The organism is Pseudomonas sp. MYb185 (genome assembly GCF_002979975.1).
Classification (GTDB): Bacteria; Pseudomonadota; Gammaproteobacteria; order Pseudomonadales; family Pseudomonadaceae; genus Halopseudomonas.
Genome location: NZ_PCQD01000003.1, coordinates 1 through 443191, shown reverse-complemented (window position 1 = coordinate 443191; position 443191 = coordinate 1). Strand labels below are relative to the sequence as shown.

Sequence of the window (443191 nt, the reverse complement as noted above, 5' to 3'; positions counted from 1 at the left end):
TCTCCGACCTGAAACCGTGCTGCCGTTCCGGGCCAGGGAGGCGCATTCTACAGGAGCCTAGCCCCTTGTCAACGCCTTCCTTTCAATCCGTTTTCACCGGCCTGTTCTGCCCGGACTGTCGTCCGAACCGCCCTGGCGGTGAAGAGGTGCGCATTATAGGCCTGCCAGATTTACCGTCAATACCTGTCGCAACATTTTTGTCATAAAAAACCCTGCTCGAAAGCAGGGTTCTGATCAGCACTACTTCAGAAGCAGTCTTCGACCGATTTCAGCGGGTAGTGCGCCGGGTACGGCAGTTGTGCAACACCGCTATCGACTGCGGCCTGGGCCACAGCAGCCGGCACCTTCTCGATCAGACGCACGTCCATCGGCTTGGGAATGATGTAGTCGCGACCAAACTCCAGGTTGATACCGCCGTAGGCTTCGGAAACGTAGTCCGGCACCGGCTCCTTGGCCAGTTCGCGGATGGCGTGCACCGCAGCCATCTTCATCTCTTCGTTGATACGTGTGGCACGCACATCCAGCGCACCACGGAAGATGAACGGGAAGCCAAGTACGTTGTTGACCTGGTTCGGGTAGTCGGAACGACCAGTGGCCATGATCACGTCGGGACGGGCAGCATGGGCCAGCTCGGGGCTGATCTCCGGATCCGGGTTGGAACAGGCGAATACCACGGGGTTTTCCGCCATCAGCTTCAGCTCGGCTGGTTGCAGCAGGTTCGGGCCGGACAGGCCGACAAACACGTCTGCGCCTTTCATCGCATCGGACAGGGTTCGCTTATCGGTTTCCGAAGCGAAGATCGCCTTGTACTCATTCAGATCGTCACGCCCGGCATGAATGACACCCTTGCGGTCGATCATGGAGATATTCTCGATGGCCGCACCCAGGCTGACCAGCAGCTTCATGCAGGCAACCGCGGCCGCACCGGCACCCAGACAGACGATCTTGGCGTCTTCCAGCTTCTTGTCGGCCAACTCCAGGGCATTGATCATGGCCGCCGCGGTGACGATGGCGGTGCCGTGCTGGTCGTCGTGGAATACCGGAATATCGCACTGCTCAATCAGCGCACGCTCGATCTCGAAGCACTCCGGCGCCTTGATATCTTCCAGGTTGATACCGCCAAAGGTGCAGGAAATGCGCTTGACGGTATCGATGAAGGCCTGCGGGCTTTCCGCCTCGACTTCGATATCGAAGACATCGACACCGGCAAAGCGCTTGAACAGCACACCCTTGCCTTCCATGACCGGCTTGGAGGCTATGGGCCCCAGATTGCCCAGACCCAGAATTGCGGTGCCATCGGAAATCACCGCCACCAGGTTGCCCTTGCCGGTGTATTTGAAGGCATTGTCCGGATCCTTGGCGATTTCACGCACAGGCTCTGCAACACCCGGACTGTAAGCCAGCGCCAGATCACGCGCAGTGGCAGTAGGCTTGGTCAGCTCGACGCTCAGCTTACCCGGACGCGGGTTGGCATGGTATTCGAGCGCATCAGTTCTCAGATCAGACATGATTACTTCTTCCGGTCAAGTGGCTTATTGCGAACGATCGAGAATACAGAAAAGCCCCACCCCTCACAAGATGATTCATGCCATCTTGCCAGCCGGCCAGTTGCAGCGATTCAAGGGCTTTTTCGGCGATTCGTTCCGATCATTCAAGATGGACCAGCCGCCATTCCAGCAGCGGCAGCATGAAACGCTTGTGCCCACGGCGAGACGACCCTCGATCCACCACCCAACCACGCACTTCCAGCTCCCGCCCGCGCCAGCTGGCAATGTCAGCGGCCCCGGGAAGGTCAACGGGCAGACGCAGCACCAGCGGCCCGTCCAGCTCCACCCAGGTGTGACGGCCGACCGTCTGTACCGTCACTATACGCCCACGAACCAGCTGGAAGCCGCCCTGGCTCACCTCGGACGCACGCTTGACCGGCACCTGCCGCCAGACACCCAGGCGCTGATGGCGTGCCTGCTGTTCCTGCCGCAGATGGCATTCCAGCAGCGCCAGATTGGGTGGAATGCCTACTGCAAAACCCAGCCCCCTGCTCAGCAGCTGCGCCTCTATATTGATACCCTGCGCATCGAACAGGTGCCCCAGGGTTCGGCCATAGCTGTCCCTGGCCTCCTGACCGACTACCAGACGCAGCCCGGCATCGCCGACCAACCGCTGCAATTCGGCCCTGGCCTTCTGCGCATAGGGTTCGGAAGGCGCACCACGGCGCCCGATTTCCGGCGTGTTGATACCGATCAACCGTACCCGCCGGCCATCGCCCAGCTCCAGCGTATCGCCATCGATGACACGACTGCTGACCACCTGTTCACCGACACCCGGCAGCGAGCAACTGTCGGCCAGCGTCGGCGTAGCCAGCAGCCAGGCAATAAAAAAGGCGCCCCAGAGGGGCGCCTTCTTCGAACCGGACAGTGCCATCAATGGCCTGCCTGATCTTACTTCTTGCTGCTGACAGCACCGAAACGCTGATTGAAGCGCTCGATACGGCCGCCGGTGTCGAGAACCTTCTGCTTGCCGGTGTAGAACGGGTGGCAGGCGGAGCAGACGTCCAGATAGATGCTTTTGCCCAGTGTGGAGCGAGTCTTGATGACATTGCCGCAACCACAGGTGGCTTCGATTTCTTCGTATGCAGGATGCAAATCAGCTTTCATGGGTGATTCCTCGGTTTTGTGTGCCGCCACCGGACCAACCTGATCAGGCACCGCACTGTGTGATTCTACCCGGCACCGAAACAATCGCATGGACCGGAAAATAGGCCGGCGATAATAACAGAATTCCGCCGCCACGCAAGCGTTACGGGTGTTCCCGCCAAGCGCTGCATATCCATTGCGGCGGATGCTAACATCAGCACTCAGCCAGACAAGGACACTCCCCGCCGTGCCAGCACCGATTCTCCAGGTTGCTCTGCCCTCCCCGCTGCGCCAGCTGTTCGATTATCGCGCACCGGCAAACGCACACCCGGACGAATTGCAGATCGGATTGCGGGTCAGGGTTCCCTTCGGCAATCGCGACCTGGTCGGCCTGATTGCCGCCATCACCGACCACTCCAGCGTTCCCGCAAACAAGCTCAAGCGCGCCAGCGAGTTGCTGGACCGCAGCCCCCTGCTACCCGACAGCCTCTGGCGTTTATGCGCCTGGACCGCCAACTATTACCAACACGGCCTGGGCGACACCCTGAGCAGCGCGCTGCCGGTGCTGCTGCGCCGTGGCGAGCCGGCGCTGGCGCGGCAGGATATGCTCTGGCAGCTGTTGCCCGGCGCCTATCCGGAGCATCCGGCGATCATTCGCGCACCGAAACAGAAGGAAGCGGTGCAGGCCCTGGCCAGGCATCCCCATGGCCTGTCCCACGCACTGATCAACCAGTGGGGCCTGACCCGCGACGCCCTGGAAGCACTCGAACGCAAGGGGCTGGTGCAGCGCATCAGCCAGTCGCCGCATCATGTCAGCGAGCCGCAACCTCTATTAAAGGAGCCGCCGCTGCAGCCCAACGCCGAGCAACAGACGGCACTGGATACCATTCTCGCCGCCGATGGCTTCCACGCCTGGCTGCTGGAAGGGGTAACTGGCAGCGGCAAGACCGAAATCTACCTGCAGGCCATTGAGCACTGCCTGCAGCAACAACGCCAGGCCCTGGTACTGATCCCCGAGATCGGCCTGACGCCGCAGACGCTGGAGCGCTTCCGCCGCCGCTTCAATGTGCCAGTGGTGATCCTGCACTCGGGCCTGAACGATCGCGAACGCCTGGATGCCTGGATTGCCGCCCGCGATGGTGAAGCAAGCATCGTCATAGGCACGCGCTCGGCCATTTTCACCCCGCTGGCACGCCCCGGCCTGATCATCGTCGACGAAGAGCATGACCTGTCCTATAAACAGCAGGATGGCCTGCGCTACAACGCACGGGATCTGGCGGTATATCGCGCGCATCTGGAGCAGGTCGGCATCATTCTGGGCTCAGCCACGCCGTCCTTCGAAAGCCTGCACAACGTACAGCGCGGGCGCTATCAACGCCTGCGCCTGACCCAGCGCGCCGGCAATGCCAGCCCGCCGCGCTTCCAATGCCTGGATATCCGCAGCCGGCCACTGGAAGGCGGCATGTCGCGCCCGCTGATCCAGTTGATGGGCGAGCACCTGCGCCAGGGTAATCAGGTACTGGTCTTCATCAATAGGCGCGGCTTCGCACCGACGTTGATGTGCCACGACTGCGGCTGGATGGCCGAGTGCCGGCGCTGCGATGCACGCATGACCCTGCACCAGTCGCCAGCGCAGTTGCACTGTCACCACTGCGGCAGTCAGCGCAGTGTCGACCGCAGTTGCCCGAAATGCCAGAGCCAGGACCTGCGGCCGCTCGGCGCCGGTACCGAGCGCACCGAGGAACATCTGCTCAGCTGCTTTCCGGACTTCCCCGTGCTGCGTATCGATCGTGACACCATGGCCCGCAAACAGGCCATGCAGAGCATGCTGGCTCGCATCCAGAGCGGCGAGCCGTGCCTGCTGGTCGGCACGCAGATGCTCGCCAAGGGGCACCACTTTCCCGATGTCACCCTGGTGGCCATCCTGGATGCCGATGGCGGCCTGTTCTCCACTGATTTCCGCGGCCCCGAACGCATGGCGCAGCAGATCATCCAGGTGGCCGGGCGCGCCGGGCGCGCGGACAAACCCGGCCAGGTAATGATCCAGACCCATATGGCCGAGCATCAACTGCTGCTGGATCTGACCGAGCATGACTATAGCCATTTCGCCGAGCGCGAACTGGCCGCACGCCAAGCTGCCCAACTGCCGCCCTACAGCTTCATGGCCCTGTTGCGTGCCGAATCCAACGCCACGGCGCAGACCAACCAGTTTCTCGACGCCGCCAGCGAACTGGCCGAACAACTGGCTGCCGACAACGGGCTCAGCGGCGTCGAACTACTCGGCCCGGTGCCCTCACCGATGGAGCGCCGCGCCGGGCGTCATCGCGCGCAACTGCTGGTCATGTCCGCCCAGCGCTCATCCCTGCATCAACTGCTGTACCTGTGGTTGCCGACACTGGAACAGCACCCGCTGGCCCGCCGCGTACGCTGGTCGATCGACGTGGATCCGCTGGACATGTTCTGACCTGCAGGACTGCTGCCTGCGCACCGCAACCGCCCCCTTCGGGCAGACGGATTTGGCAAGCGGACAGTTAAGTCGGATAATGCCGGGTTTTCCACAGGCCCTTGCCGGAACCCTCATTACCCATGAAAAACCTGATCAGCCAGTTGCTCGCCAGCGCCATCAGCACCCTGCAGACCCGCGGCGTGCTGCCCAGCGATATCAGCCCCAACATCCAGGTGGAGACCGCCCGCGACAAGAGCCACGGCGACTTCGCCAGCAACCTGGCGATGACCCTGGCCAAGCCCGCCGGCATGAAGCCCCGCGACCTGGCCGAGCAGATCATCGCCGCCCTGCCGCCGAGCGACGCCGTAGCGCAGGTGAGCATTGCCGGCCCCGGCTTCATCAACTTCTTCCAGGACCGCGACTGGCTGGCCGCCCAGCTACAGCAGGCGCTGGATGATCCGCAACTGAATGTCCCTGCAGCCGATCCTGCGCAACGCGTGGTGGTGGACTATTCCTCCCCCAACCTGGCCAAGGAAATGCACGTCGGCCACTTGCGCTCGACCATCATCGGCGATGCCATCGCGCGGGTGCTGGAGTTCCTCGGCCATACGGTGATCCGCCAGAACCACGTCGGCGACTGGGGCACCCAGTTCGGCATGCTGCTGGCCTATCTGGAAGAGAACCGCGTCGCCGCCGAGGCCGAGCTGGGCGACCTGGAGAACTTCTACCGCCAGGCCAAGAAGCGTTTCGACGACAGCCCCGAGTTCGCCGACCGCGCCCGTCAGCGTGTGGTGCAATTGCAGGCAGGCGACCCCGAGTGCCTGGCACTGTGGCACCGCTTCAACAGTATTTCCCTCGGTCACTGTCAGGCCGTCTACGACCGTCTCGGCGTCAGCCTGACGCCCGCCGATGTGCGCGGCGAAAGCGCCTACAACGATCAGCTCGCCGATGTGGTCGACAGCCTGCAACAGACCGGACTGCTGACCGAAAGCGAAGGTGCGCGCTGCGTGTTCCTCGATGAGTTCAGAAACAGTGAAGACAACCCCCTGCCGGTGATCGTGCAGAAGGCCGGCGGTGGCTACCTGTACGCCACCACCGACCTGGCCGCGATGCGCTACCGCCACCAGGTATTGCACGCCGACCGGGTGTTGTATTTCGTCGACCAGCGCCAGGCCCTGCATTTCCAGCAGGTGTTCGCGGTGGCGCGCAAGGCCGGTTTCGTACCGACGGAGATGCAGCTCGAGCACATGGGCTTCGGCACCATGAATGGCGCCGACGGCAAGCCGTTCAAGACCCGTGACGGCGGCACCGTGAAACTGGTCGACCTGCTCGAGGAAGCCGAGCAGCGCGCCTATGACCTGGTCAAGCAGAAGAACCCCGAGCTCGGCAGTGACGAGCTGCAGCAGATCGCCCGGGCAGTGGGCATCGGCGCGGTCAAGTATGCCGACCTGTCCAAGCACCGCAGCAGCGACTACAACTTCAACTTCGAGCAGATGCTCAGTTTCGAGGGCAACACCGCACCCTACCTGATGTACGCCTATACCCGGGTGGCCAGCGTGTTCCGCAAGATCGATCGCGACATGACACACCTGGATGACCTGGCACCGCTGGTGCTGCAGGAAGAGCCGGAAATCGACCTGGCCGCCCACCTGGCCCAGTTCGGCAACCTGCTGCAGTACGTCGCCCGGGAAGGCACCCCGCATTCGCTGTGTCATTATCTGTACGAGCTGGCCGGGCGCTTTTCCAGCTTCTATGAGAACTGCCCGATCCTGGCAGCGGCGGAGCCGGCCCAGCGGGACAGCCGTCTGCGTCTGGCGGCCCTGACTGGACGCACCCTGCGCCAAGGCCTTAACCTGCTCGGCATCACTACTCTGGAGCGCATGTAAGTCGCATGGCTAAAGCACGCAAAGCCCCCCGCCGCGGCGCCAGCCGCGCCCGGCCGAAGACCAGCCGACGTGTTCCCGCCTGGCTGATCGCCGTATGCGGAGCGGTGGTCGGCCTGTTCATCGCCTTTCTGTTCACCCTGGAGCCGGGCCGCGACAGCGTCAAGCGCGAGACCGTCACGCCCCAACCGGTCACCCCGGCGCCGGCCAAGCCCAAGGAGCAGAACCCCAGCTATGACTTCTACACCCTGCTGCCCGAGTCGGAAGTGGTAACGCCCAGATCCCGCCCGGAACCGCCACCACCGCCACCGCCGGCGGCCAAGCCACCGACGACCACCGCCAAGGCCGAGCCAACCACCCGCTACTATCTGCAGGCCGGCTCGTTCCGCCAGCGCAGCGAAGCGGACCGGGTACGGGCGCAGATCCTGCTGATGGGGCTGGATGCCCGCCTGGAAGATGCCAAACTGGCCAACGGTGAAGTCTGGCATCGAGTCCAGGTTGGCCCCTTTGCCGACCAGGCCAAGCTGACCCAGGCCGAGCAGACCCTGGCTGGCAACGGTTTCAACAACCTGCTCCGGCAACAGCGCAGCACTCCCTGACGGCAACCATACGCACTGACGGCAGCCAGCCGTCGGTGCACGCGCCCGGCTCCGCGCCGGCATCTTGAATTTCCCCTCCCCCATCCCCAGATAACAGCAACGACAGCGCGCACGCCGTGCTGCCCGCTATCAGAACAGCCAACAGGAGCTGCGCGTGACTACAATCGTTTCAGTACGCCGCCACGGCAAAGTAGTAATCGGTGGTGATGGCCAGGTCTCGCTGGGCAACACCGTCATGAAAGGCAATGCCCGCAAGGTCCGCCGCCTGTACCATGACCAGGTGATTGCCGGGTTCGCCGGCGGCACCGCCGATGCCTTCACCCTGTTCGAACATTTCGAAGCCCAGCTGGAAAAGCACCAGGGACATCTGGTCCGCGCCGCCGTGGAGATGGCTAAGGAATGGCGCACCGACCGCACCCTGCGTCGCCTCGAAGCACTACTGGCAGTAGCCAACAAGGAGGCCTCGCTGATCATCACCGGCAACGGCGATGTACTCGAGCCCGAAGAGGGCCTGATCGCCATCGGCTCCGGCGGCCCCTACGCCCAGTCGGCCGCCCGCGCCCTGTTGCGGCATACCGACCTGTCAGCCCGCGAGATCGTCGAATCCAGCCTCGGCATCGCCGGCGAGATCTGCATCTACACCAACCAGAATCAGACCATCGAGGAGCTGGACGCCAATACCTGAAGCGTCCGGAAGCAAACCACATGTCCATGACACCCCGCGAAATCGTCCATGAACTGGACCGTCACATCATTGGCCAGCAGGATGCCAAGCGCGCCGTGGCCATCGCCCTGCGCAACCGCTGGCGGCGCCAGCAGCTGCCCGAGGCGCTGCGCCATGAGGTGACGCCGAAGAATATCCTGATGATCGGTCCTACCGGCGTCGGCAAGACCGAAATCGCCCGCCGCCTGGCACGCCTGGCGCAGGCACCCTTCATCAAGGTCGAAGCCACCAAGTTTACCGAGGTGGGCTATGTCGGCCGCGATGTCGAGTCCATCATCCGCGACCTGGTCGATGCGGCATTGAAGATGCTCCGACAACAGGAGATCGCCAAGATGGGGCACCGTGCCGAGGATGCCGCCGAAGAGCGCATCCTCGACGCCCTGCTGCCGCCACCACGCCAGGGCACCAGCGATCAGCCGGCACGCGAGGACAACAGCACTCGCCAGCTGTTCCGCAAGCGCCTGCGCGAAGGCCAACTGGATGACAAGGAAATCGACATCGAAGTGGCCGACACGCCAACGGGCGTGGAAATCATGGCGCCGCCCGGCATGGAAGAGATGACCAGCCAGTTGCAGAACATGTTCTCCAGCTTCGGCAAGAACAAGCGCAAGACCCGCAAGCTCAAGGTCAGCGAAGCCTTCAAGCTGATTCGCGACGAGGAGGCGGCACGCCTGGTCAATGAGGAAGACCTGAAAGGCCGTGCCATCGAAGCGGTGGAGCAGAACGGTATCGTGTTCCTCGACGAGATCGACAAGGTCAGCAAGCGCGCCAACAGCGGCAGCGGTGCCGATGTCTCCCGAGAGGGTGTGCAGCGTGATCTGCTGCCGCTGATCGAAGGCTGCACGGTGAATACCAAGTTCGGCATGGTACGCACCGATCATATCCTGTTCATCGCCTCGGGCGCCTTCCACCTGACCAAGCCGTCGGACCTGATTCCGGAACTGCAGGGCCGCCTGCCGATTCGCGTCGAGCTCCAGTCGTTGTCGCCGGAGGACTTCAAGCGCATCCTGACCGAACCGGATGCCTCGCTCACCGAGCAGTACCGGGCCTTGCTGCAGACCGAGGGCCTGGAGCTGGAGTTCGCCGATGACGCCATCGTCCGCCTGGCCGAGATCGCCTGGCAGGTCAACGAGAAGACCGAGAACATCGGTGCCCGTCGCCTGCATACCGTGCTCGAACGTCTGCTGGAGGAAGTGTCGTTCAGCGCTGCGGATCTGGCATCCAAGCAGAACGGCGAGACGCTGGTGATCGATGCCGCCTACGTGGACCAGCATCTGGGCGAGCTGGCGGTCAACGAAGACCTGTCACGCTATATTCTGTAAACGACAACCCATAGGCCCGCCATGACCAGTCCAGTACCGAGCAAGATCAAGCTGCACAAGGCCTCCCGCATGCTGGAGCTGCAGTATGCCGATGGCCGCCGCTTCAGCCTGCCGGCAGAGTTCCTGCGCGTGCACTCCCCTTCGGCGGAGGTCCAGGGTCATGGCCGGCCGGTGCGGCAGACCGGCAAGCAGAATGTGGCGCTGGTCGGTGTCGAGCCGGCCGGCAACTATGCGCTCAAGCTGATATTCGATGATGGCCACGACAGCGGCCTGTTCAGTTGGGATTATCTATACCAGTTGGGCGAGCACCAGGAGCCACTGTGGCAGGAGTACCTGGAGCAGTTGCGCGCCGCCGGGGCCAGCCGCGATCCGGATGAGTCGGTGGTACGGATCATGCTCTAAGCGCAATCATCAGCAGACTTGCAACGCCCGCCGGAGCGATCCGGCGGGCGTTGTCGCTTACAGCTCCGGCGGGGTCCCGGGCGTGGCCTGGGTTGCCGGCGCTGGCGCCGACTGGCCGCGGGTCGCGGCCTTGGGTGCAGTGCTGCGGCGCCGGGCAGTGGTCTTGACCGCAGGCGTCGCTGCGCTCTTGGCCTGGGCCGCGGCACCACCGGCTTTCGGCTTGGCAGCCGGTTTGGTGGCTTTGCTGGCAGCAGGTTTGGCAGCAGCAGGGGCAGACTTGGCGGCGGGCTTGCTCGCCGTCGATGTCCGGGCCGCGCGCGCCGGCTTGGCCGCAGCGGCAGGCGCAGCAGACAACTGCTCCAGTGCCTTGGTCAGCTCATCAACCCGCGCTGCCAGCGCCTGCAGCTCGGCCTGACGGGCCAACCCCAGCCGCTCGACGGTGCTGGCCATGCGCTTGTCGAACATCTCCTCCAGCCCACCGAGCTTGTCGCTCATCTTGCTGCGGGCCTTGTCCACCTTGGCCCGCGCCGCTTCCAGAGAGTCCTTCTTGCCACGAGTACCCTTTCGACCAGCATCCGTCCTGGCCGCCTTCTCAGCCTCTTCGCCGTCGCGAATCAGCGCCTCGAACAACTTGCCGCCTTCCTTGCCAACCCGGGTATAGGCGCCGAGGCCGGCCAGCCAGATCTGCCGGGAATAGCCTTCCAGCCCGTCAATCCAGTTGTCCTTCTCGTCCCGTTTCTTCTTGTCCGCCATGAGCAACTCCTCGATGACCCGCTGTAGATGAGAAGCTCCAGCTTAGCAGAGTTCGTTGACCGCGCTATTGCGACAGATCAAGCCAGGTATCGGTTCAGCGCCTTCTCGATTTCGCCCTTGACCATGCCGGCCATCGGCGTGAGCATCATGCCCAGCTTGACCGCAACCCGTACGCTGTCCTCGCCGACCAGGATGCTGCCGTCCACACCGCTGCGCTTGAAGGTCAGCTCGTCATCCTGCCAACTGCACTGGGCGTCCAGCTTGGACGCCAGTTTATCTGCCATCTGCTGGGCACGCTCCTTCGCCGCGTCCTTGCCCAGGGAGTGCTCACGGGTGATCTCTACAGTTGCCATCTCTATCCCTTCCGCTGAAAAAACGCATAGCATGCCGGATACTGAGCCGGCATGCGACAGGCTGTCCTGCTTAAAGGTCCCTCGGGGTCGGCAAATATGGGTAGAATGACGGCTCAATTTGCCAAGGCAGATGCTTCCATGACAGACAAATCCAGTTCAGACCGCACTACCCACTTCGGCTTCCAGACCGTTTCCGAATCGGAAAAGGCCGGCAAGGTGGCCGAGGTCTTCCATTCGGTGGCGGCCAAGTATGACCTGATGAACGACCTCATGTCCGGCGGCATCCACCGCATCTGGAAGCGCTTCACCATCGAGCTGTCGGGCGTGCGCCCGGGCAACCGGGTGCTGGACATCGCCGGCGGCACCGGTGACCTGACGCGCAAGTTCTCCAGTCTGGTCGGGCCGACCGGTGAGGTGGTACTGGCGGATATCAACGCCTCCATGCTCAAGGTCGGCCGTGATCGCCTGCTGGACAAGGGTGTAGCCGGCAATGTGCGCTTCGTACAGGCCGATGCGGAAAAGCTGCCGTTCCCGGACAACCATTTCGACTGCATCACCATCGCCTTCGGCCTGCGCAACGTCACGCACAAGGAACAGGCCATCGCCTCGATGCTGCGGGTGCTCAAGCCCGGCGGGCGGCTGCTGGTACTGGAGTTCTCCAAGCCGGGCAACGAGCTGCTGTCCAAGGCCTACGACCAGTATTCCTTCACCATGCTGCCGCTGATGGGCCGGCTGATCACCGGCGATGCCGAGAGCTACCGTTATCTGGCCGAGTCCATCCGTATGCATCCGGATCAGGAAACCCTCAAGGGCATGATGGAAGAGGTCGGCTTTGCCCGGGTCACCTACCACAACATGACCGGCGGCATCGTCGCCCTGCACCGGGGTATCAAGCCCTGATGTCGAGCCGCCTTCTGCTGGCCGGGGTCGAGCGCAGCCTGGCGCTGGCCATCCATCAGGACCCGTTGACCGCCCAGCGGCTGGCCGCACTGCAAGGCCGCGTCATCCTGCTCCGCACCCGCCAGCCGGAGGCCTTGATCTACCTGCTACCGGGCCAGGGCGGCATCGAGCTGGTGCAGCACCATGAGGGCAACGTCGATTGCACGCTCAGCGCACCGGCCAGCTTGCTGACCCGCCTGGCACTGAGTAGCAACCGCCAGCAGTTGCTGTTGTCGCCGGAACTGGAACTCAGCGGCGACACCCAGGTGCTGGTGGAGCTGCAAAATATCTTTGCCGACCTGCAGATCGACGGCGAGGCCGCCCTGGCACGCTGGCTGGGGCCGGTCGCGGCCCATGCCGTCGGCGAACTTGCCCGCGGTGGACGCGATTGGCTCGGCGGCGCCCGCCACAGCCTGCAACAGAGCGTCGCCGACTACCTCACCGAAGAGGGTCGCCAATTGGTGGGACGCGCCGAAGCCGATGCCGCTGCGGCCCAGATTCACGAACTGCGCCTGTTGCTGGACCGGCTCGATGCCCGTGTGCAGCGCCTCATGCAGCCTGATACCGGACCCGACGACGCATGAACCTGACCGCCTTTCTGCGCCTGTTTCGCATCCTGCTGGTATTCACCCGCTACCGTCTGGACCAGTTGATCCAGCCGTTACCGCTGCCCTGGTATGGTCGTCTGCTGCTGCTCGGCCCCTGGAAGCTGTATCCGGCACCGCGCGACCTGACCCGCGGCGCGCGTCTGCGGCTGGCGCTGGAAAGCCTGGGCCCGGTGTTCATCAAATTCGGCCAGATCCTCTCTACCCGCCGCGACCTGCTGCCCGATGATATCGCCATCGAACTGGCGTTCCTGCAGGACAAGGTACCGCCGTTCCCTCCCGCGCAAGCCCGACAACGCATCGAGGAACAGCTGGGGCTGCCGATCGAGGCGGTGTTCGCCGAATTTTCCGACACGCCGCTGGCCTCCGCATCGGTAGCCCAGGTGCATGCCGCGTTGCTGCATGATGGCAGCGATGTCGTGGTCAAGGTGGTACGCCCCGGCATCGAAGATGTCATTCACCAGGATATCCAGTGGCTGTATCTGGCCGCCCGCAGCCTGGAGCGTGTGTCCCGCGAGGGCCGCCGACTGCGGCCGGTGGAAGTGGTGCGCGATTACGAACAGACCATCTTCGATGAGCTGGACCTGTACCGCGAGGCGGCCAACGCTTCCTTGCTGCGGCGCAACTTCCTCGACTCGCCGGTGCTCTATGTACCGAAGATCTACTGGGACTGGTGCCGCCACAAGGTACTGGTCATGGAACGCATCAATGGCATTGCGGTAACCGACCTGGAGGCGCTGAAGGCCCAGGGCACGGACATGAAGAAGCTTGCCGAGCGCGGGGTGGAAATCTTCTTTGCCCAGGTGTTCCGCGACAGCTTCTTCCATGCCGACATGCACCCGGGCAACATCTTCGTATCGCACCGCCATCCCCAGGAGCCGCAATACATCGCCATCGACTTCGGCATCGTCGGCAGCCTGACCCCGGAAGACCAGACCTATCTGGCGCGCAACCTGATGGCCTTCTTCAAGCGCGATTACCGCAGGGTGGCGCAGCTGCACATCGATTCCGGCTGGGTACCGCCGGAAACCCGGGTCAATGAATTCGAAGCGGCCATCCGCAGCGTGTGCGAGCCGATCTTCGAACGCCCGCTGAAAGACATCTCCTTCGGTCAGTTGCTGCTGCGCCTGTTCCAGACCGCCCGGCGCTTCAATATGGAAGTGCAGCCACAACTGGTACTGCTGCAGAAGACCCTGCTCAATATCGAGGGTCTGGGCCGCCAGCTGTATCCCGAACTGGATCTGTGGCGCACCGGCAAACCCTACCTAGAACGCTGGATGCGCGAACGCGCCGGCCCGCGTCATCAGTTGCAGAACCTGCGTCAGCACCTGGAGCGGATACCGCCGCTGCTGGAAACCACGCATCGGGCGCTGGACAACATCGCCCGACGGGATCACCATGCCCCTGCACGCCGCGCCGATGCCCTCGCCCTGCGCCTGATCGGCGCCGTACTGGTGGCGGTCGGCGCCAATGGCCTGGGTACCGACATGAACCTGTGGACCCAGACCCCGCCACTGTACTGGCTGCTGCTGGCAGCCGGCGGCTGGCTGGTGCTGCGGCGCTAGCGATATCCATACCCACGCCTGGCACAACGACGACATGACCGATACGCATACCGATACCGACTGGCTGGACTGCATCAAGTGGGATGCCGACGGCCTGATACCCGCCATCGCCCAGGATGCCGCCAGCGGCCGCGTGCTGATGGTCGCCTGGATGAACCGCGAGGCGCTGCAGTTGACCGCCCAGGAACAGCGCGCCGTGTACTGGTCGCGCTCACGCGGCAAACTGTGGCGCAAGGGCGAGGAGTCCGGGCATATCCAGGTGCTGCACGAGCTGCGGCTGGACTGCGATAACGACGTGATCATCATGCAGGTCGAGCAGCGCGGTGGCATTGCCTGCCACACCGGGCGGGAAAGTTGTTTCTACAAAGTTTTCAAGGATGGTCACTGGCAGGACAGTGATCCTGTCATCAAAGACCCGGAACATATCTATGAGCACAAGCATGAATGACACGCTCAGGCGCCTGGCCGAGGTGCTGGAGCAGCGCAAGCAGGCAGCGGCCGACAGTTCCTATGTCGCCAGCCTGCATGCCAAGGGCCTGAACAAGATCCTGGAAAAGGTCGGTGAGGAATGCACCGAGACCCTGCTGGCTGCCAAGGATTGCCAGCAGGGCGGTGACAAGAGCGAGCTGATTTATGAAACCGCCGATCTGTGGTTTCATACACTGGTCATGCTCAGTCACCTGGACCTCGGCCCGGATGATGTATTGAAAGAACTGGAACGGCGTTTCGACTTGTCCGGCCTGGCCGAGAAAGCAGCGCGAGCACATAAGTAGGGCTTTGCCCTGGAGGTTGAGATGGGTTTAGGTGGAATCAGTATCTGGCAACTGGCGATCATCCTGCTGATCGTGATCTTGTTATTCGGCACCAAGCGGCTCAAGGGCATCGGTGCCGACGTGGGCGAGGCGATCAAGGGCTTCCGCAAGTCGATGCACGAAGATGACAAGCCGTCGGTGGAAGAACACAAGGGCGAAACCCTGGACGTCAAACCCGAGCAGAAAACGGAATCCACTCAGCATAAGGACTGATCGTCCATGTTTGATATCGGTTTTCTGGAAATGGTGGTGATCGCGATCGTCGCCCTGCTGGTGCTGGGCCCCGAACGGCTGCCTGGCGCAGTGCGCATGGCCGGTCTGTACCTGGGCCGCATCAAGCGCAGCCTGGCGGATGTGCGCAGCCAGGTAGAACGGGAGATGGGCGCCGACGAAATCCGTCAGGCGCTGCACAACGAGAAGATCATGGCTGATCTGGCGAAGAAACCGGACGCTTCCAAGCCGGGCGCCTCCCATGTCAAGCGCGCCAGCCAGGCCGAGGGTGCGGAGCAGGCCGCGGCGTCTGTGCCGGAGCCTGCAGCACAGAACGCCGATGCGCCGCCGGCAGCGCCGGATGCAATTGCCACCAGTCCTGCCCCTTCATCCCATGACGATAATCCGGCCGCACCGAAATGAGCGACAAACTACCTGAGCAGGGTCCCGGCGGCGACATGCCGCTGATCGCCCACCTGACCGAGCTGCGCTCACGGTTGCTGCGCATCATAGTGATCTGGCTGCTGATTTTCGCCGGGTTGTTCTATTTCGCCAACGACCTCTACACCTTCATCTCCGAGCCGCTGCGAGTGTACCTGCCCGAAGGCACGAGCATGATCGCCACGGATGTGGCCTCACCGTTTCTCACGCCATTCAAGCTGGCGCTGATCAGCGCGCTGTTCCTGGCCATGCCCTTTGTCCTGCATCAGATCTGGGGCTTTATCGCGCCGGGGCTGTACAAGCATGAGAAGCGCATCGCCCTGCCACTGCTGGCCTCGAGCATCATCCTGTTCTATGCCGGCATGGCGTTCGCCTATTACGCGGTGTTCCCGCTGGTCTTCGGCTTCTTCACCAGCGTCGCCCCCGAGGGGGTGACGGTGATGACCGACATCAACAACTACCTCGACTTCGTGATGACGCTGTTCCTGGCCTTCGGCCTGGCCTTCGAAATCCCGGTCGCCACGGTACTGCTGGTACTTGCCGGGGTGGTGGATGTGGCCAAGCTCAAGCAGATTCGCCCTTACGTGATCATCGGCTGCTTCGTCATCGGCATGCTGTTGACCCCGCCCGACGTGATCTCCCAGACCATGCTGGCCGTCCCCATGTGGTTGCTGTACGAGGTCGGCATTCTGGCCAGCGGGCTGCTCAAGCCAGTGAACCGGGAAGCCGAAAGCCAGGACGACAGCCCCGGCGCATGAACCTGCTGCTGCTCGAAGAGCAAGACTTCATCGCGCCGCAGCGGGCTCGGCTCAGTGGCCGGCGCCTGCAGCATATGCTGGAGATTCAGCAGCTGGCAGTGGGTGACAGCCTGCGGGTCGGCCTGATCGATGGCCTGATGGGTGAAGGCCAGGTACTGTCGCTGGATGACCGCCACGCTGAACTGCAACTCAGGCTGACCCAACCACCGCCCGTCAAGCTGCCGCTGACCCTGCTGCTGGCCATGCCCAGGCCGAAGATGTTCCGCCGCATCCTGCAGCACTGCGCCACCCTCGGTGTGGGCGAGATCATCCTGCTGAACAGTTACCGGGTGGAAAAGAGCTTCTGGCAGACGCCCTTTCTGCAGCCGCAGCAAATCCGCGACAACCTGCTGCTGGGCCTCGAACAGGCCCGCGATACCGTACTGCCCACCGTGCGGATCGAGAAGCGTTTCAAACCCTTCGTCGAAGACCACCTGCCCGGCCTGATCGGCGACAGCCTGGGGCTGGTCGCCCACCCCGGCGACCATCCGCCCTGCCCGCGCCAGCACAGCGGCCCGATCACCCTGGCCATCGGTCCGGAAGGCGGCTGGATTCCCTATGAGGTGGACATGCTGGCCCGTGCTGGATTGCAGCCGGTGCAGATGGGCGAGCGCATCCTGCGGGTGGAAACCGCCGTGACCGCGCTGCTGGCCCGATTGTTCTAGCTGGCGCCCCAGAGCACCCGCTCATCGATATCCGCCAGCGTGCGGCAGCCGGTGAGGACCATCGCCATTTCCAGCTCGGTACGCAGAATGTGCAGCACATGGGCGACGCCTGACGGCCCGCCGACCGCCAGCGCCTGCATATAGGGACGGCCGACCAGCACCGCCTGGGCCCCCAGGGCCAGGGCCTTGAGGATGTCCGTGCCCCGGCGTATGCCGCCATCGACCAGCACCGGCACCGCGCCATCGACCGCCCGCACCACAGCGGGCAAGGCATCGATGCTCGCCGGTACGCCATCCAGCACACGCCCACCATGGTTGGAAACGATGATGCCATCCGCGCCATGGGCCAGCGCCTGGCGCGCGTCGTCCGGATTGAGCACGCCCTTGAGCAGGATCGGCAACCGGGTCAACCCACGCAGCCAGTCGAGGTCCTGCCAAGTGGGCGCCGCGGCCAGCAATGGGCTGCCGAACAGCGGGCTAGTGCCCGCCTGCGCCGTGTGCGGCGGCAAGCCGGCCATGCCCGCCAGATTGACCGTCTCGATATGCGCCGGCAGGGCGAAGCCGCTGCGCTGTTCACGGTTGCGCACACCACTGACCGGCGCATCCACGGTCAGCACCAGAGCCTGGTAGCCCGCCGCCTCCGCACGCCGTACCAGCGCCGCGGTGAACTCGCGGTCCGGCTGGATATACAACTGGAACCACAGCGGCGCATGGGCGGCCCTGGCGATCTCCTCCAACGCCACGCTGGCCTGGGTGCTGATCAGCATGCCGGCGCCCATCGCCGAGGCGCCGAGCAGCGTGGCCAGTTCGCCATCGGCATGCACCAGGCGCTGATGGGCCACCGGCGCCAGCATGATCGGATAGGCAAAATGCTGACCGAACAGGCTCAGTTCGGTACTGCCGCCGCGCATATCCCGCAATATACGGTTGCCGAGCCTGATCCGCGCATAGGCGGCGCGGTTGTCACGCAGCGTGGTTTCATCCGCTGCACCGCCGTTCAGCCAGCTCCAGGCGGCCGCGCTCATGTGCTGCCGGGACAGCTCGGCATAATCGTCCAGCGCCACCACATCGGCGGGTATCCGTTGCAGCGGCGGCAATCCATCGGTCATCTCCGGCTCCCGTTCAGGTGTTGGACCATTGGCGCAGCAGGTTGTGATAGACGCCGGTCAATTGCGCCAGCGCCGGATCGTCCGGCAACTTGAGCGTCAGGTTCTGTATGGCGTCATCCAGATTCAGCAGGATACCGCGCTGGCTATCCTCCCTGACCAGGCTCTGCACCCAGAAGAACGATGCCAGGCGCGCGCCACGGGTAACCGGCGTGACCCGGTGCAGGCTGGTGCCCGGATAGAGCACCATATCACCGGCCGGCAGCTTGACGCTGTGGCTGCCGTAGGTGTCCTCGATGATCAGTTCACCGCCATCGTATTGGTCCGGGTCGCAGAGAAACAGGGTCGCGGAAATATCCCCCCTGACCCGGTGCGGCGTGCCCGGCACGCTGAGCACCGCGCTGTCGATATGGTTGCCGTAATGGCCGCCGCCCTGATAGCGGTTGAAACGCGGCGGGAACACCTTGAGCGGCAGCGCCGTGGCCATGAAACGCGGGTTGCCGCCCAGGCGTTCGAGGATGAAATCGCCAATCTGCCGGCTGACCGGATGGTCCTGGTCCAGTTGCAGGTTGTGCTTGGCCTTCAATGCCTGATGCCCGGCGCTGACCCGGCCATCGGTCCAGTCCGCCTGCTCCAGAGCCTGGCGCACCTGGCACACCTGCTCCTTGCTCAGCAGATTGGGAATGATGTGCATCACGTCTGAGTATCTCCCTGCCATCCGGCCATAGTGGTCACCTCGAACCGCCTTGGCGGTCATTGTAGCGAAGTTCGTCAGCGCAGCCTTGGTCAAGGCCTTGAATCAAGGAACACTTCGTTCCGTTTGCGACAACAATCAATGTTAATTATTATCACTTCGATGTAGATTAGCAATGCATTCAATCTGCACATAACAACACAAATCCTTTCAGGAAAGAGCCAATGACCAGACACATCAAAAGCGCCAGGGCCTTGCGCGTTCATCCGCTTGCCACCGCCATCATCTGTGCCACAGGAGCCCTGACAGTCCTGCCGGCCCATGCCCAACAGAGCAGTAATGACGTGCTGCAACTGGAAGCAGCATCGGTAACCGGTAGCCAGACACCGCCCGCCGGCGTGGCATCCTCGCCCAAATTCACCGCGCCCTTGCTCGATACCCCGCAAACCGTGCAGGTGATCCCGCGGGAAGTCTTCATCCAGCAAGGCGCGCAGAGCCTCACTGATGTGCTCGGCAACACCCCCGGCATCAGCTTCAACGCCGGCGAGAATGGTTTTTCCACCAGCTCCAACAATTTCCAGCTGCGCGGCTTCGATACCAGCGGCAGCATCTTCGTCGATGGTGTACGCGACTCGGGCAGCCAGAACCGGGACATATTCAACGTCGAACAGGTGGAAGTGATCAAAGGCCCAGCGGCGGACAACGGCCGCGGCGGTCCCGGCGGCTATATCAACCAGGTCACCAAGACGCCCCAGTTGCAGAACTTCAACCAGGCCACCATCGGCTTCGGCTTCGACAGCTACGAGTCCGACAACCGCCTGCGTGCCACACTCGACAGCAACCATGTGATTGCCGATGACGTGGCCGTACGTGTCAACCTGTTATCCATGGACAGTGGCATGCCCGGGCGTGATCGCGCCGAGCAGACCAGCTTCGGCATCGCCCCATCGATCTCCTTCGGTCTGAATACGCCGACCCGCTTTACCCTGGCGTACCAGTATGTGAAGCACGAGGATGTGCCTGACTGGGGCGTACCCGCCGCGTTCATCAAGGGCATGAACAACTACGATTCGGCCACCAGCAAAAGCGATCGTGACAATTTCTATGGCCTGAAGTCCGATTATGACGACGCCGAGTCCTACGCGCTGATGGGTCGTATCGAACACGACTTCTCCGAAAACACCACCTTCAGCAACCAGTTGCGCTGGTCGCAGAACAAGCGCGATTCACGCTTCACCGTTCCCTTTGGCTACGACCCGGCAAGCCAGGAGGTCGCCACCCAGACCCAACGCTATGACCGCACCAACGTCACCCTGTCCAACCTGAGCAGCCTGGTTACTCGCTTCCAGACCGGCGGCCTGGAGCATACCCTGTCCACCGGACTGGAACTGAGCAGGGAAACCTCGGAGGCTGATCGCTACGGGACCAACGATGCAGGCAGTACCGACCTGTTCAATCCCGACCCTTCACGCTCCGGCTCCTGGAACCCCCAGGCGGACCAAGGCAACGAAGTGAAGATCGACACCGCCGCGGTATACGCCTACGACACCATCAAGCTGAACGAGCGTTGGCAAGTCACCGGCGGCCTGCGCGCCGAGCACTACAAGGCGAAGATCGACAGCACCAATGCCGACGGCACGCCACAGGGCCCGGCAGACGGCTACAAGGCTTCCGACACCACCCTCGGCGGCAAGCTCGGCCTGGTGTTCAAGCCGGCGGCTAACGGCTCTATCTACGCTTCGGTCGGCCTGTCCACCCTGCCGCCGGGTTCGTTCCTGTCCAACCCGGATATTTCCCGTACCGGTGACAATGCCTTCCCTGGCCTGGTCGGTCAGAACAATGACAAGGCCAAGACCCAGAAGGCGGTCAACTATGAGATCGGCACCAAATGGGAGCTGTTCGACCAGCGCCTGTCCGCCACTGCGGCGCTGTTCCACAGTGAACGCCGCAATGTCGCGATCAGTGGCAAGACCCCTGGCGACCCGGACAGCCCGACGGAATTGAAGGGCTACGGCAAGCAGATAATCCAGGGCCTGGAGTTGGGTCTGGCGGGCAAGATCACCCCGCAGTGGGATGTGTTCGGTGGCGTGGTGTTCCTCGACAGCGAGCGCAAGCACAGCGCCTATCTGGATGCCGCGCGGCGCGAAGCCAACCCGGGCGACTACGGCAGCTTCACCTCCACCCGTGGCGATGAACTGGCCTTCACCCCGGATACCAGCGCCAACCTGTGGACCACCTACCGGTTGCCAATCGGTCTGACCCTGGGTGCCGGCGCGCGCTATGTGAGCGAATCCTGGCTGGGTCGTCCGGATGATGCCGACCGCATCATCCCCAATGGCCAGTTCGGTAAGCTGCCGGACTACACCGTGTACAACGCGATGGTCGCCTATGAGGTCAACCCGAACATCCAGGTGCGGCTGAATATCGACAACATTACCGATGAGCTCTATGCGACCTCGGCCAACTGGCCCGGTACCCGGGTCGCCCTCGGCGCGCCACGCTCCTATCTGCTGAGCACCAGCGTCAGTTTCTAAGAGATAGTTTGATTGAAGATAAACGCCGGGCAGCTACTGCTGCCCGGCCTTATCCAGCAATATATCCTCCGCCAGATCCAGCCAACCCGGCCCTACCTCCACCCTGATATCCCGCGCGCCGACAGGCTCGCCGCATTCCGAGCAGACCGTCACCGGGCGCATCGGCTGGCCGCAGCCCCTGTGCACATGACGAATCGGCGCGCCGCGCTCATCGGCCATGTGCCGGTCACCCCAACTGACCAGCGCCATGATCGCCGGGTGCAGCTCCAGGCCGCGCTCGGTCAGCCGGTATTCTTCGCGCAGCGGCCGCTGCTGATAGGGCACCTTGGCCAGCACGCCGTATTCAACCAGCTTCTTCAGGCGATCGGCCAGTACGTGGCGGGTCACGCCGAGGCGCTTCTCGAACTCATCGAAACGCCGCACTCCGAGAAAGCAGTCGCGCAGCACCAGCAATGTCCAGCGGTCGCCGACCACGGCCAGCGTACGGGACAGGGAACAGGGCTGTTGGTCCAGCTCCTCCCAGCGCATAGGTCATCCTCCAATCAACAAACAGCCACAGGATAGCTTGACAAGTTCCAAAAAGAAACTGACTATATTTATCAGTTCTAAAAAAGAACCAACAACCAGGAGCCTACCATGTCCAGATCCCCTGTTGCTGTCGTCATCGGTGCCGGCGATGCCACCGGCGGCGCCATTGCCCGACGTTTCGCCCGCGAGGGCTTCGCACTGTGCATTACCCGTCGCCAGGCCGACAAACTGGCACCACTGGTCGAGAATATCGAGCAGGCCGGCGGCACGGCGCACGCCTTCGGCTGTGATGCCCGCAGCGAAGAGCAGATGGTCCAGCTGTTCAGTGACATCGAACGGGATATCGGGCCGATTGAAGTGGTGATCTTCAATATCGGCGCCAATGTGCACTTCAGCATCACCGAGACCACCGAGCGGGTGTACCGCAAGGTCTGGGAGATGGCCGCCCTGGCGGGTTTTCTCACCGGCCGCGAAGCCGCCAAGGTGATGCTGCCCCGTGGGCGCGGCACCATCATTTTCACCGGCGCCACCGCCTCGCTGCGCGGCGGCAAGGGCTTCAGCGCCTTCGCTGGCGCCAAGTTCGCCCTGCGTGCATTGGCCCAGAGCATGGCCCGCGAGCTGGGCCCACAGGGTATCCATGTCGCGCACCCGATCATCGACGGCGCCATCGACACCGCCTTCATCCGCGATAACTTCCCCGAACGCTACGCACTGAAGGATGAGGGTGGCATTCTCAATCCGGAGCATATCGCCGAGCAGTACTGGCAGTTGCATTGCCAGCCCCGTGACAGCTGGACCCACGAGCTGGATCTGCGGCCGTGGATGGAAACCTTCTGACCCTTCAACACTGGAGCAACAAGCATGAGCAAGCAGGTAGAGTTCTTCTTTGATGTGGGCAGCCCGGCCAGTTACCTGGCCTGGACACAGATCGGCGCCCTGGCTGAGCGCCACGGCGCCGAGGTGGTGTACCAGCCGATGTTGCTGGGCGGGGTATTCAAGGCCACCGGCAATGCCTCGCCGGCCACCATCCCGGCCAAAGGCCGCTATACCCGGGTGGACTTCCAGCGCTTTGCGCGGCGCTACGGCGTGCCGTTCCAGCACAACCCGTTCTTTCCGATCAATACCATGCAGCTGATGCGCGGCGCCGCCGCCTACCTCGGCACCGACCGCTTCTTGCCCTATGTCGAGGCGGTATTCCAGGCCATGTGGGTGGATGGCAAGGACATGGGCAGCCCGGAGGTAATCGCCGAGGTACTGGGCGGTGCCGGCTTCGATGTGACCGAGCTGCTGCAGAAGATCAACGACCCGGCGGTCAAGGACCGGCTGCGGCAGATCACCGAACGGGCCATCGAGCGCGGCGTGTTCGGTGCACCAACGCTGTTCGTCGGCGAGGAGATGTTCTTCGGGCAGGACCGGCTGGATTTTGTCGAACAGGTGTTGGCCGAAGCCAGATAAAAGACACCGCCCGGGCGTATCGAGCGCCTGCTCGACGCAGGCTCCTGCAGGGCTCCAGAGCCGCCGGCGTAGCGCAGGTGCGCTCAGGTTTCCAGCAGGATGGTCACCGGCCCGTCATTGACCAGGTGCACCTGCATGTCCGCACCGAAGCGTCCGGTGGCGACCTGCGACCAGCTCTGGCGAGCCTGCGTCAGCAGGTAATCGAACAGCTCGGTGGCCTGCTGGGGCGGGGCGGCGGTGGAGAACCCAGGGCGCAGGCCCTTGCGGGTGTCGGCAGCCAGGGTGAACTGCGAGACCAGCAGCAGCCCACCCTGGATATCCTGCACCGAGCAGTTCATGCGCCCTTCGGCATCGGCGAATACCCGGTAGTTGAGCAGTTTGTGCAGCAGCCGGTCGGCACTGGCCCGGTCATCCCGCGGCTCGATGCCGACCAGCACCAGCAGCCCCTGGTCGATCGCTCCGACAATCTCGCCGTCCACTTCCACGCGGGCCTGGCTGACCCGTTGCAACAACCCCTTCACCCTATTCCGCCTCCGGCTTGAGCTTGAGCAGGCGCTCCGCCATGCTCTGGGTAGCGCGCACCAGGGCGTCGGCAATACCTGCCTCCGAGGCTGAATGCCCCGCGTCCCGGATGATCTGCAGCTCACTGGCCGGCCAGACCTGATGCAGGGCATGGGCATTATCCAGCGGGCAGATCATGTCGTAGCGCCCATGCACGATGACGCCGGGAATATGTTCGATCCTGGGCATCTCGCGCAACAGTTGATCCGGCTGCAGAAACGCCTGGTTGATGAAGTAGTGGCACTCGATGCGAGCCATGGCCAGGGCCCGCCGGGCATCGGTGAAACGATCCACCACCTGGGGGCTGGGCCGTAGCGTGGCACAGCGCCCCTCCCAGCAGGACCAGGCCCTGGCGGCATGCATCTGGCAGATTTCGTCATCGCCGGTCAATCGCCGGTAATAGGCGGCGACCATGTCGCCGCGCTCCGCTTCGGGAATCAGCGACTGGTAGTCTTCCCAGTAGTCGGGGAAGATGCGGCTGGCGCCCTCCTGGTAGAACCAGTGGATATCCTGGTCACGGCACAGGAAGATGCCGCGTAGGATCATGCCCATGACCCGCTCGGGGTGGGCCTGGGCATAGGCCAGCGCCAGGGTCGAGCCCCAGGAGCCGCCGAACAGTACCCACTTGTCGATATGCAGATGTTCGCGCAGCGCTTCAAGATCCTCGATCAGCGCGGCGGTGGTGTTGTTCTCCAGGCTGGCATGGGGCGTGGAACGTCCTGCGCCGCGTTGGTCGAAGGTGATGATGCGGTAGATCGACGGGTCGAAGAAGCGTCGGCTCAGGTTGTCGCAGCCACCGCCCGGTCCTCCATGGATGAAGACCACCGGCAGGCCGTTTTCCTGCCCGCTTTCATCGACGTACAGCACATGGGGCGCCTCGACCGCCAGATCATGACGGGCGAAAGGTTTTATCTCCGGATACAGCAATTGCATGATCATACTCCCGGGTGGGCAGCCTCACGGCTGCCGCGGTGATGAGACAAGGCACGCCAGTCAGCCGCCGAAGGGCCGGACACCGATCAACGGCCCATGCAACCACAGGGCGAATATCACCCAGGCCAGCAGACCGACGACAACGGCGATGCCATCCCGGCTGACGCCGGCAGCCGGGTAGCGTACGCCAGCCAGCCGGTCACGGCGGCGCAGCACCACATACAGGGCCACAGCCCAGGCCAGAAAGCCGCCGAACAGCAACAGGTCGGCCAAGGTGCCGTTGGCGATCAAGTGCGCCAGGGCCCAGAACTTGACCCCCAGCAGCATCGGATGGCCGACCCGGGCCTTGATATGCGTGCCCGGCACATACGTCGCCGCCAGCAGGATAAAGGCGGGGATCGTCAGCAGCGCCGCCAGATGGCGGGTCCAGACCGGCGATACCCACAGCCAGGTGGGTGCCAGCCGCGCCTGCCCATATCCCCAGATGATCAACAGCAGGCCAACCACCGCCACCACCGAATACAGGCCCTTCCAGGCCCCCAGTCCGCGGCGCTCGACCTGGGTGGTACGCCAATCGGCGGCAAACAGGCGCGTGGAATGCACGCCGAGAAAGATCAGTAACCCCAGTACCAGTGCTATCACGTTTATCTCCTTGATTATTATCAGTTTTCCAGGCGGGCCTTGAATGATCCGTCGGCAGACCGCAACAGCAGTGCACCGGTCTCATCGAAATCAAAGCCCTGCAGGTTCTCCAGGTTACGCAGCACCCGCTGCTCCTGCTCCATCAGAGAGGGTGCGCAGGCCATTCTGGTGGTGGCCGTCTGGCCGATGCTCAGGCCCTCCCCGGTCAGTTGGTATTGTCCCATGTAGCTGTTGCAGGAGGCACGTCCGCTTACCCGGCCATCGGTCCAGAAATTCAGTGTCACCCGCGACCGGTCGATGATGCCGCCACCATTGATATCCTCGACCACCCATTCGCCCCCTTGCAGCAGGCGCGCCGGCTCACCACCGCACCCCTGCAGCGTGGCACCATCCACCTGCACACTGACCTGCTGCGGATAGGGCATGCCGCTCATGCTGTCGTGGCACAGCTGGTCGGTTACCTGAAGGCTGACCGGGTGTTCCTGGGTGCTGATCTGGCCGCGGGTATCACCGACGACATAGGGCTGGGCCGGCAGCTCGCCTTCGTTCAGCCGGTTCAGGCTCAGCATGCCGTGCTCCAGCGTCACCGACCAGAACGGCTCATTGCCGGAGGCGCGGTAGGGCTCGATGATCGCGCCGACAGGGGCGCACAACGGATACTCGGTACCCTGCAACACCAGCCAGGCCTGCTCGCCCTTGAACCACAGGCTGGTTTCCTCGTCAGTCTCGGCGACATAGCGCGCACCGGAGGCGCTGATCGCGCGGCGCAGCTCGAGCTGCTCACCATTGACTCGCATCTGCAGGTGTTCACCCTGGCCCTCGGCGGTGACCGGCAGGCGGCCACAGTGCAGCTCGGTAGAGAATGCGATCTCGCCAATGACGTCCTGCGCTGGTTGGTCAACCGCCTTGGTGCCACAACCAGCCAGGGTGGTCAGGGTGGCGGCCAGCGCCAGCGTCAAGGTCTTGGGGTACATAGTCATGTCCTCATCAAATAGGTCGGTAGAGTTGGTGCCGTTCAGAATGACGAACCCGGCTGGGACAGGAATACCAGCTCCTCGTCGGTGGAGGTTCGCCCCAGAATCTGATTACGGTGCGGGTAGCGGCCGAAGCGCCGCAGGATGTCCCGGTGCTGCACCTCGAAATCCAGGCTGCTTTCCATGCCGGGGGTACTGAACAGCTCCACTGCCCGCTCGTGGACCGGCAGCGACTCGCTGTGCATGAATGGCATGTACATGAAGCTGCGCTGTACTACCGGCAGGGCCAGGTCGGCACCGGCGGTGATGGCTTCTTGCGCCAGGACCAGCGCCATGCCGTCATAGGCGAAGGATTCAGGTCGGCCGCGGTGGATATTTCGCGAGAACTGGTCGAGCAGGATGATCTCGGCCAGCCGCCCCTGCGGTGTCGCACGCCAGCGCCACAATTCGGCGCCAGTCGCCTGCCGGTGCAGCATGCCGAAGCGTTGCTCGATCAACCGGTCCAATTGCTCATCCTTGGTCCACCACATCGCTGGTTCGAGCTGCGCGAACCAGAAATCGAGTATCTGCTGATGCATTGGCCTCTCCACTGGGTTGCTCGGCCCCAGTGTAATCAATCCGCGGCACCACCGCCCGTAAAACTCCGGCATCGGTCGATCGATCGGCTTTATCTGACCCGGCATGGCGCTAGCGCGCGCTTACTGTATAATCGCCGGCTCGCAGGAGAGAGGGGCAACCACCCCCGCCGAAGGCGCAAACTCCCATAATCGCTCAGGCACAGTTACTGCGAACCATATCAGGAAGCCTGACAGGCGCCGCCGAGGCGCTTTCCATGCGACCGTACCGCCAGCTGGAGAGAGGTTGCCCGAGCAACCCACCGAAGGGGCAAGCAGTCTGTGACTGCGTAAACTCTCAGGTAAAAGGACAGGGGGAGAGGCGACACAGTTCAGAGGAAACCTGTGTGCTTCTTTACGTCTATCTGATAGCCATCACCGCTGAAGCCATGTCCGGCGCGCTTGCCGCCGGCAGGCGCAACATGGATATGTTCGGGGTCGCCTTCATCGCCTTCATCACCGCCCTGGGCGGTGGTACGGTGCGCGACATGCTGCTGGGTAACTACCCGGTCACCTGGACCCAGCATCCCATGTACATCCACCTGACCATCTCCGCCGGCCTGCTGACCATGCTGGTGGCGCGCTACATGCACCGCCTGCACTCGATATTCCTGGTGCTCGATGCCATGGGGCTGATCGCCTTCACCGTGATCGGCTGCAACGTCGCCCTGCAGCTGGACTACAGTCCCACCGTGGTGATCATGGCCGGCATGACCACCGGTATCTTCGGCGGTATCCTGCGCGACCTGCTGTGCAACCGCACCCCCATGGTATTGCGCAAGGAGTTGTATGCCAGCGTATCCCTGGTGGTGGCGATTCTCTATCTGAGTCTGCGCCAATGGGGCATCAATGAGGACGTCAATCTGCTGGCTTCCTTCAGTTTCGGCCTGGCAGTACGCCTGGCGGCCATTCGCTGGTCCTGGTCACTGCCGGTATTTTCCTATGAGCCGGGACGTTGGAAGAACTGAACAGGGTGATGACACCAGGCCATACCTGCAGGGCAGCCATCCGGGCTTCGTCCTGCGCTGGGTCAGTGGCCTGCTCTTCCTGGTCGGCAGGCTGTTGATGCTGGTCCACAGCTGGCGTACGCTGCGTCAGTTCCATCCGTCTGCCGAGGTAGCACAACATGCCAGCTGAACTCCTGATGATGATCCTGTTCCTGATCGGTTTCTATATCGCCGTCAGCAAAACCCTGAACCGCTACAACGATACCGATCTGGAGCAGGCAGCATCGCTGGCACTGCTGGAAGAGCCACAACTGCCGCCGGACTCCCGGCGGTTCTGAATCAACCGTCCCTACGGCCTCCCTGACCGCCCCCATGGTCTACAGTGTTGAATGAAGCCGTGACAGTCAGGGCTTCCGATGCCTGAACAGGAGGACGTTCCCCATGAGTGATTCAAATAGAAAGCCGCCCACCGGCTCGACCACCGGTGCCGGCGCGCCGGCACCCAGCGATCGCAACTCGCTTACCATCGGTGCCGATGGTCCGATCATGCTGCATGATGTGCACTTTCTCGAGCAGATGGCGCACTTCAACCGGGAAAAAGTCCCTGAGCGCCAGCCGCATGCCAAGGGCGCGGGTGCCTTCGGTGTATTCGAAACCACCGAGAATGTCTCGGCCTACACCAAGGCCGCGCTGTTCCAACAGGGCAGCCAGACTGAAATGCTGGCCCGCTTCTCCACCGTCGCCGGCGAGATGGGCAGCCCGGATACCTGGCGCGACGTGCGTGGCTTTTCGCTGAAGTTCTATACCAGCGAAGGCAACTACGATCTGGTGGGCAACAACACGCCGATCTTCTTCGTACGTGACCCGATGAAGTTTCCACACTTCATCCGCAGCCAGAAACGCCTGCCCGACTCAGGCCTGCGCGACAACCACATGCAATGGGACTTCTGGACCAACAACCCCGAGTCGGCGCACCAGGTCACCTATCTGATGGGGGATCGGGGCCTGCCGCGTACCTGGCGGCACATGAACGGCTATGGCTCGCATACCTATATGTGGGTCAATGCCGCCGGCGAACGCTTCTGGGTGAAATACCACTTCCATACCGACCAGGGCATGGAGTTTTTCACCAATGCCGAGGCGGCCGATATGGCCGGCAAGGATGCGGACTACCATCGCCGTGACCTGTTCGAGGCCATCCAGCGCGGTGAGCACCCGAGCTGGACGCTGTCAGTGCAGGTGATGCCCTACGCCGAGGCGGCCAACTACCGCTTCAATCCCTTCGATCTGACCAAGATCTGGTCGCACAAGGATTACCCGCTGATCAAGGTGGGCAAGATGACGCTGAACCGCAATCCGGAGAACTTCTTCGCCCAGATCGAGCAGGCGGCCTTCTCTCCCGGCAACACGGTTCCCGGCATCGGCCTGTCTCCGGACAAGATGCTGCTGGGTCGCGCCTTCGCCTATAACGACGCCCAGCGCAACCGTATCGGCACCAACTTCCATCAGTTGCCGGTGAACCGACCCAAGGTACCGGTCAACACCTATATGTTCGATGGTCAGATGACCTACGAGCACAGCGGTAATGCCCCGGTGTATGTACCCAACAGCGGCGATCGCAGTTGGGCCGACAATACCGGCAAGATGGAGGATGGCTGGGAGGCGGACGGCGCCATGGTGCGCAGCGCCTATACCCTGCACCCGGAGGATGACGACTTCGGCCAGCCGGGCACCATGGTGCGCGAGGTGTTCGATGACGGGCAGCGCGACAGACTGGTCGAGCAGGTTGCTGGCAGTCTGCTCGGCGGGGTGCGCAGCCCGGTACTGGAGCGGGCCCTGGACTACTGGAAGAGTATCGACCCCGAGGTCGGGCGGCGTATCGAGGAGAAGGTACGCAGCGGCAGCGCGCCTGAACCAGCCGAGGGCATGGGTGAGGCCTGACCCCAGCCACGACTGATCAGGTCGGAAGCGGCGGAGCCTGCACTGGTGCAGGCTCCGCAGTACTCAGCCTATGAACCAGGGCAGCAGCAGCGCGGTCGCCAACCCCAGCAGGCTCATGCCCAACGCAGCGAAGGCGGCACATTCCCCACCCTCGCGCAGCGCGTGGGCGGTGCCTATGGCATGGGCATTCATGCCCAGGGTCAGGCCCCGGGCCGCGGGCGAATCGACTCGCGCCATCCGCAACAGCGGCGGCGCCATCACCGTACCTATCACCCCGGTCAGCATCACCAGTGCGGCGGTCATCGCCGCGTCACCACCGGCCTGTTCGGAAAGCAGCATGGCGATCGGCATGGTCACCGACTTGGGCGCCAGCGACATCAGCGTCACGAAGGGGGCGCCCAGCAGCCAGCCAAGCAACAGGGTCAGGGCGACGATCAGCACACCACCGACCAGCAGGGTGATCAGAATCGGCCACAACAGCAGGCGGATCCGCTGGCGCTGCTGATACAGGGGTACCGCCAGCGCCACCGTGGCCGGCCCCAGCAGCAGCGCGATCGGCTCCGCGGCCTCACGGTAGATGACATAGTCCATGTCCAGCAACCAGAGCATGGCAATCACCAGGGCCAGCGTCACTATCACCGGCTGCAGCAACAGCGAGCCGGTACGCCGCTGCACCCACAGCGAAGCCTGATAGGCGGCCACCGTCAACATCGGCGCGAATACCGGAATGGTTATCAGCAGAGCGAGCATCAGCGACCCTCCTGACGGCGTATCAACCATTGCAGCAACCAGCCACAGAAGGGGATGGCCACCAGCAGCGAGCCGACCAGCGCCAGCGTGATTGGCAGCCAATCCGCGAGCAGCCGGTCATGACTGAGCATGATGCCCGAGGCGGGTACCACCAGCAGCAGCGGCAGATAGCCCAGTAGCGCCGACGCGGTACGCTGCAGCGATTCAGGTACCTCACCCAGCACGATCAGGCCGAGCACCAGCAACACCATGCCGATGATCGGTCCCGGCAGCGCCGGCACCAGGAAATGACTGATCACGGCACCCACTACCTGCAGCGCCATCAACCACAACAAGGCTCCCAGATTCATGCCCGCCTCCGTTCATGCGCGCCGTGTCGCCCGCTTCGTTCGCACTCATCTTGCTGGTAATACATGTACCGTCAGCCTCAAGGCAAAATTGATCCGACCGCGCACTATGCAATATCAGTCAGGAAATGAACAGGATCAGATGCAGCCATAAAAACCATATCAGCAGTCATGCCAGGCCCCTCGCCCCGGTAGAAAACACCATACCGCCGTACCAGCCCAGTCTGCGACAATGCGTCGCCCCCAAAAGACGCGCCTTTGCGCCTGATATGGTTTTTTATTGAAAACCTGAGCCTGTTACATGGCAGCGCTACTGGCGATCATCCCCATCAGCCTGATTAACCACTGATGGGGTAGACCATGGGTGAGCGAATTCCCACCAAGATCATCGATGCCGCCATTGCACGCAATACGCCTGCAAGCGCCGGCGGCCCGATTCATACACGCGGCTTCAAGGGACGCTACCGACGGTTTCGCCTGCTCGGTACCGGCCTGCTGTTCCTGCTGTTCTTCGGCACCGCCTGGCTGAACTGGGATCAACGCCAGGCGGTGCTCTGGGATCTGGTCAGCCGCAAGTTCCATATCTTCGGTGCCACCTTCTGGCCGCAGGACCTGATCCTGCTGTCGGCGATCCTGATCATCGCCGCCTTCGGCCTGTTCTTCATCACCGTGGTCGCCGGGCGTATCTGGTGCGGCTACACCTGCCCGCAAAGCGTCTGGACCTGGATCTTCATGTGGGCGGAAAAGGTCACCGAAGGTGATCGCCACCAGCGTATCCGCCTGGATGCCGCACCCTGGTCGCTCGACAAACTGCTGCGACGCGGTGCCAAGCACGCCATCTGGCTGGCCGTGAGCCTGATCACGGCGCTGACCTTCATCGGTTATTTCGCGCCGATCCGCGAGCTGAGCAGCGATCTGCTGACCTTCAATCTGGGTGGCCAGGCGGCGTTCTGGCTGTTCTTCTTCACCGCCGCCACCTATATCAACGCCGGCTGGCTGCGCGAGAAGGTCTGCCGCGACATGTGTCCCTATGGACGCTTTCAGAGCGCGATGTTCGACCGTGATACGCTGGTCATCGCCTATGACGCCGAACGGGGCGAACAACGCGGGCCACGGCGCAAGGACAGCGAGCCTGCCGCCCTTGGTTTGGGCGATTGCATCGATTGCACCCTGTGCGTCCAGGTCTGCCCGACCGGCATCGATATCCGTGACGGCCTGCAGTACGAATGCATCGCCTGCGCCGCCTGCATCGATGCCTGTGACAGCATCATGGACCGGATGGGTTACGCACGCGGCCTGATCAGCTATACCTCTGAACGCGCCCAGCACGGCGGCCAGACCCGGTGGCTGCGTCCACGGCTGCTCGGCTATGGCAGCGTGCTGGCACTGATGATAGGCCTGTTCGTGGTGGCGCTGATGGAGCGCCCGCTGATGTCGCTGGACGTGACCCGGGATCGCACCATGTTCCGCGAGAACAACGCCGGCCAGCTGGAGAATAGCTACAGTCTCAAGGTGATCAACAAGCGCCAGCAGCCCGGTCACTACCAGTTGCGGCTGGACGCTCCGGCCGATCTGCAATTGTCAGCACCGGTCACCCTGCAGCTGGATGCGGAAGATATCCGTGATATTCCGCTGCGCGTCATCTGGACCGGGGAACAGCTGCCGGCCGCGCGTCAGCGGATCCGCTTCGTCCTTACGGCAATGGATGACAACAGCGTCCCGGTTGTGGCCGAATCAACCTTCCTGGCCCCGGTCAGGCGCTGACTCATCCACCGCGGAAATACCGATGAAACGCTATGAACGCCTGGCCGACAATATCGCCGATCTGATCCGCAATGGCATCCTGGCACCGGGGGAAAAGATCCCCTCGGTACGCCAGGCCAGCCAGAGCTACGGGGTCAGCCCGTCCACCGTGTTCCAGGCCTATTACCTGCTCGAAGACCGCGGCCTGATCCAGGCCAGGGCACGCTCCGGCTACTTTGTCCGCAGCCTGGCCGCGCTGCCGTTGCCAGAGCCGCAGCCCAGCCTGGCCCCACACCAGGCGACCGATGTGGATGTCAGTGAACTGGTGTTCTCGGTGCTGGGTTCGCTGAAGGATCCGCACACCGTGCCCTTCGGTTCGGCCTTTCCCAGCCCCGACCTGTTTCCCCTGGCCCGGCTGGCCCGCTCCATGGCGCACAGCCTGCGCAACCTGTCACCGCACGACATCATCGCCGACATGACCTCCGGCAACCCCGACCTGATGCGCCAGATCGCCCTGCGCTACATGGTCAGTGGGGTGATGTTGCCAATGGAAGAACTGGTCATCACCAATGGCGCGCTGGAGGCACTCAACCTGGCACTGCAGAGCGTGACCCAGGCCGGCGACCTGGTGGCCATCGAGTCACCCGCCTTCTATGCCTGCCTGCAGGTACTCGAACGCTTGCAGCTCAAGGCGGTGGAGATCCCGGTGCATCCGCGTGACGGGGTCGACCTGGGGGTACTGCGCGAGCGCCTGGGCAGCCTGCCGATCAAGGCCTGCTGGTTCATGAGCAGCTTCCAGAATCCGCTCGGCGCCAGCCTGGATGACAGTCGCAAACAGGAGCTCTACAACCTGCTGCGCCAGCACCAGGTACCGCTGATCGAAGATGACGTCTATGCCGACCTGTACTACGGCGAACGCCCACCCACGCCGATCAAGGGCCTGGATACCGATGGCCTGGTCATGCACTGTGGCTCCTTCTCCAAGACCCTGGCGCCGGGCTATCGCGTCGGCTGGGTCGCCGGCGGGCGTTTTACCGAGCGCATCGCCCGGCTCAAGCTGATGACCACCATTTCTCCCTCGGTACCGGCACAGGTGGCCATCGCCGATTATCTGCAGCACGGTGGCTACGACCGCCACCTGCGCAAGCTACGCCACGCCCTGGAACGCCAGCAGGATGCCATGCTCGCCTCAGCGGCCCGGCACTTCCCGAAAGGTACCCGGGTCACCCGCCCCAACGGCGGCTATTTCCTGTGGTTCGAGTTTCCCGAGCAGGTCGACTCGCTGCAGCTGTTCCGCCTGGCGCTGGCCCAGGGTATCAGCCTGGCCCCCGGCCCGATCTTCTCGGCCAGCCAGGGCTTTCGCCACTGCGCCCGACTGAATCATGGGCATGCCTGGGGCGCTGACAGTGAACAGGCGATGGAACTGCTGGGGCTTATGCTGCGCTCGTTCTGAGCGGCCCGCCCGGAAGGATCGGCTGAGCCAGCCTGGATGTCTGAGAGCCACACCCAGCGCCGGATTGACAAACAATCGTTCCTTCTATAGAACGTTCGATAAATAGAACGATTGCGAGCCCGCCATGGATAAACCCAGTCTCGATGCCCTCGGCCATCACCTCCAGCGCCTGCGCCAGCGCTGCGGCCTGTCGCTGTCCCAACTCGCCGCCGACGCCGGCATCGCCAAGTCCAACCTGTCACGCCTGGAACAGGGCAATGGTAATCCCACACTGGATACCATCTGGCGCCTGGCCGCGCGTTTGCAGGTCCCTTTCGGTGACCTGATAGCGCCCTTGAACGTGGCCGTTGAAGACGGTGGCGTCCAGGTGCGGTTGATCGACCAGGGCGACGGCGATCCACGGGTCGATGCCTACTGGATGAGCTGCGCGCCGAATACGCTGCGCAAGGCTGAGCCCCACTCCGCCGGTACCTGCGAGTCGATCACCGTGCTCAGCGGGCAACTGGAAATCGGCACGCACGACGGCAGCAGACCGTTGTCGGCGGGACAGAGCCACAGCTTCGCCGCCGACCAGCCACACCAGTACCGGACAGGCGAGGCCGGTGCCACGCTGCTGGTCGTCGTCATCTATGCCAGGGAAGGGGAAACCGCATGAATTCCAGGGTTACCCTTTCCGGCGCCAGCCCATGGCTGGCGGGCATGCGCGAGGCCATTCCGCTGCTGGGAGGCTATATCCCGGTGGCCATTTCCTTCGGGCTGATCGCGGTGCAGGCCAGCTTCAGCGTCTGGGAAGCCATCCTCATCTCGGTGCTGATCTATGCCGGCGCCTCGCAGTTCCTGTTCGTTGCCATGGTGGCATCTGGAGCACCGTTGTGGCTGGTGGTACTGATGACACTGCTGATCAATGCCCGGCATATGGTCTATGGACCGAACCTGGCTCAGTGGCTGCCCGCCAGCCGCGGGTGGCCATGGTTGATGCATGGCCTGACCGACCAGATCTTCGCCCTGGCCCATAGCCGCCTGCCGCAGCTGGCACCGAGCGAGCGCCTGGGCTGGTACACCGGCGCAGCGCTGCTGGCCTGGTTCAGCTGGATCGGCGGTACCGCACTGGGGGCCGTGGCCGGTCGGGAACTGACCCAGCGCTGGCCACTGCTCGGGGAGGTCATGCCCTTCGCCCTGCCGGCGCTGTTCCTGGTGCTGCTGGCACCGCGCTTCAACTCGCGGCCCTGGGCCATTGCCCTCGGCAGCACCAGCGTCATCGCGCTGTTGCTGACCCTCAATGGCTGGCCGAACGCGGCGATCCCGCTGGCGGCGGCCAGTGGTGCATTGCTGTTCCAGGCCCTGAGCAGCACCCGGGCAGGAGGCAAGCGACATGGGTAGCGCACTGTGGATCGCCATGCTGGCGGCGGCACTGGGTACGCTGCTCATGCGTCTGCTGCCACTACTGTGGATGCAACGCCACCTGGCCCGCCAGCGCGAGGACAGTGCTGTCGAGGCCATGCCCGGCTGGCTCAGCGTGCTCGGCCCTGCGATGATCGCCGCCATGTTCGGCGTATCGCTGGTACCGACCAGTCTCACGCTGTCTTCCTGGCTGGCTACCGCCTGCGGTGTACTGCTGACCCTGCTGGTCTGGTACCGGACCCGGTCGCTGGGCTGGCCAGTGTTCGCCGGCGTGGCGATGTACGGTGCGGTGAAGCTGCTGGCCACTATCGCCGCCTGAGCGGCGCAGCGGGGTCAGTCCTCCAGGTCGTCGCGTTCGGCGCTGGCATCCTCGCGGTTCCGGGCCCGCTGTCGGGGGCCGGCGCTGACCGCCGGGAAGCGCGCCGAGGCATAGCGCACCACCAGGATTGCCAGTGCCAGCAACAGTATCGCCCCCGACACCATGACCACGCCCCACCCCGGCTGATGGTTATGCGAGATATCGGAAATCAGCAGCCGGGTCAGTGCCGTGATCGCTACATAGATCATGAAGCGGATCGGCATATGGTTGGTCTTGAAATAGATACCGACCATCGCCGCCAGTTCCAGATAGATGAACAGCAGCAGAATGTCATCGACCGTGATCTGCCCCTTCTCGAGCATGCCGACAAAGGCCATCACCCCGCCCCAGGCCGTCACCACCCCGATGGCGAACAGCGCCAGGTAATGAAAGGCCTCCATCAGCAGGTTGCCCAACGAATCGGCCAACCCGTGCATGCTGTCACGCGTGCGCTTGATCTTGTTCATAGCCCCCTCCCCCGCGTCAGGCCGCGCCATGGAGTCACATGCCGCTCCCCCATGTCGCACACGGCCTCGACAGCTCAATGGATCAACACCCCGCGGTACGTTGCAGGCTGGCCTGCGCGCTGTCAATCCCCGGCTACCAGCCAAGCTGGTGTCCGGCAATGCCAGCTGTCGATATCAGTAAAGCCCAGCTGTTTTCTGCCGATACCCTGATGTGATCCCGATAACTGTCAAGGAACCGAATATGTCCTCCACCCGCTCTGCCTCTCTGGGATTCGGTGTCCGGCTGACGCTGATGATCGTCGGTCTGGTGCTGGCTGCGGTGCTGACAGTGACCAGCCTGGTATTCGTTTCCTACCGTGAGTCCTTTACCCGCGCCACGCTGGATGAATTGCAGGCGACCAGTGAGCTGAACGCCGCCTCCTTCGTCGATTGGGCGCTGGCGCGACAGGATGAGATGCGCTACCTGGCCAGCCTGGATGCGGCCCGCGATCTCGATGAGCGGCAACTGGAACATCTGCTCGAACGCATCGCCAGTGCCCAGGGCCACTACGATACGATCTTTTTCGTCGCTCCCAATGGCCGGGGCGTGGTCGGGGTGAGCTATGACGGACGTGCACAGGTCCTGAGCGCCGAAGAGGCCGAGGCCTTCGATGTGGCTGACCGCGACTGGTTCCGCGAGGCGATCAACGGTAACGACAGTTTTTCCCAGCCGGTCATCTCCCGGGCCACCGGCAACCGCGTCAGCACCGTGGCCATCCCGGTACGACGCGGCCAGCAGGTCGTCGGCGTGATACGCGGGGCAGTGAGGGTAGACACCATTCTCGACCGGGTCAGCGAACTGGCCCGTGCCGACGGGTCGGAGATCTTTCTGCTGGATGGTACCGGTGCGCCGGTCACCCCGGCGGCATCCCTGCGCAGCATGGAGCATCCGGTCAACAGCGAGGCCGGGCGCGCGATCGCCTCCGGGCGTAGCGGTGTGGGATTGTATGACAATGCCGCCGGGGTCAAGGTGGTCGGCAGCTACAGCTTCATTCCGCTGCTGGGCTGGGGGCTGGTGCTGGAGACCCAGCGGGCCGTGGCCCTGGCCGAAATCGATTCGATCTTCTGGACCCTGGTGCTGGTGACCCTAGTGATAATCGTCATCGCGGTGTTCGCCTGCCTGCTACTGGTGCGCTCGGTGGTACGTACGCTGGGCGGTGACCCGGAATATGCGGCAACTATCGTGCATCAGGTCGCCCAGGGTGATCTGACCGCGCATATCCAATTGAAGGCGGGCGACAGCACCAGTCTGCTGGCTTCCATCCATACCATGCAGGACAGCCTGCGGACCATGCTCGGCGAGGTCAGCCAGTACTCCGAACAGGTGGCGGCAGCCGCCACCGAGCTGGCTCAGGTCAATGAAGGGACCGAAGCCGGCATGCAGCACCAGACTACCCAGATCACCAGCGCGGCGGCGGCGATGAACGAGATGACCGCTACCGTCGAGGAAGTGGCGCGCAATACCTTGCGCGCCGCCGACAGCGCTCGCCAGGCGACCAATGATGCCAATCAGGGGCGCAGCGTGGTGGCAGACACGGTGGGTGCGATCAACCATCTGGCCAATGATATCGACAATGCCGTCGGCGTGGTCAGCGAGCTCAAGGGTGACAGTGACCGGATCGGCTCGGTATTGCAGGTGATCGAGAACATCGCCGAGCAGACCAACCTGCTGGCCCTGAATGCGGCCATCGAGGCGGCGCGGGCCGGCGAAAGCGGCCGGGGCTTTGCCGTAGTGGCGGACGAGGTGCGCTCCCTGGCCAGCCGCACCAAGGATTCGACCACCGAGATTCAGGCGACCATCGAGAAATTGCAGAGTGGTGCGGTGCGCGCCGAGAAGGTCATGCATGGCAGTCGCGAAAATGCACAGAATACCGTGGAGCGTATCGGCGAGACCGGCGAGTCGCTGGAGCGCATCGCCCACGGCGTACTGCTGATCGACGAGATGATGCAGCAGATCGCCAGCGCCGCCGAAGAGCAGAGCGCCACCGCCCGCGAGATCAACCAGAACATCCACGGTATCAATGATGTGGCGGAGCAGACCAGCCGCAGCGTGGGGCAATCGACCCAGGCCAGCGAATCGCTGGCGCAACTGGCCGAACAGCTGCGCTCACTGGTGCAGCAGTTCCGCGTATAAGGGCCACGGGGCTGGACCCTGTCCTGCGGAGCGCCCCCTACGGAAGCAGCACCGGTGCCAGGCGGCAGTCCCGGGATGCTGCTCCATTATCAGCGTAAAAGTCGGTTACAAGGGTCAGTAGGACTCAGAGGACTTCGAAGCGGTACAATGATCGCGCTCGATCAATACCCGGCTCATATACCTCGATATTATTGTGTTGCCTCAGCCCGATGGAGACTGTCGCTTCCCCAAAGGAAACCAGAATGCGCTTAACCAAAGATCATCTTTGGCCGCTGGTTGGTCTGATAGCTGTCATTTTCTCAATCTGGCTGCTGTATCACCAACTCCGTGATATCTCCATGGACGATGTACTGTTCAGCCTGCATGCCATTACGGTATCGCATTGGATTCTGGCGTTTTTCTGTACGGTGCTGGCCTTCACTGCGTTGACTGGCTACGATTCGTTGGCACTACGTCATCTCCATAAGCGCCTGCCTTTCCCTTTCGTTTTCGCCTGTTCCTTCACAACCTATTCGGTGGCGCACAATGTTGGCGCGTCCGTGCTGTCCGGCGCCATCATTCGTTATCGCGCCTATACCTCCAAAGGGCTGGAGGGTATCGAGGTAGGAGTACTGATCGCCTTATGCTCCATCACCTTTGCGCTGGCCTGCATCTTTTTGGGCGGTATCTCCCTGATGCTGAATCCCCAGCTACCGAGTTATTTCATATCCGATTTCCCGATCTGGGGCGGATATACGCTGGGAGCCTGCTTGCTGGCGATCATCACGCTGTATGTGTTTGGCAGCCTGCGCCAACTGAAACCGCTGCACATCCGCCGTTTCAAGGTTGAGTATCCACGACCCTCGATCGTGCTGGCCCAGTTGGTGATTGGCCCGCTGGAAGTGCTGGCGGCCGCCGGAATCATCTATTTTGCACTACCCGCCGAAAGCAACCCCGGCTACCTGATCGTGCTGGGCATTTTTGTAGCCTCTTTTTCCGCAGCCATGCTGTCCCATGCACCGGGTGGTCTCGGCGTGCTGGAAGTGCTGTTTTTCCTGGCACTGCCGAACATGGAGCCGGCAGACCTACTGGCAGCCCTGTTGGTATTCCGGTTTCTTTACCTGTTGATCCCGTTTGCCATATCGCTGGTATTGGTGCTGATGTTCGAGCGCTCACAATTGCTCGAACGCTTGAGAAAGGCGCGCCAGTTCATTCAGCCAGGTCATTGACCCCGTACTCTTCTCGAGCATCCATATAACGCTGGCATGGGAACTACCGGAAATCAAAAGCCCCCGAGGCGCTAACCATCGGGGGCTTTTTCAACACTGCTGCGGTGGACTCGATCAGCCCTTGGATGCCCGCTTGCGCTGGTTCTCGTCGAGAATCTTCTTGCGCAGACGGATCGACTTGGGCGTCACTTCAACCAGCTCATCATCGTCGATGAATTCCAGCGCCTGCTCCAGGGTGAACTTGATCGGCGGTACCAGGGCGATGACTTCATCCTTGCCAGAGGCACGCATGTTGTCGAGCTTCTTGCCCTTGGTGGGGTTGATCACCAGGTCGTTGTCGCGGCTGTGGATGCCGGCCAGCTGACCTTCGTAGATCTCCTGACCAGGCTCGAGGAACAGCTTGCCGCGGCTCTGCAGGGTTTCCAGCGAGTAGGTCAGCGCCTTGCCGGTGGCCATGGACACCAGTACACCGTTCTGACGGTGGCCTACGTCACCGCCTTTGATCGGTCCGTAGTGACTGAAGGTCGAGGTCAGGATACCGGTACCCGAGGTCATGGTCAGGAAGTTGTTGCGGAAGCCGATCAGGCCACGCGCCGGAATGGTGTATTCCAGGCGGATGCGGCCCTTGCCGTCCGGCGCCATGTTGGTCAGATCGCCCTTGCGCAGGCCCATCTGTTCCATCAGCGCACCCTGGTGCTGCTCTTCGATGTCGATGATGACGTTCTCGTAGGGCTCCTGCTTCTCGCCATCGACTTCCCTGATCACCACTTCCGGGCGGCCCACGGCCAGCTCGAAGCCTTCGCGGCGCATGGTTTCGATCAGTACCGACAGGTGCAGCTCACCACGACCGGAGACCTTGAACTTGTCCGCCGAGTCGCCTTCTTCGACACGCAGGGCGACGTTGTGCAGCAGTTCCTTCTCCAGACGTTCCTTGATGTTGCGGCTGGTGACGAACTTGCCTTCCTTGCCGGCGAACGGCGAGTCGTTGACCTGGAAGGTCATGGACACGGTGGGCTCGTCGACGGTCAGCGGCGGCAGCGCCTCGACGTTGTTCATGTCGCACAGGGTATCGGAGATGTACAGCTCGTCCATGCCGCTGACGCAGACGATATCACCGGCCTGGGCCTCGGCGACTTCGACACGCTGCAGGCCGGAGTGGCCCATGATCTTGAGAACACGGCCCTGGCGCTTCTTGCCATCGGCGCCGATGGCGATCACCGGGGTATTGGTCTTGACCTTGCCCCGGGCGATGCGGCCGACACCGATCACACCCAGGAAGCTGTTGTAGTCCAGCTGGGAAATCTGCATCTGGAACGGGCCGTCCAGATCGACGTTGGGCGCCGGCACGTGGTCGACGATGGCCTGGAACAGCGCATCCATGTTGTCTTCCAGGTTTTCGTGGTCCAGACCGGACAGACCATTCAGGGCGCTGGCGTAGACGATCGGGAAGTCCAGCTGCTCCTCGGTGGCACCAAGGTTGTCGAACAGGTCGAAGATCTGGTCCACCACCCAGTCAGGGCGTGCGCCGGGGCGGTCGATCTTGTTGACCACCACGATCGGGTTGAGGCCGGCCTGGAACGCCTTCTGGGTCACGAAGCGGGTCTGCGGCATGGGGCCGTCGATGGAGTCGACTACCAGCAGTACGCAGTCGACCATGCTCATGACGCGCTCGACTTCACCGCCGAAGTCGGCGTGACCGGGGGTGTCGACGATATTGATGTCGTAGTCCTTCCACTTCAGCGCGGTGTTCTTCGCCAGGATGGTGATACCACGTTCCTTTTCCTGGTCGTTGCTGTCCATGACCCGCTCGTTCTCGAGCTCCTTGCGATCCAATGTACCGGACAGACGCAGCAGCTTGTCGACCAGCGTGGTCTTGCCGTGGTCAACGTGGGCAATGATGGCGATATTACGGAGATTCTCGATCACGGGGGGCATCCTGGATTGCGCAGCGACAGGCGTACCTGTCTAAAAAAGAGGCAGGCATTATACAGACACTGAGATGACAGTGTATGTTTTTTGTACGAAATGGCGCGACCGCCGACTGATTCAGCTTCTGGGCAGTCGCAAAACCCTGACATTGTCATGCCCGCGATCCAGCAGATACTGGGCATGCAACTGGCTCATTACACCCTTTTCGCAGTAAAGAAGATAGGCACGAGCGTCATCCAGCTCGGCGAAGCGACTGTTCAACTGGTAGAAGGGCACCTTGAGTACTTCTATCCCCTCCAGCACCAGCGGGTTGGCTTCCTCTTCATCCGGATGGCGGATATCCAGCACCACCTGGCCGGCCAGCGCCTGCTCTACCGTCTCGACTTGCGAGCCTTCCATGTCCAGCTCCAGATCGCAGCAATCGGTGGAGGTGGCCTGCTCGATGGCCTCGTCCAGTACGCTGAAATCGAAGCCGGCCTCGGCGGCGGCGACCTTCCGGGCGTTGGTGTGGATGTCCGGACTCACCGAAATCACCCCGCAGTACTCCGGCATGCTGCTGGAGAAGGCCTCGGTGCCGATGCGCCGGGCGGTGCGGATGATCTCGGTCTTGCTGGTGGTGATCAGCGGGCGCAGCACCAGCATGTCGCTGACCTGGTCGATGGCCGCCAGGTTCGGCAGCGTCTGGCTGGAAACCTGGGCGATGGCCTCGCCGGTGACCAGTGCCTGGAACCCGCGACGCGCGGCGATACGGTTGGCGGCACGCAGCATCATGCGCTTGAGCACCACGCCCATCTGGCTGTTGTCGACGTTCTGCAGGATCTCCGCAACCACGCCCTCAAATGGAACACTGATGAACCGCAGACGGTGACTGGCCGCATAACGCTCCCACAAATAGTGCGCGACCTGGCGCACACCCAGCTCATGGGCACGCCCACCGAGGTTGAAGAACACGAAGTGCGGCAGGATACCGCGCTGCAGCATCTGGTAGCTGGCGACGGTAGAGTCGAAACCGCCGGACATCAGGCTCAGTACCGGCTCCATGGTCCCTAACGGGAAGCCACCGAGCCCCTCATGCCGGGCCTGGATCAGGAATACGCGCTGCTGGCGGATCTCCAGTTGCACCTGTACTTCCGGGTCCGTCAGTGATACCCCGGCGGCACCGGTCTGCTCCATCAGGCGGGAGCCGATCTGGCGATTCACGTCGGTAGAGGAAAACGGGTGTTTGCCTATCCGCTTGCAACGCACGGCAAAGGTGCGGCCGCGCAGTTGCTCGGCAAAGCGCTCGAGGCACAGCTCGGCCAGTTCATCCAGGCTGCCCAGGGGATACTCGCGCACCTCGTGGATGTGATTGATGCCGGGTGTGTTGCAAAGCCGCTCGATGACCCTCGCCTGCAGCGCCGGATCATCTCCAGTGACCACTTCGAGGCTGTCCCAGTTGCCGTTGATGCGCAGCTCCGGATCAATCGGCTTCAGCAGCACCTTGAGATTCTTGCGTAGCTGGCTGACAAAGCGCTTGCGCACCTGCGGCGATTTGATGGTGATCTCGGCGAAGAACTTGATAATCAGTTTCATAGGAACAATTCAGCGGTCGGCGGGGCGAAAGCGGCGCATTATACCTGCGCTGGCCGGCAACTGCCCGGATTACCGACAAGCGCTTCAATATGGTGCACAACAGCTGTTCCACGCACCCATTAAGTGCGCGATAATGGGCGCCATTCCCTACGGTGGTCGCTCGACTTCGGTGCAACAAGGGGTTTCAGCGGCTTGGCGATAATGGCACACCTTTTGCTCGTTATTGTTCGGACGAATGAACCGGCGGAACGTATCGAGCTCCGCATGAACATAGTAGATAGCGCCAGGCCATCACCTGGACCATGATTTCTTCTGGAGAACAGCATGTCGAAAGCGATTCAACTGATCAATGAATTTGACGTGAAGTGGGTTGACCTGCGCTTCACCGACACCAAGGGCAAGCAGCAGCATGTGACCATGCCCGCCCGCGATGTCAACGAGGACTTCTTCGAAGAAGGCAAGATGTTCGATGGCTCCTCCATCGCCGGCTGGAAGGGCATTGAAGCTTCCGACATGATTCTCATGCCTGATGACAACACCGCCGTGCTCGACCCCTTCACCGAAGAGCCGACCCTGATCCTGGTCTGCGACATCATCGAGCCTTCCACCATGCAGCGCTACGAGCGCGACCCGCGCAGCATCGCCCGGCTGGCCGAGGAGTACCTGAAATCCACCGGCATCGGCGACACCGCGTTCTTCGGCCCGGAGCCGGAGTTCTTCGTGTTTGACGAAGTGAAGTTCAAGTCCGACATCTCCGGCTCGATGTTCAAGATCTATTCCGAGCAGGCCTCGTGGAACACCGACTCGTCCTTCGAGACCGGTAACAAGGGTCACCGTCCGGGTGTCAAGGGTGGTTACTTCCCGGTGCCGCCGGTCGACCACGACCACGAAATCCGTACCGCCATGTGTAACGCACTGGAGGAGATGGGTCAGGTCGTGGAAGTCCACCACCACGAAGTGGCTACCGCTGGCCAGAACGAGATCGGCGTGCAGTTCAACACCCTGGTAGCCAAGGCTGACGAGGTGCAGAACCTGAAGTACGTCGTGCACAACGTTGCCGATGCCTACGGCAAGACCGCTACCTTCATGCCCAAGCCGCTGTACGGCGACAATGGCTCCGGCATGCACGTGCACATGTCGATCAGCAAGGATGGCAAGAACACCTTCTCCGGTGAAGGCTATGCCGGCCTGTCCGATACCGCCCTGTATTTCATCGGCGGCATCATCAAGCACGGCAAGGCGCTGAATGCCTTTACCAACCCGTCGACCAACTCCTACAAGCGTCTGGTACCCGGTTTTGAAGCACCGGTGATGCTGGCCTACTCGGCCCGCAACCGCTCCGCCTCGATCCGCATCCCCTACGTCAACAGCCCGAAAGCCCGCCGCATCGAGGCGCGCTTCCCGGACCCGGCTGCCAACCCCTACCTGGCCTTTGCCGCCCTGCTGATGGCCGGCCTGGACGGTATCCAGAACAAGATCCACCCTGGCGATGCTGCTGACAAGAACCTGTATGACCTGCCGCCGGAAGAGGCCAAGGAAATCCCACAGGTGTGCGGTAGCCTGAAAGAAGCGCTGGAATCACTGGATGCTGACCGCTCCTTCCTGACCAAGGGCGGCGTGTTTACCGACACCTTCATCGATGCCTTCATCGAGCTGAAAGCTGCCGAGGAGATCAAGGTACGTACCTTCGTCCACCCGCTGGAATACGACCTGTACTACAGCGTCTGATCCTGGCTGCGGTATGAGCAAAGGCGCCCCCAGGGGCGCCTTTGTCTTTTCTGCGGCCTAGCCAAGCGAACCCTGTCGCACTCTGCACTCCCTGTCACTTGCCACAACAGCGATTGAGTGCAACGCTTAGGCAATCTTCGAAGGAGTGAATATCATGTTCCGGTTACCACTGCCCGCGCTGTGCGCGTTGCTGTTGCTGGCCAGCCCCGCTGGGGCGCAGATCTATTCCTGGACCGACGCGCAAGGCAACCGCGTCTACTCCGATCAACCCAGGGAAGGCGCCAGCACCATAGAACTGGGACCGACCAATGTGGTGGCGCCGCCACCCGCCTCTGCCCCGGCCAGCAGCAGTCGCGGCAATGATGCACAGGTACGTGAAAACTTCTATCGCCAGTTGAGCATCACCAGCCCGGCACATGACAGCGCCATCCGCAGCAACGAGGGCGACCTGACCCTGACCATCGCCACCGACCCGCCGCTCAGCGGCAGCCATCTGTTGAAAGTGGCCATCGACGGCGCACTGAACCCGACCGGCGTGCCCGGCAATGGCGCAGCCACCCAGCAGCTGACCGTGCACAACATCGACCGCGGCAGCCATGAGATTGCGGTAGTGGTGGTCAATGCACGGGGCGAGGAACTGCAACGCAGCGCGCCGATCACCGTGCACCTGCAACGCACCTCCCTCAACCAGCCAGGCCGCGGTGGCGCCAATCAAGCACCCAAGGCCCCCGCCGCGCCGCGCGCGCCGAATGTTCCGCGCCCGGGAGCGGGCACGGGTAACTGACTGCAGCATGGCATGCGCACCATTTTGGTGCACATGCACTCTTTTCGTGCCATAGTATTTTGCATATCGATCCGCTCCGCTGACGATTGGACCAAACAGCACCGTGCGGGACCACCGCCGCTGCTGGCTGAGCAGTGCCAATGCCATGGTTGCACCAACCCGTCTGGCAATCTGTAGCGATCTGGTGCGCTTCTTGCAACTGCTCCGTTATCACCGTCGCTTCCATGCCGTGGATAAATGCCTATGCTGCCTGAGCAATTCCTGCGCCAGATATTGGACAACCTGACCACCGCGGTGCTGTTGCTGGACAGCGCACTGCGGGTCAACTACATGAACCCGGCAGCCGAGATGCTGCTGGAAGTCAGCGGCCAACGGGTCAATGGTCAGCATGTCACCAGTCTGTTCAGTGATTCGGTGGGGTCGTTGCAATCGCTGCGCAATACCGTCAGCACCGGCCACCCCTTCACCAAGCGCGAAGCGCAGTTGCAACTGGGCAACGGCCAGTGCCTGATGGCGGATTATTCGGTCACCCCGGTCAACGCCCTGGAGCGCAACTGGATACTGCTGGAAATCCTGCCCCGCGACCGCCTGCTGCGCATCACCAAGGAGGAGGCGCAGCTATCCAAGCAGGAAGTCACCCGGGTCCTGGTACGCGGGCTGGCCCATGAGATCAAGAACCCACTGGGGGGGATTCGCGGGGCGGCGCAGTTGCTGGCACGCGAGCTACCCGAAGCGGCGCTGCACGACTATACCGACGTGATCATCCAGGAGGTCGACCGCCTGAGCAATCTGGTCGACCGCATGCTCGGCCCCTATCAGCCGCCCACACTGTCGCGTATCAACATCCATGAAATCACCGAGCACGTCTGCAGCCTGGTGCAGGCCGAGGCCCACGGCCAGTTGCAGATCCAGCGCGACTACGACCCCAGCATTCCGGATCTGATGGGGGATCGCGAACAGCTGATCCAGGCGCTACTCAATATCATGCGCAATGCGATGCAGGCGATCCTTTCCGAGCGCAACGCCAGCGATGGCTCGATCACCCTGCGCACCCGCACGCTGCGCCAGTTCACCATCGGCGCCCGCCGCCACCGCCTGGTCTGCCGCCTGGAGATCATCGACAACGGCCCCGGGATCGCCCCGGGGATCGTCGACAGCATCTTCTATCCGATGGTCAGCGGGCGTGCCGATGGCACCGGGCTCGGCCTGTCGATCACCCAGAACATCATTACCCGGCACCATGGCCTGATCGAGTGTGAGAGCGTGCCGGGCTGCACCACCTTCACCTTGTTTCTGCCGCTGCCAACCACCTCCGGGGAGGAAGAATGAGCCAAACCGCCAATGTCTGGATCGTGGATGACGACCGCTCCATCCGCTGGGTACTGGAAAAAGCCCTGCAACAGGACGGCATGCAACCGGTGTGCTTCGACAACGCCGACAGCGCCCTGGCCCGACTGCGTCGTCAGCAGCGCCCGGACGTGCTGATCAGCGACATCCGCATGCCCGGCACCAGCGGGCTGGAGCTGCTATCGAACATCCGCGAGCTGCAGCCGAAGCTGCCGGTGATCATCATGACCGCGCACTCCGACCTGGACAGCGCGGTGGCCTCCTACCAGGGTGGTGCCTTCGAGTACCTGCCCAAACCCTTCGACGTCGACGAGGCGGTGGCGCTGGTGCGTCGCGCCCTGGCCCATACCCACGAGCAGGAAGCCGACGAGCCGGGCAACGGGCTGGCACACACACCGGAGATCATCGGCGAGGCGCCAGCGATGCAGGAGGTATTCCGCGCCATCGGCCGCTTGTCGCATTCCAATATCACCGTGCTGATCAATGGGGAATCGGGAACCGGCAAGGAACTGGTAGCCCAGGCCCTGCACCGGCACAGTCCGCGGGCACGCAGCCCGTTCATTGCGCTGAACATGGCCGCCATCCCCCGCGAGCTGATGGAATCGGAGCTGTTCGGCCATGAGAAAGGCGCCTTCACCGGCGCCGCCGTGCAGCGCCGCGGTCGTTTCGAGCAGGCCGACGGCGGCACCCTGTTCCTCGACGAGATCGGCGACATGCCTGCCGAAACCCAGACCCGGCTACTGCGGGTACTGGCCGACGGCGAATTCTACCGGGTCGGTGGCCATGCCCCGATCAAGGTCGACGTGCGTATCATCGCCGCCACCCACCAGGACCTGGAGGCGCTGGTGCAGGCGGGCAAGTTCCGCGAGGATCTGTTCCACCGCCTCAACGTCATCCGCATTCATATCCCCAAGCTGGCTGAACGTCGGGAGGACATCCCAGTCCTGGCGCAGCATTTTCTCGCCCGTGCCGCACGGGAGCTGGCGGTGGAGCCCAAGGTGCTCAAACCGCAGACCCAGCAATACCTCAGCGCCCTGCCCTGGCCTGGCAACGTGCGCCAGCTGGAGAACACCTGCCGCTGGATCACAGTGATGGCTTCCAGTCGCGAGGTGCTGACCGAGGACCTGCCGCCGGAGCTGCTCAGTCAGCACCAGCCTGGTGCAGGCGATGGCGATTGGGAGCAACAACTGCGCAATTGGGCCGACCAGCAACTGACCCGCGGCGTCACCCAGCTGCTGGATCAGGCAGTGCCGGCGTTCGAGCGCGTGATGATCGAAACCGCCCTCAAGCACAGCGCTGGCAGACGCCGGGATGCCGCGCAGTTGCTGGGCTGGGGCCGTAATACCCTGACCCGCAAGATCAAGGAACTGGGGCTGAATGTCGAGGCCTCGGACGAGGATGAAACCGAATGATCATGCCGTTGCCATAAAAATGGCATGGTTACTGCTTAGTCTGTAGTGGGTGTATTTGGGGTGACTTCGGTTCAGGCAGGCTGGAGTCGCCTTTTTTTATAGCCCTTTCCCGACTATTTTCATGCGGCCCTCCCGGTTACACTCCCCGGGTTTTCCTGCCTGCGGATAGCCCGTCATGTTTCATATCGCTCTGCTCGAGCCCGAGATCCCACCCAATACCGGCAATATCATTCGCCTGTGTGCCAATACCGGTTGCCAGTTGCATCTGATCGAACCGTTGGGGTTCGAGCTGGACGACAAGCGACTGCGTCGCGCCGGGCTGGATTACCATGAGTACGCGCCGGTGCAGACCCATGCCGATCTGGCCAGTTGCCTGGCCAGCGTGCGCCCGAACCGGGTGTTCGCGCTCAGCACCAAGGGTCGGCAATGCTACAGCGAGGTGCACTACCAGCCGGGAGATCTGTTCCTGTTCGGCCCGGAGAGCCGCGGCCTGCCGGCAGAGGTGCGCGAGGGGTTGCCCGCCGAACAGGTGCTGCGCATTCCCATGCATCCGGGCAATCGCAGCCTGAACCTGTCCAACAGCGCGGCGGTGCTGGTCTATGAGGCGTGGCGCCAGCAGGGGTTTGCCGGTGAGGGTTGAACCCCGTCATTGCGAGGAGCAGGGGCGGCCATCCGCCGACGGGGCAATCCAGCGCCCATCAGCCACTCCGAGCTCATGGATTGCCACGCCCTACGGGCTCGCAATGACGGGATGGCGAGGGATCAACGGGTCTTGATCACCACCTTGCCCACCGCCTGCCGGGTAGACAGTGCGGTCAACGCCGTTTCGTACTGATCCAGCTCGAAGGTCTGGGAGACCAGCGGCTTGAGCTTGCCTTCACTGAACCAGCTGAACAGCTGGCGGAAGTTGTCGAGGTTGGCCTGCGGCTCGCGGGTGGCGAAGGCACCCCAGAACACACCGACCACCGCAGCGCCCTTGAGCAGCGCCAGGTTGACCGGCAGCTCGGGAATGCGGCCACTGGCGAAGCCGACCACCAGCAGACGGCCCTTCCAGTTGATGCAGCGCATGCACTGGTCGAACAGGTCGCCACCGACCGGATCGTAGATCACGTCGGCACCCTGGCCACCGGTCAGTGCCTTGATCTTTTCCTTGAAGTCACCCTCGCTGTAGTTGACCAGCTCGTCGGCGCCGGCCTGGCGCGCAACTTCCAGCTTCTCGTCAGTGGAGGCGGCGGCGATCACCCGGGCGCCCATGGCCTTGCCGATTTCCACGGCGGCCAGGCCGACACCACCGGAGGCGCCGAGTACCAGCAGGGTTTCGCCCGGCTGCAGGTTGCCACGCTGGACCAGCGCATGCATGGAGGTGCCGTAGGTCATACTGAAGCCAGCGGCGGTCACATAGTCCATATCGGTGGGCATCGGCAGCACGCGGCCGGCATCGGTCGCCACTTTCTCGGCGAAACTGCCATAGCCGGTCAGGCCCATGACCCGATCGCCCGGCTTGAGATGCTTGACCTTGGCGCCGACGCTGGCGACCACACCCGCCGCTTCGCCACCCGGCGAGAAGGGGAACGCCGGCTTGACCTGATACTTGCCTTCGATGATCAGCGTATCGGGAAAGTTGACCCCGGCGGCATGCACGTCGATGACCACTTCGTTGTCCTTGGCCACCGGATCGGTGGTGTCTTCCAGCGACAGGCTGCTGGCGGGACCGTAGGCTTTGCACAGTACGGCTTTCATGATGGCTCCTCGATTGGATTTTCCACAGTCTAGCTGCGCCCACCGCAGCCGGGTCAATCACCATACCGGTGATTGATCGGCCTGCATAAGACAAGTAGCTGCCGGCGCCAGAGAAGCCTCGCCGGTCGCCGTCACTGACTCAGGTAGCGCGCCACGTAGGTATCGAAGTCGATACTGTCGGACTCCTCCAGCGCCGCCTGATCGGCCAGTGACTGGCGGGCGACCGCAGCGAACGCCTGCTGCTGCGGTTCGTCCAGGGGCCGCGACAGGAAGTGCTCGCGATGCCTCTCGGACTGCGCCAGGGCGAAGCGGAAGAAGCTCTCGCCCCGTTCGCCGATCGCCGCCAGCACCCGCGCCGAGGGCGTCAATGCCGGGTCCTGCAGTTTGGCGCGCTGCAGTTGCAGGCTGTCGCTGTAGGCGCTGGTCTGCTGCGCGCTGTCCAGCAGGCTGGCGCAGGCGGTGATATTGTCCAGCAGGTGCTCGCCCCACTCGGTCAGGGTGCACACCTGCCCCTTGCGATTCAGTTGCAGGCCCGGCTCGCGGCCACGCTTGACCGTCAAGGCAAAGTTCTCGTCACTCAGCTGGCATTCCGCCTCGGACATCGCCGGACTGTCGGCCAGCGCGCAGAACAGCAGGAAGCTGTCGAGGAAGTATGCGGTGCTCGGCTCGATACCCATCGGCGCGAAGGGATCGATATCCAGGCAGCGCACCTCGACATACTCCACACCACGGGCCGCCAGCGCATGCACCGGCTTCTCCCCGCTGCGGGTCACCCGCTTGGGCCGGATCGAGCTGTAGAACTCGTTTTCGATCTGCAGCAGGTTGGTATTGAGCTGCTGCCACTGGCCGTCGGCATCATGGGTGCCGATGGCGGCATAGGGTGGGTACGGCAGGCTGATGGCTTTCTGCATGCTGGAGATGTAGCTTTCCAGGCTGTTGTAGCAGACGTTGAGACCGGCCTGGGCATCGTTGTTGTAGCCCAGATCGCTCATCCGCAGGCTGGTGGCGTACGGCAGATACAGGCTCTTGTCGCCCAGCGGCTCGAGCTGGTGGTCGCGCCCCTGCAGGAAGCTGGCACACAGCGCCGGCGAGGCGCCGAACAGGTACATCAGCAGCCAGGCATAGCGGCGGAAATTGCGGATCAGCGCCACATAGCGCTCGGACTGGTAGTCCTGGGCGTTACGCGCATCGCCATCCTGCTGCTGCAACGCCTGCCACAGCGCCGGAGCCAGGGAGAAGTTGTAGTGAATGCCGGCAATGCACTGCATGGGCTTGCCATAGCGCACCGCCAGACCACGCCGGTATACATGCTTGAGCATGCCGACGTTGGAGCTGCCGTACCAGGCGATGGGGATATCCTCGTCGCGGGCCGGCAGCAGGCAGGGCATGGACTCGGTCCACAGCAGCTCATCACCCAGCTGGCCATAGGCGAAGCGGTGAATATCGTCCAGCTGACCGAACAGGTCGCCAATGTCGCGGCTCACCGGGGTGATCAGCTCGACCAGCGCCTCGGAATAGTCGGTAGTGATGGTCGGGTGGGTCAGCGCCGATCCCCAGGCCAGTGGATGCGGTTGCTGTGACAGGGCGCCACGCGCGTCGATACGCAGGCTTTCCTTCTCGATACCGTGCATGCAGTCACGCAGGCCGTCACGCAGTGACGGTTGCGCCAGCAGGTCGAGGCGTTGCTTCAACAGTGGTGACAAGCGCGTCACTCCTCAGACAATGAAAACGATCAGCCCGGCAAGCGCCGGTTCAAATACGGGCGAAAGTACCGAGGCACTTGGCCGCCAGCGCGCCGTCCTGCCACACCTCGCCATCGACCACCATGGTCCGCGTGCCGGCATGCACCACCTTGGCCCGGCACTCCAGTACCCCGCCGGTGATCGCCAGCGTGTAGTTGATCTTGCACTCAATGGTAGCGGTTGATTCATGCGCGTCCAGCAGGGCATAGACCGCCGCGCCCATGGTCGAATCCAGCAGCGAGAAGGTCACGCCACCATGCACCCGTCCGCCGGCGTTGAAATGCGATGGGTCGATCTCCAGGCGCATGCAGCAGCCTTCCCGGTCCAGGCTCACCAACTCCAGCCCCAGCAGTTGGGTGAAGGCGCTCATGCGACTGTCCTTGATGTCCTGCAGTTTCGGGTGTTCACTCATGGTGCGTCACTTCCTGAGATTCTTGGCGTTGGCGAACAGGTTGGCAAACGTACCACCAGGCTGCGCCCCGGAGCCAGCCTGGTTTTTCTCCGCACGCGGCTGGCGCGGTCGATTGCGCTCGTTGGCCGGTGCCCCGGAGCGCGCTCCACTGGCAGCGCCAGGCTGGTCGCCCATGCGCATGGTCAGGCTGATGCGCTGGCGCGGAATGTCCACCTCGAGCACCTTGACCTTGACGATATCGCCGGCCTTGACCACGTCGCGCGGGTCCTTGACGAAGCTGTCGGCGAGCATGGAGATATGCACCAGCCCGTCCTGATGCACACCGATATCGACGAAGGCACCGAAGTTGGCGACGTTGCTGACCACGCCCTCGAGAATCATGCCCGGCTCCAGGTCGCTGATCTTCTCCACTCCCTCCTGGAAGGCCGCGGCCTTGAATTCCGGGCGCGGGTCACGGCCGGGCTTGTCCAGCTCGCTGAGGATGTCGGTGATGGTCGGGATACCGAAATGCTCGTCGGTATAGCGGGCCGGGTCGAGCTTGCGCAGGAACGCCGAGTCACCGATCAGGCTGCGGATATCGCGTCCGGTCTGCTCGGCGATGCGGTTGACCAGCGGGTAGGCTTCGGGGTGCACCGCCGAGGCGTCCAGCGGATTGCTGCCGTTCATCACCCGCAGAAAACCCGCCGCCTGTTCGAAGGTCTTCTCGCCCAACCGGCTGACCTTGAGCAGTTCGCGGCGGCTGCCGAAGGCACCATGCTGGTCGCGGTAGTCGACGATGTTCTGGGCGATGCTCGGGTTCAAGCCGGAGACCCGGGTCAGCAGCGCCGCCGAGGCGGTATTCAGATCCACCCCCACGGCGTTCACGCAGTCCTCGACCACCGCATCCAGGCTGCGTGCCAGCTTCACCTGGGATACATCATGCTGGTACTGGCCAACGCCGATGGCCTTGGGCTCGATCTTCACCAGTTCGGCCAGCGGGTCCTGCAGCCGGCGGCCGATGGATACCGCGCCGCGGTAGGTTACATCCAGATCGGGGAATTCCCGGGCTGCCAGCTCGGAAGCGGAGTACACCGAGGCGCCGGCTTCGGAGACGGTGATCTTCTGCATCTTCAGTTCCGGGCAGAGCTTGAGCAGATCGCCCGCCAGCTTGTCGCTCTCCCGCGAGGCGGTGCCGTTGCCGATGGCGATCAGGTTGACCTGATGCTTCTTGCACAGGGCCGCCAGCACCGCCAGCGACTGATCCCACTGGTTGCGCGGCGCATGCGGAAAGATGGTCGCGGTGTCCACCAGCTTGCCGGTGGCATCGATCACCGCCAGCTTGACCCCGGTGCGCAGGCCGGGGTCCATGGCCAGGGTCACCCGCGGTCCGGCGGGTGCCGCCAGCAGCAGGTCCTTGAGGTTGCTGGCGAACACGCGAATGGCTTCATCTTCCGCCGCTTCGCGCAGTTCACCGAGCAGTTCGGTTTCCATGTACCCGAGCAGCTTGACGCGCCAGGTCCAGCGCACCACCTCGCCCAGCCACTTGTCCGCCGCGCGGCCCTGGTTGCTGATGCCGACGGTCTCGGCGATCAGCCCCTCGCAGGGGTGGGTGGCGGTGGCCGGTGCGTCCGGCTCGGCCAGTTCCAGGGCAATGCTCAGCACGCCCTCGTTACGTCCGCGCAGGATCGCCAGCGCGCGATGCGACGGTACGTTGCGCAGCGGCTCGTCGTATTCGAAGTAGTCGCGGAACTTGGCGCCCTCCTGCTCCTTGCCGGCGACCAGCCGCGAGACCACCCGGCCATCCTGGCGCAGCGTCTGGCGCAGGCGTTCGAGCAACCGGGCATCCTCGCTGAAACGCTCCATGAGAATGTACTTGGCACCGTCCAGCGCCGCCTTGACGTCGGCCACGCCCTTGTCCGCATCGATGAAACCGCTCGCCAACTGTTCAGGGTCCAGTGCCGGATCGGCATACAGCTGCTCGGCCAGCGGCCCAAGGCCGGCTTCCAGGGCGATCTGGCCCTTGGTGCGGCGCTTGGGCTTGTAGGGCAGATACAGGTCTTCCAGCACGGTCTTGGTCTCGGCCTGGCGAATATCGCGCTCCAGCTCGGGGGTCAGTTTGCCCTGCTCGTCGATACTCGCCAGAATGCTCTTGCGGCGATCCTCGAGCTCACGCAGGTAGCGCAGGCGTTCTTCCAGGTGGCGCAGCTGCGTATCATCCAGACTGCCGGTCACTTCCTTGCGGTAGCGGGAGATGAAGGGCACGCTGGCGCCCTCGTCGAGCAGGGCGACGGTGGCGACAACCTGTTCGGGGCGCACCGCCAGTTCGGTGGCAATACGCGAGGCAATACTGTCCATGGTCTGTATCCACATCAGTTATCTCAAGCGCGGCAGTATAACCGAGTCGCCGTGATGGATTGCAGATCTCACCCGGCAAAACCTGTTGGCGCTCTGGCTCACTCCCTTTAGCGCTGGCGGCAGCGGCAACGAACATCTGCCAAACGGGTGATGGTGTAAATAGCCAATTGAGGGAATTGCGATCCCGAACCGCTAGCGTAGAGGTGTCACCTGGCCGCCGCGAAACCTCTTGTAACAATGGCCGACTCCCTGTACCACTGGCATCAGCGACAATTACATCCTTCGATAAAGACGGTGCTGCGAATGACCAATACTGAAGGCGAAAAGATTCTGATCGTGGACGACGACGCCCGGCTGCGTCGCCTGCTGGAACGTTTTCTCAGCGAGCAGGGGTACCGTGTCCGCACTGTGGAGGACACCGTGCAGATGGACCGCCTGCTGGATCGCGAATTGTATTCGCTGATCGTGCTGGACCTGATGCTGCCCGGCGAAGATGGCCTCAAGGCCTGCGAGCGGCTGCGCGAACGTGGCACCACCACGCCGATCATCATGCTTACCGCCAAGGGTGATGAAACCAGCCGCATCCAGGGCCTGGAGCTGGGTGCCGACGACTATCTGCCCAAGCCGTTCAACCCGCGTGAACTGGTCGCCCGCATCAAGGCTGTACTGCGCCGCCAGGCGCCGCAGATTCCCGGCGCACCCACCACCGAGGACAACGAGGTCACCTTCGGCGATTTCGTGCTCAGCCTGTCCACCCGCGAACTGCGCCGTGGCGAGGAAGTACACATGCTGACCTCGGGTGAGTTCTCCGTGCTCAAGGCGCTGGTGCACCATCCACGGGTACCGCTGACCCGGGACAAGCTCATGCAACTGGCCCGAGGCCGCGAGTGGGATGCGCTGGAGCGCTCCATCGACGTGCAGATCTCCCGGCTGCGGCGGCTGCTCGAGCCCGATCCCTCCAAGCCCCGCTACATCCAGACCGTGTGGGGCGTAGGTTATGTGTTCGTACCGGATGGCCAGCAGCAGTGAAAGGAGGCCCCGGCTGGCATCCCATGCTGCCGCGCAGCTTCTTCGCCCGCACCCTGCTGCTGGTCCTGCTGACCCTGATGTTCTCCAAGATCCTCACCCTGGTGTACCTGGTGAGCAACGAGGACCTGCTGGTCGACCGCCAGTACAGCCACGGTACCGCCATGCTGGTGCATGCCTACTGGGCCAGCGGCCCCGAGGCGCGGGCTGACCTGGAGAACATCACCGGTCTGGAACTGGTACACCAGAGCCAGGTGCCGACCGGGGAAATTCACTGGCCCTATTCCGGGGTGTTCACCAATCAGCTGCGCGACGAACTGGGCGACCGGACCCAGATCCGCGTGCAGACCCAGGAGCAGCCGGCGATCTGGGTGCATCAGCCCAGCTATGGCGAGCAATGGCTCAAGGTACCCTTGTATGCCCACCCGCTGCGTGGCCAGCGGGTCTGGCTGGTGGTCAGTTGGCTGACGCTGATCGTCATGCTGTCCACCGCCGCCGCCTGGATCTTCGTGCGCCAGCTCAACTATCCGCTGAAAACCCTGGAACAGGCCGCCCAGCGCATCGGCCAGGGTCACAGCGTGCGCCTGCTGGATACCAGCGGCCCGACCGAGATCGCCGAGGTCTACCGCGCCTTCAACCAGATGGCGCAGGATGTCGAGCAGGCCAGCAGCGATCGCGCCCTGCTGCTGGCTGGGGTCTCCCATGACCTGCGCACACCGCTGACGCGCATGCGCCTGTCCACCGAACTGATGTCCAACGCCGAGCCGGAGCTGACCGAGGGCATGATCCGCGATATCGAGGACATGGATGCCATTCTCGACCAGTTCATGGCCTATATCCGTGACGGTAGCGCCGAGCCATGTGAGTCCTGCGACCTGAATGAACTGATTCGCGAGGTGGTGACACCGGTCAACGCTGGCGAGCAGCTGGTTCGCCTGTGCCTGGAACCGGTGCCGGAGCTGGCACTGCGCCGCCTGTCAATCAAGCGCCTGCTGACCAACCTGATCGAGAACGCGCTGAACCATGGCGGCACCGGTGTGGAAATTTCCACCCATCTGGAACGCAGCGCGATCCAGCCCAGCGTGGTGGTCAGCGTGCTGGACCGTGGCCCGGGCATCGATCAGAGTGAAGGAGAAGACCTGTTCACCCCCTTCATTCGCGGCGACCGGGCGCGCTCGACCAAGGGCACCGGCCTGGGGCTGGCCATCGTCAAGCGTATCGCCGACAGCCACGGCATCAGCGTGCAATTGCTCAACCGCAGTGGCGGTGGCACCGAGGCGCGCCTGCGCTTTCCGGTGCCGACGCTTTAAGACACCGCCGGGTACTCGTGGAAGGCCGGGGCCATCCCGACCGGCAGCGTGTCCGTCGACTGCGCTGGTCGAGATGGAACTCGACCTTCCATAAACCGGGGTGTGAGAATGTTCAGCCCTGCAATACACCGGCCTGTTCCAGCACCTGCTCGATGGCTACCAGATCGGGAATCAGCAGAATGTCCGCCTCATCGGCCAGCCTCACCGGCTGGCTGATGAACTCGCTGGGCGCGCCGGCTGGCTCGATTTCGCCACGCAGCACCTTCTTCGAACGTGGGATACCCGGTATCCGCATGCCTATGAAGCTCACACCTTCGCGCGCCCCCACCGCGTTGAGAACCAGGGTGCGCGATGCCTGCGACTCGCTTGCCGGTGGCTGGCCCAGCAGTACCGCAGGGTCGATCAGCGGTACCTTCTGGTCGCGCCAGCTGGTCCAGCCGAGGAACCATGCCGGCCCACCGCTCGCCACCTGACTCAGGCGGTACCCGGCCAACTCGGCCACCGCCACGTTGGGCAGCAGCAGCGACTGCCCGGCCAGGGGAATGATCAGGCCGTTGAGGCTTTCCAATGCATCTGACATACCATGAATCCTCTTGATCTAGGGTCTATTCGAGCCATTGGCACATGGCGATGGCCAGCTCTTCGGGTGACCCTTCACGACTGCTGTAGCCGGCACGCTGCACCGCCTGCGGCATGGTCGCGCAGGCCGCGCTGTCGGCGCTCTGGGTCCATATCTCCATGCCCTGGCGGCGCATCCGCCCGCAGGCCTCCACACCGTCCTCACCCATGCCACTGAAGATGATCGCCCCGCAACTCGGCGCGAAGGCCGCAGCCAGTTCATCCAGCAGGGTTTCGATCGCCGGCTGGTAAGCCCCCGGCCAAGCCTGGTCCTGCATGCACAGCTGCCCCTGGGGACCGAAGCTGAGCGTCTGGGCAATCGGCGCCACCAGCACCTCGCCAGGCTGCAACAGGCTGCCCTCGACACAGTTGCGGATGTGCCAGGTGTTCTCGCGACCGAGTATGCGTGGCAGCTGCTGCTCGAAGCCGGCATCGATATGCTGCGCGTAGACGAAGGCGATCGGCAACTGCGCCGGCAGCGCATCGAGGAAGCGCTTGACCGCCGCCGGTCCACCCAGCGAGGCACCGAGCAGCCATACGCAACAGCGCGTCTGCGGCGGTTGCACTGGCGTAGACGGCAGGCTCGGCAACACCACCGGCTCGCCGAGCAGCGCACACAGCTTGCCGAACAACCGGCGCTGCCAGCGTACATGATCCTCATGCTGCGGCGGCGGTATTTCACCGGCGCCAAATAGCACCGGTACCGGGCTGTGCTCGAGCAGCCAGTCCACCAGCGGCGACTCCTCAGCGATGTCCAGCAACCACAGGTCGGTCATCACCGCGGCCAGCTGTGCCGGCTCCAGGCGTGCCGGCGGGCTATCGAATACCACCCGGTAGCCAAAACCCTGCACCACCTGCGCCAGGCTGCTGCGCCCATTGCTGCAGGCTACCAGCAGCGCCACCGACGGTGCCGGCGTGTCACTCACGGCGATGGACCAGCGTGCCGATCAACTCCAGCAGTTGGGCTTCCTGGTAGGGTTTGCCCAGGTATTCATTGACTCCGAGACTGCGTGCCCGCTCGCGGTGCTTCTCACCGGTACGCGAGGTGATCATGATGATCGGCAGATCCTTCAGCCGGTCGTCATGGCGCACCAGGGTGGCCACTTCGAAGCCGTCCATGCGCGGCATTTCGATATCCAGCAGCATGATGTCCGGCTGCAGGTCCTGCAGCCGGGCGATGGCCTCGACACCGTCCTTGGCCGTGACCACCTCCATGCCGTGCCGCTCCAGCAGGCGACTGGTGACCTTGCGCACGGTGATAGAGTCATCCACCACCATCACCAGGGTCGAGCGCCGGCTCTGTGGCACCATGGCTCGCTCGGCAGCCAGCATCTGCTGCGAATGCAGCGCCTGCTGGGCCCGGATCACCGCCAGCAGATCCAGAATCACCACCACACGGCCATCCCCGAGGATGGTCGCCCCGGAAATGCCGGGCACCACGGCAAACTGCTTGCCGAGGCTTTTCACCACGATTTCCCGCGAGCCGGCCAGCGAGTCGACCTGCACCGCGACACTGTGCTCGGCGCCGCGCACCAGGATCACCGGCAGCGGCAGGCTGTGGCCACTGAGCCGGGGCTGCTGACCGGTGACCAGCAGGTCGCCGAGGTAACGCAGATCATACTGCTTGCCGGCATATTCGAAGGGCGGCGCATCCGGCGCGTAGTAGGCCTCCAGTTCGTATCCCGAGACCCGCACGATACCCTCGATGGTATTCAGCGGAATGGCGTACAGGTCATCGCCGGAATACACCATCAGCGCCCGGTTCACCGACACGGTGAATGGCAGGCGAATGATGAAGGTGGTACCGGCCCCCGACTCGGTGGACAGCGTCATGCTGCCACCCAGTTGCTTGATCTCGGCATTGACCACGTCCATGCCGACCCCGCGCCCGGAGATCTGCGTGACCCGCTGGGCGGTACTGAAGCCAGCCTCGAGGATGAATTGCAGCACCTCCTGGTCGGTCAACTGGGCATCGGCATCCATCAGGCCGCGTTCAACAGCCTTGCTACGCACCGCATCCAGGTCGACACCGCGACCGTCATCGGCCAGCCGGATGACGATCTCGCTGCCTTCGCGATGCAGCTCCAGGCTGATGCGGCCGCTCTCGGCCTTGCCCTGCTCGGCACGCAGTGCCGGCACTTCGATGCCGTGGTCGACGGCGTTGCGCAGCATGTGTTCGAGCGGCCCCATCATGCGTTCGAGCACGCTGCGGTCCATTTCCCCTTCAGCATTGCCCACCGCCAGGGTGACCTGCTTGCCCAACTCCGCAGATACCTGCCGCACCACCCGGCGCAACCGCGGCAGCAGGCGCTCGAAGGGCACCATGCGCGTGCGCATCAGGCCTTCCTGCAGCTCGGTATTGACCCGCGCCTGCTGCAACAGCAGGGTTTCCGCATCCCGGCTCTTGGTCGCCAGCGTCTCCTTGAGATCGAACATGTCCGAGGCCGACTCGAACAGCGAGCGGGACAGCTGCTGCAACTGGGAATAACGGTCCATCTCCAGCGGATCGAAATCCTCGTAGGCCTGTTCGATTTCCTCCTGGTGGCGCGACAGGATCTGCGCCTGGGTTTCCATGTCCAGGCGCCGCAGCTGGTCACGCACCCGCTCGATGGTGCTTTCCATATCAGTCAGCGTCTGGCTGATGTCGCTGACCTGCTGCTCGATACGGCCACGGAAAATCGACGTCTCGCCGGCCAGATTGACCAGTTCCTCGAGCAGACCGGCCGGTACCTTGATGGTTTCCTGCACCGCGGCGCGACTGCTGGCGGTGGCCGTCGGCTGATCGCCCGCCATTGCCTGCTGCAGGATGGCCCGCACCTCGGCCAGGGTCTGCTCCGGCGCTGCGGCGACCGGCGTTTCGACAGCCACATCCGGCGCCAGCGATACTGCCGCTGGCAATGCCCAATCCGCGGCCGGAAAGCTGTGCCCCACGGCCAGCTGTTCCAGCGCTGCCAGCAACTCGGCAAACGCGTCGCTCAAGCTATCGAACTGGTCGGGAGCAGTTTGTTGCAGCGCGGTTTCCAGTTGCCGCGCCTGTTCGGCCAAAGCATTCTGGTCAGCCAGGCGGGCACTGCCCTTGAAGGTCTGGATGCGGTGTAACAGATCCTGCACCGCCTGCGGCTCAGCCTCACCGCGTGTCAGCAGCTCGGTGCAGGGCTGCAGCAGTTCTCGGGCCTCTTCGAGGAACATGCCCAGCATGCCTGATACCGGGGTAGTCGCCAGCGGCATAGGTGCCTCGACGGCTGCAGCAACGACGGGTTCGGCGGGAGCCTCGCTGGGTAGTCGCGGAGGCCGGTCCGGCTCGGCGCGGAAGTCGCGAATCGTGCGGATCAGTGCCATGCCATCGCTGATCGAGCGCCCGGCGATGATGCCCTCGACCATCTCAGCCAGGCCATCCTGACAGGCCAGCAGTAGTTCCGGCAGCCCTTCCAGCATCTGGAAGCGATGCGTTGCCAGGCCCTCATAGAGGAACTCCAGCTCATGGGCCAGATCGCCCACCGGGCGGATTTCCGCCATCCGTGCGCCGCCCTTGAGGGTATGCAGGTCGCGCAGCAGCGCGTGCAGCGGCGCGTCATCGGCAGTGTCGGTCAACCAGTGCTGCAGGCTGGCTGCGGACGTATCGAGTATTTCCTGGGCTTCCTCGAGGAAGATATCCACCAGTTCGGTATCGGCACCCGCATCGCCGGGATGCCATCTGCCCTCGTCATTGTCAGCGCTGGCTGCGAGCGGCGACGCAGCGGCAAGCGCAGGGCTGTCGATGGTATGGGTAAACAGGGCTTGCAGTGCCTCCAGCTCGGCGGTCGCCGGCTGGATATGCTGATGCGCCGCGACCTGATCCATCATGCCGATCAGCCGCTCGTGTGCGTCAACCAGGCAGGCGGCTACCTCCTCACTGAACGGCAAACGCTGGCCCAACAATGCTTCATGTACATCCTCCAGCCCCTGGCACAGCTCATCGATCGGTGCCAGCTCGACCTCCACCGCCACCTCCGCCAGCGCACGCAGCGCGCGGGCCACAGCGGCATGTTCAAGCCTGGCTGGCCCTTGGCCCAGCTCGTCTGCCGCATCCAGCAGCAGTTCTATGCCTTCGGTCAGGAAGATCGACAGCAGATCGGTATCGCTGGTGCCGTCGAGCTGCGAGCGACTGCTGTCGCGCTTCTCCAGAGCATCGCGGTGGATCGTTTCGAGCCGCTGCAGGAAGGCCTCGGTGCCATTGATCGGCTGATCCGCTTGATCCTGCGCCAGCCAACCCTGCAGCATGCTCACCGCATCGCCGAGCAGTTCGACCAGGGGCTGGTCGGCCGGAATCAGGTTGGCCTTGAAGTCCTTGGCCAGCTTCTCCAGCGGCGTCGCCAGACTGGCGATGGGTTGGATACCGGCCATGTGGGCACTGCCCTTGAGCGTATGCAAGGCACGCTGCAGGGCATCGCTCAGCGGGCATGGCAGCCCCTGCGCGCATTTGTCGATAAAGGCGCTGATCTGCTCGATATGCGTCTGGGTTTCGGCACGGAAGATCTTCAGCAGCAGCGGGTCCAGCTCCGCTTGCGTCACCGGCTGTGGTAGTTCGCTATCGGTAGCGGACGCCTCGGTGGGCGTCGACAGCACTGGCTGGGGTTCCGGTTGCGCCTCGGCAGGCTCTGGATAGCCGGCCAGCGGCTCGTCGATCGACGCCGGCTCGATATCGGTCTGTTCGCTCGGCTCGGGCGCATGCAGCTCCTCGAGTTCCGGCAACGGCGGCAATTCGGAGGTAACCTCGATATCGACTGTTGACTCCGGCTCGCTCGACGCCAGCTCCCCGAACGGCAGATCGACAGCGACGCTCTCCTCCTGCAGTTCCAGCTCGACAGGCAGTTCACCACGGGATAGAGCCTCAGCCTGGCTGGCCAGGCGTTCGACCTCGGGCAGCGACTGCTGACGATCAGCGGCGAAGTCCTCCAGCAGCGACGGTATCAGTTCGCGTGCCGCATTGACCACACCAAACACCAACGGGCTTGCCACCACATTGCCATCGATCACGCGGTTGAGCATGTTCTCCACCGCCCAGGCCAGCTCGGCCAGCACGCCGGCCTTGACCATGCGACCGCTACCCTTGAGGGTGTGAAAGCCACGCCGCACCTCGGTGCGCGCCGCGCTGTCGTCGGGATTGGCCTGCCAGCGGGGAGTACATTCATCGAGGGTTTCCAAGACCTCACCGACTTCCTCGATGAAGATTTCCAGCAGTTCGGGATCGATCTCATCATCATTGCCGTAGTCGACCACTGGCGCCGGTGCCGGGGCCGGCGCAGCCGTCTCCACCACCGCTTCCTCCTCCAGCACCGCAGCCAGATCGGCCGGGGCATAACCGAGCAGCGCCAGGCGCTCCTCGGCTACCGCGAGAATGCTGTCACCTCGATCGGTATTGTCCTCGGCGACCCGCTCAAGGTAGTAGTCGATACTGGTGATCACATCCGCCAGGGCATCCAGCGCTTCCCAGTCAGGCACTCGCCGCTCGCGGATCAGTTGCCGGCTCAGGTACAGCCGGCACGCGGCCACGGCGTCGGCCGCACGCTGCAGCGGCAACATGGCGAGCCCGCCACGGACGCTGTTGAGCAATTCGTCGACCGGTTCCAGCTGGCTGTAGTCCCATTGCCCGGCAATGAAGGCATTGATCGCTTCGCGCGTATGCTCCAGGGCATTGCGCGCCTCGAATACCACCTGCTGCTGGACCTGCAGCATCTCCTGGGCACTGGCCAACTGACGGACCGGGCTGCCCTCCGCACTGGCGTCGGTGGCGGAGCGCTCCATGGCGAAAATGCCGTGCATGCTGGCTTCGACATACAGCATGCCGCCAGCGATTTCCATCAACTGGGCATCGGTGGGTGAGGTGGAGGCCGACGCCAGTTGCTCGACCCGCTCGATCTGTTCCTGCAGCACCCGTCGCGGCTGGCCCAGGCCGAGTACCGCCAGGGTATCGGCAATTCGCTTCATGTTCGGCAACAGCGTGCCGAGCTCATCCGAGTGCCGCTCGCTGCTGCGCACGAACAGGTCGAGGCGCTCCTTGACCTGCAACAGCTCCTCGTTCAAAGCCAGTGCCACCGATTGCATGGTGCCGCGGTCAGGGCCGACCAGGCGACTGTCGCTGGGCTGCTCCTGCGGCTCGCCATCGACCCACAGGGCATGCAGCTGGTAGTGCTGTTTCAGCGCTTCGAGGCGTGGACTGTTGCCACCACTCTTGGCCACATAGAACAGCAGGTTGCGCAGCAGCTCGGGCGCAGGTGCGCGCTGGCTGATTGCCGCAGGATCGTCCAGCAACTGGCGCAACTCGCGGTCGGCCTGACGCAGCAACTGGCGAATGGCAGCCCCGTTATCGATACTGCCGTGCTCGAGACCTTCGGCAACCCCGGCGAAGATAGCCCACAACTCGGCAAGGCGGGTGCCCTGGAACAGTTGCTCCAGCCGGGCGAATACCCGCCCCAGTTGCTGGCTGCTGCGCTGCACATCCTGTTCCCGAATGATCGCCGCGTGGGCGATCTGCATGGCCTGGCGCAACTTGCGCAGCTGCAACACTGCCTGTTCGCTGGTGAAGTCGATCTGCTGGCCGCCACCGGTATCCTGAGCGGCTTTGAGCTCGGGACTGAACAGGGCGTTCTCCGACAGCAGCTTTTCGCCCCGCGCCGTGCGCATGTCGTTCAGCAGCGGCAAGAGCAGCAGCGGCAGATCGCGCCGCCCGCGCTGCACCCGATCGAGGTAGGCCGGCATCTGCAGAATCGCCTGCATCAGTACTTCCAGGGCCTCGGACTCCCGGCTGCAGCTACCGTGCATCAGCGCCTGGGCGAGCTTCTCCATTTCCTCGGCCAGCAACGCCGCACCGTAGAATTCCACCATCTGCAAGGTGCCATGGACCTGATGAATATAGGTCAGGCAAAAACGCAGGCGCGTCGTATCCCCGGGGTTGTCGACAAAGGCTTCCAGTGCCTGACGCGCTTGGCTCAGCGTCTCGGAAATTTCGCCTTTAACCCAGTCGAGGGCGACATAATCATGCCGATCACCCATAGTCACTCCAGACATTCCATGCTGCTCCGACGCCTGTAGGCCTGCACCCGATCATCGGCTACCGGCTCAAGCAAGGGATTGTTCCAGTCCATTATTTCACCCGGTCCGATGACCAGCATGCCGCCCGGTGCCAACCGCATTGCCAACTGGTTGAGCAGGTCACGACGGCGCCAGCGCCGGAAGTAGATGAGCAGGTTCTGGCAGAAAATGATATCCAGGTCCCGGATCGGGGCCTGGGCCAGTTCCAGGATGTTCAGACGAGTGAAGCACACCCGGTCACGCAGCACCGGTGCCACCTGATACTGTCCATCCTGCAGTTGTTCCAGCCACTGGCCGGCTTCGGCCTCGTTCAACCCGCCCAGGCGGCGTGCGCAATAACGGCCGAGGCGCGCCTGATCCAGTGCGCGCTGGCTGATATCGGTAGCCCAGATGCCGTAGTCACGTCGGCTCTGACCGACCTGCGCCAGCGCCTGTTCCATGATGATCGCCAGGGAATAGGCCTCCTCGCCACTGGCACAGCCGACACTCCAGCACTGCAGCGGTCGTGCGCTGCCGGGCAGGCGCTGATGAAGAAACTGCGCCACGCAATCGAAGGAGGCACGGTGACGCATGAAACTGGTCTCGCGTACCGTCAGCCACTCGATCAGCGCGGCCCACTCCAGCGCCCCACTGATGCCCTGGGTCACATGTTCGTAATAGGCCTGATAGTCACGAATGCCCAGCTCGCGCATGCGCGAGCCGAGACTGGTCTGCAGGTAAGCCTGGCGCTGCTGGCTGACGCAGACGCCGGTACGCTGCTCAAGCAATGCCTGCCACTGACGGAATTGTTGTCCGTCCATGTCTGGCAACTGCTCCAATGACCAGTGTGGCGTTCTCTGCACTATGCGACCCTCGCGGTGCCATTATCGGAGCGGCCATCCAGCCGCCTCCTTGCGCTGCGCTCAGCCCTGCCCTGGCAGGGTGAAGCCATCCACCGACTGACGCATGCTCTCGGCCAGCTTGGCCAGCTCACCAATGCTGCGTGCCGTGGTGGAGGTACCCGTCGAGGTCTGCGAGGTGATCTCCTGGATCACGTTCATGGTGTTGGAGATATGACCCGCCGAGGACGCCTGTTGCCGTGCCGCGTTGGAAATGTTCTGGATCAGCGCCGCCAGGCTGGTGGATACCTTCTCGATTTCCTCCAGGGCAACCCCGGCATCCTGGGTCAGACGTGCACCGGTGACCACTTCCGAAGTGGTCTGCTCCATGGAGATCACCGCCTCGTTGGTATCGGTCTGAATGGTCTTCACCAGCGCCTCGATCTGCTTGGTCGCCGCCGAAGAACGTTCCGCCAGGCGCTGTACCTCGTCGGCTACCACCGCGAAGCCCCGGCCGGCGTCACCGGCCATGGAGGCCTGGATCGCCGCGTTGAGGGCCAGGATGTTGGTCTGGTCGGCGATGTCGTTGATCAGGCTGACGATGTCACCAATCTCCTGGGACGACTCACCCAGGCGCTTGATCCGCTTGGAGGTGTCCTGGATCTGCTCGCGGATCACGTCCATGCCGGCAATGGTGCTCTGCACCACCTCGTTGCCCTTGTTGGCGATGGCTACCGAGCGCTCCGCTACCGCGGCGGACTCGGAGGCGTTGGCCGATACCTGGTCGATGGACACCGCCATCTCGTTCACCGCCGCCGAGGCGCCGGCGATTTCCTGGGCCTGGTGCTCGGAGGCTTCGGCCAGGTGCATGGCCGTACCCTGGGTTTCCTGGGCCGCGGCGGCTACCTGCAGGGCAGTATGGTTGATGGTTTCCACCAGTGCGCGCAGTTGGTCGATGGAGTAGTTGATGGAGTCGGCGATGGCCCCGGTGAAGTCCTCGGTTACCGTAGCCTCCGCCGTCAGGTCACCATCGGCGAGGTCGGCGATCTCATCGAGCAGACGCAGAATCGCCGCCTGGTTGCGCTCGTTGGTGGCAGCGGTCTCGGCCAGACGCTGGCGGGTTTCACGGGTCATCTGCACACCGATCAGCAGAATGCTGGCCAGCGCGATGAGACCCAGCAGATAGCCGAGCAGGGTGTTGACCCAGCGCGCGTCGCTACGCTGTTCGAAAGCCGCGGACAGGTCCGATACGTTGTCCAGCAGCACCTGCGAATCGGTGAAGATGCTGTTTGCCGCCGAACGCACCTGGTACAACTCCGGTGAGGTCAACAGGATCTGGTCCACCGACTCGGCGACGAAGCCGAACAGGTCGGCGATTTCCTGCAGCCGGCCCACCGCATCGGGGTCGGTCACCTGGCTGACGCCGATCACCTCGTTGCCGTGCAGCATGCCTTCCAGTACCCGGCCGAACAGGCTGGCATCACGACCGAAGCTGTCCGCCGCCAATACTGCATCATCATCACCGGTCAGTACCCGGTTCACCGAACCCAGGATACGTTCGGCCAGCAGTGACTGGCGCTGGGCGATGGACACCTGGTCGGCCGGCGCGCCGCTCTCGATCAGCACGTCGACCACATCCTCGTACTCGATCTGCAGCTGCGGTACGGTGTCGGACAGGGTCGCGGCCACCTCGTGCAGCGACAGTACCGTGTTCTGGCTGTTGAGAATGGCGTCGGCATTGCCACGTACCTTGTCCCAGTCGGCCTGGGCCCGTGCCAGTGGCTCCTGCAGCGTGTCCGGTGTCGGCGGCAGGCCGGTTTCCTCGCGCCCATCGGTCAGGTAGCCCCAGCGCTGCTCGAAGTCGTTGCGCGCCTCCAGCAGCAGGCCGAAGGCTTCCCGGGTGCCAGTGGCCGCTTCGGTCGCCGACTTGGATATCTGCTGGGACAGTACCCGCAGTTCCCCGGAGTGGCCGATGTATTCGGTATCGTAGGAACTCTGCACGTTCACATAGACGAAGTTGATGAACAGCAGGATCAACGACAGGATCAGCGCGGCGAACAGGCCACTGATCGTACGGTTGCTGCGCAAAGTGGACAGTATGTTGGTATCAAGCTTTTTCATTTTCTGGCCCCTACCTGGCCTACCGCATGCTTCTTGAAGTCCTGAGTTGTTGCGTACCGGGCTGGTGCCGGGCCGCCCCTGCCGATCAGATCGCCACGTCAAGGAACGCCTGGTCGCGCGCCAATGCCCGGAAATTGAATATCAGTGATATCTGCTCCCCGGTATAGGCACCCACCACAAATGGCCCGAATCGTTCCGCAAGGGCAGGCACCGAGGTGGTAAAGCTGCTTACTGGAAAATGCTGCATGCCGAACAGTTCATCGACCAGCAGACCGACGAACAGATCGTCACGGTCGAGCACCAGCACCCGGCGCTGCTTGCGCGGCGCGCTGGCCGTGGCACCGAAGAAGTGGCTCAGATCGATGATCGGCAGAAGCCGGCCACGTACGTTGGCTACCCCTCTGACCCAGGACTTGACCCTGGGCAGGGCGGTATAACGCGGCTCATGGAGAATCTCGCTGACCTCGCCCATGGCTGCCACCATGGTCTGGCCAGCCAGACTGAAACCGACCCCGCTCCAGGTCTCGGCCACGGCGGTCTGCGCCGGCAGGCCGCTGGCCAGCTGGCGACAACGCGCCGCCAACTGCTGGAGAAGGTCAAAAGGATGTATTGTCTCTGACATGCCGTCCCTGTTGTCATTGTGCGCCGCTGCCCGCGGCGCTGCCGGTCAGTGGCCGAGCACTGACTTCACGGTCTGGATCAGCGTGGCTTCCTCGACCGGCTTGGTCAGGTAATCCCTCGCGCCCTGGCGCTTGCCCCAGACCTTGTCGGTTTCCTGATCCTTGGTGGTGACGATGATGACCGGGATGCTCACGGTTTCCGGATCCTTGGTCAGCTGCCGGGTGGCCTGGAAGCCATTGAGCCCCGGCATGACGATATCCATCAGCACGACATCGGGCTTTTCCTGGCGAGCCAGCGCCACACCGTCGGCACCGTTTTCCGCCTTGAGCACTTCGAAGCCGTGTTTTTCCAGCATGCCGCTGAGCTTGTACAACTCGGTCGGCGAATCATCCACTACTAATATGCGAGCCATTTTTCCCCCTGGATATTCAAATTGTGCCGGCGGACCCTCAGGTCTCCATCGATCCGGCCAGGTGCTTTTCCGACTGCGGAACATGGGCACGGATAGCGCCCAGCAACTCTTCCTTGCTGAATGGCTTGGTCAGATACTGATCGGAACCGACGATACGCCCCTTGGCCTTGTCGAACAGCCCGTCCTTGCTGGACAGCATGATCACAGGCGTGGAGCGGAACGCAGTGTTGTTCTTGATCAAGGCGCAGGTCTGATAGCCGTCGAGGCGCGGCATCATGATGTCGACGAAGATGATATCGGGGTGGTTGTCAGCGATCTTGGCCAGGGCATCAAAGCCGTCGACGGCAGTGATGACGTTGCATCCGACCTTTTTCAGCAGCGTTTCCGCCGTACGCCGAATGGTCTTGCTGTCATCAATCACCATGACCTTCAGGCTCTCGAAATTTTCTTCCATAAACACAGCCCTTGTTATATACGGCGGTCAGTTGCAGGGCGGTCAGGCGCTGCCCGAGACCGACCAATTCCATTTCTGGCTACTTTTAGCATAGATTTCCCAGGCAATCCATAAAGCCTTCTCAGCGTTGAGACATCCTGCGACTTCGGTCATCCTTTCATCGTTACCGGGGCAAAGGGTACACTGCCAGCACTTCTCAAACATGACAGTGACCTATTCCCATGAGCATTCGCATTGGTATCGTCATGGATCCGATCAGCGCGATCCATTACAAGAAGGACAGCTCCCTGGCCATGCTCCTGGCAGCCCAGCAGCGCGGCTGGGAGCTCAACTACATGGAACCCCAGGACCTCTACCTGCAGGACGGCCAGGCCATGGCCGGCATTCGCCCGCTGGAGGTATTCGCCGACCCGCAATGCTGGTACCGGCTCGGCACCGAGCAGCAACAGCCGCTCGAGCAGCTCGATGTGATCCTGATGCGCAAGGATCCGCCGTTCGACAATGAATTCCTCTATGCCACGCACATCCTCGAAGCGGCCGAGCGTGCCGGCGTACTGGTGGTCAACCGCCCCGCCAGCCTGCGCGACTGCAACGAGAAACTGTTCGCCACGCGCTTCCCGCAATGCTGCCCACCGAACACGGTTTCACGTCGCGCCGACATTCTGCGCGCTTTCATCAGTCAGCACAGTGACGTGATTCTCAAACCGCTGGACGGCATGGGCGGCTCGATGATCTTCCGCGTTCGCCAGGACGATCCGAACATCAGTGTCATCATCGAGACGCTGACCGAACATGGCCAGCAGCAGATCATGGCCCAGCGCTACCTGCCTGCCATCAAGGAAGGTGACAAGCGCATCCTGATGATCGATGGCGAGCCGGTACCTTATTGCCTGGCGCGCATTCCGCAGGCCGGCGAGACCCGCGGCAACCTGGCCGCCGGCGGACGTGGCGAAGCCCGGCCATTGAGCGAACGCGACCGCTGGATCGCCGCCGAGGTCGGTCCCGAACTGCGTCGGCGGGGCCTGCTGTTCGTCGGCCTGGATGTGATCGGCGACTACCTGACGGAGATCAATGTGACCAGCCCGACCTGCATCCGCGAGATCGATGCCGCCTACGATACCGATATCGGGGGGCAATTGATGGATGCCATCGAGCAACAGCTCAAAGCGCGACACAGTGCGTAGACTTTTTTTCCGGACAGGGGCAGACTGCATGCCAGTTTGTCTCGTCTATGGATAGCATGAATACAGCAGCAGCGACGCCGCCATTACCCGCTCGTCCGGTCGCACCGGCCATAGAGCCCAGGGACCGCCTCGGGTTCACCCTGTTTCTGGCGGCCGTGCTGCATGCCCTGGTCATTCTCGGCATCACCTTCGAACTGCCCAGCCCCAGCGAGCTGTCCAAGAGTCTGGAAATCACCCTGGCCAGCCAGCCCACCGAGGAAAAGCCGGACAACCCCGACTATCTGGCGCAATTCAACCAGCAAGGTAGCGGCACGCTGGATGACAAGGCCGCGCCCAGCACGCCCGAGCAGAGCGTCTTCCAGGACAGCGAGATCAATGAGGTGGCGCCGGTCGAACAGGCCGCCCCACCACCCGAGCCCAGCGCCCCGGAAAAGGTCGTCACCACCACCGCCCCTGCTCCGGACAAGGTCCCGACCAGGCCGGCCGAACCCGATCCACTGGACACACCGGCACCGAGTCAGCGTTTCGACATGTCGCGACTGTCGGAAGAGATCGCCAGCCTGGAGGCGCAGCTCGCCGAAGAGCGCCAGCAATATGCCAAGCGTCCGCGGGTCCACCGCATCAATGCCGCTTCCACCATGCAGGACAAGGGGGCCTATTACAAGGACGCCTGGCGGCGCAAGGTGGAGCGCATCGGCAACCAGAACTACCCGGCCGAAGCCCGCAGCCAAGGCATCTACGGCAACCTGCGGCTACTGGTGGCGATCAATCGCGACGGCTCCCTGCGCGACGTGCAGATCCTCGAATCCTCCGGCCACCGGGTGCTGGACAATGCCGCGCTGCGTATCGTCCGCCTGGCGGCGCCCTATGCGCCCTTCACCGGCGAGTTGATGGACATCGATGTGCTGGAGATCATCCGCACCTGGCGCTTCGAACCGGGCGATCGCATTTCCAGTTTCTAAACGCTCCCGACCGCCCTCTTGCTCTTGCCCTCCGCGCCCGTCCACCCAATACTATGCGCCATGACCCAGACCTTACCCAGCTACCTGAAACATCATTTCCTGCTCGCCATGCCGCACATGGAGGACCCGCGCTTCGCGCATACCCTGATCTATCTGTGCGAGCACAACGAGGAAGGCGCCATGGGACTGGTGATCAACCGGCCCAGCGGCCTGAACCTCGGTGACGTACTGGAGCAGACTTCACCCGAGCTGAGCGTACCGCTGGAGGTGGGTGGGCGCACGGTATTCAATGGTGGGCCGGTGCAGAGCGAACGCGGCTTCGTGCTGCACCGCGGCCCGCAACAATGGGAGTCGAGCCTGAACCTGGGCCCGCTGCAACTGACCACCTCACGGGATATCCTGGTGGACATGAGTCGTGGCCAGGGCCCCAGCGAATCCTTCGTTGCCCTCGGCTACGCCGGCTGGGAAGCCGGCCAGCTGGAGCGCGAGCTGGTCGACAACGTCTGGCTCAGTTGCCCGGCCGACTATCGCATCCTGTTCGAAGTGGACGCCGAACAGCGCCTGGAGGCCGCCGCGCGCAGCCTGGGTATCGATCTCAACCTGCTCACCAGCCAGACGGGCCACGCCTGATGGGCAGCACTCCCCAGCGCGTGCTCGGTTTCGATTACGGTACCCGCCAGATCGGCGTGGCCGTCGGCCAGACCCTCACCGGCAATGCCCGCCCACTCAAGGAACTGCGTGCCCGCGATGGCATACCCGACTGGGAGCAGATCGCTGCGCTGCTGCGGGAGTGGCAGCCCGACGCCCTGGTGGTCGGGCTGCCACTGAACATGGATGGCACCCCGAGCGAGATGAGCGCCCGTGCGGAGAAGTTCGCCCGCCGTCTGCATGGCCGCTTCCACCTGCCGGTGCACTATGTGGACGAGCGCCTGTCCACTTTCGAAGCCAAACAAACCCTACGCGACAGCGGACGGGGCACACCAGCCAGCTATCGGGACAACCCGGTCGACAGCCTGGCCGCCGCCCTGTTGCTGGAAACCTGGCTGGCCAGCCAGATCAAGGAGACATGATGAGCGCACTGCCTGAAGTCGACCCGTTGCTGCAACGCATGGGCGAGGAACTGACCGCCTGGCTGGACCGCACCCAGCGTACCGACCCGGCGGTGGTCGGCATCCATACCGGCGGCGCCTGGATAGCCGAACGCCTGCGCGACCAGTTCCTGCCCGACGCGCCGCTGGGCACGCTGGATATTGCCTTCTATCGCGATGACTTCGCCCAGATCGGCCTGCAACCCGGGGTACGACCATCGGAACTGCCGTTCAGCGTGGATGACCGCCATCTGGTACTGGTCGACGATGTGCTGATGACCGGCCGTACCATCCGGGCCGCCCTCAACGAGCTGTTCGATTATGGCCGGCCGGCCTCGGTGACTCTGGTCACGCTGGTGGATATCGAGTCCCGGGAGTTGCCGATCCGCGCCGATATCCTCGGCGCCAGCCTGGTGCTGCCGCCCGGCCAGCGGGTAAAATTGACCGGCCCCACGCCGCTGCAACTGATCCTGAACCCCGTAGCCAAGCCATGAGAGCCCAATGAGCCTGAAATCCAGCCAACTGCAACTCAATCAACAGGGCCAGCTGCGCCATTTCCTTGGCATCGACGGGCTCTCCCGGGAACTGCTGACCGAGATCCTCGATACAGCTGACTCCTTCCTCGAAGTCGGCGAACGGGCGGTGAAGAAAGTCCCGCTGCTGCGCGGCAAGACCGTGTGCAACGTGTTCTTCGAGAACTCCACACGTACCCGCAGCACCTTCGAGCTGGCCGCCAAGCGGTTATCCGCCGACGTACTCAACCTGGATATCCAGACCTCCTCGACCAGCAAGGGTGAAACCCTGTACGACACCCTGCGCAACCTGGAAGCCATGGCGGCGGACATGTTCGTGGTACGCCATGGCAATTCCGGCGCGGCGCACTTCATCGCCGGCAATGTCTGCCCCGAGGTCGCCATCATCAATGCCGGTGACGGCAACCATGCGCACCCGACCCAGGCAATGCTCGACATGCTGACCATCCGCCGCCATCAGGCGCCGTTCGAGCAGCTGTCGGTGGCCATCGTCGGCGATATCATGCATTCGCGGGTGGCACGCTCGAACATGGAGGCACTGCGCATCCTCGGTTGCCCGGACATCCGCGTGATCGCCCCGCGTACCCTGCTGCCGGAGGGTATCGAGCAGTATGGCGTGCGGGTGTTCAATGACCTGCGGGTGGGACTGCGCGATGTCGATGTGGTGATCATGCTGCGCCTGCAGAAGGAGCGCATGCAGAGCGGCCTGCTGCCCAGCGAAGGCGAGTTCTATCGCCAGTACGGCCTGACCAGCGACAGCCTGGCATTGGCCAGACCCGATGCCCTGGTCATGCATCCGGGGCCGATCAACCGTGGGGTGGAGATCGAATCGGCGGTGGCTGACGGGCCGCAGTCGGTGATTCTCAAGCAGGTGACCTACGGCATTGCCGTGCGCATGGCCGTGATGTCCATGGCCATGGCCGGCCAGACCACCCAGCGCCAGTCCAGACAGGGAGCACAGTAAGCATGCGGATAACCATTGCCGGCGCCCGGGTTATCGACCCTGCCAGTCAGTTCGACCAGATCACCGACCTGCACATCGATGCCGGCCAGATCCATGCCCTGGGCAGCGCGCCCGAGGGTTTCATCGCCGCCCAGACCATCGATGCCCGTGGCCTGATCGCCTGCCCCGGCCTGGTGGACCTGAATGTCAGCCTGCGCGAGCCCGGCTTCGGTCGCAAGGGCAATATCGCCAGTGAGACCCGCGCTGCCGCGGTCGGCGGGGTGACCAGCCTGTGCTGCCCACCCGACAGCCGCCCGGTGCTGGACACCCCGGCGGTCGCCGAGCTGATTCTCGACCGCTGCGAGCGCGCCGGCCAGACCCGGGTGTTCCCCATCGGTGCCCTGACCAAGGGCCTCGAGGGTGAACAGCTGAGCGAGCTGGTGGCCCTGCGCGATGCCGGCTGCGTGGCTTTCACCCAGGGGCTGGCGCCGGTCAAGAGCAACCGTATCCTGCGCCGCGCACTGGAATATGCCGCCGGTTTCGACCTGCCGGTGATCTTCACCCCGCAGGATCCGGCGCTGGCCGAAGGCGGCGTCGCCCACGAAGGCCCGACCGCCGCCCGCCTCGGGCTGCCGGGCATTCCCGAGACCGCGGAGACCGTCGCCCTGGCGCGGGATCTGCTGCTGATCGAGCAGACCGGTGTGCGTGCGCATTTCAGCGGCCTGAGCAGTGCCCGCGCCATCGGCATGCTGGCCGATGCCCAGGCCCGCGGCCTGCCGGTCACCGCCGATGTGGCCATGTACCAGTTGCTGCTGTGCGATGAAGACCTGGACGGCTACTCCAGCCTGCTGCATGTGATGCCGCCGCTGCGCAGCAGCAGCGACCGTCGCGCTCTGCGTCAGGCGGTGCAGGAAGGTGTGATCCAGGCCATCGCCTCCCATCACCAGCCCCATGAGCCGGAAGCCAAGCGGGTGCCGTTCGCCGCCTCGGCCCCCGGCATCAGCAGCGTCGAAATCATGCTGCCCTTGGCCCTGACCCTGGTTGCCGATGGCCTGCTGGAACTGCCCGCGGTGCTGGCACGACTGACCAGTGGCCCGGCGACCGCGCTCGGCCTGCCAGCCGGACGCATCGCTGTCGGTGACCGTGCCGATCTGGTGCTGTTCGACCCGGCCGGCACCACCGAGATCGGCACCCACTGGCTGTCGAAGGGCGACAATTGCCCGTTCCTCGGCCAGGCTGCCCCCGGCTGCCTCAGCCATACCATCTGCAATGGGCAACTGGTATTCCAGGCCTGAGGGTGAACGTCCATGGCAGCGTTCGGTCTGCGCGGCAAGTCTCTTCTGGCGCTTCTGCTGGCCTGCCTGCTGGCACTGCTGCCAGCCGGCCTGATCGGCTGGCAGATAGTGCAGAAGGTGCACGGGCACTTCGCTGAAGCCTTTGCCGGCAATATCACCCAACTCAACCGGGAGAGGATCTACGCACCGATCTCCCGCGAACTGGCGCTGGCCCTGCGCTTCGCGCGCTCGGAAATCACCCGCCAATGGCTACTCGACGAGCAGGATCCGGCCAAGCGGGAGCTGTTCTTCCGCGAAGCCGAAGGCTACCGCCGGGACTTCCGCGACCATGCCTATTTCATCGCTCCACTGGACTCACGCAATTACTATTTCAACAGCGATGAGGAAACCTTCAGCGCCGAGGCACGCTATCGGATCGATGCCAGTGATCCGGCCAACGCCTGGTTCAGCGCCTCCCTGGCCACTACCGACAATTACAACCTGAACGTCGACCACAACCCGCAGCTGAACACCACCCGGCTGTGGCTGAACATCCTGGTGCGCGATGCTGACGGCTCGCCCCTGGCGCTGGCCGGCTCGGGACTGGACCTGTCCAGCTTCATCAGCGAGTTCATCACCAGCAAGCAGCCCGGCGTCACGCCCATGATCCTGGATCGCAACGGTGCCATCCAGGCACATCAGGATCCTTCGCTCATCGCACTCAATTCCGGCGCCGACCGGCAGGCACAACCGGCCACCATGCTGTACAGCCTGCTCGATGGCGCTGCGGCCGTGAGTGCTCTGCAGCAGGCGCTGGCACAGGCCGAAGACAACCCCGGCAGTCTGCAGCTGCTGAGCCTGCCGCTACAGGGCCGTGAGCAGTTGCTGACCCTGACCTACGTGCCCGAACTGAACTGGCATATCGCCAATGCCATCGACCTGAGCACCGCCAATATCATCGGCGGCCAGTGGCTGTGGCCGCTGCTACTGGTATTGGTACTGATGCTGCTGGCCTTGACCCTGGTGTTTGCCATCGGTATCGAGCGCCTGCTGCTGCGCCCGCTGGAACAACTGCGGCACAGCGCCCAGGCGCTGGCTGCGGGGAACTATGATGTGCGTCTGCCCAGTACCCGTGACGACGAGATCGGCGAGTTGAGCGATGCCTTCGCGGTGATGGTGGACAAGGTGCGCAGCCACACCCGGGATCTGGAAAGCCGGGTGCAGGAGCGCACCCACAAGCTGGAGCAGGCCAACCGCGACATGGCCAGCGCCCACCGGAAGATCAGCGACTCCATCGACTATGCCAGTCTGATCCAGCGCTCCATCCTGCCGGATCGGCCACTGCTCGATACCCTGGGTGACGGCCATGCCGTACTCTGGCGCCCCCGTGATGTGGTCGGCGGCGATTTCTATCTGTTCCGTGAGCTGGCCGAGCAGCAATACCTGCTGGGCGTGGTCGACTGTGCTGGTCATGGTGTGCCCGGCGCGCTGATGACCATGCTGGCCCACGCCGCGCTGAGTCAGGCGATCGGTGAATGCCCCGCCGACGACCCGGCGGCCATGCTGCAGCGCAGCGACGAAATCCTGCGCGGCATGCTCAGCGACACTCCGCAATTCCGCTCGCTGGCCACCAGCATGGATGCCGGCCTGGTGTGTGTCGATATGCAGGCACGCCAGATTCACTTCTCCGGCGCCAAGATCAGCCTCTACTACAGCGATGGCGAGCAGGTCGAACGCCTGCCCGGTGGGCGCCGCGCGCTGGCTGACAAACGGGTCGGGGAATATCACAACGCCCAGGTGGCGCTGCACGACAACCGGACCTTCTATCTGTGTACCGACGGCTTTCTCGATCAGGCCGGTGGTGATCAGGGCTTCGGCTTCGGCAACAACCGTTTCGCCGACATGCTGCGCCGGCATGCATCGTTGCCACTGGCCGAGCAGAAGAATATCTTCAGCGACACCCTGGCCCGGTACCAGGGGGATTACCTGCAACGCGACGATATTACCATGCTACTCTTCCGCTTCGATTGAAGCTGCCGCCATCAGGAGTCGTCAAGCCCATGCTCGATCTTTACGCCATGCGCGAACAATTCAGCCAACAGCAGATCATGCTGTGCTTCAATGGCCCGATTTCCCGCAGCCTGCTGGAGGAAATCGGTAATGCCCTGCGTAACTATCTGGCGGCGGAACACGCTCACCCATCGGCCTCCATGGATGTGTTCGCGGTGTATATCGAAATGACCCAGAACATTCGCCATTACATGACCCAGCGCGACTGGAGCGAGCAGGATGCCAGTGCCACCGTGGTGGTATCACGCAATACCGAAGGCCGCTATGTGGTCTCGGCCGGCAACCTGGTCGAACAGGCCGACGGCGAATACCTGGTCAACAGCATCAACGCCCTGACCGGCCTGGACAAGGCCGAGCTCAAGGGTCTGTACAAGGAACAATTGCGCCGGCCGCGCGGTCAGGCATCGACCACCGGCGCCGGCCTTGGCCTGATCGACATTGCGCGCAAGTCGTCGGAACCGCTGCAGGCCTCTCTGCGCCCTGCCGAGGCGGGGCGCGCCTTCTTCAGCCTGCGCGCTGTCATCTGAACCGAGTGACCGAATCATGATTGATCTGCACATCCCGGCAACGCAGTCGACCCCGAAAATTCACACCGAGCATGCCCAGGGCAGGCTGGTGATGCAGGGTGACTCCTACCCCGAGAACTCCTATGAGCTGTTCAACCAGGTCTTCGAGTGGATCGAGGGTTTCCTGGCCGAGCAGCCACCCCGGGCACTGAACCTGGAGCTGCACCTGCTGTATCTGAACACCAGCAGCATCAAGGCGATGATGGAGATCTTCGATCTGCTGCAAGCGGCGCATGACCGTCAGCATCCGGTCAAGGTCAGCTGGTTCTATGATGCCCGCAACGAGCGGGTCGCCGAGCTTGCCGAAGAATTCAAGGAAGACTGCAGCTTCCCCTTCGATATCCTGGCGATAGCGCGGAGCGCGCCGTGACCACCTCCGGGTACGACCTGGAGCAGCGTCTGATCAGCCTGCTGCAGGACACCGCAGCGGACAATCCGCTGCACCAGCCGCTGGCCGAGCTGTGGCAGACACACCAGGACCTGGTCTACCGACTGGAACGCATCACACGGATTTCCGATGCCTACCAGAGCCTGGCCAAGGAACGGGAAGTGTCGCTGGTCAGCCGCATCGACAAGCAACTGCGTCAGCTGGAAAAGATCGTGCGTATTTCCGATCGTTACCAGCACATGATGCAGGATCTGAATATCGCCCTGCAGGAAGCGGCCAGCCATGACGTTCTCACCGGCCTGCCCAACCGCCGTCTGCTGACCGAGCGTCTACGCGAGGCAAGCGAGCTGCACCGGCGCCATGGCCGCCCGTTCAGCCTGGCGATGATCGATATCGATCACTTCAAGAGCATCAATGATCGGTTCGGCCATGAAACCGGTGATAGCGTGATCATCGAGGTGGCCAGGGTGCTGGATGCCGAAGTACGTGAGCAGGATACCTGCGGACGCTGGGGCGGGGAGGAGTTTCTGCTGCTGTTGCCGGAGACCGATGCCCAGGCGGCCGCCCTGCTGGGCGAACGCCTGCGCCACGCCGTCGAGCAGCTCGCCATACGCCACCAGGATGAGCCCATCCGGGTCACGGCGAGCATCGGCATCGCCGGCCACGTCGACGTCAACAGCTATTCGGAAACCATCAACCATGCCGACAGCGCATTGCTGCAGGCCAAGCGAGCTGGTCGCAACCAGTGCATGGCCTACCCAGCCACCCGGGTGACCACCCCCTCCTGATCAACGCCGGTAGTGCTCTTCCTCGTCGCCCTGGATGGACAACGAGTGCTCCTCGCGCATCAGGTATTTGCCGTCGGTTTCCGAGCCCAGCTTGATCAGCAGGCGCAAGTCGTTGGCCGAGTCGGCATGCAACAGCGCATCCTCGTAGGTGATCTCGCCCTGGCTGTAGAGCTTGTACAGCGCCTGGTCGAAGGTCTGCATGCCCAGCTCGTTGGAACGCGCCATCAATGGCTTGAGCTCATGCACCTCGCCCTTGCGGATCATGTCCGCCGCCAGCGGCGTATTCAGCATCACCTCGATGGCGGCGCGACGGCCCTTGCCATCCGGGGTCGGAATCAGTTGCTGGGCGACCAGCGCCTTGAGGTTGAGTGACAGGTCCATCCAGACCTGCTGGTGCATGTCGGCCGGGAAGAAGTGGATGATCCGGTCCAGCGCCTGGTTGGCGTTGTTGGCGTGCAGGGTGGCCAGACACAGGTGGCCGGTTTCGGCGAAGGCCAGCGCGTGTTCCATGGTTTCGCGGGTCCGCACCTCACCGATCAGGATCACGTCGGGAGCCTGACGCAGGGTGTTCTTCAGCGCCACCTCGAAGGAATCGGTATCGATACCCACCTCGCGCTGGGTGACGATGCAGTTCTGGTGCTGGTGGATGAACTCGATAGGGTCCTCGATGGAGATGATGTGGCCGCTGGAGTTCTTGTTGCGGTAGCCGATCATCGAGGCCAGCGAGGTGGACTTACCGGTACCGGTGGCGCCGACGAAGATCACCAGCCCGCGCTTGGTCATCGCCAGCTTCTTGAGAATCTCAGGCAGCCGCAGCTCTTCCATGGTCGGAATGTTGACCTCGATGCGGCGCAGCACCATGCCCACCAGGTTGCGCTGGTAGAAGGCGCTGACGCGGAAACGGCCGATACCCCGCGCACTGATGGCGAAGTTGCACTCCTTCTGCTCGGCGAATTCCCGGCGCTGGGCCTCGGACATCACCCCCAGCACGGTTTCCCGGGTCTGCTCGGGGGACAGCGGGGTCTTGGTCACCGGCAGGATCTTGCCGTGCACTTTCATGCTCGGCGCCACACCGGCGGTAATGAACAGGTCGGACGCGCCTTTCTCGACCATCAGTCGCAGCAGCTTTTCGAACTCCATAATTTCCTCGTCTCGGGGCGCGCTCCGGCACCCCCGTTGCGCCTATCAGAGGCTTTCGCCAGCCTTGGCCTTTTCACGTGCCGCCTCGCGGGTCACCAGTCCGCGGGATACCAGGTTCTTGAGGCACATATCCAGCGTCTGCATGCCGATATTGCCCCCGGTCTGGATCGCCGAGTACATCTGCGCGACCTTGTCCTCGCGGATCAGGTTACGGATCGCCGGGGTGCCGATCATGATCTCATGGGCGGCCACCCGGCCACCGCCGATCTTCTTCAGCAGGGTCTGGGAGATCACCGCCTGCAGCGATTCGGAGAGCATGGAGCGGACCATGGCCTTCTCCTCGCCGGGGAACACGTCGACCACCCGGTCGATGGTCTTGGCCGCCGAGGTGGTGTGCAGGGTGCCGAACACCAGGTGACCGGTTTCCGCGGCGGTCAGCGCCAGGCGGATGGTCTCCAGGTCGCGCATCTCGCCCACCAGGATGATGTCCGGGTCTTCGCGCAGCGCCGACCGCAGCGCCTCGGAAAAGCCCAGGGTATCGCGATGCACCTCGCGCTGGTTGACCAGGCATTTCTTCGACTCGTGGACGAATTCGATCGGGTCCTCGATGGTGAGGATGTGCTGGTACTTGGTGCAGTTCAGATAGTCGAGCATGGCCGCCAGGGTGGTCGACTTGCCGGAGCCGGTCGGCCCGGTGACCAGCACCAGCCCGCGGGGCACATCGGTAATCTTCCTGAACACATCGCCCATGCCCAGCTCTTCCATGGTCAGCACCTTGGAAGGAATGGTCCGGAATACCGCGCCGGCACCACGGTTCTGGTTGAAGGCGTTGACCCGGAAGCGGGCCACGCCGGGCACCTCGAAGGAGAAGTCGGTTTCGAGGAACTCTTCGAAATCCTTGCGCTGCTTGTCATTCATGATGTCATAGATCAGCGCGTGTACCTGTTTGTGCTCCAGTGCCGGTACGTTGATCCGGCGCACATCGCCATCCACTCGAATCATGGGCGGCAATCCGGCCGACAGGTGCAAGTCCGACGCGCCCTGTTTGGCGCTGAAGGCTAACAGCTCGGTTATATCCATAGGGTTCCCCATTGCAACCTGCGAGCATGTAGAATGCACCGCAGGTCGGTTCCATTGGCAAGGTAAATAACGTCCGTAATGTCCACGATAGCAGAGAATATTGCAAACGTTCGTGAGCGCATTTTGTGTGCTGCGCACGCTGCCGGACGCGATCCGCAGAGCATTACCCTGATGGCCGTGAGCAAGACCCGCCCGGCCAGCGCCATCCGCCAGGCGCATGCCGCAGGCGTGCAGCATATCGGCGAGAACTACCTGCAGGAGGCGCTGAGCAAGATCGCCGAGCTGCAGGATCTGCCGCTGACCTGGCATTTCATCGGCCCGATCCAGTCGAACAAGACCCGCGCCATCGCCGAGCACTTCGACTGGGTGCACAGCATCGACCGGCTGAAGATCGCCCAGCGCCTGTCCGCGCAGCGCCCGGCCCATCTGCCGCCGTTGAATGTCTGCCTGCAGGTCAATATCAGCGATGAAGACAGCAAGGCCGGCGTGCCCGTGGCCGAGCTGGACGCCCTGGCCCGCGAGGTGACGGACCTGCCCGGCCTGCGCCTGCGCGGGCTGATGGCGATTCCGGCCCCGGCCGCAGACAGCGAGGCCCGGCGCCGACCGTTGCGTGCCCTGCGTGAGGCCATGGCGGCGCTGGCGCTGCCGCTGGATACCCTGTCCATGGGCATGAGCGATGACCTGGACGAAGCGATTGCCGAAGGCGCCACTATGGTACGCATCGGCAGCGCGCTGTTCGGCGCCCGCGACTATTCCACTTCCCCTTTCGAAGGATGATTCACATGACAGCTCCGCGCATCGGATTCATCGGCGCCGGCAACATGGCCACCAGCCTGATCGGCGGCATGCTGCAGGGCAGCTTCAAGCCGAACCAGGTCATGGCCAGCGACCGCAGTGACGAACAACTGCAGCGGCTCAGCCGCCAGTTCGGCATCCATACCAGCACCGACAATGCCGACCTGGCCCGCGATTGCGATGTGCTGGTACTGGCGGTCAAGCCCCAGGTGTTACAGGCGGTGTGCCGTGCGCTGCCTGCCGAGCGCAAGGCCGGCCAGTTGGTGGTCTCCATCGCCGCCGGCATCACCTGCAGCAGCCTGGCCAGCTGGCTCGGCGCGGACACACCTCTGGTGCGCTGCATGCCCAACACCCCGGCGCTGCGAGGCCAGGGTGTCAGCGGCCTGTTTGCAGTGACGCAGGTCAGCGGCGAGCAGAAGAAGCTCACCGAAAACATCATGAATGCCGTGGGTATCAGCCTGTGGCTGGAGCAGGAAGAACAGATCGACGCGGTGACCGCGGTGTCCGGCAGTGGTCCGGCGTATTTCTTCTATCTGATGGAAGCCATGACCAGCGCCGGCGAACAACTGGGCCTGCCCCGGGAAGTCGCCGAGCGCCTGACGCTGTTCACCGCCCTCGGTGCCGCGGACATGGCGGTGCACAGCGATGTGGATACCGCCGAGCTGCGCCGCCGGGTGACCTCGCCGGGCGGCACCACGGAACAGGCCATCAACAGCTTTGCCCGGGATGACCTGCCCGGCATGGTGGCCCGTGCGATGCAGGCGGCCGCCGCACGCTCCGCCGAATTGTCCAAAGAACTCGCCTGAGGAGATGTCATGACCGGACTGAATATGGCTGCTGTGTATGTGGTGCAGACACTGGGCAGCCTGTATCTGTTGATCGTGCTGCTGCGCTTCATCCTGCAACTGGTGCGTGCCGATTTCTACAACCCCATCTCGCAGTTCATCGTGCGTGCCACCCAACCGCTGCTGCAGCCGCTGCGCCGGGTGATTCCGGGGTTCGCCGGGATCGATGTGCCCTCGCTGGTGCTGGCACTGGTGGTGCAGGTGATCGTGATGTCGATCATCATCAAACTGATGGGCTATGCGCTACCGGCCGTACTGCAATTGCTGGTGTGGTCGCTGGTCGGCATCACCGCGCTGTTCCTGAAGATCTTCTTCTTTGCGCTGATCATCAGTGTGATCCTGTCCTGGGTCGCCCCGCAGAGTCACAACCCCGCCGTGCTCCTGGTATTCCAGCTGTGCGAGCCGGTGCTGGCACCGATCCGCCGCTTCCTGCCATCCATGGGCGGCCTGGATCTGTCGCCGATCTTCGCCTTCATCGCGCTGAACCTGCTGGACATGCTGTTGATCACCAACCTGGCGATTGCCACCGGCATGCCCAGGGGCCTGACCCTGGCACTGTGAGCCATGGCCGACTTCTATAACTGGCGTGGCGCCGATCTGGTTCTCGACTGTCATCTGCAACCCGGCGCCCGAACCATCGGCTTTGCCGGGCAGCATGGGCAGCGCCTGAAGATCCGCATCAGCGCCCCGCCGGTGGACGGCAAGGCCAACAACATGCTGATGGAATTTCTGGCCGCCGAGTTCGGTGTCGGCAAGCGCCAGGTCAGTCTGCTCAGCGGCCAGCAGAGCCGGCAGAAGCGGCTGCTGATCGAAGCGCCACAGCGGCTGCCGGACGGGCTGGGCATAATCCGGCCTTGATATTGCGTCCGGCAGGTACGCTCTTTAGACTGACGCCTCGATTATTGGCCCAACGCCCGATAACAGCGGCCAATCCACACAGGAAATGAAAAACCCCATGTCCAGATTCCCTGCTGATTCCGTCGGCCTGGTCTCGCCGCAGCGCCAGACCTTCACGGAGCCCTTGCAGCTGGCCTGCGGACGGACCCTGCCGCAGTACGAGCTGGTCTATGAAACCTATGGTCAGCTCAATGCCAGCCGCAGCAATGCGGTGCTGGTATGCCATGCGCTGTCCGGCCACCATCACGCCGCCGGCTATCACAGCGAGGACGATCGCAAGCCCGGCTGGTGGGATGCCTGTATCGGCCCCGGCAAGGCCATCGACACCAACCGTTTCTTTGTCGTCAGCCTGAACAACCTCGGCGGCTGCCATGGCTCGACCGGCCCATCCAGCATCGACCCCGAGACCGGCAAGACCTACGGCGGCAAGTTCCCGATGATCGTGGTCGAGGACTGGGTCAACAGCCAGGCACAACTGGCCGACCACCTGGGTATCGACTGCTGGGCGGCGGTGGTCGGCGGCAGCCTCGGGGGCATGCAGGCGCTGCAGTGGGCCATTCACTATCCCGAACGCCTGCGCCATTGCGTGGCCATCGCCACCGCCTCCAAGCTGTCGGCGCAGAACATCGCCTTCAACGAAGTGGCGCGCCAGGCGATCATCACCGACCCGGACTTCCATGAGGGCGATTATGCCGCCTTCGGCGTGATTCCCAAGCGCGGGCTCGGCCTGGCGCGCATGGTCGGGCATATCACCTACCTGTCCGATGATGCCATGGGCCAGAAGTTCGGCCGCGAGCTGCGCAGCGAGCGCCTCAACTACGATATCAGCAGCGTCGAGTTCCAGGTGGAAAGCTACCTGCGCTACCAGGGCCAGGAGTTTTCCGAGCGCTTCGACGCCAACACCTATCTGCTGATGACCAAGGCGCTGGATTACTACGATCCGGCCCAGGCCACTGGCGGCGATCTGGCCAGGGCACTGGAGCCGCTCAGCGCCCGTTGCCTGGTGATCTCCTTCAGCACCGACTGGCGCTTCCCGCCGGCACGCTCGCGGGAGCTGGCCAATGCATTGATGGCCGCGCGCAAGGAGGTCAGCTACCTGGAAGTCGAGGCGGCCCAGGGGCATGACGCCTTCCTGCTGCCGATCCCCCGCTATATCCAGGCCCTGAGCAGCTACATGAACCGTATCGAGGTGGACGCATGACCCTGCGCGCTGATCTGCAGATCATTCAGAAGTGGATCGAGCCCGGCAGCCGTGTACTCGACCTTGGCTGCGGTGAAGGTGAGTTGCTGCATTACCTGCAGAACAATCGGCAGGTGCGCGGCTATGGCCTGGAAATCGACCCGGACAACATCAATGCCTGCATCAACAAGGGCGTGAACGTCATCGAAAAGGACCTTGACCAGGACCTGGACAACTTCGAGGACCACAGCTTCGATACCGTGGTCATGACCCAGGCGCTGCAGGCGGTGCATTATCCGGACCGCATTCTCGAGGACATGCTGCGCATCGGTCGCGAGGCGATCCTGACCTTCCCCAACTTCGGCCACTGGCGCTGCCGGCTGTACCTTGGGACCAAGGGACGCATGCCGGTTTCCGAGTTCATGCCCTACACTTGGTACAACACCCCGAACATCCACTTCTGCACCTTCAAGGATTTTGAAAACCTGTGCCACGAACGCTCGGTACGCATCCTTGATCGTCTGGTGGTGGACCAGACCCATCGCAGCAGCAGGCTGAGCGCCATGTGGCCCAACCTGCTCGGCGAAGTCGCCATTTACCGTGTCACGCGCTGACAAGGAGTCATCATGTTACGCACTCTGTTCGCCGGCCTGCTGATGCTCGCCGCCACCGTCGTCACCGCCCAGCAGGGCCCAGCCCAGAACCCGCAGCGCTTTGGCGATCTGCTGGTGCATCACAACACCTTCAACAGCTCCTACCTGCAACCGGAAATAGCCGCCGCTGCCGGCCTGCAACGCGGTCCCCGGCAGGGTGTGGTGAATATCGCCGTGCAACGACTGACCGACGAGGGCCTGAAAGTGGTCGACGCCAAGGTCGAAGGCACGGTGAAGAATCTGATTCAACAGGCCACCCCGCTGAAATTCATCCGCCTGCAGGAACAGGACGCCATCTACTTCGTCGCCAACTACTCGGCGGGCCAGCGGGGCCTGCTGCAGTTCGAGATACGGGTGCAGGCGGAAGAAGGTGCGCCAGTGCATACCGTGCGCTTCCAGCAGGAGTTCCATCCGGATGAGTGACAACGCATTGCCTTTCAGCCAACTGGTCCTGGCCAGCAACAACCCCGGCAAACTCAAGGAACTGCAGGCCATGCTCGGCGCGCATATCGACGTACTGCCGCAGAGCCAGTTCATCGGCGAGGAAGCCGAGGAAACCGGCCTGAGCTTCGTCGAGAATGCCATCCTCAAGGCCCGTCACGCAGCCCGCGCCTCGGGTCTGCCGGCGCTGGCGGATGATTCCGGACTGGCAGTGGATATCCTCGGCGGCGCACCGGGCATCTACTCGGCACGTTATGCCGATGGCCAGGGCGATGCCGCCAACAACGCCAAGCTGCTGGATGCCCTGCGCGATGTGCCGGATACGCAGCGCGGCGCGCGCTTCATCTGCGCCCTGGCCCTGGTACGGCATGCCGACGATCCGGTACCGATCATCTGCGAAGGCGCCTGGGAAGGTCGTATCCTGCATGCGCCCCAGGGCGAACACGGGTTCGGCTATGACCCGCTGTTCCTGGTGCCCGAGCAGGGTGTCTCCAGCGCGGAACTGCCGCCGGAGCAGAAGAACCAGCTCAGTCACCGCGCCCGCGCCATGCAGCTGCTGCGCGCCCGGCTGGGGCTGGTCTGATCAATTCCATGACCCTGCCGCCGCTGGCCGCCTATGTGCACATCCCCTGGTGCGTGCGCAAATGTCCGTATTGCGACTTCAACTCGCATACCAGCGACAGCGGCCTGCCGGAAGATGACTATATCGCTGCGCTGATCGCCGACCTGGATCAGGACCTGCCGTACGCGCAAGGACGTGAACTGGTATCGATCTTCTTCGGCGGCGGCACTCCCAGCCTGTTTTCCGCCGCCAGCCTGGAGCGGCTGCTGCAGGCGATGCAGCAACGGCTGCGCTTTGCCGCAGATATCGAGATCACCCTGGAAGCCAACCCCGGCACCTTCGAACAGGCCAAGTTCAAGGACTACCGCAGCGCCGGTATCAATCGCCTGTCGATCGGTATCCAGAGCTTCAATCCGCAGCACCTCAAGGCGCTGGGACGCATCCACGATGACCGTGAGGCATTGGCGGCGGTGGACATGGCCCGCCGCGCCGGCTTCGACAACCTCAACCTGGACCTGATGCACGGGCTGCCGGGCCAGTCGCTGGAGCAGGCCCGGGCCGATATCGACCAGGCCATCGCACTGGGACCGGAACATCTGTCCTGGTACCAACTGACACTGGAACCCAACACGGTGTTCTACAGTCGTCCGCCGGTGCTGCCGGAAGAGGAAACCCTGTGGGATATCCAGGAGGCCGGGCAGGCACGGCTGGCCGAGGCCGGTTATACCCAGTACGAGATATCCGCCTATGCCCGTGATGGCCGCCGCGCCCGGCACAATCTCAACTACTGGCAATACGGCGACTTTCTCGGCATCGGCGCCGGTGCCCACGGCAAGCTGAGCCACGCCGATGGCCGCGTCGAACGCTACTGGAAGACCCGCCAGCCCAGGGACTACCTGAATCCAGACAAGGCATTTCGCGCCGGCAACAAGATACTGAAGGCAGACGAGCTGCCCTTCGACTTCCTGATGAACGCCCTGCGCCTGGTCGACGGAGTACCCACCGCCTGGTACCCCGAGCGCACCGGCCAGCCCGTCGAGGCCATGGCCCCGCTGCTGGACCAGGCCGTCCAGCGCGGCCTGCTGCAACCCTGGCAACAGCAACTGCGCCCCACCGAACAGGGCCGGTTGTTTCTCAACGATCTGCTGGAGATGTTTCTCTGACACAGTTGCCGGGTCGGGCGAAATATCGCTCTCTGCAACGTCATCCTTCACCCCGTCGTCGCGCAGGCGCACGACAACCCGAGATCATCGGCGCCTACCAGCTCGGGGTGTAGCGCCCCGGTCCGCGTTCGGGCGCAACGCCCTACACCTGGGGTGTAGCGCGCCTGCGCTACGCCATGCGGCCCAGCGGTCCACGCTGTCGTCGCGCAGGGGCGCGACAACCCGGGCTCGCGGCCATAGGCAAGTATTCACACCACCAACCTGCCCCGCCTGTACTTGCCGCTCGACGCTCAGCCCCCTACAGTGACTGCTCAGCCATCCCCTTTCGCGACCACGAGGTGTCCATGTCCCCGTTCAGCTTCGCCACCACCGCCCGCATCCTCTGCGAAACCGGCGCCGCCAGCCGTCTGGCGCAACTATGCCGGGAGCGGGATGCGCAGCGGGTAATGCTCGTCACCGACCCCGGCATCACCCAGCTGGGCCTGCTGGACGATATCCTGCCGGGCTTCGCCGAGACCGGCATGAGTGTGGAAGTGTTCGACCAGGTGGTCGCCGATCCGCCGGAAGAGGTAGTGTTCGCCGCCGTGCATCAGGCGCAGGCGATGAATGCGCAGTTGATCATCGGCTTCGGCGGTGGCAGCTCGATGGATGTGGCCAAGTTGGTCGCCCTGCTGGCCCACCCACATGCCACCCAGAGCCTGACCGAGATCTATGGTGTGGAAAATGCCCGAGGGCAACGGCTGCCGCTGATCCAGGTACCGACCACCGCCGGCACCGGCTCGGAAGTCACCCAGATCGCCATTATCACCACCGGCGCCACCACCAAGACCGGTGTCGTCTCGCCACTGCTGCTGCCGGATCTGGCGGTACTGGACGCGGAACTGACCCTCGGCCTGCCGCCGGCGGTCACCGCCGCCACCGGGATCGATGCCATGGTGCACGCCATCGAGGCCTACACCAGCAAACTGAAGAAGAACCCGCTGTCCGACATGCTGGCCCGCGAAGCCCTGCGCCTGCTGGCCGGCAACCTGGACGAGGCGGTGCACAACGGCAGCAACCGCGAGGCACGCCAGGCCATGCTGCTCGGCTCACTGCTGGCCGGCCAGGCGTTTGCCAACGCCCCGGTGGCGGCGGTACATGCGCTGGCCTACCCGCTGGGCGGGCATTTCCATATTCCCCATGGACTGTCCAACGCCCTGGTGCTGCCCAGCGTGATTGCCTTCAACGCACCGGCGGCCGAAGCCCTGTATGCTGAACTGGCACCGCTGCTGGTGCCCGACTGCCCGCCTGGTGACGCCGCCAGCCTGACCGACCAGTTGATCACCGCCCTGGCGCAACTGAGCCCGCGCTGCAACCTGCCCAGCCGCCTGCGCGATGCCGGCGTGCCGGAGGACAGTCTGGAAATGCTGGCCCGGGAGGCGATGCTGCAGCAGCGGTTGCTGGTGAACAATCCAAGGGAAGTGACCGAGGCCGATGCGCTGGCTATCTACCGACAGGCGTATTGATCCACAGCAGGTATCAACCCAGGGCAGCTCGATGGCGACCCCGTCGAGTTCCATCTCGACCAATAGAGTCACCCGCAACACCGCTGGCCGGGATGGAACCCGGCCCTCCACTGACGCCGAGAACCATTGCATGACGACCAAACCCCAGCGCAGCGACTACCCCTACCTGCACCCGATCACCACCCGCTGGCACGACAACGATATCTATGGCCATATCAACAATGTCACCTACTACGCGTTCTTCGACAGCGCGGTGAACAGCTGGCTGATCAACGAGGGCGGGCTGGATATCCATCACGGGGAGAAGGTGGCGTTTGTGGTGAGTTCCGGCTGCGATTATTTCCAGCCGGTGGCCTTCCCCGAGCAGATCGAGATCGGTGTGCGCGTGGCCAGGCTGGGCAGCAGCTCGGTGCACTACGAACTGGCACTGTTCAAGTCCGGGGTGGCCGAGGCCTGTGCGGCCGGGCGCTTCGTGCATGTGTTCGTCGAACGCGCCGGCAACCGCGCCTGCCCGATACCACCGGGGCCGCGCGCGGCGCTGGAACGCCTGCTGGTCAGCGACTGATTATTCGAAGGGCCGCTCATCCCACCAGGGATAGAAGTTCGGACGATCCTTGCTCGGACGCAGCTTGAATTCCGGGGCGCGCTTTTCCAGGAAGGAACGCACGCCCTCCTTGGCATCCTCCGACTCACCCATGAAGGCAATCGCCCGGGAGTCGACCTTGTGCGCTTCCATCGGGTGATCGGCACCGAGCATGCGCCAGATCATCTGACGGTTGAGCAGCGCCGACATCGGCGCGGTGTTATCGGCAATTTCCCGGGCCAGCGCGTAGGCCGCCGGCAGCAGCTCATCCGGCTCGTGGATGCTGCGGACCAGACCGCCCCTGAGTGCTTCCTCGGCACCGAATACGCGACCGGTATAGACCCATTCGGCAGCCTGCATCGGACCGACAAGACGCGGCAGGAACCAGCTAGAGCAGGCCTCCATGGTGATGCCGCGGCGGGCGAAGACGAAGCCGAACTTGGCGTTGGTCGAGGCCAGGCGGATATCCATCGGCAGGGTCATGGTCACCCCGACGCCCACCGCCGCGCCGTTGAACGCGCCGATCACCGGCTTGGTGCATTCGTAGATGCGCAGCGATACGGTACCGCCGCCGTCACGCAGATCGGCGCCTTCCGGCTGGTCGGTACGGGTGTGGCGGTTGAAGGTGTCCCCGCCCTTCTCCAGGTCGGCACCTGCACAGAAAGCGCGCCCGGCACCGGTAACGATGATCACCCGCACATTGTCATCGGCGTCGGCAGCATCGAAGGCGGCGATCAGCTCGCGGCGCATCGGTCCGTTGAAGGCGTTCATCCGCTCGGGGCGGTTGAGGGTCAGGGTGAGGACATTGTCCTGCACCTGGTAGTCGAGGGTTTCGAATTGCATGACGGGCTCCGCAGCAGATTGGTGTTCTGAACAGAAGCCAGTGTAGGAAGCTGGGCCGGTGGCGGCCATTACTCTTGGTGGTTGCTATGGGGGATCATAGGTACGGCGGATAGAGCAGGATTACAGGCAAAAGAGATAACGTCATTGCGAGCCCGCAGGGCGTGGCAATCCATGGCTCGGTGCCACTGGCCCGCGCTGGATTGCCGCGTCGCTACCGCGACTCGCAATGACGTTGGGATTACCGTCGTGACTCAATCAACCCGCTCGAACTTCAGGTCCCATACCCCATGCCCCAACCGCTCGCCGCGCTTCTCGAACTTGGTGATCGGCCGCTCGTCCGGGCGCGGAATGAAGGTGCCATCGGCAGCCTGGTTGCGGTAACCGGGCGCAGCGCTCATCACTTCCAGCATCTGCTCGGCGTAGTGCTCCCAGTCGGTGGCCATGTGCAGCACACCACCGACCTTCAGCTTGCGTCGTACCAGCTCGGCAAAGGCCGGCTGCACGATGCGCCGCTTGTTGTGTTTCTTCTTGTGCCAGGGGTCGGGGAAGAACAGCAGCAGGCGATCCAGGCTGGCGTCGGGAATCGCCTGATTCAGCACTTCGATGGCATCGCAGTCGTAGACCCGCACATTCTGCAGCCCGGCATTCAGCACGCCATTGAGCAGCGCGCCGACACCGGGGCGATGTACCTCGATACCGATAAAATCCTGCTCTGGCGCCGCCTGAGCCATTTCCAGCAGGGAATGACCCATGCCGAAGCCGATCTCCAGGGTACGCGGCGCCTGACGACCAAATACCTGGTCGAGATCCAGCAAGCCGTCGGCCAGGGTCAGGCCGAACCGCGGCCAGCCCTTCTCGACGCCACGCTGCTGGCCCTCGGTCATGCGTCCGGCGCGCATCACGAAACTGCGGATGGTACGCCGCGGCTGGCCGTCGCCGTCCTGATGTTGCTCTACCGGGGTATCGTTCACGTCACTCATTGCCGACAAAGGTACCTTCCAGCGGTGAAGAGGCGGCTGCGTACAGGCGGCGCGGCATGCGCCCGGCCAGGTAGGCGCCACGGCCAGCGAGTACCGCATGCTTCATGGCCTCGGCCATCAGCACCGGCTTCTGCGCACCGGCAATCGCGGTATTCATCAGCACCCCGGCACAACCCAGCTCCATGGCGATGGTCGCATCCGAAGCGGTACCGACGCCGGCATCCACCAGCACCGGCACGGTGGCTTCTTCGAGGATGATACGCAGGTTATAGGGGTTGCAGATGCCCAGCCCGGAACCGATCAGACCGGCCAGCGGCATCACCGCCACGCAGCCGATCTCGGCCAGTTGACGGGCAATGATCGGGTCGTCGCTGGTGTACACCATCACATCGAAACCGTCCTTGACCAGCACCTCGGCGGCCTTGATGGTTTCCACCACGTTGGGGAACAGGGTCTTCTGATCGGCCAGCACTTCCAGCTTGACCAGATTGCGCCCGTCCAGCAGCTCGCGGGCCAGACGGCAGGTGCGTACCGCGTCCTCGGCGGTGAAACAGCCGGCGGTATTCGGCAGGATGGTGTAACGATCCGGCGGGATCACATCGAGCAGGTTGGGCTCGCCGGGATTCTGACCGATATTGGTACGGCGGATGGCCACGGTGACGATCTCCGCACCGGAAGCCTCGATCGCTGTCCGGGTCTCTTCCATATCCTTGTATTTGCCGGTACCCACCAGCAGGCGGGAACGGTAACGCACGCCAGCTATTTCCAGGGCGTCTTGCTGAATATCTGTCATGGTCTTCTCCGCTGGGCCAGGGGAGCTGGCGCCTGTCGCGCTCTAGCCGCCACCGATGGCGTGGACGATTTCGACTCGGTCACCGTCGTTCAGACGTGTGTCGGCATACTGGCTACGCGGCACGATCTCCAGATTCAGCTCGATGGCCAGTCGCTTGCCGGTCAATCCCAGCCGCTCGACCAGATCGGCCACGCTGATGGAGGAATCGAGGGGATGGGCTTCGCCATTCAGTTGGATCTGCATGGAACAACTCGATGAAGGGTGAATCGGGTGCCAATGATAGCCTGAAATGGCCTGTCCTGACCATTGCCTGCGGTGCCCAGGGCAGTGGTCAGACCGAACGCCAAGCCGCCAGGCCGAAGCACACCCAGGCCGCCAGAAAGCTGACTCCACCGATGGGCGTGATGATGCCCAGCTTGCCGATGCCACTGAGAGCCAGGGCGTACAGGCTGCCGGAAAACAGCACTATCCCCAGCACAAACAACCCGCCGGATACCTTGAACAGCATGCTGTCCGGCCAACGCAACAGCAGCAGCGCCACCCCGATCAGCGCAGCGGTATGCCACAGCTGGTACTGCACGCCGGTCTGAAACACCCCCAGCAGATTCTCCGGCAGGCGCCCGCGCAGCGCATGCGCGGCAAAGGCGCCCAGCGCCACACCGGTAAACCCACTCAGCGCCGCCAGCAACAACAGGATTCTGCTCATCACCATCTCTCCAGGGAATTATCCAGTGGTTCCTTTATACTGCGGTAGATTCTATACCACTCCGCAGACAGGCCCGGCATTGAAGACCATCCTGCGCAAAACCGCCAAATGGCTGCTGATACTCCTGCTTGTCAGCCTGCTCCCCGTGATCCTGCTGCGCTGGGTACCGGTGCCCGGCTCGATGCTGATGATCGAGCGCTGGCTGGAGTCACGCAGCAGCGACCAGCCATTCGAGCTGCAACAACGTTGGACGCCCTACCGGGAGCTGCCCGACAACATCAAGATGGCGGTCATTGCCGCCGAAGATCAGCACTTTGCCCAGCATCACGGCTTCGACCTCAAGGCCATCCGCGCGGCCATGCAGCACAACCAGCGCGGCGGCAATCTGCGCGGCGCCAGTACCCTCAGCCAGCAAGTGGCCAAGAACCTGTTCCTGTGGTCAGGCCGCAGCTGGCCGCGCAAGGCGCTGGAAGCCTGGTTCACCCTGGCCATCGAAACCCTGTGGTCCAAGCAGCGCATCCTCGAGGTATACCTGAATATCGTCGAATGGGATGACGGCGTGTTCGGCATCAACGCCGCAGCCCGGCATCACTTTGGCGTGGCACCGGGCGTACTGTCCGACCAGCAGGCGGCACAATTGGCCGCCGTGCTGCCCAACCCCCGCCGTTGGAGCGCCGCCAGCCCACCGCCACATGCGCTGCAACGCAGCCAGTGGATTCGGCAACAGGCCCGGCAGCTCGGTGGTGCGCACTACCTGCGGCAGATGGAAGCCAGGCAGTCCTGGCCGCAGTGGCTGAGCCCGACGAACTGGAAGCAACGACTGAGTGAATGATCGGCGCCCGGTCAATCATCAGCCGTTAACGCATCCAGCCGCTGGGCCAGACTGCCACTGGACAACTCACCAAGACGAACGTCCTCCATGAGCCCTTCGGCATTGAAAAACAGGGTTACCGGCAGGCCCCGGTGAGCAAGCAGGTGTCCCATTTCCATACCCCGATCCAGCAGCACATTGTCCAGCTCCAGCCGATCACGCTGCAGGAAGTTGCGCACCGTATCGGCATCCTCACCCTGGTTGAGAAACACAAAGTGCACCTCCGGGTGCTGCTGCTGAGCCTGCTGCAGCATCGGCATTTCCCGGCGGCAGGGCGGGCACCAGCTGGCCCACAGATTGATCACCGTCGGCTTGCCCGCAAAGCCGGGCAGGGACACCGCTTCACCATTGAGCGCGGTCACCGGCAAGGCGGGAAGCGGGCGGTTCGCGCTGGTCGGCAACGCCGCCAACGCTACCACCAACAATACCCCCAGGCTGAGGGCAGACATGCCCTTGACGATGGGCTTGGCTATCGCTGGGCGCCGGTATGCGAGCAGCAGCGTAGAACCCCAGACTGCCGCCAGGCCCCACCAGGCATTCCAGCCCCCATCCCGGATATCCAGCAGGCTCATGGGCTCGGCCAGATAGGCATCGGCATAACTGAGGACAAACCCCAGCCGGGCGCCCACCAGACCCGCCACCAGCACCAGCCAGACCTGCACCTCAGCCTTCACTCCGGCACGCCTGGCGCCCCGTCCTGCAATCCACAGCGCCCAGACAAGCCGCGATCAGCACCAGCAGTGCGTTCAACGGAATGGCGAGCGGCCCCATGGGTATGAATATGTTCATCAGCGGTATCCCTTGTTCTGTGACCCGCGTCAGGGTAAACCAGCCGGCACCTCTACCGGCCTCTGCATACCAGTAAAGTTGTTCCTGAATGATTCCTTGGCCTGCTCGGACATGCGCCGCCAGCAGCCACTCGACCGTGAGCGCCAAAGCCGCAGTTGCTCGGACTCCTCGAAACGCTCGATCAGGCTGGCCCAGTAACGCGACTCCGGCAGCACCGCCACCGACAACAGCGGCTTGCCAGCACCAGCGCAAACCACCATGCTGACAAGCTGGCATCCACAGGCACTATCAGCACCATGCGCATCCATCTGCTCAGCGACCTGCATAATGAAGTCCGCCCATTTCAACCCTCAACCTGCGAGGCTGACGTGGTAGTCCTGGCTGGCGATATTGATCTGGGCACCCGTGGCCTGGACTGGGCCAGGCAACAGTTTCCGGGGCCGGTACTCTACATTCCCGGCAACCACGAATACTACGGCGGCCATCTACAACGCACCCTTGCCGAGCTGCGAGCGGCAGCAGACGAGCAGATCCGGGTGTTGGATGGTGATGAGCTGATCATCGGTTCGGTACGCTTTCTCGGCACCACGCTGTGGACCGACTTCAACGCCACCGGCAACGCTCCTCTGGTCAGCGTAGCCGCCCGTCAGGCCGTCCACGATTACCGGTTCATCAGGAGCCGGGACAACCAATTGATCCAGCCCGAAGACACCATCGCCCTGGCCGAGCGCAACCGCCGCTGGCTGCAGCACAAGCTGGAACAGCCGTTTACCGGCAAGACGGTGGTCATCAGCCACCATGCGCCGCTGATGCAGTCCCTGCATGGCAACCCCGCCTCGGGCAACCTGCTGGATGCGGCCTTTGCCAATGATTGGATCGAACTGCTCGGCCCGCCGGTCGACCTCTGGCTGCATGGCCCCAGCCACCATGCGGTCGACTATCGGTTCCGTGGTACCAGGGTGGTCAGCAACCCCAGGGGTTACCCCCACGAAGACACCGGCTTTGACCCGCAACGGGTACTGGAACCCTGACAATCCCGCGCAATCGGTAGCAACCCAAGGTCACCGGTGCCCGGCCAGCCAGTCCCGCAGCTCGCTGGGCAGCAGGCCGGTCCAGCGCCGTAGCGAACGGCGGAAGTTGGCCCGGTCATTGAAGTTGAGGTAGTCGGCCACTTCGTCGCTGGTATAGCCACGGCTCTGGTAGAGCTCCAGTGCCACGCTGGAGCGCGCCTGATCCAGTTGCTCCTGAAAATGCGTGCCGTGCTTCTGCAGTTTGCGCTTGAGCGTTGCCGGGCTCATGCCGAAGGATTCCGCCACCCCTTCCAGGCGCAGCGGCTGGCGAATCTGCGCCAGCAGATGGTCATGCAGGCTGTCCAGCAGACTCTGCGCCGCCGGTAATGCGGCGAGCATGGTCAAGCCTTCCTGTTCGGCAACCCGACCGGCAGTCGCCGAGGCGCCCGCCCAGGGCTGGTGCAGGTATTCCCGGGGTAGGCACATCTGGTTCAACGGACTGTCGAAACGCAGTTGCTCGCCCAGATGCACCCAGTACTGCTCGATATAGCGCGGCTGCGAATGCATCAGGTGGAATGACCAGGGCAGCCGCTGGCCGGACAACCACTGGCAGACACCCGTCAGCGCCGCCATGCCGGCCTCGATCAGAAACATGCCTTGCCCGCTGACGCCGAAGCTGTCGCCCCAGTCCAGCCACACATGCTGCTCGTCCACCCGTAAGCGCAGGCGCAGCAAGGGCCACAGCAGCGGCTGCAAACGCACCAGCCGCTCCAATGCCTCCAGCAGGTTGGTGGCATGGCGCAGGGCGTGGCTGGCTGCGCCGTAGTGGCCGGGCAGCCACTGCTGACCAAGCAGGAAGCTGGTGTCATCGGCTTGCATCTGCTGCTGTACATTGGTGATCAGGCGCAGGAACTGCAGTGGGCTGATCAACCGATTACCGGCAAGAATGTCCTCATGGAACAGCCCGGTACCCTGCAGCAGCCGGTGTACGTTGACTCCCCGGCCGAGGGCCAGATCAATCAGACTGGCAGGCTGATAGTGCGCCGGAATGAAGCGCGTATCGCACTCCAGCCACCCCTCTGCCCGCTCGCTCCTATCCATACTGCACCGTCAGATGCTGCTTGGCCCGGGCCATGGCGATATTCAGCCGTTGCAGCAGGGTTTCGGTGTCCTCGTCGCGGGCCATCAACGCCACCACCGTGGCGGACAGCTCGATACGCTCACCCTGACGGCTGCTCTTGTAGGCCAGGCTGCGCACCGCCAGGCTCATTTCCCCGGCCAGCAGTTGCGCCTGACGCTCTCCGGTATGCGGCAGGATCACCGCGAATCGATCCCCGGCCAGGCGACACAACAGGTCATGCTGGCGCAGGTTGAGCAGCAGCAATTGGGTCAACACCTGCAGCAAACGATCCCCTTCGGCGTGGCCATACTCCCTGTTTATCCTGGAGAAGGCATCCAGATCCAGCATGATGACCGACAATGGCTGCCGCGCATCATTCGCCTCGCCCAACGCCAACTGCAATTGCGCCCGCAGATAGTTGGCATCCCCCAGTGGCGTCAGTTTGTCGAACTGACGGTGTTCACGGAACAGCCGCTCCCGGTTGCGCATCTGCTCATTGATCGCCAATTGTTCGCGGTGCCAGTGAAAAATACCCAAGGTCAGCAGGATAAAACCAACCGGCATGGGTCCGGATTCCAGCCAGCCGTCCCAGTTGACCGCGGCAGGCAGGGCGATGAATTCGTCTACGGTATCCATGAACAGACTGAAAAACAGACAACCCAGCCCCGTGAACAACAGATCGGTCACATAGCCAGCCGGTCGGCTCTTGAGCAGCAGCCCGATCCACACCAGTATCAGTACTGCCGAGCCGCCCTCCCCGGCCACATCCAGCCAGTCCCAGGCCGAGACCGGTTTGATCTCGCCCGACAAGAGGTGCAGCATCAGCCCGAGATTGGCGGCGATCAGCAGTGCCGTCAGCTTTATGCGATGGGTGGCGAGCATGAATGTCATGGTGGTTCTCCGTTCATGCCCGCCAGCTAAGCAGTTCCATGTGACAATGCCGTTGCACCGACTGGGGTCATATCAGCTCAGCGAGCAGTGCCCATGCATGCCACTTTCTCGGCCATCTTCTGCTGCTTCCTCCTCATTTCGCGTCTTCCTGGCGGATGACGGCTGAAGGAAGGCCGAACAGAAGGGTCAAATCAGCTCAAGAACAGCTATTTACCTCTTATATCCCGCCTTTTTGTGGCTGTTGACGACAACATGGTCACATAACTGACATCTACCCCACCTAACTTGCCTCCCCATAAAGCCCGCACGGGCCGCTTTTCCAGGGGAGGATCAATCCATGTCCGCAGTACACTCCACCATCCGCCACGGCGGATTCCGCCTCAGCGCTCTGGCGCTGGCCATTGCTGTCAGTACGCCGCTGTACGTCCAGGCGCAACAACCGGAAGTGGTCGATGTGATCGGCCAGGCGGCGCAGCTGGAGCAGGCGCTGGACGACCAGCGCCGCGCCAATACCATCAAGAGCGTGGTGCACGCCGATGCCATCGGCCAGTTGCCGGACGACAATGCCGCTGAGGCACTGCAGCGTATTCCCGGCCTGTCGGTCGAGCGCGACCAGGGTGAAGGCCGCTTCGTGCGGGTACGCGGTCTGGGTTCGGATCTTAACAGCGTGACCATCAACGGCACCCTGGTACCGGCACCGGAGAGTGACCGCCGGGCCGTCGCCATGGATGTGCTACCCAGCGAGCTGGTGCAGTCGCTGTCGGTGGTCAAGACCCTGACGCCGGACATGGATGCCAACTCGCTGGGTGGCACCATCGAGGTGGAAAGCCTGTCGGCCTTCGACCATGACGGCCTGTTCTACAGCCTGAGTGCCGAGGGCAGCCATGACGAGAACACTGGCAAAAACAGTCCCAAGCTGTCCGGCGCCTTCAGCAACCGCTTCAGTATCGGTGACGGTGTGGACAACTTCGGCATCGCTGCGGCCCTGAGCTGGCAGGAGCGCAAGTTCGGCTCGGACAACGTGGAAACCGGCGGTGCCTGGGATTTCGATGACGGCGCCCGGCTGGAAGAACTGGAGCAGCGCCGCTACGACATCACCCGCGAGCGTACCGGCCTGGGCCTGAATCTGGATTACCGCCCGGACGAGCACAGCGAGGTCTGGTTCCGCAGCCTCTACAGCCGTTACAAGGACGATGAGGTGCGCCAGGGCCTGGTAACCGAGTTCGCCGACCCGCAACTGCCCGGCGAGCTGGGTGATGCCGAGGTCAGCCGCGAACTCAAGGCCCGCGAGGAGACCCAGGAGGTCCAGAGCTTCGTGTTCGGCGGCAAGCGCCAGCTCGGCGACTGGGGCATCAGCGCCCAGGCCGGCTACAGCAAGGCCGGCGAAGACAGCCCCGGAGGCATCGGCAATGCCGCCTTCGAAGGCAATGATGATTTCAGCAATATCGGCTACGACAGCACGCGCAAGCCGCGGCTGCGCGCCGGGCAGGATCATTACGACCCGAACAACTTCACCCTGACCGAGGTGGAATGGGAAAAGCAGCGCACCACCGATACCGAGAAGAACATCAAGCTCGACCTGACCCGCGACTTTCAGTTGAGCGGTCTGCCCTCGCAGTTGGCCTTTGGCGGCAAGCTCAGCCGCCGGGAAAAGGACAACGACCTCGACGTCTGGGTCTATGAGGACTTCGATGAGCTGGGTTTCAGCGACGATCAACTGAATCTGTCGCGCTTCAGCCGTGGCACCGCCGACTACGGCCTGGGCCGCTTCGGGCCGCGTATTTCCGATCGCGCAGTGAAAGATCTGATCAGCGGCCTGGATCGGGCCGACTTCTACGATGAGGAAGAGTCGCGCATAAACGACTTCACCATCGAGGAGGACATCAATGCCGCCTATGTGATGAATACCCTGGATATCGACGACCTGCGCATCATCGCCGGCCTGCGTTACGAAGGCACACGCATGAAGGCCCGGGGCACCGGACTGGACCAGGGCGAGTTCGTCGCCAACGACACCAGCAAGAAATATGACCACTGGCTGCCGGGCCTGCACGCCATCTATCAGCTCAACGACAAGACCCAGATCCGCGCCGCCTGGACCAACAGCGTAGTGCGGCCGACCTTCGGCCAGATATTCCCCGGCTTCGTGCTGGATGACGACGAAGCGGAGTTCGGCAACCCCGATCTCAAGCCGCTGGAGTCGGCCAACTTCGATCTCGGCATCGAGCACTACATGGGTCGTGCCGGTGCGGTATCGGCCTTCGTGTTCTACAAGGACATCGACAACTTCATCTATACCGCCGACGTCGCCGGCACTGGTGAATACGCTGGCTTCAGCGAAGCCATCACCTCAGTCAACGGTGACAGCGCCAAGGTCTATGGTCTGGAACTGGCCTACTCGCAGAAGTTCAGCTGGCTGCCCGCACCCTGGAACGGGCTGCTGGTCAACGCCAACACCACCTTCACCCGGTCCGACGCCGATATCGAACAGTTCGACCCGGAGCTGGGCGCCATGCGCAGCCGCAGCATCCGCCTGCCCGGCCAGTCCGACATCACCGGCAACCTGACCCTGGGCTGGGAGAGTGACCAGCTCAGCCTGCGCCTGTCGGCCAACTACAAGTCCGACTACCTGGATGAAGTGGGCGACGTGCTGGATGCCCGTTACGACTACAAGGTGGATGACCAGCTGTTCGTCGATTTCAGCGCCAGCTACTTCCTGCGCGACAACCTGCAGCTGTTCTTCGAGGCGCAGAACCTGACCGACGAATCCTATTACGTTTACACCGGCAAGCGCCGCTACAACGCCCAGTACGAGGAATACGGCCCCAGCTACAAGGTCGGCCTGACCCTTACCCACTTCTGACCCGGACGGGCGGCGGGCCAGGCCTGCCGTTCAGCCCAGACTTCTTATCAGTACGGAATACTTCATGCATCGATATCCCCTGAACCCCCTCGCAGCGCTGGTCCTGTCCGGGCTGTTGCTGGGTTGCTCCAAGGCCGACTCCAGCAATGTGCCCACAGCGGACACTGCTCACACCGCGAGCAAGGTTGAACTGCAAGCCTGGCAGCCGAGCCATGCCGCACGGGCCGAGTCCTGGCAATTGCTGGGCAACGACCAACGTCTGGCCGCCGATGCCGAGGGCCTCTGGTTACTGGATGCCGGCGGTAATCGCCTGGCCCAGCACCCCGGCAATTTCTACAGCCTGGATGTGCGCCAGCAAAACGATCAATTGCTGATCGCTACCACCGCGACCGCCAGCCAGCAGCCCACCCTGCTGCGCACCGATACCAGTAACCTGCGGCTGCGTCAGCAGCTGATACTGCCTGCTACGACCTACCGCATCGAGAACCTCTGCCTGTATCGGGACGAGTCGCACAACCTGCATCTGTTTGTGGTCGGCGAGGAAGGCATGGGTGACCAGTGGCTGGTCGGCAACGACAACCGCCTGCTCGACACCGCCGCCCATGTACGCAGCCTGCGCCTGCCGCCGGAAAGCGAGCACTGCGCAGTGGATGACCAGCAGCACCTGCTGTACATCAGCGAGGAAAGCGTCGGTATCTGGGCCTATGGCGCCCATCCCGAGGCCGAACAGAGCCGTCAACCGGTGGATATGGTCGCGCCCTTCGGCGGACTGCAGGACATGGTCGCCGGGCTGGCTGCAATACCCGGCGGGCTGCTGGCACTGGACGCCGATGCCCGCCAGTTGCACCGCTATCGCCTGACCGGGGATAGCTGGGACAGTCTCGAACCAATCGCGCTGGACGGCACCGTTGAACCGGAGCGGATCGCCGTGCGTACCGCCAACCAGCAGAGCGAATTGCTGCTGGTTGATGGTGACGACGGCCAGCTCTACCAGACCCGTATCGCCTGGCCGGGCAGCGCCCACACCAGCGATGCCGATATCCCTGTGCTGCTGCCAACGGTACAGACCGACCCGATTCCCAGCCCCGGCGATGCCGCCGACGACCCGGCGATCTGGCTGCACCCCGGCGATCCGGCTGCCTCCCGCGTGCTGGGCACCGACAAACGCAATGGCCTGGCGGTCTACGACCTGAATGGCCGGCAGTTGCAATACCTGGCCGTCGGTCGCCTGAACAACGTCGATGTGCGCCACGGTTTCCAGCTGGGCGAGCAACGGGTCGATCTGGCTGTGGCCAGCAACCGCGACCATAACAGTCTGCAGGTATTTGCCATCGATCCGGCCAGCGGCCAGTTGCGCGAGCTGGGCCAGATCGCCACCCCGCTGCAGGACATCTACGGCCTGTGCATGGGCAGCGCCCCCGACGGCAGCCTGTATGCCATTGCCAATGACAAGGACGGCCGCTTCCTGCAGTACCGCCTGAACGGCAGCAATGGCGAGATCAGCGCTGAGCTGGTACGCGAGTTCGCCGTGGCCACCCAGCCCGAAGGCTGCGTGGTCGATGACCTGCGCCAGCGCCTGTTTATCGGCGAGGAAGGCGAAGCGGTGTGGGCGCTGGATGCCGGCGCCGATGCTTCCACCGAGATGACCCGGGTAATCGGCATCGGTGGCCCGATCAAGGCGGATATCGAAGGCCTGGCCATCTATCAGCACCCCGAGCATCCCTATCTGGTGATTTCCAGCCAGGGCAACGGCAGCTATGCGGTGCTCGATGCCGAACCGCCCTACCAACTGCGCGGCAGCTTCCGCATCGGCCTCAACAGCCGGCTGGGCATTGATGGCGTGTCCGAAACCGACGGCCTGGAAGTCACCTCCGTCAATCTCGGCGGCCAATGGAGCCAGGGCATGCTGATGGTGCAGGACGGCCGCAAGCGCATGCCCGAAGGTAACCAGAACTACAAATACGTGCCCTGGCAAAGCATCGCCGACGCACTGCAATTGGACTGAATGAGAGAACCCACCATGCCTACCGATATAGCAACCATGCCAACCACCGCCCACAGCATGTCCCCCTGGTCACTGATCGCCGAAGCCAGCCTGCTGGTGCAATTGGTGATGCTGATCCTGGTGCTCGCCTCGCTGACCTCCTGGTTCCTGATCATCCAGCGCAGCAGCCTGATGGGTGCCGCCAGGCGCTCCCTGGGCCGCTTCGAGCAGAGCTTCTGGAACAAGGGCACCGACCTCAGCAAGCTGTATCAGGAACAATCGCAGGACAGTGACGGCGTACAGGGCATCTTCCATGCTGGCTACCGAGAGTTCGCCCACCTGCGCGAGCAGGAAAGCGAGCCGGAAGCGGTGATGGAAGGCGTGCAGCGGGCCATGCGTGTGGCCATCTCCCGGGAGGAGGAGCGGCTGGAAAAACACCTGCCGTTTCTCGCCACGGTCGGCTCGGTCAGCCCCTATATCGGCCTGTTCGGCACCGTGTGGGGCATCATGAATTCCTTTATCGGCCTGTCCCAGACCGAGCAGGCAACGCTGGCCGCCGTCGCACCCGGTATCGCCGAAGCGCTGATCGCCACCGCCATCGGCCTGTTCGCCGCCATTCCCGCGGTGATCGCCTACAACCGCTTTGCCGCCCGCAGCGAGGGCCTGATCAGCCGCTACTACACCTTCGCCGAGGAGTTCTCCAGCATTCTGCACCGGCGGCTGCACAACCGGGCGGGGAACTGAACCATGCGCCCGGCCCGTAGAAAGCTCCGGCCCAATGCGGAGATGAATGTGGTGCCCTATATCGACGTGATGCTGGTGCTGCTGGTGATCTTCATGGTCACCGCGCCCATGCTCACCCAGGGTATCCAGATCGAACTGCCGAAGGTCGCCAGTGAAGCCCTGCCCAACGATGACCCGCTGAATATCGTCACCCTGTCGATCGATGAGGCGGGGCATTACCACTGGAACGAGGGCGATACCGTCGATACCGAGCAGTACAGCGACAGCAGCGAGTCGCTGGAGGAGATGCGCCAGCGCATCAGCGCGCTGGTCGCCGCCAGACCCGAGACCCAGGTATTTATCCGTGCCGACCGCCACGCCGATTACGGTCTGGTGATCGAAGGCATGGCCGCCCTGCAGCAGGGCGGCATCAGCCGCCTGGGTCTGATCACCGAGGCACCGTAACCGCATGACTGAGCTGATGCAAAACACACCCCCCGCAGGCCGCCCATCGCGCAAGGTGGAAGGCTGGCTGCTGCCGGCTCTGGCCACCGGCCTGCTGCATGGCGCTGCCGCACTGATGCTGTGGCACAGCTGGTCACCGGAAGCCCCAGCCACCTCGCCACGAACCGTCATGATCACCCAGTTGGTCACCCTGCCCAGCCCGGCCCCGGAGCCGCCCGCGCCGGTACCGGAACCCGAGCCAGTGGCGGCAGCAGCACCACCGCCGCCACCCGAACCGCAGGTCGATCAGGGTGCCATCGCCCGCAAACGGCTGGAACAACAGCAGCAGCGCGAACGCGAGGAACAGCACCGACTCGCCGAGCAGCGCCGGGAACAGCAACGCCAGCAGGAGCGGGAAGAACAGGCCCGGCGCGAGCAACAGGCGCGTGAACTGGCCGAACAGCGTGCCCACGAGGAACAGCAACGGCTGGCTGCCGCCGCCGAAGCCCACGCCCTGGCCGAGGCCGAGGCCGCCCGCCGCGCCGCTGAAGCCGCCGCCATCGCCCAGTACCAACCCATCAGCAAACAGCCACCGAGCTATCCGCGCCGGGCGCTGGATCGTGGGCTGGAGGGTGATTGCATGGTGAGCTACACGGTCACCCGCGATGGCCGGGTAACAGATCCGCAGGTAGTCGAGGGTGCCTGTGATGACCCGCTGTTCGAGCGGCCATCACTGGCCGCAGCCAAAAGCTTCCGCTACCAACCTCGGCTGGTCAACGGTCAGCCGGTGGACGTGCCCGGAATACGCAACACCTTCCGCTATCGCATTCAATGACGAGCAGAACATGAGACAGGAACATCAGCATTACCACGCCGACCTCGAAGCGGTTGACGACCGCAGGCTCAATCCCAGCCAGGCCGCCGATCTGGATAGCGTGATCAACCGCAGCCGCCGGCAGGTACTCAAGGGCGGGCTGGCACTGGCCGCCTTCGGCCTGTTCGCAGGCATGCTGCCCGGCTGCCAACGCAGCCCCGGCACGCCGACTGCCGCCCCGTTGATGGGATTTTCCGGCGTCGCGGCACAGACCTCGGCGAAGTTCGATCAGGTGCTGGTAGCCGACGGTTATACCGCCCGCCCGTTCTTCAGCTGGGGCGACGCGGTGCTGGACAGCGCCCCGGCCTGGCTGGATGACGCCTCCCAGGACTGGCAGGCGCAGCTGCTGCAGGCCGGTGACAACCACGACGGCATGCACTTCTTCCCCTTCGAGGAGGCGCCCAACGAGCATGGCCTGCTGGTAATCAACCACGAATACATCAACCCGACCCTGCATACCAATGGCTTCACTTTCACTGAGCTGGATGATGGCCGCCGCCAGCGCCCGGTCGATCAGGTTCGCAAGGAGCAGGCCGCGCATGGTGTCAGCGTGCTGGAAATCCGCCGCGACGCCAACGGCCACTGGCAGCGGGTGCCCGGTTCGCGCCTGCACCGGCGCATCAGCGCCCTGACCCCCATGGCCATCCGCGGCCCGCTGGCCGGCGACCCGCGCATGCGCACCGCCAGTGACCCCAGCGGCACCGAGATACTGGGCACCCTGAACAACTGCTCCATGGGCGTCACCCCCTGGGGTACCTACCTGACCTGCGAAGAGAATTTCCACAACTACTTCGTCAACCGCAACGCCGTCGATCACGCCACCCGCCCCACGCACCAGCGCTACGGCATCGGCCAGGGTCAGCACAGCGCCTATTACGCCTGGGAGTCGGTGGATCGCCGCTTCGACGCCACCCCCGACCCGACACAGGACCATCTGGGCTACGTCAACGAACCCCACCGCTTCGGCTGGGTAGTCGAAATCGACCCCTTCGACCCCGACAGCAAACCGATCAAGCGCACCGCCATGGGCCGGCTGGGCCGCGAATGCGCGGTAGTTTCGCTGGGCGATGACGGGCGTATGGCGGTGTATTCCGGTGACGATGCCCGTGGCGAATACGTGTGGAAGTTTGTCCCCGACGCTCGCCACGACCTGGCCAATCCGCAGGCCAGTCGCAATCTGCTGGACAGCGGCACCCTGTATGCCGCCCGTTTTGATGAAGACGGCACGGGTAGATGGCTGCCGCTGATCTGGGGCGAAAACGGCCTGACCCCGGACAACGGCTTTGCCGACCAGCAGGACGTGCTGCTCAACGCCCGCGGCGCCGCCGACCAGCTCGGCGCCACGCCGATGGACCGCCCCGAGTGGGTCGCGGTACACCCTGACAGCCGTGAGGTCTATGTCAGCCTGACCAATAACCATGAGCGCGGCAGCCGCTTCCCGCTGGATGCCGCCAACCCCCGGCCCGACAACCAGCACGGCCAGATCGTCCGCTGGCGCGAAGCCGGTGCCGACCCGGCCGCCATACATTTCGAGTGGGACGTGTTTCTGCTTGCCGGTGACCAGCCGGGCGCGCTCGACGCCGCCGGCCAGCCGCTGCCGGACAACCTGATCGGCAGTGTCCAGGGCGACATCTTTTCCTCGCCCGACGGTTTGGCCTTCGATGCCGCCGGGCGGCTGTGGATCCAGACCGACTCCGACGAGCAGGCCGCCCATACGGTCAACACCGGCTGCAACCAGTTGCTCTGCGCCGACCCGCAGACCCGTGAAGTGCGGCGCTTTCTGGTCGGCCCACGGGGCGCGGAAATCACCGGCATCACCTGGACGCCGGACTACCGCACTCTATGGATCAACATCCAGCACCCCGGTATCAGTTACCCCGCCAGCGACGGCCACAGCCGTCCGCGATCCACCACGCTGGTCATTACCCATGACCAGGGCAAGGTGATCGGCAGCTGACGACGCCATGCGCTATCGCCCCTTGATCTTCTCCGCCCCTGCCAATGGATTGCTTCAGCGCTATGCGCTTCGCAATGACGATGGGTAATCACGCTCATGAGTCACATCTCCCGTCATTGCGAGCTCGAAGGGCGCGGCAATCCAGCGCGCGCCCAATTGCACCAACGTCAAGTCACCTACAACAAGGAACGACCATGAAACTCCGCATCCTGCTACCCACCTGCCTGCTGCTGGCCAGCAGTGCACTGGCTCCCGTACTGGCCAGTGCCGCCGAGCCGGTACTGCGCTTCGCCATCCTCGGCGACGGCGAGCCCAAGCCCAAGGCCGAATTCCCCGGCCTCGCCGCCGCCGTCGGCCATGTCAATCACCTGACCGATACGCTCGACCTGAACTTCGTCATCGGCGTCGGTGACATCGCCCACAAGGGCACCGAGCTGCAATACGAGGCCGCCACGCCGGTGCTGCAACGCCTGAGCCTGCCGTTCTATCCGATCATGGGCAACGAAGAGCATGGCTCCACCGTCGAGCGCTACATGACCTACGCCCAGCGCTGGAATGAAGGCAAGGCCGAGATCCCCGGCCCCAGCTATGTCATGGAGTTCGAGCGGCTGGCCGTGGTCATGGCCTCGCCGGATGAAGGGCGCGACTTCAACGACCAGGGCGTGGCCTGGGTCAGGCAGCAGATCCAGCAGCTCAACCCCAAACCGGTACTGCTGGTGGTCCACAGCGCACCCGCCGGCATCTTCCCGGAGAACGCCGACAAGGGCATCCACCACCCCGGCTTCGCCGAGGTCAGCGCCCAGCCCAACCTGATCGCCATGATCTCCAGCGACCTGCACATGGACATGGATCGCACCGAGCACTCAAAACAGATCGACGGCGTTCACTACCTGCATATCCCCGCCCTGGAACGCACCAAGATCCCCGACGAAGATCACCATGTACCCATGTTCCGGGTACTTTCGGTGATGGATGATGACCAGGTGATCGTGGATACCTACCAGGTCGGAATGGACGGTCCGCTGCAGCGGCATGATTACCGCTTCAGTCTGAAGCGGTAAGCGAAGCACTAAGCAGACCGGGCAGCAATGGCCCGGGGTGTAGCGCGCCTGCGCTACACCAGCCTCCGCGCCACTGCCCCCTTCTGGTACTCACTGACCACCACCAGCTGATCATCCTGGCAGTGCATCAAGATCGACTCTGCCCCGTAGGTCTCGTCCTCGTGGATCACCAGCTCCAACAGGTCGCCCCAGAGCAGGGCGGCTTCCAGGTCGGCGGGCTGGTCGTCGATCCAGAGTTCGCCGGTCAGTTGCTGGTAGCGTTGCTCCAGCTCGAGGCGGTAACGGGTGCCATCGGCGCGCTGCCAGTGCCAGTGGCCTGCCACCTGGGCCGGGACTATCCAGAGATACAGGGCGTCGCTCTTGAAGGCGATCTTGCGGTCCGCTTTCCAGTCGCCCATGTCGAAGGCGTGGGAGACGATGCGGGTGCCGGGGCGCAGTTCGGTGAGCAGGCGCGGGCGCAATTCCAGATTGACGGTGTGCAGCAGATACATGGTCACCACGGTGGCCGGGGCGAAGTCGACCTCGAACAGGTCATCCTGGATGAAGCAGACCCGGTCCTCGACGCCCATCTGCGCGGCGTAGGCCTGCGCCAATGCCACGCGCCCGGCGTCGATTTCCACACCAACCGCGCGGGCACCATGCTCCAGAGCGGCGGCCACCGGGATACGGCCATCCCCCGAGCCAAGGTCATAGAGCACATCGTCGGCATCCACCGCGCCCATTTCCAGCATGGCCTTGACCACGCTTTCATGGGTCGGGACGAAGGGTACGTCGAGGTTCATGCCCAGCTCGTCAAACTGGTCATCAATGGATAAATCGCTAAACAAGGTCCGCTCCGGTTATGAAATGATGCCTATCAGCATGCCTGATCGGCTGCGGCAAAGCGATTTTTGTCCCTGGCCGGAGCCGGTGAATCTACCGGGCAATGACCAGCGGATGGCCCCTTTCAGGGTGGCGCTGCACCAGCACGTCGATGCCGAACACCCGATGCAGGGCCTCCGGCTGCAGCACTTGCTCGGGCGAACCGCTGGCCTGCACCCTGCCGTCACCAAGCAGCAGCAACTGGTCGCAATATCGCGCAGCCAGATTCAGGTCATGCAGGATAACCAGCACGCTGGCACCGTGGTCGGCGAAGCGGCGCACCGCATCTAGCACGCTGAGCTGGTGCAGCGGATCGAGCATCGAGGTGGGTTCATCCAGCAGCAAGACCTGACCATCGGCGCCCGGCCACAGCTGCGCCAGGACCCGCGCCAGATGCACGCGCTGGCGCTCGCCGCCGGAGAGCTGCAGATAGTTGCGCCCGCCCAGGTGGCTGGCATCCACCGCACCCAGGACCTGCTCGACAATCTGCTGATCGACTGCCAGGCCGGTGTCATGCGGCATGCGGCCCATGCGTACCACCTGTTCAACATTGAAACCGAAGCTGAGGCTGGAACTCTGTGGCAGCACCGCCAGCCGTTGCGCCCGTTGCCGGCCCTGCCAGCGTTCAAGCGGCTGCCCCTCCAACAGTACCTCTCCGGCACCCGGTGCCAGCTCGCCGCTGAGCATAGCCAGCAGGCTGCTCTTGCCGGCACCATTGGGGCCAAGCACACCCAGCACCTGCCCCGACTGCAAGGCCAGGGTCACCTCGCTCAGCACCCTGCGCCCGCCACGGCTCAGGCTCAGCCCGTTGGCCTGCAACATCAGCTGCGGCTCCGTATCAGTAGGTAGAGAAAGAAGGGGGCGCCGATCAGCGCGGTGACGATGCCGATCGGCATTTCCGCCGGCGCCACCAGCAGCCGCGCCGCCAAGTCGGCGAACAGCAACAGGGCACCACCGGCCAGCGCCGATGCCGGCAGCAACAGGCGATGATCGGGGCCGACCAGCAGGCGCATCAGGTGCGGCACCACCAGCCCGACAAAGCCGATCAGGCCGGCCGCGGCCACCGCCGCGCCGACGCCCAGGGCAGTACACAGGATCAGCTCACGCTTGATGCGCTCGACCTCGAAACCCAGGTGCCGCGCTTCTGACTCGCCGAGCAGCATGGCATTCAACGCATCGGCCCGACGCGGCAGCCACAGTGCCACGCCCAGCGCCACCAGCAGCAGCGGCCACAGCCGTGCATAGCTGGCACCATTCAGACTGCCGAGGTTCCAGAAGGTCAGCGCGCGCAGGGTGGCGTCGTCGGCCAGGTAGGTCATCAGGCCGATCACCGCGCCAGCCAGCGCGGTCAACGCCACGCCGGCCAGCAACATGGTGGCCACCTGGGTCTGGCCGTCGCGGCGACCCAGGCGGTAGACCAGGGCGGTGACCAGCAGACCGCCGGCGAAGGCCGCCGCAGACAGTACATAAGGCTCGATGGAAACCGGCAGCGTCACCCAGCGGGCCACACCCACGATCACCAGTGCCGCACCCAGTGCCGCGCCGCTGGCCACGCCGATCAGCCCGGGGTCGGCCAGCGGATTGCGGAACAGGCCCTGCATGGCGACACCGGTCAGCGCCAGCACCGCGCCCACCATCAGCCCCAGCAGGGTGCGCGGCAAGCGAATCTGACCGATGATCAATTCGGCCTGGGGCACTTCCGGCGAGCCCAGGCCGAGCATGCCGAACAGCACGCGCAGGGTATCGGTCAGCGGCAGGTTGACCGGCCCCAGCGCCAGGGACAGCCAGATGGCCAGCAGCAACATGGCTGCCAGCGCCGCAAACAGCCAGCGCGGAACCAGCGCCGGGTTCATCGGCGCGCGTCGGCGCTGAGGGGTTGCAGATCCGGGTAGAAGGTCTGCGCCAACTGCTCCAGGGTCGCCGGCAGGCGCGGCCCGAGACCACCGGTCAGCAAGGTCGGATCAAGGGTCAGCAGATGGCCCTCGCGTACCACCCGGCTGTGGGCCAGTGCCGGGTTCTGCGCCAGCAGCGCCTGCTGCATCTCGGTACCGCGCAGCTGGCGGTCGGTGACCACCAGCCAATCGGCATCCAATGCCGCCAGCGCTTCGCTGGACAGGGTCTTGTAGCCTTCATGGCCAGCCAGATTGCGGGCGCCGGCCTGGTCCAGCAGCCAGTCAGCCAGGGTGCCGCGCCCCGCCACCAGCGGATTGCTGCCACCCTGGCCAATCAGCAACAGCACACCCGGCGCCTCGGTATGCGCCTGTATCGCGCTGATCTGCTGCTGCAAGTGGCCCAGCCGCTGACGGTAATCGTCCAGTGCCGCCTGCGCCCGCTGCGGCTCGCCCAGCAGTTCACCCAAGCGCTGCAGATTGTCTTCCAGCACCGCCAGGTCACTGGCGGCGGACAGTTGCTCGATGCGCACCCCGGCGTTCTGCAACTGACTGAGCACCGGCGGTGGACCCATTTCCTCGGTTCCCAGCAAGAGATCCGGTGTCAGGGTCAGCACACCCTCGGCGGACAGCTGGCGTTGATAGCCGACACTGGGCAATGCCGCCAGCGATGCCGGATGCTGGCTGGTGGTATCCACCCCCACCAGCCGCTGCTCGCCACCCAGCGCCACGACCCATTCGGTGGCCGCGCCACCGGCGCTGACCCAGCGCTGCGGCAGCTCCGCAGCCAGCGCATTCAGACTCAGCAACAGGCCAGCACACAGACCGGCAAGGGTGTATTCAAGGCGCATCGACGTTCATGCCTCCACGGCTGCGGTGCTTTCCGCCAGGGTGCGCCAGGCTTCCAGCTCCGTCTGGCCGGGTTTGCGCAGGCCGAACATCTGTAGAATCAGCTCACCCTCGGTATCGAATGCTTCCCAGCTGGTGATCACGCCATCGGCGCTGGGCTTGCGGACACGCCACAGCTGCGTCACCCCTGCCATGTCCAGATGCAGGTTGAAGTCCGGATCCAGCACATTGAACCAGTCACCGCTCCAGCGCAGCGTCTGGATCGGGCCAGAGTGAATCTGGATACAGTGCCGGTTGCCGACAAATACCATCACCGGCAGTTGCTGCGCCGCCGCTTCGCCCATCATCTGCGGCAGGGCCTGCGGACTCAGCGGCTCGGCCCATTGCCGGCCGGCCAGGCGCAGCGCCTGCAGTCGTCCCACCTGATACCTGCCAAGCAGGGCATGGAAGTGGTGTACATCCTTGAGCTGTGCCCAGCCCTGGCGCAGGCCCTCGACATCCACCGTATTATCGGCCCGCTCGACAGCACCGGCGGGCAGCGGCGACAGAGCATCCGGCGGCAACTGCGTTGGCTCGGCAAAGCGCGCCAGCAACCGGCCCCAGGCATCCAGGTCGCTGTCAACGGTGAGAAACACCTTGTGTACCGCAACGCCGTGCTGGTCGAATACCTGCAGACTGCGTTGCATGCCATGTGTGGTGTCCTGTTCGACGGCGAACAGGCTATGCCAGCCGGACAGGAACAGGCGCAGGTCGATGTCCGCCGAGATTACCAATCCCATCTTGCCATTGCCTGCCAGGGTCACCTCACGGTAGATACCCTGGCGCTCGTGCACACAGTGCTCGTTGCGGGTCAGCACCATGACCCGGCCCAGATCTGCGAGCGCCGGCAGCAGCTCGCTCCACTCAGGACGCAGCCGCAGGGTATCGATGCCCAGCCGGCTGGCAATCAGTTCGGCTTCGCTGACCGCCAGTTGCCTGGCCGCCTCGCGGGCACGCAGCCGGGGGTGCTGTTGCAACAGTCGTTGCCAGGCGCTGAACAGGTTGGCCTGAAGAGGTGGGAGGCAGAGGGCCAGGTTCATGATGAGGTTCCTGTGAATGCCGGAAAGACAGATATTGAGAACCATTTGCATTTGAAAGTCAACTTGTTCCATGCTTGACCGGCGACGGGGCTGGCAACTTTCATCGCCGCGTGCTACATATTTCACATCAACCTAAATTAGAATAGTCTAATATAAAGCGAAAACCGATCCCAGGTAGCTCATGGCCAACACAGAACTCACAACCGTTACGGAAAGACGCAACACCCCCGTGCTGATGGCCGCCCAGGCGCTGGGCGGAGCCTCGCCACCGATCATCATTTCCCTCGGCGGGCTGGTCGGCCAGCAGTTGTCCGAGGCCCCGGAACTGGCAACCCTGCCAGTCAGCCTGTTCAACCTCGGCCTGGCATTGTCGACCATCCCGGCCGGCATGCTGATCCGCCGCCTCGGCCACCGGGCCGCCTATACGCTGGGGGCGCTTCTCGGTTGCCTGGCCGGCCTGGTTGCCGCACTGGGCATATTCCAGGGCAACTTCGCGCTGTTCTGCACCGGCACCGCGGTGGCCGGCTTCTATGCCGCCTGTGTACAGAGTTACCGGTTCGCCGCCAGCGATACCGCGGCGCCCAGTCATCGTGCCCAGGCGATCTCGCGCATCATGATCGGCGGTCTGGTAGCAGCCATCATCGGCCCCCAGGTGGTGATCTGGACCCGCGATGCCTTCGCCAGCGCACCCTTTGCCGGCAGCTTTCTCGGCCAGGCGGCTCTGGCCCTGCTGGCGCTGCCGTTATTCCTGATGCTGCGCAATCCGCCGCGCCAAACCGCGGTCGCCGGCGAGACGGGACGTGATCTGCGGAGCATTGCCCGTACCCCGCAGTTCATCGTCGCTGCGGCAGCCGGGGTGGTGTCCTACGGTCTGATGGCCTTCATCATGACTGCCGCGCCCATGGCCATGGTCGGGCATGGCTTCCATGCTGGCGAAGCCGCGCTCGGCATTCAGTGGCATATCCTGGCGATGTTCGGTCCGAGTTTCATCACTGGCCGCCTGATTGCCCGCTTCGGCAAGATCCGCATCACCGGGTTCGGGTTGCTGTTGATCGCGGTCTCCGGGCTGGTCGCCGTCGCGGGACAGGAGCTGATGCACTTCTGGGGTTCACTGATCCTGCTTGGGGTCGGCTGGAATTTCGGTTTCATCGGTGCCACCGCCCTGCTCACCGACGCCTATACGCCGGCGGAAAGATCCAAGACCCAGTCACTGAATGATTTTCTGGTATTCGGCACCGTCGCCCTGGCCTCCTTTGGCTCGGGCGGGCTGCTGACCAGCTCCGGCTGGAATACCATCAACTGGCTGATGCTGCCGGTGGTGGCCGCTGTGCTGCTGTTGCTGGTCTGGCTCGGCCGGGTGCAGAACAATGGCGCTACCGGTCTGGCGGAGGGTGCGTAGCCGCCTGGGCGTGATGATCGCGACCCGGTCGTGTTCGGGGTGTAGCGCGCCGGCGCTACGCCTGCGGTGAGGTGATGGGTGCCATGCAAACGCTGTCGTCGCGCAGGGGCGCGACAACCCGGTAACGCGACCCGGCCATCTCTTAATGTTTCCTTAATCTTGCCGGACAGATCATATGGCGTGCCGATCTGATCCGCGCGCGCAAGACGCGATATCTCGCCATATCGCTCCATATCCCCTCTTCTCTTCAGTGCGGCCCCGACCATGCCCGCGGTCCCGGCAGCGCTTCAGGAGTCTATTGCATGAGTAAACGACAAACCGGGCTGGCAATTCTCGGGGCATGCCTGTTGGCCTGCAGCATCGGCCTCGCTGCCGACCCCGGCGTTGCCGATCCCGTACAAGGCCAAGCAGCTGCGGCGGTATGTGCCAGTTGTCATCAGGCCGACGGCAGTGGCATGAATATCCCCGGTGCCGAATCCTGGCCCCGCCTCGCCGGCCTGGACGCCACCTATCTGGCCAAGCAGATAGAGGATTTCAAATCGGGCCAGCGCAGCAGTCCCACCATGCAGGCATTCGCCCAGATGCTCACTGATGAGCAGATCCCACACGTCGCCGCCTGGTTCGCCAGTCTGCCCGCCCCGAGTCTGTCAGCGGCCGAACCCTATTCTCCCGAGCTGCTGGAGCGCGGCCGACTGTTGGCCACCGAGGGTGACTGGGATAACTACCTGGTGCCTTGTTCCAGTTGCCATGGCCCCGACAACCTGGGTGCCGGCTCGGTGTTTCCGGCCATCGCTGGGCAACATCCGGCCTATATCCGCGATCAGCTGCTGAACTGGCAGCAGGGTAGCCGTCAGAACGATCCGCAACAGCTGATGGCCACCGTCGCTGCGCGCATGAGTGCGGACGATATCCAGGCCGTCGCGGCCTGGCTGTCGACCCAGCCGGGTACGCCCGAACAGAAACCGGAATAGGAGGTCCGCATGACTATTTTCCGACTACCTGCCACCAAGGTGCGGCATTACCTGCTGGCGACGCTGACCGGCATTCTGACTGGCGTTATCCCGCTTGCCCAGGCCGAGCTGTCCGAGGAGTCCAGACGCATTCTGGCCAACATGGCGCCTGGCGCTCCCGCACCGGTGGAAGGCGATTTCGTGCATATTCCCCCCACGCTGGACGAACTGCAAGCCTCCGCGCTACACCCGGAATTGAAGAAGGTCATCCTGCGCGGCCACGATATCTTCACCAACACCCAGCAATATCGCGGGCAATATGTGTATAACGAGCTGAACTGCGACAGCTGCCACCTTGGCGCGGGTCGGCTGCCGTTCTCCGGGCCGGTATGGCCGGCGGCGGTCACCCTGCCGGACTACCGGCCCAAGAATGATCACGTCAACAATCTCGAAGAACGCATCGCCGGCTGTTTCTCCTATTCGATGAATGGCCAGCCGCCGGCCTACGGCAGTGACGAGATGCTGGCGCTGTCCAGCTATATCCAGTGGCTGGCCAAGGGTGTACCCATGTACCAGCCGGGCGCCAGCATGTACGGCCGCGGCTACCCGCGATTGGCCGATGCCGCCGAGCAACCTGACTATCATCGTGGCGAGAACATCTATCAGGACCGCTGTTCGGTCTGTCACGGCGACGATGGCGCTGGTCTGAACACCCGGGGCAAGGTGGTATTTCCTGCACTCTGGGGCGACGAATCCTATAACTGGGGAGCCGGCATCAGCCGGGTGTTCACGCTCGCCTCCTTCATCAGGCACAACATGCCGTTGGGCCAGCCCAACACCCTGAGCGAGCAGGAAGCCTGGGACGTGGCGTACTATGTCAATGCCCAGGAACGCCCTCAGGACCCGAGATACACCGGTGATGTGAAGGAAACCCGCGAACGTTATGGCGAAACCTTCCACAAGCACAGCCTGTATGGCCTCGAGGTGGGAGGACGACTGCTGGGCGACCATGACAATGTCGGCAACAAGGACTTTCTCAAGCCCGAGGCGCTGCGCTCGCGCTCGTTCGACTGAGAGAGCACGGAGCAGGGGGCGGCGGCCGCCTCCCCCTCCGTTCAGGCCATGACCCGCCACGATAACCAGTAGAATGCCATGGGCGGGGCGCGGTCCCCGGCAGCTTTCAGGATCGGGGCAGGAGTGACAATGCATGTATTGCTGATCGAAGATAACGCGCTGGTAGCCAGTGGCATCTGTGCCGGTCTCCAGTTGCATGGCTATTCGGTGACCCGGGTCCATACCGCGGGCTCTGCCGACAGCGTATTGCGCTCCACCCATGTGGACCTGGCGATTCTCGATCTGGGTCTGCCGGATGAGGATGGCCTGTCCCTGCTGCGCCGCTGGCGCGCCTCCGGGCAGGACCTGCCCATCCTCGTACTCACTGCCCGGGATGCCGTGGCCCACCGCATTCAAGGCCTGCAGGACGGCGCCGACGACTACCTGACCAAGCCCTTTGATCTGGATGAGCTGTGCGCTCGCCTGCAGGCCCTGCTGCGACGTGCCGGTGGCCGCGCCGTCCGCGAGCTGGTCTGGCGTAACGTGCGTATCCTTCCCGATCAGGGCCAGGCCTGGTGCGCGGGTATTCCCGTCAGCCTGTCGCGGCGCGAGCTCGCCCTGCTGCAGGTGTTCTGCCAGTACCCCCGGCAGATTCTCAGCAACACCCAGCTCGAGGACAGTCTCTACGGTCTGGAGATGAACATCGAGAGCAATGCCCTGAGTGTGCATATTCATCATCTGCGCCGCAAACTGGGCCAGGACATCATCGAAACCGTTCGCGGCCAGGGCTACCGGCTGGGCACGGCGGAGCCCGGGGGATGACTCTCAGGCTGCGGTTGCTGCTCGCCATCGGCATCTCCCTCACCCTGCTGTGGAGCCTGGTGGCCGGCTGGCTGTTCATGGATATGCGCCGGGAGCTGCAAGCGGTGCTGGACAACCGCTTGCAAGCCTCCGCGCGCATGGTCGCCGGCCTGATCGAACAGATGCCGGTTGACGTGCTGGATGTCGATACCAGTCAGGCGCAGATCGATATTGCCACCCTGGACGGCCTGGCCTGCGAGGTCAGCATCATGCGCGGCCAGATCACCAGCAAGACCCTGGTGCGGACCCAGGGTGGCCCGGACATGAGCGATACCCAGCCCGGCTTCGGCACCTACCGGCGCAACGGCAACCTCTGGCGCGTCTATGTGCTGGAGCAGGGCGACCTGCGTATCGCCACAGCGGACCGGATGAATGTGCGCGATACCCTGCTGCAGGGCCTGGCCCTGTCCTTCGGGCTGCCATTTGCCATCGCCCTGGTGGGCAGCCTGCTATTGTCCTGGCGGGCCATCGGCAAGGGCTTGCAACCCTTCGATCGCATCCGTGCCCTGCTGGCAGGACGCGATCCGGGCGACCTTTCCCCACTGCCGACAGTCAGTGCGCCACCCGATCTGCAACCGCTGGTCGATACCATCCATGATCTGCTGCAGAGGGTGGCGGGTGCCATCCTGCGGGAACGCCAGTTCACCGACGATGCCGCCCACGAATTGCGTACTCCCCTGACTGCCATCAAGACCCACCTGCAGGTCGCCCGGCTGGCAATCGCCCAGGGCAGGGAAGGCGGTCTGGTACAGGACTCCCTGGCATCCGCCGAACAGGGTGCCGTGTATCTGCAGGAAACACTGGATCAGTTGCTGTTGCTTGCGCGCCTGGACAGCCAGCAGGAACCGACCGAGCCACAGCTCGCTGACGTGACCGCAGCCGCCAGGCAGGCCGGTGCGGAGCTGACCGCCATTGGCCTGGATGCCGATACGCGCATTCGCCTGGTCCAACGGACCAACGCTCCCTTGAGCGCTGCCATTCCCCACTCGCTGATGGTGGCCACCCTGCGCAATCTGCTCGACAACGCCCTGCGCTACTCCCCTTCCTCCACCCCGGTCGACATCGACCTGTCCCAGGATGGCGCGCACATCCGCATCGCCGTGCAGGATCAGGGCCCGGGCATTGCCGATGATCAGATAGCCAAGGTGACCGAACGCTTCTGGCGGGCACAGCGCGATGACTTCGGCAGCGGATTGGGGCTGTCCATCGTGCGCCTGATCGTGGACCGGCATCAGGGCACCCTGGCCCTGAGCAACCGCAGCGGTGGCGGACTGACAGCGGAAGTGGTCCTGCCCTGCGCGGGACCCGCGCAGCTGAACTCCCCGGGCTGACGGCCCGACAGGCGGTCACCAGCGCCTGCCGCTGGCCAGCTCAGATATGCCGCGCGCCCTGGCGCAGCATCCGGGCCAGATGGCAGTTGGGCTTGCCGTCGCAGCCCAGGCACATGCTCCGGGCCGTGCACAATTCGCGGTCGGCTGCCTGCACGGTATGGCCGGAGGTCAACAGATAGCGGACCAGCGTCATCAATCGTTTCATTATCCTGCTCCTTGGGCTGGGGTCAGTCACAGGCTAGAAGCGCATGCCCGGTGCGGCCTTGATCGGTATCAAGCAGCACCATTATCGCGACCAACGGCACACCGCAGCCAAATCCCACACGATTCGACCGGACATTATGTCGCAGGCTGAAATGATCTCGGTCAAATTCACACACCCCGATTACGCACATAATCGAGACCATCAATCGACAGTTCGATGATTGGAGAACACGATGGCTGCGGCGGTGGGTTTACTGCGCTCCGGCACCCCGGGTATGGCTGGGGCCAATACGGCATCTGGCCAGCGCTGCGCCCTGATCCTGCTGGTCTGTCTGGCCCTGCTGAGCCCCCTGCTCCAGGCCGGACCGGATGAGCAGCGCCAGCGTCAGCTCGATAACCTGCTGTTGCAGGACTGCGGCTCCTGCCACGGCCTGCGCATGACCGGCGGGCTGGGCCCGGCGCTGACCCGCCAGGCACTGGCCGACAAGCCCCGCGACAGCCTGATTGCCACCGTGGCCCATGGCCGCCCCGGTACCGCCATGCCCGGCTGGAATGCCCTGCTCGATGAGCAGGATATCGCCTGGCTGGTCGACCGCCTGCTGCAAGGATACCCCCGCCCATGAAACGCCCGCTGCTATCCCTGGCCATCGCCGCCCTGCTGCTTGGCGGCTGCGCCCACTCGCCCCAGCCCCTGCCACTGCGCGGCACCGGCGATCTGGGCGTGGTGGTGGAACGCGCCACCGGCACCCTGCAACTGATCGAAAGCAGCACCCGCACCAGCCTGGCCCGCATCGACGGGCTGGGTGACCTGTCCCACGCCTCGGTGGTGTTCTCCCGCGACCAGCGCTACGCCTATGTGTTCGGTCGCGACGGCGGTCTGACCAAGGTCGACCTGCTGCTGCAGAAGGTGGAGCAGCGGGTGATCCAGGCCGGCAACAGCATCGGCGGGGCCATCAGCAGTGACGGCTCGCTGATCGCCGTGGGCAACTATGAGCCGGGCGGGGTGCGGGTGTTCGATGCCCAAAGCCTGGAGCTGATCGCCGATATCCCCGCCACACCGCTGGCTGATGGCAGCGCCAACTCGCGGGTGGTCGGTGTCACCGACGTGCCCGGCCGGCGTTTCATCTACAGCCTGTTCGATACCGGGGAGACCTGGCTGCTGGATTTCAGCCAGGGCAACCAGCCGGCCACTACCCGCTTCGAAAACATCGGCAAGCAGCCTTATGACGCCCTGCTCACACCCGAGGGCCGCTATTACATCGCCGGGCTGTTCGGTGAGGACGGCATGGCGCTGATCGACCTCTGGCACCCGGAGCGGGGCGTGACGCGCATTCTCGACGGTTACGGCCGCGGCCAGCAGAAACTGCCGGTGTACAAGATGCCGCATCTGGAAGGCTGGACCCTGGCCGGCGACCAGGCCTTCGTGCCCGCCGTCGGTCAGCACCAGGTATTGGTGATGGACAGCAGCAACTGGCAGCAGACCGGTGCCATCGATGTCGCCGGCCAGCCGATCTTCGTCATGGCCAGACCGGATGCGCGGCAGATCTGGGTCAACTTCGCCCACCCGGACAACCATCAGGTGCAGGTGATCGATAGCGAAACCCATGAGGTCATCGCCACCCTGGAGCCGGGCCCGGCGGTATTGCACATGGAGTTCACCCCGCGTGGCGACCAGTTGTGGCTGTCGGTACGTGACGGTGGCGAAATCCAGGTATGGGATCCCTACACGCTGAAGAAGATCACCAGCCTGCCGGCCGAAAGCCCCAGCGGCATCTTCTTCAGCAGCCGCGCACATGCGACCGGCCTATAGGGAGCCGTCCAGATGATCAACATGACCAGTCACGTCCTCATCCCATCATTGCGAATCCGGACCCCGGCGAGGCAGGCAAATACCGTTCCGGCTGTACCACACCAGCGTCATTGCGAGCACAGCGCGGCAACCCAGTGGGTGCCGGATACTCCGGGTATATGGATTGCCACGCCCTGCGGGCTCGCAATGACGCTAATGGCGTACAGGACAAGAGGGGACTGACATGCAACTGAACGACCTGAGCCAGCGCCTGATCGAACGCTACCAGCACCAGCTGCCGCTGTGCGCCGAGCCCTGGCAGGCCATGGCCGAGGAACTGGGCTGCAGCGAGGCCGAGGTGCTTGATTGTCTGCGCCGACTGGATGACGGCGGGGTGCTGTCCCGGGTCGGGCCGGTATTCGAACACAGCCGCGCCGGGGCCAGTACCCTGGTGGCACTGGCGGTACCACCGGAGCGACTGGAGCAGGTAGCCGAGCTGGTCAACCGCTATCCCGAGGTCAATCACAACTACCTGCGCGAGCATGACTACAACCTGTGGTTCGTACTCACCGGCCCGGACCGGCAGGCATTGGAGCGCTGCCTGGAAGATATCCAGCACAGCACCGGCCTGGCACCACTGGACCTGCCCATGCGCCGGGCCTATCGCATCGACCTGGGCTTTCCGCTGGAGGATGCGCCATGACCGGACTCTGCGCCAGCCAGCAGCTCGCCCTGCGTCGTCAGCTGGAACGTGGCCTGCCGCTGACCACCCGCCCTTACCGGCATATAGCCGAACAGCTCGGTGCCAGCGAGCAGGCAGTACTGGATCAGGTGAACCAATGGAATACCGAGGGCCTGTTCCGCCGCTTCGGGCTGGTGGTGCACCATCGGGCGCTGGGCTTTCGTGCCAATGCCATGCTGGTGCTGGACATTCCCGATCAGGCGGTCGACGCCATCGGCGAACAGCTCAGCAGCGCACCCGGCATCAACCTGTGCTACCAGCGGCCCCGCCGTCTGCCGCACTGGCCGTTCAACCTGTTCTGCATGGTGCATGGCCGCGAGCGGGCAGCGGTGCAGGCGCATATCGAGCGCTTGCTGGAGCGCTACGAGCTGGACCATCTGCCGCACCGGCTGCTGTTCAGCACCCGCGCCTTCAAGCAGCGCGGTGGCCGCTTCACCCCGGCGGCGGAGGTGGCCCATGGATGAGCTTGACCGGCGTCTGATCAATCGCCTGCAACATGGCCTGCCATTGGTGCCACAGCCCTGGCAAACGCTGGCCGAGGAGCTGGGCAGCCGACCCGAGGCCCTGCTGGCACGTACCCAGGCACTGCTGGACGACGGCACCCTGACCCGCTTCGGCCCGATGTTCGATATCGAACGTTTGAACGGAGCCTTCACCCTGGCCGCGCTGTCGGTGCCGGAGGCGCGTTTCGAAACGGTCGCCACGCAGCTGCACGCCCTGCCCGAAGTGGCCCACAACTACCGCCGCGAGCATGACTGGAACATGTGGTTCGTACTGGCCTGTGAAAGCCCCAGGGAGATCGACGCCAGTATCCAGCGCATCGAGGCCATGACCGGCCTGCCGGTACTCAACCTGCCCAAGGAGGAGACCTACCATGTCGGCCTGCATCTGCCCGTCTGACGCCGAACTGGCCAGGCGCCTGATCGAACTCACCCAGGCCGGCCTGCCGCTGGTGGCCGAGCCCTGGGCGTGGATCGCCGAGCGTCTCGGCATCAGCACCGAAGACACCCTGGCGCTACTGCAACGATTGCAGGCGGATGGCGCCATCCGCCGCATCGCCGCGGTGCCCAACCACTACCGCCTCGGCTACCGGCACAACGGCATGACCGTATGGGATGTGGACGATGCGCACATGGATGAACTCGGCCCGCTGATCGGCGCCCAGCCCTTCGTCAGCCACTGCTACCGCCGTCCGCGCCGGGAAGGCTGGTGCTACAACCTGTTCGCCATGGTGCATGGCCGCAACGCCGAGGACATCGCCGCCGACCGCCAGCGCATCCGTGAGCTGCTCGGCGATGCCTGCCGCGCCGACGACATGCTGGTCAGCAGCCGCATATTGAAGAAAACCGGGCTGCGGCTGCAGAAAGCCGAGAACCCACCGTCCCGTCAAACCGTCGAGCCAGACCCACTGGATTCTCCGCCTTCGCGGAGAATGACGACAGTGGTGGCATCACCTCAGGAGGCATCCTCATGCTCAGAATAAGCCACTACCTGCGCGCCCTCGCCGACCCCAGATTGCGTGTGCTCGGTGCCCGCGGCACACCCGGCAGCCGCCCGCCGGTGGTGATCTGGAACCTGCTGCGGCGCTGCAACCTGACCTGCAAGCACTGCTACGCCACCTCCGCCGACAGCGAATTCCGCGACGAGCTGGACACCACCGAGGCGCTGCGGGTGATCGATGATCTGCATGAGGCCGGGGTGCGGGTGCTGATCCTGTCCGGCGGCGAGCCGCTGCTGCGCGAGGACATCTTCCAGCTGTCCAGCTACGCCCGGGAAAAAGGCTTCTTCGTCGCCCTGTCGACCAATGGCACGCTGATCAACGAAGACAATATCGAGCAGATCGTCGCTGCCCGCTACGACTATGTGGGCATCAGCATCGACGGCCTGCAGGCGGTGCATGATGAGTGGCGCCAGCTCAAGGGCAGCTTCAGCGCCTCGATGCATGCCATCGACCTGTGCCGCCAGCACCACATCCGCGTCGGTCTGCGCACCACCCTGACCCAGCATAATTACCCGCAGATGCCGGCGCTGCTGGAACTGATGCGCGAGCATGACGTGCAGAAGTTCTATCTGTCGCACCTGAACTACAGCGGTCGCGGCAAGCGCAGCCGCAAGGCCGATGCCCACCATGTGATGACCAGGGACGTACTGGATCAACTGTTCGAGCAGGCCTGGGCTGACGTACAGCAGGGCCGCGAGACCGACTTCGTCACCGGCAACAACGATGCCGATGCCATCGCCCTGCTGCAGTGGGCCCAACGGCGCATTCCCCAGCATGCGCCACGGCTGGAGCAGATGCTGCGCGCCTGGGGCGGCAACGCCTCGGGCAGTGGCATCGCCAATATCGACAACACCGGCAACGTACACCCGGATACCTACTGGTGGCAGCACAGCGTCGGCAATATCCGCCAGCGTAGTTTCAGGGATATCTGGCTGGACGCCCCCGACCCGCTGCTGCTGCAGCTGCGCCAGCATCCCCGCGCAGTGGGCGGGCGCTGCGGCCAGTGTCAGTGGCTGCCCATCTGCAACGGCAATACCCGTACCCGCGCCTGGGCCAGCGGCGATCTGTGGGGCGAGGACCCCGGCTGCTATCTGAGTGACAGGGAGATCGGCCTGCACCCGCCCCAATCCATCCCCTGCGTAATGGTGACTGACCATGCATGACCAACCTCCAGAAGGCCCGGCAGTACGCCTGACCCACGATTGCTTCCCCGCTTCGCTGGGCGCCACCCTGGCCCCAGGCGAAGTCGCCCTGGTCGGGGCCGGCCCCGGCGACCCCGGCCTGCTCACCCTGCGCGCCTGGAGCCTGTTGCAGCAGGCCGACGTGGTGGTCCATGACCGGCTGGTAAGCCCGGCGGTGCTGGAGCTGATTCCACCCCGTTGCGAACGCCGTTTCGTCGGCAAGACCAGCGGCTACCACAGCCTGCCTCAGGAACAGATCAACCAGTTGCTGGCCGAGCTGGCACTGCAGCAACACCGCGTGGTGCGACTCAAGGGCGGCGATCCGTTCATCTTCGGGCGCGGTGCCGAGGAGCTGGAACATCTGCTGGCGCACGGCATCGACTGCCAGGTGGTACCCGGCATCACCGCCGCCTCCGGCTGCAGCACCTATGCCGGCATCCCGCTGACCCACCGCGATCATGCCCAGTCCTGCCAGTTCATCACCGGCCATCTGCAACAGGACGGCGCCCTCTGCCTGCCCTGGCAGAGCCTGGCCAGCGGTGGCCAGACCCTGGTGTTCTATATGGGACTGGCCAGCCTCGGGGAGATTTCCCGGCAGTTGATCGCCGCCGGCCTGCCCGCCGACACCCCCGCCGCGCTGATCGGCAATGGTACCCGTCACGATCAGCAGGTGGTGCACGGCACTCTGCGCCAGCTCGAGCGGCTGGCCCGCGAACACCGGTTGGGCGCACCGACGCTGACCGTCATCGGCCAGGTGGTCGGACTGTTCCGGCAGCACCGGTTGAGCCATCCGGCCCGCCTCGGCGCCCAACCCGAACAGTTGCCACGGGAGGCACTGGCATGCGTCTGATCGCTTCCCTGCTGCTGGCGGCAAGCCTGCCGGTCGGGGTGCTGGCCAACGCCTCCAGCGCACCGGATGCCACAGCGCTGTACCAGGCCCAGTGCCAGAGCTGCCACGGTCTCAACCGCCTGGGTGGCACCGGCCCGGCGTTGCTTCCGGAAAGCCTCGGGCGGATCAAACCCGAGGAAGTCCGCAACGTCATCCATGATGGGCGCCCGGCCAGCCAGATGGCCGCCTATGGCGAGCTGCTCGGCAGCGATGAGATCGATGCGCTGGTCGGCTATCTGTACCGCCCGGCGGAGGTCGCACCGACCTGGAGTGAGGCCGATGTCCGCGCCAGCCACCGCATCCTGGCCGATGTCAGCCAGTTGCCGGACAGCCCACAGCATGGCGCCGATCCCCTCAACCTGTTCGTCGTGGTCGAGGCTGGCAATCACCATGTGCGCATTCTCGACGGCGACCGTTTCGAGGAACTGGCCAACTTCCCTTCGCACTTCGCCCTGCACGGCGGCCCCAAGTTCTCGCCGGATGGCCGCTTCGTCTACTTCGCCTCCCGCGATGGCTGGGTCAGCAAATACGACCTGCACAACCTGACCATGATCGCCGAGGTACGCGCCGGGTTGAACACCCGCAACCTGGCGGTCAGCAGTGATGGCCGCTGGGTGATGGTGGGCAATTACCTGCCCGGCAACCTGGTGGTGCTGGATGCCGAGGACCTGTCGCTGGTAAAACCCATCGAAGCCCTCGGCAACGATGGCACCCCGTCGCGGGTCAGCGCGGTCTATACCGCCCCTCAGCGCGACAGCTTCGTGGTGGCACTCAAGGATGTGAAAGAGGTCTGGGAGCTGTCCTGGGCCGGCACGCCGGATTTCGTACCGCGACGCATCCTGGCGGCGGACTATCTGGACGATTTCTCCTTCACCCCGGACTACCGCTACCTGCTGGCCACCTCACGCCAGGCCAAGGGTGGCCAGGTGATCGACCTGGATACCGGCGAGGCGCTCACCGATATCCCGCTGCCGGGCATGCCGCACCTGGGCTCGGGCATCTACTGGCAGCAGGACGGCCGCTGGGTGTTCGCCACACCCAATATCAGCCAGGGGCTGATCTCGGTCCTGGATCTGGCGACCTGGGAACTGGTCACGGAGATCCCTACCGAAGGGCCGGGCTTCTTCATGCGCAGCCACGAGAACTCGAAGTACGCCTGGACCGATGTGTTCTTCGGCCCCAACAACGACGCCATTCACCTGATCGACAAGCAGACCCTGAAGGTAGCCCATACCCTGCGCCCGGTGCCCGGCAAGAATGCCGCTCACGTGGAGTTCACCCAGGATGGCAGATACCTGCTGCTGAGTGTCTGGGACACCGATGGTGCGCTGCTGGTGATCGACAGCGAGACCCTGGAGGAGATCAAGCGCATCCCGATGAACAAGCCCTCGGGCAAGTACAACGTCGGCAACAAGATCGGCTTTGCCGAGGGCACCTCGCATTGAGCACATGTATCCTGTTCAGCGCGGCTACTCGGCCAGAAACCCTCGCAGGTGCGCCATGAACGCCTCGGGTTGATGATGGTGCAGGTTATGCCCAGCCTTCTCTATCGTCACCACCTTCGCCTGGGCAAAGTGCCGGGCACGGCCATCCTGTTGCGGGTTCGATGCCCAGCTTTCGGCGCCATACATCAGCAGCACCGGGCATTCGATGGCCTGCCATAGATCAGCGGGCTCGACCGAGGCCACCTCCGCCGCGCCCGAACCGCGTATACGGTGGTCGTACTTCCAGCGCCACTGCCTATCTCCGGTGGGCTTGAGCCCATGGTGGCAGACGTATTCGGCCAGTTCCCGGTGCAGGCGCGGATCATGCTCCATCAGCCGTTGCACCGCCGCCGCCACACTGGGATAGCGGCTGGGCCCACGCTGATCCAGCTCGCGCACCTTGTCGACCCATTCGCGCAACTGCTGACGCCGCGACTTTTCATCCCGCTTGGCGCGCGCCTCGGGCGAGAACCCCAGGCCCTCGATGACGCACAACCGGGTGACGCACTCCGGAAACAGCGCGGTGTAATGGATGGCGATATTGCCACCCAGGGAGTGCGCCACCAGGGTGGCCGGACGGTTGCCCAGCGCGGCCACCAGCGCGGCGATATCCGGCACGAAATCGGGGATGGCGTAGGCCCCGCCAGTGCTCCAGTCGCTGTCGCCATGGCCGCGCAGATCCGGCACCACGACCTGCCAATCGGCACTCAGCTGCTGCGCCAACGGATCCCAGACCCGCGCGTGCTCCAGCCCGCCATGCAGCAGGACCAGCAGCGGCGCCCCGGTATTGCCCCAATCCAGATAATGCAGACGCAGCCCACGGGAATGATAGAAACGGCTCTGCGGCGTACCCAGTTCGACATCTGACATGACTATTCCTCAAACCCTTCCAGCACGATCTTGCCAATGGTATGCCCTGCGGCGATGGCCTGATGCGCCTGGCGCAGATTGGCGGCATTGATGTGGCCGTAATGCGCCGTGCCCATGGGGCGTATCGCGCCGCCATCGAGCAGCCTGGCAATCTGGTTGAGGATCTCATGCTGACGCTGCATGTCGGCGGTCTGGAACATCGAGCGGGTGAACATCGACTCCCAGTGGATGGAAATGCTCTTGGCCTTGAACGGGCGCAAGTCCAGCGGCTCCGGGTCATCGATGATACCCAGCCGACCCTGCGGCGCCATGACCTCGGCCAGCGCCGCCCACACCTCGGCACTGGTATGGGTGGAGAAGGCGAAGTCCACCGGCCCCACGCCCAGCCCATTGATCTGCGCCACCAGCGGCTTGCTGTGATCGATCACATGCTGAGCCCCCAGATCACGCACCCATTGTGCGCTCTGCTCCCGGGAGGCGCTGGCAATCACCGTAGCGCCGGCATGGCGGGCCAGTTGGATGGCGGCCGATGGCACGCCACCGGCACCGCCGAGTACCAGCAGCACCGGAGCATTGTCCGGGGTTGCCGACTCGGGCATGCCGAGCCGGTCGAACAGCATCTCGAATGCGGTCAGCGTCACCAACGGTACCGATGCCGCAGCGGCATGATCCAGCTGGCGGGGCTTGTGACCGACGATACGCTCGTCCACCAGCTGGTACTGCGCATTGGAGCCCTGGCGATCCACGGCACCGGCATAGAACACCTCATCACCCGGCTTGAACAGCGTCACCTCCGGGCCCACCACCTCCACCACGCCCGAGGCGTCATAACCCAGCACCCTCGGTTGCTGTGGTGTCGCGGCAAAGCTCAGGTGGCTTTTGACATCCCGTGGGTTGACCGACACCGCTGCGATGCGTACCAGCAGATCGCGCGCGCCCGGCTCCGGTCTTGGTAGTTGTAGATCAAGCAACGCATCCGCATGCTCGATCGGCAACTGCTCGATATAGCCCACCGCTTTCATTGCACCACCTCCGTTCACATGTCGACTGAGTATAGGTCTTGAACCCTCAGGATCCCGCAGCACCGCAGATCGGTTACACTCGACCCGGCAACGGAGCAACATCCTGCCCCGACCTGTGCAGACCCGCAACGAGAATATGAAGATGATCAAGAAGAGCTTCTGCCTTACCCTGACCCTTGCCCTCGGCCTGAGCGCCGGCGCCGTCCATGCCTTCAGCCTCGGCGACGCCGCCAAGCTGACCTCGGCGATTGCCGCCCCCGACTCCGCCACTGCCCAGTCCGCCGAGCTGGTGACCCGCCTGACCGACCTCAATGTCAGCTCGGAACAGGCCGTCGGTGGCACCAGCGCCCTGCTGAGTCTGGCCAAGAACCAGTTGCCCAGCACGGATTACAGCCAGTTGCTGAGCAGCGTACCGGCACTGAGCAATCTGGCCGGTAATGACCTGGGCAATCAGGTCGGAGCCGTCAGCGGTCTGCTGGGCAAGACCAACCCGCTGGCCAAAAGTGCCGCGCAGAGCGAAATGCACAGCCTGACCGACGTCGGCAACGCCTTCTCCGCACTGGGCATGGATGCCAGCATGGTCAGTCAGTTCGCCCCGACACTGCTGCAATTCATCGGCAACCAGGGTGTCGGCCAGCCGCTGCTCGGTACCCTGACCAGCCTGTGGACAGGCCAGCCCGCCGGTTGAGGGTTTGAAGGACCGGGTTCCACCCCGGCTCCAGTTTCCTCATTCCCGGCCAGGGTCAGGACGGGCACAGCCTCCGGTATAGCGCAGACGCGCGACACTTCCCCGTACACCCGACGCCGGGTTGGCGAGCGCCTGCTCGCCGACAGTGTGCCTGCCGGTAACACCACTGGCATAGCACCCGACGCGGACCGGGGCGCCACATTCCGATTCCAAGCCGCTCCACACAAAAAACCCCGGTGGCAGAGGTTGATCTGCCAGCCGGGGTTGGAATGATGGTTCCCACGCTGAGCATGGGAACGGTTGGGGTGGATCAGTCAATCAGGATGTTCTGTACCTCCAGCTTCACTTCGGAACCGTTGTGCATAGCGGTGTAGGTGGTGAATGCACCATTATCAACACCCGCGCCCCAATCCCCTGCAAGCCCTACCGAATCCTCCTCATCCCCGAAGATCTGCAGCGTATTGCGGTCATCTGTCATGGCGAAAACATCTTCAATGCTCAGATTCTCGATTCGGTTCTCGCCGTCGATACTCAGGTCGATGATTTCGATATTGCGCAGGTGGGCTGCCAGCTCATCACCGTCCAAGCTCTCACCGAAACGCAGCTGCACGGTATCATCACCGCCACGCCCGTTAAGGATTCCCTGACCGGTCCAGAGCAGCTCATCAGCGCCCGACGTACCAAACTGGGCGGTGATGTTGGTGGTAACCGCAACCCCATCCCAGTCATCGTCAGTACCGTGCGTCCAATCCGATGGATCGACGCCGGCAACAGGCTGGCCTGTGCTTGCATCATATTCCTCGGTCCGGGCACGTACCTGCAGGTTGTTGATATCGCCCGCTGCCTGGACGAAGCCCAGTTGGTCTATCTCACCCTGGGTAAGGCCAGAGATGGTGTAGACATCGTTCACCTCATCGTATTCGACTCGATCCATGATCAGGTCTCCACCGACGTAGATGGCAGCGTGCTCACCCAGCCCTTTCAACTCAACCGTTGCCCGCTCTACGGACTCATCCGTAGCACCGGCCTTTCGCAGATCCTCGAAGCGGGCATTGAGGTTGAGACCGATGATCTCCCCCTCCCTGCCGAAGCTCGGCGTCGGAGCTATGGTCAGGCCATTGGCGACCGGCTCCACGGTTACGGAGAAGGTCTGTGAGTCGGTCCGCTCTTCTGACAGCGCACCTTCACCACTGATGACTACCAACTCCAGGTCCTCCAGGGTTCCGCTCCAGTTCTTCGGCGGCAGGATGGCAATGTAGTTCGGCAGATTACCGTCATCATCCAACTCCAACAGCCAGGTGTTGGTGCCCTCTCCCCCGGCGTTGTTGGCCAGCTCTGCCAACTCCGCCGAGGCGGCATCGTCACCGACGAAGACCAGGAAGTCATTGGGCAGGTTCTTCAGCAGAACAGCCAGCACGCTTTCCGAGCCATCGTCGTCTACCAGCCCACTACCAGTGACATTCAGCTGGATAGCCTCTTCCTTGCCGCCCGCCGTGGCAGGCTCATTGCCGACCACATCCGCCACGGCAAAGTCATAGCCACTGTTGACCGGGTTGATGCTGCCATCCTGGGTGGTCGTGGTGCGGACAGTATTGTCAGCGCCGGCCTCCCGGCCGACAACAGTGGCCTCGAGGGTGATATCGCCGCTGACATGCGGACCGGCAGGACGATAGGTCAGGTCGACGGTGTTGTCGCTATCCACATCAATGACGTAGTAAATGCCATCGGGTACTCCATCGACGCCCTCCACCTGCTCGGTCGCCAGCGGATTACCATCACTGTCCAGCAACTGTCCGCCAGCCATCCCGGCTGGCTCATTCAGTGTCAGGTACAGCTTGCCGTCGATCAGCGTCCAGTTCGGATCATCCGCCGAGTTGCTGACGTCGATATGGATGGCAAGATCCTGCCCTTCCTCAACCGCATCCATGGTGATGGTGATATCTGCCTCATCCGTCACCGGCTCCACCTCTTGTTCCACCCTGATGCTGTCCTGGGCGCGCGCACCGGATGGCGTATGGGTGGTCAGAGTGGCGTTATAGTCAAACGAGCCCTGATTATGGTTGAAGTCCGCCGGCGGTGTTACCGTGATGTTCTCCAGCAACGCCTGCAACTCGGCATCACCACCGGTACCGGACGCACTCCATACCTCCTGGCCATCGACCACGGTTCGCGTCATGCCGCTCACCTCGGTACCCGGTGGCAGGTCGGTCAGAGTGACGGTAAAGCCGCTGTCAACCACGCCCGTGTCATCGATCGAAGCCTCGATGGCCTGGTCGAGAGTGAAGGCAATATCCTCGGTCGGCTCGAAATCGGTCTGCTCCCATGTGACGATGATGGCAGGATCGTCGGGATCGCCTTCGGGGAAAGTCGTCGTCAGGGTTACATTCTGGCTTGCCCGTGTTTCCTGGCCATTACCGGCATCTTCGGTAACCACGGTGACGCCAATCTCGTGATCTTCCAATCCTCCTGCACTGCCATGCACCTGCAACCGGATATCCAGTTGCTGGGTACCATTGAAACTGCCAGCCGTAGGTATGAGTACCCAGGTGCCATCGCCAACGTAGTCAACGTCATAGTCCCCAGTAGCCACGACCACCACACCATCCGGCACGTTGTCCAGGATGACGCGGGTCAGCTGTTCACTGCCATCATAGTCACTGCCGGTATTACCGATATTGAGGTTGATGGTGGTATTGCCAGCCCCGTTCATGCTTATGTCAGCATCGGGAATGGCCAGCGTCACCTGATCGGTAATGGGGTTGACCGTGACATTGTAGGTATCACCGGTGCCCTCGCTGACATCCGCCATACCATCGTTGCCCCGATCGGTGATCACATAATGCACGCCAAACGACGCATCACCGTGCCAGTTTTCCCGGCCCTGCGCATAGATATTGTCGATGGCATCCCCGCTCAGCTTGTAGTAACCGTCCTCCAGCACGATGTGCGGGTTAGTGACATCAGCTGCCGCATCGGCCAGGGACTGGCCGCCCTGACCGTAGGTCAGGATCAGATCGTCGAGGCCGGCAAGATCGCTGGCATTGATCCACACCTCACTCAACACCTCATCAGTATCGCCATTGCGATGCTGAATACTGAAGTCCAGCCTGCTGCTGGCGTCTTCATCCAGAGAAGCCCCGAGGTTGATGGTGGCCTCCGGCGACGGACTGACCCGGACCTCGACCTGGTGCTGTTTGGTCAGCGAGTCGCCGTCATTCTCCGTTGTCACCGAAGACAGCTCGAAGCTCTGGATACCATTGAAGTTGGGCGGCGTAACCAGCTTGGCGTTGGCCAACTGGTCCTTGGTCAGCGACCACTCACGGCCGGTGCCGGTACCCCCCATAAAGGTACCGCCCTCGATACTGAAGCCCTCCGGCAGACCGCTGACCTTGAAGGTCAGCACCTCGGAAGTGTCGTTATCCTTCAGTTCTGCGCTGATGATCAGGTCCGTCAGTGCAATACCGCCATTGGCATCCACATCCGCTTCGGTGAAGGGCTCGACGCCGGGGTCATCGTAATCGATGAGTTCGATTTCCGCCGGATCGGCGACACCTTTAGGTGCGACTTTGATGTCCAGCGAATGGGGATCCGATTTGCTTATGTAAGGCGAATCAGGATCATCGGGCACCTCCAGCGTGTCGACCGAACGGGCTGTTACCTTCAGGTCGAACTCCTCGTTGGAATCCAACGGCGCCTGAATTTCCATGGCACCACCCTTCTCTGGATCGAAGTCGGCGAACTCAACTTTCCAGGTACCATCACCGTTATCGGTAACGGTAATACCCGCATCGATCAGGGCCTGATCATCAACGCTCTCGGCAGTAATCTCATGGCCGTCGTACCACAGGGTAGCCCCGTCCGGAATGCCATCGATATCCACCTCGAAGGTTTCCGATGGATCAGATGATTTCGGGCGGATGGACAAAGGCATGCGCTCATCCTCATTGCCTTCCACCCGCGCCGTGACGGTGGCGGTGACGGTATCGGCCCTGGGTGCGATCAGGACGTTGGTCAGCCAGGCCTCCCCACTGATCTGGGTATCGGCACGACTTTCATCACCCGGATAGTCCTCATCAAAGTCCACGGTCTTGGCCTGGACCCTGATTTCGAACATACCGGAGAAGTGGGGGGCTGCCTTGAATTGCAGGGTATCCAGGTACTCCAGAGGCACTTCGACGGGGCTGACACCATCAAAGATCTCGCTGTACTCACCGTTCGGCCCCCAGCGGAACTCCGAGCCGCTGGCATCGGCCTGACTACCATCGCCCGCGATCAGGTTTGGAGTCAGCAGGGCGAAGGTTTCCTCGCTGCCACTACCGACTGTACCGCCATTCTCCAGCCCTCGACCATCTTCGTTACTCCAATCGTCCTTCAGGTTGAAGTCGGCCTCCTGGCCCAGCATGAACCACTCATCTTCCGCGCCGGGCGTGGTGTAGTCACGGCCATCGGTCATGGTCAGGTCGGGCTGCCCGTTACCATCCGTGTCCCGATCGGCATTGCCAATATCCTCGACCCGCTCCCCTTTGGGTGTTACCTCTACCGTGATGGTCAGATCACGATAATCCGTATCAGACACCGGGTCGCCATCAACAGTATTGGTGTCTGTACTGGTTACCCGGACGACGATATCCTCATCCTTGCTGCTATGGGCTGGTGGCAAGACAGTGAAGTCGCCCAGCACCTCCTCCAAGTCTGTGCCGTTCGGAGAGGTGATGATGTAGGGATCAGCCGTTGTGCCAGTGCCTGTCATCGCCCAATCAGTACCCTGGCCCGCAGGCAGCTCAACCAGCGTCCAGCCATCGGGCAGGCTGAACTCAACCTCGGTGATGATTTCACTACCGGTGCCGGTATCGGTAACGCGAACATGCTGCAGGAAGGCCACCGCCATATCTTCTTCGGTGGTGACATCATCGGCTGTCACATCACCGCCCTGTGGATTGACTCGGAGATTGAAGTAAACCGAATCCGAGATCTGGGTTCCTACCGGGTTCGGACCATCATCGTCCTGATCCTGCGCATGCAGGGTGACCCGCACACCGTCAAGATCACCACTGAAGTCCGCCGGCGGCTCGATCACGATATCCGGCAGGCTGGGTGATGCACCGTTGTAGCTATTGGGAATCTCGACCGACACCGACTGGTCAGGCGTTGTAATCAACACGCCATCGACAGTCCAACCCACCGGCACCCCTGAGACCTCGAACCAGCGCTGCTCACTGCCATCGGTATCAGCGCCGCTGTTGCCATCCCCTGTCTCATCAAGCGTGATCTGCAGATAGTCCTTCAGATTGATGGAACCGTCTTCATCGAAAGCGGGCAGAGTCACTGCGTTAGCTATCGAATCCGCATCCACATAATTGTCATCGCCATTGTGGATTGTCAGGTCGATGCCGTCAGTCACGGCCTGGACATTGACGGTCACGCTGACGGTCGATTCGGCACCAGCAATCGGGTCGCCATTCACATCCACCGTCAATGGATTACCCGACTCGTCCACCTCATGGCTGGTCACGCTGACGTCAACGGTGAAGTTCGCACTGCTTTCCGCCGGGGGCAGCACCCCCAGCGCCTCGTATTGCGCGGTGGTGAGCGTCAATGTGCCGGTAGCACCATTGAAGTGCGGGCCATCTACATTGTCGCTGATAACAATGGTGATCGAGCCACTGCTATCAAAGCTGTGCAGGACGCTATTGCTATCGGTGCCATCCAGCAATTGCGCACCCGCCGGGAAGCCGCTGAGCGTAATTGGTCCCAGGCGTTCGGGGTTGTCGCCTGGCGTACCAGACCCATTCCGGTCAGTGTCGTCAGTCGTCTCCGGAGCATTCAGACCCAGGCCGATCGCAACGTCCTCATCCGTGGTCACCGAGGAGGCATCCACGGTCAGCTCCGGCGCATCCGCCACCGGAATGACATTGACGATCACCTTGGTCGTCACGTTGCCGGTGTGATCTTCGGCGACCGTGACGTAGAACTCGTCCGGATTATCGTGGTTGCTGTAGTCGTCCAGCGGTGTATAGGTGATCCGACCATCCTCATGGACAGTGACGGTGCCATGACCCACGTCGTAATCTGTGTTACTGCCATTGGGTGTGCCAGGAATAGCAGGCCCACCATCAGTCGTACTGATGGTGATGTTGTCCGGGCGTGCATCGGCCGAGGTGGTGAAGGGGCCATGGGACTGGTCTTCGAGCATGCTGATCTCGATTTCCGTCCGCGGGTTGTCATCCACCACTTCGACCACAAAGCTGCCACTGGCACGGTCGCCATCACCGTCGATCGCCTCGTAGTCAAAGGTCAGCTCATGATTCTGGTCAGAATCCCGGTGCAACATCGAGCCTTGCAGCTCGAAGCGGTAGCTGGCCTGACCGCTACCATCGACCGCCAGGGTAACGGTAAATATTGACTGCCCGCCACGGGTTGCGGTGATGGTGTCACCGTCGATGTCAAGATCGATATTGTCGTTGCCGCTGGCATCCAGCCAGGCGCGCAGTACCGCTTGATCAGCGGAGAATACCAGCGCGCCCTGTCCATCTGCACCGAAGTCCACATTCAGGTCGGCCTCGGCCACCGTGGAAAGGTCATCGGTCCCCTCCCCACTACCGGTCGGCAGATAGGCTTCATCTACCTCACCGGGCGCAGGTGCCGCACCGATGCTCGGACCATCATCCCTGAAACTGAAACGCCCACCGATATCCACCGAGGCAGCATCGGTATCGCCGTCACCATCAGTCGCGGTGGCGGTCAGCTTGAGGCTGCCGTCAGGCAGGCGGATTACGTCGTCATGGTCGTTCGGGTTGGTGTGGTGCAGGGGTCGAGTCTGCGTCAGGGTAACGTTGCCGTTGCCATCAACCGAGATGGTAAAGGCCGCCGGACCGATATCATCACCTACATGGCCCGTTACGGTCAGACCATCAGAGGATTCCACCAGAACAATCGGGTCACCAGTTTCGGTATCCACCAGGCCAGTTGCGGCAGTATCCACTTCCAGGGTGTAGACCAGACCATCCCCGTTATCACCATCCGCACCGAAGTGCTCGTTGAAGGCACCGGAGAAGTCAGCCGAGGCTGAAGTACCCATGCTGGTTTCATCCACCTGCACCTCGCCCAGCGCGTTACCGGTCAGGGTGACGCTGGGTATATCGTCGATGATGGTGATGATGACGGTGTTGGTGACCGTATTACCGTACTGATCTCTGGCGGTATAGGTGAATTCGTCGATTTCATCTTCGCCATCAATATCCTCGGTGCGACTAGTCAGGGTATAGCTGTAGCTGCCATCGGCATTGATGGTCAGGGTGCCAATACCGCTTGATTGATCACCTACGCTGCTCGGGTCCACAGTCCAGCCATCAGCCAGATTCAGACTGCCACCGGTGGTTTCCTTGTCCGAAGAAGAGTCGGAACCAGCGGAGAGGCCTGCTTCGTCGACAGTGCCGGTGGTATCACGCGAGATGCCGGTTACATCGTTCACATTGATGGTCAGGGTGGTCTCAACCAGATCCCCATCGGCATCACGGACGGTGTAAGTGAACACATCCTGCTCGTCGCCAGTCACTGCATTGGCGTTGGACTGATAGGTGTAGCTACCATCGGCATTGAGCGTCAGGGTACCGTAGGTCCCATTGATGGAAGTGCCCACGTTCCCGTTTTCTACCGGCCCACCCGTGCCGCTCACCACACCAACCACGGCATTGCCGTTGTCATGCCAGCCATCCGCACCGGCGTCGTCGTTGCCGAGCACATCGCCGCTTACGCTGCCTCCCTCGGTGACGGTTTCCTCGTCAGGTCGAGCGGTCGGTACGTCATCGACAATATTGATGACCAGGTTACCCGCTGGTGCCGCATCGCCATCCTGATCGGTGATTTCCACCGGGAAGCTGACCGAGGTGTTATCACCATCGGTCGTGCCTTCGAGCGTATAGCTGTAGTGGATACTGCCCTTGCCGGTGACCGGATCGTACTCGTAGCGGGCAGTCAGGCTTCCATCGGGACCTGTCGTGGAGAAGGTCTGATCGGTCTCGGTCAGGGTATGCCCACCCAGGCTGACAGTGCCGAGCCCATCCGCCGAGTTGAACTCGATGCTGCCACTGGTGGTGGCGCGACCGGGAATATTGTCCGAACCATCGGGCAGGCCGGACTCGTACACGGTGGTGCTGCCACTGCCTGCCGCGGGAATATCCACCGCAGGTGCACTGTCGGCGATGTTGATGGTCAGTTCGGCACTGGCGGTATCGCCATCGCCATCGGTGATGGTGTAGGTGAATACGTCCTGCACATCACCCGGCGTACCGGGGTTGCGCTGGTAGCTGTAGCTGCCGTCGGAATGGATGGTCAGCTTGCCGTAGTCGCCATCGATAACCAGGTTGCCGGTACCCGGTACCGCTGTCTCACTGGTGTCGCTTTCATGCCCGACGCCAGTAACCCTGGCACCGTCAGCCCCCTCGGTATCGTTGGTGAGGACGTTGCCGTTCTCTACCAGCTCGAATTCACCGGCTGCGACCTCGGCGGTGTCGTTAACGGCGGTAGGCACATCATCCACTACCTGGATGGTCAGGGTGCCGTTGACGGTTTCGTTGCCGGCATCGGTGACGCTCAGCGGAATATCCAGCAGTACGGCGTCATCGCCTTGGGCACTGTGAGTGCGCTCACCGGTCAGGGTGTAGGTGTATTGCAGTGTGCCGGAGGTCGGTACGCCGCCCACCAGATCACCACCGGTGAAGCCAGTCAGCACCAAGGTGCCGCCTTCGACCGGGATGGCTGCCGATGGGTTGCCCACGCTCAGATCCTGCAGTTCGACCAGGGTGAAGCTCCGCCCACCAATGGTGATGCTGGCAAGACCATCATCTGCACTGATCTGGATGCTGCCGGAAGTGATATGGCTGCCATCACCCGCCGTGGAACCACCCGCCAAGCCGCTTTCCTGTACGGTGTTATGGCCGTCGATAGCACCGTTGCCGTTGTCATCCGCTGGTACAATGCTCGGTGCGCCATCGGTATGACCGTCGATGGTGATGGTCAACTTGGCGGTATCGCTGTCGCCGTCTGCATCGGTCAGGGTGTAAGTGAACTCCTCGGCCAGCGTCTGGCCGGTCTTGAGCTTGTTGACCTCGGCATTCTCGTTGTTCAGCACATACTCATAGCTGCCGTCCGGCTCGATGGTCAGGGTACCGTACTCGCCTTCGATCACCAGAACGCCGTTGGGATCACTGTCATCGACCGGGTTGCCGCTGGTGCTGCTGATATCGGTGACCGTAGCGCCATCGGCGCCTTTGGTATCGGCGACACCACCATCTGGGTCACCTTCGATAACATTACCGGTTACCGATGGGCCATCCTCGGTGATGCTGCGGGTGTCGTCATTGGCTTGCGGTACGTCATCCACGATCCGCACTGACAGGGTGTCATTGACAGAGTCACCGTCCCGGTCAGTCAGAACAACCGGGATATCGTCGAACAGCTCGGTATCGCTGCTGCTCTGGTCATGGTGTTCCCGGTCGGTCAGGGTGTATTCGTAGGTGATACGTCCAGTGGCCGGGTCGTAGCCAGTGATTTCCAGAGTATGGCCCTGCGGTGTAGTGACCGTGGTGGTGCTGGTCAGGACGCCATTGGCGATAACGGTAACGCCACCCACAGTGAGGCTACCAATGCCATCGGGCGAGCTGATAGTGAAGTCACCGGTTTTGGTCAGTTGCGCGCTGTCCGGTGCGCTGCCATCAGCCAGATGTTTCTCTTCAAAGGTCAGCTCGCCGCCATTCAGTTTCGGTGTCAGGTCGCTGATGGTCGGCGTGGCATCGCCGATATTGATGGTCAGCGTGGCGGTGTCATCGTCGCCATCACTGTCGGTCAGGGTGTAGCTGAATACATCCTGCACACCGCCGGGAGTGCCGGGGTTGCGCTGGTAGCTGTAGCTGCCGTCGGCTTCGACGGTCAGCACACCATATTGGCCATTGATGGTCGTGGTGGAGCCATCGGTCGATACCGCTACCGGTGTTCCAGCCGGCTCTCCGACAGGGGTATTGACCACGCTGGTTACCGTCGCACCATCGGCCCCCTCGGTATCCTTGCCTGCGCCACCCAGGCCGCCATTGATCAGCTCTCCGGTAACTTCGGCATAGCTGCCGGCCGGGACGCTGTTGACGTCATCCTCCGCTACCGGCGCATCGTCGATGATATTGATGGTCACGGTGTTAGTGACGGTGTTGCCATTGGCGTCCGTGGTGACATAGGTAAAGCTGTCGGTGGTGGTGTTGCCACTGGTATTGCCCGTCAGGATATAGGTGTAGCTGCCATCCTGGTCGATGGTGAAGGTGCCGTGGGTGCTGGTGCCGCTGTCAGGCACGACTTCCAGACCGGGCGGCAGGATGACCTGGCCGGTGGTGGTATGGCTGTTATCGCCCTCGGTGGAGCCGCCAGCCAGGCCGCTCTCGTTAACACTGTCGTTCGGCGTGATGATGGGTGGCAGGCTGACATCCGTTACGTTGATGGTCAGCGTGGTATGGGACAGGTCACCATCGTCGTCACGTACGGTGTAGGTAAATATATCCACTTCATCGCCAGTCACAGCGTCAGCGGTGGATATGTACTCATAGCTGCCGTCGGCATTCAGGACCAGGTAGCCATACTGGCCATCGATCCGACCACCAACGCCGCCACTGCTGTTGGCATTGGTGTCACCCGCAGCCACACCGACCACGGCACCGGTGCCGGCCCAGCCATCGGCACCGGCGGTATCGTTTGCCAGTACACCGTTGTCGGCGTCCACAGTGAGAGTCTCGCCTTCGGTAACAGTGCCGTTGTCGGGGGCGGCGGTGGGAGTATCGTCGATGATATTGATGATCAGCGTGCCATCGGCCTCATCGCCACCGGCATCGATGACGGTCAGCGGAATCTGCTCGCTGTTGTTGCGACCAACGGTCGGGTCTGCCGGATCAGCCGGGGTGTTCTGCACCTCTTCCAGCTCGTAGCTGAACTTGAGCTCACCCTCGGTCGGCACACCACCGACCCGGTCAGCCGGATCAACCACGAACTCGGTCAGGATCAGCTTGCCCTCGGGAGTGTCGATCTCGATATGGGTATCGGGATCAGCCGGGTCCAGCGCTTCCAGCTGGGCCAGGCTGACAGACGTGCCACCGATAACCAGGCTGCCCAGGCCATCGGGCGCGGTAATGGTGATGCTGCCATCGGTGATATGACTGCCGCTGCTATCCCCGTTCATCAGGCCGCGCTCGTATACGGTGGCGTGGCCGTTGGTCAGGAAGTCATTCGGATCATCATCATTGCCATCTTCCGGCGTGATGGTCGGTGCGCCATCGGTGTTGCCGTTGATGGTGATGGTCAGGGTGGTGCTATCGGCATCACCGTCACTGTCGGTGATGGTGTAGGTGAACACGTCCTGGGGCGTATCGCCATCCTTGAGCGCATTGACCTTGGCGCTGTCGTGCAGCTCGTAGGTGTAGTCCCCATTCGGCAGGATGGTCAGGGTGCCGTATTCACCGTCAATCACCAGGGTCCCGCCGGCATTGCTGGCGGTATTGCCCGGCTCGTTGTTGCTGCTGACATTGGTGACAGTGGTGATATCCGCACCGATCTCATCCTCGCCGGCACCGGGATCGGTGATCAGGTTGCCGCTCAGCGGTGAGCCATCCTCGTCGATACTGCCAATGTCCGGGTTGGCGGCGGGCGCGGTATCGGTGATGAGGATCTCCAGGTCAGACGGAGCAGAAGTATCGCCACCCCTGTCAGTCACGGTGATCGGGAAGCTGTCGGTGACGCTGTTATCACCGCCGCTGTGATCCTTGCTGTTGCCCGTCTGCTGGTATTCGTAGCTGACTTTGCCGGTGACCGGGTCATAGCCAGTCAGGGTCAGAGTGCCTTCAGCACCCGGGATGCTAACTGGTGCCGTGGTCAGGTCGGCCAGCCCGGCTTCTGTGATGGTTGTGCCAGCAACGCTGATCGACTCCAGGCCATCCGGCGCAGTGACGGTGAACTCGCCGGTCACCGGTGCGGTGGCGTCCTCGGCAATGCTGTTGTGACCGACCTCAAGACCGTTGTGATCGGTGATACTCACGCCCGGTACGCCATCGGTACGACCGTTGATGGTGATGGCCAGCTCAGCGCTGTCGCTATCGCCGTCCCCGTCAGTCAAGGTATAGGTGAACACTTCCCGCAGGTCGTCGCCATCCTTGAGACCGTTAACGTCAGGGTGGTTGTTGTCCAGCTCGTAGGTGTAGAAGCCATCCGGGCGGATGGTCAGGGTGCCGTACTGGCCTTCGATTACCAGGTCACCATTGGGCAAGGTGATCATGCTGTTGCCGGTCGCGGCGTTGCCGATCTCGGTAACCGTCGCACCGTCGGCACCTTGGGTATCAGCCTCGTCACCTGTCGAAGCACTGGGGCCACCGATGACGTTGCCGCTTACCGCAAGCTCATCTTCGGTGATGGCGTTTTCGTCATTTACTGCCACCGGCTCATCGTCGATGATCTCGATGATCACGGTGTTGGTGACGGTGTTGCCATTGGCGTCCGTACTGACGTAGGTAAAGCTGTCGGTGGTGTTATCCCCCGAGGTGTTCCCGGTCAGGGTATAGGTGTAGCTGCCATCCTGGTCGATGGTGAAGGTGCCATGCTCCGTGGTGCCGCTGCCGGGTATGACTTCCAGGCCCGGCGACAGGGTAACCTGTCCAGTGGCGATGTGATCATCATCCCCTTCGCTGGTCCCTCCCACCAGGCCACTTTCGTTGACACTGGTGGTCGTATTCTCCGGATTCAGGCTGACATCGGATACGTTGATAGTCAGCGTGGTATGGGACAGGTCACCATCACCATCACGCACGGTGTAGGTGAATACGTCCACCGCATCAGCGGTAGTCGCATCGGCGGTCGATACGTAGGCATAGCTGCCATCGGCATTCAGGATCAGATAACCATATTGGCCATCGATTCTGCCGCCGACACCGCCACTGCTGTTGGCATTGGTGTCACCCGCAGCTACACCAACCACGGCACCGGTGCCAGCCCAGCCATCGGCACCGGAGGTATCGTTATCCAATACGCCATCGGCGGCGTTCACCGTAAGGGTGGCGCCTTCGATGACATTGCCGATGTCGGCAACAGCAGTCGGTACGTCATCCATCACCTGGATGGTCAGGGTACCGTTGGCTGTTTCGTTGCCGGCATCGGTGACGCTCAGCGGAATATCCAGCAGCAGCGATTGGTCCTCACCGCCGCTGTGGGTACGCTCACCAGTCAGGGTGTAACTGTATTCCAATGTGCCGGAAGTCGGTACGCCACCCACCAGGTCACCACCGGTAAAGCCGGTCAGCACCAGGATGCCACCGTCGACCGGGATGGCTGCCGATGGGCTGGAGCTCAGATCTTGCAGTTCAGCCAGGGTGAAGCTCTGACCGCCAATGGTGATGCTGGCCAGGCCGTCACCGGCGCTGATCTGGATGGCACCATCGACGATATTGCTGTCATCACCCGCCGTGGAGCCACCTGCCAGACCGCTTTCCTGTACGGTGTTGTGGCCATTGATAGCGCCATTACCGTTGACATCATCCGGAGTGATGCTCGGCGTACCGTCGGTGTTGCCGTTGATGGTGATGGTCAGCCTGGCGGTATCGCTGTCGCCATCCGCATCGGTCAGCGTGTAGGTGAACTCCTCGGTCAGCGTCTCGCCGGCCTTGAGTTTGTTGACCTCGGCACTGTCGTTGTTCAGCTCATAGGTATAGCTGCCGTCCGGCTCGATGGTCAGAGTGCCATACTCGCCTTCGATCACCAGAATGCCGCTGGGGTCGCTGTCATCGACCGGGTTGCCGCTGGTACTGCTGATATCGGTCACCGTGGCGCCGTCGGCGCCTTCAGTATCCGCCTCATCACCTGCAGACGCACCAGAACCACCGATGACGTTGCCGCTTACCGCAAGCTCATCTTCGGTGATGGCGTTGACGTCATCCTCGGCCACCGGCACATCATCGATGATGTTGATCACCAAGTCGCCGGTACCGGTGCCACCACCGGCATCGGTAACCTCCAGCGGAATGGTCTCGGTGCTGTTGCGGCCCGCATCCGGATCAGCCGGATCGGCTGGGGTGGTCTGCACCTCTTCCAGCTCGTAGGTGAACTGCAGTTCACCCTGGGTCGGTACCCCACCCACGGCGTCGGTGACATCGAAGCCGGTCAGGGTCAGCTTGCCCTGGGGAGTATCGATCTCGATATGGGTGCTGGGATCAGTGGGATCCAGCGCTGCCAGTTGGGTCAGGTCGACCGGTACACCACCGATAGTGATGCTCTCCAGACCATCGGGGGCGCTGATGGTCACGCTACCATCGTTGATATGACTGCTATCGCTACCGGTCAGGCCGCGCTCATGTACGGTGACATGGCCCTGGGTAGTGATATCGACCGGCACATCCGGACCATTGACATCCTCAGGTACGATGGTCGGTGCGCCGTCGGTACGGCCGTTGATGGTGATGGTCAGATCAGCAGTGTCACTGTCACCGTCGCCGTCAGTCAGGGTGTAGGTGAATACATCCTGCAAATCATCGCCGTCTCTGAGAGCGTTGACGTCGGGGTGATCATTGTTCAGTTCATAAGTGTAGAAGCCGTCCGGGCGGATGGTCAGGGTGCCGTACTCGCCTTCGATCACCAGGTCGCCGTTGGGCAATGCGGTCATGTTATTGCCGGTCGCTGCGTTGCCGATATCGGTAACCGTAGCGCCGTCAGCCCCTTCGGTATCGGCCTCGTCGCCTACCGATGCACTGGGGCCACCGATGACATTACCGGTCACCAACAGCTCATCTTCGGTAATGGCGTTTTCGTCACCCACTGCCACCGGCACATCGTCAATGATATTGATCACCAGATTGCCGGTACCGGCGCCACCACCGGCATCGGTAACCTCTAGCGGAATGGTCTCGGTGCTGTTGCGGCCCGCATCCGGATCAGCCGGATCGGCTGGGGTGGTCTGCACCTCTTCCAGCTCGTAGGTGAACTGCAGTTCACCCTGGGTCGGTACCCCACCCACGGCGTCGGTGACGTCGAAGCCGGTCAGGGTCAGCTTGCCCTGGGGAGTATCGATCTCGATATGGGTGCTGGGATCAGTGGGGTCCAGCGCTGCCAGTTGGGTCAGATCGACCGGTACACCACCGATAGTGATGCTCTCCAAACCATCGGGTGCGCTGATGGTCACGCTGCCATCGTTGATATGGCTGCTATCGCTGCCGGTCAGGCCGCGCTCATGTACAGTGACATGGCCCTGGGTAGTAATATCGGCCGGCACCTCCGGACCATTGACATCCTCGGGTACGATGGTCGGTGCGCCGTCGGTATTACCATTGATGGTGATGGTCAGCGTGGCGGTATCGCTGTCGCCATCCGTGTCGGTCAGGGTATAGGTGAACTCCTCGGTCAGCGTCTCGCCGACCTTGAGTTTGTTGACCTCGGCACTGTCGTTGTTCAGCTCATAGGTATAGCTGCCGTCCGGCTCGATGGTCAGGGTGCCGTACTCGCCCTCGATCACCAGGATGCCGCTGGGGTCACTGTCATCGACCGGGTTGCCGCTGGTACTGCTGATATCGGTTACCGTGGCGCCATCGGCACCCTGCGTGTCGGCTACATCATTGGCTGAGCCGCCAGTGATGACATTGCCAGCGATGGACAGGTCATCTTCGGTGATGGCATTGGCATCATCCATGGCTGTCGGCGCATCGTCGATGATCCGAATCACCAGGTCCTGACTGTCACTGTCGCTATCACGGTCATTGACGGTGATCCTGATGGTGTCGTCGGTCGACTCACCATCGCCCGCCGTATTGTCCGGAGCACTGGTCAGGGTGTATTCGTAATCAACGGTGATGGTGCCATCAGCGTTCAGGGTATAACCATTGAGTAGCAGTTCACCGTATTCGGTGGTGATGGACTGGCTGTTGTTGCCCAGGTCTTCGACCTCGGCCTTTCTCAGAATCAGGGTGTTGCCAGCCACCTCGAAGGTAATGGCGGCAGTGTCATCCAGGCCATCCAGTGCGCTCAGGGTGAAGCTGGATTCGACACGGGTATCAGCAACATCTGTAGCCGAGCCGCCGTGCAGGCCGCTTTCGAACACCATATGGTCGTTGACATTGCCACGTGCCGGGTCATTCGGGTCGGCTGGGTCATTGACCACCGGGTAGTTGGGGTCGGTCGGATCGGTCGGGTCCGGTACCTTCACCGTGACATCATCGTTGCTGCCGTTGATGGTGATGGTCAGCTTCGCATCGCTGCTGTCGTTGTCACCGTCGGTCAGGGTGTAGCTGAACACCTCCTCCAGCGCTTCATTCTCGCCAAGCCCCTGAATAGCCAGATTGGTGTTATCCAGTTCGTAGCTATAGGAACCGTCCGGGCTGATAGTCAGAGTGCCGTACTGGCCCTCTATCACCAGGTCGCCGTTGGGCTGCAGGATCGAGCTATTGGCCGTTACATTATCGCTGGTGATGCCGGTGATCTCGGCACCATCGGCGCCCAGAATATCGGCCACGTCGCCTGTCGAGCCATTGGCAATGACGTTGCCGGTTACCGGCGCGGTGACATCTTCAGTGATGCTGTTGCTGTCGTCACGGGCTGCCGGTGCATCGTCGACGATCTTGATGCTCAGGGTGGCCTCGTCGGTGCTGCCATCGATATCGGTGACGCGAATACCGATTTCATCACGGCTGTCGTCACCGCTTACCTGCGGGGCACGTTCCAGGGTGTACTGGTAGTCGATGGTGATGGTGCCATCGGCATTCTCGGTGTAGCCGTTGAGTTCCAGCTTGCCGTACTGGGTATCCAGTACCTGATAGCTGTTGCCCAGTTGTTCAAGCTGCTCCCTGCCCAGGTTCAGGGTACGAGTCTCGCCATTGATATTGGTGTAGGTCAGTACCACCGCGCCGCTGTTGCCCAGGCCGTCCGGGGCGGTCAGGGTGAAGCTGGACTCGACCTTGAGGTCATCCGCCTCCGGTGCCGAACCATTGGCCAGGCCGCTTTCGAATACCACATGATCGTTGACGTTGCCGTCGGCGATAGTGGCATCATCGACTATGGGCACATCCACATCGACCGGGTCATCGGTGGGAGTCACGGTAATGTTCAGCTCAGCCGTATCGATACCACCCTCCCCATCGCTGACGGTGTAGGTCACGGTGGGAACATCGCCATGCCAGTTTGGCTCGGGGACGAAGTGGTAGCTGCCGTCATCGTTGAGCAGCAGTTCGCCTACATCGAGAATGACGGCGATCTCACCGGCATTGTAGGTCTGCCCCTCCACGGTGAACTCGACGACGGTCAGTTGCTCATCGCCATCCGGGTCGCTGTCGTTGGCCAACACGCCATTGGCGGCATCGACGTGCAACGGGGTGTCTTCCAGTGTGGTGTTGGTGTCGTTCTCAGCTACCGGCGGCGGATTACCAACGGTCCAGGTGAAGGTCGCATCAGTACTGTTGCCAGCCTCATCGGTCACGGTGATGGTGACGCCGTATTGGCCATCGGCCTGGCCATCGCTGTCGCTGTCTCGCTGGCTGGCGGAATGGTCGATGGTGCCGCTGATAACACCGGTTACCGGGTCGATGCTCAAGCCTGTGGGCAGGCCAGCAGCGCTGTAGGTCAGGCTCGTGCCGCTGATTGCATCATTGAAATAGGTGCTGATATCCAGACTGATCTGGTCCGCATCCATGTCGTTCTGGTCGACGATGAGCGTAGCGACCGGGGGCAGGTTGTCCACCGGCTTGCTGTCGGTATCGGTACCGGAGTTACCCGCCGGATCGGTGATGGTGGCGGTGACCGGGACTTCGGTGTCGCCCGGCGCTACCGGCACCTGAACGGTGACACCATTATCCAGATCGTCCTGGGTGACCGGACGTTCGAGCAGAACGTTGCCATCCTTGTCGGTGACCACCAGCGTATCGCCTACTTCCACGGTCGGGCCGGGGGTGACCAGGGCCGGCACCGTACCGTCGGGGCCAATTTCTTCTTCGTTGTACACACCGTCCGGGCCGGCGCCCTGCAGTTCGACCGTCACCGTGGGTACGATATTATCCACCGGCTTGTTGTCGGTATCGGTACCGCTGTTACCCGCCGGGTCGGTGATGGTGGCGGTAACCGGTACTTCGGTGTCGCCGGGGGATACCGGCACCTGAACGGTGACACCATTATCCAGGTCGTCCTGGGTGACGGGGCGGTTCCACAGGATATTGCCATCCTTGTCGGTGACCACCAACGTATCGCCCACTTCCACGGTCGGGCCGGGAATGACCAGCGCCGGCACGGTGCCGTCCGGACCGATCTCTTCCTCGTTATACACACCGTCCGGACCTGCGCCCTGCAGTTCGACGCTGACGGTGGGTACGGTGTTGTCCACCGGCTTGTTGTCGGTATCGGTACCGCTGTTACCCGCCGGGTCAGTAATGGTGGCGGTGACCGGGATCTCGGTGTCGCCCGGCGCTACCGGCACCTGGACGATGACACCGTTGTCCAGGTCATCCTGGGTTACCGGGCGCTCCAACAGGATATTGCCGTCCTTGTCGGTGACTACCAGATTGTCGCCTACCTCTACGGTCGGGCCGGGGGTGACCAGGGCCGGCACCGTACCATCCGGGCCAATTTCTTCTTCGTTGTACACCCCGTCCGGGCCAGCGCCCTGCAGTTCGACCGTCACCGTGGGTACGATATTATCCACCGGCTTGTTGTCGGTATCGGTACCGCTGTTACCCGCCGGGTCGGTGATGGTGGCGGTAACCGGTACTTCGGTGTCGCCGGGGGATACCGGCACCTGAACGGTGACACCATTATCCAGGTCGTCCTGGGTGACCGGACGTTCGAGCAGGACGTTGCCGTCCTTGTCGGTCACCTTGAGGACGTCGCCGATTTCGACCTTGTCGTCCAAGGTCACTTCCGCCGGCACGGTACCGTCCGGGCCGATCTCTTCCTCGTTGTACACACCATCCGGGCCGGCACCCTGCAGCTCGACGCTGACACCGGGCACATCGTTATCCACCAGCTTGTCATCACGGTCAGTGCCGGTGAAGCCCTGGGGTGTGGTGACGGTGGCTTCGACCGTGACGTTGCGATCGCCTGGCTCAACCGGTACTTCGACGGTGACGCCGTCGCGCAGGTCTTCGGCGGTAACCGGGCGGTCGAGCAGGATATTACCCTTGCCATCCTTGATCACCAACTGATCGCCTTCGCGTACCCGATCGTCGAGGGTCACCTCGGCGGGGACGGTGCCATCCGGGCCGATCTCTTCTTCGTTGTACACGCCGTCGGGGCCGGCGCCCTGCAATTCGATGCTGAGACCGGGTTTGCGGGCAGCCGGGCCGGTTTCATGGCGCTCATCGCCTCCGCGATGCTCGCGCCACTCATCCGGCATGAAGCCGCGGTCGGGCAGGCTCATGCCCAGCGGGCGCAGCACTTCCTGGATACGGGCGACGGTCAGTGGCGTGATGCCGTCGGCTTCGATGATTTCGTTGATGCGCACCAACTGGACGAAGTTGTGGCCTTCCGGCTCGCCGCTTGCCTGTGCGGGCTGGGCCTGGGGCTGCCCGCGATCTTCAGCTGCCGGGCGTGGTGTCGAGGGTGGCAGCTCGGCCTGGGCCGCCTCAGCCGCCTCGCCTACGGTCTGCTGCTGTTCACCGAGGAAGGTCAGGACCTGGTTGTCGCCGAAATCGAGATCGACCCGGGCGCCCGGCTCGGTGATCAGCATTTCATCGCCGCGCAGGCGATCACCGACCTTGATCTCACGACGTTCACCATCGGCAGCTACAGCCCAGGCACGGCCAGTCAGGTTTACCACGGTTGCCAAAGTGTTCATAACGACCTCGATCACGGATATCAATGCGGCGTTAGCCGACGGTTACAATAGGGTTCAGCGCTCGCTCAAGGCATTGGCCTTGGCGCGCAGCAGGGGTTTAAGCAGGTACGACAGAATGCTTTTCTTGCCGGTCATGATGTCCAGCTGTGCGGTCATGCCGGGGATCACCGACAGCCGTTCGATGAACTCGCTGTCGGTGGTCATGGCCCGCACCAGGTAATAGGTGTTGTCGCGCTCGTCGGTAATGGTGTCGGCGCTGATATGCTGCAGGGTCGCGGATACCCCGCCGTAGATGGAAAAGTCATAGGCGTGCAGCTTGATGGTTGCCGGCAACCCCGGCCGCAGGAAGGCGATGTCCTTGGGTGCGATCTTCGCTTCCACCAGCAGGCGGTCGTCGGCGGGAACGATTTCGATCACCGTGGAGCCCGGCTGCACCACGCCACCGATGGTGTTGTACAACAGCCGCTGCACAGTACCGCTGACCGGCGAGCGGATCTCCGCATGCTTGACCCGGTCGGCCAGGCCGTCGACGTTCTGGCTCAGACTGTTGAGTTCAGCGCTGGCCTGGCTCAGCTCGGCACGCCACTGGTTGCGCATGCTCAGCTCCACTTCGGCCTGGCGCGCTTCGGCCTCCTGGATGCCGGCCTCGGCCTGGCGGGAACGGGCCGCTGCCGAGCGCCGCTCGCCGTCCGCGGCGGCCTGGTCCCGCTCCAGACGCAGGATGTCGATTTCCGAGACGGCGCCGGAGGCCAGCAGCGGCCGGGTGACATTCAGCTCCTGGCTGGACATGCGGTAGGCCTGTTCGGCGGCGCGCAACCGGGCCTGGGCCTCGCTGAGTTCCTGGCGCCGCTGGGCGTGCTGTTCCCGGGCAACCGACAGCCGTTGCTCCAGTTCACCGATGCTGGCGTAGTAGTAGTTTTCTTCCTGCACCAACACCTGCTGCTGTGCCGGGGTGAGGCTGTCATCCATGATCGCCCCATAGGGCTGGTCGTTGATCAGGGCACGCAATCGCGCGACCTTGGCACGCAGGGCAAAGGCGCGCACGCTGCCTTCCTGGAAGTTGGCGACGAAGCGGGTCGGGTCGATCCGCACCAGCACATCACCCCGCGCCACCTGCTCGCCTTCGCTGACCAGTACCTCCTGCACCACGCCACCGTCCATCGATTGCACGATCTGCAGCTGCTGGGAGGGAATCACCTTGCCTTCGCCCCGGGTCACTTCGTCCACCTTGGCCAGCGCAGCCCAGACCAGCAACAGCACACAGATCAGCGCGATCACATACAGCAGGCCACGGGCGCGGAACACCTGCTGCGCCTCGATCGCCTGTTCGGCATCGACCTGCCAGTTGCCGGACTGGCGGCCAAAGGCGGCAAACAGGGGCGCGAACAGCCGGTCGACCCCCGGCTTGCCCACGGCACCCACAGCAGACAACTGCTCAAGGCGCTCGAAGCTGCGCTGCTCGACAAGCTTGTTTTCGACGCTGCTGACGATGTTCTGCTCGCTCATGGTGCCGCTCTCGCGATGCTGCCCTGCTCCAGCGCCTGTATCACCTTCTGTTTCGGGCCATCGGCAATGATCTGTCCGGCATCCATGACGATCAGCCGGTCGACCATGTCCAGCAGGCTGGTGCGGTGGGTGATCAGCAGCAGGGTCCGGCCCTGGCTGAACTGGGCCAGGGATTTACGCACGTGGTTCTCCAGCACGCTGTCCATGGAGCTGGTGGGCTCATCGAGCAGCAGTATGCTGCTGTTACCCATCACCGCACGGGCGACCGCCACAGCCTGACGCTGACCGCCGGACAGACGGCTGCCCCGCTCGCCCACCGGCATCGACAGGCCGTCGGCGTGGGCACCGACCAGCGCCTTGAGCCCGGCGAGATTGATCGCTTCGTGCAGCCGTTCGTTGCTCGGCCGCTCCACCCCCAGGGTGATGTTGTCGTAGACGCTGCCACTGAGCAGCTGCACTTCCTGGGGCATGTAGCCGATACTGCGGCGCAGCTCGGCGGGGTCGATCTGCTCCAGATGCACCCCATCGACCAGCACCTGGCCCGAGGTGGGCCGGTACAGGCCGAGGATGATCTTTTCCAGCGTGGTCTTGCCGGAGCCGACACAGCCGAGAATGCCGACCCGCTCACCCGCGCGGATATGCAGGGAGACGCCATTCAGCGCGCTGCGCTGTTCATCCGGGTAGCTGAAACTGACATTGCGCAGTTCGATCTCGCCGCGCAGGCGCGGGCGGCTGATGATCTGCTTGCCGGGCGTGCGTTCCTGCTCGTTGCCCATGATCTGTTCCAGCGAACCCAGCGCAGTGGCTGCCTGGTAATACTGGGTCAGCAGCGAGGCGGTCTGGGAGACCGGTGCCATGGCCCGCGATGAGAGCATGTAGGCGGCGATCAGGGCACCCTGACTCATCTGACCATCGATCACCAGATACACCCCGACGATGATCATGCTGACCGCAACCAGTTGCTGGATCCAGGAGGCCAGCGCGCCGACCGAGACGCCCAGCATGCGCTGCTTGCCGGAGCAGCCGGAGAGGAAGCGGGTGGCTTGCTCCCAGCGCGCCTGCATGCGGCTGGTGGCGTTGAAGCTCTTCAGCGTTTCCATCGCATCCAGGCTTTCGATCAGGCCGGCGTTGCGCTGGGCGCTGGCCTGGCTGGAGGTCTCGCTCAGTTGCCGCATCCTGGCCTGCACCGACAGGGCGTAGAGCACGATCAGCGCCGCACCTACCAGTACCGGAATGGCCATGACCCAGGAGATCAGCATGATGATCAGGACGAACAGCAGGAAGAACGGCAGGTCGACCAGCGCCGTCACCGTCATCGAGCCGATGAACGAGCGCACCGACTCGAAGGATTGCACATTGGCGGCGAAGGAGCCGACCGACGCCGGGCGGTGCTCCAGGCGCATGCCCAGAATCCGCCGCATGATACGCGCCGACAGCTTGATATCGGCGCGGCTGGCGGCCAGCTCGACGAACCAGCTGCGCAGCAGGCGCAGGACCAGATCGGCGCAGACCACGATGGCGGCACCAATGGCCAGCACCCAAAGCGTATCGGTGGCCTGGTTGGGCACCACCCGGTCATACACGTTCATCACGAACAGCGGCATGGCCAGGGCGAACAGGTTGATGAACAACGCAGCCAGCAGGATATCGCGGTACACCGGGCGGTTGGTGCGGATCACGCTCCAGAACCAGTGCCCACGGCTGTCATCCTCGGCATCCAGGATAATGTCGCCATCGGCGGCGCGGAATGCCGGTCGGCAGTAGATCACCAGACCGGTGTAACTGTCGTTGAACTCCTTCAGCGCCAGCTGTTGCGGCTGCATGTCCAGCTCCGGCAGCAGGACATCGACCGTACCGGCCTGCAGGTCGAGCTGCTGCACCACACAGGCGCGATTGTCCTTGAGCAACACGACACAGGGCAGCAGCATGCGGTTGAGCTTGCCCAGCGGCTGCCGGGCGAGCCGGGCTACCAGCCCGACCCGCTGCGCCGCCTCGGCAAATAGCGAAGGCGACAGGCGACCTTCCACCAGCGCAAGGCCATCGACGATGGCATCACGACTGGTGACAGTTCCATGCCGGCCAGCCAGCCATGACAGGCAGGCTGCCAGTGCATCGTCAGGCGCTGTATCCATGTTCAGCTCGAAGACTCCTCAGCCGATAGTGCATTCCATGTGGCGCGCGCCAGTGACTCCGTGCCTGTGGATTGCTTCACCGCTTCGCGGTTCGCAATGACGAGGTGGAATGCCCTGGTCCATGCCTTCTCATCCTCATCCGTCATTGCGGACCCGCAGGGCGTGGCAATCCATGGGATGTATGCCGGTGACGCCGCGCCTGTGGATTGCTTCACCGCTGCGCGGTTCGCAATGACGGTGTTTGCGAGACTCCTACTCGGCGCGATTGATGTGCAGCTCGACCCGACGGTTCTCGGCACGACCCTCAGCGGTATTATTGCTGGCGACAGGACGATCAGCCCCGGCCCCGGCAACGCTGATGATGGCTCGGTCGATGCCCTGTTCGATCAGGAATTCACGCACCGATACCGCCCGCGCCAGCGACAGGTCGCGGTTGAGGCTGGCCGAGCCGGTGCTGTCGGTATGGCCGACGATGCTGATCGAGCGCAGCGCGCCCTGCTCCTGTACGCGCTGCAACAGGTTCTGCAGACGGGCTTCGGTGCCGCCACGGATGGCCGCGCTGCCGACATCGAACAGCGCATCGCCACTCAGGTTGACCACCTGCTGGGCCCGTTGCGGTTGCAGGTACTGGTCGATATCCAGCACACCACCGGCCACCACTTCGCAGTAGCGGCTGGCCGAGTCATACGCCGGGGTGGCACGCAGGTCTTCCAGCGGCGGGATGGTCTCGTTGGACAGCGACAGGGTGTTCAGCAGCTCACCCATGCTGTGCAGGGTGTACAGGCGGGCGATCTGCAGGTCGTACTGGCCATTGCTGTAGGCCCGTTCGGCCTGGAACGCCTCGTTCTCGGAGTCGAGCACGTCCAGCAGCGAGCGACGACCGATATCGAACTGTTCGCGATAGGCCACCAGTACCGCACTGGAGGCGGCGCGGTGCTGGTCCAGCGACGGCAGGCGGCTCTGCAGGTTGAGTATGTCGCCATAGGCGATGGTCGCGGTCTGGCGCAGGTCCACGCAGGTCTTGTCGCGCAGGCTCTCGGCCTGGTTGATGCGCTGCCAGGCGGCACGCTCGGCGGCGCGGTCACTGCCACCACGGTACAGGTTGTAGCGGGCCCGCAACTCGACGATGCTTTCGTCGCCATAGGAGCGCGGATCGGTCCGGTTGTCGAAGCTGTTGTTGTTCTTGTAGGTGCCGTGGCGCAGGCCCAGCTCCAGCGTCGGATAGCGGTTGGCCTTGGTTTCCCGCAGGGCGGCCTGGGTCACCTCGGTATTTTCGAAGGCGGCATACAGCGCCGGGTTGTTGGCGTAGACGGTACGCAGCACCTGCCCCAGCTCACCCGGTACGCGGGCACCAGGTACCTCGTAAGGCTGCAGCTCGTCGGCCGGCAGCTGTCCTACCAGGCGCTGGTAACGCGCGGTGACACTCTGCAGGTTGGCCACTTCGGTCATCAGATTGGAGCGCGCCAGCGACAGGCGGCCCTCGATCTGCTGCAGGTCGGCACGGTTGCTGACCCCACGTTCGGCGCGCTGGCCGATATGCTCATGCACACGCTGGTGGTTGGCCAGGTTGTCCTGTGCCAGCTTGACCAGCTCGCGGTGCCGCAGCACGTCGAAGTAGGCTTCACTGGCTTCCAGGGCCTTGGTCTCGGCTTCATCGAGCAGCTCGTAGTAGCGCACCCGGCTGGTGTGATCAGCCTTGGCCAGGCGGTTGCGCACACCGAAGCCGTCGAACAGCATCTGCGTCAGCGAGACTTCAGCGTAGTTGCGGGAATAATCACTGCGGTTGTCGAATTCTCGGTTGGCCTGGCCTACCGATGCATTCAGGTCGATCGTCGGCAGGTATCCACCGAATACTTCCCGCCGGTCCTCGGTCGAGGCGTAGAAAGCATCCAGCCGCGAGCGCAACTCGGGATTGGTATCCAGGGTGCTCTGGACGACAGACAACAGATCGGTATTCTGCTCCGTCGCCGAAGCCATCATGGGGGCCATGCCGAGGCAAACTGCAAGTGCCAGACGGACGAAGGGAATTTCCTTATGCATGCTTTCCTCTCAATAGACTCGGGTTTCGTTTTCTGTCATCGATGACCCAGCGGTCAGGCTGTCGCCAAGCGCCGGCATTAAATCAAAAAGGCCGCTCCCCCATTTTTGGCGGAGCGGATAAAACGTTTGCCAGGACTCTTTTCCCGCAGATTTCCTGTTGCATAGCGATGCAGCCTGGCGGGTCATTGCTGCTTCAGCCTGCGAACCTGGTTACGAAAGGCACTAGGTGTCTGGCCCGTGCGTTCGCGAAAAGCAGTGGCGAAGTTCGCAGCGCTGCGAAAACCGATCAGATCGGCGATGTCCTGGATACTGGCGTTACTGTTGGCCAGCAGTTCCTGACTCTTGCGCAGTCGCTCGGCGCGGATATAGGCGTATACGGTCATGTCTAGATAGCGTCGAAAGATCGCCGTCAACTTCTTGGCATGGGTACCAACCAGGCGGGCCATGTCAGCCAGCGCTGGTGGCGAGTCAAGCCGCTGGTCGATAAGACGCATGGCAGCGCGCAGGACTGTCTCGTCGGCATCCTTGAGGACCGTGCCGGTCGGCTCGCTCTGCCACTCGGCACGATTCGCTTTGCGCGCCAGGTGAATGCAGATCCGTGCCATGACCTCCTCCGGAACAAAAGGCTGAGTCAGGTAGTCTGCTGCTCCCAGGGCAAAGCCCTGCAGGCGCTCATCCACAGTCGAAGCCGCACTGAGAAAAATGATCGGGGTACTGCGGGTAGGGGGCGCTTCGCGCAACAGTCGACACAATGCAAAACCATCCATTTTCGGCATCTGTACATTGAGCAGTATCAGCTCGGGCGCCAGCGCCTGAGCACGCTGCAATCCCTGGCGTGATGCCGTTGCCATGGACAGACGCACCCCGGCGGCCTGCAACTGGTTCAATAAGACACGCAGCTCTTCCGGTCGGGGATGTATCACCAGGATATGGGAGTCTCGCAGAGCGGCAACACTACTCATTGACCCGTCCCTAAGTCATAAACGATAAAAATTTGACGTAAGCAGACAAGCAGTCACGCTTGCCTGTCGTAATTTTGTCGATTGTTCCACAAGAAATGAGGAGGAATCTTTGATAGAAGGCCTTAAGCCTTTGGTTCAGGGGATGAATCTATGACAACGAAGCGAGAAACCGCACTTTGATCCGCCGGCATACTCACAGATCGATACGAAGCCGCAGTGACCAGGTGCGTGGCGCGCCCATGGCCGCGCCGTAGTCACCGCTGCCCGTAAGGGCATAGATGCTGGAGATGTAGTCCTTGTTCAATGCATTGTGCAGCAACAGACTGGTCTGCCAGCGGCCAGGGCGTGCGATTCCGGAATACAGATCCAGCAGGCCGCGCGCACCGATCTCGCTGCCGACCCCACGCTCCAGCGTGCCATCGTAGCCGCTGCGCCAGTGATAATTGCCGCCGGCATGCCACTCCAGACCGGCAGGTAGCGACCATAGCTGCTCCAGCCCCGTGGCCAGATTCCATTGCGGCGCGTTGAACAGGCGCTTGCCGGACAGGTCACAGAACAGCCCGGCACTGCCGGGTGGACAGGGCGCATTCTCGACATCCCGATAGCGACTGTCATTCCAGGCCAGTGCCAGATGCAGGCTCAGATCCGGCGCCGCCAACCACCGTGAGTCCAGCTCAACCCCGCGCGAGCGCACCTTGCCGATATTCATCAGATTATTGCGCTGGCGGTTAAGCAACGAACCGGGGTCATAGGTGATAGCCTGGTAGTCACGCACTTGCGTCTGGTACAGCGTCAGACCGACCACACCGCGTCCCTGGGACAACCTGCGCCGCAACTCGAATTCCACCCCGCTAGCCCGCTCAGCCGCGAATACCGGCTCCACCAGTTGGCCGGTGGGCTCGGCATTGATACCCCCGGCCTTGTAGCTGCTGGCCAGGCGCAGGCGTGCTTGCAATGCCGCATCCAGTTGCCGGATCAACTCCAGATGCCCACTGGCATGCCGGTCCCGCAGGCTCTCGCGATGCGAGGCAGGACGTCCAAGCACGGCTTCGCGCAGTCCCGGGCCGATCTGTTGCGAGAGGCTGTCGTCAGGCAGCTCCGGCAGATCCAGCCGCCGACGGGTACTTCCCTGCTTGCGCTCGTTACTCAGACGCAGCCCGGCACTGACCACCAGCTGTGGAGTCCATTGCCAGTCCAACTGACCATACAGGGCATGGGTGGTGGCCTGCTGGCGTGAACTCAGCGTCGAGCCCGCACCGTCCAATATGGCGTCATTGATCATCTCTGGCGATAACCCGGCTCCAGCAGCAATCCCTGCGGCAAACCAGTCCGCCGCCTGCGGGCCGGTACGCATCCAGCCGTTGGCCTCCATCCGCTGGTACAAGCCGTGGTACCCGGCGATGAATGTGAGCTGTTGGTTGAGCTGGCCGGTCAGGCGAAACTCCTGGCTGAGCTGGTCATGCTTCAAGTGCTGGCCGCCCTGCGAGGCGATATCCAGGTCGATGCCATCCATATCCAGCTGCAGGGCATAGTCCCAGTCCCGCCAACCGGTGATGGAAGCCAGCCGATAGCCATCCTCGAAGCGGTAATCGGCATGCAGGGTCATTGCCCGCTGCACGACGTCCGAGCGATTCAGCCCATCTATTGCCACCTCCCGGCTACCGGGGTCGATGCGCGGTAGTGGATAGCCGATGAACGCCGCGCTGGCGCGGGATGCACGGCTGGCATCCACATAGGGAAAAGCGCAGCAGCGCTCCCGCTCACGGGCATGCTCGGCCAGCAGGCGCAACTGCAGCCGGTCGCCGGGACGCCACAGCAACTGCCCACGCAGGCCATCACGATCCTCGTCGTTCTCCTTGCCGCCACCATGCCGGTTGTCGATGGAGCCGTCCCGCTGACGCTGATAGAAGGTGAGCCGCCCTGCCAGCACCTTGTCCAGCAACGGCCCAGTGACATGTCCACCATAGTACTGCTGGCCATACTCACCCAGGTGGGCCTGCACCGCCGCGCCGGCACGCCACTGCGGCGCGCGGTTGATCACATGGACTACCCCGGCGCTACTGTTCTTGCCATACAGGGTACCCTGTGGCCCACGCAGCACCTCGATCCGTTCAACATCACCCAGGTCGGCCTGGAACAGACTCTGACGGCCAAGGTAGACGCCGTCTGCATACAGCCCGACGCTGCTTTCCATACCATTATTGAAGGATGCCGAACCCAACCCACGCATGCTGAAACCAGTCAGGCGGGTGGTCGCCGAGCTCATTTGCAGCACCGCCATTCTGCGGCTGAGCATCTCGCCCGTGGTGTAGGCCGGGCCTTGCAGATCGTCGGCGTATATCACATCACGGTCCGCCATCTGCGGCCAGTCGATATCCAGCTCACGACCCTCGGCGTGGCTGTCCGGCAATCTCAGGGCAGCGTCCTGCGCGGCTAACGTGGCTGCCGGCGGCAGCCACAGCAGGATACCGAGCAGCGACTCAATCCGGCGCATGCTGCGGTTCGCCTTGCTGGCGGCGAAAGGCGCTTGGCGTCATCCCCGTTCGCTCTCGAAAGGCGGTGGCAAAGTTGGCGGCACTGCGGAAGCCGACCAGATCAGCGATATCCTGGATGCTCAGATGACTGTCGGCCAACAGTTGCTGACTCTTGCGCAAACGCTCCTCACGAATGAAGGCGAAAACCGTCATGCCCAGGTACTGCCGAAAGATGGCGGACAGTTTCTTATCGTGGGTGCCAACCTGCCGAGCAATATCGGACAAACCCGGCGGAGCTTCCAGCTGCTGGGCAATCAGGCGCATGGCGGCGTGCAGTGCCGTCTGGTCAGGATCCTGATGGCTTGCCTCGGCACCATCAGGCTCAGGTTCGCCCCCGCTGTCCCGTCGCATCCGTTGCACATGGATACGGATGCGCGCCAGCACTTCTTCAGACACGAATGGCTTGATGACGTAATCCACACCACCCAATGTCAGCCCCTGCAATCGCTGCTCGATGGCTGACGCCGAGGTGAGGAAGATAATGGGTATTTCCCTGGTCAGTGGCGCCTCCTGCAACAGGCGGCATACGGCGAACCCGTCCATCTGCGACATGTGCACATCCAGCAGGATCAGGTCCGGGCGCAGCGCCTGGACGCGCTGGACCGCCTGGCGCGGCTCGGTTATCACGGAAAGGCGTATACCCGCTGATCGAATCAGATTCGATAATGGCTTGAGTGCTTCCGGGCAGTCATCGATGATCAGGACATGGATATCCTGGGCTGGCGCTGATTGGCTCATTGATACAGCGTGTCCTTGTTACCTGCGAACGCTCGCCCTGCCCTGGCTCGTCGAATTCCTGCGCCGGGTCGGGTACCTGGCTCAGGGTACTGCCAATCAAGCGCAGCAGTCTATCGGTCCGAGCTGGCTTCAGGACGCAGACGTCGAATGCCAGGTGCTGGTATTCCTCAGGTGGGCGCGGTGGCGAAGCCGAGTGCAGGATCACCAGTAGATCGGGTCGGTACTGCCGGATCCAGTCCAGCAGCACCCAGCCAGTGAACAGGGGCATGTATTGATCACAGAGCACCAGGTCAGGCGTCCCCTCGGCCAGCCACCCCAGGGCCTCATCGACACTGCTACAGGCCTGCACATCATACCCGTAGCCAGACAACAGCTCGTAGAGCATTTCCCGGCTGATGTCGGCATCATCCACCACCAGGATCCGCTTGCTCTCACCGTTCATGCAGGGCAAATGGCTTTCCTCCATGACGGTATCCAGTTCCTGCTCTGCCGCCAGCTCCAGTTGCAGGCTGAAGCTGAACAGACTTCCGCCATGGGCGGAGCGGGCAATGAGCAAGCGAGAATCCATCCGTTCCAGCATCTGTCGGACAATGTACAGGCCCAATCCGGTGCCCTCGTGCTGCTTCGCGTTGCTGGCGCGATGGAAAGGCTCGGTCAGCCGGGTCATCTCCTCCAGAGGAATCCCGATGCCACTGTCTGCCACACTGAAGTCGAGTGACACCTGTCCCTCCTCGCCCTGGATACCTCGGCTGACGCGGAACTCGATGGTACCGTTGCGGGTGAACTTGCCGGCATTGGCCAGCAGATTGACCAGCACCTGTCGCAACCGCCGGAAATCGGCATTGACCAGTAGCGGCAGATCATCCGCGAACAGGCAGCTGAAGTGATTGTGGTTGCGCTGGGCCAGAAAGTGCCCGATTTCCTCGATTTCCCGCAGGAAGCCGAACAGATAGCCTGGCGCGATCAGCAGCTCCATGTGCTGCAGCTCGCTGCGGGAAAATTCCAGCAACTCGTCGATCAGCTCCAGCTGCAGCCGGGCATGTTGCTCGATATGCCGGGCATGCTCCTGCTCTTGCCCGTCACCCTGGATCTTCCGGGCACTGTCGAGGATGCCCTGCATAGGGGTACGCAAGTCATGACTGATACGCGCCAGCAGATGATTCTGTGCCGACAGGGCATCACGCAGCTGGCTGGTACGTACCGCCACGGTATGCTCAAGCCGCTCTTTTTCGGTCTGCTTCAGCTGGTCGATATCCAGCAGCGCCTGCTGCTCGCGGGTACGCCCCACCCGGACCTGGCTCACCAGGGTATACACCAGCAGCAATGCACCCGGCAGCGCGGAGATCGAATACCAGCTGTATTCATAGGGCGACAATTCCCACCACTTCAGCACGAAGCCGGCCTGTATCAGCACCTGCACAGCAAGTAGCACCGGCAACAGGTAGCAGAACCAGTTATAGGGCAGCCGGTGGCGATATCCTACCCAGGCCATGGTCAGCATGATCAGCGCGGAAACGCCGCTGATCGCCCAGCTCAGCATATTGCTCAGCACACCCCCATCCCACAGTATCTGCGCCAGCCCGTACAGCACCAGCACAGCCTGCCAGCCGGTAACCAGCCGACCACACCAGAGCGGCAACCGGCGCACCTGCAGCAGCAGGCGCAGATAGCCGAGCACCGCCACCCCCATGGCGGCACGCACCAGAATGATCAGATTCCTGTCCAGTTCCGGAGCGTCAGGCCACAGATGCACGAATCCGTAACCGGTGCGCAACCCAACGAAGACCACATACAGCAACACTGCGGTAGCATGGGCGAACAACAGCGGCCAGTGATAGATGATACCCACGGCCAGGCTCAGCACCACCAGCAGCCCGACCAGACCGAAGACCACGCCATCGGCGGTACTTTCAGCCACGCGAGCACTCAGCAGGCCATCCCAGGACAGTAGCATCGGTTGCATGGCCACTGGCGGCCGGTTGTCCATGCGCAGGATGAAGGTGCGTGTCTGGCCCGCTGGCAGCTGCAGTTCGAAGGCCGGCAGGCGCAGCGGCGAATCCCAGCTGCTCAATGGCCAGTCGGCACCGGCCAGTCGTTGCTGCCACTCTCCTTCCTGGTGCTGGAACAGCCGCATGTCGCGGGCGCGAGGCGCACCGGGGAACAGCCACATGCTGCAATCCGCAGTGCTCGCGTTGGACACCTCCAAGCGCAGCCATAACGCCGCACTGGCCAGGTCAGGCCGCAGATGGAGCAACGCCATCGAGCCCAACTCCGCAGAGGAGGCTTCCAGGAACTCATCCAGCGTATAGTCGCCGCGGGCATCTTCGTATACCTGCAGCCATGGCTGCAGGATGATGCGCTCGGTCTGACACGACTCCAGTTGCAGCGCCTGGGCTGGGGCCAGGGTGGGCAACCAGAAAAGCAAGAGAAGCCACGATATTGCTGAGGGCGACGGCATAAGGGGAACCTCATGAATGCGCCCTGGAACCCGGCGCATCCATGGCTCCCGTCACGGCAAGCGAGCCGGCAGGCGCTGCTATACCGCGAATGATACCGCAATATCACAGCCCGCTACCTGAAGCCATTCGGGTCAGGGTGAACCATAATTGACAGCATGGCCGGGCATTTGCCCCTATATAATGGCAATATGATGCCACTGCCTGACCTTCTGGACTGGCCAGAAAACACCTGTTCGGACCTCGACATGATCGAATACAGCAAGAAGCAGTTTCTGGTGGTGGATGATTTCACCGATTTCCGTTCGGCCCTCACCGGCATGCTGCGGCAGATGGGCGTCGATGACATCGATGCGGCGACCAGCGGCGAGGAAGCCCTGGCGCTGTGCCGCAAGAAACACTACGACGTCATCCTGCATGACTACAACCTGGGCAAGGGCAAGAATGGCCAGCAGGTGCTGGAGGAGCTGCACCATGATCGACTGCTCAGTCCGCACTGCGTCTTCATCATCATTTCCGCCGAGAGCAGCCAGGCCATGGTCATGGCGGCGCTGGAGTGCGAGCCGGACAGCTACCTGACCAAGCCCTTCAACCTGGCCAGTCTGCAGCAACGCCTGGATCGGCTGATCACCATGAAGAGCGTGCTACGACCGATACTGGAGGCGCAGTGGCAGGAGGATTGGAGTGGTGTGCTGGAGGCCTGCACCAGCATCATCGCCAGTCACCCGCGCTATGCACCGCATTGCCGCCGACATCAGGTTGCCGCCCTCGCCGCCCTGGGCCGCCGCGAGGAGCAGGCCAGATTATTGCAGATGCTGATCAGCGAGCGCCCGCTACCCTGGGCGCTGGTCGCACTGGCCGATCTGTGGCGCGAAAACGGCCAGCTGGAGCAGGCCCAGGCGTTATATCTGGACGGCATCCGCCAGTTTCCGATGATTCCGGCGCTGTATGACGGCCTGGCCGCCACCGAGCTGGCCCTGGGTAATCCGGAGGAGGCCCAGCAGCAGTTGCAGCAGGGCCTGCGCATCTCGCCCCACTCGTTGCGGCGACAGGAGCGCATGGGCGAGCTGGCGCAGCGCAACCATGATCATGAGCAGGCGGCACGGGCCTTTCGTCATGCGGTGGAGCTGGGCCGCAACTCGCTGTTCCGCAACCCGGAGAACCACCTGAACCTGGTTTCCAACCTGCAGGCCCAGGCGGGTGACAGCCTGCTCGGCCAACGCGTACTGGGGGAAATTCGCCAGACCCTCGGCGAACTGGACCGCACCTGGCGGGATGATCCCGCACTGGCCGTGCGCTCACGTCTGGCCCAAGCCGAAACCCTGGACATGGCCGGGCAACCCGCCGAAGCACGCCGGCTGGCCGAGCAGGCGGTGGCCCAGCTGGCCGAGCTGGAGGGTTTTTTCACTGCCCCTGCCGCGCTTCAGGTGGCCGAACAATTGCGCGCACTGGGCCAGGCGCAGCAGGCCGACAGCGTTCTGGGCACCTGCGCGGAAATGTATGGCGATGATCCGCAGGTCATGACCGAGATCGCCACCCGTACCGATGACCCGGCGATTCTCGCAGCCGGTTCCCAGGCACTGGAGTGGAACCACCAGGCCATTCTCCTCTATCAGCAGAAGCAATTTCCGGAAGCCTTGCAGCTGTTCCGCCAGGCACTGGCCAGCCAGCCGCGCAATATCAGTTTCGCGCTGAACACCGCCCAGTCGCTGTTGCGCCTGCTGGCCCGGCAACCCGCCGGAGAATCCATGGAACAACCCTCAGCGCAACTGAAAGAGGAGTGCCGCGCCTGCCTGCAACAGGCCAGCCACATGCCGGCCAGCGATCACCGGCAGGAGCGCTACCATAAACTCCGTGAGCGACTGGAGGCACTATGAACAACGACGATCAGGGGCTGGACTTTTCCACCGTGCTGGCCTCCACCGTGCATGATATGAAGAACTCCCTGAGCCTGCTGATGCAGAGCTGGAATCAGTGGCTAGAGCGGTTGCCGCCGGAGCTGGCCCAGTCCGGCGAGCGCGGCGTGATCGAGTACGAGGCGCTGCGCCTCAATGGCATGCTCATGCAGATGCTCGGTCTGTACAAGCTGCAGATCAACCAGTTGCCGCTGCGCCCGGACTGGGTGGAGGTGGAAGACCTGCTTCAGGAGCAACTGGCACGCCATGCGGAAATTCTGCAGGCGCGCGATATCCGCAGCAGCTGCAGTGTGGAGGGCGCCGGACTGTTCTTCCTGGATGCCGAGCTGATCGGCTCGGTGATCGGCAATGTGCTCAACAACTCCATCCGCTACACCCGCTCGGCCATCCATCTGCATGCGGCCCTGCGCGATGGCATGCTGCTGCTCACGGTGAATGATGACGGCTGCGGCTATCCCGCCGACATGCTGGGACGCTATGGCAACGGCACCCAGGATGCCGACGTCACCAACGGCAGCACCGGTCTGGGACTGTATTTCGGCCAGTGCATCGCCAGTCTGCACCAGCGTGATGGCCAGCACGGCTATATCGAGCTGGGCAACGGCGGGGAGCTGGGTGGTGGGGAGTTTCGTCTGTACCTGCCTTGAGGACGCGCGCTCTGACTTATAACCCATCAACACCGTGGGTTCTGACAGTTCCGCAGTTGCCCGGCACATGCTTAGCTTGTGCGCTACACAATTACAAAGACCGTCTGCACGGAGTCCCCTGCGTATGTTCGAGCGTCATTACGCCGTCTGGCCCGACCTGGTGCCGCCTTTTCTCGAGTTGCCGGCCACCAGCCTGTATTCCAACCTCAGTGTGTCCGCGCTGCGCTATCCGCACCATCCGGCGATCATCTACTACGGCACGACCCTGACCTATGCCGAGCTGGAACGGCAGGCCGAGGCGCTGGCCGGCTATCTGCAGCGCGCCGGGGTGCAGGCCGGCGACCGGGTATTGCTGTACATGCAGAACAGCCCGCAGTTCGTCATCGGCTTCTATGCCATCCTGCGTGCCAATGCGGTGGTGGTACCGGTCAACCCGATGAACCGCAGGGCCGAGCTGGAGTATCTGATCGCCGATACCGAGGCGCAGGTGGCCCTGTGCGGCCGCGAGCTGCTGGACAATATCAGCGAGCTGCTGGGCACCAACGGGCTGCGTGAGGTGGTGGTCAGCGCCTATGCCGAGTATGTGCGCGAACCGACCGATCTGGCTCTGCCCGAGGTGGTGACGATGGCCGGCGAGTTGCCCGATCTCGCCGGTCTGACCGCATGGCAACAGGCACTCGATGCAGCCTACGAGCCGGGACCACTGACCACAGGCCCGGATGATCTGTGCGTGATTCCCTACAGTTCGGGCACCACCGGCAACCCCAAGGGTTGCGCCCATACCCACCACAGCGCCATGGCCACTACGGTGTATCCGTCGGTATGGGGCAATAGTCAGCATAATGGCGTGCAACTGGTCTCGGTACCCATGTTCCACGTCACCGGCATGCAGGTGTGCATGAATGCCGCCATCTACCTGGGCGCCACCCAGGTGATCATGACCCGCTGGGATCGCCGCACCGCTGCACAATTGATCGAACGCCACGGCATCACCGCCTGGCGCAATATCCCGACCATGGTGGTGGACCTGCTGTCCGACCCGGAGATCGACCAATACGACCTGAGCAGCCTGCAGGCCATCGGTGGTGGCGGTGCGGCCATGCCCGCCGCCATCGCGGCCAAGCTGGAAGGCAAGATGGGCCTGCGCTATTCCGAGGGTTATGGCCTGTCGGAAACCCTCAGCGCCACTCACATGAACCCGCCACTTGCACCCAAGCCGCAGTGCCTGGGCATCCCGATCATCGGTGTGGATTCACGGGTGGTCGATGTGGAGACCCTGCAGGAACTCGGCGTGGGCGAGGTCGGCGAGATCATCCTGCATGGCGAGCAGGTGTTCCAGGGTTACTGGCGCCAGCCGGAAGCGACCGAGGCGGCCTTTATCGAGCTGGACGGCAAACGCTTCTTCCGCTCCGGTGATCTGGGCTACTACGACGAGGAGGGCTATTTCTTTCTGGTCGACCGGGTCAAGCGCATGATCAACGCCTCCGGCTACAAGGTCTGGCCGGCGGAAGTGGAGTCGCTGCTGTACGGCCATCCGGCGGTGCAGGAAGTGTGCGTGATATCGGTGCCGGACGAGCGGCGCGGTGAGACGGTCAAGGCCGTGGTGGTGCTGGCGGCAGGTCATGAAGGTGCCTGCGCCGACGACATCATCACCTGGTGCCAGGCCAATATGTCAGCCTACAAGTGCCCGAAGCTGGTGCAGTTTGTGGACACCCTGCCCAAGTCGCCCGCCGGCAAGATCATGTGGCGGGCGTTGCAGGAGCAGGAGTGGGCGAAGGGCTGACAGCGCAACCCCGGCGCGCCGCACCACCGTCTGTTGGCGGGGGTGTAGCGCCCCGGTCGTCGAGCGGGTGCTCGACAACCCGACAAATCAATGGTCATCGCAGCCCGAGGCTCCCGCCTCGGTATGCCTCAGTCGGCGATATGCACCAGCTGCTTGCCGAAGTTCCTGCCCTTGAGCATGCCCTTGAACGCCTCGACGGCATTCTCCAGCCCTTCGGCCACCGTCTCGCGGTACTTGATGTTGCCGCTGGCGACCTGCTCGGCCAGCAGGGTGGTAACTTCCTGGTGGCGGTCCTGCCATTCGGTGACCAGGAAGAAACGGTGCTCCGGCGGGTTCTCCAGCTTGCCGAAGATATGGAACGGGGTTTCCACCTTGCTCGCGTCCTCGGCGTTATAGGCCGACACATAGCCACAGATCGGCACCCGCGAACCGGGATTGAGCAGCTTGGCCACCGCGCGGCTGACATCACCGCCAACGTTCTCGAAATACACATCGATGCCGTTCGGGCAGGCTGCCGCCAGATCCGCTTCCAGGTTGCCGGCCTTGTAGTCGACACAGGCATCGAAGCCCAGCTCCTCGACCACGAAGCGGCATTTATCCTCACCGCCAGCCACCCCGACCACCCGGCAACCCAGCTGCTTGGCGGTCTGTCCGACCACGGTGCCGACCGGGCCGGAAGCCGCCGCTACCACCACGGTTTCACCGGCCTTGGGCTTGCCGACATACACCAGCCCGCAGTAGCCGGTACGCCCCGGCATGCCGGCCACACCCAGGTAGGCCTGCAGCGGCACGCCACGGGGCTCGATCTTGTAGATCATCGGTGCGTCACCCGGCACGATGCAGTACTCCTGCCAGCCGGAGTAGCAGGTAACCAGATCACCCTCGCTGTAATTCGATGATTTCGATTCGATCACCCGGCCCACGCTTTCGCCGACGATGACCTCACCGATGCCGATGGGGTCCATGTAGCCCTTGGCGTCGTTCATGCGCGGGCGCATGTAGGGGTCCAGCGACAGCCACAGGGTCTTGATCAGTACCTCGCCGTCGCGCAGCTCACGCACCGGGGATTCCGCCAGGACCAGATCACCATCGCGTATTTCTCCCTGGGGGCGCCGCTCAAGAATTATTTTTCGATTGATTAGGGCAGACATGTTCAAGGCCTCTCAGCAGTGAATGGATGGGGACGTCGTCCCGCTCCATCCGAGCATAAACCACTATGCAGACAGGACCTGCCTTTATTCATGGCAATGATCAACTGTCAGCAGTCACCAGCAACACAGCTCCGTACTCGTCATTGCGAGGAGCGCAGCGGTGAAGCAATCCAGAGGCACGGAGTCGCCGGCATACGCCCCGTGGATTGCCACGCCCTTCGGGCTCGCAATGACGTTGCTTGTGACACGACGGCACGGTGTTAGTTACTCCCCCTCTTCCAGCAGATACTGGTCCTTCAAACGCACATAGTTGGCTGCAGTGTAGGGGAAGAACGCGCGTTCCTTGTCACTCAAGGGCCGCACTTCCTTGGCCGGGCTGCCCATATACAGATAGCCACTGCGCAGGGTCTTGTTGGCCGGTACCAGGCTGCCGGCACCGAGAATCACCTCATCCTCGATAACGGCACCGTCCATGACGATGCTGCCCATGCCGATCAGGATGCGGCTGCCGACCGTGCAGCCATGCAGCAGCACCTTGTGGCCAATGGTCACGTCGTCACCGATGATCAGCGGATAGCCATCGGGGTTGAACGGTCCGGCATGGGTGATATGCAGCACGCTGCCGTCCTGCACACTGGTGCGTGCACCGATGCGGATGCGATGCATATCGCCACGGATCACCGCCATCGGCCATACCGAGCAGTCATCACCCAGCTCCACATCACCCAGCACCACGGCGCTGGCATCCACCAACACGCGCTCGCCCAGTTGCGGGGTCTTGCCCGCGAATCGGCGTATATTCATCACTCACCCCTTGAATTGATCGGCGGTCGCCATCATCTATTCGGTAATTGTGTCCCGGCCTGCGCCGGGTGCCAATGCCCCCTTGGTCCGATACCATGGTGTCATTGTACGAACCCACGCTATTCAGGAAACCCCGCCATGTCCAATCCGCTGTTGCAATCCTATGACCTGCCCCCGTTCAGCTCGATCCAGCCGGACCAGGTCAAACCGGCCATCGAGCAGATCATTGCGGACAGTCGGGCGCAGCTGGAAACACTGCTGGGCAATCCGCCGGCGCAGTGGAACTGGGCCAGCCTGATCGAGCCACTGGATGAGATGGGCGAACGCCTGAGCCGCGCCTGGTCACCAGTGAGCCACCTGAACGCGGTAATGAACAGTGCCGAGCTGCGTGATGCCTATAATGCCTGCCTGCCGTTGCTGAGCCAGTTTTCCACCGAGATGGGCCAGAATCAGGCGCTGTATGCCGCCTACCGCCAGTTGGCCGACAGCGACAGCTTCGCTGAACTGGACCCGGCGCAGCAGACCATCATCGAACACGCACTGCGCGACTTCCGCCTGTCCGGCATCGCCCTGCCCGCCGAGCAGCAGAAGCGTTATGGCGAGCTGCAGATGCGCCTGTCGGAGTTGCAGAGCCGTTTTTCCAACCAGTTGATGGATGCGACCCAGGCCTGGACCAAGCACATCACCGATGCCAGCCAGCTCGATGGTCTGCCCGAATCGGCACTGGCCCAGGCGCAGCAGGCGGCACAGGCCAGGGAGCTGGACGGCTGGCTGATCACCCTGGAGTTCCCCAGCTACTATGCGGTGATGACCTATGCCAATGACCGCGCCCTGCGTGAGGAAATTTACACCGCCTACTGCACCCGTGCTTCGGACCAGGGTCCGCTGGCCGGTGAGCATGACAACGGCCCGCTGATCGCGGAGATTCTGCAGCTGCGTCAGGAGCTGGCCAGCCTGCTGGGCTTCGCCAACTACGCCGAGCTGTCGCTGGCTACCAAGATGGCCGACAGCACCGACCAGGTATTGGGCTTCCTGCGTGACCTGGGCCAGCGCAGCCGCGCGTTCGCCGAGGCCGACCTGCAGGCACTGCGCGAATTCGCCGCGAGCAAAGGCTGCAGCGAGCTGCAGAGCTGGGATACCGGCTATTACGCCGAGCAGTTGCGCCAGCACCGCTATGCCGTGTCCCAGGAAGAGCTGCGCCCCTGGTTCCCGGTGAATCGGGTACTGCAGGGCATGTTCGATATCGTTGGCCGGCTGTATGGCATCGAGCTGCGTGAGGTCGCCGAGTTCGAGCGCTGGCATGCCGATGCGCGGCTGTTCGAGGTGCTCGAGGGCGGTCAGGTAATCGGCCGCTTCTTCCTCGACCTGTATGCCCGCAGCAACAAGCGTGGCGGCGCCTGGATGGATGGCGCCCGCGACCGCCGGCGCCTGCCGGGCGGCGAGCTGCAACGGCCAATCGCCTACCTGGTGTGCAACTTCACCCCGGCCATTGGCGATCAGCCGGCGCTGCTGACCCATGACGAGGTCACCACGCTGTTCCACGAATTCGGCCATGGCCTGCACCACCTGCTGACCCGGGTCGACTACCCAGCCGCCTCAGGCATCAATGGCGTGGCCTGGGATGCGGTGGAGCTGCCCAGCCAGTTCATGGAGAACTGGTGCTGGGAGCCAGAAGGCCTGGCGCTGATTTCCGGCCACCATGAAACCGGCGAGCCGCTGCCTGCAGAGCTGCTGAACAAGATGCTGGCGGCGCGCAACTTCCAGTCCGGCCTGGGCATGCTGCGCCAGATCGAGTTCTCGCTGTTCGACTTCGAATTGCACGCCCAGTCCGACCGCAGTGCGCGGGAGGTACTGCAGGCCGTGCGCGATGAGGTTTCGGTGATGCCGCCACCGGCGTTCAACCGCTTCGAGAACGGCTTCGCACATATCTTCGCTGGCGGCTATGCCGCGGGTTACTACAGCTATAAATGGGCAGAAGTGCTATCGGCCGATGCCTTCTCCCGGTTCGAGGAGGAAGGCATCTTCAATGCCGAGACCGGCCGCTCCTTCCGGGACAGCATCCTGGCACGCGGCGGCAGCCGTGAACCCATGGAGTTGTTCGTCGCCTTCCGCGGACGCGAGCCATCGGTGGACGCACTGCTGCGCCATAGCGGCCTGAGCGAGGAGCAAGCGGCATGAACGAGCCGAACGAGCCGGTAAAACGCTTTATCGCCGGGGCTGTGTGCCCGGCGTGCAGCAGGATGGATACCATCCGCATGTATCAGCAGGATGGCATAGCCCACCGCGAGTGCGTGGAGTGTGGCTATGCCGACAGCCTCGACGAGCGCGGCAACTCGGTGCCCAGGGAAGTACCGACCCGGGTAACCGTGCAGCCATCGAGCAAACCGTCGGCCACCTCGCATGTGGCGCAGTTCTATCCGAATCCGAAGCTGAAGAAGAAGGACAGCTGAGTTTTCCGGCGGGTTCGCTACCCTCCGTCATTGCGAACCGCACAGCAGTGAAGCAATCCACAAGCACGGCGTCACCGGCATACGCCCCCTGGATTGCCGCGCCCTGCGGGCTCGCAATGACGGATGAGAAGGCATGGGACAACGGCCTCCACCTCGTCATTGCGAACCGCACAGCGGTGAAGCAATCCATAGACACGGCTTAGCCGGTATACCCCTGCTGGATTGCCACGCCCTGTGGGCTCGCAATGACGGTATATGCCTGATGAAAGTGGCGTGGGCCTGCCACACCGCTCACCGCAATGCGTCTCCCGGCAGGCGCTAGAGATTATCCCGCCAGGTCAGACCTACCCCCAGCTCCTCGGCCATGTTCGGCCAGCGGCGCCACACTTCATGCCGGTCCTGCTCGCCGACACCGTCCTTGTAGGCCAGAAAAGCCGGACTCTGGAATATCTCCTCCGGTAGCAGCCCCGCGACAGCCTCGTACACCGCTGCATCCAGTTGGTTGGCATACTCCTCACCGAGCAATTCATGCACGATCAGGTTCGCGCGGGTGTTGTTCATCGGGATCAACGACTCACCACCATGGGCGACGTAGCGGTCATTCACCTCCTCGACCAGACGATGGGCCAGGTATGCCTCATCGAGCAGCAACAGTAGGCCGCTCTGGGTTTCGGTGATTTCCGGCGGTCGCAGGAAGAACTCCTCGGCTACCTTCAGTACCGGAATCAGCTGCGGGCGCAGCTTGGCATGGTTGGCCACCGATTGCGCCGCCTCGAGCATGTCCGGCACCCGCTCGACATAGGCCTGGATGAAGTTGAACAGCGTGGTAGCGGCATCATCGCGCGTGCGGATGGTACGGTGCAGCTGGGGCAGCTTCCCCTCCAGCCAGTTGCGCAGATCCTCATCATTGCTTTCATCTTCGCGAGCGGTCCTGACCCGCTCACGCAATTCGGATATTTTCATTAGGCACTCCGGTATTGGTGAGTCAGGCGGCTCACCAGAAAAGGCATTGGATTGGCTGGAATTCAAGCTAGCAGAGTGCCTGCATATCGTCAAAGTGACACGACGGCGAGCCGAATGGACAACTCGCAAGGGTCGGCCCGGGCCGCTGATTCGGAGCCAATTTCTTACATATTCAGCCCAATAACCCCTTGACAATTTAATGAGAAATTAGACTCAAGAGGATTGCCATGATCGCCTTCAGGTCTATACTCGACTCTGTCTGGTGCAGCTTTGGAGGCGCACCGACGGGTGATAAAAACAATAAATAAGGGGAAACCGGGATGTTGCGACATGCACACACCTGGCTGGGTGGCCTGTTTCTGATTGCACTCGGCGGGAATGCCAGCGCGAGCTGGACCGTTAACATGAGTCCGGGGGCAACGGAAGTCAGCCGCTCGGTCTTCGACCTGCACATGACCATCTTCTGGATCTCGGTGGTCATCGGTGCCATTGTCTTCGGCGTGATGTTCTGGTCGATGTTCATGCACCGCCGCTCCAGAGGCGCGGTAGCTGCCAAGTTCCATGAGAACCTCACCGTCGAGCTCCTCTGGACGATCATTCCGCTACTGATCCTGGTCGGCATGGCGATACCGGCGACCAAGACGCTGATCGACATCTATGACACTGAAGATGCCGACCTGGACATCATGATCACCGGTTATCAGTGGCGCTGGCAGTACAACTATCTGGGCGAAGACGTCAGCTTCATGAGCAACCTGGCGACCCCGCGCGACCAGATCGCCAACCAGGCCGCCAAGGGCGAACACTACCTGCTGGAAGTGGACGAGCCGATGGTGGTTCCCACCGGCCAGAAGGTGCGCCTGCTGATCACCGCAGCCGATGTCATCCACTCCTGGTGGGTGCCGGCGCTGGCGGTGAAGAAGGACGCCATTCCCGGTTTCGTCAATGAAGCCTGGACCCGCATCGACGAACCCGGCATCTACCGTGGCCAGTGCACCGAGCTGTGCGGCCGCGACCATGCCTTCATGCCCATCGTGGTGGATGCCCGCACGCCCGAGGACTATGCCGCCTGGCTGGCCGAGAAGAAGGCCGCCGCCGCTGCCGAGGCCGAACTGACCAGCAAGGAATGGACCCTGGATGAGCTGATGGAACGCGGCCAGCGCATCTACACCAGTACCTGCGTGGCCTGTCACCAGGCCAACGGCGAAGGCCTGCCGCCGATGTTCCCGGCGCTCAAGGGCAGTGACATGGTGCTCAACGATGTGACCGCGCACATCAATGTAGTAGTCAACGGCGTGCCCGGTACCTCCATGGCCGCCTTCGGCCGGCAGCTGTCGGAAGTGGATATCGCCGCCGTCATCACCTATGAACGCAACGCCTGGGGCAATGAGACCGGCGAGGTGGTGGCACCCATCGATATCCTCAACTTCAAGAACAGCCAATAAGGAGACCTGTCATGAGTGCAGTGATCGACAATCATCACGGCGACCATGCCCACGGTCCGGCCAAGGGCTTGATGCGTTGGGTACTGACCACCAACCACAAGGATATCGGCTCGATGTACCTGTGGTTCAGCTTCGCCATGTTCCTGCTCGGCGGTACGCTGGCCATGGTCATCCGTGCCGAACTGTTCCAGCCCGGCCTGCAACTGGTGCAGCCGGAGTTCTTCAACCAGATGACCACCATGCACGGCCTGATCATGGTGTTCGGTGCAGTGATGCCGGCCTTCGTCGGGCTGGCCAACTGGATGGTACCGCTGATGATCGGCGCGCCGGACATGGCCCTGCCGCGGATGAACAACTTCAGCTTCTGGCTGCTGCCGGCGGCCTTCGGGCTGCTGATCTCGACCCTGTTCATGGAGGGCGGCGGGCCCAACTTCGGCTGGACCTTCTACGCCCCGCTGTCCACCACCTACGGACCGGAAAGCACCACCTTCTTCATCTTCGCCATCCACCTGGCGGGCATCAGTTCGATCATGGGGGCGATCAACATCATCGCCACCATTCTCAACATGCGCGCGCCGGGCATGACCCTGATGAAGATGCCGATGTTCGTCTGGACCTGGCTGATCACCGCCTTCCTGCTGATCGCGGTGATGCCGGTGTTGGCCGGGGTGGTGACCATGATGCTGATGGACATCCACTTCGGTACCAGTTTCTTCAATGCCGCCGGTGGCGGTGACCCGGTGCTGTTCCAGCATGTGTTCTGGTTCTTCGGCCACCCCGAGGTGTACATCATGATCCTGCCGGCCTTCGGCGCGGTGAGCATGATCATCCCGGCATTCGCCCGCAAACCGCTGTTCGGCTATACCTCCATGGTCTATGCCACCGGCGCGATCGCCTTCCTGTCCTTCACGGTGTGGGCGCACCACATGTTCACCGTCGGCATTCCGCTGACCGGCGAGCTGTTCTTCATGTACGCCACCATGCTGATCGCAGTGCCTACCGGGGTAAAGGTGTTCAACTGGGCGACCACCATGTTCCGCGGCTCGCTGAGCTTCGAAACCCCGATGCTGTTCGCGGTGGCATTCGTCATCCTGTTCACCATCGGCGGCTTCTCCGGGTTGATGCTGGCCATCGCCCCGGCGGACTTCCAGTACCACGACACCTACTTCGTGGTGGCGCACTTCCACTATGTGCTGGTGCCCGGCGCGATCTTCGGTATCTTCGCCTCGGCCTACTACTGGTTACCGAAGTGGACCGGGTACATGTATGACGAGGTGCTCGGCAAGACTCACTTCTGGATGTCCTTCATCGGCATGAACCTGGCGTTCTTCCCGATGCACTTCGTCGGTCTGGCCGGCATGCCACGGCGGATTCCCGACTACAACATGATGTTCGCCAACTTCAACATGGTGTCATCGGTCGGTGCCTTCATGTTCGGCGCCACCCAGCTGCTGTTCCTGTTCATCGTCATCAAATGCATTCGCGGCGGCAAACGGGCCCCGGCCAAGCCCTGGGATGGCGCCGAAGGTCTGGAGTGGACGGTGCCGTCACCGGCGCCCTATCACACCTTCACCACACCGCCGGAAGTGAAATAGAGGGGAGGTTGCCATGAGCGAGGAAGGTCTGAGCACCACGAGCCTGATCAAGCGTCTGTTGTTGCTGGTCGTCGGCATGTTCGCCTTCGGCTTTCTGCTGGTACCCATCTACGACGTGATGTGCCAGGCCTTCGGCATCAACGGCAAGACCGCCGGCGCAGCCTGGCAGGGCCAGGAGCAGGCGGTGGACATGCAGCGCGAGGTGCGCGTGCAATTCGTCTCCAGCAATGCCGAGGGTATGCGCTGGTCGTTCGGCCCCGAGGGCAACGAGATCGTGCTGCATCCCGGGGAAACCCACAGCATGAACTTCCTCGCCCACAACCCCACCGACCGGGTCATGGTGGCCCAGGCCATTCCCAGCGTGGCGCCATCCCGGGCGGCGGCATTCTTCCACAAGACCGAATGTTTCTGCTTCACCCAGCAGGTGCTGCAGCCGGGTGAAAGTATCGAAATGCCGGTGCGCTTCATTGTCGATCCGGCGCTGCCGGCGGACGTACGCCGCCTGACGCTGGCCTATACCCTGTTTGATGTGACCGAACGCATGGCGCCCAGCCTCGATCTGGCCGCCATACACAGCAACTGAATGCGGCTGCCGATAAGGAGAACAACAGATGGCAAGTCATGAAAAGCATGAGCTGTACTACGTACCCGAACAGAGCAAATGGCCGATAGTCGGCTCCATCGGGCTGCTGGTGTCGGTATTCGGTGCCGGCACCCTGATGAATGGTCTGAGCAGCGGCTCGGGTGCCTCACCGGGCCAATACATCCTGTATGCCGGCCTGCTGATCCTGGTCTGGATGTTCTTCGGCTGGTTCGGCAACGTCATTCGCGAAAGCCACCAGGGCCTGTACAGCAAGCAGATGGACCGCTCGTTCCGCATGGGCATGACCTGGTTCATCTTCTCCGAGGTGATGTTCTTCGCCGCCTTCTTCGGCGCGCTGTTCTATGTGCGCATCCTGGCCGGCCCCTGGCTGGACGGGGTCGGTGAAAAGGGCTCGAGCAGCATGCTGTGGCCGGAATTCAATTTCTCCTGGCCGCTGGTCAACAACCCCGACCCCGGTGCCTTCCCCGGCCCGCAGGAAACCATCAGCCCCTGGCAGTTGCCGCTGATCAATACCCTGCTGCTGGTCACCTCCAGCGTGACCCTGACCCTGGCCCACCATGCCCTGCGTGCCAGCAAACGCAAGGCACTGAAGAACTGGCTGCTGCTGACTGTGGTGCTGGGGGTGATCTTCCTCGGCCTGCAGCTGGCCGAGTATGTGCACGCCTACAATGACCTGGGGCTGACCCTGCATTCCGGCATCTACGGCTCGACCTTCTTCATGCTCACCGGCTTCCATGGCTTCCACGTGACCATGGGCGCGATCATTCTCACGGTCATGCTGATCCGTGTGCACAAGGGGCATTTCACCCCGGACAATCACTTCGGCTTCGAGGCTGCGGCGTGGTACTGGCACTTCGTCGACGTGGTCTGGGTGGCGTTGTTCATCTTCGTCTACGTGCTATGAGCCGGATGCTCCGTGGTCAGTGCAACCACGGGGCGCCCCACTGCAGTTGCCCGGACCACAGCCCCCAGGCGATCAGCACCACTACCAGCACGGTCAGGCTGATACGCACGGTCAGGGCGCTGAGCAAACGGCCACCAGAGCTGGCGTCACGCAGGAACAGCGCACCACTGAACAGACTGGCAACGATGGCGGCCAACAACAGCACGATGATGATTTTCAACCACATAAGCGATGTCCATGTTCAACAGAGTGTCCTGCAGTATAGACCTGGCCTGGAAGCCGGCACATGACCAGCGAACTGACTGAGCCCATGCCGCGCCTGCACCGCTTCGCACCCGGCTGGCCGCTATGGGTGTTCACCCTGGCATTGCTGCCGGTGCTGCTCGGCCTGGGCGTCTGGCAGCTGGACCGCGCCGAGCAGAAGCGCCAGCTGCAGGCGCAGATCGACCGCCATCAGCAGATGCCGGCCGTGCCGCTGACAGCAGTCGACCCCGGGGCCGATCTGGCCTGGCAACCGCTGCTGCTGACCGGCCGGCTGGATACCCGCCACATCTGGCTGCTGGACAACCGCACCCGCGACGGGCAGGCCGGCGTCGAGGTGCTGCAGGTGTTCCATGACAGCGCCAGCGATCAACAGCTGCTGATCAACCGTGGCTGGCTGCCGTGGCCGGATCGTCGGCGGTTGCCGGCGGTGCCCACGCCCCAGGGCAATATGCAGTTGCAGGTCGAAGTGCTGCCCGAGGCAACCGGCGGCTTCACCCTGGCCAGCCCCGAGAGCAGCAGCTGGCCGAAACTGGTCGCCACCATCGATCTGCCGGCTTTCGCCGAACAGGCCGGGATAGCGCTGCAACCCTGGATGGCCCGGCTAACGCCGGGCAGCCAGGGCGCCCTGCGACTCGACTGGCCGCCGCTGCCGATGAGCGCCAGCAAGCATACCGGCTACGCCGTGCAGTGGTTCGCGCTGGCGGCCGCGCTGCTGATACTGTTTATCTGGGCCGGTCTGCGGCCCGACACCGGGGGGAACAACGAGCATGATGAGCATGACTGAACACCCAGCGAACAACACCGGATCACGCGGCCAGCTCAAGCTGCTGGCCATTGTCGCGGTGGTGGTGGGGCCGATCCTGATCGCCTGGCTGATGGTCAAGCTGCAGATCGGCATCCCGCAGTCCCAGACCAACCATACCTCCCTGGTCGAGCCGGCGCTGACCGTGCAGGACTGGCAGCTGGAGCTGGAGCCGGTTGGCTATGGTGCCCCCTGGCGGCTGCTGGTCACCGCACCGGGACAATGCACCGATGCCTGCCTGGCGCTGGTGTACGAGGCGCGGCAGATCCATATCGCCACCGGGCGCGAAGCCGATCGCGTGGAGCATGTGCTCGCCGTTGGCCAGCCAGTCTCCGGCGAACTTGCCAGCCGCCTGCAGCAGGAGTATCCCCAGCTGCAGCAGTTACCGCTGGAGCCGGGACCCTATCGGCACAGTCTCGGCGCCCACCCGGCGGACTGGCAGCAGGGCCCGCAACTCTGGGTCATCGACCCGCTCGGCCGGGTGGTATTGCACCGCGACCCGGACAACCCCGGCAAGCACCTGCTGGATGACCTGCGCCACCTGTTGAAACTGTCCAAGATAGGTTGATCGAGTATGCGTAAACCTGGATTCCTGTTTGCCGTCTGCGCCCTGCTGCTGGGCTTTGTGGTGGTGGTGCTGGGCGCCTACACCCGGCTGGTGCATGCCGGGCTGGGTTGCCCCGACTGGCCCGGTTGCTATGGCTTTCTCAGCGTGCCACGCAGCGATACGGCCATCGAGCTGGCACAGCTGCGCTTCCCCGATGATCCGGTCGAGGCTTTCAAGGCCTGGGCGGAAATGATCCACCGCTATGCCGCCGGGCTGCTGGGCCTGGCCATCCTCGGCCTGGCGCTGCTGGCCCTCAGACTGCGTGGCCGTGACGGCTACCCGCTGAAGCTGCCGCTGGGCCTGCTGGCGCTGGTCATCTGCCAGGCGCTGTTCGGCATGTGGACGGTCACCTTGAAGCTGTGGCCGCAGGTGGTGACCGCCCATCTGCTCGGCGGCTTCGCCACCCTCAGCCTGCTGTTTCTGCTGTGCCTGAGACTGTCCGGCCGCCTGCCGGCGGATGTCGGCCTGAGCGCCCTGCGCCCGCTGGCCCGTGCGGTGTTAGTAGTGGTGATTGTGCAGATCGCCCTCGGCGGCTGGGTCAGCAGCAACTATGCTGCGGTGGCCTGTGTCGACCTGCCGACCTGTCATGGTGAGTGGTGGCCGGAGATGGACTTTGCCGCCGGTTTCAACATTTTCCAGGAAATCGGCCCCAATTACCTGGGTGGCATGCTCTATGGCGAAGGTCGCACGGCCATCCATTTCACCCACCGGGTCGGCGCGCTGGTCACCACCCTGATCACCCTGCTGCTGGCCTGGCGGCTGTACCGCGCCGGTCTCACCGCTACCGCCGCCTGGCTGACGCTGGTGCTGCTGACCCAGGTCAGCCTGGGCATCACCAACGTACTGGCGCACCTGCCGCTGCCCGTGGCAGTGGCGCATAACGCCGTGGGTGCCCTGCTGCTGTTGAGCATGGTGCTGGTGAACTATCAGTTGCGCCCGGCCGTGATCCGGGTGAACAGAAAGAGTACCGGTGGTGTCGGACATTGGACACCGGTCTGATGGCCGGATCGAGTGAACATCGACCTGGTGGCTGGCCAGTCACCAGGTCCTGACACATACTGGGTCAAAGCAATAACAATAAGCGCCCAAGGCGCGGGGGATACGTATGACGACCATGACCAGAACCGCACGGGCTGTCGCTGGCTGGCACGACTACCTGGAACTGACCAAGCCCAAGGTGGTGGCGCTGATGATCATCACCTCGGCCATCGGCATGCTGCTGTCCACACCCGGGGCGGTACCCTGGCAGGTGCTGCTGCTGGGTAACCTGGGCATCGCCCTGTGCGCCGGCTCGGCAGCGGCGATCAACCATGTGGTGGACCGCCGGATCGACATACACATGGCCCGCACCCAGCGCCGGCCACTGGCCCAGGGTCGGGTCAACCCGATCCACGCCCTGCTGTTCGCCCTGGTCCTCGGGGTTGCCGGCATGGCCATCCTGCTGCACTGGATCAATGCCCTGACCGCCTGGCTGACCCTCGGCTCGCTGCTCGGCTACGCGGTGATCTATACCTCCTTCCTCAAGCGCGCGACTCCGCAGAATATCGTTATCGGCGGGCTGGCCGGCGCCGCTCCGCCCCTGCTCGGCTGGACTGCGGTCACCGGCCGGGTGGATGCCGAAGCACTGCTGCTGGTGCTGATCATCTTCGCCTGGACGCCGCCGCATTTCTGGGCGCTGGCGATCCATCGCAAGGCCGAATATGCCAAGGTCGCCATTCCGATGCTGCCGGTCACCCATGGCGAGCAGTACACCAAGCTGCATATTCTGCTGTATACCTTTATCCTGCTTGCCGTCAGCCTGCTGCCCTATGTGATCCACATGAGCGGTACGCTTTATCTGATCGTCGCCCTGGGTCTGGGCCTGCGCTTCATCGATTGGGCCTGGGCGCTGTACCGTGACAGCCGCAAGCACGCGGCGATCAAGACCTTCAAGTTTTCACTGTGGTACCTGCTGTGGCTGTTCGTCGCCCTGCTGGTCGATCATTACGCAGGAGCAGCCGGATGGCTTTGAGTGGGGTACAGAAAACCGTTCTGGTAACGGTGGCAGTAGTGGCGCTGGTGATTGGCGCCACGGTGAACAAGATCATGCGCCCGGCGCCGCTGGACCAGGCGCAGCTTGCCCAGTCCGGGGTTTTCCTGTTCGATGCGCCGCGGCAGATCCCCGATATCCAGCTGACCGCGGCCACCGGCCAGGCCTGGGGCAAGGCGGACCTGCAAGGACAGTGGAACCTGCTGTTCTTCGGCTATACCTTCTGCCCGGACATCTGCCCCACCACCATGGCCGAGCTGCGTCAGCTCACCCATGCCCTGCCCGCAGAAGACCGCGAGCAACTGCAGGTGACCATGATCAGCGTCGACCCCAACCGCGATACCCCCGAGCAGATGAGCAGCTATCTGCAGTTCTTCAATGCCGGCTTCACTGGCGCCACCGGCGACCCGGTCGAGCTGGCCAAATTTGCCCAGGCGTTGTCAGTCGCCTATATCGAACCGGATACCAGCGAGGACAACTACCTGGTAGACCATAGCGGCCAGGTGGTGATCGTCGACCCCCAGGGCCGCTACGTCGGCTTCATCCGCCCACCGCTGCGGCCCACCGAGCTGGGCCAGTTGCTGCCGCGCATCATGGCCCGGCAATAAGCGACTGAGAATGGGTGTAGTTATGCTTAACGCTAGCACTTGAATACGCATAACCCATTGTAATCACTGGTGTTTTACAAAAGGTTAACTGGCCATTGCAGCGACTTTCCGGCACAATTGCCGGATTCAACCGAACCTTACCCATCGAGGTGGCGTCATGCAAGGGCATCCAGATATCGTCAATTACCTGAACGAACTGCTGCGCGGCGAGCTGGGCGCTCGCGACCAGTACTTCCTGCACTCGCGGCTGTACGAGGATCTGGGTTACAGCAAGCTGTACGAACGCATCAACCATGAGATGGAAGAAGAGACCCAGCATGCCGATGCCCTGCTGCGCCGCATCCTGTTCCTCGAAGGCAAGCCGGACATGCGCCCCTCCCCCATCCAGCCCGGTTACAACGTGCCCGACATGCTGGCCGCCGACCTGAAGCTGGAGTATGAAGTGCGCGCCGCCCTGGCCAAGGGTATCGCCCTGTGCGAGAAGCACGGCGACTACCCGAGCCGCGACATGCTCGTCGCCCAGCTCAAGGACACCGAGGAAGACCACGCCTACTGGCTGGAGAAGCAGCTCGGACTGATCAAGATGGTCGGCCTGGAAAACTACCTGCAGGCGCAGATCTGAGTCCCACTCTCTCTATCCCGTCACTGCCGGCGCGGCACCAGCAGTGACAGCATGAACAGCGCGGCCGCGCTCACCACGATCGACGGCCCGGCCGGGGTATCCAGGTTCCACGACAGCGCCAAGCCACCCAGCACCGCCAGGCATCCCAGGCAACTGGCACCCAGGGCCATCTGCTCCGGGGTGTGGGCGTGGCGCTGGGCCGCCGCCGGCGGGATGATCAGCAGCGAGGTGATCAGCAGCACCCCGACCACCTTCATCGCCACCGCGATGACGATGGCGATCAGCAGCATCAACCCCAGACGGATACCACTCACCGGCAGCCCTTCCACCCGCGCCAGTTCCTCGTGCACGGTCACCGACAGCAGTGGGCGCCACAGCCAGGCCAGCAGCAGCATGACGATCACCAGGCCACCGAGCATCCAGCCCAGATCGGCCGAGGTGATCGCCAGCAGATCGCCGAACAGGTACGCCAGCAGGTCCACCCGCACGCTTTCGGTCAGCGCCAGCACCACCAGCCCCAGCGACAGGGTACTGTGCGCCAGAATACCCAGCAGCGTATCGCTGGCCAGCCATTTGCGGTTCTGCATGGCTACCAGCAATACCGCCAGCAGCACGCAGCCAGCGGTCACCGCCAGTGTCAGGTTGATCTGCAGCAGCATGCCCAGCGCCACGCCGAGCAACGCGGAGTGCGCCAGGGTATCGCCGAAATAGGCCATGCGCCGCCACACCACGAAGGAACCCAACGGGCCCGCCACCAGCGCCAGGCCAAGCCCCGCCAGCAATGCGTAAAGAAGAAAGTCAGGCATGGTTGCAGGAAGATCCGTCCGGGTGGTGATGGGCAGTGTCGATGACTTCGCCGTGCATGTCGTGGCTATGGTCGTGATGGTGGTTGTAGATTGCCAGGGCACTGGCCTGCTCGCCGAACAGCGCAACGAACGCCGGATCGGCGCTGACCTGCTCCGGCCGGCCGGAGCAGCACACATGGCGATTGAGGCAGACCACGGTATTGGTGGTGGCCATCACCAGGTGCAGGTCGTGAGACACCATCAGCACCCCGCAGCCGTAGCGATCACGCAGGCGGGTGATCAACTGGTACAGCTCGATCTGGCCATTGACGTCCACGCCCTGTACCGGCTCGTCCAGCACCAGCAGGTCTGGCTGGCGCAACAGCGCCCGGGCCAGCAGAATGCGCTGCAATTCGCCACCGGAGACCTGCTGCAGCGGCCGCTGCGCCAGGTGTTCGGCGCCCACTTCCCCCAGCGCCTGCAATGCGGCGGTGCGCTTGACGCCCGGCGCCAACAGCAGGAAACGCAGCACGGTCAGAGGCAGGGTAGCGTCGACCTGCAGCTTCTGCGGCATGTAGCCGATGCGCAGCCGCGGCTGGCGGTGCACTTCGCCGCTGTCAGCCTTGAGCAAGCCGAGCACAATGCGCACCAGGCTGGTCTTGCCGGCACCATTGGGGCCGATCAGCGTGACGATCTCGCCGCGCTGCACCTGCAGGGTGATATCTTCGAGAATGGCATTGCCATGCCGACGCAGACCAACCTGGCTCAGGCTGAGCAGGGTGTCGCTCATGCCGCCTCCCGGCAATGGGCGCACAGCCCGGCGATTTCCACGGTTTCCGCTTCGACGGCAAAACCCATCCGCTGTGCGACCTCGGCAATCGCCGGGTGGATCAGCGTCTGCTCCAGCTCGATCGCCACCCGGCAATTGCGGCAGATGAGAAAGTGGCCCTGGTGGGTATGTTCCGGACTGGCGCAGCCAATGAAAGCGTTCAGCGAGGCGATGCGGTGCACCAGACCATGCTCCTGGAGAAAATCCAGGGCGCGGTACACGGTCGGCGGTGCCGGGCGGCGGTCATCCTCGCGCGCCAGGGTATCCAGAAGATCATAGGCCCCCAGCGGCCGATGGCTCTGCCAGACCAGCTCCAGCACCCGCTTGCGCAAGGGAGTGAGTCGCGCCCCGGCGCGCTCGCAGACCTGCTCGGCGGCGGCCAGCGCATCGCTGACACACTGGCTGTGGTCGTGCGGGCAATGGGGATCGTCCGGCGAAACGGATGTATTCATGCTGGCCCTATAGCGGTTTTGTCGATGGCTGTTATTATATAACAATTCCCCACCCCGAGGTATCATCGATGTTTCTGCGTTTCCTGCTTACCCTGGTCTGCGGGCTTGGCCTGTCCTTTTCCGTCGCCGCGGCCACGCCCAGCGTGCTGACCACCATCAAGCCGCTGCAGCTGATCGCTGCCGCCGTGCTGGATGGGATTGCCGAGCCCGAGGTACTGCTACCCCCTGCCGCCTCACCGCACAATTACGCCCTGCGCCCCTCCGACCGACGGCAGATCGCCGCCGCCGATCGCCTGTACTGGGTGGGGCCGGAGCTGGAGCGCTTCCTGCAGCGGCTGCTGGACAACCAGCCCGCCGCCCGCCGCCTGGACCAGATTCCCGGGCTGACGCTGCGCAGCTACGGCGACCACCCGCACGCCACTGACCATGGCCATGACCATGCTGCCCATAGTCATGACGGCCACGAGCATGACGACCATGACCACGCGCCCGGCACCCTCGATCCGCATATCTGGCTGTCGACCGACAATGCCCAGCGCATCGCCCTATGGATGGCCGAGGATCTGGGGCAGTTGTACCCTGAGCATCAGCAGCGTCTGCAGCACAACGCAGTACAGTTCAGCCAGCGCCTCGAGCAGTTGCACACCCAGCTGCAACAACGCCTGCAGCCACTGACCGATAAGCCCTACTTCGTCTTTCATGATGCCTACGGCTATCTGGAAGACAGCATCGGCATCCACCCGCGCGGCGTCTTCACCCTGTCGGTGGAGGTCCAGCCCGGTGCCCGGCATACTCAGGCCCTGCGTCAGCAACTGACCGCCGCCGGCCCCAGCTGCGTGTTCCGCGAACCGCAGTTCCCCGCCGACCGCATCGCCACGCTCAGCGCCGGCCTGCCGGTACGCAATGCCGAACTCGACCCGCTGGGCATCGCTGTCACACCGGGCCCGGCAGGCTATGAACAACTGTTGAACACCTTGGGTACAACCCTGGCCGAGTGCCTGGAACAACTCTGAGCACTTCCCGAAACCGCTGACCCGCTACGGGGCAACACCCTCGCCCCTGTTACCCTCCGGTCAGCGGCCTGCCGCGCTTCCCTCTGCTACCAGTTCTCCCGGAAAGGCTCAGGGTTGCGCGGCTGCATTATCCAGAATTGCATCCAGCAACCCTGGAAAGCGGCTTTCCATATCTTCACGGCGCAGCGAATTCATATGCGTAGTGCCCACGCCATAGGTGCATACCAGCCCGGAGTCGCGCAGCACCCGAAAATGATGCGACATGCTCGATTTGGGCCGTCCGCCATCCAGCTCGCCGCAACTGGCTTCGGCCACCTGCGCCAGGTGCCGCACTATTTCCAGGCGCACCGGATCACTGAGCGCGTACAGCACGCGCTCCAATACAAAATCACCGGGACTGGGGTGTTTGAAGGGTCTCATGGGTTCGAATTCTACACAGGGGTTTACCTTTGATCCATTGTTCGAATATTATCGAACAACTGAAATAACTTCCTACAGGAAATCACCCATGTCTGCGCTGTTCCAGCCCTTCACCCTCAAGGACATCACCCTCCGCAACCGGATTGCCGTACCGCCCATGTGCCAGTACTCGGCCGTCGATGGCCGGGTAAATGACTGGCATCTCGCCAACTACGCCGGCATGGCCCGGGGCGGTGCCGGCCTGGTCATCGTCGAAGCTACCGCCGTGGCCCCGGAAGGCCGCATCACCCCGGACTGCGCCGGGATCTGGAACGATGATCTGGCCCAGGCGTTCATCCCTACCGTGCGGGCCATCAAGCAGCACGGGGCGGTACCGGGCATCCAGATCGCCCATGCCGGACGCAAGGCCAGCGCCAACCGTCCGTGGGACGGTGATGACCACATCGCCGATGACGACCCACGCGGCTGGCAGACCATCGCGCCCTCCGCCATCGCCTTCGGCAACCACCTGGACAAGCAACCCAGGGAAATGACCCTGGACGATATCGCCCGGGTGCGCGATGACTTCGTCGCCGCTGCCAGGCGCGCCCATGAGGTCGGCTTCGAATGGCTGGAACTGCATTTCGCCCACGGCTACCTGGCGCAGAGCTTCTTTTCCGCGCATTCCAATCAGCGTACCGATGCCTACGGCGGCAATTACGAGAACCGCAGCCGTTTCCTGCGCGAGACCTTCGCCGCGGTGCGTGAGGTGTGGCCGGCACATCTGCCGCTGACCATGCGCTTTGGCGTGCTGGAATTCGACGGGAATGACGAGCGGACCCTGAACGAGTCCATCGACCTGAGCAAACGTCTGAAGGATGCCGGTCTGGACATGATGAGCGTCAGCATCGGCTTCAATACACCCGAGGCACAGATCCCCTGGGCCCCGGCCTTCATGGGGCCGATTGCCGAGCGCGTGCGCCGGGAAGTAGGTATTCCGGTGTCTTCCGCCTGGGGCTTCGGTGAGCCGCATATCGCCGAGAAGGCCGTGCAGGATGGGCAGCTCGATGTGGTAATGGTTGGCAAGGCACACCTGGCCAACCCGCACTGGGCGTACCAGGCCGCCCGCGAGCTGAAGATCGACCGCGCTTCCTGGACCCTGCCGGCACCCTATGCCCATTGGCTGGCGCGCTACTGAGCGGAACCGCAGCCGCGGTAGTCGTCTCTTCGCACGAAGGTCGGGATCCATCCCGGCCTTCGCTGCTTTCTCTCCAGCGCGGGTCGCGCGCTGATCTCGCTATGCCGGTAACATTTTCCACCGACAAATACATGGTGTTTTAACCGCCGGATGCCATAATTTAGCCATCATTGGCCGGGCATCTCGAGGTACCCTGACCCCACATGCAAACCCACATGCCCACCATGTTCCTGATGGTGATTGTCGTCAGCCTCACCATGGCCAGCTGTACTGCGGCCCTGTGGCGGCGGCAACAGCCGGAAGGCCTCGGCTACTGGACGCTGGCCCTGACCCTGCATGGCGTGACGTTCATTCTGTACAGCCTGCGTGGCGTGGCGCCTGATTACCTCACCGTGGTGCTCGCCAACCTCCTGCTGATCTGCGTGTTTTCCCTGTTCAGCGAGGCCATGTTGCAGTTTCAGCAGCAACGCATGCACCGACTATGGCTGTGGTGGCCGGCACTGGTGGTGGCACCGGCAGTCCTGCTGACACCCGACTCCCAGGCGGCACGGGTGGTGGTGGTAGCGGTACTGAGCGTATATCAGGCAACCCTGCTGCTGACGATCATGCTCAGGCATCGGGCGCGGACGGTGGGCCGTGGCCAGTACTTCGTGATGGCCGCGGCGCTGCTGGGGATTGCGACCATGAGCTACCGCGCCATCGGCACCGCGCTGGGTATGGCGCCGATGCTGCAGATCACCAGCTCCACGCCGATCCAGATGGCGACCTACCTGGTCTCCTGCATTGTCATGATTCTCGCCAGCATGGGCCTGGTGCTGATGACCAAGGAGCGCACCGATGCCCAGAACCGCACCCTGGCCATGCATGACGAGTTGACCGGCCTGCCCAACCGGCGCTACTCGATGGAGGTGCTGAACCGATTGTTGGCGGCACTGAATCGCGGTCGACAACCTCTGAGCCTGCTGATGCTGGATATCGACCACTTCAAGCGCATCAACGACAACCACGGTCATCTGGTCGGTGACCGTGCGCTGAAACAGCTGGCTGGCGCCCTGCGCTCGCGTCTGCGGACCCAGGATCATGCCGGCCGTCTGGGCGGTGAGGAATTTCTGGTGATACTGCCCAACACCTCCGCCGCCGGGGCCCGGGAGGTGGCCGAGACCCTGCGCCGGAGCGTGGAGCAGCTCACTTCGGACATCAACGAGCACAGCCCGCTGAACATGACCATCAGCATCAGCATCGGCATCTGCACCCTGCAGCCCAAGACCCAGCTAAGCCCGCTGGACGCCATAGAACTGGCGGACCAGGCCCTGTACCGGGCCAAGCAGAATGGCCGCAACCGGGTCGAGGCGGCGGCTTGAACGGGCGCGCCGGCAGATCTGACCACTACAGCGCCAGCGGCAATCCCACGGCTACCTGCCGATGGCACTCCAGCAGCCGCCGGAAGTGCTCCGGCTCCTTGATCAGTACACCACTGTGCTCGGCGTGCCGGTCGGCCGCCAGCTGACGTGACAACCAGAAGCGCAAGGCAGCCACGCGCAACAGATCGGGCCAGTTTTCCGCCTCCAGCGCAGTGAAGCGGCGCTGGCTGGCGTAGCCGGCCAGCAGCGCCTCGGCACGTCGTGAGTCCAGCCCGCCATCATCTGCCAGACACCAGTCGTTGACGCAGATGGCGACGTCGTACAGGGCCCAGCCGCTGAAGGCATTGTAGAAGTCGATCAGCCCGGTAAGGTGGTGGCCCTCGAACAGCACGTTGTCGCGGAACAGATCGCCATGCAACATGGCCTCGGGAAGGGCGGGCCGCTCCCGCTGCAGACGCTCCAGCACATCCAGGGCGGATTGCAGCAGTTGCCGGGCCCCAGGCTCGCTGCGCTGGAGCAGCCCTGTGGCCTCGCGGCTCATCCATTCCAGGCCTCGGTCGCTGCGCCGCTGCAGGCCGCTGTCGGCGCTGGCCTTGTGCAACCGCGCCAGCATCTGGCCGAGCGCCAGGCAATGACTGGGATCGCTATGCTCGACATGCCGGCCCGGCAGCCGCGGCTGCAGCAGTGCAGGGCGCTGATTGAGCTGCTGCAGGGCCTGGCCATCACGGTCACGGATGGCATAGGGCACCGGCAGGTCGGCCCGCTGCAGACGGTCGAGCAGCTCAATGAGAAAGGGCAGGTCGGCGACCGGGCCCCGCTCGATCAGCGTCAGCACATACTCGCCCTGCTCGGTGGCAACAAAGAAGTTGCTGTTCTCGGTGCCGCCAGCGATACCGCGGTGGTCGATCAGCCGGCCCAGCTCGAAGCGGTCGAGGAAGACCTCCAGCTGCGCCCGGTCGACCGGTGTGAATACCGACATGTCAGCCCCTTACCACTCGAAGATTTTCCATGAGGGAATGCGCAGGCCATTGGGCTGATCAGAGCGAGCGAAGTTGCCATCATCATCCACCGCCACCAGGAAGTACGGCGCACCGTTCTTCGGGGTTACCTTGATGGCATAGAGAAAGCCGTTCACCCGGTACTCTTCGATGGTGCGGTCACCCTCCTGGCGGATGGTCACGTCCGGCTCGCCGGTCAGCGGTTCTTCCTGCGCCAGCACGGTGAAACTGGCGACCAATATCAGTGCAGCCAACCCGCGGCCGATTATGCGTGTCATGTTAACCTTGTCCTTTAGTGGAATGACGGTAACCTCATTCTAGCCTCTTTTATTCCTGGAAACGCTGACCTGACGCATGACTGACTCTATCGCCCCGCTGATCCTCGTTGATGGCTCCTCCTATTTGTACCGGGCCTTCCATGCGCTGCCGCCGCTGACCACCTCCACCGGCAACCCCACCGGCGCGGTCAAGGGCGTACTCAACATGCTCAAGAGCCTGCGCAAGCAGTACCCGGACAGCCCCTTCGCGGTGGTGTTCGATGCCAAGGGGCCGACCTTCCGTGATGCGCTGTTCGAGGACTACAAATCGCACCGCCCCCCCATGCCGGATGACCTGCGCGCCCAGATCGAGCCGCTGCATGCCTGCGTCAAGGCGCTGGGACTGCCGCTGCTGTGCGTCGATGGCGTCGAGGCCGATGACGTGATCGGTACCCTGGCCCGACATAGCGCCGCAGCCGGCTGCCCGGTGGTGATTTCCACCGGCGACAAGGACATGGCGCAACTGGTCGACGGGCACATCACCCTGGTCAACACCATGACAGGCACGGTGATGGACGCCGACGGCGTGCGCGAGAAGTTCGGCATCGGTCCGGAGCTGATCATCGACTTCCTGGCGCTGATGGGCGACAAGGTGGATAACATCCCCGGTGTGCCCGGGGTCGGCGAGAAGACCGCGCTGGGCCTGCTGACCGGCCTGGGCGGCGGCATGGACGTGATCTATGCCAACCTGGACAAGATACCGGAACTGCCGATTCGCGGCGCCAAGAAGCTGCCGGAGAAACTGCTGGAACACAAGGACATGGCCTACCTGTCCCATGAGCTGGCGACCATCAAGGTGGATGTCGAGCTGGAGGTGAAGGTCGATGCGCTGATGCCAACGACGGCCGACCGCGATACCCTGATCGAACTCTACCGCACCCTGGAATTCAAGGCCTGGCTCGACGAGTTGTTGCGCGAAGCCAAGGCCGCCGGGGATGCTGTGGAAGCACCGGGGCAGGCGGTCAGCGTCGAAGCGCAGTACGAAACCATTCTCGACCAGGCGCGCCTGGACCACTGGCTGCAGCGCCTGCGCGAAGCCCCGCTGTTCGCCTTCGACACCGAGACCACCAGCATCTATGCCCAGCAGGCCGAGCTGGTCGGGGTGTCCTTCGCCATCGATCCGCATCAGGCCGCCTACGTACCGCTGGCGCACAGCTACATGGGGGTGCCCGAACAGCTCGACCGGGACCAGGTGCTGGCGGCGCTCAAACCGCTGCTGGAAGACCCGCACAAACCCAAGATCGCCCAGCACGCCAAGTACGACATGAACGTGCTGGCCCATTACGACATCCACGTCCAGGGTGTGGCCTTCGACACCATGCTCGAATCCTACGTGCTGGATTCGACCGCTACCCGCCACGACATGGACAGCCTGGCGCTGAAATACCTGGGCATTGGCACAGTGCGTTTCGAGGACATCGCCGGCAAGGGCGCCAAGCAGCTGACTTTCGACCAGATCGCCCTGGAACAGGCCGCCCCCTATGCCGCCGAGGATGCCGACATCACCCTGCGCCTGCATCAGGCCCTGTGGCCGAAACTGCAGGAAATCGCCCCCCTGGCCCAGGTTCTGCAGCAGATCGAGATGCCACTGATGCCGGTACTGGCGCGCATTGAGCGTACCGGGACACTGGTCGATGCCAAGCTGCTGGGCGAACACAGCCGTGAACTCGGCGACAAGCTGGTGGCGCTGGAACGCCAGGCCTTCGCGCTGGCCGGCGAGGAATTCAACCTTGGCTCACCCAAGCAACTGTGCGTGATCCTGTACGAGAAGCAGGGCCTGCCGGTGCTGTCCAAGACGGCCAAGGGTCAGCCATCCACCGCCGAATCGGTGCTCGCCGAACTGGCCGAGCAGGGCTATGAGCTGCCCCAGGTACTCATGCAGTACCGCACCCTGAGCAAGCTCAAGAGCACCTATACCGACCGCCTGCCGGAGCAGATCAACCCCCGCACCGGGCGTATCCATACCAGCTATCATCAGGCAGTCACCGCCACCGGCCGGCTGTCCTCGTCGGACCCGAACCTGCAGAACATCCCGATCCGCAGCGCCGAGGGCCGCCGTATCCGCCAGGCCTTCATCGCGCCGCCGGGCTACAAGATCATGGCTGCCGACTATTCGCAGATCGAACTGCGCATCATGGCCCATCTGGCCCAGGATGAGGGCCTGCTGGAGGCCTTCCGCCAGGGACTGGATGTGCACCGCGCCACAGCCGCCGAGGTCTTCGACGTGGCGCTGGACGAGGTCAGCAGCGACCAGCGCCGCAGCGCCAAGGCGATCAACTTCGGCCTGATCTACGGCATGAGCGCCTTCGGCCTGGCCAAACAGATCGGCGTCGACCGCAAGCAGTCGCAGGCCTATATCGATCGCTATTTCACCCGCTACCCCGGCGTATTGCGCTACATGGAAGACACCCGCGCCCAGGCCGCCGAACAGGGCTTCGTCGAAACCCTGTTCGGCCGACGCCTGTACCTGCCGGAAATCCACTCGAAGAACCAGGCCATGCGCAAGGGCGCCGAACGTACCGCGATCAACGCCCCGATGCAGGGCACCGCCGCCGATATCATCAAGCGTGCGATGATCGAAGTGGACCGCTGGCTGAGCGAGTCGGGACTGGACGCCCGCGTGGTCATGCAGGTGCATGATGAACTGGTATTGGAGGTGCACGAGGACCTGCTTGAACAGGTCGGCGAAGGGCTGCGCCAGCGCATGAGCGCCGCCGCCGAGCTGGATGTGCCGCTGGTGGTGGAAACCGGCGTTGGCGACAACTGGGATGAGGCGCATTGATGACGCTCAGCGGCGCCATACCGGTAGCGAAAATTATTTTCGCAGGTTTGGGAACTTCCCCGGAAACCACCCGGTCAGAGACTATGAATGGCCAGTCAAGCCCTTCATGCTCCTTAGATGTGATTTAGTGTTGGCAGAATACCGGGCATCCCTTTCCTAGCACAGCCCGGTTGTTGAACCCCGAACCTTCCCTCCCCATAGAAGTTCGGGGTTTTTTTTGCCTGTCATTCCGTTTCTGGCAAAAGCAGGTTACTTCACGCCAAAGGCTTTCATGAAGGTCGTCACCGCCAGCTGTACCCACTGATCTATCTGCGCTGATGACGGCTGAGCCTCGGGATGCATGAGCAGCTCTATCTGCCCCTCGCCGCGCACCATGCTGATAAACAGGCCCGCCGCCGCCTCAACCCCGACAGCCTGGACATCTATCTCGCCAGCCTGCGCCGCTTCGCTCACCCGAGCAGCCACCATGGATGTCACGCTGCGCGGGCCCGCCAGAAAGAAGCGCCGTCCCAGTTCGGGCAAGCGTGGCGCCTCTGCTCCGACAACGCGAAACAATGCGATACCCCCGGGCGACAGGACAACCTGCAGATAAGTCCGGCCAATATCGGTCAGCGTCTTGGTGAGGTTTCCAGGTGATATCTCGATGGCCTGGATTGCCGTGGTCATTGCGGCGCATTGCTGCTCGATGACAGCCACAAACAGGGCTTCCTTGTTTGGGAAGCAGCTGTACATCGTGGCTTTCGAAACACCCGCCTCGCGCTGGATCATATCGGTGGTGGCCGCACTGAAACCGTGACTGAAAAACACCGTTCTGGCGGCCGCCAATACAGCCTGCTCCTTGCTGTTCTGCTCTGCGTTGGTCATGGGGGCGCAACTCCATAGTTGAACGATGGCACAAGTATACCGATCGGTTCTTTAGTTATTCAACATATGGCATGAGAAAGCCCAAACCAGCATTATATTGACGATATCCTTTCAAAACCCTACAGTACCGATCGGTACTATTCCGCATCGAACCGATAACTCCCAGCGTGGTATTCACCCGAGGATGACCATGACCCACCCTTGTTCAGACCAGGGAGCCCGCTATTTCCGGCGGAACCAGCAAGCTGCCGAGGCGTCGGCATGAGTAGTGCCGCACCCGCCGCTGCCGCCGCGCCCGCTTTCAATAGCCGACTGGTTGTTGGCTTGTTGGGTATATTGGTGGCTGCCATGATGGCTGGCCTGGTCAACCGGGTTCCAGGGCTGGCGCTGGTGGACGTGCAGGGCGGGCTGGGCTTCGCGCGGGATGATATTTCCTGGCTGACCACCGCCTTCTCCGCTGGCGAACTGGCCGCGATGCCTTTCGCCGCCTGGTTCGCCATCACCCTGTCGATGCGCCGTTTCCTGATAAGCATGCTGGTCGTGTCGCTGGTACTGTCCGTCGTCGTTCCCGCGGTACACAACTTGCCCCTGTTGCTGCTGCTGCGCGCCTCGCAGGGCATCTTCGCTGGTGCACTGATTCCGACTTTGATGATGGCCGCCTTGCGCTTCCTGCCGGCGCCCATTCGGCTGCATGCCCTGGCACTGTTTGCGATGACGGCCACTTTCTCACCCAATATCGCCTTCTGGCTGGCGGCATTGTCAGTGGAGCACTTCGCAGACTGGCGATGGGTATATTGGCATGCGATTCCGCTACAACTGCTGGCCATCGCCATGATTGCCTGGGGCATGCCAGGCATGCCGGCGATGCTGCACAGGCTGAAGCAGGCCAACTGGTTTGGCCTGCTGCTGGGCATGCCGGGACTGATGCTGATTGTGGTTGGCATCGATCAGGGAGTACGGCTTGACTGGTTCAACTCGCCGATCATTGTTGCCGCGCTGTTGGTCGGACCGGTATTCACCGCCCTGTACCTGACCAGCGAGTGGCTGCACCCGGCTCCTTTCGTGCGCTTCGACTCGCTCAGCCGCCGTAACATTGGGCTCGGGCTCATCGCCCTGCTGGTGCTGATGGTGGGCATGTCCACCGCCGTCAACCTGCCAACCAACATACTCGGGCGACTGCACGGGTTTCGCATTGAGCAAAGCGCCACGCTGGGGCTGATGGTAGGCCTGCCGCAACTGGTGCTGGGCTCGTGCGTGGCGTTGTTGCTGTATCAACGTCGGGTGGACGCCCGCCATGTCTTTGCCACGGGCCTGGCCTGCATGGCAGGAGCCTGCTGGTTCGCCTCGGGCATCACCAGCGAATGGATGGTACCGCAGTTTCGCTGGGCCACTGTGCTGCATATCGTCGGACAACCCATGGCCATGGTCTCGATGCTGTTTCTGATGGTCAGCGTCGTCCAGCCCATGGAAGGGCCGTTCTTTGCCGGCCTGGTGAATATCGTGCGCGTGCTCAGCGGTATTCTTGGTGGCGCACTCACCGGCCAGATGATGACGGTACGAGGTCAGTTTCATGCCGAAACGCTGATCGACAGCGCGGCCCGGACACCCTTCGGACTGCCTCATTCCGGCCTCTCCAGCGACCAGCTGCAGGCAATCATTACCCAACAGGCGGATACCCTCGCTGCCGCCGATACCTTCCGGCTGATAGGCCTGCTGGTGCTGCTGCTGATCCCCGTGGTTCTCAGGTTCAAATACGTTCCTGCTCCCCAACTATAGGAAATCCTTGATGGTCATGAGAATACGCCCCGCCTATGCAATAGGGCTGCTTGCAGTAATCACACTGGTTGGTGCCTTTGTGGTGCTGAATCGACATGAATCCAGCGCCGACTCGCAAACGACGGATGATGCCTATGTAAAGGCGGACTTCACCGTTATCGTGCCGGAAGTCGCCGGCGTGATCACCCATGTCCTGGTTGAAGACAATCAGCCAGTGCGGGCCGGTGAACCACTGGTGCGTATCGATCAACGCCGCCTGCGCATCGAGCTTGATGCGGCGAATGCCGGCATTGCCAGAGCCCAGGCCAACATGGATAGCCTGAACTCGCAGATATCACGTCAGCAGAGCGTCATTGCGCAGGCCCAGGCTGCGGTCAACGCCTCCAATGCCACCCTCAAGCTGGCGAAGGCCGATCTGCAGCGGTTCACCAACCTGGCACGGGATGGTTCAGGCACCGTTCAGGCCCAGCAGCAGGCCGAAGCGCAAACAGACGTAGCACAGGCGGCATTGGCCCGCGACCTCGCTGGGCTGAACTCAGCGAAACAGCAAACCGCCATTCTCAAGGCTGCGCTGGAGGAAGCCCAGGCGGCGCTAGCCTCCGCCCAGGCGGAGAAATCCGCCGCAGAACTCAATCTATCCCATGCCGACCTCGTTGCCCCGGTGTCCGGCGTGGTCACCCAACGCCGGGCGCGGGTCGGTGGCTACGTACATGTGGGTGATCCGCTGCTGACGCTGGTGCCACTGGACGCCATCTATATCGAAGCCAGCTTTCGGGAAACCCAGCTGGCGCGCATACAGGTCGGGCAACCGGTAAGCATCGCCGTAGACGCCCTGCCCGGCATAGCACTCAAGGGCCAGGTGGCAAGCCTCGGCCCGGCCAGCGGCGTGAGCCTGTCTGCCATACCGTCGCACAATGCGACGGGCAACTTCACCAAGATAGTGCAGCGCCTGCCGGTGCGCATTCAATTGCAGGAGGGGCAGCAGGATGCTCAGCGGCTGCGTGTCGGCATGTCCGTACGGCCCAGCGTGAACGTCAGCACCGTATCAAGCGCAGAGTCGCAACCACAGGCGCTGGCCGGAGCACAGGCTGGAATCGGCGGATGACACCCACCATTTGAAAGCAGGGGACAAGGAGTGCAGAAAGGCTACCAGATCGCCAGTGGAGTTCGGCACCCCTGGGGAAGGGCTTGAGCCTCTTGCCTGTCCCCCTTCAGCCCGTCATTCAGTGGCTTGCGGATGATCCCCGGCAGCTTCCTCCAGCTCGGCGGGAAACAGCCAGCTGTCCAGCACGGCATGTGCCTCGTCGATGCCCTGGCGCTTGGGCGAGGAGAACAACTGTACACTGGCGCGGTTGCCGAACTCCTTGCGCACCGTGCTCTGCACCTTGAGCAATACGCCCTTGGCCGCGCCGAAGGACAGCTTGTCCGTCTTGCTCAGCAGGATGTGCGCCGGCAGACCGGCGACGTTGGCCCAGTCCAGCATCATGCGGTCGAATGCCGACAGCGGATGGCGGATATCCATCACCAGCACCACCCCGGCCAGCGACTGGCGGCTGGTCAGATAGGCATCCAGATGCTGCTTCCAGTGTTCCTTCAGCTCCAGCGGCACCTTGGCGTAGCCGTAGCCGGGCAGGTCCACCAGACGACGATGCTCATCCAGAGCGAAGAAGTTGATCAGCTGGGTACGCCCCGGGGTTTTCGAGGTGCGCGCCAGGCGGGCATGGGTGAGCGTGTTCAGCGCACTGGACTTGCCAGCGTTGGAGCGACCGGCGAAGGCCACTTCCAGCCCTTGGTCGGCGGGGCACTGGTCCACCTGGCTGGCGCTTTTGATGAAGCTGGCGGTCTGGCAGAGAATGGCGAGGGGTGTAGCTGAGGGCATGGAATATCCGGTCTGTGTGGGGTAGGGTCTGTTCCCGTCAGCGGCTAGCTTAGTATATAATGCCGCGGTTTTATATCGTGACAGTGCACTGCGACAGTATGACCATTGCACTGCCTCCGGTCGGCGGCTAGCATGGGCGCTTATTTGTGCCGGAGTGCCAGTGGTCTGTCGGCAACAGCATGCGAGGCGGCCTGCCCATAACGCGGTCATCAAGACCGGACGCAGACCAGCCCTGTTATTTTTTAGCCGTAATTGGATTAGCCGATGAATAAATTACTTGTAAGTCTGGTGTTATCCCTCGGTGTGGCCGGTTCGGCCCATGCGCTGCAGGGTGATGCCGCTGCCGGTCAGGGCAAGGTGGCGCTGTGCACAGCCTGTCATGGTGCAGATGGTAACAGCCAGATGCCGAACTGGCCCAAACTGGCTGGCCAGGGGGAGCGCTACCTGATCAAGCAGATGACCGATATCAAGGAAGGCACACGCCCGGTTCCCGAGATGACCGGCATGCTCGACAGCTTCAGTGAGCAGGACCTGGCCGATATCGCTGCCCACTTCTCTTCGCAGACCCTGGCCGGCGGCGTTGCCAGCCCGGATCTGGTCGAGCGTGGTGAAGCCATCTACCGCGGCGGCGACCTGGCTACCGGCCTGCCGGCCTGCACCGGATGCCACTCCCCGACCGGCCAGGGCAACGCGCCAGCCGCCTATCCGCATCTGGCAGGCCAGCATGCTGCCTATACCGTCAAGCAGCTGACCGACTTCCGCGAAGGCGACCGCACCAACGATGGTGATGCGACGATCATGCAGACCATTGCCTCGCGCCTGAGCAACAAGGATATCCAGGCGGTTGCCGACTACATCCAGGGTCTGCGTTGATCCCGGAGTGGAACTGCAACAGCTGGTGATAAAAAAAGGGTGGCTACGGTCACCCTTTTTTGCGACTGTTGAAAACCCAGGCGGCGAGCGAAACATGGCCGGCCGGGGAACCTTTTTGCCATCATGATGGCCTGAATGACACAGAAATCCTGTCTGGAGAGACACATGCGTACGTTGTTGACTATCGGGTTGGTCTGGCTGCTGGGCAGCCTGTCACTGGTCCAGGCCCAGACCAGCCAGTATCAGGCTGGTGTCCACTATGTCGAACTGCCGTCGGCAGCACCGACCCAGGAGCCGGGCAAGATCGAAGTAGCCGAACTGTTTTCCTATGGCTGCGGTCATTGCTTCACCTTCGAGCCGATTATCGGCCAGTGGAAGCAAGGCCTGGCTGATGATGCCTACTTCCGTCCGGTTCCCGCCTTCTTCGGTGGTGCCTGGGATACTCTCGGCCAGCTGTTCTACACTCTGGAGAGCATGGACAAACTGGACGAAACCCACGCCGCCGTGTTCCAGGCCATTCACAACCAGGGCCAGCGCCTGACCGATGTCAGTGCCATGACCAAGCTGCTCGGCCAGTATGGAATTGACGAGGATGAGTTCCGCAAGACCTGGGACTCTGCTGGCGTGACGTTGAAGATCAATCAGGCCAAGCGCCTGACGCGGGCCTACCGCGCCACGGGTGTACCGACTCTGATCGTCAACGGCAAGTACCGGATCGAGGGCAGCATGGCCGGTAGCTTCGAGGAAATGCTGAAAATCGCTGATTATCTGGTGGAACAGGAACGTCCCTGACCGAGGATGCAGTAATGATTGCGACGGGTAATATTCCATGGCGGCGCTCTACACAAGGTTCTATGGCGCCCGCCTGCATGCAGACCAACCCGAACTGGGCTTGCAGTGACGACGCACCGGCGCTGCCGGATGTGTTGCGCCTGCTCAGCTTCAATATCCAGGTCGGCATCAACACCCAGCGTTATCATCACTATCTGACCCGTGGCTGGCAGCATCTGCTGCCCCACGCCCGGCGCCAGCAGACCCTGGGCCAGATCGCCCAGCTGCTGAACGATTTCGACGTGGTGGCATTGCAGGAAGTCGACGGCGGCAGCCTGCGCTCCGGCTTCATCAACCAGGTCGAGCACCTGGCCAGGGAAAGCCAGTTTCCCTACTGGTATCAACAGCTGAACCGCAATCTGGGGCGCTTTGCCCAGCATTCCAACGGTTTTCTCAGTCGCTTCCAGCCGCAACTGCTGGAAGACCACAAGCTGCCCGGCATGCTGCCCGGCCGCGGCGCTATCCTGACCAGCTTCGGCCAGGGGCCGGACAGCCTGCTGGTGGTGATGATGCACCTGGCGCTGAGTACCCGTACCCGCGCCAGCCAGTTGGCCTATATTCGCGAACGCATCGCCGACCACGCCCACGTGGTGCTGATGGGGGACATGAACACCCATGCCGAGGACCTGCTGGAGCGCTCGCCACTGAGCGGCAGCAAGCTGCACACCGCAAGCCTGCCCGGTACCTACCCGAGCTGGAAACCGGCACGGGTGCTGGACCACATCCTGCTCAGCCCCAGCCTGAGCATCGAGCAGGTGGACGTGCTGCCGCAACCGATCTCCGACCATCTGCCCGTATCCATGCATATTCGCCTGCCCGCAAGCATGTGCAGCCTGCCACCCGCCGCCAAGCAATAATGCACCGCCGGTTGCCAAACCAGCTCGGCTATCTCGGACTGCTGCTCATCTACCTGGTGCTGGCGGGCTGCAGCCGTGGCCTGCAGATCGATACCAGCCACACGGCGCGGGGCCAGGACAGCCGCGTGCAGTACGTGATCCTGCACTACACCTCCTCCAACTCGGCACGGGCACTCAACACCCTGACGCTGGGTGAGGTCAGCAGCCATTACCTGATCGACAGCAACCCACCGGTGATCTACCGGCTGGTCGACGAGGACCGCCGCGCCTGGCATGCCGGCGACAGCAGCTGGCAGGGCCGCACCTGGCTGAACGCCAGTTCCATCGGTATCGAGATCGTGCATCCCGGCTATCGGGACACACCGCAGGGTCGCCACTGGTATCCCTGGGACCCGCAGCAGATCGAGCGGCTGATCCCGCTGTTGCAGGACATTCTGCAGCGCCATGACCTGCCACCGGAGCGGGTCATCGGCCATAGCGATATCGCCCCCCAGCGCAAGCTCGACCCCGGCCCGCTGTTTCCCTGGCAGCAGTTGGCCGCCGCGGGCGTGTCGATCTGGCCGGACGCCGCCCGTGTCACCCAGTATGAACATCTGCTGGCTGGGCAGGCACCGCCACTGGCCTGGTTCGACGCCACCCTGCAGCGGTTTGGCTACAGCACGGCCAGTGCACCGGGGCAGACCGATGCCCTGCGCAACGTCATCGCCGCCTTCCAGATGCGCTTTCGACCGGCCCGGCATGACGGCCTGCCGGATGCGCAGACCGCCGCCATTCTTGCCGCACTGGTCCCGGAAAGCTTCGCCGAGATCAGCCGTTTCACCGATCTGGCTGAACCGGCCGTCCATTTCACCCCACCGTAACCAGGGATAGTCCGACACATGCTCAATGGAATCTGGCTGAGCTTCTTCCTCGCCGCCTTCACCGCCGCCCTGTGGCAGTGGCTGGGGCTCGGTGATGGCGAGGTGTTCAGCCGCCTGGTGGCGGCGCTATTCGATATGGCGCGGCTCAGCGTCGAGATCGTGCTGGTGCTGGTCGGGACCATGACCCTGTGGCTGGGCCTTCTGGCGATCGCCGAGAAAGCCGGGCTGATCCGCCTGCTGGCCCGGGTGCTGGACCCGCTGTTCCGTCGGCTGATGCCGGGCGTGCCCAGCGGCCACCCGGCGCTGGGGCATATCAGCATGAACTTCGCCGCCAATATCCTCGGCCTGGATAACGCCGCCACCCCGATCGGCATCAAGGCCATGCACTCGCTGCAGGAACTCAACCCGCAAAAGGACACCGCGACCAACGCGCAGATCCTGTTCCTGGTGCTCAACAGCTCGTCGCTGACCCTGCTGCCGGTGACCGTGTTCATGTACCGCGCGCAGCAGGGTGCCACTGATCCCACCCTGGTGTTCCTGCCGATCCTGCTGGCCACCACCGCCTCCAGCCTGGTCGGGCTGCTGGCGGTGGCGTTCATGCAGCGCCTGCGCCTGCATGACCCGGTGGTGCTGGCCTACCTGCTGGCCGGTGCCGTCGGCATGGGCCTGCTGCTGACCAGCCTGGCCGGTATGTCGGCCCAGGCGCTGGCGGCGACCTCCTCCCTGGTCGGCAACCTGACCCTGTTCGGTATCATCATCCTGTTCCTCGGCGTCGCCGCGCTGCGCAGGGTGCCGGTGTACGACACCTTTATCGCCGGGGCCAAGGAAGGCTTCAGCTTCACCATCTCGCTGCTGCCGTTCCTGATCGCCATGCTGGTAGCCATCGGCGTACTGCGCGCCAGCGGGGTGCTGGATGCCGGGCTGGAAGGCATCCGCTGGATGATCGACGGCCTGGGCTGGGATACCCGTTTCATCGACGCGCTGCCAACGGCCTTCATGAAGCCGCTGTCCGGCAGCGGGGCGCGGGCGATGATGATCGAGACCATGGACACCTTCGGCGTCGACAGCTTCCCGGCGCTGCTGGCAGCGACCTTCCAGGGCAGCACCGAGACCACCTTCTACGTGCTGGCGGTGTACTTCGGCGCCGTCGGTATCACCCGTATCCGCCACGGCCTGGGCTGCGCGCTGATTTCGGATCTGGCCGGCATGCTCACCGCCATTGGTGTGTGCTATTGGTTCTTCGGCTGAGCCAGCCTGCTAAGCTGTGTTGCAGGCCCACGATCGGAATCCATCATGCCTGCACCGCGCTTCGACCAGTTGCACCGCCACACCGGACCCTACTTCGTCGCCCTGGGCGGCGCCGGCATGTTCGGTGCCAATCTCTACCTGTACGGCTCCGCAGGACAATGGATCGGCATCGATTGCGGGCTGGCCCTGGAGTCCACAGCCAGCGGTGACAACCGCGTCTCGGTGCCCAGCCTCACGGCCCTGGAAAAGCACGACATCAAGCTCAGCGCGTTGCTGATCACCCATGGCCACGAGGATCACATCGGCGCCATCCCGCACCTGTGGCGCCAACTCGGTTGTCCGCTATACACCAGCCCCTTCACCGCGCAGCTGATCCGCAGCAAGCTGCCGCAGCACCTGGACTGGCCGGCGCTGCATGAGATCCGGCCGCTGCAGCCGATCGGCCTGGATGCCTTTCAGGCCGAGTGGATTCCCGTCACCCATTCGATTCCCGAGTCCCATGGCATCCTGCTGCAGGTGGCTGGGCGCCGGCTCTACCACAGCGGGGACTGGAAGCTCGATGCCCAGCCGCTGGTCGGCGAGGTCACCGCCGAGGGCCGCTTGCGGGCCATCGGCCGGGAAGGCGTGGATGTCCTGATCGGCGATTCGACCAACGCGCCGGGCGGTGGCGCCAGCCGCTCCGAGGCGGCGGTGCAGGATGGTCTCTCGGACGCCATCCGCCCTCGGGCCGGGCGAGTGGTGGTCACCTGCTTCGCCAGCAACCTGGCGCGACTGCACAGCCTGGCGCTGATCGCCTTCGATACCGGCCGCTACGCCGGGCTGCTCGGCCGCAGCCTGCGGAGCATGCACGGTGTCGGCCGCGCCCACGGCTACCTGCAGGCGCGGCCGGGGTTCATCGATCCCTGGGAACTGGGCTTTCTGCCACCCCAGCAGCAACTGTGGATCTGCACCGGCAGCCAGGGCGAGCCGATGGCGGCCCTCGGTCGCCTGGCCGCAGGTAGTCATCCGCAGCTGACGCTGGAGGCCGGTGATACCGTGCTGTTCTCCTCGCGGCTGATTCCCGGCAACGAACTGCCACTCGAGCGCATCAAGAGCCAGCTGAAGGGGCAGGGCGTGCATATCATCGATGATGACATGGCGCCGATCCATGCCTCCGGGCACCCACCGCAGGATGACCTGCGCGAGCTGTATGGCTGGCTACGCCCGCGCTATCTGTTGCCGGTGCACGGCGAACCCTACCATCAGCAGGCACACCTGGATTTCGCCCGGCGCCTGGGTATCGGCGGGCTGGTGCCGGCCAATGGCGAGCTGATCGACCTCAGCGGCCAGCCGTGCCGCGTCGCCGAGCTGCCCTGGGCACTGCGGGAAGTGGAGCGCAACGGATGATGGACTTCCGGCAGCGCCTCGACACCCTGTTCAATCTGCGCCGTGGGGAGGGTGTTCCGGTACTGCTGGCGGTACTGTTCTTCTTCTGCGTGCTCACCGCACTGATGATCCTGCGCCCGGCGCGCGATGCGCTGGGCATGCAGCGCGGCATCGAGGCGGTGCGCTGGCTGTTCATCGGCACCGCGCTGGTCACCCTGCTGGCCAATCCGCTGTTCGGCTGGTTGGTGAGCCGTTTTCAGCGATTGCAGTTCATTGCCGCCACCTATGTGTTCTTCGCCCTCAGCCTGGTCGGCTTTCACCTGCTGCTGGTACTGACGCCGCAGGCGGTCGGGGAGATCAGCGGTCAGGTGTTCTATGTCTGGTTCAGTGTATTCAATCTGTTCGCCACCATGTTGTTCTGGGCGCTGATGGCGGATCGTTTCACTCTGGAACAAAGCAAGCGGCTGTTCGCACTGATCGCGGTGGGCGGTACGCTGGGGGCGATCTTCGGTCCCTGGCTGGCGTCGCTGCTGGCCACCCCACTGGGCACTCCGGCACTGCTGCTGGTCTCGGCCGGATTTCTGCTACTGGCGCTGGTGGCAGCCTGGGCGGTGGCGCGCAGCCAACCGCGGCATGCCGGGTCGGCGACCGAACAGCAGGCGGTAATCGGTGGCAGCGCCTGGCAGGGCCTCAAGGCGGTGTTCCGCTCACGCTACCTGCTGGGCATTGCCGGCTACGTGATCTGCATGACGCTGATGGCCACACTGCTGTATTTCACCCGACTGCAGATGGTCGCCGCCCTCGGTGACGATATGGACATGCGCACCACGATTTTTGCCCGCATCGACCTGCTTACCCAACTGGCCACTCTGGTGCTGCAGGCGCTGATCGCCGGGCGGGTGATGAAGCGCTTCGGCGTACACGTGACCCTCATGTTGCTGCCGCTGACCGTGATGCTGGGTTTCATCGGTCTGGCCATGGTCGGTACCCTGGCGGTGCTGATCCTGTTCGAGGCAGCGTTCCGGGCGATCCAGCGGGCGCTGACCCGGCCAGCACGCGAGACGCTCTACACTGTGGTCAGCCGCGAGGACAAGTACAAGTCCAAGGCTTTCATCGATACCTTCGGCTACCGTGGCGGCGATGTGCTTGGCGCCCAGCTCGAAGGGCTGCTCGGGCGGCTGGGCATGGGCCTGGCCGGTCTGGCCAGCGTTGCCATCCCGCTGGCACTGGCCTGGGCGGCCCTGGGCCTGTGGCTGGGCCGCGCCCAGCAGCGCCTCGCCGCCGAACAGGCAGCCGCGCTGCCTGCAACCCCGGAGCATGCGCCGAATCCACCTTCCGCGAACAGGAGACAACAACAATGATGACACGACGCGATTACCTCAAACTCTGTGCCGCCACCGGCGTGGCACTGGCCATCAACCCCCGGTTGCTGCTGGCTGATAACAGCCCGCGCAACCTCATTACCCGAACCATTCCCGGCACCAGCGAGCAGTTGCCGGTGGTCGGGCTGGGCAGCTCGGCGTCCTTCTCACAGATCGCCGGCGAGGGCGATACCGCCACTGTGCGGGAGATCCTGCAGACCCTGGTGCAGCACGGCGGCAGCGTGTTCGACACCGCACCCAGCTATGGCGCGGCGGAGCGGGTGGCTGCCGAGATAGCACGGGAAACCGAGCTCAATGAGAAACTGTTCTGGGCCACCAAGGTCAACGTGGCCGGGCGCGGTGGTGGTAGCACCGACCCGGCGGCGGCCCGGGCGCAGATCGAGCAATCCTTCGACTGGCTGGGCAAACCGGAAATGGACCTGATCCAGGTGCATAACCTGGGCGATGTACCCACCCAGCTGGGCTTGCTCAAGGAATACCGCGATGCCGGCCGCCTGCGTTATATCGGCGTGACCACCACCTTCGCCGAGCAGTACGAGGAACTCGAGCGACTGATGCGCAGTGAACCGCTGGACTTCATCGGTATCGACTACGCCATCGACCATCGCGTCATGGAGCAGCGCATCCTGCCGCTGGCGCAGGAACGCGAGATCGGCGTGCTGGTATATCTGCCGTTCGGGCGCACCCGGCTGTGGCAACTGGTGGAGGGGCATAGCCTGCCGGACTGGGCCGCCGACTACGATATCGCCAGTTGGGGGCAGTTCTTCCTCAAGTTCGTCATCGCCCACCCGGCGGTCACCGCTGCCACGCCGGCCACCAGCCAGGTTCGGCATCTGGTTGATAACCTGGGCGCGGCGACAGGACGACTGCCTGATGAGGAAGGGCGCCAGCGCATGATCGCGCATATCGAGTCGCTGTGATAACAACCCGGCATTTCATTAACGAGCCAAACCTGGTTTCTGACATAGGGATTTCCTTATGTCAGAAACCAGGTGCTTAACTGATATAGTGGTTGCCTGCCCAGCCCAATCTGACATAGCATGCCTGCTATATCAAAAAACTCTCAGTTTCTGACATATGAACCTTTCAGATTTCAACGCAGGCCGCTACGAGCAGCGCTACGAATACAAGGCCTTTCTACCCGAGCCTCTCTGTCATGAATGGATCATCGCTGATCCTGAGCTGATGGATCTGCTGGGGCGAGCCGACCGCGCCCTGGGCGAACTGAACGCCTTCAGCCAGTTGATTCCCGATATCGATTTCTTCATTCGCATGTATGTAGCGAAGGAAGCCACCCAGTCCAGCCGTATCGAAGGCACCCAAACCAATATCGAGGATGCCTTCAAGAATATTGATGACCTTAAACCGGAAGAGCGGGATGACTGGTCGGAGGTACAGAACTACATCCGGGCGATCAACTTCGCCATCGGCGCTTTGGAGGCATTGCCCCTGTCAATACGTCTGCTGCGGCAAACCCATGCCGAGCTGATGCAAGGTGTGCGTGGCGAGCACAAACTGCCGGGCGAATTCCGCACCAGCCAGAACTGGATTGGCGTAAGCCTGAAACACGCTGCCTTTGTCCCACCCCACCATGAGCATGTGCCCGCGCTGATGGGCGATCTGGAAAAGTTTCTACATGCACAACATTTTTTTGTGCATCCGCTGGTACGCATTGCCATTGCCCATTATCAGTTTGAAACCATCCACCCTTTCCTGGACGGCAATGGCCGCCTGGGGAGGCTGATGATTTCTCTCTACCTGGCATCCGAAGGACTGCTGCACAAACCAGCCCTGTATCTGTCGGACTATTTCGAGCGCAACAAGAGCAGTTATGTAGATCATCTGATGGCTGTACGCCACGGCAACCACCTGCGCGAATGGCTGATCTTCTTTCTGTTTGGCGTGGAAGAAACCGCACGCGCCTCGGCCTCGGTATTCCGCGCCATTATCGACCTGAAACAACGTATCGAACGAGAAGTACTACCGCGCTTCGGCACCCGCCGCCAGGACAATGCCCATGACCTGATGCGCCATCTGTATGCTCAGCCGATCATGGATGTGAAATGGGTCTCGGATGTGATCGGTGTCTCCACCAATACGGCAGCAACCCTGATCAGCGACCTAGTGTCCTTCGGCGTATTGGTTGAAATCACCGGCCAGCGCCGCAACCGCTTGTTTGCTTTCAACGACTATCTGCGACTGTTTAGCTCACCCTAGAAGGCTGCTGGGCATCCAGGCCATAGGTAGGCCCGCGACCTGTAGCGAAGCACCACCGGACAAGCTGCTGGCCAACAGCCGACGCCATAGCAGCGCCGCCAGGATCAGCAGCTCTACTCCTTGAGCTTCTGCCACAGCATGCCCAGCGCCAGCAGCGGCGCCCGCAGCCGCTGGCCGCCGGGGAAGGTCATGTGCGGCACCTGGCTGAACAGGTCGAAGCCGCGGCTGGCCTGGCCAGTCATGGCCTCACCGAGGATGCGCGCGGCCAGGTGGGTGGCATTGAGCCCGTGGCCGGAGTAGGCCTGGGCATAGAACACATTGGGCTGGTCGGGCAGCCGACCGATCTGTGGCAGGCGGTTGGCGCCGATACCGATCATGCCACCCCACTGATAGTCGATGCGGGTGTGCTCCAGTTGTGGAAACACCTTGAGCATCTTCGGTCGCATATAGGCGGCGATGTCCGCCGGGTCGCGGCCCGAATAGTGGCAGGCACCGCCGAACAGCAGACGCCGGTCGGCTGACAGCCGGTAGTAGTCCAGCGCCACGCGCTGGTCACACAGTGCCATGTTCTGCGGGATCAGTTGCTGCGCCAGCGCCGGGGCCAGCGGCTCGGTGGCGATGATATAGCTGCCGGCCGCGATCACCCGGCCCGCCAGTTGCGGCTGGATGCCGCTGTGGTAGGCATTGCAGCCGAGCATCAGCTGGGCGGCGCGCACCCGGCCATGCTCGGTGTGCACGGTGATGGTCGGACCGTAGTCGATGGCGGTGACCATGGAGCGTTCGAACAGGCGCACACCCAGCGACTGCGCCGCGACTGCTTCGCCCAGGGCCAGGTTGAGCGGATGCAGGTGCCCCGACCCCATGTCGATCATGCCGCCGACATAGCGATCGGAACCGACCACGCTGTGCATCTGATCCGGCTCGACGATCTTCAGCTCATGCCCATAGCCCAGCGCCAGTAGTTCCTCGCGGTCGGCCCGGAAATCGTCGAGATGCCGCGGCTTGTTCGCCAGGTCGCAATAACCCCAGGTCAGATCGCAATCGATGCCGAACTGTTCGATACGCTGGCGCACCATCTGCACCGCCTCGATACCCATCAGCTTGAGTTCGCGCACGCCCTGCTCGCCGAGCACCCCGGCAAACTGGTCCAGATCATGCCCGACCCCGCGGATCAGTTGCCCGCCATTGCGTCCGCTGGCGCCCCAGCCGATGCGCCGCCCCTCCAGCAGAACCACCGACAGCCCGCGCTGGGCCAGCTCGATGGCGGTATTGAGGCCGGTGAAACCGCCACCGACGATGCACACATCCGCCTGCTCGTCGCCCTGCAACATGGGATAGTCCGCGTCGGCCTTGCGCGAGGCCAGATAGTAGGAGTTGGGGTAATCGGCAGTGTGTATGGCTTGATGCGACATGGGAAATCCGTTGGCTGGCTGTGCAAGGAGCAGGATAGCGGCATTTGCGCCACGGCAGAAGGCGGCTGCGCCCTGCCTATGGGGGTTGAGCCGACCAATGCCGTCGGTTTTTGCCGATATAATTTGATATTCTTGCCGCCGGCGCCCGCCGCCATGCAATTTTCCCGTTCCCGACAGCCCGTTTTCTCTGTGGATTGACCATGCGCCCAGCCCATGCCCTGATTGATTTGTCCGCCCTGCGTCACAATTACCACCTGGCCAGAAGCCTGACCGGCTGCCGCGCGCTGGCAGTGGTTAAGGCCAACGCCTATGGGCATGGTGCGCTGGAGTGTGCCGCCGCGCTGGCTGACGATGTCGATGGCTTTGCCGTGTCCGCCATCGAAGAGGCGCTGGTGCTGCGCGAGGCCGGCCATCGCCAGCCGATCGTGCTGCTGGAGGGCTGGTTCGAGGCTGCCGAGCTGGAGCTGATCTGCCGCCATGAGCTGTGGCCGGTGGTGCATCATCACGGGCAGTTGGCCGATCTGGAGCAGGCCGATCTGCGCCAGCCGCTGCATGTCTGGCTCAAGCTCGACAGTGGCATGCACCGTACTGGTTTCAGCGCCGGGGAGTATCCCGCCATCTGGCAGCGGCTGCAGGGCAACAGCAAGGTTGCCAGCCTGACCAAGATCACCCATTTTTCCCGTGCCGACGAGCCGGAGACCGGGCGTACCGAGCAGCAGATGGAAACCTTCCTGCAAGCCACCGATGGTCTGCAAGGCCCGGCCAGCCTGAGCAATTCGGCCGGCGTGCTGGCCTGGCCCGGTGCCCATGGTGACTGGGTGCGGCCGGGCATCATGCTCTACGGCTCCAGCCCGTTCGGCTTCGAGCAGCCCCAGGCCACCCAGCTGCGCCCGGTGATGCAGCTGGATTCACGGGTGATCGCGGTGCACCAGATTGCCGCCGGCGAACCCATTGGCTACGGCTCGCGCTTCGTTACCCAGCGTCCCAGCCGTATCGGCGTGGTCGCCATGGGCTATGCCGACGGCTACCCACGGCACGCCCCGGATGGTACGCCGGTACTGGTGGACGGCCAGCGCACCTGCATCAGCGGCCGGGTGTCGATGGACATGCTGACCATCGACCTCACCGACCTGCCCGCCAGCGGCCTCGGCAGCCCGGTCCGGCTGTGGGGCGAGGGCCTGGATGCCGGCGAGGTGGCGAGCCATGCCGGTACCATTTCCTATCAATTGTTCTGCAATCTCAATCGGGTACCCCGGCACTATCGGGATTGAAGAGCAGGGCGGGCGCGTTGAAGATAATGCACAGCCGTGCAACAATGTGCCCCACCTGATACCCCCTACCGTTGCCTTTTCGCGAGGATTCCGACCTTGGATGTTGGTGCCCGACTGAAGTCCATCCGCAAACTCAAGGGCCTGTCCCAGCGTGAGCTGGCCAAACGCGCCGGCGTCACCAACAGCACCATTTCCATGATCGAGAAGAACAGCGTCAGCCCCTCGGTGAGCTCACTGAAGAAGGTGCTGGCCGGTATTCCCATGTCGCTGGTGGAGTTCTTTTCGCTGGAAGCGGCGGCGAGTCAGCCGCGCAAGGTGGTATATCGTGCCGATGAGCTGCTGGATATCGGCAGCAATGAGGTGATCATGCAGCTGGTGGGCAAGGATCATCCGGATCGCAGCCTGTCATTCCTGCGCGAAATCTACCCACCCGCCGCCGACACCGGCCCGGACATGCTGCGGCATGAAGGAGAGGAGGCCGGTATGGTAGTGCGCGGGCGGCTGGAACTCACGGTCGGTGAGGAAGTACATACCCTCGCCACTGGCGACAGCTACTACTTCGAGAGCAGCCAGCCGCACCGCTTCAACAATCCCTTCGACGAACCCTGCGAACTGCTCAGCGCCACCACCCCGGCCAACTTCTGAACTCAGTAGTTGGGCGGGTAGTTGCTGAGAACACGCGCTGCCCGCTCATGCATTTCCTGACTGCGCTCGGCTGGCGACATGCGATCGCGGACAATCTTGCTGTCACTGCCACGCCAGACCAGCCGGCCATCGGCGGCATCCAGCAGATCGATCTGCAGGGTCATGACCTGGTAGTCGACGGTCCGCGTCTGGCTGTAGCCCGGGCCGCCCCAGTAGGGTCCCCAGTAGCCCCAACCACCGCCATAATGGGTAGTGACATTGTCCCGCCGGGTTTCCAGTACCACTGAGGCGCGTACCTTCAGATCGGCGGAAGCGGCATCCTGCGCCGGACGCAGGCCACGCACATCCAACTGCCCGCTGACCGCTTCCTCGACCCGCTGGGTGGTCAGATCACTGGCCAGACGTGGATCGTTGTTCGGGGCGTAGGTCACTGGCGGGTCAGCCCAGCTCCAGGTCTGATACTGGTTGAAATCCCGGCTCACGTCGAAATCCGCGCGTGGGCCCGTGGCCTGACAGGCGCCCAGTACCACCAGCAGCGACAACAGCATCAATGAACGCAACATGGCAACCTCTGCTGTATTGGTGGATATATGGAATCAGACTGCCGTGGCAGTTGATGGTTCTATGCTACGCCGGCGAGAACGGCAATAACAGCTCGAAGCGTGCGCCCTCGCCCGGATGCGAAAACACGCTGATCCGCCCACCGTGCAACTGCACGATTTCCCGGCACAACGCCAGCCCCAGACCAACCCCGCCGCGGCTGCGACCGATCTGCACGAAGGGCTCGAATACCCGGGCCTGCTGGCCGTAAGGGATGCCTTCGCCTTCATCCTCGACCGCCAGCAGCAGTTGCTCGTCCTGTTTGGTGGCGGACAGCCGCACCCGGTCGCCCGACTGGCTGTGGCGGATAGCGTTGCTCAACAGATTGTCCAGCACCCGCTCGATCTGCAGCCGGTCAAGCAGGGCCGGTGGCAGCCCCTCGGCGCAGTCCAGTTGCAGGCTCAGACCGCGTTCCCGGGCCCGGTCGACAAAGCGCTCGCGGGCCTGGACCAGCAGATCCGCGGCATCGCATGGGCTGCGTTCCAGGGTCTGCAGACCATTCTGGTAGCGGGAAAAATCCAGCAGTTCGTTGATCAGCCGCACCAACCGGTGCATTTCCTCATCCACCGTGCGCAGCAGGTCATCCTCGCGGGACCCGGGGGCGAACTGCAGACGCTCCAGCAACAGGGCGAAGGCCATGTGCATGCCGGCCACCGGGGTGCGCAGTTCATGGGAAGCACGCAGCACGAACTCACTGCGGATGCGCTCGAAGGCGCGCTGCTCGGTGACATCATGCAACACCATGACCATGCCCAGCAGACGCCCACCGGTATGACTGACCGGGGTGATGCTGTAGGTCAGCAGCCGCGCGGTGCCGTGCACATCCACCTGCAGATCGCCCAGCACCCCGGACTGGGCCTGCCCGCGCGCCACCTGCCACAACTGCTCGTCCAGCTCCGGGCGCTGCAGTGCCTGCCCGGCGGTCAGGCCCAACTGGCTGGCATCGCAGCCCAGCTGGCGGCCGGCCACCGGGTTGAAGTGCTGCAGCCGACCACTGCGATCGAACAGCAGCAGACCGTCATCGATACTGTCGAGCACCGCCTGCAGGCGCCGCTGCTCCGCCAGCAACGCCTCCACATCGCTGTCACGGAACTGTTGCAGCGCCGTCGCCATCAGGCCGAAACGGCGGCTCAGGGTGGTCAGCTCGGCCACCGTGGTGACCGGCAGGGTGACCTTGAAGTCGCCCTTGCCGATCAGGTCCGCCGCCTCGGCCAGCGCCTCGATCGGCCGCCCGAAACGCTGCGCGCTGCTGTGCGCGGTGACCAGCCCCAGCACCAGCACCGCCGCCCCGACCAGCCCGAGCAAGCCGGCAATCAGCCAGGCACGCTCACGGGCATGCTGCTCGCCGGCACGCAACTGCGCCAGGTACTGCTTGAGCAGGCTGTCGATATGGTCATGGATGGTACTGAACCGATGGCTGAATTCGTCACTGCCGAGGATTTGCTGGCGCACCGCCAGCGGCTCGGCCAGCAGATCCTCGAATGCCGAATAGGCCTCGCTCAGTCGTTCCAGCACCTGGCGCTCGGCCACGCTGGGCATGTCCTGTGTGGCCCGTCGCAGCCAGTCATCGAAGCGCTGATCGGAGGCACGGATCGCCGACAGGTCCAGCTCCTCGGCCAGTAGCAGCGCTACCTGGCGATTCAGTTCCTGGCTCAGACCCATGGCCGCATCGATGCTGCCCAGGCTGTTGATCACCGTCTGGTTCTGCGCGCGGGTCAGGTGCAGAACGCTGAAGATCCCCAGCAGCAGGCCGATCAGCGCCACCGTGAGCAGCGCGCCGCTACTGAGAAACAGCCGGCTGCGCAGCTTCACAGGCCAAGCTGCTTGCGCTTGCGGTACAGCGTGGAAGCATCGATGCCGAGGGTCCGTGCGGCCTGCTCCAGCGTCTCGCTGCTGCCCAGCACCGCAGTGATATGCGCTCGCTCGAGCTCCTCAAGGCTGAGCTGGGCACCCGCCCGCGGCACACTGTCGGTCAGCGGCACATCCAGGCCCAGATGACTGAGCTCGACCCGCTCGGCGGTGCAGATGATGCTGGCACGCTCGATCACATTGCGCAGCTCGCGGATATTGCCGGGCCAGCGACAGCTCTGCAGCGCGGCCAGCGCCTCGTCGCTGAAACCCCGGGCCGGGCGCGCGTAATCGCTGACAAAGCGCGCGAGAAAGCCTTCAGCCAGGGCAGCGATGTCCTCGGCGCGTTCGCGCAGCGGCGGCAGGGTCAGGGTGATGACATTCAGGCGGTACAGCAGGTCCTCGCGGAACTGGCCTTCGCCGACCATCTCCTGCAGATTGCGGTTGGTCGCCGAGAGAATCCGTACATCGGCCTGACGGGTCAGCGGGTCACCGACCCGTTCGTATTGCCGATCCTGGATGAAGCGCAGCAGTTTCGGTTGCAGGGGCAGCGGGAAATCGCCGATCTCATCCAGAAACAGCGTACCGCCATCGGCCTGGCTGACCCGCCCCAGGGTATTCTCGGTGGCGCCGGTAAAGGCCCCGCGGGCATGGCCGAACAGCTCACTCTCCATCAGCTCGGCGCTCAATGACGGACAGTTGATGGTCACACAGGGACGCTGGCTGCGCGCGCTCCAGCCATGGATGGCGCGGGCGAGTTCCCCCTTGCCGGTACCCGATTCCCCGAGAATGAGAATGTTGGCATCGGTATCGGCCACCTGCCGGGCAGTGTCCAGCACTGCCATCATCATCGGGCAATCGGAATCGAGCGTTGCCGCCACGGCCGGCGCCTCCTGCTCCAGCGCTTGCAGCCGGGCCGCCATGCGACTGGTCTCCAGCTGCCGCGCGGCGGCCAGACGCAGTTGCTCGGGGCTGCAGGGTTTCACCAGGTAGTCCGCGGCACCGGCCTGCATGGCATTGACCGCCGTATCCACCGCCGAATGCGCGGTCACTATCACCACCCGCATCCAGGGCGCCTGCACGCGCAGGCGCGCTAGCACCTCCAGGCCATTGTCGGCACCGAGGCGCAGGTCGAGAAAGCACAGATCGAAGACCTGACTCTGGATCAGCGCTTCGGCGTGGGCCGCGCTGGCGGCGCTGGCCACCTCGTAGCCCTGGTCTTCCAGGCAATAGCGAAAGGTACGCAGGATGGCCGGTTCGTCATCGACCAACAGTATGCGCCCGTCTGTAGCATCAGTGATTGGCATTGCCCGCTCCGTTGATGGCCTGTGAATGATTAGTCAGCGGCGAACCGGGCAAGTTGCACGATGATTTTTCCGCGCTTCTTGCATTGTGCACAGCCACGCCCCTGGGACATCGACACAACCAATTGAAAAATATGGGATTTCTTTTTTACACGAAGCTGGCACGGCAGCTGCAACGCTCTACCCTGAGCGGTTACCGCTAGAAAAGAAGGAGTCATGCAATGCATACATTGAAGAAACTCGCTATGGCCACCGCGACCGCTGGTGTCCTGGCCCTGAGCCCGATCGCCGCGCATGCCGCTGATGGCGACCTCAGCCGGCAGTTGACTGAAGCGCGTCAGGAAGGATCGGTGTGGACTGCCTTTGCACTGAACCGGCACCTGAGCCCCTTCAGCATCGATGTGGAGATCGAAAACGGCGTCGCCATCCTGACCGGCGAAGTCGAGTCCGAGGTGGACCGCGACCTGGCCGAACAGGTGGCGCTGGGTGTGGATGGCGTGAGAGAGGTCGACAACCAGCTGCAGGTAGCTGGGGAAGAGGTGGAGCGCAGTGCCGATGGCAGCGATGGCCGGGCCTTTTCCACACGTTTCAATGATGCAACCACCACGGCCACGGTGAAGTCCAAACTGCTATGGAACCGCAATACCGAAGGCCTGGATATCAATGTCACTACCCGCGATGGCGTAGTCACTCTGGAGGGCCGCGCCGATTCGGACGCTGCCAGTGAACTGGCCGAGCGCCTGGCGCGCAATACCGAGGGTGTACGTCAGGTCGACAACAAATTGAACGTCAGTGCCGAGGGCGGCACCAGTGACAGGGCCAAGGCCCGCGTGGATGATGCCGGCGGCGCGATCAGCGATACCTGGATCACCAGCAAGGTGAAATCCAGCTTCCTGTTCAGCAGCAATCTCGACGGCCTGGATATTTCCGTGGAAACCAAGAGTGGCCAGGTAACCCTGAGCGGTCAGGTCGCCACTGATGCAGAGAAGTCCCTGGCGGTCGAGACTGCCGAGAACATCCGCGGCGTGCGCGGGGTCAATGCCGATGCACTGAGGGTCGGCGGCAGGGAGAGCTAGATCGGTGCTGAAGCACTGAAGCGCTATTCCATCAACCGAGGAGAACTACCATGCTGAGTTGGGCCATTACCTTCCTGATCATCGCCATCATCGCTGCGGTACTGGGCTTCGGTGGCATTGCCGGCACCGCCACAGGTATCGCCAAGATCCTGTTCATCGTATTCCTGGTGCTGTTCATCGTGTCCTTCATCATGGGGCGTCGCCCCAAGCTATAGGTCACTCAACCGCAGCGCGAAACTCATACCGGCCACTCATGTGGCCGGTTCGCCTTCCGGAAACCGCACGCTGACCAGCAGACCGCCCAGTTCACCCTGCTCCAGGCTGATCTCGGCCCGGTGCGCACGACAGATCTCGCCGACGATGGACAACCCCAGGCCACTGCCTTCACCACCCTGACGGTAAAAACGTTCGAATACGCGGGCACGCTCGGTTTCCGGGATGCCCGGGCCGGTATCCTCGACTTCCAGACGGGCCGGTGATGTCAGGCGCAGCACGATCTGTCCACCCGCCGGAGTGTGCGCCAGCGCATTGTCGATCAGATTGCCCAGCAGTTCCTGCAGCAGGGTCGGCTCGCCCCATACGGTAAAGGGCTGCGACACGTCCAGCGCCAGTTCGACGCCGCGTCCATAGGCCAGCGGCACCATGGCCATGGCCACCTCCTGCACCAGTGGCTGCATGGCGATACGCTCGGCGCTGCCATCGGCCACTGCCCGGGCGCCGCGCTCGATACGTGCCATGGACAGCAGCCGGTTGGCCAGCGCAATGGTGCGGTCGGCGCTCAGCTCGGCATCCTGCAACGCCTGGCGCCACTGCTCCGGCCGCGTGGAACGCAAACCGAATTCGATACGCGCCTTGAGCGCCGACAGCGGCGTGCGCAACTCGTGGGACGCTTCGGCGATAAAGTCGCGCTGACGTTCGAAGTTCTCCTTGAGCTGGCTGGTGAAGTGGTTGATGGCGTCCACCAACGGGCTGATTTCCCGTTGCAGCCCCTCGGTGCTGATCGGGCTCAGATCATCGCTGCGCCGCCTGGCCACCTCTTCCTTGACCCGCCGCAGCGGCCCCAGTGCCGCGTTCACCGTCAGCCAGACCAACAGCAGGGCGCTGATGCTGAGCACGCTGAGATTGATCAGCGAACGCTGCAACAGGTGGCGCGCCATGCCCTCACGGGCATTCAGCGTTTCCGCCACGCGGATCTCCGCCATGCCGTGCTCATCGCCCACGCTGACCGGCTGCAGCAGGCTGACCACGCGCACCTCGGTGTCACGGTAGCGGCCATCGTAGAAGCGGGCCAGCGCCGGATAGTCACGGGTCATGGGTACGCCTTGCGGCGGCGCCGGCAGGTCCTCGTAGCCGGAAACCGAGACCCCCTGCCGATCCAGCACCTGATAGTACAGCCGCCCGGTGATGTCATAGGCAAAGTTGTCCAGGGCGATATAGGGCACCTCGACGGACAGTCGACCCTCGGCATCGAACAGCCGCTCGGCAATGCTCCGTGCCGAGGATAGCAGCGAGCGGTCATAGGCGGTATCGGCGGCCTCCCGGGCATTCCAGTAGGCGCTGATCGCTGCCAGTACCAGCAGCAGGCTGAGCATCAGCGCCAGCCGCACCATCAACCGCCGGCGCAGGCTGCCGGCGCTGCGCCGGCTCATTCGGCGACTTCCAGCAGATAGCCCAGGCCACGGAAGGTGACGATGCGCACACTGCTGCCATCGAGCTTGCGCCGCAGCCGGGAAATGTAGATCTCGATCGCCTCCGGGCTGGCATCCTGATCCAGGCCGAAGACCTTGCTGGCCAGTTGCTCCTTGTTCAGCAGCCGTCCCGGCCGGCTGATCAGGTTTTCCAGAACCGCATGCTCGCGTGAAGGCAGTTGCAGGGGCGCATCGTCCAGGGTGAAGCGGCGGTCAGTCAGGTCATAGACCAGCGGCCCGCAGCGTTGCTGGCGCTCACCACCCATCAGGCTGCGGCGCAGCAGGGCGTTGACCCGGGCCTCCAGCTCGCTGAGCTCGAAGGGCTTGGCCAGGTAGTCGTCGGCACCCAGATTGAGGCCGCGTACCCGGTCGCTGACCTCGCCGCGCGCGGTCAGGATCAGCACCGCCAGGGTCTGGCGCCGCTCACGCAGCTGACGCAGCACTTCGAAGCCGTCCATCCGCGGCAGACCGACATCGAGAATGGCCAGGGCGTAGTCCTCGCTGCGCAACGCCAGGTCGGCAGCCACCCCGTCATGCAGCGTGTCCACCGTCAAACCGCCCGCCTTGAGCGCGCGGGTCAGGCTGTCAGCCAGCTCCGGATCGTCTTCCACCAGCAGAATACGCACCGGCCCGTTCCTCCCTAAGATCGTTTAACCGAGTTTACACCGCCAGTCGCGCTACAGCAGTGGCAAGTTTCGATGACAGGTTGATGAAAGGTTTCCACATTAGGCTGCGGAACCTTACACCGAATACCACCCGATTCAGAGAGAGCGCACAGCGCTCCGTACAACAAGAACAATGGAGAAGCTGATGCCAGTCAGTTCCACAACCCTGATGTTACGTGCTGCCCCTTTGACACTGCTGCTCTGCCTGCCGCTGGCGCAGGCCCAGTCCGCCGACGGCTTCCTGGCCGGCAGCAAGGCCAGTCTGGAAATGCGCAACATCTATTACAACCGCGACTTTCGCGAGGGCACCGGCCAGTCCAAGCGCGACGAATGGGCCCAGGGCTTTCTGCTCAACCTGCAGTCGGGCTATACCCGCGGCCCGATCGGCTTCGGCCTGGATGCCCAGGGACTGCTGGGCGTCAAGCTGGACTCCAGCCCGGACCGCACCGGCACCGGCCTGCTGCCAACCCACGATGACGGTCGCGCGGCCGATGAATACAGCAAGCTGGGGCTGACCGCCAAGGTGCGTATGTCGCAGTCGCAGTTGCGCGTCGGCCACCTGATGCCCTCGTTGCCAACCCTGAAGCCGAACAACAGTCGCATCCTGCCACAGACCTTCCAGGGCGGCATGCTGGAGATCGGCGAGATGGAGAACCTGGGTCTGTCGCTGGGGCGGCTGACCAGGACCAGACTGCGCGAATCCTCGAATACCGAGGATATCGCACTCAACAGCAAGAACAGCCGCTTCGCCGGCGTGACTGCTGATCATTTTCAATGGGTGGGGGCGGACTACCAGTTCACTCCCAGCCTGGCGGGCAGTTATCACCTGGCACAACTGGATGACATCTACCGCCAACACGTCATGGCTCTGACGCACCGCCGGGCGTTCGGCCCCGGCAGCTTGAGCGCCGAGCTGCGCCTGGCACTGTCCGATGAGCAGGGCGCTGCGCGCGCCGGCAGCATCGACAACCAGGCCTGGCAGGGTGTGCTGGGTTACGGCCAGGCGGGGCACAAGCTTGCCCTGTCGTTGCAGAAGATGCGCGGGGACAATGCCTTTCCGTACATCGATGGCAGCAACCCCAACCTGGTCAACTTCGTGCAGGTCAATGATTTTGCCGAAGCCGGCCAGCGTTCCTGGCAGCTGCGTTACGACTATGACTTCGCCAGGCTGGACATCCCCGGTCTGACGTTCATGACCCGCTATACCAGCGGAGACCAGGCCAAGCTCGCCGCCGGTGGGCAGGGCAAGGACTGGGAGCGCAATATCGAGCTGCAATACATTGTGCAGAGCGGTGCGCTGAAAAATGTCGGGCTGCGCTGGCGTAATGCGACCTATCGCTCCAGCTATGCCCGCGACCTGGATGAAAACCGGCTGATCGTCAGCTATACGCTGCCGATCCGCTGAACCTAGCCTGATTGCTATTCTGATAACCTCCGAAGAGGAACTGCGACATGAAAACATCTCTGCGCACAGTACTGCTCGCCGTGGCCTGCCTGGGTCTGGCGGCCCCTGCCATGGCCGATGAGCCACGGCGCCCGGAATGTATCGCTCCGGCCTCGCCGGGCGGTGGCTTCGACCTGACCTGCAAGCTGGCGCAGAGCGCACTGCTGGACGGCAAATACATCAGCAAACCCATGCGGGTGACCTACATGCCCGGCGGCATCGGCGCGGTGGCCTATAACGCGGTGGTCGCCCAACGCGCCGCCGAGGAAGGCACCATTACCGCCTTCTCCAGTGGCTCGCTGTTGAACCTGGCACAGGGCAAGTTCGGTCGTTACGACGAAAGCGCGGTGAAGTGGCTGGCTGCCTTCGGTACCAGCTATGGCGCCATTGCCGTGCGTGCCGACTCGGAGTTCAAGACCCTGGATGACCTGGCCGCTGCGCTCAAGGCCGACCCGGGCAAGGTGGTCATCGGTTCCGGCGGCACCGTCGGCAGCCAGGACTGGATGCAGACTGCATTGATCGCCCGCGCTGCCGGTGTCGATCCGCGCAAGCTGCGCTATGTCGCGATGGAAGGCGGTGGCGAGCTGGTGACCTCACTGCTCGGCGGGCATATCCATGTGGCCAGCACCGACATTTCCGACTCCATGCCGCATATCGAAAGCGGTGATATTCGCCTTCTCGCGGTGATGGCCGAGGAGCGCCTGCCGGGTGAGCTCAGCGAACAGATCCCCACCGCCAAGGAACAGGGCTATGACGTTACCTGGCCGGTGATCCGCGGTTTCTACATGGGGCCGAAGGTGAGCGACGAGAAATTCGCCTGGTGGAAAGACGTCTTCGACAAGATGATGGCCTCCGAGGAGTTCGCCGAGCTGCGCGAAAGCCGCGAGTTGTATCCCTTCGCCATGAGCGGTGACGAGCTGGACGCCTATGTGAAACAACAGGTCAACGACTACAAGGCACTGGCTGCCGAGTTCGGTCTGACCCGCTGATCGGTTGGCGCGGGCTGGCGTCCTGCCGGCCCGCCTGCGTGAGGATTCCCGTTATGTACCAACGTCTGTTTACCGGCTTTCTGCTGGTGGCCTGTGTCGTGCTCGGCTGGATGGCCTGGGGGCTGGAAGCACCCTTCTCCTACGAACCGGTCGGCCCGCGTGCCTACCCGCTGCTGCTGCTGGGCCTGATGGCCGCCGGTGCACTGCTGCTGTTCATCAAGCCGGCGCTGGAAGGTGGCGACTCGGCGGAGGCGCCGCTGCCGCCGATCATGATACCCAAGCTGCTGTTGTGCCTGGCGCTGCTGCTGGCACTGGCAGCCCTGTTCGAACGCCTGGGCTTCGTGCTGAGCAGCATCGCCTTCGCCTATGGCATGTGCCGCCTGTTCGGTGGCCGCAACCTGCAGGCCATCGTGGTCGCAGTAGTGTTGGGGCTGGGCCTGTACTTCCTCTTCGATCGCATTCTGGATGTGCCGCTGCCGCTCGGTGTGCTGGCCGCCCTGGAGAACTGATATGGATACGCTGCACTATCTGGGACAGGGCTTCGGTGTCGCCCTGAGCCCGAACAACCTGCTGACCGCCCTGGCCGGCACCACCATAGGTACCATCGTCGGCCTGCTGCCGGGGCTGGGTCCGATCAATGGCGTGGCGCTGCTGATTCCGGTGGCCTTTGCCCTCGGCCTGCCGCCGGAAACCGCACTGATCCTGCTCGCAGCGGTGTACCTGGGCTGCGAGTATGGCGGCCGGATCTCCTCGATCCTGCTGAACATTCCCGGCGAAGCCTCCGCCGTCATGACCACCCTGGACGGCTATCCGCTGGCGCGCCAGGGCAAGGCCGGTATCGCCCTGTCGATCTCCGCCTGGAGCTCGTTCATCGGCGGCTTCATCGCCACCGTCGGGGTAGTGATCTTCGCTCCGTTGCTGGCCACCTGGGCGGTATCCTTCGGCCCCGCCGAGTATTTCATGCTGATGGTGTTCGCCACCGCCTGCCTGGCCGGCATGGCTGGTGACAAACCGGTAAAGACCGCGGTGGCAGTACTCATCGGGTTGATGCTGTCGTGCGTCGGCATCGACGCCAACAGCGGCGTGTACCGCTTCACCTTCGGTAGCCTGGGGCTGTCCGACGGCATCCAGTTCGTGGTGCTGGTACTGGGGCTGTTCAGCATCAGCGAGATCCTAACCCTGCTGGAACGCACCCACCATGGCCAGAAGGCGATCAAGGCCAGCGGGCGCATGCTGTTCAACGCGAAGGAAGGCGCCTCGGTGTTCGCCACCAACCTGCGCAGCGGTGTGCTGGGCTTCGTCTTCGGTATCCTGCCGGGGGCCGGTGCGACGCTGGCCAGCGCCATGGCCTACATGACCGAAAAGCGCCTGGCGAGCAAGGATAACCGCTTCGGTAACGGTGACCTGCGCGGTCTGGCCGCTCCGGAAACCGCCAACAGTGCCTCGGCCTGCGGTTCCATGGTGCCGATGCTGACCCTGGGCGTACCCGGCTCCGGTACCACTGCGGTGATGATGGGTGCATTGACCCTGTACAACATCACTCCCGGCCCGCTGCTGTTCCAGAACCAGCCGGACCTGGTGTGGGGCCTGATCGCCTCGCTGTTCATCGCCAACGTCATCCTGATCGTGATGAACGTACCGATGATCAAGGTGTTCACCCGCGTCCTCGAAGTGCCGAACTGGACGCTGGTCCCGGCGATCGCCATCATCACCTCGATCGGTGTGTATGCGGTACATGCCACCACCTTCGACCTGTTCCTGATGATCGGCATCGGTGTGTTCGGCTACATCCTGCGCAAGCTGGACTTCCCGCTATCCGGGGTACTGCTGGGCTTCATCCTCGGCGGGCTGATGGAAAGCAACCTGCGCCGTGCGCTGTCGATCTCCAACGGCGACCTCAGTGTGCTGTGGGGCAGTCCGATCAGCATGACCCTGTGGGCGCTGGTGGCCTTCATCGTGGCCCTGCCGTTCTGGCGTGCCTGGCGCGCCCGCAAGCGTGCTCCTGCACTCCAGCCCGATGCCTGAGGGCAATCCCCTGAAGTACCTGGCAGCCCCGCTCGCGGGGCTGCTCGGCGGCTGGCTTGCCAGCCTGATCCATCTCCCCCTTCCCTGGATAACCGGCTCGCTGCTGGCCGTCATCCTGGTGCGCTGCAGCGGCTGGCTGGTCAATGAACTGCCTGGCGGTCGCCGGGCCGGCCAGTGGCTGGTCGCCAGCGCCATCGGCCTGCACTTCACCGCCCCGGTATTCGAGCAGATGCTCGGGCATCTCTGGCTGATCCTGCTCGGCGCCCTGCTCACCTGCCTGCTCAGCCTGCCGGGTATCATGCTGCTACGCCGCCATGGCGTGGATCGACCCACCGCGTTCTTCGCCAGCATGCCCGGCGGCGCCAGCGAGATGGTGTCATTCGGGCTGCGCCATGGCGCCAACCCCGCGCGGGTGGCCGCCGCCCATAGCCTGCGGGTACTGCTGGTGGTGCTGACCATCCCGGCCATCTTCACCTGGAGCCTGCCGCCCACAGAGGCCCCGGCAGTGGTTGCCAGCGACTGGAACTGGCTGCTGGTACTGATGCCACTGGGATTGCTGGCGGCGCTGCTGTGGCGGCGCCTGGGGCAGCCCAACCCGTGGATGCTCGGCCCGCTGCTGTGCTGCGCCAGCGCCAGCGTGCTGTTCGATCTGGAAGTGGCACTGCCGCCTGCCGCCAGTGCCATCGGCCAATGGCTGATCGGCAGCGCCCTGGGTTGCCATTTCGACCGCAGCTTCTTCCGCAGCGCACCGGCCTTCCTGCTGCGCGTGCTGCTGTTCAGCCTGTGCGCCATGCTGATCGCCGCCGGCACTGCCTGGCTGCTCGGCCAGGCCACCCAGCTGGAAGCGGCCGGCCTGATGCTGGGCATGATGCCTGGCGGTATCACCGAGCTGTGCCTGACCGCCGAGGCGCTGCAGCTGTCGGTGGCACTGGTCACTGCCTTGCAGGTGGCACGGCTGTTTCTGGTGATGTTTCTCGCCGAGCCGCTGTTTCGCCTGTGGCAGCGCCGGCAACCCCTGTGTCAGGAATCCTGAGTGTCATGCCCGTCCACACCGGGCAGAGGCTTTGTAACTGCGACTTTCAGCCCCTTGCCCGGCTCGCTATCCAGCGTTTAGCCTTGTCGCCCCATCTTTCACAAGGAGCGCTGTTGCCGTGCGGATGACTGTCTGGGATCTGCCCCTGCGATTGTTTCACTGGCTGCTGGTGCTGTGTGTCGCCGGCGCCCTGCTGACCATCAACCTGGGCGCCAGCTGGATCGACTGCCATGGCCGCTTCGGCCTGGCGGTGGTCGGGCTGATCGCCTTCCGGCTGGCCTGGGGCGTGCTCGGCTCGACCCATTCGCGCTTTGCCAGCTTCTTTCCCACCCCGGCGGCCATCGGCCGTTACTGCCGGGGCCAGTGGCAGGGGTTGGGACACAATCCGCTCGGGGCACTGTCAGTGTATGCCCTGCTCGGGCTGTTCGCCTTCCAGGCCGTCAGTGGCCTGTTCGCCAGTGACGAGATCGCCTTCAGCGGGCCGCTGACCCGCGCTGTTTCCTCGAGCACGGTCAGCACCCTGAGCAGTTGGCATCGGCAGACCGAACTGTGGCTGTACCTGCTGGTCGGCCTGCACATACTGGCGATCATCGCCTACCGGCTGCGCGGCAAGCGTCTTGTCGGACCGATGATCCATGGCAAGGTAGAGGTGGATAATGCGGCACCGGCGCCGCGGGGCGGAGGCGTGCTGGCGTTTGTCGTCGCCGTGCTGATCGCACTGGCCGTGGTATGGCTGGCCAACGGCGGCTGGATTCCGACACCACCCCCAGCGCCGGCACCTGCCTGGTGAGTCTGTGCGGGCAGCGCCCGCACAGTTGACGGCTTACTTCTGGCGATACTTGTCGTGGCAGGACTTGCAGGTCTGGCCCACTTCACCGAAGGCAACGCGAATCGCCGCCTGATCGCCGCTGGCGGCGGCACTGGCCAGGTTGCCGGTGGTTTCATTCAGACGCGCGGAAATGTTTGCCACGTCATCGAAATTGTCGAACATCTCCGGCTTGACCCGGGTAGCCTGGGAGCCGACCTGCTTGTCGGTGCCCGGTCCATACAGCGCACCCATGCCGGAATTGGCGATGGCGGCCAGGGTATTGGCCGCCGCCGCGACCTGGGCCTGGTTGTAGGCCACGCTCTGGTCGATCACCTGGGCCTTGATCTTGCCCATGTTCCAGGACATGTAGCTGTAGCCGGCCTGGCGCAGCTTGATCTGATCTTCCGGGGACACCACCTCGGCCTGGGCGGATAGGCTGAGGCTCAGCACTGCGGCACTCAGCGCACCGGCTAGCACGGATTTCATCACGTAATACTCCTTGTCTGTAGATATTCGGGCAGCCCCAGGCTGCCGCCCCGTTGTATAACGGCGGACAGGAGAAAATACCAGTGGCCAATAGTATCAAGCTGTTTGCGGCGGCGGTTCGGTACTCGGCCGCTTCACCTCGCTGAGGGTGTTGAAGGCGATATGCGTGCTGGGGAATACCTCGGAGACCTGCTGCTCGATCCAGTCGGTGTCTTCCAGTTGATCCATCACCGGCCCCTTGACCTCGGCCAGGTGGATATTGATGTCCTTCTCCCGCAACCCCTCGCTCAACTCGGACAGCATGTCCAGGCCGGTACTGTCGATATGGTTGACCGCCGACAGGATCAGCAGCAACTCGCGGGTATCCGGGTAGTCGCGCAGGGCCTGCAGGATCGCCCGCTCGATAGCCTTGGTGTTGGCGAAGAAGATGTTCTCGTCGATGCGGATGGCCAGCAGCTGCGGCTCGGTTTCCACCAGGTGGCGCTGGGTATTGCGGAAATAGTGGGTGCCCGGCACCCGCCCGACCACCGCCACATGTGGCCGGCTGCCGCGCCACAGCTGGGTGACGATCGACAGGCCCACACCGAGCACGATACCGCCCTCGACCCCCAGCAACAGTACCCCGGCGGCGGTACAGACCAGTGTCAGCCCCTCGCGCCGGTCGTAGCGCCAGGCGCGTCGCAGGCTGGCAATATCGATCAGTGGCGCCACCGCCACCAGGATCACCACCGCCAGCACCACCAGCGGCAACCAGGCGAACAGCGGCGCGATGGTCAGCAGCATCAGGCCGATCACCAGTGCCGAGACGATACCCGCCAGCGGTGTGTTGGCGCCGGCCTCGACGTTGACCCCGGAGCGGGAGAACCCACCGCATACGGCAAAGCCGCCGGTCAGCGCCGAGCCGACGTTGGCCGTGCCCAATGCCAGCAGCTCGCGGTCCGGGTCGATGCTCTGACGCTTGCGCCGCGCCAGTGACTGGGCGATGGAGACACTCTCGACGAAGCTGACCAGGCTGATCAGCGCCGCCGGCAGCAACAGCGCACGCAGGGTGGACATATCCGGAGTGGACCATACCAGCGATGGCAGACCCGCCGGCAGGCTGCCAACCACCGGCACGCCCCGCGCGCCCAGATCCCAGCCGATGGTCACCAGCAGCCCGATCAGCACCACCAGGATCGGTGCCAACCGCGCCAGCAGCCGCGCAGCGGAGGCGCTCAGGCCCAGGCGTTGCAGGTGCCCGGCCAGCAGGCTGCGGGCATACAGCAGCCCGGCCAGGGCCAGCAGCCCCATGCCCAGCACCAGACTATTGACCGGCTGCCAGGCCGCCAGCAACTCGGTCGGGGAATTCGGCAGGCTGGCCAGACCGAGCAGGTGTGGCAACTGGCTGAGTACGATGAGAATGGATGCGCCACTGATGAAGCCACTGATCACCGGGTGGCTGAGAAAGTTGGCCAGAAAGCCCATGCGCAGCAGACCGAGAATGAACAGCAGGATCCCCGACAGCAGCGCCAGCCAGATCGCCAACTGCAGATAGTGCTCGCTGCCGATGGTCGCCAGCGGTGCCAACAGCGCGGCGGTCATCAAGGCGGTGACCGCCACCGGGCCGACCGACATGCTCATGCTGGTACCGAACAGGGCATAACCGAGCAACGGCAGCAGGCTGGCATACAGGCCGATCTGCACTGGCAAGCCGGCCAGCATGGCGTAGGCCATGCTCTGCGGAATGATCATGACCGCGGTGACCACACCTGCCACCAGGTCGCCGCTGAGCCAGGCCAACCGGTAGTGACGCAGCCAGGCCAGCAGTTCCTCGCCACCGGGCGGTTGCAGACGGGGATTATCGCGTGTCAATCGACTACCCGCCCGTGCCTGACCCGCCGTTGCCTATCGCTCCATAGCCGATGCCCCACGCAGAAATCCCCCCAAGCTGTACAGGAAACGACGCCGTCCGCGCGGCGCAACTGAGCACAGTGTAGCGCCAGCCACCCGGCGACGCACCGGGTGCGGCCGGCAGCGCCAGGTGCTGACAGACTGATCGGCCGATATTCAGTGCGGCCAGCACACTGGAGCCCGGGCGGCGGATCGCCGATACTCGGGGAAAACAACCGATGGATGGAGAATGGCATGAACCAGCAACGCTTTGATCTGACCGGCAAGACCGCCCTGGTAACCGGTGCCTCCAGTGGCCTCGGCGCGCACTTTGCGAAGGTGCTGGCCGGGGCCGGTGCACGGGTGGTGGTCACCGCCCGGCGCATCGAGCGGTTGCAGGCGCTGGTCGACGAGCTGCAGGAACAGGGCAAGCAAGCAATCGCCCTGCCGATGGACGTGACCGACGCCGACAGCGTCGGCCGTGCCTTCGATCAGGCGGAGCAGCAGTGGGGGCTGGTGGACATCCTGGTCAACAATGCCGGTATCGGCGATCCGGTGATGTTCCTGAACATGACCGAGGGCAACTGGCGCAGCATGATCGATACCAACCTGGACGGTGCCTGGCGCGTCGCCCACCGCGCCAGTCTGGCCATGGCCAAGGCCGGGCAGGGTGGTTGCGTGGTCAATATCGCCTCCATCCTCGGTCTGCGCGTCGGTACCGCGCTCAGCCACTATGCGGTGGCCAAGGCCGGCGTGGTGCAACTGACCAAGGCCATGGCCATGGAGCTGGCGCGCAACGACATCCGCGTCAACGCCATCGCTCCCGGCTACTTCCGCACCGAGATGAACGGTGACTACTTCGACACCGCCAAGGGCCAGGAATACATCCGCAGCAAGGTGCCGATGCGCCGCCTCGGGCGTCTGGAGGAGTTGGATGGCGCCCTGTTGCTGCTGGCCAGTGAAGCCGGCTCGTTTATTACCGGCTCCATCATCAATGTGGATGGCGGGCACCTGAACAACAGTCTCTGAGTGCACCCGGCGTCCTACAGCTGGGACCGCAGCCACTCCGCCAACCGCCGGGCCTTGTCCTGGGGTTGGCGCTCGGGTACCCACAGCGCCAACTGGCTGGGGGTATCCACAAAGCCCCAGGGGGCCAGCAGCCGGCCTGCGGCGATATCATCGGCGACCAGCAGGCGTGGCGCGATGGCCACGCCCAGTCCGGACAGGGCCGCCTCCAGCAGATAATACAGGTGCTCGAAATCCTGGCCCCGCTGCAGGCTGTGCGTATCCAACGCATTGGCCTTGGCCCAATCCGACCAGGCCCGCGGACGTGACAGGGTGTGCAGCAGGGCTTCCTCCTGCAGCACCGCAGGCGGTTGCTCCAGCAGGGCCGCGGCCCGCGCATAGCGCGGGCTGAATACCGGGCCGATCGATTCACGCAACAGCGGATACACCTGCATGTCCGCCGGCCACGGCGGTTCGGCGAACAGCAGCGTGGCGCTGGTGCCCGGCCGGCGCGGATCGAGTTCACCTTCGCTGGCCGACAGGTGCAGGTTCAGTTCCGGCAGCTGCCGATTCAGCCGGTCCAGCCGCGGGATGAACCAGCGCGCCAGCAGGCTGCCGGGACAGGCCAGCAGAAAGGGCGCCCGCGTCTCATCCTGGCTGATGCGGGCACAGGCCTCGCGCAGGGTATCGAAAGCCTCGCGGCTGGCGTCACGCAGCTGCCGCCCGGCGGTAGTGAGCTGGATGCCGCGTCCGGCCTTGGCAAACAGCGCCACCCCCAGCTCTTCCTCCAGGCTGCGCAGCTGACGACTGACCGCACCATGGGTCACGTGCAGCTCATCCGCTGCTTTACTCACACTTTCCAGGCGTGCGGCCACGTCAAAGGCACGTAAAGCGTTCAATGATGGCAGTTCACGGCCCATGGAATGGTTACCTTTTCTCACATATGCAACACATCTTATCGATTTTTATTGGCCGGTGCCCGTCCTATCGTAATGGCCTACACAGGAGGTCATGCCCATGCACCATTCCACCACCCACTACAGCCAGGGCGCCGATGCCAGGGGTCATTTCGGCCAGTTCGGCGGACGCTTCGTCGCCGAATCCCTGATGCCACTGATCCTCGAACTGGAACGCCAGTTCAATGCCGCCATGGCGGAGCCCGGCTTTCTCGCCGAACTGGATCGCTTTCAGGCCGAGTTCGTCGGCCGGCCCAGCCCACTGTATTTCGCCGAGCGTCTGACCGAGCTGTACGGCGGCGCGCGTATCTACTTCAAGCGTGAAGAGCTGAACCACACCGGCGCGCACAAGATCAACAACTGCATCGGCCAGATCCTGCTGGCGCGGCGCATGGGCAAGACCCGGATCATCGCCGAAACCGGTGCCGGCATGCACGGTGTGGCCACCGCCACCGTGGCCGCGCGTTTCGGCCTGGAGTGCGTGGTCTACATGGGCGCCACCGATATCCAGCGCCAGCATGACAACGTGGCGCGGATGCGCCTGCTCGGTGCCCGCATCGTGCCGGTCACCAGCGGTACCGGCACCCTCAAGGATGCGATGAACGAGGCCCTGCGCGACTGGGTGACCCATATCGACAACACCTTCTACCTGATCGGTACCGTCGCCGGTCCGCATCCCTATCCGAGCATGGTGCGCGAATTCCAGGCGGTGATCGGTCGCGAAACCCGGGAACAGATGCTGGTGCGCGAAGGGCGATTGCCGGACAGCCTGGTGGCCTGCATCGGCGGCGGCTCCAATGCCATGGGGCTGTTCCATGCGTTTCTGGATGATGCCGGGGTGCAGATGATCGGCGTCGAGGCGGCGGGCGAAGGCCTGCATAGCGGCAAGCATGCCGCCAGCCTGCAGGGCGGCTCGCCCGGCGTGCTGCATGGCAATCGCACCTATCTGCTGCAGGATGACGACGGTCAGATCAGCGACGCACATTCGGTATCCGCCGGCCTCGACTACCCGGGGATCGGACCGGAACACGCCTGGCTGCATGAGCAGGGCCGGGTCGAATACGCCGCCATCGATGATCGGCAAGCGCTGGCAGCCTTCCATGTCTGCTGCCGCCAGGAGGGCATCATCCCCGCCCTGGAAACCGCCCACGCCCTGGCCGAAGTGGCCAGGCGCGCGCCGCAGCTGCCGCCAGAGCACCTGATGGTGGTCTGCCTGTCCGGCCGCGGCGACAAGGACATGCCCACCGTGTTGCGTCTTATGGAGGAACAGGCATGAGCTGCCGCATGCACCAGCGTTTCACCGAATTGAACCGGAGCGGCCGGGCCGCGCTGGTGACCTATATCTGCGCCGGCGATCCGGATCACGACACCAGCCTGGCGCTGCTGAAACAGCTGCCGGCGGCCGGTACCGACATCATCGAACTGGGCATGCCCTTCAGCGACCCCATGGCCGATGGCCCGACCATCCAGGCCGCGGCCCTGCGGGCATTGCAGACGGGCCAGACGCTGCGCAAGACGCTGGACATGGTGCGCCAGTTCCGCACCGAGGATCACACCACGCCGCTGGTGCTGATGGGCTACTACAACCCCATCCATCACTATGGCCCCGGTGCCTTCATCCGCGATGCCAACGATGCCGGCGTGGATGCGCTGCTGATCGTCGATCTGCCCGCCGAACACGATGATGAACTCGGCCCCGGTGCCCGGGCGCTGGGGATGCACATCATCCGCATGGCGACCCCCACCACCGATGCCGAGCGCCTGCCGGCGGTACTGGATGGTGCCGGTGGTTTCCTCTACTACGTTTCCCACAATGGCGTCACCGGTATCGGCGCCGCGGACAATCAACAGGTCAGCACAGCGCTGGCGCGCATCCGTGAACACACCAGCCTGCCGGTGTGCGTCGGCTTTGGTGTGCGCACACCCGCCCAGGCTGCGGCGCTGGGCCGGGATGCCGCCGGCGTGGTGGTGGGATCGGCGCTGGTGGAAAAGCTGGCGGAGCAGGGCGTGGAACCGGCGCTGGGCTTGGTCCGTGAGCTGGCAGCAGCGCTGAAAATCCGCTAGGTTGAGGGGAGTCGGATGCCAGGAGGGCACTCATGAAACTATCTCTGCTCGGATGGTGCGCCATTCTGGGGCTGGCTGCCGGCCTGCTCGGCCCAGCCCAGGCCTCGATGCGCTGCGGCACAGAACTGATTGATACCGGGGCGTTGCTGGAGGACGTGTTGAAGTACTGCGGCGAGCCACAGCAGCGCTCGCTCGAGGAACCGGTGGATGAACATGGCTATTTGATCCGCGGCGCGGTCGCCGTGGAACAATGGCGCTACGGGCCAGACAATGGCATGTACCGCTATTTGCGCTTTCTCGATGGCCGACTGGTGGAAATCCGCGCCCGTCGGTATTGAGTCAGTGGCAGTGCTGGCCGCTAACCCAGGTCGCCGGGATGAAACCCGGCCCACCGTGCAACCACGTCAGCGCAGCGCTGCCAGCACCGGCGTCGTATCCGGGCGTACCCCGCGCCAGAGCAGGAAGGCTTCCGCCGCCTGTTCCACCAGCATGCCCAGCCCGTCGATGCAGCGCGCCGCGCCCTGCTGCGCCGCCCAGCGGTTGAACACCGTGGCCTCGCTGGCGTACATCATGTCGTAGCACCAGGTGTGGCCAGGGCGGATCAGACTCGGCGAGATCGGCGGCAGCTGACCGTCGAGGCTGGCCGAGGTGGCGTTGATGATCAGATCCACCGACTCCTCGATCCATTCGAAGCCGGCGGCGCTGATCGGCCCCTGATCCTTGAACAGCATGGCCAACTGTTCGGCCTTCTCCACCGTGCGGTTGACCACGCACAACTGCGCCGGATGCGCCTGCAGCAATGGCTGGATCACCCCCCGCGCCGCGCCACCGGCACCGATCAGCAGAATGCGCTTGCCGGCCAGCGCCAGCCCGGCGTTGTGTTGGATATCCCGTACCAGGCCTCTGCCATCGGTGTTGTCGCCCAGCAGGCGGCCATCGTCCAGGCGCTGGATGGTATTCACCGCCCCGGCCAGCGCTGCGGCGGGCGTGTGGTTGTCGACCAGTGCCCAGGCCTGCTCCTTGAAGGGTACGGTGACGTTGACGCCCCGCCCACCCTGGTGCAGGAACTCGCGCAGGGTGCCGGCAAAGTCATCCAGCGGTGCCAGCAGCGCCTGGTAGCTCAGTTGCTCGCCGGTCTGCCGGGCGAACATGCCGTGGATCAGCGGGGATTTGCTGTGGCCGATCGGATTGCCGATCACGGCATAACGGTCCATCAGTCGACCTCCTTCAACCAGTCACGCGGCGGCAGGAACTCGTCGACCAAGCGCGCTTCGGCCGTGTCGGGCTCCGGCTGCCAGTTGTAGCCCCAGCGCACGGTCGGCGGCAGGGACATGAGGATGGACTCGGTACGCCCGCCGGACTGCAGGCCGAACAGGGTGCCGCGGTCCCAGACCAGATTGAATTCCACGTAACGCCCCCGGCGATATTCCTGGAAGGCCTTCTGCTGTTCGGTCCAGGCTGTGTGTCGGCGGCGTTCGATGATCGGCAGATAGGCCTCCAGATAGGCATCGCCAATGGCGCGCATGAAGGCGAAGCAGCGCTCGAAGCCCCACTCGTTCAGGTCATCGAAGAACAGCCCGCCGATCCCCCGCGCTTCCTGGCGATGCTTGAGGTAGAAATACTCGTCGCACCACTGCTTGTAGCGCGGATAGACCTCCTCGCCAAAGGGCGCGCAGGCGTCCCGAGCCACCCGGTGCCAGTGGATGCAGTCTTCCTCGGTGGCATAGTAGGGCGTCAGGTCGAAACCGCCACCGAACCACCAGACCGGATCGGCACCCTCCTTCTCGGCAACGAAGAAGCGCACGTTGGCGTGGGAAGTCGGCACATGGGGATTGTCCGGGTGCATCACCAGCGACACACCCAAGGCCTGAAAGCCGCGCCCGGCCAGCTCCGGTCGATGGGCGGTAGCCGAGGGCGGCATGCCGTCGCCATACACATGGGAGAAGCCGACACCGCCCTTTTCCAGCAACGCCCCCTGCTCGATGATCCGCGAACGGCCACCGCCGCCGCCCGGCCGCTGCCAGTCATCCTCGCTGAAGGTCGCGCCGCCGTCGGCCAGCGCCAGAGCCGCGCAGATACGATCCTGCAGGCTCATCAGATAGTCCTTGACGGCGGTGATGTCGTTGGCGTCGGGGATGGATTTCACGGGTACCTCTCAGGCGGGACGAATGACGGAATCGGTTTGCAGGTCTCTGATCATACTGGGATTGCGCTGCAGACCCAAAACGCCGGGCACCACATCATCCAGCTCGCCATGGAAATACTGTTCCACGCGCAGCCGCGAACGCGCCGGCGGACGCCCCGCCGGGTTGGCCGAGGTCGAGATCAATGGCCCACAGGCGGCACACAGTTGGCGCACCAGCGGATGATCGCTGACACGCAGGGCCACGGTGGCGTGATCACCGGTGACCCACGGTGGCAGCCGGCCCTGGTGCGAAACCAGCCAGGTATTGGGCCCCGGCCAGGACAGCTGCAGCTTGGCCAGTTGGCTGCGGGGCAGGTCCCAGAGCAGGAAGTCGAATTGCTGCATGTCACCGGCGATCAGGATCAGGCCCTTTTCCACCGGGCGCTGCTTGAGCCACAACACCCGCTCTACCGCTGCGGCCTGCCATGGATTGCAGCCCAACCCCCATACCGCCTCGGTCGGGTAGGCGATCACGCCCCCGGACTGCAGCACCCTTCGTATCTGCCCCAACCGCCAGCCTGCCAGCATATTGCGCCCCTTTGATTTTCGAGAAGCGACATTAGCCGAGCCAGCCTTCCGGCTCAAGGTCAGAGATCACCGGTGCGGCAATATCCCTGCGCGGTGTGCTGCACGTGGCCGTCCAGTTCGAGCTCCATCAGCCCCTGCAGCACCTGGTGGATCGGCAGCTCACTGTGACAGGCCAGCCAGTCGGCGGTGACCGGATCGTGACCGAGCCAGCGCCACAGCGGGTGACTGACCTGGCGGGTGACCGCAGCTGGCCCGCTTGCCGCCAGAGCCGCCTGCAGGGGCAGCTGCAGGACCTGAAATACATCCTGCACGGTCTCCACCAGGGTGGCGCCATCGCGCAGCAGGCGATGGCAGCCGCGGGCCTGCGGGTTGTGGATCGAGCCAGGCATGGCAAACACCTCGCGGTCCTGCTCCATGGCCAGCCGGGCGGTGATCAGCGAGCCGCTGTTGAGACTGGCCTCGACCACCAGGGTGCCCAGACTCAGGCCGCTGATGATGCGGTTGCGCAGCGGGAACAACCCGGCGTGGGGGCTGGTGTGCGGCAACTGCTCGGAGACCAGCGCTCCGCCCGCAGCCACTATGCTGTCGGCCAGCCGGCGGTGCCGGCGCGGATAGCAATTATCCAGCCCGGTACCCCACACGGCGATGGTCTGCCCGCCGCCATCCAGCGCGCCCTGATGGCAGGCGCCGTCGATACCCAGTGCCATGCCGCTGGTCACCGTCAGGCCATTTTCCGCGAAGCTGCGGGCAAAGGCGCGGGCGGTGGCCGCGCCATGCGGGCCGGGATGACGGGTGCCGACCATGGCGATCTGCGGATCGACCAGCAGCGCCGGATCGCCGCGCACGAACAGCGCCAGTGGCGGGTCGCTGATTTCCCGCAGCAGCGGAGGATAGTCAGGACTGTCGAGGGTCAGCAGATGGCAGCCCGGCTGCTCCAGCCAGGTCAGGCTCTGCTCGATGCCCTGCAGCACCCGGCTGTCGCCCCGGCATTGCAGGATGCTGTGCTGCAGGCGCGCAGGCAGCCCCAGGCTGCCAAGCGTCAGCAGATCGGCGTGCAGCAACGCCGGCGGGTCGGCTACCAGCTCAAGCAGTTGCCGGCGCGCGGCCGGGCCCAGCCCGTCGAGCAGGCTCAGAGCCAGCCAGGCCTGCCGGCGGTCGCTCGGGTCGAAGGACATGGATCAGGGGCTCGGCAACAACGGGGAGGAAAAGCGAGAACAGCACAGCGGCGCCACCCCGGGTGGCGCCGCCGATCATCAGGGATTGCGGACCTTGTCCAGGATCGCCAGCTGGCGCTGGGCATTGAGCACGATGCCGTAACTCATGCGCTCATAGACCCGGAATACCATCAGCAGGCCGGCACGTTCATCGGGCAACTGCACGCGCTCGTTCTGGATGCGGTCGCGGACGGTTTCACCGGTCTTGTAGATGGCCAGGACGTTGCCTTCCTCCAGATTGTCGCGCGCCCCCTTGTTCAGGATGACCACATCGTACTGGCCGATCTGGGTCACGCCATTGGGAACATCCAGGATCAGGCCTTCGATCTCGTCCTGCGGATCGCTGGGGAAGAAGGTCGAGGCGACGGCGCGCTCTTCGGTTTCCAGCAGGCGATCACCGATGCGTACTTCCTGGCGGCTGCGGCTGACCATCAGCGTGGTGATGTCGCGCTCGGTGGCCAGCACCTCGGCGTTGCCGATTTCCTGGGCATGGATACCGAGGAAATCACCGTTCTGCGGGTCGCTATAGGCCTTGCCGCGGCGGTACAGGCCATAGGCCGGGACGTCGTCATTCACCTCGCCGCGGGCATACACGCGGTTACCGGCACCGGCTACCACGCTTTCCGCTTCGCCACCGATGACATAGGGCGCCGCTTCCAGTTCCGACTCGTCTTCCATGATGCGACCGGCATTCAGGAAGGCGTTGATCGCCTCCAGCGGGATGGTGGGGATGGCTTCAGCCATGGGGGTGCTGCGTACGCTGGGTGACAACTTGATGGTGCCACCCTGGCCGCGGTTGACCGTCAGGCGTGGCTGGCCGTCAATGTAGACCAGCGAGATGACGTCGCCAGGGTAGATCAGATGGGGGTTGTTGATCTGCGGGTTGGCGTGCCAGATTTCCGGCCATTTCCAGGGCAGGGTGAGGAAACGACCGGCAATTCCCCACAGGGTATCGCCCTTGACTACTTCGTAACGTTGCGGGTGGTTTTCCCTGAACACCGACTCCTGTGCCTGTACCAGAATGCTCACCGAGAGCAGTACCAGGCCGAGTAATGTTTTCCTCATGACACGAATCCCTTTATTATAGAGGCCAGCACCCAGGTCCCACACCCTCCGGCGTGCGGACCAGCTATACTTCCAAGCTGCTCGCATATTAGCAGCACCTTACAGATCAGTTCTACAAGTGCATCACAAACCGACATGGCCATATTGAATATTCTAGAATTTCCCGATCCGCGGCTGCGTACCATCGCCAAGCCGGTGGAAGTGGTGGATGAACGCATCCGGCAACTGGTCGATGACATGTTCGAGACCATGTATGACGCACCCGGGATCGGCCTGGCGGCGACCCAGGTCAACGTGCATGAACGCGTCATCGTCATCGACCTGTCGGAAGAGCACGACCAGCCGCTGGTGTTCATCAACCCAGAGCTGGAAACGCTGACCGAGGATCTCGAAGAAATGCAGGAAGGCTGTCTCTCGGTGCCCGGCTTCTATGAGACGGTCACCCGCCCCGAGCGGGTCCGGGTCAATGCCCTGGGCCGCGATGGCGAAGCCTTCGAGATGATCTGCGAGGGCCTGCTGGCGGTATGCATCCAGCATGAGTGCGACCACCTGAACGGCAAGCTGTTCGTGGATTACCTGTCCAACCTCAAGCGTGACCGCATCCGCAAGAAGCTGGAAAAGCTCCACAAGGCGCAGGCCAACGCCTGAGCCTGTGCCAGACCCGAAGGCTTGCTGCGGCAAGCCTTTTTCTTTACCCGGACGACACCTCGGCAGGCGCTTGCCGAGCCGACAAGGCAGCATTGCATGAACAGCTCTGATCTACGCATCGTTTTCGCCGGTACCCCGGAATTTGCCGCCGCGCACCTGCAGGCGCTGTTGCATGCCGGCTTGAATATCGTCGCGGTGTACAGCCAGCCGGACCGGCCCGCCGGGCGCGGCCACAAGCTGACCCCGAGTGCGGTCAAGCAACTGGCCCTGCAGCATGACCTGCCGGTATACCAGCCGCAGACCCTGCGCGCCACCGAGGCCCAGGCCGAGCTGGCGGCGCTGCAGCCGGACCTGCTGGTGGTGGTCGCCTACGGGCTGATCCTGCCGCAGGCGGTGCTGGACATCCCGCGCCTGGGTTGCATCAACAGCCATGCCTCGCTGCTGCCGCGCTGGCGCGGTGCGGCGCCGATCCAGCGCGCCATCGAAGCCGGCGACAGCGAAACCGGTGTCACCGTGATGCGCATGGAAGCCGGACTGGATACCGGCCCGATGCTGCTCAAGAGCCACACCCCGATCAGCGCCGGGGATACCGGCGGCAGCCTGCATGACCGGCTCGCCGAGCTGGGCCCGCCGGCGGTGCTCGAAGCCATCGACGGGCTGGCCGCCGGCACCCTGCAGGGCGAGGTGCAGGACGACAGCCTGGCCACCTATGCACACAAGCTGGGCAAGACCGATGCGCGGATCGACTGGTCACGCCCGGCAGTACAACTGGCGTACATGATCCGCGCGTTCAATCCCTGGCCGCTGGCCCATGCCCGCTGGCAGGACCAGCCGCTCAAGGTCTGGACCGCCGAGGTCGAAGCCGGCCAGGGCCAGCCCGGCGAAATCCTCGATTGCAGCAAGCAGGGTCTGCTGGTGGCCTGTGGCGAGCAGGCACTGCGCCTGACCCGGCTGCAACTGCCCGGCGGCAAGCCGCTGGCGTTCACCGATCTGTATAACGCCCGCCGCGACCAGTTCATCCCCGGTCAGTCGCTGGCGAACGGCCAATGAGCCCGCGCCTGGCCGCAGCCAATGCGCTGGCCGCCGTCATCGCTGGCAAGGCCTCGCTGGGCAGCAGTCTGCCGCCGCAACTGGCGCATGTCGCCGCGCGGGACCAGGCGCTGACCCGCGAGCTGGCCCTGGGTACCGCACGGTGGTTTCCACGCCTGCAGGGACTGGCCGACCATCTGCTGCAAAAGCCCCTCAAGGCGGCCGACCGCGACCTGCAGGCGCTGTTGCTGGTTGGCATCTACCAACTGCTGTACACCCGCGTTCCCGCGCATGCGGCGATTGGCGAGACGGTCGCTGTCGCGGTCAGCATGAAGAAGGCCTGGGCCAAGGGCATGCTCAACGCGGTGCTGCGTCGGGTGCAGCGCGAAGGCGCCGAGCTGCTGGCCGAGCTGGAACATGACCCGGTGATCCGGGTGGCGCATCCGCGCTGGCTGCAGAAGAGCCTGAAGCAGGCCTGGCCGGCGCACTGGGAAACGCTGTGCGCCGCGAACAACCTGCATCCGCCGATGACCCTGCGGGTCAACCGCCGCCAGGGCAACCGTGACGCCTATCTGGCGCGGTTGCAGGCGGCCGGGATGGAAGCTCTGGCCTGCCCGTTCAGCGCCGACGGCGTGACCCTGGCCCAGCCCTGCGATGTACAGCAATTGCCCGGCTTCGCCGACGGCGCTGCCAGCGTACAGGACGAAGCGGCACAGCTGGCGGCGCCGTTGCTCGAGCTCCAACCCGGCCAGCGGGTACTGGATGCCTGCTGCGCCCCCGGCGGCAAGACCTGCCACATTCTCGAACTGCAGCCCGAGCTGCGTGAACTGGTGGCCCTGGACCTGGAGCCGGCGCGTCTGGAACGGGTGCGCGATAACCTGCAGCGCCTGGGGCTGGGCGCCACGCTCAAGGCCGCCGATGGCCGCGACCTGGAAGCCTGGTGGGATGGCCAGCCGTTCCAGCGCATCCTGCTGGATGCGCCCTGCTCGGCCACCGGGGTGATTCGCCGGCACCCGGACATCAAGCTCACCCGCCAGCCGGAGGATATCGCCGCGCTGGCCACGCTGCAGGGCGAGTTGCTTGACCGGTTGTGGCAGACACTGGCGGTCGGCGGCATCCTGGTGTACGCCACCTGCTCGGTATTGCCGCAGGAAAACAGCCAGGTGATCGAGGCCTTCCTCGACCGCCAGTCCGGTGCCCGCCAGTTGCCCATTGGCGGCGGCTTCGGCCTGGAGCAGCCCTGCGGTCGGCAACTGCTGCCCCAGCCGGGCGGGCATGACGGTTTCTATCTGGCCAAGCTGCTGAAACTGGATAACGGCACGCTGATGCGAGACAACAGGACCAGTCCATGAAGATCATCATTCTCGGCGCGGGGCAGGTCGGTGGCAGCCTGGCTGCCGAGCTGGCCAGCGAGGCCAACGACATCACCGTGGTGGATACCGATGCGGTACGCCTGCGCGCCCTGGGTGACCGTCTGGACATTCGCACGGTACAGGGGCGCGGCTCACACCCGACCATCCTGCGCCAGGCTGGCGCCGATGACGCAGACATGCTGATCGCGGTGACCAGCAGCGACGAGACCAACATGGTTGCCTGCCAGGTGGCCTATACCCTGTTCCGTACCCCGACCAAGATCGCCCGCATCCGCGAGTCGGCCTATCTGATCCGCAGTGAGCTGTTCAGCAACGAGGCCATTCCGGTGGATGTGCTGATCAGCCCGGAACAGGCGGTGACCACCTATATCAAGCGGCTGATCCAGCATCCCGGCGCGCTGCAGGTACTGGACTTCGCTGGCGGCAAGGTGCAGCTGGTGGCAGTACGCGCCTATTACGGTGGCCCGCTGGTCGGCCAGGAGCTGCGCTACCTGCGCCAGCACATGCCGAGCGTGGACACCCGGGTGGCGGCAATCTTCCGCCGCGACCGGCCGATCACACCCCAGGGTGACACCATCATCGAAGCGGATGACGAGGTGTTCTTCATCGCCGCCTCGCAGGATATACGCACGGTGATGAGTGAGCTGCGCCGGGTGGAAAAGCGCAACAAGACCATCATGATCGCCGGCGGTGGCAATATCGGCGAGCGCCTGGCCGAAGCCATCGAGACCCGCTACCGGGTGAAGATCATCGAGAACAACCGCGCCCGCGCCGACTACCTGTCGCAGAATCTGGACCAAGCCATCGTGCTGTACGGCAGCGCCTCGGACCGTGAGCTGCTGGTCGATGAGAATATCGAGGAGGTCGATATCTTCATCGCCGTGACCAACGATGACGAGGCCAACATCATGTCGTCGATGCTGGCCAAACGGCTTGGAGCGCGTCGGGTAATGGCGCTGATCAACAACCCGGCCTATGTCGATCTGGTGCAGGGCGGGCAGATCGATATCGCCATCTCGCCGTCGCAAGCCACCATAGGCACGCTGCTGGCCCACGTGCGCCGGGGCGACATCGTCAATGTGTATTCCCTGCGCCGGGGCGCCGCCGAGGCCATCGAGGTGATCGCCCACGGCGATGCGCGTTCCTCCAAGGTGGTCGGCAAGGCGATCAGCGATATCAAGCTGCCGCCGGGTACCACCATCGGCGCCGTGGTACGCAATGAGCAAGTGCTGATCGCTCATGACAGTACCGTGATCGAGTCCGATGACCATGTGATCCTGTTCGTCATCGACAAGAAGCACATCCGCGATGTCGAGCGGTTATTCCAGGTCGGGCTGACCTTCCTCTAACCCTTTCTCGGCCAGGTAGCGCAGCGCATGCAGTATTCCCAGATCCAGCGCATCATCGGCATCCTGCTGATGCTGTTCTCCACCAGCATGCTGCTGCCGGCGGCGGTGGGCCTGTACTACGGCGAGCATGCGCGCGAGGCCTTCCTGATCGGCTTCGCCATTACCCTGAGCGTCGGCTGCCTGGTCTGGCTACCGGTACGCAAGCGACGCAACGAGCTGCGCACCCGCGATGGCTACCTGATCACGGTACTGTTCTGGCTGGTACTGGGGCTGTTCGGTGCGGTGCCGCTGTACCTGCTGGACATGCCCGACCTGACGGTGGCCGATGCGGTGTTCGAGTCCTTCTCCGGGCTGACCACCACCGGTGCCACGGTGATCACCGGGCTGGATACACTGCCGCGCTCGCTGCTGTTCTATCGCCAGCAGCTGCAGTGGTTCGGCGGCATGGGCATCATCGTGCTGGCGGTGGCCATCTTGCCCTTGCTGGGGGTCGGCGGCATGCAACTGTACCGCGCGGAAATGCCCGGCCCGCTGAAGGACAACAAGCTGACCCCGCGCATCGCCGAAACCGCCAAGGTGCTGTGGTTCATCTACAGTGGCCTGACCCTGGCCTGCGCCAGTGCCTACTGGCTGGCCGGCATGTCGCTGTTCGATGCCGTCGGCCACAGCTTCTCCACCGTGGCCATCGGCGGCTTCTCCACCCACGATGCCAGCATCGGTTACTACAACAGTCCGGCCATCGAGATGATCTGCCTGGTGTTCATGGTGCTGTCGGGGATCAACTTCGCCCTGCATTTCACCGTCTGGCGGTTCCGCTCGATCCAGAGCTACTGGCAGGATCCGGAATGCCGTACCTACCTGATGATTCTGCTCGGCCTGTTCATCATCAGCGCCAGCCTGCTGATCTTCTACCAGTATTACGATGTAGCGTCGTCGATCCGCTTCGCCGCCTTCCAGACCGTTTCCATCGCCACCACCACCGGCTTCACCGTGACCGATTTCGCCGCCTGGCCCTCGGTGCTGCCGTTCATGCTGCTGTATGCCAGTTTCGCCGGCGCCTGCGCCGGCTCCACCGGCGGCGGCATGAAGGTGATTCGCGTACTGCTGGTGTTCAAGCAGGGGGTACGCGAGATCAAGCGCCTGCTGCACACCAATGGGGTGTTCCCGGTCAAGCTGGGCAACCGCCCGGTGGGCGACCGGGTGGTGGAGGCGGTATGGGGCTTCTGCTCGGTATACGTGTTCACCTTCGCCGTGCTGTTTCTGCTGCTGCTCGGCACCGAACTGGACTTCGTCACCGCCTTCTCGGCGCTGACCGCCTGCATGAACAACCTCGGCCCGGGGCTGGGCGATGTGGCCGCGCACTATGGCGAGTTGAGTGCTACGGTGAAATGGATTCTCAGCTTCGCCATGCTGCTCGGCCGGCTGGAAGTGTTCACCCTGCTGGTGCTACTGACGCCGATGTTCTGGCGACGCTAAGCAGCGCCTGGCCGCCGTATCAGAGCAACGACAGGGTGTAATTGAGGATCACCCGGTTTTCGTCGAACTCGCTGGTACTGAAGTCGCTGCGGATGCTGGAATTGCGCCAGCGCAGCGACAGGTTGCGAAACATGCCGCTCTGCACGGTATACGCCAGTTCCGATTCACGCACCCACTCATTGCCATCGCTGATGGTCGCGGTATCCACCTGGTCACCGCTGATGTAGCGGCTCATGAAGCTCAGGCCAGGCACCCCGGTCGCAACGAAGTCATAGTCATAGCGCAGCTGCCAGGAACGTTCACCGGCATGGTCGAAACTGGCGTTATAGCTGTCATTGGCCAGGGTGCCACCACTGGTGCCGTTGACCCGCATCCAGTCGCTGTCACCGCTGACCTTCTGCAATCCCAGATACAGGGTATGGCCGCTGCGACTGGCCGACAGCAACGCCGACCAGGTGCGGTTGTCCAGCTTGCCGGCCTTCTCGCTACCGTCCTCGCTGCCGCGGAAATACCCCAGGTTGGCCGTCAGCAGCCACTCACCGAGCGGCTGGCTGTGGCGCAGCTGCAGGTATTGCTGGCGGTAGATATCCTTGAGCTGAGCATGCCATAGGCCGACCAGACTGCGCTCGGCATTGAAGCGGTACTCGCCGCCGGCGAAATTGAAACGGTCCGAGGTGGCACCGCCGTACATCAGGTCTTCCATGCTGCCATCGTTGCGCGGGCTGTTGCCCCGAAACTGTCCGGCGTACAGCGTCAGGTCATCGATCTGTTCGGAGGTCAGCTGGGCGCCCTGGAAGCTCTGGGGTAACGAGCGGCCATCGTCGGAGCGCAGGATCGGCAGCACCGGTACCCACTCGCCGGCCTTGAGTTCGGTGCGCGAGAGCCGCGCCTTGCCGGCCACGCCCAGGCGGCCGAAGTCATCCGCTGGATGCCCACCATCATGCACTGGCAGCAGACTGGTGTTGGTGGTGCCGCGACCGCCGTCGAGCTTCCGTGAATACAGTCCCAGCACGTCCACTCCCAAGCCCAGCGTGCCACGGGTATAACCGGAGCGGGCATCGAGGATGAAGCTCTGGGTCCATTCCTCGGCCTTGCTCTGTGGATGGGCCGAATTGGCGAAGTCCCGGTGCAGGTAGAAGTTGCGCAGGTGGAGGCTGGCCTGCGCATCCTCGATGAAGCCATCGGCCTGGACACACAGCGGCAGGCCGAACAGGCTGGCACTGAACAGTACCGGCAGCGCCAGCGGGCGCGCAGGGGTGGCGGATCTGGTCATTGGATCGTTCCTGTGGGGTGAGTCGACGCAGCACCGATCCCAGAAGCCTAGTCGAGAAAAGCCAGCCCGGCCCCCTCGCCTGGAATGACCCGCTGGACCACCATACGCAGCACCGGGGCTTCGAATGGCATGTCCTGCACCTGGCCACTGACCTCCGTGCCTGGCGGCAGGTCGGCCAGTTGCGGATTCTCGACGAACACGCCGCCATCGGACAGGTCACGGGTCTGGCCATACACGTCACCCAGATCCGCATGACGGATACGGATTCGGCACTTCATCATCGTCCTTGGATACTGGCGCTTGTTGCTCATGGGCTGCGCTCCTTTTCAGTACTGGTTCAGTACCACTTCTTCTCGCCAGCGGGGCGTTTCTTGAAACGCTTCATGCTCCACATGTACTGGCTGGGCCAACGCCGTACGTAGCTCTCGATGGTCGCGCTCATTGCCGCCACCGCCTCGGTCTCATCGGTACTGTACAGCGCCTGCGGCGCGCGCTCGACGATGACCTTGAAGCCGCTGTGATCGGGCAGACGCACACAGTGCAGGAACACCCCGTTGGCCGCACCGCCCTTGAGCAGGCCGGGCACGAACTTGCTGGTCAGCGCCTGCACCCCGCAAAAAGGCACGAACACACCACTCTTGAGCGCCGGCTCCGGGTCCGCCGGGATGCCCACGGCACCGCCTCGGCGCACCTCGCGCATCACACTGATGATGCCCTCGCGGGTGGAAGCGGCGACCTTGTTACCGAGCTGGGTGCGCTGTTTTTGCAACAGTTCATCCACCGCCTTCTGCTTGGGTGGTCGATAGAAGATGATAGGCGAGCATTTCAGGCAATACCAATGGTTGAGCACTTCCCAGTTGCCCAGGTGGCTGGTGATGCCGACCAGCCCCTTGCCCTCGGCCAGCGCCTCATCGAGCAGATGTTCACCCTCGACTTCCTTGATCAGGCCCACGGTTTTCTGCGGGCTCCACATCCAGGCACAGGCGCTTTCGGCGAAACTGCGGCCGATATTGACCAGGGTCTCGCCGAGCAGTTGCTCCCGCTCGGCAGCGGACAGCTCGGGAAAACAATGGTCGAAGTTGATGCGCACCACCTCGCGCGAGCGGTTCGGCAGCTTCCACATCAGCCAGCCCACAGCCGCGCCCAGGCGCTGCGCGATGCCGAACGGCAACAATGCAAACAACCTGAGAAACCCCACCACAATCGCGCCCTTGAGCCTTTCCACTCACCACTCTCCAACCTGAAAAACGGCCATTGTAGCCTGCGCACGGGCATCAGCCCACCGACGGCTGACAACTCCATAGCTCCACCACCGGACGCTGCGGGCTCGGCGGTCCCAGCCAGTCGGCCAGCGGCCGGCAGCCAGCGTCGCTGCATAGCTGATAATCACCCGCCGCCGCGGCACTGCTGCGCCCCAGCCGCAGCGGCTGCAATGGCGGCAGTTGCGGTCGGTAGTGCCAACTGCCATCGCGCAGCACGGCCTCATCGGGAATCTCCATGCCAGCGCCGCTGCCGCGTACCCGCGCCTCGCGCAGCAGCAAGCCGGTGGGGCTGAGCTGATAGTCCTCCTCCCAGCGGATCTTCTCGACGCTGTGCTGCCAGGCCAGGGTGAACTCGGCCAGCGGCAGCTGCGCCCAGATCACCCCGGCCAGACCGAGGCACAATGCGTTCATGCCGGGCTCAGTACGCGCCGTGCCCGCCACCAGTGCTGCGCGAGAAAGAGCACACCCAGGACGAAGCCCAGCTCATCGGTGACCGGCATGGCCAGGATCATCAGCGCGCCGGCGATAAAACCGAGCGGCGCTTCCCACCAGCGCAGGCGTTGCATCAGGTAACCGGTGAAGACGATGCCCCACAGGCCGATGGCGAAGGCCGCCTTGATCAGCATGTACAGCACCGCCAGCCAATCCCCACCCTGCATCATCAGCGCTGGACTGTAGACCGCCATGAAAGGCACAACGAAGCCGGCTATCGCAATGCGCACTGCCCAGAGGCTGATCTTCAGCCCGCTTTCCCGGGCGATCGGCGCCGCTGCAAAGCAGGCCAGGGCCACCGGCGGGGTGAGATCGGCCATGATGCCGAAATAGAATACGAACATGTGCGAGACGATCAGCGGCACGCCCAAATCCAGCAGCGCCGGCGCGGCGATGGAGCTGGTGATGATGTAGTTGGGAATGGTCGGAATACCCATGCCCAGTACCAGACAGGTGAGCATGGTCAGCAGCAGCGACAGGAACAGGCTGTCCTGACCGATGGCCAGGATGTAGCCGGCAAAGGTCGAGGCCACCCCGGTCAGCGAGACGATGCCGATGATCACCCCCACCAGCGCGCAGGCGATACCCACCGGCACCGCGTGGCGTGCGCCTTCTACCAGCGCATGCAGGCAGATACGCAGCGTATCGCGCCCACCCTTGACGAACCAGCAGGCCGCCACCAGCACACCGATGACGCCGAAGATCACCCCTATGCCGAGCTGGAAGAAGCCGGCACAGAGAATCCCCAGCGCAACCCAGAACACCACCCGTAGCACAGTGGATGGCAGCCGCAGGATCAGCGCCGAGCCGAGAATGACGATGGCGGTCAATGCCAGGCCCACGGTACCGGCGAACATGGGTGTACGTCCGGAGAACAGCAGCCAGACCAGTATGGCCAGCGGGATCAGCAGGAACCAGCGCTGCCTGACCGCATCCCAGGCGTTGGGGCATTCGTCCTTCGGCAGCCCGTCGAGCTTCGAGCGCTTGGCCTCCAGATGCACCATCCAGAATACCGAACCAAAATACAACAGCGCCGGTAGCAGCGCCGCCTTGGCCACCTCGACATAGGGCACGTTGATGGTTTCGGCCATGATGAAGGCCACCGCCCCCATCACCGGTGGCATGATCTGGCTGCCCATGCTCGCCGTGGCCTCGACGCCGCCGGCAAAGGCCGGTTTGTAGCCGAAGCGTTTCATCAGCGGAATGGTGAACTGGCCGGTGGTTACCACGTTGGCCACCCCGGAGCCGGTGATGGTGCCCATCAATGCCGACGAGACCACCGATACCTTGGCCGGGCCACCGGCCCGGTGGCCGAACAGGCCCATGGCGAAATCGGTGAACAGCCGGATCATGCCAGCCTGCTCCAGGAACGAACCGAATAGGATGAACAGGAAGATATAGGTGGCCGAGACGTAGGTCGGTGTGCCGTACAAACCCTCGGTGCCGAACGACAGTTGATTGACCAGCTGATCCAGCCCGTACCCCCGGTGCGCCAGCTCACCGGGCAGATGATTGCCGAACATTCCATAGGCCAGAAACAACCCGCAGATGATCGGTAGAGCAATGCCCATCACTCGCCGCGCCGCCTCGAACACCAGCACGATCAGCACCAGACCGACCACCATGTCCATGCTGGTCAGATCGCCGGAGCGCTGGATCAGATCCGCCTCGAAATACCACTGGTAGAAGAAGGTCGCCATGCCCGCCAGCGCCAGTACCCAGGCCAGCGGTTGCCAGGGCCGTGCGGAACCACGCAGGGGATAACTCAGGTAGACCAGCATCAACAGAAAGCCCACGTGCCCGGCCCGCATCACCTGGGTGGACACGGGATGAAAGGCAGCGGTGATGATCTGGTAACAGGAAAACAGCAGCGCCACATAGAACAGCGCTCTGGGCCATTCGGCGGGGCTCGCATGGAGCCCCTGATATTCACTCATGGGCTACTCCCCTGTCGCCGGTTATTGCAGAACGCCTGCTTCCTTGTAAAACCGCTCGGCGCCCGGATGCAGGGGGATCGGCAGATTCTGCGCCGCACTCTCCAGCTTGATCGCCTTGGCCGCAGCATGGGCATTGCCCAGCGCAGCCAGGTTATCGAAGATCAGCTTGGTCATCTGGTAGGCGACCTCCTCATCGACATTTTCATGGCTGACCAGGATATTGTTAATGCCGACAGTGGCCACATCCTCGTCCTGACCGTCATAGGTGCCGGCCGGAATTACCCCAGGCTGGTAGGCCGGGTTATCGATTTTCTGCACCACGTCCTCGGGAATCGCCACGAAGGTTACCGGCATGGTGCTGGCCAGATCGCGAATCGCCGCCATGCCCAGACCGGAGGACTGCAGGGTGGCGTCGAGCTGCCGGTTCTTGATCAGTTCGACGGATTCGGCATAGGGCAGAAACTCGACCCGACGCATGTCCTTGTAGCTCAGCCCGGCGGCGGCGAAGATCGCCCGGGCGTTGAGTTCGGTGCCGGATTTGGGCGCGCCGACGGAGATGCGCTTGCCCTTGAGATCCTCCAGGGTCTTGATGCCGGATTCCGCGCTGGCCACCACCTGAATGTAGTTGTTGTAGGTACCGGCAATAGCCCGCAACCGCGTGAGTGGCGCCTTGAAGCCAGCATCTTCCACACCATCCCAGGCATCGGCGACCGAATCGCCGAGGGCAAAGGCGAGCTCACCGCGACCGGCCTGCAACAGATTGAGGTTTTCCACCGAGGCCTTGGTCGCCTGCACCGCGGGCCGGGCACCGTCGATCTGGCCATACAGCTGCGAGATGGCGACACCGATCGGGTAGTACACCCCACTGGTGCCGCCAGTGAGCACGTTGATGTAGGTCGGCGCAGCAAATACAGCGGTGGTGGCGGTCAGCGCCGCGGCGGCGGCCAGCAGGCCCAGTCGTTTGGTCAGTTGCATGGATATTCTCCATCGTTATTGTTGTTTGACGGCAGCAGTTCCGCCGGCCAGTTCGGCGTAGCGGAAACAAGCCAGAGTATGGTCCATAACCATGCCGGTCGCCTGCATGAATGCATAACAGATCGTCGGCCCGACAAAACTGAAGCCGACCTTGCGCAGCGCCTTGCTCATGGCCTGGGCCTCGGGCGTGATGGCCGGCACCTCAGCATGACTGGCGAAGCGATTGATCAATGGCCGGCCTTCGACGAACTGCCAGAGCCAGGCGGCCGGGTCGGTCTGCTCGGTCAGCGCCAGCCAGGCCCGGGCATTCTGCCGCGCCGCGTGCACCTTCAGCCGATTGCGAATGATGCCGGGATCCTGCATCAGCGCCTGCAGATCGGCATCGGTCTGCGCCGCCATGAACCCGGCATCGAAGCCGTGATAGACCTGCCGATAGCGCTCACGCTTCTTCAGGATAGTGATCCACGACAACCCCGCCTGAAAGCCATCGAGCAACAGCTTCTCGAACAGTCGCCCGGCATCGTACTCCGGTACGCCCCATTCATGATCGTGGTAGGACTGATAGATCGGGTCGCTGGAACACCACTGGCAGCGCGGCAGCGAAGGGATGACAGACGTATCGAGTGACATGCTTTACCTCGGTCCTCGGGGTACGGGTTTGCCTGATGTTATACCTTCAGATAGCTCGAATACCAAACCAAAGAGGGGGCCAGCAATCATGATCTGGCGCCCCTCTCCGCTGTGCGGGAGAGGGGCGCAGGACAGGGAATGGCGGGATCAGTATCTGCGGTTGCGCAGCATGGCCCGGGTGTTGTCATCCAGCGGCAGCGCATAGTCGTGCACCGCCAGCACCACGTTGGTGCCCGGTTGAACCACCTTGAGATTGACGAACACGAAGTCCTTGCTGTCACCGTAGGTGCCAACGATCACCGCCTGAGCGGAATGCTGGCTGGCCAGTTCCTGGACCTCGCGGGTCAACATCATCTCACCCTGGTTCTGCAGCACGTATACGCTGTTGGCGAATTTCATCTCCACCATGTGGTAATCAGCCTGGGTGAAACGCGCCGACACCTGCTCGGACACCAGGCGACCAAGCGTTGAAGAACGCTCCAGCGCATCGATATTCACCAGGGTGGCGATCAGCATGTTGCTGCCGCCGAGCTTGCCGTTCAACTGCCCCAGCAATGCCTCGGCGGCCTGGTGGTTGGCGGGAATGAAGGGATTGTTGCGGGCGTCGGCGTAGCTGGGGCCCTTCTGTGTCGGGGCGCAGCCAGCCAGCAGGCTCAGGGATAGCAACAGTGATACCAGGATTCCGGGCTTCATCACTTACCCCCCTGACCGGCAGGATCTTCAGCCCGCTGGCGCACAAAGCGAATCGGCGGTACTGGTGACCATGCTGGACAATCTTCAGGAAGATGATCGCCAGTTCATCGTTGGCACGATCAAACGCTTCTGTCGCCTGAGCAGCCGCAAGCGCCGCTTATAAATAGGCGATTTGCTTTCATGGCGAAGCCATGGAGTAAGATGGGGCTTCCTGTTCAGCCTGGAAGAGATAATGCCCAGAAACGTCGTCAATGTTTCCGTCACCCCCCGGGGCAGTCTGGAGATCCTGTCCCAGCGTGAAGTCCAGAAGTTGAGTGAAGTCGGCTCGGGGAGCACCTATCAGCTGTTCCGCCAGTGCGCGCTGGCAATCCTCAATACCGGTGCGCGGGTCGACAACGCCAAGACCATCCTCGAGGCCTATGCCGATTTCGAGGTGCATATCCACCAGCTCGATCGCGGGGTCAGCCTGGAGCTGCGCAATGCACCGGCCGATGCCTTCGTCGATGGACACATGATTTCCAGTACCCGGGAGATGTTGTTCAGCGCCCTGCGCGACATCGTCTATACCGAAAGCGAGCTGCGCAACAAGCGCGCGGATCTGGCCAGTTCCAATGGCATCACCGATTACGTCTTCCATCTGCTGCGCAATGCCCGGGCGCTGACTCCCGGTGTCGAGCCGAAGATGGTGGTGTGCTGGGGTGGCCACTCGATCGATTCCGAGGAATACAAGTACAGCAAGAAGGTCGGCCATGAGCTGGGCCTGCGCAACCTGAACATCTGTACCGGCTGCGGGCCGGGGGTGATGAAGGGGCCGATGAAGGGCGCGACCATCGCCCACGCCAAGCAGCGGGTACTCGATGGCCGGTATCTGGGGCTGACCGAGCCGGGGATCATCGCCGCCGAGGCGCCGAACCCGATCGTCAATGAACTGGTCATCCTGCCGGATATCGAAAAACGGCTGGAAGCATTCATTCGCGTGGGGCATGGCATCATCATCTTCCCCGGCGGGGTGGGTACCGCCGAGGAGTTTCTCTATCTGCTGGGTATCCTGCTGCATCCGGACAATGCCGAACTGCCGTTCCCGCTGATCCTGGCCGGCCCCGAGAGCGCGACCGCCTACCTGCAACAGCTGCACGAGTTCGTCGGTGCCACCCTCGGTCCACAGGCCCAGGCGCGCTATGAGATCATCATCGAGAACCCGGCACTGGTGGCACGCAAGATGAAGCAGGGGCTGGCCGAGGTGGAACACTTCCGCCGCGAGCGCAACGACGCCTTCCACTTCAACTGGCTGCTGCAGATCGAGGAAGGCTTCCAGCATCCCTTCGATCCGACCCATGAAAACATGGCCGCGCTGCAATTGCGGCGCACTACCCCGCCGCATGAGCTGGCCGCCAACCTGCGCCGCGCGTTTTCCGGGATCGTGGCTGGCAACGTCAAGGACCACGGCATCCGGCGGATCGAGCAGTACGGTCCCTATGAAATCCATGGCGATCCGGAAATCATGCAACCTTTGGGCGCGCTGCTGCAGTCCTTCGTTGACCAGCAGCGCATGAAGCTGCCCAACGGCACCGCCTACCAGCCGTGCTACCGGGTCATCAGTTGAACTCTGCGCTCCGCCCCTGGGGCGGAGCGACCCTCTCCAGCGCACGCACCGGCGACAAATAGCCGGCCATGCTGTATGCCGTCCCGCCGGGATTGTATACTTCGCCCTTTCTTCACAGTTGACCGGTGAAAAACGTGACTCAGACAAATCCTGCTGCCCAGACCTTCCAGGGCCTGATCCTTGCGCTGCAAAGCTACTGGGCGGAACAGGGCTGCGTACTGCTACAGCCCTATGACATGGAGGTGGGCGCCGGAACCTTTCATACCGCGACCTTCCTGCGCTCGATTGGCCCGGAAATCTGGAACGCGGCCTATGTCCAGCCCAGCCGTCGCCCGGCCGATGGTCGCTATGGCGAGAACCCCAACCGCCTGCAGCACTACTACCAGTTCCAGGTGGTGCTCAAGCCGAACCCGGACAATATCCAGGAGCTGTACCTGGATTCGCTGCGGCACATAGGTATCGATCCGCTGGTGCACGATATCCGCTTCGTCGAGGACAACTGGGAATCGCCCACCCTGGGCGCCTGGGGTCTGGGTTGGGAGGTCTGGCTCAACGGCATGGAGGTCACCCAGTTCACCTATTTCCAGCAGGTCGGCGGCGTCGAGTGCTATCCGGTCACTGGTGAGATCACCTACGGCCTGGAGCGCCTGGCCATGTACCTGCAGGGCGTGGACTCGGTCTACGACCTGGTCTATTCCGATGGCCCGTTCGGCAAGGTCACCTACGGCGACGTGTTCCACCAGAACGAGGTGGAGCAGTCGACCTACAACTTCGAGCACGCCAACGTCGACAAGCTGTTCGAGCTGTTCAGCTTCTACGAGAGCGAAGCCAACCGGCTGACCGAGGCCGAGCTGCCGCTACCGGCCTACGAGATGGTGATGAAGGCCTCGCACACCTTCAACCTGCTGGATGCACGGCGGGCCATCTCGGTGACCGAGCGCCAGCGCTATATCCTGCGCGTGCGCGCCCTGGCCCGCTCGATCGCCCACAGCTATCTGCATGCCCGCGCCAAGCTCGGCTTCCCCATGGCCAGCCCCGAATTGCGTGACGAAGTACTGGCCAAACTGAAGGAGGCCGAATGATGCAGGCACAGGATTTTCTGGTTGAACTGGGCACCGAAGAGTTGCCACCCAAGGCATTGAAACAGCTCGCCGAAGCCTTTCTCGCGGGCGTCGAAAAGGGCCTGGCCGATGCCGGCCTGGGCTATCGGTCGGCCCGCTATTACGCCGCCCCCCGACGCCTGGCGGTACTGGTCGAGCAACTGGCCACCGAGCAACCCGATCGCACCAGCCAGATGGATGGTCCGCCGCTGCAGGCGGCCTTCACCGCCGATGGCCAACCGACCCCGGCGGCACTGGGCTTTGCCCGGAAGTGCGGCGTCGAGCTGAGCGAGCTGGATCAGAGCGGCCCGCGCCTGCGGCATGTGCAAACCATCCCTGGCCAACCTGCCAGCGCACTGCTGCCGGGCATCGTCGACAGCGCCCTGGCGGCACTGCCGATTCCCAAGCGCATGCGCTGGGGCGCCGGCAAGACCGAGTTCGTGCGTCCGACCCAGTGGCTGGTGATGCTGCAGGGCGAGCAACTGATCCCCTGCCGGATTCTCTCGCAGCAGGCCGGCCACCATTCCTACGGGCACCGCTTCCACCATCCGCAGCAGGTGGAAATCGGCACCCCGGCCAGCTACGCCGATGACCTGCGCAAGGCGCATGTGATCGCCGACTTCGCCGAACGCCGCGAGCTGATCCGCCAGCGCGTCGCCGAACTGGCTGCCGAGCAGCAGGGCACCGCGATTGTTCCCGATGACCTGCTGGACGAGGTGACCGCGCTGGTCGAGTGGCCGGTGCCGCTGGTGTGCAGCTTCGAGGAACGCTTCCTCGACGTGCCGCAGGAGGCGCTGATCTCCACCATGCAGGACAACCAGAAGTATTTCTGCCTGCTGGATGCCAACGGCAAGCTGCTGCCACGCTTCATCACCGTGGCCAACATCGAGAGCAACGACCCGGCGCAGATCATTGCCGGTAACGAGAAGGTGGTACGCCCACGCCTAACCGATGCCGAGTTTTTCTTCCAGCAGGACCAGAAGCACCCGCTGGAACGCAACAACCAGCGCCTGGCCAATGTGGTATTCCAGGCTGAACTGGGCAGCGTGTATGACAAGGCCCTGCGGGTGTCCAGCCTGGCGGCCTTCATCGCCGAGTGCATCGGTGGTGAACCGGCCAATGCCGCCCGCGCCGGTCTGCTGAGCAAGTGCGACCTGGCCAGTGAGATGGTCGGTGAATTCCCGGAATTACAGGGTATCGCCGGTTATTACTATGCGAAGCACGACGGCGAAGCCGAGGACGTGGCGCTGGCGCTGAACGAGCAGTACATGCCACGCGGTGCTGGCGCCGAGCTGCCGGGCACCCTGACCGGCGCCGCAGTGGCGCTGGCCGACAAGCTCGACACCCTGGCGGGCATCTTCGGTATCGGCATGCTGCCCACCGGCAGCAAGGACCCCTACGCCCTGCGCCGCGCCGCCCTCGGCGTGCTGCGCATTCTGATCGAGAAGCGCCTGGAACTGGATCTGCACACCGCGCTGCAGACCGCGGTCAACCAGTATGGTACGACCGTGAAGAGCGAAGGTCTGGTCGACCAGGTGCAGGACTTCATCTTCGACCGCCTGCGCGCGCGCTACGAGGACGAGGGCATCGATGTGGCCGTGTACCAGTCGGTGCGCGCCGTGCATCCCGACTCACCGCTGGACTTCGACCAGCGTGTGCAGGCGGTACAGGCGTTCCGCCGGCTGCCCGAAGCCGACACACTGGCGGCTGCCAACAAGCGGGTATCGAACATCCTGGCTAAGGCCGATGTGGCGGTGCCCGCCGACATCGATCCGGCCTTGCTCGGCGAAGCGGCGGAACAGGCGCTGGCCAAGGCCGTACAGGCGGCTGAGAGCGCCGTAACGCCCTTGGCAGCAGATCGTCAGTACCGGGCCACCCTGGAGCATCTGGCAGCCCTGCGCGAGCCGGTAGACGCCTTCTTCGACCAGGTGCTGGTGAATGCGGAGGATCCGCAGGTCAAGGCCAACCGCTATGCGCTGCTGGCCCGCCTGCGCGGCCTGTTCCTCGGTGTCGCCGATATTTCGCTGCTCGGATGAAGCTGATCATTCTCGACCGCGACGGGGTCATCAATGAGGACTCCGACGCCTTCGTCAAATCAGTGGATGAGTGGATCCCGCTGCCGGGTTCGATCGAGGCTATCGCCCGCCTGAGCCAGGCTGGCTGGACAGTGGCTGTCGCCACCAACCAGTCCGGCCTGGCCCGCGGCTACTTCACCGAACAGACGCTGGAGGCCATGCACCAGCGTCTGCGCGAGCTGGTAGCGGAGCAGGGTGGCCGGGTGGATCTGATCCGCCATTGTCCGCATGGCCCGGACGATGGCTGCGATTGCCGCAAGCCGCTGTCCGGTCTGTTCCGGCAGATCGCCACGCATTACCGCATATCCCTCGATGGCGTGCCGACCGTCGGTGACAGCCTGCGCGATCTGCAGGCTGGCGTCGCAGTCGGCTGCCAACCCTATCTGGTGCGTACCGGCAAGGGCCAGGTGACGGAATCCAAGCCGCTGCCCGCCGGTACTCGTGTGTTCGATGACCTGGCCGCCGTGGCCAGTCACCTGCTGGAAATCTGACCCATGTCCGTACTGATGGTCCTGCGTGTCACCCTGTTCTACCTGCTGCTGTCTTCCAGCGCCATGATCTGGGGCATGTTGATGCTGCTGATCGGGCCGTTCCTATCCTATCGCACCCGCTACAAAGTGGTGCTGGAATGGTGGTGCCGGATGGCCATCTGGCTGACCGAGCATCTGGTCGGCATCCGCTATGAGGTCAGCGGACAGGAGAACATCCCCGATCAGGCAGGGGTGATCCTGTCCAACCACCAAAGCACCTGGGAAACCTTCTTCCTGCAGCAGATCTTCCGGCCGCAGACCCAGTTGATCAAGAAGGAACTGCTGTACGTACCCTTCTTCGGCTGGGCCTTCGCCCTGCTCAAGCCCATTGCCATCAACCGCAGCAAGGCGCGCAGCTCCCTGCAGCAGCTCAACCGCATCGGTGGCGAGCGGCTGCGTGACGGGGTATGGGTACTGGTGTTCCCCGAGGGTACCCGGGTACTGCCGGGCCAACCGATCAAGTTCACCCGTGGCGGCAGCGCCCTGGCCTGTGCCAATAACGCCCCGGTGGTGCCGGTGGCGCACAATGCCGGCGAGTTCTGGCCGCGGCATGGCTGGGGCAAGCGCCCGGGCACGGTGCAGGTGAAGATCGGGCCGGCGATCTATCCCAAGGGCCAGGACCCGCGCTCCATCGTCGAGGTCAACCGCCAGGCCGAGGCCTGGGTACAGCAGGCCATGCGGGAAATGCAGGCTGGCTGAGCTATCCTGACCACCCACCCTGTCAGGACGCTATCTGCATATGGATGTATTCCGCTATCTCCATGCCCTGTCCGAGCGTAACGGCTCGGACCTGTTCTTCAGCGTCGGCGCGCCGGTCACGCTCAAGCGCGAAGGCCAGTACCATCGCCTGGAAGAACGCGCACTGGCCCCCGGCTCGGTCAAGCAACTGGCCTATCAGCTGATGAGTCAGAAGCAGATCGCCGAGTTCGAACGCACGCTGGAAATGAACCTGGCCGTGGGTGTGCCCAATGCCGGTCGCTTCCGTATCAACGTGTATTACCAGCGTGGCGAAGTGGCCATGGTGGTGCGGCATATCAGTCACCAGATCCCGCGCATTGCCGAGCTGGGCCTGCCGGCCGAGCTGGAGAAGCTGGTGATGCTCGATCGCGGGCTGATCCTGGTGGTCGGCGCGGCCGGCTCCGGCAAATCGACCTCCCTGGCGTCCATGCTCGACTACCGTGCGGCCCACCGCGCCGGGCATATCGTCTGCATCGAGGATCCCATCGAGTTCCTGCACCGCCATCAGCTGTCGATCATCGACCAGCGTGAGGTGGGGCTGGATACCCTGAGTTTCTCCGAGGCGCTGCGCAACGTACTGCGCGAGTCGCCGGATGTGATCATGATCGGCGAGATCCGCGATCTGGAGACCATGCAGCACGCCTTGCACTACAGTGATACCGGACACCTGGTACTGGCCACGCTGCACGCTACAAACGCCTCACAGGCGGTCGAGCGCATGGTCAACATGTTCCCCAAGGAAGCCCGCAACCAGGTACTGGGCGATATCGCCATGAACCTGGCAGCAGTGATCGGTCAGCGGCTGGTGCCAGGTCTGCAGAAGAAGCGTGTGGCCGCCGTGGAACTGCTGCTGCGCACGCCCTATATCGTCGACCTGATCGGGCGCGATGAACTGGACGAGGTCAAGTCGGCGATGAGCCGCAGCGCCGAACTGGGCCTGCAGACCTTCGATCAGCACTTGTACGAGTTGCTGCAGTCAGGTGCGATCAGCCTGGATGAAGCACTCAAGCACGCCGACTCGCGCACCGACCTGACCCTCAGGGCACGCCTGGAGAAGGGCTTCAGCTATGAGGAGAACGAGATGAAGGTGTTGCGGGACGGTGATCTGACGGATGATTTTCGCTGAGGGAAGCCAGAAGTCAGTGATGATGACGCGACCATCCAATACCTACCGGCAACACCAGGCCCCTCGCTGGCCATCTGTTACTGATCGGCTTGATTGGCACCGATTGCACTTGTTGTAAACCGGCCTGCGCATAGAATCAATGGGCAAACCAACAATGAAAGCCAAACCCCTGATGAAGACATGATTCTCGAAGCCACACCCTCGTTTTCAATTTCGCGCGAACATTTCGCGACGATTGTTAGCGCACTGAAAAGAACGCTTTCAGGAACGCAGATGCTTGCTGCTTCGAGACTGATTGCTGCTTCGCTGGACGGTTCTGGTCAGGGTCGGTTACCGCTTCCTATCCTGGATGCGCTGATGTCTGATCTCCGACAGGCTGCCGAGGATCCGCTTTTACTGGTCAAAGCGTACCGCAAGCTGAACTATGGCTCGGACCTTTTGCGCAAGACCTATCTTGCGAGCGCGTTGACCCGTCGTGATGCGTTGAGGCTAATGTGTCGTTATTTTCAAGTTAATACCCAGGGCGTCAATATCTCATTACATGACGGGCTCGAGAACATACTGCGAGTTGATACCGTTTATCAACATGATACGGCGGATGCGCAGCGCGAAGCGATTGTCTATGGTCTCGTCAGAACCATGCAAAGCTTGGGCATAACCAATATCCAGCATATTACGCTCGGTTCGCAATCAATCACGTCGCTTCGCGAATTCGACACTCTCTTCCCCGCGCCAGTCCGCCTCGGAGAACCCGGCCAAGCGACCATTTTCATTTCTCCGGAAGGCCTGGATGACTTGCTTGGATGGCGCCCCTGTTCCGTCGAAATCATCGCCAAACGGGAGCGGCAGCTACTTCGGCTGGACTCAAGGTCCGATTGGAGTGAGTCCGTAAGCGCCTTATTACCGCTACTTTGCCGCCAGGGTGAAGCGAATATCGACCAGTGTGCCGAGTTGCTCGCTGTTAGCCGTAGAACCTTGCAACGCCATATCAAGGAAGACGGTGCCGTCTTCCGCGACTTGTTGGAGTTAGCACGAAAAGACCAAGCAAAGGCTTACCTCGCTCAGCATTACATTATTGATGAGGTTGCCCTGCTTCTCGGCTATCGCCAATCCTCACAATTCTATCGGGCATTCCGCCAGTGGTTCGATTGTTCCCCGACTGACTATCGCCACGCCGCAGCAACCCTTATTGCCCCACCGTAGAACCCTAATCGAGATATAAATGACCAAGACTCTACTTCGCAGCACATTGCTGTCTATCGCTATCGGCTTGCCATTAAACCAAGCCGTGGCCGATTCACTCACCGATAAAGTGATCACCAATGCCGCACGACACGAGCAGCAGGCCATCGCCTGGCGGCATGACATTCATCAACATCCGGAACTAGGCAATCAGGAAACGCGTACCGCAGGCGTGATCGCTGAACATCTTCGAAACTTGGGTATGACAGTTGAGACTGGCATAGGTACCACCGGTGTGGTCGGGTTGCTTGAAGGGGGGAAGCCAGGGCCAACCATAGCCTTGCGCGCCGACATGGACGCCCTTCCGGTGCTGGAAAAGACGGGCTTACCCTATGCCTCGAAAGTTGAGCAGGATTATCAGGGCAAGAGCATGCCTGTGATGCACGCTTGCGGTCATGATGCACATGTAGCAATTCTAATGGCAGTCGCCTCGAATTTAGCAGCGGTCAGGAACGAACTGCCCGGCAGCATCAAGTTCATATTCCAGCCTGCCGAAGAAGGCCCGAGCGATTATATCTATGACGGGAAGCGCTACTTTGGCGCGCGTCAACTCGTTGAAGAAGGCGTCCTGGAAAACCCTTCCGTGGAGGCAATCTTCGGTCTTCACGTCACGTCTATGGCACCTACTGGGACAATCGGCTATCGCAGCGGGCCGATCATGGCCAGTAGCGGCGATTTGCATATTACCGTTACCGGCAAACAGACCCACGGCGCTCAACCATGGAATGGAGTAGACCCGATCGTTGCAAGCGCGCAAATCATCACCGGCCTACAAACGGTGGTAAGCCGACGGACGAATATCATGCCCGCACCAGCGGTGGTCACTATCGGTACCATTGAGGGCGGCACCCGCCACAACATCATTCCAGACGAAGTAAAAATGACCGGCACTGTGCGCACCTTCGACGACGAAGTGCAGCAGCAGATCAATGCCGACATCAAACAAACCGCGGAACATATAGCGCTGGCCTCTGGCGCGCAAGCTCACGTCTCGGTCATCGAAAACTACGCCACAACCGTGAACGACCCGAATCTAACCCAGCGAATGCTGCCAACGCTGCAAAAAGTCAGTAGCGGCCGGGTTTTTCCATCTCCGCTGGTTACCGGCTCGGAGGACTTTTCATACTACGCGCAGAAAGTACCTGGTCTGTTCTTCTTTCTTGGCGTCACCCCATCCCGTCACATGGGACAGGCCGCGCCAAACCATTCACCAGAATTTGTGATAGACGACCAGGCGTTGATCGTCGGCATCAAAGCCCTGTCGGCGCTGACGACCGATTACCTCACAACTGCGACAGAATAGCAGTGTTCGGCCAGACCACGCCTTATCCAACGGGGCGGCGCAATGATAAGGAATATGCACGCCTGGAATGATGCTGGGCTCGTGGCACAGCTCCGGCACGGCCCTACTTGAGCACGGCAATGATCTGGCTGTCGGTAAAGCGGGACTTCTTCATGGAACCTCCTCGGGAAAGCGTACGAGAAAATTCCACTTCTGGCGTCAGCTAAATGGCGAGGGGATTACCAGCTGAGCTGATTTACCGTCAGTCCTGGCGTAGCCGAGAAGCAGTGGAAATCGCAACATTGAAGTGGGTTCACTGGTTTAACCACCAGCGCCTACTGGGTTCGATCGGATATATACCACCGGCAGAAGCTGAGGCACACTTCTACCAGCAACAATCCGGTCAGACCATGGCGGCCTGACTTAAACGAGATGGCCTCCATAAAACCCGGTGTGATTCACTCTGGTACCTACAGACCCTGATTCAACGCCCGCTCGATATTCTGGAACCAGGAAGTTTTGAATGCCTCATCGGAAGCATACAACTTGTACAGTTCAAGCTCTTCCTTTCGCCGTTTCAGCATCACATCCTTCAGCATCTGCTCCAGTGCGAGGTTACGGCTGTAGGGGTCCTGATTGTCGCCATATTTGGCAGGGTAGTCGGGATGGGTGCGGATGCTTTCGAGAATATTGATGAACTTCACACGTTGCTCTTCCGGCGTAGCGCTCCAGCCCTGGAACCACCGCTCATTGAAGCTGCGGATAATCTCATCGAGGGGGTCAGCCTGTTCTTCGCCGCCATGCCCGCCGCGTGGATTGGGGTTCTGTGGGTCGAGTACAGCCTCTGAATCATCCAGCCCTATGGCGTGGCCCAGCTTGGTGCGTTCCAGTCCGTAGGTAGACAAGTCAACGGACTCCAACAACTCATCCAGTTCATCCTGGCTAGGATCTACGATCTTGAGCTTCGGCACCAAGAACTTGAGAAACCAGAAGAGCTTTTCCCACGCGAGAATTTCGAATGCCATGATTGACGCCACCTGTCCGTAGATCTTCACGAACTGCTTGGCCTTGATCTTGTAGTCGATCTTTTCCTTGTCTTCGAGCTCCAGTTCGAAATTGAAGCGCTCGGCAGCCGTATCAATCAGGGGGCTGAGCTTCTGGGCATCCTCGCCGTCAAAGAAACGTGTACAGAACTCTTCAACCTCGCACCATTCGTAGATCCCCGTGTCATCCAGGGTGTCTTTCAACTCATGCAGAACTTGAACGTCAGTCGCCCCTGAAAGGGTTGTGACAGTAAAGAAGGGATCAAAGGCCTTCTTGATGTCATCAGGCGAGTTGAAGAAGTCGAGCACGAAAAGGTCTTCGGTACGCTTACCCAGCTTCGGGGCTGAACGGTTCAAGCGCGACAGCGCCTGCACCGCCAATACTGACTGCAACTTCTTGTCGACGTACATGGCGCAAAGCTTCGGCTGGTCGAAGCCCGTGAGGTACTTGTTCGCCACGATCAGCAGCCGGACGCTGTTCTCGACCTTCTGACCGTGTAACTTCATCGGCCTGCCCTGATCGTCGTAGCCATCGAAGTAGAAGCGGGTCTTGTCCTCGGGGAAGCCGTTCATCTCGGCTTCTGTGTACTTGATGCCATCAACCTCCTTCTCACCGGAGAATGCCACCAGCGCCTTGAAGGGATTGCCACGCTTTTCCAGTTCCTTCTTCACCGCCTTGTAATAGCGAATCGCGGCTTCGATGTTCTGGGTAATGACCATGCCCTTGGCCTTGCCGCGCAGCCGCTTGGTGTTCACTACGTTCTCGATGAAGTGCTCCACCATCACTTCGGCTTTGGTGTTGATCGTCTGCTGACTGCGCTCGACGAAGGCCCGGAGCTTCTTCTGCGCCTTCGCAGTATCGAACAGGGGGTTGTCCTCGATCGACTTCTGAATCTCGTAGTAGCTCTTGTAGGTGGTGTAGTTGGCCAGCACGTCGAGGATGAAACCCTCCTCGATCGCCTGCTTCATGCTGTACAGGTGAAACGCCCTGAAGGTGCTATCCGGCTGCTGCACGCCAAACTTTTCCAGGGTGGTGTTCTTTGGTGTAGCAGTAAAGGCAAAGTAGGAGGCATTACCGCGCATCTTGCGCGCCTGCATGGCAGCCAGAATCTTGTCCTGCGGGTCGTCCTCGTCCGGGTCCTCTCCGCCACCCATGGCCTGATTCATGGTGTTATGGGCCAGGCCACTCTGGCCGCTGTGGGCTTCGTCAATGATCACGGCAAAGCGCTTGTCACTCAGGTCGGCTATGCCATCGATGATGAAGGGAAACTTCTGAATCGTAGTGATGATGATCTTCTTGCCGTTCTCCAGTGCCGCTTTCAGATCGGCTGAGCGCAGTGCTGGGGCAACGATGTTTTTCACCTCTGAGAAATCACGGATGTTGTCGCGTAGCTGCTTGTCCAGCAGGCGGCGGTCCGTCACCACGATCACGCTGTCGAACAACGGTGTATCCAGCGCTCGTGCTCCAGGTACATCGAGTAGCTGTGGGTAAGTCTCGATCAGCTGATAAGCCACCCAAGTGATGCTGTTGGATTTGCCCGACCCGGCAGAGTGCTGGATCAGATAGCTTTGCCCCACACCATTCTCGGCGGCGTGACTGAGCAGGCTCCGTACCACATCAAGCTGATGGTAGCGGGGAAATATCAGCGTCTTCTTGGCCAGCGGGGCGGTCTTGTCACCCTCCAGCAATACAAAGTGCTGGATGATTCCGGCCAGGCTGACCGGTTGGAACACCTCTTCCCACAGATAAGCCGTCTTGTGGCCGTTAGGGTTCGGCGGGTTACCGGCACCTTCGTTGTGGCCCTTATTGAACGGCAGGAACCAGGTGGAGCCGCCTGCCAGCTTGGTGGTCATCCAGACTTCGTCGGTGTCGGCGGTCATGTGCACCAGGGTACGACCAAATTGCAGCAACGGCTGCGTGGCGTCCCGATCACGGTACTGCTTCTGTCCGTGATAACGGGCACTCTGGTTGGTCCAGGCGTTCTTCAGCTCCAGGGTGATGATCGGCAGGCCGTTAAGGAACAGCACCATGTCCACCGACTCATTCGGGTTCGCCTGGCTGTGATGCACCTGCCGGGTCACGCTCCAGATATTGGCGGTAAAGTTGTCGTGGACCTTCTGTGCAGAGCTGGCCAGCGGAGCGGGGTACATGAGGGCAAAGTGCGCGTCCTCAACCGGCAGTCCCTTTTTCAGCAGATGCAGCAGGCCCCGGCGTTTCAGCAACCTGTCGAGCTGACCGAGGATCTTGGCCTGCCAATCGGCGGGGTTGCGGGCCTTGAGCTTGTCCAGCGCCTTGCCCTGGGTGGTTTTCAGAAACTCCCAGAACAGGCGGGTATCCAGCGCCAAAGCAGCGTCGAAGTCGGAGGGCAGGCCCAGACGGAAGGGTGAGAGGCCATAGGGCGCGGGTGCCTCGGCGGTACCCTCACTGGTCGTTCCGGTCAGATGCCGTTCGATGGCCTGTTCCAGTGCGATCTCCTTGGTATTACTGACCATCATCTACCCCCATCCTCATAGTTTCACCAGCATCGATTCTGCCAACAGCGCCTGGGCCATAGTCACTTTCCCCTTACAGCCGCCTTATGTTTTATGGCTAATTCCTGTTCGATTTGCTCAATACTCGGCAGGCTGGTTTGCAGGTTTTCCGGTAGGGACTCTACCAGCCGGTATTCGGCGATCCCCATGGGTTGCTGGTTGTCTGTAAGTGCATATTCTGCCACCACTTCGTTTTTGTCCTTGCACAGCAGCATACCGATGGTGGGATTATCGGCTTCGTGTTTTACCTGCTTGTTGACAGCTGTCATGTAAAAGCCCAGCTGGCCGAGATGCGCCGGCTTGAACTTGCCGGTCTTGAGCTCAATCACCACGTAGCAGCGCAGCTTCAGGTGATAAAACAGCAGATCAAGGTAAAAGTCTTCGCCGCCCACGTTTACCAGTACCTGTTTGCCGACATAGGCAAAGCCCGCGCCCAGCTCCAGCAGAAAACGGGTGATGTGCTGCACCAGCGCATCTTCGATGGCACGCTCCTGCGCCTCCTCACCCAACCCCAGAAAGTCGAGCCGGTAGGGGTCTTTCAGGGATTCGCGGGCCAGATCGGACAAGGGCGCAGGCAAGCGCTCGGCAAAATTGCTGATGGCCTTGCCATGGCGCTCGATGGCCCGGGTTTCGATCTGCATCACCAACACATTGCGTGACCAGTTGTTTTCAATGGCTTTGGCCGCATACCAGAGGCGCTCGTCCGGGCTGTTGAGCTTGTCCAGCAACACGACGTTATGTCCCCAGGGCAATTGTGCAACAGCCTGTTGCACAATTTCAGCGTCCGGCCAGCTTTCGGCAAACGCACGCATGTATTTCAGGTTTCTGGGGGACAGCCCCTTCATCTCGGGAAAGGCGGTACGCAGGTCGTGTGACAGGCGATCAATTACCTTGGCACCCCAGCCCTGGCGGGCCTGATTATCCAGAATATCCCGGCCAAGGCCCCAATACAGCAACACCATCTCCCTGTTTACCGCCCGCGCTGCCCGTTGCTGGGCGTTGTGGATGCGGGTTTTCAGCTCGTTGAGCCAATGGCCGTACTCTTCCGGCATGGTTTGGAGGGACGCAGGCGCTGCTTTTTTATCTGGCATGGCTTACTGGCTCCCGGTTACCGACCGTCTTCCGTGACCTTGATCTTGCCAGTGACGGCGGCGTTGATCAGGGTTGTTTTATATTCCTTGAGGGCGGTGATTTGGTCTCGCTTGATTGAGATGGCCTTGTCGACCTTGTGCGAAACAGCCCCAGCGTAGTGGTTTATCTGTTGCTGCTCTGCCTTGGGCGGCACAATGGTTAAGAGATCGCGAAAATCATCCCAGTAGAGGCGCTTTCTGAAGTCCGTTATGCCTTTCGAGTTTGCGTCCATCTGCCAGATAAACGCAGGCGTGCGATACAACAGTTCAAAGTAATCACCTGCCATAGCGTCAATAGGGCGGGCAACCACATAGGCAGGGCTAACCATGCCATGTGTATGGACGGCACCAATCCCGCCTTGCCAGGCGCGCATCATGTTATAGGCGATGTCTCCCGGCAAAACCTCCTTGTATGCGGTTCGGTCTTCAATTTTGATGATAGAGCGAATGTTCTCTTCTGCGGACAATTCTTCTCGGGAGACGCCGCTATGAATCGAAACAGAGAGAACCGGCAGATTGGCGTTGCCTGAATTTTTTGTTTCACGGAAAAGGGTGAAGTTGCGCTGTATCGACCAATGCGCTGGAATCTTACCAATCCAGTCAATGCCGCTGTCCTTCATGGGGGCGTCGGGGTTCAGACCGCGGGTTACGGCCTGTTGAATCAGGATCTGCCTGCGCTCGTGCAAGAGCTTGATCTGCTCCTCCTTGATTCGCACCGCCTCGTCGATCTTGGCGAGTTTTTGATCCAAAAATGCCGCAATAGCGCGTTGTTCGTTTGCTTCTGGAATGGGCAGGCGCAGGTATTTGAAATCGTCATACGAAAGATTCTGCCGCAGGCCAGACCCTAGCGCGTAGAAAACCTTCTTCACATCATATGAGTGCAAGAGGTAGTGCATGTACTTTGGAGAAATGTCTTCCTTGGGTCTTAGATTGATGTAAGCGGAGGTGATGATCCCAAGATCATGCGCCAACCCCGTACGAAGGCTCGTCACGTCATTCTGAAGATCCGTACCTCGAATAATGATGTCGCCAGGGTGAACAATTTGATAGGTCTCAAAGCTTTCTGGTACCAACCCAGTTAACTTGTCTTGGTCTCTCACGATGACCTTGCCGTAACTGAGGGAAAGCACTGTGCTTTCCTTCATCCCGGCGTTTTTTTCCTTGCTCTCGTAGAGACATTGACGCCCTGGTTCAACAGACCAAGAAACCGGCACTTTTCCGATCCACTCGATACCGCTGTTCTTGTATCTCTCATAGCTAGGATAAGCCGCAACACTCATTCCACCAGCTCCAACTTAGTCGCAACCTCAACCCCCAAAATATCCGCAATCAACCCATCAGCTTTTTCCTCCAGCGCCAGGATATCCCGCGTTACCTCTTCCAGACTGCGCAGCGGTTTGTGGCGATAGAAGTATTTGTTGAAGCTGATCTCGTAGCCGATCTTCACGCTGTCGAGGTTGATCCAGGCATCTTCGACGTGGGGTTTCACCTCAGCAAGGAAGTAGCGGTGGATGCTGTCTTTCAGCGGTATGCTTTCCGCATCGCGCAGCTCGGTGGCGGTTTCAAAGGTCAGGTAGCTGCCATCGGGCTGGCGATACCAACCGAAGCCCGCCAGATCATCGATGGTGCAGCCCAGATGGTCGGTCAGTTCTTCCAGATCGCTGGCGGACAGCTTGTGGCGCTTGTCGATAACCTTTTCGGCGGTGTCGTCATACCAGCTGACGGCATTGAAGATGGCGTTCTTGTCGCTCGCTGAGAGCTTGAGCTTGCGGGCCTTCATGGCCTTGTTTACGCGGTCACGGAACTGGTTGAAGTCGGCAGTCTCTTCGGTGCCGATATCGCCCATCAGGTCGGTGGCGGCCTCCAGCAGGTCGCGCAGCTTCTGCCAGTATTTGCTATCGGTCAGCTTGCTGCGCTGCTTTGCGTTAAGGGTAATGCCCTGATCTTCGCACCACTGGGTGATGGCTTTGGTTTGTTCCTTGAGCAAGCCGGGGGCATAGACCTGTTCGCCGTGCTCGGCCCAGAGCCATTCCATCGGTTCGCGCAGAGACTTGTCGAAGCGCAGCGGCGCAAGGCGTTCTGTGCTGAAAGCGGCGCAGCGGCGGTCGGGACGCTCGATGGTGACCTTGTAGAACCCGAAATCCGCGTTGTCGAATACCTTCGCGGCGATGCCCACGGGGTCATTATTGGCATCCATGGCCCGCTCGATGGGTGCAAAATCGAGATGAGCATCGGTGATCTGCTGCACGTGCTCATCGGAGAACTCACAGTTCTTATCACCCAGGTTCTTGCGTAGCTTGCGGTACAACAAGTTGGCGTCGATCAATTGCACGCGCCCCTTGCGGGCCTCGGGTTTGGCGTTGGTCAGCAGCCAGATGTAGGTGGTGATGCCGGTGTTGTAGAACAGGTTGTTCGGCAGCTGGATGATGGTATCCAGCATGTCGTTTTCAATGATGTAGCGGCGGATATTGGACTCGCCGCTGCCCGCATCGCCGGTAAACAGGCTGGAGCCATTGTGAATGGACGCGATACGCGAGCCGAGCGGGCTGGCGGTAACCGGCTTCATCTTGCTGACCATTTCCATCAAAAACAGCAGCTGACCGTCGGAGCTGCGCGGGGTGGCATCGACGGTTTCCTTCTTGCCCCAGTAGTCGGTCAACTCCACCTGGAAGCGCGAGTCGATGACATCCTTGCCGTCCTTGATGTACTTAACCTCGCTGTTCCAGCTCTTGCCATAGGGCGGGTTAGAGAGCATGAAGTCGAAGCGGTGGGCGGCGAACTCATCGGTGGAGAGGGTCGAGCCAACGCGGATGTTCTCGGGGTCGTTGCCCTTGATCATCATGTCCGATTTGCAGATCGCGTAGGTCTCGTCGTTGATCTCCTTGCCGTACAGGTAGACGTCGCCCTGGGCGTGGATCGGGCCGTCGGGGTCTTTGATGTAGTTCTGCGACTCGGTAAGCATGCCGCCGCTGCCACAGGCGGGGTCATAGATGGTCATGACCGGGGGCAGCCGATCCTTGATCGGGTCGAACACCAGGTGGGTCATCAGGTGAATCACCTCGCGGGGGGTGAAATGCTCCCCGGCTTCCTCGTTGTTCTCTTCGTTGAACTTGCGAATCAGCTCTTCAAACACATAGCCCATGCCCAGGTTGGACAACGCCGGAAGTATGTTGCCCTCCGGGTCTTCGACGTCATGGGGTGTGAGGTTGATGTAGGGCGAGATGAAGTTCTCGATAACGTCGAGCAGAACCTGCTTGTCCGCCATGTGGCGCATCTGCTCAAGCAGCTTGAAGCGGCGGATGATCTCTTTGACGTTACTACTGAAGCCGCCAAGATAATCTTCAATATTGGCCAGCAGGATCTGCTGGTTATTGGTGGCCGTACTGTGCAGCTTTTTCAATGTCCACTGGCTGGTGTTGTAGAACACGTAACCGGATGCCGCCCGCAGTGGCTCGTCGTCCAGCTCGATCTCTCCCATCTCCTCCTTTTGGTAACGCACCTCCTCCAGCACGGCGCCCTTGGTCGGCTCCAGCAGGGTGTCCAAGCGGCGCAACACCACCATAGGCAGGATGACATCCCGGTATTTGCCGCGTACGTAGACATCACGGAGGCAGTCGTCGGCGATTCGCCAGATGAAGGAAACGAGTTTGTTGTGGGTGCTGTGATTCATGGTTGGTAATTAATTCGCCTGGATGAATGTCTCGGAATCTTGAGCCGAGCCTAATAAGGGAGAGGGCTTTTGACCTAGTTTGCCTTAAATTCTATAGCTATGTCAGATGGTGAGCAGGACACTGTCCTGTGTGTCCTGTGGATCTGCCTGAAAACCACCCCAACAACGATACATGCCCGCTGCGACAGAATGAGACGCCCAAACAGAAAGGCCCGATAGTCTCCTATCGGGCCTTTCTGTTTGCTACCTGGATCAGCCGCTTAACTTTGACTGACCGTTTAACTTTGCGTGAACCCAGTTACTTTGCATGAGATGCCCAATAACTTTGACGACCTACACCTGGGATCACACATCCAGGTTGGACACCGCCAGCGCATTACGCTCGATAAACTCGCGGCGCGGTTCCACATGGTCGCCCATCAGGGTGTTGAAGATCTGGTCCGCGGCAATCGCATCGTCGATGTTGACCTGCAGCATGCGGCGGTTTTCCGGGTCCATGGTGGTTTCCCACAGCTGGTCGGCGTTCATCTCGCCCAGTCCCTTGTAGCGCTGGATGGTATGACGGCGAGCGGTTTCGTTCATCATCCACTCCATGCCTTCCTTGAAGAACTTGATCGGTTTCTTCTTCTCGCCACGCTGCATGTAGGCACCGTCTTCCAGCAGGCTCTGCAGCTTCTCACCGAGGTCAGCCATGGTGCGGTAGTCGTTACTGGCAAACAGATCGCGGTTGAAGGTGACATAGCTGGTCAGGCCATGGGACAGGGTTTCCACTTCCGGCAGCCATAGCTGACGCTCCTTGTCCTCACGCAGGCTGACCTTATATTCCTGGCCGGAGCGCTCGCCATCCTTGACCATTTTCTCAAATGAAATCAACCAGTTATCCATCTTCGCCTTGTCTGCCAGATCTTCCTTCGACAGGCGCGGCAGATAGATCAGGTGCTCCATCAATTCCTGCGGATACAGACGGCCCAGGCGTTTGAGGGTTTTCATCACGTCGCGGTATTCATTGACCAGACGCTCCAGCCCTTCGCCGGTGATGCCCGGTGCATGTTCGTTGACGTACAGGTAGGAATCCTCCAGCGCGGATTGGGTCAGGTAGTCCTCCAGCGCGTCGTCATCCTTGAGGTACTGTTCCTGCTTGCCTTTCTTGATCTTGTACAGCGGCGGCTGGGCGATATAGATATAGCCTTTCTCGATCAGCTCCGGCATCTGACGGAAGAAGAAAGTCAGCAGCAGGGTACGGATGTGCGCGCCGTCGACGTCAGCATCGGTCATGATGATGATGTTGTGGTAGCGCAGCTTGTCGATGTTGAACTCTTCGCGACCGATGCCACACCCCAATGCGGTAATCAGCGTGCCCACTTCCTGGGATGACAGCATGCGATCGAAACGAGCTTTTTCGACGTTGAGGATCTTGCCCTTGAGCGGCAGGATCGCCTGGGTCTTGCGGTTACGTCCCTGCTTGGCAGAGCCGCCCGCGGAGTCTCCTTCCACTATGTAGAGTTCGGAAAGGGCGGGGTCCTTTTCCTGGCAGTCGGCCAGCTTGCCCGGCAACCCGGCGATATCCAGTGCGCCCTTGCGGCGGGTCATTTCCCGCGCCTTGCGCGCCGCCTCACGAGCCCGTGCAGCATCGATCATCTTGCCGACTACGGCTTTGGCTTCGTTGGGCTTCTCCAGCAGATAGTCGCTGAAGAACTTGTTCATTTCCTGCTCGACAGCAGTCTTCACTTCCGAGGAAACCAGCTTGTCCTTGGTCTGCGAGGAGAACTTCGGATCCGGCACCTTCACCGAAATGATCGCGGTCAGACCTTCCCGGGCGTCATCGCCGGAGGTGCTGACCTTCATCTTCTTCAGCAGGCCTTCCTGTTCGATGTAGTTGTTCAGCGAGCGGGTGAGGGCACCGCGGTAGCCGGCCAGGTGGGTACCACCGTCACGCTGGGGGATGTTATTGGTGAAACACAACAGGCTTTCATTGAAGCTGTCGTTCCACTGCATGGCCACTTCCACACCAATGCCATCGTCACGTTGCACATTGAAGTGAAATACCGAGTTGATCGTGGACTTGTTCACGTTGAGGTATTCAACGAAGGCACGCAGACCACCTTCATAACGGAACAGTTCGCGCTTGCCGGCGCGTTCATCGATCAGATGGATACCCACCCCGGAGTTGAGGAAGGACAGCTCACGCAAGCGCTTGGCGAGAATATCCCAGCTGAAACTGATGCTGGTGAAGGTTTCCGCCGAGGGTTTGAAGTGAATCTGGGTACCCGTGCTGTCGGTATCGCCAATCGGCTCCAGAGGCGCCTGTGGCACGCCGTGGCGGTAGGTCTGCTCCCATACCTTGCCACCCCGACGAATCGTCATCACCAGCTCTTCAGAGAGGGCGTTGACCACAGACACACCCACGCCGTGCAAGCCGCCGGACACCTTGTAACTGTTGTCGTCGAACTTACCACCGGCGTGCAGCACGGTCATGATCACCTCGGCCGCCGAGACTCCCTCTTCGTGGATGTCTGTCGGGATGCCGCGGCCGTTATCCTGCACCGTGATGGATTCATCGGTATGGATGGTGATGGTGATATCCGTGCAGTGCCCCGCGAGAGCCTCGTCAATGGAATTATCCACCACCTCGAACACCATGTGGTGCAGGCCGGTTCCGTCGTCGGTGTCACCGATATACATGCCGGGGCGTTTACGCACCGCATCAAGGCCTTTGAGTACCTTGATACTTGATGAATCGTAAGCTTTTTGTTCGGTCATTTCACAATCACTCCCAGACGTTATTCGGTCTGCACAATATGTCCATGTTCCACGTGGAACATTGACAGAGGTGTATCGTTTTTCCAGCAATCACGCATCTGTTCCGCTTCCACACAACTGACGAAGACCTGACATTGCAGATCTTCCAGCAAAGTGCAGAGCGCCTTACGGTGGTGCTCATCCAGCTCAGAGGGCAGATCATCCACCAGAAAAATGCACTCCTGATGGGTTCCGTTTTCCTTCAGCAGATATCCCTGCGCAATCTTCAGCGCACATACCACCAGCTTCTGCTGGCCCCTGGATAGAATATCGACCGCGTTCATTCCCTTGATACGCAGCCGCAAATCAGCGCGCTGCGGCCCGGATTGGGTATATCCCAATTGACTGTCACGATCGAACTGGTCATCCAGTACCCGAGCCAGGTCTTTTTCCTTGTCCCAGCCCCGGTAATAACTGAGGGTAAGATCATCGAGCGGCACCAGCCGGGATAGGATGTCTTCAAACACCGGCTTCAAACGCTGCAGATAGGATTGCCTGAACACATCGATCCGTTCCCCGGCCGCGATCAGCTCTGATTCCCAAGGGACCAGCATCGAACGTTGTATTCTACCACGTCGCAGCAGGCTATTACGTTGTTTGAGACTTTTTTGCAACCGTTGCCATGCGGGAAGAAACTGATGTTCCACGTGGAACACTCCCCAGTCGAGATACTGGCGACGCTGTTTGGGTGCACCTTCCAGCAACCTGAAGCTGTCAGGATTGATCAGTTGCAATGGCAGTGTCTCTGCCAGCTGGGCAATACTGCGTACGGTCTGACCATCGATGCGAATCTGATAATCCGCCTGCTTGCTACGGGTGATCCCCATGGAACTGGTAACGCCCGCTTTCAGCCCCACCTCCGCAAACACCGTGCAGGCATCCAACCCGTGTTGGATAACCGGTTGTAATCGAGTGCTGCGAAAGGAGCGGGCCAGGCCGAGGATATGGATGGCTTCCAACAGGCTGGATTTACCACTGCCGTTGGCGCCGAAGATAAGGTTGATGCGAGGGGAAGGGTGGAGAGTCACCGGGTGCAGATTGCGCACTCCGGTGACGGTAAGTCTCTTGAGCGGCATATAGCTCAGAGACGCATAGGCATGACAACGTAGAGACTGTCGTCCGATTCGGATTCCTGAATCAGCGCGCTGCTATTGGCATCGGACAGAATCATCTTGATCTGCTCGTTGCTCAATACGTTCATCACGTCCAGCAGGTAACTGACGTTGAAGCCGATTTCCAGCGGTGCGCCGGAATAATCCACTACCGCATCCTCTTCCGCCTCTTCCTGCTCCGGGTTGTTGGCCTGGATCTTCAGCAGCGCGTCGCTGAGCATCAGGCGGATACCGCGGTACTTCTCGTTGGACAGGATGGCGGTACGGCTGAAGGCATTACGCAGGGACTGACGATCGGCCAGTACCACCTTGTCACCACCACGCGGCAGTACACGCTCGTAGTCCGGGAACTTGCCATCCACCAGCTTGGAGGTGAAGGTGAAATCGCCGGTGGTGGCACGGATATGATGGGTGCCCAGTACGATGTTGATCAGGTCGTCAGCCTCGCCCAGCAGGCGCGCCAGTTCCAGGATGCCCTTGCGCGGCACGATCAACTGGTACTTTTCCTGATAGTCGATATTGGCGTCCACGGTGCACATCGCCATGCGGTGCCCATCGGTGGCCACAGCGCGCAGCTGGCCCTGGTTGATTTCCAGCAGCATGCCGTTCAGGTAATAACGAACATCCTGCTGCGCCATGGCGAAACCGGTACGCTCGATCAGGCGACGCAGCTTGTTCTGGTTGATGGCGAAGCTCATGGCACCGGCGCCGTCTTCCACATTCGGGAAGTCGGTGGCAGGCAGGGTAGCCAGCGTGAAGCGGCTGCGGCCAGCCTTGAGAATGGCCTTGCCTTCCTCGACACGGAAATTGATGGCTGCTTCATCCGGCAGGGATTTGCAGATATCCATCAGCTTGCGCGCGGGCACGGTAATCTCACCGGGCTCGGCTGCTTCTTCCAGATTGATCCGACCGATAAGTTCGACCTCAAGGTCGGTACCGGTCAGCGACAGCGTGTTTCCATCAACTACCATGAGAACATTGGACAGTACCGGCAGCGTCTGCCGGCGCTCGACGACACCTGCCACCAGTTGCAGTGGCTTCAACAGGGCTTCGCGCTGGATGGTAAATTGCATTGTCTTCCTTCGACCTCGTGCAGGTTTGGCAATTTGCTTGGCACACACGCTCAGGTGGTCAGTGTCCGTAGCAGGTTTTTGTAATCTTCGCGGATATCCGCATCAATTTCACGCAATTCTGCGATCTTTCGTGTGGCGTGCAGCACAGTTGTATGATCCCGTCCGCCAAAGGCATCGCCGATTTCCGGCAGGCTGTGGTTGGTCAGTTCCTTGGACAGGGCCATTGCCACCTGACGTGGCCGCGCAACCGAGCGCGAGCGCCGCTTGGACAAAATGTCCGCGATCTTGATCTTGTAGTATTCGGCGACGGTGCGCTGAATATTGTCGATGCTGACCAGCTTGTCCTGCAGTGCAAGAAGATCCTTGAGCGATTCGCGAATCAGCTCGATGGTGATATCCCGTCCCATGAAGTGGGCACTGGCGATCACACGCTTGAGCGCACCTTCCAGCTCACGCACGTTGGAGCGGATGCGCTGGGCGATAAAGAAGGCGGCATCGTGGGGCAGATCGATGCGCGATTGCTCGGCCTTCTTCATCAGGATCGCGACCCGCGTCTCCAGCTCCGGCGGTTCCACCGCCACGGTCAGTCCCCAGCCAAAACGCGATTTAAGGCGCTCTTCCAGACCGTCAATTTCCTTGGGATAGCGATCGCTGGTCAGGATGACCTGCTGGCCACCTTCCAGCAAGGCATTGAAAGTATGGAAGAATTCCTCTTGCGAGCGTTCCTTCTTGGCAAAGAACTGGATGTCATCGATCAGCAACGCATCGACCGAACGGTAATAGCGCTTGAAGTCGTTGATGGCGTTCATCTGCAACGCCTTGACCATGTCGGCGACAAAACGCTCGGAATGCAGATAGACGATCTTGGCCGCCGGGTTCTTCTTCAACAGGTGGTTGCCCACCGCATGCATGAGGTGAGTCTTGCCCAGACCGACGCCGCCATACAGGAACAGCGGGTTATAGCCATGCTTGGGATTATCCGCCACCTGCCAGGCCGCAGCCCGGGCCAGTTGGTTGGATTTACCCTCGACGAAGTTCTCGAAGGTGAAGCTGCGATTCAGATAGCTGGTGTGCTTGACCACCGGATTGCTGGCCTGGTCGGCCCGCTGCGGAGCCCGCGGCTCCTCTTCATCTATCTTGTCGTAGGATCTGGGCTCGGGTTGAAAGCCCTGGGTCTGACTCGATGAGCGCGGCGCTGGCGGCGGGGCCTGGTAGGGCTCCTCGGAGCGAGCAGCCGGAGGCGGCGTCATCACCGGCGCAGCTGCTGCGGGGGGAGCCGCCGCAGTGCTGCGCCGACTGCCTATCAACAGCGACACCAGAGGCGCCTGCCCCTGGGAAAGATCATCCAGCAATTCCTGGATGCGGTTCAGGTACTTATCGTTGACCCAGTCCAGCACAAAGCGGTTCGGTGCGTACAAGCGCAGCTCTGCATTATCGCCTTCCACTTGCAGGGGACGAATCCAGGTATTGAACTGCTGGGATGGAAGCTCATCACGCAAAAAGTCTATGCATTGCTGCCAGAGTACAACAGACACTAAATCCCCCGACGTCAAGCCTGCACGGCTCGAGTTGCTTGATGAAAGATTCGCGCAGGACAGCCTACCGGCTAGCCTGCGAAAACACTGTGCATTCTAGCCTTTCCCCCCTCACTTATCCACACGCAAGCATGCCCGGGTGAGCCGGCGTGAGAAATCCTCGGCTGACAGCTTTTCGTCCGTCTGGCAACTGCTTTTTTTCAGCAAACCCTTGCAAGACGGGCCTCATGAGCCCTGTGGACAAAGTCTGTATCAGGGTGTTGGCAAGCCACGTACGAAACCGGGGATAATTCCGGCTGTGGATATCCGTCCCGCTTATCCACAGCCGGAGCACAGCAACAGGCCCGCCCCGCTCACAACTTACCCACTGCCTTTCTGTCGGCTGAAACGGGCGGGATGACAGCCGTTGCCAGGGTTATCCACAGAAAACGGCTGCACCATTAAGATCTACATAAGTAATCTTTTAAAAATCTTTCTCTTTGTATTCTTGTTTATCTGCCTGGGGAATAATTCAAATTGACCTGCGGCCCCTTCTTCTCTAGAATTCCCGATCCCTTGAAAGGGCTTAGCGGCTCTGTCGTGAATTACTCAGGTATCTGAAGATGAAAAGAACTTTCCAACCCAGCGTTTTGAAGCGCAAGCGCAACCACGGTTTCCGTGCTCGTATGGCTACCAAGAACGGCCGTGCCGTTCTGGCTCGTCGTCGTGCCAAAGGCCGTAAACAGCTGTCAGCTTAAGACCGGAACTACAGGTGGATCTCGGATTCGGTCCTGAACACCGGCTATTGACGCCCGCACAGTTCAAGAACGTATTCGATGGAGCTACCTGTAAGGCCTCAGGCCCCAACATTCTGCTGCTGGCCCGGCATAACGGTCAGCCACATGCACGGTTGGGGTTGGTCATTGCCAAGAAAAATGTCCGGCATGCGGTCGATCGGAACAAGATCAAACGCATTGCCCGCGAGTCCTTCAGACATCACTGTGCTGAACTGGACAACCTGGATATTGTCGTCCTGGCCCGCAAGGGCCTGGGCGAGCTTGACAATGCTGCGCTGCACGCCCTGTTCAAGGACATGTGGCGCCGGCTAAGCAAGGCCGCTGACAAGTACAATCGCTCCCGCAATTCCGGATCCCCATCATCCAATGCGTAGTCTCGCGCTCGGACTGATCAAGGTTTACCGTTACGCTATCAGTCCGCTGATGGCCAGTCATTGTCGTTTCTACCCATCCTGTTCCTGCTACGCCCAGGAAGCCATCGAACAGCATGGTTTTCTCAAGGGCAGTCTGCTCAGTGCACGGCGCCTGTCCCGCTGTCATCCCTGGAACCCGGGTGGCTATGATCCTGTACCACTTCAGAACAACCGTTCTTCTCAGATGGCCAATAAACCATGAACATGCAACGAAACATCCTCATAGCTGCCTTGCTCGTGATTACCTATCTCATGGTGCTGCAGTGGAACAATGACTACGGTCAGGGTGCGCCGCTGCCGGCCAGCGAAACCGAGATGAACGCCGCCAGCGGTGATCTGCCATCGCTGCCGGCCAGCGATGGCGGGGATGACGATGTCCCCCAGGCTGTCGAGCCCGGTACCAACGACATTCCGACCACCCCGGTGCAGACTCCTGCCGCCTCGAGTGGCCTGATCCGGGTGGAAACCGATACCCTGCATCTGCTGATCAACCCGCTGGGTGGCGATATCGTTTCGCTGTCGCTGCCGGAATATCCGATGCGCAAGGATCGTCCGGACCTGCCATTCCAGTTGCTGGAGCAGAGCAACAATCGCACCTATGTCGCCCAGAGCGGGCTGGCCGGTCGCAATGGTCCGGATGCCCGGGCCAATGGTCGTCCGCTGTACAGCACCGAGCAGACCAGCTATCGCCTGGACGAAGGCAGCGAGCAACTGACCGTCGACCTGCATTTCAGCGAGAACAACGTCAACTACATCAAGCGTTTCACCTTTACCCGTGGTGATTACCTGATCGATGTGGATTACCTGATCGACAACCAGAGCGACGCGGCCTGGAACGGCAGCCTGTTCGGCCAGATCAAGCGCGACAGAAGCGGCGATCCCTCCAGTTCCAGCGCCACCGGCATGGCCACCTTCCTGGGTGCCGCCTACTGGAGTGCCGACGGGTCCTACACCAAGCTGAAAACCAAGGACATGGACAAGGCCAATCTGCGCGAAAGCGTGGATGGCGGCTGGGCGGCCTGGCTGCAGCACTATTTCGTCAGCGCCTGGATTCCCAATGCCGAACAGCAACATGTCTACCAGACCCGCAAGGACAGCCAGGGCAACTATATCGTCGGCTTCGTCAGCCCGGCGGTGAACCTGTCGGCCGGCGAGCAGGCGACCATCAGTGCCGATTTCTATGCCGGTCCGAAACTGCAGGATCGTCTGAAGGCCATCTCCCCCGGCCTGGAACTGACCGTCGACTACGGCTTCCTGTGGTGGATCGCCCAGCCGCTGTTCTGGGTGCTGAGCCTGATCCACAGTGTGGTCGGCAACTGGGGTTGGAGCATCATCCTGCTGACCATCCTGATCAAGCTGGTGTTCTTCCCGCTGTCGGCAACCAGCTACCGCTCCATGGCCAACATGCGCCGGGTCGCACCCAAGCTGCAGGCACTGCGTGAGCAGTACGGCGATGACCGGCAGAAAATGTCCCAGGGCATGATGGAGCTGTACAAGAAGGAAAAGATCAACCCGCTCGGTGGCTGCCTGCCGATCCTGGTGCAGATGCCGGTGTTCATCGCCCTGTACTGGACCCTTATGGAAAGCGTCGAGATGCGCCAGGCACCGTGGCTGGGCTGGATCACCGACCTGTCGCTGAAGGATCCCTACTTCATCCTGCCGATCCTGATGGGCGCGAGCATGTTCATCCAGCAGCAGCTCAACCCGACCCCGCCGGACCCGATGCAGGCCAAGGTGATGAAGATGCTGCCGATCATCTTCACCTTCTTCTTCCTGTGGTTCCCGGCCGGTCTGGTACTGTACTGGGTGGTCAACAACATCCTGTCGATCGCGCAACAGTGGTACATTACCCGGCAGATCGAAGGCGCCGCGGCGAAGGACTGATCGCCCTCGCCAGCGCAGACGCAAACGCCCCGATATCGGGGCGTTTTGCTATCCCGCTTCCGCCAATTACTGCAGGACAACCTCATGAGCCGCCCGTACCACGCCGATACCATCGCCGCCATCGCCACTCCGCCGGGCCAGGGTGGGGTCGGCATCGTGCGGATTTCCGGTCCCGCTGCAATGCAGATCGCCCAGCAGATCAGCCGCATCACGCCCACCCCGCGGCACGCGCATTACGGCGCCTTTCAGCATGGCGACAGGGTGCTCGACCAGGGCCTGACCCTGTACTTTCCCGGCCCGCATTCCTTTACCGGCGAAGATGTGCTGGAACTGCACGGCCACGGCGGCCCGGTGGTCATGGACATGCTGCTCAAGGCTTGCCTGGATGGCGGTGCGCGACTGGCTCGCCCCGGTGAATTCAGCGAACGGGCGTTTCTCAATGACAAGCTGGACCTGGCCCAGGCCGAAGCCATTGCCGACCTGATCGAGGCCAGCTCCGAGCAGGCTGCGCGCAATGCCGTGCAATCGCTGCAGGGCGCTTTCTCCCAGCGGGTGCAGGCGCTGACCGAAGCGCTGATCGGGTTGCGCATCTATGTCGAAGCAGCGATCGACTTTCCCGAGGAAGAAATCGACTTTCTTGCCGATGGTCATGTGCTCAGCCAGCTGCAGCAGGTCCAGGTACAGCTGGGCCAGGTGCAGCGGGAAGCCGGCCAGGGCGCACTACTGCGTGACGGCATGAACGTAGTCATCGCCGGGCGGCCGAATGCCGGCAAGTCCAGCCTGCTCAACGCCCTGGCCGGCAAGGACAGCGCCATCGTCACCGATATCGCCGGCACCACCCGGGATATCCTGCGTGAACATATCCACATCGACGGCATGCCTCTGCATATCATCGACACCGCCGGCCTGCGCGACACCGATGATGTGGTGGAGAAGATCGGTGTACAGCGGGCCATGGCCGCCATCGCCGAAGCCGACCGCATCCTGCTGGTGGTCGATGCCAGCCAACCGGAAGCGCGCCATCCGGACCGCCTGTGGCCGGAATTCCTCGACCAGCATCCCGATCCGGCGAAAATCACCCTGATCTACAACAAGGTCGATCTCAGCGGCGAAACGGTCGGCCTGCAGGCCGCTGCCGATGGCAGCGTCAGCCTGCACCTCAGCGCCCGCAGCGGCGAGGGCATCGAGCTGCTGCGCGAACACCTGAAAACCTGCATGGGCTTCGAACAGACCGCAGAAAGCCTGTTCAGCGCCCGCCGCCGTCACCTCGACGCGCTACAGCGCGCCGCCGACTTCCTCCAGCATGGCCACGACCAGTTGACCCTGGCCGGCGCCGGCGAGCTGCTCGCCGAAGACCTGCGCATGGCGCAGCAGGCGCTGGGAGAGATTACCGGGGAGTTCAGTGCGGATGATCTGCTGGGGCGGATTTTTTCGAGTTTCTGCATCGGCAAGTGAGGCTCAGCATTCACATTCCCCGCCGATAACACAGTAACCGTCCGCGAAACGGTGGCTTTTCCCCTTCGCTGAACGCCATCCGCGTTTCCGTCAGCTGGAACCCCAGTGCCTGTAGCAAGCGGCTGAACTGGTTGCGGTAGCCGCGCCCGGGGCAGGTGATCAGGACCTTCGCCCGAGGAGCGGCGATACGCCTTATCAGCCCGGCAAGCATATCCGCATGATTGCGTTCATAAAGAATGTCGCTGCCGACGATGAGGTCGAAGTGCCCTACATCCTCATGCCCATCGGTCCACGGCAGATCGAGATAGGGAATGGCTGGCAGATGGTTGAGCGCAGCGTTGTAGTCGAGAAAGGATTCGCTCAGTGGATGGTGATCGCTGGCGGTCACATCGGCACCCCGCCGCTGCAGTACCAGGCTGGGCAACCCCAGGCCGCAACCGATTTCCAGAATGCGGAGATTGTGGATATCGATTTGCTTGACCGCCCTGGCCAGCGCCTGGCTGGCCGGCCACAGCTGACCGAACAGACTCCAACTGGCCGAGCAGATGCCGGCACGTGCGGCCTGCCCGCCGGGGTCGGCATATTGCATATGATTGCTCAGCGCACGGATTTGCCACTGATGGGCACCCACGCGCACGTCCAGTTTCCGGGTTTCGTAACCGGGCATAAATACCTCCTGTAGATCTGACCTGCTGCGCCGGCCCTGGCGATAAATCGATTGGTCAGATGACGATCCAACATACTGCTTCCAGATAATTATTGCCATGTATGCCGAATCGAGTGGGTCGACCGGCAGTGGTTGCAGACTTTTTCGCTGAATAAACCCTGTGCACAACTGGCCCTGAGCCCGGTCCATAAGCCTGTGAGTAAGCGGAGGTGGAAACCCGCTGTGGATAAGACGCCGGTTTATACACAGGAACACAACCCATCCCGACACTGGCTATGCCCAGCTCGAGCACAGGCTTATGCTTTTGCCAATGCAATGATTTAATTGGGAAAAATTCACTTATACACAGAAAAAGCCGCCCTCATTTACAGCATTAACATAAAGCTTTTCATATATTTTCTTTCTTATATGTATCTGAAAGGCAGTACGACGGCGGGCGGGCCAAGCTGTTCAAAAAATGTTCAACCAGTGCTGCAATTTTTCTGCTCTGCGCCTATAATCAGCCCCTTTTCCCGACGTCCGGCTCAGCCCGGGCAACGAGGTGTATGGTGGATTTTCCGGATCGTTTTGACGTGATCGTGGTAGGTGGCGGCCATGCCGGTACCGAGGCTGCGCTGGCTGCCGCCCGCATGGGGGTGAAGACCCTGCTGCTCAGCCATAACGTCGAGACCCTGGGCCAGATGAGCTGCAATCCGGCCATCGGTGGTATCGGCAAGAGTCATCTGGTCAAGGAGATCGATGCCTTGGGCGGTGCCATGGCCAAGGCCACCGACAAGGCCGGCATCCAGTTCCGCGTGCTCAACAGCCGCAAGGGGCCGGCGGTGCGTGCTACTCGCGCCCAGGCTGATCGCGTGCTGTACAAGGCGGCGATCCGTCATACCCTGGAAAACCAGCCCAACCTGTGGATATTCCAGCAGGCCTGTGACGACCTGATCGTCGAGCAGGATCAGGTCCGCGGTGTGGTAACCCAGATGGGCCTGCGCTTTCCTGCCGACAACGTGGTACTGACCGCTGGGACCTTCCTCGGTGGTGTGATTCATATCGGTCTGGATAACTACTCCGGCGGTCGTGCCGGCGATCCCCCGGCCATTGCCCTGGCCCGGCGTCTGCGCGAGTTGCCGCTGCGGGTGGATCGCCTGAAGACCGGCACCCCGCCGCGTATCGATGGGCGCAGTGTGGATTTCTCGAAGATGACCGCCCAGCCGGGTGATACACCGATCCCGGTGATGTCCTTCACCGGTAGCGCCGATGAGCATCCCGAGCAGGTCAACTGCTGGATCACCCATACCAACGAGCGCACCCACGAGATCATTCGCAACAATCTCGATCGCTCGCCGATGTATACCGGAGTGATCGAAGGCGTCGGCCCACGCTACTGCCCGTCGATCGAGGACAAGATCCACCGGTTCGCCGACAAGGATCAGCACCAGGTGTTCATCGAGCCGGAAGGCCTGACCACCCACGAGCTGTACCCCAACGGCATTTCCACCTCCTTGCCGTTCGATGTGCAGCTGCAGATCGTGCGTTCGATCCGTGGCATGGAGAATGCGCACATCCTGCGTCCCGGCTATGCCATCGAATACGATTACTTCAACCCGCAGGACCTGAAGTACTCGCTGGAAACCAAGGTCATCGGTGGGCTGTTCTTCGCCGGCCAGATCAATGGCACCACCGGTTACGAAGAGGCCGGAGCACAGGGACTGCTGGCCGGGCTGAATGCCGCCCGTCGTGCCCAGGGGCTGGACAGCTGGTGCCCGCGTCGTGACGAGGCCTACATCGGCGTGCTGGTGGATGACCTGATCACCATGGGCACCCGTGAGCCCTACCGCATGTTCACTTCCCGTGCCGAATACCGCCTGGTACTGCGCGAGGACAATGCCGATCTGCGTCTGACCGGGAAAGGCCGCGAACTGGGGCTGGTGGATGATGCCCGCTGGGCCGCCTTCAGTGCCAAGCGCGAAGCCATCGAGGCGGAACAGCTGCGCCTGCGCTCCACCTGGGTGCAGCCGACCAGCGAGGCGGGCAAGGCTTTTGCCGCGCATTTCGCTACCCCGCTTACCAGGGAATACAACCTGCTGGATCTGCTGCGCCGTCCCGAGGTCGACTACCAGACCCTCACCCAGTTGACCGGCGTCGCGGAGATTCCCGCCGATGCCGCCGAGCAGGTGGAAATCCATACCAAGTACGCCGGCTACATCGAGCGGCAGCAGGATGAGATCGACAAGCTGCGGCAGAATGAGCAGACGCTGCTGCCGGAGGATCTGGACTATGCCGCGCTGAATGGCCTGTCCAAGGAGATCAGCCAGAAGCTGGCGAGCATCCGTCCGCAGACCCTCGGCCAGGCTTCACGCATTCCCGGGGTGACCCCGGCGGCGATCAGCCTGCTGCTGATCCATCTGAAAAAGCGCAATGCGCTGACCGACGGAAAACTGGCTCAGGAGGCATGACAGGCATGGTTGATCACGCCGGGCAACTCGCCCGTGGCGCGCAGCAAATGGATGTTGCGCTCAGCGCTGGGCAGGCCGAGCAATTGCTGGCTTACATGGCACTGCTGAACAAGTGGAACAAGGCCTACAACCTGACCGCCGTGCGCGATCCGGATGAAATGGTCAGCCGTCACCTGCTCGACAGCCTGAGCATTCTGCCGTTCGTCGCTGACGGCCGCTGGCTGGATGTGGGCAGTGGCGGCGGCATGCCCGGCGTGATCCTGGCGATCATGCGCCCGGACAGCCAGTTCACCCTGCTTGACAGCAATGGCAAGAAGACCCGTTTTCTCACCCAGGTCAAGCTGGAGCTGGGGCTGGACAACCTGCAGGTGGTCAACAGTCGGGTAGAGGCGTTTACCCCCGAGCAGGCATTTGACGGTATAGTGTCCCGGGCATTCAGTTCGCTGGCCGACTTCACCAGCCTGACCCGGCATCTGAGTACATCCGATACGCACTGGCTGGCGATGAAGGGGCTGTATCCGGAGTCCGAACTGCAGGCGCTGGCCGATGATTTCACGGTGATCACCAGTGAAGAATTAGCGGTCCCCGGTTGCCAGGCCAGCCGGCATCTGCTGATACTGCGACGCACGGCACAAGGTTAACCGAGAGGAGATCGTAGTGGGCAAGGTACTGGCAATTGCCAACCAGAAAGGCGGCGTCGGCAAGACCACCACCACGGTGAATCTGGCCGCCTCGCTGGCCGCGACCAAACGCAAGGTGCTACTGATCGACCTCGACCCCCAGGGCAACGCGACCATGGGCAGCGGTGTCGACAAGTCGCAGTTGGAGTTCTCGGTATACGAACTGCTCACCGATCGCTGCAATCTCGAGCAGGCGTTGCGGCGTTCCGAGGAAGGCGGCTATGACCTGCTGCCGGCCAATGCCGACCTGACCGCCGCCGAAGTCGAACTGCTGGAACTGAAAATGAAGGAAAGCCGGTTGCGCTATGCGCTGGCCAACGTGCGTGACAAGTACGACTTCATTCTCATCGACTGTCCGCCATCGCTGAACATGCTGACGGTGAATGCACTGGTTGCCGCCGATGGCGTGATCATTCCCATGCAGTGCGAATACTATGCGCTGGAGGGGCTGTCGGCGCTGGTCAACACCATTCAACGCATCGGCTCGGTGCTCAATCCCGCATTGCAGATCGAAGGTCTGCTGCGGACCATGTACGATCCACGCAACAGCCTGACCCGCGAAGTATCCGAGCAATTGAGCAGTCATTTCGGCGATCGCCTGTACCAGACGGTGATCCCGCGCAACGTGCGCCTGGCCGAAGCGCCGAGCTACGGTGTGCCGGTACTGGCCTACGACAAGCAATCACGTGGCGCTGTCGCCTATCTGGCATTGGCCGGGGAACTGGTCAGGCGTACGCGCAAGGCGGCCAAGCAGGCTTCGGCTGTAAACGATTAATCGGAAAAAGGACAGGACAGGCATGGCGGTCAAGAAACGCGGCTTGGGACGGGGGTTGGACGCACTGCTGGGACAGACCAACACCAACGAAAAGACCGAAGGCAGTCAGGATCAGCAATTGCGTGATCTGCCAGTCGATCTGATCCAGCGTGGCAAATACCAGCCGCGCCGTGACATGGATCCCCAGGCGCTGGAAGAACTGGCCAGTTCGATCCGGGCCCAGGGCGTGATGCAGCCGATCGTGGTGCGGCCGATCGCCGGGGAACGCTACGAGATCATCGCCGGGGAACGGCGCTGGCGGGCTACCCAGCAGGCCGGTCTGGACAGTATTCCGGCAGTGATCCGCGAGGTACCGGACGAAGCGGCCATCGCCATGGCGCTGATCGAGAACATCCAGCGCGAAGACCTCAATCCGATCGAGGAAGCCATCGCCCTGCAGCGTCTGCAGCAGGAGTTCGAGCTGACCCAGCAGCAGGTCGCCGACGCGGTGGGCAAATCCCGGGTGACCATCACCAACCTGCTGCGGCTGATGTCGTTGCCGGACGAAGTGAAACTGCTGCTCGAGCGCGGCGACATCGAAATGGGCCATGCCCGTGCCCTGCTCGGTCTGCCGGCCGACCAGCAGACCGAAGCTGCCCGCCAGGTGGTAGCACGCGGCTTGACCGTTCGTCAGACCGAGGCGTTGGTGCGGCAGTGGCTGAATCCGCGCCGGGAGGCCGGCGCCATTCGCGGCAATCCGGACATAGAGCGGCTGCAGCAGGATCTGGCCGAGCGCATCGGTGCCGAAGTGAAGATCCAGCATGGGGCCAAGGGCAAGGGTCGGTTGGTCATCAGCTACAACTCGCTGGATGAACTCGACGGCGTGCTCATGCACATTAAGTAACAACTGCGACATTGCGGCGCACCAGAGAAATCAACCGCTGTAGTTGAATCGACTACATAATCCACCTATACTCCTCGCGCTATTTTGACTGGGCAAAATGCACCAGTGTGTTGCAGAAAACGCGGTTGAAGTTGACGGGAACGCCATGAGGGTCGGAATGGACGCAAGAACGCCCAACAAGTCCCCCTTTCATCGAACCCCGGCCTTCCCAGTGCTTTTTCTGCAACTGTTCGTGACCTTGGCAGTAGCGCTCGCCCTGTGGTTCTTCCGGGGCTGGATAGCCGGCTACTCAGGGTTGTTGGGTGGACTCGTGGCGCTGATTCCCAACAGTTATTTCGCCTTCCGGGTGTATCGCTACAGCGGTGCCCGTTCGGCCCGCGCCATCGTCGGAGAGTTTTACTCCGGTGAGGCAGGCAAACTGATATTGACGGCCGTACTGTTCATTGCAGTGTGGCTCGGCGTGAAACCGCTGGATGTGGCGGCCGTATTCGGCGGCTACCTGGCGGTGCTGGCCATAGGAGCCAGCGCACTGCTGATCGTCAGAGGCTTTCCAAAGCATTAGTGTCTGAGGCAAATATGGCAACTACATCAGCTGAATATATTCAGCACCACTTGCAAAACCTGACCTACGGCAAGCTGCCGGCAGGTACCCAGCGCGCAGACGGCAGTGTGGTCGAAGAAGCGACCTGGACCTTTGCCAGGAGCGGCGCTGAAGCCGCAGACATGGGCTTCATGGCCTTTCATGTCGACACCCTGGGCTGGTCGGTATTGATGGGGCTGATCTTCATTGGCCTGTTCCGCTTCGTTGCCAGCCGTGCCACCGTCGATACCCCCGGTGGCCTGCAGAACTTCGTCGAAATGATCGTGGAATTCGTCCAGGGTATCGTCAAGGACACCTTCCATGGTCGCAACGCGCTGATTGCTCCCCTGGCCCTGACCATCTTCGTCTGGGTGTTCCTGATGAACTCCCTGAAGTGGATTCCGGTGGACTATATCCCGCAGTTGGCTGCCCTGTTCGGCCAGTACGTGCTGGGCATGGATCCCCATGACGTCTACTTCAAGATCGTGCCGACCACCGATCCCAATGGGACCTTCGGTATTTCCATCGCGGTATTCGCGCTGATCATCTTCTATAGCATCAAGATCAAGGGCGTGGGTGGTTTTGCCCGGGAACTGAGCCTGACCCCGTTCAATCACTGGGCGCTGATTCCCTTCAACCTGTTCCTGGAGATTCTCGGCCTGCTGACCAAGCCGCTAAGTCTGGCACTGCGTCTGTTCGGTAACATGTATGCCGGTGAAGTAGTGTTCATCCTGATTGCACTTTTGCCCTTCTACGTGCAATGGGCGCTGAACGTGCCGTGGGCAATCTTCCACATTCTGGTAATTCCGCTGCAGGCCTTCATCTTCATGGTGCTGACTGTGGTGTATCTGAGTGCTGCCCATGAGGATCATCATTAAGCAGCCGGACCCTTGTTCAACCAACGATAAACTTGAACTTCAACTTTGATCTTAGGAGTAATTATGGAACTCGTTATCATCGCAGCCGCTATCATGATCGGTCTGGGCGCCCTGGGTACCGGCATCGGTTTCGCCATCCTCGGCGGCAAGCTGCTGGAATCCACCGCTCGTCAGCCTGAGCTGGGTCCGCAACTGCAAACCAAAACCTTCCTGATGGCCGGTCTGCTCGACGCCGTGCCGATGATCGGTGTTGGTATCGCGATGTACCTGATCTTCGTTGTTGCCCCTGGTGTTGCCGGTTAATCGACTGGTAGCGATGTACGGCAGGGCGCAGGTCCTGCCGCGTCGATGTCATCCCCAGGAATCAACGAAATAGCACGAGGTAAATCGCTGTGAATATTAATCTGACGCTGTTCGGTCAAACGATTGCCTTCGCTATTTTTGTCTGGTTTACCATGAAGTTCGTATGGCCGCCGGTTACCCGCGCCATGCAGGAACGCCAGAAAAAAATCGCCGAAGGCCTGGATGCGGCTGGCCGCGCCCAGCGCGACCTGGGTCTGGCCCAGGAAAAAGCTGCCCAGACCCTGCGTGAGACCAAGGAACAGGCTGCCCAGATCATCGAGCAGGCCAACAAGGGTGCCAACCTCATCGTCGAGGAAGCCAAAGAGCAGGCACGTTCCGAAGGTGAACGTCTGATTGCAGCCGCCAAGGCTGAAATCGAGCAGGAAGTGAATCGCGCCAGGGATCAACTCCGGGCCCAGGTTGCCACACTGGCAATCAAGGGTGCCGAGCAGATCCTGGAGTCCGAAGTGGATTCCGCGGCCCACAGTGAGCTGGTCAACAAACTGGCCTCACAACTCTAAGCGAGGCGAGCATGGCTACAATCACTACGCTAGCTCGGCCTTACGCAAAAGCGGCTTTCGAGTTTGCTACTTCTGCTGCTGCCCTGGATGCCTGGTCAGGCATGCTGGCTCTGACAGCCGCTGTAGTTGCCGATCCGGTTTTTGTCGAGAGGATGGGTGATCCGGCATTGACCCGCGAGCGCAAGGCCGATGATCTGCTTCTGGTGTGCGAAGGTCGTATTACTCCCGAGTTCGGCAACTTTGTCCGGACTCTGGCCGAGAACGATCGTCTGCTCCTGATCCCGGATATCGCCGAGCTCTATGAGCAATACAAGGCGGAACACGATCGCAGTATCACAGTCGAGGTGGAATCCGCCTTCGAGCTGACTGACGATCAACAGAAAACGCTGGCAACCGCTTTAACCAAGCGGTTAGACCGCACAGTAACTCCTCATGTGACCATCAACCCGGCCCTCATTGGCGGTGTGTTGATTCGTGCGGGTGACCTGGTCATCGACGGTTCGGTCCGCGGCAAGCTTGCAAAGCTGGCCGAGGCGTTGAAATCCTGATTTGAGGGACATGGCATGCAGCAACTGAATCCTTCCGAAATTAGCGAAATAATCAAGCAGCGCATCGAGAAGCTCGATGTGAACACCCAGGCCCGTAATGTTGGCACCATCGTCAGCGTTTCTGACGGTATCGTGCGCATCCACGGCCTGGCCGACGTAATGTACGGGGAAATGATCGAGTTCCCCGGCGCCGTCTACGGTATGGCTCTGAACCTGGAGCAGGACTCCGTCGGTGCCGTTATCCTGGGTAACTACCTGACCCTGGCCGAAGGTATGGAAGCCAAGTGCACCGGCCGCATCCTGGAAGTTCCGGTAGGTCCGGAACTGCTGGGTCGTGTGGTTGACGCCCTGGGTAACCCGATCGATGGCAAGGGCCCGATCAACGCCCAACTGACTGATGCGGTTGAAAAGGTAGCGCCTGGCGTTATCTGGCGTAAGTCCGTTGACCAGCCGGTTCAGACTGGCTACAAGTCGGTCGACGCGATGATCCCGATCGGTCGTGGCCAGCGTGAGCTGATCATCGGCGACCGCCAGATCGGTAAGACCGCCATGGCGATCGACGCGATCATCAACCAGAAAGACAGCGGCATCAAATGTGTCTACGTCGCGGTTGGTCAGAAGCAGTCGACCATCGCCAACGTGGTGCGCAAGCTGGAAGAGCATGGCGCCCTGTCCAACACCATCATCGTCGCCGCTTCCGCTTCCGAATCCGCAGCCCTGCAGTTCCTGGCTCCGTATTCCGGTTGCACCATGGGTGAGTTCTTCCGTGACCGTGGCGAAGATGCCCTGATCGTATTCGACGACCTGTCCAAGCAGGCTGTTGCCTATCGTCAGATCTCCCTGCTGCTGCGTCGTCCGCCGGGCCGTGAAGCCTATCCCGGTGACGTGTTCTATCTCCACAGCCGTCTGCTGGAGCGCGCATCCCGCGTATCCGAAGAATATGTCGAGAAGTTCACCAACGGTGAAGTGAAAGGCAAGACCGGTTCCCTGACCGCGCTGCCGATCATCGAAACCCAGGCCGGTGACGTATCCGCGTTCGTTCCGACCAACGTGATCTCCATCACCGACGGTCAGATCTTCCTCGAGTCCGACCTGTTCAACTCGGGCATCCGCCCGGCGGTCAACGCCGGTGTGTCGGTATCCCGCGTAGGTGGTTCGGCACAGACCAAGATCATCAAGAAGCTGTCCGGTGGTATTCGTACCGCGCTGGCCCAGTATCGTGAGCTGGCGGCGTTCGCCCAGTTCGCTTCCGATCTGGACGAAGCGACCCGCAAGCAGCTGGAGCATGGTCAGCGTGTGACCGAGCTGATGAAGCAGAAGCAGTACGCTCCGATGTCGGTCGGCGAGATGGCGATCAGCCTGTACGCTGCCGAGAAGGGCTTCCTGACCGACGTCGAAATCAACAAGATTGGCGCGTTCGAGACTGCTCTGCTGGCCTGGTTCAAGCGTGAGAAGGCCGACCTGCTCGCCAAGATCAACGAGAAGGGCGACTACAACGACGAGATCGAAGCCGGTATCAAGTCTGGCATCGAGAACTTCAAGGCGACCCAAAGCTGGTAAGCCGAGGGCGGGATACGGCGTTGCCGTGTCCCGCTTCGTGCGATACGGCCACGGGCTAACCTGAAAGGTGTGACATGGCAGGCGCAAAAGAGATTCGCGGTAAAATTTCGAGTATCAAAAGTACTCAGAAGATCACCAGCGCCATGGAAAAGGTGGCGGTCAGCAAGATGCGCAAGGCACAGCAGCGCATGGCGACCAGCCGTCCCTACGCTGAGCGGATTCGTCAGGTGATTGGCCATCTGGCCAATGCCAACCCCGAATATCGCCACCCCTTCATGCAGGAGCGTGAAGTCAAACGGGTTGGTTATATCGTGGTCAGCACGGATCGTGGTCTTTGCGGTGGCTTGAACACCAACCTGTTCAAGGCACTGGTAACAAACATGAAAGAGTGGCGTGACCGTAACGTCGAAACCGAGCTGTGCGTGATCGGCAGCAAGGGTGCTGCGTTTTTCCGCAGCTACGGTGGCAATGTCGTCGCGGCAATCAGCAATCTGGGTGAGCAGCCGGCGTTGAACGACCTCATCGGCAGCGTCAAGGTCATGCTTGACGGCTACCACGAGGGTCGTATCGATCGTCTGTACCTGGTCTCCAACGAGTTCGTCAATACCATGGTGCAGAAGCCCAAGGTCGAGCAACTGATTCCTCTGGTGGCATCGGATACTGAGGAGCTGCAGGAGCGCTGGGACTACGTATACGAGCCGGATGCCCAGGGACTGCTGGATGGTCTGCTGAAGCGGTACATCGAATCACAGGTGTATCAGGCTGTCGTCGAGAACAGTGCCAGCGAACAGGCGGCACGGATGATCGCGATGAAGAATGCGACTGACAATGCGGGCGATATCATCGATAGCCTGCAGCTGATCTACAACAAGGCACGTCAGGCTGCGATCACCCAGGAAATTTCGGAAATCGTCGGCGGCGCCGCCGCGGTTTAATGCGGTCGGCAAGACGAAACGGTTTCATACCACTTAGAGGAACCTACAATGAGTAGCGGACGTATCGTTCAAATCATCGGTGCCGTCATCGACGTGGAATTTCCGCGCGATCAGGTGCCGAACGTCTATGACGCGCTGAAAGTCGTCGGCGCGGAAACCACCCTGGAAGTCCAGCAGCAGCTGGGTGACGGCATTGTCCGTTCCATCGCCATGGGTAGCACCGAAGGTCTCAAGCGTGGCCTGGATGTGAACAACACCGGCAGCGCCATTGCCGTACCGGTAGGCGCGGGCACCCTGGGCCGTATCATGAACGTCCTGGGCGAGCCGATCGACGAAGCCGGTCCGGTTGCCTGCGACGAGCAGTGGGGCATCCACCGTGCGGCGCCCAGCTATGCTGACCAGGCCGGCGGCACCGATCTGCTGGAAACCGGCATCAAGGTCATCGACCTGGTCTGCCCCTTCGCCAAAGGCGGCAAGGTAGGCCTGTTCGGCGGCGCCGGTGTGGGCAAGACCGTGAACATGATGGAGCTGATCAACAACATCGCCAAGGCGCACAGCGGTCTGTCCGTGTTCGCCGGTGTTGGTGAGCGTACTCGTGAAGGTAACGACTTCTACCACGAGATGAAGGACTCCAACGTTCTGGACAAGGTAGCGATGGTCTACGGTCAGATGAACGAGCCGCCGGGCAACCGTCTGCGCGTGGCACTGACCGGCCTGACCATGGCCGAGAAGTTCCGTGAGGAAGGCAAGGACGTTCTGCTGTTCATCGACAACATCTACCGTTACACCCTGGCCGGTACCGAAGTATCCGCACTGCTGGGTCGTATGCCGTCCGCGGTGGGCTACCAGCCGACCCTGGCCGAGGAGATGGGTGTTCTGCAGGAGCGTATCACCTCCACCAAGACCGGTTCGATCACCTCCATCCAGGCCGTATACGTACCTGCGGATGACTTGACCGACCCGTCCCCGGCCACCACCTTCGCTCACCTTGACGCGACCGTGGTACTGAGCCGTGACATCGCTTCCCTGGGTATCTACCCTGCGGTTGACCCGCTGGACTCCACCAGCCGTTCGCTGGATCCGCTGGTCATCGGTCAGGAGCACTATGATGTCACCCGTGGTGTGCAGTACGTGCTGCAGCGCTACAAGGAACTGAAGGACATCATCGCGATCCTGGGTATGGACGAGCTGTCCGAGGAAGACAAGCAACTGGTAGCGCGCGCTCGTAAGATCCAGCGCTTCCTGTCGCAGCCCTTCCACGTGGCCGAGGTCTTCACCGGTGCGCCCGGCAAGTACGTCTCCCTGAAGGAAACCATCCGTGGCTTCCAGGGCATTCTGAACGGTGACTACGATCACCTGCCGGAGCAGGCTTTCTACATGGTCGGCACCATCGACGAAGCGGTAGAGAAAGCGAGCAAAATGTAATGGGCCGCGCCCGCTTCGGCGGGCGCAGAACCGAGGCAACTTGAATGGCTATGACAGTGCACTGCGATATCGTTAGCGCGGAAGAAGAGCTGTTTTCCGGTCTGGTCGAGATGGTCGTGGCACATGGCAACATGGGTGACATCGGCGTTCTGCCCGGTCACACACCGTTGCTGACCGATCTCAAGCCGGGCCCGGTTCGGGTGATCAAGCAGGACAAGTCCGAAGAGGTGTTCTACATCTCCGGTGGCTTCCTGGAAGTTCAGCCGAGCATGGTCAAGGTGCTTGCCGACACGGCCATCCGTGCTGGCGACATTGACCAGGTAGCTGCAGAAGAAGCGAAAAAGGCCGCAGAAAAGGCTCTCAACGAGAAAGGCGCCGAGTTCGACTACGGTTCGGCCTCCGCCCGTCTCGCCGAAGCCGCAGCCCAATTGCGGACTGTGCAGGAACTGCGCAAGAAATACGGCGGACCGGCGCTCAATCGCTGAGTCAATCGATGAAAAAGGCAGCTGCGGCTGCCTTTTTTGTGGGCGCCCGCCAGGGCGTGGCAAATCATGGGTATGGCGCGGTCGGGTAGCACTGGATTGCCGCGTCACTGCGTTCCTCGCAATGACGGTGCGGAGTAAAGCCACCCCACCCAGAGCGCCGCCTTTCCCGTATCATTGCGAGCCAAAAGAGTGGACATGGAACGGTCGGGTAGTACTGGATTGCCGCGTCACTGCGTTCCTCGCAATGACGGTGCGAGGTGAAGCCATCCACACAGAACGCCCCTTTCCCCCTCGTCATTGCGAGCCCGAAGGGCGTGGCAATCCATAGGCTCGGTGTAGCTGGTGGCACTGAACTTGCGCGCCGTCGCTGTGAGCTTCTATCATCCCCATCCACGTTATTTTCCAGGATCTGCTTTCCATGAATCTGCACGTAGTCATTCTCGCCGCCGGACAGGGCACCCGCATGCGTTCTTCCCTTCCCAAGGTACTGCACCCGGTAGCGGGCAAGCCGATGCTGGAGCATGTGATCGACAGTGCACGGGCACTGTTGCCGCAGGGGATTCATGTGGTCATCGGCCACGGTGCCGAGCGGGTGCGGCAGACGCTGGATGCAGCCGACCTGAACTGGGTGCTGCAGAGCGAACAGCTGGGTACCGGGCATGCGGTGGCCCAGGCGTTACCGCATATCAATGATGCCGATCAGGTGCTGGTGCTCTACGGTGATGTGCCGCTGCTGCAGGTGGAGACCCTGCGTGCGCTGGTGGAACAGGCCGGTAGCCAGGCGTTGGGCATGCTGACGGTACTGATGCAGGATCCCACTGGCTACGGCCGCATCATCCGCGACCAGTCCGGGCAGGTGCAGGCCATCGTCGAGCAGAAGGACGCCAGCGCCGAGCAGTTGCTGATCAACGAGGGCAATACCGGCATCATGGTATTGCCGGGCAGCCAGGCGGCTGGCTGGTTGTCGAGCCTGTCCAACAACAATGCCCAGGGCGAGTATTACCTGACCGATGTGGTGGCGCTGGCGGTAAGCCAGGCGGTACCGGTGCAGGTGGCCCAGGCTGGCGATGAGCTGGAAGTCATGGGCGCCAACAACCGTCAGCAGCTGGCGGTACTGGAGCGCGGTTGGCAGTGCCGTGAGGCCGAGCGGTTGATGACCCAGGGCGCGTCCCTGGCCGATCCGGCACGCCTGGACGTGCGCGGTGAGGTCAGCATCGGCCGCGATATCAGCATCGACGTCAACGTGATACTGGAAGGCCGGGTGGTGATCGAGGATGACGTGATCATCGGGCCGCATTGCGTGATCAAGGACTCGGTGATCAAGAGCGGCAGTGTGATCAAGGCGTTCAGCCACCTGGAGGGTGCCGAGGTCGGTGCCGATTGCGATGTCGGACCCTATGCGCGCCTGCGGCCGGGCACGGTCTTGCACACCGGGGCCAAGGTCGGCAACTTCGTCGAAACCAAGAAGACCGTGGTCGGTGCCGGTTCGAAGATCAATCACCTGTCCTATGTCGGTGATGCCGAGGTGGGCAGGAATGCGAATATCGGTGCCGGTACCATCACCTGCAACTATGACGGCGTGAACAAGTTCGTTACCCGCATCGGTGACGGCGCCTTCATCGGCTCCAATACCGCGTTGGTAGCCCCGGTAGCGGTCGGCAACCAGGCGACCACGGCGGCCGGTTCGACCATTACCCAGGACATTCCCGATGCCACTCTGGCCGTGGCCCGGGCACGCCAGCGCAACGTGGAGGGCTGGAAGCGCCCGGTCAAGCAAGCCAAGCCGGAGTAACAGGCAAACTCCCCTGCTGTGTCCTATAGTGGTTTGAGTCTTGACCGCTGGACACAGGAGAGGACGGATGTTTGCGCAATTTTCCGAAACATTGGGCACGCTTGCATTGCCCCTGCGAGTGATTGTCAAGGGCGGCCCCACGCTCGATCTGGCCCCCAACCCCCGTGTTACCCTGCAGATCAACGATCTGGGTCTACTGCAGGAAATGCAGAAGCCGACGCTGGACAAGCTCGGCGAGGCCTATATCGATCAGCGGCTGGATATCCAGGGCAACATCATGGATGTCATCGAGGTCGCCGATCGCCTGAGCAAGGGGCTGATCGGCGACTCGCCGGCCCCGCCGGTCGAGCGTACCGAGCATGACAAGCAGATGGACGCCGAGGCGATTTCCTACCACTACGACCTGTCCAATGATTTCTACGCCCTGTGGCTGGATCCGCAGATGGTCTATTCCTGTGGGTACTTCCACAGCCCCGAGGACAGCCTGGCCACGGCGCAGACCCAGAAGCTCGATCATCTGTGCCGCAAGCTGCGGCTCAAACCCGGTGAGCGGCTGCTGGATGTCGGCTGTGGCTGGGGTGGCCTGGCCCGGCATGCGGCACGCTTCTACGGCGTGCAGGTGCATGGCATCACCCTGAGCAAGGCGCAGTTGCAACTGGCCCAGGCACGCAGCGAGGCGGCGGGAGTGTCGGAGCGGGTCACCCTGGAGCTGCTCGACTATCGCGACCTGCCCGGCCGGGAGGATTTCGACAAGGTGGTCAGCGTCGGCATGTTCGAGCATGTCGGGCATGCCAATCTCGCCGACTACTTCCGCATCCTTTATCAACAGGTCAAGCCGGGTGGGCTGGTGATGAACCACGGCATCACCGCCAAGTACGTCGATGGGCGTCAGGTTGGCCAGGGTGCGGGCAAGTTCATCGGCCGTTATGTGTTTCCCCATGGGGAGCTGCCGCATCTGTCGATGGCGATCGCACGCATGAGCGACCAAGGCTTCGAAGTGCTGGATGTCGAAGGGTTGCGCCTGCACTATGCGCGCACGCTGGAGCACTGGAGCAGCAACCTGGAACAGCATCTGGAGCAGGCCAGCCAGTACGTATCGGACAAGGCGCTGCGCATCTGGCGTATCTACCTGGCAGGGTGTGCCTATGGCTTCCGTCGTAACTGGATGAATATTCACCAGATTCTGGCGGTCAAACCTTTCGCCGATGGTAGTCATCACGTACCCTGGACCCGCGAGGATATATACCGGCAATAAACGGCGTGCAGTAACATGGTCTATCGGAATCTACTCAAGGAAAAGCTCTGATGCAGGGTCGCTATGCACGTTGGGGGCTGGCTTTAGGTCTGGGGGCAATGCTGCCGGCGCAGGCACAGACGCTGGTACAGGCCAGTCTGGCCGGGCAACCCTACCAACTGGAGTTGGTGGCCGACCCGGACAGCCGCCGCCAGGGCCTGATGGGGCGTACCGAGTTGGCCTCGGGCACCGGCATGCTGTTCGATTTCCCCGAGGGTACCCGGCCAGCGATCTGGATGCGCAACATGCAGATCTCGCTGGACCTGCTGTTCGTTGATCACCAGGCCCGGCTGGTCCAGGTGTTTGCCGAGGTGCCGCCCTGCGACGCCCCGCCCTGCGCCATCTATGAGGCCGAGCGGCCGCTGCGTTTCGTCATCGAAGTGCCACCGGGTACCGCCGGGCAGCTCGGCCTGCAACCCGGCGATCAGCTGGATCTGGGCGAGCAGCCGGCGCAGCCGGCACCGCGCTACTGACGCCTATCGGCTCAGGGCGTGCGCCACTGCCCCTGGCTGAACTGCTCGCAGTAGGCCTGCAGCACCGGCTGGTCCCCCGGCTCGCTGTAGTAGTGGATGGCCTGACGGTAGGCCACTCCCTCACTCTGCGCATTGTCGCAGATGCCATAGGCACCCTCGGGACACTGTTCCACAAAGCTGATATCGAAGCTGCGTTCGGCAATCTGCGGCTGGCAGAAACTGTCCTCGAACAGTTGCGGCGGGATACTGATGTTCTGCTGGCACATGCGGATCGGTACCTGGTCATCATTGGATTCGATCAGGCAGGCCGCCGCCAGCGACCCGGTGCTGATACCGAGCAGGATGAGCAAGGCCATGATGCGCTTCATGAAGACGATCCCTGTGGGCAAAGGGCTTTACCTTAATCCCTCTGCACGACGTCCCGCAAGTCGCGTTCGAGGCGTTCGGCATCCGGTTGTCCGGTGCAGATCAGCTCGATGCGACTGTCCCGTCGCCAGGCGCTCTGCAGCCAGGCGACGGGTGCTCCGGGCAGCGCATTGAAGCTCAGCCAGCCGACATCGGTATGCACGATGCCCTTGGCCCGCAACCAGGGAAAGCGCCCCAGCCAGTTTTCCAGTCGCTCGCGGCAGAAGCGTTGGGTGGGATGCAGCTGCCAACCGAGGCTGTAGTGCCCATCCTGTTGACCCTCCTGGCGTAGCCAGTGATCCTCCGAACGCCACAGCACCGGTATGGGCAGTGAGCGCTGGGGTTCCGGCAGCGCTGCGCTGGCGGCTGATGTGCTGACGGTGGGCAGTTGCGCGAAGGCCAGCCTGCCGTGCTCGCACCAGTGCAGCGGTACCGCTGGCAACTGGTCGGTGAGACGTTGCCGTTGCGGCGGCTCAAGGCCGGCAGACTTGTTCATCAGCAGCAGGCCGGCCTGCGGTAGCGCCTCCCACTGGGCTTGCGGTAGTGACTCGCCGGTAACCATCGCCGCAGCATCCAGCACCATGACCAATGGCTGCAGCGCCAACACCCCTTGCCAGGGGGGCGCCGCCAGCTGCTGCAGCAGAGCGGTAGGGTGGCCCAGGCCCGACGCTTCGATAAACAGCCGCTGCGGTCGGGCGCGGCGCAACAACCGGCCCAGGCCCACCTGGAACGGCAGGCCGTTGACGCAGCACAGGCAGCCCCCGGGGATCTCCGCCAGTTTTACCCCGGTGTCGCTGTCATCTTCCAGCAGTGCCGCATCGATGCCCACCTGGCCGAACTCGTTGATCAGCACTGCCCAGGTTTCATCCGCCGGACGCTGCGCCAACAACTGGCGCAGCAGGCTGGTCTTGCCCGCGCCCAACGGGCCGGCAAGCAAATGGGTGGGAATCTGTTGAAGCATGGTGTCGTTTGTTCCACGTGGAACGAAAAGTAATATCAGATCCGAGACTAATAACCGACTACTGTAGGTAGTGCACGTTATCCCGCGGCCCGTCCGGGGGCTCGCCCGGGAACGGGTGCGGTGCCAGTTCGATCTTCAGCAGAATATCACCATGCAGCTCGACGAAGCCCTCGTAGCGGCGCTCTCCGGTCACGGTGAATTCGAAGCCGTAGCGGCGCTTGACCCCCGGTCGCCCATGCCGGCCACGGCCCAGGCGCAGGCGAGTCAACGCCACGCTCTCATCCAGCAGCTGGACGCCGGCCTGGCGGCAGTGCTGGCGTGCGATACGCAGGGCGCGGTCGCGCAGGCCCATACCGCGCCAGATCCAGGCGCCGATGCCGGCCGCCAGCAGCATCAGTGCAACGTGGCCCAGGTCAAGCATGGCGCTGTTCCACTGACAGCACTTCGATGCGGTCGGCGCCGGGATAGTGCCAGCGTACATCGATATCCCAGAACTGCACGCCATACTGGCGTGTCGCATCGGGCCGCTGGTAGGCCGGCTTGGGGTCCTGCGCCAGGCACTGCTCGACCAGCTCGACCACCGGTTGCTGCAGGCGTTGCGCCTGGGTCCGGGCCTGGTGCAGGGCATCCGGCGTCCAGCTTACCGGCAATAGCGCGGGCGCAGCATCGGCCAGGCTGTTGTGCGCATCATCCAGCGCATCGGCATAGGGCACATAGGGTTTGATATCCAGCACCGGGGTGCCATCCAGCAGATCGATACCGGAGATGTGCAGCCGGCCGGGCTGTACCGCATCGAGTCTGACCACCGACTGGCCGATCGGGTTGGGACGGTGCGTGGCGCGGCTGGCGAATACGCCGATCCGCCGGTTGCCACCCAGTCGTGGTGGGCGTACCCGCAGATGCTGCTGGCCATGGCCGGCAGCATGGAAGACGAACAGCAACCACAGATGACTGACGCCTTCCAGGCCTTCCACGGCTTCGGCCTTGTCATAGGGCGGGAACAGTTCGAGCACACCGCTGGCTGCCGGTGCCAGACGCGGTTGGCGAGGTATGGCGAATTTCTCGGCAAAGCAGGAATGCACCACACCAATCGGCTCGAAGCTATAGGACATTATGGATTCCGGATCAATGGCGGTATCGACTCAGGGTTATCCAGCAATACGAAGTGGCTGCCGTCAGGCACCTCGATGATCTGCAGGTTCTCCGCTTGCCGGGCACTGTCGAGCATGGCCTTGCTGGCGAGTACCCGATCCTTGCCCGGTACCAGCACTGCCCCGCGGCGTACGTGGCGATAGATATCCATATCGGTGCTGCGCATCCAGGCCGACAGGTCGCCGAGGTTGGTCATCAACACGCCGCTGTGCTGCGGATTGAACGGCAGAGCCATGATCAGTTCGCGCTTGTGCGGATCGTGCAGTGGACCCCAGGCCGGATTGGACAGGGTGATGCCCGGCTTGCGCTGCCATAGTAGATGAAGCAGGGGCAGCAGCCAATGGGCAATCCGGGGCGCTGGCCGATACAGCCGGCCCTGTGGCAGTACCGGCGCCTCCAGTATCACTTCCACCGGAGTGAACAGCTCGGGGCGCTGACGGGCCGCTTCCAGGGTAACCGCCGCGCCGCGGGAGTGGCCATGCACGCGGATGGTGTCGGTGCTGGCCAGATGTTCCAGCGCCAGGTTCAGCACCCGGGCGTCGCCGGCGATGGTGCCGCTGCGTTCACTCGACGCCTGGGCCCAGGGCGCGGATTGAAAGGTGGGAGAGCACAGCGGCAGATGGTAGCCGGCGCTGCCGATCATGATCAGCTCGATGCCGGGATCCTGGTAATAGCGAGTGAAATACAGTGGGTTTTCCAGAAAGCCATGCATGACCACCACAGTGCATTCCGGATTCTGCACCTGACGGCGGATGATCCAGGCTTCGCCGACTCGATACACATCAGCGGCCATGCTGACCTGTTGCCGGAGCGGTACCTTGCGTACCAGCAGCCAGCGGTAGAGATACCAGCCCGCCAGCAGGACCAGCCCCAACCAACCTATCAATTCCCCCATCACGCCCTCCATTGCATGCTCTGACAAAGGGGACCGAGCTTAGCCTAACGCCCGTGCCAGAGCGCTCACCCGTGTGGGCGATAGTGCGGTTGGTTATTCGCCCTGATACAGCCGCACCTGGTCGGCCCGCATCCGGTAGCTGGCATCGGCCAGCTCATTGCTGGTCTGATCGATCTGCAACTGGCCGGTCAACCACAATGGCTGGTAGATATCCTCGATGGCGAAGCCGGCGGGATAGTCGACCAGGACGATCTGGTTCGGTGGCGGCGGCGGCACATGGATGCAGGCACCGGCGTAGGGCACCAGGAAGAAGCTGATGTAGCGACCACGTTCATCGGTCTCCAGCGGGACCGGATAGCCACCCAACTGCACCTGCTGGCCATGCATGGCCTCGACCACCCGGGTCGAGTACATCACTTCGGGGAGATCGCGATCGTCGGCACGCAGGTTGCTGGTGAAGTCACCGGGTATCTCCTCGCCCCAGTCATGGCTGATTTCCGGCATGTCGAGCATGGCCTGGTAATCCTCCTCGGGCAGCAGGTCCAGCCAGTCGACCACCCGCGGCGCCGCCTGCAGCAGCAGGGGGCAGAGCAGCACGGCAGCCAGCAGCAGGCGCAGCATCAGTCGATCAGCGCCTGGACTTCGGTGATACGCGATTGCAGCACCGCCGCATCGGCACAACGCAGGGTGGCATGGCCGACCTTGCGTCCGGCCTTGAATGCCTTGCCGTAGTGATGCAGGTGGCAATCGGGAATCGCCGTGACCCTGGCTACCGGCGGTACTTCGCCGATGAAGTTGAGCATGGCGCTTTCACCGAGCTTGGCGGTCGAGCCCAGCGGTAGCCCGGCGATGGCCCGCAGATGGTTCTCGAACTGGCTGCACTCGGCACCTTCGATGGTCCAGTGCCCGGAGTTATGCACCCGCGGCGCGATCTCGTTGGCCTTCAGGCCACCATCGACTTCGAAGAACTCGAACGCCAGCACACCGACGTAGTTGAGCTTGTCCAGCACCCGGCCGGCATAGTTTTCCGCCTGGGCCTGCAATGCATGTCCACTGCTGGCCACTGACAGGCGCAGAATGCCCTGCTCATGGCTGTTGTGCACCAGCGGGTAGAAGCGGGTATCGCCATCGCGGCCACGTACAGCGATCAGCGAGACCTCGCCGGTGAAGGGCACGAAGCCTTCCAGAATGCATGGCACGCTGCCCAGTTCGGCGAAGGCACCGATCACGTCCTCGGGTTGGCGCAGCAGTTTCTGGCCCTTGCCATCGTAGCCCAGGGTGCGGGTTTTCATGACCGCCGGCAGGCCGATGCTCTGCACCGCAGTATCCAGGTCGGCCTGGGACTGGATATCGGCGAAGGCCGGCGTGGGAATGCCCAGTTCCTGGAACATGGACTTCTCGAACCAGCGGTCCCGGGCAATGCGCAGCGACTCGGCATTGGGAAACACCGGTACGTACTGGGACAGGAAGGCCACGGTTTCCGCCGGTACGCTTTCGAACTCGAAGGTCACCACATCAGCGTCTTCGGCCAGCCGGCGCAGTTGCTCGCGGTCGTCATAGTCGGCGCACAGGTGTTCACCGAGGGCCGCGGCGCAGGCGTCGGGGGCTGGATCGAGGAAGGCGAACTGCTGACCCAGCGGGGTGCCGGCCAGGGCCAGCATGCGTCCGAGTTGACCACCGCCGATGATACCGATTTTCATGAGTGCTCCCTCAAGCCTGACGTGGATCCGGATTGTCCAGCACGGTCTCGGTCTGCCGCGTGCGGAAGTCCTTCAGCGCCTGATGATACTGCGGATGCTTGGCCCCGAGAATGCTGGCGGCCAGCAGGGCGGCATTGACCGCGCCGGCCTTGCCGATGGCCAGGGTGGCGACCGGCACACCCGCGGGCATCTGCACGATGGACAGCAGCGAGTCGACGCCCGACAGCATGGAAGACTGTACCGGCACGCCGAGTACCGGCAGGTGGGTCTTGGCCGCGCACATGCCCGGCAGGTGCGCGGCGCCGCCGGCACCGGCGATGATCACCTCGATGCCACGTTCTTCGGCCTGGGCTGCGTAATCGAACAGCAGATCGGGGGTGCGGTGGGCGGATACCACCTTCACTTCGTGGGGGATGCCCAACTGCTCCAGCATGTCTGCCGTGTGGCTCAGGGTGGACCAGTCGGACTTGGAGCCCATGATCACGCCAACCAGTGCGGTCATTTTCGTGCCTCTTGATGACGAAAAACAAAGCCACGCGTAGGCGTGGCTCGAAAAGAATGCAGGCCAAGTGGCCATGATCCGGCGATTATAACCCAAAGCGGACGGCGGACCATCCGGCGTTCGTCAGTAACGGGGACGTGGTGTCGCCATCGGTAATGGACCATCACCGATCCGGCGGAACTCGCCCTTCTCGGTATCATAGGCGCGGATCTGGCTGGTTTCGATATCGTACACCCAGCCGTGGATGAACATTTCACCGCGTGCCAGGCGCGATGCTACCGAGGGGTGGGTGGCCAGGTGACCGAGCTGGGCAACGACGTTTTCCTCGGTGAGAATGCCCAGGGTATCGCCATCGACACAGCCGCAGTTTTCCTGCACCACTATCTTGGCCACTTCCGAATGTTGCAGCCAGGATTTTACCGTGGGCATACCTTTCAACTGGGCTGGATCGAGCACGGCTTTCATGGCACCGCAGTCGGAATGACCGCAGATGATGATGTGCTTGACGCCCAGGGCAACCACCGCATATTCGATGGCGGTGGACACACCACCGAGCATCTGGCCGTAGGGCGGCACGACGTTACCGACGTTACGGGTGACGAACAGATCACCGGGCGAACTCTGGGTGATCAGTTCGGGCACCACGCGCGAGTCGGCACAGGTAATGAACATCGCCTTGGGGGTCTGTTCGAAGGCAAGTTTTCTGAACAGTTCTTCCTGCTGGGGGTACACCTCTTCATGGAAGTGCATATAGCCTTCAACGATCTGTTGCAGGGCATCATCAGCACTTTTCAGTTTTTTGTAGGGCATGGCTTACGCTCGCTGGTTCGGTATGAGCGGGGAGCCTGTCGGCTCCCCGCTATGCTCAGGCCTCGATCTCGATCAGGATTTCGCCGGGATTGACGCGGTCGCCCTTGGCCACATGCACAGCCTTGACGGTTCCGTCGATCGCGGCCTGGATCTCGCTCTCCATCTTCATCGCTTCGCTGACCAGCACCGCCTGTCCGGCCTTGACCTTGTCACCTTCGGCGACCAGCACATCGACCACGTTGCCCGGCATGCTGGTGGTGACATGACCCGGCTGGGTGGCGCGCTGTCGGGCCTTGCCACCGGCGCCGCCAACGAACTGATTGAGCTCCTCGAGGACCACTTCTTCCGGCATGCCATCCACACTCAGGTAGAAATGGCGGGTGCCGTCACCTTTGACGCCCACACCGGTGATATCGATACGGTAACTTTCGCCATGCACATCAATCATGAACTCGGTGGCCACACCTTCGGCGGCGGCCGGCCGGTTGTCACCATCGGGAATCGGCAGCAGCACTTCCGGTTCCAGGGTGCCGGCGGCGCGTTCTTCGAGGAACTTGCGCCCGATATCCGGGAACATGGCGAAGGTCAGCACGTCCTCCTCGCTCTTGGCCAGGGTGCCGATTTCCGTGCGCAGGCGGTCCATCTCCGGCTTGAGCAGGTCTGCCGGACGCACATCGATGACATCCTCGTCGCCGATGCCGCGTACCTGCAGTTCCGGGTTGATGGTGCCAGGTGCCTGGCCGTAGCGGCCCTGCAGATACAGTTTCACCTCGTTGGTGATGGTCTTGTAGCGTTCGCCGGCCAGTACGTTGAACACCGCCTGGGTACCGACGATCTGCGAGGTCGGGGTGACCAGCGGCGGGTAGCCGAGGTCCTCGCGCACCCGCGGGATCTCGTCGAACACGTCCTGGATGCGATTCAGCGCACCCTGCTCCTTCAACTGGTTGGCCAGGTTGGACATCATGCCGCCCGGCACCTGGTTGACCTGCACCCGGGTATCCACACCGGTGAAGGGGCTCTCGAACTGGTGGTACTTCTTGCGTACCTCGTGGAAGTACATGCTGATGTCCTGGATCAGCTCCAGGTCCAGGCCGGTGTCGTAGGGCGTACCCTTGAGCGCAGCGACCATGGACTCGGTGCCCGGGTGGCTGGTACCCCAGGCCATGGAGCCGATGGCGGTATCGATATTGTCGGCACCGCACTCGATGGCCTTGAGCTGGCACATGGCGGCCAGACCGGCGGTATCGTGCGAGTGGATGAACACCGGCAGGCTGGTGGCCGCCTTCAGCGCCTCGACCAGTTCACCGGTGGCGAACGGCGTGAGCAGCCCGGCCATGTCCTTGATCGCGAGGGAGTCCACGCCCATGGCTTCCAGCGTCTGGGCCTGCTCGACGAACAGCTCGACGGTATGCACCGGGCTGGTGGTGTAGCAGATGGTGCCCTGGGCATGCTTGCCGGCCGCCTTGACCGCGGAGATGGCGGTGCGCAGGTTGCGCACATCGTTCATCGCATCGAAGATGCGGAACACGTCGATGCCATTGACCGCTGCCTTGGCGACAAAGGCGCGTACCACATCGTCGCTGTAGTGGCGGTAGCCGAGCAGGTTCTGGCCACGCAGCAGCATCTGCAGGCGGGTGTTGGGCAGCGCGGCACGCAGCTGGCGCAGGCGCTCCCAGGGATCTTCCTTGAGGAAGCGCACACAGCTGTCGAAGGTGGCGCCGCCCCAGACTTCCAGCGACCAGTAGCCGACCTGGTCCAGCTTCGGGCAGATCGGCAGCATGTCTTCGGTGCGCATGCGGGTGGCCAGCAGGGACTGGTGGGCATCGCGCAGGATGGTATCGGTAACGTTGATGCGTTTCTTGCTCATGGTGCGTTCCTCATCAGCGGCAAGCGTCTGGCTTGCGGCTCAAATCAAAGACCGGCGTAGGCGGCGATGGCGCCCGCGATGGCCAGGGCCAATGCCTCGGGTTTGTTCTTGGTCGAATAGTCGGTCAGCTCGGGATGGGTATCGACAAAGCTGGTATCGAACACACCGCTGCGGAAATCCGGGTTCTTCAGAATCTCCTGGTAGTACAGCTCGGTGGTCTTCACCCCGTGCAGGTGCATGTCGTCCAGTGCCCGGTAACCACGATCCATGGCATCTTCCCAGTTGCTCGCCCAGACGATCAGCTTCAGGCACATGGAATCGTAGTAGGGCGGAATGGTGTAACCGGTGTAGATCGCCGTATCCACCCGCACCCCGGGGCCGCCCGGTGCGTAATAGCGGGTGATCTTGCCGAAGGACGGCAGGAAGTCGTTCTTCGGGTCCTCGGCGTTGATGCGGAACTGGATTGCATAGCCGCGATGCTCGATATCCTCCTGCTTCATCGACAGCGGCAGGCCCGAGGCGATGCGGATCTGTTCGCGGACGATGTCGATCCCGGTGATCTGCTCGGTGATGGTGTGCTCCACCTGCACCCGGGTGTTCATCTCCATGAAGTAGACTTCATTGTCGGCCAGCAGGAACTCGACGGTACCCGCGTTCTCATAGCCGACCGCCTGTGCTGCGCGCACCGCCAGATCGCCGATATAGGCACGCTGTTCAGGGGTCAGCTGCGGGCTGGGAGCGATCTCGATCAACTTCTGGTTGCGCCGCTGGATCGAGCAGTCGCGCTCGAACAGGTGCACGGTGTTGCCGAAACTGTCGGCCAGGATCTGCGCTTCGATGTGCTTGGGGTTGACGATGCACTTTTCCAGGAACACATCGGCGCTGCCGAAGGCCTTGGTCGCCTCGGAAATCACCCGTGGCCAGGCCTGTTCCAGCTCTTCCTTGCTGTTGCAGCGGCGGATACCGCGCCCGCCACCGCCGGAGGTGGCCTTGAGCATGACCGGATAACCGACGCGGTCAGCTTCGCTCAGGGCTTCCTGCAGGTCCTGCAGGTTGCCTTCGGTGCCTGGGGTGACCGGCACTCCGGCGGCGATCATGCTGCGGCGCGCTTCGGTCTTGTCGCCCATGCGGCTGATGACCTCGGCGGACGGACCGATGAACTTGATCCCCCGTTCGCTGCAGATGCGCGCCAGTTCGGCGTTCTCCGACAGGAAGCCATACCCCGGGTGCAGCGCGTCGCAGCCGGTTTCCACCGCCAGGTTGACCAGTTGCCGGGCATTCAGATAACCGGCCAGCGGATCGCTACCGACGTTATAGGATTCATCGGCACGTTTGACGTGCAGGGCGTAACGGTCTGCATCCGAGTGGATGGCCACGGAGCGAATGCCCATTTCCGCGCAGGCGCGGACAATGCGTACGGCAATCTCGCCCCGGTTGGCAATCAGGATTTTCTTGATCACAGCCTTTCCTCTATTGGGTGATCGGAGGTGCATCAAACATACAACCGCAGTACAAATGATTAAAAATGAATAATTATTGGATTAGCCATAAGTAATAACTAATATGTGGTGAATTCATCATCAGCAGGTGCAAGAAATGCGTAAGGAACTGCAGCGCATGACGCTGCGCCAACTGCAGGTATTCCGCAGTCTGTGCGCCAATCTGTCCTATAGCCGCACGGCCGAGGAAATGGCCCTGACCCAACCGGCGGTGAGTCTGCAGATGCGCCAGCTGGAAGAACTGGTAGGTCAGCCGCTGTTCGAATACGTGGGTCGCAAGCTGTACCTGACCGACGCCGCCAACAGTCTGCTGGCGGCCAGCGGCGATATCTTCAACCGCCTGGAAATCCTCGACATGCAGCTGTCCGCGTTGCAGGGCACCCTGCATGGCGAACTGCGCCTGGCGGTGGCCAGCAGCATCCAGTATCTGACCCCGCATCTGCTGGCGGCTTTTCGCCAGCGTTATCCCCAGGTCAGCTTTCGGTTGGAGGTCAGCACCCGCTCCGAGGTGATCCGCCGGCTGCGGGACAACCTCGATGACGTGGTGCTGATGGGCATGGTGCCAGCGGATCGGGCGCTGGATTTCTTCCCGTTCCTGAACAACCCGGTAATCGCCGTGGCGGCACCGGACCATCCACTGGTCGGTCGCCAGAAGCTCAATCTGGCCGAGCTGGAGTCGCATATGGTGCTGCTGCGTGAGGTCGGCTCGGGGGTGCGCAAGGCCTGTGACGAGTTTTTCCAGCAAAAGCGTGTGCATCTGCAGCAGATGATGCAGATGGGCTCGGGCGAGACGGTGGTGCAGTCGGCAATCGCCGGCCTGGGTATCGGCCTGGTCTCGGCGCATAGCGCCTCGGCCTGGCTACGTAATGGACAACTGGCGCGGCTGGACTTCACTGACCTGCCATTGTTTCGCAGCTGGTGCGCTGTACATGCCCGGGGTAAGCGACTCAGTCCGGTGGCAGAGGCATTTCTCAGCTTCCTGCGTGACGAGCGGGCGCTGGTCAAGCGCTTGGCGGAGCCTTTTGGCTAGGTTTCATTTACCTCCAGTGCCCCAGGCTGCCTAATTCGTCATACTTGCTAACAGTTTCGAAACGGCTGTGCTTGAATGTTCCATTAGCTAGCTGCAACGCTCCCTGACTGACAATAGGAAATACGATAATGGGTCTGGTCCTGATTCTGATCGCGCTGATTGTCTTTATCATCCTGGCGACAACCCGCCTCAAACTGCATCCGTTCCTGGCCCTGCTCGCTGCCGCACTGCTGGCCGGATTCGCCTACCAGCTGCCGACCCTGGAGATCGCCGGGCATATCGCTCGCGGCTTTGGCGGTATCCTCGGCTACATCGGTATCGTGATCGCCTTCGGTACCATCATCGGTGTGATCCTGGAGCGCAGTGGCGCTGCCATCACCATGGCGGAAACGGTGATTCGCGTGCTGGGCGAACGCTTTCCCACGCTGACCATGTCGATCATCGGCTATCTGGTGTCGATCCCGGTGTTCTGCGACTCCGGCTATGTCATTCTCAACTCCTTGAAGAACGCCCTGGCCGCACGGATGAAGGTGTCGGTGGTGGCAATGAGCGTGGCCCTGGCCACCGGCCTGTACGCCACCCACACCTTCGTGCCGCCGACCCCCGGCCCGATTGCCGCGGCCGGCAACCTGGGTCTGGAATCGCGATTGGGTCTGGTGATCCTGATCGGTCTGCTGGTGGCCTTCGTTACCGCCATGGCCGGGATGCTGTGGGCCAACCGTTTCATCGGCAAGGACATCGAGCTGGAAGACGATGGTGCACCGATCATGGACAGCAATGACTATCAGGCGATGCGCGACAGCTATGGCGTATTGCCGAGCCCGGCCAAGGCCTTTGCACCGATCTTCGTGCCGATTGCCCTGATCTGCCTGGGTACCGTGGCGGCGCTGCCGGCCCGTCCGTTGGGCGAAGGCTGGCTGTATACCCTGATCGCCTTCCTCGGTCAGCCAATCTTCGCCCTGGCCATCGGTCTGGGGTTGGCCTGCACCCTGCTCAAGTCGGACAACAAGCGTCAGGAGTTCCATGACCGGATCGCGGAGGGCATTGTCGCCGCGGCGCCGATCCTGTTGATCACCGGCGCTGGGGGCGCCTTCGGTACGATCCTCAGTGCCACCCCGCTGGGCGATTATCTGGGTCAGACGCTGTCGTCGTTGGGCATCGGCCTGTTCATGCCCTTCGTCGTCGCCGCCGCGCTGAAGACCGCCCAGGGCTCGACCACGGTGTCGCTGGTGACCACTTCGGCACTGGTTGCACCCATGCTCGGTCAATTGGGACTGGACAGCGAAATGGGTCGGGTACTGACGGTCATGGCCATTGGCTCGGGGGCCATGACCGTATCCCACGCCAATGACAGCTTCTTCTGGGTAGTGACCCAGTTCAGCCGCATGAAGGTGGCTACCGCCTATCAGGCGCAGACCATGGCCACGCTGATCCAGGGTGTGGTGGGCATCATCACCGTATGGCTGCTGAGTCTGGTGCTGCTGTGATGAAACTGGTGATCGCGCCCGACTCGTTCAAGGAAAGCCTCAGTGCCCAGCAGGTCGCCAGTGCCATCGCCCAGGGCTGGCAAACGGTCTACCCACAGGCCGACATCCGCCTGTGCCCGATGGCCGATGGCGGTGAGGGCACCGTCGATGCGGTACTGGCTGCCACCGGCGGAGAGCGTCGTGAACTCACCGTGCGCGGCCCGCTGGGCCAGCCGGTGCAGGCGCACTGGGGCTGGCTGGAGGATGGCCAGGCGGTGATCGAGATGGCCGCCGCCAGCGGCCTGCACTGGGTCGAGCCGACGCTGCGTGATGCCCGCATCACCACCAGCTACGGCACCGGCGAGTTGATACTCGCGGCGCTGGATGCCGGCGCCCGGCGCATCATTCTCGGTATCGGCGGCAGTGCCACCAACGATGGCGGTGCCGGGGTGCTGGAAGCATTGGGCGTACGCCTGCTGGACGGCCACGGTCGACCACTGGCCGCCGGTGGTGCTGCCCTGGCCAATCTGCAGCGCCTCGAACTGGACGGACTGGACCCGCGCCTGGCAGGTGTCGAAGTGCTGGTGGCTGCGGATGTGGATAATCCGCTGTGCGGCCCGCGCGGCGCATCCCATGTATTCGGCCCGCAGAAGGGGGCCAATCCTGAACAGGTAGAAGAGCTGGACCGCGCACTCGGGCATTTTGCCGATGTGATGGCTGCCGCGCTGGGCGAGGATGTGCGCGAGCTACCGGGTGTCGGTGCCGCTGGCGGCCTGGGCTTTGCCGCCAAGGCGGTACTGGGTGCAGCGTTTCGGCCGGGTATCGAGCTGGTGGCCGAGCTGTCCGGTCTGGCCGAGGCAGTGCAGGGGGCGGATCTGGTGATTACCGGCGAAGGCCGTCTGGATGGCCAGAGCCTGCACGGCAAGACCCCGGTGGGCGTGGCGCGCATCGCCAAGGCTGCCGGAGTGCCGGTGATCGCCCTGGCCGGCAGCCTCGGCGAGGGGTATCAGAGGCTGTACGACGCTGGTATCGACGCCGCCTTCAGCCTGACGCCGGGCCCACTCAGTCTGGAGCAGGCCTGCCGTGATGCGGCGGTGGAGCTGGCCGCGCGGGCGGCCGACCTGGCGCGCTTCTGGCGCCTGGCAGCCAGGTAACAATCAGGCAAAAAAAGCCCGGCGCTGAGGCCGGGCAAAGTGCATAACTGCGGAGAGTACCTGTGCTACATGCCCAACCATTCGGGCAGGCCCAGGGATATGAAGGGCACGTAGGTAACCAGTATCAGGAACGCCAGCATCACCAGCAGCCATGGCGATACCGCCTTGATGGTGCGGGTCAGCGGCATGCCGGTGACCGCCGAGGTGACGAACAGGTTGAGTCCGGTCGGTGGCGTGATCAGGCCGATCTCCATGTTCACCACCATGATGATACCCAGGTGGATCGGGTCGATGCCCAGCTGCATGGCAATCGGGAACAGGATCGGCGCCAGGATCAGGATAATCGCCGACGGCTCCATGAAGGTGCCGGCGACCAGCAGCACGATGTTGACCACGATGAGGAACTCGATGGGGCTGAAGCCCTGCTCCACCACCCAGGCGGTGATCGACTGCGGGATCTGCTCGGTGGTCAGCACATGGGCGAAGAGCATGGCGTTGGCGATGATGAACATCAGCACCACGCTGAGCTTGCCGGCCTCGACCACCGTCCTGGGGCACTGGCGGAAGGTCATGTCCCGGTGGATGAAGATCGCCACGAAGGCCGCATAGATCGCCGCGACCGCTGCGGCCTCGGTGGGCGTGAACATGCCCGAGTAGATACCGCCGAGGATGATCACGATCAGCAGCAGGCCCCAGATGGCGCGGCGTCCGGTGCGTAGCACTTCCTGGAAGGAGGCGCGCGGCAGTGCTGGCATGTCCTTGACGTGGGCGAGGATGTAGATGGTCACCATCAGGAACACGCCGAGCAGCAGGCCCGGCACCACACCGGCCATGAACAGCTTGCCGACCGAGGTCTCGGTGGCGGTGGCATACACCACCATGACGATCGACGGTGGGATCAGGATGCCCAGGGTACCGGCGTTACAGACGATACCGGCGGCGAAGTCCTGCTTGTAGCCGGAGCGCACCATGCCGGCGATGACGATGGAGCCCACGGCGGCCACGGTGGCCGGCGAGGAGCCACTCAACGCGGCGAACAGCATGCAGGCCATGATCGCGGCGATGGCCAGGCCGCCCTTGATGTGGCCGACGCAGGCGTTGGCGAAGTCGATCAGCCGGTGGGCCACGCCGCCGGTGGTCATGAAGGCGCCCGCCAGCAGGAAGAACGGAATTGCCATCAGGGTGTAGTGCTCGCTGCTTTCGAACAGCTTGATCGCCAGTGATCGTACCGAGTCGTTGCTGAACATCAGGATGGTCATGGCCCCGGACAGACCGAGGGAAATCGCCACCGGGATGCCGATGAACATCAGCGCGAACAGGGCGATGAACAGGAATGCAATGGTCATGGTTTGGTCCCCTCGGCCTTGTTTTCTGTGGCGAGTTTCAGGGCATCTTCGGCTTCGCCGTGGCCGCCCAGGCCCAATTGCTGATTGCGCAGGATGCGCACGAACACCTGAAGGAAACGCAGGAACATCAGGCCGAAACCGATGGGCACGATCATCACGATATGCCACTGCATGACGCCGAAGCGATCGAGGTCTTCGGCACCGATGCCGGCGCGCAGCAGTGCGGCTACCCATTCCTCACTGGAGTAGGCCATCAGCGCGCAGTAGGCGAGACAGATACCGACGGCGATCAGGGCGACGGCTTTCTGCGCTCCCAGGGTGAAATTGCGTACCAGCAGGTCGACACCGATGTGCGCGCCAAGACGCACACCCCAGGCCAGGCCGATGAAGATCAGCCAGCCGAACATGGCCTTGGACAGGGCGATGCTCCAGGTCATTTCCTGGGCAAGATAGAGAATGCCATCGCCGATCGAGAACAGCGCATCCTCGGCGAACGGAATCGTGTCGGCGAGGGAATAGAACACCGAATAGAGGTTGTTGAGTAGCACGTAGATGAAGGTGACCAGTGTCATTCCCGCAAGCAGGATGCACACCAGGACCTCCTCCAACTGGTTCCAGGCACGAGCGACAGGGTTCATGCGGGGTCTCCGTCAGGGGAACGGTCAATAAAAGAGAGGGGCTAAGCCCGTGAGCCTGCGGCGCTGCGTGCAGTCCTGACGCAGCGCCGCCCGACCGGTTTCAGTCGGCCTGGTTGGACCGTTCGGCGGCCTGGATCAGCTCGGCACCGATCTGGCCTTCGAACTTCTTCCACACCGGGCGCATGGCATCGCGCCACAGCTCACGTTGCTCGGGAGTGAGGTCGATGACCTCGGTGGTGCCGGCCGCGAGAATGCGCTGCTTGTCACCCTGGTTCAGCTCCTCGGCCTGTTTGTTCACTTCCACCGTGACTTCGGCGAGGATCGCGCTCAGTTCATTGCGGATATCTTCAGGCAGACCATCCCAGAACTTGGTGTTGGTGATCACCATGTAGTCCAGCACGCCGTGGTTGGACTCGGTGATGTACTTCTGCACTTCGTGCATCTTCTGGCTGTAGATGTTCGAGTAGGGGTTCTCGGCACCGTTGACCACACCAGTCTGCAGGCCCTGGTAGACCTCGGCGAAGCTCATCTTGCGCGGTGCGGCGCGCAGTGCCTTGAATTGCTCGTCGAGCACGGCGGAGGCCTGTACGCGGAACTTCAGGCCGCGGGCGTCCTTGGGTTCATGCAGCGCCTTGTTGGCCGACAGCTGTTTCATGCCGTTGTGCCAGTAGCCAAGGCCGGTAATGCCCTTGTCCGCCATGGAGGTCAGCAGTGCCAGGCCTTCCGGGCTTTGCTGGAAGCGATCGACGGCCTCGATGTCGTCGAACAGGAACGGCAGGTCGAAGATCTGGATCTGCTTGGTGTAATGCTCGAACTTGGCCAGCGACGGGGCGATGATCTGCACGTCGCCGAGCAGCAGCGCTTCCATTTCCTTGCCGTCGCCGAACAACGAGGAGTTCGGGTAGACCTGAACGGTCACCTGGCCGGGCAGACGCTCTTCGACCAGCTTCTTGAACAGCAGTGCGCCCTGGCCCTTGGGCGTATGCTCGGCAACCACGTGGGAGAACTTGATGGAGATGGGAGCGGCCTGGACCAGGCCAGCCAAGCTCAGCGTCAGGGCGCAAGCCAGCGCCTTGGCAGTCAGTTTGAACATGTGAATGCTTCCTCTTGTTTTTAGTGGCATCTGGCGCCGTGGCGCCGAACCGTTAAGGGCGAACGAGGCTGGGTTCAGGCGCCCTGTCGAAAAATGGCAGTCGACGATGCTGGTGGCCTGAACGGACTCGCTGATGTCGCCCGGTCAAAGCTAAGAGCAAGGGATGTGCCAGTCCGCCGTTGGTGGCGCGGGAAAGCCTGGAGAAAAGCCGCCAGGCCAGGCAGCATCAGGCCTGGCGTGATGCGGTGGTATTGGCCGGGGGCGGTGCGATAAAGCGTGGACGCCGGGCTGTTTGGCGGGAACCCGCCGGTCAGTCGAGGTCTTCTGGCGAGCTTCCGCCAGCCGGCGCGAAGTTCAGTCCATGCTTGCGCAGTTTGTCGTGCAGGGTCTTGCGCGGAATGCCGAGGGCCTCGGCCAGGCTACGCAGGGAGTTGTGCGGACGCCCCAGTTCGGCGGCGATCAGGGCGCGCTCGAAGGCCTCCACCTGTTCACCCAGGTTGCCACTCAGCGTGGCACTGTCGGCCAGGCCATCCTGCCCGGGTTCCAGTTCGAGGTCCAGGCCCAGGGCGAAGCGTTCGGCGGCGTTCTGCAGTTCGCGCACATTGCCCGGCCAGGCATGGCGCAGCAGCATGGCGCGCTGGCCGGCCTGCAGCTCGCGGTCCGGCAGGCCATGGCGGGTGCTGGCGCCGGTAGCGAAATGCTGGAACAACAGCAGTGGGTCTTCATCGCGCTCACGCAGCGGCGGAATACGCAGCGGTGCGACGTTCAGCCGGTAGTACAGATCGGCGCGGAAGCGGCCCTGGTCGGCGGCCTGGCGCAGGTCTTCCTTGGTCGCGGCAATCACGCGGATATCCAGCGCGATCGACTGGTTGCCGCCGAGGCGCTCGACCACCCGTTCCTGCAACAGGCGCAGCAGCTTGACCTGCACCTCCAGGCTCATGCTCTCGATCTCGTCGAGGAACAGGGTGCCGCCGTTGGCGAACTCGAACTTGCCGATACGGCGCTTCGAAGCACCGGTGAAGGCCCCCGGCTCGTGACCGAACAGCTCGCTTTCCACCACCGACTCGGCCAGGGCGCCGGCATTGATGGCGACGAAGGGGCCGTTGCGACGGCTGGACAGGTCGTGCAGGGCGCGGGCCACCACTTCCTTGCCGGTGCCGGTCTCGCCGAGGATCAGCACATCGCTGTTGATCCCGGCCAGGGCGCCTATCTGCTCGTGCAGGCGGCGCATGGCCGGTGACTGGCCGATCAGCCGGGCGGTCAGTTCCTGGCGGTCGGCCAGCGCCAGGCGCAGGCTGCGGTTGTCCAGCACCAGTTGGCGCAGGGCCAGGGCGCGGCGCACGCTGTCGAGCAGGGTGTCGTTGGCGAAGGGCTTTTCCAGGAAGTCGTAGGCGCCGGCGCGCATGGCCTGGACCGCCAGCGGTACGTCGCCGTGGCCGGTGATCAGCAGTACCGGCAGCTCGGCGTCCTGCTCATGCAGCTGTTGCAGCAGTTGCAGACCGTCGAGGCCGGGCATGCGGATATCGCTGACCAGCACGCCGGGCCAGTCACGCGGAATGCGCGCGGCCAGGCCTCTGGCGTCGCCAAGGCTGAGCACCTTGAGTCCGGCCAGGTCGAGGGTCTGGCTGAGCGCCTGGCGCAGGTGGGCGTCGTCGTCGATCAGCACCACCTGGATAGAGTTGCCGATACTGCTGTCGCTGGTCATGGTCAGAGATCCTCGGTGGGCTGGAGATTGACACCCGGGCTGGCCAGGCGCAGACGCAGGGTCAGCAGCGCGCCGCCGTCCGGATGATTGGCCAGCAGCAGTTCGCCGCCCAAGGCGCGCATCAGGGTCTCGCAGATGGACAGGCCGAGGCCCAGGCCCTGGGCGCTGGTCTTGGTGGTGAAGAACGGCTCGCGGGCGTGGGCCAGGGCATCGTCGGAAAAACCGGGGCCGTTGTCGTGCAGCAGCAGGTGGATGTGCTCGCCCTGCTGCTCGGTGCTGATCCAGATACGCCGCGGTGGCGCCTTCTCGCTCAGGGCGTCGAGGGCATTGGCGAGCAGGTTGCCGAGCACCTGGCGCAGGCGCGTCTCGCCGGCCTGGACCCAGATGGTCGCCTCCGGCAGGTCGCGGTTCAGTTCCACGTCCAGCTCCCGGCGGCGCTTGGCCAGCAGCGCCAGGGTGTCATCCAGTGCCGGTTGCAGGGCGACCCGTTCCGGGGCATGGCGATCACGGCGGGCGAAGGCACGCAGGTGGGAGATGATCGACGCCATGCGTCCGGTCAGCTCGCTGATCAGTCCGAGGTTGGTGCGGGCATCGTCGGCGCGCTGGTGGTCGAGCAGGGTGGCGGCGTTTTCCGCATAGCTGCGGATCGCCGCCAGCGGCTGGTTGAGTTCGTGGCTGATGCTGGCGCTCATGGTACCCAATGCTGACAGCTTGCCGGCCTGCACCAGTTCGTCCTGGGCGCGCACCAGCTCCTGCTGGGCCTGTTCGCGTTCCAGCACCTCCTGCTTGAGCCGGTCGTTGAGCTGCTCCAGGTCGAGGGTGCGTTCCAGGACGCGTTGCTCCAGTTCGGCGCGGGCACGGGCGTCGAGGGCAATGCGTTCGAGATAGTGGCGGCGGCGCAGTATCAGCAGGCTGAACAGCAGCAGCAGTACCAGCAAGGTGGCGCCGCCCACCGCCAGAGCGGTGCGCACCGGGCGGTCGAGCAGCAGCCGCGGCGCCATGATACTGACCGTCCAGCCGGTTTCCGGCAGATGGCTGTTCTGCACCAGCCAGGCGCCCGGGTCGAGTGGCAGCGGTCGTGGCGACTGGGTCGGATAGGGCTGGTTGGCGGCAATGCCGGCGCGTTCGTCCTCGCTCAGCGGGCGGCTGGCATGGAAGCGCCACTCGGGGCGCGAGGTGAGGATGACCACGCCATTGCTGTCGGTAACCATCAACTGCTCGGGGGTGCTGCCCCACAGGGTTTCGGTATGGTCGAGATCGACCTTGACCACCAGCACACCGATCTTGCGCTCCTGTTCGTGCACCGCGTAGGCGAAGTAGTAGCCGCGCTTGCCGGAGGTGGTGCCGAGGCCGAAGAACTGTCCCAACTGGCCGGACAGCGCCTCGCGGAAATAGGGGCGGAAGTCGAAGTTGCCGCCGACGAAGGTATCGGGCTGGTCCCAGTTGGAGGCGGCCAGGGTGTGGCCCTCGGGGTTCAGCAGATAGATCACATCGGCACCGGTCTGCTCGCGGATCTGCGCCAGCAACCGGTTGGCCTGCTGCAGCGTCGGGGTATCCTCGGGGGCATGCAGGGCGGCGCGCAGATCCGGCAGGTCACCGAGGATCTGCGGCAGTACCTCGAAGCGGCGCAGGGTGCCGAGCAGGTTGGCGATGTACAGATCGAGGGTCTGGCGGTTCTGTTCGATCAGCACACCGCGGTAGTAGCGCTCGGCCAGATGCTGCACCGGCCACAGCAACGGCGCCAGCAGTAGCGCCAATAGCACCAGGCTGCGCCAGCGCGGGCGGTGCGGATTCTTGGTTGCCGGGGCATGCGAGGGAAGAGTCTGGTCCATCGCTGCATTATGCACGTTTGCGGCGCTGGTAAAGAGCCCCTCCCACATCTCGGCGCCAGCTCCTCGGCTCAGGCGCTGGTGTTGAGAACGCCCTTCAGCAGCGCAAGCCACGCTTCCCGGTGCGGGTGTCCGGCATCCGAGTCAGAGCGTGGGCCGGGACAGCGTGCCATGGCCATGGCGGCCCAGCAGTTCCGGGAAGTCGCGCAACTGGGTATTCAGTGCCTGGGCTTCGCGGTAGTCTTCGATGGCTCGTCGATAGGCCATGCGTTTCTTGTCTTGCTGCCGGCGACGCTCGTTGCGCACGCTTTTTACGGATTCACCTGCAAAGTCTGGATCAAAAGCCATGCTGCAGCCTCCTGAAACAGTGGATGGTTGGGCACATCCATCATGGAGGACCACAGGTGACCGGCTGATGACAGTCCTGCGGCGATTTGGTGTCAGCGTTCAGCGCTTGCTGGGTGGCGTCGAAATGACCCTGCGTCGCTCTGCCGCAGGAGACAAGGCTGGCAATAATTGCGAACAATTATCATTAATTGTATGGTCTTGCTTCTGCCCCTGTCGGGCCCTGCCAAGGAGGATCAACCATGCAGACTTCATTTCGCCTGTTCGCCGGTATCATCGCTCTCAGCCTGAGTGCCGCGGGCTGGGCTCAATCTGCTGAGCGCCCTGCCCACTTCAAGGGGGAGCCGGCGGATACCCTGGAGCAAGCGGTAACCAACCTCAGCGAGTACAACGCCAAACTCGATGCGCTGCTGGCAAAGGATGAGCTGACGCCGATGGATCTGCATGAGGTCCATCAACTGACCTATACCCTGGAGAACGCGCTGCACAAGATCCAGGCAGAGCTGGAACAGACCGCGGAAGTACTCGAAGAGGTGCATGTCGCCTCGGAGACCAACCAGCCCGAGACCGTCAAGACACGTGGCCAGGTTTACCTGGAAACCACCCGCCTACTGGTGAAGTGAGCTGACCGCAGCCGCTTATCCTGTCCCTGCGCAACGCCCGCGACCCATGGTCGAGCAGGCGGCGCGGGGCTTGTCGCTCAGTTGAGCACGCCCTGGCTGCGCAGGTAATCATCGTAGCTGCCGCTGAAGTCGGTCACCCCATCGGCGGACAGCTCGATGATCCGGGTGGCCAGTGAGCTGACGAACTCGCGGTCGTGGCTGACGAAGATCAGCGTGCCGGGGTAGTTGTCCAGCGCCAGGTTCAGGGCCTCGATGGATTCCATGTCCAGGTGGTTGGTCGGCTCGTCCATGAGCATCACGTTGGCACGCTTGAGGATCAGCTTGCCGAACAGCATGCGACCCTGCTCGCCACCGGAAATCACCTTCACCGACTTGAGAATGTCATCGTTGGAAAACAGCATGCGGCCGAGGGTGCCGCGTACCAGCTGTTCGCCACCCTGGGTCCACTGCGCCATCCACTCGAACAGCGTGCAGTCATATTTGAAGTCATCGGCGTGGTCCTGGGCAAAATAGCCGATGTCCGCGCTTTCGGCCCATTTCACCTCGCCGGCCATCGGCTGCATGTCATTGACCAGGGTACGCAACAGGGTGGTCTTGCCGATACCGTTGGGACCGATGATGGCTACCCGCTCGCCGGCTTCGATCTGCAGGCTGAGGTTCTTGAACAGCACTTCACCATCGTAACCCTGGCTGACCTTCTCCAGAGTCACCGCCTGGCGATGCAGCTTCTTGTGCTGATCGAAGCGGATGAACGGGCTGACCCGGCTCGAGGGTTTGACTTCATCCAGCTGGATCTTGTCGATCTGCTTGGCCCGGCTGGTGGCCTGTTTGGCCTTGGACGCATTGGCCGAGAAGCGGCTGACGAACTGCTGCAGTTCGGCGATCTGGGCCTTCTTCTTGGCATTGTCCGACAACAGGCGCTCGCGGGCCTGGGTGGCGGCGGTCATGTACTCGTCATAGTTGCCGGGGAACAGGCGCAGTTCACCGTAGTCCAGATCCGCCATGTGCGTGCACACGCTGTTGAGGAAGTGGCGGTCGTGGGAAATGATGATCATGGTGCTGCTGCGGGTCTTGAGAATATCCTCGAGCCAACGGATGGTATTGATATCCAGGTGGTTGGTGGGCTCGTCGAGCAGCAGCACATCGGGATCGGAAAACAGCGCCTGGGCCAGCAGTACCCGCAGCTTCCAGCCGGGCGCGACCTCGCTCATCGGGCCGAAGTGCTGATCCAGCGGGATACCCAGCCCCAGCAGCAGCTCGCCGGCGCGGGACTCGGCGGTATAGCCGTCCATCTCGGCGAATTCGGTTTCCAGCTCGGCCACCGCCATACCGTCTTCTTCGCTCATTTCCGCCAGCGAATAGATGCGATCGCGCTCGGCCTTTACCCGCCACAGCTCTTCATGACCCATGATCACGGTGTCGATGACACTGAACTCTTCGTAGGCGAACTGGTTCTGACGCAGCTTACCCAGGCGCACGTTCTGCTCCAGCATGACCTGACCGCCGGAGGGCTCCAGTTCGCCGCCGAGGATTTTCATGAAGGTCGACTTGCCGCAGCCGTTGGCACCGATCAGGCCGTAACGGTTGCCGTTGCCGAATTTGACGGAAACGTTTTCGAACAGCGGCTTGGCGCCGAATTGCATGGTGATGTTGGCGGTGGAGATCAAGGAAATATCCTGCGGGAAGAAAAAGGGTGGAGTCCGCACTGAATGGCGGCGGCGCATTGTACTGGCTATGGGGAGTGAGTAACAGCGGTGGGCGAGGGGCGCGGATGGATGGTGCGGGCCGGCCTGGTCAGGATTTCGACGGTAAAGTACGCACGACAGCCCGGGGCCGGCCTATAATGCACGGGAATATCTTCCCATAAATGACCAGGTTGACGGAGAACGCCCGGAGAACATGAAAAAACTCATCAAAGCCTTGCTTGCCATAAGTGTGTCGCTGGCAGTGATACTTGCACTCTTCCTTTACTGGCCGTTGTATCAGCGCGCCGCACCACCGGCGGAAAACGAAGAGCCGGTGGACGTGGTGCTGATCGGTGGCGGCATCATGAGTGTGACCCTGGCGACCTATCTGCAGGAACTGGCGCCGGAATGGAACGTACACCTGTTCGAACGTATGGACGACGTGGCGCTGGAAAGCTCCAACGGTTGGAACAATGCCGGTACCGGCCACGCCGGTTTTGCCGAGCTGAACTACACCGTCGAGCTGGAAGACGGCACCATCGAAACCAGCCGGGCGGTCAATATTGCCGAGCAGTTCGAAGTCTCGCGGCAGTTCTGGGCGCATCAGGTCGAGCAGGGCCGCCTGTCCACGCCGTCCGACTTCATCAACCCGACCCCGCACATGAGTTTCGTCTGGGGTGACGACAACATCGAGTTCCTGCGCAAGCGCCATGCGGCGATGATCAAGAACCCGTTGTTCTACGGCATGGAGTATTCCGAAGATCCCCAGCAGATCAGCCAGTGGGCACCGCTGCTGATGGAAGGTCGCGACCCGGCCCAGAAAGTGGCAGCCACCTATATGCCGCTGGGTATCGACGTCAATTTCGGAGTAATCACCAGTCAGTTGACCGAGTCGCTGCAGCGCAGCCCCCACTTCCACCTGCAACTGAGCCATGAGGTACGTGGCCTGGATCAGAACGATGACAAGACCTGGAACGTCACCGTTCATGACCTCAAGACAGACACCGAGCGTACCATCAAGTCGCGCTTCGTCTTTATCGGTGCCGGTGGCGCGGCGTTGAAGCTGCTGCAATTGTCTGGTATTCCCGAGTCACGTAACTATGGCGGTTTTCCGGTGGGCGGCCAGTTCCTGGCCTTCGAAGCACCCGAGATCACCGCCCGTCATGACGTGAAAGCCTACGGCAAGGCCGAAGCCGGTTCGCCGCCGATGTCGGTACCGCACCTGGACGCGCGCAAGCTGGATGGCAAACCGGTGGTGCTGTTCGGGCCATTCGCGCTGCAGAGCACCAAGTTTCTCAAGGACGGTTCCTGGTTCGACCTGTTCTCCTCGGTCAACCACAACAACTTCGCGGGCATGCTGAGTGTCGGCAGTCAGAATCTGGATCTGGTCAAGTACCTGGTGCAGCAGGCCAGCCTGAGCGATGAGGATCGTCATGCCGAACTGCTCAAATATTTCCCCGAGGCCAACCCCGAGGACTGGAAGCTGGTCACCGCGGGGCAACGTGTGCAGATAATCAAGCGTGACCCGCAGAAAGGCACCACCCTGCAGTTTGGTACCGAGGTGGTCAGTGACGCCGATGGCACCATCGCTGCTCTGCTGGGCGCGTCGCCAGGTGCGTCCACCTCGCCGCCGATCATGCTGAACGTGCTGGCCAAGGCCTTCCCGGAGCAGATGGCCGCTGGCTGGGAAGCCCGTCTGAATGAGATCATTCCCTCCTACGGACGCACCCTCAACGACAGCCCGGCGCTGACCAATGAAATCCGTCGCCACACCAGCCAGGCTCTGCAACTGCCCTATCTGGAAGTGCCGGAGCAGTCTGGTAACGCTCCTACCCCCGTAGCGGTGGAAACAGCCGCGGCGGAAGAAGGTGACAACAGGGAACTGCAGGCGCTGTAACAGCAACAGATTGCGTCTGCGGAATCAGGTTGGACCAATCGGTGTAACCTGATTCCGGGCTCCTGACATTCAGAATAACCGTTCCCGGACCTCTTCTGCTTCGGCAGAAGGCCGTGATCGCTGCCCCACCAATGTCGCAGCGCCACTCGAGCGCGTGACGTGGTATGGTTCCTGCCCGGATTTCCGCAATCCTTCGCTTGGCCCGTGGCTTTCGTTCCCCCAGGGAACGTCTCTACAAGCGCATTACCCCCTTTCGGCTCCAGATCAAGAGATATGACCATGCACAACGCCAGTCACCACGAGATGCGCAACGCCTTCCGTGCTCTGCTTGCCAGCTCCAGCTGCTTCCACACTGCCTCGGTGTTCGATCCCCTGTCGGCCCGCATCGCCGCCGACCTGGGATTCGAAGTTGGTATCCTCGGTGGCTCGGTTGCCTCCCTGCAGGTGCTGGCCGCCCCGGACCTGGCCCTGATCACGCTCAGCGAGTTTGCCGAACAGGCGACCCGTATCGGCCGCGTGGCGCGCCTGCCGGTGATCGCTGATGCCGACCACGGCTACGGCAACGCCCTCAACGCCATGCGTACGGTGATCGAACTGGAGCGTGCCGGGGTTGCCGCGCTGACGCTGGAAGATACGCTGCTGCCGGCCCAGTTCGGCCGCAAGTCGTATGACCTGATCAGCGTCGAGGAGGGTGTCGGCAAGTTGCAGGCGGCCCGGCAAGCGCGCAATGACAACGCGCTGGCGATCATCGCTCGCACCCACGCCGGGGTGCAGTCGCTGCCTGAGGTCATTCAGCGCACCCGTGCCTACCAGGAGGCGGGCGCCGATGGCATCTGCCTGGTCGGGGTGGAGGACTTCAGCCACCTGGAAGCCATCGCCGAGGACCTGCGCATACCGCTGATGCTGGTCACCTACGGTAATCCGCAGTTGCGCGACGATGCGCGTCTGGCCGGCCTGGGCGTGCGCATCGTGGTGAATGGACACGGCGCCTACTTCGCGGCGATCAAGGCGACCTACGACAGCCTGCGCGAGCAACGCGGCATCGCCATCGGCAACGGCCTCAGCGCCTCGGAACTGGCGACCAGGTACACCTGCCCCGATGAGTACATTGCCTGGGCAGGGCAATACATGGATGTGAAGGAGTGATCAGGCCGGGGATCATTCAGGGTGGGGTTGTGGCGAACGCCTCGGCCAGATAATCGATCATCACCCGTACCTTGGCCGGCGGCCTGCGGTCGGGTGGATAGAGCACATGAATACCGCCCAGCGCCACCACCGGCTTGTCCAGCTCCAGCAGCACCAGCTCGCCCCGCTGCAATGCCTCGCCGACGATGAAGTGTGGCTGATAGATGATGCCCTGTCCGGCCACCGCGGCGGCCAGCAGGGCATCGCCATTGTTGGCCAGCAGATCGCCATTGACCGGCACGCGCAGCTCACCCTGGCTACCGAAGGCCCAGTGCCGACTGTCCTGCATGGCCGATAGCGTATAACTCAGGCAGTTGTGCTGGGCCAGCTCGCCGACCGTGCGCGGCACGCCACGGCGGTCCAGGTAATCCGCAGCGGCGCACACCATCATGCAGCTGTCGCCCAGTTGCCGGCTCTGCAGGGGGCTGTCGGCCAACCGACCGATACGGATCGCCAGATCCCAGCTGCCAGCGATCAGGTCCAGTTGCGCATCGCTCAGACCCAGCTCGACCTTGACCTCCGGATGCCGATGACTGAAGGCCGGAATCAGTGGCGCAACGAAGCGGCTGCCAAAGGACAACGGCACATTCATGCGCAGCAAGCCACTGGCCTTGACCCGTTGCGAGGTGGCCGCCGCTTCGGCTTCGTCGATCTCGGGCAGGATGCGCTGGCAGGCTTCCAGATAGTTGCTGCCTGCCTCGGTCAGGCTCAAGCGGCGGGTCGTGCGGTGGAACAGCTTGACCCCCAGTCGCGCCTCGAGCGCATTCACATGCTTGGTCGCCATGGCCGGGGACATGCCCAGATGACGAGCGGCGGCGGACAGGCTGCCGGCACTGGCAGCGCGGACAAAAACGCGCATGCTGGTTACGCGATCCATGGAGTACTTCCTACTATTGGTAACAAGTGTTAGTGCATTCTAGTCGGTTCTCTTACTGGGAGGTGGTATCCATACTGTTCAGCATGACATCGTTAGAGGGTATTCACATGCACAGTGACAAGCGGGCCAATGCCAGCCATGACACCCGCCAGCCGGTACTCTTCATCCCCCACGGTGGCGGACCGTGTTTCTTCATGGACTGGAATCCGGCCGATACCTGGCAGGGCATGGCCAGCTTTCTCAAGGGCGTGGCGGCCACGCTGCCGCAGCGCCCGCGGGCCATCGTCCTGGTTTCGGCGCATTGGCTGGAGCCGCAGTTCAGCGTGACCGGGCATGCCCGGCCCGAACTGATCTATGACTATTACGGCTTCCCGCCGCACACCTACGAGCTGACCTATCCGGCGCCCGGCGAGCCGCAACTGGCGGAGCAGGTGGCCCGCCTGCTGAACGCTGAGGGGATGCCGGCGCAGGTGAATGCCGAGCGCGGCTTCGACCACGGGGTATTCATTCCGCTGAAGTTGATGTTCCCGGCAGCGGATATCCCGGTGATCCAGTTGTCGCTGCGCCGGGACATGGAGCCGCAGGCACACCTGCAGGCCGGTCGCGCGCTGGCCGCGCTGCGGGATGAGAACGTGCTGATCGTGGGCAGCGGCATGAGCTTTCACAATATGCGCGCCTACGGCGATAGCCGCTTCTCGGCCATCTCCGATGAATTCGACGGGTGGCTGACCCATGCGGTGCAAAGCCCGGCGGCAGAGCGTGAACGCCTGTTGCAGGACTGGGCCAGCGCGCCCCAGGCCCGCCTCTGCCACCCGCCGGGTGGTGAAGAGCACCTGATTCCGCTGCTGGTGGCCGCCGGTGCGGGGGGTGAAGTAGCGGGTCAACGTATCTATTCGGAGCGGGTCATGCAGACCACGCTTTCCGCCTATCGCTTCGGCTGAAAGCCGACAACCAGCAGGAGACCACAGCATGATTATTGATCTTTCAGGTAAAACCGCCATCGTCACCGGCTCCACCGGGGGTATTGGCCTGGCGATTGCCACTGGTCTGGCCCGCGCTGGCGCCCAGGTGACCCTGGTCGGTCGTGAGCAGGCGCGGGTTGATGCGGCCGTGGCGCAGGTGCGCAGCGCCGCTGGCCGGGATGATGCCCAGGGCGTGGTCTGTGACCCCGGCACTGCAGCGGGTTGCGAGGCGTTGATTGCCGCGCAGCCGCAGGCGGATATCCTGATCAACAACCTGGGCATCTATGGCGCGCGGGAGTTCTTCGATATCGACGACACGCTGTGGGAGCAGTTCTTCCAGGTCAACGTACTCAGCGGTGTGCGCCTGGCCCGGCATTATGCCCAGGGTATGCGTGAGCGTGGCTGGGGCCGGATCCAGTTCATTTCCAGCGAGTCGGCGTTGAACATCCCCACCGAGATGGTGCACTACGGCGTCAGCAAGACCGCGCTGCAGGGCCTGTCCCGTGGCCTGGCCAAGGTACTGGCGGGCACCGGCGTGACGGTCAATACCATCTTGCCGGGGCCGACCCGTACCGAGGGTGCGATTCAGATGATGGCGGATCTGGCTGCCGAGCGCGGCGTATCCGTCGACGAGATGGAAGCCCTGTTCCTCAAGGAGAATCGCCCCTCGACATTGCTGCAGCGCTTCGCCAGTCCCGAGGAGGTGGCCAACCTCTGCGTCTACGCCGCTTCGCCCCAGGCCAGCGCCACGACCGGCTCGGCACTGCGGGTCGAAGGCGGTATCGTGGAAAGCATTGCCTGATAGACGGGACGGGTGATGCCCGCAGTCATCACACATATTCGGATACACATGCCGGAGCGGCTGATGAACCGCTTGTGCAAACATGGTGGCAATGGGTCTCCCGCCGGCCTTGGGGAGCAGCGGCGCAGTAGCGCACTCTGAGCATGGCGGATTGAAAACGAGGAGCAGGACATGAAGGGTGATTCAAAAGAACGTTACGGCAGTATTTCCCGGTTTTTCCACTGGGCAATGGCCTTGCTGATCGGTTGGCAGGTGCTGAAATTCTTCGACCGCATCAACGACGGCGAGCACTGGGTCGGCCAGACCCTGGTGCCCTGGCATATTTCCATAGGAACACTGCTGTTGGTGCTGGTGTTGCTGCGCATCATCTGGGCAGCGAAACAGAAGGACCGTCGTCCCGAGCAGGACCCGGCCACAGCGCTGCTGGTCAAGGCCGGCCACTTCCTGTTGTACGCGGGCATGCTCATGATGCCGATCACAGGCCTCCTCTACATGATCGGCAACGGCTATGGCTGGACCCCTTTCGGCGTTCAACTGGTCGCCAGGGGTGGCGAGATTCCCTGGATGGCGAGTATCGGCAGCCTGCATTCGCCGATCGCCTGGTTGCTGCTGGTGATGATCGTCGGCCATATCGGAATCGCCCTGCTGCACCATTTCGTGAAGAAGGATGGTGTGCTGCGGCGCATGGTCTGACCGAGCGGATCGTTGCGCCCCCTTCCGGGGGCGCAACGCATTCAGCAGCCAGCCCGGGAGTCAGGCTTCAGTGATCGGCTCGTCCACCTTGGCGGCGCCGGTCGGGGTGCGCGTGGCCAGCACCTGGTCGATACGGTAGCTGTCCACGTCCACCACCTCGAAGGTATATCCGCCCCAGGTCACGCTGTCGGTACGTCGCGGTACCCGGCGCAGCATGGTCATCAGGAAGCCGGCGATGGTTTCGTAGCCTTCCTCGTGGGGAATATGCTCGATCTCCAATGCCCGGCGCACGTCCTGGATCGGCGTGATACCGTCGATCAGCCAGGAGTTGTCGTCCCGGCGCACGATCTGCTCCTCGTACCACGGCGGTACCAGGTCGCCCATCACGATGCTCATCACATCGTTCACGGTGATCAGTCCCACCACCAGACTGTACTCATTGACGATCAGCGCGAAATCCTCGCCGGCCAGGCGAAACTGCTTGAGTAGTTCGGCCAGCGTCAACCGGTCCGGCACCACCAGCGGTTTGTGCAGCAGGGCCGGGTCGCCGAGGGAAATCGGCTCGTTATGCAGCACCCGCTTGAACAGATCCTTCATCGACACGTAGCCGATGATGTGGTCGATGTCGCCATCGCACACCGGGTAGGCGGAATGCGGGGCGTCGGCGATGCGCGTGCGGATCAGGGCATCGGAGTCGTCGACCAGGAAATAGACGATTTCATCCCGGTTGCTCATCGCGCTGGGCAGGGTGCGGGTATCCAGCTCGAAGATGTTCTCGATGGCCTGCTGCTCACCGGGTGCCAGCAGGCCGGAGCGTGCCCCGGCCTCGGTCATGGCCAGGATGTCCTCAGGGGTGATGCTGTCATCGCGGCGGGCGGGCAGATGCAGCAGGTTGATCAGCGCGCTGACCAGCCGCGAGTAGAACCACACCAGCGGATGCAGCAGCAGATTGAGCAACCGCATCGGGCCGACGGAGAACATCGCCAGCGGTTCCGGCATGGCCATGGCCACCTGTTTGGGAATCAGGTCGGTGGCGATGATGAACAACGAAGTGAGCACGATGAACGACATCGCGAAGCCCAGCGTGGTGGCGAGCCCGGGTTCCAGCAGCATGGCGAATAGCTGACTGAACAGCGGCGTTAGAAAGCGTTCGCCGACGATGCCACCGAGGATCGCCAGGGCGTTGATCGAGATCTGTACTACGGTCAGGTAGTTGCCGGGATTTTTCTGCACACCGATTACCCGCAGCGCGGCAGCGCTGCCCCCATCGGCCAGCTTGCGCAATTTCAGCGGACGCGAGGCGGCCAGGGCTATCTCGGCGATGGAGAAGAACGCACCGAACAGGATGATCAGCGCGAGTAACAGCAGGCTTTGAGTGAAGCTCATGACAATCTATGCAATGGGGATAATCCCGGCAGATTAGCACGCCTAGGGCCGCACGCGCAGTGCAACCGGGCCGGGACGCTGGATAAACCCGCTGGCCGAGCGGCCCGAGTGGGTCAATAATGGGGCATATCCCAACCCGGCGTAGCTCAACCATCTCCAGCGAGGCTCCTCCTTGGCTTCCAGTCTGCTCGCACTGCTCGATGATATTGCCACCTTGCTTGACGATGTATCCCTGATGAGCAAGGTGGCGGCCAAGAAAACCGCCGGGGTCCTGGGTGATGATCTGGCACTCAATGCCCAGCAGGTGTCCGGGGTCACGGCTGACCGGGAGTTGCCGGTGGTCTGGGCCGTGGCCAAGGGCTCGTTTCGCAACAAGCTGATCCTGGTGCCGGCCGCCTTGCTGATCAGCGCCCTTATCCCCTGGCTGATCACCCCGCTGCTGATGTGCGGCGGTGCCTTCCTCTGTTACGAGGGCTTCGAGAAGCTGGCTCATCGCTTCCTGCATGATGATACCGAGCGCCGCCAGCAGAAGCTGGAGGCGCTTTCCAACCCTTCGATAGATATCGTCAGCTACGAAAGGAAGAAGATCGGCGGTGCGGTGCGCACCGACTTTATCCTCTCGGCGGAAATCATCGCCATCACCCTGGGCACCGTCGCCGCGGTGGCCTTCACTACCCAGGTGCTGGTCCTGATCATCGTTGCCGTGGCGGTGACTATCGGGGTCTACGGCCTGGTGGCAGGCATCGTCAAGCTCGATGACCTGGGCCTGCTGCTGCACAAGCGTGACAGCAGCACCAGCCAGCGCATTGGCAGCGGCATTCTCTGGCTGGCGCCGTGGCTGATGAAAACCCTGTCGGTGGTTGGCACCGCGGCCATGTTCCTGGTCGGCGGTGGCATTCTCACCCATGGCTTCCATGCCATCAGCCACTGGATCGAGGACACCGCCGAACACACGCTGGAGCTACCCTGGATCGGCTCGGTGCTGGGTGGCCTGATGCCGACGCTGATGTCGGCCGCCTTCGGGATCCTTGCTGGTGGGCTGATCTTTGCGGTGGTAACGGTGGGAGGACGGTTGTTCAGCAAGGAGACTGCTGGTCCTGAATAAATCCTGAACGACGGGCTTTTTGCTGTGTCGCATGCATAGGTATGTGTTCATTGCAGGAGACAAGCATGAAACCCCAGACTTGGCTGATTTTGGCCGCGGCATTGTCCATTGGCGCGGCCCAGGCTGCATCGCAGGACGTCACCATCAACCTGGTCGATGCCGAAGGCGCGCAGCAGGACATCGGCACCATCACCATCAGCGAAACCGACCACGGCCTGTTGTTTACCCCCGCGCTGACTTCCTTGCCAGCAGGGGTACACGGTTTTCATGTGCACCAGAACGGCAGCTGCGACCCCGCGGAGAAGGACGGCAAGATGAGTGCCGCCGAAGCAGCGGGCGGTCATTACGATCCGGAGCAGACCGGCAAGCATCTGGGCCCCTATGCCGATGGTCATCTCGGCGATCTGCCGGCGCTGTATGTGAACGCCGATGGCTCGGCGGACTATCCGGTGCTGGCGCCGCGGATCAGCAAGCTCGCCGATATCCAGGGTCGCGCATTGATGATTCATGCCGGCGGTGACAACCATGCGGACCACCCCGAACCGCTGGGCGGTGGCGGCAGCCGTGTGGCCTGTGGGGTGATCTGATAACTGCGCGGGGCGCCTCGCGTCCCGCTGCACACGGGAGGCCGGTATGCATCTCGAAGGTTCATGTCACTGTGGCGCGGTGCACTTCAGTCTGGACAGCGCCCAGCCCTATCCCTACCAGCGCTGTTATTGCTCAATCTGCCGCAAGACCCAGGGCGGTGGCGGCTATGCCGTGAATATCGGTGGTGACGCGGGCAGCCTGCAAGTCAGCGGGCGCGAGTCGATCTCCGTCTACCATGCGCGGATGCGCCAGCCGGATGGCAGCGTGGAGATCAGTAGCGGCGAGCGGCACTTCTGCCGCGAGTGCGGCAGTGCGCTATGGGTCTACAGCCCGGAATGGCCGGAACTGGTGCACCCCTTCGCCTCGGCGATCGATACGGAGCTGCCGAGACCGCCGCAGTACACCCACCTGATGCTGGGCTCCAAGGCCGGTTGGGTGGAAGTGCAGGTCGCAGCGGGAGATCGCCAGTTCGATGGCTATCCGGAGGAGTCGCTGGCCGAGTGGCATGAGCGGCTGCGGTTGACCCGCTGAGGGTTTCCCCTGGGGTGTAGCGCGCCTGCGCTACGCCGGGGGCCCGGTGGTTGCTGGGGACTGCCGTCGAGCAGGCGCTCGACAACCCATGTCAATGCAATACCAAGCGCTTCATCCAGTCCAGCAACACCATCGGCAGCAGTTCCGGGCGTGGCAGCAGCGCGTACTGGTGGGCGCCGAAGATGCGGGGCAGGTAGGCTGACGCGTGGCGGTCGATGGTCAGGCAGAACGTCGAGACGCCCTGCAGGGTGGCTTCGGTAACGGCCTGGCGCATGTCTTCGACGCCGTATTGTCCCTCGTAGATGTCCTTGTCGTTCGGCTTGCCGTCGGACAATACCAGCAGCAGCCGGTGGCTGGCCGGTTGTCGCAGCAGGTCGCTGCTGGCGTGGCGGATGGCGGCGCCGGCGCGGGTGTAATGTTCCGGCTCCAGGGAGCTGATGCGCAGCGCCACGTCGTTGCTGAAGCCCTCCTCGAAGGACTTGATCTGGCGCACGATCACCGCATCCGGCCCCTCCCCGGAGAAGGCCTGCACCGACCAGGGCTCGCCCATGCCGTCCAGGGCGATGCTCACCAGCAGCAGCGCCTCGCGTTCGACATCGATGATGCGACGGTTGGCCGATACCCAGCTGTCGGTCGAGCCGCTGATGTCGATCAGCAGGGTGACGGCCAGATCCCGTTCGGCGGTGCGACGACTCTGGTACAGCGCCTCGGACAAGGCACCGCCGGCGCGAAAATCGGTGTAGCTGTCGATATAGGCCTGCAGATCGATATCATCGCCATCCAGTTGCTTGCGCCGGGTGATGCGCTGGGCGCTGAGCATTTCGAAGCGGCGGCGGATCTGGTTGAGCAGTGCGCGATGGGTCTGCAGGGTGGCGTCCACCCACTGTTGCGAGCCTGGCAGGTTGGGCAGCACATGCAATGTCGTGCCGGGCTGGCGGTAGGCCTGGATGCGGTAGTCCCATTCCGGATAACGCAATCCCCGCTGCTCGCGGATGGCGGTTTTCAGCTGCATGGCGGTATTGGTATCTGGCGGGTCATCGGAGATCAGCACTTCCTTCGGTCGCCCAGGGGTCGATACCAGTCGTGCTTCGGGCAGCTCGGAGAGCATGTCGCCGTATTCATCGGCGCTGATATCCTCGTCCCGGTCCACCGGTCGGTTCAGGCCCAGCGGGTCTTCGGCATGCTGGTGCGGCTCGTCGGCCTGCACCATGAAGATGCCTGCATCGGCCTGGTCTTCCTCGTCCTCCTTCGCCTTGCGTACCTCGGGACGGCGCAGCAGTCTGGCGCTGCGGGTTGGCATGGCGTTGGGCTCAGGCGTGTCCGCTGGGTCGCTGGCGGGCAGTTCGCTGCTGTCGGTGGCCAGGGGCGGGCGCAGTTCTCCGGTCCACCAGTCCTTGAGCAGCGGTGCGGTCCCAGCGGCGCGGTCCTGTCCTGCCAGGCCGAGTTGGCGCAGCAGGTCTGCGGCAAGTTGCGCCGATTGCTGGGCTGAGGAGCTGGGTGGTAGCGCCTCCGCAAGCATGCCGGCCGGTGCCTGCAACAGCTGCCGCAGCAGTTTCTCCAGCGGCTGGCGGGCGTGGGAGAAGGTGTTCAGGGGTGGCCGTCGCTGCAATGCATGCTGGCGCAGCCGGGTGAGACTGGCGCCGATGCCGGGCAGGGCCTGCAGTAGATCGGCATCCGCCGCCCAGGCCTCCAGCAGCAGGTAGGCATCGGCCAGCAGCTCCGGCCAGGCTGGGTCGAGCGACTCGGCACTGCCACGCCGGGCGCGCATCGCCTGCTGCAGCGCCATCACCCGGTACAGCTCGTTCCCCTGCTCGATCTGCTGGATACCGGAATCGGCTGGCAGCCACAGCCGCTGACCATTGGTAGCCGGCACCGGCTGCTGCAGCCAGGGAAACTGACTGCGCCGGAACAGCCGCGATAGCAGGGTCGGACGTGGCGGTAGCTGGGCGATACGGATCGGATAGCTACGCCCGGTCAATGCGGTGATCAGCAGATCGAGGCGTGGGGCAATGTCCACCAGCAGTGCTGTGGGTGGGGCTGCGGGTGGTGGGCGATAACGCAGCCACAGCTTGCGCGCATAGATGGTCGCGTGGCGCGCCGCGTCACTGACCAGCTCCTCTGCTTCAGCCATGGCTGGGCCTAGACAAAGGTGGCGTCGACCAGGTCGCGCAGGGCGCCGACCATCGAGGGCTCGTCGGACAATGGCGAGACGATGGCCGCATAGCAGGCTTCGCGCAGGTCGATGCCGGAGACCATCAGCGCCCCGGCGGCAATCAGCAGACGGGTGCTGGGCACCTCGGCCAGGCCGCGGTCGCGCAGGTGTCGGATGCGCCCGGCCAGGGCCACCAGGCCGTTGGCGGTGGCCGGGTCGATGCCGCTCTCGTGCTGCACGATACGCGCTTCATGCTCGGCTGCCGGAAAATCCAGATCCATGGCGACGAAGCGCTGCCGGGTGCTGGGCTTGAGGTCCTTGAGCATGCGCTGGTAGCCGGGGTTGTAGGACACCACCAGTTGGAAGCCGGGTGCGGCCAGAAGGGTTTCGCCGGTCTTGTCGATCGGCAGCATGCGCCTGTGATCGGTCAGGGCATGCAGTACCACCACGGTGTCCTGACGCGCCTCCACCACCTCATCCAGATAGCAGATGGCGCCCTCGCGTACGGCGCGGGTCAGCGGTCCGTCCTGCCAGACGGTGCCATTGTGCTGGATCAGGAAGCGCCCGATCAGGTCGCTGGCGGCCAGATCGTCATGGCAGGGAATGGTGATCAGCGGTCGGTTCAGCTTCCAGGCCATGTATTCGATGAAGCGCGTCTTGCCGCAACCGGTCGGCCCCTTGAGCATCACCGCCAGGTTGCGTGCATGGCACTGTTCGAACAACCTGACCTCGTTGCCGGAGGGGTGATACCAGGGCTCGTCTGCAGCCTGGCGAGCCAGACTGTGTACCGCTTCACCGGCTCCCACCTCAGACCACCCGTCCAACGGCAACCTCGTTGTCGGTCACGTCCGGCTCGCTGACCTCGAAGCGCGGTCGGTAGCGGAAGAAGTCGAAGATATACAGCCCGACCCCGGTGGCGAACAGCGTGCCGCAGATGATCAGCATGACGAAATGGATCTGGATCTTCAGCTGGGCGTCCAGATACCCCATGCCCATGATGCGTTCCAGGTACACCTGGCCGATACCGGCGGTGGCGAAGGACAGCGTCATGCCGAACATGCCACCCAGTTGCAGCCAGAATGCCCAATAGCCGATCGAGCTGCCCCGTTCAGTGCGGCCATGGGTCAGCGATGGCAGGGCGTAGCTGATCATCGCCAGCACGATCATCGCATAGGCGCCATAGAAGGCGGCGTGCCCGTGCATGGCGGTGATCAGGGTGCCATGGGTCCATTTGTTGACACTCGGCCAGGTGTGCGCCAGCCCCAGCAGGCCGGCCCCGAACAGGGTGAAGATGGCGCTGCCCAGGGTCCAGTGCAGGGCCAGCACGTTGGGGTGTGACAGGCCCGAGCGGCGCATGGCGCCATAGGCGTACACCGCCATGCCGACGATCGCCAGTGGTTCCAGCGCGCTGAAGAATCCGCCGATCGGCAGCCAGTAGTAGGGTACGCCGACCCAGTAGTAATGGTGCGCGGTGCCGAGGATACCGGCCAAAAATACCAGCCCGACGATCACGTACAGCCACTTCTCCATGACCTCGCGGTCGGCCCCGGACAGGCGGATCAGCAGATAGGCGAGAAAGGCGCCCATGATCATCATCCACACCCCCTCGACCCACAGGTGGATGGTCCACCAGCGGTAGAAGATCGACACCGTGTAGTTCTCGTAATGCAGCAGCGCCGGAAAGAACAGCACCGCCGAGCTGACCAGGCCCAGTACCAGCACTCCTTCGGTGGTAGTGAAGCGGCCGGATTTCCTGATCGTCATGCCGATGTTGTAGAGAAAGATCAGCATGCAGATGACGATCACGATCTTGTGCGGCAGTGGCTGTTCCAGCAACTTGTTGCCGGTGCCGTAGCGGAACAGGTAACCGATGACCGCGGTCACGCCCATCAGCGTCCACAGGATCAGCTGAATGTAGGCCAGCTTGACGCTGTGCAGCTCGGTGCGTGATTCATCGGGTATCAGCCAGTAGGTGGCACCCATGAAGCCGGTCAACACCCAGACGATCAACAGGTTGGTATGGATCACCTTGGTTACGTCGAAGGGCAGGATGTACAGCAGCGGATCGGGCCCCAGGTACTTGGTCGCCGACAGCAGACCGAACACCAGTTGCAGGCCGAACAGCACCATTGCCACGGCGAAGTACCAATAGGCGACTGACTGGGACTTGTAGCGCATTGTCGTTCTCCGTCAAATCCGCATTTATTTGAGCGTGGCAAGGAAGGCGACCAACTGCTCGATTTCTTCTTCGCTCAGGCTCTCACCGTAGGTATTCGGCATGAAGGACACGCCGTTGGCCGAGTACATGCCACCGCTACTGAGGTGGGCGCTGGGCTCGACAATGGACTCTCTCAGATAGCCTTCGATATCGCTGGCCTGGCCCCGATAGTCGTCCGCCCCCACCAGCAATTCGGCACGGGTAGCCACGCCCGCCAGGCTGGGGCCGGCCCCATCGGCGCCGGGTGCCAGCGAATGGCAGGCGACACAGCCGGGCACCGCGGTACGGAACACGTTTTCACCCAGGGCGCGGATATCGTTGTCCGGGCTCACCGGGCGCACGCCGACCGAGGTCGATCCGCTCTGCACAGTGGCCACATCGCCGGCGCCCCCGGAGCCGGCCACCGCGGTAAATCCACCGGTGACCAGAATCGGCCGCGGCGGCCAGCCCTGGTTGTCGACCTTGCTGACCCAGTCGAGGAACTGGATCAGGTCAGTGATCTCCTCCTCGCTGAGGTTCTGCTGCGGCATCAGCCGGCGGTGGCGTTGCTCATCATAGAACTGGGAGGGATCGCGCATATAGGCCTGCAGGTAGGCCTCGCCGCGGTGCTGGGTGATCTTGGTCAGGTCGGGAGCGTAATAGGCGCCCTCGCCGAACAGGGTGTGGCAATTGATGCAGTTGTACTTGTGCCACACGTCCTTGCCGTGGGTGACCTGCGGGGTGATGGCGTCGGCATTGGTCAGCTTGGGAAACTGGCGATGACTGTCGAGCGTCAGCCCAAGGAACACGACGGCGGCCACGATGGTCGAGGCCCATGCGAAGATTCTGGCTTGCCTGTTGTTCATGGTTGCGCCTCGTCAGACATTAATGCCTGTCCAGTGCAAAACGGTCATGGTGAACGCATAAAGGGCGGCGATCAGCATCAATGCGAGAACGACAAAACTCAGGATGCGTACCGGCTTGTACAGGTTTTTCAACTGCATACCGTGTCCTCCCTGATCAGGGTGTCATGTTCGGCTTATGTCGAATGCCCTTACAGGATAGACGGTATTTCCGATTTTGCAGGTCGGTATGCAACAGGCAAGCGCAGCAGTGGTCGGCGGCTGGTGTCAGTCGCGGTAGAACACCTGTACTAGATGCCAGCCGAACTGGGTCTTGACCGGCCCGTGGATGACCTTCAGCGGTTTCTTGAAGATGATCTGGTCGATGGCGCGCACCATCTGCCCGGGCCGCACCTCGCCCAGATCCCCGCCACGCTTGCGCGAGGGGCAGGTGGAATGCTTGCGGGCCAGCATGTCGAATGCCGCACCCGCGGCCAGCTGTTGCTTCAATTGCGCAGCTTCGGCTTCGGTCTTGACCAGAATGTGGCGTGCCATGGCGACAGGCATGGGGGAGTTCCTCGCTGGGCCGTCAGTCCTGGATATCGCTGGTGCGCTGCATGGCCTTGTTCGACAGGCGCAAGCCGCGCAGGCTGCGCTTGACGTTCTTCAGGTGGTTGACCAGCTCTGGTCCGCGACGCATGGCCATGCCCATGGCCAGCACATCGATTACCACCAGGTGGGCGATACGGGATGACAGCGGAGTGTAGATATCGGTATCTTCAGTGACATCGATGGGAATGTGGATGCGCCCCAGCTCGGCCAGCGGCGTATTACTCGGGCACAGGCTGATCAGCGTGGCGCCGGCTTCCACCACCAACGACGCGGAGTGCAGCAGGTCCTTGGTCCGCCCGGTCTGGGAAATGGCTACGGCCACATCATAGGGTCCCAGGGTGACCGCCGACATGGCCTGCATGTGCGGGTCGGAGTAGGCGGCGGTGGATACCTGCAGGCGGAAGAACTTGTGCTGGGCATCGCTGGCTACCGCACCGGAGGCGCCGAAGCCGTAGAACTCCACCCGGCGGGCCTCGGCCATGGCCAGGATGGCCTGCTCCATGGCATCGGCATCCAGACGTTCGCGCACGTCTATCAGGGTGGCCAGGGTGGTATCGAAGATCTTCTGCGACAGGTCGGCAATGCTGTCGTCCTCGCTGATCGAGAACTGCCCGAAGCTGGCGCCGGCCGCCAGGCTCTGCGCCAGCTTGAGTTTCAGATCCTGGAAGCCGCTACAGCCGATGGCCCGACAGAAGCGCACGATGGTGGGCTCGCTGACGCCGACCTCACGGGCCAGGTCGGCCATCGACGAGTGCATCACCTGTGCGGCGTTGGTGAGAACGTGGTCGGCAACCTTCAGCTCCGACTTGCGGAGTGTCTGGCGGTTACCGGCGATATGCTGGAGCAAGTTCACGTGGGCTTCATGATAGTCTGCGGTACGGGAGTCGTGATGTTGTGTAGTTATACTACAAAAACCTCCTGCCCGCTTTTCCAAGGAGAACTTTAAGTGTCTGTGCGATACGGTAATGCCTGCGATATCGTGGTTTTCGGCGGCACGGGGGACCTGGCCATGCGCAAGCTGCTGCCGGCCCTGTTCTATCTGCACCGCGATCGCCATCTGCACCCGGACACCCGCATCCTGTCGCTGGCCCGCGCCCGGCACGATACCGACGACTATCGCAAGCTGGTACGCCGGCACGTCAGCCAACACGTGGCCAAGGCCGATTTCGATGATGCGAGCTGGGCCAGCTTTGCCGAGCGGCTCGATTACATGGTCCTGAACGTCAGCCAGCGTACCGAATTCGCCAATCTGGCCAAACGGCTGGGTGATCACCCCGGGCGGGTGCGGGTGTTCTATCTGGCGACGTTGCCGGACCTGTTCGCGCCGGCGGCGCTGCACCTGCATTCGGCCGGTCTGGTGAATGCCGAGGCGCGCATCGTGCTGGAGAAGCCGCTGGGCGAAAGCCTGCGCACCGCCAATCAGATCAACGACTGCATCAGCAGCGTATTCGACGAGTCCCGGGTGTTTCGTATCGACCACTTCCTCGGCAAGGAAGCGGTACAGAATCTCCTGGCGCTGCGCTTCGGCAATGCGCTGTTCGAGCCGCTATGGCGCAACGGGCATATCGACCATGTGCAGATCAGCGTGCTGGAAACCGTGGGTGTGGAAAACCGCGGTGCCTATTACGACCGGGCCGGGGCCATGCGCGACATGCTGCAGAACCACCTGTTGCAGCTGCTGTGCCTGGTAGCCATGGAAGCGCCGGTGCACTTCGAGCCGGAGGCGGTACGCAACGAAAAGCTCAAGATCCTCGAAGCCCTGCGGCCGATCACCGGCATGGATGTGCAGGACCAGACCGTGCGCGGGCAGTACTCCAAGGGCAAGCGTGCCGGGGAAGTGCTGCCGGCCTACTATTTCGAGAAAAGCGTCGATCACGACAGCAATACCGAAACCTTCGTCGCGCTCAAGGCCGAGATCGACAACTGGCGTTGGGCCGGCGTGCCCTTCTATCTGCGTACCGGCAAGTCCCTGGCGCAGCGCAAGTCGGAAATCGTCATCCAGTTCAAATCCGTGCCGCATCGGCTGTTTCCCGGCAATACCCCGGTCGGCAACCGCCTGGTGATCCGCCTGCAGCCCGATGAAAGCATCAGCCTGTCGCTGATGGCCAAGTCCCCGGGGCGTGGCATGGCGCTGCAGGAGGTGGACCTGGACCTGCACTTCGACGAGGCCTTCAAGCGCCGGCGCTGGGATGCCTACGAGCGGCTGCTGCTGGATGTGATCCAGGGGGATGCCACGCTGTTCATGCGCCGCGACGAGATCGAGGCAGCCTGGCGCTGGGTGGACCCGATCATCCGTGGCTGGCGCGAGGTCTATCGCTCACCGAAACGCTACGCCGCCGGCAGCTGGGGCCCAGAGGCGGCGGACAGCCTGCTCGAGCGCGCCGGGCATGTCTGGTTCGACGAGCGTTAGGGAGGGGGCAGCACCGAGGATACCGACATACGCCACCCCTAGGGCGTGGGCATGGATAACTTGCCGCTCCCCTGGCGCTGTTGCAGCAGCCGGGTGAAGGCCTCGGCCGAGACCGGCTTGCTGACCAGATAGCCCTGTACTTCATCGCAACCCTGGTTGCGCAGGAACACCAGCTGGCTTTCCTTTTCCACGCCTTCGGCCACCACCCGCAGGTTCATGCTGTGGGCCATGGCCACGATGGCCCGTACGATGGCCGCATCGCGGGGCTGCTCATCCAGTTCGCCGATGAAGCTGCGGTCGATCTTCAGGCTGTGGATGGGAAAACGCTTGAGGTAGGCCAGCGACGAATAGCCGGTACCGAAGTCATCCACCGACAACTCCACCCCCAACTGCTGCAGCGCGGCGATATTCTCCGCCACGGTTTCGCTGTGTTCCAGCAGCATGCTCTCGGTCAGTTCCAGCTCCAGCAGGCTGGCGGGCAGTGCAGTCTGCTGCAGGATCGTGGCTACCTCGGCGGCGAAGCGCGGCTGGCGCAACTGCTGGACCGACATGTTGACCGCCACCCGTATCGGTGCCGGACCGTCGTGCAGCCAGTGGCTGGCCTGCTGGCAGGCCTGGCGCAGCACCAGCTCGCCAAGCGGCAGGATCAGGCCGGTCTCCTCGGCCATGGCGATGAACTCCGCCGGTGCCAGCATGCCGCGGGTCGGATGCTGCCAGCGTACCAGTGCCTCGGCGCTGCCGATGCTGTTGGACGCCAGATGCAGCTTGGGCTGGTACTGGATCTGCAGCTGGTCTTCGGTGATCGCCTTGCGTAGTTCGTTTTCCAGGCGCAGGCGATCGATATTGCGTGTCGGCAGATCCGCGGAATAGAACTGGAAGCAATTGCCGCCCAGGTGCTTGGCATGCTGCATGGCCTGATTGGCCTGGTTGATCAGCTGCAGGCTGTTGCGCGCCGCATCGGGGAAGTGACTGATGCCGATGGAAGCGGAAACGATCAGCTCGTTGCTGCCAATCTGGATCGGCTCGCCGAGTACCTTCAGCAGGCGGCTGGCCAGCTCCGCCAGGGCGGTGGAGGGCAGATCCTGCTTCACCACCACGAACTCATCGGCGGACAGACGCGCCAGGATGAAGGCATTGGGCAGCATCTGGTTCAGACGGTCGGCCACCTGGCACAGCAGTGCATCGGCCTGGACATGGCCCAGGGTGTCGTTGATGTACTTGAAACGGTCCAGGTCGATGTGCAGCAGGGCCAGTCCGTGGCCCTGGGCGCGGGCCTGCCCGGTGGCCTCGGCCAGCTTGCGGGTGAACTGGCTGCGGTTGGCCAGATGGGTCAGCGGATCGTGATCGGTGAGATAGCGCAGCTGTTCCTCGGTCTTGCGGCTGATGGTCTGGTCGGCGAAGAAGCCCACATAGTGCGTTATTTCGCCCTGCTCATCGCGCACCACCGCCAATTGCAGCCACTGCGGGTAGCGTTCGCCACTGCGCCTCTGCTCGATCACCTCGCCCTCCCAACGGTCATGGTTGCGCAGCGCTGCATGCAGGCGGGCATAGGTATCGAGCGTTGCCGGGTCGTTGCTTCTGCTCAGCAAGGAGGTGCCGATCACATCCTGGGCGGGGTAGCCGGTGATCACGCTGAATGCCTGGTTCACCGCCAGCACCTTCTGCTGCGGATCGAGGATGAAGATACCGTCGGAGGTGGCCTCGAACACCGTTGCCGCCAGACGCTCCTGCTCATGCTGGTGCCGGCGGGCGGTGATGTCGCGGCGGGTGCCGATCATGCGCAGCGCGCGGCGGGCGCCGTCACGTTCCACCGCGCGGCCATTGTCCTCGACCCAGACCCAGCGCCCATCCTGATGCTTGACGCGGTATTCGACGCAGTAGGGCGTGGCATGCTTGAAATGGCTGATCAACGCATCGCGTACGCGCTCGACATCATCCGGATGCACCCGCGGCTTGAGCCCGCCGGTCATGGTCAACTGGGTCTCGGGCAGGCCGAAGATCTCCAGCAGGTGGGAGTGGTGCACGATGTCGGTGCGCAGATCCCAGTCCCACAGACCCAGCGCACTGGCCTCCAGCGCCATGCTCAGGCGAGCCTGGGTCTGCTGCAACTCGGTAGTGCGCTGGGCGACCCGATGCTCCAGCGCATCATGGCTGTTGCGCAATTGCTGCTCGGCCTGCCGGCGGTGCTGGATTTCCCCGCTCAGCTGGATGTTCAGCGCCTCGGCCTGCTGACGCGCCTCATCCAGGCGGTACAACAGCGCCTCGTTGCGCCGGTTGCTGCGCAGGGTATGGGTGACCGAGCGGTTGATGAAGGCCGCGGCCAGCAGTATGCAACTGAACAGGGTGACGCCCATCAGGCCCCAGTAGGGGCTGCTGCTGTCGTCCTGCAGCAGCAGGAACACGGTCGGCAGCAGCCAGCTCGGCAGGGCGAAGGTCAGGAAGGCGCTGAAACGGTGCGCGTAGATGATGCTTACGCACAGCACCACGCCGCTGGTGACGGCATAGGCGCTGGCCTGCAGGTTGAAGGTATCCACGGGTACCAGCAGGATATGCACCAGCCCCATGGCCAGCCCGGACATGGCATTACCGATATAGAAGGTTGCCAGCCAGTGTGGTTGCAGACGCTGTTCGGCACTGCAGCGATAATAGCAGCGGGCCAGGCGGATGCGCAGCAGCGTCAGCAGGCAGACCACCACCAGCCAGCTCAGCGCCAGCGGGTGTGACGCATGCTCCCAGACCAGCGCGGTGACCACGCCGGCGGCGAGCATGACCAGCCACTGTGGCAGGCGGGAATATTCGAATAGCAGATCGCGCTGATGCAGGCGCTGGCTGGCCACGGCGTCCAGGCGTTTTCCACTGGGGCTCATGCTACCGCGCACCCGCGTCGCTGCGTGATATCCGTTGTTGTCATGCCTCTTCCATGTGCGTAGCGATCCGTCGGCAAACCATACACCAGAGCGCCGATCCGGCACAGCCCCAACCGGGTACAAATGCGCGGCGGACCGGTTGCAGTCTCTGTTCCTTTCGGCTTGGCCTGGGGCACGGTAGAATGCTGCCGATGGATATCTCTCATTTGCTCAATTCGCTCAACGACGCCCAGCGCCAGGCGGTCACCGCCACCCCCGGCCAGCAACTGGTGCTGGCTGGCGCCGGCTCCGGCAAGACCCGGGTGCTGGTACACCGTATCGCCTGGCTGGTGGAGGTGGAAAAGGCCTCGCCCTGGAGCATCCTCTCGGTCACCTTCACCAACAAGGCGGCTGCCGAGATGCGCCAGCGCATCGAGCAACTGCTCGGCATCTCGCCCCAGGGCATGTGGGTCGGCACCTTCCACGGCCTGGCCCATCGCCTGCTGCGCGCCCACTGGCGCGAGGCCGGTCTGGCCGAGCAATTCCAGATTCTCGACAGCGACGACCAGCTGCGGCTGGTCAAGCGGGTGATCCGCGAGCTGGGGCTGGACGAGAACCAGTGGGCGCCGCGCCAGGCGCAGTGGTGGATCAACGGCCAGAAGGACGAGGGCCTGCGCCCGCAGCATATCCAGGCTGCCGGTGACCTGTTCCTGACCACCATGCTGCGCATCTACCAGGCCTACGAGGAGGCCTGCGCCCGCGCCGGGGTGGTCGATTTCGCCGAACTGCTGCTGCGTTCGCTGGAATTGTGGCGCGACAACCAGCCGCTGCGTGAACAATACCAGGCGCGCTTCCGCCACCTGCTGGTCGACGAGTTCCAGGATACCAACGCGGTGCAGTACGCCTGGCTGCGACTGATTGCCGGCAACAGCCCGAGCCTGATGGTGGTCGGCGACGACGACCAGTCGATCTACGGCTGGCGCGGCGCGCGCATCGAGAACATCCAGCAGTTCCAGCAGGACTACCCGGCTGCCGAGCTGATCCGCCTGGAACAGAACTACCGTTCCACCGCCACCATCCTCAAGGCCGCCAACGCTCTGATCACCCATAATGCCGGGCGCATGGGCAAGGAACTGTGGACCGACGGTAACGATGGCGAAGCCATTGCCCTGTATGCCGGCTTCAACGAGCAGGATGAAGCGCGCTTCATCGTCGACCGTATCAGCGAGGCGGTCGGTGAGGGGCTGAGCCGCAGCGAGATCGCCATCCTCTATCGCTCCAACGCCCAGTCCCGGGTGCTGGAGGAGGCCCTGTTGCGCGCCGCCATCCCCTATCGTATCTATGGTGGCCAGCGCTTCTTCGAGCGGGCCGAGATCAAGAACGCCATGGCCTACATGCGCCTGATCGCCAACCGTGGTGATGACGGCGCGCTGGAACGCATCATCAACGTGCCGACCCGCGGCATCGGCGACAAGACCGTCGAGGCCCTGCGTCAGCACGCCCGCCAGCAGGACGTCTCGCTGTGGCAGGCCGGTTGCGACCTGCTCGACAACAAGGGCCTGCCGGGTCGCGCCGCCAACGCCGTGCAGACCTTCATGCAATTGATCGAGCAACTCGCCGAGCGGGTCGAGGGCGTGCCGTTGTACAGCATGGCCCAGCAGGTCATCGAACACAGTGGCCTGCTGGCCTTCCACGAGAATGAGAAGGGCGAGAAGGCCCAGGCCCGGGTGGAAAACCTCGAGGAACTGGTCTCCGCTGCCCGCGCCTTCGAGAACGACATGGCCGACGAGGAGGAAGACGGCGATACCCTGCTGGCCTTCCTCGCCCACGCCTCACTGGAAGCCGGTGAAACCCAGGCCGACCGTTTCGAGGACAGCGTCCAGCTGATGACCCTGCACAGTGCCAAGGGTCTGGAATTCCCGCTGGTGTTCCTCGCGGGCATGGAGGAGGGGCTGTTCCCGCACAAGATGAGCCTGGAAGAACCGGGCCGCCTGGAAGAGGAACGCCGCCTGGCCTACGTCGGCATCACCCGTGCCATGCAGCAGTTGATCATCACCTGGGCGGAAACCCGCCGGCTGTACGGCAGCGAAACCTTCAACAAGGTCTCGCGCTTCGTTCGCGAAGTGCCCGCCGAGCTGATCCGCGAGGTGCGCCTGGGCAACACGGTCAGCCGTCCCTTCGGTCCCGCCAAGGGCAAGGGCAGCATGTTCGCCCAGGAAGCCACCGAGAGCACCGGCTTCGCCCTCGGCCAGCGGGTCATGCACTCGCTGTTCGGCGAGGGCGTGGTGCTCAACTACGAGGGCCAGGGCGCCCAGGCACGCATCCAGGTGAACTTCGATGATGAAGGCAGCAAGTGGCTGATGGTGAGTTACGCCAAGCTGGAGGCGATCTAACGCTTCCTATACACCGATCCTGCGACAGGTACGGGGCCGAGTTCCAGCTCGGCCAGCCGTGCATTCTGCAGCCCCGGCGGGGTGTAGCGCCCCGGTGCTACGCCTGCGGACGGGCCGTCGAGCCTCATCTTGACTCACCGCGCTGCCGGTACTTGACCCAGATCAGCTCCATGTTGCGGGAACTGACCTAATCTGTAGTGGATTCTGTGCAATACAGAAGGCTGTTCCCTATCCACTGTCAGGAGCGACTCCCATGGCTGAGATGATGAGGGCGGCAATATTTGTCGAGCCCGGACGTATCGAACTGGCTGACAAGCCCATCCCCGACGTCGGTCCCAACGACGCGCTGATTCGCATTACCACGACCACCATCTGCGGCACGGATATCCATATTCTCAAGGGTGAATATCCCGTGGCCAAGGGTTTGACCGTCGGTCATGAGCCGGTGGGCGTGATCGAGAAACTCGGCAGCGCCGTGCAAGGCTACCAGGAAGGCCAGCGCGTGATTGCCGGGGCCATCTGCCCGAACTTCAATTCCTATGCCGCCCAGGATGGGGTGGCATCGCAGGATGGCAGCTATCTGACCGCCGATGGCCGCTGTGGCTGTCATGGCTACAAGGCCACCGCTGGCTGGCGCTTCGGCAACCTGATCGATGGTACCCAGGCCGAGTACGTGCTGGTGCCCGATGCCCAGGCCAACCTGGCGCCGATCCCCGATGGCCTGACCGATGAGCAGGTGCTGATGTGCCCGGACATCATGTCCACCGGCTTCAAGGGCGCGGAAAATGCCAATATCCGCATCGGTGATACCGTGGTGATCTTCGCCCAGGGCCCGATCGGCCTGTGCGCCACCGCTGGCGCGCGGCTGCTGGGTGCGACCACCATCATCGCGGTGGACGGCAATGACCACCGTCTCGGCATCGCCCAGCAGTTGGGTGCCGATATCACCCTAAACTTCCGTAACGGCGATGTGGTCGAGGAGGTGATGAAGCTCACCGGCGGGCGTGGCGCGGACTCGTCCATCGAAGCCCTGGGTACCCAGCAGACCTTCAGTCAGTCGCTGCAGGTACTCAAACCCGGCGGCACATTGTCCAGTCTGGGGGTGTACTCCGAGGATCTGAGCATTCCGCTGGGTGCCTTTGCCGCTGGGCTGGGCGATCACCGCATCAACACCGCACTCTGTCCCGGCGGCAAGGAACGCATGCGCCGGTTGATGAACGTAGTGGCGTCCAGCCGGCTGGACCTGGGGGTGCTGGTGACCCACGAGTACGGTCTGGACAAGATCGTCGACGCCTATGACCTGTTCGCCAACCAGCGCGATGGTGTGCTCAAGGTTGCCATCAAGCCGTGAGTGGTAGGTGGGGCCGCTCGCATCGACCCCCACCTGAGTTCGACTAGCGAACCTTGGCCGCCAGCGCGCCGGGGGTCATGCCCAGTTGCTGGCGAAAGGCGGCGATGAAGGCCGAGGTGGAGTCGTAGCCGCAGGCCAGGGCCACATCGGTCACGCTGTGGCCCTGGTCCAGCAGCGGCAGGGCATGCAGCAGGCGTAGCCGCTGGTACCAGGCGCGAAAGCTGATACCGGTTTCACGCAGGAATATCCGCGACAGGGTCTTTTCCGAGAGACCCAGCTCGCGGCTCCAGTGCTGCAGGCTGACGCTGTGCTCCGGGTTGCGATACAGCCGTTCACAGGGGGCTTGCAGCCGCGGGTCGCTTGGCCAAGGCAGGAACAGGCCGGTTTGCGGCGCCACCCGCAATTGATCCAGCAGCACCTCGACCAGCCGAGCATCCGGGCCATCGATCGCGTACTCGGCCGGCACCTCGCCAAAGGCGCTGATCAGCTCGCGCAGCAGCGGGGTGATTTCCAGCACCACGCAGTGATCCTCCGCCCACTCCACCACGTGCGGCTCCAGATACAGGCTGCGCATCTCGGTGCGCGGTGAGCTGAGCACGGCATGGGGTACATCCGGCGGCACCAGGATCGCCCGCTGCGGTGGGGCAAGAAAGCGCCCGCTGGCGGTGTGCACCGACAGCACACCATGGGTGGCATAGGACAGCTGGGCCCAGGGATGGCTGTGCCAGTCGGTGGCTGCCGGCCGCGACAGCGACTCGACCCGGGCGAACAGCGGACGGGGCAGATGCTGCATCTGTGGTACCGGACGGTGGACGGGACTGTTGTGTCCGTTTCTCGACATTGAGGGCCCTGATCGCGTTAGCCAGAAAGTTTGCCCGACAGTAGACTCAAGCGTCCATCAGCGCAAGCTGCCTGTTGCCCAAGGAGATCGTTGCCATGGCTCGCCCTCGTTTTATTCCCGACAACTTCACCCTCTGTCTGATCGCCGTGATGGTGGCGGCGAGCGTGCTGCCGGTCCGGGATCAGGTGGCGGTAGTGTTCGGCTGGATCACCAACCTGGCGATTGCGCTGCTGTTCTTCATGCACGGCGCCAAGCTGTCGCGCGAAGCGATCTGGGCCGGTGCCACCCATTGGCGCCTGCACCTGGTGGTATTCAGTTGTACCTTCATCATGTTCCCGCTGCTCGGGCTGGCACTCAAGCCAGTGCTGGCACCGATGATGGGGCATGAGCTGTACCTGGGCATGCTGTTCCTGTGTGCCTTGCCGGCCACGGTGCAATCGGCGATTGCCTTTACCTCCCTGGCCCGGGGCAACGTCGCGGCGGCGGTGTGCAGCGCGGCCACCTCGAGCCTGCTGGGTATCTTCGTCACCCCGCTGCTGGTCATGCTGCTGCTCGGTGCCGATGCCGGCAGCGGCGACACCCTGGGCGCGATCGGCCAGATCACCGTGCAGCTGCTGTTGCCGTTCATCGCCGGGCAGATCGCCCGCCGCTGGATCGGTAGCTGGGTCGAACAGAACAAGACCTGGCTGAAGAACGTGGATCAGGGCTCCATCCTGCTGGTGGTCTACGGCGCGTTCAGCGCGGCGGTGGTCGAAGGGTTGTGGCACAGCATCCCGCTGTTGCAACTGGGTGGCCTGGTGGTGGCCTGCTGCATACTGCTGGCGGTGGTACTGCTGCTGGTCGAGATGCTGGCGCGGCGGATGGGGTTCAGTATCGAGGATCGCATCACCATCCTGTTCGCCGGCTCGAAGAAGAGCCTGGCCACCGGCGTACCCATGGCCCAGGTGCTGTTCGTCGGCGGCTCCATGGGCGCGATGATCCTGCCGCTGATGGTGTTCCACCAGATCCAGTTGATGGTCTGCGCGGTGCTGGCCGAGCGTTATGCCCGCCGCCCCGAAGCGCCGGAGGCGGCGGTGGAAAGCACCTGACAGCGATGCCGGGGCAGGCTCGCGGTGGTCTGCCCTTCCGTCATCCTCCGTACGCTACTATTTGCCTATCGAATGGTTATCATGCTCAGTGCATAGTGCCCGCGTCAGCGTCGGGTCGAGAGGTATACATTGGTAAAGGCGACTACGGAACTGCATCAACTCGATAGATCATTGGTCTGGTCGGGGTTCAAGCAACTGGCGCCGATTTCCCTGTTCGTGATCGTCTTCGGCGCCGCTTTCGGGCTGGCCGCAGCGCAGGTCGGGTTGAGTGACTCGACCATCATCGGCATGAGCACGCTGGTATTTGCCGGCGCCTCCCAGTTCGCGGTGCTGGATCTGTGGGGCACGCAGATGCCGCTGTTCACCATGATGCTCACGGTGTTCGCCATCAACGCCCGCCACCTGCTGATGGGCGCCACCCTGTATCCCTGGCTGCGCCACCTGCCAGCGCCGCAGCGCTATGGCGTGATGTTGACCGCATCGGATGCCAACTGGGCCATGTCCATGCAGGCATTCAGTCGCGGCGAGCCGGGGTTGGGGTTGCTGTTGGGCGGTGGTCTGGCGCTCTGGTCGTTCTGGATAGTCGGCACCTGGCTTGGCATCCATTTTGGCAACGCCATCAGTGATCCGGCGAGCCTGGGTCTGGATATGGTCATGGGCTGCTTCCTGCTGGCCATGGTGGTGGGCGGCGAAAGAAACCTGCGGATGCTGGTCATCTGGAGCATTGCCGCCATCGCTTCGCTGTTGGCGTACTGGTACCTGCCGGAAAACAGCCATGTCGTGGTGGGCGCGCTGGCGGGCGGCATGGCCGGCATGATCCGCGGGGGCAAGCAGCGATGAACATCAGCACCACAGGTACCGGGGCGCTGGTCATCGTCCTGGTCATGGCCCTGGTGACACTGGCAACCCGCTGGGGTGGGGTGTATGTGATGTCCTTCGTGCCCATCAGTGACCGGGTGACGCGGTTCATTCAGGCCATGTCCGGGTCGGTGCTGGTGGCACTGCTCGCGCCCCTGGCGGTCAGTGGGGACAATGGGGCACGGCTGGCGTTGCTGACCACCGCAACCATCATGCTGCTGCTGCGCAAACCCTTGCCCGCCATCGCTGCTGGCATAGTCGCAGCGGCGTTGGTCAGGCATTTCTAGGCGGTGTATTGCTTTCACCGGCTGACCGGCTATGGTATCTGCCACCTGTAAAATCTTTTCAAATCAGAGAGATAAAGATGGCCTTCAGCTTCGACCAGCTTTACCAGGCGTGCCAGAGCGAGTGGGACGCCTATATTCAGCATGACTTCGTCCGGCAACTGGGCGACGGCACCCTGGCCGCCGATGCCTTCCGTCACTACCTGAAGCAGGACTATCTGTTCCTTATCCAGTTCGCCCGCGCCTTCGCCCTGGCCGCCTACAAAAGCCCCACCCTGGAGGACCTGCGCCAGGCCAAGGCCGGCCTGGAGGCGATAGTGGATCTGGAGCTGGGGCTGCACATCCAGTACTGCCAGCAGTGGGGTATTTCCGAGCAGGAGCTGCAGGCGCTGCCCGAGGCCCGCGCGACCATGGCCTACACCCGCTACGTGCTGGATACCGGCAACCGCGGCGACCTGCTGGACCTGCACGTGGCGCTGGCCCCCTGCCTGGTGGGTTATGGGCAGGTCGCCCAATGGCTGAACAGCCGCAGTGAAACCCAGCGCGGGGAAAACAACCCCTACGAGGCCTGGATCAGCATGTACGAAAGCGAGGAATTCCAGAACGCCACCGCCGCGGAAATCGACTGGCTGAACCGCGAACTGGCGGATGTCTCACCACGCCGTTTCGAGCAATTGGTGCGCATCTTCCGTGATGCTACCCGGCTGGAGATTGATTTCTGGGATATGGGGTTGAATCAGCGGATGTGAGTCACGGGGACTGAGCTGCTTGCGCAGCTCAGTGTGGCTCTCCATGCTGGTGAGGCAAACAAGACGTCATCACTGGCTTTGAGGACTAGGGCCAGTTGACTGGACGAGAGACCGAACGAATGTGGTTGGGATCTGGATCTGATATGGCTCATTAAGCGCAGGGCGGAGCACGATTGCCTCGCCGAACGACCAAACTACATGGACGTTTCGCAACGTACAGTCTTCAGCAATCCCTAGTTCGCTAAGGTCGCGGTGGCAGAACACCGGATCGAGGATGATCATCTCCGCGTCGTATGCTCCGAGCCCCAGGCTCTTGATCGTTTTTTCAGGAACCGTAGTGAGCAAGCCGCTGTAGCCAGCCAGGAGTAGCCCAAAAAACAGGCCGAAATAGATTGCCGCACTCCAGCTCGCAAAATGCGCCATCGAACAGATCGACACCATAATGGCGATGACCAAGGGAATCGCCCACAGGATCGGGTAATGCCAGCTGTTGTTCAGCTTATCTATGATCGGCAAACTGCTCTGCAAGATGGTCGAGAGCAAGACAACAAAAATCATAAGCGCTATATAGCTCGACCAACCGTAATGGAAGAAACTCCAGGGAGGCAGGTCGAGCCGGATCTGCAGGGCAATGCCGAAGCCCAGCGCGACGAGGATGGGCCATAGCAGAACGGTCATCGTGAAAAGGCTCGGCTCAAGTAGTATTGCTGTCACCATGCCGAGGCCGACCAGGCTAAAAGGTCCAAAATACGCCAGCATTACAAGTTGTCGAACAGCTTTTGTGCGCGCACCTTCCGAGTAGCGCATCGCATAGACAACTTCTTCCTTGACCTTCTTCGTATTGAGAAACCAGTGGAAAAGAGCAGCACCGGGAGCGACCATCGTAAAAACCACTCCACCAACAATGGCGAAGCCAATGCATGCTGCCGCCAACAGTAACGACGAGAATTGGAACAGATCGAAGCTGGGATAAAAGTGGTTTCGGTAGAAGTACAGTAAAAAGATGCCGAACCCGGAGAGCGGCGGCAGTATTTTCGTGAGCAGAGACCCATATGCCCGGAGAAAGACGGGAGATGTCTTGAGCAGGACATCAATTGCATCCTCGCTTGGCGGGCGATCGCTCCACTTCTGCATATGGCTTCCTTGCTGATGTGCGTAGAGGGATCATATCCGCAACCAGGGCTGTTGGGCTATCCTGGTGGCACCGCAACGAGACGAGAAAGGAGTCCGTTTTGTCCAATGTGCGCTGGACAGCCGATGAACTCAAATTGGCTTTCTACCTATATTGCCAGCTTCCCTTTGGGCGCCTTCATAAAGGCAACCCGGACATCATTCGCCTGGCAAACAGACTCGGCAGGACATCATCATCGGTAGCGATGAAACTCGTCAACTTCGCCAGCCTGGATCCAGCGATCACCGGAACGGGAAGAAAGGGTCTATCCGGCGCCTCGAAACTTGATCGTGCCATCTGGGAGCAATTTCAGAACGATTGGCAAAGCCTGGTAGATGAGTGCAGCGTGCTACTCGCCACGTCGGATGACGTCTCGACAACTGATGACCCCAACGTCGCTGAAGCCGCTGCCGACTATTTCGGTGAAACCCGGGAAGCGCAGGTTCGCATACGAATTCGGCAGAGCTTCTTTCGAAAAGCGGTCCTGGCGAGCTACGGTGCGAAGTGCTGCATGTCTGGCTTGAGCGAACCGCGACTGCTCCTGGCGAGCCATATCGTCCCTTGGCGTGTCGACGAAGCGAACAGACTGAACCCGGCTAACGGACTGTGTCTTTCAGCGCTGCACGACCGGGCGTTCGATCAGGGACTTATCGCTTTATCTGATGAGTTCACTGTGATGGTGAGTGATCGACTGAAGGGGCGTGCTGATTCGTTTGCTCAGTCGACGCTGGTGGCAATTGAGGGCAATGAAATTGTGTTGCCTGAACGGTTTGCGCCTGATGGTGGGTTGGTTAGATGGCATCGAGAGAATGTGTTTGTTGGGTAAACGGTAGGGGCTGCTATCGGCCAGAAGCGGTCATCGAGCGCCTCCAGACTCAGAAAGTGAGCCAACTGTGCTGCCGGCGGCTTGCTTGACATAACCATGTCATCGTATAGCCACCACAGAAAGGAGCCAGCGATGTTCGAGCCGCAGACTTGTTGTAGGAAAGATATCAGATAATATGGGACGAAAGGATGGAGGCGTCTTTCCAGGTAGTCACGCCAAGCCAGATATTTCATAAGGGATAGTGCATGAGCATAGACATGTACCGGCGCCAAGTAATTCAGATTCGGTCTGGCATTGCTAGATTGACGGAACAAAAAGCGCGAGAAGTGCAAAAGGCAGCGGACGCGGGTAAGAAATCACTTGCTGCACAATCCGCAGCGACCAAAGCTACTTCTACGTCAACATTGCAGACCAAGCTGCGTGAAGCTAGTCGGCACGCCGATGACCAAGCCAAGCATGAGCGTGAGGCTGCGAAGATAGAGAAAAAAATCGCAGACGAACAGAGGAAGCTCGTAGGTGCTCAAAAGCGGCTGGATAATGAGGAGGCAAAAGCGTTCAAGAAAAGGAATGATGAGCAGAAGCGACAGCAAGCTGCTCAGCAGCAGCAGTTCCGTGCTGTGGAATCTAGCTTGACACACCACGAACTGCTTCATCGTGAAACTATTGCACGTGTAGATCGGCTGAGCGCTTTACCGGAGGAAATTGTGGTTGCGTTCTTCGCTACTGATCCTGCGACAGCTTCTGATCGACGACTCCTTCTGGATGAGGAGGTTAGAGAAATACAGCATAAAATCCGCCTTTCAGACCATCGCGATGCAGTCAAATTGGAGTCACGTTGGGCATTGCGATCCGGCGATATATTGCAGTACATGAACGAACTGGAGCCGACGATCGTTCACTTTAGCGGGCACGGTACTAACCAGGACGAACTGGTTTTGCAGGATCGCAACGGTGATGCAGCTTTTATTTCTCTCGCTAGCATTGTTAACACTTTTGAGCTCTATGACTCAGTTCGGCTCGTGTTCTTTAACACCTGTCACTCATACAACCAAGCGGCCGCATGCACGCAGTATGTGGATGCGGCAATTGGAATGAATCAGACAATTGGGGACACAGCAGCACGGGTATTTTCCGCGCAGTTTTATTCCGCAATTGGCTTCGGCAAGTCAATTCCCAACGCCTTTAAACAAGCTAAAAACGCTTTGATGCTTGAGGGCATTCCGGAAGAATCAACCCCAGAGCTTCACGTACGAACGGGTGTTGACGAGACTGACTTAGTGCTGGTTAAACCAAAATCTTAACGGCTATTCGGCGACTGGTGCTCGACATTGCTCGGCTTAACATTAAATAGGTTTAGCCACGACTGGCTGCTTCGACCGAATTGGGACGATGCCTGCTGTAGTCGTTCCTGAATGCTGGCCGGCCACTTCCGCATAGCGACGGTCCAAAGCTGGGCCGTCGCTATCGGCTAGGAGCTGCCATCGGGGAATCACTAAAGATCTTGAATCAAGGCGTACAACTGAATCGAGCGTAATCTAGCCAAACCTATCGCTGAACCATTGCTGTACTCCGGATAAGCAGGAGTTAGGCTCCTTACTAAACCTAATCGGAATAGGTAGTGGAAGAAGTAATTTATAGAAGGCCTATATTGTCTATGGATCAAGCTATCTCAATAAAAAACCTTAATTACCTACTCAAGGGAGATCGGGAGAAGGGAGGGAATCTTGAAGAGCGATTTATTCCTGCTGCCTTCGATATAAGAACCAAACTCTACAAGCTGAATAATCTTCGTTCACTTTCACGGTACCGCTTACGTACTGGAAAAATAACCCCCGCCTTTTATGATAAGCGTATATCACGCTTGGCTATTGTTATAGAAAAGCGTAAAGCTGAGCACGCACGCTTGATTGACTCTGAGCTTGAGCGAGCCTCTAAGATTATCGGCAGCAAAGAATTCAGAATAAATTTGGCTCTCTTGCCAGCTACAGTTGGCGGGAAAAGAGTTTACGGAGTCGGAGATAGCTTAGATCAGATTCTCGCTGTCAAGTTTGTTCAGAGAATGCTCAAGTCTCTATATGATATTCGCATGCCGTCACGTGACACTCTAACTAGCCAAGTAAAGTCGTTAGCTTTGGATGATGTGCCAAAGTACATAATAAGGTCGGATGTGGAGTCGTTTTATGAGTCTGTCAGGCACAAGGAGTTACTCGATGGAATCCATCAGTCTCCGGAATTGTCGGTGCTGATTAAAAGAATTTTGACACGACTTATGAAAGACTATGTCGCCATTTCTGGCGATGATAATGGTCTACCGCGAGGCATAGGAATTAGCGCCTATCTATCTGAGATATATCTGTCTAGCATTGATACTGAAATCAGACAGCAAGATGATTTGTTTTATTATGCCAGGTACGTCGATGATATGGTGCTAATGTATGCCCCACACCGAAAAGAGCTCGCGACGAAATATTTAGGTACCCTCCGTAACATACTCCACGAAAAAGGGCTCAAGCTTAACAACAAAACGAAAGTGATTGACCTGCTTGAGGAGCAAAAAGGAAAGTTTGATTATTTGGGCTACACATTTGATGTTTCCAGTAGCACCCCAGGTGTGCGATTGAGCAAAAGGAAGTTTGATAAGTACAAATCACGCATCGAGAAAGCTTTCACAGATTACTCAAAAAAATGCGCGTTTATTCCAAAAAAAGCGGCTGAAGAATTGATGCTTCGGTGTCTTTTTCTAACCGGAAATATGCGTTTATTTAACAGGAAAAGTAACGCCTTTATCGGCATATACTTTAGCAACAAGTATATAACTGATACTGATCAGCTCTCCGGGCTAGACCAGTTCTATCGTAACAAGATCGCAGGCGTTGCTAGTCCATCACTAAAGAGAAAACTTTCGAAATTGTCCTTTGAAAAAGGATTCACGGAGAAATTGTTCAGAAATTTTGACTCTAAGCAGCTTTCAGAGCTTTCGCGAGGATGGAAGCATGTCTAGAAAAAAAGCTTTGTCTATAAATTTCCCAGTCGAAAGGGTTGTGTTGTCTGATGTGCTCCCGTACGAGGTTCCGATAGTTTTTTCAAATAGATATTTCTACAGATTTCTATGTGATCACACTATCAAATTTCACAAGAATAAGATTTCTTGGAACTATATTGATGAGGTGCTAGACAATCTTGTGAAGATGGTGCTGGGAATCCAAAATACTAAGCTTGTTAGACATGTTACTGAGGATTGCAGAACTATCTCTATAGTTGATCTGGATAAAACAGACTTTGTCCATACTATTCCCTTCGTCTTCTCTACTACGCATAAGCAGGATCAGTTGCGGCAGTTATCACTGATGCACCCCAAGGGACAGTTACTGGTGGTGGATTTCTATGACCAGTTCAAAGACTTGATGATTTATTATACCGGTCGAAGTGAGTTCAGTCTACGATCACCAAGACGAATTGCCGGGTGCACTTATATCAACTTTCGCTCGCAAATAGAGCGGCAGGACAAATCTGATTCACTAGTAGAAGTAGATGGTGAAAACTATGAGAACTTAAAGTCATTTTTTGTATATGAACGATTCAGTAATGTTTTTAAATTCTACGAATCCAGGGAGCACCTCCGTAGCGAGCGTGACTTCAGAAACCTCACTAAATTCGATATTTCAGGGTGCTTCGATAGCATTTACACGCACTCACTAGCCTGGGCGGTGTATGGTAAGGGCTTCGCAAAGCAAAACCTTAAAGCCATATTAGGGTCGTTCGCAGGAAAGTTTGATTCGCTGATGCAGAAGCTGAACCATAACGAAACAAATGGAATACTTATCGGCCCTGAGGTGTCAAGAATTTTTGCAGAGATAATTCTTCAGGCGGTTGATGTCGAAATTTCCGGGAAGCTTCTTGAAAAGGGATATATTCATAACTCAGATTTCAAGATTTATCGTTACGTAGATGACTATTTTGTCTTCTACAATAGCGACGAAGTCTGCCATCAAATAAAAATGACACTTCAGGAAAGCCTGAAGCTATACAAGCTATCTCTAAATAAAGGAAAGGAGGAGACTCTATCTCGCCCCATAATCACACCAATTTCTATCGCAAAAAAACATATATCTGATCTTTTTGATCGTACGCTTACATACGAAATATCTCCTGTGATCAAGGACGGAGAAACGCTACCAAGGGGGGAGATTTATATTGGAAGGTCTTCACTGATAACTGACTTCAAGTCCATTTTGGCGACCTCTGGGGTCAACTATGGCGAGATTCTAAATTACTCGCTATCAATTGTTGAGCGGAAAGTCGGATCTTTGATTGACGCCTACAAAAAAATTGAGAAAGTCGACGGCACGGATAAGAGCTTTTCAAAGTCAATGGAAGCCCTTCTAAGCTTTGTGTTCTTTATCTACGCGGTATCGCCGAAAGTTAATACAACCATCAAAATTTGTCGCATATGTCAGCGCGTTCTTTCGTTTTACAAGACTGAGCCAATAGGGTTGAGTTACGGAGCCTTAATTTCTCAGGTAATATACGAAAGATGCCGAAGCGTTGTAGGTCACAACTCGAATGGCAATAGTGCAAAAATTGAGACTATGTACCTCTTGGTTTTAATGCGTCAATTGGGCAAGAACTATCGCATAGATGAAAGCGTTCTGGGATATAGTTTTGGCTTTGAGATTTTAGATGGTCAGTATGAAGCGAGATCTAGTCTAGATTATTTTTCCATAGTTACTTTGCTCTTCTATATTGAGAATAAGTCTCGCTACTCACTTCTCAGAAGAGCTTTGGAAAAACATGTATTGGAGATATTCAGCTTGAAGGAGGACTCGCTGGTAGGTGACTCTGAGATGGTGCATTTAGCGTTAGACCTTACGGTGTGCCCCTTTGTGAGTGACGAGACTAAAACGAGAATCTTACAAATGTATGGTTTACCTGCTAATAATTTGTTGAGAATTCAGAAATATAGCGAATTCTGGTTCACTAAATGGGGAGATTTCGATTTTTCCAAAGAGCTAGACGCCAAGGTCAGCCAGGAAGTATACTGACGAAGATGCATCACGCACATAGAAGACCGTTTGCGGTCGCACACACCAGCATCATGGCTAGGTTGTTCTATGCACGAAAGCCTTGCCTCGTTGAATCCTCGTGAGTTCTCCGGTCTTGACTCCTCCACTTTCCTAATAGCTTAGGCCTACCAGGAAAGTGGAGGAAGCTCGATCATCTTTGCCTTGCAATGACGACTTATTGACTCGAGCCATATACTTGGACGGCTTTCAGCACTCTTATGTTACAACGTCCGCTTCTGGCCGGAAGCAGTCTTTCGGGGAGGAAAATCGTATTATTTCCTTCAACTGGCCATGAAAATAGCTGCCTCCCGTACGATATACCTGCGTTCGGGTAATAGCCTACACCGCTTCTTTCTACTGATCCTCTCAGCAAGACTAGCGCTAGTGTATTGATCGCGCCGACCTCGATATCAATGCCACTCATTACATGCTGGTGGAAACAACTGTTCGTTTGCCTACCTCACCGCTTCCGACTCCTCACAGGACTGAACCGCCCCCACCTTAGGCTCCCCAACCGCATACTCCTTGGGAAACCGCCGTATCAACAGCGTTAAACCAAACCCCACCGACAGCACCACAAAGGTAAAGCTGAAAGCCGCAGTGAACCCCCCGGCGGTTTCAATCAACCAGCCGGCGATGGCAGGTCCGAGAAATTGGCCGAAGGCGAAGAAGACGGTGGCGAAACTGAACGCGATGGGGATGTAGCGAGGCGCTACTTGATCCGTAGCGCTGGTCTGGATCAGCGCAAACAAGCCGTTGACCGAGGCGCCCATCACCAGGAAGTGGAAGAAGAAGTAGGGCAGGGTCTGCCCGATGATCGGCAATGCCACGGCCACGAGCACCAGGAATATGCACATGGCCAGCGCGTTGCCTCGGCCCCAGAAGTCAGACAACCAACCCCATAGCGGGCCCCCGATGATGGACAGCAGGCCCATCATTGCCATATAGCGTCCTGCAATGGTTTCGCTGTGGCCGCTTTCAACCATGAAACTGATCATGAACACGGTCTGGACGATATAGCCCAGGCCGATGATGCCGTAGGTGGTCGCCACGATCAGTACCCGGGGGTTGCGGTAGATTCGCCACTTCACCTCCGACGGCAGGTGGCCAGCCGCTCTGGCTTTAGGTGCGGGGGGATTGCGTACAAACAGGCCGATCATGACCGCGACAAACAGGGCAGCGGCGGCAAACACGCCCCAGCTGACCCGCCAGCCCTGATCGCCAAACACGTCGAACAGGAAGGGCACCAGGACACCGGATACCAGAATACTGATACCGACGCCGCTGGTCATGTAGCCGATGACCAGCCCGCGCTGCTCTGGAAACCAGGTCGCCAGCAGCGCCACCATGGGCGCGAACGCGAAGGCGGTACCGAATCCCAGTAACCCCATGAGGAACATCACCAGCCAGAAGGGGGTAGCAACAGCCAGGCCCAGGAAACCCACCGTCACCGTAAGCATGCCAAACATGACCGAGGCCTTCGCTCCCCAGCGGGCTGCGGCCAGGCCGCCGGCCATGACAAAGCAGACATAGCACAGGGCAGTCACCGTGCTGAGAATCCCTGCCTGCTGGTAGGACAGGCCAAGGTCTGCGCGCATCGCCGGCAGGATGATGCCGTAGGCCAGGCGGGCAAACCCGATCACGACCAGGGACGTAAGGGTGCCGCACAGTACGGTAATTGCCATGTTCGGGCGGTTGGGGTTCTGAGACATCGGAGCTCTCTTGTTATCTGACGCTTCGCAGCGGCTCAGGGTAGCAGCTTTCCGCTGGGGTGGCCGAGTAGGTCCCCACAGCCCACCTGAACCCATCCCACCCCTTCGCTGTCCATAATTGTGGCTGCACACCATTCAGCCTGACCCACGTTGCCCCCGGCGCGTGACTGGTGCTTAACAATAATGCTGGAGTTCATTATGAGTCTGAAACTGAAATCAGTATTGCTCGGAATGATGGTTCTGTTCATGGCCGGCTGTAACACCATGGAAGGCGCAGGCAGGGATATTCAGCGCGGTGGCGAGGCGATCGAGGACAAGGCGCAGGACAGATAGTACGCAAGTTGCCTGGCCGCCCGCCCGGGTGGCCGGTAACTGATGCCCCGATAAACCTGCTGAATATCCCGCCAATCTGGTGTTTGCCCGCATCGCCATGGACCGCCTACACTCAGTCGACATTGCAAGAGGCACGCCCGCTGCGTGCTGCCAACTCGACTCGGCAGGTATCCATGAAAACCAGAATCACAGAACTCTTCGGTATCGAGCATCCGATCATCCAGGGCGGCATGCACCACGTCGGTTATGCCGAACTCGCCGCGGCGGTGGCCAATGCCGGCGGCTTGGGCATCATCACTGCGCTGACCCAGCCCAGCCCCGAGGCGCTGGCCGAGGAAATCCGCCGCTGCCGGGAAATGACCGACAAGCCCTTCGGCGTCAACCTGACCTTTCTGCCCTCGGTCAAGCAGCCGGATTATCCGGGCTATATCGAGGCGATCATCAGGGGTGGCGTCAAGGCGGTGGAAACCGCCGGCAACAACCCACAGAAATGGCTGCCGATCCTCAAGGAAAACGGCATCAAGGTGATCCACAAGTGCACCGCGGTACGTCATGCCCTCAAGGCCGAGGCCATCGGTTGCGACGCGGTGAGCGTGGACGGTTTCGAGTGCGGTGGTCATCCCGGCGAGGATGACGTGCCCAACTTCATTCTGCTGCCGCGTGCCGCCGAAGAACTGAAGATTCCCTTCGTCGCCTCCGGCGGCATGGCCGACGGCCGCTCGCTGGCCGCCGCCCTGGCGCTGGGTGCCGAGGGCATGAACATGGGTACGCGCTTCATCGCCACCCAGGAAGCGCCGGTACACGAGAACGTCAAGCAGGCCATCGTCGCGGCCAGCGAGCTGGATACCCGGCTGGTCATGCGCCCGCTGCGCAACACCGAGCGGGTGATGAACAACGCTGCCGTCGAGCGCCTGCTGGAGAAGGAAAAGCGCCTGGGTGCGTCCATCAAGTTCGAGGATATCGTCGAGGAAGTCGCCGGTGTCTACCCGCGCATCATGAAGACCGGTGAGATGGATGCCGGTGCCTGGTCCTGCGGCATGGTCGCCGGTCTGATCCATGACATCCCCACCGTGCAGCAACTGATCGACCGCATCATGGCTGAGGCCGAAGGCATCATTCGCGAGCGGCTGACCAAGATGCTCAACGGCTGAGAAGGAAGCTAGACATGAGTTTCGACACTCCTCTTTATATATGTGGCCCGCTGCGGGAACCCAAGCAGATGCTGGCGGACCAGGAATACAGCGGCCACAGCTCGATCCACGATGACGATATGGCGGAAAAGCTCGGCTTTCGTGCCGGGCCGATCGAAGGGCCGACCCATTTCAGCCAGTTCGTGCCGCTGCTGGCCGAGATCTGGGGCCAGGCGTGGTTCGAGCGCGGCTGCTTCTCCGCGCACTTCCAGAACATGGTGGTGGAGGGTGAGCAGGTGCGTGCCTTCGTCGAACGGCCAGCGCCAGGCGCTACCCGGGTACGTTGCTGGGCGGAGAAGGCCGATGGCACACCCGTGCTGGAAGCCAGTGCCAGCCTGGGACCGGATGATGGTCCCACCCTGCTGGACGAGCGCATGGCCAGACTCCGGCCGCCGGAGAAGCTGGTGATTCTTGCCGATCTGCAGGTGGGCATGAAAGGCGCTGAGGATGAGCAGGTGCGCATGGATGCCGACCAGCATATGGGCAATCTGTATCCCTTCTCGCTGAACCAGAAACTGGAACGCATCACCGAGAACTCGCCCTGGTATTCGACCGCGGAGGGTTCACCCTGGGGTCGCGCGATCATCCCGCTGGAGATGGTCAGCGTGCTGGCCGAGTACAGCAGCAAGCAGGCTGCGTTCCCGGTCAAGCAGCCGGTGGTCGGGTTGTTTGCCGATCAGGAAATCCGCATGATCGACGGGCCGCTGTTCGTGGGTGAGGATTATCTGATTCGTCGGGAAGTGGTGGCGCTGTCGGAAAGCAAGCGCACCGAGTCGTACTGGATACGGACGCGCATCTACTCTGCCGATGGCAATCAGTTGAAGGCGGAAATGCTGCTCAACCACGCCACGCTCAAGCATTCCTACGCGGGTTATCCGCAGTAGGCGCAGGCGGGCAGTGTCGGTTGGCATTCCTGCGATGTTGCCGGGAGTGCCGTGGGTCGAGATGGAACTCGACCCTCCAGGGCTGGGGCGTAGCACGTGTTGAACGGAGCTCGACGACCCGTAGGGATCAGCTCGGAATGACCCGCGTCCGCCCACGGTCATCGATGGCGACGAAGACGAAGGTGGCTTCGGTCACCTTGCGGCTTTCATCATGGCTGTGGTCGTCGCTCCAGACCTCGACCAGGATGGTGATCGAGCTGCGGCCGATGTCCTGCACCTGGCAATGGAAGCCGAGCTGGGCGCCGACCGGTACCGGTACCATGAAGCCCATGCGGTCGATGGCCACGGTGGCTACCCGGCCGCGGGCGATGCGGCAGGCGGTGCTGGTGCCGGCAATGTCCATCTGACCTACCAGCCAGCCGCCGTAGATGTCACCGAAGCTGTTGCAGTCGCGTGGCAGGGCGGTGATTTTGAGTGCCAATTCCCCCCTTGGCACCGGGTCTTGATCTAAGTCTTGCATGAACTACTCTGGATGATGTTGTAGTTGTTGTGCGTGCTGGATAAACAGCGGTGATTGTCGTTGACAACACGAGCCCGCGTATCTTAAGGGATTGCACGGGGTCGCTCAATGCTGAAACAGGTAAAAGTCTGGCAAAGAATATAGCGGCACAACGACAGTTGTTTTTAATCTGATTGTCATAATCCTTGAATAGAGTTGTCACATCGACTGCAGATACTGGGTCGCGTGTTGCTAACACTACCTCACCAGGAGAAAGACATGAAAATGAAGCGACTGTGCGCCGCTATTGCTGTTGCCGCTGCCGGGATGGCCGCAGGCAGCAGTTTTGCCGATGTTGATCCGAGTCTGAAGAGCTATGAGCGTGTTGGCGGTGTGTCCGGCAACCTGTCCAGCGTTGGTTCCGACTCACTGGCCAACATGATGACCCTGTGGGCTGAAGAGTTCAAACGCCACTACCCGAACGTCAACGTGCAGATCCAGGCCGCCGGTTCTTCCACTGCGCCGCCGGCACTGACCGAAGGCACCTCCAGCCTGGCGCCGATGAGCCGCAAGATGAAGGACAGCGAGCTGCAGGCCTTCGAGGAAAAGTTCGGCTACAAGCCGGTCGAGATTCCTGTCGCCATCGACGCGCTGGCGGTATTTGCGCACAAGGACAACCCGATCAAGGGCCTGACCATGGCTGAGCTGGACGCGGTGTTCTCTTCCACCCGTCTGTGCGGCCATGACAGCAACATCACCACCTGGGGCCAGGCTGGTCTGGAAGGTCAGTGGGCCAACCGCGACATCCAGCTGTACGGTCGCAACTCGGTTTCCGGCACCTACGGTTACTTCAAGGAAGAGGCCCTGTGCAAGGGTGACTTCAAGAACGGTGTGAACGAGCAGCCCGGTTCCGCTTCCGTGGTGCAGTCGATCAGCCAGTCGCTGAACGCCATTGGCTACTCCGGTATTGGCTACCGCACTTCCAGCGTGCGCACCGTACCGCTGGCCGCCGCCGAAGGTGAAGAGTTCGTCGACGCTACCGCGGAAAACGCCATTTCCGGCAAGTATCCGCTGTCGCGCTTCCTGTATGTCTACGTGAACAAGGCGCCGAACCGCGAGCTGGCGCCCCTGGAGCGTGAATTCGTCAAGCTGATGCTGTCGAAGGAAGGCCAGGAAGTGGTATTCAAGGACGGCTATGTGCCGATGCCCAAGCGTGTAGTGGACAAGGTCTACGAAGAGCTTGGCATGTAAGCGAAGGATTGCCGAGGGCATGGATCGCCCGGCCCCAGGGGTGTGCCTCGTGCACACCCCTTTTTTTGCCTTGGTTCTGTAATTAATCTGTCATATTGACCCTGTAGGGTGTGCGGCCATGACTATGCAATCACCACCCAAAGAGACCCGCATCGACTTTGATACCAAAGCGATGCAACGCCACCGCAAGGTACGTCACTTCAAGGATCACTTCACCCGCTGGTATGTGGCGGTCGGTGGCCTGGGTGTGATTGCTGCTATCTTGCTGATCTTCCTCTATCTGCTGTCCGAGGTGCTGCCGCTGTTCAGCGGGGCTGACCTGGAAGAGCGCACCCGCTATCAGCCGGCATGGACCGTCGACAGTGGTGCACCCTTGCTGCTGGCGATGGAGGAGCAGGCCGAGGTTGCCGTGCGCCTGGGCGACAGCGGCCAGCTGGCATTCTTCCGCACCGCCGACGGTTCACTGATCAGTGAACAGCAGTTGCCGATCCCTGCCGGTGTGCAGATCACCAGTTTCAATATGGAAAGCCCCACCTCCCGGCAGTTCGTGGTGGGTCTGAGCAACGGCCAGGTCATCATTGGCCGTCACGACTACCGGGTCACCTACCCGGACGACAGACGGCTGATCACGCCTTCGCTGGCGTTCCCCTACGGTAGCGAGCCGCTGACCCTGGACGAACAGGGCCGCGCCCTGGACAGCGTGACCATGCGCGTCAGTGGCGACAACATGGCGCTGGTCGGCAGCGTCGGCCGTGAACTCATCTATGTCCGCATCAGCAGCAGCGAGAACCTGATGACCGGTGAGGTCAGCATGGATCGCCGGCAGATTCCGCTGGCGCCGGTCAGCGGCGATATCCAGAAGATCCTGGTCGACCCGCTGTTGCAATGGATGTACGTATTCAACGGCGATCAGTACGTCAACGTCTATTCGCTGCGCCAGGAAGGCAATCTGCTGGAGCGTTATGCGGTGGTCGAAGGGGCCGGCCGCAAGGTGACCTCGGCCAACCTGCTGCTGGGCGGCATCTCGCTGATCATCGGTGACAACCAGGGCAACCTGGCCCAGTGGTTCATGGTCCGTGGCGAAGGCACCTCGAAACTGACCCACGTACGCAGCTTCGGTGAGCAGAGGGGCAATGCGATCAGTGACATCCGCGCCGAGGAGCGGCGCAAGGTGTTCCTCGCCGCTGACGACAAGGGCCGGCTGGGCTTCTACAACACCACCGCGCACCAGAACCTGATGGTACGGGCGGTGGATGAGAAACCGGTGTCGGCCTACAGTATCGGGCCGCGTGCCGGTGATCTGCTGGTCGAGCACGCCGATGGCCAGATCAGTGTCTGGAAGGTGGACAATCCGCACCCGGAAATCTCCTGGTCGGCGCTGTGGGGCAAGGTCTGGTATGAAAGCTATCCCGAGCCCGACTACATCTGGCAGTCGAGCTCCGGCACCACCGAGTTCGAACCCAAGCTGAGCCTGTCGCCGCTGACCTTCGGTACCCTCAAGGCCGCCTTCTACGCGATGATCCTGGCGACCCCGCTGGCGATTGCCGCAGCCGTGTATACCGCCTATTTCATGGCCCCGGCCATGCGCCGCAAGGTCAAGCCGGTGATCGAGCTGATGGAGGCACTGCCGACGGTCATTCTCGGCTTTCTCGCCGGGCTGTGGCTGGCACCATTCCTTGAGGCCAATCTGCCGGGGGTGGTCAGTCTGTTGATACTGACGCCGATCGCCTTCCTGGCTTTCGCCTTCGCCTGGAGCAAGATGCCGGAGAAGGTACGCTTCATGGTGCCCGATGGCTGGGAGGCATTGCTGCTGGTACCGGTGCTGCTGGTCATCGGCTGGCTGTGCTTCCACATGAGCATCTATCTCGAGGCCTGGTTCTTCGGCGGTGACATGCGGGTGTTCCTGACCCACGAGATGGGCATCAACTTCGACCAGCGCAACGCCCTGGTGGTTGGCCTGGCGATGGGCTTTGCGGTGATCCCGACGATCTTCTCGATCGCCGAGGACGCGATCTTCAGCGTACCCCGTCACCTGACCCAGGGTTCGCTGGCGCTGGGGGCCACGCCCTGGCAGACCATGAGTCGGGTGGTGATCCTCACCGCCAGTCCGGGGATCTTCTCGGCGGTGATGATCGGCATGGGCCGCGCGGTGGGCGAGACCATGATCGTGCTGATGGCCACCGGTAATACCGCGATCATGGATATGAACATCTTCGAGGGTATGCGCACCCTGTCGGCCAACATCGCGGTGGAGATGCCCGAGTCCGAGGTCGGCAGTACGCACTACCGGGTGCTGTTCCTGGCTGCGCTGGTGCTGCTGAGTTTCACCTTCGTGATGAACACCTTGGCCGAACTGATCCGTCAGCGCCTGCGTAAGAAATACGCATCGCTCTAAGGCCCACGGACAACAGGAATCAACACAGTGAAACAGAATACTTTCAAAGCCTGGTGCAAAAGCGGCAATCCGTGGATCTGGATGAACGCCGGTGCCGTGTCGATCGCGGTGGTCATGACCATCGGTCTGCTGCTGCTGATCGCCGTGCGCGGCCTGAGCCACTTCTGGCCGTCGGATGTGATCGAGGCGGAATACCGCATTCCCGGTCAGGAAGCGCTGGTCATCATGGGCGAGGTCAACTCCCGCGAGGAGGTGCCCACCGCGCGCCTGGCCGGCGCTGGCCTGCCGGTGGACCCGGAGCGCGACGGCTTCATGGAGCGCGAGCTGATCAAGGTCGGTAACCGTGACCTGTATGGCGCGGACTTCCGCTGGATCGTCGGTGAATGGCTGGAAGACATCCGCACCCCGGAAGACGTCATCGTCATCGAGCGGCGGGAATGGGGCAACTTCTATGGTTACCTGGTGGATGTGCGGCAGAACGGCGAGGTCGTCGCCCAGGGCGCTGACGCCTGGCCGGCACTGCAGCAGGCAGTCGATCGGGCGCTGGCCATCCATGGGGATATCCAGCATCTGGAAAAGCAGGAGATCGGCCGCATCAACGCCGGTCTGGAGCGCCTGCGCCTGCGGGAGCGGGGCTATGAACTGCGCAACGAGCTGACCCCAGAACGCGAGGCCGAGCTGGGTGCCGAGCGTACCGCGTTGAACAACGAGTATGCCGAACTGGAACGGCACCTGATGGAGCTGTACCAGGAGTTCAACCGCGACAGCCTGATGGCGCGGGTGCCGGATGGCCGCGAGAAGGAAATCAGCCTGGGCAAGGTGGTGCGGGTATTCCAGCCCAACAGTATGGGCGTGATGCAGAAGACCGGGCACTACTTCGCCAAGCTGTGGGAGTTCGTCAGCGATGAGCCGCGCGAGGCCAATACCGAGGGTGGCGTATTCCCGGCGATCTTCGGCACCGTGATGATGGTGCTGATCATGTCCGTGGTGGTCACCCCGTTCGGCGTGCTGGCAGCGGTGTATCTGCGGGAATATGCCAAGCAGGGCCTGGTCACCCGGGTGATCCGTATCGCGGTGAACAACCTGGCCGGGGTACCTTCGATCGTCTATGGCGTGTTCGGCCTGGGCTTCTTCATCTACTTTCTCGGCGGCAGCATCGATTCGCTGTTCTTCCCCGAGGCGTTGCCGGCACCGACCTTCGGTACCGGCGGCATGCTGTGGGCCTCGCTGACCCTGGCGCTGCTCACCGTGCCGGTGGTGATCGTGTCCACCGAGGAAGGGCTGACGCGTATTCCGCGTTCGCTGCGCGAGGGCTCGCTGGCCCTGGGCGCGACCAAGTCGGAAACGCTGTGGAAGATCATTCTGCCAATGTCCAGCCCGGCGATGATGACCGGTCTGATCCTGGCGGTGGCCCGCGCCGCCGGTGAGGTGGCCCCGCTGATGCTGGTGGGTGTGGTCAAGCTGGCGCCGTCGCTGGCGGTGGATGGCAACTATCCCTACCTGCATCTGGACCAGAAATTCATGCACCTGGGCTTCCATATCTACGATGTCGGCTTCCAGAGTCCCAACGTCGAAGCGGCGCGCCCGTTGGTATACGCCACGGCACTGCTGCTGGTAGGCGTGATTGCCACTTTGAACTTCTCGGCGGTAGCGATACGTAACCATCTGCGCGAAAAATACAAAGCGCTGGAAAACTGATCGTCTCAACCTTTACGACGCGGATACAGATTATGTCCAATAGCAGCAAAACCCATGCAATGGATATGAGCGCCCTGGGGCGCTCGCAGCAGCAGGAGCTGAGCATGGATCAGGAAACCATCGCCCTCGATGTGCCTGGCCTGAGCCTGTTCTATGGCAGCAAGCAAGCCCTGTTCGATGTCAGCATCCAGATCCCGCGCAACCGGGTGACGGCCTTCATCGGTCCCTCCGGCTGCGGCAAGTCGACCCTGCTGCGCTGTTTCAACCGGATGAACGACCTGGTCGACGGTTGCCGCGTCGAGGGCGAGATCCTGCTCGATGGCAAGGATATCTTCGCCAAGGGTGTGAACGTCTCCAACCTGCGGCGTCGGGTGGGCATGGTATTCCAGAAACCCAACCCATTCCCCAAGTCGATCTACGAGAACGTCGCCTACGGCCTGCGCATTCAGGGCGTGAACAGCAAGCGCACCCTGGACGAGGTGGTGGAATGGGCGCTCAAGGGCGCGGCGCTGTGGGATGAGGTCAAGGATCGCCTGCATGAGTCGGCCCTGGGGTTGTCCGGTGGTCAGCAGCAGCGTCTGGTGATTGCCCGCACCATCGCCGTGGAGCCGGAAGTGCTGCTGCTCGACGAGCCGGCCTCGGCGCTGGATCCGATCTCCACCCTGAAGATCGAGGAACTGATCAACGAGCTGAAGGAAAAGTTCACCATCGTCATCGTCACCCACAACATGCAGCAGGCCGCGCGCGTATCGGATTACACTGCCTTCATGTACATGGGCGAGCTGGTCGAGTTCGGCGATACCAATACGCTGTTCACCAACCCGACGAAGAAACAGACCGAAGACTACATTACCGGCCGCTACGGCTAGATAGGGCCTGTTGACGTTTCATTTACCACCGCGCCGGCGCCTGTTTTTGCGCGAGGCAAGGCGCGAGGAGAGAAATTTGGTCATTCCAAATGAACGACGAGTAACGCAGCATCGCGCAAAAACAGGCCCGGCCCTCCGGGTTGCGCATCAAATCTCGCCATGCGTCGTTGTGGGACTTGGCAAGGGAATACCATTCCCTGCGTCCCACGCCTAGCTTGGCGAGATTTGATGCAGCAACGCGGTGGTAAATGAAACGTCAACAGGCCCTTTGGGGAGAGTCGCCATGAATAAAGACATAGACAGCTTCACGCAGCATATTTCCCAGCAGTTCAACGAGGAGCTGGAGTCGTTGCGCACACGCCTGCTGGAGATGGGCGGCCTGGTGGAGAAGCAGGTGCATGACGCGGTGACCGCGCTGATCGAGGCCGATGGTCAACTGGCGGAAAAGGTGCGTGAGAACGACAAAGCCACCAACGCCATGGAGCGTCAGATCGACGAGGAATGCATGCGCATTCTGGCCCGTCGCCAGCCGGCGGCCAGCGACCTGCGCCTGGTGGTCAATATCAGCAAGATCATCGTCGATCTGGAGCGCATCGGCGATGAAGCCTCGAAGATCGCCCGGCGCGCGCTGCATCTGATCGAAGAAGGTCAGGCACCACGGGGTTATGTGGAATGCCGGCATATCGGCTATCACGTGCACAAGATGGTGCAGCAGTCGCTGGACTCCTTCGCCCGCTACGACAGCCAGCAGGCGCTGGAAGTGGCTCGGGAAGACAAGATCGTCGATCAGGAATACAAGACCGCCATGCGTGAGATGGTCACCTACATGATGGAAGACCCGCGCTCGATCAGCCGGGTGCTGAACATCCTCTGGGTGCTGCGTTCACTGGAGCGGGTCGGCGACCATGCGCGTAACGTGGCCGAGCATGTGATCCACATGGTCGAAGGCACCAACGTGCGGCATCTGGGCCTCAAGCGTATGGCAGAGCAGGTGCAGAAGAACGGCCAGGGCCAGGGCCAGGCGCCGGACGCCGACTGAGGCGTTGCGCCACGCGTCTGGCTGGGGGTGTAGCGCCCCTGCGCTACGCCAGCTCCCAGCAGGCAGGGATTTGTCTCGACAACCCGGCAGGGTGAGAGCGGTGCCCGCAAACGAAAACACCCCGAACATCCATGATCTTCGGGGTGTTTCTATTTGGACCTGTGCGCTGATTATTTCAGGGTCAGGATCCACTCGGCCAGTTGAGTGGCCTCTTCATCGGTTACCTGATTCGGCGGCATGGGGATGGGGCCCCAGACACCGCTGGAGCCGTTCTTGATATGGCCGGCCAACAGTTCGACGGCACCCTCTTCACCCGCATGCTTGGCCGCCACTTCCTTCAGCGACGGGCCAACCAGCTTGGCATCGACACTGTGACAGGCGATGCACGGCTTGCTCTTGAACAGAGCTTCATCGGCGGACACCGCGTGAGCTGCTGTCAGGGCGGCTGCGGCAACCAAAGGCAACAAATAGAATTTCATGGTGTATCCTCGAAAGGCTAAACGGAAAGCAGCTCCTGCTTTTTTTATGCACGGCTCGTTGCGGCAGGTATGGCTACAAAATGGCCTACTAATGGCCTTATTTCAAGTGACAATTCGCCACACAGAATATGTGTGGAGATTCAGTATCGATATTTGAGTATGGTGTGATACATAAATAGAATACGTCCAACGTGGTCGCTCCAGTGAATCCGAGCGACTCAGATCACCCCTTGAGTATTGGAGATTATATGGAAATCGCTTCCTATAACAATAACTGGAGCTATCCGACCAACGTGCGCGTTGGCGCCGGGCGCCTGCGCGAGCTGGCGCAGTGCTGCAAGCAGCTGGGCATGCAGGCGCCGCTGTTGATCACCGATCCGGGGCTGGCGGCATTGCCGGTGGTCGAGCAGGCCATGCAGATCTGTCGGGAAGGCGGGTTGCAGATCGGCCTGTTCAGCGCGGTGAAGGGCAACCCCACGGGCAGCAACGTTGCCGATGGCGTCGCTGCGCTCAAGGCCGGTCAGCATGACGGCGTGATCGCCTTTGGCGGCGGCTCGGCCATCGATGCGGCCAAGGCGGTGGCACTGGTCGCCCGGCAGAGCTGTTCGCTGTGGGAAGCGCGCAATCCGGCCAATGTGGATGCCAGCCTGATGCTGCCGGTCGTGGCCGTGCCCACCACCGCCGGTACCGGCTCGGAAGTAGGTAACGCCTCGGTGATCACCGACGAGGAAAATCACACCAAGCGCATCATCTTCCATCCGCGCATGCTGCCGGCCACCGTCATTCTCGATCCCGAGCTGACCATCGGCCTGCCGCCCAAGCTGACCGCGGCCACCGGCATGGATGCCTTGGCGCACAACCTGGAAGCCTTCCTGGCACCGACCTTCCACCCGATGGCCGAGGGCATCGCCCTGGAAGGCATGCGCCTGGTCAAGGAATACCTGCCCCGTGCCGTACGTAACGGCAACGACGTGGATGCCCGCCTGCAGATGCTGGTGGCCTCCAGCATGGGGGCAACGGCATTCCAGCGTGGCCTGGGCGCAATTCACGCGGTATCGCACAGTGTCGGTGCGCTGTACGACTCGCACCACGGTTTGCTCAACGCCATCGTCATGCCCTACGTGATGCAGGCCAACCGCCCGGTGATCGAGGCGGAAATGGCCCGCGCCGCCCGCTACCTGGGCCTGCCGCATACCGACTACAACGGCATGCTGGACTGGGTTCTGGATCTGCGTGCCGAACTGGAGCTGCCGCACACCCTGGCGGAAATCGGCGTGGACGATTCCCAGGCGGTGCTGATCGGTGAAATGTCCGCCAAGGACATTACCGCCCGCACCAACGCCCGCCCGCTGGATGCCGCCGAGTACCAGCAGCTGTTCCTCAACGCCCTGACCGGCAAGCTCTGAGCTTGTCGGTGATGTCGCCGTCATTGCGAGCCCGAAGGGCGCGGCAATCCATGGGGGCCGGTGACTCCGTGTCTGTGGATTGCTTCACCGCGTTGCGGTTCGCAATGACGGAATCTCTCGCAAGTTACAGGTGGTGCTGCGTTGAATGAGCAGCATCGTGCTGGGTTTCTGCCATCACTCTGGGCTAAGCTTGCGCAGTAACCGACAGAGAGAGATTCCATGGCGAGTGTGTCCGTGCTGGTCGTCGATGACGCACCCTTCATCCGCGACCTGATCAAGAAAGCCCTGCGCAGTCATCTCCCCGGCCTGCAGATCGAGGAAGCGGTCAATGGCAGCAAGGCGCGACAGTTGCTCAGTCGGGTCGCCTTCGACCTGGTGCTGTGCGATTGGGAAATGCCGGAGCTCAGTGGTCTGGAGCTGCTGCAGTGGTTCCGCGCCCAGCCCGGGCAGGAGAAGACCCCGTTCATCATGGTCACCAGCCGCGGCGACCGCGACAACGTGGTGCAGGCCATCCAGGCCGGCGTCAGCGACTATGTCGGCAAGCCGTTCAGCAACGAACAACTGATTTCCAAGGTCAGCAAGGCGCTGCAGCGTACCGGCAAGCTGAAGCAGTTGCGCAGCCGCAGTCTGCAGGCCAGCACCGGCCATGCCATGGAGTCGGTCAATACGCTGCTGGCCGGACGCAAGCCGACACCAGCCCCAGTCACCCCGACGGCGCCGCCTGTGTCAGCGCAGGCCGATAGCCGTGCCAGCACCTCACGTTCCAGCGCCCGGGCGCAGTTGCGCGTCGCCGGACAGCAGTTCGCCTGTGTGATCCGCAGTCTGAGCCTGCGTGATGCACGGCTGGTGGTGCGCCGCAGCGAGCGCCTGCCCAGCGTATTCGAGAGCGCGGTGCTGGATCTGGAGCAGCAGGACGAGCAGGAAGTGGCGCGCATCAATGGCTATGTGCACACGGTGGCGGCGCTCGAGGAGCGCATGGACTGCGAATGGCTGCTGGTGACGCTGAAATTCGTCGATCAGGACCCGGCCAAGCTGGAACGCCTGTCGCTGCTGATCGCCGCCGCCGAGCACTGACCGGGCTGCCGCCCGGCGTATGTTCAGATCAAGCGTTCGGCGGGGAACACGCAGCTGAAGGTGCTGCCCTGGCCGAGGGTGCTGGTGATCTGCAGCTCGCCCTGGTGGCGCATCAATACATGCTTGACGATAGCCAGGCCCAGACCGGTGCCGCCGGTGGTGCTGTTGCGGCTGGAGTCGACGCGGTAGAAGCGTTCGGTGAGCCGGTGCAGGTGCTCCTGGGCGATGCCCGGGCCGTTGTCCGATACGCTCAGGCGTGCGCCGCGGTCATCCTGGGACCAACTGATATGGATCTGGCCGCCGTCCTGGGTGTATTTCACCGCGTTGTACACCAGGTTGGAGATGGCGCTGCGCAACTCGGTTTCCAGGCCCATGATACGGGCCTGGGTGGTGCACTCGAGGGTGATGTTGTGCTGCCGTTCACCGGACAGGGCCAGGGCATCCTTGCGGATGCCGGGTAGCATCAGGTCGATGTTCACCGGTTTTTCCTCGGCACGCGCCTCGGAGGTTTCCAGACGTGACAGCATCAGCAGGTCGTTGAGCAGGCTCTGCATGCGCCGGGCCTGCTGCTGCATCTGATGCAACGGGCGCAGCCAGCGTGGATTGCTGCCATCATCGCTGTCGATCATGGTTTCCAGATAGCCGACCACCACCGTCAGCGGCGTGCGCAGTTCGTGGGAAACGTTGGCGACGAAATCCTTGCGCATCTGTTCGAGGTTGTGCAGCCGGGTCACATCGCGCACCAGCATCAGCCGCTCGCCATTGCCGTAGCGGGTGATGTTGTATTGCAGCCAGGTGCTGATATTGAGCGGCGAGGGGATATCCAGTGGTTCCCGGTAACTGCCCCGGTCGAAATACTCGACGAAGCGCGGGTCGCGCAGCAGGTTATGCACATGCTGACCGCTGTCATCCGGGGCGCGCAGACCGAGCAGGCGCTCGGCGGAGTGGTTCCACCATTCCAGATGCCCGTCCTTGTCGAGTACCACCACCGCGTCGCTGAGCGCCGCAGTGGAGGTCTGGATGCGTTCGATGACCGATTGCAGGCGGGCTCGCGCCCGCTTGTCACGGCGCTGCATGTGGTAGATGCCATCGAAGATCTCGCCCCACATACCGGTGGTTTCCGGTGGCGGATCACCAGGGCGGTTGTGCAGCCAGTGCTGGAAACGCTGCATCTGGTACAGCGTCCAGCCCAGATAGCCACTCAGGCCGATGACCAGCGCCCAGGCCGGTTGCCCCAGCGCCAGACCTGCCAGCAGGCAGGCCAGTAGCAGCCAGAACAGCCTGCCGATGATTACCCGGAACCAGTTTACTTCCACCTGTGTCGTCCTAGGGGTCTGTTGCCGTTTGCTCGCCAAGCCGATGCGGTCACGGGGTAGGGGCTGTCAGCCTTTGGTGGAAAAACGATAACCGGTACCGCGCACGGTCTGCACCAGACCCTCGTAGCTCGGGCCCAGCGCCTTGCGCAGGCGACGAATGTGCACATCCACGGTGCGTTCTTCCACATAGACATTGCCACCCCACACCTGATCCAGCAGTTGACCACGAGTATAGGCGCGCTCCTGGTGGGTCATGAAGAACTGCAGCAGGCGGTATTCGGTCGGGCCGATTTCGGCCGGCTTGTCGTCGATGGTGACCCGGTGGCTGACCGGGTCCAGGTGCAGGCCATCGATCTCGATCGGCGCTTCGTCATCCACCGGGCCGGCGCGGCGCAGTACCGCCTTGAGGCGGGCCACCAGCTCGCGGGGGGAGAACGGCTTGGTGATGTAGTCATCGGCGCCGACTTCCAGACCCTGGATCTTGTTGTCCTCCTCACCCTTGGCGGTGAGCATGATGATCGGGATATCGCTGGTCAGGTCATCACGCTTGAGGCGGCGGGCCAGCTCGATGCCGGTGGTACCCGGCAACATCCAGTCCAGCAGGATCAGGTCCGGCTTGGCATCGATGATGCTGGCGTGGGCCTGCTGGGTGTTTTCTGCTTCAAGGCAGTGGTATCCGGCCATCTCCAGCGCAACGGCAATCATTTCCCGAATCGGGGCTTCGTCGTCTACGATCAGTATGGTCTTGTCTGCCATGGTGCTCCGTCCAGTTGCAGTGTCTGACAGGCAACGATTAGATAACACTTTTGTTGCAGTTGTATGACTGCCTGGTTCTAGCCGAAGCGGTAATCCAGCAGCAGCCCGGCAAAAACCAGCAGGCCGCTCCAATGGTTGGACAGAAACGCGGTCAGACAGGCCTGCGGTTCGCGCTCGCGGATCAGCCACTGCTGCCAGGCGAAGCTCAGCAGCATCGCCAGTAGTCCCAGGTAGTAATAGCCGCCCAGTGCGAAGCGGCTGCCGACCAGCACCAGGCACAACAGCGTCAGCCCCTGCAGCAGGCCGATGATCAGCCGGTCGGCCTCGCCGAACAGGATGGCGGTGGACTTGACGCCGATGACCAGGTCGTCCGGCCGGTCGCACATGGCGTACTCGGTATCATAGGCCACGGTCCACAGCAGATTGGCGATATACAGCAGCCACAGTGCCGGCGGCAATTCACCGGTCTGCGCGGCGAAGGCCATGGGGATGGCCATCGAGTAGGCGGCGCCGAGCACCACCTGGGGATAGAAGGTGAAGCGCTTGCAGAACGGATACACGGTGGCCAGCGCCACGGCTACCAGCGCCAGCTTGAAGGTCAGCAGGTTGGTGAACAGCAACAGCGAGGCGCTGAGCGCCACCAGAATGGCGAACACCACCAGGGTTTCCCGGGCGCTGACCTTGCCGGTGGCCAGCGGTCGGTTGCGGGTGCGGCTCACATGCCCGTCGACCTTGCGATCGGCGAAGTCGTTGATCGCGCAACCGGCCGAGCGCATCAGCAGCACCCCGGCGGCGAACACCGCCAGCAACAGCGGACTCGGGAAACCGCCGGCCGCCAGCCACAGGGCGCAGAGGGTCGGCCAGAGCAGCAGATAGGTGCCGATGGGACGGTCAAGGCGCATCAGCTGAATGAAGTCGATGGCGCGTGGATGCAGGCGGGACAGGGGTTTTATCAACAGGCCAGACACGACAGTCTCCAAAACAAGGGGTGGATCAGGCGGCCGGAGGCCAGCCGGGGAGAAACACTTCGCAAACCAGCAACTGCAGGCGCTCACTGGCGAACAGCGAGCGTCGTGCCCAGCAGCCCTCGGCTCGCTGTTGTGCGGGTAGCCAGGCTGCCGGATAACGGCTGATCTCGATCGGTTCGCGGCGAATGCGCGGGTCGCTGAACAGCAGTTCGCCGAGGCTGCGGTTGCCGAGATTCTCCAGATGCACGCCGGCGGCATTGAAGGCTTGCAGGTCGGCCACGGTACGTGCGAAGACCCGTGGGGCGCCGGCCGTATGCAGCAGCACCTCACGGATCCATACCGGATGCCCGCTGGCCAGCCCGAGGGCGGCAGCCTCATCGGCACGTGCCGGCTGCTGGCTCTCGCCCAGCACCTGCACCCGGAAATCATCGCGCCCCGCGGCAATCAGCCGTTGGGTCAGCGACCCCTCGCCACTCAGCCAGTCGAGCAGTGCGCCATGGGGGGTATCGGGATGTGCGGTGGGCGGGTGCCAATCGGGAGTGTGCATGGAACTGTCTGTCGCTGTCTCAGTGTTTCGAAGTGCAGAGGGTAGCATGATTGTGCGGCATTGCCCCGCTGAGGGCCTTGCTGTTGGCCGCAATCAACGCTTTGCGGTAGTCTCGGGCGTTGAGGTTTTCCGTTCAGTTGCAGGTGATCCGGGATGGGCCGATGAGAAAGTGGCAGTGCATTGTATGTGGCTTCATCTATGACGAGGCCGAGGGTTGGCCGGATGACGGCATCGCGCCGGGCACCCGCTGGGAAGACGTGCCGGACGACTGGCAGTGCCCCGATTGCGGGGTCGGCAAGGACGATTTCGAGCTGATTACCCTGGACTGAAGCGGGGCGCGAGGCGAAGCGGATCCGTCGCATTGCTCACGGGTGAGGCAGGATGGCCAAATGCTTTTATCTGCCGGTGGCGGGGAATGCCCTCGGCGGTAAGCGGAGCGGCAATGGTCGCGGCGCTCAACTCAGACAATGAGACACTCTTGGCTTTTTCCAATAAATAGGCGATAACAGGGCCTGTCAGCCCGGATTTTGGCTGGCGCTGGCGTTCGAGTCGTGCCATGCTGAGCGGGCTCTGACAGTCTTGGGCCAGGCAAGGCGGGCTGTCGCGAAGAAGCATCGTTGCAGCAGGCAGCGAAAAACAAAAACAACACATAGTGAGGCTTTATATGCGTAAACCGGAACTCGCAGCGGCTATTGCCGACAAGGCTGACCTGAGCAAGGACCAGGCAAGCCGTGCGCTCAACGCGATTCTCGATGAAATCACCCAGGCCCTGAGCCGCAAGGATACCGTCACCCTGGTCGGGTTTGGCACCTTCCTGCAGCGTCATCGCGGTGCCCGGACCGGCAAGAACCCGCAGACCGGTGAGCCAGTCAAGATCAAGGCCAGCAACACCGTCGCCTTCAAACCCGGCAAGGGACTGAAAGACTCTGTCAATTGATCCACCGGCCGGGGGCCGGCAGGCCCCCGGTAGCTAGCGCTTGGTTCTCAGCGGTTGAAGCCGAGCTGATATTCGTTCACCAGCTTGCGTAGCGCATCCCGCGCATCCAGCACCTTGTCCACCGCCTGATCCGCTGTTTCCCGGGTCATCCCCAGTCGCTGCAGCAGCGCATCGGGTATGCTCAGTGACGGCCCGTCTCCCAGTTCCCGCTCACGCAGCAGAGCCAGGCTCAGATATACCAGGTTGGCATACAGATGGTGCTCCCCTTGATAGTCGGGGTCATGCTGATGACGGATGGCGGTGGAGATTTCCGCCGGCATGTCCCAGTAGCGCATCAGCCAGCTGCCGATCTGGTCCCGGTTGACGCCGAGCAGGTGCTGGTCCAGCAGCCAGGCCGGCACATGCGGGTTGGCCTCCATATGCCGGCAGATCAACTTGAAGTAGGGCGGGAAGATATACGCCAGCAGTAGATAGCCGAAGTTGTGCAGCAGGCCGGCCAGGTAGTTCAGGCCCAGCTCCGGGCGCTGCTCGCGCGGCATGGCCTTGGCCAGGCCCTCGATCGCAGCGGCGGTATAGATCGCCTGTTCCCAGTACGGCGTGGTGCGTTCCGGCGCATCCTTGGGCAGGCTGAAGGTCTTGCCCAGGGACAGGCCGACCGACAGGTTCATCACCAGATCGAAGCCCAGCACGCGGGTGATGGCATCCTCCACCGAGCGGATCTTGCCGGGGGCAGCATAGAACGAGGAGGACGCCCAGCTGACCACCTGCGCCGCCAGGCTGGGATCGGTTTCCACCACATCGGTGAGCTGCTCGACGGTGGCGTCGGGGTTCACCCGCAATTTCATGATCCGCTGCGCGGTGCTGGACAGCGGCGGGATCTCGATGGTTTCCTCGAGCCGCTGGCGCATGCGCAGCGCAGTGAAATTCTTCACCGCCAGGTTGATGTCCTGCTGGTCCTGCTCGGGATCCTCGGCACTGCATTCGATGCCCGCCAGCGGAACCGCAAAGGTGGCCGCGGTGGCGGACGCCGCCAGCCGGCCAATGGCATCGCTGTCCAGCTCCAGACACCAGCCGGGCAGGCCGCTGGGCATCCATACCCGGGACTGGGCCAGCAGTTGCTGTTCGATGAAACAGGGCGCTTCCACCAGCATCGGCAGGCCGGGCAGGTAAGTCAGCTGATGGCGGGCGAGGATATCCTGCAACTGCTGATCGCGTACCGGTTGCAGCTGGCGCCCGGTAACCTGGGCGAGGACGCTCAGATCCAGCAGGTGATCGGCGGGAATCAACGTCAGTAGCATGCCGTCGTCATCGCACAACAGACACACCTGCACCTGCTGGGCGGTGGGGCCGGCCTGGTGCTGCGAGCGCAGCTGATAGGCGATGGCCTGGCGCTGCAGTTGCTTTTCCAATAGGTCGGGCAGGCTGGCGCTGGCTGACGTGGCTGCTGGAGTGGTCATCAGATGATTCCTTGTCCGGAGAGTCCGAAGTATGGCGTTTGCAGCGATCTTAGCAGTTTTTGCCTGCGGCGCCTGTTTCATACCTGGGCGAATTGCTGCCCCTCGGCCAGCCAGCGGTCGATGATCGCGCCGACCCGTTCCGGATGGTGGCGGGCCAGGCTTGCGGCGGCTTCCTGTACCTGTGGCAGCAGGTCGGCGTCGCGTACCAGATCGGCCACACGAAATTGCACCAGCCCGGTCTGGCGGGTGCCGAGTACCTCGCCGGGGCCGCGCAGCTCCAGGTCCTTTTCGGCGATGACGAAACCGTCCGAGCTTTCACGCATGATGCCCAGGCGCTCCCGGCCGAGGGCCGACAGCGGCGCGTGATACAGCAGCACGCAGTGGCTGGCGGTGCTGCCACGACCGACCCGGCCGCGTAACTGGTGCAGTTGCGCCAGCCCCAGGCGTTCGGGGTTCTCGATGATCATCAGGCTGGCGTTGGGCACATCCACGCCGACTTCGATCACCGTGGTGGCGACCAGCAGATGCAGGTCGCCTTCCTTGAACGCCTGCATGATCTCGGCCTTCTCGGTGGCCTTCATGCGCCCATGGATCAGGCCGATGGACAGTTCCGGCAGGTGCTCGCAGAGATTCTGCCAGGTCACTTCCGCAGCCTGGGCCTGCAGTTGTTCGGATTCCTCGATCAGGGTGCATACCCAGTATGCCTGGCGCCCCTCGGCGCACCCGGCGCGCACCCGCTCGATGACCTCGTCGCGGCGGCTGTCGGACACCAGCACGGTGTTGATCGGGGTGCGCCCGGGCGGCAGCTCATCGAGGATCGAGGTGTCCAGATCGGCGTAGGCGCTCATCGCCAGGGTGCGGGGGATCGGCGTGGCGGTCATGATCAACTGATGCGGCGAGAAGCGTCCGGCGGCGCCCTTGTCGCGCAGCGCCAGGCGTTGCTGTACACCGAAGCGATGTTGCTCGTCGATGATCGCCAGCCCCAGATTGTGAAACCGCACCTCGTCCTGGAACAGCGCGTGCGTGCCGACCACCATGGCCGCCTCGCCGGTGGCGATCATCTGCAACTGGTTGGCGCGGGCCTTGCCCTTGAGCTTGCCGGCCATCCAGGCCACGGAAATGCCCAGTGCGGCGAACCAGCGCTGGAAATTGTTGAAATGCTGCTCGGCGAGGATCTCGGTCGGTGCCATCAAGGCTACCTGCCAGCCGGCTTCCAGCGCCTGCAGCGCGGCCAGTGCCGCGACCACCGTCTTGCCGGCACCGACATCGCCCTGCACCAGGCGCAGCATGGGGCGGGGCTGCTGCAGGTCGACGCGGATCTCCTCGGCCACCCGCTGCTGGGCACCGGTCAACGCAAAGCCCAACTGACGGACATAGGCCTGCGCCAATTCCCCGCTAGCCTGCATTACCGGAGCCCGGTACCGACGCACCTCGGCGCGCAGGCGCAGCATGGTCAGCTGATGGGCCAGCAGCTCCTCGAAGGCCAGCCGGTGCTGGGCCCAATGGCGGCCCTCCTCCAGCGCCTGCAGATCGACATCCGGCGGCGGCCGGTGCAGGGTGCGGATGGCCTCGCGCAGCGGTGGCAGTTGATATTGTTCGGTCAGCTCCGGTGCCAGCAGGTCCGGCAGGCTGTTGCCCTGGTCCAGCCAGGCCAGCGCCGCTTCGCTGAGGCTGCGCAAACGCTGTTGCGACAGTCCCTCGGTGGCCGGGTAGATCGGCGTCAGGGTGGTGGCTACCGGGGCCGGTTGCGCGCTATCGAGGCTCTGCATCTCCGGGTGGTAGATTTCCAGCCCGGACGCACCGGGCCGCACTTCCCCGTAGCAGCGCCACTGACTGCCGCGCTGCAGGTTGGCCTTGAGCGCGGCGGAGAAATAGTAGAAACGCAGGCTGAGGGTGCCACTGCCATCCTGGAGGCGGCACAGCAGGCTGCGCCTTCGCCCCATCACCACGTCCGCACCCAGTATCGTGCCTTCGATGACCGCATCCATGCCTGGGCGCAGGGCGCCGATCGGGGTCACCTGGGTGCGGTCCTGATAGCGCAGTGGCAGGTGGAACAGCACATCCTGCACACTGTTCAGGCCGAGGCGGCCGAGCTTGTCCGCCAGCGCCGGGCCGACGCCCTTGAACACCGTCAGTGGTGTGCGTTCAAGCTGCAGCGACATGCTGTGATCAGGCCTGTTGCTTGTCGGCGGGGGCGCCGACCGAACACAGACGGATCGAGTCGCTGAGAATCTGCACCGCACGCGGCCGCGGGAAGCTGGCGCGCCAGGCGATGGCCACGGTCCGGTACGGCACCGGCGACTTGAATTGCTTGGTCAGCAGCAGGTCGGAGCTGTAGTAGCGATCATCGGCGGCCGACATCGGCAGCACCGTCATGCCCATGCCGGAGGCGACCATGTGACGTATGGTTTCCAGCGAGCTGGACTCGATGGTGGTGTGCTTGCTCGGCTCGTCGTTGCGGCGGGTGGTGGGGCAGGCTTCCAGTACCTGATCGCGGAAACAATGGCCTTCACCCAGCAGCAGCAGGCGGTCATCGTCCAGATCATCCAGGCTGACGTGGTCGCGTTCGGCCCAGGGATGGTCCGCCGGAATCAGCAGGCTGAACGGCTCGTCGTACAGGGGTCTGGTCAGGATGTCCGGCTCGTTGAACGGCAGTGCGACGATGATCGCATCGAGTTCGCCGTTGCGCAGCTTGTCGCGCAGCACGTGGGTGTAGTTTTCCTCGATGTACAGCGGCATCTCCGGCGCCACCCGGTGCAGCTGGGGAATCAGGTGCGGGAACAGATAGGGCCCGATGGTGTAGATGGCACCGACCTTGAGCGGCGCCGACAGCTGGTTCTTGCCGGCACTGGCCAGTTCGCGGATGGCCATGGCCTCTTCCAGTACGCGCTGGGCCTGGGCGACGATCTTCTCGCCCACCGGGGTGACGCGTACCGCGCTCTTGGTGCGCTCGAAGAGCATGATGCCCAGCTCCTCCTCGAGCTTCTTCACACCGACACTCAGGGTCGGCTGGGAAACGTGGCAGCGCTCGGCGGCATGGCCGAAGTGCTGTTCCTGGGCCAGGGTGACGATGTAACGAAGTTCGGTCAGGGTCATGTCGTATACTGCTCGCGAAAGTTTCAGCAAGCATAGCGGGTTGGTTGATAGAGGAAAACAATCAGGATGAAACATCTGGTTATTGTGGGCTGTGGCGACCTCGGCACGGCGCTGGCGCTACGGATGCAACAGCATGGCTGGCAGGTCAGTGGCGTGCGCCGGGACCCGTCGGGGTTACCCGAGGGGCTGAATCGCATCGCCGCCGATGTGACCGTCGCCGACCGGCCGGCCGAGTGGCCGGCCAAAGTGGACTACCTGGTGTATTGCCCGGCGGCCGGGCGGCGCGATGCCGAGTTGTACCGCAGGTTGTATATCGAGGGCTTGCAGCATGTACTGGGCTGGCTCGGCAGCCGCCGGCAGCCGCCGCGCCACCTGCTGCAGGTGTCCAGCACCGCGGTGTATGGCCAGAGCGATGGCGAGTGGGTGACCGAGAACAGTGCGGCGCTGGCCGCCACGCCTACCGCGCCGCTGCTGATCGAGGCCGAGGACGTGGCGCTGCGCAGTGGCATTGCTGCGTCCGTGGTGCGGCTGGCGGGTATCTACGGGCCGGGCCGCACCCGGCTGATCGAACAGGTGCGCAATGGCCTGCATGTACCCCAGGTCCCCGAGCAATACACCAACCGTATCCATCGTGATGACGCCGCCGGGCTGCTCGAGCACCTGCTGCTGCAGGCCGACCAGGGCGAGTTGCTGGCTCCCTGTTACCTGGGCGTGGACGATGAGCCGGCGCCATTGCATGAGGTCGCGCAGTGGTTGGCGGAGCAGTTGGGAGTGGAGCTGCTGGCAGAAGGGGCAACGGCTAACCGGGTGGGCAGCAAGCGGTGCAGTAATGAATTGGCTCGGGAATCGGGCTGGGCGCCGCAGTATCCGAGTTATCGGGAGGGTTACGCGAGCATGCTCGCGTAACAAACTCCATCATGGCGAATCCACGTAACCAACACTGTCATTCATTGTGAGCGAAGCGCGGCAATCCAGAGCTCACCCGCAGCACCGAGTCCATGGATTGCCACGTCGCTGCGCTCCTCGCAATGACGGGCGTAGCGCGGGCTTGATAGGAAGCATCGGTGACAGCCCGCAGTGCGGGCCACACCCTGAAGATTCAGCCGACGACCAGGATGCCGTCCATTTCCACCGGCACGCCCTTGGGCAGGGCGGCCACGCCGATGGCGGCGCGGGCCGGGTAGGGCTGCTCGAAGTAACGACCCATGATCTCGTTGACCTTGGCGAAGTTGTTCAGGTCGGTCAGGAAGATGTTCAGCTTGACGATGTCCTGCAGCTTGCCGCCAGCGGCTTCGGCCACCAGTGCCAGGTTGTCGAATACCCGGCAGACCTGGGCTTCGAAGCCCTCGACCACTTCCATGGTCTGCGGGTCCAGCGGGATCTGTCCGGACAGATACACGGTATTGCCGACCTTGATCGCCTGGGAGTAGGTGCCGATCGCGGCGGGAGCGTGTTCGCTGGTGATGACTTGCTTGTTCATGAATGTCTCCATTGGTTCAGTTCTTCAAGCGGGTGATCCGCATGACCCCTTGCAGGGCGCGAATACGCTTGATCAGTTGTGACAGGTGCAGGCGACCGCGTACCCGCAGTACCAGCTGCACTACGCTGACCCTGCCGTCGCGTTCGTCCACGCTGATCTTGTCGATGCTGGCATCGGCGACCGTGATGCTGGTGGCCAGCTGGGCGATGATGCCGCGCTGATGTTCCAGTTCGACCCGCAGTTCCACGGTAAATTCGCCACTGACATTCTTATCCCAGGTCAGTTGCAGAATCTTGTCACTGTTGCCGCGATGCTCGGCCAGGTTGTTGCAGGTCTCCTGGTGGATGACCATGCCCTTGCCGGTGGTGATGAAGCCGACGATGGGGTCGCCCGGGATCGGGTTGCAGCAGCGGGCGAAGCTGACCACCAGGCCTTCGGTGCCGCGGATCGCCAGCGGCTTCTCTTCGCTGCTGGGCTGCTGCTGTACCACCGCATCGTTCCTGATGGTCTCGGCCTCGGCCGGGGTGTCACTGGCCAGCAGGCGGCGGGCGGTGACGTAGGCCATGCGGTTGCCCAGGCCGATATCGGCCAGCAGGTCTTCCAGCGTGGCCATGCCGCAATCGCTGAGGATGCGCTGGATGCGCTGCTCGGGAATCTGTTCCAGGCTGGTATCGAAGCTGACCAGTACCTTGTCCAGCAGCCGCTCGCCGAGGGCGATGGATTCGGAATGACGCTGGTGCTTGAGTAGGTGGCGGATATTGCTGCGCGCCTTGCCGGTGATCACGAAGCTCAGCCACGCCGGGTTCGGCCGGGCACCGGGGGCGGTGATGATTTCCACGGTCTGGCCGCTTTCCAACGGCTCGGACAGCGGCGCCAGGCGCCGGTTGATGCGGCAGGCGATGCAGCTGTTGCCCACATCGGTATGCACGGCATAGGCGAAATCGACCGGGGTGGAACCCTTGGGCAGCTCCATGATGCGGCCCTTGGGGGTGAAAATGTAGACCTCATCGGGGAACAGGTCGATCTTGACGTTCTCGATGAACTCCAGGGAGTTGCCCGCCCGTTGCTGCAGTTCGAGCACGCCCTTGAGCCATTGCCGGGTGCGCGCATGATGGCCGTTGATCACCTCGTCCTTGGACTTGTACACCCAGTGCGCGGCGATCCCGTTGTTGGCCATGTCTTCCATTTCCTCGGTGCGGATCTGGATCTCGATCGGCACCCCGTGCATACCGAACAGCGTGGTATGCAGGGACTGGTAGCCGTTGGCCTTGGGAATCGCGATGTAGTCCTTGAAGCGGCCGGGGAACGGCTTGTACAGGCTGTGCACGGCGCCCAGAACGCGGTAACAGGTATCGGCCCGGTCGACGATGATACGGAACGCGTAGACGTCCATGATCTCGTTGAACGCCTTACGCTTCTCGCGCATTTTCTGGTAGATGCCGTACAGATGCTTCTCGCGGCCCAGCACCTTGCCCTGCAGCCCCTCGCGCTCGAGACAGGCTTCCAGCGATTCGAGGATCTTGTTCAGCAGTTCCTTGCGGTTGCCCCGCGCATCGCGCACGGCCTGGGCGATCATCCGCGAGCGCATCGGGTACATGGCGCTGAAGCCCAGGTCCTCGAACTCGGTGCTCAGGCTGTGCATGCCCAGGCGGTTGGCGATCGGGGCATAGATTTCCAGGGTTTCCCGGGCGATGCGGCGGCGCTTTTCCGGCTTCAACGCACCCAGGGTACGCATGTTGTGCAGCCGGTCGGCCAGCTTGACCAGGATTACCCGGATATCCCGGGCCATGGCCAGGGCCATCTTCTGGAAGTTCTCGGCCTGGGCCTCGGCCTTGGTCTCGAAGGTCATCTGGGTCAGCTTGCTGACCCCGTCGACCAGGTCCGCCACGGTATCGCCGAACTGGGTGACCAGGGCTTCCTTGGGGATGCCGGTATCCTCGATGACGTCGTGCAGCATGGCGGCCATCAGGCTCTGATGGTCCATGTGCATGTCAGCGAGGATATTGGCTACCGCCAGCGGGTGGGTGACGTAGGGCTCGCCACTGCGGCGGGTCTGGCCGTCATGCGCCTGCTCCGCGTAGAAGTAGGCGCGTCGTACCAGATTGACCTGCTCGGGCTCGAGATAATGATCGAGCCGCTCGGCAAATACTTCTATACCGGACATGCAACCCTCCTGCACCCTGCTGGGTGAGCACTCTGAATGAGGTTGCATGGCCATCGCAATAGCGTTACTCCGGCAGTTCGGTTTCCAGCGAGTACAGCGGCTCCTGCTGATCACGCAGGGCTTCTTCCGCCAGGATCTCGTTGGTAATCAAACCTTCGGCGATTTCGCGCAGGGCGACGACGGTCGGCTTGTCGTTCTCCCATGCAACCTTGGGTTCCTTGCCGCCAGTGGCGATCTGACGCGAGCGCTTGGTGGCCAGCATGACCAGCTCAAAGCGGTTGTCTACATTTTCCAGGCAGTCTTCAACAGTGACGCGGGCCATGGTGATACTCCGAAACGGCGGATGATAATGAAATCGGGGAGCGCTTGATCCAACGCGGGACCGAGTAGTTTACTGGTTTACCGGTCAGTCTGACAACAGGGCGGTCAGCAAGGGGTGGTGCAGGTCCTGCTGATGGGCCTGGGTCAGGCGGCCGCAGCGCAATATCGATTTCATGTCATCCAGCGCGGTATGGAAGTCGTCGTTGATGACAATATAGTCATATTCCACGTAATGGCTCATTTCGTCCACCGCCTGGGCCATGCGTCCGGCGATCACCTCGTCGGCATCCTGGCCGCGATTGCTCAGCCGCTCCTGCAGCGCCTTGCGGCTGGGTGGCAGGATGAAGATCGAGCGCGCCTGGGGCAGGGCGTGGCGTACCTGCTGCGCGCCCTGCCAGTCGATCTCCAGAATCAGGTCGTGGCCGGCCGCCAGGGTCTGCTCCACGGTGCGCTGGGAGGTGCCGTAGAGGTTGCCGAAAACCTCCGCATGCTCAAGAAAATCCCCCTCACCGACCTGCTGCAGGAACTGCTCGCGGCTGGTGAAGTGATAGTTGACCCCATCCAGCTCGCCGGGGCGCATGGGCCGGGTGGTATGGGAGATCGACACCCGCAGGGTCTCGATCTGCTCGATCAGCGCCTTGACCAGGCTGGTCTTGCCCGCACCGGAGGGGGCGGAAACGATGTACAGGGTGCCGGTGGCTTGGGTCATGAGTCATTCCTGGTGAGGGTCAGCATGGGGCGCAGTATAAAACCAATAGCCGGCGCCGTCATGGCGACGGCGCAGTGGGACGGGCTTCGCGCTCGGGCGAGGCGTCCTCGAAGTGATTGACCTGGCGCAGGGTGCGGAACGCCGCGGCCCAGCCGGCGACCACGCCCAGGGTGCAGAGCGCCCCGATCAGCGCGGCGGGCACGGCACCGAACCAGGCGGCGCTGGTGCCGGCGCGGAAATTGCCCAGCTCGTTGGAGGAGCCGATGAACAGCATGTTTACCGCATTCACGCGTCCACGCATGGCGTCGGGGGTGGAGAACTGGATCAGCGCCGAACGGATGTACACGCTGACCATGTCCGCGGCCCCGGCTACCAGCAGCGCGGCAAACGACAGCCAGAACAGCGTCGACAGCGCGAATACCAGGTTGGCCACGCCGAACAGCGCCACGGCGATGAACATGGTACTGCCGACGTTGCGGTTGAACGGTTTGGCGCTCAGGTACAGCCCGACGCAGATTTCACCAACGGCCATGGCGCTGCGCAGGATGCCCAGGCCCTCGGGCCCGACATGCAACACATCGCTGGCATAGATCGGCAGCAGGGCAACCACCCCGCCCAGCAGCACCGCAAACAGGTCCAGGGAAATGGTGCCGAGAATGATCGGCCGTGTGCGGATGAAGTGCAGCCCGGCGGTGAAGCGCTTCCAGCCGGACGTCTCGGTGATCTGCATGGCCTCGGCGTACAGCACCGGCACCCGACTGAGCAGGGCCAGCCCGCCGGCGAAGCACACCAGGCACACCGCATAGGTCAGTTCACCGCCGCCGATGGCATACAGCACGCCGCCCAGCACCGGGCCGAGGATGGTCGCGGTACGCATGATGGTGCTGTTGGCGGCAATCGCCTGGGCCAACTGGTCGCGCGGCACGATCTGCGGCAGCAGGCTCTGCAGCGCCGGACCGATGAACGCCCGCGAGCAACCGTACAGTACCAGGGCGCCATAGAACCAGGCAGGATTGTGCTCGCCATGCACCGACAGCCACAGCAGGATGCCGCTGCACACCGCGGCGCCTATCCAGGACAGGCCGAGAATCAGCTTGCGGCTGTAACGGTCGATCAGATCGCCAGCCGGCATCAGCAGAAACAGCATGGGCAGGAACTGCGCCAGCCCGACCCAGGCCAGTGACAGCGGATCGCCGGTGATCTCGTAGATCTGCCAGGCCACCACGATGGCCTGGATCTGCATGGCGAACACCGCCAGCAGGCGGGCGATGACAAAGGGCATGAAGCCCGGCTGACGATAGACGTTCAAGCGGATGCTGGATCGGGACAAGGTGACATCTTCGGTGCGGATGGATAAGCCGGCCATGATAGCAGCCCGGCCCCATGTCGTCAGTCCTGTCCCGCCGCCAGTTCCCTCACCCGTCATCCTTCGCGCAGGCGAAGGATCCGCAGGCACCTAGCACCAGCCTAGAGCTCCCCGTCCATTGCCATGCGCACATACTCGGGGTTGAAGCGCAGCTGCACATTGCCGGTATCGCCCAGGGTGGAGCCATCGGCGAACTCCATGCCGATCACGTCGGCACTGGGTGCTCCGTTGCCCAGCAGGCCCTTGTCGAAGGAGAACAGCCGTACCTTGTCCATGGTCTGGCGCAGCGCCGAGTCGGTAGCGAAGGCGTAGGTGTCCGCCGGCGAGTAGAACAGCATGGTTTCCGTGAGCTGGGCGTCAAACCCCGCCAGGTCGGTACCGGCGCGCTCGGCCATGAAGGTGCGTGCGCTTCTGGCCTGTTCGCTGTCGCCGGTCATCAGCTCCAGGGTCTCGAACCAGGCTCCCACCAGCGCCTTGCCCAGCTCCGGGTTGGCCGCCAGTGTCTTGGTGTTGACCGCCATCATGTCGATGATCTCGCCGGGGATCTGGGTGGAGTCGAATACCGAGACAGCATCGGGATGCTGCGCCTTGATCATGCTCAACTGCGGATTCCAGACTGCGACGGCGGTGACATCCGGAGTCACGAACGACGACACGGCGTCGGCATCCGAGGTGTTCATCACGCGGACGTCGCGCTCGGCCATGCCATTCATCTCCAGGGCGCGCGCCAGCAGATAGTGCGAGACCGACAGCTCGACCAGATTGACCTGGCGCCCGCGCAGGTCCTCCATGCTGTTGCCGTTCTTCAGCACAATGGCGTCATTGCCGTTCGAATAGTCGCCCAGGATCAGGCCAGTGGTGTCCACGCCGCTGGCCGCTGGAATGGTCAGTGCGTCCATGTTGGTCATGGCGCAGGCATCGAAGGCGCCGGTGGTGTACTGGTTGATCGACTCGATATAGTCGTTGAACTGCACTATCTCGATATCGATTCCGTACTTGTCCGCCCATTTATCGATGATGCCGTACTCATCGGCGTAGGCCCAGGGCATCCAGCCGGCATAGATGGACCAGGCGACCTTGAAGCTGTCCTTTTTCTCGGCGCCGATGGCGGCGGTGGCGAAGCACAGGCTGGCAGCGGCAACGGCCAGTAGTTGTCTGAATGATACTTTGAAGGTTGTCATACGCACCTCGTGGGTCGTTATAGTGTGGTAAAGGCAGTACTGCGTCGGCTCAGTAATGGGGCTCGGTGTAGCGAGTCAGGGTTGGGGACTCCTCGTCGTACCAGTGGGCCGCCGTAGCGTTGGATTCGGTGTGCTGGGGGAATGCCAGTTCGGGTTCGAGGGTATCGATGACGAAACGCCGCTCGCAGGCCACGCCCGCGACCGTCAATCGCTGAATCAGCAGCTGTCGATCCGCCGCATACTCGAAACCATCGAGGGCGCAGAGCGGCTGGCCGGTGCGGCCGGGGCTGGTCGACAGGGTGACTTCGAAGCCGTGTTGCAACGAGCCGTGGGCTACCGAGGTTTCAAAGTCGAACAGCGCCGCCAGGCGCTGTGCATCGCCAGCCGTACGGCGGACCTCCTCGCCTAGCGACTGACTCGTTGTCTGCAGCTCGGCGCCGCGGCCCAGCACCAGGGCGGCGTGATCGCCGCTGATGATCAGGCCGCCGCCGCGGTGGCGCACCACATCGCGTTCCAGGTCGATCTCCTCCAGCAGTCGCAGGCCGATCAGCGGGCCCGGGGCCGATGGCTGCAGGCGCCAGTCCTCGACATAGGCGCCGCTTGGCGCGAATTCGATCATGCAATTGCCGATACGCTGCAGCAGGGCTGGCTCCGGCCAGCGATTGTGCAGCTGCAATGAGGTAGCCGAGTGCCAGCCGAGGGTGCGTCCGTCCCATGCCGACATGGCCTGCCAGCCTTCGTAATCAGCCAGCACCTGCAGTTCCTCCCGGGAGTACTGCGCCCATGCCCGGGCTGGTACCTGCTCCGCTTCGAGTGGCAAGCGCAGATCGATGGTGAAGTGACGGCTCTGCAACCAGCAGACATGGGTCTTGCTGTCTGTTTCACCGTTGGCGAAGCTGATCGACCGGCGCTTGTAGAAGCCCAGCATCCAGTCCGGCACCCCTCCGGTGGCACGCTGCGGATAGTGGGCCAGCAGTTCTTCCAGAGTCATGCGCAGGCTCCCTTGGCTGTTGCCTGATGGCCAAATGAGGACAGGCCGAGCGCGCCTTCTGGCAGCGACACTTCGCCCGCGGCGACGCGCTTCTTCAGATAAGCGAAGGTCTGGGCTGTTTGGGCAAACAGGTGGTCGCCGCAGCGGATCGGTTGGTAGCGCGGCGGATTGGTTTCGCTCAACAACGAGGGAACCGGCTCGATCAGGGTGTCGTAATCGCAGGCGCAGAACAGCGGAAAGGAGTAGCGCTCTTCGGTGACCTTGCGCACCCGATGCGCGGTCGCAACATAGGCGCCGTTGCTCAGCACTTCGAGCATGTCACCGATATTGATGACGAAAGCATCCTCGAGCAGCGGCACATCGATCCACTCCCCTGCGCCGTTCAGCACCTCCAGGCCGGGTGCGGTTGGCAGCAGGATGGTGAAGCACTCGTAGTCGGTATGGGCGCCAATGCCCGGCCGGTCGACCTGGATATCGGCCGTCGCCGGGTAATGGATCAGCCGCAACTGGCTGGGTGGGGCGCTGAGATGCTGGCTGAAGGTGTCCTCCGGCAGTTCCAGGGCCAGTGCGAAGCCTCTGAACAGGCGCTCCCCCAGTGCCAGCGCGGCGTCATAGTAAGCCCGGATGTCTTCCTGGAAACCCGGCAGGCTGGGCCATTGGTTCGGCCCGAGCATCGGTCGTCTGCCATGGCTCGGAAGATAGTCATAGCCTATGTCATAGGTTTCCTTGTGGTCGATCACGCCGGGTTGGAACTGTTCTTCCCCCTCGGGAACATAGCCACTGTGGTTGCTGGAGTTGCCGATATAGTCCCGCATCTTGCGTTCCCGCGGCTGGGCAAAGTATTCCCGGGTGCGGGCGAGCAGACGCTCGATCTGCTGGGGCGCGATGCCATGCCCGGTGACATAGAGAAATCCCGCCTGCCTGGCCGCCTCGCCCAGCTCCCGGGCGACGGCCCGGCGCTCGGCGATCGCACTGGAGGCCAGCCCGGAGATATCGACCACGGGCAGCGTCTTGAATGCCGTATGGGTAGGAGAGGAACGGGTTTGCTGTGACGCCATGAAAACCTCCGGATTGGATAATCGAGATGTCATCTGGTCGTCCAGATATCCTTACAGTCTTCGGTTGGCCTCTGTCCATGAGACTGCCCGGGCCGTCCCGGAACAGGCCTGCGGACGCCGGGCACGATGTCCGGGTGACCGCAGGTACAGGGAGCCAAGCAATACTCGTACCAGTCGCCCCTGAGCAGGCTGCAGACCCCATCGCTCTGATCTTTGCGGCAATGCGCGGCGTGTCCGGTGTCAGGCATGGTGCAAGCCGTGCCCCGATTCTGGGCGTCGCCGCCCTGCGATAGTGCGTTTTCCCCTTCAGATGCCCCCTATGCCTGTGCTCGCAGTGCAACGTCAGAACCGGCTGGCGCACCGCAGCGAGGGCGTTTGCTCCTGCCTCTCGATCAGCTGGCATGGCTGTTGCTAGGGCTTGAAGGCGGGAAGCTACGATTCAAGGATGAAAATACAGTATCGAAATAGCTGACTAGGGTTCCGGCTCGCTGGCGCGAGTGGCTGGTCCGAGAGTTGGCGACCTCCATGAGGTTACACGGCGGGACAAAAGCCCGGGAGATTTGCGTAATGAACACGCAGCTACCCGTCGTCTGCCTAATCTGGAGGGTTTTACATGTCCCACTCTGCAACCCGGTCGCTGCCTGCCGCGCTTTTCAGAACCTCGATGGACCCTGCTGCCCTCAGTGATACAGGGAGGGCTGCCCCATGCGGTTGATCAATATCAGACCCGGCAAGCCGGTGCGCTTGTCGCTGCTGCTTCTGCCATTCCTGCTGCTGGCGCTGATTTACCTGTCCTATTCGGCCAAGCGGCTGGAAGCCAATCCGAATGACAAACTGTTGCCCAGCCCCTCGCAGATGGTGGAGGCGATCGATCGGCTGGCCTTCCAGCCTGATCGGCGCAGTGGTGACTACCTGTTCTGGCAGGATACCGCGTCCAGTCTCAAACGCATCTCCATCGGCCTGGGCATCAGCGCCTTGCTTGCCCTGTGTCTGGGCCTGACCACCGGCACCCTGCCACTGTTCAGTGCACCGCTGTCGCCGCTGCTGGCGGTGTTATCCATGGTGCCGTCACTGGCCCTGCTACCGATCCTGTTCATCGTGTTTGGCCTCGGCGAGCTATCCAAGATAGTGCTCATCGTCATTGGCATCACCCCGCTCATTGCCCGGGACCTTGAACAGCGGGCACGGGAAATCCCCACCGAGCTGCTGGTAAAGGCGCAGACCCTGGGCGCCAATACCTGGACGCTGATCCTGCGCGTGGTGCTGCCACAACTGATGCCACGCCTGCTTATCAGCCTGCGTCTGGTGCTGGGATCGGCCTGGCTGTTCCTGATTGCCGCCGAAGCCATCGCCTCTACCGACGGTCTCGGCTACCGCATCTTTCTGGGGCGCCGCTACATGTCGATGGACGTGATTCTTCCCTATGTCGCCTGGATCACCCTGCTGGCCTGGTCGATGGATTACGGCCTGCGTCAGCTGACCCGGTTGGCTTTCCCCTGGTACGAAGGAGCCAAATGATGACCGATACCAGTCCTCTCGAGACCGCCGCTCCCGCCGTGCCGTTCATACAGGTGAAGAATGTCTGGCAGGAATACGGTGATCAGGTGGTCCTCGAACAGCTCAACCTGGACATCAACGAAGGGGAGTTCTGCACCCTGGTGGGTGCCTCCGGCTGCGGGAAGTCGACCTTCCTGCGCATATTGCTCGGCCAGGAACGCCCGAGCCGGGGCGAAATCCTGCTGGACGGCCAGCCACTAGCGCACGAGCCGGATGCCAGCCGCGGCGTGGTCTTCCAGCGTTACTCGGTACTGCCCCATCTCTCGGTACTGAACAATGTGGCGCTGGGGCTGGCGCTGTCGCGCTCCCCGGTACTTGGCCGCCTGTTCGGTCGTGCCCGCCGCGACGCCAACGAGCAGGCCGCCGCGATCCTGCAGAAAGTCGGGCTTGGCCAGTCCCTGAACAAGTACCCGGCGCAACTCTCCGGCGGCATGCAGCAACGGCTGGCCATCGCCCAGGCATTGATCATGAAGCCCCGGGTGCTGCTGCTCGACGAACCGTTTGGCGCCCTGGATCCAGGCATCCGCAAGGACATGCATGCGCTGCTGCTGGAGCTGTGGCAGGAAACCACGCTGACCGTGTTCATGGTCACCCACGATCTGTCCGAAGGCTTCACCCTGGGTACCCGGCTAATGGTATTCGACAAGCCGCGGATCGACCCCGACGCGCCGAACGCCTATGGCGCCCGTGTTACCTACGACATCGCGCTCAACAGCGACCGGCAGTTGAATCGGGCCGCTATCGAGGCATTACCCAAACACATCGCCGGCGACCAGACTGCCGCGTAAGGAGCTGACCATGAATGCCGATCTGGCGCTGCGTTCCACCCTGTACGAAGAAACCGTCCCTGGTGGCGGACACACCTCCTTCGTACTCAAGCGCGGCCAATTGCTACGGATCACCGATATCGAGGGCGGGGCCAATGTCAGCCTGATGCTGCTCAATGCCAACGAGAAAAGCGAGCGGCTGAGTCTGCCCGACACCCTCAAGGGCCAGCATACCGCCCGGCTCACCGCCGGCCACTGCCTGTATTCGGACATGGGCCGCGTGCTGGCTGCGATCACCGCCGATACCTGCGGCTGGCATGACAGCTTAGGTGGCGTGCTCAATGCCCGGGAGGTCGAGGAAAAGTATGGCCAAGGCCGCTATCAGGAGCTGCGTAACGGCTTCCATCGCAACGGCCATGACAACCTGCTGGTGGAAATGGGCAAGTGGAATCTGAATCAGCAGGACCTGCTGATGACTCTCAACCTGTTCAGCCGGGTCAGCGTCGATGCCGAGGGGAGCTTCCAGTTCGAGTCGGGTAACTCCAGTGCCAACGATTACATCGAGTTGTATGCCCCGATGGACACGCTGGTGGTCCTGACCGCCCTGCAGCACCCGATGGACCCGAATCCGCAGTACGCGCCGAAGCCGGTGCTGTTGACCTGGCAGCAGGTCGCCAGTGACGGTATTACCGTCCTGTGCCGCACCGCGCGGCCGGAAAACGGCCGCGGTTTCCACAACACCGAACGACTGTATATCTGAGGGCTGCCAGGATGATACTGACGCAAAGCCAGAAACAGCCGGAAGCAGCCAGCTTTCGTGCAACCATTCCCGCTGGAGAACCCTACCTGTTCGAGATCAGGGCCGGACAGACATTGCGCCTGCTCGACCTGGAGGGCAACCAGGCGGTGGACACGCTGTTCTTCAGCGCCGCCAATCCGCGCGAGCGTTTCGACCCGCAACGCACCCTGCGCCAGCAGAATCGGGTCTACCTCAGCACCGGTACGGTGCTGTATTCCAATCTCGGCAATCCACTGCTGACCATCGTCGCGGATACCTGCGGCCGGCACGACACGCTGGGCGGCGCCTGTGCGCAGGAGAGCAATACGGTGCGTTATGCGCTGGACAAGCGCTACATGCACAGCTGCCGGGACAACTTCCTGCGTGCCGCCCTCGGTGACGGCCGCCTGGACAAGCGCGACATCGGCGCCAACATCAACTTCTTCATGAATGTGCCGGTGACGCCCGAGGGTGGACTGACATTCGAGGATGGCATCTCCGCCCCGGGAAAATATGTCGAGCTGCTGGCGCACATGGACATCATCGTGCTGATTTCCAACTGCCCGCAATTGAACAACCCCTGCAACGCCTACAACCCGACCCCGGCCGAAGTCCTGGTGTGGGACTGAGTCGGCACTCTCCCTTGTGTAACCACCAGCCACGGACGACCGTGGCGCAGACGAAAAAAGCGGGACGGCCCGCCAACCCTGTCGAGGGAAAACTGCCATGTTCGACAAACTGCTGATCGCCAACCGTGGTGCCATTGCCTGCCGCATCCTGCGCACACTGCGCACGCTCGATGTCGGAAGCGTCGCCGTGTATGCCGACGCCGATGCCACCAGTCTGCATATATCCCAGGCGGACGAGGCATACGGTCTCGGTGAAGGAGCGGCGAGCCAGACCTATCTGGCAGTAGACAAGATCCTGGATATCGCCCGCACCACCGGCGCCGGAGCCATTCACCCGGGCTACGGCTTTCTGTCCGAGAATGCCGCCTTTGCCGAAGCCTGCGAAGCGGCCGGGATTGCCTTCGTCGGCCCCACGCCCGAACAGCTGCGACTGTTCGGCCTGAAGCACACCGCGCGTGCCCTGGCCAGGGAACATGGCATCCCGATGCTGGAAGGCACCGGCTTGCTGGAGAATATCGACGCCGCACTGCAGGCCGGCGAACAGGTCGGCTACCCGGTGATGCTCAAGAGCACCGCTGGCGGCGGCGGGATCGGCATGCGTGTCTGCAACAGCGCGCAGGAGCTGGCCGATGCGTTCGAGGCGGTCAAGCGGTTGGGGCAGAACAACTTCAGCGATTCAGGCGTATTCATCGAAAAATACATACAGCGCGCCCGTCACCTTGAAGTCCAGGTATTCGGCGACGGCAACGGTGAAGTGCTGGCGTTGGGCGTGCGCGATTGCTCGGTGCAGCGGCGCAATCAGAAGGTGCTGGAGGAGACGCCGGCACCCAACCTGCCGACCGGCATGGCCGAGGCACTCTGCGCCGCTGCAATCAAGCTGACCAGGGCGGTGCGGTACCGCAGCGCCGGGACCGTGGAATTCGTTTACGACAGCGAGGCCGAGCAGTTCTATTTTCTGGAAGTGAATACCCGTCTGCAGGTAGAGCACGGCGTAACCGAACAGGTCTGGGGCGTGGATCTGGTGCGCTGGATGGTCGAGCTTGCCGCCGGAGAGCTGCCGCCCCTGACCGAACTGGCCGCGGCGCTCGCCCCCCAGGGGCATGCGATTCAGGCGCGCGTCTATGCAGAGGACCCGGGCCGCGACTTCCAACCGAGTCCGGGCCTGCTGACGGCAGTGGCGTTCCCCCCGGCTGACGGCAAACAGCTGCGCATCGATACCTGGGTCGAAAGCGGGTGCGAGATACCGGCCTGGTTCGATCCGATGATTGCCAAGGTCATCAGCTGGGCGCCAGACCGGGAAGCCGCCAGACAGGCACTGGGCGAAGCGCTGCAGGAGACCCTGCTGTACGGCGTGGAATGCAATCGCGACTACCTGCGGCAGATTCTCCATGCCACCCCCTTCGCCAGCGGTGAACCCTGGACCCGTTGCCTGGAGCAGATGGTCTATCGGGCAGACACGGTCGAGGTGCTGAGTGCGGGTACGCAGAGCACCGTGCAGGATTTTCCTGGTCGCCTGGGTTACTGGGCTGTGGGCGTGCCACCCTCTGGTCCAATGGACAGCCGTGCGCTGCGCCTGGGCAACCGCTTGCTTGGCAATCCCGAGGGCGCGGCGGCCGTGGAAATCACCATGAGCGGGCCTGTGCTGCGGTTCAATACCGATGCGGTGGTTGCGGTGACCGGCGCCGTCATCGGGTTGAAGATCGACGAGGTCGAGCAGCCGATGGCGACTGCCATTCTGGTCAAGGCCGGCAGCACACTCAGCTGCGGCAGCATTGCCGGCGCTGGCGCGCGGAGTTACCTGTGTGTGCGGGGAGGGGTGGTGGTGCCGGATTATCTCGGCAGCAAGAGCACCTTTACCCTTGGTCAGTTCGGCGGCCACGGTGGCCGTGCCCTGCGCGCCGGGGATGTACTGCATCTGCCCCGGCTGGAGGACGCCAGCCATGGCGCGAGCCTGTTGCCGGCGCAATACAGTGATCTGGCCGAGGTGCGCGAGATCCGGGTGATCTATGGGCCGCACGGCGCGCCGGAATACTTTACCGAGGGCTATATCCAGACCTTCTTCGCTACCGACTGGGAGGTGCACTTCAACTCCAGCCGCACGGGTGTCCGGCTGATCGGGCCAAAACCCGAATGGGTGCGTGACAGCGGCGGCGAAGCCGGGCTGCACCCCTCCAACATCCATGACAACCCCTACGCCATCGGTGCCGTGGACTTCACCGGTGACATGCCGGTGATTCTCGGCCCGGATGGCCCGAGCCTGGGTGGTTTCGTCTGTCCGGTGACCATCATCGAGGCCGACCTCTGGCAGCTCGGCCAGCTCAAGGCCGGTGACAGGGTGCGCTTTGTCGCTGTCGAGATCGATACTGCCCGCCAGCTGGCGCAGGCGCTCAACCAGGAATGCGCCAGCCTGGTCGCGCCTGCGGTACCGGTCTCAGTGAAACCGGTGGTGCCGACACTGACTTCGCCGATCGTGCTCGATATCGGCGAGGCCGACAAGCGCCTGGTGGCGCGCCTGTCGGGGGATACTCACCTATTGCTGGAGATAGGTGCGGCGGAGCTCGACCTGGTGCTGCGATTCCGTGGGCATGCGCTGATGCAGGCCCTGGAGAACGAAGGCCTGGCGGGTGTCATTGACCTCACCCCGGGCATCCGCTCGCTGCAGGTGCACTATCAACCGGAAAGGCTGCCGCTGGCGACGCTGCTGGATAGCATCACCGCTCTCTGGGATCGGGTGTGCGCCACCAGCGACCTCAAGGTGCCGTCGCGTATCGTTCATCTGCCCCTGTCGTGGGACGATCCTGCCTGCCAGCTGGCGATCGAGAAATACATGACCACGGTGCGCAGGGACGCCCCCTGGTGCCCCAGCAACCTGGAGTTCATCCGCCGCATCAACGACCTGCCGAACCTGGATGAGGTACAGCGCACGGTCTTCGCCGCCAGCTATCTGGTGATGGGGCTGGGCGATGTCTATCTCGGTGCGCCAGTGGCAACCCCACTGGACCCGCGGCACCGCCTGGTGACCACCAAGTACAACCCGGCGCGCACCTGGACCGCGGAGAACTCGGTGGGCATCGGCGGCGCCTACATGTGTGTATACGGTATGGAAGGCCCCGGGGGCTACCAGTTCGTCGGTCGTACCCTGCAGATGTGGAACCGCTACCGCGATGTCGCGGCCTTTGCCGGCAAGCCCTGGCTGTTACGCTTCTTCGACCAGATCCGCTTCTACCCGGTCTCGGCCGAAGAACTGCTGCGCATCCGGCGCGACTTCCCGCTGGGCCGGTTCGAGCTGGCCATCGAGCAGAGCGAGTTGTGCCTGGCGGATTACCAGGCCTTCCTCGAACGCGAGGCGGAAGGCATTGCCAGCTTCCGCCATCAGCAACGCGCTGCCTTCGCCGCCGAGCGCCAGCGCTGGATCGAGTCCGGCCAGGCGAACTACGAAAGCGAGGAAGCGGCACCCGAGCAGAGCGAGGACAAGCCGCTGGCGAGCGGGCAGTACAGCATCGAAAGCCATATCGCCGGGAATCTCTGGCAGGTTCAGGTACAAGCCGGCGCGCAGGTCGAGGCGGGGGATGTGCTGGTCATCCTCGAGTCGATGAAGATGGAAATTCCGCTGACCGCACCCTGTGCCGGCGTGGTGCGCGAGGTGCATGTGCAACCGGGCTCGCCGGTTCGCGCTGGTCAGCGGGTGGTGGTGCTGGAGCAGGCCTGAGCCGCTTTCAAACACATCCCCATGCCAGCAGGCTGATTCCACTGCGCTTTCAAGCGTGTGTGCTGTGTTTTCGGAGCCTGCCTCCGGATTAATCTGAGTCCGTAGTGATACGGTGTATCGACCTGGATGCACATCCAGACACCATAGGTTGTGCTAAACTCTGCACGAAGCGGACGATTCATTCGTTTCGTGCGTTTCGTCCGAAGCGCATGGTTTTATAATGTTGGGGTTTAGTGGGAGACGATGGCCATGAACCTAATGACAGCGAACGAAGCAAAAGCTCGGTTTGGTGAGGTGTTGCTGAAGGCTCAGCGAGAGCCGGTACACATCAGCAAGCATGGCAAGCCGGTGGCAGTACTGGTTGCAGCTGAGGACTATGTCAGCAGTGAGGAATTGAAGCTGGAGCTGCTACAGCTGAGAGCGGAGCGCGCCAAGGAGCAGATTGCGGCTGGAGAGACAATTGATGGCGGGGAGTTCTTTGATCAGTTGCTGCAGGGAAGCGATGACTGATGGCGTTTGGCTTTCGTTTAACACGTGATGCACAACAAGACCTGAAGGCTATCCGCCGTTATACAGTGAATACCTGGGGGCAGGAGCAATCCAGAAAGTACCTGCAGGGCGCGAGGGAAGCCATGGAGCTATTAGCCGAGTTTCCCGGTCAGGGGTTGGTCAGGCTGGATGTGGGTGAAGGGGTGTTCAGTTTTCCGTATGGTAGTCACATGCTCTACTACCGGTTGGAAAAGAAGCAGCTAGTGATATTTGCTATGCTGCATCAGCGGATGGTGCCAACGGAGCATCTGCAGGGGCGCTGAAAATGTTGTGCCTTCATGCCAGTCTGCAAACAGGTCATCCACGCTGCGAATGGAGTCGTGCTTGGCCCGTGGTTTTGCGACAAGAGGATCGATGCCTTCACGGTGTTGCTTCATCTTGAGTGCAGCCTCCAATAAGCCCGACCGGCTTTAGGCACTACCAGATAAAGACCTCCACCATCTGCAAAGCTCCCAGGCGGGTCCTTGGGTTATGGTCGCGTGTGGACGGTTGTGGGGACTACTCGATATTCTGCACCTGCTCCCTCATCTGCTCGATATACACCTTCAGATCCACCGCCGCCTGGGTGCTGCGTACATCGATGGCCTTGGAGCCCAGGGTGTTGGCCTCGCGGTTGAATTCCTGCATGAGGAAATCCAGGCGCCGGCCCATGGCGGCGTTGCTGGTGAGCACGTTGCGGGTTTCGCTGATGTGGGTGGTGAGGCGGTCGAGCTCTTCGGCGACGTCGATCTTCTGTGCCAGCATCACCAGTTCCTGTTCCAGGCGGGTATTGTCCAGTTCCAGTCTGGCTTCATTGAAGCGGTCGATGAGCTTCTGCCGGTGGGCGTCCAGCAGGGTCGGCATCATCTCGCGCAGGGTGGCGACCCGTTCGGCCATGTTGTCCAGACGCTCCTCGATCAGGGCGCGCAATTCGGCACCTTCCCGGGCGCGGCTTTCCTTGAGCTGCTCCAACGCCTGATTGAACAGCTGGTCGGCCTGTTTGACCAGCTGTGACTGTTCCTGCTCGGCGCCGGTCAGTACGCCGGGCCAGGCCAGCAGTTCCAGCGGGTTGATCGGCGCCGGGCTGGGGAGCTGGCTGCCGATCTGCCCGGCGGCGGCAATCAGTTGCGCGACCAGCGGCTGGTTCAGGCTCAGGCCCTGGCTGGTATCGGTGGTAGGGTTGAAGCGCAGGGTGCATTCGACCTTGCCACGCGCCAGCTGTTTACGCAGGCGTTCGCGCAGTGGGCCTTCCAGTTCGCGGAAGGCTTCGGGCAGGCGCAGGGTGGCTTCCAGGTAACGATGGTTGACCGAGCGCAGTTCCCACGCCAGGTTGCCCTGGTCGGTGCTGAGTTCGCTGCGGGCGAAAGCCGTCATGCTGTAAACCATCGATAAACCCCTTACTCTCTGAATGTGTCTTTTTATCAGGCGGGCATTGTACTCCGTCCACTGATGCGGGGGTACAGTGGCTGTTGTTAGCCATGACGGGCCCGTATAATCGCGGCTCACACATGCAGTACAAGGATCTTGAAAATGAAACGACCCAGCGGCCGCGCAGCAGCCCAGATGCGTCAGGTAACCCTGACCCGCCATTACACCCGGCATGCCGAAGGTTCGGTGCTGGTCGAATTCGGTGATACCAAGGTCATCTGTACCGCCAGTGTCGAGGCCGGCGTACCACGTTTTCTGCGCGGCACCGGGCAGGGCTGGATCACTGCCGAGTACGGCATGCTGCCCCGGGCGACCGGTGAGCGCATGCAGCGTGAGGCGAGCAAGGGCAAGCAGGGCGGTCGCACCCTGGAAATCCAGCGGCTGATCGGCCGTTCGCTGCGCGCGGCGGTGGATCTGAAAAGCCTGGGCGAGAACACCATCTATATCGACTGCGATGTGATTCAGGCCGACGGCGGCACGCGCACGGCGTCCATCACCGGCGCCTGTGTGGCTCTGGTGGATGCCTTGCGGGCGATGAAGCAGCGCGGTGCGATCAAGAAAATGCCTGCGGTACAGATGATCGCCGCGATCTCGGTCGGTATTTACCAGGGCGTGCCGGTGCTGGATCTGGATTACCCGGAAGACTCCGCGGCCGGTACCGACCTGAACGTGGTGATGACCGACCAGGGCGGCTTTATCGAGGTGCAGGGCACCGCCGAGGCAGCGCCCTTTACCCCAGAGGAGCTGACGGCGATGCTGGAGCTGGCGCGCAACGGCATCACTGACCTGTTCGCGCAACAGTTGGCTGCACTGGAAGACTGAGTTCCCGTTGTTCGGCTATTCTCAACAGGACCAACAACATGAGGAGTGCAGGATATGGTGGACATTGATCAATCCCGCATCGAGGTGACAGAGCCTGATCGTGACGCACGGATGTGGGCGATGATCGCGCATCTGGCGGGATTCCTGGGGTATTTCCTGCCGGTGATCGGCAGCCTGATCGGTCCGCTGATCATCTGGCAGCTGAAGAAGGATCTGCATCCCTATGTGGATGAGCAGGGCAAGGAAGCACTCAACTTCCAGATTACCGTGCTGATTGCCGCACTGGTCTGCCTGTTGCTGATGCTGGTGGCGATCGGCTTCGTGTTGATCGGGGTGGTTGTGGTCGGCGCCGTGGTGCTGATGATCATCGCTGCCATCAAGGCCAATGAAGGGGTGCCCTACCGTTATCCGTTCTGCTTGCGGCTGATCAAGTAACTCCGGGCTGGCTGCCCTTGGGTAGCCAGCCTCCTGCTCCATACTCCCCCGGTTACCCTCTGCATGCTGCTGCCACGCAGGGCAGTGTCGTGTGCGTGATTGAATAAAGCCTTCTGCGCCGATTGACGTTGGCGTGAGGAGCGGCTACCTTCTTATAGTAAATGCTAATCATTCTTATTTAAGAAGGTGATTTGCCGGGTCGTGCCCTCGGCAGTTCACCCAGGCGAGAGGGGCTCAGCATGCTCGGGTTCGATGATCTGTCAGACGAAACGTCACTCAGTCCACGGCTGGCTGCGGTGTGCCGGCAGTACGCCGAGCTGGCTGTCCTGGGCTGTGACGATGAACAGTGGAGCTATGAGCGGCTGGCCGGACGTGCGGCGCATATCGCTCAGCAACTGGCCGGGTGCGGCATGCGGGCCGGGGACCGGGTGGGGTTGTACCTGGATCGCTCGCCTGAGCTGCTGGCAGCAGTGCTCGCCTGCATCCGCGCCGGACTCTGTTTCGTGCCATTGGAACCGGAGCTGCCGCTGTCGCGATTGAACAGGGCAGCGCGGCAGGCGCGGGTGCGTCTGGTCCTGGCGACCACACCGTTGCATCGCGTCTTTGCCATGCCGGTGCATGTCCTGCGGCCGGGGTGGTGCGCACCGCAGGGCTGGCCTGAACAGGACGATGACCTGCCGGCCTGCCTGCTGTTGCGCCATGAAGGGGATGAACAGCGGCAGGGCAGGGTGATTGCGCGCGGGGCACTGGCCCTGTTTCTGCAGGAAACCTGCGAGCGTATCGAGGCCTGCACCGGCAGCCGCTGGCTGTTCACGACGGTCCTCGACGATACCGCTGCGCTGCTCGAGATGCTCGGGCCGCTGTGGGTCGGGGGCTATCTGGAGATTGCCCCCGCGCGCCTGCATCGTGAGCCGCAAGCCCTGGCGGCGCTGCTGCGGCGGCGACCGGATATCAATACCTTGCAGGGTGATGGGCCGTTCTGGCGTCGGTTGCTCGGGGCCGGCTGGTGTGGTCACCGCGGAATGCTGGCGCTGTGCAGCGATGCGCAACTGGATGGCGCGCTGGACGAGCAACGCCGGCGTTGCGGCTTTCGTATCGAGTTGATGGATTTACCAACCGACCTGAGCTACCCAGCAGCCTGGCTGCCGAGCTACGGCACTCCGGCCGGCGCCAGCCGGGTGGGTTATGTGGACATGGTCGCAGCGGGCCACCCCCGCGTCCTGCTGCGCCGACCGCTGTCGCCAGCGGTCGCGCCCGGCTAGCCGATCTTTCCGGGATGTAGCGCCCCGGTCCGCGTTCGGGCGCTGCGCCAAGCGGTCTGCCACAGCCCCGGCCCTGTCGTCGCGCAGGGGCGCGACAACCCGACGTCACCCGATAACCTGCCTGCTGTCAGTGGCCTCGCCCGGCTAGCCGGCTGCGGCATCGTGCTGTTTGGGGTGTAGCGCCCCGGTCCGCGTTCGGGCGCTACGCCAAGCGGTCTGCCGCAGCTCCGGCCCTGCATCGCGCAGGGGCGCGACAACCCGACGTCACCCGATAACCTGCCTGCTGTCAGTGGCCTCGCCCGGCTAGCCGGCTGCGGCATCGTGCTGTTTGGGGTGTAGCGCCCCGGTCCGCGTTCGGGCGCTACGCCAAGCGGCCTGCCGCAGCCCCGGCCCTGTCGTCGCGCAGGGGCGCGACAACCCGACGTCACTGGTTGGCTTTGGCAACCTGCGCCTGGTCGCCGAGGATCAGTATTTCTATATCCTCGATGACCTGCTCTGCCGCCAGCGGGCCAAAGGAGGAAGTCCATACGGAGCCATCCACTGCATGGTAATGGCCGCTCTTGATGGCGCCGAGCTGTTGATACATGGGTGTTTTCTCGGCCTGGCGCAGGGCATCCACGGCCTCGCCGACCGGCGCCAGGGTACCGATTACCATCCAGTCTCCATCGAGCACGTCCAGTGATTCCAGGCTCAACGGCATGGAGTGGGTCGGGCCGGGTTGCTGCTGCTGGGGTGGCCGGACCAGGCCAAGGTCCTTGGCAATGGTGCTGGCGAAGGAGTCACGCAGCATGAAGGCCGGCCCCTTGGGGTTCCAGCGCACGATGCTGATGCTCTCGCCCTGATGCTCCTTGAGCCGTTCGCGGCCCTGGGCGGCCCGCTCTTCATAGCGCTCCAGTAATTGCTGGCCCTCGGCTTCCTGGTTGAGGATATTGGCCACCCGCAGGGTGGAGTCCCGCCAGGGTTCGCCCTGGGTGTAGGACACTGCTGTCGGGGCTATCTCGTTCAGAATGGCCAGTTGCTCGGGAGTGACCGGGCCGGTGAGGATCAGATCCGGTTCGAGCTCGAGCAGGGTTTCCAGGTTGGGATTGGCCAGCAGCCCGAGGGAACGGGTCTGTTCGGTGAGCCGCCCCTGCAGATAGCGTGGCGGTGCGGTCTGGCCGCGACCGTCGGTGGTGCCCACCGGAGTGATCCCCAGCGCCAGCGCTACGTCCAGATCCACCTCGCTGAGGGTGACGATACGTTGCGGCTGGTCCGGGACCATGATCTGGTTGCCCATGGCGTCTTCGACCTGGCGCGCCTCGGCCAGTGCGCCGAGGCTGGCGAGACCGGCCAGCAGGAATAGCGCATAGCGCCAGGTGGTTGCTTTGATCATTGGGCGATCCTGTGCAATGTGGGTTGGGAAGAAGCGACCATGGTACTCCATGATGATATTGGTAACCATTATCATTATGGGGCATTTTGTCTCACCTTGTATCGTCCGGCGCTAGCTGGCCTTGGCTGCGCTGTCCGCTGAGAGAGGCCGTCGTCGCGGCACGATCACCGGTGCGCCGTCACCCGGCGCGGCGAGAATGTCCACGCTGGTACTGTAGAGGCGGTCGACTAGATCCTTGGTGATCACCTCCCGGGCCGGGCCCATGGCGGCGATGCGGCCGGCATCCAGGGCGATCAGTTCATCGCAGTAGCGCGCTGCCATGCCCAGATCATGGATGACCAGCAATACCGTGCGGTTCTCGCCGGTGATCTGGCGGATGGACTCCATCACCTCGGTTTGCAGGCCGATATCCAGCGCGCTGGTGGGTTCGTCGAGCAGGATCAGGTCGGTATTCTGCGCCAGAACCATGCCCAGCCAGGCACGTTGTGCCTGGCCACCGGACAGCGACGAGGCGATGCGCTGCCAGATCGGGCCGAGCTGCATCAGCTCGCGCGCCCGGGCCACCTGGCGGGCATCCTCGTCACTCCACTGGCTGAACCAGCCCTGATGCGGGTGGCGACCATATTGCACCAGTTGTTCGACGCGGATGCCATCGGCCATCACCGGACGCTGCGGCAGAAAGGCCAACTGGCGGGCCAGGGACTTGGTGGAGAAGCTGCCCAGCGGCTGACCATGGATATCCACCTCGCCCTGTTGCAGCGGTAACTGGCCGGCCAGCAGCCTGAGCAGGGTGGACTTGCCGCTGCCATTGGGCCCGACGATGCCTACCAGCTTGCCCCTGGGCAGGGTGAAGGAAATGTCGTGCAGGACGCCTTTCTCGTGATAGCCAAATTGCAGATTGCGCGCATGCAGTACTGTCATCAGTCGGACCACTGTCTGTCTTTGATCAGGAGGAAGAGCAGCAGGAAGCCGCCCAGGATGCGGGTCATGATCCCGGTGGGAATCTCATTGGGCTGGGCCAGCACGCGCACCAGGATGTCACTGCCCAGCAGCAACACCGCGCCGCACACCGCCGCCAGCCAGATCGGCGCCAGATTGTCCCGGGCCAGCCAGGAGGCGAGGATCGGTGCGGCCATGGCGATGAACACCACCGGCCCGCCGATGGCGGTGCCCAGTGAGGCGATCAGGATCGCCAGCCCGAGGATGCCCAGCTGGATCGGGGGCACGTTGACGCCCAGGCTGCGCGCTGTGGCATCGCCGAAGCGCAACAGCGCCAGCGGCCGGTTGATCAGGGCCATCGCCGGGCACAGCAGCAACAGGATCAGCACGATGGGATTGATCGCCTGATAGCTGGCATGGGCGAAGTGGCCCATGGTCCAGAAATAGATGCTGGTCAGATGGCTCAGCGGCTGGGTGGACATGGCGAACTCGCCCAGCGCATTGAACAGCTCGGAGATGGCGATGCCGATGACGATGAACAGGTAACCCTGTTCCCCTGGCCGCTGGCACAACACGAACAGCGCCGCGGCGGCCAGTGCCGCGCCCAGCGGTGAGGCCCACCACGGCCAGGCGCCCAGGGTCAGATAGATGGCGAACACGATGACCGCCAGCGAGGCGCCCTCGTTGACCCCGACCATGTCCGGGGTCGCCAGCCGGTTGCGTACCAGGGTCTGGATCAGGCAGCCGGCCATGCCCATGGCCAGCCCCGCCACTATCACCCCGGCGACCCGCGGCAGGCGGATCTTGTACAGCATGATTTCCTGCAGCTTGCTGCCGTTGCCGGTCAGCGTGAGCACCACGTCGCGTACGCCCATGTTGCCGGAGCCGAGGCTGACCGACAGCACGAACATCAGCAGCAGGGCACAGAGCATCAAGAGTGTCATCAGCCAGGTGCGCCGGTGCAGCAGCAGGGTGGCGCGCCCCAGTTGCAGGCGCCAGACACCAGTGGGAAGGACGGTATTCATGGTCATTTCACCGACAGCAGGGAACGGAAGCCGCCGCGCAGCACGATGGCGATCAGGGCCGGCGCGCCGATCACCGCCAGCAGCGTACCGACCGGCATCTCGTAGGGCTGGATTGCCCAGCGTGCCAGAATATCTGCACCCAGCAGAAACAGAATGCCGAACAGTGCGGAGAACAGCATCTGCTTGATCAGTGCCACCGGCTCGACCAGGCGACCGCAGTAGGCGGCCAGAAAGCCGATAAAGCCGATCGGGCCGGCGATCGAAATGGCGCAGGCGGTGAACAGGGTGGAGGCTACCAGTACGCCGATGCGCACCCGGGTGGTCTGGATACCCAGCGCCTTGGCCTGGGCGTCGCCCATCTGCATCAGCGTCAATTGCCGACAGAGCATGACCGCCAGGGCCAGGGCGACCAGCACCACCGGGGTGATCGCGCCGACGGCATCCAGCTCCGAGGCCGACAGCGACCCCAGGTTCCAGAAGCGGAACTGCTCCAGTGCGGTCTGGTTGGCCAGCAGCAGATAGTTGGAGATACCGCCGAATACGGCGCTGAGCGCCACCCCGGCGAGGATCAGTTTCAGCGGGCTGGCCTGGCCCAGCATCAGGCCGATGCCCAGCACCACCAGGTTGCCGAGCAGGGCGCCGGCGCTGGCCCAGACCAGATAACCCCAGGTCGACTCGACACCGAAGAAGATCAGCCCCAGCACCAGCCCCATTACCGCCCCGGCATTGACGCCGAGCAGGCCCGGCTCGGCCAGCGGATTGCGCGTGGCGCTCTGCAGCAGGGTAGCGGCGACCGCCAGGCTGGCGCCGACCACCAGCGCGGCCAGGGTGCGCGGCAGGCGCAGGGTGTTGATCACCATGGCCAGCTTGTCATCGGCCAGCCTGGTCGGGTCGCCGTGCAGATAGCCCAGAACCTCTGTTGCCCCGTAGACCCCGGCGCCGGTGGTCATGGACAACATGAGCAGGACCAGGAGGAACGCCGTACCACCAGCCAGGACGGTCCACTGATAGGTAGGCAGGTTGATCGCGGATTTTGCCATTGCTCTGTAATTGCATCCTCAACCGCACCGATCAAGCCGGTGCTGGCTGCATCACTGATTGTCAGAAAGCTGGCCGGGCCCCGGGAGTGTCAGAGGCGAAGGGGAGGCGTCGGCCCGCTTGGTTTTGGATCGCAGTGCCGGTGCTGGAGGATGCGGCGCAACGCCTGCAGGCCCGGTGACCGGTGGTGGAATTGTTATGATAATGGGAAGCGATATCAGTCGCTATCATACGCCTCCGTGCCACCATTGTCGCCCCCCTGTAGGGGTAGATAATGGTCGGGCGGTGGCTTCTACGGCTGGTTACTCCGTGCCAGGTGGATTGCTTCACCGCTTTGCGGTTCGCAATGACGGGAGGAGTGAGGTGTCCATTGCCCAGGTCTTCTCATCCGTCATTGCGAGCCCGAAGGGCATGGCAATCCATGGGGCGTCAGCGCAGGCGCAGTGGCAGGCTGGTGTAGCCGCTGGAAGGATAGATCGCCAGAGTGGCGGGTTGTTCGGTAAGCAAGCTGAGCTTGCGGCTGTGCTGCAGCAGGCTGCGCATGACGATCACCAGTTCCATGCGGGCCAGGGGCGCGCCGGGGCAGACATGGATGCCTGCGCCATACAGCAGGTTCTGTGCCGGGTCGCGCTCCAGCGAGAAGGTATCCGGCTCGGGAAACACCTGCGGGTCGCGATTGGCGGCGATCCAGTTGAGAGTGATGCGCTGCTCGGCAGCGATCTGGCGCCCGCCGATCTGCACTGGGCAGGTCGTGCGCCGGCGGTTATCCACCAGCGGCCCGTGGATGCGCAGTATTTCATCATTGGCCTGCCACAGCAGCCCGGGGTCGCTGCGCAACTGCTGCTGCACGTTGGGGTGGGCTGCCAGGAACTGCGCGAGGATGCCCACCGAGGCGGCGATGGTGCCGATTTCACCGACCGTCCAGTTGCGCAGGATGCTGGTGATCTCCTGATCATTCAGTGGTCGACCATTGATTCGCTCATGCAGAAGAGCACTGGTCAGGTCATCCCCGGGGGTGGCGTCGGCCCCTCGGCGGACGGCCAGCAATTCGGCGATCAAGGCCTCGAACTCGGCCGCCAGCGTGCCCAGCAAGGTGCGGTCGCGCAGCAGGGTGGCCTGGTTGTTGCGCCTGGCCCAGTCGATCAGCGGCTCCTGCAGGGTCAGTGGCCAGCCCATGAAGGCACACTGGATGCGCAGGGCGAAAGGCTGGGCGAACTCGGCCATCAGTTCGATCTGATCGCGGTGCAGGGCGGTGGTTGCCAGATCCTCGGCGATCTCCCGGCATACCGGCTCGAACAGCGCCATGCGCTCGGCGCTGAAATAGGGCTCGATAATGGCGCGGTAGGCGGTGTGCTGCGGCGGGTCCATGCCATTGGGTACGGAAATATGCCGGGACACCCGGTTGCTGAAGCTGTGGTGATCGAGCAGGACGCGGCTGACATCGGCGTGGCGGAACAGGCTCCACTGGGCATAGTCGCTGTAGGCGACCGGGCATTGTTCGCGCATATGGTCGTAGGCGGCGCGCTGGTCACGCAATACGGCGTCGGATTGGGGAGCCCAATCCTGTTTCGGGGAGTTGGACATAGGCGTTTCCACGGGAATGCCGCACCGGCAGGGCGGGCAGGCTGTTCATATAGGAATGGGTGTTATCAAGTACGGTTCAATTTAGCACGGCAAGGGGTGATCAGTATTTGATCGCTATCAAGAACGCCGGAGAATCAGGGGCAGGGAATCGCGGCGGCAAGCAGGGGCCGCCGCGACAATACGGCGTCAGATGCTCAGCACCCAATCGTAGTCGATGATCACCGGAGCGTGCTCGGAGAAGCGCACCTTGCGCGGGATGCTGGCGTGTTTGACGAAGCGCCGCAGGCCGGGAGTGAGAATCTGATAGTCGAAGCGCAGCCCCAGGTTCAGATCCTGGGCCTGTTCGCTGTCGGGCCACCAGCTGTACAGGTCCGATTCGCGGGTGACTTCACGCAGGGCATCGACATAGCCGAGGCTGCCGAAGATCTCATCCATCCACGCCCGCTCTGGTGCCATGAAGCCCGGCTGGTGCTGGCAGTCGCGCCAGTTCTTCACGTCCAGCTTCAGGTGTGCGGTGTGCAGCGAGCCGCAATAGATGAACTCGCGGCGCTTGCGGCGCTGCTTGTGCAGGTAGGTGGTGAAGTCGTTCATGAACTTGAATTTCTGGTTCAGACTGACGTCACCGTCGCGACCCGATGGCAGCAGCAGGCAACCGATGCTGACCTTGTCGAAATCCGCCTGGATATAGCGACCATAACGATCGGCCAGCTCGAAGCCCAGGCCCATGATGATGGCCTTGGGCGCGGTTTTGGTATAGATGGCCACGCCGCCCTGGCTGGGCACTTCGGCTTCGAAGCAGTATTGCCAGTAGCCTTCGATCCAATAGGGGTCCTGTTCCAGCTCGGGAGCGGTAACACGTATGTCCTGAAGGCAGATGACGTCCGCATCCTGCGTGCGCAGCCAGTCAAACAGCCCCCGGGCCGCAGCGGCCTCGACACCGTTGACATTCAGACTGATGATTCGCATACATGGCTCCCTCAAAAACGTGCGTGTATGATACCCGAGCTGAAGCGGTTTTTGTTAACGACGAGGGTAATAGATGCACGAATATCAGTGGGAATTCATTCGGTTTGCGCTGGACCGGAACGTGTTGCGCTTTGGCGAGTTTACCCTCAAGTCGGGTCGCACCAGTCCCTACTTCTTCAACGCCGGCCTGTTCAATACCGGCAGCGCGCTGGCTCGGCTGGGACGCTACTATGCCCAGGCGCTGATTCACAGCGGCCCGAAGGACGTCGACATGCTCTTCGGCCCGGCCTACAAGGGCATCCCGCTGGCAGCCGCTACCGCTGTTTCCCTGGCTGACAGCTTTGATGTCGATCTGCCATACTGCTTCAATCGCAAGGAGGCCAAGGACCATGGTGAAGGTGGTTCGCTGGTCGGGGCGCCGCTGGAGGGTCGGGTGGTGATCGTCGATGACGTGATCACCGCCGGTACCGCGATCCGCGAGGTGATGCAGATCATCCAGGCCGCCGGGGCCGAAGCGGCGGCGGTGATGGTGGCGCTGGATCGGCAGGAGCGCGGCAAGGGTGAGCTGTCGGCGATCCAGGAAGTCGAGCGTGATTTCGGCATCCCGGTCGTCAGCATCGTCTCGCTGACGCAGATCCTGGCCTTCCTTGAGGATGATGCGCAACTGCGCAAACATCTGCCTGCGGTGCAGGCGTATCGCGAGCAGTACGGCATCTGATCGGGAGGCCGTCAACAGTCAGGACAGGGTGGTCCCGTTATGCAGAAAAGGATTGGATACCAGGCATTGGCAATGCTGCTCGGTGGTGTGGCTATTGGTGCTGACGCTTCCGAGCTGTATCGCTATATCAATGACAAGGGCGTCACGGTGCTGGACCGTAGCGTACCGCCGCAGTATGTCAGCCGCGGCTATGAGGTGCTGGACAGCGATGGCCGGGTCAAGCAGGTGGTGCCGGCCGCGCCGACCCGCGAGGAGCTGGAGGCAGCGCGTGCCGCCGAGCTCGAACAGCGGCGCCGCAACAGTGCCGATGAAACCCTGCTGCGTCTGTATTCCAGCCTGGCGGATCTGGACCGCGCCCATGGCCGGCAGATCCAGCAGATCGAGAACCTGATCGCCACCGCCGACGCCGGCCTGCTGACCCTGCAGGCCCAGCGCGATGATCTGCAGAGTCGCGCCGCCGCGCAGGAGCGTGCCGGCCGCGAGGTGGACCGGCAGTTGCTGCAGCAATTGCAGGAGATCGAGTCGGAACAGCGCCGCCTGCAGCGTCAGATCACCAGCAACCGCAAGGAAATAGATACGGTCAATGGCGCCTTTGCCGAGCGCCGCCAGCGCCTGTCGCAGCTGCTGGCTGACTGATTTCGTTCCACGTATCGCTGAAAGGTGTGCTGAACCTGCGTTGCGCCTGTCGCTGGGAGCAGCTTGACTTGCCTGCCATGGTTATCTTTACACCGGTTTGTTGGGCGCGGCGATCTTATTGTCCTGAGCCAGTCGGGTCGTCTGCGGATCCAGCGCCAGCAGCGCTTCATACTTGCTGAGGAAAACCTGCCCCCCAAGCTGTCGAGAAACTGTGAGCGGCGCAGCTGATCCATCACCGGCCTCTTCACTTCTGACAGGTGTAGCTGGATATGCTCATCCCGCAGCCGTTCGCATATGGCCGGCAGGAACATTGTCCACCACGCTGACACCGGCGTCAGGGTACTGCTGGTGCCGAACAGGGCATACTGCAGCAGGGGCAGCATGCTGGTATAGAGCCCGGAGCATGGCGTAGGCCAGGCTCTGGGGGATCAGCATCAGGGGCACGATGATTACCGTCATTGCATCCTGACCGGAGAGGCTGCGGTTGTAGCGTCGCAGCCAGTGGGTGCAGGGTAGACTGCGGGACAGGCGATCAGTTGTCATCGAACCTTCAAGCCTGGGTCAGGCCCATGAGTCCATGACTCAGGCTGGCGACCCGGTCAAAACCGGTTTCCTGCAGAATGGTCACCGCCAATGCCGAGCGGCGGCCTGAGCGACACAGGGTAACCACCGGCATGTCGCTGGGCACTTCCGCCGTTCGCTCACGCAGCTGGTCGAGAGGAATATGGATATCCACCAGCTTGCTGGAGAGACTGCAGTCGGTCGCTTCTTCATTCAAGCGCACATCCAGCACGGTGACTCTGTCCAGGTGATGTTGCAGCCAATCGGCATCGATCTCCGGCACGCCGCCGTAGGTCATGCGGATGTCCGCCCAGTCGGGAACGGCAGGGACTTTGCCGTCCTCCGGGCAGCCGCTGCGCATGTTGGCCGGTACCGCTTCGTCAATCAGCTTCGGATGGGGCAGGCGCATGGCATGCATGAACTCGATGAAGTCAGTCTCGCTCGCTCCATTACCCACTCGCACATTGAAGGCCTTTTCTTCACCGATGCTGCTCACGGTGCGGCCTTGGTAATCGTGGCCAGGATAGACCAGGCAGGTATCCGGTAGCATGAACAGCTTCTGGGTAAGAGAGTGATACAGCTTCTCGGCACTGCCCTGCTGGAAGTCACTGCGGCCACAGCCGCGGATCAGCAGCGCATCACCGGTGAACACCATTGATGGGTCATCCAGCCTGTAGCTCATGCAGCCGTTGGTGTGCCCGGGGGTGGCAATGGCAAGCAGGGAGATGCCGGCGACGCCGAAGCTCTGGCCATCATCCAATGGCTGGTCAACATGCTCAGCGCCTATGGCCCTGGCCGAGGCAATGCGGCATCCGGTTTTCTGCTTCAGCAGCCAGGCCGCAGTGACATGGTCGGCGTGGGCATGGGTGTCGACCACCAAGACCAGTTTCAGCCCGAGTTCGTTGATCAATGCCAGGTCGCGTCCCGCCTGGCTGAATACCGGGTCAATCAGCAGCGCTTCACGATGTTCTTCATCAGCGAGCAGATAGGTGTAGGTGGATGAAGTGGTATCGAACAGTTGCCGGAAAATCATCTTGTATCCTCGCTGAATATGAATAAGGCATTTTTCAACGCTATCTAATTTAGATTTGTCTTATGCTGTTTGTAAGTCGCCGGCGGAATGGGAAAGCGCGGTACCCGGCTCATCGGTCTGCAGTCACACTATTCCGATCTCCAGTTTCTGGCGATCAGCTGTACCACGCTGGCCATGCCGGTATGCAGGCTGCCTTCGATCACCTCGCGCTCCAATTCCCGGCACAGCAGCAGTTTGCAGCCGGGAAACTCCCCCAGCGAGTTTCTCTGCATCGAGCAGCATATCGGGATCCTTCGGGCCGCCGGTGTTGCGCGAGAGCTGGGCCTGGCTGAGCACCGGTCTGGTCAATATCTGTGCATGCTCGGCTAGGAACAGGTTGGGCGCCATAGACGAACTCATCACTGGCGTAGCGTTGATCCCACATATGCCTACTCCGATGGGCGGTGATGGCCGGCGCGACGCAGCGCCTGCGCCCAGCCGGCAATGCTGTACAGCATCAGGGTAGTACCGACCAGTCCCAGACCGAAGATCAGCCCGATCAGCAGCCAGTCCGCCGGACCACCGGCGTCGGTGAAGCCGGAGGAGGACACCCTGGCCATCAGCACCAGTGCCAGCCCGCCGCCGAGCAGTCCGACCGTCTGGCTGTAGAACATGCGGCTGGCTACCAGGCGGCGTTCACGCAGCAGTAGGGCGATAAATGCCAGCGGCGGGATGATGCCGAGGATGATCAGCAGCCACAGCAGCGGTGCACCAAGCATTTCCTGAAATACTGCCAGCAGCACGATAGGGTCGAGTTCACTCATGGTTCGGTCTCCTCCGGCTGCTCAGGCGCGACCGCGCAGCATGCTGATATAAGTGGGTTTGAGTCCCATGGTCTTCATTACCCAGCTGACCCACAGCTCCTCCGGCGGTGCTACAAGGCCGGGGAACGAGGGCATCAGATTGTTCTCGTAGTCGAACTCGATCAGCATCGCCTGGCCCAGCCGGGTGATCAGCGGGCAGGAGGTATATCCGGTATACAGCGCATCAGTGGGCTTGTCGCTGATGTCCGCCAGCAGGTGTTCGATGGCCACCGGCACCTGCCATTTGACGCTGGCGGCGGTCTTGCCTTTGGGAACCCCGGCGATATCGCCGATGCCGAATACGTTGGGGTAGCGTACATGGCGCAGGGTGCCGCGATCGACCTCCATCCAGCCCTCATTGGCCCAGGCGCCGGTCTGCCAGGGTAGCGGGCTGTTGCGCACCACGTCCGGGGCCTTCATCGGCGGGATGACGTTGATGAAGTCATATTCCAGCTGCACCTTACCCTGCGGGCTGCTGAAGGTGGCAATGCGCCGGTCCAGATCAATGGCCTGCAGGGTGCGGTCGTAATTCATCTGAATGTTGCGCTCGCGGTACAGCATGCGCACCTTTTCCGAGACGATAGGCACGCTGAACAGCGCTTGGTTGTTGGAGTTGTAGATCACCTGCGAATGGGCGCGGGTGCCGCGCCGGGTCAGGTAGTCCTCGACGATGAAGGTGTATTTCAGCGGCGCGCCGGCACACTTCATCTCGGTATCCGGGCGCTGGAGCACCGCCACCCCGCCACGGTCGGCAAACCGCGACATTTCCAGCCAGGTGGCATGCGCACCCTGTGGGCTGTGATAGATACTGCCCATGCCGTTGCTGCCGATGCGGCGGACATCCATGCCATCAATCGCGGCGTAATCCAGTTGCATGCCACAGGCGACAAACAGGAAGTCATAGTCCAGACGCAGCGCCGACTCGGTGGTGACCCGGTTGCTTTCCGGGTCAATCTCGGCGACCGGCTCGACCACCAGCCTGACTCCCTCGGGCACGTAGTCGGCAGTGCGTGACACCGGGTAGTCAACTGGCTTGATACCGGCAGCCACCAGTGTGAAACCAGGTTGGTAGAAGTGTTCCCGACGCGCGTCGACCAGCGTGATGTCGGCGCCTTCGAGGCTTGCGGTCAGCCGCGAGGCCAGCGCCAGCCCGGCGGCACCGGCACCGACGATGACAATACGTGCCGAGCTCCTGAACTTCTGAGGTGCCGCATTGGCGGTGGACAGCGGCAACAGCAGGGCGCCAGTACCGAGCGTGCCTAGCTGTAGAAAGCGGCGCCGAGTCAAAGAGTTGTTGTCGTTGTAGCTCATGGCTGTGCTTCTCCCTGCATCCGAGTCAGGCATGCTTATCTTAAATATTAGCAATATCTAATTTAGAATCAACTGAAATATGGCGCCCGCTTAGGTTGTGCGCTTGCTTTGTTTATTAGATTTATCTAAATTAGTTATGCCTTAAGTTTGTGGTGATGCAATCGCTGTGTGGCTGGGAGGTGGTATGCGTAGAGTGGCAGGTGTTGTGCTGGGTTGCTTGTTGGCGGCCCAGATTCAGGCAGTTGAAATCGGCGTTCAGGCGGCGGACGTGCAGGCCCGGCTGGCAGCGGGAGAGGGTGATTTTCTATTTGTCGATGTGCGTGATCCCGTGGAGATCATGTTCACCGGCTTCACCGACAGCGTGCATGTGAACATTCCCTATCTGATTGTGGATCGCAACTCATGGAACGGGGAGCGGGACATCTTCCAACTGGAGCGCAATCCGCGCTTCGTCGTCGAGATTGCTGCCGAACTGGAGCGTCGTGGCCTGCCAGCGGACGCGCAGATCATCACCCTGTGCCGCTCCGGTAGCGAGCGCGGTGAACCCAGTGCCCGGTATCTGCGTGACAACGGCTTTGCCAATGCCCGCTATGTGATTCATGGCTTCCAGGGCGACAGCATCAAGGATGGCGAGCGGGCAGGCTTTCGTCTGCTGAACGGCTGGCAGAACTCGGGGCTGCCCTGGAGCCCGAAGATGAACCCGGACAAGATCTACAGACCCTGAAATCCGGAAATGGGAGGTAAAGATGAAAAAAGTAATTGGAGCGCTGGTGTTACTGGGCGCAAGCTCTGGACTGCTGGCCGAAGCAAGGCCGGTGACCGTCATCCTGAGTGATGTCAGTGGCATGACTCAGGGCATGGCGATGGTGCTGGCGAACCAGATGCAGGAGCAGGGCGCGCAGGTGGATATTCTGTTGTGCGACAAGGCAGGCGACCTGGCGCTGAAAGAGGCAGGAGGCGAGCCGCTGAAGCCGAACGATGTCACGCCGGCCCAGTTGCTTTCCGCGGCGCTGAGCAAGGGTGCTACAGCTGCGGTCTGCGCCTTGTACCTGCCCAACAGTGGTCATGCCAGGGAGGCATTGAAAGACGGTGTTGGCGTGGCGACGCCCGATGCGATGGCACGCAGCCTGCTGGAAGATAACCGCAAGGTGTTCGGTTTCTGAGCCCGGCTTGGTGTCTGGCTCGTTACAATCTGCTGAGGGACGGAATCATGCAAGTGAACATTGGAAGTCTTGACCGCTTACTGCGCATCGTAGCCGGTTTGGCGTTGATCGGGCTGAGCCTGTTCGGGGTAATCGGCTGGTGGGGTTGGCTGGGGCTGATTCTGGTGGTGACCGGTTTTATCCGTTTCTGTCCGGGCTATTGGTTGTTGAAGATCAACACCGGCAAGCGTCGATAGGGGGCTGACATGAGCTTGAAAACCATCAAGGTACAGGGGCGGTTGGGCGAGGGGTTCGCCGTCGAGGTCGAGTGCGGGGCTCATCATGTGGTCATGGACCAGCCCAGGTCGGCATTCGGCAATGATGCCGGGCCGACCCCGCTGGAAATGATTCTGGCGGCACTGGCGGGATGTTTCGGCACCATCGGTCGCTTTCTCGCGCACCAGCGCAGGATCGAGTTGCGGAGCATGCGCTTCGCTATTGAGGCCGACTATGACCCCAACGGGCTGCTAGGGCGTGACGCCAATACCCGGCCGGGCTTTCAGGCGTTACGCCTGCAGGTGGAGATCGATGCGGACTTGACCAGGGCGCAAAAGGAGGAGTTCCTGCAGGAAGTGGAGCGGCGCTGCCCGCTGGCGGACAATCTGCTGCACGGCACCCGTTTGCAGAGTGAGTTGGCTGGCAGTTGAGGCAGGTGCGGGCGGGCATTGCCCGCCGTCGCACAGCAAACCAGGGATATGTGAACGGGGTGTAGCGCGCCGGCGCTACGCCGACGGACTTGTAGCCGCCGCGAACCGTCGGCGAGCAGGCGCTCGCCAACCCGTGGTGCTGAGCTGCGTCCTCGCGGCGAATACCCCTCAGCTACGACTGGCGTCCTCCGGAGCAGTGGCTTCGTAGCGCAGGATGGCATCGCGGAAGGCCGCGCCTATGGGTTGGGGGCGGCGGGTTGCCATGTCCGCGTGGACGTAGACAATCTCTCCCCTGACCAGCAACTCCTGACCTCGGTAGATGCCGAGCAGAAACTGCAGGCTGCTGTTGCCCAGTCTGGCAATCCGTACATGGATGTCCAGCAGATCATCGAACATGGCCGGGGCCTGGTAATCCAGCACGGTACGCACGGCGAAGAAGTCGCTGCCGAGAATATCGGGGTTGTCACTGGCCTGGCGCAGGGCGCGGAAGTATTCGGTGATGCCCACGTCCGCATAGTTCAGGTAATGCCCGTTGAACACGATGCTCTGGGGGTCAACCTCGGCCCAGCGCACGCGTAGCGGGCAACTGAAGCGGAAGTCACTCTGTTGCATGGCATTCATTCCTGTTGCTGATTGGTGATCAGGGTGCCAACGCCGGTGTCGGTGAAGATTTCCAGCAGCACTGCATTGGGTACCCGGCCATCGACGATGATGGCGCTGCCCACGCCGCCCTGGACCGCATCCAGCGCGCAGCGGATCTTCGGCAGCATGCCGCCATAGATGGTGCCGTCGGCGATCAGCTCGTCGACCTGGGCGGTGGTCAGGCCGGTCAGCACCTTGCCCTGCTTGTCCATCAGCCCGGCGATGTTGGTCAGCAGCATGAGCTTCTCCGCACCCAGCGCCTCGGCGACCTTGCCGGCGACCAGGTCGGCGTTGATGTTGTAGGACACTCCGTCATCGCCGACCCCGATCGGGGCGATCACCGGGATATAGTCATCGGAAATCAACCGGTTGATCAGGTTCACATTGACCTCGGTCACCTCGCCGACATGGCCGATGTCGATGATCTCGGGCTTGTCCATGCCTGGCGTGCGGCGACTGACCTTGAGCTTGCGCGCGCGGATCAGGTTGGCATCCTTGCCGGTCAGGCCCAGGGCCTGGCCACCGTGCTGGTTGATCAGGTTGACGATGTTCTTGTTGACCTGGCCGCCGAGCACCATCTCCACCACATCCATGGTGGCGCTGTCGGTGACGCGCATGCCCTCGATGAACTCGCTGGCGATGTTCAGGCGCTTGAGCAGATCACCGATCTGCGGCCCGCCGCCATGCACCACCACCGGATTGATGCCGACGGTCTTCATCAGCACGATGTCCTTGGCGAAGCTGGCTTGCAGCTCTTCGCTCTCCATGGCGTTGCCGCCGTACTTGATGACGATGGTCTTGCCGGTAAAGCGCTGGATGTACGGCAGCGCCTCGGTCAGGATGCGGGATACCTGGGTAGCGGCGTCACGACTCAACATGATGGTTCTTCTCTCCTGGTCAGAATCTCTGTGCCGCCGGCAGGCCGGTCATCACAGGTTGTTCAGTTCAAGGTCAGGGGCCACGGCGGCCAGCTGACTGCGAAACAATTGACGGATGCGCTCCAGCCCGGCGGCACTGTCGGCCTCGAAGCGCAGCACCAGCACCGGTGTGGTGTTGGAGGCGCGTACCAGGCCCCAGCCATCGGGATAGTCGACGCGGATGCCGTCGATACTGGTAATACGTGCCTGCTCGCCCCAGTCCGCGTTGTGCTGCAGTGCCTCGATCAGGGCGAACTTGCGTTGTTCGCCTACCGTCAGGTTGATCTCCGGCGTATTCAGGCCGGTCGGATAGCGACCGAACAGGGTGTTGATGCCATCGCGATCCACGGCCAGCATGGAGATCAGCTCCAGCAGCCGGGCGGCGGCGTACAGGCCATCGTCGAAGCCGTACCAGCGTTCCTGGAAGAACACATGGCCGCTCATTTCGCCACCGAGCAGCGCCTGGGTCTCGCGCATCTTGGCCTTGATCATCGAATGGCCGGACTTCCACATCACCGGGCGCCCACCCAGACGGCTGATCAGTTGCGGTAGCTGGCGGGTGCACTTGACGTCGAATACGATGTCGGCACCCGGGTTGCGAGTCACTATATCCTCGGCGAACAGCATCAACAGGCGGTCGGGGCAGATAACCTCCCCGGTGGGCGTGACCACGCCGAGGCGGTCGGCATCGCCATCGAAGGCGATACCCAGGTCGGCGTTGTGCTGTTTGACGATCAGGATCAGGTCCTGCAGGTTCTCGAGCTTGCCCGGGTCAGGATGGTGGTTGGGGAAGCTGCCGTCGACCTCGCAGTACAGCGGGATGACATCGCAGCCGAGCTGGTCGATCAGGGTCTGGGCAATCACCCCACCCACACCGTTACCGCAGTCCACCACCACCTTCAGCGGGCGCGCCAGCAGCACGTCATCAACGATGCGCTGGCAGTAGCTGTCGAGAATATCCAGTGTGGTGCAGCTGCCGTTGCCCTGGTGCAGGGTATTTTCCCGCAGGCGCTGGTGCAGTGCGGTGATGCGTGCGCCGGAGAGCGTCTGGCCGGCGATGACGATCTTCAGGCCATTGTAATCCGGCGGGTTGTGGCTGCCGGTGAGCATTACCCCGGAGGTCGCATCGGTGGTATGGGTGGCGTAGTACAGCACCGGGGTAGGCACCATGCCCAGGTCCACCACCAGGCAACCGCTGTCGCACAGTCCGCGAACGAGTTGGCTCATCAGCTCCGGGCCGGACAGGCGCCCGTCGCGGGCCACCGCCACCTGGGGCTGGCCGGCATCCAGCGACTCGCTGCCGATGGCGCGGCCCAGCCAGTAGACGTAGTCAGCGGTCAGGGTGCGGCCCACCACACCGCGTATGTCGTAGGCGCGGAAGATTTCCGCTGGCAGATCGGGGATACCGGTCTCCGGCTCCTCGGCCAGCTCGTCGAGGATGTCGATATCCAGTACGTCTTCCAGCGGCGGCAGCTCCTGCACGGGGGCAACCGGTGTCGCAACCGGTGTGGCTGCCGGGGCACTGGGCTGCCGCGGCGGGTTCTGGCTGGCGCGGTTGGCCAACTGCATGATGCTCTGCGCCACGGGCTCCAGCGGGCCCAGTTGCAGACCGGCCGCCTTGTGCCCCCGGGTCAGTTGCTGCAAGGTTTCGGTATCGGCGGTCAGCGCCTTGCTCCAGCTGCGTTGCAGGAGCAGCAGGCTGGCCAGTGCACCGGCCATGGCCAGCAATATGGCTGCTGCCAGCAGCAGGGGGTTGGGTGCACCTGCACCCATAGCCGCACCACCACGGAACTCGATGCTCCAGGCCGGGTTATCGGTGCTCAGCTGTAGCGCCTGGGCCTGCCCGCTGCCTGTCTGGTACAGGGTTTGCGCCGGTGCGCCGGGGAAGCGCTGGATCAATGAGACCTGGCCGGCATCGACCGGCAGTTGTGGCAGTACCGCAGTCAGCCGCTGCAGGTCGAACACCGCCAGCAGGGTGCCGCCGATCGGCGCCGTAGGCGAGGCGCGCAGGGGCTGGACCGCGTACAGCCGCCAGTTGTCGCCGACTCGATGGGCCTCCGCCGGCACCGGCAGGCCACGCTCGGCGCGGCGGATCATGTCCAGCGCGGCAAAGCTCAGTGGTGCCTGCTCATCATCGGTTATCCGTGCGGTGCCTGGCAGGTGGGTGTAGATCGCCAGGTTGTCGGCGAACTGGTAATGCAGCAGACGGTCCAGGGTTGCACTGCCGCCCTGCTGCAGGGTGACCTGCAGTTGCGGGTTGGCAGCGACCCGGGCCAGATCGGCATCGATGCGTGCCAGGCTGCGGTTGAGGGCGCTCTGCTGCTGGCTGGCATAGGCACTGCCCAGTTCCTGACGGTAGTTCTCCGCGGCCGGCGCGAACAGCAGCAGCCACAACAGCGCCAGCGCGGCGGCCAGGCCGGCGAGCATCAGCAGCAGCGGGACCAGGGTTCCGGGCAGGCCGTTGGGTGGGCGATTCAGGTTGGGTTTCTTCAGTTTCATGTCTGGTTCTTGCCTCCGTGCAATCCAGTCTTCAATCAGTGGCTGCCGGTATGTCCGAATCCGCCTGCGCCACGCTGACTGTCATCGAATTCGCTGACAATCTGCAGGGACGCCTGCACCACCGGCACCAGAACCATCTGCGCGATGCGTTCGCCCGGTTCGATGGTGAAGGACTGCTGGCCGCGGTTCCAGCAGGACACCATCAGCTCCCCCTGGTAGTCCGAGTCGATCAGGCCGACCAGGTTGCCCAGCACGATGCCGTGCTTGTGGCCCAGCCCGGAGCGCGGCAGGATCATGGCCGCCAGGCCCGGGTCGGCGATATGGATCGCCAGCCCGGTGGGCAGCAGGGTGGTCTGGCCCGGTTCCAGGGTCAGTGGTGCGTTGAGCAGGGCGCGCAGATCCAGCCCGGCGGAGCCTTCGGTGGCGTAGGCGGGCAGCGGCCATTGCTGGCCGAGGCGGGGGTCAAGGATCCGGGCTTGCAGAGCGTGCATGGTATTTCCTCAGGCTGGGGAGTTCAGACGGTTGGCGATGAAGGCGATGATCTGCCGGGCCAGCTTGTGCTTGCTGGCGCGCGGCAGCGGCTGCGGGGTCAGGCTGCGATCGATCAGGGTCACGGCGTTGTCATCGGAGTTGAAGCCGATCCCCGGCTGGCTGACGTCATTGGCGATGATCAGGTCCAGGTTCTTGCGGGTGAGCTTGTCACTGGCGTAACCGAGCACATCATCGGTCTCGGCGGCGAAGCCGACGCACCAGGGGCGCTGCGCATGCGTGGCCAGGGTGGCGAGGATGTCCGGGTTGCGCACCAGTTGCAGGGTCATGCCGGCGTCGCTGGCCGTGTCCTTCTTCAGTTTGCCGGATGCGCAGCTGGCCGGCCGGTAGTCGGCCACCGCCGCCGAGGCGATGAACAGGTCCGCCGGCAGGGCCGCCTCGCAGGCGGCCAGCATGTCGGCGGCACTGACCACATCGATGCGGTCGACCCTGGCCGGGGTGGGCAGGTTGACCGGACCGGCCACCAGGGTGACCCGGGCGCCAGCTTCGGCCGCGGCTTCGGCCAGGGCAAAACCCATCTTGCCGGAGCTGTGATTGGAGATGTAGCGCACTGGGTCGATCGCCTCGCGGGTCGGTCCGGCGTTGATCAGTACATGGCGGCCGCTGAGCAGACCGCGCTCGAAGCACTCGGCGCAGCGTGCGGCGATGTCGGTGGGTTCGAGCATGCGCCCGGGGCCGATATCACCGCAGGCCTGCTCGCCGGCGGCGGGCCCGAAGACCCTGATCTCGCGCTGCAGCAGGGTTTGCAGGTTGGCCTGGGTCGCCGAGTCCCGCCACATGGCCTGGTTCATCGCCGGGGCCAGGGCGACCGGCGCATCGGTGGCCAGCACCAGGGTGGTCAGCAGGTCGTCGCCGCGGCCATTGGCCAGGCGTGCCATCAGGTCGGCGGTGGCCGGGGCGATCAGCACCAGGTCGGCCCAGCGCGCCAGTTCGATATGGCCCATGGCGGCCTCAGCGGCGGGGTCCAGCAGGTCACCATGCACCGGATTGCCGGATAGCGCCTGCAGCGTCAGTGGGGTAATGAATTCATGCGCTGCGCGGGTCATCACCACCCGCACATCGGCCCCGGCATCCTTCAGCCGGCGTACCAGCTCAGCGCTTTTATAGGCGGCGATGCCGCCGCTGATTCCGAGAACTACCTGCTTGTTGAGCAACCGCTGCATCATCGACTCCGGCCCACGGCAGCGCTGCCCATCAGCGCGCCTGGCAAATGGCGTTAACGATAGCATATGCCGACCCCGTCACGCCCCTCCCATGCGCCACTCGCCCGCTGAGGTGGGTGAGCCTATACTCCGCGCTTTGCCGCACGAAAGGGAAGTACGTGCCCACTTGACCGCAAGGAGCACCTGCCATGCCCATCACCGACTGGCCGGCGGCTGAACGGCCCCGTGAAAAACTGCTGTTGCAAGGCGCAGCCGCGTTGTCCGATGCAGAGCTGCTGGCGATCTTCCTGCGCACCGGGCTGCCGGGGCGCAGTGCGGTGGATCTGGCCCGCGAGCTGTTGCAGGGCTTCGGCAGTCTGCGTGCGCTGCTGCAGGCGGACCAGCAGGATTTCTGCCGCCACCCGGGGCTGGGGCCGGCCAAGTTCGCGCAATTGCAGGCGGTGATGGAAATGGCCCGGCGGCATCTGTTCGAGGAGCTCAAGCGCGGCGATGCGCTGACCTCGCCGGGGGCGGTACGCGATTACCTGCGCAGCCGGCTGATGGCATTACCGCATGAGGTCTTCGCCTGCCTGTATCTGGACAACCAGCATCGGGTCATCGCCTTCGAGGAACTGTTTCGCGGCACGCTGGACAGTGCCAGCGTATATCCGCGGGAGGTCATCAAGCGCGCACTGGCGCACAATGCCGCCGCGCTGATCCTGACCCACAACCATCCGTCGGGTATCGCCGAGCCCAGTCAGGCCGATCTGCAATTGACCCGGCGCCTGAAGGAATCGCTGGCGCTGGTGGACATACGGGTTCTGGACCACCTGGTGGTGGGTGACGGTGATCCGGTTTCCTTTGCCGAGCGCGGGCTTTTATAGGGTTTGTACATGGAAAATCGTTGCCTGGGGGCGCGCATTTTGGTATAAAGCTCCGCTCTTCTCGGGGCTGCACCTGTAATCTGCGCATTACAGTGGAGCGTTAATGGTTGCCCCGGCTGGAAAACAGATTCTTTTTATGACTTCCAACCAGTTCGGGTTGGGCAAGTGGTTGGAGAGGGTTAACCATGTCTCGAGTATGTCAAGTGACCGGCAAAGGCCCGGTGACTGGGAACAATGTTTCCCACGCTAACAACAAAACCAAGCGTCGTTTTCTGCCTAACCTGCAGCACCACCGCTTCTGGGTAGAATCCGAAAAGCGTTTTGTCCGTCTGCGCACTACCGCCAAGGGCATGCGCATCATCGACAAGCGTGGAATTGATGCCGTTCTGGCCGAGATTCGCGCCCGCGGCGAAAAAATCTAAGGAGCAGTGTCATGCGTGAATTGATTCGTCTGATCTCCTCTGCCGGTACTGGTCATTTCTACACTACCGACAAGAACAAGCGTACTACTCCGGACAAGATCGAAATCAAGAAATTCGATCCGGTTGTTCGCAAGCACGTGATCTACAAGGAAGGCAAGATCAAGTAAGATCTGCCTGACTGACAAAAAAACCCGCTACGGCGGGTTTTTTTGTGGAAGATGGACCTCGGGTCGAGTGGCCCATCCACGCGCATAGTGTTCATGCCTCCTGTCGCACCAAGGCTGGTGAACGCCGCAAGGATGGTCGGCGGCTGTCTTGTTGGGACAAACCTGCTTGGCTAGTGGCGACGGCGCGATCCTTGACTTGCTGGCGGGCTCTCATTGAAGTTGCCTGGCATAGACTACCAGCCGCAAATGCCGGTCTTCGTCGATGGTCAGCGAGGTGTGCTCGAAGGCTTCGGTCCGGCCGTCGATGGTCAGCTGACGTACACCGCTACAGGGAGCATGCACTTCATGTTGGTGCCACCATGTCTTGAACTCCGGAGAAACCCGCTCCAGTTCATCCACCAGTTCGTGAATATCCGCTTCCTGTGTTGCACGAGTGAAATCACGGCGAAAGCCTGACAGCATTTGCGGCGCTTGTTCCTCCCAACAGTCAAAGCGTTTGTGCAGTAGCGGATCGGTAAACAGCAGCCAAAGCATGTTGCGCCGCTCAGGCGGGTGTGCGTCGAAACCGAAAAGCTCATCGGCGCGTGCATTGAAGCCCAGCACGTCCCAGCGCAGGTTGAGCACGTAGGCCGGGTGCGGCAGGTCATGCATCAGGCGTCGCACCAGCGGTGGCAATACGCACCAGGTCTTGCCCGGTTCGACTGGTGGTCGTTCATGAGCCAGCAGGAACAGGTGCCGGCGCTCGGCGGCATCGAGTTTGAACACCCGCGCAAGGTTGTCCAGAAACGTCGCCGATACTCCAATGTCGCGTCCCTGTTCCAGCCAGGTGTACCAGGTCAGACCTACCCCCGCGAGTGCAGCAACTTCCTCGCGTCGTAGCCCGGGTGTCCGCCGCCGTGTACCGCTGGGTAAGCCCACGTCGGTGGGTGATAGGCGTTCGCGGCGCGCCCGCAGGAAGGCGGCCAGGTCATGACGGGTTCTTTCCAGGGTTCGCATAGATTTATCGGATTACTTTCAGTAATAGCATAAATGGTTAAATTGTAATTGTTTAAAAAGGGTTTGAGAATGATCGCCTCTTTACTCTGGATGCGCAATATGAACTCAAATACCTGTTCTCCGGCGTTGCCAGCGCACGCCGTCAGTGGCCCACCCTGGCTCGGCTTGTCCGTGCTTTTGTTGGCGGGCTTTGTCACGATCTTCGATCTGTTCGTGGTCAATGTGGCCATCCCTAGCATGCAAGCCGACCTGGGGGCCAGCTTTGCGCAGATCGGCTTCATTGTGGCCGGCTACGAGCTGGCCTTCGGGGTACTGTTGATCACCGGAGGCCGGTTGGGTGATCTATTCGGACGCCGTCGTCTGTTCGTCATCGGTATCGCCGGATTCACGCTGGCCTCGGCGTTATGTGGACTTGCACCTACTGCCGGCTTCTTGATCGGCGCGAGGGTATTGCAAGGGCTGGCAGCCGCCTTGCTGTTCCCCCAGGTTTATGCCTCCATTCGAGTCAACTTTGATGGCAACGATAGCCGACGTGCTTTCGGATTGCTGGGCATGACGCTGGGCTTGGCCGCTATCGCCGGCCAAGTGCTGGGTGGATGGTTAGTGCATGCAGATCTGTTCGGGCTGGGATGGCGCAACATCTTTCTGATCAATGTGCCGATCGGTTTGTTTGCCATTGCGGCAGCACGCTACATTCCCGAATCCAGGGCACCGCAGCATTCGGCCTTGGACTGGCCAGGCGTTCTGCTGGTGAGTGCTGGGCTGACCTTGCTTCTGGTGCTCTTGATTGAAGGGCCGGGACAGGACTGGCCCGCCTGGAGTCTGTGGGGGCTGGTAGCGTCAGTTCTGTTTCTGGTGACTTTCTATCGCCAGCAGGAGACAAGGCGACAGTCAGGTTTTCTTCCATTGGTGGATATGCGTTTGATGGGGCAGCGCCGATTTTCGGTAGGCGCGCTGTTGGTACTGCTGATCTATTCCACATCCAGCTCCTTCTTTCTATGCTTTGCATTGTTGCTGCAGTCTGGTCTGGGACTTGATCCCTTCGTGGCGGGCAGTATCTTTGCACCTTGCAGCGTGGGTTTCGTAGCAGCCTCACTGGCTGCACCGCGTTTGGTTGCTCGCTGGGGCACTAATGCCATCGTGGCGGGTGCGCTGGTTTATGCCATCTCGGTTGGGCTGCTGATTATACAGGTGCAGATGGCAGGTGCAGAACTGGTGCCAACGCGGCTGATAGCTGTGTTGGTTGTGGTCGGGGTGGGACAGGGCCTCATCATGACACCGCTGCTGAACCTGGTGCTGGGGTTCGTGGAAGAAGCGCAGGCCGGCATGGCCTCGGGCGTAATCTCGACCGTGCAACAAGTTGGTGCCGCACTGGGAGTAGCCGTGGTGGGCATCCTGTTCAGTACGGCATTGGCGGCCAGTGATGGTGTGGTAGGGCAGGTAGGCCAGTACGCTTCGGCCTTTGTTGCAGGGATGCTCTACAACTTGGGCGCAGCGCTGTTGGTTTGCATGTTGTTGATGATGCTGGTCCGAGTACAGCGCACCCCGAATTAATGGGAGGGTATGGTCAATGGCACTTCGTCACCTGCGCTACTTCCTTGCAGGTGACGTATCCCGTTGTTTTCTTTGTGGCTCGCCCCCTTTCCTTGACGGTTACCGCAACGACAGCGCCTTAAATCAGCGCTCCCCACCCACCGCAAAGTTGGGCATGCTGTTCACGGGCTGGGAAAACTCAAAGGGAATGGACACGGTGTTCAGGCCGACATTCTTCTGCACCACGAAGTGCAGGTGTGGCCCGGTGCTGTTGCCTGTATTGCCCGACAATGCCAGCAGCTCACCGTCCCTGACCCGCTGCCCTTCACGGACATTGACCGAACCCTGCTTCAGGTGCAGGTAGACGCCCATGGTGCCGTCATCATGCAGCACCCGCACGAAGTTGCCGGCGGGGTTGGTGCCGCGGCCACTCTGCTGGTTCTCGGTCTTGACCACCAGCCCGCCGCGGGCGGCGACGATCGGAGTGCCGACCGGCATGGCGATATCCACGGCGTAACGACCTTTCGGTCCGGTATGGCTGTAGCGTCCACCCGGACCCTGGGTCATGCGGAAGGGGCCGCCGCGCCAGGGTAGTGGGTAGGCCAGGGGACTGTGCTCGGAACGCGGGTCGCCCAGGGCGTAGCGCAGCCTGTGTTGGTAGCGGGGAGTGCCCTTGCCGTCCGGGACCAGAGTCAGCAGGCGAATCTGGCCGCGGGGTGGCAGTACCCAACGTACCGGTTTTGCGGGTACGCCGAGCACATGTTCGGCAGAGGTGATTTCCAGCTCGACTTCGACCGGGGCATACAGATCGTTCTTCACCACCAGGGTGTCGCCGCCGGCGTGCTCGCGCGTCGTGACATAGACCTGGCGGTCGTTGTTCTCGACCATATTGTCGCTGAACACGAAGACCTTGGCGCCCTGGACGCGCTGGTCGGTGTAGGTGACCACACCGTTGGCATCAGTGTATTTGTAGATCGTCGAGCCCAGCAGGGCCGGGCTGGCCAGCAGCAGGGCAATCCCCATGAGGTAGGTACGCATCCGTTGCAACCATTGAAGTCATGACAGAGCGCCAAGGATAAACCCTGGCGCCCGGTAAAGCGACCCATCTGCTGGCTTTGGGCCCACCGCTCGTCACTGGCCGGGAGTTACCCGCCATATGGTATTGGCCAGGTCATCGGCGACGATCAGCGCACCACTCGGGTCCACGGTCACGCCGACCGGTCGCCCACGGGTCTTGCCATCTTCGCCACGAAAGCCATAGAGGAAGTCAATCGGCTCCCCAGTGGGTCGGCCATTGCTGAACGGCACGAACACCACCTTGTAGCCGACCGGCTCCTTGCGGTTCCAGCTGCCATGCTCACCAACGAACACGCCGTCGGCGAAATCCGCTCCCATCGCCGGGGTGGAGAAATCCAGGCCCAGTGCGGCGACGTGGGAACCCAGGCTGTAGTCGGGTGTGATCGACGTGGCTACCTTGTCAGGGTCCTGCGGTTTGACCCGCGGGTCCACATTCTGCCCCCAATAGGCGTATGGCCATCCGTAGAAGCCACCCTCGCGCACCGAGGTCAGGTAATCGGGCACCAGGTCCGGTCCCAGTTCGTCGCGCTCATTGACCACTGCCCACAATTGACCGGTACCCGGCTGGACGGCCAGCGCCGTAGGGTTGCGCAGCCCGGTGGCATAGGGTTTGTAGGTACCGGTCAACGGATCTATCTGCCACACCAGGGCCCGATCGACCTCCGCTTCCATGCCGCGTTCGGTGATATTGCTGTTGGAGCCGATACCGACATACAGGTAGCGTCCATCGGCGCTGGCGGTCATCGCCTTGGTCCAGTGATGATTGATGGCCGATGGCAGGTCGGTGACCTTGTCTGGTGGGCCATTGGCGCGGGTCTGGCCTTCCTCGTAATCAAAACGTACCAGGGCATCCTGGTTGGCGACATACAGATTGTTGTCGATCAGGGCCAGCCCATAGGGCGCGTTGAGATCCTCTGCGAAAACCGTCTGCTCTTCATAGACGCCATCGCCATCGCTGTCACGCAGCAGTGTCAGGCGATTGCCGCTTTCGACCGTGGTATTGCCCTTGGCCTTGATCTTGCCGGCGATCACGTCCTTGGGCTTGAGCTTGGCTGCGTTGCCGCCCCTGCCTTCGGCCACCAGAATATCGCCATTGGGCAGCACCAGCGTCTGGCGTGGAATCTTCAGGTCGGTGGCGATGGCGGTGACCGTGTAATTCGGTGGCACCTGTGGCAGTTGATCACCCCACTCGGCTGGTTTGGCGATGGTCATGCTCGGCAGCAGGCCGCGTTGCATATCCGGAAGGTCGGGGTTGGCACCGTAGAGTTGCTTCGGCTCGGAGTCACCGCAGGCCGCCAGCACGACGGAGACGGCGATGATCGACAGGAGGTTGGCAGTCTTCATTCTCTACCTCCCACATGCACGCTGCAGAAGCCGACCCAGGTAGCGGCGCAGGCCAGCACCATCACGATTACCGACAGGATCAGGGCGGCGGGCATGATCGCCCAGGCGTCCTTTGCATGTACCAGGGCATTGATGAAGCCGAGTATCCAGGTGGCCACCAGCAGAACAAGATACAGGAGAGGGCGCCCATGCCGGCGTTCGGTGCGGGCCAGACCGGCGATGGCGCACAACACTGCCAGGCCGCAGAAAACCAGCGCTCCGGCAATCAGCCAGGAAGCGAAGTTGCTCCACTGTATCTGGTAGCTGGAGGCGTAGGCGATATCGCTGAGCAGAGCGCCGAGAAACAGCGGAATGGTGCCGGCGAGCAATACCGCATGCAGCGGGTGCAGCGCGCCTGGATAGGTTCTCACTACGGTTGCAGTCACAGGAAAGTCCTCGTTGCTGGTCAGGCGAGAGGCTGTGCCCGAGGCGGCGCGCCAATGGCGCGTTACGCTTTATGGAATGGGAGCACAACGGCGTTATTCCACTGCAGTATAGTGCAGGGCGGTCAACTGGCTAGCGAGGCGGGAGCGGCTGAAAGCAGCCCGCAGCGGCATTCGCAGCGGGCTTGGGTATCAGTGGGAGGAGAGTGCCGGCTGCAGGGTATAGGTACGCAGATGCGCGGCGAAATCCTCCAGCACGCGGATGCGGGTGGCCTCGGCCTGGGTGCACCAGTCCTTCAAGGCATTCGCCATGTCATGGCCATTGCTGCTGGTGCGGTTCCAGATCTGCTGCAGCGCCAGCCGCTTCTCATAGATGATGCGCAGCGACTGGCTCTGTTCCAGAATGCTCTGGATCCTGGCCTCCTGCTGCGGTGCCAGCAGACTGGTTTCCTTGCTCAGCAGACGCTTGGCACGGCGGAACAGATGGCGCACAGAGTCGTCCACCCGCTGCATCTCCAGCCGGACCAGTGGCTGGATGACGGTCTTGCGATACTGCGCCATGATCTGGAAGCGGTTGTTCAGGATCGCCCGGGCGGTATCCAGATCCAGTGTCTGCTTGCCCTCGATACGATGCGGCACAGGCGCGACACGGCGCACCTTCGCCAACCGCAGCAGGCTGAACAGACGAATCCACATCCAGCCGATATCGAACTCCCAGGTCTTCACCGACAGCTTGGCCGAGTTCGGATAGGTATGGTGGTTGTTGTGCAGCTCTTCACCGCCGATCAGAATGCCCCAGGGCACAATATTGGTCGCCGCATCCTTGCACTCGAAGTTGCGGTAGCCCACCGCATGCCCCAGGCCATTCACCACGCCGGCAGCCCACAGCGGAATCCAGATCATCTGTATTGCCCACACGGTCAGCCCCAGCACGCCGAACAGTGCCAGATTGATCAACAGCATGAGCACGATGCCGGTATTGCGATAACGCCCATACAGATTGCGTTCGACCCAGTCATCGGGGCAGTTCTTGCCATAGATGCGCAGCGTTTCCTCGTTCTTCGCCTCCGCCATATACAGCTCCGCGCCCTTGCACAGCACGGTGGCCAGGCCCTTCTGTACCGGACTGTGGGGATCCTCCGGCGTCTCGCACTTGGCGTGATGCTTGCGATGAATGGCGGTCCACTCCCGGGTGTTCATGCTGGTCGTCAGCCACAGCCAGAAACGGAAGAAATGCTTCAGCGCCGGATGCAGCTCCAGCGAGCGATGTGCCGAATAACGATGCAGATACACCGTCACAGCGACGATGGTGATATGCGTCAGCATCAGGATAATGGCCAGCAATTGCCAGCCGGAAGGATCAAGTAGACCGTTGTACCACATGAACCGGAACCTCTATGGAGACAGCGGGAAACATCAGGAGCTTGCCGCCTGAGTATGAATGACTTGCTGCAAACTGACATGACCGCAGGTCGATTGGAAGATGAGGCGGGGGGAGGAATTGCTACGGGATGTTATGCGGGAAATGTACCTGACCTTTACTTCCGGGGAAATGTACCTGGTACGAATGGCACCAACACCGTCATCCTCGGCGCAGGCCGAGGATCCAGGGTTCCGGCTGACTCGGAGTGGCCGGTGAATCCTTCGCCTTCGGGTCAGATTGCCCCGTGTGGCCCGAGCACCTCCCTGCGGGCAATCTGTTGGCCGAAGGCGGCTGCCTTTGTACGCCAGATCAAGGCTGTTTCCGAGCATTGCTCAACGCCAGTACCTTTCTCATACATGCTGCTCAGGTAGTGCATGGCGTCGGCATGGTTCTGGGCAATGGCCAGGTGGAAGTAGTGCAAGGCAAAGTCGTAGAACTCCTGCTCCAGGAATAACAGAGCCAGATCGTTCTGCGCATTGCTGTCGCCCTGGTCAGCCAGGGCCAGCAGGGCATAGTCATCGGTATCCGGGTCGCCATTACCGGGCATCAGTTTGAAAAAAAACTGGTCAGCCACCTCCTCAATCAGGATCATTGTCCTGCCTCCTGCCTCCTGCCTCCTGCCTCCTGCCGACTGAGCTTGCCCTCGCGCAAATGGCGCCAGAGAGTGCGTTTGGACACTTTCATGAGTGCTGCTGCTGTGTCTATGGTAATGGCCGGCTTGGTGTGCATGTGCCCTCTCCAGAACGGTTGATTTGTATTCTAACATTACCCAGCTGTGACACCGGTACCATGTCGTACTTGTGGTGTGACATTTCCGGGTTTGTCACACTCGGAGTGTGACAGCTGGATGTTTTGTCATACCGGAAGTGTGACATTCCCGGATTGGAACAGCTGTCATTGTTGCCAGAACCCAAAAAATGAATGCCCTTGATATAACTAGGCAAGGGTAGTGCCAGAAGACAGATAACCCCTGAAAAGCCTGAGCCGCAAAGGTTACAGCAGCCAATTTTATTGATGAGTCGGCCATGTTTTTCTTTTCAGCGCCAGAACGAATTTTGCGTTGGCATACAAGTTGCTCCAGTCCCTGTAGGTATACCGGTGACGGACCACCTGAAACCGGGCCTGAACTTCAATTATGGAGAAACAAAATGAAGAGCATGCAGAAGGGCTTTACCCTTATTGAACTGATGATCGTCGTGGCGATTATTGGTATTTTGGCTGCGATTGCGTTGCCGGCTTATCAGGATTATACCGTTCGTGCGCGGGTTTCTGAAGCTATGGGGTTTGCTGCTGCGTTGAAAACGGTAGTTGCAGAAAATGCTGTGAACGGAAATAGTGATCTTTCAGTCGGGGCGTCAGGGCCTGGTATTGATAGTGAAGCTGCTACTGATAATGTTACAAGCGTTGCAGTGAACGGGACTAATGGTCAAATTACTCTTACTACAACAGCTAAAGCTGGTGGCGGTACAATTATTTTTGTGCCCACGTCTAGTGGCGGTAGTGCTTTAGCTGCTGGGACTATCCCTACAACAGCGATTTCTTGGGCTTGCACAACCGGTACTTTGGCAACTAAGTATCGTCCAGCAGAGTGCCGCGCTGCAGGTGGTGGTTCTACTGGCGGCTAATATCCTGAATATGGATAAAAAACGCCCTGCACCTGCGGGGCGTTTTCTTTTATAGCACCTGTTCTGGCTCCACTGCGGATATACAACATGTTTTTTTCCATCGTAGCCCTTTGTTGCTACTCCCTGTTGATATTGTTGGCTGGTGGTCTGGAACTTGCCGATACATGGCATTGGTGGATTGCCAGGTTGATTGTAATGCTGGCTTTTGCTGCTGGCCTTGTTGCCCATGGGTATTGCACCAGGGCTTTGCGCCCGTTACCTGAGCTGGCAGGTGAGGCTGGCGAACTGAAGGCTAAGGTGCTGGCCGTGCGCCTTTGTCTATTGGCGTTGATTGTATTTTCAACCTTGATGGGTCAGCTGTTTGGCAATTGGTCTGCGACTACTTTTAATCTGGACTATCTCCTGTTTGTGCCTCTGTTGCTGGTTTGTGCGCCCTATTACGTGCGCTGGGCAGAGTCCATTGCGCCTGCAGGCTGTGATGGCTATGCCCGTCTCGGGCAGTTTGTTTTGCGTCAACGCAGCTGGCAATGGGCTGAGCAGAAAGAGCTGTTGCTGGCCTGGCTGGTCAAGCTGATCTTTATCCCGCTGATGTATTCCTGGCTGATGATGGCAACCGAGAGTCTATTGGCTTTTCGTTGGTCATTGAAGCCCGCCACTCTGATCAGCGGCTTGTACATGTATGGCCTGGCCATTGATCTGCTGGTTGCCACAGCAGGTTATCTGTTTGCCAGTCGCATACTGGGCAATGCGGTAATCAGTACCGATAAAAGCTGGAGCGGCTGGCTGGTATGTTTGTTGTGCTATCCGCCGCTGATCTGGGTCTTTCAACAGATCAAGCAGCAGACTAATGAGTTGGTCTGGACTGACTGGCTACAGCTGGAGCAATCCCTGTTCTGGTTCTGGTCCGCAGCGATAACGCTGACCTGGTTGGTGTACTGGCTATCTACCCTGCATTTTGGTCTGCGCTTCGCCAATCTGAGCTGGCGGGGCCTGGTCAATACGGGACCCTATCGCTGGGTCAGGCATCCAGCCTATTTATCCAAAAACCTGTACTGGTGGCTGTATTTGGTGCCCTTTTATGGCGTTGCCAGTGGTTATGAGCTGGCGCGTAACCTGCTCGGCTTGTGCTTTGTCAGCCTGGTGTATTTTCTACGAGCCTATACCGAGGAAAGGCACTTGATGCAGTTTGCCGAATACCGTGATTATGTGGAGCATATCCGCAACCATGGCCTGGTTGCACGTGTGAAGCGCTGGTGTGGTTTGCATGTATAAAAGCCGAACAGCATTGTTGCTGGTAATGTTGATTGTTGTGTCCGGCTGGTGGGGAGTTCAACATTGGCACGGCTACATTCTCTGGCCGGGACAATGTAATGACGATGTGCCTGAGCGGTTTGCGGAGCTGGTTACACTAGCCCGACAGCAGGGCTATCCCGGTTTTCAGTTATCACTGCAAGCACAGGATGGCAGCAGGCTGGATTGCGCTGCTGGTCAGGCTGGGCCGGGAATCAGCTTAAAACCCATGCAACTGGATTACAGAATCCGTTATGCCAGCTTGAGTAAAATGTTTACTGCGGTGGTCAGCCAGCAATTGATTGCCGAAGAACGCTTACAGCCGGATGGCTATCTGCTGGATTATCTCGACATCGATTTCGTGGTGTGGGATGAACGCATCAAGCAAATTACTATTGGGCAACTTTTGCGGCATACCGCCGGGTTTGATCGCAGTCTGACGTCCGACCCCATGCTGGAGAGTGAGCCTTGGTGCCCGTTTCGGCTTGAGGGGCTGGGTCAGCTGGTTCTGGATCATGAGCCGGGTAGCCGTTATGCCTACTCCAATTTGGGTTACTGTTTGCTGGGGCAGGTCATTGAACGAATAGAAGGCAAGCCGTTGCAGGATGTTTTTGTTGAGCGGATTTTTGCACCGGCATCAGTTACGACGGTACAGCCTTCCCGCAAGGGAGTGTTCGCAAAGGATGAGGTGGCATATCGTTTTCAGGAGCCTGAGTACAGGCAACAGCTGACAGCCATGCCATACGACAGCATGCTGGCTACCGGGGCGTGGTCAGGTACTGCTGCGGATTTTTTGCAGTTGATGTCGGCAGCTTTTGTTGAAGGAAAAACATTGAGTGGGCTGAGCAGACGGCAGTTACTGGAGGTTGAAGACAAGTGTGACACCAGTCAGTGGAGACACTGTCATGGCAGTGCTTTCCATACTTATCAGTCAGCAGCTGATATGGCCAACTTCTACTGGCGTGATGGCAGCCTGCCGGGTGTGACCAGCTTTGCCGGACTGAGCGGCGGCGGGCAACTGGTGGTGTTTATTGCCAACAGCCGACCATATAACTGGATTCCTGCCAATGATCGGCTGGGATTATTTTTATATCAGAATTTTGTGTGGCATAGGGATGACTGATTCTATGGAAGGTTGGGGGAAATGTCGCTTTAACGGAGTTTCCCTGATGATGGGCTTGCGGGAGGCCATGAAAGTCAGCGCTTGATGCCGTCAAACAGCGCATCGAGCGCTGCAGCTGATTCGATGGCGATGCCTTTGCCGCGATCCAGTTGGTCCGCGCGGGCTTTCAGTTGCTTGCGCAAGCGCGCCAGGTTCAGCTCGTGAATCTAGTCTTCATGAGTGTCGATGAAACGCAGTGCTTCACGAATGACTTCGCTGGCGTTGTTGTACAAGCCGGATTCCACTTTGGCCTTGATGCGAGATTCCAGCTCTGGGGTAGGGATCCATGCATGGCGATCTCTCGATATGAACATCTCGCAGAAAGGCAGGACTTGCATACAGATATTGTCCATGTTTGCACGTTTGAGAGAAGGTTGCTGTTTTGATGATCTGGAATTTGTCGCGTGTCGGGCATGGGCACCGAATCGCGTCCGAATGTCGCTCCCGCAGCGCTGCCGCTAGGCAAGCCCCCCATAATATGGATAATGCGTGACCATCCCGTTACAGCTCCGTGAGCTGGTGGCGGGTCTCTCACACTAAATACAACAGCATCTATGGCATCCAAAATGACCAAGTACAAACTGAGCGCCATTGCATTGGCCCTGATGACCTCCGTTCCCGCACTCGCTGCCAGCCAGGCGGATTCCAATGGTTTTGTCGAAGACAGCAGTCTCGATCTGTTCCTGCGTAATGCCTACATGAACCGTGACTACCGAAACGGTGATCAGGACAAGGCCGAGTGGGGCCAGGCTGGTGTGCTGACCTTCACCTCTGGTTTCACCCGTGGCACCGTAGGCGTGGGCGTAGACGCTTTTGGTATGTATGGCGTACGTCTGGATAGCGGTCGTGGTCGCGCTGGCGCTGGTGGTATCGACTTCTTCATGGTTGACAACAACGGTGATGTAGAGAAAGACGTGGCCCATGCCGGTGCTGCGGTCAAGGCGCGTTTCTCCAAGACAGTCCTGGCCTATGGTGACCAGCGTCCATCGCTGCCGGTGCTGAGCCATGACGACAGCCGCCTGCTGCCGGAGACCTATACCGGTACCATGATCACTTCCAATGAGATCGATGGTTTGACCGTGCATGCCGGCCGCTTCAATGCTCAGCATCGCAAGAGTGACGAAGGTCGCGACAGTGGCGAACTGAAGTCCATCGATGTACTGGGTGGTAGCTACCAGTTCAATGATAATATCCGTGGTGCACTGTATGCCTCGGATGTGGAAGATGTACTCAAGCGCCAGTATGTGAACCTGAACTACATCCGTCCGCTGAATCAGGGCGACACACTGACGCTGGATTTCAGCGGCTACCGCACCAAGCAGGACAAGGAGTTCGATACCCGGGGCGACCGGAACAATCTCTGGAGCCTGTCCGCCAACTATGCCACCGGTGCGCATGACTTCACCCTCGCCTACCAGCGCAGCAGCGGTGATACCGGTTACAACTACGGCTTCTACCAGAGCGAAGGTGCGGTCGGCGACGGCGGCACCACCATCTGGGTGGCCAACTCCTTCTGGTCTGACTTCAATGCTGAAGACGAGCGCTCCTGGCAGCTGGGCTATGGTCTGGACTTCACCCAGTTTGGTATTCCGGGTCTGAGCTATAACTTCGCTTATGTTCACGGTACTGACATCAGTATCCGTGATTCTGTCACCAATGTTCGCGAAGCTGACAGCGCCAGCGAGCGTGAAATCTTCAACCAGCTGAAGTATGTGGTGCAGAGCGGTGCGGCCAAGGATATGAGTGTTCGTCTGCGCAGCTCGGTACTGCGTGCTTCGAACAGCTATACCCAGGACGGCAACGAAGTGCGCATCTTCGTCGACTTCCCGATGAATATCTTCTAAGCAGTTCCCCCTGCAGGGTATAGCGCCATTCGGCGCTGTACCCTGTCACCTCTTCAATCCAGCTCAGATGCGACCGGTGGCAGGTTCTTGAATGCCGCCAGTGCCCGCGCTCGGCTCTCCGCCAGGTCGATGATCGGGGCAGGGTAGCCGCACAGCATCCGGGAAATGGCTGATGGATCATGGATATCATGCTGGTCCAGTTCACGCAGCTCCGGTAGCCAGTGCTTGATGAAGCGTCCCGATGGGTCGAAGCGCTGCGACTGGGTGATCGGATTGAACAGGCGGAACCAGGGCACCGCGTCGGTGCCAGTGGAGGCGCTCCATTGCCAGCCGCCGTTGTTCGCCGCCAGATCACCATCGATCAGATGCTGCATGAAGTAACGCTCGCCCTCGCGCCAGTCGATCAGCAGGTTCTTGCTCAGGAACATGGCTACTACCATGCGCAGACGGTTGTGCATCCAGCCGGTGGCCAGCAACTGGCGCATGGCGGCATCGATCAGGGGGAAGCCGGTACGTCCCTCCTGCCAAGCGGTCAGTTCATTCGGTGCATCACGCCAGGGTACCGCTTCGGTATGCGGGCGGAACGCCCGGTGCCGGGATACTCGCGGATAGCCGAGGAGAATGTGCTTGTAGAATTCCCGCCAGAGCAATTCGTCGATCCAGGTGGTCACTCCGGCACTGCCGCTATCGAACTCGCCCTGATTGGTCATCAGCGCGGCGTGCAGGCATTGGCGTGGCGACAGTACACCAGCGGTCAGATAGGGCGATAGTTGACTGGTGCCGGGTTCGGCTGGCAGGTCGCGTTGTTCGGCATATTCATGCAGCCGGTCATCGACAAACCGCTGCAGGCGTTTTCGTGCTGTCTGCTCGCCCGCAGGCCACAGATTGCGCAGTGACTCGTCCGGGATGGGAAAGCCCGCCACGCTAGTGGGTATCGGGTCGGCGCTGATCGCGGTAGCGGGCTGCGCCTGTGGCGGAGCAAGGCAGCGGGGTGGCGCCAGTTGCAATTGCTGCAGGCAGGCTTTGCGGAACTGGCTGAACACCTTGAAATAGCTGCCCGAGCGTGTCAGCAAGCTGCCGGGGCGAAACAGTAACTGATCCAGATATACTCGGAATCCCACCTCCTCTTCTGCCAGTCGCCTGGCTACGGCCTCATCCCTTGCGGCTTCATCGGTGCCGTATTCTTCATTGGCGTGCACCATGGCGATGCGGTATTGGTGACAGACCTGGGCCAGCACTGCTGGTGCCGACTCCCAGGTGTCCGCCGTGCGGATCAAAAGCGGTACGTTCAACTGCCCGAGCTCACCAGCCAGCACCTGCAAGTTGCGCAGGCGGAAGTCGATCTTGGCTGGCGCCTCGTCATGGGCTTGCCATTGGCGGGGACTGAGCAGGAACAGCGCCAAGGCTGGTCCCTGTTCCAGTGCGGCGGTCAAGGCGGTATTGTCGTGCACACGCAGGTCGTTGCGAAACCAGATCATTTGCATGGTGAATCTCGATGGCTGCTCAGCGCTAGTGGATACGGCAGTGTCACTCGGTGCTACAAGGTCGCCAGAATGCCAGGAGAGTGGGGGATCGACAATTCATCCCCCGGCGTGCATTGTGTCCGCCCGCAAGGCTGGTGCGGTGGTTGGTGTTTTATATATGCCGGGAGGTGGAATGTCTATCGGGGTAGTCCTGTCGGTAACGGCATCGGTGCTGTTTGGGGGCTTGTATTATTTCTCCACACTGCTGGCGCCGCTGGACGGCGAGCAGATCTTCGGTTGGCGCATGCTGCTGACCTTTCCCTTCGTCACCCTGTTCATGCTGCTGGGCGGCTATTGGTCGCTGGCCCGGGAGTTGGCGGCGCGCATACGCCGGCGTCCGGTGTTGCTGCTGGTACAGCTGCTGAGTGCATTGCTGGTCGGTCTGCAGCTGTGGCTGTTCATGTGGGCACCGGTCAATGGCCGGGCGCTGGAGGTCTCGCTGGGCTACTTCCTGCTGCCGCTGAGCATGGTCCTGGCGGGGTATCTGGTCTTTCGCGAGCATCCCTCGCGCCTGCAGCAACTGGCCATCGTCTGCGCCATGCTGGGGGTCGGCCATGCATTGCTGCAGGCTGGCACCGTTGCCTGGGAGACGCTGCTGGTCGCCCTGGGGTATCCGGCCTACTTCATCCTGCGCCGGGCAACGGGGACCGACAACCTGGGTGGTTTCTGGTTCGACATGTTGTTGCTGCTGCCGGTTGCCGCCTGGTTCGCCTGGGCTGGCGGCACGGCGCCAGGATTGTTCGGCGAGTTCCCCCGGCTGTATCCGCTGGTGGCGTTGCTCGGCGCCTTCAGCGCTATGGCGCTGGTCGCCTACATTCTTGCCAGCCGGCTGCTGACCTTCACTCTGTTCGGTCTGCTGGGCTATGTGGAACCGGTACTGCTGGTGGTAGTGGCGCTGCTGCTGGGCGAGAGCATCGCGCCGGATGAATGGCTGACCTATATCCCGATCTGGCTGGCGGTGGGTGTGCTGGTGTTCGAGGGGCTGCGCCATCTGCGCCGCAGCCGCAGGGCTCTGGCGCTACCGGCGAGTGAGGAGCAGGACCTGCGCTGAGGCGCCGTTGCCGCGGCGAAACCTGACCTATACTGCTGACGAGCGCACCTGCGCCGTCATCGTCACCAGCCCATCCGGTTGGTGGCGGGGAAGACTGGCCACAAGCCGGCCGTCCATCTTGGTCAGGAGGATAGCTATGCCTTTATCCGTACGGATTCCCTACACCCGTTATCTTGATGATCGCGGCCAGGCGCTGGGTGAACTGCCTGGCTGGGTCGATGATCCCGAACTGTTGCTCGAGCTGTACCGCCAGATGAATCTGGTCCGCGTATTCGATCAGAAATGCATTGCCCTGCAGCGTACCGGCCAGATCGGCACCTACGCTTCGACCCTGGGGCAGGAGGCCGTCGGCACCGCGCTGGGCCGGGCGATGACGGCCGAAGATGTGCTGATTCCCTATTACCGTGACACCGCGGTGCAGCTGCAGCGCGGTGTCGAGATGCAGGACATTCTGCTGTACTGGGGCGGTGACGAGCGCGGTAGTGCCTGGTCGACACCGACCGCCGCCGAGGATTTCCCTATCTGTGTGCCCATTGCCACCCAGGCCTGCCATGCCTGTGGTGTCGCTTCGGCCTTCCGCATCCGCCAGCAGCCACGGGTGGCGGTGACCACCTGTGGCGATGGGGCCACCAGCAAGGGCGATTTTCTGGAAAGCCTCAATCTCGCCGGGGTCTGGCAACTGCCGCTGGTGTTCGTGGTGAACAACAACCAGTGGGCCATCTCGGTACCGCGCAGTCTGCAATCGGCCGCACCGACCCTGGCGCACAAGGCATTGGCGGCGGGGATTCCCGGCGAGCAGGTGGATGGCAACGATGTGCTGGCGGTGTACGACCGTATCAGCGCTGCCATCGAGCGTGCCCGGGCCGGCAAGGGCCCGACGCTGGTGGAGTGCGTGACCTACCGACTGGGTGATCACACCACCTCGGATGATGCCAGTCGTTACCGTCCCGCCGAGGAACTGAGCGAGGCCTGGAAGCATGAGCCCATCGGCCGGTTGCAGCGGTTCCTGCATCAGCAGCAGCTGTGGGACGAGCGCCGTGAGCAGGCCCTGCAGCAGGAGCTGGGCGAGCGTGTCAACGCGGCGGTAGAGCAGTTCCGTGCCATACCTGAGGCTGATCCTGGGGCCGCCTTCGACTATCTGTACCAGCAGTTGCCCGCCTGTTACGGCGAGCAGCGCGATGCACTGCTGGCGCGGGCCGCGACGATGACAGGAGGCGAACATGGCTGAGCAATCTACCCTGTGCATGGTCGAGGCGATCAACCTGGCGCTGCACCGGGCCATGGCCGACGACCCCGATGTGGTGGTGCTGGGCGAGGACGTGGGCCCCAACGGCGGGGTATTTCGCGCCACGGTCGGGCTGCATGAGCGCTTCGGCTTTCGGCGGGTGATGGATACGCCGCTGGCCGAGACCCTGATCACCGGCATCACGGTGGGCATGGCGGCCCAGGGCCTGAAGCCGGTGGCCGAGATCCAGTTCATGGGCTTCATCTACGCCGGTATGGAGCATCTGATTTCCCACGCCAGTCGCCTGCGTAGCCGCACCCGTGGACGGCTCAGCTGCCCCATGGTACTGCGCACACCCCATGGCGGTGGCATTCATGCCCCCGAACACCATGGGGAAAGCACCGAAGCCATGCTGGCGCACGTGCCGGGACTGCGGGTGGTGGTGCCGTCCTCTCCGCGGCGGGCCTATGGCCTGTTGCTGGCAGCGATCGCCGATCCCGATCCGGTGATCTTCCTGGAGCCGTCGCGGCTGTATCGCTCGGTGCGTCAGGTGGTCGAGGATGACGGCCAGGTGCTGCCGCTGGATACCTGTTTCACCCTACGCGAAGGGCAGGATCTGACCCTGGTCAGTTGGGGCGCGGCGCTCAAGGAAACACTGGAGGCGGCCGGTCGGCTGGCGGAGCAGGGCATCGACTGCGAGGTCATCGATGTCGCCACGCTCAAACCGCTGGATACCGCCACCATCCTCGCCTCGGTCAGCAAGACCGGCCGCTGCGTCATCGTGCATGAGGCGGCGCGCAGTTACGGTCCTGGTGCGGAGATTGCCGCCGTGGTGCAGGAGCAGCTGTTCCATGTGCTGCATGCGCCGGTGCAGCGGGTCACCGGCTTCGACTGCGTGATTCCCTATGCACGGCAGGAAATGGCCTACCTGCCGGATGTCGACAGTATCTGTGAGGCCGCCTATCGAACCATGGGGGATCAGCCATGAAGCAATTCAAGTTGCCCGATCTGGGTGAGGGCCTGCAGGAAGCGGAGATCGTCGAATGGCATGTCAAGGCGGGGGACAGCGTGGAGCTGGACCAACTGCTGGTCTCGGTGGAAACCGCCAAGGCCATTGTCGAGGTACCTTCACCGCGGGCCGGGGTGATCGGCCGCTGCTTCGGTGAAGCGGGGGATCTGCTGCATGTCGGCGAACCGCTGGTGGAGTTCGAGGGGGAGGCCGAGGACAGCGGTACCGTGGTCGGCAATCTCGGTCAGGCCAGCGGCCAAAGCGACCTTGCCGCCGACGACTTCATCATCGGTGCCGCTGGTTCCAGCCGCGACGCCTGGGCAGTACGCGCCTCGCCGCAGGCGCGCAAGCTGGCCGAGCGTATGGGTGTGGCACTGGATGGTCTACCCGGTAGCGGCAGTGGCGGGTTGATCACCGATGCCGATGTACAGCGCGCCGCGGTGGCCAAACCGACTACCGGGGAAGCCCTGCGCAGCGTGCGCCGGACCATGGCCAAGAACATGGCCCGGGCGCATGCCGAGGTGGTACCGGTGACCATCGTCGAGGATGCCGACCTGCATCGCTGGCCCGACGGTGCGCGTGATCCCATGGTGCGTCTGGCGCGGGCCATCGCCCGTGCCTGTCAGGCCGAGCCGGCGCTCAACGTGGCCTTCGACGGCGCGCGTCTGAGCGTGACCCGTCATCAGCACATCGACCTCGGCGTGGCGGTGGATACCCCCGACGGGCTGTTCGTGCCGGTATTGCGGGATCTGGCCAACCGCGATGCCGAGGATCTGCGCCAGGGGTTGGCGCGGCTGCGTGCGGACGTGCTGAATCGCTCGATTCCACCACGCGAGCTGATGGGCGCAACCATCACCCTGTCCAACTACGGCACCCTGTTCGGACGCTATGCCAGCCCGGTGATAGTGCCACCACAGGTGGCGATCATCGGTGCCGGAGTGATCCGCGACCAGGTAGTGGCCTGGGACGGACAGCCGGCGATACATCCGGTGCTGCCGGTGTCGCTCACGGTGGACCACCGCGCCGTCACTGGCGGCGAGGCGGCGCGCTTTCTCAAGGTATTGGTCGAGGATCTGCAGGCAGCCGATTAGGGGCACAGCCCCTGGACGCTACAGGGCGCAGATGCAGTTGCGCCCGGCGGCCTTGGCCTTGTACATGCGCTTGTCGGCCAGGGTCAGCAGTTGCTGGGGCACCTCGATGTGGTCGAAGTAGCGCTCGGCCAGGCCGATACTGGCGGTCAGCGGGGTACCGTCCGGACGCTGGCCCAGTCCGGTGGCCTGCAGCCGTTCCAGGGCCTGGCGGGCGCGGGTCATGTCGGTGTCGGGCATGATCAGCAGGAACTCCTCGCCGCCCCAGCGCACCAGGCTGTCGGAGCTGCGCATGCAGTCCTGGATATGCAGGCTGGCCGCACGCAGGGCATCATCGCCGGTGGCGTGGCCGAAGGTATCGTTGATCTGCTTGAAGTGGTCCAGATCGATGAACGCCAGCGACAGGGCGCTGTTGTTGCGCAGGCTGGTGTTCCACTGTACCTGCAGGATCTCCTCGCCACTGTTGCGGCTGAACACGCCGGTCAGGTCATCGCGGATCGCCTGGCGCAGCAGCGCCATCATGAATGCCAGCTGGCTCATGCAGGCCAGGCCGGTGACCCCGGCTATCAGGATCAGCAGCCAGAAGGCGCCGACGAAGGACGGCCAGTTCAGTGTTGACCAGTTCAGGTAGCCGGCCACGGCCTGGGCCAGCAGCAACACCATGGCGATCAGCAGGTTCTCCAGCAGCGTCAAGGGAAACAAGGCCAGGCCGGCCATCAACACGAACGGCAGGAAAGCGTAGCCGGCAGCGACCGCGGCGGGCATGTCGACCAGCTCGTAATGCGCCAGCAGGGTGTGCGAACTGACATAGAACAGGGTGGGAATGGCGAACAGGATGAACATGGCCAGGTAGGCATCGGTCATGCGTCCACGCTCGCGATAGAACAGCAGCAGGCTGAAGAACGCCAGGCACACCACCAGCCGCAATCCCAGCAGTTGGCTCCATAAAGGGTAGGGAAAGACAATCAGATCGACCACCGCCCACAGGGGGGTGAGCAGAGCGAACAGCAGGGCGAACAGGCGGACCCGGTCGACGATCAGTCCGGCCCGGTGGCGGCTGACCAGCAGCGAGTGGTGGAAGGGGATCAGCAGTTTCAGCCGTTCATGGGGTTCCAGCTCGGCAGGCAACAGCGAGTTGAGGCGACGGCGCAGCAGGTCGGCAAAGGGCAGCATGGGTGCTCGGGTAATGTCGTTATGATATTGATGGCAAATTATAATGTGTCTCGGCGACCGCTGCTGACGCAAGTCAAGAATGCATGCAATTTGATCTCGGCCAAGAGTCTGCAGCGATTTTTCCCCTACACTGCGGGCAGTCCACCTGGGAAACCATACCGGGTTGGCTTGGCGGGATCTCTGTGACTTCCTGTCACATGCTTTCTCCAGGCCGGCCGTGGGATCATCCGGGTTGTTACCGGCTCCACGGGGGCCATGTCGTCGTTGATCAAGGATGGGCTGGTGGTACGTAAGCGGCTTTCGACACTGAGTATCCGGCTTGGCCTGTTCGCCATGCTGATGATTCATGTCGGCCCGTTGTACTCGGCGCTGCAACTGGCGCAGGCGGCTGCGCGGAGCAGCGAGCATCATCAGCATGCCGGGCACGGAGACGCTTCCTCCGCCTATGCCCATCATCGCGCGGCGTCGGGCAGCGCACCGGACTGGCTGGCAGCGCTGGAGCTGTGTGGCTACTGCGAGCTCCTGACCCTCAGTCCGCCATTGACGCTGTCGCTCAAGCTGATTCTGCCCCGGCACGAGCCGGAGCGTTTCCTGGCACTGCCCGCCGCGCCGCTACTGCCGATATGGCGCCGCAGTGCGGGGTATGCCCGCGCCCCTCCCGCAACCTTCCACTGCTGATGTCCGCCGCCGTGTCCGCACGGCCATACAAACCATTGAAGTGGAAATTTACCCATGTCCCGACCTATTCGTGGCCATCAGGCGCGCGTGTGCCTGTCCGATTCCTTTTCCCTGCGGCCCGCTCGCCTGCGCTGGCAGGCTGCCCATGCCGCTTTGTTGATCACCGTTGCCAGCGGCGTGCTGGCGAGTGAGCAGCATGACTCCCATTCGCATCAGCTTGATCAACTGTTGCTGCCGCCGCGGGTCATCACCGCGGTGCAACAGGACTCACCGCTGACCATCATCACCAACCCGAAGCAGGCCCGCCAGCCGATCCCGGCCAGCGATGGGGCGGATTATCTGAAGACCATCCCCGGTTTCTCCGCGGTCCGTGGGGGTGGTAGCAACAGCGATCCGGTACTGCGCGGCATGTTCGGCTCGCGGCTGAAACTGCTGACCAATGGTGGCGAGATGCTCGGCGCCTGCCCGTCGCGCATGGATGCGCCATCCTCCTATATCGCTCCGCAGAACTTCGATCAACTGACCGTGATCAAGGGGCCGCAGACGGTTGCCTGGGGCCCCGGAGCCTCAGCTGGCACGGTGTTGTTCGAGCGTCTGCCGGAGAGTTTCGACGAGCCCGGTAGCCGGCTGGATGCCAGCGTCGTAGCCGGTTCCAACACCCGGCGCGATGTGCAGGTGGATGGCGCCATCGGCAGCCGTGATGGCTACCTGCGCCTGAGCGGCAACCGCTCCCGCTCCGGCGATTACAAGGACGGCAATGGCGACCGTATCCCGTCGCGCTGGAACAAGTGGAATACCGATCTGGCCCTGGGCTGGACGCCGGATGACGACACGCTGCTGGAGTTCAGCGTCGGTGCCGGTGATGGCGAGGCGCGCTATGCCGGGCGCGGCATGGATGGCTCGCAGTTCGAGCGCGAAAGCCTCGGCCTGCGTTTCGAGAAGCGGTTCAACGGTGGCGCGCTGCGGGAGCTGGAGGCACGTCTGTATTACAACTATGCCGATCACGTGATGGACAACTACAGCCTGCGCACCCCCTCGGGGATGATGCCGCAGCCGATGGCATCGAACGTCGACCGCCGCACCCTGGGAGCACGGCTGGCATCAACCTGGGCATGGGATGATCTGGAGTTGTTGGCGGGTGCCGACGCCCAGCGCAATACCCATCGTACCCGCAGCGGCATGGGGGTGGATGCCTACCGGGACCAGCCCTGGAACAAGGATGCCGCCTTCAGCCAGATCGGTGTGTTCTCCGAGCTGACCTGGTCACGCCGGGAGCACCAGCGGCTGATTGGCGGCATGCGCCTGGACCAGCATCATGTCGAGGACTTCCGCGCCACCGTCAGCGGCGGCATGCACGGCGGCCATGCCATGCCCAACCCCACCGCTGGTGATACCCGCCGCGAAACCCTGCCTGCCGCTTTCCTGCGGCTGGAGCAGGACCTGTCCAGTCTGCCGGCCACCGCCTATGTCGGCATCGGGCATGTGCAGCGCTTCCCGGATTACTGGGAGCTGTTCTCGCCCAGGCAGGCAGTCGGTGCGGTCAATGCCTTTGACGGCGTCGATCCGGAGCGCACCACCCAGCTGGATGTCGGGCTGCAGTATCAGCGTGACGGCCTGCAGGCCTGGGTCTCCGGGTATGCTGGCGTGGTGCGGGATTTCATCCTGTTCGACTACAGCGGCATGGCCAGCAGCGCCGACAATATCGACGCGCGCATCATGGGCGCTGAAACCGGCGTGGCCTGGGAACTGACCGACAACTGGCAGACCGATGCCAGTCTGGCCTGGGCCTGGGGTCGCAACCGCAGCGACGGTGAGGCATTGCCGCAGATGCCACCGCTGGATGCCCGCTTCAACCTGACCTACGCGCGGGACAACTGGAGTGCCGGTGCGCTTTGGCGGGTAGTGGCGGCGCAGAGCCGCACAGCCCAGGACAAGGGCAATGTCACTGGTCGGGATATTGGCGATTCGGCGGGGTTCGGCGTGCTGTCGCTGAACGCCGCCTATCGTTTCACCGATGAGGTGACCGTCAGTGCCGGGGTGGATAATCTGCTGGACAAGGCCTACGCCGAGCATCTCAACCTGGCCGGCAATGCCGGCTTCGGCTTCCCGGCCGATGCGCGGTTCAACGAGCCGGGCCGCACGCTGTGGGCCAAGCTGGATCTAAGCTTCTGATACGCCGCTGATCGCGCCGAGGCGGCGCTCCCACACAGCCCCGGGGTGTAGCGCGCTCGCGCTACGCCTGGGGTTTGCAGGGACGCCGGTGGGGGCCTCCGGTCAGTAGAACACCACCAGCAGCGCGATACCGAGGATGATCCGGTAGATCACGAAGGGTTGCATGCCGATGCGCTTGATGAACACCAGGAAGTAGTGGATGCAGAGGAAGGCGCTCACGGCCGACACCAGTATCCCCAGGGCCATCGCGCCCCATTCCACTGGTACCTGGGCTTCCACCAGGTCCTTGGTCTTGAGCAGACAAGCCAGCAGGATCACCGGGATCGACAGCAGGAAGGAGAAGCGCGAAGCGGCTTCACGGCTCAGCCCCAGCAGCAGCGCGGCGGTGATGGTGACGCCTGCGCGGGAGGTGCCGGGGAACAACGCCAGTGCCTGGGCGCAGCCGATGATCAGCACATCCTTCCAGGTCATCTGGTTCACCAGGCGGTTGCCGCGGAAGCGCCAGTCGGCCCAACCCAGCAGCAGGCCGAATACCACCAGGCCAATGGCAAGATAGAAGGGCGAGCGCAGATACAGCTCGATCTCATCCTTGAACGCCAGGCCGGCCAGCCCCACCGGAATGGTGGCGAAGATCACCCCCCAGGCCAGACGTGCATCATCATCCAGCTTGCGGGTAGCCAGTGATTGCGTCCAACTGCTGGTCATGTTGATCAGGTCGCGGCGGAAATACAGCAGCACCGCGAACAGGCTGCCGAAGTGCAGCGCGACATCGAACGCCAGGCCCTGATCCGGCCAGCCGGTGAGGGCGGGAACCAGGATCAGGTGGGCTGAGCTGGAGACAGGCAGAAACTCGGTCAAGCCCTGGAGCAGGGCCAACACCACAACTTGCAACCAATCCATTTTATTACGGAGCTCCGTGGTCAGAGGAAAAACAGCGCTGGGCAAGCGCGCAAGTAAACCATGAACTGACCAACTGAGCGAATATTTACGTGGGCTGTTCAGCTACCGGTCAGCTAACCGGCAGGTAACGCAGCAGCAACGCTTTATTCACATCGATACCGTCCGGTTTGGGAATGCGCACTATATGGCCAGTGCCAGGCGCAACCTCGGTCGGCTGCCCGTGGCGATCCAGCAGTGAGTGCAAAGCGAAGCTATGATTGCCGGAAGGGCTCATGAGTTCCAGCTGGTCACCCAATGCGAAGCGATTTTTTACTTCGATACTCAGCCAGTCGCCCAGATCCTCCAGTACCTCGCCGACAAACTGGTGCCGCAGCATACTGGAACTGCCCCGCTCATAGTTCTGATAGACCCCCGGCGGGTGGCGGCGATAGAAGCCCTCGGTGTAGCCGCGGTTGGCCAGGCTTTCCAGGTCGTCCATCAGCCCCAGGTCGAAGGGACGTCCGGCCACGGCGTCATCGATCGCCCGCCGGTAGGTCTGCACGGTACGGGCGACATAGAAATACGACTTGGTGCGTCCCTCGATCTTCAGCGAATGCATACCCATGTCGACGAAGCGCTGTACGTGCTGCACGGCGCGCAGGTCCTTGGAGTTCATGATGTAGGTACCGTGCTCGTCCTCCTCGATGGCCATCTGCTCGTCCGGCTTGTCGCTCTGGTTGAGCAGATAGACCGGTTGCGGCTGCACCTCCTGGACCAGCGGTTCGACGTTGCCCTCGGCGGTCTCCTGCGCCGGCTGCAGGTCGTATTTCCAGCGGCAGGCGTTGGTACAGGCGCCCTGGTTGGCATCGCGGTGATTGAAATAGCCGGATAGCAGGCAGCGGCCGGAATAGGCGATGCACAGCGCGCCGTGCACGAACACCTCCAGCTGCATGTCCGGGCACTGGCGGCGTACTTCCTCGATCTCGTCCAGCGACAGCTCGCGGGACAGGATCACCCGCTCCAGGCCCTGTTGCTGCCAGAACTTCACCGTTGCCCAGTTGGTGGCATTGGCCTGCACCGACAGATGCACCGGCAGCTGTGGCCAGCGCTCGCGTACCAGCATGATCAGCCCGGGATCGGACATGATCAGCGCGTCCGGTCCCATCGCCACGATCTCTTCCAGGTCGCGGATGTAGGTGGCCACCTTGCTGTTGTGCGCGGCGATGTTGCTCGCCAGGTAGAACTTCTTGCCCAGCGCGTGCGCCTCGGCAATCGCTTCGGCCAGCACCGCCGGGTTGTGGAAGTCATTCTCGCGTACACGCAGGCTGTAGCGCGGCTGGCCGGCATAGACCGCATCGGCGCCATAGGCGAAGGCATAACGCATGGCTTTGAGGGTGCCGGCCGGGGCCAGCAGTTCGGGGGCTTGGGGCATGGGGACGATCCTGTTTACAAGACAAGAAAGCCGCGGAGGATAGCGGCATGCGTCGGGCCAGACATTGACCGAAGTCACGCCAGCGACCAACAGCTGCCCGGGGCGACCGGCAGGAGGTCATGCCGGGTCCGAGCTGACTTGGAAGGTATCGGACAGCTGCTGCAGGCGCGTGGCTGTTTCCTGCACCTGCCTTGAGTTGTAGCGCAGGGTCTGGATGACCTCAGCCAGTGCCTGGGTAGTCTGGGCGACCTGGCCTGCCTGTCGCCCATGCTCCTTGCTATTGGTATCCATGGCCGCAATGACGCCGAACAGCGTCTCCACCGTCTGGTGCAATAGATCATTATCATCCGAGGCATTGTTGGCGCGCTGGAGTTGCTCATCGACATCGGCCACGCCTTGCTCCATCAGGGTGATCGCGCCACGGGTGGCATCGCGAATCGAGGTGATGCCCCGGCTGATCGCTTCCGCGGCACTGGCGGTACGTGAGGCGAGCGCGCGTACCTCACCGGCGACGACGGCAAAGCCGCGGCCGTTCTCCCCGGCGCGCGCCGCCTCGATGGCCGCATTCAGCGCCAGCAGGTTGGTCTGCGCGGTGATATCGGTAATCAGCGACACCATGCCGACGATCTCGCTGGATCGTTGATCGAGCATTTGCACGCTGTGCGCCGAGCTTTCGACGATATCGCGGATCTTCTGCGTGCCGGCACTAACCGTTTCCAGGCGCATACGTGCCGACTCGACCACGCGCTCCATGGTCTGCTTCATCTCCCGGGCGGTACCGGAGGCATCGTTTACCGTTTGCAGCTGCGCTTCGATCATGCCGAGCATGTGCGAGATGGTCAGTGTGACTTCCTCGGCGGTGGTGCTGGCGTCCTGGTTGTGAGCGAGCATATGTTCGCTGTTGTGCACCGCATGCCGGCTGGCCTGCTTGAGCCGCCCGACGATGGTATCGAGACTGTCGATGAAGCTGTTCACCCAGCGCCCCAGCTCGCCGGTTTCATCCGGTACCAGGCGAGTGGTATCCAGGCGCTGGCACAGGTTGCCTTCGCCTTCGGCAATGTTGCGTACGATCTCGGTCATGCGCCCCACGCGCCGTGCCAGCTTCTGCGTGCCGTTGCGCCAGAACCACCAGGCCGACCCTGTGATGACCGCAAGGTTGACCAGGATGGCCACAGACGGAGCGACAGCGTACCAACTGAGCCCGATCTGGGTGCCGGCGATCAGTACCATCAGCAGCAGGAACTGTTTCATCAGGGCGTAGCTGAGCGAGCGATAGCGGTAGACCTCTTCAAGATCGGCCTCGCACATCATGCCCCAGAGGTCCGGCGAGCCGGGCAGGCAGAAGGTGACGCCTTTGCCGATCACCGGTATGTGCCGGTAGTCCGAGTAGCCGGGGTAGCAAACGAAGGTGTTCTCGCCCCGGCGGATGGTTTCGCGCACGCCGGGATGCAACTGGCCGGTTGCCGGGTCGGTAAAGCGTATCTCGAACTCGGTATGCTCGCTGACGCTGACGGTGCCCCAGGCGGTTGGAATACCCTCCTTGAGGTTGCTGCCATGGCTGAAGGTATTGTCCTCGAAGCGTGAACGCGACAGCGCCCGACCCGGCTCGATGGTGGGATCGAAGCGCGCCTCGGCCATGAATATGTAGTTGTCACCGGACTCATGATAGATATGACCCGCTTCGCGCTGGATCAGGTCGCCCAGGACATCATTGGGAATGCGTGCACATATACATCCGCCCGCCGCCAGCGGCTGGTAGAACATCAGCGTGACGGCGTCATGGAAACTGGAGGTCGACGGTCCCAGGGTATCGGTGCGCCGGTCTATATAGGGACCGTGCAGGAATCGTTGCTGCAGGCCGGCGCGGACCGCGCGGGGATCAGGCGACCCGGGCAAGGGGCCGGGCGCACTGCTTTGGAGCACCTGCCCCTGTGCCTCAAGCACGAACAGCTCGGTGGCGTCCGGCATTTTATGCATCAGGTGTTGCAGGGTTTCGCGACTGACTTCAGCAGGGCGCTCGCCGATGGCCTGGCCGATGCCCTCCAGGATCGCCCACTGGTTGTCGCACCATTGCTGGAGCAGGCGTACCCGGGTGGATGCCAGGCTGGCGAAGATATCTTCGAGCTGGGCGTAGCGGTTCGTATTCACTTTGCAGGCCCAGCCCATGCGAAGCTTTCCGGTAGCGCCGAACCAGGGCAGCCAGCCGCGCTCGGCCTGGTTCAGATCCATGTTGTGACTGAGAAGGGTCACCGGTATTTCCTTTTTGCTGAAGAAGACTTGTTGCTCAGCAAAAATTGGACCCGGTATCGCCCAGCGCAGGCGTGGCGCCGGTTGTGGTGGCTCTGAGGGGAAGTGCAGGGGCGACTGCAGTGTCATCATGGTGCGAAATAGCCACTCCATGGCGATGATGCCCTGTTTTGGTGCGCAGCCTGGATGGCTGGCAATAAAAAACCCGGTCACAGGGACCGGGTTCTCATTACCGCAAGGCCAGCCTTACAGCTTGCCAGCCAGCTCCGGCACCGCCTCGAACAGGTCAGCCACCAGACCGTAGTCGGCCACCTGGAAGATCGGCGCTTCCTCGTCCTTGTTGATCGCAACAATGACCTTGGAGTCCTTCATACCCGCCAGATGCTG

403 protein-coding genes, 4 pseudogenes and 3 riboswitches are annotated in these 443191 nt (G+C 62.4%); of the genes and pseudogenes, 228 read left to right on the top strand and 179 right to left on the bottom strand.

The annotated features are described in order from the left end of the window. Positions 1 to 245 precede the first annotated feature (245 nt). The 3 genes from CQ007_RS06905 to rpmE all read right to left on the bottom strand — a co-directional run bounded on the left by CQ007_RS06905 (position 246) and on the right by rpmE (position 2654). A complete protein-coding gene (locus CQ007_RS06905) occupies positions 246 to 1508 on the bottom strand; it encodes a malic enzyme-like NAD(P)-binding protein (protein WP_105644466.1) in 1263 nt (420 codons plus the stop codon). Between the two features lie 139 nt (positions 1509 to 1647). Then, on the bottom strand, positions 1648 to 2421 hold the full coding sequence (locus CQ007_RS06900; protein ID WP_105644464.1) for a thermonuclease family protein: 774 nt from the start codon (positions 2419 to 2421) through the stop codon (positions 1648 to 1650). A gap of 17 nt (positions 2422 to 2438) precedes the next feature. Next, entirely contained in the window at positions 2439 to 2654 is a 216-nt protein-coding gene (rpmE, locus tag CQ007_RS06895; RefSeq protein WP_036991287.1) for a 50S ribosomal protein L31, read from the bottom strand. A gap of 226 nt (positions 2655 to 2880) precedes the next feature. On the opposite strand from rpmE, the gene CQ007_RS06890 reads away from it, so the two are divergent. The 6 genes from CQ007_RS06890 to CQ007_RS06865 all read left to right on the top strand — a co-directional run bounded on the left by CQ007_RS06890 (position 2881) and on the right by CQ007_RS06865 (position 10009). Further along, positions 2881 to 5097, top strand: coding sequence for a primosomal protein N' (locus CQ007_RS06890; RefSeq protein WP_177424292.1), 2217 nt, complete (start codon positions 2881 to 2883; stop codon positions 5095 to 5097). A 122-nt stretch (positions 5098 to 5219) separates the two neighbouring features. Further along, positions 5220 to 6965: an arginine--tRNA ligase gene (gene argS / locus CQ007_RS06885; RefSeq protein WP_105644460.1), complete on the top strand. Its 1746-nt coding sequence runs from the start codon at positions 5220 to 5222 to the stop codon at positions 6963 to 6965. Positions 6966 to 6970: 5 nt separating this feature from the next. Next, on the top strand, positions 6971 to 7561 hold the full coding sequence (locus CQ007_RS06880; protein WP_105644458.1) for an SPOR domain-containing protein: 591 nt from the start codon (positions 6971 to 6973) through the stop codon (positions 7559 to 7561). A gap of 154 nt (positions 7562 to 7715) precedes the next feature. Continuing rightward, on the top strand, positions 7716 to 8246 hold the full coding sequence (gene hslV, locus CQ007_RS06875) for an ATP-dependent protease subunit HslV (RefSeq protein WP_105644456.1): 531 nt from the start codon (positions 7716 to 7718) through the stop codon (positions 8244 to 8246). A 20-nt stretch (positions 8247 to 8266) separates the two neighbouring features. Then, positions 8267 to 9607, top strand: coding sequence for an ATP-dependent protease ATPase subunit HslU (gene hslU / locus CQ007_RS06870; protein WP_105644454.1), 1341 nt, complete (start codon positions 8267 to 8269; stop codon positions 9605 to 9607). A 21-nt stretch (positions 9608 to 9628) separates the two neighbouring features. Beyond that, a complete protein-coding gene (locus CQ007_RS06865; RefSeq protein ID WP_105644453.1) occupies positions 9629 to 10009 on the top strand; it encodes a gamma-butyrobetaine hydroxylase-like domain-containing protein in 381 nt (126 codons plus the stop codon). Positions 10010 to 10066: 57 nt separating this feature from the next. Here the strand turns inward: CQ007_RS06865 and CQ007_RS06860 are convergent, their stop codons facing one another. Both CQ007_RS06860 and CQ007_RS06855 read right to left on the bottom strand, forming a co-directional pair. After that, complete coding sequence (locus CQ007_RS06860) at positions 10067 to 10762, bottom strand: phasin family protein (RefSeq protein WP_105644452.1); 696 nt, start codon at positions 10760 to 10762, stop codon at positions 10067 to 10069. Between the two features lie 77 nt (positions 10763 to 10839). After that, entirely contained in the window at positions 10840 to 11115 is a 276-nt protein-coding gene (locus CQ007_RS06855; RefSeq protein ID WP_105644451.1) for a polyhydroxyalkanoic acid system family protein, read from the bottom strand. A 138-nt stretch (positions 11116 to 11253) separates the two neighbouring features. On the opposite strand from CQ007_RS06855, the gene ubiE reads away from it, so the two are divergent. From ubiE to CQ007_RS06810, 9 genes are read left to right on the top strand one after another with little or no spacing between them, the layout of a single operon-like run. Next, positions 11254 to 12015, top strand: a complete 762-nt coding sequence (gene ubiE / locus CQ007_RS06850; protein ID WP_105644450.1) for a bifunctional demethylmenaquinone methyltransferase/2-methoxy-6-polyprenyl-1,4-benzoquinol methylase UbiE — start codon at positions 11254 to 11256, stop codon at positions 12013 to 12015. After that, on the top strand, positions 12015 to 12638 hold the full coding sequence (locus CQ007_RS06845; protein ID WP_105644449.1) for an SCP2 domain-containing protein: 624 nt from the start codon (positions 12015 to 12017) through the stop codon (positions 12636 to 12638). The genes ubiE and CQ007_RS06845 overlap by 1 nt, the downstream gene beginning before the upstream one ends. Further along, on the top strand, positions 12635 to 14224 hold the full coding sequence (gene ubiB, locus CQ007_RS06840; RefSeq protein ID WP_105644447.1) for a ubiquinone biosynthesis regulatory protein kinase UbiB: 1590 nt from the start codon (positions 12635 to 12637) through the stop codon (positions 14222 to 14224). Before CQ007_RS06845 ends, ubiB begins: the two co-directional genes overlap by 4 nt. 34 nt (positions 14225 to 14258) lie before the next feature. Then, positions 14259 to 14672: a phosphoribosyl-AMP cyclohydrolase gene (gene hisI / locus CQ007_RS06835; RefSeq protein ID WP_105644445.1), complete on the top strand. Its 414-nt coding sequence runs from the start codon at positions 14259 to 14261 to the stop codon at positions 14670 to 14672. Further along, positions 14665 to 14997, top strand: coding sequence for a phosphoribosyl-ATP diphosphatase (locus CQ007_RS06830; protein ID WP_105644443.1), 333 nt, complete (start codon positions 14665 to 14667; stop codon positions 14995 to 14997). The genes hisI and CQ007_RS06830 overlap by 8 nt, the downstream gene beginning before the upstream one ends. A gap of 21 nt (positions 14998 to 15018) precedes the next feature. Further along, the gene (gene tatA, locus CQ007_RS06825) at positions 15019 to 15249 is read left to right on the top strand and encodes a twin-arginine translocase TatA/TatE family subunit (protein WP_105644441.1); all 231 of its coding nucleotides are present in this window, start codon (positions 15019 to 15021) and stop codon (positions 15247 to 15249) included. Positions 15250 to 15255: 6 nt separating this feature from the next. Continuing rightward, positions 15256 to 15669, top strand: a complete 414-nt coding sequence (gene tatB, locus CQ007_RS06820) for a Sec-independent protein translocase protein TatB (RefSeq protein WP_105644439.1) — start codon at positions 15256 to 15258, stop codon at positions 15667 to 15669. Next, positions 15666 to 16445: a twin-arginine translocase subunit TatC gene (gene tatC / locus CQ007_RS06815; protein WP_105644437.1), complete on the top strand. Its 780-nt coding sequence runs from the start codon at positions 15666 to 15668 to the stop codon at positions 16443 to 16445. The genes tatB and tatC overlap by 4 nt, the downstream gene beginning before the upstream one ends. Beyond that, positions 16442 to 17149: a 16S rRNA (uracil(1498)-N(3))-methyltransferase gene (locus CQ007_RS06810; RefSeq protein WP_105644435.1), complete on the top strand. Its 708-nt coding sequence runs from the start codon at positions 16442 to 16444 to the stop codon at positions 17147 to 17149. The genes tatC and CQ007_RS06810 overlap by 4 nt, the downstream gene beginning before the upstream one ends. Here the strand turns inward: CQ007_RS06810 and CQ007_RS06805 are convergent. After that, complete coding sequence (locus CQ007_RS06805; protein WP_105644433.1) at positions 17146 to 18258, bottom strand: alpha-hydroxy acid oxidase; 1113 nt, start codon at positions 18256 to 18258, stop codon at positions 17146 to 17148. The two genes, CQ007_RS06810 and CQ007_RS06805, sit on opposite strands and share 4 nt — an antisense overlap. A 13-nt stretch (positions 18259 to 18271) precedes the next feature. Then, positions 18272 to 18949, bottom strand: a complete 678-nt coding sequence (locus CQ007_RS06800) for a Fe2+-dependent dioxygenase (RefSeq protein WP_371919803.1) — start codon at positions 18947 to 18949, stop codon at positions 18272 to 18274. A 224-nt stretch (positions 18950 to 19173) separates the two neighbouring features. Here CQ007_RS06800 and CQ007_RS06795 point away from each other — a divergent pair, with 224 nt between their 5' ends. Then, the gene (locus tag CQ007_RS06795; protein WP_105644429.1) at positions 19174 to 21483 is read left to right on the top strand and encodes a TonB-dependent siderophore receptor; all 2310 of its coding nucleotides are present in this window, start codon (positions 19174 to 19176) and stop codon (positions 21481 to 21483) included. A gap of 33 nt (positions 21484 to 21516) precedes the next feature. Here the strand turns inward: CQ007_RS06795 and CQ007_RS06790 are convergent, their stop codons facing one another. Further along, entirely contained in the window at positions 21517 to 22011 is a 495-nt protein-coding gene (locus CQ007_RS06790) for a helix-turn-helix domain-containing protein (RefSeq protein ID WP_105644427.1), read from the bottom strand. A 108-nt stretch (positions 22012 to 22119) separates the two neighbouring features. Between CQ007_RS06790 and CQ007_RS06785 the strand changes: the two genes are divergently transcribed. After that, the gene (locus tag CQ007_RS06785) at positions 22120 to 22848 is read left to right on the top strand and encodes an SDR family oxidoreductase (RefSeq protein ID WP_105644425.1); all 729 of its coding nucleotides are present in this window, start codon (positions 22120 to 22122) and stop codon (positions 22846 to 22848) included. A 24-nt stretch (positions 22849 to 22872) separates the two neighbouring features. Then, positions 22873 to 23466, top strand: coding sequence for a 2-hydroxychromene-2-carboxylate isomerase (locus CQ007_RS06780; protein ID WP_105644423.1), 594 nt, complete (start codon positions 22873 to 22875; stop codon positions 23464 to 23466). 83 nt (positions 23467 to 23549) lie between these two features. On the opposite strand, the gene dtd is transcribed toward CQ007_RS06780, so the two are convergent. The 5 genes from dtd to CQ007_RS06755 are packed head-to-tail and all read right to left on the bottom strand — an operon-like array spanning position 23550 to position 27154. Next, complete coding sequence (gene dtd / locus CQ007_RS06775) at positions 23550 to 23987, bottom strand: D-aminoacyl-tRNA deacylase (RefSeq protein WP_105644421.1); 438 nt, start codon at positions 23985 to 23987, stop codon at positions 23550 to 23552. 1 nt (position 23988) lies between these two features. After that, entirely contained in the window at positions 23989 to 24960 is a 972-nt protein-coding gene (pip, locus tag CQ007_RS06770; protein ID WP_105644529.1) for a prolyl aminopeptidase, read from the bottom strand. Between the two features lie 60 nt (positions 24961 to 25020). Beyond that, positions 25021 to 25602, bottom strand: a complete 582-nt coding sequence (locus CQ007_RS06765; protein WP_105644419.1) for an NnrU family protein — start codon at positions 25600 to 25602, stop codon at positions 25021 to 25023. Positions 25603 to 25622: 20 nt separating this feature from the next. Further along, positions 25623 to 26582 carry an META domain-containing protein gene (locus CQ007_RS06760; protein WP_105644417.1) on the bottom strand — a complete coding sequence of 320 codons (960 nt, stop codon included), beginning with the start codon at positions 26580 to 26582 and terminating at the stop codon, positions 25623 to 25625. A gap of 35 nt (positions 26583 to 26617) precedes the next feature. Then, complete coding sequence (locus CQ007_RS06755; protein ID WP_105644414.1) at positions 26618 to 27154, bottom strand: DUF924 family protein; 537 nt, start codon at positions 27152 to 27154, stop codon at positions 26618 to 26620. Positions 27155 to 27286: 132 nt separating this feature from the next. After that, a riboswitch (glycine riboswitch) is annotated at positions 27287 to 27373 on the top strand. Positions 27374 to 27416: 43 nt separating this feature from the next. Next, positions 27417 to 27514: riboswitch (glycine riboswitch) on the top strand. Between the two features lie 23 nt (positions 27515 to 27537). Here CQ007_RS06755 and CQ007_RS06750 point away from each other — a divergent pair. The 4 genes from CQ007_RS06750 to CQ007_RS06740 all read left to right on the top strand — a co-directional run bounded on the left by CQ007_RS06750 (position 27538) and on the right by CQ007_RS06740 (position 30078). Beyond that, positions 27538 to 28158 carry a trimeric intracellular cation channel family protein gene (locus CQ007_RS06750; protein WP_105644413.1) on the top strand — a complete coding sequence of 207 codons (621 nt, stop codon included), beginning with the start codon at positions 27538 to 27540 and terminating at the stop codon, positions 28156 to 28158. Next, positions 28133 to 28327: a hypothetical protein gene (locus CQ007_RS06745; protein ID WP_105644411.1), complete on the top strand. Its 195-nt coding sequence runs from the start codon at positions 28133 to 28135 to the stop codon at positions 28325 to 28327. Before CQ007_RS06750 ends, CQ007_RS06745 begins: the two co-directional genes overlap by 26 nt. After that, positions 28317 to 28475, top strand: a complete 159-nt coding sequence (locus tag CQ007_RS18910) for a hypothetical protein (protein WP_158256732.1) — start codon at positions 28317 to 28319, stop codon at positions 28473 to 28475. The genes CQ007_RS06745 and CQ007_RS18910 overlap by 11 nt, the downstream gene beginning before the upstream one ends. Positions 28476 to 28578: 103 nt before the next feature. Beyond that, positions 28579 to 30078: a catalase gene (locus CQ007_RS06740; RefSeq protein ID WP_105644409.1), complete on the top strand. Its 1500-nt coding sequence runs from the start codon at positions 28579 to 28581 to the stop codon at positions 30076 to 30078. A 63-nt stretch (positions 30079 to 30141) separates the two neighbouring features. Here the strand turns inward: CQ007_RS06740 and CQ007_RS06735 are convergent, their stop codons facing one another. Beyond that, entirely contained in the window at positions 30142 to 30828 is a 687-nt protein-coding gene (locus CQ007_RS06735) for an LrgB family protein (RefSeq protein ID WP_105644407.1), read from the bottom strand. Further along, a complete protein-coding gene (locus tag CQ007_RS06730) occupies positions 30828 to 31178 on the bottom strand; it encodes a CidA/LrgA family protein (RefSeq protein WP_105644405.1) in 351 nt (116 codons plus the stop codon). The genes CQ007_RS06735 and CQ007_RS06730 overlap by 1 nt, the downstream gene beginning before the upstream one ends. A gap of 357 nt (positions 31179 to 31535) precedes the next feature. Here CQ007_RS06730 and ccoG point away from each other — a divergent pair, with 357 nt between their 5' ends. The 5 genes from ccoG to CQ007_RS06705 all read left to right on the top strand — a co-directional run bounded on the left by ccoG (position 31536) and on the right by CQ007_RS06705 (position 36091). Then, on the top strand, positions 31536 to 32939 hold the full coding sequence (gene ccoG, locus CQ007_RS06725) for a cytochrome c oxidase accessory protein CcoG (RefSeq protein WP_105644403.1): 1404 nt from the start codon (positions 31536 to 31538) through the stop codon (positions 32937 to 32939). Between the two features lie 22 nt (positions 32940 to 32961). Continuing rightward, positions 32962 to 34371 carry a GntR family transcriptional regulator MpaR gene (gene mapR / locus CQ007_RS06720; RefSeq protein ID WP_105644401.1) on the top strand — a complete coding sequence of 470 codons (1410 nt, stop codon included), beginning with the start codon at positions 32962 to 32964 and terminating at the stop codon, positions 34369 to 34371. Positions 34372 to 34495: 124 nt separating this feature from the next. Then, the gene (locus CQ007_RS06715; RefSeq protein ID WP_105644399.1) at positions 34496 to 35026 is read left to right on the top strand and encodes a helix-turn-helix domain-containing protein; all 531 of its coding nucleotides are present in this window, start codon (positions 34496 to 34498) and stop codon (positions 35024 to 35026) included. Next, positions 35023 to 35751, top strand: coding sequence for an AzlC family ABC transporter permease (locus tag CQ007_RS06710; RefSeq protein WP_105644398.1), 729 nt, complete (start codon positions 35023 to 35025; stop codon positions 35749 to 35751). The genes CQ007_RS06715 and CQ007_RS06710 overlap by 4 nt, the downstream gene beginning before the upstream one ends. After that, complete coding sequence (locus CQ007_RS06705; protein ID WP_105644396.1) at positions 35744 to 36091, top strand: AzlD domain-containing protein; 348 nt, start codon at positions 35744 to 35746, stop codon at positions 36089 to 36091. Before CQ007_RS06710 ends, CQ007_RS06705 begins: the two co-directional genes overlap by 8 nt. Before the next feature lie 14 nt (positions 36092 to 36105). Here the strand turns inward: CQ007_RS06705 and CQ007_RS06700 are convergent, their stop codons facing one another. Beyond that, positions 36106 to 36597, bottom strand: a complete 492-nt coding sequence (locus CQ007_RS06700; protein WP_105644394.1) for a phosphate-starvation-inducible protein PsiE — start codon at positions 36595 to 36597, stop codon at positions 36106 to 36108. A 241-nt stretch (positions 36598 to 36838) separates the two neighbouring features. Here CQ007_RS06700 and CQ007_RS19350 point away from each other — a divergent pair. The 3 genes and pseudogenes from CQ007_RS19350 to CQ007_RS06690 all read left to right on the top strand — a co-directional run. Next, a pseudogene (locus CQ007_RS19350) lies at positions 36839 to 37645 on the top strand (cache domain-containing protein); the annotation flags it as partial. A gap of 261 nt (positions 37646 to 37906) precedes the next feature. Beyond that, entirely contained in the window at positions 37907 to 38770 is an 864-nt protein-coding gene (locus CQ007_RS19345) for a methyl-accepting chemotaxis protein (RefSeq protein ID WP_371919802.1), read from the top strand. 242 nt (positions 38771 to 39012) lie between these two features. Beyond that, the gene (locus CQ007_RS06690) at positions 39013 to 39978 is read left to right on the top strand and encodes a YbhN family protein (RefSeq protein ID WP_105644390.1); all 966 of its coding nucleotides are present in this window, start codon (positions 39013 to 39015) and stop codon (positions 39976 to 39978) included. Between the two features lie 114 nt (positions 39979 to 40092). Here the strand turns inward: CQ007_RS06690 and typA are convergent, their stop codons facing one another. Next, on the bottom strand, positions 40093 to 41904 hold the full coding sequence (gene typA, locus CQ007_RS06685; RefSeq protein ID WP_105644388.1) for a translational GTPase TypA: 1812 nt from the start codon (positions 41902 to 41904) through the stop codon (positions 40093 to 40095). 120 nt (positions 41905 to 42024) lie between these two features. Further along, complete coding sequence (gene thiI / locus CQ007_RS06680) at positions 42025 to 43479, bottom strand: tRNA uracil 4-sulfurtransferase ThiI (RefSeq protein ID WP_105644386.1); 1455 nt, start codon at positions 43477 to 43479, stop codon at positions 42025 to 42027. Between the two features lie 324 nt (positions 43480 to 43803). Between thiI and glnA the strand changes: the two genes are divergently transcribed. The 5 genes from glnA (at position 43804) to trmL (ending at position 49390) form a co-directional block, all read left to right on the top strand. Next, entirely contained in the window at positions 43804 to 45207 is a 1404-nt protein-coding gene (gene glnA / locus CQ007_RS06675; protein ID WP_105644384.1) for a glutamate--ammonia ligase, read from the top strand. A 154-nt stretch (positions 45208 to 45361) separates the two neighbouring features. Continuing rightward, on the top strand, positions 45362 to 45991 hold the full coding sequence (locus CQ007_RS06670; protein WP_105644382.1) for a DUF4124 domain-containing protein: 630 nt from the start codon (positions 45362 to 45364) through the stop codon (positions 45989 to 45991). 243 nt (positions 45992 to 46234) lie between these two features. After that, complete coding sequence (gene glnL / locus CQ007_RS06665) at positions 46235 to 47320, top strand: nitrogen regulation protein NR(II) (protein ID WP_105644380.1); 1086 nt, start codon at positions 46235 to 46237, stop codon at positions 47318 to 47320. Beyond that, complete coding sequence (ntrC, locus tag CQ007_RS06660; protein WP_105644378.1) at positions 47317 to 48750, top strand: nitrogen regulation protein NR(I); 1434 nt, start codon at positions 47317 to 47319, stop codon at positions 48748 to 48750. The genes glnL and ntrC overlap by 4 nt, the downstream gene beginning before the upstream one ends. Before the next feature lie 175 nt (positions 48751 to 48925). After that, entirely contained in the window at positions 48926 to 49390 is a 465-nt protein-coding gene (gene trmL, locus CQ007_RS06655; protein WP_105644376.1) for a tRNA (uridine(34)/cytosine(34)/5-carboxymethylaminomethyluridine(34)-2'-O)-methyltransferase TrmL, read from the top strand. 122 nt (positions 49391 to 49512) lie between these two features. Here the strand turns inward: trmL and CQ007_RS06650 are convergent, their stop codons facing one another. From CQ007_RS06650 to CQ007_RS06635, 4 genes are all read right to left on the bottom strand, one after another. Further along, positions 49513 to 50490 carry an NADPH:quinone oxidoreductase family protein gene (locus CQ007_RS06650; RefSeq protein ID WP_105644374.1) on the bottom strand — a complete coding sequence of 326 codons (978 nt, stop codon included), beginning with the start codon at positions 50488 to 50490 and terminating at the stop codon, positions 49513 to 49515. A 131-nt stretch (positions 50491 to 50621) separates the two neighbouring features. After that, positions 50622 to 52193 (bottom strand): glutamate--cysteine ligase, encoded by a 1572-nt coding sequence (gene gshA / locus CQ007_RS06645; RefSeq protein WP_105644372.1) that lies wholly within the window; start codon positions 52191 to 52193, stop codon positions 50622 to 50624. A 49-nt stretch (positions 52194 to 52242) separates the two neighbouring features. Continuing rightward, positions 52243 to 52644: a PaaI family thioesterase gene (locus CQ007_RS06640; RefSeq protein ID WP_105644370.1), complete on the bottom strand. Its 402-nt coding sequence runs from the start codon at positions 52642 to 52644 to the stop codon at positions 52243 to 52245. Positions 52645 to 52650: 6 nt separating this feature from the next. Further along, positions 52651 to 54978: a Tex family protein gene (locus CQ007_RS06635; RefSeq protein ID WP_105644527.1), complete on the bottom strand. Its 2328-nt coding sequence runs from the start codon at positions 54976 to 54978 to the stop codon at positions 52651 to 52653. Positions 54979 to 55281: 303 nt separating this feature from the next. On the opposite strand from CQ007_RS06635, the gene ompR reads away from it, so the two are divergent. Together ompR and CQ007_RS06625 are read left to right on the top strand one after the other, a co-directional pair. Continuing rightward, positions 55282 to 56007 carry a two-component system response regulator OmpR gene (gene ompR, locus CQ007_RS06630; RefSeq protein ID WP_105644368.1) on the top strand — a complete coding sequence of 242 codons (726 nt, stop codon included), beginning with the start codon at positions 55282 to 55284 and terminating at the stop codon, positions 56005 to 56007. Between the two features lie 23 nt (positions 56008 to 56030). Further along, on the top strand, positions 56031 to 57314 hold the full coding sequence (locus CQ007_RS06625) for an ATP-binding protein (RefSeq protein ID WP_105644366.1): 1284 nt from the start codon (positions 56031 to 56033) through the stop codon (positions 57312 to 57314). Positions 57315 to 57426: 112 nt separating this feature from the next. On the opposite strand, the gene CQ007_RS06620 is transcribed toward CQ007_RS06625, so the two are convergent. The 8 genes from CQ007_RS06620 to CQ007_RS06585 all read right to left on the bottom strand — a co-directional run bounded on the left by CQ007_RS06620 (position 57427) and on the right by CQ007_RS06585 (position 69429). Beyond that, positions 57427 to 57894 carry a chemotaxis protein CheW gene (locus CQ007_RS06620; RefSeq protein WP_105644364.1) on the bottom strand — a complete coding sequence of 156 codons (468 nt, stop codon included), beginning with the start codon at positions 57892 to 57894 and terminating at the stop codon, positions 57427 to 57429. A gap of 25 nt (positions 57895 to 57919) precedes the next feature. After that, positions 57920 to 58858 (bottom strand): chemotaxis protein CheB, encoded by a 939-nt coding sequence (locus tag CQ007_RS06615; protein WP_105644362.1) that lies wholly within the window; start codon positions 58856 to 58858, stop codon positions 57920 to 57922. Continuing rightward, entirely contained in the window at positions 58851 to 64979 is a 6129-nt protein-coding gene (locus CQ007_RS06610) for an Hpt domain-containing protein (RefSeq protein ID WP_305888511.1), read from the bottom strand. Before CQ007_RS06610 ends, CQ007_RS06615 begins: the two co-directional genes overlap by 8 nt. After that, positions 64967 to 65845: a protein-glutamate O-methyltransferase CheR gene (locus tag CQ007_RS06605; protein ID WP_371919799.1), complete on the bottom strand. Its 879-nt coding sequence runs from the start codon at positions 65843 to 65845 to the stop codon at positions 64967 to 64969. The genes CQ007_RS06610 and CQ007_RS06605 overlap by 13 nt, the downstream gene beginning before the upstream one ends. A gap of 60 nt (positions 65846 to 65905) precedes the next feature. Continuing rightward, the gene (locus CQ007_RS06600) at positions 65906 to 67942 is read right to left on the bottom strand and encodes a methyl-accepting chemotaxis protein (protein ID WP_105644356.1); all 2037 of its coding nucleotides are present in this window, start codon (positions 67940 to 67942) and stop codon (positions 65906 to 65908) included. 85 nt (positions 67943 to 68027) lie between these two features. Next, on the bottom strand, positions 68028 to 68564 hold the full coding sequence (locus CQ007_RS06595; protein WP_105644354.1) for a chemotaxis protein CheW: 537 nt from the start codon (positions 68562 to 68564) through the stop codon (positions 68028 to 68030). A gap of 45 nt (positions 68565 to 68609) precedes the next feature. Beyond that, the gene (gene pilH / locus CQ007_RS06590; protein ID WP_105644352.1) at positions 68610 to 68975 is read right to left on the bottom strand and encodes a twitching motility response regulator PilH; all 366 of its coding nucleotides are present in this window, start codon (positions 68973 to 68975) and stop codon (positions 68610 to 68612) included. 37 nt (positions 68976 to 69012) lie between these two features. Further along, the gene (locus tag CQ007_RS06585; RefSeq protein ID WP_105644350.1) at positions 69013 to 69429 is read right to left on the bottom strand and encodes a PleD family two-component system response regulator; all 417 of its coding nucleotides are present in this window, start codon (positions 69427 to 69429) and stop codon (positions 69013 to 69015) included. Between the two features lie 221 nt (positions 69430 to 69650). On the opposite strand from CQ007_RS06585, the gene gshB reads away from it, so the two are divergent. Genes gshB through siaD form a run of 11 tightly spaced genes read left to right on the top strand, consistent with a single transcriptional unit; the run spans position 69651 to position 79225 of the window. Further along, entirely contained in the window at positions 69651 to 70613 is a 963-nt protein-coding gene (gene gshB, locus CQ007_RS06580) for a glutathione synthase (protein WP_105644348.1), read from the top strand. 56 nt (positions 70614 to 70669) lie between these two features. Then, the gene (locus CQ007_RS06575; RefSeq protein WP_105644346.1) at positions 70670 to 71575 is read left to right on the top strand and encodes an energy transducer TonB; all 906 of its coding nucleotides are present in this window, start codon (positions 70670 to 70672) and stop codon (positions 71573 to 71575) included. A gap of 60 nt (positions 71576 to 71635) precedes the next feature. Further along, on the top strand, positions 71636 to 72205 hold the full coding sequence (locus CQ007_RS06570; RefSeq protein WP_105644344.1) for a YqgE/AlgH family protein: 570 nt from the start codon (positions 71636 to 71638) through the stop codon (positions 72203 to 72205). After that, positions 72205 to 72645: a Holliday junction resolvase RuvX gene (gene ruvX, locus CQ007_RS06565; RefSeq protein WP_105644342.1), complete on the top strand. Its 441-nt coding sequence runs from the start codon at positions 72205 to 72207 to the stop codon at positions 72643 to 72645. Before CQ007_RS06570 ends, ruvX begins: the two co-directional genes overlap by 1 nt. Further along, positions 72645 to 73157: a bifunctional pyr operon transcriptional regulator/uracil phosphoribosyltransferase PyrR gene (pyrR, locus tag CQ007_RS06560; protein ID WP_105644341.1), complete on the top strand. Its 513-nt coding sequence runs from the start codon at positions 72645 to 72647 to the stop codon at positions 73155 to 73157. Before ruvX ends, pyrR begins: the two co-directional genes overlap by 1 nt. A 7-nt stretch (positions 73158 to 73164) precedes the next feature. Next, positions 73165 to 74160, top strand: coding sequence for an aspartate carbamoyltransferase catalytic subunit (locus CQ007_RS06555; RefSeq protein WP_105644339.1), 996 nt, complete (start codon positions 73165 to 73167; stop codon positions 74158 to 74160). A gap of 2 nt (positions 74161 to 74162) precedes the next feature. Continuing rightward, positions 74163 to 75434 carry a dihydroorotase gene (locus CQ007_RS06550; RefSeq protein ID WP_105644337.1) on the top strand — a complete coding sequence of 424 codons (1272 nt, stop codon included), beginning with the start codon at positions 74163 to 74165 and terminating at the stop codon, positions 75432 to 75434. Between the two features lie 12 nt (positions 75435 to 75446). Beyond that, positions 75447 to 77444: a biofilm regulation protein phosphatase SiaA gene (gene siaA / locus CQ007_RS06545; RefSeq protein WP_105644335.1), complete on the top strand. Its 1998-nt coding sequence runs from the start codon at positions 75447 to 75449 to the stop codon at positions 77442 to 77444. A 29-nt stretch (positions 77445 to 77473) separates the two neighbouring features. Further along, positions 77474 to 78010, top strand: coding sequence for a biofilm regulation protein kinase SiaB (gene siaB / locus CQ007_RS06540; protein WP_177424290.1), 537 nt, complete (start codon positions 77474 to 77476; stop codon positions 78008 to 78010). Between the two features lie 16 nt (positions 78011 to 78026). Beyond that, positions 78027 to 78419, top strand: coding sequence for a biofilm regulation phosphoprotein SiaC (gene siaC, locus CQ007_RS06535; RefSeq protein ID WP_105644334.1), 393 nt, complete (start codon positions 78027 to 78029; stop codon positions 78417 to 78419). Further along, on the top strand, positions 78416 to 79225 hold the full coding sequence (siaD, locus tag CQ007_RS06530; RefSeq protein WP_256582217.1) for a biofilm regulation diguanylate cyclase SiaD: 810 nt from the start codon (positions 78416 to 78418) through the stop codon (positions 79223 to 79225). The genes siaC and siaD overlap by 4 nt, the downstream gene beginning before the upstream one ends. On the opposite strand, the gene CQ007_RS06525 is transcribed toward siaD, so the two are convergent. Then, on the bottom strand, positions 79226 to 80365 hold the full coding sequence (locus tag CQ007_RS06525) for a PilT/PilU family type 4a pilus ATPase (RefSeq protein ID WP_105644332.1): 1140 nt from the start codon (positions 80363 to 80365) through the stop codon (positions 79226 to 79228). Positions 80366 to 80410: 45 nt separating this feature from the next. Further along, positions 80411 to 81445: a type IV pilus twitching motility protein PilT gene (locus tag CQ007_RS06520; RefSeq protein WP_105644330.1), complete on the bottom strand. Its 1035-nt coding sequence runs from the start codon at positions 81443 to 81445 to the stop codon at positions 80411 to 80413. A gap of 78 nt (positions 81446 to 81523) precedes the next feature. Between CQ007_RS06520 and CQ007_RS06515 the strand changes: the two genes are divergently transcribed. The 11 genes from CQ007_RS06515 (at position 81524) to CQ007_RS06465 (ending at position 90051) form a co-directional block, all read left to right on the top strand. Next, on the top strand, positions 81524 to 82222 hold the full coding sequence (locus CQ007_RS06515) for a YggS family pyridoxal phosphate-dependent enzyme (RefSeq protein ID WP_105644328.1): 699 nt from the start codon (positions 81524 to 81526) through the stop codon (positions 82220 to 82222). 5 nt (positions 82223 to 82227) lie between these two features. After that, entirely contained in the window at positions 82228 to 83046 is an 819-nt protein-coding gene (proC, locus tag CQ007_RS06510; protein WP_105644326.1) for a pyrroline-5-carboxylate reductase, read from the top strand. Positions 83047 to 83055: 9 nt separating this feature from the next. Beyond that, positions 83056 to 83646 carry a YggT family protein gene (locus CQ007_RS06505; protein ID WP_105644325.1) on the top strand — a complete coding sequence of 197 codons (591 nt, stop codon included), beginning with the start codon at positions 83056 to 83058 and terminating at the stop codon, positions 83644 to 83646. A 3-nt stretch (positions 83647 to 83649) separates the two neighbouring features. Beyond that, entirely contained in the window at positions 83650 to 83943 is a 294-nt protein-coding gene (locus CQ007_RS06500) for a DUF167 family protein (RefSeq protein ID WP_105644323.1), read from the top strand. Between the two features lie 97 nt (positions 83944 to 84040). Continuing rightward, positions 84041 to 85183 (top strand): homoserine O-acetyltransferase, encoded by a 1143-nt coding sequence (locus CQ007_RS06495; RefSeq protein ID WP_105644321.1) that lies wholly within the window; start codon positions 84041 to 84043, stop codon positions 85181 to 85183. 2 nt (positions 85184 to 85185) lie between these two features. Continuing rightward, complete coding sequence (gene metW / locus CQ007_RS06490) at positions 85186 to 85776, top strand: methionine biosynthesis protein MetW (protein ID WP_105644521.1); 591 nt, start codon at positions 85186 to 85188, stop codon at positions 85774 to 85776. 12 nt (positions 85777 to 85788) lie between these two features. Then, a complete protein-coding gene (locus CQ007_RS06485; RefSeq protein ID WP_256582216.1) occupies positions 85789 to 86238 on the top strand; it encodes a DUF4426 domain-containing protein in 450 nt (149 codons plus the stop codon). Continuing rightward, entirely contained in the window at positions 86231 to 86839 is a 609-nt protein-coding gene (gene rdgB / locus CQ007_RS06480) for an RdgB/HAM1 family non-canonical purine NTP pyrophosphatase (RefSeq protein WP_177424288.1), read from the top strand. Before CQ007_RS06485 ends, rdgB begins: the two co-directional genes overlap by 8 nt. Before the next feature lie 8 nt (positions 86840 to 86847). Next, positions 86848 to 87981 carry a radical SAM family heme chaperone HemW gene (gene hemW, locus CQ007_RS06475; RefSeq protein ID WP_218278838.1) on the top strand — a complete coding sequence of 378 codons (1134 nt, stop codon included), beginning with the start codon at positions 86848 to 86850 and terminating at the stop codon, positions 87979 to 87981. A gap of 344 nt (positions 87982 to 88325) precedes the next feature. Further along, positions 88326 to 89486: an iron-containing alcohol dehydrogenase gene (locus CQ007_RS06470; RefSeq protein ID WP_105644317.1), complete on the top strand. Its 1161-nt coding sequence runs from the start codon at positions 88326 to 88328 to the stop codon at positions 89484 to 89486. A 130-nt stretch (positions 89487 to 89616) separates the two neighbouring features. After that, a complete protein-coding gene (locus tag CQ007_RS06465; protein WP_105644315.1) occupies positions 89617 to 90051 on the top strand; it encodes a thioesterase family protein in 435 nt (144 codons plus the stop codon). On the opposite strand, the gene CQ007_RS06460 is transcribed toward CQ007_RS06465, so the two are convergent. From CQ007_RS06460 to CQ007_RS06440, 5 genes are all read right to left on the bottom strand, one after another. Beyond that, positions 90052 to 90912: a crotonase/enoyl-CoA hydratase family protein gene (locus tag CQ007_RS06460; RefSeq protein ID WP_105644313.1), complete on the bottom strand. Its 861-nt coding sequence runs from the start codon at positions 90910 to 90912 to the stop codon at positions 90052 to 90054. A gap of 251 nt (positions 90913 to 91163) precedes the next feature. After that, positions 91164 to 91892 carry a tRNA (guanosine(46)-N7)-methyltransferase TrmB gene (gene trmB, locus CQ007_RS06455; RefSeq protein ID WP_105644311.1) on the bottom strand — a complete coding sequence of 243 codons (729 nt, stop codon included), beginning with the start codon at positions 91890 to 91892 and terminating at the stop codon, positions 91164 to 91166. Beyond that, positions 91885 to 92685 carry a thiazole synthase gene (locus CQ007_RS06450; protein WP_105644309.1) on the bottom strand — a complete coding sequence of 267 codons (801 nt, stop codon included), beginning with the start codon at positions 92683 to 92685 and terminating at the stop codon, positions 91885 to 91887. The genes trmB and CQ007_RS06450 overlap by 8 nt, the downstream gene beginning before the upstream one ends. 42 nt (positions 92686 to 92727) lie before the next feature. Then, complete coding sequence (gene thiS / locus CQ007_RS06445; protein ID WP_090540304.1) at positions 92728 to 92928, bottom strand: sulfur carrier protein ThiS; 201 nt, start codon at positions 92926 to 92928, stop codon at positions 92728 to 92730. An 88-nt stretch (positions 92929 to 93016) separates the two neighbouring features. Then, complete coding sequence (locus CQ007_RS06440; protein WP_105644514.1) at positions 93017 to 93391, bottom strand: DUF423 domain-containing protein; 375 nt, start codon at positions 93389 to 93391, stop codon at positions 93017 to 93019. A gap of 79 nt (positions 93392 to 93470) precedes the next feature. Between CQ007_RS06440 and mtgA the strand changes: the two genes are divergently transcribed. Beyond that, the gene (mtgA, locus tag CQ007_RS06435; protein ID WP_105644307.1) at positions 93471 to 94223 is read left to right on the top strand and encodes a monofunctional biosynthetic peptidoglycan transglycosylase; all 753 of its coding nucleotides are present in this window, start codon (positions 93471 to 93473) and stop codon (positions 94221 to 94223) included. A gap of 11 nt (positions 94224 to 94234) precedes the next feature. Here the strand turns inward: mtgA and CQ007_RS06430 are convergent, their stop codons facing one another. Together CQ007_RS06430 and CQ007_RS06425 are read right to left on the bottom strand one after the other, a co-directional pair. Beyond that, on the bottom strand, positions 94235 to 94972 hold the full coding sequence (locus CQ007_RS06430; RefSeq protein ID WP_256582225.1) for a TlpA disulfide reductase family protein: 738 nt from the start codon (positions 94970 to 94972) through the stop codon (positions 94235 to 94237). Positions 94973 to 95080: 108 nt separating this feature from the next. After that, entirely contained in the window at positions 95081 to 95311 is a 231-nt protein-coding gene (locus tag CQ007_RS06425) for a hypothetical protein (RefSeq protein WP_146114547.1), read from the bottom strand. 36 nt (positions 95312 to 95347) lie between these two features. Between CQ007_RS06425 and CQ007_RS06420 the strand changes: the two genes are divergently transcribed. After that, positions 95348 to 96082: a metallophosphoesterase gene (locus tag CQ007_RS06420; RefSeq protein WP_105644301.1), complete on the top strand. Its 735-nt coding sequence runs from the start codon at positions 95348 to 95350 to the stop codon at positions 96080 to 96082. A gap of 30 nt (positions 96083 to 96112) precedes the next feature. Here CQ007_RS06420 and CQ007_RS06415 read toward each other — a convergent pair whose 3' ends face one another. Both CQ007_RS06415 and CQ007_RS06410 read right to left on the bottom strand, forming a co-directional pair. Beyond that, positions 96113 to 97162 carry an AraC family transcriptional regulator gene (locus CQ007_RS06415; protein ID WP_105644299.1) on the bottom strand — a complete coding sequence of 350 codons (1050 nt, stop codon included), beginning with the start codon at positions 97160 to 97162 and terminating at the stop codon, positions 96113 to 96115. Continuing rightward, positions 97155 to 98072 (bottom strand): GGDEF domain-containing protein, encoded by a 918-nt coding sequence (locus tag CQ007_RS06410; protein WP_105644297.1) that lies wholly within the window; start codon positions 98070 to 98072, stop codon positions 97155 to 97157. The genes CQ007_RS06415 and CQ007_RS06410 overlap by 8 nt, the downstream gene beginning before the upstream one ends. A gap of 337 nt (positions 98073 to 98409) precedes the next feature. On the opposite strand from CQ007_RS06410, the gene CQ007_RS06405 reads away from it, so the two are divergent. The 7 genes from CQ007_RS06405 to CQ007_RS06375 all read left to right on the top strand — a co-directional run bounded on the left by CQ007_RS06405 (position 98410) and on the right by CQ007_RS06375 (position 107978). Further along, on the top strand, positions 98410 to 100935 hold the full coding sequence (locus tag CQ007_RS06405) for a TonB-dependent receptor (RefSeq protein WP_105644295.1): 2526 nt from the start codon (positions 98410 to 98412) through the stop codon (positions 100933 to 100935). Between the two features lie 64 nt (positions 100936 to 100999). Next, a complete protein-coding gene (locus CQ007_RS06400; RefSeq protein ID WP_105644293.1) occupies positions 101000 to 102940 on the top strand; it encodes a phytase in 1941 nt (646 codons plus the stop codon). A gap of 36 nt (positions 102941 to 102976) precedes the next feature. Then, a complete protein-coding gene (gene tolQ / locus CQ007_RS06395; RefSeq protein ID WP_256582224.1) occupies positions 102977 to 103663 on the top strand; it encodes a protein TolQ in 687 nt (228 codons plus the stop codon). A gap of 3 nt (positions 103664 to 103666) precedes the next feature. Next, positions 103667 to 104107, top strand: a complete 441-nt coding sequence (gene tolR / locus CQ007_RS06390; protein WP_105644291.1) for a protein TolR — start codon at positions 103667 to 103669, stop codon at positions 104105 to 104107. Positions 104108 to 104123: 16 nt separating this feature from the next. Beyond that, positions 104124 to 104921: an energy transducer TonB gene (locus CQ007_RS06385; RefSeq protein ID WP_146114546.1), complete on the top strand. Its 798-nt coding sequence runs from the start codon at positions 104124 to 104126 to the stop codon at positions 104919 to 104921. Positions 104922 to 104931: 10 nt separating this feature from the next. Beyond that, positions 104932 to 106917, top strand: coding sequence for a PhoX family phosphatase (locus tag CQ007_RS06380; RefSeq protein WP_105644287.1), 1986 nt, complete (start codon positions 104932 to 104934; stop codon positions 106915 to 106917). A 194-nt stretch (positions 106918 to 107111) separates the two neighbouring features. Then, positions 107112 to 107978 (top strand): metallophosphoesterase, encoded by an 867-nt coding sequence (locus tag CQ007_RS06375; protein ID WP_105644285.1) that lies wholly within the window; start codon positions 107112 to 107114, stop codon positions 107976 to 107978. A gap of 53 nt (positions 107979 to 108031) precedes the next feature. Here CQ007_RS06375 and CQ007_RS06370 read toward each other — a convergent pair whose 3' ends face one another. The 5 genes from CQ007_RS06370 to CQ007_RS06350 all read right to left on the bottom strand — a co-directional run bounded on the left by CQ007_RS06370 (position 108032) and on the right by CQ007_RS06350 (position 112656). Then, complete coding sequence (locus CQ007_RS06370) at positions 108032 to 108805, bottom strand: class I SAM-dependent methyltransferase (RefSeq protein ID WP_105644282.1); 774 nt, start codon at positions 108803 to 108805, stop codon at positions 108032 to 108034. Positions 108806 to 108893: 88 nt separating this feature from the next. Next, a complete protein-coding gene (locus tag CQ007_RS06365) occupies positions 108894 to 109661 on the bottom strand; it encodes a heme ABC transporter ATP-binding protein (RefSeq protein ID WP_105644281.1) in 768 nt (255 codons plus the stop codon). Beyond that, positions 109661 to 110638 (bottom strand): iron ABC transporter permease, encoded by a 978-nt coding sequence (locus CQ007_RS06360; RefSeq protein WP_177424300.1) that lies wholly within the window; start codon positions 110636 to 110638, stop codon positions 109661 to 109663. Before CQ007_RS06360 ends, CQ007_RS06365 begins: the two co-directional genes overlap by 1 nt. A gap of 50 nt (positions 110639 to 110688) precedes the next feature. Further along, positions 110689 to 111579: a hemin ABC transporter substrate-binding protein gene (locus CQ007_RS06355; RefSeq protein WP_105644277.1), complete on the bottom strand. Its 891-nt coding sequence runs from the start codon at positions 111577 to 111579 to the stop codon at positions 110689 to 110691. A 6-nt stretch (positions 111580 to 111585) separates the two neighbouring features. Further along, positions 111586 to 112656, bottom strand: a complete 1071-nt coding sequence (locus CQ007_RS06350; protein WP_105644275.1) for a hemin-degrading factor — start codon at positions 112654 to 112656, stop codon at positions 111586 to 111588. Between the two features lie 181 nt (positions 112657 to 112837). On the opposite strand from CQ007_RS06350, the gene CQ007_RS06345 reads away from it, so the two are divergent. The 5 genes from CQ007_RS06345 to CQ007_RS06325 all read left to right on the top strand — a co-directional run bounded on the left by CQ007_RS06345 (position 112838) and on the right by CQ007_RS06325 (position 118250). Continuing rightward, positions 112838 to 114055: an MFS transporter gene (locus CQ007_RS06345; protein WP_218278837.1), complete on the top strand. Its 1218-nt coding sequence runs from the start codon at positions 112838 to 112840 to the stop codon at positions 114053 to 114055. A gap of 302 nt (positions 114056 to 114357) precedes the next feature. Further along, the gene (locus CQ007_RS06340; RefSeq protein ID WP_105644273.1) at positions 114358 to 115026 is read left to right on the top strand and encodes a cytochrome c; all 669 of its coding nucleotides are present in this window, start codon (positions 114358 to 114360) and stop codon (positions 115024 to 115026) included. A gap of 9 nt (positions 115027 to 115035) precedes the next feature. After that, the gene (locus CQ007_RS06335) at positions 115036 to 116079 is read left to right on the top strand and encodes a c-type cytochrome (protein WP_105644271.1); all 1044 of its coding nucleotides are present in this window, start codon (positions 115036 to 115038) and stop codon (positions 116077 to 116079) included. A 129-nt stretch (positions 116080 to 116208) separates the two neighbouring features. Then, positions 116209 to 116880: a response regulator transcription factor gene (locus tag CQ007_RS06330; protein WP_105644269.1), complete on the top strand. Its 672-nt coding sequence runs from the start codon at positions 116209 to 116211 to the stop codon at positions 116878 to 116880. Beyond that, complete coding sequence (locus CQ007_RS06325) at positions 116877 to 118250, top strand: ATP-binding protein (protein ID WP_105644267.1); 1374 nt, start codon at positions 116877 to 116879, stop codon at positions 118248 to 118250. The genes CQ007_RS06330 and CQ007_RS06325 overlap by 4 nt, the downstream gene beginning before the upstream one ends. A gap of 40 nt (positions 118251 to 118290) precedes the next feature. Here CQ007_RS06325 and CQ007_RS18905 read toward each other — a convergent pair whose 3' ends face one another. Then, positions 118291 to 118455, bottom strand: coding sequence for a hypothetical protein (locus tag CQ007_RS18905; RefSeq protein ID WP_158256731.1), 165 nt, complete (start codon positions 118453 to 118455; stop codon positions 118291 to 118293). A 232-nt stretch (positions 118456 to 118687) separates the two neighbouring features. Here CQ007_RS18905 and CQ007_RS06320 point away from each other — a divergent pair, with 232 nt between their 5' ends. The 9 genes from CQ007_RS06320 to CQ007_RS06280 all read left to right on the top strand — a co-directional run bounded on the left by CQ007_RS06320 (position 118688) and on the right by CQ007_RS06280 (position 126001). Beyond that, positions 118688 to 119077: a cytochrome c gene (locus CQ007_RS06320; RefSeq protein ID WP_256582215.1), complete on the top strand. Its 390-nt coding sequence runs from the start codon at positions 118688 to 118690 to the stop codon at positions 119075 to 119077. Further along, entirely contained in the window at positions 119074 to 120264 is a 1191-nt protein-coding gene (locus CQ007_RS06315; protein ID WP_105644265.1) for a cytochrome D1 domain-containing protein, read from the top strand. The genes CQ007_RS06320 and CQ007_RS06315 overlap by 4 nt, the downstream gene beginning before the upstream one ends. A gap of 223 nt (positions 120265 to 120487) precedes the next feature. After that, complete coding sequence (locus tag CQ007_RS06310) at positions 120488 to 120946, top strand: Lrp/AsnC family transcriptional regulator (protein ID WP_105644263.1); 459 nt, start codon at positions 120488 to 120490, stop codon at positions 120944 to 120946. Further along, positions 120943 to 121449, top strand: coding sequence for an Lrp/AsnC family transcriptional regulator (locus tag CQ007_RS06305; RefSeq protein ID WP_105644261.1), 507 nt, complete (start codon positions 120943 to 120945; stop codon positions 121447 to 121449). The genes CQ007_RS06310 and CQ007_RS06305 overlap by 4 nt, the downstream gene beginning before the upstream one ends. After that, a complete protein-coding gene (locus tag CQ007_RS06300) occupies positions 121442 to 121885 on the top strand; it encodes an Lrp/AsnC family transcriptional regulator (RefSeq protein WP_105644259.1) in 444 nt (147 codons plus the stop codon). The genes CQ007_RS06305 and CQ007_RS06300 overlap by 8 nt, the downstream gene beginning before the upstream one ends. Further along, positions 121860 to 122468: a nitrite reductase gene (locus tag CQ007_RS06295; RefSeq protein ID WP_158256730.1), complete on the top strand. Its 609-nt coding sequence runs from the start codon at positions 121860 to 121862 to the stop codon at positions 122466 to 122468. The genes CQ007_RS06300 and CQ007_RS06295 overlap by 26 nt, the downstream gene beginning before the upstream one ends. After that, a complete protein-coding gene (nirJ, locus tag CQ007_RS06290; RefSeq protein ID WP_105644257.1) occupies positions 122456 to 123649 on the top strand; it encodes a heme d1 biosynthesis radical SAM protein NirJ in 1194 nt (397 codons plus the stop codon). Before CQ007_RS06295 ends, nirJ begins: the two co-directional genes overlap by 13 nt. Further along, the gene (cobA, locus tag CQ007_RS06285) at positions 123642 to 124517 is read left to right on the top strand and encodes a uroporphyrinogen-III C-methyltransferase (protein ID WP_105644255.1); all 876 of its coding nucleotides are present in this window, start codon (positions 123642 to 123644) and stop codon (positions 124515 to 124517) included. Before nirJ ends, cobA begins: the two co-directional genes overlap by 8 nt. Continuing rightward, positions 124508 to 126001, top strand: coding sequence for a nitrite reductase (locus CQ007_RS06280; protein ID WP_105644253.1), 1494 nt, complete (start codon positions 124508 to 124510; stop codon positions 125999 to 126001). Before cobA ends, CQ007_RS06280 begins: the two co-directional genes overlap by 10 nt. A gap of 24 nt (positions 126002 to 126025) precedes the next feature. On the opposite strand, the gene CQ007_RS06275 is transcribed toward CQ007_RS06280, so the two are convergent. After that, positions 126026 to 126910 (bottom strand): alpha/beta fold hydrolase, encoded by an 885-nt coding sequence (locus CQ007_RS06275; protein WP_105644251.1) that lies wholly within the window; start codon positions 126908 to 126910, stop codon positions 126026 to 126028. Between the two features lie 2 nt (positions 126911 to 126912). Further along, on the bottom strand, positions 126913 to 127932 hold the full coding sequence (locus tag CQ007_RS06270) for a zinc-binding alcohol dehydrogenase family protein (protein ID WP_105644249.1): 1020 nt from the start codon (positions 127930 to 127932) through the stop codon (positions 126913 to 126915). A gap of 136 nt (positions 127933 to 128068) precedes the next feature. Between CQ007_RS06270 and CQ007_RS06265 the strand changes: the two genes are divergently transcribed. Next, positions 128069 to 128620: a DUF2780 domain-containing protein gene (locus CQ007_RS06265; protein WP_256582214.1), complete on the top strand. Its 552-nt coding sequence runs from the start codon at positions 128069 to 128071 to the stop codon at positions 128618 to 128620. A 310-nt stretch (positions 128621 to 128930) separates the two neighbouring features. On the opposite strand, the gene CQ007_RS06260 is transcribed toward CQ007_RS06265, so the two are convergent. From CQ007_RS06260 to CQ007_RS06225, 8 genes are all read right to left on the bottom strand, one after another. Beyond that, the gene (locus CQ007_RS06260) at positions 128931 to 148442 is read right to left on the bottom strand and encodes a VCBS domain-containing protein (protein ID WP_105644247.1); all 19512 of its coding nucleotides are present in this window, start codon (positions 148440 to 148442) and stop codon (positions 128931 to 128933) included. 54 nt (positions 148443 to 148496) lie between these two features. Then, positions 148497 to 149948 carry an HlyD family type I secretion periplasmic adaptor subunit gene (locus CQ007_RS06255; protein WP_105644245.1) on the bottom strand — a complete coding sequence of 484 codons (1452 nt, stop codon included), beginning with the start codon at positions 149946 to 149948 and terminating at the stop codon, positions 148497 to 148499. After that, positions 149945 to 152080, bottom strand: a complete 2136-nt coding sequence (locus tag CQ007_RS06250; protein ID WP_105644243.1) for a type I secretion system permease/ATPase — start codon at positions 152078 to 152080, stop codon at positions 149945 to 149947. Before CQ007_RS06250 ends, CQ007_RS06255 begins: the two co-directional genes overlap by 4 nt. A gap of 252 nt (positions 152081 to 152332) precedes the next feature. Further along, on the bottom strand, positions 152333 to 154120 hold the full coding sequence (locus tag CQ007_RS06245; protein ID WP_105644241.1) for a TolC family outer membrane protein: 1788 nt from the start codon (positions 154118 to 154120) through the stop codon (positions 152333 to 152335). A gap of 182 nt (positions 154121 to 154302) precedes the next feature. Then, complete coding sequence (locus CQ007_RS06240; protein WP_105644238.1) at positions 154303 to 155082, bottom strand: helix-turn-helix domain-containing protein; 780 nt, start codon at positions 155080 to 155082, stop codon at positions 154303 to 154305. A 193-nt stretch (positions 155083 to 155275) separates the two neighbouring features. Beyond that, positions 155276 to 157576, bottom strand: coding sequence for a TonB-dependent receptor (locus tag CQ007_RS06235; RefSeq protein ID WP_105644236.1), 2301 nt, complete (start codon positions 157574 to 157576; stop codon positions 155276 to 155278). Then, a complete protein-coding gene (locus CQ007_RS06230) occupies positions 157563 to 158354 on the bottom strand; it encodes a response regulator (RefSeq protein ID WP_105644234.1) in 792 nt (263 codons plus the stop codon). The genes CQ007_RS06235 and CQ007_RS06230 overlap by 14 nt, the downstream gene beginning before the upstream one ends. After that, entirely contained in the window at positions 158305 to 160779 is a 2475-nt protein-coding gene (locus tag CQ007_RS06225; protein ID WP_105644233.1) for an ATP-binding protein, read from the bottom strand. The genes CQ007_RS06230 and CQ007_RS06225 overlap by 50 nt, the downstream gene beginning before the upstream one ends. Before the next feature lie 279 nt (positions 160780 to 161058). Between CQ007_RS06225 and CQ007_RS06220 the strand changes: the two genes are divergently transcribed. The 3 genes from CQ007_RS06220 to CQ007_RS06210 all read left to right on the top strand — a co-directional run bounded on the left by CQ007_RS06220 (position 161059) and on the right by CQ007_RS06210 (position 165156). Then, positions 161059 to 162687: a tetratricopeptide repeat-containing response regulator gene (locus tag CQ007_RS06220; protein WP_158256729.1), complete on the top strand. Its 1629-nt coding sequence runs from the start codon at positions 161059 to 161061 to the stop codon at positions 162685 to 162687. Further along, complete coding sequence (locus CQ007_RS06215; protein ID WP_105644229.1) at positions 162684 to 163373, top strand: sensor histidine kinase KdpD; 690 nt, start codon at positions 162684 to 162686, stop codon at positions 163371 to 163373. The genes CQ007_RS06220 and CQ007_RS06215 overlap by 4 nt, the downstream gene beginning before the upstream one ends. Positions 163374 to 163497: 124 nt before the next feature. Beyond that, complete coding sequence (locus tag CQ007_RS06210; RefSeq protein ID WP_105644227.1) at positions 163498 to 165156, top strand: long-chain-fatty-acid--CoA ligase; 1659 nt, start codon at positions 163498 to 163500, stop codon at positions 165154 to 165156. Between the two features lie 128 nt (positions 165157 to 165284). On the opposite strand, the gene CQ007_RS06205 is transcribed toward CQ007_RS06210, so the two are convergent. Together CQ007_RS06205 and CQ007_RS19065 are read right to left on the bottom strand one after the other, a co-directional pair. Next, positions 165285 to 166307, bottom strand: a complete 1023-nt coding sequence (locus CQ007_RS06205) for an NADP-dependent oxidoreductase (RefSeq protein WP_105644225.1) — start codon at positions 166305 to 166307, stop codon at positions 165285 to 165287. A 264-nt stretch (positions 166308 to 166571) separates the two neighbouring features. Then, complete coding sequence (locus CQ007_RS19065) at positions 166572 to 167111, bottom strand: gamma carbonic anhydrase family protein (RefSeq protein WP_146114545.1); 540 nt, start codon at positions 167109 to 167111, stop codon at positions 166572 to 166574. 138 nt (positions 167112 to 167249) lie between these two features. On the opposite strand from CQ007_RS19065, the gene prlC reads away from it, so the two are divergent. Then, complete coding sequence (gene prlC / locus CQ007_RS06195) at positions 167250 to 169289, top strand: oligopeptidase A (protein WP_146114544.1); 2040 nt, start codon at positions 167250 to 167252, stop codon at positions 169287 to 169289. Next, the gene (locus CQ007_RS06190; RefSeq protein WP_105644219.1) at positions 169286 to 169561 is read left to right on the top strand and encodes a YheV family putative zinc ribbon protein; all 276 of its coding nucleotides are present in this window, start codon (positions 169286 to 169288) and stop codon (positions 169559 to 169561) included. Before prlC ends, CQ007_RS06190 begins: the two co-directional genes overlap by 4 nt. Positions 169562 to 169879: 318 nt before the next feature. Here the strand turns inward: CQ007_RS06190 and CQ007_RS06185 are convergent, their stop codons facing one another. Then, a complete protein-coding gene (locus CQ007_RS06185) occupies positions 169880 to 170524 on the bottom strand; it encodes a hypothetical protein (protein ID WP_105644217.1) in 645 nt (214 codons plus the stop codon). A gap of 320 nt (positions 170525 to 170844) precedes the next feature. Here CQ007_RS06185 and coxB point away from each other — a divergent pair, with 320 nt between their 5' ends. The 4 genes from coxB to CQ007_RS06165 are packed head-to-tail and all read left to right on the top strand — an operon-like array spanning position 170845 to position 175072. Further along, positions 170845 to 171969, top strand: coding sequence for a cytochrome c oxidase subunit II (coxB, locus tag CQ007_RS06180; protein WP_105644215.1), 1125 nt, complete (start codon positions 170845 to 170847; stop codon positions 171967 to 171969). An 11-nt stretch (positions 171970 to 171980) separates the two neighbouring features. Next, positions 171981 to 173564 (top strand): cytochrome c oxidase subunit I, encoded by a 1584-nt coding sequence (gene ctaD, locus CQ007_RS06175; protein WP_105644213.1) that lies wholly within the window; start codon positions 171981 to 171983, stop codon positions 173562 to 173564. Between the two features lie 13 nt (positions 173565 to 173577). Then, on the top strand, positions 173578 to 174147 hold the full coding sequence (locus CQ007_RS06170; protein ID WP_105644211.1) for a cytochrome c oxidase assembly protein: 570 nt from the start codon (positions 173578 to 173580) through the stop codon (positions 174145 to 174147). 28 nt (positions 174148 to 174175) lie between these two features. Beyond that, positions 174176 to 175072 (top strand): cytochrome c oxidase subunit 3, encoded by an 897-nt coding sequence (locus tag CQ007_RS06165; RefSeq protein WP_105644209.1) that lies wholly within the window; start codon positions 174176 to 174178, stop codon positions 175070 to 175072. A 16-nt stretch (positions 175073 to 175088) separates the two neighbouring features. Here the strand turns inward: CQ007_RS06165 and CQ007_RS06160 are convergent, their stop codons facing one another. Then, positions 175089 to 175298, bottom strand: coding sequence for a DUF2909 domain-containing protein (locus CQ007_RS06160; RefSeq protein ID WP_105644207.1), 210 nt, complete (start codon positions 175296 to 175298; stop codon positions 175089 to 175091). Positions 175299 to 175358: 60 nt separating this feature from the next. On the opposite strand from CQ007_RS06160, the gene CQ007_RS06155 reads away from it, so the two are divergent. The 6 genes from CQ007_RS06155 to bfr all read left to right on the top strand — a co-directional run bounded on the left by CQ007_RS06155 (position 175359) and on the right by bfr (position 180004). After that, complete coding sequence (locus CQ007_RS06155) at positions 175359 to 176120, top strand: SURF1 family protein (RefSeq protein ID WP_105644205.1); 762 nt, start codon at positions 175359 to 175361, stop codon at positions 176118 to 176120. Continuing rightward, entirely contained in the window at positions 176113 to 176706 is a 594-nt protein-coding gene (locus CQ007_RS06150) for a hypothetical protein (RefSeq protein ID WP_105644203.1), read from the top strand. Before CQ007_RS06155 ends, CQ007_RS06150 begins: the two co-directional genes overlap by 8 nt. Positions 176707 to 176712: 6 nt before the next feature. Continuing rightward, entirely contained in the window at positions 176713 to 177744 is a 1032-nt protein-coding gene (locus tag CQ007_RS06145; protein WP_105644201.1) for a heme A synthase, read from the top strand. A gap of 115 nt (positions 177745 to 177859) precedes the next feature. Next, complete coding sequence (gene cyoE / locus CQ007_RS06140; RefSeq protein ID WP_371919798.1) at positions 177860 to 178756, top strand: heme o synthase; 897 nt, start codon at positions 177860 to 177862, stop codon at positions 178754 to 178756. Then, positions 178747 to 179382: an SCO family protein gene (locus CQ007_RS06135; protein WP_371919797.1), complete on the top strand. Its 636-nt coding sequence runs from the start codon at positions 178747 to 178749 to the stop codon at positions 179380 to 179382. The genes cyoE and CQ007_RS06135 overlap by 10 nt, the downstream gene beginning before the upstream one ends. 157 nt (positions 179383 to 179539) lie before the next feature. Further along, a complete protein-coding gene (bfr, locus tag CQ007_RS06130) occupies positions 179540 to 180004 on the top strand; it encodes a bacterioferritin (RefSeq protein WP_105644197.1) in 465 nt (154 codons plus the stop codon). Between the two features lie 20 nt (positions 180005 to 180024). Here the strand turns inward: bfr and znuB are convergent, their stop codons facing one another. Genes znuB through CQ007_RS06115 form a run of 3 tightly spaced genes read right to left on the bottom strand, consistent with a single transcriptional unit; the run spans position 180025 to position 182070 of the window. After that, the gene (gene znuB / locus CQ007_RS06125; RefSeq protein WP_105644195.1) at positions 180025 to 180810 is read right to left on the bottom strand and encodes a zinc ABC transporter permease subunit ZnuB; all 786 of its coding nucleotides are present in this window, start codon (positions 180808 to 180810) and stop codon (positions 180025 to 180027) included. After that, entirely contained in the window at positions 180803 to 181579 is a 777-nt protein-coding gene (gene znuC / locus CQ007_RS06120) for a zinc ABC transporter ATP-binding protein ZnuC (protein WP_105644193.1), read from the bottom strand. Before znuC ends, znuB begins: the two co-directional genes overlap by 8 nt. After that, positions 181576 to 182070 (bottom strand): Fur family transcriptional regulator, encoded by a 495-nt coding sequence (locus tag CQ007_RS06115; RefSeq protein WP_105644191.1) that lies wholly within the window; start codon positions 182068 to 182070, stop codon positions 181576 to 181578. Before CQ007_RS06115 ends, znuC begins: the two co-directional genes overlap by 4 nt. Positions 182071 to 182138: 68 nt before the next feature. On the opposite strand from CQ007_RS06115, the gene znuA reads away from it, so the two are divergent. Further along, the gene (gene znuA / locus CQ007_RS06110) at positions 182139 to 183083 is read left to right on the top strand and encodes a zinc ABC transporter substrate-binding protein ZnuA (RefSeq protein ID WP_158256728.1); all 945 of its coding nucleotides are present in this window, start codon (positions 182139 to 182141) and stop codon (positions 183081 to 183083) included. A gap of 108 nt (positions 183084 to 183191) precedes the next feature. Here znuA and CQ007_RS06105 read toward each other — a convergent pair whose 3' ends face one another. Further along, positions 183192 to 183503: a helix-turn-helix transcriptional regulator gene (locus tag CQ007_RS06105; protein WP_105644187.1), complete on the bottom strand. Its 312-nt coding sequence runs from the start codon at positions 183501 to 183503 to the stop codon at positions 183192 to 183194. Between the two features lie 88 nt (positions 183504 to 183591). Here CQ007_RS06105 and CQ007_RS06100 point away from each other — a divergent pair, with 88 nt between their 5' ends. Beyond that, a complete protein-coding gene (locus CQ007_RS06100; RefSeq protein ID WP_105644185.1) occupies positions 183592 to 184680 on the top strand; it encodes an NADH:flavin oxidoreductase/NADH oxidase in 1089 nt (362 codons plus the stop codon). A 215-nt stretch (positions 184681 to 184895) separates the two neighbouring features. Continuing rightward, positions 184896 to 186041 carry a diguanylate cyclase gene (locus tag CQ007_RS06095; protein WP_158256727.1) on the top strand — a complete coding sequence of 382 codons (1146 nt, stop codon included), beginning with the start codon at positions 184896 to 184898 and terminating at the stop codon, positions 186039 to 186041. A 25-nt stretch (positions 186042 to 186066) separates the two neighbouring features. Here the strand turns inward: CQ007_RS06095 and CQ007_RS06090 are convergent, their stop codons facing one another. Together CQ007_RS06090 and CQ007_RS06085 are read right to left on the bottom strand one after the other, a co-directional pair. After that, on the bottom strand, positions 186067 to 187020 hold the full coding sequence (locus CQ007_RS06090) for a homoserine kinase (RefSeq protein ID WP_105644181.1): 954 nt from the start codon (positions 187018 to 187020) through the stop codon (positions 186067 to 186069). A gap of 9 nt (positions 187021 to 187029) precedes the next feature. Continuing rightward, entirely contained in the window at positions 187030 to 187317 is a 288-nt protein-coding gene (locus CQ007_RS06085; RefSeq protein WP_105644179.1) for a DUF2782 domain-containing protein, read from the bottom strand. Positions 187318 to 187393: 76 nt separating this feature from the next. Here CQ007_RS06085 and polA point away from each other — a divergent pair, with 76 nt between their 5' ends. Continuing rightward, the gene (polA, locus tag CQ007_RS06080; RefSeq protein WP_105644177.1) at positions 187394 to 190138 is read left to right on the top strand and encodes a DNA polymerase I; all 2745 of its coding nucleotides are present in this window, start codon (positions 187394 to 187396) and stop codon (positions 190136 to 190138) included. 249 nt (positions 190139 to 190387) lie between these two features. On the opposite strand, the gene CQ007_RS06075 is transcribed toward polA, so the two are convergent. After that, positions 190388 to 191002 carry a TetR/AcrR family transcriptional regulator gene (locus CQ007_RS06075; protein WP_105644175.1) on the bottom strand — a complete coding sequence of 205 codons (615 nt, stop codon included), beginning with the start codon at positions 191000 to 191002 and terminating at the stop codon, positions 190388 to 190390. Between the two features lie 261 nt (positions 191003 to 191263). On the opposite strand from CQ007_RS06075, the gene CQ007_RS06070 reads away from it, so the two are divergent. Together CQ007_RS06070 and CQ007_RS06065 are read left to right on the top strand one after the other, a co-directional pair. Then, on the top strand, positions 191264 to 192778 hold the full coding sequence (locus tag CQ007_RS06070) for an MFS transporter (protein ID WP_105644173.1): 1515 nt from the start codon (positions 191264 to 191266) through the stop codon (positions 192776 to 192778). Between the two features lie 10 nt (positions 192779 to 192788). Then, on the top strand, positions 192789 to 193883 hold the full coding sequence (locus CQ007_RS06065) for an HlyD family secretion protein (protein WP_105644171.1): 1095 nt from the start codon (positions 192789 to 192791) through the stop codon (positions 193881 to 193883). Between the two features lie 114 nt (positions 193884 to 193997). Here CQ007_RS06065 and yihA read toward each other — a convergent pair whose 3' ends face one another. Then, positions 193998 to 194657, bottom strand: coding sequence for a ribosome biogenesis GTP-binding protein YihA/YsxC (yihA, locus tag CQ007_RS06060; RefSeq protein WP_105644169.1), 660 nt, complete (start codon positions 194655 to 194657; stop codon positions 193998 to 194000). A gap of 264 nt (positions 194658 to 194921) precedes the next feature. Here yihA and CQ007_RS06055 point away from each other — a divergent pair, with 264 nt between their 5' ends. The 9 genes from CQ007_RS06055 to CQ007_RS06015 all read left to right on the top strand — a co-directional run bounded on the left by CQ007_RS06055 (position 194922) and on the right by CQ007_RS06015 (position 204290). Then, positions 194922 to 195530 carry a cytochrome c gene (locus CQ007_RS06055; protein WP_105644167.1) on the top strand — a complete coding sequence of 203 codons (609 nt, stop codon included), beginning with the start codon at positions 194922 to 194924 and terminating at the stop codon, positions 195528 to 195530. A gap of 165 nt (positions 195531 to 195695) precedes the next feature. Then, positions 195696 to 196322, top strand: a complete 627-nt coding sequence (locus CQ007_RS06050; RefSeq protein WP_158256726.1) for a thiol:disulfide interchange protein DsbA/DsbL — start codon at positions 195696 to 195698, stop codon at positions 196320 to 196322. 77 nt (positions 196323 to 196399) lie between these two features. Further along, complete coding sequence (locus tag CQ007_RS06045) at positions 196400 to 197218, top strand: endonuclease/exonuclease/phosphatase family protein (RefSeq protein WP_256582213.1); 819 nt, start codon at positions 196400 to 196402, stop codon at positions 197216 to 197218. An 11-nt stretch (positions 197219 to 197229) separates the two neighbouring features. Beyond that, a complete protein-coding gene (locus CQ007_RS06040; protein ID WP_305888510.1) occupies positions 197230 to 198078 on the top strand; it encodes an N-acetylmuramoyl-L-alanine amidase in 849 nt (282 codons plus the stop codon). Between the two features lie 18 nt (positions 198079 to 198096). After that, complete coding sequence (locus CQ007_RS06035) at positions 198097 to 199326, top strand: nucleoside recognition domain-containing protein (RefSeq protein ID WP_105644159.1); 1230 nt, start codon at positions 198097 to 198099, stop codon at positions 199324 to 199326. A 45-nt stretch (positions 199327 to 199371) separates the two neighbouring features. Beyond that, positions 199372 to 200712 carry a ribonuclease J gene (locus CQ007_RS06030; protein ID WP_105644156.1) on the top strand — a complete coding sequence of 447 codons (1341 nt, stop codon included), beginning with the start codon at positions 199372 to 199374 and terminating at the stop codon, positions 200710 to 200712. Next, positions 200709 to 202052 (top strand): NTP/NDP exchange transporter, encoded by a 1344-nt coding sequence (locus tag CQ007_RS06025; RefSeq protein WP_105644154.1) that lies wholly within the window; start codon positions 200709 to 200711, stop codon positions 202050 to 202052. Before CQ007_RS06030 ends, CQ007_RS06025 begins: the two co-directional genes overlap by 4 nt. Further along, positions 202049 to 202993: an aldo/keto reductase gene (locus CQ007_RS06020; RefSeq protein ID WP_105644152.1), complete on the top strand. Its 945-nt coding sequence runs from the start codon at positions 202049 to 202051 to the stop codon at positions 202991 to 202993. The genes CQ007_RS06025 and CQ007_RS06020 overlap by 4 nt, the downstream gene beginning before the upstream one ends. Positions 202994 to 203150: 157 nt before the next feature. Then, on the top strand, positions 203151 to 204290 hold the full coding sequence (locus CQ007_RS06015) for a Fic family protein (RefSeq protein ID WP_105644150.1): 1140 nt from the start codon (positions 203151 to 203153) through the stop codon (positions 204288 to 204290). A 113-nt stretch (positions 204291 to 204403) separates the two neighbouring features. Here the strand turns inward: CQ007_RS06015 and CQ007_RS06010 are convergent, their stop codons facing one another. After that, complete coding sequence (locus tag CQ007_RS06010; RefSeq protein WP_105644148.1) at positions 204404 to 205702, bottom strand: FAD-binding oxidoreductase; 1299 nt, start codon at positions 205700 to 205702, stop codon at positions 204404 to 204406. A 200-nt stretch (positions 205703 to 205902) separates the two neighbouring features. Here CQ007_RS06010 and alr point away from each other — a divergent pair, with 200 nt between their 5' ends. Together alr and CQ007_RS06000 are read left to right on the top strand one after the other, a co-directional pair. Next, the gene (alr, locus tag CQ007_RS06005; RefSeq protein ID WP_105644146.1) at positions 205903 to 206973 is read left to right on the top strand and encodes an alanine racemase; all 1071 of its coding nucleotides are present in this window, start codon (positions 205903 to 205905) and stop codon (positions 206971 to 206973) included. A 96-nt stretch (positions 206974 to 207069) separates the two neighbouring features. After that, positions 207070 to 207618 (top strand): cupin domain-containing protein, encoded by a 549-nt coding sequence (locus CQ007_RS06000; RefSeq protein WP_105644145.1) that lies wholly within the window; start codon positions 207070 to 207072, stop codon positions 207616 to 207618. A 2-nt stretch (positions 207619 to 207620) separates the two neighbouring features. Here CQ007_RS06000 and CQ007_RS05995 read toward each other — a convergent pair whose 3' ends face one another. The 3 genes from CQ007_RS05995 to algB form a co-directional block, all read right to left on the bottom strand. Then, positions 207621 to 208181 (bottom strand): DUF4136 domain-containing protein, encoded by a 561-nt coding sequence (locus tag CQ007_RS05995; RefSeq protein ID WP_105644143.1) that lies wholly within the window; start codon positions 208179 to 208181, stop codon positions 207621 to 207623. A gap of 64 nt (positions 208182 to 208245) precedes the next feature. After that, the gene (locus CQ007_RS05990) at positions 208246 to 210030 is read right to left on the bottom strand and encodes an ATP-binding protein (protein WP_105644141.1); all 1785 of its coding nucleotides are present in this window, start codon (positions 210028 to 210030) and stop codon (positions 208246 to 208248) included. Next, the gene (algB, locus tag CQ007_RS05985; protein WP_105644140.1) at positions 210027 to 211373 is read right to left on the bottom strand and encodes a sigma-54-dependent response regulator transcription factor AlgB; all 1347 of its coding nucleotides are present in this window, start codon (positions 211371 to 211373) and stop codon (positions 210027 to 210029) included. The genes CQ007_RS05990 and algB overlap by 4 nt, the downstream gene beginning before the upstream one ends. A 218-nt stretch (positions 211374 to 211591) precedes the next feature. Here algB and CQ007_RS05980 point away from each other — a divergent pair, with 218 nt between their 5' ends. Together CQ007_RS05980 and CQ007_RS05975 are read left to right on the top strand one after the other, a co-directional pair. Continuing rightward, the gene (locus tag CQ007_RS05980) at positions 211592 to 212446 is read left to right on the top strand and encodes a BON domain-containing protein (RefSeq protein WP_105644138.1); all 855 of its coding nucleotides are present in this window, start codon (positions 211592 to 211594) and stop codon (positions 212444 to 212446) included. 50 nt (positions 212447 to 212496) lie between these two features. Next, positions 212497 to 212661, top strand: coding sequence for a DUF1328 domain-containing protein (locus CQ007_RS05975; RefSeq protein ID WP_105644136.1), 165 nt, complete (start codon positions 212497 to 212499; stop codon positions 212659 to 212661). Between the two features lie 36 nt (positions 212662 to 212697). Here the strand turns inward: CQ007_RS05975 and CQ007_RS05970 are convergent, their stop codons facing one another. Beyond that, complete coding sequence (locus tag CQ007_RS05970) at positions 212698 to 214095, bottom strand: sensor histidine kinase (protein WP_105644134.1); 1398 nt, start codon at positions 214093 to 214095, stop codon at positions 212698 to 212700. Next, positions 214092 to 214760 carry a response regulator gene (locus tag CQ007_RS05965; protein WP_105644132.1) on the bottom strand — a complete coding sequence of 223 codons (669 nt, stop codon included), beginning with the start codon at positions 214758 to 214760 and terminating at the stop codon, positions 214092 to 214094. Before CQ007_RS05965 ends, CQ007_RS05970 begins: the two co-directional genes overlap by 4 nt. A 184-nt stretch (positions 214761 to 214944) precedes the next feature. Here CQ007_RS05965 and CQ007_RS05960 point away from each other — a divergent pair, with 184 nt between their 5' ends. The 6 genes from CQ007_RS05960 (at position 214945) to CQ007_RS05935 (ending at position 221080) form a co-directional block, all read left to right on the top strand. Beyond that, the gene (locus CQ007_RS05960) at positions 214945 to 216204 is read left to right on the top strand and encodes an OprD family porin (protein ID WP_218278836.1); all 1260 of its coding nucleotides are present in this window, start codon (positions 214945 to 214947) and stop codon (positions 216202 to 216204) included. A 47-nt stretch (positions 216205 to 216251) separates the two neighbouring features. After that, complete coding sequence (locus CQ007_RS05955; protein ID WP_105644128.1) at positions 216252 to 217232, top strand: tripartite tricarboxylate transporter substrate binding protein; 981 nt, start codon at positions 216252 to 216254, stop codon at positions 217230 to 217232. 53 nt (positions 217233 to 217285) lie between these two features. Then, on the top strand, positions 217286 to 217741 hold the full coding sequence (locus CQ007_RS05950; RefSeq protein WP_105644126.1) for a tripartite tricarboxylate transporter TctB family protein: 456 nt from the start codon (positions 217286 to 217288) through the stop codon (positions 217739 to 217741). A 1-nt stretch (position 217742) separates the two neighbouring features. Next, positions 217743 to 219257 (top strand): tripartite tricarboxylate transporter permease, encoded by a 1515-nt coding sequence (locus tag CQ007_RS05945; protein ID WP_105644124.1) that lies wholly within the window; start codon positions 217743 to 217745, stop codon positions 219255 to 219257. Continuing rightward, positions 219250 to 220290: an AbrB family transcriptional regulator gene (locus CQ007_RS05940; protein ID WP_105644122.1), complete on the top strand. Its 1041-nt coding sequence runs from the start codon at positions 219250 to 219252 to the stop codon at positions 220288 to 220290. The genes CQ007_RS05945 and CQ007_RS05940 overlap by 8 nt, the downstream gene beginning before the upstream one ends. A 124-nt stretch (positions 220291 to 220414) precedes the next feature. Further along, positions 220415 to 221080 carry a cytochrome b/b6 domain-containing protein gene (locus CQ007_RS05935; protein WP_105644120.1) on the top strand — a complete coding sequence of 222 codons (666 nt, stop codon included), beginning with the start codon at positions 220415 to 220417 and terminating at the stop codon, positions 221078 to 221080. Positions 221081 to 221113: 33 nt separating this feature from the next. On the opposite strand, the gene CQ007_RS05930 is transcribed toward CQ007_RS05935, so the two are convergent. Together CQ007_RS05930 and CQ007_RS05925 are read right to left on the bottom strand one after the other, a co-directional pair. Then, entirely contained in the window at positions 221114 to 221584 is a 471-nt protein-coding gene (locus CQ007_RS05930; protein WP_105644117.1) for a cytochrome c, read from the bottom strand. Positions 221585 to 221680: 96 nt separating this feature from the next. Continuing rightward, the gene (locus CQ007_RS05925; protein WP_218278835.1) at positions 221681 to 223435 is read right to left on the bottom strand and encodes a SulP family inorganic anion transporter; all 1755 of its coding nucleotides are present in this window, start codon (positions 223433 to 223435) and stop codon (positions 221681 to 221683) included. Between the two features lie 273 nt (positions 223436 to 223708). Here CQ007_RS05925 and CQ007_RS05920 point away from each other — a divergent pair, with 273 nt between their 5' ends. After that, positions 223709 to 224482 carry an SDR family NAD(P)-dependent oxidoreductase gene (locus tag CQ007_RS05920; protein ID WP_105644115.1) on the top strand — a complete coding sequence of 258 codons (774 nt, stop codon included), beginning with the start codon at positions 223709 to 223711 and terminating at the stop codon, positions 224480 to 224482. A 14-nt stretch (positions 224483 to 224496) separates the two neighbouring features. On the opposite strand, the gene CQ007_RS05915 is transcribed toward CQ007_RS05920, so the two are convergent. Then, positions 224497 to 225378 carry a LysR family transcriptional regulator gene (locus CQ007_RS05915; protein WP_105644113.1) on the bottom strand — a complete coding sequence of 294 codons (882 nt, stop codon included), beginning with the start codon at positions 225376 to 225378 and terminating at the stop codon, positions 224497 to 224499. Between the two features lie 97 nt (positions 225379 to 225475). On the opposite strand from CQ007_RS05915, the gene trpB reads away from it, so the two are divergent. Genes trpB through CQ007_RS05900 form a run of 3 tightly spaced genes read left to right on the top strand, consistent with a single transcriptional unit; the run spans position 225476 to position 227816 of the window. Next, on the top strand, positions 225476 to 226690 hold the full coding sequence (gene trpB, locus CQ007_RS05910) for a tryptophan synthase subunit beta (RefSeq protein ID WP_105644111.1): 1215 nt from the start codon (positions 225476 to 225478) through the stop codon (positions 226688 to 226690). Beyond that, on the top strand, positions 226687 to 227478 hold the full coding sequence (gene trpA / locus CQ007_RS05905; protein ID WP_105644109.1) for a tryptophan synthase subunit alpha: 792 nt from the start codon (positions 226687 to 226689) through the stop codon (positions 227476 to 227478). Before trpB ends, trpA begins: the two co-directional genes overlap by 4 nt. A gap of 32 nt (positions 227479 to 227510) precedes the next feature. After that, a complete protein-coding gene (locus tag CQ007_RS05900; protein ID WP_105644107.1) occupies positions 227511 to 227816 on the top strand; it encodes a DUF2845 domain-containing protein in 306 nt (101 codons plus the stop codon). 66 nt (positions 227817 to 227882) lie between these two features. Here the strand turns inward: CQ007_RS05900 and aroE are convergent, their stop codons facing one another. The 5 genes from aroE to CQ007_RS05875 form a co-directional block, all read right to left on the bottom strand. Beyond that, positions 227883 to 228692, bottom strand: coding sequence for a shikimate dehydrogenase (aroE, locus tag CQ007_RS05895; protein ID WP_105644105.1), 810 nt, complete (start codon positions 228690 to 228692; stop codon positions 227883 to 227885). Next, positions 228692 to 229597, bottom strand: coding sequence for an oxygen-dependent coproporphyrinogen oxidase (gene hemF / locus CQ007_RS05890; protein ID WP_371919801.1), 906 nt, complete (start codon positions 229595 to 229597; stop codon positions 228692 to 228694). The genes aroE and hemF overlap by 1 nt, the downstream gene beginning before the upstream one ends. Before the next feature lie 36 nt (positions 229598 to 229633). Then, complete coding sequence (locus CQ007_RS05885) at positions 229634 to 230191, bottom strand: L-threonylcarbamoyladenylate synthase (protein WP_105644103.1); 558 nt, start codon at positions 230189 to 230191, stop codon at positions 229634 to 229636. A 59-nt stretch (positions 230192 to 230250) separates the two neighbouring features. Next, entirely contained in the window at positions 230251 to 231366 is a 1116-nt protein-coding gene (gene dprA, locus CQ007_RS05880; protein ID WP_105644101.1) for a DNA-processing protein DprA, read from the bottom strand. 78 nt (positions 231367 to 231444) lie between these two features. Then, entirely contained in the window at positions 231445 to 232470 is a 1026-nt protein-coding gene (locus CQ007_RS05875) for a LysM peptidoglycan-binding domain-containing protein (RefSeq protein WP_105644099.1), read from the bottom strand. A gap of 135 nt (positions 232471 to 232605) precedes the next feature. On the opposite strand from CQ007_RS05875, the gene def reads away from it, so the two are divergent. From def to CQ007_RS05850, 5 genes are all read left to right on the top strand, one after another. After that, the gene (def, locus tag CQ007_RS05870; protein ID WP_105644097.1) at positions 232606 to 233118 is read left to right on the top strand and encodes a peptide deformylase; all 513 of its coding nucleotides are present in this window, start codon (positions 232606 to 232608) and stop codon (positions 233116 to 233118) included. A gap of 96 nt (positions 233119 to 233214) precedes the next feature. Beyond that, positions 233215 to 234168 carry a methionyl-tRNA formyltransferase gene (gene fmt, locus CQ007_RS05865; protein WP_105644095.1) on the top strand — a complete coding sequence of 318 codons (954 nt, stop codon included), beginning with the start codon at positions 233215 to 233217 and terminating at the stop codon, positions 234166 to 234168. Further along, positions 234165 to 235499, top strand: coding sequence for a 16S rRNA (cytosine(967)-C(5))-methyltransferase RsmB (gene rsmB, locus CQ007_RS05860; protein ID WP_105644093.1), 1335 nt, complete (start codon positions 234165 to 234167; stop codon positions 235497 to 235499). Before fmt ends, rsmB begins: the two co-directional genes overlap by 4 nt. Continuing rightward, positions 235496 to 236869 (top strand): Trk system potassium transporter TrkA, encoded by a 1374-nt coding sequence (trkA, locus tag CQ007_RS05855; RefSeq protein ID WP_105644091.1) that lies wholly within the window; start codon positions 235496 to 235498, stop codon positions 236867 to 236869. The genes rsmB and trkA overlap by 4 nt, the downstream gene beginning before the upstream one ends. 27 nt (positions 236870 to 236896) lie before the next feature. Then, positions 236897 to 238345 carry a TrkH family potassium uptake protein gene (locus CQ007_RS05850; protein ID WP_105644089.1) on the top strand — a complete coding sequence of 483 codons (1449 nt, stop codon included), beginning with the start codon at positions 236897 to 236899 and terminating at the stop codon, positions 238343 to 238345. A gap of 19 nt (positions 238346 to 238364) precedes the next feature. Here CQ007_RS05850 and CQ007_RS05845 read toward each other — a convergent pair whose 3' ends face one another. From CQ007_RS05845 to CQ007_RS05810, 8 genes are all read right to left on the bottom strand, one after another. Further along, the gene (locus tag CQ007_RS05845) at positions 238365 to 239618 is read right to left on the bottom strand and encodes an OprD family porin (RefSeq protein ID WP_105644087.1); all 1254 of its coding nucleotides are present in this window, start codon (positions 239616 to 239618) and stop codon (positions 238365 to 238367) included. Positions 239619 to 239665: 47 nt separating this feature from the next. Then, the gene (locus CQ007_RS05840) at positions 239666 to 239929 is read right to left on the bottom strand and encodes a PilZ domain-containing protein (RefSeq protein ID WP_105644085.1); all 264 of its coding nucleotides are present in this window, start codon (positions 239927 to 239929) and stop codon (positions 239666 to 239668) included. A 26-nt stretch (positions 239930 to 239955) separates the two neighbouring features. Continuing rightward, positions 239956 to 240843 (bottom strand): lysophospholipid acyltransferase, encoded by an 888-nt coding sequence (locus tag CQ007_RS05835; protein ID WP_105644083.1) that lies wholly within the window; start codon positions 240841 to 240843, stop codon positions 239956 to 239958. A gap of 49 nt (positions 240844 to 240892) precedes the next feature. Next, positions 240893 to 241291, bottom strand: coding sequence for a DUF1850 domain-containing protein (locus CQ007_RS05830; protein WP_105644081.1), 399 nt, complete (start codon positions 241289 to 241291; stop codon positions 240893 to 240895). Then, entirely contained in the window at positions 241288 to 243309 is a 2022-nt protein-coding gene (locus CQ007_RS05825) for a TRAP transporter permease (RefSeq protein WP_105644079.1), read from the bottom strand. The genes CQ007_RS05830 and CQ007_RS05825 overlap by 4 nt, the downstream gene beginning before the upstream one ends. Before the next feature lie 21 nt (positions 243310 to 243330). After that, the gene (locus tag CQ007_RS05820; protein ID WP_105644077.1) at positions 243331 to 244284 is read right to left on the bottom strand and encodes a TAXI family TRAP transporter solute-binding subunit; all 954 of its coding nucleotides are present in this window, start codon (positions 244282 to 244284) and stop codon (positions 243331 to 243333) included. Between the two features lie 15 nt (positions 244285 to 244299). Beyond that, complete coding sequence (locus CQ007_RS05815; protein ID WP_105644499.1) at positions 244300 to 244884, bottom strand: DNA-3-methyladenine glycosylase I; 585 nt, start codon at positions 244882 to 244884, stop codon at positions 244300 to 244302. Positions 244885 to 245061: 177 nt separating this feature from the next. Further along, positions 245062 to 245607, bottom strand: a complete 546-nt coding sequence (locus tag CQ007_RS05810; protein ID WP_177424286.1) for a FlgO family outer membrane protein — start codon at positions 245605 to 245607, stop codon at positions 245062 to 245064. Positions 245608 to 245839: 232 nt separating this feature from the next. On the opposite strand from CQ007_RS05810, the gene ppnN reads away from it, so the two are divergent. The 9 genes and pseudogenes from ppnN to CQ007_RS05765 form a co-directional block, all read left to right on the top strand. Further along, positions 245840 to 247210 (top strand): nucleotide 5'-monophosphate nucleosidase PpnN, encoded by a 1371-nt coding sequence (gene ppnN, locus CQ007_RS05805; RefSeq protein WP_105644073.1) that lies wholly within the window; start codon positions 245840 to 245842, stop codon positions 247208 to 247210. Between the two features lie 134 nt (positions 247211 to 247344). Beyond that, entirely contained in the window at positions 247345 to 248292 is a 948-nt protein-coding gene (glyQ, locus tag CQ007_RS05800) for a glycine--tRNA ligase subunit alpha (RefSeq protein WP_105644071.1), read from the top strand. Further along, a complete protein-coding gene (gene glyS / locus CQ007_RS05795; protein WP_105644497.1) occupies positions 248292 to 250346 on the top strand; it encodes a glycine--tRNA ligase subunit beta in 2055 nt (684 codons plus the stop codon). Before glyQ ends, glyS begins: the two co-directional genes overlap by 1 nt. Next, positions 250343 to 250876 carry a D-glycero-beta-D-manno-heptose 1,7-bisphosphate 7-phosphatase gene (gene gmhB, locus CQ007_RS05790; RefSeq protein ID WP_105644069.1) on the top strand — a complete coding sequence of 178 codons (534 nt, stop codon included), beginning with the start codon at positions 250343 to 250345 and terminating at the stop codon, positions 250874 to 250876. The genes glyS and gmhB overlap by 4 nt, the downstream gene beginning before the upstream one ends. A gap of 3 nt (positions 250877 to 250879) precedes the next feature. Then, entirely contained in the window at positions 250880 to 251614 is a 735-nt protein-coding gene (locus tag CQ007_RS05785) for a 1-acyl-sn-glycerol-3-phosphate acyltransferase (RefSeq protein ID WP_105644067.1), read from the top strand. A gap of 40 nt (positions 251615 to 251654) precedes the next feature. Next, positions 251655 to 252779, top strand: coding sequence for a PilT/PilU family type 4a pilus ATPase (locus CQ007_RS05780; protein ID WP_105644065.1), 1125 nt, complete (start codon positions 251655 to 251657; stop codon positions 252777 to 252779). 180 nt (positions 252780 to 252959) lie between these two features. Then, positions 252960 to 253982: an AraC family transcriptional regulator gene (locus CQ007_RS05775; RefSeq protein WP_105644063.1), complete on the top strand. Its 1023-nt coding sequence runs from the start codon at positions 252960 to 252962 to the stop codon at positions 253980 to 253982. A gap of 19 nt (positions 253983 to 254001) precedes the next feature. After that, positions 254002 to 255324, top strand: coding sequence for an amidohydrolase (locus tag CQ007_RS05770; RefSeq protein ID WP_105644061.1), 1323 nt, complete (start codon positions 254002 to 254004; stop codon positions 255322 to 255324). A 224-nt stretch (positions 255325 to 255548) separates the two neighbouring features. Next, a pseudogene (locus tag CQ007_RS05765) lies at positions 255549 to 255725 on the top strand (IS3 family transposase); the annotation flags it as partial. 48 nt (positions 255726 to 255773) lie between these two features. On the opposite strand, the gene CQ007_RS05760 reads toward CQ007_RS05765, so the two are convergent. The 8 genes from CQ007_RS05760 to dnaA form a co-directional block, all read right to left on the bottom strand. Beyond that, positions 255774 to 258842 carry a type I restriction endonuclease subunit R gene (locus tag CQ007_RS05760; RefSeq protein ID WP_256582212.1) on the bottom strand — a complete coding sequence of 1023 codons (3069 nt, stop codon included), beginning with the start codon at positions 258840 to 258842 and terminating at the stop codon, positions 255774 to 255776. Between the two features lie 59 nt (positions 258843 to 258901). Next, positions 258902 to 259969, bottom strand: a complete 1068-nt coding sequence (locus CQ007_RS05755) for a YhcG family protein (RefSeq protein ID WP_105644059.1) — start codon at positions 259967 to 259969, stop codon at positions 258902 to 258904. A gap of 17 nt (positions 259970 to 259986) precedes the next feature. Next, on the bottom strand, positions 259987 to 261288 hold the full coding sequence (locus CQ007_RS05750; protein ID WP_105644057.1) for a restriction endonuclease subunit S: 1302 nt from the start codon (positions 261286 to 261288) through the stop codon (positions 259987 to 259989). Beyond that, entirely contained in the window at positions 261285 to 263678 is a 2394-nt protein-coding gene (locus CQ007_RS05745) for a class I SAM-dependent DNA methyltransferase (RefSeq protein WP_105644055.1), read from the bottom strand. The genes CQ007_RS05750 and CQ007_RS05745 overlap by 4 nt, the downstream gene beginning before the upstream one ends. A 345-nt stretch (positions 263679 to 264023) precedes the next feature. Further along, positions 264024 to 266438: a DNA topoisomerase (ATP-hydrolyzing) subunit B gene (gene gyrB / locus CQ007_RS05740; RefSeq protein ID WP_105644053.1), complete on the bottom strand. Its 2415-nt coding sequence runs from the start codon at positions 266436 to 266438 to the stop codon at positions 264024 to 264026. A gap of 20 nt (positions 266439 to 266458) precedes the next feature. Continuing rightward, complete coding sequence (gene recF / locus CQ007_RS05735) at positions 266459 to 267553, bottom strand: DNA replication/repair protein RecF (RefSeq protein WP_105644051.1); 1095 nt, start codon at positions 267551 to 267553, stop codon at positions 266459 to 266461. A 5-nt stretch (positions 267554 to 267558) separates the two neighbouring features. Next, positions 267559 to 268662, bottom strand: a complete 1104-nt coding sequence (dnaN, locus tag CQ007_RS05730; protein ID WP_105644049.1) for a DNA polymerase III subunit beta — start codon at positions 268660 to 268662, stop codon at positions 267559 to 267561. Between the two features lie 50 nt (positions 268663 to 268712). Further along, positions 268713 to 270197: a chromosomal replication initiator protein DnaA gene (dnaA, locus tag CQ007_RS05725; protein WP_105644047.1), complete on the bottom strand. Its 1485-nt coding sequence runs from the start codon at positions 270195 to 270197 to the stop codon at positions 268713 to 268715. A 602-nt stretch (positions 270198 to 270799) separates the two neighbouring features. Here dnaA and rpmH point away from each other — a divergent pair. The 5 genes from rpmH to mnmE all read left to right on the top strand — a co-directional run bounded on the left by rpmH (position 270800) and on the right by mnmE (position 274725). Next, on the top strand, positions 270800 to 270934 hold the full coding sequence (gene rpmH, locus CQ007_RS05720) for a 50S ribosomal protein L34 (RefSeq protein ID WP_105644045.1): 135 nt from the start codon (positions 270800 to 270802) through the stop codon (positions 270932 to 270934). A gap of 14 nt (positions 270935 to 270948) precedes the next feature. After that, positions 270949 to 271347 (top strand): ribonuclease P protein component, encoded by a 399-nt coding sequence (gene rnpA / locus CQ007_RS05715; protein WP_105644043.1) that lies wholly within the window; start codon positions 270949 to 270951, stop codon positions 271345 to 271347. After that, entirely contained in the window at positions 271340 to 271588 is a 249-nt protein-coding gene (gene yidD / locus CQ007_RS05710; protein ID WP_105644041.1) for a membrane protein insertion efficiency factor YidD, read from the top strand. Before rnpA ends, yidD begins: the two co-directional genes overlap by 8 nt. Beyond that, positions 271585 to 273270, top strand: coding sequence for a membrane protein insertase YidC (yidC, locus tag CQ007_RS05705; RefSeq protein WP_105644038.1), 1686 nt, complete (start codon positions 271585 to 271587; stop codon positions 273268 to 273270). Before yidD ends, yidC begins: the two co-directional genes overlap by 4 nt. An 84-nt stretch (positions 273271 to 273354) precedes the next feature. Continuing rightward, positions 273355 to 274725, top strand: coding sequence for a tRNA uridine-5-carboxymethylaminomethyl(34) synthesis GTPase MnmE (mnmE, locus tag CQ007_RS05700; protein ID WP_105644037.1), 1371 nt, complete (start codon positions 273355 to 273357; stop codon positions 274723 to 274725). Positions 274726 to 274735: 10 nt separating this feature from the next. Here the strand turns inward: mnmE and CQ007_RS05695 are convergent, their stop codons facing one another. Next, positions 274736 to 275392 (bottom strand): methyltransferase, encoded by a 657-nt coding sequence (locus tag CQ007_RS05695; RefSeq protein ID WP_105644035.1) that lies wholly within the window; start codon positions 275390 to 275392, stop codon positions 274736 to 274738. Positions 275393 to 275940: 548 nt separating this feature from the next. Between CQ007_RS05695 and mnmG the strand changes: the two genes are divergently transcribed. The 16 genes from mnmG to CQ007_RS05615 all read left to right on the top strand — a co-directional run bounded on the left by mnmG (position 275941) and on the right by CQ007_RS05615 (position 291010). Further along, positions 275941 to 277839, top strand: coding sequence for a tRNA uridine-5-carboxymethylaminomethyl(34) synthesis enzyme MnmG (gene mnmG, locus CQ007_RS05690; protein ID WP_105644493.1), 1899 nt, complete (start codon positions 275941 to 275943; stop codon positions 277837 to 277839). After that, positions 277836 to 278480, top strand: a complete 645-nt coding sequence (gene rsmG / locus CQ007_RS05685) for a 16S rRNA (guanine(527)-N(7))-methyltransferase RsmG (protein ID WP_105644033.1) — start codon at positions 277836 to 277838, stop codon at positions 278478 to 278480. The genes mnmG and rsmG overlap by 4 nt, the downstream gene beginning before the upstream one ends. Positions 278481 to 278496: 16 nt before the next feature. Next, entirely contained in the window at positions 278497 to 279294 is a 798-nt protein-coding gene (locus CQ007_RS05680; protein WP_105644031.1) for a ParA family protein, read from the top strand. 22 nt (positions 279295 to 279316) lie between these two features. Further along, positions 279317 to 280177, top strand: a complete 861-nt coding sequence (locus CQ007_RS05675) for a ParB/RepB/Spo0J family partition protein (protein WP_105644029.1) — start codon at positions 279317 to 279319, stop codon at positions 280175 to 280177. A 157-nt stretch (positions 280178 to 280334) separates the two neighbouring features. Continuing rightward, positions 280335 to 280739 (top strand): F0F1 ATP synthase subunit I, encoded by a 405-nt coding sequence (locus tag CQ007_RS05670; protein WP_105644027.1) that lies wholly within the window; start codon positions 280335 to 280337, stop codon positions 280737 to 280739. Between the two features lie 14 nt (positions 280740 to 280753). Continuing rightward, positions 280754 to 281635 (top strand): F0F1 ATP synthase subunit A, encoded by an 882-nt coding sequence (atpB, locus tag CQ007_RS05665; protein WP_105644025.1) that lies wholly within the window; start codon positions 280754 to 280756, stop codon positions 281633 to 281635. 63 nt (positions 281636 to 281698) lie between these two features. Next, positions 281699 to 281938 carry a F0F1 ATP synthase subunit C gene (gene atpE / locus CQ007_RS05660; protein ID WP_105644023.1) on the top strand — a complete coding sequence of 80 codons (240 nt, stop codon included), beginning with the start codon at positions 281699 to 281701 and terminating at the stop codon, positions 281936 to 281938. An 89-nt stretch (positions 281939 to 282027) separates the two neighbouring features. Then, positions 282028 to 282498, top strand: coding sequence for a F0F1 ATP synthase subunit B (locus tag CQ007_RS05655; protein ID WP_105644021.1), 471 nt, complete (start codon positions 282028 to 282030; stop codon positions 282496 to 282498). 11 nt (positions 282499 to 282509) lie between these two features. After that, entirely contained in the window at positions 282510 to 283046 is a 537-nt protein-coding gene (locus CQ007_RS05650; protein WP_105644019.1) for a F0F1 ATP synthase subunit delta, read from the top strand. A gap of 15 nt (positions 283047 to 283061) precedes the next feature. Next, the gene (gene atpA / locus CQ007_RS05645) at positions 283062 to 284606 is read left to right on the top strand and encodes a F0F1 ATP synthase subunit alpha (protein ID WP_105644017.1); all 1545 of its coding nucleotides are present in this window, start codon (positions 283062 to 283064) and stop codon (positions 284604 to 284606) included. Between the two features lie 74 nt (positions 284607 to 284680). Further along, positions 284681 to 285541 (top strand): F0F1 ATP synthase subunit gamma, encoded by an 861-nt coding sequence (atpG, locus tag CQ007_RS05640; RefSeq protein WP_105644016.1) that lies wholly within the window; start codon positions 284681 to 284683, stop codon positions 285539 to 285541. Between the two features lie 48 nt (positions 285542 to 285589). Continuing rightward, entirely contained in the window at positions 285590 to 286966 is a 1377-nt protein-coding gene (gene atpD, locus CQ007_RS05635; protein ID WP_105644014.1) for a F0F1 ATP synthase subunit beta, read from the top strand. Between the two features lie 44 nt (positions 286967 to 287010). Continuing rightward, positions 287011 to 287451: a F0F1 ATP synthase subunit epsilon gene (locus CQ007_RS05630; RefSeq protein ID WP_105644012.1), complete on the top strand. Its 441-nt coding sequence runs from the start codon at positions 287011 to 287013 to the stop codon at positions 287449 to 287451. A gap of 418 nt (positions 287452 to 287869) precedes the next feature. Continuing rightward, positions 287870 to 289243, top strand: a complete 1374-nt coding sequence (glmU, locus tag CQ007_RS05625; protein ID WP_105644010.1) for a bifunctional UDP-N-acetylglucosamine diphosphorylase/glucosamine-1-phosphate N-acetyltransferase GlmU — start codon at positions 287870 to 287872, stop codon at positions 289241 to 289243. A 67-nt stretch (positions 289244 to 289310) separates the two neighbouring features. Then, positions 289311 to 290498: a C17 cyclopropane fatty acid synthase CfaB gene (gene cfaB, locus CQ007_RS05620; RefSeq protein ID WP_105644008.1), complete on the top strand. Its 1188-nt coding sequence runs from the start codon at positions 289311 to 289313 to the stop codon at positions 290496 to 290498. A gap of 50 nt (positions 290499 to 290548) precedes the next feature. Further along, positions 290549 to 291010: a DUF192 domain-containing protein gene (locus CQ007_RS05615; protein ID WP_105644006.1), complete on the top strand. Its 462-nt coding sequence runs from the start codon at positions 290549 to 290551 to the stop codon at positions 291008 to 291010. Between the two features lie 11 nt (positions 291011 to 291021). Here CQ007_RS05615 and CQ007_RS05610 read toward each other — a convergent pair whose 3' ends face one another. The 11 genes from CQ007_RS05610 to CQ007_RS05560 all read right to left on the bottom strand — a co-directional run bounded on the left by CQ007_RS05610 (position 291022) and on the right by CQ007_RS05560 (position 300762). Next, the gene (locus tag CQ007_RS05610) at positions 291022 to 291378 is read right to left on the bottom strand and encodes an NADH:ubiquinone oxidoreductase (protein ID WP_105644004.1); all 357 of its coding nucleotides are present in this window, start codon (positions 291376 to 291378) and stop codon (positions 291022 to 291024) included. 32 nt (positions 291379 to 291410) lie between these two features. Next, the gene (locus tag CQ007_RS05605; RefSeq protein ID WP_105644002.1) at positions 291411 to 292376 is read right to left on the bottom strand and encodes a GTP-binding protein; all 966 of its coding nucleotides are present in this window, start codon (positions 292374 to 292376) and stop codon (positions 291411 to 291413) included. A gap of 58 nt (positions 292377 to 292434) precedes the next feature. Beyond that, a complete protein-coding gene (locus CQ007_RS05600) occupies positions 292435 to 292797 on the bottom strand; it encodes a DUF3301 domain-containing protein (protein WP_105644001.1) in 363 nt (120 codons plus the stop codon). After that, positions 292790 to 293488: a tRNA (N6-threonylcarbamoyladenosine(37)-N6)-methyltransferase TrmO gene (tsaA, locus tag CQ007_RS05595; RefSeq protein ID WP_105643999.1), complete on the bottom strand. Its 699-nt coding sequence runs from the start codon at positions 293486 to 293488 to the stop codon at positions 292790 to 292792. Before tsaA ends, CQ007_RS05600 begins: the two co-directional genes overlap by 8 nt. Beyond that, a complete protein-coding gene (locus tag CQ007_RS05590; RefSeq protein WP_158256725.1) occupies positions 293488 to 294423 on the bottom strand; it encodes an alpha/beta hydrolase in 936 nt (311 codons plus the stop codon). Before CQ007_RS05590 ends, tsaA begins: the two co-directional genes overlap by 1 nt. Before the next feature lie 93 nt (positions 294424 to 294516). After that, on the bottom strand, positions 294517 to 295044 hold the full coding sequence (locus CQ007_RS05585) for a DUF3299 domain-containing protein (protein WP_105643996.1): 528 nt from the start codon (positions 295042 to 295044) through the stop codon (positions 294517 to 294519). Continuing rightward, entirely contained in the window at positions 295044 to 296123 is a 1080-nt protein-coding gene (locus CQ007_RS05580; RefSeq protein WP_105643994.1) for a 5-(carboxyamino)imidazole ribonucleotide synthase, read from the bottom strand. The genes CQ007_RS05585 and CQ007_RS05580 overlap by 1 nt, the downstream gene beginning before the upstream one ends. A 10-nt stretch (positions 296124 to 296133) precedes the next feature. Further along, entirely contained in the window at positions 296134 to 296625 is a 492-nt protein-coding gene (purE, locus tag CQ007_RS05575) for a 5-(carboxyamino)imidazole ribonucleotide mutase (RefSeq protein WP_105643992.1), read from the bottom strand. A 123-nt stretch (positions 296626 to 296748) separates the two neighbouring features. Further along, entirely contained in the window at positions 296749 to 297435 is a 687-nt protein-coding gene (locus CQ007_RS05570; RefSeq protein WP_105643990.1) for a carbonic anhydrase, read from the bottom strand. Between the two features lie 55 nt (positions 297436 to 297490). Further along, on the bottom strand, positions 297491 to 299302 hold the full coding sequence (gene oadA / locus CQ007_RS05565; RefSeq protein ID WP_105643988.1) for a sodium-extruding oxaloacetate decarboxylase subunit alpha: 1812 nt from the start codon (positions 299300 to 299302) through the stop codon (positions 297491 to 297493). Positions 299303 to 299346: 44 nt separating this feature from the next. Further along, positions 299347 to 300762, bottom strand: a complete 1416-nt coding sequence (locus CQ007_RS05560; RefSeq protein ID WP_105643986.1) for an acetyl-CoA carboxylase biotin carboxylase subunit — start codon at positions 300760 to 300762, stop codon at positions 299347 to 299349. A gap of 136 nt (positions 300763 to 300898) precedes the next feature. Between CQ007_RS05560 and CQ007_RS05555 the strand changes: the two genes are divergently transcribed. The 3 genes from CQ007_RS05555 to CQ007_RS05545 all read left to right on the top strand — a co-directional run bounded on the left by CQ007_RS05555 (position 300899) and on the right by CQ007_RS05545 (position 304451). Continuing rightward, the gene (locus CQ007_RS05555; RefSeq protein WP_105643984.1) at positions 300899 to 301831 is read left to right on the top strand and encodes a LysR family transcriptional regulator; all 933 of its coding nucleotides are present in this window, start codon (positions 300899 to 300901) and stop codon (positions 301829 to 301831) included. 128 nt (positions 301832 to 301959) lie between these two features. Then, complete coding sequence (locus tag CQ007_RS05550) at positions 301960 to 303318, top strand: GntP family permease (protein WP_105643982.1); 1359 nt, start codon at positions 301960 to 301962, stop codon at positions 303316 to 303318. Beyond that, positions 303318 to 304451, top strand: coding sequence for a glycerate kinase (locus tag CQ007_RS05545; RefSeq protein WP_105643979.1), 1134 nt, complete (start codon positions 303318 to 303320; stop codon positions 304449 to 304451). The genes CQ007_RS05550 and CQ007_RS05545 overlap by 1 nt, the downstream gene beginning before the upstream one ends. Before the next feature lie 65 nt (positions 304452 to 304516). Here the strand turns inward: CQ007_RS05545 and CQ007_RS05540 are convergent, their stop codons facing one another. The 6 genes from CQ007_RS05540 to CQ007_RS05515 all read right to left on the bottom strand — a co-directional run bounded on the left by CQ007_RS05540 (position 304517) and on the right by CQ007_RS05515 (position 311410). Next, positions 304517 to 305797 (bottom strand): TRAP transporter large permease, encoded by a 1281-nt coding sequence (locus tag CQ007_RS05540; protein WP_105643977.1) that lies wholly within the window; start codon positions 305795 to 305797, stop codon positions 304517 to 304519. Further along, a complete protein-coding gene (locus CQ007_RS05535) occupies positions 305794 to 306435 on the bottom strand; it encodes a TRAP transporter small permease (protein ID WP_105643975.1) in 642 nt (213 codons plus the stop codon). Before CQ007_RS05535 ends, CQ007_RS05540 begins: the two co-directional genes overlap by 4 nt. Positions 306436 to 306535: 100 nt before the next feature. Beyond that, complete coding sequence (gene dctP, locus CQ007_RS05530) at positions 306536 to 307528, bottom strand: C4-dicarboxylate TRAP substrate-binding protein DctP (RefSeq protein WP_105643973.1); 993 nt, start codon at positions 307526 to 307528, stop codon at positions 306536 to 306538. A 310-nt stretch (positions 307529 to 307838) separates the two neighbouring features. Beyond that, the gene (locus CQ007_RS05525) at positions 307839 to 309233 is read right to left on the bottom strand and encodes a sigma-54 dependent transcriptional regulator (RefSeq protein ID WP_105643971.1); all 1395 of its coding nucleotides are present in this window, start codon (positions 309231 to 309233) and stop codon (positions 307839 to 307841) included. A 2-nt stretch (positions 309234 to 309235) separates the two neighbouring features. Then, the gene (locus tag CQ007_RS05520) at positions 309236 to 311065 is read right to left on the bottom strand and encodes an ATP-binding protein (protein ID WP_105644491.1); all 1830 of its coding nucleotides are present in this window, start codon (positions 311063 to 311065) and stop codon (positions 309236 to 309238) included. Between the two features lie 141 nt (positions 311066 to 311206). Beyond that, positions 311207 to 311410, bottom strand: coding sequence for a PA3496 family putative envelope integrity protein (locus tag CQ007_RS05515; protein ID WP_105643969.1), 204 nt, complete (start codon positions 311408 to 311410; stop codon positions 311207 to 311209). A gap of 239 nt (positions 311411 to 311649) precedes the next feature. Here CQ007_RS05515 and CQ007_RS05510 point away from each other — a divergent pair, with 239 nt between their 5' ends. Further along, a complete protein-coding gene (locus CQ007_RS05510) occupies positions 311650 to 312030 on the top strand; it encodes a DUF6746 family protein (RefSeq protein WP_105643967.1) in 381 nt (126 codons plus the stop codon). Positions 312031 to 312107: 77 nt separating this feature from the next. Here the strand turns inward: CQ007_RS05510 and CQ007_RS05505 are convergent, their stop codons facing one another. Further along, complete coding sequence (locus CQ007_RS05505; protein ID WP_105643965.1) at positions 312108 to 313697, bottom strand: ABC-F family ATPase; 1590 nt, start codon at positions 313695 to 313697, stop codon at positions 312108 to 312110. 232 nt (positions 313698 to 313929) lie between these two features. Here CQ007_RS05505 and mqo point away from each other — a divergent pair, with 232 nt between their 5' ends. Both mqo and CQ007_RS05495 read left to right on the top strand, forming a co-directional pair. Continuing rightward, positions 313930 to 315612, top strand: a complete 1683-nt coding sequence (gene mqo / locus CQ007_RS05500; protein WP_105643964.1) for a malate dehydrogenase (quinone) — start codon at positions 313930 to 313932, stop codon at positions 315610 to 315612. A 279-nt stretch (positions 315613 to 315891) separates the two neighbouring features. Then, positions 315892 to 316758, top strand: a complete 867-nt coding sequence (locus CQ007_RS05495) for an oxaloacetate decarboxylase (RefSeq protein WP_105643962.1) — start codon at positions 315892 to 315894, stop codon at positions 316756 to 316758. A 16-nt stretch (positions 316759 to 316774) separates the two neighbouring features. On the opposite strand, the gene CQ007_RS05490 is transcribed toward CQ007_RS05495, so the two are convergent. Continuing rightward, on the bottom strand, positions 316775 to 317674 hold the full coding sequence (locus tag CQ007_RS05490; protein WP_105643960.1) for a LysR family transcriptional regulator: 900 nt from the start codon (positions 317672 to 317674) through the stop codon (positions 316775 to 316777). A gap of 107 nt (positions 317675 to 317781) precedes the next feature. Here CQ007_RS05490 and CQ007_RS05485 point away from each other — a divergent pair, with 107 nt between their 5' ends. The 3 genes from CQ007_RS05485 (at position 317782) to CQ007_RS05475 (ending at position 320131) form a co-directional block, all read left to right on the top strand. Beyond that, positions 317782 to 318615: a class III extradiol ring-cleavage dioxygenase gene (locus CQ007_RS05485; RefSeq protein ID WP_105643958.1), complete on the top strand. Its 834-nt coding sequence runs from the start codon at positions 317782 to 317784 to the stop codon at positions 318613 to 318615. A 28-nt stretch (positions 318616 to 318643) separates the two neighbouring features. Beyond that, positions 318644 to 319438 carry an SDR family NAD(P)-dependent oxidoreductase gene (locus CQ007_RS05480; protein WP_105643956.1) on the top strand — a complete coding sequence of 265 codons (795 nt, stop codon included), beginning with the start codon at positions 318644 to 318646 and terminating at the stop codon, positions 319436 to 319438. Positions 319439 to 319609: 171 nt separating this feature from the next. Continuing rightward, positions 319610 to 320131: a cytochrome b gene (locus CQ007_RS05475; RefSeq protein WP_105643954.1), complete on the top strand. Its 522-nt coding sequence runs from the start codon at positions 319610 to 319612 to the stop codon at positions 320129 to 320131. Between the two features lie 60 nt (positions 320132 to 320191). Here the strand turns inward: CQ007_RS05475 and CQ007_RS05470 are convergent, their stop codons facing one another. Next, entirely contained in the window at positions 320192 to 321517 is a 1326-nt protein-coding gene (locus CQ007_RS05470; RefSeq protein ID WP_105643952.1) for a hemolysin family protein, read from the bottom strand. A gap of 172 nt (positions 321518 to 321689) precedes the next feature. On the opposite strand from CQ007_RS05470, the gene CQ007_RS05465 reads away from it, so the two are divergent. The 3 genes from CQ007_RS05465 (at position 321690) to CQ007_RS05455 (ending at position 323741) form a co-directional block, all read left to right on the top strand. Next, on the top strand, positions 321690 to 322622 hold the full coding sequence (locus CQ007_RS05465; protein WP_105643950.1) for a DUF808 domain-containing protein: 933 nt from the start codon (positions 321690 to 321692) through the stop codon (positions 322620 to 322622). 65 nt (positions 322623 to 322687) lie between these two features. Further along, positions 322688 to 323209 (top strand): superoxide dismutase family protein, encoded by a 522-nt coding sequence (gene sodC / locus CQ007_RS05460; RefSeq protein ID WP_105643948.1) that lies wholly within the window; start codon positions 322688 to 322690, stop codon positions 323207 to 323209. 46 nt (positions 323210 to 323255) lie between these two features. Then, a complete protein-coding gene (locus CQ007_RS05455; protein ID WP_105643946.1) occupies positions 323256 to 323741 on the top strand; it encodes a GFA family protein in 486 nt (161 codons plus the stop codon). Between the two features lie 91 nt (positions 323742 to 323832). Here the strand turns inward: CQ007_RS05455 and CQ007_RS05450 are convergent, their stop codons facing one another. The 7 genes from CQ007_RS05450 to hexR all read right to left on the bottom strand — a co-directional run bounded on the left by CQ007_RS05450 (position 323833) and on the right by hexR (position 330397). Next, positions 323833 to 325872, bottom strand: coding sequence for a nitric oxide reductase activation protein NorD (locus CQ007_RS05450; RefSeq protein ID WP_105643944.1), 2040 nt, complete (start codon positions 325870 to 325872; stop codon positions 323833 to 323835). A gap of 8 nt (positions 325873 to 325880) precedes the next feature. Further along, entirely contained in the window at positions 325881 to 326699 is an 819-nt protein-coding gene (locus CQ007_RS05445; RefSeq protein ID WP_256582211.1) for a CbbQ/NirQ/NorQ/GpvN family protein, read from the bottom strand. 1 nt (position 326700) lies between these two features. Beyond that, positions 326701 to 328071 (bottom strand): cbb3-type cytochrome c oxidase subunit I, encoded by a 1371-nt coding sequence (locus CQ007_RS05440; RefSeq protein ID WP_105643942.1) that lies wholly within the window; start codon positions 328069 to 328071, stop codon positions 326701 to 326703. A gap of 24 nt (positions 328072 to 328095) precedes the next feature. Next, positions 328096 to 328956, bottom strand: coding sequence for a c-type cytochrome (locus CQ007_RS05435; RefSeq protein WP_105643940.1), 861 nt, complete (start codon positions 328954 to 328956; stop codon positions 328096 to 328098). Between the two features lie 12 nt (positions 328957 to 328968). Then, positions 328969 to 329094, bottom strand: a complete 126-nt coding sequence (locus CQ007_RS19170) for a hypothetical protein (RefSeq protein WP_256582210.1) — start codon at positions 329092 to 329094, stop codon at positions 328969 to 328971. A gap of 126 nt (positions 329095 to 329220) precedes the next feature. Next, entirely contained in the window at positions 329221 to 329499 is a 279-nt protein-coding gene (locus CQ007_RS05430; RefSeq protein ID WP_105643938.1) for a peptidylprolyl isomerase, read from the bottom strand. 22 nt (positions 329500 to 329521) lie between these two features. After that, positions 329522 to 330397, bottom strand: coding sequence for a transcriptional regulator HexR (hexR, locus tag CQ007_RS05425; RefSeq protein WP_105643936.1), 876 nt, complete (start codon positions 330395 to 330397; stop codon positions 329522 to 329524). Between the two features lie 93 nt (positions 330398 to 330490). Between hexR and zwf the strand changes: the two genes are divergently transcribed. Next, on the top strand, positions 330491 to 331954 hold the full coding sequence (gene zwf / locus CQ007_RS05420) for a glucose-6-phosphate dehydrogenase (RefSeq protein WP_256582209.1): 1464 nt from the start codon (positions 330491 to 330493) through the stop codon (positions 331952 to 331954). Positions 331955 to 331992: 38 nt separating this feature from the next. Here zwf and CQ007_RS05415 read toward each other — a convergent pair whose 3' ends face one another. Next, the gene (locus CQ007_RS05415; protein ID WP_105643933.1) at positions 331993 to 334821 is read right to left on the bottom strand and encodes an EAL domain-containing protein; all 2829 of its coding nucleotides are present in this window, start codon (positions 334819 to 334821) and stop codon (positions 331993 to 331995) included. 191 nt (positions 334822 to 335012) lie between these two features. On the opposite strand from CQ007_RS05415, the gene uvrD reads away from it, so the two are divergent. Both uvrD and CQ007_RS05405 read left to right on the top strand, forming a co-directional pair. After that, complete coding sequence (gene uvrD, locus CQ007_RS05410) at positions 335013 to 337193, top strand: DNA helicase II (RefSeq protein WP_371919796.1); 2181 nt, start codon at positions 335013 to 335015, stop codon at positions 337191 to 337193. A gap of 253 nt (positions 337194 to 337446) precedes the next feature. Next, positions 337447 to 338544 carry an NAD(P)-dependent alcohol dehydrogenase gene (locus CQ007_RS05405; protein ID WP_105643931.1) on the top strand — a complete coding sequence of 366 codons (1098 nt, stop codon included), beginning with the start codon at positions 337447 to 337449 and terminating at the stop codon, positions 338542 to 338544. Positions 338545 to 338587: 43 nt separating this feature from the next. On the opposite strand, the gene CQ007_RS05400 is transcribed toward CQ007_RS05405, so the two are convergent. Next, positions 338588 to 339385: a helix-turn-helix transcriptional regulator gene (locus CQ007_RS05400; RefSeq protein ID WP_371919795.1), complete on the bottom strand. Its 798-nt coding sequence runs from the start codon at positions 339383 to 339385 to the stop codon at positions 338588 to 338590. Between the two features lie 95 nt (positions 339386 to 339480). Between CQ007_RS05400 and CQ007_RS05395 the strand changes: the two genes are divergently transcribed. The 4 genes from CQ007_RS05395 (at position 339481) to tenA (ending at position 342364) form a co-directional block, all read left to right on the top strand. Next, positions 339481 to 340473 (top strand): bile acid:sodium symporter family protein, encoded by a 993-nt coding sequence (locus CQ007_RS05395; RefSeq protein ID WP_105643927.1) that lies wholly within the window; start codon positions 339481 to 339483, stop codon positions 340471 to 340473. A 129-nt stretch (positions 340474 to 340602) separates the two neighbouring features. After that, entirely contained in the window at positions 340603 to 341313 is a 711-nt protein-coding gene (locus CQ007_RS05390; protein WP_105643925.1) for an AzlC family ABC transporter permease, read from the top strand. Further along, positions 341310 to 341618 (top strand): AzlD family protein, encoded by a 309-nt coding sequence (locus tag CQ007_RS05385; RefSeq protein WP_105643923.1) that lies wholly within the window; start codon positions 341310 to 341312, stop codon positions 341616 to 341618. The genes CQ007_RS05390 and CQ007_RS05385 overlap by 4 nt, the downstream gene beginning before the upstream one ends. Before the next feature lie 77 nt (positions 341619 to 341695). Then, positions 341696 to 342364, top strand: coding sequence for a thiaminase II (tenA, locus tag CQ007_RS05380; protein WP_105643921.1), 669 nt, complete (start codon positions 341696 to 341698; stop codon positions 342362 to 342364). A 69-nt stretch (positions 342365 to 342433) separates the two neighbouring features. Here tenA and CQ007_RS05375 read toward each other — a convergent pair whose 3' ends face one another. Next, a complete protein-coding gene (locus tag CQ007_RS05375; protein WP_105643919.1) occupies positions 342434 to 343498 on the bottom strand; it encodes a hypothetical protein in 1065 nt (354 codons plus the stop codon). Between the two features lie 107 nt (positions 343499 to 343605). Here CQ007_RS05375 and CQ007_RS05370 point away from each other — a divergent pair, with 107 nt between their 5' ends. The 4 genes from CQ007_RS05370 to drt3b all read left to right on the top strand — a co-directional run bounded on the left by CQ007_RS05370 (position 343606) and on the right by drt3b (position 349403). Next, the gene (locus CQ007_RS05370) at positions 343606 to 344361 is read left to right on the top strand and encodes an HNH endonuclease (RefSeq protein ID WP_256582221.1); all 756 of its coding nucleotides are present in this window, start codon (positions 343606 to 343608) and stop codon (positions 344359 to 344361) included. Between the two features lie 245 nt (positions 344362 to 344606). Continuing rightward, on the top strand, positions 344607 to 345662 hold the full coding sequence (locus CQ007_RS05365; protein WP_105643915.1) for a hypothetical protein: 1056 nt from the start codon (positions 344607 to 344609) through the stop codon (positions 345660 to 345662). A gap of 317 nt (positions 345663 to 345979) precedes the next feature. Beyond that, positions 345980 to 347362: an antiviral reverse transcriptase Drt3a gene (drt3a, locus tag CQ007_RS05360; protein ID WP_256582208.1), complete on the top strand. Its 1383-nt coding sequence runs from the start codon at positions 345980 to 345982 to the stop codon at positions 347360 to 347362. Further along, positions 347355 to 349403, top strand: coding sequence for an antiviral reverse transcriptase Drt3b (gene drt3b, locus CQ007_RS05355; protein ID WP_105643911.1), 2049 nt, complete (start codon positions 347355 to 347357; stop codon positions 349401 to 349403). The genes drt3a and drt3b overlap by 8 nt, the downstream gene beginning before the upstream one ends. A gap of 476 nt (positions 349404 to 349879) precedes the next feature. Here drt3b and CQ007_RS05350 read toward each other — a convergent pair whose 3' ends face one another. Then, complete coding sequence (locus tag CQ007_RS05350) at positions 349880 to 351136, bottom strand: MFS transporter (protein ID WP_158256724.1); 1257 nt, start codon at positions 351134 to 351136, stop codon at positions 349880 to 349882. Positions 351137 to 351334: 198 nt separating this feature from the next. On the opposite strand from CQ007_RS05350, the gene CQ007_RS05345 reads away from it, so the two are divergent. The 3 genes from CQ007_RS05345 to CQ007_RS05335 all read left to right on the top strand — a co-directional run bounded on the left by CQ007_RS05345 (position 351335) and on the right by CQ007_RS05335 (position 353543). Then, positions 351335 to 351469 carry an entericidin A/B family lipoprotein gene (locus tag CQ007_RS05345; RefSeq protein ID WP_177424282.1) on the top strand — a complete coding sequence of 45 codons (135 nt, stop codon included), beginning with the start codon at positions 351335 to 351337 and terminating at the stop codon, positions 351467 to 351469. A 173-nt stretch (positions 351470 to 351642) separates the two neighbouring features. After that, positions 351643 to 352620: a nitronate monooxygenase family protein gene (locus tag CQ007_RS05340; RefSeq protein WP_105643907.1), complete on the top strand. Its 978-nt coding sequence runs from the start codon at positions 351643 to 351645 to the stop codon at positions 352618 to 352620. Between the two features lie 14 nt (positions 352621 to 352634). Next, entirely contained in the window at positions 352635 to 353543 is a 909-nt protein-coding gene (locus CQ007_RS05335) for a hypothetical protein (RefSeq protein ID WP_105643906.1), read from the top strand. A gap of 127 nt (positions 353544 to 353670) precedes the next feature. Here the strand turns inward: CQ007_RS05335 and CQ007_RS05330 are convergent, their stop codons facing one another. Next, entirely contained in the window at positions 353671 to 354063 is a 393-nt protein-coding gene (locus CQ007_RS05330; protein ID WP_105643904.1) for an acyl-CoA thioesterase, read from the bottom strand. A gap of 258 nt (positions 354064 to 354321) precedes the next feature. On the opposite strand from CQ007_RS05330, the gene CQ007_RS05325 reads away from it, so the two are divergent. From CQ007_RS05325 to phoU, 5 genes are all read left to right on the top strand, one after another. Next, positions 354322 to 355293, top strand: a complete 972-nt coding sequence (locus tag CQ007_RS05325; RefSeq protein WP_105643902.1) for a PstS family phosphate ABC transporter substrate-binding protein — start codon at positions 354322 to 354324, stop codon at positions 355291 to 355293. Positions 355294 to 355411: 118 nt separating this feature from the next. Continuing rightward, a complete protein-coding gene (locus tag CQ007_RS05320) occupies positions 355412 to 357688 on the top strand; it encodes an ABC transporter permease subunit (protein WP_371919794.1) in 2277 nt (758 codons plus the stop codon). A gap of 81 nt (positions 357689 to 357769) precedes the next feature. Then, on the top strand, positions 357770 to 359386 hold the full coding sequence (pstA, locus tag CQ007_RS05315; protein ID WP_105644481.1) for a phosphate ABC transporter permease PstA: 1617 nt from the start codon (positions 357770 to 357772) through the stop codon (positions 359384 to 359386). Between the two features lie 32 nt (positions 359387 to 359418). Beyond that, the gene (gene pstB / locus CQ007_RS05310; RefSeq protein WP_105643898.1) at positions 359419 to 360255 is read left to right on the top strand and encodes a phosphate ABC transporter ATP-binding protein PstB; all 837 of its coding nucleotides are present in this window, start codon (positions 359419 to 359421) and stop codon (positions 360253 to 360255) included. A gap of 283 nt (positions 360256 to 360538) precedes the next feature. Continuing rightward, a complete protein-coding gene (gene phoU, locus CQ007_RS05305; protein WP_105643897.1) occupies positions 360539 to 361294 on the top strand; it encodes a phosphate signaling complex protein PhoU in 756 nt (251 codons plus the stop codon). A gap of 170 nt (positions 361295 to 361464) precedes the next feature. Here phoU and CQ007_RS05300 read toward each other — a convergent pair whose 3' ends face one another. Continuing rightward, positions 361465 to 361773, bottom strand: coding sequence for a c-type cytochrome (locus CQ007_RS05300; protein WP_105643896.1), 309 nt, complete (start codon positions 361771 to 361773; stop codon positions 361465 to 361467). Between the two features lie 248 nt (positions 361774 to 362021). On the opposite strand from CQ007_RS05300, the gene CQ007_RS05295 reads away from it, so the two are divergent. Together CQ007_RS05295 and CQ007_RS05290 are read left to right on the top strand one after the other, a co-directional pair. After that, the gene (locus CQ007_RS05295) at positions 362022 to 363179 is read left to right on the top strand and encodes an iron-containing alcohol dehydrogenase (RefSeq protein ID WP_105643895.1); all 1158 of its coding nucleotides are present in this window, start codon (positions 362022 to 362024) and stop codon (positions 363177 to 363179) included. Positions 363180 to 363398: 219 nt separating this feature from the next. After that, positions 363399 to 364253, top strand: a complete 855-nt coding sequence (locus CQ007_RS05290) for a response regulator (protein WP_105643894.1) — start codon at positions 363399 to 363401, stop codon at positions 364251 to 364253. A 23-nt stretch (positions 364254 to 364276) separates the two neighbouring features. Here the strand turns inward: CQ007_RS05290 and phoR are convergent, their stop codons facing one another. From phoR to CQ007_RS05270, 4 genes are all read right to left on the bottom strand, one after another. Continuing rightward, a complete protein-coding gene (phoR, locus tag CQ007_RS05285) occupies positions 364277 to 365569 on the bottom strand; it encodes a phosphate regulon sensor histidine kinase PhoR (RefSeq protein WP_105643893.1) in 1293 nt (430 codons plus the stop codon). A 66-nt stretch (positions 365570 to 365635) separates the two neighbouring features. After that, the gene (gene phoB, locus CQ007_RS05280) at positions 365636 to 366325 is read right to left on the bottom strand and encodes a phosphate regulon transcriptional regulator PhoB (protein ID WP_105643892.1); all 690 of its coding nucleotides are present in this window, start codon (positions 366323 to 366325) and stop codon (positions 365636 to 365638) included. Positions 366326 to 366402: 77 nt separating this feature from the next. Further along, entirely contained in the window at positions 366403 to 367293 is an 891-nt protein-coding gene (gene ubiA / locus CQ007_RS05275) for a 4-hydroxybenzoate octaprenyltransferase (protein ID WP_105643891.1), read from the bottom strand. Positions 367294 to 367318: 25 nt separating this feature from the next. Then, the gene (locus tag CQ007_RS05270; RefSeq protein WP_105643890.1) at positions 367319 to 367840 is read right to left on the bottom strand and encodes a chorismate lyase; all 522 of its coding nucleotides are present in this window, start codon (positions 367838 to 367840) and stop codon (positions 367319 to 367321) included. A gap of 161 nt (positions 367841 to 368001) precedes the next feature. Between CQ007_RS05270 and rubA the strand changes: the two genes are divergently transcribed. Next, complete coding sequence (gene rubA, locus CQ007_RS05265) at positions 368002 to 368169, top strand: rubredoxin RubA (RefSeq protein ID WP_105643889.1); 168 nt, start codon at positions 368002 to 368004, stop codon at positions 368167 to 368169. A 335-nt stretch (positions 368170 to 368504) separates the two neighbouring features. Further along, positions 368505 to 368777 carry an HU family DNA-binding protein gene (locus CQ007_RS05260; RefSeq protein ID WP_105643888.1) on the top strand — a complete coding sequence of 91 codons (273 nt, stop codon included), beginning with the start codon at positions 368505 to 368507 and terminating at the stop codon, positions 368775 to 368777. A 47-nt stretch (positions 368778 to 368824) separates the two neighbouring features. On the opposite strand, the gene CQ007_RS05255 is transcribed toward CQ007_RS05260, so the two are convergent. The 3 genes from CQ007_RS05255 to CQ007_RS05245 form a co-directional block, all read right to left on the bottom strand. Next, positions 368825 to 370234 (bottom strand): aminoacyl-tRNA deacylase and HDOD domain-containing protein, encoded by a 1410-nt coding sequence (locus CQ007_RS05255; protein ID WP_105643887.1) that lies wholly within the window; start codon positions 370232 to 370234, stop codon positions 368825 to 368827. Positions 370235 to 370311: 77 nt separating this feature from the next. Next, on the bottom strand, positions 370312 to 372396 hold the full coding sequence (gene recG / locus CQ007_RS05250) for an ATP-dependent DNA helicase RecG (protein ID WP_105643886.1): 2085 nt from the start codon (positions 372394 to 372396) through the stop codon (positions 370312 to 370314). Between the two features lie 7 nt (positions 372397 to 372403). Then, positions 372404 to 373330 (bottom strand): hydrogen peroxide-inducible genes activator, encoded by a 927-nt coding sequence (locus tag CQ007_RS05245; RefSeq protein ID WP_105643885.1) that lies wholly within the window; start codon positions 373328 to 373330, stop codon positions 372404 to 372406. Between the two features lie 66 nt (positions 373331 to 373396). Between CQ007_RS05245 and CQ007_RS05240 the strand changes: the two genes are divergently transcribed. Then, on the top strand, positions 373397 to 374236 hold the full coding sequence (locus CQ007_RS05240) for an SDR family oxidoreductase (RefSeq protein ID WP_105643884.1): 840 nt from the start codon (positions 373397 to 373399) through the stop codon (positions 374234 to 374236). 193 nt (positions 374237 to 374429) lie between these two features. Here CQ007_RS05240 and CQ007_RS05235 read toward each other — a convergent pair whose 3' ends face one another. From CQ007_RS05235 to CQ007_RS05200, 8 genes are all read right to left on the bottom strand, one after another. Further along, positions 374430 to 374810 carry a RidA family protein gene (locus CQ007_RS05235; protein WP_105643883.1) on the bottom strand — a complete coding sequence of 127 codons (381 nt, stop codon included), beginning with the start codon at positions 374808 to 374810 and terminating at the stop codon, positions 374430 to 374432. 16 nt (positions 374811 to 374826) lie between these two features. Further along, positions 374827 to 376974 (bottom strand): bifunctional GTP diphosphokinase/guanosine-3',5'-bis pyrophosphate 3'-pyrophosphohydrolase, encoded by a 2148-nt coding sequence (spoT, locus tag CQ007_RS05230; protein WP_105643882.1) that lies wholly within the window; start codon positions 376972 to 376974, stop codon positions 374827 to 374829. A gap of 64 nt (positions 376975 to 377038) precedes the next feature. Next, a complete protein-coding gene (rpoZ, locus tag CQ007_RS05225) occupies positions 377039 to 377296 on the bottom strand; it encodes a DNA-directed RNA polymerase subunit omega (RefSeq protein ID WP_105643881.1) in 258 nt (85 codons plus the stop codon). Between the two features lie 84 nt (positions 377297 to 377380). Further along, complete coding sequence (gmk, locus tag CQ007_RS05220) at positions 377381 to 378004, bottom strand: guanylate kinase (protein ID WP_105643880.1); 624 nt, start codon at positions 378002 to 378004, stop codon at positions 377381 to 377383. A gap of 58 nt (positions 378005 to 378062) precedes the next feature. Next, positions 378063 to 379370 carry an MFS transporter gene (locus CQ007_RS05215; protein WP_105643879.1) on the bottom strand — a complete coding sequence of 436 codons (1308 nt, stop codon included), beginning with the start codon at positions 379368 to 379370 and terminating at the stop codon, positions 378063 to 378065. Between the two features lie 101 nt (positions 379371 to 379471). After that, entirely contained in the window at positions 379472 to 380551 is a 1080-nt protein-coding gene (locus CQ007_RS05210) for a putative urea ABC transporter substrate-binding protein (RefSeq protein WP_105643878.1), read from the bottom strand. 49 nt (positions 380552 to 380600) lie between these two features. Next, positions 380601 to 381542 (bottom strand): hypothetical protein, encoded by a 942-nt coding sequence (locus CQ007_RS05205; protein WP_105643877.1) that lies wholly within the window; start codon positions 381540 to 381542, stop codon positions 380601 to 380603. Then, entirely contained in the window at positions 381539 to 382600 is a 1062-nt protein-coding gene (locus CQ007_RS05200) for an isopenicillin N synthase family oxygenase (protein ID WP_105643876.1), read from the bottom strand. The genes CQ007_RS05205 and CQ007_RS05200 overlap by 4 nt, the downstream gene beginning before the upstream one ends. Before the next feature lie 461 nt (positions 382601 to 383061). Then, positions 383062 to 383160: riboswitch (guanidine-I (ykkC/yxkD leader) on the top strand. 145 nt (positions 383161 to 383305) lie between these two features. Here CQ007_RS05200 and CQ007_RS05195 point away from each other — a divergent pair. The 7 genes from CQ007_RS05195 to CQ007_RS05165 all read left to right on the top strand — a co-directional run bounded on the left by CQ007_RS05195 (position 383306) and on the right by CQ007_RS05165 (position 390852). Continuing rightward, positions 383306 to 384118, top strand: coding sequence for an ABC transporter permease (locus CQ007_RS05195; RefSeq protein WP_105643875.1), 813 nt, complete (start codon positions 383306 to 383308; stop codon positions 384116 to 384118). Between the two features lie 38 nt (positions 384119 to 384156). Then, complete coding sequence (locus tag CQ007_RS05190) at positions 384157 to 384945, top strand: ABC transporter ATP-binding protein (RefSeq protein WP_105644479.1); 789 nt, start codon at positions 384157 to 384159, stop codon at positions 384943 to 384945. Positions 384946 to 384955: 10 nt separating this feature from the next. Further along, complete coding sequence (locus CQ007_RS05185; RefSeq protein ID WP_105643874.1) at positions 384956 to 385684, top strand: urea amidolyase associated protein UAAP1; 729 nt, start codon at positions 384956 to 384958, stop codon at positions 385682 to 385684. Positions 385685 to 385695: 11 nt separating this feature from the next. After that, positions 385696 to 386331 (top strand): urea amidolyase associated protein UAAP2, encoded by a 636-nt coding sequence (locus CQ007_RS05180; RefSeq protein ID WP_105643873.1) that lies wholly within the window; start codon positions 385696 to 385698, stop codon positions 386329 to 386331. 97 nt (positions 386332 to 386428) lie between these two features. Then, positions 386429 to 390040 (top strand): urea carboxylase, encoded by a 3612-nt coding sequence (gene uca / locus CQ007_RS05175; protein ID WP_105643872.1) that lies wholly within the window; start codon positions 386429 to 386431, stop codon positions 390038 to 390040. A gap of 243 nt (positions 390041 to 390283) precedes the next feature. Next, positions 390284 to 390550, top strand: coding sequence for a type II toxin-antitoxin system Phd/YefM family antitoxin (locus tag CQ007_RS05170; protein ID WP_256582207.1), 267 nt, complete (start codon positions 390284 to 390286; stop codon positions 390548 to 390550). Next, a complete protein-coding gene (locus CQ007_RS05165; protein ID WP_105643871.1) occupies positions 390550 to 390852 on the top strand; it encodes a type II toxin-antitoxin system RelE/ParE family toxin in 303 nt (100 codons plus the stop codon). The genes CQ007_RS05170 and CQ007_RS05165 overlap by 1 nt, the downstream gene beginning before the upstream one ends. Positions 390853 to 391087: 235 nt before the next feature. On the opposite strand, the gene CQ007_RS05160 is transcribed toward CQ007_RS05165, so the two are convergent. After that, entirely contained in the window at positions 391088 to 391954 is an 867-nt protein-coding gene (locus CQ007_RS05160) for a YicC/YloC family endoribonuclease (RefSeq protein WP_105643870.1), read from the bottom strand. Positions 391955 to 392098: 144 nt separating this feature from the next. Between CQ007_RS05160 and rph the strand changes: the two genes are divergently transcribed. The 3 genes from rph to CQ007_RS05145 all read left to right on the top strand — a co-directional run bounded on the left by rph (position 392099) and on the right by CQ007_RS05145 (position 394515). Next, positions 392099 to 392818, top strand: coding sequence for a ribonuclease PH (gene rph / locus CQ007_RS05155; RefSeq protein ID WP_105643869.1), 720 nt, complete (start codon positions 392099 to 392101; stop codon positions 392816 to 392818). Between the two features lie 54 nt (positions 392819 to 392872). Further along, positions 392873 to 393253 carry a DUF4870 domain-containing protein gene (locus tag CQ007_RS05150; protein WP_105643868.1) on the top strand — a complete coding sequence of 127 codons (381 nt, stop codon included), beginning with the start codon at positions 392873 to 392875 and terminating at the stop codon, positions 393251 to 393253. A 239-nt stretch (positions 393254 to 393492) separates the two neighbouring features. Next, positions 393493 to 394515 carry an AMP-binding protein gene (locus tag CQ007_RS05145; RefSeq protein WP_105643867.1) on the top strand — a complete coding sequence of 341 codons (1023 nt, stop codon included), beginning with the start codon at positions 393493 to 393495 and terminating at the stop codon, positions 394513 to 394515. Positions 394516 to 394939: 424 nt separating this feature from the next. Here the strand turns inward: CQ007_RS05145 and CQ007_RS05140 are convergent, their stop codons facing one another. From CQ007_RS05140 to CQ007_RS05115, 6 genes are all read right to left on the bottom strand, one after another. Next, the gene (locus CQ007_RS05140; protein ID WP_105644475.1) at positions 394940 to 395887 is read right to left on the bottom strand and encodes an iron-siderophore ABC transporter substrate-binding protein; all 948 of its coding nucleotides are present in this window, start codon (positions 395885 to 395887) and stop codon (positions 394940 to 394942) included. 111 nt (positions 395888 to 395998) lie between these two features. After that, complete coding sequence (locus CQ007_RS05135) at positions 395999 to 396808, bottom strand: ABC transporter ATP-binding protein (protein WP_105643866.1); 810 nt, start codon at positions 396806 to 396808, stop codon at positions 395999 to 396001. After that, complete coding sequence (locus CQ007_RS05130) at positions 396808 to 397851, bottom strand: iron chelate uptake ABC transporter family permease subunit (protein WP_105643865.1); 1044 nt, start codon at positions 397849 to 397851, stop codon at positions 396808 to 396810. The genes CQ007_RS05135 and CQ007_RS05130 overlap by 1 nt, the downstream gene beginning before the upstream one ends. Before the next feature lie 2 nt (positions 397852 to 397853). Continuing rightward, positions 397854 to 398891: an iron ABC transporter permease gene (locus CQ007_RS05125; protein ID WP_105643864.1), complete on the bottom strand. Its 1038-nt coding sequence runs from the start codon at positions 398889 to 398891 to the stop codon at positions 397854 to 397856. A 427-nt stretch (positions 398892 to 399318) separates the two neighbouring features. Then, positions 399319 to 400473, bottom strand: a complete 1155-nt coding sequence (locus tag CQ007_RS05120) for a cytochrome P450 (protein ID WP_105643863.1) — start codon at positions 400471 to 400473, stop codon at positions 399319 to 399321. A gap of 186 nt (positions 400474 to 400659) precedes the next feature. Then, positions 400660 to 401439, bottom strand: a complete 780-nt coding sequence (locus CQ007_RS05115; RefSeq protein WP_105643862.1) for an exodeoxyribonuclease III — start codon at positions 401437 to 401439, stop codon at positions 400660 to 400662. A 73-nt stretch (positions 401440 to 401512) separates the two neighbouring features. Between CQ007_RS05115 and pyrE the strand changes: the two genes are divergently transcribed. Both pyrE and CQ007_RS05105 read left to right on the top strand, forming a co-directional pair. Then, entirely contained in the window at positions 401513 to 402157 is a 645-nt protein-coding gene (gene pyrE, locus CQ007_RS05110) for an orotate phosphoribosyltransferase (RefSeq protein ID WP_105643861.1), read from the top strand. Positions 402158 to 402196: 39 nt separating this feature from the next. Continuing rightward, positions 402197 to 402793: a DUF4124 domain-containing protein gene (locus CQ007_RS05105; protein ID WP_146114543.1), complete on the top strand. Its 597-nt coding sequence runs from the start codon at positions 402197 to 402199 to the stop codon at positions 402791 to 402793. Positions 402794 to 402880: 87 nt separating this feature from the next. On the opposite strand, the pseudogene CQ007_RS19340 reads toward CQ007_RS05105, so the two are convergent. From CQ007_RS19340 to CQ007_RS05085, 6 genes and pseudogenes are all read right to left on the bottom strand, one after another. Beyond that, positions 402881 to 403098 (bottom strand): annotated as a pseudogene (locus CQ007_RS19340) (sodium-independent anion transporter); the annotation flags it as partial. Beyond that, the gene (locus CQ007_RS19005; protein ID WP_177424280.1) at positions 403067 to 403336 is read right to left on the bottom strand and encodes a hypothetical protein; all 270 of its coding nucleotides are present in this window, start codon (positions 403334 to 403336) and stop codon (positions 403067 to 403069) included. The gene CQ007_RS19005 and the pseudogene CQ007_RS19340, both read right to left, overlap by 32 nt. Before the next feature lie 7 nt (positions 403337 to 403343). Continuing rightward, the gene (locus CQ007_RS05100; RefSeq protein ID WP_105643859.1) at positions 403344 to 404387 is read right to left on the bottom strand and encodes an MBL fold metallo-hydrolase; all 1044 of its coding nucleotides are present in this window, start codon (positions 404385 to 404387) and stop codon (positions 403344 to 403346) included. A 128-nt stretch (positions 404388 to 404515) separates the two neighbouring features. Further along, positions 404516 to 404659: a hypothetical protein gene (locus CQ007_RS19165; protein ID WP_256582205.1), complete on the bottom strand. Its 144-nt coding sequence runs from the start codon at positions 404657 to 404659 to the stop codon at positions 404516 to 404518. A gap of 156 nt (positions 404660 to 404815) precedes the next feature. Next, complete coding sequence (locus CQ007_RS05090) at positions 404816 to 405190, bottom strand: DUF5368 family protein (protein ID WP_105643858.1); 375 nt, start codon at positions 405188 to 405190, stop codon at positions 404816 to 404818. 21 nt (positions 405191 to 405211) lie between these two features. Then, positions 405212 to 406540, bottom strand: coding sequence for an NAD(P)/FAD-dependent oxidoreductase (locus tag CQ007_RS05085; protein ID WP_105643857.1), 1329 nt, complete (start codon positions 406538 to 406540; stop codon positions 405212 to 405214). Between the two features lie 184 nt (positions 406541 to 406724). Between CQ007_RS05085 and CQ007_RS05080 the strand changes: the two genes are divergently transcribed. From CQ007_RS05080 to CQ007_RS05065, 4 genes are read left to right on the top strand one after another with little or no spacing between them, the layout of a single operon-like run. Further along, the gene (locus CQ007_RS05080) at positions 406725 to 407264 is read left to right on the top strand and encodes a rhodanese-like domain-containing protein (protein ID WP_105643856.1); all 540 of its coding nucleotides are present in this window, start codon (positions 406725 to 406727) and stop codon (positions 407262 to 407264) included. Between the two features lie 22 nt (positions 407265 to 407286). Next, positions 407287 to 407703, top strand: coding sequence for a hypothetical protein (locus CQ007_RS05075; protein ID WP_105643855.1), 417 nt, complete (start codon positions 407287 to 407289; stop codon positions 407701 to 407703). Between the two features lie 47 nt (positions 407704 to 407750). Beyond that, entirely contained in the window at positions 407751 to 407939 is a 189-nt protein-coding gene (locus tag CQ007_RS05070) for a DUF2892 domain-containing protein (protein ID WP_105643854.1), read from the top strand. Between the two features lie 9 nt (positions 407940 to 407948). Continuing rightward, positions 407949 to 408389 (top strand): OsmC family protein, encoded by a 441-nt coding sequence (locus tag CQ007_RS05065; RefSeq protein ID WP_105643853.1) that lies wholly within the window; start codon positions 407949 to 407951, stop codon positions 408387 to 408389. A 168-nt stretch (positions 408390 to 408557) separates the two neighbouring features. On the opposite strand, the gene CQ007_RS05060 is transcribed toward CQ007_RS05065, so the two are convergent. From CQ007_RS05060 to coaBC, 5 genes are read right to left on the bottom strand one after another with little or no spacing between them, the layout of a single operon-like run. Beyond that, complete coding sequence (locus CQ007_RS05060; protein WP_105644473.1) at positions 408558 to 409001, bottom strand: thioesterase family protein; 444 nt, start codon at positions 408999 to 409001, stop codon at positions 408558 to 408560. Between the two features lie 5 nt (positions 409002 to 409006). After that, positions 409007 to 409912, bottom strand: a complete 906-nt coding sequence (argB, locus tag CQ007_RS05055) for an acetylglutamate kinase (protein WP_105643852.1) — start codon at positions 409910 to 409912, stop codon at positions 409007 to 409009. Between the two features lie 48 nt (positions 409913 to 409960). Beyond that, complete coding sequence (locus tag CQ007_RS19290; RefSeq protein ID WP_105643851.1) at positions 409961 to 412447, bottom strand: phosphomannomutase/phosphoglucomutase; 2487 nt, start codon at positions 412445 to 412447, stop codon at positions 409961 to 409963. A gap of 35 nt (positions 412448 to 412482) precedes the next feature. Continuing rightward, positions 412483 to 412938: a dUTP diphosphatase gene (gene dut / locus CQ007_RS05045; protein WP_105643850.1), complete on the bottom strand. Its 456-nt coding sequence runs from the start codon at positions 412936 to 412938 to the stop codon at positions 412483 to 412485. 9 nt (positions 412939 to 412947) lie between these two features. Next, on the bottom strand, positions 412948 to 414159 hold the full coding sequence (coaBC, locus tag CQ007_RS05040) for a bifunctional phosphopantothenoylcysteine decarboxylase/phosphopantothenate--cysteine ligase CoaBC (RefSeq protein WP_105643849.1): 1212 nt from the start codon (positions 414157 to 414159) through the stop codon (positions 412948 to 412950). Between the two features lie 188 nt (positions 414160 to 414347). Here coaBC and radC point away from each other — a divergent pair, with 188 nt between their 5' ends. The 3 genes from radC (at position 414348) to rpmG (ending at position 415611) form a co-directional block, all read left to right on the top strand. Further along, entirely contained in the window at positions 414348 to 415022 is a 675-nt protein-coding gene (gene radC, locus CQ007_RS05035; protein ID WP_105643848.1) for a DNA repair protein RadC, read from the top strand. 185 nt (positions 415023 to 415207) lie between these two features. After that, the gene (gene rpmB / locus CQ007_RS05030; RefSeq protein ID WP_105643847.1) at positions 415208 to 415444 is read left to right on the top strand and encodes a 50S ribosomal protein L28; all 237 of its coding nucleotides are present in this window, start codon (positions 415208 to 415210) and stop codon (positions 415442 to 415444) included. A gap of 11 nt (positions 415445 to 415455) precedes the next feature. Next, the gene (rpmG, locus tag CQ007_RS05025; RefSeq protein WP_007894709.1) at positions 415456 to 415611 is read left to right on the top strand and encodes a 50S ribosomal protein L33; all 156 of its coding nucleotides are present in this window, start codon (positions 415456 to 415458) and stop codon (positions 415609 to 415611) included. A gap of 210 nt (positions 415612 to 415821) precedes the next feature. Here rpmG and CQ007_RS05020 read toward each other — a convergent pair whose 3' ends face one another. After that, positions 415822 to 416607 carry a helix-turn-helix transcriptional regulator gene (locus tag CQ007_RS05020; RefSeq protein ID WP_105643846.1) on the bottom strand — a complete coding sequence of 262 codons (786 nt, stop codon included), beginning with the start codon at positions 416605 to 416607 and terminating at the stop codon, positions 415822 to 415824. 69 nt (positions 416608 to 416676) lie between these two features. On the opposite strand from CQ007_RS05020, the gene CQ007_RS05015 reads away from it, so the two are divergent. Then, positions 416677 to 418161, top strand: coding sequence for an MFS transporter (locus CQ007_RS05015; RefSeq protein WP_256582204.1), 1485 nt, complete (start codon positions 416677 to 416679; stop codon positions 418159 to 418161). Between the two features lie 123 nt (positions 418162 to 418284). Here CQ007_RS05015 and CQ007_RS05010 read toward each other — a convergent pair whose 3' ends face one another. The 5 genes from CQ007_RS05010 to CQ007_RS04990 form a co-directional block, all read right to left on the bottom strand. Next, entirely contained in the window at positions 418285 to 419178 is an 894-nt protein-coding gene (locus CQ007_RS05010) for a M23 family metallopeptidase (protein WP_105643844.1), read from the bottom strand. A 93-nt stretch (positions 419179 to 419271) separates the two neighbouring features. Continuing rightward, positions 419272 to 420561, bottom strand: coding sequence for a sorbosone dehydrogenase family protein (locus CQ007_RS05005; protein WP_105643843.1), 1290 nt, complete (start codon positions 420559 to 420561; stop codon positions 419272 to 419274). Then, positions 420558 to 420986, bottom strand: coding sequence for a DUF2231 domain-containing protein (locus CQ007_RS05000; protein ID WP_105643842.1), 429 nt, complete (start codon positions 420984 to 420986; stop codon positions 420558 to 420560). Before CQ007_RS05000 ends, CQ007_RS05005 begins: the two co-directional genes overlap by 4 nt. Positions 420987 to 421175: 189 nt before the next feature. Then, a complete protein-coding gene (gene desA / locus CQ007_RS04995) occupies positions 421176 to 422366 on the bottom strand; it encodes a delta-9 fatty acid desaturase DesA (protein ID WP_105643841.1) in 1191 nt (396 codons plus the stop codon). A 272-nt stretch (positions 422367 to 422638) separates the two neighbouring features. After that, a complete protein-coding gene (locus CQ007_RS04990) occupies positions 422639 to 422998 on the bottom strand; it encodes a tetratricopeptide repeat protein (RefSeq protein ID WP_105643840.1) in 360 nt (119 codons plus the stop codon). 556 nt (positions 422999 to 423554) lie between these two features. Between CQ007_RS04990 and CQ007_RS04985 the strand changes: the two genes are divergently transcribed. From CQ007_RS04985 to CQ007_RS04975, 3 genes are all read left to right on the top strand, one after another. After that, positions 423555 to 424031: a pilin gene (locus CQ007_RS04985; protein ID WP_105643839.1), complete on the top strand. Its 477-nt coding sequence runs from the start codon at positions 423555 to 423557 to the stop codon at positions 424029 to 424031. An 87-nt stretch (positions 424032 to 424118) separates the two neighbouring features. Continuing rightward, the gene (locus CQ007_RS04980; RefSeq protein ID WP_105643838.1) at positions 424119 to 425303 is read left to right on the top strand and encodes an isoprenylcysteine carboxylmethyltransferase family protein; all 1185 of its coding nucleotides are present in this window, start codon (positions 424119 to 424121) and stop codon (positions 425301 to 425303) included. After that, a complete protein-coding gene (locus CQ007_RS04975) occupies positions 425296 to 426444 on the top strand; it encodes a serine hydrolase (RefSeq protein ID WP_105643837.1) in 1149 nt (382 codons plus the stop codon). Before CQ007_RS04980 ends, CQ007_RS04975 begins: the two co-directional genes overlap by 8 nt. Before the next feature lie 206 nt (positions 426445 to 426650). Here the strand turns inward: CQ007_RS04975 and CQ007_RS19335 are convergent, their stop codons facing one another. Further along, the gene (locus tag CQ007_RS19335; protein WP_177424294.1) at positions 426651 to 426797 is read right to left on the bottom strand and encodes a type II toxin-antitoxin system ParD family antitoxin; all 147 of its coding nucleotides are present in this window, start codon (positions 426795 to 426797) and stop codon (positions 426651 to 426653) included. Positions 426798 to 427049: 252 nt separating this feature from the next. On the opposite strand from CQ007_RS19335, the gene CQ007_RS04965 reads away from it, so the two are divergent. Beyond that, positions 427050 to 428327, top strand: a complete 1278-nt coding sequence (locus CQ007_RS04965) for an OprD family outer membrane porin (RefSeq protein WP_105643836.1) — start codon at positions 427050 to 427052, stop codon at positions 428325 to 428327. Between the two features lie 53 nt (positions 428328 to 428380). Here the strand turns inward: CQ007_RS04965 and phrB are convergent, their stop codons facing one another. Further along, a complete protein-coding gene (phrB, locus tag CQ007_RS04960) occupies positions 428381 to 429811 on the bottom strand; it encodes a deoxyribodipyrimidine photo-lyase (RefSeq protein WP_105643835.1) in 1431 nt (476 codons plus the stop codon). 172 nt (positions 429812 to 429983) lie between these two features. Here phrB and rarD point away from each other — a divergent pair, with 172 nt between their 5' ends. From rarD to CQ007_RS04940, 4 genes are all read left to right on the top strand, one after another. Then, a complete protein-coding gene (gene rarD / locus CQ007_RS04955; RefSeq protein WP_105643834.1) occupies positions 429984 to 430901 on the top strand; it encodes an EamA family transporter RarD in 918 nt (305 codons plus the stop codon). Between the two features lie 136 nt (positions 430902 to 431037). Further along, positions 431038 to 432129 (top strand): pyruvate dehydrogenase (acetyl-transferring) E1 component subunit alpha, encoded by a 1092-nt coding sequence (pdhA, locus tag CQ007_RS04950; protein WP_105643833.1) that lies wholly within the window; start codon positions 431038 to 431040, stop codon positions 432127 to 432129. Further along, entirely contained in the window at positions 432122 to 433114 is a 993-nt protein-coding gene (locus CQ007_RS04945; RefSeq protein ID WP_105643832.1) for an alpha-ketoacid dehydrogenase subunit beta, read from the top strand. Before pdhA ends, CQ007_RS04945 begins: the two co-directional genes overlap by 8 nt. Continuing rightward, the gene (locus tag CQ007_RS04940) at positions 433111 to 434226 is read left to right on the top strand and encodes a dihydrolipoamide acetyltransferase family protein (protein ID WP_105643831.1); all 1116 of its coding nucleotides are present in this window, start codon (positions 433111 to 433113) and stop codon (positions 434224 to 434226) included. Before CQ007_RS04945 ends, CQ007_RS04940 begins: the two co-directional genes overlap by 4 nt. Before the next feature lie 18 nt (positions 434227 to 434244). Here CQ007_RS04940 and CQ007_RS04935 read toward each other — a convergent pair whose 3' ends face one another. Beyond that, on the bottom strand, positions 434245 to 435396 hold the full coding sequence (locus CQ007_RS04935) for a diguanylate cyclase (RefSeq protein WP_105643830.1): 1152 nt from the start codon (positions 435394 to 435396) through the stop codon (positions 434245 to 434247). Positions 435397 to 435651: 255 nt separating this feature from the next. On the opposite strand from CQ007_RS04935, the gene CQ007_RS04930 reads away from it, so the two are divergent. Further along, positions 435652 to 436074, top strand: coding sequence for a DUF2946 domain-containing protein (locus CQ007_RS04930; RefSeq protein WP_371919793.1), 423 nt, complete (start codon positions 435652 to 435654; stop codon positions 436072 to 436074). A gap of 54 nt (positions 436075 to 436128) precedes the next feature. Further along, entirely contained in the window at positions 436129 to 438246 is a 2118-nt protein-coding gene (locus tag CQ007_RS04925) for a TonB-dependent copper receptor (protein WP_105643829.1), read from the top strand. 102 nt (positions 438247 to 438348) lie between these two features. Here the strand turns inward: CQ007_RS04925 and CQ007_RS04920 are convergent, their stop codons facing one another. The 4 genes and pseudogenes from CQ007_RS04920 to CQ007_RS04905 form a co-directional block, all read right to left on the bottom strand. Next, entirely contained in the window at positions 438349 to 439146 is a 798-nt protein-coding gene (locus CQ007_RS04920; RefSeq protein WP_105643828.1) for an undecaprenyl-diphosphate phosphatase, read from the bottom strand. 109 nt (positions 439147 to 439255) lie between these two features. Then, a complete protein-coding gene (gene yegQ / locus CQ007_RS04915; protein ID WP_105643827.1) occupies positions 439256 to 440557 on the bottom strand; it encodes a tRNA 5-hydroxyuridine modification protein YegQ in 1302 nt (433 codons plus the stop codon). A 117-nt stretch (positions 440558 to 440674) separates the two neighbouring features. Then, positions 440675 to 442807, bottom strand: a complete 2133-nt coding sequence (locus tag CQ007_RS04910) for a methyl-accepting chemotaxis protein (protein ID WP_256582203.1) — start codon at positions 442805 to 442807, stop codon at positions 440675 to 440677. A 243-nt stretch (positions 442808 to 443050) separates the two neighbouring features. Next, positions 443051 to 443191: pseudogene (locus tag CQ007_RS04905) on the bottom strand (electron transfer flavoprotein subunit alpha/FixB family protein); the annotation flags it as partial.

Excerpts from the sequence above, each read along its gene's own strand:
- CQ007_RS06055 (WP_105644167.1), top strand. The coding sequence starts at position 194,922 with ATGAATAAATTACTTGTAAGTCTGGTGTTATCCCTCGGTGTGGCCGGT.
- CQ007_RS06365 (WP_105644281.1), bottom strand. The coding sequence starts at position 109,661 with ATGTTGCAGGCCAACGGGCTGAGCCTGAGCCGTGGCGGGCGCAGGGTG.
- hslU (WP_105644454.1), top strand. The coding sequence starts at position 8,267 with ATGTCCATGACACCCCGCGAAATCGTCCATGAACTGGACCGTCACATC.
- CQ007_RS05290 (WP_105643894.1), top strand. The coding sequence starts at position 363,399 with ATGGCGAGTGTGTCCGTGCTGGTCGTCGATGACGCACCCTTCATCCGC.
- CQ007_RS06860 (WP_105644452.1), bottom strand. The coding sequence starts at position 10,762 with ATGGCGGACAAGAAGAAACGGGACGAGAAGGACAACTGGATTGACGGG.
- CQ007_RS05885 (WP_105644103.1), bottom strand. The coding sequence starts at position 230,191 with ATGCTGGCAGGCTGGCGGTTGGGGCAGATACGAAGGGTGCTGCAGTCC.
- CQ007_RS05605 (WP_105644002.1), bottom strand. The coding sequence starts at position 292,376 with ATGCTTCAACAGATTCCCACCCATTTGCTTGCCGGCCCGTTGGGCGCG.
- CQ007_RS05105 (WP_146114543.1), top strand. The coding sequence starts at position 402,197 with ATGCAGAAAAGGATTGGATACCAGGCATTGGCAATGCTGCTCGGTGGT.
- CQ007_RS05750 (WP_105644057.1), bottom strand. The coding sequence starts at position 261,288 with ATGAGTGTTGCGGCTTATCCTAGCTATGAGAGATACAAGAACAGCGGT.
- CQ007_RS06735 (WP_105644407.1), bottom strand. The coding sequence starts at position 30,828 with ATGCTCGCTCTGCTGATAACCATTCCGGTATTCGCGCCGATGTTGACG.
- CQ007_RS05840 (WP_105644085.1), bottom strand. The coding sequence starts at position 239,929 with ATGAGCAACAAGCGCCAGTATCCAAGGACGATGATGAAGTGCCGAATC.
- CQ007_RS05145 (WP_105643867.1), top strand. The coding sequence starts at position 393,493 with ATGCTCGGGTTCGATGATCTGTCAGACGAAACGTCACTCAGTCCACGG.
- CQ007_RS05955 (WP_105644128.1), top strand. The coding sequence starts at position 216,252 with ATGAAAACATCTCTGCGCACAGTACTGCTCGCCGTGGCCTGCCTGGGT.
- CQ007_RS06830 (WP_105644443.1), top strand. The coding sequence starts at position 14,665 with ATGAATGACACGCTCAGGCGCCTGGCCGAGGTGCTGGAGCAGCGCAAG.
- CQ007_RS05980 (WP_105644138.1), top strand. The coding sequence starts at position 211,592 with ATGCATACATTGAAGAAACTCGCTATGGCCACCGCGACCGCTGGTGTC.
- CQ007_RS06350 (WP_105644275.1), bottom strand. The coding sequence starts at position 112,656 with ATGAACCTGGCCCTCTGCCTCCCACCTCTTCAGGCCAACCTGTTCAGC.
- CQ007_RS06795 (WP_105644429.1), top strand. The coding sequence starts at position 19,174 with ATGACCAGACACATCAAAAGCGCCAGGGCCTTGCGCGTTCATCCGCTT.
- CQ007_RS05900 (WP_105644107.1), top strand. The coding sequence starts at position 227,511 with ATGAAACTATCTCTGCTCGGATGGTGCGCCATTCTGGGGCTGGCTGCC.
- CQ007_RS19170 (WP_256582210.1), bottom strand. The coding sequence starts at position 329,094 with ATGCAGTTGAAAAACCTGTACAAGCCGGTACGCATCCTGAGTTTTGTC.
- CQ007_RS06035 (WP_105644159.1), top strand. The coding sequence starts at position 198,097 with ATGCTCAATGGAATCTGGCTGAGCTTCTTCCTCGCCGCCTTCACCGCC.
- CQ007_RS06085 (WP_105644179.1), bottom strand. The coding sequence starts at position 187,317 with ATGACACGCATAATCGGCCGCGGGTTGGCTGCACTGATATTGGTCGCC.
- yidC (WP_105644038.1), top strand. The coding sequence starts at position 271,585 with ATGAACATGCAACGAAACATCCTCATAGCTGCCTTGCTCGTGATTACC.
- CQ007_RS05520 (WP_105644491.1), bottom strand. The coding sequence starts at position 311,065 with ATGGACCAGACTCTTCCCTCGCATGCCCCGGCAACCAAGAATCCGCAC.
- rpmH (WP_105644045.1), top strand. The coding sequence starts at position 270,800 with ATGAAAAGAACTTTCCAACCCAGCGTTTTGAAGCGCAAGCGCAACCAC.
- CQ007_RS19005 (WP_177424280.1), bottom strand. The coding sequence starts at position 403,336 with ATGACAACTGATCGCCTGTCCCGCAGTCTACCCTGCACCCACTGGCTG.
- CQ007_RS06305 (WP_105644261.1), top strand. The coding sequence starts at position 120,943 with ATGACCGGACTCTGCGCCAGCCAGCAGCTCGCCCTGCGTCGTCAGCTG.
- radC (WP_105643848.1), top strand. The coding sequence starts at position 414,348 with ATGCCCATCACCGACTGGCCGGCGGCTGAACGGCCCCGTGAAAAACTG.
- CQ007_RS05475 (WP_105643954.1), top strand. The coding sequence starts at position 319,610 with ATGAAGGGTGATTCAAAAGAACGTTACGGCAGTATTTCCCGGTTTTTC.
- hisI (WP_105644445.1), top strand. The coding sequence starts at position 14,259 with ATGACCGATACGCATACCGATACCGACTGGCTGGACTGCATCAAGTGG.
- CQ007_RS04990 (WP_105643840.1), bottom strand. The coding sequence starts at position 422,998 with ATGATCCTGATTGAGGAGGTGGCTGACCAGTTTTTTTTCAAACTGATG.
- CQ007_RS04975 (WP_105643837.1), top strand. The coding sequence starts at position 425,296 with ATGTATAAAAGCCGAACAGCATTGTTGCTGGTAATGTTGATTGTTGTG.
- CQ007_RS05585 (WP_105643996.1), bottom strand. The coding sequence starts at position 295,044 with ATGCTGCGCCTGCTGCTGGCTGCCGTGCTGCTCTGCCCCCTGCTGCTG.
- CQ007_RS05785 (WP_105644067.1), top strand. The coding sequence starts at position 250,880 with ATGTCCGTACTGATGGTCCTGCGTGTCACCCTGTTCTACCTGCTGCTG.
- CQ007_RS05255 (WP_105643887.1), bottom strand. The coding sequence starts at position 370,234 with ATGACCACTCCAGCAGCCACGTCAGCCAGCGCCAGCCTGCCCGACCTA.
- coaBC (WP_105643849.1), bottom strand. The coding sequence starts at position 414,159 with ATGCAGCGGTTGCTCAACAAGCAGGTAGTTCTCGGAATCAGCGGCGGC.
- CQ007_RS05650 (WP_105644019.1), top strand. The coding sequence starts at position 282,510 with ATGGCTACAATCACTACGCTAGCTCGGCCTTACGCAAAAGCGGCTTTC.
- CQ007_RS05400 (WP_371919795.1), bottom strand. The coding sequence starts at position 339,385 with ATGTCGAGAAACGGACACAACAGTCCCGTCCACCGTCCGGTACCACAG.
- atpD (WP_105644014.1), top strand. The coding sequence starts at position 285,590 with ATGAGTAGCGGACGTATCGTTCAAATCATCGGTGCCGTCATCGACGTG.
- CQ007_RS06570 (WP_105644344.1), top strand. The coding sequence starts at position 71,636 with ATGACCCAGACCTTACCCAGCTACCTGAAACATCATTTCCTGCTCGCC.
- ompR (WP_105644368.1), top strand. The coding sequence starts at position 55,282 with ATGACCAATACTGAAGGCGAAAAGATTCTGATCGTGGACGACGACGCC.
- CQ007_RS06155 (WP_105644205.1), top strand. The coding sequence starts at position 175,359 with ATGACCAGCGAACTGACTGAGCCCATGCCGCGCCTGCACCGCTTCGCA.
- glnA (WP_105644384.1), top strand. The coding sequence starts at position 43,804 with ATGTCGAAAGCGATTCAACTGATCAATGAATTTGACGTGAAGTGGGTT.
- CQ007_RS06405 (WP_105644295.1), top strand. The coding sequence starts at position 98,410 with ATGTCCGCAGTACACTCCACCATCCGCCACGGCGGATTCCGCCTCAGC.
- CQ007_RS05300 (WP_105643896.1), bottom strand. The coding sequence starts at position 361,773 with ATGAAATTCTATTTGTTGCCTTTGGTTGCCGCAGCCGCCCTGACAGCA.
- CQ007_RS06525 (WP_105644332.1), bottom strand. The coding sequence starts at position 80,365 with ATGGAGTTCGAAAAGCTGCTGCGACTGATGGTCGAGAAAGGCGCGTCC.
- CQ007_RS05365 (WP_105643915.1), top strand. The coding sequence starts at position 344,607 with ATGAGCATAGACATGTACCGGCGCCAAGTAATTCAGATTCGGTCTGGC.
- rpmB (WP_105643847.1), top strand. The coding sequence starts at position 415,208 with ATGTCTCGAGTATGTCAAGTGACCGGCAAAGGCCCGGTGACTGGGAAC.
- CQ007_RS04965 (WP_105643836.1), top strand. The coding sequence starts at position 427,050 with ATGACCAAGTACAAACTGAGCGCCATTGCATTGGCCCTGATGACCTCC.
- drt3b (WP_105643911.1), top strand. The coding sequence starts at position 347,355 with ATGTCTAGAAAAAAAGCTTTGTCTATAAATTTCCCAGTCGAAAGGGTT.
- pilH (WP_105644352.1), bottom strand. The coding sequence starts at position 68,975 with ATGGCTCGCATATTAGTAGTGGATGATTCGCCGACCGAGTTGTACAAG.
- CQ007_RS06800 (WP_371919803.1), bottom strand. The coding sequence starts at position 18,949 with ATGCACATCATTCCCAATCTGCTGAGCAAGGAGCAGGTGTGCCAGGTG.
- CQ007_RS06325 (WP_105644267.1), top strand. The coding sequence starts at position 116,877 with ATGACTCTCAGGCTGCGGTTGCTGCTCGCCATCGGCATCTCCCTCACC.
- CQ007_RS05200 (WP_105643876.1), bottom strand. The coding sequence starts at position 382,600 with ATGGCGTCACAGCAAACCCGTTCCTCTCCTACCCATACGGCATTCAAG.
- CQ007_RS05085 (WP_105643857.1), bottom strand. The coding sequence starts at position 406,540 with ATGAGCTACAACGACAACAACTCTTTGACTCGGCGCCGCTTTCTACAG.
- atpG (WP_105644016.1), top strand. The coding sequence starts at position 284,681 with ATGGCAGGCGCAAAAGAGATTCGCGGTAAAATTTCGAGTATCAAAAGT.
- CQ007_RS05240 (WP_105643884.1), top strand. The coding sequence starts at position 373,397 with ATGAAACATCTGGTTATTGTGGGCTGTGGCGACCTCGGCACGGCGCTG.
- ntrC (WP_105644378.1), top strand. The coding sequence starts at position 47,317 with ATGAGCCAAACCGCCAATGTCTGGATCGTGGATGACGACCGCTCCATC.
- CQ007_RS05480 (WP_105643956.1), top strand. The coding sequence starts at position 318,644 with ATGATTATTGATCTTTCAGGTAAAACCGCCATCGTCACCGGCTCCACC.
- CQ007_RS05995 (WP_105644143.1), bottom strand. The coding sequence starts at position 208,181 with ATGTTGCGTTCATTGATGCTGTTGTCGCTGCTGGTGGTACTGGGCGCC.
- CQ007_RS05170 (WP_256582207.1), top strand. The coding sequence starts at position 390,284 with ATGGCCATGAACCTAATGACAGCGAACGAAGCAAAAGCTCGGTTTGGT.
- CQ007_RS06030 (WP_105644156.1), top strand. The coding sequence starts at position 199,372 with ATGCCTGCACCGCGCTTCGACCAGTTGCACCGCCACACCGGACCCTAC.
- CQ007_RS06265 (WP_256582214.1), top strand. The coding sequence starts at position 128,069 with ATGAAGATGATCAAGAAGAGCTTCTGCCTTACCCTGACCCTTGCCCTC.
- CQ007_RS05005 (WP_105643843.1), bottom strand. The coding sequence starts at position 420,561 with ATGAAGACTGCCAACCTCCTGTCGATCATCGCCGTCTCCGTCGTGCTG.
- CQ007_RS06690 (WP_105644390.1), top strand. The coding sequence starts at position 39,013 with ATGCGCTTAACCAAAGATCATCTTTGGCCGCTGGTTGGTCTGATAGCT.
- znuC (WP_105644193.1), bottom strand. The coding sequence starts at position 181,579 with ATGAGCGACACCCTGCTCAGCCTGAGCCAGGTTGGTCTGCGTCGGCAT.
- glmU (WP_105644010.1), top strand. The coding sequence starts at position 287,870 with ATGAATCTGCACGTAGTCATTCTCGCCGCCGGACAGGGCACCCGCATG.
- CQ007_RS06420 (WP_105644301.1), top strand. The coding sequence starts at position 95,348 with ATGCGCATCCATCTGCTCAGCGACCTGCATAATGAAGTCCGCCCATTT.
- CQ007_RS06550 (WP_105644337.1), top strand. The coding sequence starts at position 74,163 with ATGCGGATAACCATTGCCGGCGCCCGGGTTATCGACCCTGCCAGTCAG.
- cyoE (WP_371919798.1), top strand. The coding sequence starts at position 177,860 with ATGACCAGAACCGCACGGGCTGTCGCTGGCTGGCACGACTACCTGGAA.
- CQ007_RS06385 (WP_146114546.1), top strand. The coding sequence starts at position 104,124 with ATGCAAAACACACCCCCCGCAGGCCGCCCATCGCGCAAGGTGGAAGGC.
- ccoG (WP_105644403.1), top strand. The coding sequence starts at position 31,536 with ATGGGTGAGCGAATTCCCACCAAGATCATCGATGCCGCCATTGCACGC.
- phoB (WP_105643892.1), bottom strand. The coding sequence starts at position 366,325 with ATGGCAGACAAGACCATACTGATCGTAGACGACGAAGCCCCGATTCGG.
- CQ007_RS05325 (WP_105643902.1), top strand. The coding sequence starts at position 354,322 with ATGAAAATGAAGCGACTGTGCGCCGCTATTGCTGTTGCCGCTGCCGGG.
- CQ007_RS05295 (WP_105643895.1), top strand. The coding sequence starts at position 362,022 with ATGGAAATCGCTTCCTATAACAATAACTGGAGCTATCCGACCAACGTG.
- CQ007_RS05630 (WP_105644012.1), top strand. The coding sequence starts at position 287,011 with ATGGCTATGACAGTGCACTGCGATATCGTTAGCGCGGAAGAAGAGCTG.
- CQ007_RS06670 (WP_105644382.1), top strand. The coding sequence starts at position 45,362 with ATGTTCCGGTTACCACTGCCCGCGCTGTGCGCGTTGCTGTTGCTGGCC.
- trmB (WP_105644311.1), bottom strand. The coding sequence starts at position 91,892 with ATGAGTGACGTGAACGATACCCCGGTAGAGCAACATCAGGACGGCGAC.
- rph (WP_105643869.1), top strand. The coding sequence starts at position 392,099 with ATGAAACGACCCAGCGGCCGCGCAGCAGCCCAGATGCGTCAGGTAACC.
- siaC (WP_105644334.1), top strand. The coding sequence starts at position 78,027 with ATGATTGATCTGCACATCCCGGCAACGCAGTCGACCCCGAAAATTCAC.
- CQ007_RS06650 (WP_105644374.1), bottom strand. The coding sequence starts at position 50,490 with ATGAAAGCCGTACTGTGCAAAGCCTACGGTCCCGCCAGCAGCCTGTCG.
- CQ007_RS06745 (WP_105644411.1), top strand. The coding sequence starts at position 28,133 with ATGAGCCGGGACGTTGGAAGAACTGAACAGGGTGATGACACCAGGCCA.
- algB (WP_105644140.1), bottom strand. The coding sequence starts at position 211,373 with ATGCCAATCACTGATGCTACAGACGGGCGCATACTGTTGGTCGATGAC.
- CQ007_RS06425 (WP_146114547.1), bottom strand. The coding sequence starts at position 95,311 with ATGGTGGTTTGCGCTGGTGCTGGCAAGCCGCTGTTGTCGGTGGCGGTG.
- CQ007_RS05600 (WP_105644001.1), bottom strand. The coding sequence starts at position 292,797 with ATGCTTGACCTGGGCCACGTTGCACTGATGCTGCTGGCGGCCGGCATC.
- siaB (WP_177424290.1), top strand. The coding sequence starts at position 77,474 with ATGCTCGATCTTTACGCCATGCGCGAACAATTCAGCCAACAGCAGATC.
- pyrR (WP_105644341.1), top strand. The coding sequence starts at position 72,645 with ATGAGCGCACTGCCTGAAGTCGACCCGTTGCTGCAACGCATGGGCGAG.
- CQ007_RS05440 (WP_105643942.1), bottom strand. The coding sequence starts at position 328,071 with ATGCGCTACAAGTCCCAGTCAGTCGCCTATTGGTACTTCGCCGTGGCA.
- CQ007_RS06460 (WP_105644313.1), bottom strand. The coding sequence starts at position 90,912 with ATGCAATTCGAAACCCTCGACTACCAGGTGCAGGACAATGTCCTCACC.
- CQ007_RS05435 (WP_105643940.1), bottom strand. The coding sequence starts at position 328,956 with ATGAACAACAGGCAAGCCAGAATCTTCGCATGGGCCTCGACCATCGTG.
- pdhA (WP_105643833.1), top strand. The coding sequence starts at position 431,038 with ATGCCTTTATCCGTACGGATTCCCTACACCCGTTATCTTGATGATCGC.
- CQ007_RS05930 (WP_105644117.1), bottom strand. The coding sequence starts at position 221,584 with ATGAAATCCGTGCTAGCCGGTGCGCTGAGTGCCGCAGTGCTGAGCCTC.
- tsaA (WP_105643999.1), bottom strand. The coding sequence starts at position 293,488 with ATGTCCTATAGCTTCGAGCCGATTGGTGTGGTGCATTCCTGCTTTGCC.
- CQ007_RS05150 (WP_105643868.1), top strand. The coding sequence starts at position 392,873 with ATGGTGGACATTGATCAATCCCGCATCGAGGTGACAGAGCCTGATCGT.
- ctaD (WP_105644213.1), top strand. The coding sequence starts at position 171,981 with ATGAGTGCAGTGATCGACAATCATCACGGCGACCATGCCCACGGTCCG.
- CQ007_RS06020 (WP_105644152.1), top strand. The coding sequence starts at position 202,049 with ATGATGACACGACGCGATTACCTCAAACTCTGTGCCGCCACCGGCGTG.
- dut (WP_105643850.1), bottom strand. The coding sequence starts at position 412,938 with ATGCACGCTCTGCAAGCCCGGATCCTTGACCCCCGCCTCGGCCAGCAA.
- CQ007_RS06880 (WP_105644458.1), top strand. The coding sequence starts at position 6,971 with ATGGCTAAAGCACGCAAAGCCCCCCGCCGCGGCGCCAGCCGCGCCCGG.
- CQ007_RS05845 (WP_105644087.1), bottom strand. The coding sequence starts at position 239,618 with ATGACCAGATCCGCCACCCCTGCGCGCCCGCTGGCGCTGCCGGTACTG.
- CQ007_RS05975 (WP_105644136.1), top strand. The coding sequence starts at position 212,497 with ATGCTGAGTTGGGCCATTACCTTCCTGATCATCGCCATCATCGCTGCG.
- CQ007_RS05850 (WP_105644089.1), top strand. The coding sequence starts at position 236,897 with ATGCAGTATTCCCAGATCCAGCGCATCATCGGCATCCTGCTGATGCTG.
- CQ007_RS05210 (WP_105643878.1), bottom strand. The coding sequence starts at position 380,551 with ATGACAACCTTCAAAGTATCATTCAGACAACTACTGGCCGTTGCCGCT.
- CQ007_RS05915 (WP_105644113.1), bottom strand. The coding sequence starts at position 225,378 with ATGGGCCGTGAACTGCCATCATTGAACGCTTTACGTGCCTTTGACGTG.
- CQ007_RS05160 (WP_105643870.1), bottom strand. The coding sequence starts at position 391,954 with ATGGTTTACAGCATGACGGCTTTCGCCCGCAGCGAACTCAGCACCGAC.
- nirJ (WP_105644257.1), top strand. The coding sequence starts at position 122,456 with ATGCTCAGAATAAGCCACTACCTGCGCGCCCTCGCCGACCCCAGATTG.
- CQ007_RS06235 (WP_105644236.1), bottom strand. The coding sequence starts at position 157,576 with ATGCGCCGGATTGAGTCGCTGCTCGGTATCCTGCTGTGGCTGCCGCCG.
- CQ007_RS05205 (WP_105643877.1), bottom strand. The coding sequence starts at position 381,542 with ATGACTCTGGAAGAACTGCTGGCCCACTATCCGCAGCGTGCCACCGGA.
- CQ007_RS06610 (WP_305888511.1), bottom strand. The coding sequence starts at position 64,979 with ATGTCTGGAGTGACTATGGGTGATCGGCATGATTATGTCGCCCTCGAC.
- CQ007_RS06740 (WP_105644409.1), top strand. The coding sequence starts at position 28,579 with ATGAGTGATTCAAATAGAAAGCCGCCCACCGGCTCGACCACCGGTGCC.
- CQ007_RS06790 (WP_105644427.1), bottom strand. The coding sequence starts at position 22,011 with ATGCGCTGGGAGGAGCTGGACCAACAGCCCTGTTCCCTGTCCCGTACG.
- CQ007_RS06165 (WP_105644209.1), top strand. The coding sequence starts at position 174,176 with ATGGCAAGTCATGAAAAGCATGAGCTGTACTACGTACCCGAACAGAGC.
- rpmE (WP_036991287.1), bottom strand. The coding sequence starts at position 2,654 with ATGAAAGCTGATTTGCATCCTGCATACGAAGAAATCGAAGCCACCTGT.
- CQ007_RS19335 (WP_177424294.1), bottom strand. The coding sequence starts at position 426,797 with ATGTTCATATCGAGAGATCGCCATGCATGGATCCCTACCCCAGAGCTG.
- CQ007_RS06220 (WP_158256729.1), top strand. The coding sequence starts at position 161,059 with ATGATCGAATACAGCAAGAAGCAGTTTCTGGTGGTGGATGATTTCACC.
- CQ007_RS06065 (WP_105644171.1), top strand. The coding sequence starts at position 192,789 with ATGGTCATGAGAATACGCCCCGCCTATGCAATAGGGCTGCTTGCAGTA.
- CQ007_RS06410 (WP_105644297.1), bottom strand. The coding sequence starts at position 98,072 with ATGACATTCATGCTCGCCACCCATCGCATAAAGCTGACGGCACTGCTG.
- tatB (WP_105644439.1), top strand. The coding sequence starts at position 15,256 with ATGTTTGATATCGGTTTTCTGGAAATGGTGGTGATCGCGATCGTCGCC.
- ruvX (WP_105644342.1), top strand. The coding sequence starts at position 72,205 with ATGGGCAGCACTCCCCAGCGCGTGCTCGGTTTCGATTACGGTACCCGC.
- fmt (WP_105644095.1), top strand. The coding sequence starts at position 233,215 with ATGAACAGCTCTGATCTACGCATCGTTTTCGCCGGTACCCCGGAATTT.
- CQ007_RS05065 (WP_105643853.1), top strand. The coding sequence starts at position 407,949 with ATGAGCTTGAAAACCATCAAGGTACAGGGGCGGTTGGGCGAGGGGTTC.
- thiS (WP_090540304.1), bottom strand. The coding sequence starts at position 92,928 with ATGCAGATCCAACTGAATGGCGAAGCCCATCCCCTCGATTCCTCCATC.
- CQ007_RS05395 (WP_105643927.1), top strand. The coding sequence starts at position 339,481 with ATGGCTCGCCCTCGTTTTATTCCCGACAACTTCACCCTCTGTCTGATC.
- CQ007_RS06440 (WP_105644514.1), bottom strand. The coding sequence starts at position 93,391 with ATGAGCAGAATCCTGTTGTTGCTGGCGGCGCTGAGTGGGTTTACCGGT.
- CQ007_RS06805 (WP_105644433.1), bottom strand. The coding sequence starts at position 18,258 with ATGACCGATGGATTGCCGCCGCTGCAACGGATACCCGCCGATGTGGTG.
- proC (WP_105644326.1), top strand. The coding sequence starts at position 82,228 with ATGACAGCTCCGCGCATCGGATTCATCGGCGCCGGCAACATGGCCACC.
- atpE (WP_105644023.1), top strand. The coding sequence starts at position 281,699 with ATGGAACTCGTTATCATCGCAGCCGCTATCATGATCGGTCTGGGCGCC.
- CQ007_RS04935 (WP_105643830.1), bottom strand. The coding sequence starts at position 435,396 with ATGCTGCCCTTTGCCGACCTGCTGCGCCGTCGCCTCAACTCGCTGTTG.
- mqo (WP_105643964.1), top strand. The coding sequence starts at position 313,930 with ATGAAAAAACTCATCAAAGCCTTGCTTGCCATAAGTGTGTCGCTGGCA.
- CQ007_RS06340 (WP_105644273.1), top strand. The coding sequence starts at position 114,358 with ATGAGTAAACGACAAACCGGGCTGGCAATTCTCGGGGCATGCCTGTTG.
- oadA (WP_105643988.1), bottom strand. The coding sequence starts at position 299,302 with ATGAGCAAGAAACGCATCAACGTTACCGATACCATCCTGCGCGATGCC.
- CQ007_RS06700 (WP_105644394.1), bottom strand. The coding sequence starts at position 36,597 with ATGAACAAGATCAAGCGCACGCGTGACAGCATGCACGGGTTGGCCGAT.
- CQ007_RS05960 (WP_218278836.1), top strand. The coding sequence starts at position 214,945 with ATGCCAGTCAGTTCCACAACCCTGATGTTACGTGCTGCCCCTTTGACA.
- CQ007_RS06710 (WP_105644398.1), top strand. The coding sequence starts at position 35,023 with ATGAATTCCAGGGTTACCCTTTCCGGCGCCAGCCCATGGCTGGCGGGC.
- tatA (WP_105644441.1), top strand. The coding sequence starts at position 15,019 with ATGGGTTTAGGTGGAATCAGTATCTGGCAACTGGCGATCATCCTGCTG.
- CQ007_RS05780 (WP_105644065.1), top strand. The coding sequence starts at position 251,655 with ATGGATGTATTCCGCTATCTCCATGCCCTGTCCGAGCGTAACGGCTCG.
- def (WP_105644097.1), top strand. The coding sequence starts at position 232,606 with ATGGCCATATTGAATATTCTAGAATTTCCCGATCCGCGGCTGCGTACC.
- prlC (WP_146114544.1), top strand. The coding sequence starts at position 167,250 with ATGTCCAATCCGCTGTTGCAATCCTATGACCTGCCCCCGTTCAGCTCG.
- dctP (WP_105643973.1), bottom strand. The coding sequence starts at position 307,528 with ATGTTCAAACTGACTGCCAAGGCGCTGGCTTGCGCCCTGACGCTGAGC.
- pip (WP_105644529.1), bottom strand. The coding sequence starts at position 24,960 with ATGCAATTGCTGTATCCGGAGATAAAACCTTTCGCCCGTCATGATCTG.
- pyrE (WP_105643861.1), top strand. The coding sequence starts at position 401,513 with ATGCACGAATATCAGTGGGAATTCATTCGGTTTGCGCTGGACCGGAAC.
- CQ007_RS05550 (WP_105643982.1), top strand. The coding sequence starts at position 301,960 with ATGGGTCTGGTCCTGATTCTGATCGCGCTGATTGTCTTTATCATCCTG.
- CQ007_RS06010 (WP_105644148.1), bottom strand. The coding sequence starts at position 205,702 with ATGTCGCATCAAGCCATACACACTGCCGATTACCCCAACTCCTACTAT.
- CQ007_RS05215 (WP_105643879.1), bottom strand. The coding sequence starts at position 379,370 with ATGGCCGGCTTATCCATCCGCACCGAAGATGTCACCTTGTCCCGATCC.
- CQ007_RS06730 (WP_105644405.1), bottom strand. The coding sequence starts at position 31,178 with ATGAATCTGGGAGCCTTGTTGTGGTTGATGGCGCTGCAGGTAGTGGGT.
- rsmG (WP_105644033.1), top strand. The coding sequence starts at position 277,836 with ATGACAGGCATGGTTGATCACGCCGGGCAACTCGCCCGTGGCGCGCAG.
- uvrD (WP_371919796.1), top strand. The coding sequence starts at position 335,013 with ATGGATATCTCTCATTTGCTCAATTCGCTCAACGACGCCCAGCGCCAG.
- rarD (WP_105643834.1), top strand. The coding sequence starts at position 429,984 with ATGTCTATCGGGGTAGTCCTGTCGGTAACGGCATCGGTGCTGTTTGGG.
- mapR (WP_105644401.1), top strand. The coding sequence starts at position 32,962 with ATGAAACGCTATGAACGCCTGGCCGACAATATCGCCGATCTGATCCGC.
- yegQ (WP_105643827.1), bottom strand. The coding sequence starts at position 440,557 with ATGCCCCAAGCCCCCGAACTGCTGGCCCCGGCCGGCACCCTCAAAGCC.
- rpoZ (WP_105643881.1), bottom strand. The coding sequence starts at position 377,296 with ATGGCCCGCGTCACTGTTGAAGACTGCCTGGAAAATGTAGACAACCGC.
- rpmG (WP_007894709.1), top strand. The coding sequence starts at position 415,456 with ATGCGTGAATTGATTCGTCTGATCTCCTCTGCCGGTACTGGTCATTTC.
- CQ007_RS18910 (WP_158256732.1), top strand. The coding sequence starts at position 28,317 with ATGCCAGCTGAACTCCTGATGATGATCCTGTTCCTGATCGGTTTCTAT.
- CQ007_RS05135 (WP_105643866.1), bottom strand. The coding sequence starts at position 396,808 with ATGACAGTACTGCATGCGCGCAATCTGCAATTTGGCTATCACGAGAAA.
- CQ007_RS05770 (WP_105644061.1), top strand. The coding sequence starts at position 254,002 with ATGACCAAGACTCTACTTCGCAGCACATTGCTGTCTATCGCTATCGGC.
- CQ007_RS05130 (WP_105643865.1), bottom strand. The coding sequence starts at position 397,851 with ATGAATACCGTCCTTCCCACTGGTGTCTGGCGCCTGCAACTGGGGCGC.
- CQ007_RS06905 (WP_105644466.1), bottom strand. The coding sequence starts at position 1,508 with ATGTCTGATCTGAGAACTGATGCGCTCGAATACCATGCCAACCCGCGT.
- tenA (WP_105643921.1), top strand. The coding sequence starts at position 341,696 with ATGGCCTTCAGCTTCGACCAGCTTTACCAGGCGTGCCAGAGCGAGTGG.
- recF (WP_105644051.1), bottom strand. The coding sequence starts at position 267,553 with ATGCCGCTCAAGAGACTTACCGTCACCGGAGTGCGCAATCTGCACCCG.
- CQ007_RS06760 (WP_105644417.1), bottom strand. The coding sequence starts at position 26,582 with ATGACTATGTACCCCAAGACCTTGACGCTGGCGCTGGCCGCCACCCTG.
- CQ007_RS04920 (WP_105643828.1), bottom strand. The coding sequence starts at position 439,146 with ATGGATTGGTTGCAAGTTGTGGTGTTGGCCCTGCTCCAGGGCTTGACC.
- CQ007_RS06015 (WP_105644150.1), top strand. The coding sequence starts at position 203,151 with ATGAACCTTTCAGATTTCAACGCAGGCCGCTACGAGCAGCGCTACGAA.
- ubiB (WP_105644447.1), top strand. The coding sequence starts at position 12,635 with ATGAACCTGACCGCCTTTCTGCGCCTGTTTCGCATCCTGCTGGTATTC.
- CQ007_RS05455 (WP_105643946.1), top strand. The coding sequence starts at position 323,256 with ATGCATCTCGAAGGTTCATGTCACTGTGGCGCGGTGCACTTCAGTCTG.
- CQ007_RS05080 (WP_105643856.1), top strand. The coding sequence starts at position 406,725 with ATGCGTAGAGTGGCAGGTGTTGTGCTGGGTTGCTTGTTGGCGGCCCAG.
- CQ007_RS06270 (WP_105644249.1), bottom strand. The coding sequence starts at position 127,932 with ATGAAAGCGGTGGGCTATATCGAGCAGTTGCCGATCGAGCATGCGGAT.
- CQ007_RS06300 (WP_105644259.1), top strand. The coding sequence starts at position 121,442 with ATGGATGAGCTTGACCGGCGTCTGATCAATCGCCTGCAACATGGCCTG.
- glyS (WP_105644497.1), top strand. The coding sequence starts at position 248,292 with ATGCAGGCACAGGATTTTCTGGTTGAACTGGGCACCGAAGAGTTGCCA.
- CQ007_RS06855 (WP_105644451.1), bottom strand. The coding sequence starts at position 11,115 with ATGGCAACTGTAGAGATCACCCGTGAGCACTCCCTGGGCAAGGACGCG.
- tolR (WP_105644291.1), top strand. The coding sequence starts at position 103,667 with ATGCGCCCGGCCCGTAGAAAGCTCCGGCCCAATGCGGAGATGAATGTG.
- thiI (WP_105644386.1), bottom strand. The coding sequence starts at position 43,479 with ATGAAACTGATTATCAAGTTCTTCGCCGAGATCACCATCAAATCGCCG.
- CQ007_RS05470 (WP_105643952.1), bottom strand. The coding sequence starts at position 321,517 with ATGAGCTTCACTCAAAGCCTGCTGTTACTCGCGCTGATCATCCTGTTC.
- CQ007_RS05450 (WP_105643944.1), bottom strand. The coding sequence starts at position 325,872 with ATGGCTGAAGCAGAGGAGCTGGTCAGTGACGCGGCGCGCCACGCGACC.
- CQ007_RS06705 (WP_105644396.1), top strand. The coding sequence starts at position 35,744 with ATGGGTAGCGCACTGTGGATCGCCATGCTGGCGGCGGCACTGGGTACG.
- desA (WP_105643841.1), bottom strand. The coding sequence starts at position 422,366 with ATGTGGTACAACGGTCTACTTGATCCTTCCGGCTGGCAATTGCTGGCC.
- CQ007_RS05185 (WP_105643874.1), top strand. The coding sequence starts at position 384,956 with ATGAATGCCGATCTGGCGCTGCGTTCCACCCTGTACGAAGAAACCGTC.
- bfr (WP_105644197.1), top strand. The coding sequence starts at position 179,540 with ATGCAAGGGCATCCAGATATCGTCAATTACCTGAACGAACTGCTGCGC.
- CQ007_RS05590 (WP_158256725.1), bottom strand. The coding sequence starts at position 294,423 with ATGGGGGAATTGATAGGTTGGTTGGGGCTGGTCCTGCTGGCGGGCTGG.
- rdgB (WP_177424288.1), top strand. The coding sequence starts at position 86,231 with ATGAGTGACAACGCATTGCCTTTCAGCCAACTGGTCCTGGCCAGCAAC.
- CQ007_RS06240 (WP_105644238.1), bottom strand. The coding sequence starts at position 155,082 with ATGAGTAGTGTTGCCGCTCTGCGAGACTCCCATATCCTGGTGATACAT.
- cfaB (WP_105644008.1), top strand. The coding sequence starts at position 289,311 with ATGTTTGCGCAATTTTCCGAAACATTGGGCACGCTTGCATTGCCCCTG.
- CQ007_RS05020 (WP_105643846.1), bottom strand. The coding sequence starts at position 416,607 with ATGCGAACCCTGGAAAGAACCCGTCATGACCTGGCCGCCTTCCTGCGG.
- CQ007_RS05350 (WP_158256724.1), bottom strand. The coding sequence starts at position 351,136 with ATGTCTCAGAACCCCAACCGCCCGAACATGGCAATTACCGTACTGTGC.
- CQ007_RS05810 (WP_177424286.1), bottom strand. The coding sequence starts at position 245,607 with ATGAAGCCCGGAATCCTGGTATCACTGTTGCTATCCCTGAGCCTGCTG.
- CQ007_RS06255 (WP_105644245.1), bottom strand. The coding sequence starts at position 149,948 with ATGAGCGAGCAGAACATCGTCAGCAGCGTCGAAAACAAGCTTGTCGAG.
- CQ007_RS06755 (WP_105644414.1), bottom strand. The coding sequence starts at position 27,154 with ATGCATCAGCAGATACTCGATTTCTGGTTCGCGCAGCTCGAACCAGCG.
- CQ007_RS05940 (WP_105644122.1), top strand. The coding sequence starts at position 219,250 with ATGCCTGAGGGCAATCCCCTGAAGTACCTGGCAGCCCCGCTCGCGGGG.
- CQ007_RS06470 (WP_105644317.1), top strand. The coding sequence starts at position 88,326 with ATGTCCCCGTTCAGCTTCGCCACCACCGCCCGCATCCTCTGCGAAACC.
- CQ007_RS05015 (WP_256582204.1), top strand. The coding sequence starts at position 416,677 with ATGATCGCCTCTTTACTCTGGATGCGCAATATGAACTCAAATACCTGT.
- CQ007_RS05245 (WP_105643885.1), bottom strand. The coding sequence starts at position 373,330 with ATGACCCTGACCGAACTTCGTTACATCGTCACCCTGGCCCAGGAACAG.
- CQ007_RS05100 (WP_105643859.1), bottom strand. The coding sequence starts at position 404,387 with ATGATTTTCCGGCAACTGTTCGATACCACTTCATCCACCTACACCTAT.
- siaA (WP_105644335.1), top strand. The coding sequence starts at position 75,447 with ATGGCAGCGTTCGGTCTGCGCGGCAAGTCTCTTCTGGCGCTTCTGCTG.
- CQ007_RS04945 (WP_105643832.1), top strand. The coding sequence starts at position 432,122 with ATGGCTGAGCAATCTACCCTGTGCATGGTCGAGGCGATCAACCTGGCG.
- sodC (WP_105643948.1), top strand. The coding sequence starts at position 322,688 with ATGAAACCCCAGACTTGGCTGATTTTGGCCGCGGCATTGTCCATTGGC.
- CQ007_RS06185 (WP_105644217.1), bottom strand. The coding sequence starts at position 170,524 with ATGAAAATATCCGAATTGCGTGAGCGGGTCAGGACCGCTCGCGAAGAT.
- znuA (WP_158256728.1), top strand. The coding sequence starts at position 182,139 with ATGTTTCTGCGTTTCCTGCTTACCCTGGTCTGCGGGCTTGGCCTGTCC.
- rubA (WP_105643889.1), top strand. The coding sequence starts at position 368,002 with ATGAGAAAGTGGCAGTGCATTGTATGTGGCTTCATCTATGACGAGGCC.
- argS (WP_105644460.1), top strand. The coding sequence starts at position 5,220 with ATGAAAAACCTGATCAGCCAGTTGCTCGCCAGCGCCATCAGCACCCTG.
- phoU (WP_105643897.1), top strand. The coding sequence starts at position 360,539 with ATGAATAAAGACATAGACAGCTTCACGCAGCATATTTCCCAGCAGTTC.
- CQ007_RS05235 (WP_105643883.1), bottom strand. The coding sequence starts at position 374,810 with ATGAACAAGCAAGTCATCACCAGCGAACACGCTCCCGCCGCGATCGGC.
- gmk (WP_105643880.1), bottom strand. The coding sequence starts at position 378,004 with ATGACCCAAGCCACCGGCACCCTGTACATCGTTTCCGCCCCCTCCGGT.
- CQ007_RS06555 (WP_105644339.1), top strand. The coding sequence starts at position 73,165 with ATGAGCCTGAAATCCAGCCAACTGCAACTCAATCAACAGGGCCAGCTG.
- CQ007_RS06280 (WP_105644253.1), top strand. The coding sequence starts at position 124,508 with ATGCGTCTGATCGCTTCCCTGCTGCTGGCGGCAAGCCTGCCGGTCGGG.
- CQ007_RS06620 (WP_105644364.1), bottom strand. The coding sequence starts at position 57,894 with ATGTCAGATGCATTGGAAAGCCTCAACGGCCTGATCATTCCCCTGGCC.
- CQ007_RS05535 (WP_105643975.1), bottom strand. The coding sequence starts at position 306,435 with ATGAACCCTGTCGCTCGTGCCTGGAACCAGTTGGAGGAGGTCCTGGTG.
- CQ007_RS05570 (WP_105643990.1), bottom strand. The coding sequence starts at position 297,435 with ATGCCCTACAAAAAACTGAAAAGTGCTGATGATGCCCTGCAACAGATC.
- CQ007_RS06345 (WP_218278837.1), top strand. The coding sequence starts at position 112,838 with ATGGCCAACACAGAACTCACAACCGTTACGGAAAGACGCAACACCCCC.
- CQ007_RS06595 (WP_105644354.1), bottom strand. The coding sequence starts at position 68,564 with ATGTCAGAGACAATACATCCTTTTGACCTTCTCCAGCAGTTGGCGGCG.
- CQ007_RS05490 (WP_105643960.1), bottom strand. The coding sequence starts at position 317,674 with ATGGATCGCGTAACCAGCATGCGCGTTTTTGTCCGCGCTGCCAGTGCC.
- ppnN (WP_105644073.1), top strand. The coding sequence starts at position 245,840 with ATGCCCAGAAACGTCGTCAATGTTTCCGTCACCCCCCGGGGCAGTCTG.
- CQ007_RS05180 (WP_105643873.1), top strand. The coding sequence starts at position 385,696 with ATGATACTGACGCAAAGCCAGAAACAGCCGGAAGCAGCCAGCTTTCGT.
- CQ007_RS06780 (WP_105644423.1), top strand. The coding sequence starts at position 22,873 with ATGAGCAAGCAGGTAGAGTTCTTCTTTGATGTGGGCAGCCCGGCCAGT.
- CQ007_RS05090 (WP_105643858.1), bottom strand. The coding sequence starts at position 405,190 with ATGAGTGAACTCGACCCTATCGTGCTGCTGGCAGTATTTCAGGAAATG.
- CQ007_RS05260 (WP_105643888.1), top strand. The coding sequence starts at position 368,505 with ATGCGTAAACCGGAACTCGCAGCGGCTATTGCCGACAAGGCTGACCTG.
- CQ007_RS06050 (WP_158256726.1), top strand. The coding sequence starts at position 195,696 with ATGCGTACGTTGTTGACTATCGGGTTGGTCTGGCTGCTGGGCAGCCTG.
- trpB (WP_105644111.1), top strand. The coding sequence starts at position 225,476 with ATGCACCATTCCACCACCCACTACAGCCAGGGCGCCGATGCCAGGGGT.
- CQ007_RS06075 (WP_105644175.1), bottom strand. The coding sequence starts at position 191,002 with ATGACCAACGCAGAGCAGAACAGCAAGGAGCAGGCTGTATTGGCGGCC.
- CQ007_RS06160 (WP_105644207.1), bottom strand. The coding sequence starts at position 175,298 with ATGTGGTTGAAAATCATCATCGTGCTGTTGTTGGCCGCCATCGTTGCC.
- CQ007_RS05615 (WP_105644006.1), top strand. The coding sequence starts at position 290,549 with ATGCAGGGTCGCTATGCACGTTGGGGGCTGGCTTTAGGTCTGGGGGCA.
- yidD (WP_105644041.1), top strand. The coding sequence starts at position 271,340 with ATGCGTAGTCTCGCGCTCGGACTGATCAAGGTTTACCGTTACGCTATC.
- CQ007_RS05330 (WP_105643904.1), bottom strand. The coding sequence starts at position 354,063 with ATGCAAGACTTAGATCAAGACCCGGTGCCAAGGGGGGAATTGGCACTC.
- CQ007_RS06025 (WP_105644154.1), top strand. The coding sequence starts at position 200,709 with ATGATGGACTTCCGGCAGCGCCTCGACACCCTGTTCAATCTGCGCCGT.
- spoT (WP_105643882.1), bottom strand. The coding sequence starts at position 376,974 with ATGTCCGGTATAGAAGTATTTGCCGAGCGGCTCGATCATTATCTCGAG.
- CQ007_RS05140 (WP_105644475.1), bottom strand. The coding sequence starts at position 395,887 with ATGATCAAAGCAACCACCTGGCGCTATGCGCTATTCCTGCTGGCCGGT.
- CQ007_RS05755 (WP_105644059.1), bottom strand. The coding sequence starts at position 259,969 with ATGCCAGATAAAAAAGCAGCGCCTGCGTCCCTCCAAACCATGCCGGAA.
- CQ007_RS06865 (WP_105644453.1), top strand. The coding sequence starts at position 9,629 with ATGACCAGTCCAGTACCGAGCAAGATCAAGCTGCACAAGGCCTCCCGC.
- gyrB (WP_105644053.1), bottom strand. The coding sequence starts at position 266,438 with ATGACCGAACAAAAAGCTTACGATTCATCAAGTATCAAGGTACTCAAA.
- CQ007_RS06135 (WP_371919797.1), top strand. The coding sequence starts at position 178,747 with ATGGCTTTGAGTGGGGTACAGAAAACCGTTCTGGTAACGGTGGCAGTA.
- CQ007_RS06275 (WP_105644251.1), bottom strand. The coding sequence starts at position 126,910 with ATGTCAGATGTCGAACTGGGTACGCCGCAGAGCCGTTTCTATCATTCC.
- CQ007_RS05495 (WP_105643962.1), top strand. The coding sequence starts at position 315,892 with ATGCACAACGCCAGTCACCACGAGATGCGCAACGCCTTCCGTGCTCTG.
- CQ007_RS06070 (WP_105644173.1), top strand. The coding sequence starts at position 191,264 with ATGAGTAGTGCCGCACCCGCCGCTGCCGCCGCGCCCGCTTTCAATAGC.
- CQ007_RS06115 (WP_105644191.1), bottom strand. The coding sequence starts at position 182,070 with ATGAATACATCCGTTTCGCCGGACGATCCCCATTGCCCGCACGACCAC.
- CQ007_RS05515 (WP_105643969.1), bottom strand. The coding sequence starts at position 311,410 with ATGGCTTTTGATCCAGACTTTGCAGGTGAATCCGTAAAAAGCGTGCGC.
- CQ007_RS06845 (WP_105644449.1), top strand. The coding sequence starts at position 12,015 with ATGTCGAGCCGCCTTCTGCTGGCCGGGGTCGAGCGCAGCCTGGCGCTG.
- CQ007_RS06295 (WP_158256730.1), top strand. The coding sequence starts at position 121,860 with ATGTCGGCCTGCATCTGCCCGTCTGACGCCGAACTGGCCAGGCGCCTG.
- CQ007_RS05545 (WP_105643979.1), top strand. The coding sequence starts at position 303,318 with ATGAAACTGGTGATCGCGCCCGACTCGTTCAAGGAAAGCCTCAGTGCC.
- CQ007_RS19165 (WP_256582205.1), bottom strand. The coding sequence starts at position 404,659 with ATGCAGAGAAACTCGCTGGGGGAGTTTCCCGGCTGCAAACTGCTGCTG.
- cobA (WP_105644255.1), top strand. The coding sequence starts at position 123,642 with ATGCATGACCAACCTCCAGAAGGCCCGGCAGTACGCCTGACCCACGAT.
- CQ007_RS06190 (WP_105644219.1), top strand. The coding sequence starts at position 169,286 with ATGAACGAGCCGAACGAGCCGGTAAAACGCTTTATCGCCGGGGCTGTG.
- CQ007_RS06310 (WP_105644263.1), top strand. The coding sequence starts at position 120,488 with ATGCAACTGAACGACCTGAGCCAGCGCCTGATCGAACGCTACCAGCAC.
- CQ007_RS04985 (WP_105643839.1), top strand. The coding sequence starts at position 423,555 with ATGAAGAGCATGCAGAAGGGCTTTACCCTTATTGAACTGATGATCGTC.
- CQ007_RS04925 (WP_105643829.1), top strand. The coding sequence starts at position 436,129 with ATGTCCCGACCTATTCGTGGCCATCAGGCGCGCGTGTGCCTGTCCGAT.
- CQ007_RS06250 (WP_105644243.1), bottom strand. The coding sequence starts at position 152,080 with ATGGATACAGCGCCTGACGATGCACTGGCAGCCTGCCTGTCATGGCTG.
- CQ007_RS06810 (WP_105644435.1), top strand. The coding sequence starts at position 16,442 with ATGAACCTGCTGCTGCTCGAAGAGCAAGACTTCATCGCGCCGCAGCGG.
- CQ007_RS06380 (WP_105644287.1), top strand. The coding sequence starts at position 104,932 with ATGAGACAGGAACATCAGCATTACCACGCCGACCTCGAAGCGGTTGAC.
- CQ007_RS06625 (WP_105644366.1), top strand. The coding sequence starts at position 56,031 with ATGCTGCCGCGCAGCTTCTTCGCCCGCACCCTGCTGCTGGTCCTGCTG.
- CQ007_RS06505 (WP_105644325.1), top strand. The coding sequence starts at position 83,056 with ATGACCGGACTGAATATGGCTGCTGTGTATGTGGTGCAGACACTGGGC.
- CQ007_RS05695 (WP_105644035.1), bottom strand. The coding sequence starts at position 275,392 with ATGCCCGGTTACGAAACCCGGAAACTGGACGTGCGCGTGGGTGCCCAT.
- CQ007_RS06585 (WP_105644350.1), bottom strand. The coding sequence starts at position 69,429 with ATGGAAGAAAATTTCGAGAGCCTGAAGGTCATGGTGATTGATGACAGC.
- CQ007_RS06090 (WP_105644181.1), bottom strand. The coding sequence starts at position 187,020 with ATGTCGGTATTCACACCGGTCGACCGGGCGCAGCTGGAGGTCTTCCTC.
- CQ007_RS06640 (WP_105644370.1), bottom strand. The coding sequence starts at position 52,644 with ATGAGTGAACACCCGAAACTGCAGGACATCAAGGACAGTCGCATGAGC.
- CQ007_RS05760 (WP_256582212.1), bottom strand. The coding sequence starts at position 258,842 with ATGATGGTCAGTAATACCAAGGAGATCGCACTGGAACAGGCCATCGAA.
- CQ007_RS06205 (WP_105644225.1), bottom strand. The coding sequence starts at position 166,307 with ATGTCTGCCCTAATCAATCGAAAAATAATTCTTGAGCGGCGCCCCCAG.
- atpB (WP_105644025.1), top strand. The coding sequence starts at position 280,754 with ATGGCAACTACATCAGCTGAATATATTCAGCACCACTTGCAAAACCTG.
- CQ007_RS06415 (WP_105644299.1), bottom strand. The coding sequence starts at position 97,162 with ATGGATAGGAGCGAGCGGGCAGAGGGGTGGCTGGAGTGCGATACGCGC.
- CQ007_RS06635 (WP_105644527.1), bottom strand. The coding sequence starts at position 54,978 with ATGGACAGTATTGCCTCGCGTATTGCCACCGAACTGGCGGTGCGCCCC.
- CQ007_RS05345 (WP_177424282.1), top strand. The coding sequence starts at position 351,335 with ATGAGTCTGAAACTGAAATCAGTATTGCTCGGAATGATGGTTCTGTTC.
- CQ007_RS05415 (WP_105643933.1), bottom strand. The coding sequence starts at position 334,821 with ATGAGCCCCAGTGGAAAACGCCTGGACGCCGTGGCCAGCCAGCGCCTG.
- CQ007_RS05430 (WP_105643938.1), bottom strand. The coding sequence starts at position 329,499 with ATGCCTGTCGCCATGGCACGCCACATTCTGGTCAAGACCGAAGCCGAA.
- trmL (WP_105644376.1), top strand. The coding sequence starts at position 48,926 with ATGTTTCATATCGCTCTGCTCGAGCCCGAGATCCCACCCAATACCGGC.
- CQ007_RS06330 (WP_105644269.1), top strand. The coding sequence starts at position 116,209 with ATGCATGTATTGCTGATCGAAGATAACGCGCTGGTAGCCAGTGGCATC.
- CQ007_RS05875 (WP_105644099.1), bottom strand. The coding sequence starts at position 232,470 with ATGAGGAAAACATTACTCGGCCTGGTACTGCTCTCGGTGAGCATTCTG.
- CQ007_RS04980 (WP_105643838.1), top strand. The coding sequence starts at position 424,119 with ATGTTTTTTTCCATCGTAGCCCTTTGTTGCTACTCCCTGTTGATATTG.
- glnL (WP_105644380.1), top strand. The coding sequence starts at position 46,235 with ATGCTGCCTGAGCAATTCCTGCGCCAGATATTGGACAACCTGACCACC.
- uca (WP_105643872.1), top strand. The coding sequence starts at position 386,429 with ATGTTCGACAAACTGCTGATCGCCAACCGTGGTGCCATTGCCTGCCGC.
- CQ007_RS05195 (WP_105643875.1), top strand. The coding sequence starts at position 383,306 with ATGCGGTTGATCAATATCAGACCCGGCAAGCCGGTGCGCTTGTCGCTG.
- CQ007_RS06400 (WP_105644293.1), top strand. The coding sequence starts at position 101,000 with ATGCATCGATATCCCCTGAACCCCCTCGCAGCGCTGGTCCTGTCCGGG.
- CQ007_RS06245 (WP_105644241.1), bottom strand. The coding sequence starts at position 154,120 with ATGCATAAGGAAATTCCCTTCGTCCGTCTGGCACTTGCAGTTTGCCTC.
- CQ007_RS06575 (WP_105644346.1), top strand. The coding sequence starts at position 70,670 with ATGAATACAGCAGCAGCGACGCCGCCATTACCCGCTCGTCCGGTCGCA.
- ubiE (WP_105644450.1), top strand. The coding sequence starts at position 11,254 with ATGACAGACAAATCCAGTTCAGACCGCACTACCCACTTCGGCTTCCAG.
- CQ007_RS05580 (WP_105643994.1), bottom strand. The coding sequence starts at position 296,123 with ATGAAAATCGGTATCATCGGCGGTGGTCAACTCGGACGCATGCTGGCC.
- dprA (WP_105644101.1), bottom strand. The coding sequence starts at position 231,366 with ATGTCCTTCGACCCGAGCGACCGCCGGCAGGCCTGGCTGGCTCTGAGC.
- CQ007_RS05010 (WP_105643844.1), bottom strand. The coding sequence starts at position 419,178 with ATGCGTACCTACCTCATGGGGATTGCCCTGCTGCTGGCCAGCCCGGCC.
- yihA (WP_105644169.1), bottom strand. The coding sequence starts at position 194,657 with ATGCCCTCAGCTACACCCCTCGCCATTCTCTGCCAGACCGCCAGCTTC.
- pstA (WP_105644481.1), top strand. The coding sequence starts at position 357,770 with ATGAACGCCGGTGCCGTGTCGATCGCGGTGGTCATGACCATCGGTCTG.
- CQ007_RS06315 (WP_105644265.1), top strand. The coding sequence starts at position 119,074 with ATGAAACGCCCGCTGCTATCCCTGGCCATCGCCGCCCTGCTGCTTGGC.
- phrB (WP_105643835.1), bottom strand. The coding sequence starts at position 429,811 with ATGCAAATGATCTGGTTTCGCAACGACCTGCGTGTGCACGACAATACC.
- trkA (WP_105644091.1), top strand. The coding sequence starts at position 235,496 with ATGAAGATCATCATTCTCGGCGCGGGGCAGGTCGGTGGCAGCCTGGCT.
- CQ007_RS06095 (WP_158256727.1), top strand. The coding sequence starts at position 184,896 with ATGCCCACCATGTTCCTGATGGTGATTGTCGTCAGCCTCACCATGGCC.
- CQ007_RS06495 (WP_105644321.1), top strand. The coding sequence starts at position 84,041 with ATGTCCAGATTCCCTGCTGATTCCGTCGGCCTGGTCTCGCCGCAGCGC.
- gmhB (WP_105644069.1), top strand. The coding sequence starts at position 250,343 with ATGAAGCTGATCATTCTCGACCGCGACGGGGTCATCAATGAGGACTCC.
- mnmE (WP_105644037.1), top strand. The coding sequence starts at position 273,355 with ATGAGCCGCCCGTACCACGCCGATACCATCGCCGCCATCGCCACTCCG.
- rsmB (WP_105644093.1), top strand. The coding sequence starts at position 234,165 with ATGAGCCCGCGCCTGGCCGCAGCCAATGCGCTGGCCGCCGTCATCGCT.
- CQ007_RS05165 (WP_105643871.1), top strand. The coding sequence starts at position 390,550 with ATGGCGTTTGGCTTTCGTTTAACACGTGATGCACAACAAGACCTGAAG.
- dnaN (WP_105644049.1), bottom strand. The coding sequence starts at position 268,662 with ATGCAATTTACCATCCAGCGCGAAGCCCTGTTGAAGCCACTGCAACTG.
- CQ007_RS19345 (WP_371919802.1), top strand. The coding sequence starts at position 37,907 with ATGCAGGACAGCCTGCGGACCATGCTCGGCGAGGTCAGCCAGTACTCC.
- gshB (WP_105644348.1), top strand. The coding sequence starts at position 69,651 with ATGAGCATTCGCATTGGTATCGTCATGGATCCGATCAGCGCGATCCAT.
- CQ007_RS05540 (WP_105643977.1), bottom strand. The coding sequence starts at position 305,797 with ATGACCATTGCATTCCTGTTCATCGCCCTGTTCGCGCTGATGTTCATC.
- hemW (WP_218278838.1), top strand. The coding sequence starts at position 86,848 with ATGACCCTGCCGCCGCTGGCCGCCTATGTGCACATCCCCTGGTGCGTG.
- CQ007_RS05060 (WP_105644473.1), bottom strand. The coding sequence starts at position 409,001 with ATGCAACAGAGTGACTTCCGCTTCAGTTGCCCGCTACGCGTGCGCTGG.
- znuB (WP_105644195.1), bottom strand. The coding sequence starts at position 180,810 with ATGCCTGACTTTCTTCTTTACGCATTGCTGGCGGGGCTTGGCCTGGCG.
- CQ007_RS05675 (WP_105644029.1), top strand. The coding sequence starts at position 279,317 with ATGGCGGTCAAGAAACGCGGCTTGGGACGGGGGTTGGACGCACTGCTG.
- purE (WP_105643992.1), bottom strand. The coding sequence starts at position 296,625 with ATGACCGCACTGGTTGGCGTGATCATGGGCTCCAAGTCCGACTGGTCC.
- CQ007_RS05485 (WP_105643958.1), top strand. The coding sequence starts at position 317,782 with ATGCACAGTGACAAGCGGGCCAATGCCAGCCATGACACCCGCCAGCCG.
- CQ007_RS06355 (WP_105644277.1), bottom strand. The coding sequence starts at position 111,579 with ATGCGCCTTGAATACACCCTTGCCGGTCTGTGTGCTGGCCTGTTGCTG.
- CQ007_RS06210 (WP_105644227.1), top strand. The coding sequence starts at position 163,498 with ATGTTCGAGCGTCATTACGCCGTCTGGCCCGACCTGGTGCCGCCTTTT.
- coxB (WP_105644215.1), top strand. The coding sequence starts at position 170,845 with ATGTTGCGACATGCACACACCTGGCTGGGTGGCCTGTTTCTGATTGCA.
- CQ007_RS06900 (WP_105644464.1), bottom strand. The coding sequence starts at position 2,421 with ATGGCACTGTCCGGTTCGAAGAAGGCGCCCCTCTGGGGCGCCTTTTTT.
- CQ007_RS05610 (WP_105644004.1), bottom strand. The coding sequence starts at position 291,378 with ATGAAGCGCATCATGGCCTTGCTCATCCTGCTCGGTATCAGCACCGGG.
- CQ007_RS06520 (WP_105644330.1), bottom strand. The coding sequence starts at position 81,445 with ATGGATATAACCGAGCTGTTAGCCTTCAGCGCCAAACAGGGCGCGTCG.
- CQ007_RS05920 (WP_105644115.1), top strand. The coding sequence starts at position 223,709 with ATGAACCAGCAACGCTTTGATCTGACCGGCAAGACCGCCCTGGTAACC.
- CQ007_RS04940 (WP_105643831.1), top strand. The coding sequence starts at position 433,111 with ATGAAGCAATTCAAGTTGCCCGATCTGGGTGAGGGCCTGCAGGAAGCG.
- CQ007_RS05745 (WP_105644055.1), bottom strand. The coding sequence starts at position 263,678 with ATGAATCACAGCACCCACAACAAACTCGTTTCCTTCATCTGGCGAATC.
- CQ007_RS05115 (WP_105643862.1), bottom strand. The coding sequence starts at position 401,439 with ATGCGAATCATCAGTCTGAATGTCAACGGTGTCGAGGCCGCTGCGGCC.
- CQ007_RS05070 (WP_105643854.1), top strand. The coding sequence starts at position 407,751 with ATGCAAGTGAACATTGGAAGTCTTGACCGCTTACTGCGCATCGTAGCC.
- CQ007_RS05510 (WP_105643967.1), top strand. The coding sequence starts at position 311,650 with ATGCAGACTTCATTTCGCCTGTTCGCCGGTATCATCGCTCTCAGCCTG.
- CQ007_RS05825 (WP_105644079.1), bottom strand. The coding sequence starts at position 243,309 with ATGAGTGAATATCAGGGGCTCCATGCGAGCCCCGCCGAATGGCCCAGA.
- CQ007_RS06145 (WP_105644201.1), top strand. The coding sequence starts at position 176,713 with ATGCGTAAACCTGGATTCCTGTTTGCCGTCTGCGCCCTGCTGCTGGGC.
- CQ007_RS05405 (WP_105643931.1), top strand. The coding sequence starts at position 337,447 with ATGGCTGAGATGATGAGGGCGGCAATATTTGTCGAGCCCGGACGTATC.
- CQ007_RS05120 (WP_105643863.1), bottom strand. The coding sequence starts at position 400,473 with ATGTCCAACTCCCCGAAACAGGATTGGGCTCCCCAATCCGACGCCGTA.
- CQ007_RS06335 (WP_105644271.1), top strand. The coding sequence starts at position 115,036 with ATGACTATTTTCCGACTACCTGCCACCAAGGTGCGGCATTACCTGCTG.
- trpA (WP_105644109.1), top strand. The coding sequence starts at position 226,687 with ATGAGCTGCCGCATGCACCAGCGTTTCACCGAATTGAACCGGAGCGGC.
- CQ007_RS05075 (WP_105643855.1), top strand. The coding sequence starts at position 407,287 with ATGAAAAAAGTAATTGGAGCGCTGGTGTTACTGGGCGCAAGCTCTGGA.
- aroE (WP_105644105.1), bottom strand. The coding sequence starts at position 228,692 with ATGGACCGTTATGCCGTGATCGGCAATCCGATCGGCCACAGCAAATCC.
- CQ007_RS05970 (WP_105644134.1), bottom strand. The coding sequence starts at position 214,095 with ATGAGCCGGCGCAGCGCCGGCAGCCTGCGCCGGCGGTTGATGGTGCGG.
- CQ007_RS06170 (WP_105644211.1), top strand. The coding sequence starts at position 173,578 with ATGAGCGAGGAAGGTCTGAGCACCACGAGCCTGATCAAGCGTCTGTTG.
- CQ007_RS06260 (WP_105644247.1), bottom strand. The coding sequence starts at position 148,442 with ATGAACACTTTGGCAACCGTGGTAAACCTGACTGGCCGTGCCTGGGCT.
- CQ007_RS06785 (WP_105644425.1), top strand. The coding sequence starts at position 22,120 with ATGTCCAGATCCCCTGTTGCTGTCGTCATCGGTGCCGGCGATGCCACC.
- CQ007_RS18905 (WP_158256731.1), bottom strand. The coding sequence starts at position 118,455 with ATGAAACGATTGATGACGCTGGTCCGCTATCTGTTGACCTCCGGCCAT.
- CQ007_RS06320 (WP_256582215.1), top strand. The coding sequence starts at position 118,688 with ATGGCTGCGGCGGTGGGTTTACTGCGCTCCGGCACCCCGGGTATGGCT.
- CQ007_RS04930 (WP_371919793.1), top strand. The coding sequence starts at position 435,652 with ATGTCGTCGTTGATCAAGGATGGGCTGGTGGTACGTAAGCGGCTTTCG.
- CQ007_RS06600 (WP_105644356.1), bottom strand. The coding sequence starts at position 67,942 with ATGAAAAAGCTTGATACCAACATACTGTCCACTTTGCGCAGCAACCGT.
- CQ007_RS05270 (WP_105643890.1), bottom strand. The coding sequence starts at position 367,840 with ATGCACACTCCCGATTGGCACCCGCCCACCGCACATCCCGATACCCCC.
- CQ007_RS05950 (WP_105644126.1), top strand. The coding sequence starts at position 217,286 with ATGTACCAACGTCTGTTTACCGGCTTTCTGCTGGTGGCCTGTGTCGTG.
- CQ007_RS06515 (WP_105644328.1), top strand. The coding sequence starts at position 81,524 with ATGTCCACGATAGCAGAGAATATTGCAAACGTTCGTGAGCGCATTTTG.
- tolQ (WP_256582224.1), top strand. The coding sequence starts at position 102,977 with ATGCCAACCACCGCCCACAGCATGTCCCCCTGGTCACTGATCGCCGAA.
- CQ007_RS19065 (WP_146114545.1), bottom strand. The coding sequence starts at position 167,111 with ATGAATATACGCCGATTCGCGGGCAAGACCCCGCAACTGGGCGAGCGC.
- CQ007_RS19290 (WP_105643851.1), bottom strand. The coding sequence starts at position 412,447 with ATGAAACTGAAGAAACCCAACCTGAATCGCCCACCCAACGGCCTGCCC.
- CQ007_RS06045 (WP_256582213.1), top strand. The coding sequence starts at position 196,400 with ATGCAGACCAACCCGAACTGGGCTTGCAGTGACGACGCACCGGCGCTG.
- atpA (WP_105644017.1), top strand. The coding sequence starts at position 283,062 with ATGCAGCAACTGAATCCTTCCGAAATTAGCGAAATAATCAAGCAGCGC.
- CQ007_RS06375 (WP_105644285.1), top strand. The coding sequence starts at position 107,112 with ATGAAACTCCGCATCCTGCTACCCACCTGCCTGCTGCTGGCCAGCAGT.
- CQ007_RS05385 (WP_105643923.1), top strand. The coding sequence starts at position 341,310 with ATGAACATCAGCACCACAGGTACCGGGGCGCTGGTCATCGTCCTGGTC.
- CQ007_RS05935 (WP_105644120.1), top strand. The coding sequence starts at position 220,415 with ATGACTGTCTGGGATCTGCCCCTGCGATTGTTTCACTGGCTGCTGGTG.
- CQ007_RS06485 (WP_256582216.1), top strand. The coding sequence starts at position 85,789 with ATGTTACGCACTCTGTTCGCCGGCCTGCTGATGCTCGCCGCCACCGTC.
- CQ007_RS06450 (WP_105644309.1), bottom strand. The coding sequence starts at position 92,685 with ATGACAGATATTCAGCAAGACGCCCTGGAAATAGCTGGCGTGCGTTAC.
- tatC (WP_105644437.1), top strand. The coding sequence starts at position 15,666 with ATGAGCGACAAACTACCTGAGCAGGGTCCCGGCGGCGACATGCCGCTG.
- CQ007_RS05125 (WP_105643864.1), bottom strand. The coding sequence starts at position 398,891 with ATGGCAAAATCCGCGATCAACCTGCCTACCTATCAGTGGACCGTCCTG.
- CQ007_RS05830 (WP_105644081.1), bottom strand. The coding sequence starts at position 241,291 with ATGAACGCATTGTGCCTCGGTCTGGCCGGGGTGATCTGGGCGCAGCTG.
- CQ007_RS05670 (WP_105644027.1), top strand. The coding sequence starts at position 280,335 with ATGGACGCAAGAACGCCCAACAAGTCCCCCTTTCATCGAACCCCGGCC.
- polA (WP_105644177.1), top strand. The coding sequence starts at position 187,394 with ATGACTGACTCTATCGCCCCGCTGATCCTCGTTGATGGCTCCTCCTAT.
- CQ007_RS06500 (WP_105644323.1), top strand. The coding sequence starts at position 83,650 with ATGGCCGACTTCTATAACTGGCGTGGCGCCGATCTGGTTCTCGACTGT.
- CQ007_RS05335 (WP_105643906.1), top strand. The coding sequence starts at position 352,635 with ATGAGTTTCGACACTCCTCTTTATATATGTGGCCCGCTGCGGGAACCC.
- alr (WP_105644146.1), top strand. The coding sequence starts at position 205,903 with ATGCGCCCAGCCCATGCCCTGATTGATTTGTCCGCCCTGCGTCACAAT.
- CQ007_RS05525 (WP_105643971.1), bottom strand. The coding sequence starts at position 309,233 with ATGACCAGCGACAGCAGTATCGGCAACTCTATCCAGGTGGTGCTGATC.
- CQ007_RS05775 (WP_105644063.1), top strand. The coding sequence starts at position 252,960 with ATGATTCTCGAAGCCACACCCTCGTTTTCAATTTCGCGCGAACATTTC.
- CQ007_RS06105 (WP_105644187.1), bottom strand. The coding sequence starts at position 183,503 with ATGAGACCCTTCAAACACCCCAGTCCCGGTGATTTTGTATTGGAGCGC.
- CQ007_RS06230 (WP_105644234.1), bottom strand. The coding sequence starts at position 158,354 with ATGAGCCAATCAGCGCCAGCCCAGGATATCCATGTCCTGATCATCGAT.
- CQ007_RS05945 (WP_105644124.1), top strand. The coding sequence starts at position 217,743 with ATGGATACGCTGCACTATCTGGGACAGGGCTTCGGTGTCGCCCTGAGC.
- CQ007_RS05320 (WP_371919794.1), top strand. The coding sequence starts at position 355,412 with ATGACTATGCAATCACCACCCAAAGAGACCCGCATCGACTTTGATACC.
- CQ007_RS05375 (WP_105643919.1), bottom strand. The coding sequence starts at position 343,498 with ATGCAGAAGTGGAGCGATCGCCCGCCAAGCGAGGATGCAATTGATGTC.
- CQ007_RS06465 (WP_105644315.1), top strand. The coding sequence starts at position 89,617 with ATGACGACCAAACCCCAGCGCAGCGACTACCCCTACCTGCACCCGATC.
- recG (WP_105643886.1), bottom strand. The coding sequence starts at position 372,396 with ATGTCGCTGCAGCTTGAACGCACACCACTGACGGTGTTCAAGGGCGTC.
- CQ007_RS06715 (WP_105644399.1), top strand. The coding sequence starts at position 34,496 with ATGGATAAACCCAGTCTCGATGCCCTCGGCCATCACCTCCAGCGCCTG.
- CQ007_RS05340 (WP_105643907.1), top strand. The coding sequence starts at position 351,643 with ATGAAAACCAGAATCACAGAACTCTTCGGTATCGAGCATCCGATCATC.
- CQ007_RS06215 (WP_105644229.1), top strand. The coding sequence starts at position 162,684 with ATGAACAACGACGATCAGGGGCTGGACTTTTCCACCGTGCTGGCCTCC.
- CQ007_RS06150 (WP_105644203.1), top strand. The coding sequence starts at position 176,113 with ATGACTGAACACCCAGCGAACAACACCGGATCACGCGGCCAGCTCAAG.
- CQ007_RS05555 (WP_105643984.1), top strand. The coding sequence starts at position 300,899 with ATGCGTAAGGAACTGCAGCGCATGACGCTGCGCCAACTGCAGGTATTC.
- CQ007_RS06100 (WP_105644185.1), top strand. The coding sequence starts at position 183,592 with ATGTCTGCGCTGTTCCAGCCCTTCACCCTCAAGGACATCACCCTCCGC.
- pstB (WP_105643898.1), top strand. The coding sequence starts at position 359,419 with ATGTCCAATAGCAGCAAAACCCATGCAATGGATATGAGCGCCCTGGGG.
- CQ007_RS05820 (WP_105644077.1), bottom strand. The coding sequence starts at position 244,284 with ATGCAACTGACCAAACGACTGGGCCTGCTGGCCGCCGCCGCGGCGCTG.